Annotated in this window: 357 protein-coding genes, 1 tRNA gene, 3 rRNA genes, 11 pseudogenes and 1 riboswitch (2 of these 373 cut by a window edge); of the genes and pseudogenes, 220 read left to right on the top strand and 152 right to left on the bottom strand. The window is 72.1% G+C overall.

The window, feature by feature from the left end; translation table 11 throughout:
- Together PV796_RS11865 and PV796_RS11860 are read right to left on the bottom strand one after the other, a co-directional pair.
- A protein-coding gene (locus PV796_RS11865; protein WP_274912916.1) for a WXG100-like domain-containing protein crosses the window boundary here: on the bottom strand, positions 1–197 show its 5' end (the start). The gene continues 820 nt to the left of window position 1, outside the view; the window shows 197 of its 1,017 coding nt (coding positions 1–197); the start codon lies at positions 195–197; its stop codon lies off the left edge, out of view.
- Between the two features lie 68 nt (positions 198–265).
- Positions 266–598 carry a WXG100 family type VII secretion target gene (locus PV796_RS11860; RefSeq protein ID WP_274912915.1) on the bottom strand — a complete coding sequence of 111 codons (333 nt, stop codon included), beginning with the start codon at positions 596–598 and terminating at the stop codon, positions 266–268.
- Between the two features lie 359 nt (positions 599–957).
- Here PV796_RS11860 and PV796_RS11855 point away from each other — a divergent pair, with 359 nt between their 5' ends.
- Positions 958–1,320 (top strand): hypothetical protein, encoded by a 363-nt coding sequence (locus PV796_RS11855; RefSeq protein ID WP_274912914.1) that lies wholly within the window; start codon positions 958–960, stop codon positions 1,318–1,320.
- A 147-nt stretch (positions 1,321–1,467) separates the two neighbouring features.
- Complete coding sequence (locus tag PV796_RS11850) at positions 1,468–2,055, top strand: hypothetical protein (protein WP_274912913.1); 588 nt, start codon at positions 1,468–1,470, stop codon at positions 2,053–2,055.
- Between the two features lie 91 nt (positions 2,056–2,146).
- On the opposite strand, the gene PV796_RS11845 is transcribed toward PV796_RS11850, so the two are convergent.
- The 3 genes from PV796_RS11845 to PV796_RS11835 form a co-directional block, all read right to left on the bottom strand.
- A complete protein-coding gene (locus PV796_RS11845) occupies positions 2,147–3,196 on the bottom strand; it encodes an SUKH-4 family immunity protein (RefSeq protein WP_274912912.1) in 1,050 nt (349 codons plus the stop codon).
- Positions 3,193–5,409 (bottom strand): ATP-binding protein, encoded by a 2,217-nt coding sequence (locus PV796_RS11840; RefSeq protein WP_274912911.1) that lies wholly within the window; start codon positions 5,407–5,409, stop codon positions 3,193–3,195. The genes PV796_RS11845 and PV796_RS11840 overlap by 4 nt, the downstream gene beginning before the upstream one ends.
- A 583-nt stretch (positions 5,410–5,992) precedes the next feature.
- The gene (locus PV796_RS11835; protein WP_274912910.1) at positions 5,993–6,397 is read right to left on the bottom strand and encodes a hypothetical protein; all 405 of its coding nucleotides are present in this window, start codon (positions 6,395–6,397) and stop codon (positions 5,993–5,995) included.
- 237 nt (positions 6,398–6,634) lie between these two features.
- Here PV796_RS11835 and PV796_RS11830 point away from each other — a divergent pair, with 237 nt between their 5' ends.
- Both PV796_RS11830 and PV796_RS11825 read left to right on the top strand, forming a co-directional pair.
- The gene (locus PV796_RS11830) at positions 6,635–6,943 is read left to right on the top strand and encodes a hypothetical protein (protein ID WP_274912909.1); all 309 of its coding nucleotides are present in this window, start codon (positions 6,635–6,637) and stop codon (positions 6,941–6,943) included.
- On the top strand, positions 6,940–7,716 hold the full coding sequence (locus PV796_RS11825) for a WXG100 family type VII secretion target (protein ID WP_274912908.1): 777 nt from the start codon (positions 6,940–6,942) through the stop codon (positions 7,714–7,716). The genes PV796_RS11830 and PV796_RS11825 overlap by 4 nt, the downstream gene beginning before the upstream one ends.
- A 133-nt stretch (positions 7,717–7,849) precedes the next feature.
- On the opposite strand, the gene eccCa is transcribed toward PV796_RS11825, so the two are convergent.
- The gene (gene eccCa / locus PV796_RS11820) at positions 7,850–11,812 is read right to left on the bottom strand and encodes a type VII secretion protein EccCa (protein ID WP_274912907.1); all 3,963 of its coding nucleotides are present in this window, start codon (positions 11,810–11,812) and stop codon (positions 7,850–7,852) included.
- 254 nt (positions 11,813–12,066) lie between these two features.
- Here eccCa and eccD point away from each other — a divergent pair, with 254 nt between their 5' ends.
- From eccD to PV796_RS11790, 6 genes are all read left to right on the top strand, one after another.
- Positions 12,067–13,530 carry a type VII secretion integral membrane protein EccD gene (eccD, locus tag PV796_RS11815; RefSeq protein WP_274912906.1) on the top strand — a complete coding sequence of 488 codons (1,464 nt, stop codon included), beginning with the start codon at positions 12,067–12,069 and terminating at the stop codon, positions 13,528–13,530.
- Positions 13,531–13,682: 152 nt separating this feature from the next.
- Positions 13,683–13,970 (top strand): 30S ribosomal protein S15, encoded by a 288-nt coding sequence (rpsO, locus tag PV796_RS11810; RefSeq protein ID WP_274912905.1) that lies wholly within the window; start codon positions 13,683–13,685, stop codon positions 13,968–13,970.
- Between the two features lie 294 nt (positions 13,971–14,264).
- Positions 14,265–16,487: a polyribonucleotide nucleotidyltransferase gene (locus PV796_RS11805; protein WP_274912904.1), complete on the top strand. Its 2,223-nt coding sequence runs from the start codon at positions 14,265–14,267 to the stop codon at positions 16,485–16,487.
- Positions 16,484–17,863, top strand: a complete 1,380-nt coding sequence (locus PV796_RS11800) for a M16 family metallopeptidase (protein WP_274912903.1) — start codon at positions 16,484–16,486, stop codon at positions 17,861–17,863. Before PV796_RS11805 ends, PV796_RS11800 begins: the two co-directional genes overlap by 4 nt.
- Positions 17,864–17,902: 39 nt before the next feature.
- Positions 17,903–18,655: a 4-hydroxy-tetrahydrodipicolinate reductase gene (gene dapB / locus PV796_RS11795; RefSeq protein WP_274912902.1), complete on the top strand. Its 753-nt coding sequence runs from the start codon at positions 17,903–17,905 to the stop codon at positions 18,653–18,655.
- Positions 18,656–18,657: 2 nt separating this feature from the next.
- Entirely contained in the window at positions 18,658–19,134 is a 477-nt protein-coding gene (locus tag PV796_RS11790) for a tetratricopeptide repeat protein (protein ID WP_274912901.1), read from the top strand.
- A 115-nt stretch (positions 19,135–19,249) separates the two neighbouring features.
- Here PV796_RS11790 and PV796_RS11785 read toward each other — a convergent pair whose 3' ends face one another.
- Both PV796_RS11785 and PV796_RS11780 read right to left on the bottom strand, forming a co-directional pair.
- On the bottom strand, positions 19,250–19,801 hold the full coding sequence (locus PV796_RS11785) for a PH domain-containing protein (RefSeq protein ID WP_274912900.1): 552 nt from the start codon (positions 19,799–19,801) through the stop codon (positions 19,250–19,252).
- A 117-nt stretch (positions 19,802–19,918) separates the two neighbouring features.
- Entirely contained in the window at positions 19,919–20,158 is a 240-nt protein-coding gene (locus tag PV796_RS11780) for a hypothetical protein (RefSeq protein WP_274912899.1), read from the bottom strand.
- A gap of 241 nt (positions 20,159–20,399) precedes the next feature.
- Between PV796_RS11780 and thyX the strand changes: the two genes are divergently transcribed.
- The 8 genes from thyX (at position 20,400) to PV796_RS11740 (ending at position 30,880) form a co-directional block, all read left to right on the top strand.
- Complete coding sequence (gene thyX, locus PV796_RS11775) at positions 20,400–21,146, top strand: FAD-dependent thymidylate synthase (protein ID WP_274912898.1); 747 nt, start codon at positions 20,400–20,402, stop codon at positions 21,144–21,146.
- 222 nt (positions 21,147–21,368) lie between these two features.
- Positions 21,369–22,268 carry a 4-hydroxy-tetrahydrodipicolinate synthase gene (gene dapA / locus PV796_RS11770; protein ID WP_274912897.1) on the top strand — a complete coding sequence of 300 codons (900 nt, stop codon included), beginning with the start codon at positions 21,369–21,371 and terminating at the stop codon, positions 22,266–22,268.
- A 114-nt stretch (positions 22,269–22,382) separates the two neighbouring features.
- Entirely contained in the window at positions 22,383–24,068 is a 1,686-nt protein-coding gene (locus PV796_RS11765; protein WP_274912896.1) for a ribonuclease J, read from the top strand.
- A gap of 706 nt (positions 24,069–24,774) precedes the next feature.
- Positions 24,775–26,302, top strand: a 16S ribosomal RNA gene (locus tag PV796_RS11760).
- A 304-nt stretch (positions 26,303–26,606) separates the two neighbouring features.
- Positions 26,607–29,727: ribosomal RNA gene (locus PV796_RS11755) — 23S ribosomal RNA — on the top strand.
- Positions 29,728–29,798: 71 nt separating this feature from the next.
- Positions 29,799–29,915: ribosomal RNA gene (rrf, locus tag PV796_RS11750) — 5S ribosomal RNA — on the top strand.
- Together the 16S, 23S and 5S rRNA genes form the textbook arrangement of a ribosomal RNA operon.
- A gap of 118 nt (positions 29,916–30,033) precedes the next feature.
- Entirely contained in the window at positions 30,034–30,711 is a 678-nt protein-coding gene (locus tag PV796_RS11745; protein ID WP_274912895.1) for a DegT/DnrJ/EryC1/StrS family aminotransferase, read from the top strand.
- 96 nt (positions 30,712–30,807) lie between these two features.
- Positions 30,808–30,880: transfer RNA gene (locus PV796_RS11740), tRNA-Thr, on the top strand.
- A gap of 113 nt (positions 30,881–30,993) precedes the next feature.
- Here the strand turns inward: PV796_RS11740 and PV796_RS11735 are convergent.
- Positions 30,994–33,615, bottom strand: a complete 2,622-nt coding sequence (locus PV796_RS11735) for a SpoIIE family protein phosphatase (RefSeq protein ID WP_376568479.1) — start codon at positions 33,613–33,615, stop codon at positions 30,994–30,996.
- A gap of 298 nt (positions 33,616–33,913) precedes the next feature.
- On the opposite strand from PV796_RS11735, the gene PV796_RS11730 reads away from it, so the two are divergent.
- From PV796_RS11730 to PV796_RS11690, 9 genes are all read left to right on the top strand, one after another.
- Positions 33,914–39,406, top strand: coding sequence for a HAMP domain-containing protein (locus tag PV796_RS11730; RefSeq protein ID WP_274912893.1), 5,493 nt, complete (start codon positions 33,914–33,916; stop codon positions 39,404–39,406).
- A gap of 267 nt (positions 39,407–39,673) precedes the next feature.
- The gene (locus PV796_RS11725) at positions 39,674–40,333 is read left to right on the top strand and encodes a response regulator (RefSeq protein WP_274912892.1); all 660 of its coding nucleotides are present in this window, start codon (positions 39,674–39,676) and stop codon (positions 40,331–40,333) included.
- Between the two features lie 110 nt (positions 40,334–40,443).
- The gene (locus tag PV796_RS11720) at positions 40,444–43,269 is read left to right on the top strand and encodes a DNA translocase FtsK (RefSeq protein WP_274912891.1); all 2,826 of its coding nucleotides are present in this window, start codon (positions 40,444–40,446) and stop codon (positions 43,267–43,269) included.
- A gap of 211 nt (positions 43,270–43,480) precedes the next feature.
- Positions 43,481–44,317, top strand: coding sequence for a helix-turn-helix domain-containing protein (locus tag PV796_RS11715; protein WP_274912890.1), 837 nt, complete (start codon positions 43,481–43,483; stop codon positions 44,315–44,317).
- 106 nt (positions 44,318–44,423) lie between these two features.
- Positions 44,424–45,917, top strand: a complete 1,494-nt coding sequence (gene rimO, locus PV796_RS11710; RefSeq protein ID WP_274912889.1) for a 30S ribosomal protein S12 methylthiotransferase RimO — start codon at positions 44,424–44,426, stop codon at positions 45,915–45,917.
- The gene (gene pgsA / locus PV796_RS11705) at positions 45,914–46,564 is read left to right on the top strand and encodes a CDP-diacylglycerol--glycerol-3-phosphate 3-phosphatidyltransferase (protein WP_274912888.1); all 651 of its coding nucleotides are present in this window, start codon (positions 45,914–45,916) and stop codon (positions 46,562–46,564) included. The genes rimO and pgsA overlap by 4 nt, the downstream gene beginning before the upstream one ends.
- Positions 46,561–47,097: a CinA family protein gene (locus PV796_RS11700; protein WP_274912887.1), complete on the top strand. Its 537-nt coding sequence runs from the start codon at positions 46,561–46,563 to the stop codon at positions 47,095–47,097. Before pgsA ends, PV796_RS11700 begins: the two co-directional genes overlap by 4 nt.
- Before the next feature lie 94 nt (positions 47,098–47,191).
- Entirely contained in the window at positions 47,192–47,575 is a 384-nt protein-coding gene (locus tag PV796_RS11695; RefSeq protein ID WP_100603824.1) for a helix-turn-helix domain-containing protein, read from the top strand.
- Positions 47,576–47,773: 198 nt separating this feature from the next.
- Complete coding sequence (locus PV796_RS11690; protein WP_274912886.1) at positions 47,774–48,244, top strand: Dps family protein; 471 nt, start codon at positions 47,774–47,776, stop codon at positions 48,242–48,244.
- A 575-nt stretch (positions 48,245–48,819) separates the two neighbouring features.
- On the opposite strand, the pseudogene PV796_RS11685 reads toward PV796_RS11690, so the two are convergent.
- Both PV796_RS11685 and PV796_RS11680 read right to left on the bottom strand, forming a co-directional pair.
- Positions 48,820–49,623: pseudogene (locus PV796_RS11685) on the bottom strand (Fpg/Nei family DNA glycosylase); the annotation flags it as partial.
- A gap of 125 nt (positions 49,624–49,748) precedes the next feature.
- Positions 49,749–54,552, bottom strand: a pseudogene (locus PV796_RS11680) (ATP-dependent helicase).
- A gap of 134 nt (positions 54,553–54,686) precedes the next feature.
- Between PV796_RS11680 and PV796_RS11675 the strand changes: the two are divergent.
- The 3 genes and pseudogenes from PV796_RS11675 (at position 54,687) to PV796_RS11665 (ending at position 56,756) form a co-directional block, all read left to right on the top strand.
- Positions 54,687–55,568 (top strand): AraC family transcriptional regulator, encoded by an 882-nt coding sequence (locus tag PV796_RS11675; RefSeq protein WP_274912884.1) that lies wholly within the window; start codon positions 54,687–54,689, stop codon positions 55,566–55,568.
- A 60-nt stretch (positions 55,569–55,628) separates the two neighbouring features.
- A complete protein-coding gene (locus PV796_RS11670) occupies positions 55,629–56,450 on the top strand; it encodes an AzlC family ABC transporter permease (protein WP_446750587.1) in 822 nt (273 codons plus the stop codon).
- A pseudogene (locus tag PV796_RS11665) lies at positions 56,447–56,756 on the top strand (AzlD domain-containing protein). The gene PV796_RS11670 and the pseudogene PV796_RS11665 overlap by 4 nt, the downstream one beginning before the upstream one ends.
- 40 nt (positions 56,757–56,796) lie before the next feature.
- Here PV796_RS11665 and PV796_RS11660 read toward each other — a convergent pair.
- A complete protein-coding gene (locus PV796_RS11660) occupies positions 56,797–57,720 on the bottom strand; it encodes a hypothetical protein (protein WP_274912883.1) in 924 nt (307 codons plus the stop codon).
- Positions 57,721–58,268: 548 nt separating this feature from the next.
- Between PV796_RS11660 and PV796_RS11655 the strand changes: the two genes are divergently transcribed.
- Positions 58,269–59,690, top strand: coding sequence for a hypothetical protein (locus PV796_RS11655; protein ID WP_274912882.1), 1,422 nt, complete (start codon positions 58,269–58,271; stop codon positions 59,688–59,690).
- A gap of 666 nt (positions 59,691–60,356) precedes the next feature.
- Here PV796_RS11655 and PV796_RS42050 read toward each other — a convergent pair.
- The 3 genes and pseudogenes from PV796_RS42050 to PV796_RS11640 all read right to left on the bottom strand — a co-directional run.
- Positions 60,357–60,914: pseudogene (locus tag PV796_RS42050) on the bottom strand (TerD family protein); the annotation flags it as partial.
- A 191-nt stretch (positions 60,915–61,105) separates the two neighbouring features.
- Positions 61,106–61,774 carry a lytic transglycosylase domain-containing protein gene (locus tag PV796_RS11645; RefSeq protein ID WP_274912880.1) on the bottom strand — a complete coding sequence of 223 codons (669 nt, stop codon included), beginning with the start codon at positions 61,772–61,774 and terminating at the stop codon, positions 61,106–61,108.
- A gap of 73 nt (positions 61,775–61,847) precedes the next feature.
- Positions 61,848–62,426 (bottom strand): TerD family protein, encoded by a 579-nt coding sequence (locus PV796_RS11640; RefSeq protein WP_274912879.1) that lies wholly within the window; start codon positions 62,424–62,426, stop codon positions 61,848–61,850.
- A 159-nt stretch (positions 62,427–62,585) separates the two neighbouring features.
- Here PV796_RS11640 and PV796_RS11635 point away from each other — a divergent pair, with 159 nt between their 5' ends.
- Complete coding sequence (locus tag PV796_RS11635; protein ID WP_274912878.1) at positions 62,586–63,002, top strand: sec-independent translocase; 417 nt, start codon at positions 62,586–62,588, stop codon at positions 63,000–63,002.
- 26 nt (positions 63,003–63,028) lie between these two features.
- Here the strand turns inward: PV796_RS11635 and PV796_RS11630 are convergent, their stop codons facing one another.
- From PV796_RS11630 to PV796_RS11620, 3 genes are all read right to left on the bottom strand, one after another.
- Positions 63,029–63,370, bottom strand: coding sequence for an ArsR/SmtB family transcription factor (locus PV796_RS11630; protein ID WP_274918981.1), 342 nt, complete (start codon positions 63,368–63,370; stop codon positions 63,029–63,031).
- Between the two features lie 182 nt (positions 63,371–63,552).
- On the bottom strand, positions 63,553–65,205 hold the full coding sequence (locus tag PV796_RS11625; RefSeq protein ID WP_274912877.1) for an LCP family protein: 1,653 nt from the start codon (positions 65,203–65,205) through the stop codon (positions 63,553–63,555).
- Positions 65,198–65,767: a DUF6542 domain-containing protein gene (locus tag PV796_RS11620; protein WP_274912876.1), complete on the bottom strand. Its 570-nt coding sequence runs from the start codon at positions 65,765–65,767 to the stop codon at positions 65,198–65,200. The genes PV796_RS11625 and PV796_RS11620 overlap by 8 nt, the downstream gene beginning before the upstream one ends.
- 391 nt (positions 65,768–66,158) lie before the next feature.
- Here PV796_RS11620 and PV796_RS11615 point away from each other — a divergent pair, with 391 nt between their 5' ends.
- The 4 genes from PV796_RS11615 (at position 66,159) to recX (ending at position 69,741) form a co-directional block, all read left to right on the top strand.
- On the top strand, positions 66,159–66,353 hold the full coding sequence (locus PV796_RS11615; RefSeq protein WP_274912875.1) for a DUF3046 domain-containing protein: 195 nt from the start codon (positions 66,159–66,161) through the stop codon (positions 66,351–66,353).
- Between the two features lie 135 nt (positions 66,354–66,488).
- A complete protein-coding gene (locus PV796_RS11610) occupies positions 66,489–67,724 on the top strand; it encodes an AI-2E family transporter (protein ID WP_274918980.1) in 1,236 nt (411 codons plus the stop codon).
- A gap of 220 nt (positions 67,725–67,944) precedes the next feature.
- A complete protein-coding gene (gene recA, locus PV796_RS11605) occupies positions 67,945–69,063 on the top strand; it encodes a recombinase RecA (protein ID WP_274912874.1) in 1,119 nt (372 codons plus the stop codon).
- 6 nt (positions 69,064–69,069) lie between these two features.
- Entirely contained in the window at positions 69,070–69,741 is a 672-nt protein-coding gene (gene recX, locus PV796_RS11600; RefSeq protein ID WP_274912873.1) for a recombination regulator RecX, read from the top strand.
- A 662-nt stretch (positions 69,742–70,403) separates the two neighbouring features.
- Here the strand turns inward: recX and PV796_RS11595 are convergent.
- From PV796_RS11595 to PV796_RS11565, 8 genes and pseudogenes are all read right to left on the bottom strand, one after another.
- Positions 70,404–70,808, bottom strand: coding sequence for a rhodanese-like domain-containing protein (locus PV796_RS11595; protein ID WP_274912872.1), 405 nt, complete (start codon positions 70,806–70,808; stop codon positions 70,404–70,406).
- Complete coding sequence (locus PV796_RS11590) at positions 70,808–71,347, bottom strand: cysteine dioxygenase (RefSeq protein ID WP_274912871.1); 540 nt, start codon at positions 71,345–71,347, stop codon at positions 70,808–70,810. Before PV796_RS11590 ends, PV796_RS11595 begins: the two co-directional genes overlap by 1 nt.
- Before the next feature lie 97 nt (positions 71,348–71,444).
- The gene (locus PV796_RS42045; protein ID WP_342456959.1) at positions 71,445–71,531 is read right to left on the bottom strand and encodes a putative leader peptide; all 87 of its coding nucleotides are present in this window, start codon (positions 71,529–71,531) and stop codon (positions 71,445–71,447) included.
- Positions 71,532–71,922: 391 nt separating this feature from the next.
- Positions 71,923–73,641 (bottom strand): annotated as a pseudogene (locus PV796_RS11585) (FAD-dependent monooxygenase); the annotation flags it as partial.
- Between the two features lie 185 nt (positions 73,642–73,826).
- Positions 73,827–74,762 (bottom strand): amino acid ABC transporter permease, encoded by a 936-nt coding sequence (locus tag PV796_RS11580; protein ID WP_274912870.1) that lies wholly within the window; start codon positions 74,760–74,762, stop codon positions 73,827–73,829.
- Between the two features lie 88 nt (positions 74,763–74,850).
- Positions 74,851–75,498: an amino acid ABC transporter permease gene (locus PV796_RS11575; RefSeq protein WP_274912869.1), complete on the bottom strand. Its 648-nt coding sequence runs from the start codon at positions 75,496–75,498 to the stop codon at positions 74,851–74,853.
- Between the two features lie 157 nt (positions 75,499–75,655).
- Positions 75,656–76,567: a glutamate ABC transporter substrate-binding protein gene (locus PV796_RS11570; protein ID WP_274912868.1), complete on the bottom strand. Its 912-nt coding sequence runs from the start codon at positions 76,565–76,567 to the stop codon at positions 75,656–75,658.
- Positions 76,568–76,661: 94 nt separating this feature from the next.
- On the bottom strand, positions 76,662–77,447 hold the full coding sequence (locus PV796_RS11565; RefSeq protein ID WP_274912867.1) for an amino acid ABC transporter ATP-binding protein: 786 nt from the start codon (positions 77,445–77,447) through the stop codon (positions 76,662–76,664).
- Between the two features lie 281 nt (positions 77,448–77,728).
- On the opposite strand from PV796_RS11565, the gene PV796_RS11560 reads away from it, so the two are divergent.
- Complete coding sequence (locus PV796_RS11560) at positions 77,729–78,472, top strand: response regulator transcription factor (protein WP_274912866.1); 744 nt, start codon at positions 77,729–77,731, stop codon at positions 78,470–78,472.
- 15 nt (positions 78,473–78,487) lie between these two features.
- On the top strand, positions 78,488–79,903 hold the full coding sequence (locus PV796_RS11555; protein ID WP_274912865.1) for a sensor histidine kinase: 1,416 nt from the start codon (positions 78,488–78,490) through the stop codon (positions 79,901–79,903).
- A 343-nt stretch (positions 79,904–80,246) separates the two neighbouring features.
- Here PV796_RS11555 and PV796_RS11550 read toward each other — a convergent pair whose 3' ends face one another.
- Both PV796_RS11550 and PV796_RS11545 read right to left on the bottom strand, forming a co-directional pair.
- Positions 80,247–81,239: a TAXI family TRAP transporter solute-binding subunit gene (locus PV796_RS11550; protein WP_274912864.1), complete on the bottom strand. Its 993-nt coding sequence runs from the start codon at positions 81,237–81,239 to the stop codon at positions 80,247–80,249.
- A 48-nt stretch (positions 81,240–81,287) separates the two neighbouring features.
- Positions 81,288–82,226, bottom strand: coding sequence for a LysR family transcriptional regulator (locus tag PV796_RS11545; protein WP_274912863.1), 939 nt, complete (start codon positions 82,224–82,226; stop codon positions 81,288–81,290).
- Positions 82,227–82,368: 142 nt separating this feature from the next.
- Between PV796_RS11545 and PV796_RS11540 the strand changes: the two genes are divergently transcribed.
- The 3 genes from PV796_RS11540 to PV796_RS11530 all read left to right on the top strand — a co-directional run bounded on the left by PV796_RS11540 (position 82,369) and on the right by PV796_RS11530 (position 85,369).
- Positions 82,369–82,983 carry a maleylpyruvate isomerase family mycothiol-dependent enzyme gene (locus PV796_RS11540; protein ID WP_274912862.1) on the top strand — a complete coding sequence of 205 codons (615 nt, stop codon included), beginning with the start codon at positions 82,369–82,371 and terminating at the stop codon, positions 82,981–82,983.
- 94 nt (positions 82,984–83,077) lie between these two features.
- A complete protein-coding gene (miaB, locus tag PV796_RS11535; RefSeq protein WP_376568047.1) occupies positions 83,078–84,586 on the top strand; it encodes a tRNA (N6-isopentenyl adenosine(37)-C2)-methylthiotransferase MiaB in 1,509 nt (502 codons plus the stop codon).
- Between the two features lie 60 nt (positions 84,587–84,646).
- Entirely contained in the window at positions 84,647–85,369 is a 723-nt protein-coding gene (locus PV796_RS11530; RefSeq protein WP_274912861.1) for a class III extradiol dioxygenase subunit B-like domain-containing protein, read from the top strand.
- A gap of 49 nt (positions 85,370–85,418) precedes the next feature.
- On the opposite strand, the gene PV796_RS11525 is transcribed toward PV796_RS11530, so the two are convergent.
- Positions 85,419–85,964, bottom strand: coding sequence for a hypothetical protein (locus PV796_RS11525; protein ID WP_274912860.1), 546 nt, complete (start codon positions 85,962–85,964; stop codon positions 85,419–85,421).
- A 182-nt stretch (positions 85,965–86,146) separates the two neighbouring features.
- Here PV796_RS11525 and miaA point away from each other — a divergent pair, with 182 nt between their 5' ends.
- The 6 genes from miaA (at position 86,147) to hflX (ending at position 94,598) form a co-directional block, all read left to right on the top strand.
- Complete coding sequence (gene miaA / locus PV796_RS11520) at positions 86,147–87,085, top strand: tRNA (adenosine(37)-N6)-dimethylallyltransferase MiaA (RefSeq protein WP_274912859.1); 939 nt, start codon at positions 86,147–86,149, stop codon at positions 87,083–87,085.
- 109 nt (positions 87,086–87,194) lie between these two features.
- The gene (locus PV796_RS11515; protein ID WP_274912858.1) at positions 87,195–87,749 is read left to right on the top strand and encodes a hypothetical protein; all 555 of its coding nucleotides are present in this window, start codon (positions 87,195–87,197) and stop codon (positions 87,747–87,749) included.
- 65 nt (positions 87,750–87,814) lie between these two features.
- Positions 87,815–88,693, top strand: a complete 879-nt coding sequence (gene dapF / locus PV796_RS11510; RefSeq protein WP_274912857.1) for a diaminopimelate epimerase — start codon at positions 87,815–87,817, stop codon at positions 88,691–88,693.
- 220 nt (positions 88,694–88,913) lie between these two features.
- Positions 88,914–91,070, top strand: a complete 2,157-nt coding sequence (locus PV796_RS11505) for a RelA/SpoT family protein (RefSeq protein WP_274912856.1) — start codon at positions 88,914–88,916, stop codon at positions 91,068–91,070.
- Positions 91,071–91,209: 139 nt separating this feature from the next.
- Positions 91,210–92,871 carry a M1 family metallopeptidase gene (locus tag PV796_RS11500; RefSeq protein ID WP_274912855.1) on the top strand — a complete coding sequence of 554 codons (1,662 nt, stop codon included), beginning with the start codon at positions 91,210–91,212 and terminating at the stop codon, positions 92,869–92,871.
- A 239-nt stretch (positions 92,872–93,110) separates the two neighbouring features.
- On the top strand, positions 93,111–94,598 hold the full coding sequence (hflX, locus tag PV796_RS11495) for a GTPase HflX (RefSeq protein WP_274912854.1): 1,488 nt from the start codon (positions 93,111–93,113) through the stop codon (positions 94,596–94,598).
- Between the two features lie 127 nt (positions 94,599–94,725).
- Here the strand turns inward: hflX and PV796_RS11490 are convergent, their stop codons facing one another.
- Positions 94,726–95,964: a trypsin-like serine peptidase gene (locus PV796_RS11490; RefSeq protein ID WP_274912853.1), complete on the bottom strand. Its 1,239-nt coding sequence runs from the start codon at positions 95,962–95,964 to the stop codon at positions 94,726–94,728.
- 285 nt (positions 95,965–96,249) lie between these two features.
- Between PV796_RS11490 and PV796_RS11485 the strand changes: the two genes are divergently transcribed.
- From PV796_RS11485 to PV796_RS11465, 5 genes are all read left to right on the top strand, one after another.
- Positions 96,250–97,644: a diaminobutyrate--2-oxoglutarate transaminase family protein gene (locus tag PV796_RS11485; protein ID WP_274912852.1), complete on the top strand. Its 1,395-nt coding sequence runs from the start codon at positions 96,250–96,252 to the stop codon at positions 97,642–97,644.
- Positions 97,641–99,656: an IucA/IucC family protein gene (locus PV796_RS11480; protein ID WP_274912851.1), complete on the top strand. Its 2,016-nt coding sequence runs from the start codon at positions 97,641–97,643 to the stop codon at positions 99,654–99,656. Before PV796_RS11485 ends, PV796_RS11480 begins: the two co-directional genes overlap by 4 nt.
- A 36-nt stretch (positions 99,657–99,692) precedes the next feature.
- Positions 99,693–100,373: a GNAT family N-acetyltransferase gene (locus tag PV796_RS11475; RefSeq protein WP_274912850.1), complete on the top strand. Its 681-nt coding sequence runs from the start codon at positions 99,693–99,695 to the stop codon at positions 100,371–100,373.
- A gap of 114 nt (positions 100,374–100,487) precedes the next feature.
- A complete protein-coding gene (locus PV796_RS11470; RefSeq protein ID WP_446750681.1) occupies positions 100,488–102,296 on the top strand; it encodes an IucA/IucC family protein in 1,809 nt (602 codons plus the stop codon).
- Positions 102,297–102,338: 42 nt separating this feature from the next.
- A complete protein-coding gene (locus PV796_RS11465; RefSeq protein WP_274912849.1) occupies positions 102,339–104,318 on the top strand; it encodes an ATP-dependent DNA helicase in 1,980 nt (659 codons plus the stop codon).
- Positions 104,319–104,427: 109 nt separating this feature from the next.
- Here PV796_RS11465 and lexA read toward each other — a convergent pair whose 3' ends face one another.
- On the bottom strand, positions 104,428–105,225 hold the full coding sequence (lexA, locus tag PV796_RS11460) for a transcriptional repressor LexA (protein WP_274912848.1): 798 nt from the start codon (positions 105,223–105,225) through the stop codon (positions 104,428–104,430).
- A 563-nt stretch (positions 105,226–105,788) separates the two neighbouring features.
- Here lexA and nrdR point away from each other — a divergent pair.
- Positions 105,789–106,316: a transcriptional regulator NrdR gene (gene nrdR / locus PV796_RS11455; protein ID WP_274912847.1), complete on the top strand. Its 528-nt coding sequence runs from the start codon at positions 105,789–105,791 to the stop codon at positions 106,314–106,316.
- Between the two features lie 124 nt (positions 106,317–106,440).
- A complete protein-coding gene (locus tag PV796_RS11450) occupies positions 106,441–109,323 on the top strand; it encodes a vitamin B12-dependent ribonucleotide reductase (RefSeq protein WP_274912846.1) in 2,883 nt (960 codons plus the stop codon).
- 172 nt (positions 109,324–109,495) lie between these two features.
- Here PV796_RS11450 and PV796_RS42040 read toward each other — a convergent pair whose 3' ends face one another.
- Positions 109,496–111,958 carry an MFS transporter gene (locus PV796_RS42040; RefSeq protein ID WP_342456905.1) on the bottom strand — a complete coding sequence of 821 codons (2,463 nt, stop codon included), beginning with the start codon at positions 111,956–111,958 and terminating at the stop codon, positions 109,496–109,498.
- 267 nt (positions 111,959–112,225) lie between these two features.
- Between PV796_RS42040 and PV796_RS11435 the strand changes: the two genes are divergently transcribed.
- Positions 112,226–112,876 carry a CGNR zinc finger domain-containing protein gene (locus tag PV796_RS11435; RefSeq protein WP_274912845.1) on the top strand — a complete coding sequence of 217 codons (651 nt, stop codon included), beginning with the start codon at positions 112,226–112,228 and terminating at the stop codon, positions 112,874–112,876.
- A 95-nt stretch (positions 112,877–112,971) separates the two neighbouring features.
- Here the strand turns inward: PV796_RS11435 and PV796_RS11430 are convergent, their stop codons facing one another.
- Positions 112,972–113,493 (bottom strand): TerD family protein, encoded by a 522-nt coding sequence (locus PV796_RS11430; protein WP_274912844.1) that lies wholly within the window; start codon positions 113,491–113,493, stop codon positions 112,972–112,974.
- 1,023 nt (positions 113,494–114,516) lie between these two features.
- Between PV796_RS11430 and PV796_RS11425 the strand changes: the two genes are divergently transcribed.
- Positions 114,517–115,122 carry a YdbC family protein gene (locus PV796_RS11425; protein ID WP_274912843.1) on the top strand — a complete coding sequence of 202 codons (606 nt, stop codon included), beginning with the start codon at positions 114,517–114,519 and terminating at the stop codon, positions 115,120–115,122.
- Positions 115,123–115,131: 9 nt separating this feature from the next.
- On the opposite strand, the gene PV796_RS11420 is transcribed toward PV796_RS11425, so the two are convergent.
- On the bottom strand, positions 115,132–115,839 hold the full coding sequence (locus PV796_RS11420) for a TetR-like C-terminal domain-containing protein (RefSeq protein WP_274912842.1): 708 nt from the start codon (positions 115,837–115,839) through the stop codon (positions 115,132–115,134).
- Between the two features lie 121 nt (positions 115,840–115,960).
- Between PV796_RS11420 and PV796_RS11415 the strand changes: the two genes are divergently transcribed.
- From PV796_RS11415 to PV796_RS11395, 5 genes are all read left to right on the top strand, one after another.
- On the top strand, positions 115,961–116,785 hold the full coding sequence (locus PV796_RS11415; RefSeq protein ID WP_274912841.1) for a hypothetical protein: 825 nt from the start codon (positions 115,961–115,963) through the stop codon (positions 116,783–116,785).
- Complete coding sequence (locus tag PV796_RS11410) at positions 116,683–117,342, top strand: histidine phosphatase family protein (RefSeq protein ID WP_274912840.1); 660 nt, start codon at positions 116,683–116,685, stop codon at positions 117,340–117,342. Before PV796_RS11415 ends, PV796_RS11410 begins: the two co-directional genes overlap by 103 nt.
- An 11-nt stretch (positions 117,343–117,353) precedes the next feature.
- Entirely contained in the window at positions 117,354–118,259 is a 906-nt protein-coding gene (locus tag PV796_RS11405) for an ADP-ribosylglycohydrolase family protein (protein ID WP_274912839.1), read from the top strand.
- A 198-nt stretch (positions 118,260–118,457) separates the two neighbouring features.
- The gene (locus tag PV796_RS11400; RefSeq protein WP_274912838.1) at positions 118,458–119,159 is read left to right on the top strand and encodes a ribonuclease HII; all 702 of its coding nucleotides are present in this window, start codon (positions 118,458–118,460) and stop codon (positions 119,157–119,159) included.
- 69 nt (positions 119,160–119,228) lie between these two features.
- Entirely contained in the window at positions 119,229–119,879 is a 651-nt protein-coding gene (locus PV796_RS11395) for a hypothetical protein (protein ID WP_274912837.1), read from the top strand.
- Positions 119,880–120,381: 502 nt separating this feature from the next.
- On the opposite strand, the pseudogene PV796_RS11390 reads toward PV796_RS11395, so the two are convergent.
- Both PV796_RS11390 and PV796_RS11385 read right to left on the bottom strand, forming a co-directional pair.
- Positions 120,382–120,957 (bottom strand): annotated as a pseudogene (locus PV796_RS11390) (hypothetical protein); the annotation flags it as partial.
- 273 nt (positions 120,958–121,230) lie between these two features.
- Entirely contained in the window at positions 121,231–123,396 is a 2,166-nt protein-coding gene (locus tag PV796_RS11385) for a RecQ family ATP-dependent DNA helicase (RefSeq protein ID WP_274912836.1), read from the bottom strand.
- A 124-nt stretch (positions 123,397–123,520) separates the two neighbouring features.
- On the opposite strand from PV796_RS11385, the gene PV796_RS11380 reads away from it, so the two are divergent.
- From PV796_RS11380 to PV796_RS11355, 6 genes are all read left to right on the top strand, one after another.
- On the top strand, positions 123,521–125,053 hold the full coding sequence (locus PV796_RS11380; RefSeq protein WP_274912835.1) for a DUF4192 domain-containing protein: 1,533 nt from the start codon (positions 123,521–123,523) through the stop codon (positions 125,051–125,053).
- A gap of 217 nt (positions 125,054–125,270) precedes the next feature.
- Positions 125,271–127,265, top strand: coding sequence for a glycogen debranching N-terminal domain-containing protein (locus tag PV796_RS11375; protein WP_446750586.1), 1,995 nt, complete (start codon positions 125,271–125,273; stop codon positions 127,263–127,265).
- 47 nt (positions 127,266–127,312) lie between these two features.
- Complete coding sequence (locus PV796_RS11370) at positions 127,313–128,083, top strand: NUDIX hydrolase (RefSeq protein WP_274912834.1); 771 nt, start codon at positions 127,313–127,315, stop codon at positions 128,081–128,083.
- A gap of 737 nt (positions 128,084–128,820) precedes the next feature.
- Positions 128,821–129,801: a FadR/GntR family transcriptional regulator gene (locus PV796_RS11365; RefSeq protein WP_274912833.1), complete on the top strand. Its 981-nt coding sequence runs from the start codon at positions 128,821–128,823 to the stop codon at positions 129,799–129,801.
- A 396-nt stretch (positions 129,802–130,197) separates the two neighbouring features.
- Complete coding sequence (locus tag PV796_RS11360) at positions 130,198–131,754, top strand: RNA polymerase sigma factor (RefSeq protein WP_274912832.1); 1,557 nt, start codon at positions 130,198–130,200, stop codon at positions 131,752–131,754.
- Between the two features lie 136 nt (positions 131,755–131,890).
- Positions 131,891–132,700 (top strand): serine protease, encoded by an 810-nt coding sequence (locus tag PV796_RS11355; protein ID WP_274912831.1) that lies wholly within the window; start codon positions 131,891–131,893, stop codon positions 132,698–132,700.
- 119 nt (positions 132,701–132,819) lie between these two features.
- Here the strand turns inward: PV796_RS11355 and PV796_RS11350 are convergent, their stop codons facing one another.
- Entirely contained in the window at positions 132,820–133,050 is a 231-nt protein-coding gene (locus tag PV796_RS11350; RefSeq protein WP_221911142.1) for a DUF7455 domain-containing protein, read from the bottom strand.
- Positions 133,051–133,494: 444 nt separating this feature from the next.
- Between PV796_RS11350 and PV796_RS11345 the strand changes: the two genes are divergently transcribed.
- From PV796_RS11345 to PV796_RS11330, 4 genes are all read left to right on the top strand, one after another.
- Positions 133,495–135,615: a DNA gyrase/topoisomerase IV subunit B gene (locus tag PV796_RS11345; RefSeq protein WP_274912830.1), complete on the top strand. Its 2,121-nt coding sequence runs from the start codon at positions 133,495–133,497 to the stop codon at positions 135,613–135,615.
- Positions 135,616–135,775: 160 nt separating this feature from the next.
- Positions 135,776–136,264: a DUF1453 domain-containing protein gene (locus PV796_RS11340; RefSeq protein ID WP_274912829.1), complete on the top strand. Its 489-nt coding sequence runs from the start codon at positions 135,776–135,778 to the stop codon at positions 136,262–136,264.
- 31 nt (positions 136,265–136,295) lie between these two features.
- Entirely contained in the window at positions 136,296–137,462 is a 1,167-nt protein-coding gene (locus PV796_RS11335) for a sensor histidine kinase (protein ID WP_274912828.1), read from the top strand.
- A complete protein-coding gene (locus tag PV796_RS11330) occupies positions 137,459–138,145 on the top strand; it encodes a response regulator (protein ID WP_274912827.1) in 687 nt (228 codons plus the stop codon). Before PV796_RS11335 ends, PV796_RS11330 begins: the two co-directional genes overlap by 4 nt.
- 649 nt (positions 138,146–138,794) lie before the next feature.
- Here PV796_RS11330 and PV796_RS11325 read toward each other — a convergent pair.
- Positions 138,795–139,760: a sucrase ferredoxin gene (locus tag PV796_RS11325; protein ID WP_274912826.1), complete on the bottom strand. Its 966-nt coding sequence runs from the start codon at positions 139,758–139,760 to the stop codon at positions 138,795–138,797.
- A gap of 278 nt (positions 139,761–140,038) precedes the next feature.
- Between PV796_RS11325 and PV796_RS11320 the strand changes: the two genes are divergently transcribed.
- Positions 140,039–140,923 (top strand): IS982 family transposase, encoded by an 885-nt coding sequence (locus tag PV796_RS11320; protein WP_274910934.1) that lies wholly within the window; start codon positions 140,039–140,041, stop codon positions 140,921–140,923.
- Positions 140,924–141,234: 311 nt separating this feature from the next.
- Positions 141,235–142,347 carry a CobW family GTP-binding protein gene (locus PV796_RS11315; protein ID WP_274912825.1) on the top strand — a complete coding sequence of 371 codons (1,113 nt, stop codon included), beginning with the start codon at positions 141,235–141,237 and terminating at the stop codon, positions 142,345–142,347.
- Between the two features lie 277 nt (positions 142,348–142,624).
- Here PV796_RS11315 and PV796_RS11310 read toward each other — a convergent pair whose 3' ends face one another.
- The gene (locus tag PV796_RS11310; RefSeq protein ID WP_274912824.1) at positions 142,625–145,069 is read right to left on the bottom strand and encodes a DNA gyrase/topoisomerase IV subunit A; all 2,445 of its coding nucleotides are present in this window, start codon (positions 145,067–145,069) and stop codon (positions 142,625–142,627) included.
- Between the two features lie 312 nt (positions 145,070–145,381).
- Between PV796_RS11310 and PV796_RS11305 the strand changes: the two genes are divergently transcribed.
- From PV796_RS11305 to PV796_RS11290, 4 genes are all read left to right on the top strand, one after another.
- Positions 145,382–146,722: a M16 family metallopeptidase gene (locus tag PV796_RS11305; protein WP_274918973.1), complete on the top strand. Its 1,341-nt coding sequence runs from the start codon at positions 145,382–145,384 to the stop codon at positions 146,720–146,722.
- Between the two features lie 29 nt (positions 146,723–146,751).
- Positions 146,752–148,143 carry a M16 family metallopeptidase gene (locus PV796_RS11300; protein WP_274918972.1) on the top strand — a complete coding sequence of 464 codons (1,392 nt, stop codon included), beginning with the start codon at positions 146,752–146,754 and terminating at the stop codon, positions 148,141–148,143.
- Positions 148,144–148,455: 312 nt separating this feature from the next.
- Positions 148,456–148,612, top strand: a riboswitch (cyclic di-AMP (ydaO/yuaA leader).
- A 12-nt stretch (positions 148,613–148,624) separates the two neighbouring features.
- Entirely contained in the window at positions 148,625–149,404 is a 780-nt protein-coding gene (locus PV796_RS11295) for a M23 family metallopeptidase (RefSeq protein ID WP_274912823.1), read from the top strand.
- Positions 149,405–149,649: 245 nt separating this feature from the next.
- A complete protein-coding gene (locus PV796_RS11290) occupies positions 149,650–150,336 on the top strand; it encodes a GntR family transcriptional regulator (RefSeq protein ID WP_274912822.1) in 687 nt (228 codons plus the stop codon).
- Between the two features lie 458 nt (positions 150,337–150,794).
- Here the strand turns inward: PV796_RS11290 and PV796_RS11285 are convergent, their stop codons facing one another.
- Positions 150,795–151,076, bottom strand: coding sequence for an HPr family phosphocarrier protein (locus tag PV796_RS11285; protein WP_274912821.1), 282 nt, complete (start codon positions 151,074–151,076; stop codon positions 150,795–150,797).
- 198 nt (positions 151,077–151,274) lie between these two features.
- On the opposite strand from PV796_RS11285, the gene PV796_RS11280 reads away from it, so the two are divergent.
- The 4 genes from PV796_RS11280 to PV796_RS11265 all read left to right on the top strand — a co-directional run bounded on the left by PV796_RS11280 (position 151,275) and on the right by PV796_RS11265 (position 156,757).
- Positions 151,275–154,202, top strand: coding sequence for a bifunctional acetate--CoA ligase family protein/GNAT family N-acetyltransferase (locus PV796_RS11280; protein WP_274912820.1), 2,928 nt, complete (start codon positions 151,275–151,277; stop codon positions 154,200–154,202).
- A 38-nt stretch (positions 154,203–154,240) separates the two neighbouring features.
- On the top strand, positions 154,241–154,831 hold the full coding sequence (locus PV796_RS11275; protein WP_039640685.1) for a DUF5998 family protein: 591 nt from the start codon (positions 154,241–154,243) through the stop codon (positions 154,829–154,831).
- Positions 154,831–156,021: an alkaline phosphatase family protein gene (locus tag PV796_RS11270; protein ID WP_274912819.1), complete on the top strand. Its 1,191-nt coding sequence runs from the start codon at positions 154,831–154,833 to the stop codon at positions 156,019–156,021. Before PV796_RS11275 ends, PV796_RS11270 begins: the two co-directional genes overlap by 1 nt.
- 70 nt (positions 156,022–156,091) lie before the next feature.
- The gene (locus tag PV796_RS11265) at positions 156,092–156,757 is read left to right on the top strand and encodes a thymidine kinase (protein ID WP_274912818.1); all 666 of its coding nucleotides are present in this window, start codon (positions 156,092–156,094) and stop codon (positions 156,755–156,757) included.
- A gap of 35 nt (positions 156,758–156,792) precedes the next feature.
- Here the strand turns inward: PV796_RS11265 and PV796_RS11260 are convergent, their stop codons facing one another.
- Entirely contained in the window at positions 156,793–157,566 is a 774-nt protein-coding gene (locus PV796_RS11260) for a VOC family protein (RefSeq protein WP_274912817.1), read from the bottom strand.
- A gap of 250 nt (positions 157,567–157,816) precedes the next feature.
- Here PV796_RS11260 and PV796_RS11255 point away from each other — a divergent pair, with 250 nt between their 5' ends.
- On the top strand, positions 157,817–158,656 hold the full coding sequence (locus PV796_RS11255; protein ID WP_274912816.1) for a sulfurtransferase: 840 nt from the start codon (positions 157,817–157,819) through the stop codon (positions 158,654–158,656).
- Positions 158,657–158,767: 111 nt separating this feature from the next.
- Here the strand turns inward: PV796_RS11255 and sepH are convergent, their stop codons facing one another.
- Positions 158,768–159,823: a septation protein SepH gene (gene sepH / locus PV796_RS11250; RefSeq protein ID WP_274912815.1), complete on the bottom strand. Its 1,056-nt coding sequence runs from the start codon at positions 159,821–159,823 to the stop codon at positions 158,768–158,770.
- 496 nt (positions 159,824–160,319) lie between these two features.
- On the opposite strand from sepH, the gene PV796_RS11245 reads away from it, so the two are divergent.
- Entirely contained in the window at positions 160,320–161,477 is a 1,158-nt protein-coding gene (locus PV796_RS11245; RefSeq protein WP_274912814.1) for a hypothetical protein, read from the top strand.
- Positions 161,478–161,600: 123 nt separating this feature from the next.
- Here PV796_RS11245 and PV796_RS11240 read toward each other — a convergent pair whose 3' ends face one another.
- Positions 161,601–162,941, bottom strand: coding sequence for a D-arabinono-1,4-lactone oxidase (locus PV796_RS11240; RefSeq protein WP_274912813.1), 1,341 nt, complete (start codon positions 162,939–162,941; stop codon positions 161,601–161,603).
- 591 nt (positions 162,942–163,532) lie between these two features.
- Positions 163,533–164,819, bottom strand: coding sequence for an MFS transporter (locus PV796_RS11235; RefSeq protein ID WP_274912812.1), 1,287 nt, complete (start codon positions 164,817–164,819; stop codon positions 163,533–163,535).
- A gap of 162 nt (positions 164,820–164,981) precedes the next feature.
- On the opposite strand from PV796_RS11235, the gene PV796_RS11230 reads away from it, so the two are divergent.
- Positions 164,982–166,136, top strand: coding sequence for a ferrochelatase (locus tag PV796_RS11230; protein WP_274912811.1), 1,155 nt, complete (start codon positions 164,982–164,984; stop codon positions 166,134–166,136).
- Positions 166,137–166,192: 56 nt separating this feature from the next.
- Positions 166,193–167,023 (top strand): inositol monophosphatase family protein, encoded by an 831-nt coding sequence (locus tag PV796_RS11225; protein WP_274912810.1) that lies wholly within the window; start codon positions 166,193–166,195, stop codon positions 167,021–167,023.
- 74 nt (positions 167,024–167,097) lie between these two features.
- Here PV796_RS11225 and PV796_RS11220 read toward each other — a convergent pair whose 3' ends face one another.
- Positions 167,098–167,268 (bottom strand): hypothetical protein, encoded by a 171-nt coding sequence (locus PV796_RS11220; RefSeq protein ID WP_274912809.1) that lies wholly within the window; start codon positions 167,266–167,268, stop codon positions 167,098–167,100.
- A gap of 327 nt (positions 167,269–167,595) precedes the next feature.
- Here PV796_RS11220 and PV796_RS11215 point away from each other — a divergent pair, with 327 nt between their 5' ends.
- The 4 genes from PV796_RS11215 (at position 167,596) to PV796_RS11200 (ending at position 171,279) form a co-directional block, all read left to right on the top strand.
- Complete coding sequence (locus PV796_RS11215; protein ID WP_016576171.1) at positions 167,596–168,249, top strand: response regulator transcription factor; 654 nt, start codon at positions 167,596–167,598, stop codon at positions 168,247–168,249.
- Between the two features lie 5 nt (positions 168,250–168,254).
- Positions 168,255–169,520 carry a sensor histidine kinase gene (locus PV796_RS11210; protein ID WP_274912808.1) on the top strand — a complete coding sequence of 422 codons (1,266 nt, stop codon included), beginning with the start codon at positions 168,255–168,257 and terminating at the stop codon, positions 169,518–169,520.
- Between the two features lie 575 nt (positions 169,521–170,095).
- Positions 170,096–170,398: a DUF4193 domain-containing protein gene (locus PV796_RS11205; protein WP_016575747.1), complete on the top strand. Its 303-nt coding sequence runs from the start codon at positions 170,096–170,098 to the stop codon at positions 170,396–170,398.
- 98 nt (positions 170,399–170,496) lie between these two features.
- Positions 170,497–171,279, top strand: coding sequence for a hypothetical protein (locus tag PV796_RS11200; protein ID WP_342456904.1), 783 nt, complete (start codon positions 170,497–170,499; stop codon positions 171,277–171,279).
- On the opposite strand, the gene PV796_RS11195 is transcribed toward PV796_RS11200, so the two are convergent.
- Positions 171,219–171,662: a DUF3093 domain-containing protein gene (locus tag PV796_RS11195; protein ID WP_274912806.1), complete on the bottom strand. Its 444-nt coding sequence runs from the start codon at positions 171,660–171,662 to the stop codon at positions 171,219–171,221. The genes PV796_RS11200 and PV796_RS11195 overlap by 61 nt on opposite strands.
- 58 nt (positions 171,663–171,720) lie before the next feature.
- Here PV796_RS11195 and PV796_RS11190 point away from each other — a divergent pair, with 58 nt between their 5' ends.
- The 7 genes from PV796_RS11190 to kdpC all read left to right on the top strand — a co-directional run bounded on the left by PV796_RS11190 (position 171,721) and on the right by kdpC (position 178,549).
- Positions 171,721–172,314: a PaaI family thioesterase gene (locus PV796_RS11190; protein ID WP_274912805.1), complete on the top strand. Its 594-nt coding sequence runs from the start codon at positions 171,721–171,723 to the stop codon at positions 172,312–172,314.
- Positions 172,311–172,832: a dUTP diphosphatase gene (dut, locus tag PV796_RS11185; RefSeq protein ID WP_274912804.1), complete on the top strand. Its 522-nt coding sequence runs from the start codon at positions 172,311–172,313 to the stop codon at positions 172,830–172,832. The genes PV796_RS11190 and dut overlap by 4 nt, the downstream gene beginning before the upstream one ends.
- Positions 172,792–173,595: a DUF3710 domain-containing protein gene (locus tag PV796_RS11180; protein ID WP_376565196.1), complete on the top strand. Its 804-nt coding sequence runs from the start codon at positions 172,792–172,794 to the stop codon at positions 173,593–173,595. Before dut ends, PV796_RS11180 begins: the two co-directional genes overlap by 41 nt.
- A gap of 349 nt (positions 173,596–173,944) precedes the next feature.
- Positions 173,945–174,034 (top strand): K(+)-transporting ATPase subunit F, encoded by a 90-nt coding sequence (gene kdpF / locus PV796_RS11175; protein WP_016575741.1) that lies wholly within the window; start codon positions 173,945–173,947, stop codon positions 174,032–174,034.
- A gap of 31 nt (positions 174,035–174,065) precedes the next feature.
- Positions 174,066–175,742: a potassium-transporting ATPase subunit KdpA gene (gene kdpA / locus PV796_RS11170; RefSeq protein ID WP_274918971.1), complete on the top strand. Its 1,677-nt coding sequence runs from the start codon at positions 174,066–174,068 to the stop codon at positions 175,740–175,742.
- Positions 175,743–175,774: 32 nt separating this feature from the next.
- Entirely contained in the window at positions 175,775–177,880 is a 2,106-nt protein-coding gene (gene kdpB / locus PV796_RS11165; RefSeq protein WP_274912802.1) for a potassium-transporting ATPase subunit KdpB, read from the top strand.
- Positions 177,881–177,886: 6 nt separating this feature from the next.
- Positions 177,887–178,549, top strand: a complete 663-nt coding sequence (kdpC, locus tag PV796_RS11160) for a potassium-transporting ATPase subunit KdpC (protein WP_274912801.1) — start codon at positions 177,887–177,889, stop codon at positions 178,547–178,549.
- A 460-nt stretch (positions 178,550–179,009) separates the two neighbouring features.
- Here the strand turns inward: kdpC and PV796_RS11155 are convergent, their stop codons facing one another.
- On the bottom strand, positions 179,010–179,591 hold the full coding sequence (locus PV796_RS11155; RefSeq protein ID WP_274918969.1) for a GNAT family N-acetyltransferase: 582 nt from the start codon (positions 179,589–179,591) through the stop codon (positions 179,010–179,012).
- A gap of 299 nt (positions 179,592–179,890) precedes the next feature.
- Here PV796_RS11155 and PV796_RS11150 point away from each other — a divergent pair, with 299 nt between their 5' ends.
- From PV796_RS11150 to PV796_RS11135, 4 genes are all read left to right on the top strand, one after another.
- The gene (locus tag PV796_RS11150; protein ID WP_274912800.1) at positions 179,891–182,446 is read left to right on the top strand and encodes a sensor histidine kinase; all 2,556 of its coding nucleotides are present in this window, start codon (positions 179,891–179,893) and stop codon (positions 182,444–182,446) included.
- 175 nt (positions 182,447–182,621) lie between these two features.
- Positions 182,622–183,305: a response regulator gene (locus PV796_RS11145; protein WP_016570936.1), complete on the top strand. Its 684-nt coding sequence runs from the start codon at positions 182,622–182,624 to the stop codon at positions 183,303–183,305.
- Positions 183,306–183,455: 150 nt separating this feature from the next.
- Positions 183,456–183,854 carry an OB-fold nucleic acid binding domain-containing protein gene (locus PV796_RS11140; protein ID WP_199836367.1) on the top strand — a complete coding sequence of 133 codons (399 nt, stop codon included), beginning with the start codon at positions 183,456–183,458 and terminating at the stop codon, positions 183,852–183,854.
- A gap of 3 nt (positions 183,855–183,857) precedes the next feature.
- Positions 183,858–184,679: a DUF3159 domain-containing protein gene (locus PV796_RS11135; RefSeq protein ID WP_446750585.1), complete on the top strand. Its 822-nt coding sequence runs from the start codon at positions 183,858–183,860 to the stop codon at positions 184,677–184,679.
- A 67-nt stretch (positions 184,680–184,746) separates the two neighbouring features.
- On the opposite strand, the gene PV796_RS11130 is transcribed toward PV796_RS11135, so the two are convergent.
- Together PV796_RS11130 and PV796_RS11125 are read right to left on the bottom strand one after the other, a co-directional pair.
- Positions 184,747–185,418 (bottom strand): potassium channel family protein, encoded by a 672-nt coding sequence (locus tag PV796_RS11130; RefSeq protein ID WP_274912798.1) that lies wholly within the window; start codon positions 185,416–185,418, stop codon positions 184,747–184,749.
- Positions 185,415–186,083 (bottom strand): potassium channel family protein, encoded by a 669-nt coding sequence (locus PV796_RS11125; RefSeq protein WP_274912797.1) that lies wholly within the window; start codon positions 186,081–186,083, stop codon positions 185,415–185,417. Before PV796_RS11125 ends, PV796_RS11130 begins: the two co-directional genes overlap by 4 nt.
- A gap of 331 nt (positions 186,084–186,414) precedes the next feature.
- Between PV796_RS11125 and PV796_RS11120 the strand changes: the two genes are divergently transcribed.
- The 3 genes from PV796_RS11120 (at position 186,415) to PV796_RS11110 (ending at position 192,114) form a co-directional block, all read left to right on the top strand.
- Positions 186,415–188,367 (top strand): NAD-binding protein, encoded by a 1,953-nt coding sequence (locus tag PV796_RS11120; protein ID WP_274918968.1) that lies wholly within the window; start codon positions 186,415–186,417, stop codon positions 188,365–188,367.
- Positions 188,368–188,596: 229 nt separating this feature from the next.
- Positions 188,597–190,648, top strand: coding sequence for an APC family permease (locus tag PV796_RS11115; protein ID WP_274912796.1), 2,052 nt, complete (start codon positions 188,597–188,599; stop codon positions 190,646–190,648).
- A gap of 125 nt (positions 190,649–190,773) precedes the next feature.
- Entirely contained in the window at positions 190,774–192,114 is a 1,341-nt protein-coding gene (locus PV796_RS11110; RefSeq protein WP_274912795.1) for a class I SAM-dependent RNA methyltransferase, read from the top strand.
- A 116-nt stretch (positions 192,115–192,230) separates the two neighbouring features.
- On the opposite strand, the gene PV796_RS11105 is transcribed toward PV796_RS11110, so the two are convergent.
- From PV796_RS11105 to PV796_RS11095, 3 genes are all read right to left on the bottom strand, one after another.
- Positions 192,231–193,286: a type III polyketide synthase gene (locus PV796_RS11105; protein ID WP_274912794.1), complete on the bottom strand. Its 1,056-nt coding sequence runs from the start codon at positions 193,284–193,286 to the stop codon at positions 192,231–192,233.
- A gap of 261 nt (positions 193,287–193,547) precedes the next feature.
- A complete protein-coding gene (locus tag PV796_RS11100; RefSeq protein ID WP_274912793.1) occupies positions 193,548–194,759 on the bottom strand; it encodes a cytochrome P450 in 1,212 nt (403 codons plus the stop codon).
- 805 nt (positions 194,760–195,564) lie between these two features.
- Entirely contained in the window at positions 195,565–196,098 is a 534-nt protein-coding gene (locus PV796_RS11095) for a hypothetical protein (protein WP_274912792.1), read from the bottom strand.
- Positions 196,099–196,494: 396 nt separating this feature from the next.
- Between PV796_RS11095 and PV796_RS11090 the strand changes: the two genes are divergently transcribed.
- The 10 genes from PV796_RS11090 (at position 196,495) to PV796_RS11045 (ending at position 207,669) form a co-directional block, all read left to right on the top strand.
- Positions 196,495–197,286: a PTS sugar transporter subunit IIA gene (locus PV796_RS11090; protein ID WP_274912791.1), complete on the top strand. Its 792-nt coding sequence runs from the start codon at positions 196,495–196,497 to the stop codon at positions 197,284–197,286.
- A 53-nt stretch (positions 197,287–197,339) separates the two neighbouring features.
- Positions 197,340–198,944 (top strand): PTS ascorbate transporter subunit IIC, encoded by a 1,605-nt coding sequence (locus tag PV796_RS11085; protein WP_274912790.1) that lies wholly within the window; start codon positions 197,340–197,342, stop codon positions 198,942–198,944.
- Between the two features lie 727 nt (positions 198,945–199,671).
- Positions 199,672–200,127, top strand: a complete 456-nt coding sequence (locus tag PV796_RS11080; protein ID WP_274912789.1) for a MarR family winged helix-turn-helix transcriptional regulator — start codon at positions 199,672–199,674, stop codon at positions 200,125–200,127.
- The gene (locus PV796_RS11075) at positions 200,124–201,152 is read left to right on the top strand and encodes an ATP-binding cassette domain-containing protein (RefSeq protein ID WP_274912788.1); all 1,029 of its coding nucleotides are present in this window, start codon (positions 200,124–200,126) and stop codon (positions 201,150–201,152) included. Before PV796_RS11080 ends, PV796_RS11075 begins: the two co-directional genes overlap by 4 nt.
- Positions 201,112–201,975, top strand: a complete 864-nt coding sequence (locus tag PV796_RS11070) for an ABC transporter permease (protein WP_274912787.1) — start codon at positions 201,112–201,114, stop codon at positions 201,973–201,975. The genes PV796_RS11075 and PV796_RS11070 overlap by 41 nt, the downstream gene beginning before the upstream one ends.
- Before the next feature lie 726 nt (positions 201,976–202,701).
- A complete protein-coding gene (locus tag PV796_RS11065) occupies positions 202,702–203,091 on the top strand; it encodes a cell division protein SepF (RefSeq protein WP_274912786.1) in 390 nt (129 codons plus the stop codon).
- A gap of 55 nt (positions 203,092–203,146) precedes the next feature.
- The gene (locus PV796_RS11060) at positions 203,147–204,583 is read left to right on the top strand and encodes a biotin transporter BioY (protein ID WP_274912785.1); all 1,437 of its coding nucleotides are present in this window, start codon (positions 203,147–203,149) and stop codon (positions 204,581–204,583) included.
- A complete protein-coding gene (locus PV796_RS11055; RefSeq protein WP_274912784.1) occupies positions 204,580–204,936 on the top strand; it encodes a nucleotide pyrophosphohydrolase in 357 nt (118 codons plus the stop codon). Before PV796_RS11060 ends, PV796_RS11055 begins: the two co-directional genes overlap by 4 nt.
- A 468-nt stretch (positions 204,937–205,404) precedes the next feature.
- The gene (locus PV796_RS11050; RefSeq protein WP_274918967.1) at positions 205,405–205,860 is read left to right on the top strand and encodes a DUF6099 family protein; all 456 of its coding nucleotides are present in this window, start codon (positions 205,405–205,407) and stop codon (positions 205,858–205,860) included.
- Between the two features lie 885 nt (positions 205,861–206,745).
- Positions 206,746–207,669, top strand: a complete 924-nt coding sequence (locus PV796_RS11045; RefSeq protein ID WP_274912783.1) for an LLM class F420-dependent oxidoreductase — start codon at positions 206,746–206,748, stop codon at positions 207,667–207,669.
- Between the two features lie 45 nt (positions 207,670–207,714).
- On the opposite strand, the gene PV796_RS11040 is transcribed toward PV796_RS11045, so the two are convergent.
- Together PV796_RS11040 and PV796_RS11035 are read right to left on the bottom strand one after the other, a co-directional pair.
- On the bottom strand, positions 207,715–208,215 hold the full coding sequence (locus PV796_RS11040; RefSeq protein WP_274912782.1) for a hypothetical protein: 501 nt from the start codon (positions 208,213–208,215) through the stop codon (positions 207,715–207,717).
- Between the two features lie 414 nt (positions 208,216–208,629).
- Positions 208,630–208,812, bottom strand: coding sequence for a hypothetical protein (locus PV796_RS11035; RefSeq protein WP_274912781.1), 183 nt, complete (start codon positions 208,810–208,812; stop codon positions 208,630–208,632).
- Between the two features lie 208 nt (positions 208,813–209,020).
- Between PV796_RS11035 and PV796_RS11030 the strand changes: the two genes are divergently transcribed.
- The 5 genes from PV796_RS11030 to PV796_RS11010 all read left to right on the top strand — a co-directional run bounded on the left by PV796_RS11030 (position 209,021) and on the right by PV796_RS11010 (position 216,815).
- The gene (locus PV796_RS11030; protein ID WP_274912780.1) at positions 209,021–210,250 is read left to right on the top strand and encodes an arginine deiminase; all 1,230 of its coding nucleotides are present in this window, start codon (positions 209,021–209,023) and stop codon (positions 210,248–210,250) included.
- Between the two features lie 240 nt (positions 210,251–210,490).
- The gene (gene argF, locus PV796_RS11025; protein WP_274912779.1) at positions 210,491–211,495 is read left to right on the top strand and encodes an ornithine carbamoyltransferase; all 1,005 of its coding nucleotides are present in this window, start codon (positions 210,491–210,493) and stop codon (positions 211,493–211,495) included.
- Between the two features lie 184 nt (positions 211,496–211,679).
- Positions 211,680–213,272 carry an amino acid permease gene (locus PV796_RS11020; RefSeq protein WP_274912778.1) on the top strand — a complete coding sequence of 531 codons (1,593 nt, stop codon included), beginning with the start codon at positions 211,680–211,682 and terminating at the stop codon, positions 213,270–213,272.
- Positions 213,273–213,576: 304 nt separating this feature from the next.
- Entirely contained in the window at positions 213,577–214,404 is an 828-nt protein-coding gene (locus PV796_RS11015) for an enoyl-CoA hydratase family protein (protein ID WP_274912777.1), read from the top strand.
- Positions 214,401–216,815 carry an oxidoreductase gene (locus PV796_RS11010; RefSeq protein ID WP_274912776.1) on the top strand — a complete coding sequence of 805 codons (2,415 nt, stop codon included), beginning with the start codon at positions 214,401–214,403 and terminating at the stop codon, positions 216,813–216,815. Before PV796_RS11015 ends, PV796_RS11010 begins: the two co-directional genes overlap by 4 nt.
- A gap of 62 nt (positions 216,816–216,877) precedes the next feature.
- Here PV796_RS11010 and PV796_RS11005 read toward each other — a convergent pair whose 3' ends face one another.
- The gene (locus PV796_RS11005; RefSeq protein WP_274912775.1) at positions 216,878–217,495 is read right to left on the bottom strand and encodes a ScbR family autoregulator-binding transcription factor; all 618 of its coding nucleotides are present in this window, start codon (positions 217,493–217,495) and stop codon (positions 216,878–216,880) included.
- A 194-nt stretch (positions 217,496–217,689) separates the two neighbouring features.
- Between PV796_RS11005 and PV796_RS11000 the strand changes: the two genes are divergently transcribed.
- Entirely contained in the window at positions 217,690–218,721 is a 1,032-nt protein-coding gene (locus PV796_RS11000) for an MDR family NADP-dependent oxidoreductase (protein ID WP_274912774.1), read from the top strand.
- 48 nt (positions 218,722–218,769) lie between these two features.
- Here PV796_RS11000 and PV796_RS10995 read toward each other — a convergent pair whose 3' ends face one another.
- On the bottom strand, positions 218,770–219,423 hold the full coding sequence (locus PV796_RS10995; protein ID WP_274912773.1) for a TetR/AcrR family transcriptional regulator: 654 nt from the start codon (positions 219,421–219,423) through the stop codon (positions 218,770–218,772).
- A 454-nt stretch (positions 219,424–219,877) separates the two neighbouring features.
- On the opposite strand from PV796_RS10995, the gene PV796_RS10990 reads away from it, so the two are divergent.
- Positions 219,878–220,681 carry an HAD family hydrolase gene (locus tag PV796_RS10990; RefSeq protein ID WP_274912772.1) on the top strand — a complete coding sequence of 268 codons (804 nt, stop codon included), beginning with the start codon at positions 219,878–219,880 and terminating at the stop codon, positions 220,679–220,681.
- A gap of 129 nt (positions 220,682–220,810) precedes the next feature.
- Here the strand turns inward: PV796_RS10990 and PV796_RS10985 are convergent, their stop codons facing one another.
- Together PV796_RS10985 and PV796_RS10980 are read right to left on the bottom strand one after the other, a co-directional pair.
- Positions 220,811–221,683 (bottom strand): PaaX family transcriptional regulator, encoded by an 873-nt coding sequence (locus PV796_RS10985; RefSeq protein WP_274912771.1) that lies wholly within the window; start codon positions 221,681–221,683, stop codon positions 220,811–220,813.
- Positions 221,684–221,692: 9 nt separating this feature from the next.
- The gene (locus tag PV796_RS10980; RefSeq protein WP_274912770.1) at positions 221,693–223,315 is read right to left on the bottom strand and encodes an AMP-binding protein; all 1,623 of its coding nucleotides are present in this window, start codon (positions 223,313–223,315) and stop codon (positions 221,693–221,695) included.
- A 167-nt stretch (positions 223,316–223,482) separates the two neighbouring features.
- On the opposite strand from PV796_RS10980, the gene PV796_RS10975 reads away from it, so the two are divergent.
- The 3 genes from PV796_RS10975 (at position 223,483) to PV796_RS10965 (ending at position 226,939) form a co-directional block, all read left to right on the top strand.
- The gene (locus PV796_RS10975; protein ID WP_274912769.1) at positions 223,483–224,643 is read left to right on the top strand and encodes an acyl-CoA dehydrogenase family protein; all 1,161 of its coding nucleotides are present in this window, start codon (positions 223,483–223,485) and stop codon (positions 224,641–224,643) included.
- 147 nt (positions 224,644–224,790) lie between these two features.
- The gene (locus PV796_RS10970; protein ID WP_274912768.1) at positions 224,791–225,198 is read left to right on the top strand and encodes a hypothetical protein; all 408 of its coding nucleotides are present in this window, start codon (positions 224,791–224,793) and stop codon (positions 225,196–225,198) included.
- Between the two features lie 4 nt (positions 225,199–225,202).
- A complete protein-coding gene (locus tag PV796_RS10965) occupies positions 225,203–226,939 on the top strand; it encodes a caspase, EACC1-associated type (RefSeq protein WP_274912767.1) in 1,737 nt (578 codons plus the stop codon).
- 31 nt (positions 226,940–226,970) lie between these two features.
- Here the strand turns inward: PV796_RS10965 and PV796_RS10960 are convergent, their stop codons facing one another.
- Both PV796_RS10960 and PV796_RS10955 read right to left on the bottom strand, forming a co-directional pair.
- Positions 226,971–228,707 (bottom strand): SulP family inorganic anion transporter, encoded by a 1,737-nt coding sequence (locus PV796_RS10960; protein ID WP_274912766.1) that lies wholly within the window; start codon positions 228,705–228,707, stop codon positions 226,971–226,973.
- A 453-nt stretch (positions 228,708–229,160) separates the two neighbouring features.
- On the bottom strand, positions 229,161–232,862 hold the full coding sequence (locus tag PV796_RS10955; RefSeq protein ID WP_274912765.1) for an ABC transporter ATP-binding protein: 3,702 nt from the start codon (positions 232,860–232,862) through the stop codon (positions 229,161–229,163).
- 798 nt (positions 232,863–233,660) lie between these two features.
- Here PV796_RS10955 and PV796_RS10950 point away from each other — a divergent pair.
- On the top strand, positions 233,661–234,473 hold the full coding sequence (locus PV796_RS10950; protein WP_274912764.1) for an AfsR/SARP family transcriptional regulator: 813 nt from the start codon (positions 233,661–233,663) through the stop codon (positions 234,471–234,473).
- Between the two features lie 70 nt (positions 234,474–234,543).
- Here the strand turns inward: PV796_RS10950 and PV796_RS10945 are convergent, their stop codons facing one another.
- Genes PV796_RS10945 through PV796_RS10915 form a run of 7 tightly spaced genes read right to left on the bottom strand, consistent with a single transcriptional unit; the run spans position 234,544 to position 242,758 of the window.
- Positions 234,544–235,737: a hypothetical protein gene (locus PV796_RS10945; RefSeq protein ID WP_274912763.1), complete on the bottom strand. Its 1,194-nt coding sequence runs from the start codon at positions 235,735–235,737 to the stop codon at positions 234,544–234,546.
- A gap of 5 nt (positions 235,738–235,742) precedes the next feature.
- Positions 235,743–237,014 (bottom strand): serine--tRNA ligase, encoded by a 1,272-nt coding sequence (gene serS / locus PV796_RS10940; RefSeq protein WP_274912762.1) that lies wholly within the window; start codon positions 237,012–237,014, stop codon positions 235,743–235,745.
- A 9-nt stretch (positions 237,015–237,023) separates the two neighbouring features.
- On the bottom strand, positions 237,024–238,250 hold the full coding sequence (locus PV796_RS10935; RefSeq protein ID WP_274912761.1) for a glycosyltransferase: 1,227 nt from the start codon (positions 238,248–238,250) through the stop codon (positions 237,024–237,026).
- Positions 238,247–239,797, bottom strand: coding sequence for a GMC oxidoreductase (locus PV796_RS10930; protein ID WP_274912760.1), 1,551 nt, complete (start codon positions 239,795–239,797; stop codon positions 238,247–238,249). Before PV796_RS10930 ends, PV796_RS10935 begins: the two co-directional genes overlap by 4 nt.
- On the bottom strand, positions 239,794–240,444 hold the full coding sequence (locus PV796_RS10925; protein ID WP_274912759.1) for a histidine phosphatase family protein: 651 nt from the start codon (positions 240,442–240,444) through the stop codon (positions 239,794–239,796). The genes PV796_RS10930 and PV796_RS10925 overlap by 4 nt, the downstream gene beginning before the upstream one ends.
- A complete protein-coding gene (gene wecB / locus PV796_RS10920) occupies positions 240,441–241,616 on the bottom strand; it encodes a non-hydrolyzing UDP-N-acetylglucosamine 2-epimerase (RefSeq protein ID WP_274912758.1) in 1,176 nt (391 codons plus the stop codon). The genes PV796_RS10925 and wecB overlap by 4 nt, the downstream gene beginning before the upstream one ends.
- 56 nt (positions 241,617–241,672) lie before the next feature.
- Positions 241,673–242,758 carry a hypothetical protein gene (locus PV796_RS10915; RefSeq protein ID WP_274912757.1) on the bottom strand — a complete coding sequence of 362 codons (1,086 nt, stop codon included), beginning with the start codon at positions 242,756–242,758 and terminating at the stop codon, positions 241,673–241,675.
- Positions 242,759–243,085: 327 nt separating this feature from the next.
- Here PV796_RS10915 and PV796_RS10910 point away from each other — a divergent pair, with 327 nt between their 5' ends.
- Positions 243,086–244,135, top strand: coding sequence for a radical SAM protein (locus PV796_RS10910; RefSeq protein ID WP_274912756.1), 1,050 nt, complete (start codon positions 243,086–243,088; stop codon positions 244,133–244,135).
- Between the two features lie 135 nt (positions 244,136–244,270).
- Positions 244,271–245,521: a methionine adenosyltransferase gene (locus PV796_RS10905; RefSeq protein ID WP_274912755.1), complete on the top strand. Its 1,251-nt coding sequence runs from the start codon at positions 244,271–244,273 to the stop codon at positions 245,519–245,521.
- Positions 245,522–245,589: 68 nt separating this feature from the next.
- Here PV796_RS10905 and PV796_RS10900 read toward each other — a convergent pair whose 3' ends face one another.
- Complete coding sequence (locus PV796_RS10900) at positions 245,590–247,119, bottom strand: helix-turn-helix domain-containing protein (protein WP_274912754.1); 1,530 nt, start codon at positions 247,117–247,119, stop codon at positions 245,590–245,592.
- Positions 247,120–247,198: 79 nt separating this feature from the next.
- On the opposite strand from PV796_RS10900, the gene PV796_RS10895 reads away from it, so the two are divergent.
- The 3 genes from PV796_RS10895 to acnA all read left to right on the top strand — a co-directional run bounded on the left by PV796_RS10895 (position 247,199) and on the right by acnA (position 251,858).
- Positions 247,199–248,194, top strand: a complete 996-nt coding sequence (locus tag PV796_RS10895) for a DUF1648 domain-containing protein (protein ID WP_274912753.1) — start codon at positions 247,199–247,201, stop codon at positions 248,192–248,194.
- A 1-nt stretch (position 248,195) separates the two neighbouring features.
- The gene (locus PV796_RS10890; RefSeq protein WP_274912752.1) at positions 248,196–248,555 is read left to right on the top strand and encodes a GntR family transcriptional regulator; all 360 of its coding nucleotides are present in this window, start codon (positions 248,196–248,198) and stop codon (positions 248,553–248,555) included.
- 588 nt (positions 248,556–249,143) lie between these two features.
- Positions 249,144–251,858: an aconitate hydratase AcnA gene (gene acnA, locus PV796_RS10885; protein ID WP_274912751.1), complete on the top strand. Its 2,715-nt coding sequence runs from the start codon at positions 249,144–249,146 to the stop codon at positions 251,856–251,858.
- Positions 251,859–251,942: 84 nt separating this feature from the next.
- Here the strand turns inward: acnA and PV796_RS10880 are convergent, their stop codons facing one another.
- Both PV796_RS10880 and PV796_RS10875 read right to left on the bottom strand, forming a co-directional pair.
- On the bottom strand, positions 251,943–252,884 hold the full coding sequence (locus PV796_RS10880; protein ID WP_274912750.1) for a VCBS repeat-containing protein: 942 nt from the start codon (positions 252,882–252,884) through the stop codon (positions 251,943–251,945).
- A gap of 115 nt (positions 252,885–252,999) precedes the next feature.
- Positions 253,000–256,428, bottom strand: a complete 3,429-nt coding sequence (locus tag PV796_RS10875; RefSeq protein WP_274912749.1) for a GH92 family glycosyl hydrolase — start codon at positions 256,426–256,428, stop codon at positions 253,000–253,002.
- Positions 256,429–256,882: 454 nt separating this feature from the next.
- Between PV796_RS10875 and ngcE the strand changes: the two genes are divergently transcribed.
- From ngcE to PV796_RS10830, 9 genes are all read left to right on the top strand, one after another.
- Positions 256,883–258,316 carry an N-acetylglucosamine/diacetylchitobiose ABC transporter substrate-binding protein gene (gene ngcE, locus PV796_RS10870; protein WP_274912748.1) on the top strand — a complete coding sequence of 478 codons (1,434 nt, stop codon included), beginning with the start codon at positions 256,883–256,885 and terminating at the stop codon, positions 258,314–258,316.
- Positions 258,317–258,381: 65 nt separating this feature from the next.
- Positions 258,382–259,305: a carbohydrate ABC transporter permease gene (locus PV796_RS10865; RefSeq protein ID WP_274912747.1), complete on the top strand. Its 924-nt coding sequence runs from the start codon at positions 258,382–258,384 to the stop codon at positions 259,303–259,305.
- Positions 259,306–259,316: 11 nt separating this feature from the next.
- Positions 259,317–260,192, top strand: coding sequence for a carbohydrate ABC transporter permease (locus PV796_RS10860; protein ID WP_274912746.1), 876 nt, complete (start codon positions 259,317–259,319; stop codon positions 260,190–260,192).
- A gap of 226 nt (positions 260,193–260,418) precedes the next feature.
- Entirely contained in the window at positions 260,419–261,627 is a 1,209-nt protein-coding gene (locus PV796_RS10855) for an ROK family transcriptional regulator (RefSeq protein WP_274912745.1), read from the top strand.
- A 128-nt stretch (positions 261,628–261,755) separates the two neighbouring features.
- The gene (locus PV796_RS10850; RefSeq protein ID WP_274912744.1) at positions 261,756–262,847 is read left to right on the top strand and encodes a substrate-binding domain-containing protein; all 1,092 of its coding nucleotides are present in this window, start codon (positions 261,756–261,758) and stop codon (positions 262,845–262,847) included.
- A gap of 132 nt (positions 262,848–262,979) precedes the next feature.
- Positions 262,980–263,795, top strand: a complete 816-nt coding sequence (locus PV796_RS10845) for an ATP-binding cassette domain-containing protein (RefSeq protein WP_274912743.1) — start codon at positions 262,980–262,982, stop codon at positions 263,793–263,795.
- Positions 263,792–265,066, top strand: coding sequence for a sugar ABC transporter permease (locus PV796_RS10840; protein ID WP_274912742.1), 1,275 nt, complete (start codon positions 263,792–263,794; stop codon positions 265,064–265,066). Before PV796_RS10845 ends, PV796_RS10840 begins: the two co-directional genes overlap by 4 nt.
- A 437-nt stretch (positions 265,067–265,503) precedes the next feature.
- Positions 265,504–267,471: a 1-deoxy-D-xylulose-5-phosphate synthase gene (gene dxs, locus PV796_RS10835; protein ID WP_274912741.1), complete on the top strand. Its 1,968-nt coding sequence runs from the start codon at positions 265,504–265,506 to the stop codon at positions 267,469–267,471.
- A gap of 218 nt (positions 267,472–267,689) precedes the next feature.
- The gene (locus PV796_RS10830) at positions 267,690–269,264 is read left to right on the top strand and encodes an amino acid permease (protein WP_274912740.1); all 1,575 of its coding nucleotides are present in this window, start codon (positions 267,690–267,692) and stop codon (positions 269,262–269,264) included.
- A 71-nt stretch (positions 269,265–269,335) separates the two neighbouring features.
- On the opposite strand, the gene PV796_RS10825 is transcribed toward PV796_RS10830, so the two are convergent.
- The 6 genes from PV796_RS10825 to PV796_RS10800 all read right to left on the bottom strand — a co-directional run bounded on the left by PV796_RS10825 (position 269,336) and on the right by PV796_RS10800 (position 276,445).
- The gene (locus PV796_RS10825) at positions 269,336–269,734 is read right to left on the bottom strand and encodes an NTP pyrophosphohydrolase (protein ID WP_274912739.1); all 399 of its coding nucleotides are present in this window, start codon (positions 269,732–269,734) and stop codon (positions 269,336–269,338) included.
- 115 nt (positions 269,735–269,849) lie between these two features.
- Positions 269,850–271,979 carry a 3-hydroxyacyl-CoA dehydrogenase NAD-binding domain-containing protein gene (locus tag PV796_RS10820; RefSeq protein ID WP_274912738.1) on the bottom strand — a complete coding sequence of 710 codons (2,130 nt, stop codon included), beginning with the start codon at positions 271,977–271,979 and terminating at the stop codon, positions 269,850–269,852.
- A complete protein-coding gene (locus PV796_RS10815) occupies positions 271,976–273,196 on the bottom strand; it encodes a thiolase family protein (RefSeq protein WP_274912737.1) in 1,221 nt (406 codons plus the stop codon). Before PV796_RS10815 ends, PV796_RS10820 begins: the two co-directional genes overlap by 4 nt.
- 268 nt (positions 273,197–273,464) lie before the next feature.
- Positions 273,465–274,739: a ribonuclease D gene (locus PV796_RS10810; RefSeq protein ID WP_274912736.1), complete on the bottom strand. Its 1,275-nt coding sequence runs from the start codon at positions 274,737–274,739 to the stop codon at positions 273,465–273,467.
- 83 nt (positions 274,740–274,822) lie between these two features.
- The gene (locus tag PV796_RS10805) at positions 274,823–275,485 is read right to left on the bottom strand and encodes a response regulator transcription factor (protein ID WP_274912735.1); all 663 of its coding nucleotides are present in this window, start codon (positions 275,483–275,485) and stop codon (positions 274,823–274,825) included.
- A gap of 306 nt (positions 275,486–275,791) precedes the next feature.
- A complete protein-coding gene (locus tag PV796_RS10800; protein WP_274912734.1) occupies positions 275,792–276,445 on the bottom strand; it encodes a DUF3000 domain-containing protein in 654 nt (217 codons plus the stop codon).
- Positions 276,446–276,547: 102 nt separating this feature from the next.
- Here PV796_RS10800 and hemE point away from each other — a divergent pair, with 102 nt between their 5' ends.
- Entirely contained in the window at positions 276,548–277,615 is a 1,068-nt protein-coding gene (gene hemE / locus PV796_RS10795; protein ID WP_274912733.1) for a uroporphyrinogen decarboxylase, read from the top strand.
- 21 nt (positions 277,616–277,636) lie between these two features.
- Here hemE and PV796_RS10790 read toward each other — a convergent pair whose 3' ends face one another.
- From PV796_RS10790 to PV796_RS10780, 3 genes are all read right to left on the bottom strand, one after another.
- Positions 277,637–279,019: an FAD-dependent oxidoreductase gene (locus PV796_RS10790; protein WP_274912732.1), complete on the bottom strand. Its 1,383-nt coding sequence runs from the start codon at positions 279,017–279,019 to the stop codon at positions 277,637–277,639.
- A 106-nt stretch (positions 279,020–279,125) separates the two neighbouring features.
- Positions 279,126–280,580, bottom strand: coding sequence for an aldehyde dehydrogenase family protein (locus PV796_RS10785; protein WP_274912731.1), 1,455 nt, complete (start codon positions 280,578–280,580; stop codon positions 279,126–279,128).
- A 105-nt stretch (positions 280,581–280,685) separates the two neighbouring features.
- Positions 280,686–281,894: a thiolase family protein gene (locus PV796_RS10780; protein WP_274912730.1), complete on the bottom strand. Its 1,209-nt coding sequence runs from the start codon at positions 281,892–281,894 to the stop codon at positions 280,686–280,688.
- Positions 281,895–282,282: 388 nt separating this feature from the next.
- Between PV796_RS10780 and hemG the strand changes: the two are divergent.
- Both hemG and hemQ read left to right on the top strand, forming a co-directional pair.
- Positions 282,283–283,773 (top strand): annotated as a pseudogene (gene hemG, locus PV796_RS10775) (protoporphyrinogen oxidase); the annotation flags it as partial.
- Positions 283,774–283,775: 2 nt separating this feature from the next.
- Positions 283,776–284,513, top strand: coding sequence for a hydrogen peroxide-dependent heme synthase (gene hemQ, locus PV796_RS10770; protein ID WP_274912729.1), 738 nt, complete (start codon positions 283,776–283,778; stop codon positions 284,511–284,513).
- Positions 284,514–284,600: 87 nt separating this feature from the next.
- Here hemQ and PV796_RS10765 read toward each other — a convergent pair whose 3' ends face one another.
- From PV796_RS10765 to PV796_RS10745, 7 genes and pseudogenes are all read right to left on the bottom strand, one after another.
- Complete coding sequence (locus PV796_RS10765) at positions 284,601–286,313, bottom strand: alpha/beta hydrolase (protein WP_274912728.1); 1,713 nt, start codon at positions 286,311–286,313, stop codon at positions 284,601–284,603.
- A gap of 127 nt (positions 286,314–286,440) precedes the next feature.
- Positions 286,441–286,890 (bottom strand): hypothetical protein, encoded by a 450-nt coding sequence (locus tag PV796_RS42035; protein ID WP_342456902.1) that lies wholly within the window; start codon positions 286,888–286,890, stop codon positions 286,441–286,443.
- Entirely contained in the window at positions 286,836–287,249 is a 414-nt protein-coding gene (locus PV796_RS42030) for a hypothetical protein (protein ID WP_342456901.1), read from the bottom strand. The genes PV796_RS42035 and PV796_RS42030 overlap by 55 nt, the downstream gene beginning before the upstream one ends.
- A gap of 160 nt (positions 287,250–287,409) precedes the next feature.
- A pseudogene (locus tag PV796_RS10755) lies at positions 287,410–288,706 on the bottom strand (DUF692 domain-containing protein).
- A 282-nt stretch (positions 288,707–288,988) separates the two neighbouring features.
- Entirely contained in the window at positions 288,989–289,417 is a 429-nt protein-coding gene (locus tag PV796_RS42025) for a LysE family translocator (RefSeq protein WP_342456900.1), read from the bottom strand.
- A 34-nt stretch (positions 289,418–289,451) separates the two neighbouring features.
- A pseudogene (locus tag PV796_RS42020) lies at positions 289,452–289,649 on the bottom strand (LysE family transporter); the annotation flags it as partial.
- A gap of 191 nt (positions 289,650–289,840) precedes the next feature.
- Positions 289,841–290,659: a peptidyl-tRNA hydrolase gene (locus PV796_RS10745; protein WP_274912727.1), complete on the bottom strand. Its 819-nt coding sequence runs from the start codon at positions 290,657–290,659 to the stop codon at positions 289,841–289,843.
- Between the two features lie 212 nt (positions 290,660–290,871).
- On the opposite strand from PV796_RS10745, the gene PV796_RS10740 reads away from it, so the two are divergent.
- The 3 genes from PV796_RS10740 (at position 290,872) to PV796_RS10730 (ending at position 292,772) form a co-directional block, all read left to right on the top strand.
- Entirely contained in the window at positions 290,872–291,789 is a 918-nt protein-coding gene (locus PV796_RS10740; RefSeq protein ID WP_274912726.1) for an ATP-binding cassette domain-containing protein, read from the top strand.
- The gene (locus PV796_RS10735) at positions 291,786–292,466 is read left to right on the top strand and encodes an ABC transporter (protein WP_274912725.1); all 681 of its coding nucleotides are present in this window, start codon (positions 291,786–291,788) and stop codon (positions 292,464–292,466) included. Before PV796_RS10740 ends, PV796_RS10735 begins: the two co-directional genes overlap by 4 nt.
- A 108-nt stretch (positions 292,467–292,574) precedes the next feature.
- A complete protein-coding gene (locus PV796_RS10730) occupies positions 292,575–292,772 on the top strand; it encodes a hypothetical protein (RefSeq protein ID WP_274912724.1) in 198 nt (65 codons plus the stop codon).
- A 40-nt stretch (positions 292,773–292,812) separates the two neighbouring features.
- Here the strand turns inward: PV796_RS10730 and zapE are convergent, their stop codons facing one another.
- Positions 292,813–293,940 carry a cell division protein ZapE gene (gene zapE, locus PV796_RS10725; RefSeq protein WP_274912723.1) on the bottom strand — a complete coding sequence of 376 codons (1,128 nt, stop codon included), beginning with the start codon at positions 293,938–293,940 and terminating at the stop codon, positions 292,813–292,815.
- A gap of 67 nt (positions 293,941–294,007) precedes the next feature.
- Here zapE and PV796_RS10720 point away from each other — a divergent pair, with 67 nt between their 5' ends.
- The 3 genes from PV796_RS10720 (at position 294,008) to PV796_RS10710 (ending at position 295,819) form a co-directional block, all read left to right on the top strand.
- Entirely contained in the window at positions 294,008–294,823 is an 816-nt protein-coding gene (locus PV796_RS10720; protein WP_274912722.1) for a pyrimidine reductase family protein, read from the top strand.
- A 137-nt stretch (positions 294,824–294,960) separates the two neighbouring features.
- Complete coding sequence (locus PV796_RS10715; RefSeq protein WP_274912721.1) at positions 294,961–295,458, top strand: indole-3-glycerol phosphate synthase; 498 nt, start codon at positions 294,961–294,963, stop codon at positions 295,456–295,458.
- Between the two features lie 166 nt (positions 295,459–295,624).
- Positions 295,625–295,819 carry a hypothetical protein gene (locus PV796_RS10710; RefSeq protein ID WP_274912720.1) on the top strand — a complete coding sequence of 65 codons (195 nt, stop codon included), beginning with the start codon at positions 295,625–295,627 and terminating at the stop codon, positions 295,817–295,819.
- A 48-nt stretch (positions 295,820–295,867) separates the two neighbouring features.
- On the opposite strand, the gene PV796_RS10705 is transcribed toward PV796_RS10710, so the two are convergent.
- Together PV796_RS10705 and PV796_RS10700 are read right to left on the bottom strand one after the other, a co-directional pair.
- A complete protein-coding gene (locus PV796_RS10705) occupies positions 295,868–296,554 on the bottom strand; it encodes an ABC transporter ATP-binding protein (protein WP_274912719.1) in 687 nt (228 codons plus the stop codon).
- Positions 296,551–297,639, bottom strand: coding sequence for an ABC transporter permease (locus PV796_RS10700; RefSeq protein WP_274918964.1), 1,089 nt, complete (start codon positions 297,637–297,639; stop codon positions 296,551–296,553). The genes PV796_RS10705 and PV796_RS10700 overlap by 4 nt, the downstream gene beginning before the upstream one ends.
- Positions 297,640–297,820: 181 nt before the next feature.
- Between PV796_RS10700 and PV796_RS10695 the strand changes: the two genes are divergently transcribed.
- From PV796_RS10695 to msrB, 4 genes are all read left to right on the top strand, one after another.
- Positions 297,821–299,062, top strand: coding sequence for a sensor histidine kinase (locus PV796_RS10695; RefSeq protein WP_274912718.1), 1,242 nt, complete (start codon positions 297,821–297,823; stop codon positions 299,060–299,062).
- Positions 299,059–299,700, top strand: coding sequence for a response regulator (locus tag PV796_RS10690; RefSeq protein ID WP_274912717.1), 642 nt, complete (start codon positions 299,059–299,061; stop codon positions 299,698–299,700). The genes PV796_RS10695 and PV796_RS10690 overlap by 4 nt, the downstream gene beginning before the upstream one ends.
- Before the next feature lie 135 nt (positions 299,701–299,835).
- A complete protein-coding gene (gene murC / locus PV796_RS10685; RefSeq protein ID WP_274912716.1) occupies positions 299,836–301,236 on the top strand; it encodes a UDP-N-acetylmuramate--L-alanine ligase in 1,401 nt (466 codons plus the stop codon).
- Between the two features lie 16 nt (positions 301,237–301,252).
- Positions 301,253–301,660, top strand: a complete 408-nt coding sequence (gene msrB, locus PV796_RS10680) for a peptide-methionine (R)-S-oxide reductase MsrB (protein WP_274912715.1) — start codon at positions 301,253–301,255, stop codon at positions 301,658–301,660.
- A gap of 151 nt (positions 301,661–301,811) precedes the next feature.
- Here msrB and hutG read toward each other — a convergent pair whose 3' ends face one another.
- Both hutG and hutU read right to left on the bottom strand, forming a co-directional pair.
- Positions 301,812–302,780 (bottom strand): formimidoylglutamase, encoded by a 969-nt coding sequence (gene hutG, locus PV796_RS10675; protein ID WP_274912714.1) that lies wholly within the window; start codon positions 302,778–302,780, stop codon positions 301,812–301,814.
- Between the two features lie 54 nt (positions 302,781–302,834).
- Positions 302,835–304,505, bottom strand: a complete 1,671-nt coding sequence (hutU, locus tag PV796_RS10670) for a urocanate hydratase (protein WP_274912713.1) — start codon at positions 304,503–304,505, stop codon at positions 302,835–302,837.
- 237 nt (positions 304,506–304,742) lie between these two features.
- Here hutU and hutC point away from each other — a divergent pair, with 237 nt between their 5' ends.
- Positions 304,743–305,510 (top strand): histidine utilization repressor, encoded by a 768-nt coding sequence (gene hutC / locus PV796_RS10665; protein ID WP_274912712.1) that lies wholly within the window; start codon positions 304,743–304,745, stop codon positions 305,508–305,510.
- On the opposite strand, the gene PV796_RS10660 is transcribed toward hutC, so the two are convergent.
- The gene (locus PV796_RS10660; RefSeq protein ID WP_274912711.1) at positions 305,465–306,325 is read right to left on the bottom strand and encodes an IclR family transcriptional regulator; all 861 of its coding nucleotides are present in this window, start codon (positions 306,323–306,325) and stop codon (positions 305,465–305,467) included. The two genes, hutC and PV796_RS10660, sit on opposite strands and share 46 nt — an antisense overlap.
- A 161-nt stretch (positions 306,326–306,486) precedes the next feature.
- Between PV796_RS10660 and PV796_RS10655 the strand changes: the two genes are divergently transcribed.
- Positions 306,487–307,914 carry an amino acid permease gene (locus tag PV796_RS10655; protein WP_274912710.1) on the top strand — a complete coding sequence of 476 codons (1,428 nt, stop codon included), beginning with the start codon at positions 306,487–306,489 and terminating at the stop codon, positions 307,912–307,914.
- 115 nt (positions 307,915–308,029) lie between these two features.
- The gene (hutH, locus tag PV796_RS10650) at positions 308,030–309,565 is read left to right on the top strand and encodes a histidine ammonia-lyase (RefSeq protein WP_274912709.1); all 1,536 of its coding nucleotides are present in this window, start codon (positions 308,030–308,032) and stop codon (positions 309,563–309,565) included.
- 47 nt (positions 309,566–309,612) lie between these two features.
- On the opposite strand, the gene PV796_RS10645 is transcribed toward hutH, so the two are convergent.
- Positions 309,613–310,440, bottom strand: coding sequence for an IclR family transcriptional regulator (locus PV796_RS10645; RefSeq protein ID WP_274912708.1), 828 nt, complete (start codon positions 310,438–310,440; stop codon positions 309,613–309,615).
- Between the two features lie 122 nt (positions 310,441–310,562).
- Between PV796_RS10645 and hutI the strand changes: the two genes are divergently transcribed.
- Positions 310,563–311,768, top strand: coding sequence for an imidazolonepropionase (gene hutI / locus PV796_RS10640; protein WP_274912707.1), 1,206 nt, complete (start codon positions 310,563–310,565; stop codon positions 311,766–311,768).
- A 139-nt stretch (positions 311,769–311,907) separates the two neighbouring features.
- Here hutI and PV796_RS10635 read toward each other — a convergent pair whose 3' ends face one another.
- Positions 311,908–312,840: a ScbA/BarX family gamma-butyrolactone biosynthesis protein gene (locus PV796_RS10635; protein WP_274912706.1), complete on the bottom strand. Its 933-nt coding sequence runs from the start codon at positions 312,838–312,840 to the stop codon at positions 311,908–311,910.
- Positions 312,841–312,968: 128 nt separating this feature from the next.
- Between PV796_RS10635 and PV796_RS10630 the strand changes: the two genes are divergently transcribed.
- The 3 genes from PV796_RS10630 (at position 312,969) to PV796_RS10620 (ending at position 315,965) form a co-directional block, all read left to right on the top strand.
- Complete coding sequence (locus PV796_RS10630; protein ID WP_274912705.1) at positions 312,969–313,604, top strand: ScbR family autoregulator-binding transcription factor; 636 nt, start codon at positions 312,969–312,971, stop codon at positions 313,602–313,604.
- A gap of 553 nt (positions 313,605–314,157) precedes the next feature.
- Positions 314,158–315,120, top strand: a complete 963-nt coding sequence (locus PV796_RS10625; protein ID WP_274912704.1) for an aminotransferase class IV — start codon at positions 314,158–314,160, stop codon at positions 315,118–315,120.
- A gap of 194 nt (positions 315,121–315,314) precedes the next feature.
- Complete coding sequence (locus tag PV796_RS10620; protein ID WP_274912703.1) at positions 315,315–315,965, top strand: TetR/AcrR family transcriptional regulator; 651 nt, start codon at positions 315,315–315,317, stop codon at positions 315,963–315,965.
- A 137-nt stretch (positions 315,966–316,102) separates the two neighbouring features.
- Here the strand turns inward: PV796_RS10620 and PV796_RS10615 are convergent, their stop codons facing one another.
- The 4 genes from PV796_RS10615 to PV796_RS10600 form a co-directional block, all read right to left on the bottom strand.
- A complete protein-coding gene (locus tag PV796_RS10615; protein ID WP_274912702.1) occupies positions 316,103–316,681 on the bottom strand; it encodes an Rv1733c family protein in 579 nt (192 codons plus the stop codon).
- 173 nt (positions 316,682–316,854) lie between these two features.
- Entirely contained in the window at positions 316,855–317,523 is a 669-nt protein-coding gene (locus PV796_RS10610) for a 4'-phosphopantetheinyl transferase family protein (RefSeq protein ID WP_274912701.1), read from the bottom strand.
- The gene (locus tag PV796_RS10605) at positions 317,520–318,437 is read right to left on the bottom strand and encodes a metallophosphoesterase family protein (protein WP_274912700.1); all 918 of its coding nucleotides are present in this window, start codon (positions 318,435–318,437) and stop codon (positions 317,520–317,522) included. The genes PV796_RS10610 and PV796_RS10605 overlap by 4 nt, the downstream gene beginning before the upstream one ends.
- A gap of 124 nt (positions 318,438–318,561) precedes the next feature.
- Positions 318,562–320,154: a PucR family transcriptional regulator gene (locus PV796_RS10600; protein ID WP_274912699.1), complete on the bottom strand. Its 1,593-nt coding sequence runs from the start codon at positions 320,152–320,154 to the stop codon at positions 318,562–318,564.
- Positions 320,155–320,319: 165 nt separating this feature from the next.
- On the opposite strand from PV796_RS10600, the gene PV796_RS10595 reads away from it, so the two are divergent.
- Together PV796_RS10595 and PV796_RS10590 are read left to right on the top strand one after the other, a co-directional pair.
- On the top strand, positions 320,320–321,846 hold the full coding sequence (locus tag PV796_RS10595) for a purine-cytosine permease family protein (RefSeq protein ID WP_274912698.1): 1,527 nt from the start codon (positions 320,320–320,322) through the stop codon (positions 321,844–321,846).
- A gap of 154 nt (positions 321,847–322,000) precedes the next feature.
- Positions 322,001–322,534 (top strand): type 1 glutamine amidotransferase domain-containing protein, encoded by a 534-nt coding sequence (locus PV796_RS10590; RefSeq protein WP_274918963.1) that lies wholly within the window; start codon positions 322,001–322,003, stop codon positions 322,532–322,534.
- Here PV796_RS10590 and treZ read toward each other — a convergent pair.
- Positions 322,467–324,389: a malto-oligosyltrehalose trehalohydrolase gene (gene treZ, locus PV796_RS10585; protein WP_274912697.1), complete on the bottom strand. Its 1,923-nt coding sequence runs from the start codon at positions 324,387–324,389 to the stop codon at positions 322,467–322,469. The genes PV796_RS10590 and treZ overlap by 68 nt on opposite strands.
- Before the next feature lie 157 nt (positions 324,390–324,546).
- On the opposite strand from treZ, the gene PV796_RS10580 reads away from it, so the two are divergent.
- Complete coding sequence (locus tag PV796_RS10580) at positions 324,547–325,089, top strand: DUF1707 and FHA domain-containing protein (RefSeq protein ID WP_274912696.1); 543 nt, start codon at positions 324,547–324,549, stop codon at positions 325,087–325,089.
- Between the two features lie 176 nt (positions 325,090–325,265).
- Here PV796_RS10580 and treY read toward each other — a convergent pair whose 3' ends face one another.
- A complete protein-coding gene (treY, locus tag PV796_RS10575) occupies positions 325,266–327,731 on the bottom strand; it encodes a malto-oligosyltrehalose synthase (RefSeq protein WP_274912695.1) in 2,466 nt (821 codons plus the stop codon).
- A gap of 164 nt (positions 327,732–327,895) precedes the next feature.
- Here treY and PV796_RS10570 point away from each other — a divergent pair, with 164 nt between their 5' ends.
- Positions 327,896–329,206 (top strand): MFS transporter, encoded by a 1,311-nt coding sequence (locus PV796_RS10570; RefSeq protein ID WP_274912694.1) that lies wholly within the window; start codon positions 327,896–327,898, stop codon positions 329,204–329,206.
- 18 nt (positions 329,207–329,224) lie between these two features.
- Here the strand turns inward: PV796_RS10570 and glgX are convergent, their stop codons facing one another.
- Positions 329,225–331,435: a glycogen debranching protein GlgX gene (gene glgX, locus PV796_RS10565; protein ID WP_274912693.1), complete on the bottom strand. Its 2,211-nt coding sequence runs from the start codon at positions 331,433–331,435 to the stop codon at positions 329,225–329,227.
- Positions 331,436–332,002: 567 nt separating this feature from the next.
- Here glgX and PV796_RS10560 point away from each other — a divergent pair.
- Positions 332,003–333,244 (top strand): SAV2148 family HEPN domain-containing protein, encoded by a 1,242-nt coding sequence (locus PV796_RS10560; protein ID WP_274912692.1) that lies wholly within the window; start codon positions 332,003–332,005, stop codon positions 333,242–333,244.
- A 98-nt stretch (positions 333,245–333,342) separates the two neighbouring features.
- Positions 333,343–334,056, top strand: coding sequence for an exonuclease domain-containing protein (locus tag PV796_RS10555; protein ID WP_274912691.1), 714 nt, complete (start codon positions 333,343–333,345; stop codon positions 334,054–334,056).
- A 228-nt stretch (positions 334,057–334,284) separates the two neighbouring features.
- On the opposite strand, the gene PV796_RS10550 is transcribed toward PV796_RS10555, so the two are convergent.
- Positions 334,285–335,172: an aminoglycoside phosphotransferase family protein gene (locus tag PV796_RS10550; RefSeq protein WP_274912690.1), complete on the bottom strand. Its 888-nt coding sequence runs from the start codon at positions 335,170–335,172 to the stop codon at positions 334,285–334,287.
- A gap of 180 nt (positions 335,173–335,352) precedes the next feature.
- Here PV796_RS10550 and PV796_RS10545 point away from each other — a divergent pair, with 180 nt between their 5' ends.
- The 3 genes from PV796_RS10545 (at position 335,353) to PV796_RS10535 (ending at position 339,483) form a co-directional block, all read left to right on the top strand.
- Complete coding sequence (locus tag PV796_RS10545) at positions 335,353–336,564, top strand: macrolide family glycosyltransferase (protein ID WP_274912689.1); 1,212 nt, start codon at positions 335,353–335,355, stop codon at positions 336,562–336,564.
- A 322-nt stretch (positions 336,565–336,886) separates the two neighbouring features.
- Positions 336,887–338,098 (top strand): S8 family peptidase, encoded by a 1,212-nt coding sequence (locus PV796_RS10540; protein WP_274912688.1) that lies wholly within the window; start codon positions 336,887–336,889, stop codon positions 338,096–338,098.
- 278 nt (positions 338,099–338,376) lie between these two features.
- Positions 338,377–339,483, top strand: coding sequence for a glycosyltransferase family 2 protein (locus PV796_RS10535; RefSeq protein WP_274912687.1), 1,107 nt, complete (start codon positions 338,377–338,379; stop codon positions 339,481–339,483).
- Between the two features lie 265 nt (positions 339,484–339,748).
- On the opposite strand, the gene PV796_RS10530 is transcribed toward PV796_RS10535, so the two are convergent.
- From PV796_RS10530 to PV796_RS10470, 14 genes and pseudogenes are all read right to left on the bottom strand, one after another.
- Positions 339,749–340,582, bottom strand: coding sequence for a sirohydrochlorin chelatase (locus tag PV796_RS10530; RefSeq protein ID WP_274912686.1), 834 nt, complete (start codon positions 340,580–340,582; stop codon positions 339,749–339,751).
- Positions 340,583–340,587: 5 nt separating this feature from the next.
- A complete protein-coding gene (locus PV796_RS10525) occupies positions 340,588–341,742 on the bottom strand; it encodes an ABC transporter permease (RefSeq protein ID WP_274912685.1) in 1,155 nt (384 codons plus the stop codon).
- Entirely contained in the window at positions 341,729–342,553 is an 825-nt protein-coding gene (locus tag PV796_RS10520; protein WP_274912684.1) for an ABC transporter ATP-binding protein, read from the bottom strand. Before PV796_RS10520 ends, PV796_RS10525 begins: the two co-directional genes overlap by 14 nt.
- A 34-nt stretch (positions 342,554–342,587) precedes the next feature.
- Positions 342,588–343,697, bottom strand: coding sequence for an aliphatic sulfonate ABC transporter substrate-binding protein (locus PV796_RS10515; RefSeq protein ID WP_274912683.1), 1,110 nt, complete (start codon positions 343,695–343,697; stop codon positions 342,588–342,590).
- Between the two features lie 217 nt (positions 343,698–343,914).
- A pseudogene (locus tag PV796_RS10510) lies at positions 343,915–345,300 on the bottom strand (sulfate adenylyltransferase subunit 1).
- Position 345,301: 1 nt separating this feature from the next.
- Positions 345,302–346,243 (bottom strand): annotated as a pseudogene (cysD, locus tag PV796_RS10505) (sulfate adenylyltransferase subunit CysD).
- Positions 346,240–346,773 carry an adenylyl-sulfate kinase gene (gene cysC, locus PV796_RS10500; RefSeq protein WP_274912682.1) on the bottom strand — a complete coding sequence of 178 codons (534 nt, stop codon included), beginning with the start codon at positions 346,771–346,773 and terminating at the stop codon, positions 346,240–346,242. Before cysC ends, cysD begins: the two are co-directional and overlap by 4 nt.
- Positions 346,774–346,796: 23 nt before the next feature.
- Positions 346,797–347,483, bottom strand: coding sequence for a phosphoadenylyl-sulfate reductase (locus tag PV796_RS10495; RefSeq protein WP_274912681.1), 687 nt, complete (start codon positions 347,481–347,483; stop codon positions 346,797–346,799).
- Complete coding sequence (locus PV796_RS10490) at positions 347,480–347,731, bottom strand: hypothetical protein (protein WP_274912680.1); 252 nt, start codon at positions 347,729–347,731, stop codon at positions 347,480–347,482. Before PV796_RS10490 ends, PV796_RS10495 begins: the two co-directional genes overlap by 4 nt.
- A gap of 28 nt (positions 347,732–347,759) precedes the next feature.
- Positions 347,760–349,454 carry a nitrite/sulfite reductase gene (locus tag PV796_RS10485; protein ID WP_274912679.1) on the bottom strand — a complete coding sequence of 565 codons (1,695 nt, stop codon included), beginning with the start codon at positions 349,452–349,454 and terminating at the stop codon, positions 347,760–347,762.
- A 218-nt stretch (positions 349,455–349,672) separates the two neighbouring features.
- Entirely contained in the window at positions 349,673–349,756 is an 84-nt protein-coding gene (locus PV796_RS42360) for a putative leader peptide (protein WP_376568833.1), read from the bottom strand.
- Positions 349,757–349,949: 193 nt separating this feature from the next.
- On the bottom strand, positions 349,950–350,540 hold the full coding sequence (locus PV796_RS10480; RefSeq protein WP_274912678.1) for a GNAT family N-acetyltransferase: 591 nt from the start codon (positions 350,538–350,540) through the stop codon (positions 349,950–349,952).
- Between the two features lie 133 nt (positions 350,541–350,673).
- A complete protein-coding gene (locus tag PV796_RS10475) occupies positions 350,674–351,558 on the bottom strand; it encodes an LLM class flavin-dependent oxidoreductase (protein ID WP_274912677.1) in 885 nt (294 codons plus the stop codon).
- 148 nt (positions 351,559–351,706) lie between these two features.
- The gene (locus tag PV796_RS10470) at positions 351,707–353,107 is read right to left on the bottom strand and encodes a helix-turn-helix domain-containing protein (protein WP_274912676.1); all 1,401 of its coding nucleotides are present in this window, start codon (positions 353,105–353,107) and stop codon (positions 351,707–351,709) included.
- 297 nt (positions 353,108–353,404) lie between these two features.
- Here PV796_RS10470 and PV796_RS10465 point away from each other — a divergent pair, with 297 nt between their 5' ends.
- Positions 353,405–353,821, top strand: coding sequence for a hypothetical protein (locus PV796_RS10465; RefSeq protein WP_274912675.1), 417 nt, complete (start codon positions 353,405–353,407; stop codon positions 353,819–353,821).
- Between the two features lie 167 nt (positions 353,822–353,988).
- Here the strand turns inward: PV796_RS10465 and PV796_RS10460 are convergent, their stop codons facing one another.
- The gene (locus PV796_RS10460; protein ID WP_274912674.1) at positions 353,989–355,632 is read right to left on the bottom strand and encodes an acyl-CoA dehydrogenase family protein; all 1,644 of its coding nucleotides are present in this window, start codon (positions 355,630–355,632) and stop codon (positions 353,989–353,991) included.
- An 18-nt stretch (positions 355,633–355,650) separates the two neighbouring features.
- On the opposite strand from PV796_RS10460, the gene PV796_RS10455 reads away from it, so the two are divergent.
- The gene (locus PV796_RS10455) at positions 355,651–356,643 is read left to right on the top strand and encodes a YihY/virulence factor BrkB family protein (protein WP_274912673.1); all 993 of its coding nucleotides are present in this window, start codon (positions 355,651–355,653) and stop codon (positions 356,641–356,643) included.
- Between the two features lie 13 nt (positions 356,644–356,656).
- Here PV796_RS10455 and PV796_RS10450 read toward each other — a convergent pair whose 3' ends face one another.
- Complete coding sequence (locus tag PV796_RS10450) at positions 356,657–358,330, bottom strand: IclR family transcriptional regulator domain-containing protein (protein WP_274912672.1); 1,674 nt, start codon at positions 358,328–358,330, stop codon at positions 356,657–356,659.
- 234 nt (positions 358,331–358,564) lie between these two features.
- On the opposite strand from PV796_RS10450, the gene pcaH reads away from it, so the two are divergent.
- From pcaH to PV796_RS10430, 4 genes are all read left to right on the top strand, one after another.
- On the top strand, positions 358,565–359,272 hold the full coding sequence (pcaH, locus tag PV796_RS10445; RefSeq protein ID WP_274912671.1) for a protocatechuate 3,4-dioxygenase subunit beta: 708 nt from the start codon (positions 358,565–358,567) through the stop codon (positions 359,270–359,272).
- Entirely contained in the window at positions 359,272–359,868 is a 597-nt protein-coding gene (gene pcaG / locus PV796_RS10440) for a protocatechuate 3,4-dioxygenase subunit alpha (protein WP_274912670.1), read from the top strand. Before pcaH ends, pcaG begins: the two co-directional genes overlap by 1 nt.
- Positions 359,869–360,177: 309 nt before the next feature.
- Positions 360,178–360,993, top strand: coding sequence for a 3-oxoadipate enol-lactonase (pcaD, locus tag PV796_RS10435; protein ID WP_274912669.1), 816 nt, complete (start codon positions 360,178–360,180; stop codon positions 360,991–360,993).
- Positions 360,993–362,195, top strand: a complete 1,203-nt coding sequence (locus PV796_RS10430; protein ID WP_274912668.1) for a 4-hydroxybenzoate 3-monooxygenase — start codon at positions 360,993–360,995, stop codon at positions 362,193–362,195. The genes pcaD and PV796_RS10430 overlap by 1 nt, the downstream gene beginning before the upstream one ends.
- Here the strand turns inward: PV796_RS10430 and PV796_RS10425 are convergent.
- The 3 genes from PV796_RS10425 to PV796_RS10415 form a co-directional block, all read right to left on the bottom strand.
- On the bottom strand, positions 362,171–363,229 hold the full coding sequence (locus PV796_RS10425; RefSeq protein ID WP_274918962.1) for a PP2C family protein-serine/threonine phosphatase: 1,059 nt from the start codon (positions 363,227–363,229) through the stop codon (positions 362,171–362,173). The genes PV796_RS10430 and PV796_RS10425 overlap by 25 nt on opposite strands.
- A 282-nt stretch (positions 363,230–363,511) precedes the next feature.
- Positions 363,512–363,763, bottom strand: a complete 252-nt coding sequence (locus tag PV796_RS10420; RefSeq protein ID WP_274918961.1) for a hypothetical protein — start codon at positions 363,761–363,763, stop codon at positions 363,512–363,514.
- Positions 363,764–363,922: 159 nt separating this feature from the next.
- Positions 363,923–365,122: a serine hydrolase domain-containing protein gene (locus PV796_RS10415; protein ID WP_274912667.1), complete on the bottom strand. Its 1,200-nt coding sequence runs from the start codon at positions 365,120–365,122 to the stop codon at positions 363,923–363,925.
- A gap of 200 nt (positions 365,123–365,322) precedes the next feature.
- Here PV796_RS10415 and PV796_RS10410 point away from each other — a divergent pair, with 200 nt between their 5' ends.
- Positions 365,323–365,919 (top strand): isochorismatase family protein, encoded by a 597-nt coding sequence (locus PV796_RS10410; RefSeq protein ID WP_274912666.1) that lies wholly within the window; start codon positions 365,323–365,325, stop codon positions 365,917–365,919.
- 29 nt (positions 365,920–365,948) lie between these two features.
- Here the strand turns inward: PV796_RS10410 and PV796_RS10405 are convergent, their stop codons facing one another.
- Complete coding sequence (locus tag PV796_RS10405; RefSeq protein ID WP_274912665.1) at positions 365,949–366,776, bottom strand: lipase family protein; 828 nt, start codon at positions 366,774–366,776, stop codon at positions 365,949–365,951.
- A gap of 195 nt (positions 366,777–366,971) precedes the next feature.
- Here PV796_RS10405 and PV796_RS10400 point away from each other — a divergent pair, with 195 nt between their 5' ends.
- The 8 genes from PV796_RS10400 (at position 366,972) to PV796_RS10365 (ending at position 375,977) form a co-directional block, all read left to right on the top strand.
- Complete coding sequence (locus PV796_RS10400) at positions 366,972–367,385, top strand: hypothetical protein (RefSeq protein ID WP_274912664.1); 414 nt, start codon at positions 366,972–366,974, stop codon at positions 367,383–367,385.
- A complete protein-coding gene (locus tag PV796_RS10395; protein WP_274912663.1) occupies positions 367,385–367,984 on the top strand; it encodes a 2Fe-2S iron-sulfur cluster-binding protein in 600 nt (199 codons plus the stop codon). Before PV796_RS10400 ends, PV796_RS10395 begins: the two co-directional genes overlap by 1 nt.
- Positions 367,981–368,967, top strand: a complete 987-nt coding sequence (locus PV796_RS10390) for an FAD binding domain-containing protein (RefSeq protein ID WP_274912662.1) — start codon at positions 367,981–367,983, stop codon at positions 368,965–368,967. Before PV796_RS10395 ends, PV796_RS10390 begins: the two co-directional genes overlap by 4 nt.
- A gap of 32 nt (positions 368,968–368,999) precedes the next feature.
- Entirely contained in the window at positions 369,000–371,114 is a 2,115-nt protein-coding gene (locus PV796_RS10385; protein ID WP_274912661.1) for a xanthine dehydrogenase family protein molybdopterin-binding subunit, read from the top strand.
- A 171-nt stretch (positions 371,115–371,285) separates the two neighbouring features.
- The gene (locus PV796_RS10380) at positions 371,286–371,786 is read left to right on the top strand and encodes an ATP-binding protein (protein WP_274912660.1); all 501 of its coding nucleotides are present in this window, start codon (positions 371,286–371,288) and stop codon (positions 371,784–371,786) included.
- Between the two features lie 263 nt (positions 371,787–372,049).
- On the top strand, positions 372,050–374,107 hold the full coding sequence (locus PV796_RS10375; protein ID WP_274912659.1) for a phosphocholine-specific phospholipase C: 2,058 nt from the start codon (positions 372,050–372,052) through the stop codon (positions 374,105–374,107).
- A gap of 120 nt (positions 374,108–374,227) precedes the next feature.
- Entirely contained in the window at positions 374,228–375,286 is a 1,059-nt protein-coding gene (locus PV796_RS10370) for an aldo/keto reductase (RefSeq protein WP_274912658.1), read from the top strand.
- Between the two features lie 127 nt (positions 375,287–375,413).
- Entirely contained in the window at positions 375,414–375,977 is a 564-nt protein-coding gene (locus PV796_RS10365) for a COG4315 family predicted lipoprotein (RefSeq protein ID WP_274912657.1), read from the top strand.
- A gap of 98 nt (positions 375,978–376,075) precedes the next feature.
- Here PV796_RS10365 and PV796_RS10360 read toward each other — a convergent pair whose 3' ends face one another.
- Complete coding sequence (locus PV796_RS10360) at positions 376,076–377,251, bottom strand: L,D-transpeptidase (protein WP_274912656.1); 1,176 nt, start codon at positions 377,249–377,251, stop codon at positions 376,076–376,078.
- 264 nt (positions 377,252–377,515) lie between these two features.
- Between PV796_RS10360 and PV796_RS10355 the strand changes: the two genes are divergently transcribed.
- Both PV796_RS10355 and PV796_RS10350 read left to right on the top strand, forming a co-directional pair.
- Positions 377,516–378,841, top strand: coding sequence for a streptophobe family protein (locus PV796_RS10355; RefSeq protein ID WP_274912655.1), 1,326 nt, complete (start codon positions 377,516–377,518; stop codon positions 378,839–378,841).
- Between the two features lie 275 nt (positions 378,842–379,116).
- Positions 379,117–380,634 (top strand): nucleobase:cation symporter-2 family protein, encoded by a 1,518-nt coding sequence (locus PV796_RS10350; protein ID WP_274912654.1) that lies wholly within the window; start codon positions 379,117–379,119, stop codon positions 380,632–380,634.
- Positions 380,635–380,686: 52 nt separating this feature from the next.
- Here the strand turns inward: PV796_RS10350 and PV796_RS10345 are convergent, their stop codons facing one another.
- The gene (locus tag PV796_RS10345; RefSeq protein ID WP_376570006.1) at positions 380,687–381,322 is read right to left on the bottom strand and encodes a transcriptional regulator; all 636 of its coding nucleotides are present in this window, start codon (positions 381,320–381,322) and stop codon (positions 380,687–380,689) included.
- Between the two features lie 896 nt (positions 381,323–382,218).
- Between PV796_RS10345 and PV796_RS10340 the strand changes: the two genes are divergently transcribed.
- Together PV796_RS10340 and PV796_RS10335 are read left to right on the top strand one after the other, a co-directional pair.
- Positions 382,219–384,582: a glycosyltransferase gene (locus tag PV796_RS10340; RefSeq protein ID WP_274912652.1), complete on the top strand. Its 2,364-nt coding sequence runs from the start codon at positions 382,219–382,221 to the stop codon at positions 384,580–384,582.
- The gene (locus PV796_RS10335) at positions 384,579–385,799 is read left to right on the top strand and encodes an acyltransferase family protein (protein ID WP_274912651.1); all 1,221 of its coding nucleotides are present in this window, start codon (positions 384,579–384,581) and stop codon (positions 385,797–385,799) included. Before PV796_RS10340 ends, PV796_RS10335 begins: the two co-directional genes overlap by 4 nt.
- 55 nt (positions 385,800–385,854) lie before the next feature.
- Here PV796_RS10335 and PV796_RS10330 read toward each other — a convergent pair whose 3' ends face one another.
- A complete protein-coding gene (locus PV796_RS10330) occupies positions 385,855–386,472 on the bottom strand; it encodes a TetR/AcrR family transcriptional regulator (RefSeq protein ID WP_274912650.1) in 618 nt (205 codons plus the stop codon).
- Positions 386,473–386,787: 315 nt separating this feature from the next.
- Here PV796_RS10330 and PV796_RS10325 point away from each other — a divergent pair, with 315 nt between their 5' ends.
- Complete coding sequence (locus PV796_RS10325; protein ID WP_274912649.1) at positions 386,788–387,009, top strand: hypothetical protein; 222 nt, start codon at positions 386,788–386,790, stop codon at positions 387,007–387,009.
- Positions 387,010–387,045: 36 nt separating this feature from the next.
- Here the strand turns inward: PV796_RS10325 and PV796_RS10320 are convergent, their stop codons facing one another.
- Positions 387,046–389,016, bottom strand: coding sequence for an amino acid transporter (locus tag PV796_RS10320; RefSeq protein WP_274912648.1), 1,971 nt, complete (start codon positions 389,014–389,016; stop codon positions 387,046–387,048).
- A 545-nt stretch (positions 389,017–389,561) separates the two neighbouring features.
- On the opposite strand from PV796_RS10320, the gene PV796_RS10315 reads away from it, so the two are divergent.
- A complete protein-coding gene (locus PV796_RS10315; RefSeq protein WP_274912647.1) occupies positions 389,562–390,104 on the top strand; it encodes a hypothetical protein in 543 nt (180 codons plus the stop codon).
- Positions 390,105–390,140: 36 nt separating this feature from the next.
- On the opposite strand, the gene PV796_RS10310 is transcribed toward PV796_RS10315, so the two are convergent.
- Positions 390,141–390,632, bottom strand: a complete 492-nt coding sequence (locus PV796_RS10310; protein ID WP_274912646.1) for a hypothetical protein — start codon at positions 390,630–390,632, stop codon at positions 390,141–390,143.
- A gap of 189 nt (positions 390,633–390,821) precedes the next feature.
- A complete protein-coding gene (locus PV796_RS10305) occupies positions 390,822–393,680 on the bottom strand; it encodes a SpoIIE family protein phosphatase/ATP-binding protein (protein ID WP_274912645.1) in 2,859 nt (952 codons plus the stop codon).
- A gap of 433 nt (positions 393,681–394,113) precedes the next feature.
- Between PV796_RS10305 and PV796_RS10300 the strand changes: the two genes are divergently transcribed.
- From PV796_RS10300 to PV796_RS10290, 3 genes are all read left to right on the top strand, one after another.
- Positions 394,114–395,496 carry a family 2B encapsulin nanocompartment shell protein gene (locus PV796_RS10300; RefSeq protein WP_274912644.1) on the top strand — a complete coding sequence of 461 codons (1,383 nt, stop codon included), beginning with the start codon at positions 394,114–394,116 and terminating at the stop codon, positions 395,494–395,496.
- A complete protein-coding gene (locus PV796_RS10295; protein ID WP_274912643.1) occupies positions 395,483–396,919 on the top strand; it encodes a SufS family cysteine desulfurase in 1,437 nt (478 codons plus the stop codon). Before PV796_RS10300 ends, PV796_RS10295 begins: the two co-directional genes overlap by 14 nt.
- Positions 396,920–397,200: 281 nt before the next feature.
- Positions 397,201–398,250, top strand: coding sequence for a sodium:calcium antiporter (locus tag PV796_RS10290; RefSeq protein ID WP_274912642.1), 1,050 nt, complete (start codon positions 397,201–397,203; stop codon positions 398,248–398,250).
- On the opposite strand, the gene PV796_RS10285 is transcribed toward PV796_RS10290, so the two are convergent.
- Complete coding sequence (locus tag PV796_RS10285) at positions 398,208–399,329, bottom strand: cation diffusion facilitator family transporter (RefSeq protein WP_274912641.1); 1,122 nt, start codon at positions 399,327–399,329, stop codon at positions 398,208–398,210. The genes PV796_RS10290 and PV796_RS10285 overlap by 43 nt on opposite strands.
- A 63-nt stretch (positions 399,330–399,392) precedes the next feature.
- Here PV796_RS10285 and PV796_RS10280 point away from each other — a divergent pair, with 63 nt between their 5' ends.
- The 4 genes from PV796_RS10280 to PV796_RS10265 all read left to right on the top strand — a co-directional run bounded on the left by PV796_RS10280 (position 399,393) and on the right by PV796_RS10265 (position 401,674).
- Positions 399,393–399,749 (top strand): ArsR/SmtB family transcription factor, encoded by a 357-nt coding sequence (locus tag PV796_RS10280; RefSeq protein ID WP_274912640.1) that lies wholly within the window; start codon positions 399,393–399,395, stop codon positions 399,747–399,749.
- Between the two features lie 84 nt (positions 399,750–399,833).
- A complete protein-coding gene (locus tag PV796_RS10275) occupies positions 399,834–400,523 on the top strand; it encodes a response regulator transcription factor (protein WP_274912639.1) in 690 nt (229 codons plus the stop codon).
- Between the two features lie 165 nt (positions 400,524–400,688).
- Positions 400,689–401,111, top strand: a complete 423-nt coding sequence (locus PV796_RS10270; RefSeq protein ID WP_274912638.1) for a hypothetical protein — start codon at positions 400,689–400,691, stop codon at positions 401,109–401,111.
- A 125-nt stretch (positions 401,112–401,236) separates the two neighbouring features.
- Positions 401,237–401,674 carry a MerR family transcriptional regulator gene (locus tag PV796_RS10265; protein ID WP_274912637.1) on the top strand — a complete coding sequence of 146 codons (438 nt, stop codon included), beginning with the start codon at positions 401,237–401,239 and terminating at the stop codon, positions 401,672–401,674.
- On the opposite strand, the gene PV796_RS10260 is transcribed toward PV796_RS10265, so the two are convergent.
- The 4 genes from PV796_RS10260 to PV796_RS10245 form a co-directional block, all read right to left on the bottom strand.
- On the bottom strand, positions 401,671–403,464 hold the full coding sequence (locus tag PV796_RS10260) for a hypothetical protein (RefSeq protein ID WP_274912636.1): 1,794 nt from the start codon (positions 403,462–403,464) through the stop codon (positions 401,671–401,673). The genes PV796_RS10265 and PV796_RS10260 overlap by 4 nt on opposite strands.
- Positions 403,461–404,321, bottom strand: a complete 861-nt coding sequence (locus tag PV796_RS10255; RefSeq protein WP_274912635.1) for a nucleic acid/nucleotide deaminase domain-containing protein — start codon at positions 404,319–404,321, stop codon at positions 403,461–403,463. The genes PV796_RS10260 and PV796_RS10255 overlap by 4 nt, the downstream gene beginning before the upstream one ends.
- A gap of 96 nt (positions 404,322–404,417) precedes the next feature.
- Positions 404,418–405,011 (bottom strand): SUKH-4 family immunity protein, encoded by a 594-nt coding sequence (locus PV796_RS10250; RefSeq protein WP_274912634.1) that lies wholly within the window; start codon positions 405,009–405,011, stop codon positions 404,418–404,420.
- 38 nt (positions 405,012–405,049) lie between these two features.
- On the bottom strand, positions 405,050–405,919 hold the full coding sequence (locus tag PV796_RS10245; protein WP_274912633.1) for a nucleic acid/nucleotide deaminase domain-containing protein: 870 nt from the start codon (positions 405,917–405,919) through the stop codon (positions 405,050–405,052).
- A gap of 467 nt (positions 405,920–406,386) precedes the next feature.
- Between PV796_RS10245 and rsgA the strand changes: the two genes are divergently transcribed.
- A complete protein-coding gene (rsgA, locus tag PV796_RS10240) occupies positions 406,387–407,574 on the top strand; it encodes a ribosome small subunit-dependent GTPase A (protein ID WP_274912632.1) in 1,188 nt (395 codons plus the stop codon).
- Between the two features lie 53 nt (positions 407,575–407,627).
- On the opposite strand, the gene PV796_RS10235 is transcribed toward rsgA, so the two are convergent.
- Positions 407,628–408,110, bottom strand: coding sequence for a DUF456 domain-containing protein (locus PV796_RS10235; RefSeq protein WP_274912631.1), 483 nt, complete (start codon positions 408,108–408,110; stop codon positions 407,628–407,630).
- 186 nt (positions 408,111–408,296) lie between these two features.
- Here PV796_RS10235 and PV796_RS10230 point away from each other — a divergent pair, with 186 nt between their 5' ends.
- Positions 408,297–409,685, top strand: a complete 1,389-nt coding sequence (locus PV796_RS10230) for a protein phosphatase 2C domain-containing protein (protein ID WP_274912630.1) — start codon at positions 408,297–408,299, stop codon at positions 409,683–409,685.
- 135 nt (positions 409,686–409,820) lie between these two features.
- On the top strand, positions 409,821–411,563 hold the full coding sequence (locus PV796_RS10225) for a pyruvate dehydrogenase (RefSeq protein ID WP_274912629.1): 1,743 nt from the start codon (positions 409,821–409,823) through the stop codon (positions 411,561–411,563).
- A 34-nt stretch (positions 411,564–411,597) separates the two neighbouring features.
- Here PV796_RS10225 and PV796_RS10220 read toward each other — a convergent pair whose 3' ends face one another.
- A complete protein-coding gene (locus PV796_RS10220; protein ID WP_274912628.1) occupies positions 411,598–414,729 on the bottom strand; it encodes an alpha-mannosidase in 3,132 nt (1,043 codons plus the stop codon).
- Between the two features lie 365 nt (positions 414,730–415,094).
- Here PV796_RS10220 and PV796_RS10215 point away from each other — a divergent pair, with 365 nt between their 5' ends.
- Positions 415,095–415,466: an ATP-binding protein gene (locus PV796_RS10215; protein ID WP_342456898.1), complete on the top strand. Its 372-nt coding sequence runs from the start codon at positions 415,095–415,097 to the stop codon at positions 415,464–415,466.
- Between the two features lie 41 nt (positions 415,467–415,507).
- Here PV796_RS10215 and PV796_RS10210 read toward each other — a convergent pair whose 3' ends face one another.
- Positions 415,508–416,587, bottom strand: coding sequence for a DUF2637 domain-containing protein (locus PV796_RS10210; protein WP_274912627.1), 1,080 nt, complete (start codon positions 416,585–416,587; stop codon positions 415,508–415,510).
- Positions 416,588–416,799: 212 nt separating this feature from the next.
- Entirely contained in the window at positions 416,800–417,651 is an 852-nt protein-coding gene (locus PV796_RS10205) for a (2Fe-2S)-binding protein (protein ID WP_274912626.1), read from the bottom strand.
- A 210-nt stretch (positions 417,652–417,861) separates the two neighbouring features.
- Here PV796_RS10205 and PV796_RS10200 point away from each other — a divergent pair, with 210 nt between their 5' ends.
- Positions 417,862–418,620: a GntR family transcriptional regulator gene (locus PV796_RS10200; protein WP_274912625.1), complete on the top strand. Its 759-nt coding sequence runs from the start codon at positions 417,862–417,864 to the stop codon at positions 418,618–418,620.
- Positions 418,621–418,652: 32 nt separating this feature from the next.
- On the opposite strand, the gene PV796_RS10195 is transcribed toward PV796_RS10200, so the two are convergent.
- The 3 genes from PV796_RS10195 to PV796_RS10185 all read right to left on the bottom strand — a co-directional run bounded on the left by PV796_RS10195 (position 418,653) and on the right by PV796_RS10185 (position 422,714).
- On the bottom strand, positions 418,653–419,528 hold the full coding sequence (locus tag PV796_RS10195) for a hypothetical protein (RefSeq protein ID WP_274912624.1): 876 nt from the start codon (positions 419,526–419,528) through the stop codon (positions 418,653–418,655).
- Between the two features lie 278 nt (positions 419,529–419,806).
- Complete coding sequence (locus tag PV796_RS10190; RefSeq protein WP_274918959.1) at positions 419,807–420,634, bottom strand: hypothetical protein; 828 nt, start codon at positions 420,632–420,634, stop codon at positions 419,807–419,809.
- Between the two features lie 367 nt (positions 420,635–421,001).
- Positions 421,002–422,714, bottom strand: coding sequence for a PucR family transcriptional regulator (locus PV796_RS10185; RefSeq protein WP_274912623.1), 1,713 nt, complete (start codon positions 422,712–422,714; stop codon positions 421,002–421,004).
- Positions 422,715–422,977: 263 nt separating this feature from the next.
- Between PV796_RS10185 and PV796_RS10180 the strand changes: the two genes are divergently transcribed.
- The 6 genes from PV796_RS10180 to mgtA all read left to right on the top strand — a co-directional run bounded on the left by PV796_RS10180 (position 422,978) and on the right by mgtA (position 433,565).
- The gene (locus tag PV796_RS10180; RefSeq protein ID WP_274912622.1) at positions 422,978–423,880 is read left to right on the top strand and encodes an FAD binding domain-containing protein; all 903 of its coding nucleotides are present in this window, start codon (positions 422,978–422,980) and stop codon (positions 423,878–423,880) included.
- Entirely contained in the window at positions 423,880–424,470 is a 591-nt protein-coding gene (locus PV796_RS10175) for a (2Fe-2S)-binding protein (RefSeq protein WP_274912621.1), read from the top strand. The genes PV796_RS10180 and PV796_RS10175 overlap by 1 nt, the downstream gene beginning before the upstream one ends.
- Before the next feature lie 4 nt (positions 424,471–424,474).
- Positions 424,475–426,865 carry a xanthine dehydrogenase family protein molybdopterin-binding subunit gene (locus PV796_RS10170; protein ID WP_274912620.1) on the top strand — a complete coding sequence of 797 codons (2,391 nt, stop codon included), beginning with the start codon at positions 424,475–424,477 and terminating at the stop codon, positions 426,863–426,865.
- Between the two features lie 249 nt (positions 426,866–427,114).
- Positions 427,115–428,581 carry an NCS2 family permease gene (locus PV796_RS10165; RefSeq protein WP_274912619.1) on the top strand — a complete coding sequence of 489 codons (1,467 nt, stop codon included), beginning with the start codon at positions 427,115–427,117 and terminating at the stop codon, positions 428,579–428,581.
- A gap of 34 nt (positions 428,582–428,615) precedes the next feature.
- Positions 428,616–429,806, top strand: coding sequence for an XdhC family protein (locus tag PV796_RS10160; protein WP_274912618.1), 1,191 nt, complete (start codon positions 428,616–428,618; stop codon positions 429,804–429,806).
- A 1,014-nt stretch (positions 429,807–430,820) separates the two neighbouring features.
- Positions 430,821–433,565, top strand: coding sequence for a magnesium-translocating P-type ATPase (mgtA, locus tag PV796_RS10155; RefSeq protein WP_274912617.1), 2,745 nt, complete (start codon positions 430,821–430,823; stop codon positions 433,563–433,565).
- Positions 433,566–433,647: 82 nt separating this feature from the next.
- Here mgtA and PV796_RS10150 read toward each other — a convergent pair whose 3' ends face one another.
- Positions 433,648–433,836, bottom strand: coding sequence for a DUF397 domain-containing protein (locus tag PV796_RS10150; RefSeq protein WP_274912616.1), 189 nt, complete (start codon positions 433,834–433,836; stop codon positions 433,648–433,650).
- Positions 433,833–434,672 carry a helix-turn-helix domain-containing protein gene (locus PV796_RS10145; protein WP_274918958.1) on the bottom strand — a complete coding sequence of 280 codons (840 nt, stop codon included), beginning with the start codon at positions 434,670–434,672 and terminating at the stop codon, positions 433,833–433,835. The genes PV796_RS10150 and PV796_RS10145 overlap by 4 nt, the downstream gene beginning before the upstream one ends.
- Before the next feature lie 638 nt (positions 434,673–435,310).
- On the opposite strand from PV796_RS10145, the gene PV796_RS10135 reads away from it, so the two are divergent.
- The gene (locus PV796_RS10135) at positions 435,311–436,396 is read left to right on the top strand and encodes a methyltransferase domain-containing protein (protein WP_274912615.1); all 1,086 of its coding nucleotides are present in this window, start codon (positions 435,311–435,313) and stop codon (positions 436,394–436,396) included.
- A gap of 43 nt (positions 436,397–436,439) precedes the next feature.
- On the opposite strand, the gene PV796_RS10130 is transcribed toward PV796_RS10135, so the two are convergent.
- Positions 436,440–437,717 carry an MFS transporter gene (locus tag PV796_RS10130; protein WP_274912614.1) on the bottom strand — a complete coding sequence of 426 codons (1,278 nt, stop codon included), beginning with the start codon at positions 437,715–437,717 and terminating at the stop codon, positions 436,440–436,442.
- Positions 437,718–437,833: 116 nt separating this feature from the next.
- On the opposite strand from PV796_RS10130, the gene PV796_RS10125 reads away from it, so the two are divergent.
- A complete protein-coding gene (locus PV796_RS10125; protein ID WP_274912613.1) occupies positions 437,834–438,850 on the top strand; it encodes an ArsR/SmtB family transcription factor in 1,017 nt (338 codons plus the stop codon).
- Positions 438,851–438,917: 67 nt separating this feature from the next.
- Positions 438,918–440,171, top strand: coding sequence for a GNAT family N-acetyltransferase (locus PV796_RS10120; RefSeq protein ID WP_274918956.1), 1,254 nt, complete (start codon positions 438,918–438,920; stop codon positions 440,169–440,171).
- On the opposite strand, the gene PV796_RS10115 is transcribed toward PV796_RS10120, so the two are convergent.
- The gene (locus PV796_RS10115; RefSeq protein WP_274912612.1) at positions 440,165–440,800 is read right to left on the bottom strand and encodes a GNAT family N-acetyltransferase; all 636 of its coding nucleotides are present in this window, start codon (positions 440,798–440,800) and stop codon (positions 440,165–440,167) included. The genes PV796_RS10120 and PV796_RS10115 overlap by 7 nt on opposite strands.
- Positions 440,801–441,137: 337 nt before the next feature.
- Between PV796_RS10115 and PV796_RS10110 the strand changes: the two genes are divergently transcribed.
- The 3 genes from PV796_RS10110 to PV796_RS10100 all read left to right on the top strand — a co-directional run bounded on the left by PV796_RS10110 (position 441,138) and on the right by PV796_RS10100 (position 446,287).
- Positions 441,138–442,679: an AMP-binding protein gene (locus tag PV796_RS10110; protein WP_274912611.1), complete on the top strand. Its 1,542-nt coding sequence runs from the start codon at positions 441,138–441,140 to the stop codon at positions 442,677–442,679.
- A 925-nt stretch (positions 442,680–443,604) separates the two neighbouring features.
- Entirely contained in the window at positions 443,605–445,368 is a 1,764-nt protein-coding gene (locus tag PV796_RS10105; RefSeq protein WP_274912610.1) for an AMP-binding protein, read from the top strand.
- Positions 445,369–445,609: 241 nt separating this feature from the next.
- Positions 445,610–446,287, top strand: coding sequence for a hypothetical protein (locus PV796_RS10100; protein WP_274912609.1), 678 nt, complete (start codon positions 445,610–445,612; stop codon positions 446,285–446,287).
- Positions 446,288–446,377: 90 nt separating this feature from the next.
- Here PV796_RS10100 and PV796_RS10095 read toward each other — a convergent pair whose 3' ends face one another.
- From PV796_RS10095 to PV796_RS10065, 7 genes are all read right to left on the bottom strand, one after another.
- Positions 446,378–446,755 carry an MmcQ/YjbR family DNA-binding protein gene (locus PV796_RS10095; RefSeq protein WP_274912608.1) on the bottom strand — a complete coding sequence of 126 codons (378 nt, stop codon included), beginning with the start codon at positions 446,753–446,755 and terminating at the stop codon, positions 446,378–446,380.
- Between the two features lie 41 nt (positions 446,756–446,796).
- Positions 446,797–447,321 (bottom strand): GNAT family N-acetyltransferase, encoded by a 525-nt coding sequence (locus PV796_RS10090; protein ID WP_274912607.1) that lies wholly within the window; start codon positions 447,319–447,321, stop codon positions 446,797–446,799.
- A gap of 77 nt (positions 447,322–447,398) precedes the next feature.
- Positions 447,399–448,163 (bottom strand): hypothetical protein, encoded by a 765-nt coding sequence (locus tag PV796_RS10085; RefSeq protein WP_274912606.1) that lies wholly within the window; start codon positions 448,161–448,163, stop codon positions 447,399–447,401.
- Positions 448,164–448,596: 433 nt separating this feature from the next.
- A complete protein-coding gene (locus tag PV796_RS10080) occupies positions 448,597–450,054 on the bottom strand; it encodes a catalase (protein WP_274918955.1) in 1,458 nt (485 codons plus the stop codon).
- Positions 450,055–450,264: 210 nt separating this feature from the next.
- Positions 450,265–451,476, bottom strand: a complete 1,212-nt coding sequence (locus PV796_RS10075; protein WP_274912605.1) for a thiamine pyrophosphate-binding protein — start codon at positions 451,474–451,476, stop codon at positions 450,265–450,267.
- A 10-nt stretch (positions 451,477–451,486) separates the two neighbouring features.
- Positions 451,487–452,377 (bottom strand): 2-hydroxy-3-oxopropionate reductase, encoded by an 891-nt coding sequence (locus PV796_RS10070; RefSeq protein ID WP_274912604.1) that lies wholly within the window; start codon positions 452,375–452,377, stop codon positions 451,487–451,489.
- 69 nt (positions 452,378–452,446) lie between these two features.
- Positions 452,447–453,286 (bottom strand): TIM barrel protein, encoded by an 840-nt coding sequence (locus PV796_RS10065; protein WP_274912603.1) that lies wholly within the window; start codon positions 453,284–453,286, stop codon positions 452,447–452,449.
- 135 nt (positions 453,287–453,421) lie between these two features.
- Here PV796_RS10065 and PV796_RS10060 point away from each other — a divergent pair, with 135 nt between their 5' ends.
- From PV796_RS10060 to PV796_RS10025, 8 genes are all read left to right on the top strand, one after another.
- Positions 453,422–453,706, top strand: a complete 285-nt coding sequence (locus PV796_RS10060; RefSeq protein WP_274912602.1) for a hypothetical protein — start codon at positions 453,422–453,424, stop codon at positions 453,704–453,706.
- A complete protein-coding gene (locus tag PV796_RS10055; protein ID WP_274912601.1) occupies positions 453,703–454,083 on the top strand; it encodes a helix-turn-helix domain-containing protein in 381 nt (126 codons plus the stop codon). The genes PV796_RS10060 and PV796_RS10055 overlap by 4 nt, the downstream gene beginning before the upstream one ends.
- Positions 454,084–454,253: 170 nt before the next feature.
- Entirely contained in the window at positions 454,254–454,766 is a 513-nt protein-coding gene (gene uraD / locus PV796_RS10050; RefSeq protein ID WP_274912600.1) for a 2-oxo-4-hydroxy-4-carboxy-5-ureidoimidazoline decarboxylase, read from the top strand.
- Positions 454,763–455,176 carry a hydroxyisourate hydrolase gene (gene uraH / locus PV796_RS10045; protein WP_274912599.1) on the top strand — a complete coding sequence of 138 codons (414 nt, stop codon included), beginning with the start codon at positions 454,763–454,765 and terminating at the stop codon, positions 455,174–455,176. Before uraD ends, uraH begins: the two co-directional genes overlap by 4 nt.
- 7 nt (positions 455,177–455,183) lie before the next feature.
- The gene (gene pucL / locus PV796_RS10040) at positions 455,184–456,107 is read left to right on the top strand and encodes a factor-independent urate hydroxylase (protein ID WP_274912598.1); all 924 of its coding nucleotides are present in this window, start codon (positions 455,184–455,186) and stop codon (positions 456,105–456,107) included.
- A gap of 83 nt (positions 456,108–456,190) precedes the next feature.
- Complete coding sequence (locus PV796_RS10035; protein WP_274912597.1) at positions 456,191–457,594, top strand: nucleobase:cation symporter-2 family protein; 1,404 nt, start codon at positions 456,191–456,193, stop codon at positions 457,592–457,594.
- A gap of 45 nt (positions 457,595–457,639) precedes the next feature.
- A complete protein-coding gene (locus PV796_RS10030; protein ID WP_274912596.1) occupies positions 457,640–459,043 on the top strand; it encodes an 8-oxoguanine deaminase in 1,404 nt (467 codons plus the stop codon).
- A gap of 324 nt (positions 459,044–459,367) precedes the next feature.
- Positions 459,368–460,822, top strand: coding sequence for a nucleobase:cation symporter-2 family protein (locus PV796_RS10025; RefSeq protein ID WP_274912595.1), 1,455 nt, complete (start codon positions 459,368–459,370; stop codon positions 460,820–460,822).
- A gap of 79 nt (positions 460,823–460,901) precedes the next feature.
- Here the strand turns inward: PV796_RS10025 and PV796_RS10020 are convergent, their stop codons facing one another.
- Positions 460,902–461,373 carry the 3' portion of a chitosanase gene (locus PV796_RS10020; protein WP_274912594.1) on the bottom strand. Its footprint extends 383 nt past the window's final position, so only the last 472 of its 855 coding nucleotides appear in the window; its start codon lies beyond the right edge, outside the window; its stop codon occupies positions 460,902–460,904.

The raw sequence follows: 461,373 nt of genomic DNA, 5'->3' as shown, positions 1-461,373 counted from the left end.
TCGACGGCGTCACCGGCGTTGGCGGAGACGACCTGATTGGCCGCCAGCGAGCCCTGCTCTTGCGTCTGGTTTACCGATTCGGCGAAGTTGCGCCAGATCTGGGCGCATTCGTGGAGCTTGTCCTCGTCGGCGCCCGGCCAGTCGTAGCCGAGGAGGTTCAGCACCCAACTGACCTCGCTTGGCAGTGTCAATGCCACGGTGTGTGTCCCCCGCGCGGTGGTAGTCGATTTTTTATTGGGATGGAGAGAGCGGAAGCGGGGGTGCGTCAGATCTGCGGGCGGCCGGCCGCGCTGATGGTGTGGATGCCCTGCTCGTCGGACTCGGTGTACGAACGGGCCATGGTGTCGAGGCCGTGGCCGATGCCTTCGAGGCGCTCACCGAGGGAGTCCATCGATGTGAACATGCCGTCCCGGACGGGGACGTAGATCGTGTCGAAGAGATCGCCGAAGTCGCAATCCTTCCACGGGCTTTCCATGGCCTTGAGGTCGTCCTGGAGTTTCTTCGACGCCTTGCTGAAATCGTTGCCGATCTGGACAAAAGCGTTTCCCTGCGTCCGCAGGACGTCCGGGTCTACGTCAAATTCCTGGCCGGCCATCATCGCCCCCGTCTTTCAGGTGCACTCCGCACCCTGCTCGTCACGCCTAACGGTCTCACATTAGGCGGTCTGTGTGGAGGCATGTCAAGGTGCCCGATGCGGTCATCGCCGAACCGGGTGAGAGGGGCAACGGTGCCGGGAATTTGGTGAATTGGGCCGTCGGCGGCCTTGTCAGGAACTCGTGGAATCGGTGAGTTTTGGGGTGAAGAGGTGGTGAGCGTGGTGAAGGCGTGAGGGTGCGGTGGACGTGTGGTGCACCTGCGTCCGGATATACCGTCCAAGATGGGCGGTGGTGGCGTCAACGGCGTGCGCGTCAAAGTGGCGACAAGGGGCCGAGTGCCCGTCCCGTAGCATTTCCGCTCATGGACATACCCGACGCGACCGATAGTGATCAGCCCGATCGGCGCGATGAGCCCCTCCCGGAGAGCGAGGGTGAGGTCGAGGGTGAGGGCGAGTACGGGGTCCACCATGGACTGACGCCTCGTCAAGCACGCGTCATACGGGTCACGTTGGCCTCGGTGATGATGGCCGCGATGGCGGTGTTGCTCGTGTTGCGGTTGGCGTCCCGCGGGTCGGTGTTGGTCGTCGGGGTGTACGGGGCGGCGCTCGTGCTCTGCGGGGTCGTCATCGAACTCGCGCGTAACGGGCGGACGCGGTTGGGTAGTTGGCTGCTGGGCATCGGGCTGGCCGCGGCGTTGGCGGCGGACTGGTTGCTGTTGCCCTGAGGGGCTGGCGCCTGGGGTACGGATGCGGGCGGGGAGAGTTGCCCTTGAATGTCCGGGCTCGCAGGGGGCGGAACCGCGGACGGCTGCGGTGGTGTCATCCCCTCCTGATACAAGTGAGATCGGTGTGTCGAGATCCGAGGAGTTGCCGTGTGGTTCGGTAAGCGTCAGAAGGTGCAGGGGTTCGGAGCCGTGGTGCTTGCCATGTCCTTCGCGCTGGCGGGGTGCGGGACGAGTTCGAAGCAGAGCGCCGAGAGCGTCCTGCCGTCGGCCGGCAGCATGCCGACGGAGCTCAAGACCGTGACCAACAAGCCGTCCAGCACGCTGCCTCCCAAGAAGTGCAGATCCACCGCGGACAAGCCCTCGGGCTGGTGTGTGAGCGCTGTGGCTGAGAGCCATGTCGCGTACGGGAACGGCGACCGGAGCAAGCGGGCCGTCTTCGACGCGGTTGCGTACCACAACGACACCGCGGCCAAGAAGGCCTTCCGGAAATGGAAGGCCTCCATCGAGAGCCACTCGTCCAAGTACCGGATCCTGAACGGCGAGAAGTTCGGGACCGAGAGCGTGGCGTTCGTGGGCACCACGGGGACGAGCCGGGACGACCAGGGGGTCGTTCTCCTTGCAGGCTCCTTCGTCGGCACGGTGGACTACCGCGGGAGCGGCAAGCAGGACGCCGTCGACGCCACGTTGGGCACGATGTCGAAGACCTTCGCCGAGCGGATGCAGAAGGAGAGCTAGTCCTCTTCCCTCATAGGGCGTCCAGCCCTCTTCCGGCGGGGGTTGCCTCGGGCCGCATCGGCCAAAGGCAACCCCTGTCGGCTCAGGGCGATCAGAACAACCCGTGCCACATCTGCTCGGTCACCAGGGACCACCAGTTGTCGGGGTTGTCCAGGGCCCAGGAGTCCAGGGATACGAGGCGTTCCTGGAAGGTGGCGAGGGCGGCACCCGAGGCGTAGGGGTCGAGGGGCGGGAGCTGTTGGCGGGTGGCGACGAGGAGGGCGAGAGAGCGGAGGTAGGCGGCGAGGGAGCGGTTGACGAAGCGGGCGCCGCCGGTGCCGGGTTGGATCGCCCAGACGGTGCCGAGCTGGCTCGGGTCGTTCTCCGGGGCGGTGCACTGGACGGCGAGGGTGTAGAGGCCGTCGGTGCCGAGCCGGACGTATCCGCTGAGGATGTCGAGGGTTTCCGGTCGGGCGTCGGCGCCGGATTCCCGGAGGTGGGTGGCGACGTCGGCGAACAGGCCGCCGACCGGCGGGGTTTCGGGGGTGTCGGCGGTGAAGAAGTAGGGGACGTGGGCGGGAAGGCCGGCCTCGGTGAGGGTGGTCCGGGTGTCCTCGGGGAGCGCGGTGGCGGCCAGCGCCTCGGCGTCGGGGCGGCGGAGGCCGTCGGGGCCGAAGACCTCGGCCAGGTGGGCGCCGAGGTCCGCGGGGGACAGCGGCGGCGCCGGGGCGACGGCCTGCGGGACGGGCGCGCGGTGCGGCGCGGGCGGGGCCGGGCGGCCGGCGAGCTGGTGCATGGTCTGGATGTGCCCGAGCAGGTCGGCGATGCCCGCGGCGCGCTCCTCGGGGCGCATGCCGTACTCCGCGGTGCAGGAGAACGCGGCGTTGGGGAAGGCCCGTAGGACGAAGTCGCCGGTGTAACCGCCGGGCAGCATCGTCGGGCGCAGGTCGGTGTGGACCGCGCGGACCGAGGCCCCGTCGACGCCCAACCGCCGCAGCTCGTCGTGGAGTTGGTACTCGGCGGGCGGCAGACCGGGCCGGGAGACCTTGGCGAGGCTGCTCTCCTCGCCGGTGGACGGGGCGACGTAGGTCGCCACGGCGGTGTTGCCGGGCCCGGTGACCGGCGGCTGGGCGGCGGCGTCGGCCGGTGCCTGGGTGTTCACGAGGGGTCTCCTTCGGGGCCGTGGGTGCTGCCGGTGGCAGCGGCGGCGTCGGGGGACGCGGTGGGTTGGGCGGGAATGGGGTGAGCCTCGGTGGTCCCGGTGGTTCCTGCGGCCTCTGTGGCCTCTGTTGAGGGGGCGGCGGGGGCCGGGGCGAGGAACTGGCGAGCCGTCACGCCGCGGGCCGTGGCCGCGAGCAGGATGCCCTCGGGCGAGAGGTCGGCGTCCTGGAACGGGGAGTCGGAGAGCAGCGCGGTGACCACCTCTCCGCTGTCCCTGGACCACACCCGCAGGTAGTCGGCGCCGCGGCTGAGGCCGTACGGGGCCGCCGCCCGCTGTTCCTCCGACGGGCCCAACACCTGGGCGGGGTCGGCCTCGACGTACCCGGGGCGGAGCAGATCGTGGAGGAGGAGGGCGACGGGGGCGGAGGCGTCTGGTGCGTCCGAAGTGTCCGGGGCGTCCGGTGCATCCGCTGGGGTCGGCAGCGGGCGGGAGCCCGGCGTACCGGCGGGGACGATCAGTGCGGCGACGGGACGAAGGGCGTTCGGCCGGGCCTCGTCGGGCGGCGTCGTCGGCCCCTGGGGCGGGAGGTAGCCGGTCGTCACCGAGCCGACGCCCCGCAGCGGCAGGCTCCACAGGGTGCGCCACGGCAGGGCCAGGTCCAGCCCGTGCAACGCCTCCGCGTACGCCGGCAGGTCGTCCTCGACGAACGCGGTCTCCAGCAGCGCGGCCCGCATCTCGGCCGGGGCCTCGGAGCGGGTGAACAGCGGCGCGGTGCGCAGGTACGTACGGGCCGGCGCGCCCAGTTGGTCGAGCGGCACGGCCTGAATGGCGGTGCGCAGCACCACCGGGTCGGCGTACGTGAACAGGCCGGGGTCGGTGAGGAGTTGGGGGAGCAGGCCGGCGTCGAGGGTGTGCGCGGCCAGGTGGTCGCGGACGTAGGGGTCGGCCCGGGACCAGTCCTGCTGGGGGACCGCCTCCAGCAGCGCCATGGCGATCTTGGTCTGGGCGTCCCGGGGATCGGGGATGCCGGAGCGGATCTCGGCGGCGAGGGCCGGGTGCGTCAGGCGGATCAGCGTGCGGGTCGGGGCGGCGTCCGCGCCTTCCTCAGGCTCCTCCTGGCCGTCACGACCGGCGTCCGCTTCCGCCTGCGCCGGGCGTTCCACCGGCTCCACGAACGGGGCGGCGAGCAGCATCCCCTCGGCGAGGACCTGGCCCATGTCGCGCCCCGCGACGGCGTTCGCCAGCGGGTGCCACAGGTGGACCGGGAGCCCGTCGCCCTCGGCGAACGCGAGCGGGGCCAGCAGCTGCCGGAGCGTTGGCCCGTCGGAGCCCAGCCGGCGGGCGTGCAGATCGAGCACCTCGCCGACGCTGCCGGGCAGTTGGGCCTCGTCGGCCGGGTCGAAACCCGCGGAGTGGGTGAACAGCGACCGCGTGGCCAGATCGAGGGTGAGCCGACTGCCGTTCGCCCGTTGGGCCAGTGCTCCGGCCAGCGCCCTACGGGCGGCCGGGTCGGTGGTGAACGGCAGGTCGGGGGCGCCCGCCTCCGGCGTGAGCGCGGTCTCGGCGTGCAGGACCAGGCCCTCGGGGTCGGCCCACTCGGGCTCGTCGAGGTCGATCACCTGCACCTGGCCGGGCGGCAGCGCACCGGCCAGCTCGGCGGCGAGTTCGCGGGGGGCGTCGGTGAGCAGGTGGACCGTCGGGGTCGCGGCGAGCGGGGCGAGGACCTCGCGCACCAGGCGCGTCGGCTCGTCGGCGGCGCGCACCGGGCCGGCGAGGTCCGCGTCCGGTACGACGACCGTCAACGGCTCCTCGCGGGCGGCGAGTTCGGAGAAGACGTCCGCCGCGCTCCCGACCGCCAGGTCGAGGTGGTCGGCGAGGAGCCACAGCGTCTGCGCGGCCGTGCGGCCCCGCGGGTCGGGCACCGCCGGGGCCGGGAGGTCCGGGGGGACCGTCGCCGGGTCCATGTCGTCCAGCGGGAGCTGCTTGCGGTATTCCGGGTCGCACATCATCAGGAAGCCCGCGAGGACACGGGAACGCCCGCTGCCCGGGCTCCCGGTGAGCACGACGACGCGCGGGGCGCCCGGCCACCGCATGCGCCAGGCGGCGAGCGCGCGGAGGACCGCGGTGCGGCCGCCGATGAACGGGTGGGGCGCGTAGTGGTCCGTCTTGCCGGCAGCTTCGGCCGAGGAGCTCATGACTGTCTCGTCCCCCATTGATCCCGCCTTCCACTTTCGTGGATCCGTGCGTGTACTGGCTAGATCCTATGATCCGGGTCGGGTGGACGGGACGGCCGAGGGGTGGCTGTGCCGGAACCGGGACAGAATCCGGGCCGGAGGACGGGGCGGAAACCGGTGCGGAGCGGGGTGTTACCGGTGGGGCGGGCGGTGAGCGGGGGGAGTGGAGTCGAGCGGGGAGGAGAGCGGTACCCGCCCTAACCGCCTTACGTCTCTTGATCCCTTTAGATCGCCCTTACGCCCTCTTGGTTCCCCTATTCCCGATTTGTAAATTCCGGGCGGCGGCGTGGGTTTGCGCGCCGGGGAGATTGTCGACGCGCTATTCGGGACGTGATCCCCCGGCGGGGATGTGACGTCCGCGAGTGGCGCCGGATGCCGAACACCGAACATCGGACGCCGAACATCGGACGTTGAACGTCGCATGCCGAACCGGGCGCGAAATCCGGATGATTGCGGACAGGGTGATGGTTGGTCGGGGGTGGAAAACCCGCCGCCCCCACCGCGTCGGTCGCCTCGCGCGCCGGCCCGATGGGGGCGGATCGTCCTGGTCGTCCCGCGGGCCTCAGCGGTGGCCGCGGCCGGGGGCGCCCCGGCGCGGGCCGGTGACGAGGTTCAGGCTCGGGCCGTCGCGCTCGGCGCGCTCGCGGTCCTCCTCCTCTTCCTGCTTCTTCTGCCACTCGACGAACTTGGCGTGGGACGCCTCCCGCTCCTCCGCCGTCTGGTTCTCGGCCGCCCGCCGGATCTGGCCCATCCGGTCGCCCAGCGCGTCCATGTAACCGGGCGTCTCGATGGCCTCCTTCATGCCCATCCGGCCCGAGAGCACCTCCTTGGCCATCTCCTGGAGCTTGCCACCCACATTGGGGTTCTCCGCGAGCACCTTCAGCGCCTTCCGCAGCCGGTGCGCCTGCTCCTGGTCATGGGCGACGTCCATCAGATCCTCGTCCTGGATCTGCCGCTCATTGCTCATCACTGCCCCCTTGTACGTGGTGGCACAGCAACCGCGCGTGCTGTACCGGCGTCCCGAGTGTAATGACGGACGTGAACGGGTCGTCAAGGCAGGGTTGTCGCTATTGCCGCATATTGCTCCGGGGCCGCTTCGCGCGCGCTCGGAATCCGTTCCGCGCGGGGCTTCGGGAGTATTGCGGGTGTGCTAGGACTGAGGCGATGTTCAGCAGGTCGCTGTCATTCAATTCGGGGAGAAATGATGTCCGATGAAGTCCGGCTCAGTACCGAGGCGTTGCACAAGCTCGGTACGACCTTTGAGATCCGCGCGGAAGAACTGAGCCGGCAACTGGACGCATTCAGACGGCGGGCGGACGCGGAGGCGCTCCGCGACGGATTCGGCAGCGACGAGGAGGCCCGGCCCCACCGCGAGCTGTTCGAGGAGGCCGAGCGCGCGCTGGCACAGCTCCAGCAGCGGCTGGCCGAGGTCGGCGCCGACATCAAGGAGACCGCCGCCAACGCGCAGGCGGCCGAGGACGGGCTGGCCGAGATGATGCGGAGCGTCAAGTGACCGCATCACGACGCAATCCCCACGCATTGCACGAGGCGGCGGCCGGCTGGCGGGACATGGGCAAGCACCTGGACGGGCTGGTCCGCGACCTCGACCGGCACGTGGGCACCGCCGCGGCGGCCGACTGGCACGGCCCGGCCGGTGAGGCGTTCGCCGCCGAGTGGCACCAGTTGAAGCGGTCCGTCGACGACTCGCTGCCCGCCTTCGAACTGGCCGCGGCCGACCTGGACAGCGCGGCAGCCCCCCACCACACCGACGGCGCCGACGACAGCCACGACACCGCCTCCACGGGCGCCGCGCAACAGGGCGGCGGCCAGTCGTCCGGCCCCCAAGTCGCCTACGGCTTCATGGCGTTGGGCCAGCTCGCCAACGGGCTCGGCGGCGCGCTCGGCAAGCGCGGCCGGGGCGGCGGCGGGGGCGGTCAGAGCCAGGCGCCGCAGCTCCGGCACCAGTGGGAGTCGTCCTCCGCCGCCCACGGGCCCGACCCGTTCGGGACGCCCAGGGACGGCGATGCCGCGACGCGCGGCGGCGAGGGCCTGGCCAAGGGCGTACGGACGAACCCGGCCGAGGCGCAGCGCGAGGCGGAGCAGCAGGAGGCGAAGGCCGCCGCGCAGCAGCAGAAGGCCGGGGAGAAGACGGGGGAGAAGCCGGCGGAGGGGAAGCGGGCCCCGGCCACCGACGAGGCCGGCGGGCAGAGCGCCGCCGAGCCCGCCGACAAGGCGAACGACAAGACCCCCGGCCCCGACGTCACCCAACACGGCGCCTTCGGCTGACCCGTAGGCCGCCTCGAAGCCGCACCGCACGCGAACGCACCACAACACACCGGTGGGGCGCCCCTCCCAAGAGGGGCGCCCCACCGCCGTCCTACGGGCCACCGGTCACCGACGACCGGCTACCGGCCCCCGGTCACTGCCCGCGCAACGGCAGGAAGCCCGTCTGGACGAGCTGCGCACCGCGCTTGCGGGTGATGAACATGCCTCGTCCCGGCGTCAGTTGCTGACCCTTGATGTTGCCCATCAGCGGGCCCTCGGCCGGGTCGGCGGACAGGATCAGGCCCTGCGCGCCGAGCTCCTTGGAGCGCTGCATGACCGGCTCGAACGAGGACCTGCCGGCACCCGAGGAGCTGCGCGCCAGGATCAGGCGCAGACCCAGGTCACGGGCGAACGGCAGGTACTCCAGCAGCGGTTGCAGCGGGTTGCCGCTGCTGGTCGCCACCAGGTCGTAGTCGTCGACGATCACGAACGCGTCCGGCAGGTCGTACCAGCTACGGTTGCGAAGCTGTTCGGGCGTGACGTCCGGACCCGGCATGCGCCGGCCCAGCGAACCGGCCAGCCCGGAGATGACCTCCTGCAACTGCGGCCCTGCGGCACAGTACTTGTACACGTGCGAGTCGGGGAGCTCGCCGAGCAGCGCGCGCCGGTAGTCGGAGACCACCAGCAGCGCCTTGTCGGTCGCGTACCGCTCCGCGATCTGCTTGGTCAGCATGCGCAGCAGCGAGGACTTGCCGGACTCGCTCTCGCCGTAGATGACCAGCAGCGGGTCGGTCTCGAAGTCGATGAACGCCGGGGACAGCGTGGTCTCGTCGACGCCGATCGCGATGCCGTGCTCCGGGTAGTCGCCGCCCCGGGGCAGGTCGGAGGCGTGCAGCATGGTCGGCAGCATCCGCACCTTGGGGGCGGGCTCGCCCTGCCAGTGCTCGTTGACCGTCTGCACCAGGTTGGCGACGCCGTCGCTCAGGGTCTCCGGGTCGCTCATGCCGTCCAGGCGCGGCAGCGCCGCCAGGAAGTCCAGCTTGTCCGGGGAGAGACCGCGACCCGGCTTGCCCATCGGGATGTTCTCCGCGCGCTTGCGGTCGAACTCCGACTCCATCGGGTCACCCAGGCGCAGCTCGACGCGGTTGAGGAGCTGGTCGCGCAGGGCCGGGCGGACCTCGGTGTAGCGGGAGGCCCCGATGATCAGGTGGACACCGAAGCCGAGACCCCGGCCGGCGATGTCCAGGATCACCGGGTCGAGCTGCTCGTAGTCGGTCTTGAACGTGCCCCAGCCATCGATGATGAGGAAGACGTCGCCCCACTTCTGGTCGGGGAAGGCGCCCGCGGCCCGCCGCTGGCGGTAGGTCGCGATGGAGTCGATGTTGTTGGAGCGGAAGAACTCCTCGCGCTCGTTGAGGATGCCGGTGACCTCGGCGACCGTACGGCGGACCTTCTCCGCGTCCAGTCGTGAGGCGACCCCGCCGACGTGCGCCAGGCCCTCCATGCTCAGCATGCCGCCGCCGCCGAAGTCCAGGCAGTAGAACTGCACTTCGGCCGGGGTGTGGGTGAGCGCGAACGCGGCGATCGCGGACCGGATCAGGGTCGACTTGCCGGACTGCGGACCACCGACGACCAGGCCGTGACCGGCACCGGCGGAGAAGTCCAGGTACATCACGTCACGCCGCTGCTCGAACGGCTTGTCCACCAGCGCGACCGGCACCACCAGCTTGCCCAGCGCGGTGTACTCCGGTGCGTGCACGCCCCGTTCGGGGGTGACCGCCAACGCCGGCAGCAACTGGTTGACCGTGGGCGGCTCCTCCAGCGGCGGCAGCCACACCTGGTGGGCCGGCGGGCCCTGGCCCTGCATCCGCTGGACCATGACGTCCAGGACGGTGTCGGCCAGCGCGTCGTCGATCTCGTTGGGGTCCGGCTCGATCGGGGTCGGGTCCTCGATGATCTGCTCGATGACCGGGGCCGCGGTGAACGGCACCGGCAGCCGGTTCGACCCGCCACCGCCACCGCCGGCGCGCCCGCCGCCGTTCGGCCCCCGGTACGTGCCGGAGACGTAGGCGGCCTTGAACTGGACCATCGTCTCGGTGTCGTACTTCAGGATGCCGGAGCCGGGGACGTTCGGCAGGTGGTAGGCGTCGGGCACACCGATCGCGGTGCGCGACTCGGCGGCCGAGAAGGTGCGCAGACCCAGGCGGTAGGAGAGGAAGGTGTCCAGACCGCGCAGCTTGCCCTCTTCCAGACGCTGCGAGGCGAGCAGCATGTGCACACCCATGGACCGGCCGATGCGGCCGATCTGGATGAACATCTCGATGAAGTCGGGCTTGGCGGCGAGCAGCTCGGAGAACTCGTCGATGATCATCACCAGCGACGGCAGCGGGTCCAGCGGAGCGCCGGCGGCCCGCGCCTTCTCGTAGTCGGTGATGTTGGCGTAGTTGCCCGCCGAGCGCAGCAGCTCCTGGCGGCGCTGGAGTTCACCGGTGATCGAGTCGCGCATGCGGTCGATCAGGGTGACGTCCTCACCGAGGTTGGTGATGACCGCCGCGACGTGCGGCATCTCCGACATGCCGGTGAAGGTGGCGCCACCCTTGAAGTCGGCGAGGATGAAGTTGAGGGTCTCCGAGGAGTGCGTGACCGCGAGCGCGAGCACCAGGGTGCGCAGCACCTCGGACTTACCGGAACCGGTCGCACCGACGCACAGGCCGTGCGGGCCCATGCCCTGCTGCGAGGCTTCCTTGATGTCCAGCATCACCGGCTGGCCGTCGCGGTCGACACCGATCGGCACCCGCAGCCGCTCGGCCAGCGTCCGGGGACGCCAGGTGCGCGAGACGTCCAGGGTGCCGGCGTCGCCGATGTTGAGCAGGTCGGTGAAGTCCAGCGCGGACAGCAGCGGTTCCTCGCCGTCCGCCCCCGCGCCGGCCCGCAAGGGGGCCAACTGGCGGGCCAGCGCCTCCGCTTCGGAGATCGACAGGGTGTCGCACACGCCGTGGTAGACCGCACCGCTCGCGGACTCCAGCACCAGCTTCCCCGGCCACACCTGCACGGCCAGGCCGCCGCGGATCTCGTCGAGGTCGCCCGGCACGATCTCCAGGATGGTGACGCCCTGGAGGCCCTCGGCCCCGGCGATCACCGAGTCCATCGGGACGTCGCCGCCGTCCAGCACGACGATGACGTGCGGGGTGTCGGTCACCGGCTGGCCCTGCGGGTTGAACCGCCCGCGGCCCTCCAACTCGTCCGCCAGCAACTCCTCGATCTCACCGAGGTCCGAGACGACCAGCCGGCGGGTGCCGGCGCCGTCGGTGGTCTTGTCCTGGACCTGCGGCAGCCACTTCGTCCACTCCCACTCGGCCTGCGCACCCGGCGCGGCCACCACGGCCACCACCAGGTCCTCGGGCGAGTGCAGGGTGCACAACTGGGCGATGAGGGCGCGGGAGGCGCCGTAGACAGTGTCCGGTTCACCTGAGACGGTCAGGTGGTAGAAGGCGCGCAGCGACACCGCCAACGGGAGGTTCTCCAGGTGGCCGTGCTTGTCGAGGAACTCCTTCATCGCGTGCGCGGTCAGCGGCTCCAGCTCGTCGACCGGCGCGGTCTCCGGCGCGCGCAGCGGCGTGCCGAGCTGCTGCGGCCCCAATCCCAGGCGCACTTGGGCGAAGTCCGGGTCGTTCACCCGGCGTTCCCACACCCGCTTGCCCTCGGCGACCACGGACCACAACTGGCTCGGGTCGGGATGGGTGAAGAGCTGCGCGTCCCGCTGCCTGCGCGCGGTGCGCCGCACCTCTTTCCGCTTCTGCGCAAGGTACTTGAGGTAGTCCTGGCGCTCCTGCACCATCTGTCCGGAAGGCCCCTGGCGGGACTTGACGATCTGCATGATCGCCATCGACAGCGTGGCAGCAACCATGAAGCCGCCCATGATCTTCATGAACGGCTGGTTCCCCATGAACAAGAAGCCGGCCGAAGACGCCATGCCCATCATGGGCATGAAGGTCATCAGCAGGCTTTCGGGTTCTCCCTGCCGGGGGAGTTCCGGCGGTGCCTCAAGTACCACCTCCTCCGAGGGGACTTCGGGTGGCAGCGCGCGGGGCGGGCGCTTGACGATGACAACGCTCACCGAGGCATCAGTCCTTCATGCATCTCGCAGTCTCGGACCGCCCCCGTTGGATTCGACGGTCCCCCGAGCCAAGTCCTTGGCCCGACGCAGGCGTTGATCCTACTGTTAGGCGTCAAGTCAAGGGGTGGGTGGGGCAAGGCCCCGATCGGACGGTACGCTGACGCCCCGCGAGCGCGCCACAGCCCCGTACGGATGGCCCTATATATAGGGCGCGCGACGCGACAAAACGCCCAACGGATAGGGGGAACCGCCAGGTGAGCACGAGCACTGGCACCGGCTTCTGCCGGGTCACTGTCGCCGCGCCGGACGCACGGATCGACGTGGCGCTGCCGGAGGACGTGGCACTCGTCGATATCTACCCGGAGATCCTGCGACTCTCCGGGCAGTCCCAGACCGAGGGCGCCCCGACCGGGTACCACCTCGTACGGCGCGACGGCACCGTCCTCGACGCCGGGCAGTCGCTCGCGCAGCAGCAGATCCTCGACGGTGACCTGCTGCTGCTGAAGCCGTTCGCGGAGTCGCTCCCGCTGCCCGTCTTCGACGACGTCTCGGACGCCATCGCCTCCGCGGTCAAGCAGAACCGCAGCCGCTGGAGCGACGACCTGATGCGGGTCGTCGGCCTCAGCGCCGGCGTGCTGCTGCTGGTGATGATGGCGTTCGCGCTGTGGTTCTCGAATCCGGTCAACCGCGACATGCACCGGCTGCCCGGCATCATCGCCGGCGTGGTCGGCGTCGTCCTGGTCGCCCTGTCCGGCGTCCGCGCCCGGGTCTACGACGACCACGCCTCCTCGATCGCGCTGGGGTTGGCGTCGCTGCCGCACCTGCTCATCGCGGGCTCCGGCATCTTCCCCGTCGACGCGGGCGGCGGTCCCGGCCGGCTCCACCTGCTCGTCGGCTGCGTGACCGTACTGATCGCCTCCGTGCTCCTGGTGGTCATGCTGCCGCGCGGTGACGCTCCCTTCGTCGCGGCCGCGTTCCTCTCCGCCATCGGCACCCTCTCGGTCTTCGCCGCGATCCTCACCGACGCCGCCCCGATCGAGGTCGCCGCGGTCACCGCCGTGGTCTCCATCGCCCTGGTGGCCTGGCTGCCCAGCCTCTCCGCGCGCTTCGCCCGGCTCCCGATCGGCTACCAGTCGCCCGACCAGATCGCCAAGGGCGCCCTGGAGAGCGGCTCCGAGGCCGAGTCCGTCGACTTCGTGAAGATCGGCAACCAGGCCAAGCGCGGCCACGAGCTGCTGCTGGGCCTGGTCGCCGGCTGCTCCGCCCTGGTCGTCGGCTCCGCCGGCGTCGTCCTCGGCTTCTCGGACAACGTCTGGGCCCAGGTCATGGCGCTCGCCGCGGGCATCACGATCATGCTGCGCGCCCGGCTCTTCGACTACACCGCGCAGGTCGCCTGCCTGACCATCGCCGGCATCCTCACCATCGTGCTGCTCGTCCTGGGCATCGCACTGCACCCGCCGACGGACATCTTCGTCACCCTGGAGCGCTTCCAGGACTCCGGCCCGCTGAACGTCCGCACCGTCTGGTTCTCCAGCAGCATCGCGGTGGGCGCGGCCATCCTCGTCGGCGTCGGGCTGATCGTCCCGAAGAAGGGCGTCACCCCCTTCTGGGGCCGGATCTTCGACATCTTCGACGGCCTGGTCCTGCTGTCCTTGGTGCCGCTGTGCCTGGCGGTGCTGAACGTCTACAACACCGTCCGCGGCCTGACCGGCAACTAGCCGCGGCACCGGACCTCACGGCGGCCCCTCGACCACCCGGTCGGGGGGCCGCCGCCAACTGGTACGCTGTGTGACGGTCCACTGGAGTAATCGAAGATTCCCTGTGTAGTAAATCCAGGGGCGCTCGTGGACCAGAACCCCAAGGAGTACGGATGTCGCTCGACGTCGCCACGAAGAAGCAGATCATGGCCGAGTTCGCCACCAAGGAGGGTGACACCGGCTCCCCCGAGGTCCAGGTCGCGCTGCTCTCCCGCCGCATCTCGGACCTGACCGAGCACCTCAAGACCCACAAGCACGACCACCACTCCCGCCGTGGTCTGCTGCTGCTCGTCGGCCAGCGCCGCCGCCTGCTGCAGTACCTGGCGAAGAAGGACATCACGCGCTTCCGTGCGCTGGTCGAGCGCCTGGGCATCCGCCGCGGCGCGGCGGGCGCCAAGTAAGACGCCGTAGAGGGAGCGGTTCCCGCCGGGGGCCGCTCCCTTTGCCGTACGCACCGGACACCCGTACCACCGCATGGTGGACGGATGCTTTGTAGTCTGGTGCCATATCGCAAAAGCGAACGCGGTAGAGCGCCCTTAAACCGCCGGTCCTCGGTAGTGGCCCCCGGACCGCCCGTGGTCACCCCATGCGGCAGCACCCCGGGTGCTTCGATCGAAGACCGGCCCGCACCGGCGCTCCACCGAAGACGGTCCCCTGCCACACGGGCAGCGGACGCAGACGAGGAGATATTCCTGGTGGAGAACGAGACCCACTACGCCGAGGCCGTTATCGACAACGGTTCGTTCGGCACCCGCACCATCCGCTTCGAGACGGGCCGCCTGGCCAAGCAGGCCGCCGGCTCCGCCGTCGCGTACCTGGACGACGACACCATGGTGCTGTCGGCCACCACCGCCTCCAAGCAGCCGAAGGACCAGCTGGACTTCTTCCCGCTGACCGTCGACGTCGAGGAGCGGATGTACGCAGCCGGGAAGATCCCCGGCTCCTTCTTCCGCCGTGAGGGCCGCCCCTCCGAGGACGCCATCCTCACCTGCCGCCTCATCGACCGGCCGCTGCGCCCCTCCTTCAAGAAGGGCCTGCGCAACGAGATCCAGATCGTCGAGACGGTCATGGCGCTCAACCCCGACCACCTCTACGACGTGGTCGCCATCAACGCCGCCTCCTGCTCCACGCAGCTCGCCGGCCTGCCCTTCTCCGGCCCCGTCGGCGGCACCCGCGTCGCCCTGATCAACGGCCAGTGGGTGGCGTTCCCGACCCACACCGAGCTGGAGGACGCGGTCTTCGACATGGTCGTGGCCGGCCGGGTGCTGCCCGACGGCGACGTCGCGATCATGATGGTCGAGGCCGAGGCCACCGAGAAGACCATCGAGCTGGTCAAGGGCGGCGCCGAGGCCCCGACCGAAGAGGTCGTCGCGGCCGGCCTGGAGGCCGCCAAGCCGTTCATCAAGGTCCTGTGCAAGGCCCAGTCGGACCTGGCCGCCAAGGCCGCCAAGCCGGTCGGCGAGTTCCCGATCTTCCTCGACTTCCAGGCCGACGTCCTGGAGGCGCTCACCAAGGCCGTCAAGGGTGAGCTCGCCCAGGCGCTCACCATCGCCGGCAAGCAGGAGCGCGAGGCCGAGCTCGACCGCGTCAAGGCGCTCGCCGCCGAGAAGCTCCTCCCGGACTTCGAGGGCCGCGAGAAGGAGATCTCCGCCGCGTACCGCGCGCTGACCAAGTCCCTGGTCCGCGAGCGCGTCATCAAGGAGAAGAAGCGCATCGACGGCCGCGGCGTCACGGACATCCGTACGCTCGCCGCCGAGGTCGAGGCGATCCCGCGGGTGCACGGCTCCGCGCTGTTCGAGCGTGGCGAGACCCAGATCCTGGGCGTCACCACCCTCAACATGCTCCGCATGGAGCAGCAGTTGGACACCCTCTCCCCGGTGACCCGCAAGCGCTACATGCACAACTACAACTTCCCGCCGTTCTCCGTCGGTGAGACCGGCCGCGTGGGCTCCCCCAAGCGCCGCGAGATCGGCCACGGCGCGCTCGCCGAGCGCGCCATCGCGCCGGTGCTGCCGACGCGCGAGGAGTTCCCCTACGCGATCCGCCAGGTCTCCGAGGCGCTGGGCTCCAACGGCTCGACGTCCATGGGCTCGGTCTGCGCCTCGACGATGTCGCTGCTGAACGCCGGTGTGCCGCTCAAGGCCCCGGTCGCCGGCATCGCCATGGGCCTGATCTCCCAGGAGATCGACGGCCAGACCCACTACGTCGCCCTCACCGACATCCTCGGTGCGGAGGACGCCTTCGGTGACATGGACTTCAAGGTCGCCGGCACCAAGCAGTTCGTGACCGCGCTCCAGCTCGACACCAAGCTCGACGGCATCCCCGCCTCGGTCCTGGCCGCCGCGCTGAAGCAGGCCCGCGACGCCCGCCTGCACATCCTCGACGTGATGAACGAGGCCATCGACGTCCCGGACGAGATGTCGCCGAACGCGCCGCGGATCATCACCGTCAAGATCCCGGTGGACAAGATCGGTGAGGTCATCGGCCCCAAGGGCAAGATGATCAACCAGATCCAGGAGGACACCGGCGCCGACATCACGATCGAGGACGACGGCACCATCTACATCGGTGCCGCCGACGGCCCGGCCGCCGAGGCCGCCCGCGCCACGATCAACGGCATCGCCAACCCGACCATGCCGGAGGTCGGCGAGCGCTACCTGGGCACCGTCGTCAAGACGACCACCTTCGGTGCGTTCGTGTCCCTGCTCCCGGGCAAGGACGGCCTGCTGCACATCTCGCAGATCCGCAAGCTGGCCGGCGGCAAGCGCGTCGAGAACGTCGAGGACGTGCTCGGCGTGGGCGCCAAGGTCCAGGTCGAGATCGCCGAGATCGACCAGCGCGGCAAGCTCTCCCTGATCCCCGTGATCGAGGACGAGGACGCCGCCGAGGACGACACGAAGGACGACGCCGCCAAGTGACGTCCCGCACGCACGCGACGACGGCCCGCACCTCCTCGGAGGGGCGGGCCGTCGCCCGTACCCAAACGCTTCTGAAGGGCACCGCGGGGGCCGGCACGGTCCGCCGCACCACCCTCCCCGGCGGCCTGCGCGTCGTCACCGAGACGCTGCCCACCGTCCGCTCGGTCACCTTCGGGATCTGGGCGCACGTCGGCTCCCGCGACGAGACGCCGTCCCTGAACGGCGCCACCCACTACCTGGAGCACCTGCTCTTCAAGGGCACCGAGCGCCGCTCCGCCCTGGACATCTCGGCCGCCGTCGACGCGGTCGGCGGCGAGATGAACGCCTTCACGGCGAAGGAGTACACCTGCTACTACGCGCGGGTGCTCGACACCGATCTGCCGCTCGCCATCGACGTGGTGTGCGACATGCTCACCGGCTCGCTGATCGAGACCGGGGACGTGGACGCCGAGCGCGGGGTGATCCTCGAAGAGATCGCGATGACCGAGGACGACCCGGGCGACTGCGTGCACGACCTGTTCGCGCACACCATGCTCGGCGACACCCCGCTGGGCCGCCCGGTCCTGGGCACCGTCGACACCGTCAACGCGCTCACCGCCGACCGCATCCGCCGCTTCTACAAGAAGCACTACGACCCCACGCACCTGGTCGTCACCGCCGCCGGCAACGTCGACCACGCCAAGGTCGTCCGGCTGGTGCGCCGCGCCTTCGAGCGGGCCGGCGCGCTGGGCCGCCCGGAGGCCACCCCGCTCTCCCCGCGCGGCGGCGACCGCGCCCTGCGCACCGCCGGCCGGGTCGAACTGCTCAACCGCCGGACCGAGCAGGCCCACGTGGTCCTGGGCATGCCCGGCATGTCCCGCAACGACGACCGGCGTTGGGCGATGGGCGTGCTGAACACCGCCCTGGGCGGCGGGATGAGCTCCCGCCTCTTCCAGGAGGTCCGCGAGAAGCGCGGCCTGGCCTACAGCGTGTACTCCTTCACCTCGGGCTTCGCCGACTGCGGCCTGTTCGGCGTCTACGCCGGCTGCCGGCCCAACCAGGTGCACGACGTGCTCAAGATCTGCCGCGACGAGCTCGACACGGTGGCGTCCGAGGGCCTCACCGATGACGAGATCCGGCGCGCGATCGGCCAGTTGCGCGGTTCCACGGTCCTCGGCCTGGAGGACACCGGCGCCCTGATGCACCGGCTCGGCAAGAGCGAACTGTGCTGGGGCGAGCACATGTCGGTCGACGAGGTGCTGGCCCGGATATCGGCGGTGACCCCGGACGAGGTCCGCGCGGTGGCTCGTGATGTCCTGGGCGCACGCCCCTCGCTGTCCGTCATCGGTCCGCTGAAGGACCGGCAGGCGGCCCGCCTGGACGACGCCGTCGCCTAGGCGGCGGGCAGCCCCACCCCACAGAGAAGCGGAGATTCGATGAGCAAGCTGCGCGTGGCCGTCCTGGGAGCCAAGGGGCGCATCGGCTCCGAGGCCGTCCGGGCCGTCGAGGCCGCCGACGACATGGAGCTGGTCGCGGCCCTGGGCCGCGGCGACAAGCTGGAGACGCTGGTCGAGACCGGCGCCCAGGTCGCGGTCGAACTCACCACCCCCGACGCGGTGATGGACAACCTCGACTTCTGTCTGCGGCACGGCATCCACGGCGTGGTCGGCACCACCGGCTGGACCGAGGAGCGCCTCGCGCGCCTGCACACCTGGCTCGACGCCGCCCCCGGCGCGGGCGTGCTGATCGCCCCGAACTTCTCCATCGGTGCGGTCCTCACCATGCGGTTCGCGCAGCAGGCCGCCCGCTTCTTCGAGTCCGCCGAGATCGTCGAGCTGCACCACCCGAACAAGGCGGACGCGCCGTCCGGCACCGCCGCCCGCACCGCCCGGCTGATCGCCGAGGCCCGCGCGGCGGCCGGTTGCCCGCCCCAGCCGGACGCCACCAGCACCGCGCTGGACGGCGCCCGCGGCGCGGACGTGGACGGCGTCCCGGTCCACTCGGTCCGGCTGCGCGGTCTCCTGGCGCACCAGGAGGTGCTGCTCGGCGGGGTGGGCGAGACCCTCACCATCCGCCACGACTCCCTCCACCACAGCAGCTTCATGCCGGGCATCCTGCTCGGCGTGCGCCGCGTGGTGTCCGCTCCGGGCCTGACCATGGGCCTGGAGAACTTCCTCGATCTGGACTGACCATGGGCGGAAAGATCACCTACGTCTTCCTCGCCACCGTGCTGGTGCTCGTCTTCGGCGTGGTGGCGATGGAGGGCGTGCTCCTCCTGCTGACCGGCGAACCGGCGGCGATGGGCATGGGCGCGGTGGCCTTCGTGCTGCCGTTCCTGGGCGGCTGGTTCCTGTGGGCCAACACCCGCTTCGCCCGCGACGCGAACCGGCTGGCCCACGAACTGGCGGCGGAGGGCGGCCTGCCCGACGAGGACCTCGCGCGCACCCCCGGCGGCCGGATCGACCGGGACGCGGCGGACGCGGCCTTCGCCCGTCGCCAGGCCGAGACCGAGGAGGCCCCCGGCGACTGGCGCACCTGGTTCCGGCTCGCCGTCGCCTACCGGGACGCCCGGGACACCCCCCGCGCCCGCAAGGCCATGCAACGCGCCATCGCCCTGCACGACGGCCGCCCGCTCCCCGGCGACCACCACCCCGCCCGCACCACCTAACCCCCCACCCCGCAAACCCCGACCGCCCGGCCCCGTACACAACTGCCGTACGGGGCCGGGCGGTTGACGTTGCGGTTGCCTGGGTGAGTGCGGTGACCGGGAGGGTGGGGGTCGCCTAGCGGCACTCGGCCGCCCACGCCTCCAACGCGTCGACGGCGCCCTCGAACGCCTCCGCGCGGCCGAGGAAGTCCCCGTTGTGGTCGGTCACCAGCACGCGCAGCGGCGCGCCGGACGCCCGGTCCACGCGCAGGGCCTGGCCCTGCACCGTCCGCGGCAACCCCAGCCAGCGCACCGGCTGTTGGACGGTGCGGACCGCGGTGACCGCGGACCACGGCAGGGTCGTGGTGCGCAGCAGGTTCACCTGTCGCAGCCCCTGGGCGCTCACCCAGATCCCGACCCGCACCAGCCGCAGCGCCAGCACGATCACCAGCAGTCCGACCGCCGCGCACACCGCAGCCCCGACCGGCGCCCCGGCCAGCGCGATGATCAGCGCCGAGAGCAGCACGAACGAGGCGAGCAGCAGAAACACGGCCGCCGTCCCCACCCGCCACGGTCCGGGGCGGTAGGGACGGCGCCAATCGTCGGGGTCGAGATCCGACGGGGGTACGGGATCCGCGCGGCCGTCGGCCTGGAGGGCGTGGTCGGCCGTCAGGAAGGGCAGGGGCACGGCTGGTCCTCACTCGGGGCTGGTCAGCACGCGGGGCATGCCGACGGAAGCTGTGAGCGGTGAGGCTATCGGGAGCGGCGGGGCGGAACCACCCGGTGGCCCGCCCCGCCCGCCCGGTCAGCGGTGCGCGGCCTCGGACTGGTGCACCCCGGTCGCGCCGGAGGTGTCCTGTTGGAGGGCGGGCAGGCCGAACAGCAGGGAACCTGTCAGCCCGCCTACCACGGTGAGGGTGATCAGGAACTGGCCGACGAGCTGCGTACGCGAAGGACGCGGACGCGGCGGGGGAGTGATATTGCTGCGGAACCGGTCTGCCTCGGCAACGAAGGCGAACGGGACGGGCTCTCGCCGGCGGAACATGAGGGGGCTCTCCTTGGAACCTCGAAGTGGGCACTGTCACAGGTAGAGACGTCTGAGGCGTCCGTTTGGTGCCCGTTTTCCGTTACTTCTGTGAAAAATATCAACCGCCGCCCGCAGCCCCGCAGTCGGGGTCAACGTTTGCCCGTTTTGCCGCTAACACGGCATCAGTCGTCATTTCCTCGACTGTCAGTGGCGGGCCGTAGGCTTGGCGCGCACGAGGATCGAACGGAAGGAACCGCCGGTGTCCCACACCCCCGACAGCGCTGAGAGCGCCCCCGTCAGCTTCCGCAGCGAGGTGACGGTCGAGCTGGTCAAGCACAGCGCAGCAGACAGCGACGTGCTGTGGGCGGCCCGGGTCTCGACGGCCGGCGAGCAGTCCCTCGACGAGCTGACCAAGGACCCGGAGCGCTCCAAGGGCCTGATCAACTTCCTGATGCGGGACCGGCACGGCAGCCCGTTCGAGCACAACTCCATGACGTTCTTCATCAGCGCCCCGATCTTCGTCTTCCGCGAGTTCATGCGCCACCGCGTCGGTTGGTCGTACAACGAGGAGTCCGGTCGCTACCGCCAGCTTGAGCCGGTCTTCTACGTCCCCGGTGAGTCCCGCAAGCTGGTCCAGCAGGGCCGCCCCGGCAAGTACGAGTTCGTCGAGGGCACCGCGGCGCAGTCCGAGCTCACCGGCCGCGCGATGGAGGACTCCTACCGCCAGGCGTACGCCGCGTACCAGGAGATGCTCGCCGCCGGCGTGGCCCGCGAGGTGGCCCGCGCGGTCCTCCCGGTCGGCCTCTACTCCTCGATGTACGCCACCTGCAACGCCCGCTCCCTGATGCACTTCCTCGGTCTGCGCACCCAGCACGAGCTGGCGAAGGTCCCGTCCTTCCCGCAGCGCGAGATCGAGATGGTGGGCGAGCAGATGGAGGCCCACTGGGCGAAGCTGATGCCCCTGACCTATGCCGCCTTCAATGCGAACGGCCGCATTGCCCCGTAGGGACTCCGCCCCCGCGGAGCACGCCGCTGCCGGCACGGCGAACGGGACGCCGGGCACCGGAATACCCGTCCGAAGTGTCCGGATTGCGGCATTTTGAGAAGTTCATTTACGCTGAACAAACGGACCCGGCACTGCTTGAACCCCCGAGCAGGCAGTGCCGGAGTCCACCTCCCCGCTCCCCAGAGGAGCACCCCGCGGCGCCCTACGAGTAGCGTGGGACCCATGGCTCCGACTTCCACACCGCAGACCCCCTTCGGGCGGGTGCTGACCGCCATGGTCACGCCGTTCACGGCGGATGGCGCTCTCGATCTCGACGGCGCGCAGCGGCTCGCCGCCCACCTGGTGGACGCCGGCAACGACGGTCTCGTCGTCAACGGCACCACCGGAGAGTCCCCGACCACCAGCGATGCGGAGAAAGCCCAACTGGTCCGCGCCGTGGTCGAAGCCGTCGGCGACCGGGCCTTCGTCGTGGCCGGAGCCGGCACCAACGACACCCGGCACAGTCTCGAACTGGCCCGCGCCGCCCAGGACGCCGGCGCGCACGGCCTGCTCGCGGTGACGCCGTACTACAGCAAGCCCCCGCAGGAGGGCCTGCTGCGCCACTTCACCGCGATCGCGGACGCCACCGACCTGCCCGTGATGCTCTACGACATCCCCGGCCGCAGCGGCGTCCCGATCAACACCGACACCATGGTGCGGCTCGCCGAGCACCCCCGGATCGTCGCCAACAAGGACGCCAAGGGCGACCTCGGCCGCGCTAGCTGGGCCATCGCCCGCTCCGGCCTCGCCTGGTACAGCGGCGACGACATGCTCAACCTCCCGCTGCTCTCGGTCGGCGCGGTCGGCTTCGTCTCCGTGGTCGGTCACGTCGTCACGCCGGAGCTGCGCGCCCTCCTCGACGCCCACCTCAACGGTGACGTCACCAAGGCGACGGAGATCCACCAGAAGCTGCTGCCCGTCTTCACCGGCATGTTCCGGACCCAGGGCGTGATCACGACCAAGGCGGCGCTCGCCCTGCAGGGCCTGCCCAGCGGCCCGCTCCGGCTGCCCCTGGTCGACCTCTCGCCCGAGGAGACCGAACAGCTCAAGCGCGATCTCGCCGCCGGCGGGGTACAGCTCTAGAACACAGACTTCACAACTGAATACGGACCAACAAACGCCCTATAGCAAGTGCACGAATGTCATGCGCGCCACGTGCCTCGACGGCATCGTGGCGTGCGTGGTGAGGAGAGTCTTTTGAGTCATCCGCACCCCGAGCTCGGCGCCCCGCCGAAGCTCCCCGAGGGTGGCCTGCGCGTCACCCCGCTCGGCGGCCTGGGCGAGATCGGCCGCAACATGACGGTCTTCGAGTACGGCGGCCGGCTGTTGATCGTCGACTGCGGAGTGCTCTTCCCCGAGGAGGAGCAGCCCGGAATCGACCTGATCCTGCCGGACTTCACGTCCGTCAGGGACCGCCTCGACGACATCGACGGCATCGTGCTCACGCACGGCCACGAGGACCACATCGGCGGCGTCCCCTACCTCCTCCGCGAGAAGCCGGACATCCCGCTGATCGGCTCCAAGCTGACCCTCGCCCTCATCGAGGCCAAGCTCCAGGAGCACCGGATCCGCCCGTACACGCTGGAGGTCGCCGAGGGCGACCGCGAGCGGCTGGGCCCCTTCGAGTGCCAGTTCATCGCCGTCAACCACTCCATCCCGGACGCGCTCGCGGTCGCCATCCGCACCCCCGCGGGCATGGCGGTGCACACCGGCGACTTCAAGATGGACCAGCTCCCGCTGGACCGCCGGCTGACCGACCTCCCGGCCTTCGCCAAGCTGGGCGAGGAGGGCATCGACCTCCTCCTCACCGACTCCACCAACGCCGAGGTCCCGGGCTTCGTCCCGCCGGAGCGCGACATCTCCAACGTGCTGCGCCAGGTGTTCGCGAGCGCCAACAAGCGCATCATCGTCGCCAGCTTCGCCAGCCATGTGCACCGCATCCAGCAGATCCTGGACGCGGCCCACGAGTACGGCCGCCGGGTCGCCTTCGTCGGCCGCTCGATGGTCCGCAACATGGGCATCGCCCGCGAACTGGGCTATCTCAAGGTCCCCGCGGGCCTGGTCGTCGACGTCAAGACCCTCGACGACCTCCCGGACGACGAGGTCGTGCTGGTCTGCACCGGCTCCCAGGGCGAGCCGATGGCCGCCCTCTCCCGGATGGCCAACCGTGACCACCAGATCCGCATCGTCCAGGGCGACACGGTGATCCTGGCGTCGTCGCTGATCCCCGGCAACGAGAACGCGGTCTACCGCGTGATCAACGGCCTCAGCCGCTGGGGCGCGAACGTGGTTCACAAGGGCAACGCCAAGGTCCACGTCTCGGGCCACGCCTCGGCCGGCGAACTGCTGTACTTCTACAACATCTGCAAGCCGAGGAACCTCATGCCGGTCCACGGCGAATGGCGCCACCTCCGCGCCAACGCCGAGCTGGGCGCCCTCACGGGCATTCCCAAGGACCGCATCGTGATCGCCGAGGACGGCGTGGTCGTCGACCTGGTCGACGGCATCGCCAAGATCAGCGGCAAGGTCCAGGCCGGCTATGTCTACGTCGACGGCCTCTCGGTCGGCGATGTCACCGAGACCCATCTCAAGGATCGCCGCATCCTGGGCGACGAGGGCATCATCTCGATCTTCGTCGTCGTGGACAGCAGCACCGGCAAGACGGTGGGCGGACCCAACGTCCACGGCCGCGGCTCGGGCATCGACGACAGCGACTTCCAGGGCGTCCTCCCCAAGATCGACGAGGCGCTGGCCAAGGCGGCCCAGGACGGCATCGCCGAACCCCACCAGCTCCAGCAGCTGATCCGCCGCTCCGTCGGCAAGTGGGTGTCGGACAACTACCGTCGCCGCCCGATGATCCTTCCCGTGGTCGTCGAGGTCTGACGACCCGTACGAAGGTCCTCAAGTAGGAGCGGGGCACCCGGATTTGCATCCAGGCGCCCCGCTCCAGTACGTTTGCGGTTCCGCCTGAACGGGAAGCGCCACACGCCTGTGCGTACGGACGCCTCCCCGTGGACGCGGAGAATTCCGACCAGAGCAATCTGATAAAGTCGGAAAAGCCGAAAGGCAAGCCCCTTCGACGGGCAATTCAGAGCGAAATTCGAACCAGCCGCTCAGCGGCCGGAAACGAAGGAAGATCTGATAAAGTCGGAAAGGCCGAAAAGCGAAAGCGAAGCGGTCGAACCCCGCTCCAACAGGGGGCCGGAGACGGAAACGGATCTGGTAAGGTTGGAACCGCGAAGAAGCCGAAAGGTCGAATCGCACCGGCGAAAATCAGGGCCGAAAGGATCTGATAGAGTCGGAGACGCAAGACCGAAGGGAAGCGCCCGGAGGAAGCCCGCGAGGGCAGGCCGAAGGAAGCGTCCGTTCCTTGAGAACTCAACAGCGTGCCAAAAGTCAACGCCAGATATGTTGATACCCCGTTCCCCACATCGTGGGGGATGAGGTTCCTTTGAAAAGTCCTTCCAAGTTTCTTGGGAGGCGCACACAGCGAGGACGCTGTGAACCACGGGGATTATTCCTCCTTGTGGTTCCGCTCAACGCGAGTGTCTCACCGGCGGTTTTTAGTTAAACGCAGTCGGGTAAAGCATTCACGGAGAGTTTGATCCTGGCTCAGGACGAACGCTGGCGGCGTGCTTAACACATGCAAGTCGAACGATGAACCTCTTTCGGGAGGGGATTAGTGGCGAACGGGTGAGTAACACGTGGGCAATCTGCCCTTCACTCTGGGACAAGCCCTGGAAACGGGGTCTAATACCGGATATGACACGGGATCGCATGGTTTCGTGTGGAAAGCTCCGGCGGTGAAGGATGAGCCCGCGGCCTATCAGCTTGTTGGTGGGGTGATGGCCTACCAAGGCGACGACGGGTAGCCGGCCTGAGAGGGCGACCGGCCACACTGGGACTGAGACACGGCCCAGACTCCTACGGGAGGCAGCAGTGGGGAATATTGCACAATGGGCGAAAGCCTGATGCAGCGACGCCGCGTGAGGGATGACGGCCTTCGGGTTGTAAACCTCTTTCAGCAGGGAAGAAGCGAGAGTGACGGTACCTGCAGAAGAAGCGCCGGCTAACTACGTGCCAGCAGCCGCGGTAATACGTAGGGCGCAAGCGTTGTCCGGAATTATTGGGCGTAAAGAGCTCGTAGGCGGCTTGTCGCGTCGGATGTGAAAGCCCGGGGCTTAACCCCGGGTCTGCATTCGATACGGGCAGGCTAGAGTTCGGTAGGGGAGATCGGAATTCCTGGTGTAGCGGTGAAATGCGCAGATATCAGGAGGAACACCGGTGGCGAAGGCGGATCTCTGGGCCGATACTGACGCTGAGGAGCGAAAGCGTGGGGAGCGAACAGGATTAGATACCCTGGTAGTCCACGCCGTAAACGTTGGGAACTAGGTGTGGGCGACATTCCACGTCGTCCGTGCCGCAGCTAACGCATTAAGTTCCCCGCCTGGGGAGTACGGCCGCAAGGCTAAAACTCAAAGGAATTGACGGGGGCCCGCACAAGCAGCGGAGCATGTGGCTTAATTCGACGCAACGCGAAGAACCTTACCAAGGCTTGACATACACCGGAAACGGCCAGAGATGGTCGCCCCCTTGTGGTCGGTGTACAGGTGGTGCATGGCTGTCGTCAGCTCGTGTCGTGAGATGTTGGGTTAAGTCCCGCAACGAGCGCAACCCTTGTTCTGTGTTGCCAGCATGCCTTTCGGGGTGATGGGGACTCACAGGAGACTGCCGGGGTCAACTCGGAGGAAGGTGGGGACGACGTCAAGTCATCATGCCCCTTATGTCTTGGGCTGCACACGTGCTACAATGGCCGGTACAATGAGCTGCGATGCCGTGAGGTGGAGCGAATCTCAAAAAGCCGGTCTCAGTTCGGATTGGGGTCTGCAACTCGACCCCATGAAGTCGGAGTTGCTAGTAATCGCAGATCAGCATTGCTGCGGTGAATACGTTCCCGGGCCTTGTACACACCGCCCGTCACGTCACGAAAGTCGGTAACACCCGAAGCCGGTGGCCCAACCCCTTGTGGGAGGGAATCGTCGAAGGTGGGACTGGCGATTGGGACGAAGTCGTAACAAGGTAGCCGTACCGGAAGGTGCGGCTGGATCACCTCCTTTCTAAGGAGCACTTCTTACCAAGTTTTGTGCTTGGTCAGGGGCCAGTACATCGGCGAGTGTCTGATGCTGGTTGCTCATGGGTGGAACGTTGACTATTCGGCACGATCGGTTTGGGACTGTTAGTACTGCTTCGGCGTGGAACGCGGGGTCTTGGCTGGTTGTGTTGGGCGCGCTGTTGGGTGTCTGAGGGTGCGAGCGTTGCTCGTCCTTCGGTGTGCCGGTCCCGGTGTAGGTCTGCTTGGTGCAGGTTGTGACGGGTGGCTGGTCGTTGTTTGAGAACTGCACAGTGGACGCGAGCATCTGTGGCCAAGTTTTTAAGGGCGCACGGTGGATGCCTTGGCACCAGGAACCGATGAAGGACGTGGGAGGCCGCGATAGGCCCCGGGGAGCTGTCAACCGAGCTTTGATCCGGGGGTGTCCGAATGGGGAAACCCGGCAGTCGTCATGGGCTGTCACCCGCTGCTGAACACATAGGCAGTGTGGAGGGAACGCGGGGAAGTGAAACATCTCAGTACCCGCAGGAAGAGAAAACAACCGTGATTCCGGGAGTAGTGGCGAGCGAAACTGGATGAGGCTAAACCGTATTGGTGTGATACCCGGCAGGGGTTGCCAGTGCGGGGTTGTGGGAGCTTTCTTGATCGGTCTGCCGGCCGGTCGGTGAGTCAGAAACCGTTGATGTAGGCGAAGGACATGCGAAAGGTCCGGCGTAGAGGGTAAGACCCCCGTAGCTGAAACGTCAGCGGCTTGCTTGAGAGCCACCCAAGTAGCACGGGGCCCGAGAAATCCCGTGTGAATCTGGCGGGACCACCCGTTAAGCCTAAATATTCCCTGGTGACCGATAGCGGATAGTACCGTGAGGGAATGGTGAAAAGTACCGCGGGAGCGGAGTGAAATAGTACCTGAAACCGTGTGCCTACAAGCCGTGGGAGCGTCGCGCAGAGACTTTGTTTCTGCGTCGTGACTGCGTGCCTTTTGAAGAATGAGCCTGCGAGTTAGCGGTGTGTAGCGAGGTTAACCCGTGTGGGGAAGCCGTAGCGAAAGCGAGTCCGAAGAGGGCGTTGAGTTGCACGCTCTAGACCCGAAGCGGAGTGATCTAGCCATGGGCAGGTTGAAGCGGAGGTAAGACTTCGTGGAGGACCGAACCCACCAGGGTTGAAAACCTGGGGGATGACCTGTGGTTAGGGGTGAAAGGCCAATCAAACTCCGTGATAGCTGGTTCTCCCCGAAATGCATTTAGGTGCAGCGTCGTGTGTTTCTTGCCGGAGGTAGAGCACTGGATAGGCGATGGGCCCTACCGGGTTACTGACCTTAGCCAAACTCCGAATGCCGGTAAGTGAGAGCGCGGCAGTGAGACTGTGGGGGATAAGCTCCATGGTCGAGAGGGAAACAGCCCAGAGCATCGACTAAGGCCCCTAAGCGTGTGCTAAGTGGGAAAGGATGTGGAGTCGCAGAGACAACCAGGAGGTTGGCTTAGAAGCAGCCATCCTTGAAAGAGTGCGTAATAGCTCACTGGTCAAGTGATTCTGCGCCGACAATGTAGCGGGGCTCAAGTACACCGCCGAAGTCGTGTCATTGCCATGAGAGCCCTAACGGGTGTGGTGATGGGTAGGGGAGCGTCGTGTGCCGGGTGAAGCAGCCGTGGAAACGAGTTGTGGACGGTTCACGAGTGAGAATGCAGGCATGAGTAGCGATACAAGAGTGGGAAACTCTTGCGCCGATTGACTAAGGGTTCCTGGGTCAAGCTGATCTGCCCAGGGTAAGTCGGGACCTAAGGCGAGGCCGACAGGCGTAGTCGATGGACAACCGGTTGATATTCCGGTACCCGCTTTGGAGCGCCCAATACTGAATCAGGCGATGCTAAGTCCGTGAAGCCGCCCTGGAGCCTTCGGGCAAAGGGGAGTGGTGGAGCCGACGGACCAGACTTGTAGTAGGTAAGCGATGGGGTGACGCAGGAAGGTAGTCCAGCCCGGGCGGTGGTTGTCCCGGGGTAAGGGTGTAGGCCGTGTGGTAGGTAAATCCGTCACATGTTAAGGCTGAGACCTGATGCCGAGCCGATTGTGGTGAAGTGGATGATCCTATGCTGTCGAGAAAAGCCTCTAGCGAGCTTCATGGCGGCCCGTACCCTAAACCGACTCAGGTGGTCAGGTAGAGAATACCGAGGCGTTCGGGTGAACTATGGTTAAGGAACTCGGCAAAATGCCCCCGTAACTTCGGGAGAAGGGGGGCCATTTCTGGTGATGACATTTTCTGTCTGAGCTGGGGGTGGCCGCAGAGACCAGCGAGAAGCGACTGTTTACTAAAAACACAGGTCCGTGCGAAGCCGTAAGGCGATGTATACGGACTGACGCCTGCCCGGTGCTGGAACGTTAAGGGGACCGGTTAGTCTGGATTCGTTCAGGCGAAGCTGAGAACTTAAGCGCCAGTAAACGGCGGTGGTAACTATAACCATCCTAAGGTAGCGAAATTCCTTGTCGGGTAAGTTCCGACCTGCACGAATGGCGTAACGACTTCTCGACTGTCTCAACCATAGGCCCGGTGAAATTGCATTACGAGTAAAGATGCTCGTTTCGCGCAGCAGGACGGAAAGACCCCGGGACCTTTACTATAGCTTGATATTGGTGTTCGGTTCGGCTTGTGTAGGATAGGTGGGAGACTGTGAAGCGCCAACGCCAGTTGGTGTGGAGTCGTTGTTGAAATACCACTCTGGTCGTGCTGGATGTCTAACCTGGGTCCGTGATCCGGATCAGGGACAGTGTCTGGTGGGTAGTTTAACTGGGGCGGTTGCCTCCTAAAGGGTAACGGAGGCGCCCAAAGGTTCCCTCAGCCTGGTTGGTAATCAGGTGTTGAGTGTAAGTGCACAAGGGAGCTTGACTGTGAGACTGACGGGTCGAGCAGGTACGAAAGTAGGGACTAGTGATCCGGCGGTGGCTTGTGGAAGCGCCGTCGCTCAACGGATAAAAGGTACCCCGGGGATAACAGGCTGATCTTCCCCAAGAGTCCATATCGACGGGATGGTTTGGCACCTCGATGTCGGCTCGTCGCATCCTGGGGCTGGAGTCGGTCCCAAGGGTTGGGCTGTTCGCCCATTAAAGCGGTACGCGAGCTGGGTTTAGAACGTCGTGAGACAGTTCGGTCCCTATCCGCTGCGCGCGTAGGAGTCTTGAGAAGGGCTGTCCCTAGTACGAGAGGACCGGGACGGACGGACCTCTGGTGTGCCAGTTGTTCTGCCAAGGGCATGGCTGGTTGGCTACGTTCGGAAAGGATAACCGCTGAAAGCATCTAAGCGGGAAGCCTGCTTCGAGATGAGGGCTCCCTCCCACTTGATGGGGTAAGGCTCCCAGTAGATGACTGGGTTGATAGGCCAGATATGGAAGCATCGTAAGGTGTGGAGTTGACTGGTACTAATAGGCCGAGGGCTTGTCCTCAGTTGCTCGCGTCCACTGTGTTGGTTCTGAAGCCACGAACAGACCAACGGTTGTTCTAAGTTTCATAGTGTTTCGGTGGTTTTAGCGTTAGGGAAACGCCCGGTTACATTTCGAACCCGGAAGCTAAGCCTTTCAGCGCCGATGGTACTGCAGGGGGGACCCTGTGGGAGAGTAGGACGCCGCCGAACTCCTTTTATGGCTCCGGCCCTTGAACCTCTTTTGGTTCAGGGGCCGGAGCTTTTTTGTTTGTGTTGTCAGGTGTTGGTCGTAACTTCACGTTCAACTGACCTGGACATGCTCCGCGGCATGGGGACAGTGGGAACGCTCAGGTCGGCCGGTGTCCGCGCTGGTGACGAGGTGGTGGTGCCGGCCTTCGGCAGTGTCGAAGTCGCCCAGGCCGTGGTGGAGTTGGGGGCGGTGCCGGTGTTCGCTGACGTGGACGGCGACAGTTACTGCCTGGACCCGGCCGCGGTGGCGGATGCGGTGAGCCGTCGGACCGCCGCCGTGGTGGCGGTGCACCGGTTCGGGCGGCCCGCGGACGTGGCGTGGATCCGTGAAGTGGGCCAGCGGCACGGGCTGTTGGTGCTGGTCGAGGACGAGCCGGGGGCGCGGCCTGAGGAGGCCGAACTGCGGCGGGAGCACGCCGGGTATCTGGACGGGCGGTTGACCGGCGTGCGGACGCCGGCGCCGGCGTCCGGGCACACCTACGAGAAGTACGTGGTGCGGGTGCCGGGGAACGGGCGGCCGGACCGGGACGCGTTCGCACGGGCCCTGCGGGCCAAGGGAGTTGCCTGCCGGGTGCCGGTGCAGGCGCCGGTGTACCGGGTGCCGGGGCTGCGGCAGGACGTCTTTCTCCCGGAGACCGAGCGGGCCGTTGACGAGACGTTGGCGCTGCCGTTGGACGCGGGGATGACGCGGCGTTCGGTGCAGCGGATGGCGGGCGCCTGCAATGCGTTGGGCGGATTGCTGCAACCGGCGCTCTAGGCCCGCTCTCCGGGCGGTTGTTGAGGGGGCGTTGAGGTGGGCGCAGGGCCGGTTCGGAATTACCCCGAGAGTGGGGTAGTATTTATCTCGTTGCCGGCCCCAATAGCTCAGTCGGCAGAGCGTCTCCATGGTAAGGAGAAGGTCTACGGTTCGATTCCGTATTGGGGCTCTGTTAAGGGAAAGTCCTCCACCGATTGGTGGGGGACTTTTTCGTTGTGTGGGGAGGCGTGGGTAAAGAGATTGCCCCCGCCGGGAGTTCGGCGGGGGCTGGGGGAAAGCGGGCTAGGCGGCGGGGACTTCGGGGACGCGCAGGGCGAGGATGGCCATGTCGTCGGAGGCCGGTTCGGCGGCGAAGCGTTCCACGGCGCGCAGGACGCGGGCGGCGACCGCGCCGGCCGTGAGGCCCGTACACGTCGTCAGGACGTCGGTGAGGCCGTCGTCGCCGAGCATGCGGGTGCCCTCGCGGCGTTCGGTGACGCCGTCGGTGACGCACAGCAGGACGTCGCCGGGGTCGAGGGTGACGGTCTGTTCGTAGAGTTCGAGGTCGTCCATGACGCCGAGCAACGGCTGTGGTTCGGCGGCCGGTTCGACGGTGCCGTCCTGGCGGAGGCGGAGCGGGAGGGGGTGGCCGGCACAGACGACCTTGAGGAGGGCGCTGCCGTCCTCCTGGGGCCAGAGTTCGCCGTAGAGGAGCGTCAGGAAGCGGCTGCGGGCGCCCTCGTCGAGGATGGCGGCGTTGAGCCGCTCCAGGACGGCGGGGCCGCCGAAGCCCTCGCGGGCGAGCAGGCGGAGGGCGTGCCGGGCCAGGCCCGTGACGGCGGCGGCCTCCGGGCCGGTGCCGCAGACGTCCCCGATGGCGAAGCCGTAGGCGCCGTTGCGGATCGGGAAGAGGTCGTAGAAGTCGCCGCCGACCTCGTTGCCCTCGCCGGCGGCGCGGTAGATGACCTCGGTCTCGACGCCGGGGATGTCGGGGAGTTCCGGGGGCAGCAGGCTGCGCTGGAGGGACTGGCTGATGGCGGTGCGCTCGCTGTAGAGGCGGGCGTTGTCCAGCGCGAGGGCGGCCCGGCGGGAGAGGTCCTCGGCGAGTTCGAGGATCTCCTGGCGGAAGTGCTCCTCGGTGGGCTTGCCGAGGGTGAGCATGCCGATGACGCGGTTGCGGGCGACGAGGGGGAGGACGACGGTCTCGCCGCCGACGGCGGAGGCGGTGGCGAGGGTGGCGCCGGGCCCCTTGGAGGGGCGGGCGGACTCCTCCAGCCCGAGGCTGCGCAACGAGGTGCGCAGGGCCGCGTCGTGGGCGGCGTCGGCGGGGGCGGTCCAGACGCGGGCGCCGGGGGTGGGGTCGGGCTCCGGTGGATCGACCTTCTTCAGCAGGGTCTTGAGGCCGTCGATGCGGTCCTCGTCCTCGTGGAGGACGTAGGAGAGTTCGGGTTCCGATGCCTGGTCGGCGACGGTGTAGACGGCGCACCAGGTGGCGAGGGTGGGGACCGTCATCTGGGCCATGAGGGCCAGGGTTTGGTCGCGGTCGAGGGTGCCGGCAAGGAGGTCGGACGCCTCGACGAGGAAGGAGAGGGAGCCGCGGCGGAGCTTCTCCAGCTCGGTGAGGCGGGCCCGTTCGACGGCGAGGGCGATGCGGTCGGCGGCGAACTGGAGGCGCAGCGCCTCCTCGTTGGTATACCGGGCGGCGCTCTCCGCCGCGACGCCGAGGGAGCCGGTGAGCCGGCCCTCGACCTTGAGCGGGACGGTGACGACCGAGCGCATGCCGGTGCCGGCGAGGAGCGGGACGGCGCCGGGGACGGCGGTGAGGTCCTCGTGGACGGCGGGCATGCGGGCGGAGCCGTAGCGGCCGGAGCCGGCCTCGACGGGGACCCGGGCGAAGCGCTGGCGGGCGGAGGGCAGGCCGGTGGAGGCGCGGACCTCCAACTCGGTCTCGTCGTCGGTGGCCAGCAGGAGGTAGGCGGCGTCGCCGTCGAGCATGTCGCGGGCGCGTTCGACGGTGCGTTGGAGCAGGCCGTCGAGGTCGTCGGGGGCGGGGGAGCCGATGAAGACCTCGAACGGGTCGGTGGGGCGGCCCTCGGAGGGGGCGTTGCCGTCGGTGGACGGGGGGCGGCCGGGGCTCTGGAGGATGGCGCGCTCGTGGTCGCGGACCAGGAGGCAGACGGTGGACGCCTCGCCGTCGGCGTCGCGGACGCGGAGGTGGGAGGCGTAGACGGGAACGACCCGGCCGTCGGCTCCCCTTATGCCGTAGGAGCCCTCCCAACGGGAGAGCAGGAGCGCCTCGGCGATGCCGGTGCCGGTGCCGGGGGTGTGCGGCCAGGCGGCGAAGTCGGTGAGGGGCTTGCCGATGACCTGCTCGGGCTCGTAGCCGAAGAGGTCGGCCGCGTCCTCGTTCCAGAACGTGACGCAGCCACTGCGGTCGATCTGCACCACCGCGACCCGGACCCGGGCGTCGGTGACGGGCAGGGCGTCAACGGGGAGGGCGGGGCCCGCCGAGCGGGTGCCGGCCGGGCGTTCGGGGAGGTCGAGGTGGAACCAGACGTGTTTTTGGGCGGTGGTGTACTCCACGCCCCAACGGGCGGCCAGCGCGCCGCACAGCAGCAGGCCCCGGCCGCCCTCGCGGTCGGGGTGGACCATGGCCGGGCCGGTGCTCTGGAGGGGGATCTCGCGCTCGGGGTAGCGGTCGGCGACGGAGATCCGGATGCCGTTGTCGGTGCGCAGGCAGAGCACGTCGGCGGCGGTGCCGGCGTGCACCACGGCATTGGTGACCAGTTCGCTGGTGAGGACGACGGCGTCGTCGACGATGTCGGCGTAGCCCCAACCCTGGAGGGTGTCGCGGACGAAGGCACGGGCAGTGGCGACCGAGCGCCCGACCGGCTCGAAGGTGGCGGCGGCCCGCGCGGTGATCACTGGTCTCCTCATGCGTGTGTCGGTGATCTGCTCCCCCATGATCGCGGTGCCCCTCCGAATACCTGTCGTGCTCGCACCCGCCCGTGCGGAATGACCGGGGCGGGTGGACAGCCGTATGCCAGGTTACTTACCTTCGCCGGGCCCGGGGATGCCGGTCACGTGTCTTTCGCCCCAATCGTGCGTCGGGACGGTATGCGATGCTGCCGAACTGTTATGGCCTGGTTGAGCCATGGTGAAACACTGGGCAAGCATGAAGAGAGAGCCCGGAGAGAACGGTCGACCCTGCGGGAGGGACACGGTGGAGTCTGGCGTAGCGGCGCGGGGCCCTGGTACGCGCGCGAAAGGCGGACGATCCCGGAGTAATGGGACGACTGAGGTCGATACGGCCGCGCTGAACCGGCTGCTCGCCGCGCTCGTCGCGATGCGGGACGGGAACTTCCGCAAGCGGCTGACGGTTTCCGGCGAGGGCGTGATGTCGGAGATCGCGGCGGTCTTCAACGAGGTCGCCGACCGCAATCTCCATCTCACCGGCGAGCTGGCGCGGGTGCGCCGGGTCGTCGGGCGTGAGGGCAAGCTCACAGAACGGCTGGAGGCGGGCGCGGCCGAGGGCTCCTGGGCGGCGGCCATCGAGGCGTCCAACGCGCTCGTCGACGACCTGGTGCGGCCGGTCTCCGAGGTGGGCCGGGTGCTCTCCGCGGTCTCCGAGGGCGACCTGGAGCAGCGGATGGACCTGCGCTCGCGGAGTTCGGACAGCTCTTCGGAGCATCCCCTGCGCGGGGAGTTCCTGAAGGTGGGGCGGACCGTCAACGGTCTGGTGGACCAACTCTCCGCCTTCACCGACGAGGTCACGCGGGTGGCCAGCGAGGTCGGGGCCGAGGGCAAGCTGGGCGGCCAGGCGCGGGTGCGCGGAATGTCGGGTTCGTGGAAGGACCTTACGGATTCCGTCAATACGATGGCGTCCCGGCTGACCGCGCAGGTACGTGACATCGCGCTGGTCACCACCGCCGTCGCCAAGGGCGATCTGTCGCGGAAGGTGACCGTCCATGTCGCCGGCGAGATGTTGGAGCTGAAGAACACCGTCAACACGATGGTGGACCAGCTCTCCTCGTTCGCGTCCGAGGTGACGCGGGTTGCCCGTGAGGTGGGCACCGAGGGCGAACTGGGCGGTCAGGCCCAGGTTCCCGGTGTCGCCGGGGTGTGGAAGGACCTGACCGATTCCGTCAATCTCATGGCGGGCAATCTGACCGCGCAGGTGCGCGGTATCGCCCAGGTCACCACCGCGGTCGCCAATGGCGACCTGTCGCAGAAGGTCACGGTCAGCGCCCGCGGCGAGGTCGCGCAGCTCGCCGAGACCATCAACACCATGACCGAGACGCTGCGCACCTTCGCCGACGAGGTGACGCGGGTCGCGAACGAGGTCGGGGCCGAGGGCCAGCTCGGCGGTCAGGCGCAGGTGCCGGGCGCCGCCGGCACTTGGAAGGACCTCACCGATTCGGTCAACAATGCCTTCCGGAACTTGACCGGACAGGTACGGGACATCGCGCAGGTGACCACCGCGGTGGCCAATGGTGACCTCTCGCAGAAGGTCACCGTCGATGTCGCGGGCGAGATGCTGGAGTTGAAGAACACCGTCAACACGATGGTGGATCAGCTCTCCGCGTTCGGTTCCGAAGTGACCCGGGTGGCTCGGGAGATCGGCGTCGAGGGTGAACTGGGCGGCCAGGCCGCGGTGCCGGGCGCGGCCGGTACGTGGAAGGACCTCACGGACTCCGTCAACACCGCTTTCCGGAACTTGACCGGGCAGGTGCGCAACATCGCCCAGGTGACCACTGCGGTGGCCAATGGCGACCTGTCGCAGAAGGTCACGGTCGATGTCTCCGGCGAGATGCTCAAGCTGAAGAACACCGTGAACACCATGGTGGACCAGCTCTCGTCGTTCGCGGATCAGGTCACCCGCATGGCCAGGGACGTGGGCACCGAGGGCCGGCTGGGCGGCCAGGCGCGGGTGGACGGCGTCAGCGGCACCTGGAAGGAGTTGACCGACTCCGTCAACTTCATGGCCGGGAACCTCACTTCACAGGTGCGGCAGATCGCCCAGGTGACGACCGCGGTGGCGCGCGGCGACCTCTCCCAGAAGATCGATGTCGATGCGCGCGGCGAGATCCTGGAGCTCAAGAGCACCATCAACACGATGGTCGACCAACTCTCCGCCTTCGCCGAGCAGGTGACCCGGGTCGCCCGCGAGGTCGGCACCGAGGGGCGGCTGGGCGGCCAGGCGCAGGTGCCGGGCGTCGCCGGCGTCTGGCGCGATCTGACCGACTCGGTGAACGGCATGGCCGGCAACCTCACCGCCCAGGTGCGCAACATCGCGCAGGTCGCCACGGCCGTGGCGCGCGGTGACCTCTCCCAGAAGATCGACGTGGACGCCCGCGGCGAGATCCTGGAGCTGAAGAACACCCTCAACACCATGGTGGACCAGCTCTCTTCGTTCGCGGAGGAGGTCACCAGGGTCGCCCGTGAGGTCGGCACCGAGGGCATCCTCGGCGGCCAGGCCGAGGTCCAGGGTGTCAGCGGTACCTGGAAGGACCTCACCCAGTCCGTCAACTTCATGGCGAACAACCTGACTTCGCAGGTGCGCAACATCGGCGAGGTGACCACCGCGGTGGCCCGCGGCGACCTGTCGAAGAAGATCACCGTCGACGCCAAGGGCGAGATCCTCGAACTCGTCACGACCGTGAACACCATGGTCGACCAGCTCTCGCTGTTCGCGGAGCAGGTGACGCGGGTGGCCCGCGAGGTCGGTACGGAGGGTCAACTCGGCGGTCAGGCACGGGTTCCGGGCGTGACCGGCATCTGGAAGGACCTCAGCGACAACGTCAACCTGATGGCCAACAACCTGACCATCCAGGTGCGGAACATCTCACAGGTCTCGGCGGCGGTCGCCAACGGCGATCTGACGAAGAAGGTCACGGTCGAGGCGCGCGGCGAGGTCGCGCAGCTCGCCGACACCGTCAACACCATGGTGACCACGCTGTCGTCGTTCGCCGACGAAGTGACCCGGGTGGCCCGTGAGGTGGGCACCGACGGCATCCTGGGCGGCCAGGCCCGCGTCCCCGGCGTCGCCGGCACGTGGAAGGACCTCACCGAGTCGGTGAACTCCATGGCCAACAACCTGACGGGCCAGGTCCGCAACATCGCCATGGTCACCACCGCCATTGCCAAGGGCGATCTGACCAAGAAGATCGACATCGATGCGCGGGGCGAGATCCTGGCGCTGAAGACCACCATCAACACGATGGTCGACCAGCTTTCCTCGTTCGCCGAGCAGGTCACCAGGGTGGCCCGCGAGGTGGGTACGGAGGGTCAGTTGGGCGGTCAGGCCCAGGTGCGCGGCGTGGCCGGCACCTGGAAGGACCTGACGGAGTCGGTGAACGAGATGGCCGGGAACCTCACCCGGCAGGTGCGCGCCATCGCCGCGGTCGCCGCGGCGGTGACCCTCGGCGACCACAACGTCCGCATCGACGTGGACGCGGCCGGCGAGATCCTGGAGCTCCAGGACAACATCAACACCATGATCTCCACGCTCCGGGAGACCACGCTCGCCAACGAGGAACAGGACTGGCTGAAGGGCAACCTGGCCCGGATCTCCGGTCTGATGCAGGGCCGCCGCGACCTCAAGGACGTCGCCACCCTCATCATGAGCGAGCTGTCGCCCGCGGTCTCCGCGCAGCACGGCGCGTTCTTCCTCGCCGCGCGCCCCGACGTCCAGGAGGTCGGCTCCAACGGTGACGGCGGGTACGAGCTGCGGCTGACCGGCTCGTACGGCTATGCCATGGGCGGGATGCCGACGACGTTCAGGCCGGGGGAGACGCTGATCGGGACGGCGGCCGAGGAGGGCCGCACGATCCTGGTGGAGAACGTGCCCTCCGGGTACCTCAAGATCGCGTCCGGGCTGGGTGAGGCGCCGCCGGCCAACGTCATCGTGCTGCCGGTCCTCTTCGAGGACAAGGTGCTCGGGGTGATCGAGCTGGCGTCCTTCCAGCCGTTCACCCAGATCCAGAAGGACTTCCTCAGCCAGATCGCCGAGATGATCGCGACCAGCGTCAACACCATCTCGGTGAACACCAAGACGGAGGTGCTGCTGGCGCAGTCACAGGAGTTGACCGAGCAACTGCGCGAGCGCTCCGCGGAGTTGGAGAGCCGGCAGAAGGCGCTGGAGCTGTCCAACTCCGAGCTGGAGGAGAAGGCCGAGCAACTGCGGCAGCAGAACCGCGACATCGAGGTGAAGAACACCGAGATCGAGGAGGCGCGGCAGGTCCTGGAGGAGCGCGCCGAGCAGCTCGCGGTCTCCATGCGCTACAAGTCGGAGTTCCTGGCGAACATGTCGCACGAGCTGCGGACGCCGCTGAACTCCCTACTGATTCTCGCCAAGTTGTTGGCCGACAACGCGGAGGGGAACCTCTCGCCGAAGCAGGTGGAGTTCTCCGAGACCATCCACGGCGCCGGTTCGGACCTGCTCCAACTGATCAACGACATCCTCGACCTGTCGAAGGTCGAGGCGGGCAAGATGGACGTCTCGCCGACCCGGATCGCGCTGGTCCAGCTCGTCGACTACGTCGAGGCGACGTTCCGACCGCTGACGGCCGAGAAGGGGCTGGACTTCTCCGTCCGGGTCTCCCCGGAGCTGCCCGCCACGCTGCACACCGACGAGCAGCGGCTCCTCCAGGTGCTGCGCAACCTACTGTCCAACGCGGTGAAGTTCACCGACAGCGGCGCCGTCGAGCTGGTGATCCGGCCGGCCGGGGCGGACGTTCCGCTGGCCATCCGCGAGCAGTTGCTGGAGCACGGTTCGCTGCGCGACCCGGACGCCGCGATGATCGCCTTCTCGGTGACCGACACCGGCATCGGCATCGCGCCGAGCAAGATGCGGGTCATCTTCGAGGCGTTCAAGCAGGCGGACGGCACCACCAGCCGCAAGTACGGGGGCACCGGCCTGGGCCTGTCCATCAGCCGGGAGATCGCCCGCCTGTTGGGCGGCGAGATCCACGTCCAGAGCGAGCCCAACCGCGGCTCCACGTTCACCCTGTACCTGCCGCACAACCCGGGCGGGCTGCCGCCGCAGGGCTACCCCCAACTCGTCGCCGGCGGGCTGGCGATGGACGCCGAGGCGCGGGAGACCGAGGACGGCCGTCAGGAGCGCGAGGAGCCGTCGCACGAGCCGGAGGACGGGAGCCTCAACCGGCGCCGCCGCAGGGCGGTTTCCGGCGGTGCGCGACGGATGGCGCTGCCCGGCCAGCCCACCGCGGGTGCGCCGCAGCCGCCCGCGTCGGCGGCCGGGCCGGTCGGCCAACAGCCGGAGGAGTCCTGGCTCGGCAACGGGCAGGATCTGGTCGACCCGGGCTTCGAGGGCGGCTTCCACGGCGAGAAGGTGCTGATCGTCGACGACGACATCCGCAACGTCTTCGCGCTCACCAGCGTCCTTGAGCAGCACGGGCTGTCGGTGCTGTACGCGGAGAACGGCCGTGAGGGCATTGAGGTGTTGGAGCAGCACGACGACATCGTGCTGGTCCTGATGGACATCATGATGCCGGAGATGGACGGTTACGCGACCACCGCGGCGATCCGGCGGATGCCGCAGTTCGCCGGGCTGCCCATCATCGCGCTGACCGCGAAGGCGATGAAGGGCGACCGGGAGAAGAGCATCGACTCCGGGGCGTCGGACTACGTGACCAAGCCGGTGGACACCGATCATCTCCTGTCGGTCATGGAGCACTGGATGCACCAGAGGTGACGGGGCGTCCCTCGGGCGTCCACTATGGATGCCGAAAGAGGATCATCGCGTGCTGACTGAGTGTGGCCGTGGGCGTGTGGAAGCGCGGGATTCGGGGAACCTTCTCGTCTCTCGCTGCGTTTCCGCTACGTGCACAGTGACATCGCGGTGACAGGGTGTGGCGACAGGCGGGGTGCAGCTACCATGACCGGCACAAGGACGGGCGGCGTGACGGAGTCGTCCCCTGGGGCGGCGTCCGGTTCCATGCCGGGGCGAGGAGGACGGGCCATGGTGCAGAAGGCCAAGATCCTCCTGGTCGATGACCGGCCGGAGAATCTGCTGGCGCTGGAGGCGATCCTCTCCGCGCTCGATCAGACACTGGTGCGGGCATCGTCCGGGGAGGAAGCGCTCAAAGCACTGCTCACCGACGACTTCGCGGTGATTCTGCTCGACGTGCAGATGCCGGGGATGGACGGCTTCGAGACCGCCGCGCACATCAAGCGGCGGGAGCGCACCCGCGACATCCCGATCATCTTCCTCACGGCGATCAACCACGGCCCGCACCACACCTTCCGCGGCTACGCGGCCGGCGCGGTCGACTACATCTCCAAGCCGTTCGACCCGTGGGTGCTGCGCGCGAAGGTCTCGGTCTTCGTCGACCTGTACATGAAGAACTGCCAACTGCGCGAGCAGGCCGCGCTGCTGAGGCTCCAGCTTGAGGGCGGCCGGCAGGGCGTCGGCGAGACCAAGGAGTCGGCCGGGCTGCTGGCCGAGCTCTCCGCGCGGCTGGCCGCCGTCGAGGAGCAGGCCGAGGCGCTCTCCAAACAGCTCGACGAGTCCGCGGACGCCGCGGCGGTGGCCACCGCCGCGCATCTGGAGCGCAAACTCACCGGCCTGCGACGGGCGTTGGACGCCCTGGAGCCCGGCGCCGGGGCACCCACCGGCTGACGGGGCCCGCGCGGGCTTCTGACGGCCCCTCATGAGCCCGGCGCACGACACGAATGGGTGAAGCGCCGTGCGCTCGTGCCGTGCGCGCCGGCGCCTGTAATCTCGTCGGCATGGCTTCACGTACGTCCGGCAAGGGAACGCAGCGCACGGCGGGACCCTCGAAGCCGCGCGTCGGGCAGTCCGGGGGCGCAGCGAAGAAGGCCGCCGCCAAGAAGGTGCCCGCGAAGAAGGCGACCGCGAAGCGGCCGCCGGCCAACAAGGGCGCGGCGGTGAAGAAGGCCCCGGCCAAGAAGGCGCAAGCGCGGAGGGCACCCGCCAAGAAGGCCGCGCCGAGGCCGGCGCCGTCGCCGACCGGCGGCGTCTACCGCCTCGCGCGCGCCTGTTGGCTGGGTGCCGCGCACACCGTCGGCGCGGTGTTCCGCGGTTTCGGGCGCGGTGCCAAGAACCTCCACCCGGCGCACCGCAAGGACGGGTTGGCGCTGCTGCTGCTCGGCCTGGCGCTGGTCGTCGCGGCGGGTACGTGGTCCAACCTCTCCGGCCCGGTCGGCAATCTCGTCGAGCTGTTGGTCACCGGCGCGTTCGGGCGACTGGACCTGGTCGTGCCGATACTGCTCGGCGGGATCGCGGTGCGGCTCATCCGGCACCCGGAGCAGCCGGAGGCCAACGGCCGGATCCTCATCGGGCTCACGGCGCTGGTGGCCGGGGTGCTCGGGCAGGTGGCGATGGCCTGCGGGTCCCCGGGGCGGGGCGACGGGCTCGCCGCCGTGCAGGACGCCGGGGGCTATGTCGGCTGGGCGGTGTCCAAGCCGTTGATCTTCACCGTCGGGCAGACCCTGGCGGTGGCGCTGCTGGTGCTGCTGACCATCTTCGGGCTGCTGGTGGTCACCGCGACTCCGGTGAACGCCATCCCGCAGCGGCTGCGGGCGCTGGGCGTCCGCCTGGGTCTGCTGGAGCCCGAGGAGGACGAGCAGTACTACGAAGAGGCGGCGGAGTACGGCGAGGAGTGGCGCGAGCGGCCGGCCCGCCGGCCGCGGCGCACCGCGCCCGAGGACGACGACCCGGACGCGCTGGAGGAGGCCGCGCTGGCCAAGCGGCGGCGGCCCCGGGCCCAGGACCGGCCGGCCGACCGGCCGATGGACGCGGTGGACGTCGCCGCCGCGGCCGCCGCCGCGCTGGACGGCGCGGTCCTGCACGGCGTCCAGCCCTCGCCGCTGGTCGCCGAACTCAGCGGGGCCATCTCCGGGGACCGCCGGGAGCGCGACGCGGACACCGGGACGGAGAGCGGCTCGGTGCCGCCGGCGCGCGGCGCGGAGGGGCCAGCGGACGCGGCGCCCGCCAAGGCCAAGGAGAAGAAGCCGGCGCTGGACCTCACCAAGTCGCCGGTGCCGGACCTGACCAAGGCCGCGCCGGAGTCCTCCGGTGACCTGCCGTCACGCGCCGAGCAGCTCCAGCTCTCCGGCGACATCACCTACGCGCTGCCGTCGCTGGACCTGCTCACCCGCGGTGGCCCGGGCAAGTCCCGCAGCGCCGCCAACGACGCCATAGTGGACGCGCTGACCAACGTCTTCACCGAGTTCAAGGTCGACGCCTCGGTCACCGGCTTCACCCGCGGCCCGACGGTCACCCGTTACGAGGTCGAGCTCGGCCCCGCGGTGAAGGTCGAGAAGATCACGGCGCTGGCCAAGAACATCGCCTACGCGGTGGCCTCCCCCGACGTGCGGATCATCTCGCCGATCCCCGGCAAGTCCGCGGTCGGCATCGAGATCCCGAACACCGACCGGGAGATGGTCAACGTCGGCGACGTGCTGCGCCTCGCGGACGCCGCCGAGGACGACCACCCGATGCTGGTGGCGCTCGGCAAGGACGTCGAGGGCGGCTACGTGATGGCGAACATGGCGAAGATGCCGCACATCCTCGTCGCCGGTGCGACCGGTTCGGGTAAGTCGTCCTGCATCAACTGCCTGATCACGTCGATCATGGTGCGGGCCACCCCCGAGGAGGTCCGCATGGTGCTCGTCGACCCCAAGCGCGTGGAGCTGACCGCGTACGAGGGCATCCCGCACCTGATCACGCCGATCATCACCAACCCCAAGCGGGCCGCCGAGGCGCTCCAGTGGGTGGTGCGCGAGATGGACCTGCGCTACGACGACCTCGCGGCGTTCGGCTACCGCCACATCGACGACTTCAACGAGGCCGTCCGCACGGGCAAGCTGAAGACCCCCGAGGGCAGCGAGCGGGAGCTGGCGCCGTACCCGTACCTGCTGGTGATCGTGGACGAGCTGGCGGACCTGATGATGGTCGCGCCGCGGGACGTCGAGGACTCCATCGTCCGCATCACGCAGTTGGCCCGCGCGGCCGGCATCCACCTGGTGCTGGCGACCCAGCGGCCCTCGGTCGACGTCGTCACCGGCCTCATCAAGGCCAACGTGCCGTCCCGGTTGGCGTTCGCCACCTCCTCGTTGGCCGACAGCCGGGTCATCCTCGACCAGCCCGGCGCCGAGAAGCTGATCGGCAAGGGTGACGGCCTCTTCATGCCGATGGGCGCCAACAAGCCGATCCGGATGCAGGGCGCGTTCGTCACCGAGGCGGAGGTGGCCGCCGTCGTCCAGCACTGCAAGGACCAGATGGCGCCCGTCTTCCGGAACGACGTCACGGTCGGCACGGCCAAGAAGAAGGAGATCGACGAGGACATCGGCGACGACCTCGACCTGCTGTGCCAGGCGGCCGAGCTGGTGGTCTCGACCCAGTTCGGCTCGACGTCGATGCTCCAGCGGAAGCTGCGGGTCGGGTTCGCCAAGGCGGGGCGGCTGATGGACCTGATGGAGTCGCGGAACATCGTCGGGCCGAGCGAGGGCTCCAAGGCGCGCGACGTGTTGGTGAAGCCGGACGAGTTGGACGGAGTGCTGGCGGTCATCCGCGGGGAGGCTACGCAGTAGCACGCACGTGCGGGGGTCTTCCTCCGCGCGCGGAGGCAACCGTTTCCCTTGCCCGTACGTCAAGTTGAGGGAGGCGGGGTGGTCGGTCCCGGGGCGGCGCCACGGGGCGTTCTGATGGCGTACAAACCCCGCTCTCCCGCTTGCCCGACCCTTTCGCACCACCCCTAGACTGAACTTCCAGCAGGTGGCTACACGCTCGAAAGGCGCCCCCGTGTCCATCGGCAACTCCCCCAACTCCCCTGAAGAGGACCGGCCTTCCGCCGGTCCGGACCGGCCGCCGGTCGGTCGAGCCCTCCAGCAGGCCCGCATCAGCGCGGGACTGACCGTCGAAGAGGTCAGTACGGCGACGCGGGTGCGGATCCCGATCGTGCACGCGATCGAGCAGGACGACTTCTCGCGTTGCGGCGGCGACGTCTATGCGCGCGGACACATCAGAGCGCTCGCCCGTGCCGTCTCCCTCGACCCCCAACCCCTGATCGCCCGCTACGACGCCGACCACGGTGGCCGACCCAGCCCGACCGTCGCCGCCCCGCTCTTCGAGGCCGAGCGGATCCGGCCGGAGCCGCGCCGCCCCAACTGGACCGCGGCGATGGTCGCGGCGATCGTGGCCGTCGTCGGCTTCGCTGGTTTCACGTTCTTCAGCAGCGGCGGCAAGCGCGAGGCCGCCCCGGTCGCCACCGACACCGCCAAGGCCGACAAGCCGGGGCCGGCCGCCAGCACCATCCGGCCCCGGGCGCCCCAGCCCAAGCCGGTCCCCTCCGACGGCGCCATCGCCGGCCTGCCCAAGGACAAGGTCACGATCAAGGTGACCGCGAAGGACGGGCAGAGCTGGATCTCCGCCAAGGACGCCAACGGCAAACTCCTGCAGGACGGGCTGCTCAAGCAGGGGGAGTCGAAGACGTTCACCGACAAGAAGCGGATCGATCTCGTCGTCGGCAACGCCGGGGCCGTACAGCTGTACGTCAACGGCAAGGAGGTCAAGAAGGTCGGCGACGAGGGCTCCGTGGAGCGGCTGAGCTACACGCCGGGAGACCCGCAGGCGGGCTGAGGAGCACCGCCCGACAGGTCTCCACCGCCCGCCCCGAAGTGGCTCGGGACGGGCGGTGGAGACCTGCGCGCCATGGGGGTGTCCGGGACGAAGTAGGCTGAGCCCTATGCCCGAACGCCGTACCGTCGCCCTTGTCACCCTTGGCTGCGCCCGTAACGAGGTGGACTCGGAGGAGCTCGCAGGCCGCCTGGCAGCGGACGGCTGGCAGCTCGTCGAGGACGCCACCGACGCGGATGTGGCCGTCGTCAACACCTGTGGCTTCGTCGAGGCCGCCAAGAAGGACTCCGTCGACGCCCTGCTGGAAGCCAACGATCTGAAGGACCACGGCCGCACCCAGGCCGTGGTCGCCGTCGGCTGCATGGCCGAGCGCTACGGCAAGGAGCTCGCCGACGCGCTGCCCGAGGCGGACGGGGTGCTCGGTTTCGACGACTACTCCAACATCTCCGACCGGCTCCAGACCATCCTCAACGGCGGCATCCACGCCTCGCACACCCCGCGCGACCGCCGCAAGCTGCTGCCGATCAGCCCGGCCGAGCGGCAGGACGCCGCCGGGGTCGCGCTGCCCGGCCACGCGCAGGAGCCGGCGGCCCCGCCCCAGGACCTCCCCGAGGGCGTCGCGCCGGCCTCCGGGCCGCGGGCGCCGCTCCGCCGTCGACTGGGCAACGACCCGGTCGCCTCGGTGAAGCTGGCCTCGGGGTGCGACCGCCGCTGTTCCTTCTGCGCCATCCCGTCGTTCCGCGGTTCGTTCATCTCCCGCCGGCCCTCCGACGTGCTGTCCGAGACGCGCTGGCTGGCCGAGCAGGGTGTCAAGGAGGTCATGCTGGTCTCCGAGAACAACACCTCGTACGGCAAGGACCTGGGCGACATCAGATTGCTGGAGACGCTGCTGCCGGAGCTGGCCGCGGTCGACGGCATCGAGCGGATCCGGGTCAGCTACCTCCAGCCCGCCGAGATGCGGCCGGGCCTGATCGACGTGCTGACGGGCACCGACAAGGTCGCGCCCTACTTCGACCTGTCCTTCCAGCACTCGGCGCCCGGCGTGCTACGCGCGATGCGGCGGTTCGGTGACACCGACCGCTTCCTGGAGCTGCTGGAGACGATCCGCACCAAGGCGCCGCAGGCCGGCGCGCGCTCCAACTTCATCGTCGGCTTCCCCGGCGAGTCCGAGGGCGATCTGGCGGAGCTGGAGCGGTTCCTGAGCGGGGCGCGGCTGGACGCCATCGGCGTCTTCGGCTACTCCGACGAGGACGGCACCGAGGCCGCCGGCTACGAGGACAAGCTGGACCCGGAGGTGGTCGCCGAGCGGCTGGCACGGGTCTCCCGGCTGGCCGAGGAGCTGACCGCGCAGCGCGCTGCGGAGCGGGTCGGGGAGACGGTCCGGGTGCTGGTGGACCGGGTCGACGACGAGGACGACGGGATCGTCGGGCGGGCCGCGCACCAGGCGCCGGAGACCGACGGGGTCACGCTGCTCACGACCGACCACGACCTGCGGCCCGGTCGTATGGTCGAAGCGAAGGTGGTCGCGAGCGAGGGCGTGGACCTCGTTGCGGAGGTGCTGTCGGTGGACGGTACGGGCTGTACCGAGGAGGCGGGCAGATGAGCGGAGCCTCGGCTTCCGCCGCCGGAAGGCCGCGCCCCGCGCCGGCCGTCCGGCAGGCCGGGCTGTGGAACATCGCCAACGTCCTGACGATGCTGCGGCTGCTGCTGGTCCCGGCGTTCGTGCTGCTGATGATGCACGACGGAGGGGCGAGCCCGGCCTGGCGGTCGTTCGCCTGGGCCGCCTTCGCCATCGCCATGATCACCGATGTCTTCGACGGGCATCTGGCGCGCACGTACAACCTGGTCACCGACTTCGGCAAGATCGCCGACCCGATCGCGGACAAGGCGATCATGGGGGCCGCGCTGGTCTGCCTGTCGGTGTTGGGGGACCTGCCCTGGTGGGTCACGGGCGTGATCCTCTTCCGGGAGCTGGGCATCACGCTGATGCGGTTCTGGGTGATCAAGCACGGGGTGATTCCGGCCAGTCGGGGCGGCAAGATCAAGACATTGGCGCAGGGCATCGCGGTCGGGATGTACGTCCTGGTGCTGAGCGGGCCACTGGCCACCTTCCGCTGGTGGGTGATGGCGGTGGCGGTGGTGCTGACGGTGGCGACCGGACTCGACTACGTCCGGCAGGCCGTGGTGCTGCACCGGGCCGGACTGGCCCGAGAGCGGGCCGCACGGGGCGACGGGGGCGACGGCCGGTGACCGCGCCGGGTTCTGCGGCGGCCGGGGCGCTGGCGGCGCTCGCCGAGCGGCGGCAGAGCCTGGCGGTGGCCGAGTCGCTCACCGGCGGGCTGGTCGCGGGCGAGCTGACCGGCGTCCCAGGGGCCTCGCGGGTGGTGCGCGGCGCGATCACGGCGTACGCGACGGACGTCAAGCGGGAACTGCTGGGTGTGGACGGTGCGCTGCTGGCGGACCGCGGGGCGGTGGACGGGGAGGTCGCGCGGCAGATGGCCCGCGGGGTGCGGCGGGTGTTCGGCGCCGACTGGGGCATCGCCACCACGGGCGTCGCCGGGCCCGAGCCGCAGGACGGACAGCCGGTGGGCACCGTCTATGTCGCCGTCCAGGGACCGGACGGCGAGGAACAGGTACGACGGCTGGCGCTGACGGGGGATCGTGACCGGATCCGTCGGGACAGCGTCCAGGCCGTGCTCGCGCTGCTGCTGCGCGAACTCACGGAAAATGTGCGGGCACAGGATACGGAACAACACGGGGGGAATGGATGTTTGCAGCCCTGAGTGAACACGTACTCGCTCCCGGCACGGCTGCGGCCCGAGGCGGTACGGTGGGGCGAGAAGGATCCGCATCCGAGGTCCGAGGAGGGAGCCAGCGATGATTCTGCTTCGTCGCCTGCTGGGTGACGTGCTGCGCCGACAGCGTCAGCGCCAAGGCCGCACCCTGCGCGAGGTCTCGTCCTCCGCCCGGGTGTCGCTCGGCTACTTGTCCGAGGTCGAGAGGGGCCAGAAGGAGGCGTCCTCAGAGCTGCTCTCGGCGATCTGCGACGCGCTGGATGTGCGCATGTCCGAACTGATGCGGGAGGTCAGCGACGAGCTGGCACTCGCGGAGCTGGCCGCCTCCGCGGCCGCGACGGACACGGTGCCCGCCCCGGTGCGGCCGAAGCTCAATTCGGTGTCCGTCGCGTCCCTGACCGGGGTGCCGGAGGAGCGCGTGACCATCAAGTCCCCGGCCGACGTCGTGGATGTTGTCGCGGCCTGACACCGCGATCCCCTTGCATGGCCGGAAGCCCCGGCGGGCAGCAGCCCGTCGGGGCTTCCGCCGTGTCCGCGCGAGGTCCGGGTCGGTGCCCGGCCGGACCGTCCGGGCTGCTCGGAGCGGAGTTCCGGCCCGTACCATGGGGCTAAATCGGAATATTCGCCCGAATATCCTGGAATGCGCCTGAAGGGGAGTATCTGGATGTCTGTGGTCACGAGCACGCTGTCCGATCAAGCCCGTTCCGTCGTCGGCAACGCCCTCCAGGGCGCGCTGGTCGACCTGGTGGATCTCTCCCTGGTCGCCAAGCAGGTGCACTGGAACGTCGTCGGTCCGCGCTTCCGTTCCGTTCACCTCCAACTCGACGAGGTCGTCGCCGTCGCCCGGCAGCACGCCGACACGGTGGCCGAGCGGGCCTCGGCGATCGGGGTCACGCCGGACGGCCGTTCCGCGACGGTCGCCAAGACCAGCGGCATCAGCGAGGCCCCGGACGGTTGGGTCAAGGACGGGGACGTCGTGCGGACCATGGTGGACGCGCTCGGTGCGGTCATCGCGCGGATGCGGGAGCGGATCGCCGTCACCGACGAGCCCGACCCGGTCACCCAGGACATCCTCATCGGCCTGACCGCCGACTTGGAGAAGCACCACTGGATGTTCCAGGCCGAGGCCCACTGAGCGCGGTCGGCTGCCCGTGGCCCGTTGGTCAACGCCCGCTGAGTGCGGCCCGTTGGCCGTGAGTCGTGGGTGGTCGTCGACCGTGTCCGTCGCTCGGAGTTCTGCGGGGCGCATCTTGCGCGCCGGGCGTGCGCCGGTGCGCCCCTGCTGCCGGGCGGCGGGCCCGGTCTAGCGTCGGCCCGAGGAGGCAGGCATGGCGAGGCGGGCGAGGTCCGTGCCGGTGCGATGGATATCCGCGGCGCTCGTCGGGGGGCTGTGGTGGTGGGCGGTGTGCCGGCTGGCGCTGTGGCCGGGGTCGGCGGGGCCGGTGGAGGGGGCGGTCGCGGCGGGTGGTTGGGGGCTCAGCCTGCTGCCGGTGCACTGCGTCCCGTGGACCGGGCGGCGCGAGGCGGGGGGTCATACGGGGTGGGGCGGTCCGGTGGCGGCCGTCGAGGCGCGGATCTCCGGGGTGTGGCGGGTCTGTCGGGGCAGTAGGGCGGGGCGGCTGGCCGAGGCGTGGTGGCAGCGTGTGGGCGGGGGCGACGGGGGGCGGGGGGGTGAGGTCGTTCGGTGGGGTTGGTGTGGCTGGTGGGGCGTCAACGTGTGGGTGGGGATGGGGTGGTGAGGGATGACGGTTGGCAGGTGGGGCACCAGTAGGTGACGCGTTCGTCGGCCGTCGGGCCCTGGTCGGCGGCGCGGATCGGGGTGCCGCAGCGCAGGCAGGGGCGGCCGGCGCGGCCGTAGACCCACAGGCGTCGGTCGCTGCGCGCGCTGGGGGTGGTGACCCGGGCCGGGCGGTGCTTGTTGGCTTCCAGGAGCTTCTTGGCGAGAGCCGGGGCGCGTTCGGGGGTGGTGAGCCGGCCGACCGGGAGCCAGGGGGAGGCGCCGAGCAGGAAGCACAGTTCGGACTTGTAGACATTGCCGATGCCGGCGAGGTTCCGCTGGTCGAGCAGGGCCTCGCCGAGCGGGCGGTCGGGGGCGGCGAGCAGACGGCGCAGCGCCTCGGCCGGGTCCCAGTCCGGGCCGAGCAGGTCGGGGCCGAGATGGCCGACGACCCGGAACTCGTCGTCGGTGCGCAGGAGTTCAAGGACGGGGAGGCGGTAGCCGACGGCGGTGTGTTCGGCGGTGCCGAGGACCGCACGGATCTGGTGGGCGGGGCCGCCCCGCCAGCGTTCGGTCGGGGTGTAGATCTTCCAGGCGCCGTCCATCCGCAGATGGGAGTGGAGGGTGAGGTCGCCCTCGAAGCGAGTGAGCAGGTGTTTGCCGCGGGGCACCACGGCCAGCACCGCGCGGCCGGTGAGGTCCACCGTTGCCAGGCGGGGGACGCGCAGGTCGCAGCGGGTCAGTGGGCTGCCGGCCAGCGCCTGGTGGAGACGGTGCGCCAGCCGGAAGACGGTGTCGCCTTCGGGCATGGGGCCATCATGCACCGGCGGGCGACCGGGTGGGCGGTCCTCCTCGTCGCTCGCCCGCCGCCCCTCAACGACAGGCTCCGCCTGGCCCCTTCCGGCCCCGGCCGCCGGCCGGATCAGCCGCGCAGTCGCAGCCCCCGGGGCGTCGGGTGGAAGCCCGCGGCTTCCAGGACGGGGGCGTAGGGGGAGGTGAGGGCGGCGGTGCCGTTGATGCGCTCGGTGGTGAGGGTGCCGACGGCGCCGGCCCGGGCCGCGTCGGTGAGGGCCTCGACGGCGGATCTCAGACGGGGGTCGGCGGTGGCCTCGGCCGGGTCGGGGCTCAGCGGCCACAACAGCAGGGTCTTGCCGCCGCGCTCCAGATAGAGCGCCAACTCGCCGTCGACCAGGACCACCAGGGAGCCGGCCTTGCGCCCCGGTTTGTGGGTGGCCCCCTCGGGCGGCTCGGGCCAGGACAGGGCGGCGCCGTACGCATTGGCCGGATCGGCGGCGGCGAGGACCAGGGCGCGCGGGCCGCCGCGGCGGGACCGCCCCGGGGTGCCGTCCGGGAACGGGGCGTCGGTGCCGCGCTCCCGTTGGGCGCTGATCGCCCGCAGCCGGTCCACCGCGCCGTCCATCGCGAACTGGGCCGCGCCCAGGCCCTCGACGACATAGCCGCGGCGGGCCTGGCCGGACTCCTCGAAGACGGACAGGACGCGGTACGCGGCGGAGAAGCCGCCGACGACCCCCTCGGCGGCGACCGCGCCGCGGGTGACGATGCCGTGCCGGTCCAGGAGCGTACGGGCCAGGGCGTGGGCGCGGTGGGTGGGGTCCGGCTCGGGGGCGGGGAGCAGGGACCAGCGGCCGCCGACCGTCGGCGGGCCGGAGCGGGAGGCGGTGGGGCGGGCGGCCGCGGTCAGCGTGCCGTATCTGCCCCGGGGGACGGCGCGGCGGGCGCGGTGGGCCGTGGAGCCGGCGGTGCGGCCGGAGCCCAGCAGGGCGCGCAGCGGGGCGAGGGTGTCGTTGGTGAGCCGGCCGGACCAGGCCAGATCCCAGACGGCGTCGGCGAGTTGCGGATCGGTGGCGTCCGGGTGGGTGGTGGCGCGGACCTGGTCGGCGATCTGGCGGAAGAACAGGCCGTAACCGGGGGCGAGGGCGGTGAGCACCGACTCGTGCAGCGCGGTCAGCTCCAGGGGGAGCGGGGGCGGGAGCAACAGGGGCGCGGCGTCGGCGAGATGGAGGGAGAGCCAGCCGTCCTTGCCGGGCAGCGCGCCGGCGCCGGCCCACAACACCTCGCCGGTGGCGGTGAGTTCGTCCAACAGGGCCGGGGTGTAGCCGCCGACCCGGGACGGCAGGATCAGCCTCTCCAGGGCGGAGGCCGGCACCGGCGCGCCCTGGAGCTGCTCGACGGCGCGGACCAGGCCGTCGAGGCCGCGCAGCCCGGACGAGGCGGCGGGGGGCGCCGACGTGCTGCCACTGGGGGAGGAACGCGGCCAGCGCGGCGGGCGGCACCGGCTCCAACTCCTCGCGCAGCGCGGCCAGCGAGCGGCGGCGCAGCCGGCGCAGCACCTGGGCGTCGCACCATTCCTGGCCGATGCCGTGGAGGGGGGCAGCGCTTTGCGCTTCCAGGGAGGGGTGGTGGGCGACGGGTGGGCGGAACTCGCCCTGGACGAGACGGCCGGCGGCGGTCAGGCGCTGCAGGGCGCCGTCGGTGACGGCGGTGCCGAGGCCGAAGCGGGCGGCGGCCTGCTCGGAGGTGAACGGGCCGTGGGTGCGGGCATATCGGGACAACAGATCGCCCAGCGGGTCCTTGACCGGTTCGGTGAACGACTCGGGGACGCCGACCGGGAGGGCGGTGCCCAGGGCGTCCCGGAGCCGGCCGGCGTCCTCGACGGCCGCCCAGTGCTCGACGCCGGCGATCCGCACCCGGATGGCGCGCCGGGCCGCCGCGAGCTCGGCGGGCCAGGCCGGGTCGGCGCCGCGCTCGACCAACTCGGCGTCGGTCAGCGGCCCCAGCAGCCGCAGCAGGTCGGCGACGCCCTCGGCGTCCTTGACGCGGCGGTCCTCGGTGCGCCACTGGAGCTCGCGCTCCAACTCCGCCAGCACCTCCGCGTCCAGCAGCTCGCGCAGCTCGGCCTGGCCCAACAGCTCGGCCAGCAGCCGGGAATCCAGAGACAGCGCGGCGGCGCGGCGCTCGGCCAACGGGGAGTCGCCCTCGTAGAGGAACTGGGCGACGTACCCGAAGAGCAGCGAACGGGCGAACGGGGACGGCTCGGGCGTCGTGACCTCCACCAGGCGGACCCGGCGGGCCTCGATGTCGGCCATCAGCTCCGTCAGGCCCGGGACGTCGAAGACGTCCTGGAGGCACTCGCGGACCGCCTCCAACACGATCGGGAACGAGCCGAACTCGCTCGCCACCTGGAGGAGTTGGGCGGCGCGCTGGCGCTGCTGCCACAGCGGGGTGCGCTTGCCGGGGCTGCGGCGGGGCAGCAACAGGGCGCGCGCCGCGCACTCCCGGAAGCGCGAGGCGAACAGGGCGGAGCCGCCGACCTGGTCCGTCACGAGCTGATCGACCTCACCGTGGTCGAAGACCACGTCGGTGGCGCCCACCGGGGACTGCTCGGGGTCGTACTCGGCGCGGTCGGCGGCGCCGAAGCCGCCGTCGCCGTCGAGGAGGTCCAGGCCCATCAGGTCGGCGTCCGGCAGCCGCAGCACGATGCCGTCGTCGGCGTGCATCACCTGGGCGTCCAGGCCGTAGCGCTCGGTGAGCCGGGCGCCCAGGGCCAGCGCCCAGGGGGCGTGCACCTGCGCGCCGAACGGGGAGTGGATGACGATCCGCCAGTCGCCCAGTTCGTCCCGGAAGCGCTCGACGACGATGGTGCGGTCGTCCGGGACGTGGCCGCAGGACTGGCGCTGCTCGGCGAGATAGCACAGGACGTTGGAGACCGCCAGGTCGTCGAGGCCGGCGGCGGCCAGCCGGGCGCGGGCGTCCTCGGGGGACAGCGAACCGACCTCCCGGAGGAACGCGCCCAGCGCGCGGCCCAGTTCGAGCGGGCGGCCGAGCTGGTCGCCCTTCCAGAACGGCAGCCGGCCCGGCACCCCGGGGGCGGGGGTGACCAGCACCCGGTCGCGGGTGATGTCCTCGATGCGCCAGGACGTCGTGCCCAGGGTGAAGACGTCGCCGACGCGGGACTCGTAGACCATCTCCTCGTCGAGCTCGCCCACCCGTCTCCCGCCACCGCCCCGAGTGGAGGCGCTTCGCGCAGCAGTGTCCGATGGTCTCCCGCCACCGCCCCGAGTGGAGCTCTCGCCGGCCAGGAAGACACCGAACAGGCCGCGGTCGGGGATCGTGCCGCCGGAGGTGACGGCCAGCCGCTGGGCGCCGGGGCGGCCGGTGACGGTCTGGGCGACGCGGTCCCAGACCAGGCGCGGGCGCAACTCCGCGAAGGCGTCGGACGGATAGCGGCCGGCGAGCATGTCCAGCACGGCGGTGAACGCGGACTCCGGGAGCGCGGCGAACGGGGCCGCCCGGCGGACCAGCGCCAGCAGCTCCTCGACGTCCCAGGTGTCCATCGCGGTCATCGCGACGAGCTGTTGGGCCAGCACGTCCAGCGGATTGGCGGGCACCCGCAGCGCCTCGATGGCGCCCGACCGCATCCGCTCGGTGACCACCGCGGCCTGCACCAGATCGCCGCGGTACTTGGGGAAGACGATGCCCTTGGACACCGCGCCGACCTGGTGGCCGGCCCGGCCCACCCGTTGGAGCCCGGAGGCCACCGACGGCGGCGACTCCACCTGGACGACCAGATCGACCGCGCCCATGTCGATGCCCAACTCCAGGCTGGACGTGGCGACCACGGCCGGCAGCCGGCCGGCCTTGAGGTCCTCCTCCACCAGGGCGCGCTGCTCCTTGGAGACCGAGCCGTGATGGGCGCGGGCCAGCAGCGGGGGCGCGCCCCGGGCGGCGCCTGCCTCGGCCATCAGCTCGGCGGGGGAGTGGTGCTCGGGCAGCGGCTCGCCGACCGCGCGCTCGTAGGCGATCTCGTTGAGGCGGTTGCACAACCGCTCGGCGAGGCGGCGGGAGTTGGCGAAGACGATGGTGGAGCGGTGGGCCTGGACGAGGTCGGCGATCCGCTCCTCGACCTGTGGCCAGATGGACGGCTTCTCGCCCGTCTCGCCCTCCTGGACGGGGGCGCTGCCGAGCTCCCCCATGTCCTCGACCGGGACGACCACGGAGAGGTCGAACCGCTTGCCGGACGGCGGCTGGACGATCTCCACCCGGCGCCGCGGCGAGAGATAGCGGGCCACCTCCTCCACCGGGCGGACCGTCGCGGACAGCCCGATCCGGCGCGCCGGCCGCTCCAAGAGCTCATCGAGCCGCTCCAGGGAGAGCGCCAGGTGCGCCCCGCGCTTGGTGCCGGCGACCGCGTGCACCTCGTCCAGGATGACCGTCTCGACGCCGGCCAGCGCCTCCCGGGCCGAGGACGTCAGCATCAGGAACAGCGACTCGGGGGTGGTGATGAGGATGTCCGGCGGGCGGTTGGCCAGGGCACGGCGCTCGGCGGGCGGGGTGTCCCCGGAGCGGATGCCGACCCGGATGTCGGGCTCCGGCAGCCCCAGGCGGACCGACTCCTGCCGGATGCCGGTCAGCGGGCTGCGCAGATTCCGCTCGACGTCGACCGCGAGGGCCTTCAGCGGCGAGACGTACAGCACCCGGCAGCGCTTCTTCGGCTCGGCCGGCGGCGGGGCGCTGGCCAGCGCGTCGAGCGACGCCAGGAAGGCCGCCAGCGTCTTGCCGGAGCCCGTCGGCGCCACCACCAGGACGTCGGACCCCTCGCCGATCGCCCGCCAGGCGCCCTCCTGCGCGGCGGTGGGCGCGCTGAACGCCCCGGCGAACCAACCGCGGGTCGCGGGCGAGAACGAATCGAGCGCTGCCTGGGTCATGTTCCCCATCGTGCACCGGACCACTGACAATCCGGTCGGGAGCGGCCGCCGGGCCGGGCCGCGGACCCGCCCGTGGGCGTCCACGGTGCGGAACGCCCCGCCGGCCGGCCGCCCGGCGGACGCACAATGCGGCCATGGGCATGATCGGCGCGGGCGGGGCGCAGACGGCGCCGCGGGCCGGTGGCGAGTGGGCGCGCCACTGGCGGTGCCCCGACCTGCCCGGCCTGGACCTGCTGCGGGCCCGCTACGTGCGCCACTCCTTCCCCCGCCACGCCCATGACGGCTACGTCATCTGCGCGGTCACCTCCGGGGTCGAGGCGGTCGGCCTGCGGGGCGGCGTGGTGCGGGCCGGGCGCGGCGGCATCGTGATGATCAACCCCGAGGTGCCGCACACCGCGTGGGCCGGCGCCCCCGAGGGCTGGGCCTACGCCACGCTCTACCCGTCGACGGAGCTGGTGGCCGGCATCGCCCGGGAGACCTCCGGGCTGCGGGGCACCGCCGGCTTCGTCCGGACCGTCGCCGACGAGCTCGGCGTCGGCCGGCTGATCGCCGGCGTCCACCGGGCCGCCGAGGCGGGCAACGCGCTGGCCGCCGACAGCCTGCTGCGGATCGTCGTGGCCCGGTTGCTGCGCGGCCACGGGGGTCCGCTGCCGCTCCGGGCACCGCGCACGGCGGGCGCCTTCACGGCGGCGCGGGCCCGCGCGGTCCTGGAGGAGCGGATGGCCGAACCGCCCACCTTGGAGGAGCTCGCCGGTGAGTTGGGCACCGGCCCGTTCGCGCTGCTGCGGGCCTTCCGGGCCGCCTACGGCATGCCGCCGCACGCCTGGCTCACCGACGCCCGGGTGCGGCGCGCCCGCCGGCTGCTGGAGGCCGGCACCCCGCCCGCCGAGACGGCCGTGGCGGTGGGCTTCACCGATCAGCCGCACCTGAACCGGCACTTCACCCGGATCGTCGGGGTGCCTCCGGGCGCGTACCGCCGGGAACGGAGGCGCGGCGAAGCCGACACCGGGACGTGACGGCGCGGGGCGCAAGAACGTACAAGACCGCGGGGGCGGCCGGCTCCTAGGGTCCGGCGCGTGACAGATCACCCAGAACCCGTAGGGCCGACCGGGACATCCGAGTCGGGCGAGATATCCGTTGGGCGGCCCGATCGCGCCGTCATCAGGGACGCGTTGGGCGTCGGCGTCGCGGTCGGGCTCTCCGGCTTCGCCTTCGGCATCACCTCCGCCGGCGCCGGGCTCGGCATCTGGCAGAGCTGCGCCCTGAGCCTCCTGGTCTTCACCGGCGCCTCGCAGTTCGCCCTGGTGGGCGCGCTCGCCGCGGGCGCCGGCCCGTTGACCGCCGCGGCCGGCGCCTTCTTCCTCGGCGTCCGCAACGCCTTCTACGGGCTGCGGCTCTCCGCCGTCCTCGGTTACCGGGGCGCGGTCCGGCCGCTGGTCGCCCACTGGGTCATCGACGAGACCGCCGCCGTCACCCTGGCCCAACCCGGCCGGCGCAGCGCCCGGTTGGGCTTCACCGTCACCGGGGCGTCGCTGTACGTCCTGTGGAACCTCACCACCCTCGGCGGTGCGATGGGGGCCCGGGCGCTCGGTGACACCACCGCCTGGGGCCTGGACGCGGCCGCGCCCGCGGTCTTCGTGGGGCTGCTGGCGCCGATGCTGCGGTCGGTGGTGGAGCGGTGCGCGGCCGGTCTCGCCGTCCTGCTGCTCCTGGTGACGCTGCCGGTGCTGCCGGCTGGTGTACCGGTGCTGTTGGCGGCGCTCGCCGCGCCCGCCGTCCTCGCCGTCCAGGGATGGACGCGGCGCACGCCCGCACCTGAGGGGGCGTCAACCGAGGTGCCGGCCCCACGGGAGCGGACCGGCGCGGACCGCGGCACCACGGGGGAGGGCCGGTCATGACCGTCTGGATCGCGATCGGCGTCACCGCCGTCGGCTGCTACCTGGTCAAGTTCCTCGGCCTCTCGGCGCCCGCCGGCGTCCTGGAACGCCCCCTGGTCAAGCGGCTGGCCGGGCTGCTCCCGGTGGCGCTGCTGGCCGCGCTCACCGCCCAAGCAGACCTTCAGCGACGGCCGGCACCTGATGCTGGACGCCAGGGCCGCCGGCGTCGCCGCCGCGGTCGTCGCCCTCCTGCTGCGCGCCCCGTTCCTGGCGATCGTGGCGGTCGCGGTGGCCGTCACCGCGGGGGTGCGGGCCCTGGGTGGGTGATCGCGCGGGCGGCCGCCACCGGGGCGTCCGCCCGCCGGCGTCAGCCCAGCGGCCGCCCGTAGGCCCGGAGGGTGCGCAGCACGTTGAGCGTCACCATCGGGCGGCTCTCCAACTCCGTGCCGGGCGCCCAGAGTCGCCAGGTAACGGGCCAGCCGCCGTCCTCCCCCTGGAGCGCGGACAGGTGGGCGAGGGCCCGGTCCATCTCCTGGTCGGTGAACCAGCCGCGGGCCAGTGAACGGGGCACCGCGGCGAAGTCGTAGGCGAAGTGGTGCTCCCCCGGGGCGTAGCCCTGCGGCACCGGGGCCTCGGCCGCCCGCGCCGGGTCCAGCACCACCAGGCCCTGCTCCCGCACCAGTCGGCCCAGCCGCTGGGCCGCGGCGGCCGCCCGGGGCCGGTCCGGGGCGCCGTCCAGGAAGGCCACCGCCGCGATGGCCTCGTAGGGATGGGTCTTCTCCAGGGACTCCACGGTCGCCCAGCAGTAGTCCGTGGCCCGGAACAGCCAGGCGTGCCATACCTGGTTGCGGTGCAGCCGCCCCACCACCGGGCCGGTCGCCAGCAGCGAGCTCGGCGGGTCCTCCACCACCGGGATCCAGGGCGCGGCCGGATAGCCGCGCAGCGAGGGGTGCACCGCGGGCAGCGCGCCGTCCGGGGTCGAGATCCGCGTCAGGTAACGGCAGATCCGCTCCACCCGGCGGCCGTCGCACCGCCCGATGCGGTCCAGGACCTCCAACGCGTGCGCGGTGTGCAGCGGTTGGCTGACGGGGCCGCGCAGATCGGGTTCCAGGGCGTGGCCGTAGCCGTCGTCGTCGTTGCGGTACGCGGTGAGCGCGGTCTCGACCGGGTCCGCGCCGCCGTCGAGGAAGTGGTACGCGAAGAGCCGCTGCTCCAGCACCCGGGCGGTCAGCCAGACGAAGCGCTCGGCACGCGCCAGAGGGGTCGCTGGGGGGCTTACGTTTTCGGCCATGGCCCGACCGTAGGGGCCAAATCCCCCGCCGGCACGGGCTCGCCGTCCGCTGCCCTCCCAGGGCGGGATCTTGGAGGCACCCGGTTGACGCGCCCCTCGTGGGAGCGCGGGGCGTCTCCAAGGGTGGGACGGGGATTGCGGGTTCGCGGCGCGCGTGCTGCAATTCCGCGCGTGATGGGTCAACTCCCGCTCCACCGACGCCTGTTCCTGGACCTCGCGCGGCTCGCGTCCGCGGGGTGTCGTCCCGTGGCCCGCTGACCCTGCCCCACGCGTCCCGGGCGTCACTCGCCCAGGACGGCCGGGAGGCCCCGTCCGGCCGCCGCGCCACCGTGCGGACCGGTCGCCCCGGGGATACCGAGAGATCCCCGAACCGCTCTCCCCGGGACAGCGTCAAGAGACCGCCCCGGTAGGGAGGTCTCTCCGTGCCCGCCCGTAATGCCGGCCCCCTCCGGCCGTGCGCCCCGCGTGTGCGCCGTCCCGCCTGCGCACCCCCGCGCGCCCGAACCCCGGTGCGCGCCCGCCCCGTTCCCGCATCCTGGAGCCGATCCATGCCCCCTCGTAGCACTCGCGCCCGCGCCCTCGCGCTCGCCGCCGCCCTGACCGCCGTCCTCGGCACGGCGGGCCCCGCGCGGGCCGCGGCCCCGCCCGTCAACCCCCACCTCGCCGCCGGCGGGGCCGGGGCCATGCACGGCGATTCCGCCTCCTCCGACACCACGCCCCGCGGCGGCCCGGGGACCGGCCGGACGGTCAGCCACCGCACCGCGCTCCAGGCCGCCTGCCCGACCGTGCTGGCGGGCTCGGACGGCCTCCCGGTGGCCGTCTGCACCGGGATCTTCGACCGGGCGCCGCACGTCCACCTCCTCGACCCGGCGACGGGCGCCTCGCTGACCGAGCTGACGCTGACCAAGTCCGGTGTCCTGGGCGGCATCTACAGCTATCTGGACGACCGCGACCGGCTCGTGGTCGTCGACGGCTCCGGCGACCTGCTGCGGATCGCCCACGCCCGGACCGCGGGCGGGAAGTGGGAGCTGAAGGTCGTCGAGCGGACGCCGCTGACCGCCGCCGTGCGGGCCGGGGACGGCGTGGTCGGGCTCGCCCCGGACTGGCGGGGCCGGGTGTGGTTCGCCACCGGGCACGGCCTCGTCGGCACGGTGGACACCGCGACCAAGGCGGTGCGGACGGTGGACCTCGGGGAAGGGGTGGCCAACTCGATCTCCACCGCGCCCGAGGGCACCGCGGTCGCCACCGACCACGCCCTGTACCTGCTGCGCGCCGGCGCGGACGGCGCGCCACGGGTGGTGTGGCGGCGGGCCTATGACCGCGGGCCGGCCCGCAACCCGGGGCAGCTCAGCCACGGAACGGGGGCGACCCCGACGTTCTTCGGGCCGCGCACCGGCTCCGAATACCTGGCGATCACCGACAACGCCGCCCCTCAGGAGAACCTGATCGTGGTCTCCACCGAGGACGACCGCACGGTGTGCCGGATACCGGTCCTCGACCCCAACGGGAGCGGCACCGAGAACTCGCCCATAGGGGCCGGCAACAGCGTCTACGTGGCCAGCACCTACGGCTATCCGTACCCGGCGGTGCCGGACGGCGCGGGCCCCGCCCAGCCCGCGAGCGCGCCGTTCACCGGGGGCCTCACCCGGATCGACGTCAACCGGAACGGCCGCGGCTGTGGCGTCCGTTGGGAGGCCCCGATCCGCTCGGCCGCCGTGCCCAAGCTGTCGCTCGCCGACGGCACGCTCTACACCGTGGAGCGCACCGGGGTCCTCGACCCGGCGCGGACCGGCATCCTGGACCGCTACGACTTCCTCGCCGTGGACGCCCGGACGGGCCGGGTGACGAGCCGTCGCCACCTGGGCACCGGCTTCCTCTTCGACACGCTCCAGATGGCCGGCAACGCCACCGCCGGCCGGGTGTGGTGGCAGGGCACCGTCACCGGGGTGGTGCGGATCGCGCCCGAGTGAGCCGGAACGCGCCGGCGCCCGGCCGCCCCGAACGGGACGGCCGGGCGCCGGCAGTTCACGCCGGGCGGCGGCTCACTCGTAGTCGTCGCCCTCGTAGTAGTTGTTGACGACGACCTCGGGCTCGTCGTCGCTGAACGCCTCGTTCAGCAGCGCACCGCCGACCAGGCCCGCGGCGCCGGCACCGATCAGCGCGCCGGTGCCGAAGCGCCGGCCGCCGCCCTGCTGGTGGTCGGGCTGCTGCGGGTAGCCCTGCTGCGGGTAACCGCCCTGCGCCTGCTGGGGGTAGCCGGCCTGGACCTGCTGCGGATAGCCGGCCTGGGCCGGGGTGTAGAACGGCGGGGTGGTGGTCTGCACCCGCTGCGCGCAGCCGCCGCAGGTCTGGACCTGGCGCGGCACACCCCACTGCGGGGACCACATCACGGGCGTCATCCCGGGGCCGTGGCTGGGGTCGAAGAAGCAGGTCATGTCGGAACTTCCTGTCGTGTGCGGTGATGTGGTGGGGGCGAAGCCCGATCCGGCCGGCTCCACCCCGGCGGCGGCCGCCGCGGCCAGCGGCGCCGCCGCTGCCACGGGGGCCACCGGTGGGGCGGAGGGACCGGTGGGCGCTGTGGGGGCAGGCGGCGCGGACGGCGCCGGGGCGGCCGCGGGGGCCGGCTCCGGGCGCAGCACGTCGACGCCGTAGTCCTGCGCGATGCCGGCGAGCCCGGAGGCGTAACCCTGGCCGATCGCGCGGAACTTCCAGTCCGTGCCGTGGCGGTACAGCTCGCCGAAGACCATCGCGGTCTCGGTGGCGGCCTGGCCGGCGAGGTCGAAGCGGGCCAGCTCGGCGCCGCTGGTCTGGTCGACCACGCGGATGTAGGCGCTGGTCAACTGGCCGAAATTCTGCCGGCGCTGCTCGGGTTCGTAGATCGAGACCGGGAAGACGATCTTGCTGACCTCGGGCGGGACCGTGGCGAGGTCCACCTCGATCTGCTCGTTGTCCTCGCCGGTGGGGCGGCTGCCGGAGTGCCGCACCGCGCCGTCGGGGCTGGTGAGGTTGTTGAAGAAGACGAAGTGCTGGTCGGAGAGGACCTTGCCGGACTCGCCGCACAGCAGCGCGCTGGCGTCCAGGTCGTGGCCGGCCCCGGCTCCCACCTGCCAGCCCAGCCCCACCCTGACGGCGGTCAGACCTGGGGCCTGTTTGCTGAGCGACACGTTGCCGCCCTTGGTCAGGGCCACGCCCATGAGCTTTCCTCCAAAACGTTCCCGGCTTGCGGCGTCCGTCGGCTACAACGCCAAGGAAATCGGCAAGGTTCCCTGTCTTGCGCAATGCCTGAAGTATCCGACTGATCGGCCGTCAAAACGGCACCGGCACCGGGTACTGACGCCATCCTGTCGCCGTTCTGTCGCCGCGTGTCGGTCTCGTCACCGCCTCGTCACCGGGCGATGTCCCGTTTGGCCGCGGCCCAGTTCGTGTGCAGTCGGTCCAGGTAGGACTGCGCCTGGGTGCCGGGCGCGATGCCGCGGGCGAAGGCGAGCATGTTGCCGGCGCCCGCGTTGTAGCCCAGCGCCAGCAGCTCGTCGCGCGAGTGCCCGGCGGGCCAGTGCGCGGGCAGTTGGCGGTCCAGGTCGTGCAGGTACCAGGCGGCCGCCTCGACGGCGAGGTTGCGGTCATCGGGCAGCTCCTCCCACTTCCGGGCGGCGAAGTCCCGGCCGCGCTTGACCTCGTCGAAGGCGGCCCGGTGCATGTTGGCGACGCCGAACGCGGCATCGGGCTTGTAGCGCTGCCAGGCCCGCTCCAGCGCCGGATCGTGCGGTTTGTACGCCTCGTTGTGGAGGATCGCCATGAGGAGCTGGGGGCGGACGCCGGCCGCTGCCGCGTACTTGCGCACCGCGGCGGCGCAGTCGACCGGCTCGTACGCCCCGTCGGGCCGCGCGGTCGTGGCGCCGCTATCGGGCGACGCGGACGGTGTGGCGTCCTGGGTGGCGGAGGGGCGTGGTGCGGCGTCCGGAGCGGGGGTGCGGCCCGTGTGCGCCACCGCCCAGAGGGCCAGGGCGGCGCCCGGAAGGGCCAACCACCGCCACCGCACCCGGGATCCAGCCATGCTCCGCTCCCTCCGGCGCGCGCCGTCCCGGTGCCGGACGGACGTCCTCCCGGCCCGTTGGCCGCTGCGCCGCTCAGCCTACGTTGACCCCGAAGTCCTGGGCGATGCCGCGCAGCCCGGAGGCGTAACCCTGGCCTATGGCGCGGAACTTCCACTCCGTGCCGTGGCGGTAGAGCTCACCGAAGACCATGGCGGTCTCCGTGGAGGCGTCCTCGGTGAGGTCGTAACGGGCGATCTCCCGGCCGTCGGCCTGGTTGACCACCCGGATGAAGGCGTTGCGTACCTGGCCGAAGCTCTGGCCGCGCTGCTCCGCCTCGTAGATGGAGACCGGGAAGACGACCTTGGTGACCTGGGGCGGGACGCTGGTGAGATCGATCTGTATCTGCTCGTCGTCGCCGTGGCTGCCGCCGGTGAGGTTGTCGCCGGAGTGGACCACGGAACCGTCGGGGCTGGTGAGGTTGTTGAAGAAGACGAAGTGCTGGTCGGAGACGACCTTTCCGGACTGTGCGCACAGCAGGGCCGAGGCGTCCAGGTCGTAGTCGGCGCCGGTGGTGGTGCGCACGGCCCATCCCAGACCGATCGTCACCGAGCTGAGGCCCGGGGCCTCCTTGCTGAGCGAGACGTTGCCGCCCTTGGCCAGGGTCACACCCATGAAAAACCCTCCAGCAGTCCTGAAAAACCTGTCTGTGTCGTCGCCCTGGAGAACGCGCGGAGCCCCGGCTTGGTTCCATGATTGCGCAATCTCTAAAATGTCCACCGTGGCGCCTACGGTGGCGCGACGGTGCACCGACGACCCATAGGGAGCGGCGGGATGTTCTTCGGTATCAGTACCCCCGACCTCCTCGTCATCGCGGTGCTCGCTGTGCTGCTCTTCGGGCCGGACAAGCTGCCGGAGTTCGTCCGCAGCGCCACCGCCCTGCTGCGCAAGGTGCGGGACTTCTCCGAGCAGGCGAAGGCGGACGTGCGCGCCGAACTCGGCCCGGATTTCAAGGACTTCGAGTTCGAGGACCTGCACCCGCGGACCTTCGTCCGCAAACAGTTGCTCGGCAACGACGACCTGGGGATCGGCGAGCTCCGCGACGGCATCGGCGAGATCCGGGACGCACTGGACCCGGGGCGGGAGACGCCGGCCCCCCGGGAGCCGCAGACCCCGGTCGACCTCCACAAGCGGGCCACGACCGACGGCCCCTCACCAGAGCGCCCGCCGTTCGACGCCGACGCCACCTGACGGGGCGCCGGGCGCCGGCCGGTGCCTCAGCCGCCCAGACGGCGCAGCGGTGCCGGTGTCGGTGTCGGGGGTGCGTTGCGGGCGGCGAGTTGGGTGACGAGGGTGCGCATCACGGTGACGGTTTCGGGGTCGTCGACGAAGTAGACGACGCGGCGGCCTTCGCGGCGGGAGCGGACCAGGCCGGCCAGTTTGAGTTTGGAGAGGTGTTGGCTGATGGCGGGTAGGGCTCCGCCGACCCGTTCGGCCAGGCCGCTGACGTCGCTCTCTCCTTGGGCCAGTGCCCAGACGATGTGCAGTCTGGGGGGCGAGGCCAGCAGGCCGAACACTCCGGCCGCCTCGGCCAGCACCTCGGCGGACGGGTCGGCCATCGCACCCGTCCTCTTGCCCGCGCCCTCGACGCTCTTCACCACTGCGGCACTCCCCGTTGCTGGCCCCGGACGGCTCAGTTTAGGCGGCGTGCCCTCGGCCCGTACGGCCGCCGGTGCGGGTGGGACCCCGGAGGCGACCGGGGTGTGCGGGGCCGTCGACTCCACCGGCGGCCCCGCGGGCGTCAGTTGACGCAGGGGATGCCGCCCTCCTTGACGGAGTCGCCGGCGAAGGCGTTGTCCGACGGGGCGGACGAGGGAGAGCTGCTCGATGCGGGCTCGTCCGCGGGCTTCGGGGCGTTCGCCCCGGCGGCGGGCGGGGCCGTGAAGTCGGCGCCGAGGATGACCTGGACGCGTCCGGCGGGCACCGAGGCCGAGGAGACCGGCGTCGCGGTGTGCAGGCGGTCGGCGATCTGCTGGGCCGCCTCCTGGGCGCCGGACCCGTAGAGGACCGTGGTCCGCTGCCGGGGCGCGGCATTGCCCGTGGTGCCCGCGGTGTAGCCGAGGCCGGCCAGTGCCTTGAGCTCCTCGGCCGCCGCCCCCTTCTTCGTCCCGCCCGACCCGTTGAGCACGTCCACGGTGGCCGGGGCGGCCTTCGTGGACGGCGACGGTGCGCCGCTGTCCGAACCGTCCCCGGAACCGGACTTCTCGCCGATCATCGACTGCACGATGGACCGGATCTTCGCCTCGTCCACGAGGTTGACCGACTCCCGGTTACGGGTGGCGAAGCCGGCGATCGGCAAGGTGTGGAACACCACGTTCCCGCCGGTCAGGTTGGTGGCCTGCTGCGCGAAGTCCAGGACGTCGAACTTGCTGTCGATGACCAGGTCCTTCTTCACCACGTCGAACAGCCCCTGGAGCTTGCCCAGGTCCGTGAAGACGCCCTGGCTCTTGAGCTTGTGGGTCACCGAGGAGATGAACGCCTGCTGGCGGTGGGTCCGGTCCAGGTCACCGCCCTCCAGGCCGTGCCGCTGCCGGACGAAGGCGAGCGCCTGCTTGGGGTCGAGCTGCTGGTGGCCCGCCGGGAAGTCCGCTCCCGAATAGTGGTCCTTGACCGGGTGCTTGAGACAGACCTCGATGGGCTGGAGCACCTTGGCGATGTCGTAGAAGCCCAGCAGGTTGACCTCGGCGAAGTGGTCGATCGGCACCTGGAGGAAGTTCTGCACGGTGGCCAGCGTCGCCTCGCGGCCGGCCTCCCGGCTCCGGCTCTCCAGGTCGGCACCCTTGACCCCTTGGGCGGAGAACTTGTTGTGGGCGGTCGTGTAGGCGTTGGCGTACGCCTCCTTGACCTTGAAGTGCCCCTGGGAGCTGCCGTCCCCGTTGAACGTCTGCACATAGTCGTCGCGCGGGATGGAGAACGCGGTGACCTTCCCGCCGTCCGCCGGAATGTGCATCAGGATCAGGGTGTTGGTGTTGTAGTACCCGATGTCGCTGGAACCGGCGTGCAGTTGGTCCTTGACGAACTCCCGCGGCAGGTCGTTGCCGTTCATGTCCTTGCGCGAATCCAGGCCGATCAGCAGCAGATTGACGGAGTTGTCCAGGTGCTTGGGCGCGTTCTTGCCGCCGATCGCGTTGAGCGCGTCGGAGGTGTTCAGCCCGCTGCTCACCCAGTTGTACGCCGCCCAGGACACCCCACTGGCCAGGAGGACCAGTGCCGAGGAGAGGGCCAGCGCGGTCCGTCCGGCGACGACCAACGGGGAGCGCCGCCGGCCGCCGCGCCCGTTCGCCGGGCGGCGGCGCGCGGCCCGACCGCCCGAGCCCCCGGGCTCCGGGTCGTCCGGCCCGTAGGCGTCCGCTCCGTACGGACTCCGCCCGTAGGGGCTCCGCTCGTCATGCACCGCTGTTCCTCCTGCTCCGCTTCCGGCCGCCGTGCTGGCCGGCCCGTACGCCCCGTATTGCCAGCACTACGATCAGCACCGCCTCGGCCGCCGCCATGGCCGGGAAGCCGTCCACGGCCCACCGCACCGCGGCCGTCGTCAGGCCCTTGCTCCCGACGGTGGTGGTGCCCGCCACCTGCTCGCACACTACGGTGATCACCGCCGCGGCCAACGGGGGCGCGGATATCAGCCACCAGGCGCCGGCCCGGGTGCAGGACTTCGCCGCCAGCGCCGCACCGAGTGCCGCGGCCACCGCGAACCCCCAGCCCGGTCGCCCGGCGAGTGCCGTCTCCAGCGCGGCGCCCACGGCCGCCACCGCCAGCGCTACCAGGGTGGCCCGGACCGCACGGTGTCCGTCGCCCGCCCGGGAGCGTGACCCGACCCGGCCGGGAGCCGGCCCGGTGTCGATTCCCGGCCGATGGTCTCCTCGGCGTCGGGGGCCCGGCACCCGGCGTGAGGCCGGTGCCGCATCCCGCGCCAGGTCGTCGTACCCGTTATGGGCATCGGTGCGCTGACCTGTCATTCGCATCCTTCGGACAGCCGGACCGGCGTGGCGGTCTCGGGGCATCCTGCGCGCGGCAGGAGAGGGTGGTTCCGGCCAGGAAGACGACGGATACGCCGAGCCGGTTTCACATTTGACTGCTTGATTGCGCAATCTAGCAAGTGTGACGAGGTTGTTTGGACCGGCCTCGGGGGGTGTGCCGCGGGCCCCGAGGAGGGGGACGGCCCGATCCGGAGGCGCCGTCGAGCACGGGTCGCGGACCCCTGGAGTGTCCTCCTGCACAGGCCGTCACTGGCCTTCTGTGCGGCGCCGGCGGTATGAAGGGGGCTGGGCTCAGAAGTCTCCCGACTGCTCGTACGGGGTGGCGGAAGCCGGGAAGCGTACAGGCCAACGTGGGTGCGAGGCGGGAATCATGCGGTTGACGGTGTTCTGGGAGCGGATGGCGGACCACTTCGGGTCGTCCTATGCCGACTCGTTCGCCCGCGATCACGTGATGGCGGAGCTCGGCGGTCGCACTGTCCACGAGGCGCTGGCGGCCGGCTGGAGCGCCAAAGAGGTGTGGCGGGTGGTCTGCGCGGTCATGGAGGTGCCGCAGAACAAGCGGTGAGCTGGTCGGGGCCGGTTGTCGGTGCGGTGCGCGACACTTGGCAGCGTGCGCGTGACAGACGAGATCAACGGCCACGACGGCCCCCGCCCCGACGATCCGCCGCGGGACCGGTCCGGCGACCGGCGTGAGGCGCGGATGCCGCGGTGGCTGCCGCGCGCCATGGTGCTCGCGCTCGCCCTGGTGGCCTGCTTCCAGCTCGCCACGTGGGGCTTCCACCAGTTGATCAGTCTGTTGCTGAACGTGCTCATCGCGTTCTTCCTGGCGCTGGCCATCGAGCCGGCCGTCGACTGGATGGCCGGCCGCGGCATGCGGCGCGGGCTCGCCACCGCCCTGGTCTTCCTCGTGATCGTCGTCGCCTCGGTCGGCTTCGTCACACTGCTGGGATCCATGCTGGCCGGCCAGATAGCCACCATGGTCGAGGAGCTCCCGCAGTACCTGGACTCCGTCATCAGCTGGATCAACAACACCTTCCACACCCACCTCTCCCGGGTGCAGGTGCAGAACAACCTGCTGAATTCGGACTGGCTCCAGAGGTACGTCCAGGACAGCGCCAACAACGTCCTGGCCATCTCCGCACAGGTGTTGGGCGGGCTGTTCAACCTCCTCACGATCGCGCTGTTCTCCTTCTACTTCGCCGCCGACGGCCCCCGGCTGCGGCGGGCGCTGTGCTCGGTGCTGCCGCCCCGGCGGCAGGCGGAGGTGCTGCGCGCCTGGGAGATCGCGGTCGCCAAGACCGGCGGGTACCTCTACTCCCGCGGCCTGATGGCGCTGATATCCGGGGTGGGGCACTACGTCCTGCTGGAGATCCTGGGCGTGCCCTACGCGCCGGCGCTCGGCATGTGGGTCGGGCTGATCTCGCAGTTCGTCCCGACGATCGGCACGTACCTCGCCGGGGCGCTGCCCATCCTGATCGCGTTCACCGTCGATCCCTGGTACGCGCTCTGGGTCTTCGGCTTCGTCGTGGTCTACCAGCAGTTCGAGAACTACCTCCTCCAGCCCCGGATCACCGCCAAGACCGTGGACATCCATCCCGCCGTCGCCTTCGGCTCGGTGATCGCCGGCACGGCGCTGATGGGTGCGGTCGGCGCGCTGATCGCGATACCGGCGACCGCGACGTTGCAGGCGTTCCTGGGCGCGTACATCAAGCGGTACGAGGTCACGCCCGACCCGCGGGGCCGCCTGCGGGCGCGGGGGCGGAGTGGGGCGTCGGACGGGGATGCCGGCGGGGGCGCTGGCGAGGGTGCCGAGCCGGCCGAGGGTCGGGAGTCGGAGAGCGGTGTGCCGGCCGGCGAGCGTGACGATGAACGAAGCGATGGACGGGGCGGCGAGCGGGACGGTGTGCCGAGCGGGGTGCGGGGCGGCGCGGCGTGACTGCCGGGGCCGCTGACGCGGTGCGCGGCCCGCTTGACACCAAAATCGAACATCCATTCTCATGAGGGGTCCGGCCGCCTGACGCGGCTCCGGCCCGCGGAAATCCCGGGCCGTCCGCGGAGTTATCCACAGGTCGGAGCCGGGTCCGGGCGCATTGTCAGTGGCAGGGGTTAGCGTCATGGACGTGAAGCGATCGACTCAAGCAAACCGGGTGGAACCCATGGCAGGCACCGACCGCGAGAAGGCGCTGGACGCCGCACTCGCACAGATTGAACGGCAATTCGGCAAGGGCGCGGTCATGCGCATGGGCGAGCGGTCGAGGGAGCCCATCGAGATCATCCCGACCGGCTCGACCGCCCTCGACGTCGCGCTCGGCGTCGGCGGCCTGCCGCGCGGCCGGGTCGTGGAGATCTACGGACCGGAGTCCTCCGGTAAGACCACGCTGACCCTGCACGCGGTGGCGAACGCCCAGAAGGCCGGCGGCCAGGTCGCGTTCGTGGACGCCGAGCACGCCCTCGACCCCGAGTACGCGAAGAAGCTCGGCGTCGACATCGACAACCTCATCCTGTCCCAGCCGGACAACGGCGAGCAGGCCCTGGAGATCGTGGACATGCTGGTCCGCTCCGGGGCCCTGGACCTCATCGTGATCGACTCTGTGGCCGCCCTGGTGCCGCGGGCCGAGATCGAGGGTGAGATGGGCGACTCGCACGTCGGCCTCCAGGCCCGCCTGATGAGCCAGGCCCTGCGGAAGATCACCAGCGCGCTCAACCAGTCCAAGACCACCGCGATCTTCATCAACCAGCTCCGCGAGAAGATCGGCGTGATGTTCGGCTCCCCGGAGACCACGACCGGTGGCCGCGCGCTGAAGTTCTACGCCTCGGTCCGGATCGACATCCGTCGGATCGAGACCCTCAAGGACGGCACGGAGGCGGTCGGCAACCGCACCCGCTGCAAGGTCGTCAAGAACAAGGTCGCGCCGCCCTTCAAGCAGGCCGAGTTCGACATCCTCTACGGCCAGGGCATCAGCCGCGAGGGCGGCCTGATCGACATGGGCGTCGACCACGGCTTCATCCGCAAGTCCGGCGCCTGGTACACCTACGAGGGCGACCAGCTCGGCCAGGGCAAGGAGAACGCCCGCAACTTCCTCAAGGACAACCCCGATCTCGCCAATGAGGTCGAGAAGAAGATCAAGGAGAAGCTGGGCATCGGCGTGAAGCCGGTGGAGATCGCGGCGGAGCCCGGCGCGGACGCCGCCGGCCCGGCGGAGGCGCCGGCCAAGGCCGCACCTGCGGCGGCCAAGAGCGCCAAGGGCTCCAAGGCCGCGGCGGCCAAGAGCTGACGCGCCATGACACGGCGAACGGAATGGCCGGACAGCGCCGACTTCGGCGACGCTGCCGGCGACGCCGAGAACCGTAGCGGCCGTCGGAAGCGCGGCGCCGGCCATGAGGACGGCGCCGCATCCGGGGACGGCGGTGGTTCCCTCCCGTCGAGGGCCGGGTCGGGACCGCCGCGCACGCCCGAGGAGCAGGCGCGGGCGATCTGCCTGCGCCTGCTCACCGGGAATCCGCGCACCCGCAGGCAGTTGGCGGACGCCCTGCGGGAGCGGGGCATCCCCGACGAGGCCGCGGAGGAGGTGCTGGCCCGCTTCGAGGACGTCGGCCTGATCGACGACGCGGCGTTCGCCGATGCCTGGGTGGAGTCCCGGCACCACGGCCGGGGCCTGGCCCGCCGCGCCCTGGCCCGGGAGCTCCGCACCAAGGGCGTCGACTCCGCCCTGATCGACCAGGCCGTCGGCCGCCTCGACGCGGAGCAGGAGGAGGTCACCGCCCGCGAGTTGGTCGACCGCAAGCTGCGTGCGACCCGCGGCCTGGACCGCGACAAGCGGCTCCGCCGGCTGGCCGGGATGCTGGCCCGCAAGGGCTACCCGGAGGGCCTCGCCCTCCGCGTCGTCCGCCAGGCCCTGGAGGAAGAGGGCGAGGATCCGGACCTTCTGGACCACCATCTCCCGGACGCCTGAACGGGGTTGGGCGACCGGGAGCGGGAAGGGCCGGAAGCGGGAACAGTCGGGAGGGAGACGGCGGGGATGGGGAAGATGAGCGGTTGGGCGCCGGTGGATGCCTGCGCCACCGGGTGGGGATATCGACAGTCGGCGGCGTCGGCTACCACTGAACTGCCTTGATTCGGGGGCTGCTTCGGTCCGGCGTGCGGTCAGTCGAGCGGGCGTCGTTTCCCGCGGCGTGTTGGTACACGGCGGCCACGGGCACACGCCGGTCTTACCCACGCCAGCCGTACGGGTCCGCGGCCGCCGCCCTGCGGGCCGGAACGCCCGGATGGCAACGCCCAGTTCGGTGGCGGGGGAGCGCGCGTGGCGCTTCAGTGGCGGTGGTGGGGTGTGGCGTCGGCTGGGTGCCGCACCGTGGCGGTCGTGCCGCCCGTCCACGGCGGGTCGTGAACCGGCGCACGGCACGGGGCGCTGCGGCAGCGCGCCGCGTCGCAGTCAACCGAGTTGGATCGAGCGGCGGGGAGCGGCCGAGGGGCGCGCCAGCTCGCGTGGCGCGTCGGATGACGCAACTCCTCGGCCCGCCAACTACCCCCGTTCCGCTGGCTCTTCAGCGCATCGGCTCCCCGCTCCGGTCCGCTGCCTCTCCGGCTCGCCAGCCCATCCGGCCCGTCGACTGCTCAGCCGTTCAACTCCTCGCCGATGGGCGGGGGTTCGACCGGTAGGCCGGATCGACGCCAGGACTGGAAGCCGCCGATCAGGTCCGTTGCGCGGTGGAGGCCCAGGTCGTGGAGGGAGACCGCGGCGAGGCTGGAGGCGTAGCCCTCGTTGCAGATCACCACGACGGGGAGGTCGTGGTCGGTCGCCTCGGGGGCGCGGTGCGCACCCGTCGGGTCGAGCCGCCACTCCAGCTCGTTGCGCTCGACGATCAGCGCCCCCGGGATGGTGCCGTCGCGTTCGCGCAGCTCCGCGTAGCGGATGTCCACGAGCAACCCGCCGGCCTCCCGGAGCGCCGCGGCCTGCGCGGGGTCCACCCGGGTCAGCTTTCGTCGGGCCCGGGCCAGCAGTTCGTCGACGGCGCTCATCACCACTCCTCGGGGCGTTCGATCTCTTCCAGCCGCAGCACCGGTCCGTTGCGGCTGTACCGCCGCATCAGCGGCAGCGGCGGGTAGTAGGCGTGGACGGAGACGGCGTGGGTGTCGGGGGAGAGGTTGAGGACCTGGTGGACGTGGTGCGGGCCGAACGCCCGGCCGCGGCCGCCGCTGAGCCGGCGCTCGCGGTCGACGCCGTCGGCGAGTTCCAGGGTCTTCCAGCCCTCGGTGGGGATCGCGGCGGCGAGCGACTGCTCGGTCAACTCCCCGGCCGCCGCGGCGAAGGCGCCGCGCGAGCCGCCGTGGTCGTGCCACCCGGTGCCGGTGCCGGGCGGCCAGCCGATCAGCCAGGCTTCGCTGCTGCCCGGTCCGTCCAGCCGGATCCAGGTGCGGCCCTCCGGATCGAGCGGGAGCGAGGCGATCAGCGCGCGGTCGGCGGCGGTACGGCGGACGAAGTCGAGGAGTTGGGCGGCGCTGGGGCCGCCGTCTTGGGCCCGGGCGGGCGGGCGCGCGGGGGTCTGTACGTCGGGCACGGAAACCGTCCTGAGTGATCGTGAGGGGCGCGGGCGCCGGGACTCGGGCGCGGCCGCGCGGGGAACGCCGCCGCGACGACGGCCGCGGCGGGCGGGATCAACAGGACGGACGACACATGCAGCCCGCGTAGCGGACCAGGTCCAGATGGACCCTCCGCCAGAATCGCGAGCCGTGATCAGTCATCTTCGGAGTGAAGCACGGAGCTTCCCGGAGGGTCAACCGGTGGGGTGGGGTCCGAGGGGGCCACCGTCGGGCTCGGCGTCGGCCCGGTCAACAGGCGTGGAACGGGAGCCCCTACCGCTTCCGACGCGGAGCCACCGGAGCCACCGGAGCCATCGGAGTCGGCAGAGCCACCGGAACCGTCGGAGCCCCCGTCCCCGTTTCCGTCCCCGTCGGAGTCGTCCCCACCGTCGGAGTCCTCGGGGTCATCGCGATCACCGGAAGGCTCGCGGTCGCCGGCCCCACCCCCAGGCGTCGGGACGCCCCCGGTCTTCGGGATGCCCCCGGCATTCGTGACACCCCCATCGCCCCCCTCGGCAAGACGCTGCCGTGCGTCGCCCGCGCCGTCGGGCTGTCGTGCCGCCCCGTCCGCGCCCGTGCCGCGTTGCGCCGAGCCCGACGGCCCCCCGCGGACCGCGTCCGCGCAGGTGGCCAGCGCGTCCGGGCGGACGCCGGACAGCGCCGCGACCAGATGACCGTCCGGCCGCACCACCAGCAAGGTGTGCGCGGCGGCGCCCGGGTACCCCTCGGTGACCAGGATCTCGGCGCGCATCGGCAGGGCGGCGACCGCGTCCGTCAGACGCGGCATCAGCCCGGCCGACTGCCAGTGCCGGCGGTCCCAGACGCCGGTGCCGGGCGCCACCAGCACCACCAACAGCCCCCGCCCGAGCCGGTCGCGCAGCCGCACCGAGGAGCCGTCGGCGGCGGTCACCGGCACGTTCGTCACCGGGGCTCCCGGGGCGGTGCCGACCGCCGTTTCGCCGGGCAGTCCCGTCGGCGCCGCCAACGGGGTGTGCGGATAGCTCGGGGCCGCGCCGAGCGGGCCGCGGCCCAGGTGGCCGTCGGTCAGCAGGGTGCTGCGGCCGCGCGCCGCGCCCGGCAGCACCGTCCGCCAGCGCACCGCGCCGCCGTCCCGCAGCAGCGGCAGCGCCGAGTCCGCGGACCGCAGCCGGGCGGCGACCGCGCCCCGGCGCTCGACCTGGTAACTGTCCAACAGGGCGTCGGTGGCGCCGTGGTGCCAGGCCAGGCCCAGCTTCCAGGCGAGGTTCTCGGCGTCCCGCAGGCCCTCGTCCAGGCCCTGGGTGCCCAACGCGCCCAGCAGATGGGCGGCGTCGCCGGCGAGGAAGGTGCGGCCCTGCCGCCAGGTGCGGGCCAGCCGGTGGTGGACGGTGTGCACGCCGGTGTCGAGGAGTTCGTAGGGCGGGACGAGGCCGCCGTGCCCGCGCCCGTCCGCCGCGGTCTCGTCGCCGGGCGCGTCCGCGTCCGCCGCCCAACCGGCCAACGAGTCACGGATCCGGGCCACCAGCGCGTCCGGGGTCACCAGTTCGCGGCCCGGGGGCAGCAGCCAGTCGAGCCGCCAGATCCCGCCGGGCAGCGGGCGGGCGGAGACCTCGCTGACCCGCCCGCCGCCGTGCCGGGCCGGCGAGCGGTGCAGCAACGCCTCGCCGGGCCAGGGGAGTTCGGTGCGCAGCGAGGCCACCGCGTGGCGTTCCACGGCGGTGCGGCCCGGGAAGCGGACGTCCAGCAGCTTGCGGACGGTGGACCGCGGACCGTCGCAGCCGACCAGGTAACTCCCGCGCCACCACGTCCCGTTGGTGCCGCGGGTCTGCGCGCTGACGCCCTTCGCGTCCTGCTCGACGGCGGCCAGCCGGCTCCCGGTGACGACCTGGGCGAGCGGTTCGGTGGTCAGCGCGGCGCGCAGCGCGCGGGCCAGCGCGTGTTGGGGGAGGTGCATCGGGGGCGCGCCGGTGGCGCCCCCGTCCCGGTCCGCGCCGTCCGTGCCGTGCGCGCCCCCGGGGCCGTCGGTGGCGAAGACGACGCGTTCCAGCAGCCGGCGGCGGCGCATGGTGCGCCACGCCGACCAGCGGGCGCCGGCGCCGGCCAAGGTGTCCGCGCAGCCGAGTCGGGCGGCGAACGCCGCGGTGTCCGGGCGGAGCACGACGGTGCGGGCGGGCCGGGACTCCTCCCGGCCGTCGGTCTCGTCGAGGACGACGACGGGCACCGCGTGCCGGGTCAGCGCGACGGCGAGGGCGAGACCGACCGGGCCGGCCCCGACGACGATCACCGGCTCCACGGGGCGGCTCCCTGGATCCGGCGGTACGTACGGGACGTGCGGGAACTGGCAGAGGGAGGCCGGTGCGTGATCACACAGCGTATGCAACCCATTGCGGCCGCCGCCGTCAAGTGACGGAGGCGGTGGCGCCGTTGCCACCGCTTCCGGACGGTCCGTCGTCGGCCGGCGTGCGACCGGGCGGCCCGTCAGCCCTTGGTGTCCGCCGGCGCCTCCGGGACCGGGGCGGCGGACTCCGTGGCGTCCGCGGCCGTCACCGGCTCGGCGGCCGCGGCCACCGCGATGCCGGTGCGGGCCCGGCGCCCACGCCGCTCGATCCAGTGGGCCAGGGCGGACAGCGCCAGGCACATCGCCACGTAGATGCTGCCGATGACGATGATCACCGGGATGTAGGTGTCGTTCCCGTTGACGATGATGTTGGTGCTCATCAGCCGTGCGGTGTAGAGGAGTTCCTCGAAGGTGATGATGTAGCCGAGCGAGGTGTCCTTGAGGGTCACCACGAGCTGGCTGATGATCGTCGGCAGCATCGCCCGGACCGCCTGCGGGAGCAGCACGGTGATCATGACCTGCGTCTTGCTCATGCCGAGCGCGTACGCGGCCTCCCGTTGGCCCGTGGGCACGGAGTTGATTCCGGCCCGCAACACCTCGGCCTGCACCGCACCGTTGTAGATCGTCAGCCCCGCGACCAGCGCCCAGAACTGCGGCTGGCTGCCGGTGAGGCCCAGCGCGTCACGGTTGGTGAGCAGCACGACCCACAGCGCGTAGATCGTGATCAGCAGCGGGACGGCGCGGAACAGTTCGACGAAGCCGGTGGCCAGCCAGCGGACCGGCTTGTGGTCGGAGAGCCGGGCCACCGCCAGCAGCAGGCCCAGCAGGAGCGACAGCACCGCCGCCACCGCGAAGACCTGAAGGGTCGTCAGGACGCCGTCGCGGATGCTGGCGCGCACCCCGGCGTAGTTGAAGATCTGCCAGACGGCCGGGTCGAGTTGGCCCTTGGAGTTCAGCCGCAGGACCGCGAAGACCAGCAGTCCCACCACCGCCAGCGCGCCGATGACGCTGTAGACGCGGTTGCGGGCTCGCGCCCTCGGCCCCGGCACGTCGTAGAGAACGCTGGCGCCACTCATGCCCTTACCTCGCTTCGTCCCGTCCCGCCGGCGCGCGGCGACGGCGCCCGTCCGTGGGTGTCGTTCCTGGTGTTGCGGCCGCCGGAGCTCATCGGGCGACCTCCAACCGGCGCTCCAGCAGCCGGAACAGGCCGCTGACCGCGAAGGTGATGACGAGGTAGGCGAGCGCCGTCCACAGGAAGATCCAGGCGATCGCGTAGCCCTTGTCGTTGAGCAGCTTGGAGACGTTGAACAGCTCGCCGTAGCCGAACGCCCCGGCGATCGCGGAGTTCTTGGTGAGCGCGATGATGATGCTGCTCAGCGGCGCGATCACGGTGCGGGTCGCCTGCGGGAGCACGACCATGCGCAGCGTCTGGGCGAAGGTCATGCCGAGGCTGCGGGCCGCCTCCGCCTGCCCCAGCGGCACGGTGCCGATGCCGGACCGCACCGCCTCGCACACGAAGGAGGAGGTGTAGAAGCCGAGCGCCAACGTGCCCAGGACGTAGGGGCTGGCGCCCTGGAAGAGGATCTGCGGGACGACGAAGAAGGCGACCAGGAAGAGCAGCGTCAGCGGCGTGTTGCGCAGCACCGTCACCCACGCCGTGCCGAAGGCGCGCAGCGGCGGGACCGGAGAGACCCGGAAACCGGCGATGAGCACGCCGAGCGCCAGCGCGAGCAGCGCGGCGGACGCGGTGATCGCCAGGGTTCCCAGGAACCCGTCCCGGAACTCGGGCAGATAGTCGAGGAGTACGTTCATGGGGTCTCCGCGGTAGCGGTCGGGTCGGCGGCGGGCGGCGGCGGGGGACTACGGGGCACCGCCTCGCGGGGAGAGCGGGGCGCGCGAGGGCAGCGCGCCCCGTACACCCGTCGCGGCGGGCGTACGGGGCGGCGCGGTGCGGTGCGTGTGCGGGCCGTCAGTAGCGCGGCAGCGGCATGTCCGGGGCGACGTAGGGGGAGCCGGACTTGCCGAGCGTGCCCTCGTACGCCTTCTTGTAGTCGCCGTTCTTGATGTGGTTCTCCAGCGCGGTGGTGATGGCGGCGCGCAGCGCCTTGTCGTCCTTGTTAAGGCCGACGCCGTAGGGCTCCTTGGTGAACGGCTTGCCCACCACCCGCAGCTTGTCGGGGCGTTGGGCGGCGTAGCCCTTGAGGATCGCGTCGTCGGTGGTGACCGCGTCGACCGAGCCGTCCAGCAGGTTCTTCACGCAGTCCGAGTACTTCGACATCTCGGTGGTCACCGCGCCGTACTTGGGCTTCTTGATCTCCTGGAGCGGAGTGGAGCCGACGATCGAGCAGACCTTCTTGCCCTTGAGGGCGTCGGGCCCGGTGATGTCCTTGTCGTCCTTGCGCACCAACAGGTCGGCGCCGGCGGTGTAATACGGGCCCGCGAAGCTGACCTGCTTCTTGCGCTCGTCGTTGATGGTGTACGTGCCGACGTAGTAGTCGACCTGGCCCTTGGAGATGGTGGTCTCGCGGACGTTGGAGTCGATGGTGTTGAACTTGATCTGCTTCTCGGAGAAGCCCAGGTCGGCGGCGATCATCTTGGCGATCTCGATGTCGAAGCCGGAGTACTTGTTGGTCGCCGGGTCCTTGAAGCCGAGGAACGGCTGGTCGGCCTTGACGCCGATGGCGATCTGGCCGGCCTTCTTGGCCTTCTTGAACGTCGGCGAATCGACGTTGACGCCCTGGGCGACCTTGTAGGTGCCGCTGTAGACGTCGGAGCCGGCCTGCTTGTCGCCGGCCGTGCCCGACTGGCCCCCGCACGCGGTCGCCGTCGCCGCCAGTGCGAGCACCGCCGCACCCGCGGCGGCCGTCTTACGCATCCTCATGGTGAACATCCCTTTGTTCAGCAGATGGTGGAAATCACGAAGGCCCAACCGCGGCCCGTAGTGGGGGGAATTCAGGGTGAATTCAGGGGGGAAATCAGTGGTGGAGGATCTTCGAGAGGAAGTCCTTCGCCCGGTCGCTGCGCGGATTGGTGAAGAACTGGTTCGGCTCGGCCTCTTCGATGACCCTGCCGTCCGCCATGAAGACCACCCGGTTCGCCGCGGAGCGCGCGAACCCCATCTCGTGGGTGACCACGACCATCGTCATGCCGTCCCGGGCGAGTTGCTGCATGACCTCCAGCACCTCGTTGATCATCTCCGGGTCGAGCGCCGAGGTCGGCTCGTCGAAGAGCATCACCTTCGGGTCCATCGCCAGGGCGCGGGCGATGGCCACCCGCTGTTGCTGGCCGCCGGAGAGCTGCGCGGGGTACTTCTCCGCCTGGGCGCCGACGCCGACCCGGTCGAGCAGCGCCCGGGCCTTCTGCTCCGCGGTCGCCTTGTCGGTCTTGCGGACCTTGGTCTGGCCCAACACCACGTTCTCCAGCACCGTCTTGTGCGCGAAGAGGTTGAAGGACTGGAACACCATGCCCACATCGGCGCGCAGCCGGGCCAGTTCACGGCCCTCCTGGGGCAGCGGCTGGCCGTCGATGCTGATGCTGCCGGTGTCGACCGTCTCCAGGCGGTTGATGGTGCGGCAGAGCGTGGACTTGCCGGACCCGGAGGGCCCGATCACCACGACCACCTCGCCGCGCCGGATCGTCAGGTTGATGTCCTGGAGCACGTGCAGTGCGCCGAAGTGCTTGTTGACGTCGGCCAGCACGACCAACGGGTCTCCCGTGGGCGCAAGTCCCCCGGCGGTCTGGGTCACCGGTACTTCGCTCATCGGCGTAACGCTCCGTCCTCCTCGGTTGGGAGGACCCTAATGACGGCCTGCGACCAGCGTCATTACATCTGAGCGAGAATTGAGCATAACGATCCGGCCGCAAACGGAAGCGGAGCGTGAGGGTCGGGGTGGCCGGTCACGGGCGTCCGTACCGACGGTAGGTCGTCGGGGGTACCGGCTGGGTAACGGATGGTGCCCAGGAGGCGACCGCCTCTTGACGGGTGGCCCGCCCATCGCCGTAGATGCCCTGTGGCCCGTACGCGCACCGGAAGGAGGGCCGGATGAGACTGCTGCTCGTCGAGGACGACGATCACGTCGCCGCGGCCCTGTCCGCGGTGCTGGCCCGGCACGGCCTGACCGTCGTGCACGCCCGCAGCGGCGAGGAGGCGCTCCAGGCCCTGCTGCCGGACGATGCCGAGCCGTTCGCGGTGGTGCTGCTCGACCTCGGACTGCCCGACCAGGACGGCTTCGAGGTGTGCGGCCGGATCCGCCGGCTCTCCGCGACGCCGGTCATCATGGTCACCGCGCGCTCCGACGTCCGCTCCCGGATCCACGGCCTCAACCTCGGCGCCGACGACTACGTCGTCAAGCCCTACGACACCGGCGAACTGCTGGCCCGTATCCACGCGGTGAGCCGGCGCACCGGCGCCGTGGGCGGGCCCGGTGAGGCGGCGGTCGAGGAGGGCGGCCCCGGCGAGCCGCTGCGCCTCGGGCCGCTCACCGTCGAACTCCCCACCCGCCAGGTGTCCGTGGGCGGTGCCGTCGTCCCGCTCACCCGCAAGGAGTTCGACCTGCTGGCGCTGCTCGCGCAGCGGCCCGGTGTGGTCTTCCGCCGGGAGCAGATCATCAGCGAGGTGTGGCGGACGAGTTGGGAGGGCACCGGCCGCACGCTGGAGGTGCACATCGCCTCGCTCCGCGCGAAGTTGCGGATGCCGGCGCTGATCGAGACGGTGCGCGGCGTCGGCTACCGCCTGGTCGTGCCGGCCGCCGGCGTCGCCGCGGGCGCCCGGCCGCCGGCCTCCTGAGGGCTGCCCCGGCCCGTGCGCACTCGACTCCTCCCGCTCCTCATCGTCCTGATGGCCGGCGTGCTGCTGGCGCTCGGCATGCCACTGGGGGTGATCACCGCCGGCGTGGAGCAGCAGAAGGTGGTGGTCGACCGGATCGACGACGCGGCCCGGTTCGCCTCCCTCGCCCAGTTCGTCACCGCCCGCCCCGACGCTTCCGCCGGCGACAAGACCCCTGAGGAGGACGAGCGGTTGGCCACCCTCCGGGCCGAACTCACCCGCTACCACGCCCTCTACGGCATCCGCGCCGGCGTCTTCTACCGGGACCGCACCCCGATGGCCGCCGCCCCGCACGATCTGACGGTGCCCACGGGCGGCGAGAGCGCGCAGGCGTTCAGCGAGGCGCTGGCCGGCCGCCGCAGCCATGATCCGCACCAGGTCTGGCCCTGGGACGACGCCGGTTGGATCCCGGTCGCCTCGCCCGTCATCCGGGACGGCGACGTGGTCGCGGTGGTCGTCACCGACTCGCCCACCGGGCGGATGCGGGCCCGCATCCTGCACGAGTGGCTGGTGATCGCGGCGGGGGAGGCCGCGGCGATGTTGGTCGCGGTCGGCGCGGCGGTCCGGCTCACCGGCTGGGTGCTGCGGCCGGTGCGGGTGCTCGACGCGGCCAGCCACGACATCGCCACCGGCCGGATGAACGCCCGGGTGGCCGGCACCGCGGGGCCGCCCGAACTCCGCCGGCTGGCCCGCTCGTTCAACGAGATGGCCGACCACGTCGAGGACGTCCTGGAACAGCAGCGCGCCTTCGTCGCCGACGCCTCCCACCAACTGCGCAACCCGCTCTCGGCGCTGCTGCTGCGGATCGAGCTGCTGGCCCTCGAACTGCCCGAGGGCAACGAGGAGATCGCCTCGGTGCGCACCGAGGGCAAACGGCTGGCCCGGGTCCTGGACGACCTCCTCGACCTGGCGCTCGCCGAGCACTCCGCCGCCGACCTGAAGCTACTGGACGTCGCGGCGCTGGCCGCCGAACGGGTCGACGCCTGGCGCCCGTTGGCCGAGGACAAGGGCGTCCGTCTCACCTACGAGGGGCAGCCCGCGGTCACCGGTTGGGGCGACCCGGTCGCCCTCTCCAGCGCGCTGGACGCGGTTGTCGACAACGCCCTGAAGTTCACCCCGGCCGGGGAGCCGGTCACGGTGGCGGTGGCCCCCGACGGCGAACGCGTCACCATCACGGTGGCCGACCGCGGCCCCGGGCTGACCGAGGACGAACTGGCCCGGATCGGCGACCGGTTCTGGCGCAGCAACCGCCACCAGAACGTCTCCGGCTCCGGCCTCGGCCTGTCCATCACCCGCGCCCTGCTCGCCCCCGGCGGCGCCACCCTCGCCTATGCGCCCCACCCACCGCACGGCCTGGAGGTCACGGTCGCGGTACCACGCACGGGGTCTTGAGGGGTGAGGGCGCGGCGGGTCATTGCACCGAGCTGTTGTGCTGAGCCGTTGCCCGCCCATTGATGCGGTGTAATGCGGCGCAATGCGGCGAAGTAGCCCCGCCGCGGGCCACATTGGCCCGCGATTGCTCTGCGGTTGTCCTGGGATTGCGCCGCGATTGTGTCGACGCATTGCGTCACCGTGCGGGCGCAATCTGCTGGCGCAATGTGGCGCCGTCTCACCGCAATGACTCGGCATTGCTCGCATTGCACCGAGCCATTGCACCGACCTGCGCCCCGCATTGCGCCGGACGACGCGTGACTCACCGGGACTCACTGGAACTCACCGGGGCCCACCGGGCCACTCATTGCTTCACGGAGACGTAGTAATTCCGGGCGCCCCGGTGCAGCGGCAGCGGATCGGTGAACACCGCGGTCCGCAGGTCCACGTTCTGCGCCGCGTGCACCACGTGCCCGATCGCGTCCCGGCTGTCGATGACGGTCCTGGTGATCCCGAACGTCAGCGCGGCGTCCTCCCGGTCCGTGGTCACCAGCAGATTGGCCACCGCGATGGTCTTCACCGTCTGCCCGTTCTGGACCAGCGGATAGGCGTCGGCGGGCATCACCGCAGCTCGGTAGTAACGGGTCGGCGCGCCCTGCCGGTGCAGCGCCGGGATCAGGTCGCCGAGCTGCACCAACTGCACCGGGAAGCGCCGCGCCAGCCGCTGCACCGCCGTCGTCGGCAGCCCGCCGGACCAGAAGAACGCGTCCAGCTCGTGGTGCTCCAGCATCTCCGGCATCCGGTCGATGCCCACCCGCACCGGGACGATGTCCCGGTCGAAGTCCAGGCCGGCCGCCAACATCAGCCGCCGGGTGATCAGTTGGACGCCCGACCCGTCGGCGCCGACACCCACCCGCAACCCCCGCAGATCGGCGGCCGAGCGCACCGCCGAGCCCCGGGGCACCACCAACTGCATGTAGTCGTCGTAGAGCCGGGCGCAGGCCCGCAGCCGGTCCGCGCCGGGCTCGCGCCGGTCCTGGTAGGCGGCCACCGCATCCGCCGTGGCTATGGTGAACGAGGCCCGCCCGCTGGCCAGTTGGCGGAGGTTGTCCAGCGAGCCCTCGCTGCGTTGCAGCCGCACGTCGACCCCCGGCAGATCGCGTGCGAGGTCGTCCTTGAGGAGTTCCCCGTACCGCGCGTACACCCCGGTCGGGAGGCCGGTGGCCATCGTCACCCGTCCCCGGGGCGCGGGCGGCCGGCCCGGCTGCACGAACCACAGCACCAGCCCCAGGAGGGCCAGCGCCGCGGTCGCAGCGGTCAGCGCCCGGCGGCAGCCGGGTCGGGGGAGCGTTGCCATGGGCGAGATCCTGCCAGTCGCGACGCGCCTGCGGGAGGGGGTGAAACGTTACGTCTTCGCCTCCGTCCAGACACCCCTCCCGCCCGTTGTTCCCAAGGCCGTCCGCAGTCGCTCCAGTAGTGCCCGGGCCGCCGGCCCTGGTGGTCCGTCCGCCCGCCAGGCCAGCGCGATCCGGCCACGCGGCCGCGCCCCACGGAAGGACAGCGTCCGCAGCCCGGGTTCCCCCGCCGCGGCGGACTCCGGGACCACCGCCACGCCCAGACCGCGGGCCGCGAGCCCGACCAGCAGTTGTGGCCCGGCCGCCTCGAAGGCGATCCGCGGTCGGAACCCGGCGTCGGCGCAGGCGCGTTCCAGCACCCCGCGGATCCCGGTGCCGCGCGGCAGGCTGATCAGGGGGTGGTCGCGCAGCGCCGTCAGCGGGATCCGCCCGTCGTCCGCGACCGCCAGCAGTGGGCTGCCCGGGACGACCGCCGCCACCAGCGGCTCGTCGGCCACGATCTGGAACGACAGCCCCGCCGGCGGCTCCGCGTCGACGGTCCCCAGCAACGCCACGTCCAACTCGCCCCGTTGGAGCGCCGCGAGCATCCGCTCCGAGTTGTCCGCGGCGAGCGCGACGTCCACCTGGGGATGCACGTCGTGGAAGTCCGCCAACAGGGACGCCACCTCCGCCTCCCGCGCCGGCGCGGCCCCCGACACCAGCCCGAGGGTGACCTGGCCGCGCAGCAGCCCGGTGAACTCCGCCACCGTCTGCCGCGCCCCCTCGACGGCGGCCAGCGCGGCCCGGGCATACGGGAGCACGGCCGCGCCCACCTCGGTCAGCGTCACCGACCGTCCCGAGCGGTCCAACAGGGACTGCCCCAGCTCCCGTTCGAGCTGCCGGACCTGCGCGCTGATCCCCGGCTGCGCCAGGTGGAGACGGGCCGCGGCCCGGGTGAAGCTGGCCTCCTCCGCCACCGCGACGAAGTACTGCAACTGCCGAAGCTCCATGACCACGCATTCTGCAGCTCCATCACCACAAGTTCTAGGGGCGAGAAGAACAGGCTCTTGGACTTATGGCGGTAGCCGGCAAGATCCTGGAGACCTGCCGGCCCACCCGCCCACCGGGCCGGACCGTAGACGGGGAGGAACCATGGACATCCGCGCCGCGATCGCCGCCGAACGACGCGAGCTGGCCCACCTGTTGGACGCCCTCGCGCCCGAGCAGTGGGACGCGCTCACGCTGTGTACGGGCTGGCGGGTGCGGGAGGTCGCCGCCCACATGTCCATGGGTTTCCGCTACCCGTTCCCCCGGGTCGTCGCCGAGGTGGTCAGGGCCCGGGGCCTGCACCGGATGACCGACCGGCTCGCCCGTAAGGACGCCGCGGCCCTCCCACCGGCCGCCCTCGCCGCCGCCCTCCGGGACCACGCGCACCATCCCTGGACCCCGCCGGTCGGCGGCTTCACGGCGGCCCTGGGCCACGACGTCCTGCACGGCCTGGACATCGCCGTCCCGCTCGGCCTGGACCGCCGCGTCCCCGAGGACCGGCTACGGGTCCTCCTGGACGGCCTCACCCCGCGCGGCATGAAGTTCTTCGGCGTCGACCTCGACGGGGTGGCGCTGCACGCCGACGACCTCGACTGGTCCTACGGCACCGGCGACCCGCTCCGCGGCAGCGCCCAGGACCTGCTGCTGGTCGCGTTCGGACGGAAGCTCCCGCCCGGCCGGCTCCGCGGCGCGCCGCGGGCCCGCTTCGCCGCCGCGTAACGCCGTCCCGCCGGCCCCGCGGCACCGCCCCGCGCGCACGGCCGCCGAAGGCCCCGCCGGGAGCCCGTACCCTGGACGGGTGAGCGGTAACGACGTGGCCGGCGGAGCAGTGGCGGAAGTGAAAACGTACGAGGTGCGCACCTACGGGTGCCAGATGAACGTCCATGACTCCGAGCGGCTCTCGGGGTTGTTGGAGGGCGCGGGCTACGTACGGGCCCCTGAGGGCACCGGCGAGGGCGAGGCCGACGTCGTCGTCTTCAACACCTGCGCGGTGCGCGAGAACGCCGACAACCGGCTGTACGGCAACCTCGGCCGGCTCGCGCCGGTCAAGGCCCGGCGGCCCGGTATGCAGATCGCGGTCGGCGGCTGTCTGGCCCAGAAGGACCGCGACACCATCGTGAAGAAGGCGCCCTGGGTGGACGTCGTCTTCGGCACGCACAACATCGGAAAGCTGCCCGTCCTCCTGGAGCGCGCCCGCGTCCAGGAGGAGGCGCAGGTCGAGATCGCCGACTCGCTGGAGGCGTTCCCGTCCACGCTGCCGACCCGCCGGGAGAGCGCCTACGCGGCCTGGGTCTCCATCTCGGTCGGCTGCAACAACACCTGCACCTTCTGCATCGTCCCGGCCCTGCGCGGCAAGGAGAAGGACCGCCGGCCCGGCGACATCCTCGCCGAGGTCGAGGCGCTGGTCGCCGAGGGCGTCTCCGAGATCACCCTGCTCGGCCAGAACGTCAACGCCTACGGCTCCGACATCGGCGACCGCGAGGCGTTCAGCAAGCTGCTGCGGGCCTGCGGCTCGATCGAGGGGCTGGAGCGGGTCCGCTTCACCTCCCCGCACCCGCGCGACTTCACCGACGACGTGATCGCGGCGATGGCCGAGACGCCCAACGCGATGCCGCAGCTCCACATGCCGCTCCAGTCGGGCTCGGACACCGTCCTGAAGGCGATGCGCCGCTCGTACCGCCAGGAGCGCTACCTCGGCATCATCGAGAAGGTGCGCGCCGCCATCCCGCACGCGGCCATCACCACCGACATCATCGTGGGCTTCCCCGGCGAGACCGAGGAGGACTTCGAGCAGACCATGCACGTCGTCCGCGAGGCCCGGTTCTCCCAGGCGTTCACCTTCCAGTACTCCAAGCGGCCCGGCACCCCGGCCGCCGAGATGGACGGCCAGATCCCCAAGGAGGTCGTGCAGGCCCGCTACGAGCGCCTGGTCGCCCTCCAGGAGGAGATCTCCTGGGAGGAGAACAAGAAGCAGGTCGGCCGCACCCTGGAGCTGATGGTCGCGGAGGGCGAGGGACGCAAGGACGGCGCCACCCAGCGGCTCTCCGGCCGCGCGCCCGACAACCGCCTGGTCCACTTCAGCAAGCCGGACCAGCCGGTGCGCCCCGGTGACGTGGTCACCGTCGAGGTCACCTACGCCGCCCCGCACCACCTCCTGGCCGAGGGCCCCGTCCTGGATGTCCGCCGCACCCGCGCCGGCGACGCCTGGGAGAGGCGCAACGCGGCGGAGGCGGCCAAGCCGGCCGGGGTGATGCTCGGTCTGCCGAAGATCGGTGCCCCCGAGCCGCTGCCGGCCGCCGCGCCGGGCTGCGGCTGCGACTGATCTCGACCGCCCCCACCAACTCGTGGACGGGCGCGGGGAGCCTGGCGTTACGCTGCGTGCATGCTCGTAGCCGCCGCTCTCTGCCCCTGTCCGCCGCTGCTCGTCCCCGAGGTCGCCGCGGGCGCCGCACCGGAGCTCGACCCGTTGCGGGCCGCCTGTGTGGACGCCGTAGGGGTGCTCGCCGCGGCCCGCCCCGACCGGCTGGTGGTGCTCGGCCCGGTTACCGACGAGGCCGACGCGGGGCGGTATCCGCAGGGCGCCCCCGGTTCGTTCCGCGGTTTCGGGGTGGACCTCGACGTGACGCTGGGGGCCGCCGGGGCGCAACTACCGGCTGACGGACGGCAGTTGCCGCCCTCACTGGCCGTCGGTGCCTGGCTGCTGTCCCGTACAGCATGGGCCGATGCGCCCCTGGAGGGGCTGGGGGTGGCCGAGCGGCTGCCGCTCGACCGCTGCCTGCCGCGGGGCCGGGAGCTCGCCGACTCCGCGTCCCGGGTGGCGCTGCTGGTGCTCGGCGACGGCAGCGCGCGCCGCTCGGTCAAGGCGCCCGGCTACCTCGACGAGCGGGCCGAACCGTTCGACACCGCCGCGGCCCGCGCGCTGGGCGCCGCAGACACCGGGGCGCTGGCCGCCCTGGACGCCGATCTCGCCGCCGACCTCCTGGTCTCCGGGCGGTCCTGCTGGCAGGTCCTCGCGGGCGCCGCCGAGGGCGCCGGGCTGCGCGGCCAACTGCTGCGCGAGGAGGCCCCGTACGGCGTCGGGTACGTCGTGGCCGCCTGGTCGTAGCCGGCGGCGCGGCCGGGCACGCGGCCCGGCCGCACCCGGCCGCGGGCGGCTACTGCCGCGTGCCCTCGCCGGCCGGGCGGTCCGCAGCGGCCCGCCCCGACTGCTGCCGCGGGATCCCGGCCCCGCCCTCCGCGACGACCGCCGCGACGGGCTCCGGCGCCGCCCCGTCCCCCGCCGCATCGACGGCGTCCTGCGCGGCCTCGTCCGGCGCCGCGGCCTCCACCGGCTCCTCGTCCACCGGGGCCTCAGGCTGGACCTCCGCACCGGCCTCGGCCGCCCCTGCTTCCGAGTCCGTCGCCTCGCCCGCCGGCGCATCCGCCGGCGTATTCGGCTCCGCGCCCGCGTCCGAGCCGGTCGCCGGCTCTCCGACCCGATCCTGCGCTCCGTCCCGGGCGTCGTCCGGTGTGCCGTCCTCCGCCGCCTGCGCTCCCGGCTCCGACGGGGTCGGCGCCGCCGGCCCGGACGCCTCCGGGGCGACCGCGTCGTCCGTCCCCGGTGCCGCCTCCGCCGCGGCCTGCGCCCCCGTTTCCGCCGCCGCGGCGCTCTCCTGCACCGCGTCGTCCTTGCGCCGGCGGAACCGCGAAAACACGCCCATAACTGCTCCTACGCTCCTCGTGTGGGGGAAATCCCTCGTCGCCCGGAGCGTCCGCTTGCGCCGCCCGACGGGCCCCGGCAGCGCACCGGCGTTCGGGATCTCGTCATCTGGCAACGAGACCGCAGGAGCGCCGTCACGTCGCTCGTTCGAGATGACCCCATGAGGTTTGCGAGACTGACGGGGTGAACACCGTCGCCCCCGCACCGCGGGTCATCGCCGTCGTCGGCCCCACCGCGGCCGGAAAGTCCGACCTGGGCGTCGCGCTCGCCCAACACCTGGGCGGCGAGGTCATCAACGCCGACTCGATGCAGCTCTACCGGGGCATGGACATCGGCACTGCCAAGCTCACCCTTGAGGAGCGGCAGGGCGTCCCGCACCACCTCCTGGACATCTGGGACGTCACCCGCGCGGCCAACGTCGCCGAGTACCAGCGGCTGGCCCGCGCCGAGATCGACCGGCTGCTGGCCGAGGGCCGCACCCCGGTCCTGGTCGGCGGCTCCGGCCTCTACGTACGCGGCGCCCTGGACGCCCTGGAATTCCCCGGCACCGACCCCGCCATCCGCGCCCGTCTGGAGGCCGAACTCGCCGAGCTGGGCAGCGGCGCGCTGCACGCCCGGCTCACCGCCGCCGACCCTGAGGCCGCGCGCGCCATCCTGGCCAGCAACGGCCGCCGGATCGTGCGCGCCCTGGAGGTCATCGAGATCACCGGCCGCCCGTTCACCGCCAACCTCCCTGGCCACGAAGCCATTTACGACACCCTCCAGATCGGCGTGGACGTCGAACGCCCCGAGCTCGACGAGCGGATCGCGACCCGGGTCGACCGGATGTGGGAGGCCGGACTGGTCGACGAGGTGCGCCGGTTGGAGGGCGAGGGGCTGCGCGAGGGCCGCACCGCCTCCCGGGCGCTGGGCTACCAGCAGGTGCTCGCCCACCTGGCCGGGGAGTGCACCGAGCAGCAGGCGCGGGACGAGACGGTGCGCGCCACCAAGCGCTTCGCGCGCCGCCAGGACTCCTGGTTCCGCCGGGACCCGCGGGTGCACTGGCTGAGTGGCGCGGCGGACCGCCGGGCCGAGCTCCCGGCCCTGGCACTGGCGTTGCTCGAACGACCGGTCACAGCCTGATCACGTCATGGCATCGGGACGCTCCGGCCGTCATCCGGGCCCCTGAGGCCGTGTCATCATCGACCATCGATCGAGGCGTGCAATCTGGCAGTGGGGAGGGCGCGTGGCAATGGAGGCCAGCCCTCGCAACAGAGCCCAACAGTCGGACCGGGACGGCACCGGTGCGGCACCGCCGCCCGAGGGCGACCGGGCGGTCCACGACACCCACCAGCCGCCGCACGACCGCTCCGACGCCCCCGATGACGGCATCGCGGACGGCCACCCGGCCACCCTCGACGCCTCCGACGGCCCCGACGCGGAGCCGGCCCCGGCTCCCGAGGGCGGGGAGTCCTTCCGCGATCTGCGCCCGCCCCGGCGGCTGCGCTGGTGGCAGCTCGCCCCGATCGTGGCGCTGGCCGCCCTCGGCTCGCTGATGTTCGCCTTCCCGCTGGCCTTCGAGCTCGGCGGCGACGGCGGCGCGGTGATCGCGATGCTCGGCCTGCTGCTGTGCTGCTGCGCCGCGGGCACCGGCATGATGGCCGCCCGCCGGGTCGGTCACACCTGGCCCGGCCTCCCGGTCCGCGGCTCCGGGCGCCGCGCCAACTGGCGGGTGGTGCTGCTCTACGCCACCGTGGTCGCCGTGCTCGCCGCGCTGGCCATCTGGCGGGTCGCCCGCCTCCGCTGAGGCCCGTTGTCCACAGGCCCGCGCCCCGTCCGGCCGGTGCCGCGTCCTCCCCGTAGGATTCAGGAGTGACCAGCACCCAGCGCATCGCCTTCCTCAAGGGCCACGGCACCGAGAACGACTTCGTGATCGTCCCGGATCCCGACGGCCGGCTCGACGTCCCCGCGACCGCCGTCGCGAGGATCTGCGACCGCCGCGCCGGAGTGGGTGGCGACGGCCTGCTGCGCGTCGTGCGATCGGCCGCGCATCCCGAGGCCCGGGCGATGGCCGACGAGGCCGAGTGGTTCATGGACTACCGCAACGGCGACGGCTCGATCGCCGAGATGTGCGGCAACGGTGTCCGGGTCTTCGCCCGGTACCTCCTGCACGCCGGCCTGGTCGAGGCCGGCGATCTGGCGATCGCCACCCGCGCCGGAGTGCGCCGGGTCCACCTCGCCAAGTCCGGTGACGTCACGGTCTCCATGGGGCGCGCCGCGCTGCCCGAGGAGGGCGTGGTGGTCGAGGTCGACGGCCGCACTTGGCCGGCCCGCAACGTCAACATGGGCAATCCGCACGCCGTCGCGTTCGTCGAGGACCTGGCGCACGCCGGGGAGCTGCGCGAGCAGCCGCAGTTCGGCCCGGCCGAGGTGTATCCGGAGGGCGTCAACATCGAGTTCGTCGTGGACCGCGGCCCGCGTCACGTGGCGATGCGGGTGCACGAGCGCGGCTCCGGCGAGACCCGGTCCTGTGGCACCGGCGCCTGCGCGGTGGCCGTCGCCACCGCCCGCCGGGACGGCCTGGACCCGGCCGCGACCGGCACCCCGGTGACGTACACCGTCGACGTGCTGGGCGGCGCGCTGACCATCACCGAGCTGCCGGACGGCACGGTCGAGATGACCGGCCCGGCCGTGATCGTCGCCGAGGGCACCTTCGCGCCGGAGTGGCTGACCGGCGCGCTCGCCGGCTGACGGGGGCGGCCGGGGGCGCCGGAGCACGCCCCTCGGCCAGGGGAAGCGGTTTCGGCGAGAAGAAACGATTCCGGCCAGAAACTTCCCTCGAAGGGGTGGTCCGATTCACGCTGAGCGAGAGGCGGACAGCGCTGCGTGATGGGCTCGGTAGCATCAAGCACCGGCCCAGGCGCACGAACTGACGACGCCCCACCGCCGGTCGACGCCGCCGGAGGTGCCCATGAGCGCAGAGGCCACGAACCCTGGTAACCCGGAAACAGCCGGCCGTTGGCGCGGCGGCCCCCGGCCGGCGCTCCGGGGGCTGCGCCGCATCGGCCGCGCCGCACTGCTCGGCCCGCCTCCGCGCGACGGACTCCCCGACGCCCTGGAACACGTCGCCAAGGTGCACCGCCACCACCATCCCGACGCCGACTTGGACACCCTCAGCAGGGCGTACCAGCGCGCCGAGACCTCGCACCGCGGCCAGTTGCGCAAGAGCGGGGAGCCGTACATCACCCACCCGCTCGCGGTCACCCTGATCCTCGCCGAACTGGGCGCGGAGACCACGACGTTGACCGCCTCGCTGCTCCACGACACCGTCGAGGACACCGAGATGACGCTCGATCAGGTGCGGGCGGAGTTCGGCGCCGAGGTCTGCTACCTGGTCGACGGCGTCACCAAACTGGAGAAGGTCGACTACGGCACGGCCGCCGAACCCGAGACCTTCCGCAAGATGCTCGTCGCCACCGGCAACGACGTGCGGGTGATGTCCATCAAACTGGCCGACCGGCTGCACAACATGCGCACCCTCGGCGTGATGCGCCCGGAGAAGCAGGCCCGGATCGCCGGCGTCACCCGCGACGTGCTCATCCCGCTCGCCGAACGCCTGGGCGTCCAGGCGCTCAAGACCGAGTTGGAGGACCTGGTCTTCGCGGTGCTGCACCCCGAGGAGTACGCCGAGACCCAGCAGTTGGTGGCGTCCTACGCCGGCCGCCCCGACCCGCTCGCCACGATCGCCGGCCGGGCCCGGGCGGTGCTGGCCGACGCCGGCATCGACGCCCAAGTCCTCGTCCGGCCGCGGCACTTCGTCTCCGTGCACCGGGTCCTGCTGGCGCGCGGCCGGCTCACCGGCGCGGACCTCGGTCGGCTGCTGGTCCTGGTGACCGAGGACGCCGACTGCTATGCCGTCCTGGGGGAGTTGCACACCTGCTTCACCCCGGTGGTCTCGGAGTTCAAGGACTTCATCGCCACCCCCAAGTTCAACCTCTACCAGTCGCTGCACACCGCCATCACCGGCACCGGCGGCGATGTCGCCGAGACGCTGATCCGCACCCACCGGATGCACCGGGTCGCCGAGGCCGGCGTGATCGCCCTGGGCAACCCGTACGCCCCCACCGACGGCGCGGACGCCCCCGAGGGCGAGCGGGCCGACCCAACCCGCCCCGGCTGGCTCGACCGGCTCCTGGACTGGCAGCGCACCACCCCGGACCCGGACACCTTCTGGACCTCGCTCCGCGACGATCTCGCCCAGGAAGGAGAGATCGCCGTCTTCTGCACCGACGCCGCCGCGGACGGCCCCGGCACCCCCATCGGGCTGCCTGCCGGGGCGAGTTGCGTGGACGCCGCCTACGCCCGGTACGGCGAGGCCGCGCACGGCTGCATCGGCGCCCGGGTCAACGGCCGCCTCGCCACCCTCGGCACGGTCCTGCACGACGGCGATGGCCTCCACCTGCTGATGGCCCAGGACTCCGCCGGCCCCTCGCCGGAGTGGCTCGACCACGCCCGCACGCCGGCCGCCCGGCTCGCCATCGCCCGCTGGCTGGCCCGGCCCGAGGGCCCCGGTGGTGAGCCGGCCGTCGCGCCCGCCGGCCGTCGCAGCGAACGCCGCCGCTCTCCCGGCCACCGTCCCGCCGGCCCGGAGCGCGCACCGGCCGCCTCGGGCCTCGCGGTGGCCGATCTGCCCGGCGCCACCGTCCGGTTGGCCGGCTGCTGCACCCCGGTGCCACCGGACACCGTCACCGGCTTCGCGGTCCGCGGCGGCACGGTCACCGTGCACCGCGCCCTGTGTCCGGCGGTGGCCCGGATGGCGGCGATGGGGCGGCAGCCGGTCGGGGTGCGCTGGCGGGGTGCCGGCAAGGGCGGCCCCGGTTGTCGGGTGACGCTGCTGGCCGAGGCGTTCAGCCGGCCGCACCTGCTGCCCGACCTCACCGAGGCGATCGCCGCGCAGGGCGTCGCCGTGGTCTCCGCCGCCGTGGAGCCCCCGCACGAGCAACTGGTCCGGCACACCTACACCCTTCACCTGCCGCACGCCGACGGACTGCCCTCCCTGATGCGCGCGATGCGCCAGGTGCCCGGCGTCTTCGACGTGGTCCGGGCCGCCACGACCGTGCGCTCCTAGGGGCCGCTCGAAGGGCACCGCGCACCCGGGGACAGATCGGGCGCACGGGCGCAAGCCGGATGGCGCACGTGCCGCTCGTTCGGGTGCCGTCCTGCCGTGCCGTCCACCCGCGGGCGGGCCGCGCTGATAGCGGTAGCCCATGTCCGTTCCCTTGCGCCGTCCCTCCCGCGAGCCCGACGGGCCCGCCCCCCACCGCACCGCCGGCCGTTCCGCGTCCGGGCGGGCCCGCCCGCACCGCGGCCGGACCCCCCGCCGGGCCGCCGCCCTCGGCCTCGCGATCGCCGCCACGCTCGCCGCGGCCCCGCCGCCTCCCGAGCCGGAGGGCATCGGCGACCGCCTCTTCCCGACGCTCGGCGACCCCGGCTACCACGTCACCTCGTACGACATCTCCATGGACTACTCGGGCCACAACGACCGGCCGCTGGACGCGGTCACCGTCATCAACGCCCGGGCCGCCGCCAACCTCGACCACGTCAACCTCGACTTCGCCGCCGGCTCGGTGAGTTCCGTCCTCGTCAACGGCCTGCCCGCCCGGTACGAGCAGGCCGGTGAGCACCTGGTGCTCACCCCGACCGCGCACGTCTCCCCCGGCCAGCAGTTGCGGGTCGTCGTCCACCACACCAGCGACCCGCGGGGCAAGGGCAACGGCGGCTGGATCCGCACCAAGGACGGGCTGGCGATGGCCAATCAGGCCGATGCCGCGCACCGGGTGTTCCCCTGCAACGACCACCCCTCCGACAAGGCGTACTTCACCTTCCACATCACCGCGCCGCGCGGCCTGACGGCGGTCGCCAACGGGCTGCCCGTCGGGGAGGGCACCCGCGGCCCGCGCCGCACCTGGTCGTACCGCACCGCCCACCCCATGGCCACCGAACTCGCCCAGGTCTCCATCGGGCGGTCCGTCGTGCTGTCGCACCGCGGGCCGCACGGGCTGCCGCTGCGCGACGTCGTCGCCGCCGGCGACCGGGGCCCGCTCGCCCGTTGGCTCGCCAAGACGCCGGAGCAGGTGGCCTGGATGGAGCGGAAGGTCGGGCCGTTCCCGTTCGAGACGTACGGGGTGCTGATCGCCGACGCCAGCACCGGCTTCGAGTTGGAGACCCAGACCCTCTCGCTCTTCGAGAAGCGACTGTTCGGCATCGCCCAACTGCCTGACTGGTACGTGGAGTCGGTGATGGTGCACGAGCTGTCCCACCAGTGGTTCGGCGACAGCGTCAGCCCCCGCCGCTGGTCCGACGTCTGGCTCAACGAGGCCCACGCCACCTGGTACGAGGCCCTCTACGCCCAGGAGAAGGGCGGCGCCCGCGTCTCCATGGAGGCCAGGATGCGCCACGCCTACCAGATGTCCGACGGGTGGCGGGCGGAGGCCGGCCCGCCGGCCCTGCCCAAGGTCCCCGACCAGGGCCGCAAGATCGGCATCTTCCGCCCGATGATCTACGACGGCAGCGCCCTGGTGCTGTACGCCCTGCGGGACAAGATGGGCCAGGCCGGCTTCGACCGCCTGGAGCGGGAGTGGGTGGCCAAGCACCGCGACGGGGTGGCCGGCACCGCCGACTTCATCAACCTCGCCTCCGAGGTTTACGGCCACAACCTCTCCGGCTTCTTCTGGGACTGGCTCTACGGCGCCAAGACCCCGCCGATGCCCGGCCATCCCGACTGGAAGCCCCAGGCGGCGACCCAGAAGGCCCCGGTGAACGGGAGGGCCGGGACACCGGGGCGGACGCCGGCGAACGGCAAGTCCGCGCACACCAGGGGAGGGCGAGCCCCGGGCACACCCGGTGCACCACACCTCCACAAGCGGTGACCGCCGGCCGGGAACGGGCGGCCCGGGGGCGAAAACCCGTGGTTTCCGTTCGCGGGGGAACCACCCGGAAACCCGCGTGACGCCCGTCTCCCGGCCGTGCGACCATCAACGGGTCGACGACGGCCGGCCCCGGGAATCTCCGGGACGGCCCGGACGTTGACCAAAGCGAACGGCACAGCCACCGCCAGCCCCGGCGGGACCGACCGGTCCCCGGGGCGCCCTACGACGCGAAGGATCAAATGACCTCCTCTTCTTCCCTTCCGCAGGACCGGCAGCGCCTCCCCGAGAGCCTTCGGGCCGACGCCCTGATGGAAGAGGACGTCGCCTGGAGCCACGAGATCGACGGGGAGCGCGACGGCGACCAGTACGACCGCTCCGAACGCGCGGCACTCCGCCGCGTCGCCGGGCTCTCCACCGAGCTTGAGGACGTCACCGAGGTCGAGTACCGGCAGCTGCGCCTGGAGCGCGTGGTGCTGGTCGGCGTCTGGACGTCCGGGACGGTGCAGGACGCGGAGAACTCCCTCGCCGAGCTGGCCGCGCTGGCCGAGACCGCCGGCGCCCTGGTGCTCGACGGCCTCGTCCAGCGCCGCGACAAGCCCGACCCGGCCACCTACATCGGTTCCGGCAAGGCCCTGGAGCTGCGCGACATCGTGCTGGAGTCCGGGGCGGACACCGTGGTCTGCGACGGTGAGCTCTCGCCGGGCCAGTTGATCCACCTTGAGGACGTCGTCAAGGTCAAGGTGGTCGACCGGACCGCCCTGATCCTCGACATCTTCGCCCAGCACGCCAAGTCCCGGGAGGGCAAGGCACAGGTCTCGCTGGCACAGATGCAGTACATGCTCCCCAGGCTCCGCGGTTGGGGTCAGTCGCTGTCCCGTCAGATGGGTGGCGGTGGCTCCGGCTCGGCCGGCGGCGGCATGGCCACCCGTGGTCCCGGTGAGACCAAGATCGAGACGGACCGGCGGCGGATCCGCGAGAAGATGGCGAAGATGCGCCGGGAGATCGCGGAGATGAAGACCGGCCGGGACGTCAAGCGCCAGGAGCGCCGGCGCAACAAGGTCCCCTCGGTCGCCATCGCCGGCTACACCAACGCCGGCAAGTCCTCGCTGCTGAACCGCCTCACCGGCGCCGGCGTCCTGGTGGAGAACGCCCTGTTCGCCACCCTGGATCCGACGGTCCGGCGGGCCGAGACCCCCAGCGGACGGCTCTACACCCTCGCCGACACCGTCGGCTTCGTCCGTCACCTGCCGCACCACCTCGTCGAGGCGTTCCGCTCCACGATGGAGGAGGTCGCCGACGCCGACCTGATCCTGCACGTCGTCGACGGCTCGCACCCGGTGCCGGAGGAGCAGCTGGCGGCGGTCCGCGAGGTGATCCGCGACGTCGGCGCCACCGATGTGCCCGAGATCGTCATCGTCAACAAGGCCGACGCGGCCGACCCGTTGACGCTCCAGCGGCTGCTGCGCCAGGAGAAGCGCGCCCTGGTGGTCTCCGCCCGTACGGGCAAGGGCATCGCCGAACTGCGCGACCTGCTCGACGCGGAACTCCCGCGTCCGCAGGTCGAGATCGAGGTGCTGGTGCCCTACACCCAGGGCGCCCTGGTCTCGCGGGCGCACGCCGAGGGTGAGGTCATCTCCGAGGAGCACACCGCCGACGGCACCGTGCTCAAGGCCCGGGTCCACGAGGAACTGGCCGCCGAGTTCCAGCCGTTCGTCCAGGCCGCCTGACGGTCCGGGCGGACGCTCGCTCGCGTACGCACAAGGGTGAGGGCCCGCCCCCGGGAGACCGGGGGCGGGCCCTCACCCTTGTGCGTACGCGAGCGAGCGGCGCCGTCGACGCCGCCCGCTCACACCGCTACTGCTGGTTCGCCCACTTCTTGCTCATCGCGTCGAAGAGGGACTTGGCCTCGGCGCCCAGGTGCGGGCCGGCCGACCAACGGGCCGGGCGCGGCCCCATCGACATGTTGGAGACCAGCACCGGCTTGCCGTCCGAACCCTTGATGAACCAGGGGCCACCCGACGAACCGCCGGTCATGGTGCAGCCGATGCGGTACATGGTCGGCTTCTTGGCGTCCAGCGACAGCCGGGTCGGCTTGTCGGTGCAGGACTGCTGCACCGCGCCGTCGAACGGCGGCTCGGCCGGGTAACCCTGCGCCGTCAGGCTCGGGATCTTCGACATCGCCGGGGCGTTGAAGTCGACGGCGTAGGCGCCACCGGCCATCTCCTCCAGCGACTTGCCGCCGGTGTTCTCCTCCGGCTTCACGTGCATCAGCGCGAAGTCGTACGGGGCCATCGGGACGCCCGGCACGGCGCCGCCGTCCTTGATCCACTCCTTGGACGTCGACATGTCGTCCGCCCACCACTTGCCCGACGGGACCCGGTCCTCGAACGGGGTGGTCTTCATCTGGGTGGCCGGCACCCCGGTCCGGTTGAAGTTCGGGACGAACATCATGTTCCGGTACCAACCGCCGTTCTTGCCGGCGTGCACGCAGTGCGCGGCGGTCCACACGAGGTTGGACTTGCCCGGGTGCGCCGGGTCCTTGACCACGGTGGCGGAGCAACGGGACTCGCCCTGCGGCGTGCTGAAGAGCAGCAGGCCGACGCCCGGCGCGGTGGAGGTGTAGGGCGTCTTCACCGGCTGCGCGGTGACCGCCGCCGGCTCCGGGTCGGTCTTGCCCTGGTCCTCGGCGATGTCAGAGGGCTTGCTGGGGTCCTGGGGCGGCTTGACCTTGTCGATCTTGTCCGGGTTCCAGAAGTTCTTGATGATCGGGTTGATGAACTCCCCGGCCTCCCGGAGCCACTTGTCCTTGTCCCAGTTCTTCCACTCCCCGTTCTTCCACTTGTCCAGGTCGACGCCGTGCTGCTTGAGCTTGTCCTGGAGGTCCTTGGGGATCTTGATCGCACCCCCGCCCGAGGTGTCCTGGGCGGACTCGCTGGGCTTGGCGTCCGCGTTGTCGCCCGACGGCCCGCAGCCGGTCGCGGTCAGCGCCACGACGGCGGTGAGGGCGGCGGCGGCCAGGACGGGGGACCTGCGGGCGCGCAGCGCCCTCCTCCCGGGGCGGTGAGGGGCGGCGGGCGGGCGTATCGATCGCATGGGCGGAATCTCCCCCTGTGTCAAACGGATTGAGCCGGTCCGGCTCAGGAGCGGAGCCCCCGTCGCGGGATTTGTCATGAACCGCAAGATCCGGGTGCAGCCCCCCCACTATGCCGGTGACCGGGGGGACGACGGTACCCGGGGCCCCGGTTCCCGCCGTCAAGGATCTTGACGCCGTCCCGTGTTCCCACGCCGGTGCCGTCGTTGGTACGTACGGGGGACGGCCGGGCTGCCCGTTGGCCGCGCGGTATCCAGCAGTTCACCAGCCGGGAGGACACAACTGCCGTGGCGTTGACCGAAATCGGGCCGGCGGCCGCACCGTCGGCCCACGAGGGGATCCTGCGCCGCCAGGCCCTGCGTGAGTCCGCCGCCCGCACGTACGCGCGCTCGCTCCCGATCGTCCCGGTGCGCGCCCGCGGGCTGACCATCGAGGGCGCCGACGGCCGGCGCTACCTCGACTGCCTCTCCGGGGCCGGCACGTTGGCGCTCGGCCACAACCACCCCGTGGTCCTGGAGGCGATCCGCGCCGTCCTCGACTCCGGCGCGCCGCTGCACGTCCTCGACCTGGCGACCCCGGTCAAGGACGCCTTCACCACGGAGCTGTTCGCCACTCTGCCCGGGGAGTTGGCCGAAAAGGGGCGGATCCAGTTCTGCGGCCCGGCCGGTACCGACGCCGTCGAGGCCGCCCTCACCCTCGTCCGCACCGCCACCGGCCGCCAGGGACTCGCGGCCTTCTCCGGCGCCTACCACGGCATGACCGCCGGCGCCCTGGCCGCCTCCGGCGGGGCCCGGCACCCCGGAGTGACCCGGCTTCCCTACCCCTACGCCTACCGCTGCCCGTTCGGGACCGGCGGCGAGCGCGGCGCCGAACTCTCCGCCCGCTGGACCGAGAACCTCCTCGACGACCCCAAGGGCGGGGTGCCCCGGCCCGCCGGGATGATCCTCGAACCGGTCCAGGGCGAGGGCGGCGTGATCCCCGCCCCGGCCGGCTGGCTGCGCCGGATGCGGGAGATCACCGCCGCCCGCGACATCCCCCTGATCGTCGACGAGGTCCAGACCGGCGTCGGCCGCACCGGCACCTTCTGGGCCGTCGAACAGAGCGGCATCGTGCCCGACGTGCTCGTGCTGTCCAAGGCGATCGGCGGCAGCCTGCCGCTCGCGGTCATCGTCTACCGCGAGGAACTGGACGCCTGGCGCCCCGGCGCGCACGCCGGCACCTTCCGCGGCAACCAACTCGCCATGGCCGCCGGCACCGCCACCCTCGCCTACGTCCGCCGCAACGGCCTGGCCACCCGCGCCGCCGAGCTCGGCGCCACGATGCTCGCCCGGCTCCGCGAAGTCGCCGCCGCCCACGACTGCATCGGCGACGTCCGCGGCAGCGGCCTGATGCTCGGCGTCGAACTCGTCGACCGGGACGCCGACGCCGATCCGCTCGGCGCCCGCCCCGCCGCCCCGGCGCTCGCCGCCGCCGTCCAACAGGCGTGCCTGGAACGCGGCCTGATCGTCGAACTCGGCGGCCGGCACTCCGCCGTCGTCCGCCTGCTGCCACCCCTGACCCTCACCGACGAACAGGCGGACGCGGTCCTCGACCGGCTCGCCGACGCCATCGCGGCGGCCGTCCGCGCCACCCCCGGGCCCCCGGGCTCACCCCCCACCACCCTGCGAGGCACCCCCGCATGAACGAACGCCCTGGCCACGACGGCATCCAGGCCGCCGAGCGGTTCCCCGCCCACCCACCGGGCGCCGGCCTCGTCGAACCGGCCGTCCCCCGCCAACAGCGCCGCCCCGGCGACGACACCTGCCACCAACAGACCCCGGCCGCCGGCCACCGCGGCGCCCACGGCCCCGTGCGCCACCCCGACGCCGACCCCCTCGACCACCCGGACCCGGCCGTCGCCGCCGACGCCGCCGGCATCGAGAACCTCCTGCGCTGCTGGATCCGCGAGCACGACACCCCCCGCCCCGCCGGCGGTCGGCTGCGGCTGGCCCTGCACGCCAGCGCCACCGCCCTGCACGTCCCCGTCCGGCACTGGTCACCCACCGGCTGGCACCGCCTGGGCGCCCCCACCCTCGAAGGCACCCCGGCCGGCTCCGCCCCGTTGGACGCCGTCACCCTCGCCGCGCTGCTGCGCCGGGAGGCCGCGCACGGCGGCGACCGGCGGGCCTCGGACGGCGGCGAACACCGGGTCGCCGACGGCGACGAACCGCCCGCAGCGGACGGCCCGCAGGCCCCGGACGGCGACGGCGCCGAACTGGTCGGCCGGGTCGCCAACTCCGTGCGCATCACCGCCCTGTTCATCGCCGACCGGCGTGCCCACCCCGCGCAGGACCCGGGCTCCCGTTTCCTCGACGCCGAGCAGTCGCTCCTCCTGGGCCACCCCCTGCACCCCACGCCCAAGAGCCGCGAGGGCCTCACCGACGCCGAGGTCCGCGCCTATTCGCCCGAACTCCGCGGCTCCTTCCCGCTCCACTGGATGGCCGTCGACCCCTCCGCCGTCGCCGCCGACTCCGCCTGGACCGAGCGCGGCCGCACCGTGCCCGCCGGGCAGCTCGCCGCCCAACTGGCCGGCGACGGACTGCCGTTGCCCGAGGGCGCCGTGCCGCTGCCGCTCCACCCCTGGCAGGCCCGGGACCTCGCCAGCCGCCCGGAGGTCGCCGCGCTGCGCGACGCCGGACTGCTGCACGACCTCGGCCCGCACGGCCCCCACTGGCACCCCACCTCCTCCGTCCGCACGGTCTGCCGCCCCGGGGCGCCCGCGATGCTCAAGCTCTCCCTGGGCGTGCGCATCACCAACTCCCGCCGGGAGAACCTCCGCAAGGAACTGCTGCGCGGCGTCGAGGTCCACCGGCTGCTGCGCACCGGACTCGCCGCGCAGTGGCAGGCCGCCTTCCCCACCGCCCCCGGCTTCGACATCGTCCGCGACCCCGCCTACCTCGCCGTCGACGCACCGGACGGCACCCCCGTCCAGGGCCTGGACGTGGTCGTCCGCCACCAGCCCTTCGACGCCGCCGACGACGCCGTCTGCATCGCCGGGCTCACCGCGCCGCGCCCCTGGCCCGACCACGGCGCGATGCGCTCCCGTCTGGAGAGCGTCGTCGGCGCGCTCAGCGCCCGCACCGGGCGGCCGGCCGGCGCGGTGGCCACGGAGTGGTTCCTGCGCTACCTCGAAGCCGTCGTCCGTCCCGTCCTCTGGCTCGACGGGACGGCCGGCGTCGCCCTGGAGGCCCACCAGCAGAACACCCTCGTCCTCCTGGACGCCGACGGCTGGCCCGTAGGCGGGCGCTACCGCGACAACCAGGGCTACTACTTCCGCACCTCCCGCCGCGCGGAGCTGGACCGGCGACTGCCGGGCATCGGCATCGCCAGCGACACCTTCGTCGCCGACGACGTCACCGACGAACGCTTCGCCTACTACCTCGGCATCAACAACGTCCTCGGCCTCATCGGGGCGTTCGGCGCGGCCCGGCTGATCCGCGAGGAGCTCCTGCTCGCCGCCTTCCGGCGGTTCCTCACCGACGCCGCGGCGGCCCCCGCCGCGCACCGCTCCACCCTGCCCGAACTGCTGCTGACCGCCCGCACCCTGCGCTGCAAGGCCAACCTCGCGACCCGGCTGCACGGCCTGGACGAGCTCGTCGGCCCGGTGGACACCCAGTCCGTCTACGTCACCGTCCCCAACCCGCTCGTGCCCTAGGCCCTGTTGTCCCCAGCCCCCACAGGAGGGCGTCACGTGCCCCCGACCGAATCCGGCCTCACCTCCCCGCCGGACGCCGTCCACGGCGACCCACCCGCGCCCCACCCCGGCGCGGCACCGCCCGCGGCCCCCACCCCGGCCGCGGGCCCGCTGCTGGACGACCTGGCCGCCTGGCCGCCGGCGGACACTCCCGCCGGGCCGTTCGCCCTCGTCCCCGTGGACCCGGGGCGCGACCTGGACCGGATCGTCGCCTGGATGAACGAGCCGGCCGTGAACGCCTTTTGGGAGCTGGCCGGCCCCCCGGAGACCACCGCCGCCCACCTGCGCGCCCAACTGGACGGCGACGGCCGCAGCGTGCCCTGCCTGGGCGTGCTGGACGGCGCCCCGATGAGCTACTGGGAGATCTACCGCGCCGACCTGGACCGCGTCGCCCGCTACTACCCGGCGCGGCCCCACGACACCGGCATCCACCTGCTGCTGGGCGCCGGCCGCGACCGCGGGCGCGGCCTGGGCACCGCGCTGCTGCGCGCCACCGCCGACCTCGTCCTGGACCGCCGCCCGCGGTGCGGACGCGTCATCGCCGAACCCGACCTGCGCAACACCCCCTCCGTCGCGGCCTTCCTGGGCGCCGGCTTCCGCTACGAGGAGGAGATCCAACTGCCCGAGAAACGCGCGGCGTTGATGGTCCGGGACCGCGCCCACCGCCACCAGCTCTGACCCCGGGGCCGTCCGTCGACGGCCCTGGCCCGCTCCGTCATCCATCCCGCCGGCCCGATTGTCCCCCGCACGTGCCCGGCCGGTCCCGCACCGAGGAGTCCCACCTTGCCTCCTGTGTCCCGTCCTTCCGCTCCCGCCGGCCGACCTGACCCGTCCGCCGCGTCCGGGCCCGCCCCGTCGCAGGGCGCCTGGCAGCGCGCCGCCCGCCGGCTGTTCGCCAAGACCCTCGGGGAATTCGCCTACGAGGAGATCCTCACCCCCGAACCCGAAGGCCCCGCCCCCGACGGCCGCACCCGCTACCGCCTGCCCGTCGCCGACGACCTCACCTACCGCTTCACCGCCCGCAGAGGCGCCTACGGGCACTGGCGCGTCGACGCCGACTCGATCACCCCGCACGCCGATCCCCTCCGTTTCCTGACCCGGGCCCACGACACCGTCCTGGGCCTGTCCGGCGACACCACCGGCCACCTCATCCGCGAACTCACCGCCACCCTCGCCGCCGACACCCGCCTGGACGCCACCGCGCTCAGCGCCGCGGACCTCGCCGACCTCGACTACGCCGCGCTCGAAGGCCACCAGACCGGCCACCCCTGGCTGGTCGCCAACAAGGGCCGACTCGGCTTCTCCGCCACCGACGCGGAAACCTGGGCCCCCGAGGCCCGCGCCCCGCGGCGGCTGCCCTGGCTCGCCGCCCACCGCCGCATCGCCCACTACCGCGGCGTCCCCGCACTCGCCACCCCCGATCGCCTCTACGACGGGGAACTCGACCCCGCCACCGCCCGCGCCTTCGCCGCCACCCTCGCCGACGCCGGCCGTAACCCGGCCGACTACCTCTACCTCCCCGTCCACCCCTGGCAGTGGGACGAGACCATCGCGCCGCTCTTCGCCCCGCAACTCGCCGACGGATCCATCATCGCGCTGCCCACTGACAACGACCTCCGCCTCCCGCAGCAGTCGATCCGCACCTTCCTCAACCTCACCCGCCCCCAGGCGCGCACCGTCAAACTCCCGCTGTCCATCCTCAACACCCTGGTCTGGCGCGGCCTGCCCACCGAACGGACCCTCGCCGCCCCCGCCGTCACCGGCTGGATGCACTCCCTACGCGACGGCGATACGTATCTGCGCGACGAGACGCGGGTGATCCTGCTCGGCGAGACCGCCTCCGTCACCGTGGAGCACCCCCTCTACGACCGGCTGCCCGGAGTCCCGTACCAGTACAAGGAGTTGCTCGGCTGTATCTGGCGGGAGCCGCTCACCCACTACCTCGTACCGGGGGAGCGCGCCCGCACGTTGGCCTCGCTGCTCCAGACCGACCCCACGGGCCGCGCGCTGACCGCGGAACTGGTGGACCGCTCCGGCCTGACCCCGCAAGGCTGGTTGACCCGGCTCTTCGCCGCCCTCCTGCCGCCGCTGCTGCACTTCCTCTACCAGTACGGGACGGTCTTCTCCCCGCACGGCGAGAACGCCATCGTCGTCTTCGACGAGAACGACATCCCCACCCGACTCGCCATGAAGGACTTCGTCGACGACGTCAACACCAGTGCCCAGCCGCTGCCGGAGCACGACGGCATGCCGGACGACGTCCGGGCGGTGCTGCTCACCGAACCCCCGGCATTTCTCACCCAGTTCATCCACTCCGGCCTGTTCGTCGGCGTCTTCCGGTACCTCGCTCCGCTGTGCGAGGACCAACTGGGCGTTCCCGAGGGGGAGTTCTGGTCACTCGTCCGGGCGGAGATCCTGCGGCACCACGAGCGCTTCCCGCACCTCAAGGAGCGGCAGGAGACCTTCGACCTGCTCACCCCGGAGATCGAGCGGCTCTGCCTGAACCGCAACCGGCTGCACGTGGACGGTTACCGCGACCGCCGCGACCGCCCGCACGCCGCCGTCCACGGCACCGTCCCCAACCCCCTGCACGTCCCGTGACCGACCCTGCTGTCAGTGGTCCCGCGTAGGCTTGCAGACGCTATGACGAAGCCCTCTCTCCCCGATCTGCTCCATGCCGCCGTCACCGCCGTCGGCGGCACCGAGCGGCCCGGCCAGGTGGCCATGGCCGAGGCCGTCGCCGAGGCCGTGGACGACAACGCCCACCTGTTGGTACAGGCCGGCACCGGCACCGGAAAGTCCCTCGGCTATCTGGTGCCGGCGCTGGCCCACGGCGAGCGGGTGGTGATCGCCACGGCCACCCTCGCCCTCCAGCGCCAGCTCGTCGAGCGCGATCTGCCGCGGACGGTCGAGGCGCTCCATCCGCAGCTGCGCCGCCGGCCGCAGTTCGCGATGCTCAAGGGCCGCTCCAACTACGTCTGCCTGCACCGCCTCCACGAGGGTGCCCCGCAGGACGAGGAGGACGGCCTCTTCGACGTCTTCGAGCAGGCCGCGCCCACCAGCAAGCTGGGCCAGGACCTGCTGCGGCTGCGGGACTGGGCGGACGAGACCGAGACCGGCGACCGCGACGACCTGACCCCCGGCGTCTCCGACCGCGCCTGGGGCCAGGTGTCGGTCTCGTCCCGGGAGTGCGTGGGCGCGTCGAAGTGCGCGTACGGCGCGGAGTGCTTCGCCGAGGCGGCCCGGGAGCGGGCCAAGCTGGCCGACGTGGTGATCACCAACCACGCGCTGCTGGCGATCGACGCCATCGAGGGCGCCCCGGTCCTGCCGCAGCACGAGGTGCTGATCATCGACGAGGGCCACGAGCTGGTCTCCCGGGTCACCGGCGTGGCCACCGGCGAGCTCACCCCCGGCCAGGTCAACCGCGCCGTCCGCCGCGCCGCCAAGCTGGTCAACGAGAAGGCGGCCGACCAGCTCCAGACCGCCGCGGAGACCTTCGAGCGGCTGATGGAGCTGGCGCTGCCCGGCCGCCTGGAGGAGATCCCCGAGGAGCTGGGGTACTGCCTGATGGCGCTGCGGGACGCCGCCCGCACGGTGATCGTCGCGCTCGGCTCCACCCGCGACAAGTCGGTCCAGGACGAGGACGCCGTCCGCAAGCAGGCCCTGGCCTCCGTGGAGAACGTCCACGACGTCGCCGAGCGGATCACCGGCGGCTCCGAGTACGACGTGGTCTGGTACGAGCGCCACGACCGCTTCGGCGCCTCGCTGCGGGTGGCGCCGCTGTCGGTCTCCGGCCTGCTGCGGGAGAAGCTGTTCACCGACCGCTCCGTGGTGCTGACCTCCGCCACCCTCAAGCTGGGCGGCGACTTCAACGGCGTGGCCGCCTCGTTGGGCCTGGGCCCGGAGGGCACCGCGCGCGAGGACGAGCCGGTGTGGAAGGGCCTGGACGTCGGCTCGCCCTTCGACTACGGCAAGCAGGGCATCCTCTACGTCGCCAAGCACCTCGCCCAGCCCGGCCGGGAGGGCAGTCGCGACGACATGCTGGACGAGCTGGCGGATCTGATCGAGGCGGCCGGCGGCCGGACGCTGGGGCTGTTCTCCTCCATGCGGGGCGCCCAGGCCGCGGCGGAGGCGATGCGCGGCCGGCTGGACATGCCGGTCCTGCTCCAGGGCGAGGAGACGCTCGGCGAGCTGATCCGGACGTTCGCCGCGGACGCCCGGACGTGCCTGTTCGGCACGCTGTCGCTGTGGCAGGGCGTGGATGTGCCGGGCCCCAACTGCCAGTTGGTGGTGATGGACCGGGTGCCGTTCCCGCGGCCCGACGACCCGCTGATGAGCGCACGGCAGAAGGCCGTGGAGGAGGCCGGCGGCAATGGCTTCATGGCGGTCGCGGCGACCCATGCCGCGCTGCTGATGGCCCAGGGCGCGGGCCGGCTGGTCCGGGCCACCGGTGACCGCGGCGTGGTCGCGGTGCTGGACCCACGGGTGGAGCGGGCCCGTTACGGCTCCTTCCTCCGCAAGTCCATGCCGGACTTCTGGTACACCACGGACCGGAATCAGGTCCGCCGCTCGCTGGCCCGCATCGACCAGGCGGCCAAGGAGGCCGAGGCGGCGGAGAAGTAGCGCGGGCGGGGCCCGGGGAGCGCCGCGGGAGCGGCTCCCGGACAGTACAGAGCCCCGGGACGGAACCGGCGCAGTGGTTCCGTCCCGGGGCCCGGTCGTGGGGGTGGCCTCAGACCCGGCGCAGCACCGCGACCACCTTGCCGAGGATGGTCGCCTCGTCGCCGGGGATGGGCTGGTACGCGGCGTTGTGCGGCAGCAGCCAGACATGGCCGTCCTCGCGCTTGAAGCGCTTGACGGTCGCCTCCCCGTCGAGCATGGCGGCGACGATGTCGCCGTTCTCGGCGACCGGCTGGCGGCGGACGGTGACCCAGTCGCCGTCACAGATGGCCGCCTCGATCATCGAGTCGCCGACGACCTTCAGCACGAACAGCTCGCCGTCGCCGACCAGTTGACGGGGGAGCGGGAAGACGTCCTCGACGGACTCCTCGGCCAGGATCGGCCCGCCGGCCGCGATCCGGCCGACCAGCGGGACGTAGGACGCGGCGGGCTTGCCGGCGGTCTCCGTCGCCGCGCTCGTCGGCTGGTCCGAGGCGCGGACCTCGTACGCCCGCGGGCGGTGCGGGTCGCGCCGGAGGAAGCCCTTCCGCTCCAGGGCCATGAGTTGGTGCGCGACGGAGGAGGTGCTGGAGAGCCCGACGGCCTGGCCGATCTCCCGCATCGACGGTGGATAGCCGCGCCGCTGCACCGAATCCCGGATCACCTCGATCACCCGGCGCTGGCGGTCGGTGAGCCCGGAACTGTCGGCACGAATACCCGGAGGGCGACCCGGCAACGAGCGGGCGGGCTTGTGCTCTTCGGAGTCCGACGTGGTCTCGTCCATCGGCCGCGGTGCCCTTTGCGGTTGCTCGAATCGGCTCTGGGAGTGGCTTTGTGCGGTGATGGTCGCGCTGTCTGCGGTAGTGGTCACGTCGGCCCCTCTCGAAATGTTCTCCCTAGTTAGCCAACGGTAGTTGCTTTCGAAAGGTTGCGCCAAACACACGTTCGAGTGAAAAATTCCGCGATTGGCTGACCTGATCAAGCGGTGCGGTGTATAGCCGAATGGCAATTCGGGCCCCCGGGGCGCGCGACCTCGGATTCCCGTCCGGATTCCGCTCCGGAATGCCGACCGGAACCCGCCGTGAAAGGCGGTCGACGGCACCGCGGCGACGGCCCGCCGCGGCGTCGCCGATTGTGTCATCCCCGCCCCTCCGGGCCCCGTGCCGGGTGGCTTCCCGTACCCTCTTGGACGGCCCGCACCCGCACCGCCAACGCGACACGCGGTAGGCAGATATAAGCGGCCCGACACCACATCTAGTGCTTAGATGCGGTCGGCCGCCTACAAGTTGTGGTGCCGGGTCCGTTGGGCCCCAGGGATCGCCTATGCTGGTGGCTGCTCCGAAGGGCCCGCAGGGACCGGCCGGAGGTGTCCGTCGTCGTACGCCGGTTCTCTTTGGCGTGCTTCCGTTTCCGAGGGTTGAGGAGGGTGGAGCCATGCACTGCCCCTTCTGCAGGCACCCGGACAGTCGGGTCGTCGACAGCCGCACCACGGACGACGGGACGGCGATCCGCCGCCGGCGCCAGTGCCCCGACTGCTCCCGCCGCTTCACGACCGTCGAGACGGCGTCGTTGATGGTGATCAAGCGGAGCGGGGTCACCGAGCCCTTCAGTCGCACCAAGGTCATCGCGGGCGTGCGGAAGGCGTGCCAGGGCCGCCCGGTCACCGAGGACGCCCTCGCCAAGCTCGGCCAGCGGGTCGAGGAGGCGGTGCGCGCCACCGGCAGCGCCGAGCTGACCACCCATGATGTCGGGCTCGCCATACTGGGCCCGTTGCAGGAACTCGACCTCGTCGCGTACCTGCGCTTCGCGTCCGTCTACCGGGCGTTCAACTCACTTGAGGACTTCGAGGCGGCCATCGCCGAGCTGCGTGAGCAGCGCGAGCAGGGGCCGCCCGCGCACGGCGGGGCCGACGAGGGGGCCGGCGAGCCGGTCGTTCCCGTGCCCGCCAACGCTGCCGACTAGAGCTCGGCGAGCATCCAGACCTGAGCCGGGACGAGAGCAGGGCGTCCCGACTCCGGAAAGACATACACCGTGCCACGGAATTTGTGTGCACATATGGGCGTTTGCCCGTATACAGGGAGGCGGAATGACAGAGACGACGAGCGGCCCGGCACGAGGCTCCCGCGCCAAGGGCAGCAAGGCGAGCAAGGGTCTGCGCATCGAGCGCATCCACACCACCCCCGGCGTGCATCCGTACGACGAGGTCGAGTGGGCGCGCCGTGACGTCGTCATGACCAACTGGCGCGACGGCTCGGTCAACTTCGAGCAGCGTGGCGTCGAGTTCCCCGATTTCTGGTCGGTGAACGCGGTCAACATCGTCACGAGCAAGTACTTCCGCGGCGCGGTGGGTTCCCCCAGCCGCGAGTCGAGCCTCAAGCAGCTCATCGACCGCGTGGTCAAGACGTACCGCAAGGGCGGTGAGGAGAACGGTTACTTCGCCTCCCCGGCTGACGCCGAGATCTTCGAGCACGAGCTGGCCTACGCCCTGCTCCACCAGATCTTCAGCTTCAACTCGCCGGTGTGGTTCAACGTCGGCACGAAGCAGCCGCAGCAGGTCAGCGCCTGCTTCATCCTCTCCGTGGACGACTCCATGGAGTCGATCCTGGACTGGTACAAGGAAGAGGGGATGATCTTCAAGGGCGGCTCCGGTGCCGGCCTGAACCTCTCCCGCATCCGCTCCTCCAAGGAGTTGCTCTCCTCCGGCGGCAACGCCTCAGGACCGGTCTCCTTCATGCGCGGCGCCGACGCCTCCGCCGGCACCATCAAGTCCGGTGGCGCCACCCGCCGCGCGGCCAAGATGGTCGTCCTCGACGTCGACCACCCCGACGTCGAGGCGTTCATCGAGACCAAGGTCAAGGAAGAGGAGAAGATCCGCGCGCTGCGCGACGCGGGCTTCGACATGGACCTGGGCGGCGACGACATCACGTCCGTCCAGTACCAGAACGCCAACAACTCGGTCCGCGTGAACGACGAGTTCATGAAGGCCGTCGAGTCCGGCGCCAACTTCGGCCTGCGCGGCCGGCTCACCGGCGAGGTCATCGAGGAGGTCGACGCCAAGTCGCTCTTCCGCAAGATGGCCGAGGCCGCCTGGGCCTGCGCCGACCCCGGCATCCAGTACGACGACACCATCAACCACTGGCACACCTCGCCGGAGTCGGGCCGCATCACCGCGTCCAACCCGTGTAGCGAGTACATGCACCTGGACAACTCCTCGTGCAACCTCGCCTCGCTCAACCTCCTGAAGTTCCTCCGCGACGACGAACAGGGCAACCAGTCCTTCGACGCCGCGCGGTTCGCCAAGGTCGTCGAGCTGGTCATCACGGCCATGGACATCTCGATCTGCTTCGCGGACTTCCCGACCGAGAAGATCGGCGAGACCACCCGCGCCTACCGCCAGCTCGGCATCGGCTACGCCAACCTCGGCGCCCTGCTGATGGCCACCGGCCACGCCTACGACTCCGACGGCGGCCGCGCCCTGGCCGGTGCCATCACCTCGCTGATGACCGGCACCTCCTACAAGCGCTCCGCCGAACTGGCCGCCATCGTCGGCCCGTACGACGGCTACGCCCGCAACGCCGACGCCCACAAGCGCGTCATGAAGCAGCACGCGGACGCCAACGCCGCGGCCAAGCGCATGGACGACCTGGACAACCCGGTCTGGGCGGCGGCCACCGAAGCGTGGCAGGACGTGCAGCGCCTCGGCGAGAAGAGCGGCTTCCGCAACGCCCAGGCGTCGGTGCTGGCCCCCACCGGCACCATCGGCCTGATGATGGACTGCGACACCACCGGCGTCGAGCCGGACCTGGCGCTGGTCAAGTTCAAGAAGCTGGTCGGCGGCGGCTCCATGCAGATCGTGAACAACACGGTCCCCAAGGCGCTCAAGCGACTCGGCTACCAGCCCGAGCAGGTCGAGGCGATCGTCGCCCACATCGCCGACCACGGCAACGTCGTCGACGCCCCCGGCCTCAAGCCGGAGCACTACGAGGTCTTCGACTGCGCCATGGGCGAGCGCTCCATCTCCCCGATGGGCCACGTCCGCATGATGGCCGCGGCCCAGCCGTTCCTGTCCGGTGCGATCTCCAAGACGGTCAACGTCCCGGAGACGGCCACCGTCGAGGAGATCGAGGACGTCTACTACCAGGGCTGGAAGCTGGGCCTGAAGGCGCTCGCGATCTACCGCGACAACTGCAAGGTCGGCCAGCCGCTCTCCGCCAAGAAGAAGGAGGAGGAGAAGAAGGCCGAGACCGCCGAGCAGCCCGCGGAGAAGAAGGTCGTCGAGTACCGACCGGTCCGCAAGCGGCTGCCCAAGGGGCGTCCCGGCATCACCACCTCCTTCACGGTCGGCGGCGCCGAGGGCTACATGACCGCCAACTCCTACCCGGACGACGGTCTCGGCGAGGTCTTCCTGAAGATGTCCAAGCAGGGCTCGACCCTCGCGGGCATGATGGACGCCTTCTCCATCGCGGTGTCGGTCGGCCTCCAGTACGGCGTGCCGCTGGAGACCTACGTCTCGAAGTTCGTCAACATGCGCTTCGAGCCGGCCGGCATGACCGACGACCCGGACGTGCGGATGGCACAGTCGATCGTCGACTACATCTTCCGCCGACTGGCGCTGGACTTCCTGCCGTTCGAGACCCGCTCGGCGCTGGGCATCCACTCCGTCGAGGAGCGCCAGCGTCACCTGGAGACCGGTTCGTACGAGCTGCCCGAGGACGAGGTCGACGTCGAGGGCCTGGCCCAGTCGGCCCCGAAGGTGGAGGCGCCCAAGCCGTCCGGCTCGTCGACCCCGGTCGTCGAGGAGAGCGCCGCGCCAGCCCCCAAGCAGGCGCACACCAACGCCGAACTGGTGGAGATGCAGCTGGGCATCAACGCGGACGCCCCGCTCTGCTTCTCCTGCGGTACCAAGATGCAGCGGGCTGGTAGCTGCTACCTCTGCGAGGGCTGCGGCTCGACCAGCGGCTGCAGCTAAGCCCGGAGCCCCGACGGGGCGGCGGCCGATGAGCGGCCGCCGGGCATGAGTTGAGCACTACCAGGGCGGCGGAGTCCGGTGAGAAACCGGGCTCCGCCGCTTTGGCGTGGGCGGGTTCCCGTGAACGTGCGCGCCTGGCGTTTGGTGGTGTGCGGCGCGTGCGACGAGGGGCCTACGGGAGGAACGCGGTGACGGTCCGAGCGAAGCGTTCCGGATCGTCCCACCACGGGAAGTGGCCGGCGCCCGGTTGGACGACGACCGTGGCGTCGGGCAGGAGTGCGGCGATCTCCGTGGCGATGCGGGGCAACGGCCCGCCGTCCAACTCGCCCACGAGGAGCAGCATCGGCACCCGCGGCGCGGCCGGTGCCGCCAGGGCGGCCCGGGTCGCGGCCGGCTCGAAGGCGCCGGCGGACGCGTACCGCTCCGCGGCCCCTTCGTTGGTCTGCGGGACCTCGGTGGCGGCGTGCGCTTGGGCCGCCCCGTCCCAACGCCCGTAGAAGAACGGGGCGATGGCGTCCCAGTCGGCCTCCGTGGGGGTGCCGGACCAGACCGCCTCGTAGGAGCGGTGGGCGGCCGGGAACCACGGCTCGGCGGACCGCAGCGCGGCCGCCTCCCGGCGGTGGGCCTCGGTGAATTCGACGCCGAGTGCGCGCGCCCGGGCGGTCACCAGGGTGAGGCTGCGGACCCGCGCCGGAAAACGGGCGGCGTAAAGCAGAGCGAGATCACCGGCAGCGGAGTGCGCGAGAACGTCGACGCATTCGAGACCGAGGTGTGCGCGGAGCGCCTCGACGTCGTCCACCTGTCGGTCGCAACGGTAGGTCGCCGGGTCGGCGGGAATGCCGGATGCGCCGGTGCCGCGCAGATCGAGCCGGATCAACTGGCGGTGCTCCGCCAGGCCACCCAGATCGCCGAGGTAGGCGGAGGCGCGCATGGGGCCGCCCGGGAGGCAGAGCAGAGGTTCGCCTTTGTCATTTCCCTGGACGTGATAAGCGAGCACGGTCCCGTCGCCCGCGGTGAGGACTGGCATGGCCGCAATCCTGGGCGGGGGCGAAGGGCGGGGCAAGTGGTTATGGGGCGACTGTGGGATGGCTGGTGGGGTGGAGTGAGTGGTGGGAAAGGGGCGGGATAAGTGGTGGGGGCGGGTGGGAAATTGCGTGAGAGGGGTGGAGGTTGGGGTGTTTCGGGGGTGGGGTGAGCATTTTGTTGGGGTGGGTGCGGCTTGGGGGCGAGGCGCTGTTCGGGGGTGGGGTGTCGCTATCGGGCCGTTCCCGGGTTTGTTTGTCTGTGTCGCTCCGTCCTGAGTGGGGTGGCACTTGGTGAAGCTGTCCGGATTGGGGCTGCCGGCAGTGAGGTTGCCCTCGATGGCGTTGCCCTTGGTTGGGTTGCCCTCGGCGTGGTCGTCCTCGGTGCGGTCGTCCTCGGGCGGGGTGGAGTGCCGGCCGCTCGCCAGGAGGAGCGTGTGGAGCAGCGCCGCCATGATCTGGAGGGCGGCGATCGTCAGGAGCAGGGTGGGCGGCGGTAGCGTCGTGGCCAGACCCGTGAGGCCCGAGCCGCAGGCCGCCGCCGTGATCTTCAGGCCGGCTCCCAGGGTGAACACCTGGGCCCGTACGGCCGTCGGGGCGTGGTCGGCCCGGATCCGCAACGTCGCGGTCAGCAACGGCCCGTCGCACAGCCCGGCCACGACGAACAGCGCCACGACGGCCTCGGGCCAAGGTGCCAACGCGGCGGCAGCGAGGGCCGCCCCGGTGCCCAACAGGGAAACCGTGGCCATCAGTTGGGCCGTCATGCGGGGCCGCCACCGGGCCATGGCCAGTGCCCCGGTGAGCGCCCCTGCGGCGAACGCGGTCATCAGGGCGCCGCCGCTGCCCGGATGGCCACGATGGGCGGCGAGCAGCACCGTGGTGGTGGTCAGTCCGCCGATCCCGACGAACGCCAGGCAGGTGGCGGCGGTGATCGCCCGTAGTTCCCGGACGTGCACCACGGTGGTCAGGCCGGCGGCGGTCCCGGACCGCAGGGCGGCCGTGCCGGGCCCGCCAACCTGCGGACGGGTGCCGGGCCGCACGCGCCCGTGGAAGAGACCGGGGGACAGCACGGCGGCGACCGTCGCCGCCCCGGCGAGGAGCCCCATCGCCGGGCCCGGTGACCACAGTCCGGCCAGCACGCTTACGACGGCCGGGCCGGCGACCGAGGCGGCGTTGTAGACCGCGGCGTCCAGTGCATAGGCGCGATCGCGCGCCGGCCCGGCGGGAACCAAGTCGGCTATGAGCCCCGACAGTCCGCCGGACACCACCGGGCCGCAGCAGCCGCCGAGCAGGGCCACGGTCAGCGTCACCGGTGCGGGGGCGTGCCCGGTGAGCATCGCCAACGCGGCGATGGCCGCGGCGAAGCCGCCCAGAGCTGCGAGGTGGAACAGCCGAGGCCGTCGGGTCCGCCCGGCGAGGGTGCCCACTAGGGGAGCGGCAAGTACGTGCGGCGCCATCCAGGCGGTGAGGACGAACGCCCCCTGGGCGGCACTCCCGCTACGAGCGAGCGCCAGCAGGACCGCGGCCACGGCCATGCCCTCCTCGGCCAGCCGCGCGAACAGGGCGACGGTCAGATAGCGCGGTAACCCGGGACGGCTATGGGCGAGGCGCACGGCCAGCCTCCCTCCGACGATGACGTAACGGTTTATGACTATAGGGCGTTACGGTGGGTGTGGGTGTGGGTGTGGGTGTGGGTGTGGGTTGTGGAGGCGAGAAGTGCGGTCAGCGGTGATCCCCAACAGCAGTGCTCAGCGGCAACAGTGCGGGGGCGGTGGCGGAACGGAACGGCCGCAAGGAACAGCAGCGGCACGGAAGTATCGGAAGTAAGAGAAGTGACAGAAGTAACGGAAGTGCGCGAACTGCACGGAACGGATTGGGTGATGCATCCCCACACCTCGGGCGGCGCCCGGCGCAAGAAGTCCACGGGCACCACTGCCGGCACCGGCACCGGCACCGGCACAGGCGTCGACCTCGGTGACGGCGATCCACGGCACGGCTTCCGGCCGGCCGAGCGGCTGATCGATCTCGCCAACGCCGTCCGGGTGGCCCCGGATCTACCCCGCGCCGCCCTCGTCGAACTCCTCGCCCGCCACGGGGAGGGGCCCGACGATCTCGCCGAGGAGGCGTTCTCGGAGCGCGACGCCGATGAACTCCGCGCCACCGCCGCCCGGATGGCCGACTTCCTCACCGAGACCGACACCGACCGGGCCGCCCACGCCCTCAACGCGTTGCTGGCCGCCTGCGGCGCCCGTCCGCGGCTCTCCCGGCACGACGGTCACCCTTGGCACCTGCATATCGACCGAGGGGACGACGCGGGCTGGGCCGACTGGTTCCTGGCCTCCAGCGCCCTGGCGCTCGCCCAGATCCTGACCGAGTACGGCCGCGTTACCTGGGGCGAGTGCGCGGCGTCCGGCTGCGCCACCCTCTACCTGGGGGCGAGCCCGGGAAGCGCCCGCCGTTACTGTTCATCGGCCTGTGCCACCCGGGAACGGGTCGCGGCCCACCGTCGCCGCAAGAAGGCCGGCGGGTGACGGGGCGGGGCGAGGTGGGGTGCTGGGCAAAGGACAGCGGGGTGGGGAGGCGGGCCTGGGCCGCCTCCCCACCCGGCTCTCCGTGTGTGTATCCGTCAGTTCCCCATCACCCTGGTGAAGGTCTCCGGGTCGGTGTCGAACCCGCGCAGCACCTGCTGGAACCGCCATTCGCCGTGGGCGTCCCGGACGAATTCGGCGACCGCCGCCGCCGTTGCGTCCTCGACTCCGGCGAAGTCGTTCCGCGCCAGCTTGCCGTATCCCTCGCGGACCTCGACGAGGGTGTTCTCCACCTCGCCGAAGACCTTCCGGCCGTGCGCCTGTTGGATCACCACGCCCACCACGACGCGGGAGTAGCGCTCGGACACCCGGCTCAACTCCAGCGTCAACACCTCGTCGTCACCGAACCCTTGGCCGGTGCGGCTGTCCCGGTTGAGGGTGATGGTTCCGTCCGGTGACCGGCTGTCGAAGTGCACCAGGTAGGCCGGCTCGCCGTGCGGTGCATCCGCCGAGTACGTCGCCGCGATGATGTCCAGGTCGATGTCCGGCTCGCCGATGGGGCTGGGGTCCCAGCCGAGCGCCACCACGACCTTCTCGATGCCCTTGTTGAACGTGTTCACCGGGCTCCCTTCCGTCAGCTCCCGTGACGGAAGTCCGCGAGTGCCGCAGACAACTGCCCCGGAATTTCCCCGTGTTCGTCCATGGTCCCACGCCCCCTCGGGCGCCGGCCCGCGAAATGCACGGCCGGCCAGGGGCGTTCGCATCCCGGCGCAATCCGCCCATTGATCGTCGGTGCAATGCGGAATGCGCCTCGGTGCAATGAGTGCATTGCCTCCACCGCGGCGCGGATTGTTTCGGATTGCTGTGAGCTGGTGAGCCACATTGAACCGTGTCGACAAGTCTCCGGACTTCCCAGTCAGTTGTCCCCGTGTGTGCGTCGCCCACCGCCCACCACTCGCCGTCCCCTCCCCGCCACCCGGCGCCTGTCACTCACGCCACCGCTTCGCTCCGTAAGCGGGAGAAGCGGCCGTCGAGGACGTCTAGGGCTCGGGCGGGGGAGAGGTGGCCGATGAGGCCGCCGGTGCGGGCGAGGAGGGTGCGCGGCCTGTTCCGGCACTGCGGTCCCGGCGGCTTCGCCGACCAACCGGGCGATCAACCGGCCGAACACGGCCCAGAGTTCGCCCGTTGTGCGCACACTCCCAGCGTCCGCTACGGGGACACCGTCACCCCTGGCCTGGCCGTCGGAGGCCACTCCGGGTGGAACCGGTGGGGGCGACGGCGGTGCCGATCCGCGTGACCCGATGGCGGTCCTTGTGCCCCCGTACGGCGAGCCATTGCCGCGTCCCCTCAAGGAGGCGGTGATGGCGGCTCCGGTCGGGCGCGGCGTCCACCCGGCCGTGCGCGCGGAGGTCGGGAACGCCGCTGACGCCTTCCGGGACGCGCCGGCTGCGAGCTGCGCGAGCGGGAGGGGAGAGTCGGCGTGCCGCGCGCCGACCGGAAGGACCGGTGCCTCGCCGCCGCGGAGAAGGCGGAACGGCTCTTGAGGCGCCGATTCCCACCGATCCGTGGACGTAAGGGAGTTCGGGCCGGTCGGGGCTCGTTGTGCAGCGGATCTGCCGGTCCGCGGGCCGTACCATGGCGCGGTGCTCGTCAAGTGGATTCGCCTTACCGTCGTGGACCGCCGAGGGTTCGAACGGGGGCAGCGGAAATGGGCCGGGCTCCTGGGGGAGCCCGGTTTCCGGGGGCAGGCCGGGGGGTGGAGCCGGTCCCGACCCGGCGTGGCCCACATGGTCGGCTTCTGGGAGAGCCGGGCGTTCTACGACTCCTTCATGGCGCGCTCGCACGACCGGTTGGCGGCCGCTCAGACCGGTACCTACAAGGACGGCCAAGTGCGGCTGTTCGAGCACGAATTCGACGTGAAGGTGGGGTTCCGGCCGGCCTTCGGGGACGCGGACGTGCTGCGGCTGGCGCACTGCCAGGTGCGCCCGGAGCGGGTCGACCACTTCGTGCTCATGCAGGAGAAGGTCTGGAACCCGGCGATGGCCGGGTCGCCCGGCATGCTCCGGGGGATGGTCGGGCGGGCCCCGGGTGAGGAGTTCCTGGTCCTGTCCATGTGGCAGTCAGCGGCCGAGCGTGGCAAGTACCGCCCGGAGCGGGTGGAGCGGCTGGCGCTGCGGGCCCAGATAGCCGCCGACGTCCAGGCGATCGCGGGCGACGTGGTGCAGCTCGAACCCTCCTGGACGGTGTGAGCCCGCTGATCAGCCCGTCCGCTCCGGGGAGTTGGGCGCGCCACCGGGGGACCGGTCACGGGTGAAGACGCCCGCGTGCGCCGCGGCCAGCGCCGCCGCGGCGGCCTGCTCGGCGAGTGCCTCGTCGACCGCCTCCCGGGTGACGAAGAGCCGGAAGAGCAGCGGGGCGGGCACGGCCCGGACCAGCGCCCCGGCGTCGACGACGGTCCCCTCGCCGCTCGGCAACTCCCCGCGCCGCACGGCGCGTTCCACCATCGCCTCGCAGCGCGCGAACCGCTCGGCGTAGTAGGCGCGCAGCGCCGAGGCCGCCCGCTCCGACTGGAAGCCGGCCGCGATCATCGCGGAACCGGAGGCGCCCGCCGCGGGGTCGGTGAACGAGTCGACGGCCTCGCGGGCCAGGGCGCGCAGATCGCCCTCCAGAGAGCCGGTGTCGGGCGGTCGCCAACTGTCCTCGCCCGCCAGGTCCAGGGCGTCGGCGATCAGCCCCTCCAGGTCGCCCCAGCGGCGGTAGAGCGTGGTCTTGTGCACCCCGGAGTGCTCGGCGACGTACTCGACCGTCAGGCCGGGATAGCCGAGTTCGGTGAGACCGGTCAGCACGGCGTCGCGGACGGCGGCCCGGGTGCGGGCCGTACGGCCGCCGGGGCGCCGGGTGCCGGGGGTGGAGGCGGCCGCCGGGGCGTCGCTCCCGGCCCGCGGATACTCGGTGTCACCAGTCAACTGCAACTCCTATTGCGTTAGTTCGGCGGGTGTGGCACTCTCATCGTAACGCTATTCGAGTTGCGTTTGCCGTTCCGGCGGTATCGCCCAGCGCGCCCGCGTGCATCACCTGGAGGATCACGTGCCCACTCACATCTCCCCGCGTCACGTCACCGAGCCTCGCGCCGGCCGTCCGCTCCTCGACGCCGTCCCTCTGGCCGTGCACCCGGTCGAACGCCTGGGCAGCGCAGACGAGAACGGTGCCGGCAAACCCACCCTGCTGCGCTCCCTCGCCCGTCCGAAACCACCCGACGAAGGGCGCACCGTCCTCACCGACGACGGCGGCGCCGGCTGTCCGGGCCGAACCCCAGGCTTACCCCCGGACCGCACCGTCCAGGACGCTGTCGACACCGCCCTCGCCGAACTCCGCGAGAGCGAGCGCCGATTGAGATCCCTGGAGGCCGTCCTCGGGGACGCCCCTACGGTCCATCTCGACGGCCACCGCGCCCCGCTCGCCCGCTTCGAGCTCCGTGGCGGATACGCGGCCGAGGACCGCACCGCCCGCGCCCCGCGTGGCCGGGGCCTCGCCTGCCTGATCGCGGCCGAACCCGAGGCCCTGCTCCTCGACGAGCCGACCAACCACCTCGCCGCCCCCGACTGGCCCGCGGACTGGCCCGGCGCCCTGGCCGTCATCCCCCACGACCGCCTGCGGTGCCGCCCTTTCGCCGGCCGCCCGTACGAAATACGCAGGGACCGCCCCGCGCTCTTCGCCTGCCGAAACCGGCGGCGCGGGCCTGCGCGCCCGGGCCGGCATCCCCAATGCCACACCCGGCATGTACAGGGCAGGCGATTTACGCTGGCCGCATGGCACGGCCCCGACGCATCGTCCTGCTCCGCCACGGCGAGTCCGTGGGGAACGTCGACGACACCGTCTACGAGCGCGAGCCCGACCACGCCCTCGCCCTGACCGCGACCGGCCGGAGCCAGGCCGAGGCCGCCGGCCACCGGCTGCGCGGGCTGTTCGGCGACGAGCGCGTCTCCGCCTACGTCTCGCCGTACCGCCGCACCCACCAGACCTTCCGGGGTCTCGGCCTGGACCCCGCGAAGGTCCGGGTCCGCGAGGAGCCGCGACTGCGCGAACAGGACTGGGGCAACTGGCAGGACCGCGACGACGTCCGGCGCCAGAAGGCGTACCGCGACGCCTACGGCCACTTCTTCTACCGCTTCGCGCAGGGCGAGTCCGGCGCCGACGTCTACGACCGGGTCGGGGCCTTCCTGGAGAGCCTCTGGCGGAGCTTCGAGGACCCCCGCCACCCACCCAACGTCCTGATCGTCACGCACGGCCTCACCATGCGGCTGTTCTGCATGCGGTGGTTCCACTGGTCGGTCGCCGACTTCGAATCGCTGTCCAACCCGGACAACGCCGAATGGCGCACCCTGGTCCTCGGACCCGACGGCCGGTACGCCCTCGACCGCCCCTTCGACCGCTGGTGCGAGCCCGAGCCGTATGGCGTCACCGGTTAAAGTGCACAGCGATGACGACCCCTGATCCCCGTGACGCGGACCGCTGCGCGCGGGCTCTGGCGAGCCTGCGCGGCCTCTCCGTGGGCGACGCCCTCGGAGCGCAGTTCTTCGTCCCCGCCCACCACCCCTTCCTCAAGCGCCGCGAACTGCCGCCCGCGCCCTGGCGGTGGACCGACGACACCGAGATGGCCTGCTCCGTCCTGGCGGTCCTCACCATGCACCACCGCGTCGACCAGGACGCCCTGGCCCGCTCGTTCGCCGAGCGCCACGACGCCGGCCGCGACTACGGCCCGGTCGTCGACCGCCTCCTCCGCCAGATCCGCGCGGGCGGCGACTGGCACGAGTTGGCCGCCGTGCTCTTCAACGGCCACGGCTCCTGGGGCAACGGCGCCGCCATGCGTATCGCGCCCCTCGGCGCCTGGTACGCCGACGACCCCGAGCAGGCCACCCACCAGGCGGAGATCTCCGCCTACCCCACCCACCAGCACCGCGAGGCCGTCGTCGGCGCCATGGCCGTGGCCGCCGCGGCCGCCCTGGTCGCCGACCCCGCCCGCGCGCTCCGCCCCGAGGCCCTCATCGACGGCGTGCTGGCCCTGATCCCGCGCAGCGCCGTACAGGCCGGCCTACGCCGGGCCCGCGACATGCTCGACTACGCCGACCCCGGCACCGTCGCCGCGGTCCTCGGCTGCGGACGGCGCACCAGCGCACACGACACCGTGCCGTTCGCCCTCTGGGCCGCCGCCCGCAACCTCGGCGACTTCGCGCAGGCGATCTGGACCACCGCCCGGGCCGGCGGCGACGTCGACACCACCTGCGGCATCGTCGGCGGCATCGTCGCCGCGGCTCCCGACGGCACGCCGCCGCAGGAATGGCTCGACCGCACCGAGCCGCTCCCCGCCTGGGCGCCCGTCCTCTGACCTCGCGCCACAACTGGCCGCCCCCACCGGCCAGTTCGCGCCCTGATGGCTGCCCACCCGCGCTCGCTCGCGCCCCTCGGCCCACTCGCCGGCGGCCGCGTCGAACCCGCGCATCCGGCCCACCGCCGGTGTCCGCGGAGCCCAGGTTCGGATCCGGTGCGGACGGCGGCGCCGAATAGGCGTAATCTGGCTGGCGCCATGCCGTACGAGCCTCCCACCCACACCGTCGAGCGATCACTGCGCGCCACCACGGGCGCCAAGATCGTCGCAGGGATCGACGAGGTCGGGCGCGGAGCCTGGGCCGGTCCGGTCAGCGTCTGCGCCGCCGTCACCGGTCTGCGCCGGCCACCGGACGGACTCACCGATTCCAAGCTGTTGACCCCCAAGCGCCGCACCGAACTCTGCGACGTGCTCGCCAATTGGGTCACCTCGTACGCCCTGGGGCACTCCTCACCGGAGGAGATCGACGCCCTGGGAATGACCGCGGCACTGCGGCTCGCCGCCGTGCGCGCACTGGAGGCGCTCCCGGTCCAACCGGACGCGATCATCCTCGACGGCAAGCACGACTACCTGGGCGCGCCGTGGCGGGTCCGGACGGTCATCAAGGGCGACCAGTCCTGCATCGCGGTCGCTGCCGCGTCCGTGATCGCCAAAGTGCGGCGGGACGCCCTGATGGCCGAACTCGGCCAGGAGTACGCCGACTTCGACTTCGCGGCCAACGCCGGCTACCCCTCACCGACCCACCGCACCGCCCTGGAGGAGTACGGTCCCACGCCGTACCACCGGGTGTCGTGGTCCTACATGGACGCCCTGCCCCGGTGGCAGCACCTCAAGAAGGTGCGCGTCACCCCCGAAGCAGCCGCTCTGGAGGCCGGTGGCCAACTCGGCTTCGACTTCTGAGCGGAGCGGGGCGGGAATTTCGGTACCCGCTGTCAATGTTCCGCACCTACGTTTGATAGACATCCCTTTATGCCTCTCATCCCCGAGGAGCCTCAGATTCACGAGAGTGTCCCGGGTCCCCGCGCAACTCCGGCCGCCGGCCGCACCGCGTCGACCCCCCGTCCTGTCCCTGGCCCCGGTCCCCGCCCCGCCCCGCCGCGAGGCGCCCCCGCGTCCAGTGCCCGTCCGGGCAAGCCCGGACCCACCGCCCCGCCCCGCGGGTCGGTTCCTGCCCCGCCGGCGCAGCGCACCGGCTCCCCGCAGCCTCCCGTCGCCACCACCGGCGCCGCCGAGGGTGCCCAACTCCAGTTGATCCCGGCACCTGTCGATGGAGCCATCGACGCCGCCGACGAAGCCGTCGACCTGCTCCTGGACTCCGGCCGCGCGCCGAACGAGATCCTGGTGCTGACCACCGGCGAGAACCACCCGTGGGCGGCCCACGAACTGTCCTTCGGTGAGGCGGCCTACTGGGCGCAGCACGACGCAGCCGACGACGTGTTCTACGCGGACGCCGGCGCCGAACGCACCACCGGGCGGCCCGTCGTGGTCGTCGCCGTCAACGGAAGCGACAACGAGGTCACCGCGCGGGCGTTGCCCGCCGCGATGGCCCGTGCCGGAGCGCTGCTGATCGTCTGCGGCGACCCGCAGCGGATCAACGCCGTGCTCGGCGCGAACGCCTGACCACCATCAGCCCGACACGGCCCGCCGGCCTCATGGCCGGTCGGGCTCGTTCGCGCGCCCGGACACCTCAGGGCAATACAGCTAGGGCGCTTCTGACGGATCTCCGTGGCGTCGCGGCGTTGCCGACATGTCCCTATAGCTCCGCTATGACGACATCCCGGCGCCTTGCGATCGCACGCGCCAGACGCCGCTCCTTCCGCCACGGAGATCCGTCAGAAGCGCCCTAGCGCACCACCGTGCGCCGGCGCGTTTCCGTCGCACCGCCGCCCGAACGCCGGGGCGTGCCCCGGACATTGCGTGGCTGCTCGCCCGGCGTCGCCGCCCGCACCGCCGGGACGCGCTGAGGGGTCACCGGGCCCGGGCCGACCGGCAGCCCCTGGGCAACGGACTGCCCCTCGGACCGCGGGACTTGTGGGGGCGCGGCGCCTGAGGGAACGATGCCCTCCGGGGCGGACGCCCCAGTGGTGACATCCAACGCACCGTCCCCGTCGGACGCCTCGTGGCGAGGGCCGCTCCGCGCCGCGTCCGACCCGACCTTGCGCTTCGTGGGGGAGGGCGCCCTGGGCAGCCGCCCACCCCGCCCCTCGCCCACCACCTGCCAACGGTCCCGGGTCAGCGCGATGTACGCCCCGCAGCGGAGCCCGTGCAGGGTGCAGGCGTCCCGCAGGCCCCACATCCAGGCGCCGTCCGCCTCCGTCCAACGGGGCTCACCCTCCCGGGAGTGGAGCAACACCGCCGTCCGGGCCGGAACGCGCAGTCGCAGATCGTGCGGGATGATCCGGCGAAGCTGCGCCAACAGCGCATTGCGGTACGCCCAGCCGTCCGGGGCCATCGCCGGCTCGCCGAACGACGCGCTGGCGATGACTCGTTCTTGGGGGTCCAACACCGCCACGATCACCGTGCCGGTCCCCGGAAGATGACGGGCGTACAGATCGGCGACCACCTCACGGGGCGCGCGCAGCAACGGAATTCCGGCCGAGGCCCACTCCGCCAACTCCAGCAGTCGCCCCCCTCGGGCGCTGGAGCCGTCCGACTCGGGCGGCGGTTCTTGCGGGGGCCGGGCGAATCCGAAGGTCATCGTCCTCCCTTCGTCTACGCGTCCGCGCTACGGGCCGCGTCCCGTCGCACCGGCGCACCACGGCACGCCCCAAGCGGACCGCGAACGGCCGGACACCGGGAAGCACTTCCCATTCTCGCGGCTCGTACAGGCATGCGGCAACGAGCAGTTCGCCGCGGCCGGCCGGAAATATCCGCCGCGTCACCGGCATCCCTGCCCGTCGCAACCGCCTCTGATGCCCGGGCACCCCTTCCTTCCCGTCCACCCCCATCAGAACCACCCCCTCGACATCAACTAGCCCTGCACGGCCAGAACTAGTGGGAACACCGCGCCGGCACCGGCCCTCCGCAACAGCCGGGCGGCCACCGCCAACGTCCAGCCCGTGTCGGCATAGTCATCCACCAGGAGCACCGGGCCGTTCGCCGACGCCAGCGCCTCCGCCAGCTCCGGAGAGAGCGACAGCGCGCTGTGCAGGGCCCGCAGCCGCTGGGCGCTGTTGCTCCGCGGAACCCTCGGCCCCGGGCCGTCGTCGAGCGAGGCCACCGTGCCCAGGAACGGCATCCGGCCCACCGTGGCGATCCGTTCGGCGAGCGAGCGGATCAACTGCGGGCGGCTGTGCGAGCCGAGACAGACCACGCCCACCGGGCGCGCCGCGGCGTCCGCCGTGCCCGAAGCCCAACCCCCGGGCCCCTTCGCCCAATCCGCCAACACCGTCACCACCGCGGCCGCCACATCGTCGGACACCGGCCCGTCCGGCGCCTGCGGGGCGAGCATCGGCCGCAGGCGATTGCCCCACCCGATGTCCGACAACCGCCCCAACGCCCGTCCCGTCGAGGCCAGTTCGCCTGCCGGGATCCGGCCCTTGAGGTCGACCCCTACGGCCGGCAGCCCCGTGGGCCACATCCGCCGCGGCTCCACCTCCACACCGGGGCGGCCCAGTTCGCCGCGGGCCGCGTCCAGCGATCCGGCGGACACCTCGGCCGTGAACCGCGGTCCCGCGCAGTTGTCGCACCGGCCGCACGGGGCCGCCGCTTCGTCGTCCAACTGCCGCCGCAGGAACTCCATCCGGCACCCGGACGCCGCCGCGTACTCCCGCATCGCCTGCTGCTCGGCCTCCCGCTGCCGCGCCACCCAGGCATAGCGCTCCGCGTCGTACGCCCACGGCCGGCCGGTCGACGTCCAACCGCCCTTCACCCGCTGAACGGCACCGTCCACATCGAGCACCTTGAGCATGATCTCCAGGCGGGAGCGCCGGAGTTCGACCTGCGGCTCCAGCGCGGGCAGCGACACCGGCCGCCCCGCCGCCGCCAGTACGTCCAGCGTCCGCCGCACCTGCTCCTCCGGCGGGAACGCCAGCGAGGCGAAGTACTTCCAGATCGCCTCGTCCTCCCGGCCCGGCAACAACAACACCTCGGCGTGCTCGACACCGCGGCCGGCCCGACCCACCTGCTGGTAGTACGCGATCGGCGACGACGGCGAACCCAGGTGCACCACGAACCCCAGGTCGGGCTTGTCGAACCCCATCCCCAGCGCGGACGTGGCCACCAGCGCCTTGACCCGGTTGGCCAGCAGATCGTCCTCGGCCTGCTGGCGGTCGGCGTTCTCCGTCTTGCCGGTGTACGACGCGACCACATGACCCCGGTGCCGCAGGAACGCGGTGACCTCCTCGGCGGCCGCGACGGTGAGCGTGTAGATGATCCCCGAGCCGGGCAGTTCGTCCAGATGGTCCGCGAGCCAGGCGAGCCGGTGCGCGGCGTCCGGCAACGGCAGCACGGCCAGGCTCAGGCTCTCCCGATCCAGCGGACCGCGCAGCACCAGGGCCTCCGCGGTGCCCTCGCCCGTCCCCAACTGCTCGGCGACATCGGCCGTCACCCGGGCATTGGCCGTCGCGGTCGTCGCGAGCACCGGAACGCCGGGCGGGAGGTCGGCCAGCATCGTGCGCAGCCGCCGGTAGTCCGGGCGGAAGTCATGGCCCCAATCGGAGATGCAGTGTGCCTCGTCCACCACCAGCAGCCCGGTGGCCGCCGCCAGCTTGGGCAGCACCTGATCACGGAAGTCGGGGTTGTTGAGCCGCTCCGGGCTCACCAGCAGGACGTCGACCTCGCCGGCCGCCACCTCGGCCTGGACGGTGTCCCACTCCTCGGTGTTGGCGGAGTTGATGGTGCGCGCCCGGATGCCGGCCCGCGCGGCCGCCTCGACCTGGTTGCGCATCAGCGCGAGCAGCGGAGAGACGATCACCGTCGGCCCGCTGCCGCGCTCCCGCAGCAGCGCCGTCGCGACGAAGTAGACCGCCGACTTGCCCCAGCCGGTGCGCTGCACGACCAGGGCCCGCCGGTGCTCGGCGACCAGCGCCTCGATCGCCCGCCACTGGTCTTCACGCAGTCGGGCCGCCCCGTCGGGATCCCCGACGAGTCGGCGAAGGACGGCATCGGCCGCGGCACGCAGGTCTTCGTTGCTCATGCCCCCATGCAACCCGATGCCACTGACATCGCGCGAACCCCCGCCGCGGGCTGTGGAGAACCGTGAAGCCGCGAGTTATCCACAGGGGTCGCGGAAAGCCGCTCGACCGCGGGATCTTCGAGCCATGAATCCGCACAGCGAACCGCACGAGTCCAGCAACGACGCCCCCCAGACCCACGGCCACAACGCCGACCACATTGATCCCGACCACCACGACGCCGGTCCCGCCGGCACCCCGCCCACCCCCTACGACCCGCCCGGCCCCACCCTCTCCTGCGGCGCCGACGGCCGGCCCACCGACCCGACCGCCCCCGGCGACGCCCCGGCGCCCGCAGCACCGCCCGGCTCCACCGGCCCGGCCGCGAGCCCGCCCACCGAGCCGCAGGTCACCCTCCGCGGCCCCGCGGACCTCGCCGACGCGCTGCCATACCTCCTCGGCTTCTACCCGGACGACAGCATCGTGATGGTCGCCCTGCACGGCGAGCGCGCCCGGTTCGGCGGCCGGCTCCGCCTCGGCATCCCCACCGACCCGTCCCACTGGCCCGATGTCAGCGACCAACTCGCCGACTGCCTGATCACCGGCGCCCGCAAGCGCTCCGGAAGCCTCGTCGGCATCCTCGTCTTCCTCTGTCAGGAACCGGCCCCGGGGGAGAGCGGCCGGGACGTCAAGGAGCGCCTCCGGCCCCTGGCCCAGCGACTGCGCACCGCCTGCGGTGCCCTGGACGTCCCGGTCCTCGAAGCCCTCTTCCTCTCCAACGGCCGCTTCTGGTCCTACTGTTGCCCCGACTACCGCTGCTGCCCCGCCGACGGCACACCCCTGCTCCTGCCCGGCACGTCCGTGATGGCCGCGGCCGCCTCCTATGCCGGCATGCAGGTGCGCGGCTCCCTCAAGGAGATGGAGGCCCGCCTGGCGCCCCGCACCGGACCGCGCGGCGCCGACCAAGAGAAGGCCCTGGACGACGCGGCCGCCGAACTGCTGCCGCGGATGTTCCGACCGGACGGCGCCTCCGCCGTCCAACGGGACACCCTCGAACTGGCCGCCGCGATGATCCACCGGTTCCGCCAGGACACTCCCGCCGGCAGCAACCGCGCCCGGGACGCCTGCGACGACGCGCTGATCACCGACGCCGAGGCCGCCACCCTCATCCTGGGCCTCCAGGACCGCACCACCCGTGACCGGGCCGCGGAATGGATGGACGGCCCCGAGGCCGCGGCGGCCCTCCGGGTCTGGCGCGCCCTCGCCCGCCGCTGCACCGGCGGCTACGCCGAGCACGCCGCGGCGCCCCTGACCCTCGCCGGCTGGGTCTGCTGGTCCATGGCGGACGGTCCCTCCGCGCGCGTGGCCCTCAGCCGGGCCGTGACCGTCGATCCCGACTGCGTCTTCGCCCAGTTGCTGCACCGCGCCATCAACGAGGGCCTGGATCCTGAGCCGTTGCGCCGCTGCCTGCGCGAGCAGCGGGAGGAGGCCGAGGACACCGGTGCTGCCGAGGCGACGCCACCGGGCCGGCGACGGCCGGCGCAGCGAGCGACACCGTCACGCCCGGGAGGCACCGCCCGTCCCCGCGGCCCACGCGGCGGCACGGGCCCCGGTTCCCGCACGACCGGAGCCTCGGGCAGTCGCCGAGCGGGACGGGGTGGTGACCGAAGTCGGCGGTGACCGCGAGGAGATGGGGCGCGGTCGGCGTGACCTGGGCGCCGGCCGTACCGTTCAGCTTGGTGGCGCAGGCCGTACGGAGCCCCGACCTCACCAGGGAGCGCAGAGCGTGCCAGGGATCGTCCCCACTACCTCACCGGCCCAACGACTCACCGGAGACCGGCGCGTCCCGCCGGCTCGAATTCCCCAACCCCAGTCCGTGCACGCGATGTTGGTCTGTGTGGCCCTGCCATCACTCGCCGTGTCGTCCAGTACGGGGCAGTTGACCGGCCAGGGGCTGGACGGCTGCTACCGCGACGGCCGTCGGGTCCTCGCCCGCTGCGAGGTACGCGCCGCGGGCGGTGAACCACTCGTCGTGCAGGGGCAGTTGCTCGCCACGGACCGCGCCCGGTTCACCGGCGTGGTCCGCAGAACGGGCGAGCGTGGGCCGGATCCGGAGATCCGGATGGAACGGTTGCGGTTCGCCGACGGCACAGAACGGATCACCTTCTACAGCAGTGCAACCCGGCCTGTTCGCCTGCCGGTTGAGATCCATCTGGGTACCGATCTGGCGGACCTCGGGGCCGTCGCCGTGGGTCTGCCTGGTCCCGAACTCCGCGCCGCCGTCCACGGATCCGGCCTGCGCTGGTCTGGCCGCGGAGCCCATGCGGTGGTGACCGTCAGCCCGGCGCCCCAGGACGCCCTGGCCTCCGCGGGCTTGCTGCGCTGGGAGTTGGACCTACCGCCCGGCGGCCGCCGCACGCTCGAACTCCAACCCCGCCTGGAATACGACGCGGGCGGCCCGCAGGCCCCGACGGGTCGGGTCGGCCGCGTCACCGTCCCCGGCCCGCGCACCGGCTCCACCGGGCCTCGCGCCCGCAGTGAACGGCCGCCGCGCTCATGGTCCGCGGCCCGCCTGGAGTGCGACGACCACCGCGCCGACGCCCTCATGGCCGGCAGCCTCGACGACCTGCACGGCCTGCTCGTCCGCGACCCAGCCCTGCCCGCAGACGTCTTCGTCGCCGGCGGCTTCCCCTGGCGCTGCGGCCTCGCCCCGGCCGAGGCCCTCTGGGCCGCCCGGATGCTGCTCCCGCTCGGCACCCGGCTCGCCGCCTGCACGCTGCGCACCCTCGCCCGCACCCAACAGGCCACCCCAGGGGCGGATTTCGGCCGAATTCCCGGCTCCCTCCGAGACGCCGGCCCGCACGCTCCGCCCGGCTGCACCGGCATCGAAGCGACCCTCCTCTTCCCGGTGGTCCTTGCCGAGGCCCGCCGTTGGGGCCTGCCCGATCAGGAGACCGAGCGGCTGCTGCCCGCCGCCGAACGCTGCCTCCAATGGCTCCGCACGGCCACCGACCCACGGGGCGGCGGCCGCGGCGGCTACCTCCCCGACCCCGCGCCCGACGGTCCCTACCGCTGCGAGACCCAGGCCCACGCCCATCGCGCCGCGGTGCTCGGCGCCGACCTCCTCGACGCCTGCGGATCGCCCGGTGCCGCCGCACTCCGCGACTGGGCCGCGGAACTGCGCGCCCGCTTCCGCACCGACTTCTGGCTGGAAGACCGCACCGGAGGCCGCCCGGCCGCCCTGCTCACCGGCGACGGGCGTCCCGTACCGCACCTCGGCGCCGGCGCCGCCCACCTCCTCGACACCGGCCTGAGCGGCGGCGGAACCTTCGCCCCCGGCCTGTTGGACGCACCCCAGACCGACCGACTCGCCCGCCTGCTCCGCGGTCCCGCCATGGACACCGGGTGGGGCCTGCGCGGCCTCGGCGCCAAGGAGGGCGGCTACAACCCGTTCGGCCACCGCAGCGGAGCGGTCCGCGTCCACGAAACCGCCGTCGCCGTCGCCGGGCTGGCCGTCGCCGGCCACGAAGCCGCCGCCGGCGCCCTCGCCAAGGGCTTCCTCGATGCCGCCGAGAGCTTCGGCCATCGCCTCCCCGAGATGTTCGCGGGCGAACAACGCACCGCCAACGCCGTCCCCGTCCCGCATCCGGCGGCCTGCCGCCCCGCAGCCGTCGCCGCCGCCGGCGCGGTGCACATACTCGTCGCCCTCGCCGGCTTGCGCCCCGACGTCCCGGCTCGAACGGTCGCCGTCCGTCCACTTGGCAACGCCCCGCTCGGCGCGATGCAACTGACCGGGCTCACCCTCGCCGAGCAGCCCTTCGCCGTCCGGATCAGCCGGCTCGGGATGGGCATGGTCGAGGAGGCCGCGGACGGTCTGCAACTGGGGTCATGAGGGATGCAACGCCTGTTTATCGTCAGGCGGACGACTATGATCGCGACATGCCTCCCTACGACCCGTCGGCCTTCCCGCCCTTCGCTGTCACCGTCGACCTGGTCGTGCTCACCGTGCGCCGCCACGCCCTGTGCGCGCTGGCCGTGCGCCGTGGCGAGCCGCCGTTCCAGGGCCGCTGGGCCCTGCCCGGCGGATTCGTCCGCGGTGACGAGGACCTGGCGGAGGCGGCCGCCCGGGAACTCGCCGAGGAGACCGGCCTGCACGCCTACCCGCCGGAGGGCACCCCGCCCTCCGCGTACGGCGCGCACCTCGAACAACTCGCCACCTACGGCGATCCCAAGCGCGACCCCCGCATGCGCGTGGTCAGCGTCGCGCACCTCGTCCTCGCCCCCGACCTGCCCGCTCCCCGGGCCGGCGGCGACGCCCACAGCGCGCGCTGGGCCCCGGTCGAAACCCTTCTGGGCCAGGAGGGCAACGCCCACGCCCGCGAAGGCGAACTGACCGCGCCCCTCGCCTTCGACCACGGGCGCATCCTCTCCGACGGAGTGGAACGCGCCCGCTCGAAGATCGAGTACTCGTCGCTCGCCACGGCCTTCTGCCCACAGGAGTTCACCGTCGGCGAGCTGCGCCGCGTCTACGAGGCGGTCTGGGGCGTCGCCCTCGACCCCCGCAACTTCCACCGCAAGGTGACCGGCACTCCCGGCTTCCTGGTTCCCACCGGTGGTACCACCACCCGCCAAGGCGGCCGCCCCGCCCAACTCTTCCGCGCCGGCGGCGCGACCCTCCTCAACCCGCCGATGCTGCGCCCCGAGGTCTGACCCACCACCCGCGCGCACACCCCGGTAGCTCGGCGACAACCAGCCACAGGCCAGCCTGACATCGAGGCACGCCCGCAACCGCCGCACCAACGCGCCCCAGGCCGCCTTCCGGCCGCGGCAGAACGTCCACCGGAACTGCTACGTCACACAGTCACCATCAGGCCCGCCCCGGCATGCAGTTCCCCACGATGTCAACGAACTGCCCCCGAGGCCACCGTCCTCGGTGACCTCGGGGGCGCAGCAACAAGCAACCAGCCTCAGCAGCCCGCTCCTCACGGTGACTTGGCGCCCTGGTGATCACCAGTCACTTCAGCACCCACCGAAACGTCATGAACCCCGCTCACCCTCACCGGGCAACACCACGCGCACGGTGCCGTCCTCACCAACTCCCTTGTCCATGCGCCCCGCTGACTCCGGTCCGCCACCGCGAGTCTCATCACTCACCGCGCCGAGTTCGCCCTGCCCTCCACGCACCCCATCTACCTCCCGCCAGCGACCGAAACGCGACACTAGGGGCAGGTCTGACGTGCCCAACGCCCGCCCCTCACAGGGGCGTTGTCGACTTATCGCCGGCTGCACTTATGTGTTCACCGTGCTAACGGGCCAGCGGCTCTGATCGGCCAAAACGCCCGATTCCAGGCCCCGTTGTGGCACCCCTTGTCCGCAACTCACCGCTGAAAGCGCATTTCTTTCCGATAAAGCGTCAATTGCGAGATAACGGGCGATCACCCTTTCGTGTGCTTTTCACCAAAGACCTCAAGGCCGTTCGGAGCGACGCCGACAAAGGATGCGTGAGTACCCTTGCGCACACCATGATGACCGCGGCTCGCCCCGGCGACACCGGCCTCGCAGGCCCCGGCGAGCTTGACCGCTACCCCTACGCCAACGCCGCCAACGCCACCGGCCAGGACCGCGCAGAGCGCGTCTCGTCGGTCTGGGAAGGCTCCGAGGCAGACATCGGCCGGGTCGGCCGGCGCGCGGCGGGCAACCGCGGCCGCGGGCTCCACGGCCAACTCGTCCAGCAGCTCGGCCAGATGATCGTCTCCGGTGATCTCGGTGCCGACCGTCCGCTCGTCCCCGAGGAGATCGGCCAGCGCTTCGAGGTCTCCCGCACCGTCGTCCGCGAGTCCCTGCGCGTTCTCGAAGCCAAGGGCCTGGTGAGCGCGCGCCCCAACGTGGGCACCCGGGTGCGTCCGGTCAGCGACTGGAACCTCCTCGACCCCGACATCATCGAGTGGCGCGCCTACGGGCCGCAGCGCGACGACCAGCGCCGCGAGCTGTGCGAGCTGCGTTGGACGATCGAGCCGCTCGCCGCCCGCCTCGCCGCCGGTCACGGCCGCGAGGACATCCAGCAACGGCTCGCGGACATGGTCGAGATCATGGGCCACTCTGCAGCCCAGGGCGACTCCATGACGTTCGCCCGCGCCGACGCCGAGTTCCACACCCTGCTCCTCCAGCTCGCCGGCAATCGCATGTTGGAGCACCTCGCGGGCATCGTCACCTCTGCCCTGCACGTCTCCGGCGGATCCGGCGGCTGCGAGCGGCCGGTCGAGACGTCCGTGAGCCAGCACATGAGGGTCGTCGACGCCATCGGTTCCGGCGACGCCACCGCCGCCGAATCCGCGATGCGCCAGCTCCTCGCCGCCCACAGCGACACCACCGGCCAGGGTGCCGGGGCGCCCGTGGACCACGTCGTCCCCGCGCCCCGCGAGCACTGAGGGCTCGTACCCCGAGCACGTGCGGGCCGTAAGTACCGCGCGACCTCGCGTCCCCTGTGGACCCGCCGAGGACGCGCCATACGCACCGAAGGAGCGCAAGATCGCCGGATCCGGGATGACGACCGGATCCGGCGGAAGGTTTTGGGAGGATTGCGTGGCATATGACGGGGAAAGGGTCGTTATGGGGTGTGACTCGGGCCACGCAGATTGGCCGTAACGCTCTCCGGGGAGGCGCGATGACGTAAGAGGTGATAGCCGAGGAGGGAATACGAGCGGCGTTCGTGGCGCTGTTCAACTCCCCGGTTGCCCTTGCGCCGTCGGTCCATCCCCACCGGCGGTCGTCGGCTCCGACCCACAGTGGACGGGGTCGGAAGCCGTTTCCATCGTTCCGAGAGGTTGTTCGTGTCGGCCAGCACATCCCGTACGCTCCCGCCGGAGATCGCCGAGTCCGAGTCTGTGATGGCGCTCATCGAGCGGGGAAAGGCAGATGGGCAGATCGCCGGCGATGACGTGCGTCGGGCCTTCGAGGCTGACCAGATTCCGCCAACCCAGTGGAAGAACGTTCTGCGCAGCCTCAACCAGATCCTCGACGAGGAGGGTGTGACGCTGATGGTCAGTGCCGCAGAGGCGCCCAAGCGCACCCGCAAGAGCGTCGCAGCGAAGAGTCCGGCGAAGCGCACCGCCACCAAGACCGTCGCGGCCAAGACCGCCACGGTGAAGAAGACCACCACCGCGTCGGCCGCCGCCTCCGTGGCGGACCCGGACCCCGGTGAGTCCGAGGCTGCACCTGTGAAGAAGGCTGCGGCGAAGAAGGTGACCGCCAAGAAGACGGTCGCGAAGAAGACCACGGCCAAGAAGGCCACCGCGAAGAAGACCGCGTCCAAGAAGGACGTCGACGACCTGCTCGACGACGAGCTGGCCGAGGAGACCCCGGCGCCCGGCAAGGGCGAGCCCACCGAGCCCGAGGGTGCCGAGAACGCCGGCTTCGTGCTGTCGGACGAGGACGAGGACGACGCCCCGGCCCAGCAGGTCGCCGCGGCCGGCGCCACCGCCGACCCGGTCAAGGACTACCTCAAGCAGATCGGCAAGGTCCCGCTCCTCAACGCCGAGCAGGAGGTGGAGCTCGCCAAGCGCATCGAGGCGGGGCTGTTCGCCGAGGACAAGCTCGCCAACAGCGACAAGCTCGCGCCGAAGCTCAAGCGCGAGCTGGAGATCATCGCCGAGGACGGCCGCCGGGCGAAGAACCACCTCCTGGAGGCCAACCTCCGCCTGGTCGTCTCCCTGGCCAAGCGCTACACCGGTCGCGGCATGCTCTTCCTGGACCTGATCCAGGAGGGCAACCTCGGTCTGATCCGCGCGGTCGAGAAGTTCGACTACACCAAGGGTTACAAGTTCTCGACCTACGCGACGTGGTGGATCCGTCAGGCCATCACCCGCGCCATGGCCGACCAGGCCCGGACGATCCGTATCCCGGTCCACATGGTCGAGGTCATCAACAAGCTGGCCCGCGTCCAGCGTCAGATGCTTCAGGACCTGGGCCGCGAGCCCACCCCGGAGGAGCTGGCCAAGGAACTGGACATGACCCCCGAGAAGGTCATCGAGGTCCAGAAGTACGGCCGCGAGCCGATCTCCCTGCACACCCCGCTGGGCGAGGACGGCGACAGCGAGTTCGGTGACCTCATCGAGGACTCCGAGGCGGTCGTTCCGGCCGACGCGGTCAGCTTCACGCTCCTCCAGGAGCAGCTTCACTCGGTGCTGGACACCCTCTCCGAGCGCGAGGCCGGCGTGGTCTCCATGCGCTTCGGTCTCACGGACGGCCAGCCCAAGACTCTCGACGAGATCGGCAAGGTCTACGGCGTCACCCGTGAGCGGATCCGCCAGATCGAGTCCAAGACGATGTCGAAGCTGCGCCACCCGTCGCGCTCCCAGGTGCTGCGGGACTACCTCGACTAGCCCCAACGGTTCCGACCGCGCCGCGAGCCCGGCGCTCCACGAGGTGGAGCGCCGGGCTCGCGGCCGTCCGGGTGCGGAACGCGTCCGTTTGGCTCACTCTGGGTGGGCGACCGCTGTCCCAGAGTCAGGAGTCCGTATGCGCCCCACCGTACGAGCCACCCTCGGGGGCCTTGCGCTAATACTCGCCGTGCCGGCCCCGGCGGCCGCGGACGGGTCGGTGGTCGGGGGCAAGCCCGTCCGCCCCTCACAGAGCCCCTGGGCGGTGGCCCTGGCGTCGCACCAGCGGTTCGGGAACAAGCGCTCCGGACAGTTCTGCGGCGGCGTGCTGGTCGGGCACGCAACGGTCGTGACGGCCGCGCACTGTCTGGGCCGGGAAGTCCTCGGGCTGCCTTGGCGGGAGGTGAAGGACCTCAAGGTCGTCGTCGGGCGTAACAACCTCTCAGGCAAGGGGGGCCAGGAGGTCAAGGTCGCGAAGGTGTGGACCAGCCCGAGCTACAACACCTGGACCAACGAGGACGACATGGCCGTCATCACCCTGGAGAAGCGGGTCCCGAACCAGCCGATATCCATAGCGCGACCGAACGACAGCGCCTACGCCGCGGGGAGCGTGGCCACGGTCTACGGGTGGGGTGACATGACGGGCGACGGCAGCTACGCGTCACGGCTGCGGTCGGCGCGAGTGAACGTCCTGGGGGACACCGTGTGTGCGCGGGCATACCCGGGCAGTGCCGACGGCACGTTCAAGGCGGCTTCGATGCTGTGCGCCGGGGAGCCCAAGGGCGGGCGGGACGCCTGCCAGGGGGACAGTGGCGGGCCACTGGTGGTGCAGGGGCGCTTGGTGGGGCTGGTGTCGTGGGGGACGGGTTGCGGGCGCGCGGGCAGCCCCGGTGTCTACACGCGGGCGTCCGCGCTGCTCCCGGCGGTGCTGGCGCACGGCGCCGGCTGAGCGGTGCCGAGTCCCGGCGAGGGGCGACGGACGAGTGCGGGCGGTCTTCCCGATGGTGCCGGGAAGACCGCCCGTCGCACGGCGCTGTGCCGCTACTCGCTCGTCGTGGATGCGATGTGTCAGCGTTCCTCGTCGGACGCAGACTTCGGGGTGGTGGTGAGCCGCTCCGTCTCGTCCTGTATTTCCGCGGCGATCTTCTTGAGTTCTGGCTCGAACTTGCGGCCGTGGTGGGCGCAGAAGAGCAGTTCTCCGCCGGACATCAGGACGACGCGCAGGTATGCCTGGGCGCCGCAGCGGTCGCATCGGTCAGCGGCCGTCAGCGGGCTCGCGGGTGTCAGAACAGTAGTCACGTCGCCTCTTCTCTAGCTCGACGAGCTGTCGTACCAGGGTCAACATCCAACCAGGCCGAAAACGTTCCCGCTCGTGCCTTTTCCTCGAAAAAATTCTTCGAGGGGGCCGGGTGCTGCCGGGTGGCGGCGAATGAGCCGTATTGCGTGGTGGTCTGATTCACGTTGGTTGGTGAAGTCTGCCCTCCCGGCTGGCTTGCCGGTCGTTGATGAGGACGTGCCCGGAGCCTAAATGGTTCATGCCTCGAAGGGAACGTGATGTGCACGTCACTCGGACGTCACCCCAACGAGCGATCGAACGTACGAACGAAATTCTACTACCATGGTCACGCTCACGGGTGGCGTCACATCGGCTCTACTGGGCCTCGGTACCCTCTCACCGGCGACACCGCCACAACCGAGTCCGCGGAATGCGGACTGCCAGAAATTCAGCGAGGAGCGAACCGCGTGACCGCCGAGATGTCCGTGCCGTCCACCGCAGTGCTGACCGGGGCAGACCGGGACGGTTCCAACTACACCGCGCGGCATCTGCTCGTCCTTGAGGGCCTGGAAGCCGTCCGGAAGCGTCCCGGTATGTACATCGGCTCGACGGACAGTCGTGGCCTGATGCACTGCCTGTGGGAAATCATCGACAATTCTGTCGACGAGGCGCTCGGCGACTACTGCGACCACATCGAGGTGATCCTCCACGGCGACGGGTCCGTGGAAGTACAGGACAACGGCCGCGGCATTCCCGTCGACGTCGAGCCCAAGACGGGGCTCAGCGGCGTCGAGGTCGTGATGACCAAGCTGCACGCCGGTGGAAAGTTCGGCGGCGGGTCGTACGCCGCCTCCGGCGGTCTGCACGGCGTCGGCGCCTCGGTGGTCAACGCGCTCTCGGCGCGACTGGACGTCGAGGTCGACCGCAGCAGCAAGACGCACGCGATCAGCTTTCGCCGCGGCGTGCCCGGTGCCTTCACCGGATCCGGCCCGGATGCGACGTTCGAGCCGGCCAACGGGCTGCACAAGGGGAAGCGCATCCCCAAGACCAAGACCGGTACCCGGGTGCGCTACTGGGCGGACCGGCAGATCTTTCTGAAGGACGCCAAGCTCTCCCTGGAGACGCTGCACGCCCGCGCCCGCCAGACGGCCTTCCTGGTACCGGGCCTGACCATCGTGGTGCGCGACGAGCGCGGCATTGACGGTGCCGGCAAGACGGAAGAGACGTTCCGCTACGACGGCGGCATCAGCGAGTTCTGCGAGTACCTCGCCCAGGACAAGGCCGTCTGCGACGTGCTGAGGCTGAGCGGCCAGGGCACCTTCAAGGAGACCGTGCCGGTCCTCGACGAGCGCGGCCACATGACTCCCACCGAAGTCACCCGCGAACTGGGCGTCGACATCGCCCTCCGGTGGGGCACCGGCTACGACTCCACGCTCAAGTCGTTCGTCAACATCATCGCCACCCCCAAGGGCGGCACCCACGTCGCCGGCTTCGAGCGTTCGGTGGCCAAGACCGTCAACGAGGTGCTGAGGTCCAGCAAACTGTTGCGCGTCGCCGAGGACGACGTCGTCAAGGACGACGCCATGGAGGGCCTCACCGCCGTCGTCACCGTGCGGCTCGCGGAGCCGCAGTTCGAGGGGCAGACCAAGGAGGTGCTCGGCACCTCCGCCGCCTCCCGGATCGTCGCCCAGGTGGTCAGCAAGGAGCTGAAGGCGTTCCTGACCTCGACCAAGAGGGATGCCAAGCAGCAGGCGCGCTCCGTCCTGGAGAAGATCGTCGCCGCGGCCCGCACGCGCATCGCCGCCCGGCAGCACAAGGAGGCGCAGCGGCGGAAGACGGCGCTGGAGTCGTCTTCCCTGCCGGCCAAGTTGGCGGACTGCCGCAGCGACGACGTCGATCGCAGTGAGCTGTTCATCGTCGAGGGTGACTCGGCGCTGGGCACCGCCAAGTTGGCGCGGAACTCGGAGTTCCAGGCGCTGTTGCCGATCCGCGGCAAGATCCTCAACGTCCAGAAGGCGTCCGTCTCGGACATGCTCAAGAACGCCGAGTGCGGGGCCATCATCCAGGTCATAGGAGCTGGATCCGGCCGTACCTTCGACATCGACGCGGCTCGCTACGGCAAGGTCATCTTCCTCGCCGACGCTGACGTCGACGGCGCGCACATCCGCACCCTGCTGCTGACCCTCTTCCAGCGCTACATGCGGCCGATGGTCGAGCAGGGCCGGGTCTTCTCCGCCGTCCCGCCGCTGCACCGCGTCGAGCTGATCAACCCCAAGAAGGGCCAGGACAAGTACATCTACACGTACTCGGACAACGAGCTGCGGCAGACCCTCCTGGAGCTCCAGCGCAAGAACGTCCGCTACAAGGACAGCATCCAGCGCTACAAGGGCCTCGGTGAGATGGACGCCGACCAGCTCGCCGAGACGACGATGGACCCGCGCCACCGCACCCTGCGCCGGATCAACATCGGCGATCTCGAAGCCGCGGAGAAGGCGTTCGACCTGTTGATGGGCAACGAGGTCGCTCCTCGCAAGGAGTTCATCACCAACTCCGCGGCCACTCTGGACCGTTCGCGCATCGACACCTGAGCCGGTCGCGGCCTCGGGTACGGGCGCCTCTCCACCCGCGGGTGGAGAGGCGCCCGTCGCCTTTTCCACCCTGGTCCCACCCTGGCTCCGATCCGGGGGACGGGTGGGCCTCCGTAGCGTCGGGAGCGTCGAGATTCACCGTCCCACGGAGGCCCAAGCCATGAGCGGCTGGCTCAATATCGCTGTGCTCATCGCGGTTGTCGCGTTCGTCTTCGCGCGGCAGTTCACCGCGCAGCGCATCACGTCGGAAGGCCGGAAGTGGTGGCTGATGCCGGCCATCCTGTTCTTCATGGCGGTGCGTGAGCCAGGAATCCTGGACCCCGCCCATCGTGCCGCCTCCGTGGCCCTCCTGATCGCAACGCTCCTGATAGGACTGGCCAGCGGCGCCGCATGGGCGTGGACCACACGCATCTGGACCGACGAGAGCGGCGCGGTGTGGACCAAGGGAACCTGGGCGGCGGCCGGTGTGTGGCTCTGCGGGATGGTGCTGCGCTTGGGCCTCATGGGCGTTGCCGCTGCCCTGGGTGTCCACCAAGGCAGCCCGGCGACGCTGATGTCCGTGGCGGCGATGTTGCTCACCCGGTCCGGAGTGACTGCCTGGCGGGCTCAGGGGATGCAGCGGACGTACCGTGTCCCTGTCGCGGGCTGAGCCCCTGCGCCACGCACCGAAAGGACCTCACGTGCCGCCGAACGCCTGGACGAGCTGGCCGCTGCGGGAGTCCCTCTCCCGCGCGGGCCTCAGCGAGACTCGTCTCTGGCTCGGTCGCGGTACCCGTGTCGCGGTGGTCGCGGGTCTGCTCTGGAGCACCTTCGCTGGCGGGACCTTCTCCGGTTGGGGGCTGGCTGCGGCGGCCGCCGTACTGCTCGTCACCATGTTGGCGTTCTGGGGCCTGTTCCGGATGACCCTGGAGCGGCGGCTCTGGCCCGCTCTCGCGCTGTACGCCGTACTGGAGGCGGCCGCCCTCGGCTTCCTGTTGGTCGGTGCCCGCTTGCCGGCGACCGTCCTTTGGTGCGCCTGCGCCATGACAGCGATTGAGCGGCTGCCCCTCGTTGCCGCGGTGCCGTGTTCCGCCGCGGCACTCGGCGCGTTCGCCGTGGTCAACAACGACAGTTGGTTGACCACCACCGTGACCGCTACCGGGTTGGCCCTGGCCGGCTACGTGGTGCGCCTGGACGCGGAGGCCCGGGGCAACGCCCAGCGGTTGTTGGCCCAAGAGCGTGCGGCCCGCAAGGCCGAGGCCGAAACCGCGGCACTCGCCGAACGCGGCCGGATCGCCCGCGAGATTCACGATGTCCTCGCGCACAGCCTCAGCGCCCAGTTGGTGCACCTTGAGGCGGCTCGGCAGTTGATCCAACGCAGTGCCGATCTGGAGGCCGACCGCGAACAGCTGCTGGAGCGGGTGGTGGCGTGCCGCGGAATGGCCCGAGAAGGGCTTGACGGCACGCGTGAGGCGCTTTCCGCCCTGCGCGGGGAGATGGTCCCGGTCGAGGACTTCCTGCGCCGTCTGACGGCCACTGAGGGCGCACAACTGGACGTCGTGGGTGCGCCGCGGATACTGCCCGCGGAGGCGGGACTTGCGGTCCGACGGGTCGCCCAGGAGGCGCTCACCAATGTGCGCAAGCACGCACCGGGTGCCCATGTGAGCGTGTGGCTGGAGTACTTCGAGGGCGAAGTGGGGTTGGTGGTGCGGGACTCCGGCGGACGTGGCAGACCGGGGGAACTTGCGCGGAGCGGTTCCGGGTACGGTCTCCTCGGGATGCGGGAGCGCGCCGAACTCCTCGGCGGAACGCTGGAGTCCGGCCCCGATGAGGAGGGTTTTGTGGTGCGGCTGCGGGTGCCGGCATGACGGAGCGTACGACGGCGCGCGTGGTCGTGGCTGACGACCAGACGGTCGTGCGCGAGGGAATCGTGATGCTGCTGGGGCTGTTGCCGGGAATTGAGGTCGTCGGTTCGGCCGCGGATGGCAACGAGGCGGTCCGCATGGTCGCCGAACTGGCCCCGGACGTCGTCCTGATGGACCTGCGGATGCCGCGTTGCGACGGAGTCGAGGCGACCCGTCGCATCCGTAAGGAACACGCTGGCACGCAGGTCGTCGTGCTCACCACGTATGCCGACGACGATTCGCTGTTTCCCGCTCTGCAGGCCGGCGCCCGCGGTTACCTCACCAAGGACGCGGATGGCGACGAGATCGTCCGCGCCATCGACGACGTGTTGTCGGGCGAGGCCGGGCTGTCGCCGAAGATCCAACGTCGTTTGCTGGAACGCCTCGCCGAGCCCGTACGCAACCGTCCCGAACCCTCCGACGAGCCCCCGGACGGGCTGACCGCACGGGAGGTGGACGTGCTGCGCCTCGTGGCGGCAGGGCAGAGCAATCCGGAGATCGCCCGTACGCTGCATGTCTCCACGGCGACGGTGAAGACGCACATCAACAACCTCTTCGCCAAGGCGGGACTGCGCGATCGGGCGCAGGCCATCCACTACGCGTATCGGCACGGTCTGGCGGAGCCTCCGGGGACGCCGGAGCCGTAGTTCGGAGAGGCGAGTTTCGAGCCTGTCTGGCTTCGGGCGCGGGGCTGTTGCTGGCAATTCGGGGTGTGCGGTGGTCTCCGTGCTGGGGGCAATTCGCCACTCTGGACGGGGAGTTGGCCCTCTGTTGGGAGGACTATGGCACGGCCAGTTGGGGCCGTGGTGTTGGCCTGTCGCGGCGAGGGGCGGCGTGGAGTTATCCACAGGCTCTGCGATGGCGGATTGTGTGTGCGTAGCCTCGCAGGGTCAGGTTCGAAGGTCGGCGACCCGTCTTCTTGCGGCGGTGGCTGCTGCCGAGCGTGCTGCGCTGAGGCGGGTGAGGAAGCCGGACTGGGTGCGCGCGGGGGAGCGTGCGGAGGGGGAGTTAGAGATGTTGTGGGTTGTGGGAGCCGGTGCGGCGGCGTCGGGGGCGGTGCTGAGGGGCGAGAGGAGCCGTGGTGCCGCGCTGCGAGCTGTGGGGCCGTCGTTCGGTCTAGGGCTGGTTGCGACGCTGGGACTGGCGTTGGGGGTCGCGCTGGCGTGCGCAGTGGGGGCAGACCGGGGACAGAGCGGTGGAATGCGGCACTCCGCACGTGATGGGAAAGCTATGGACCCCGATCCGCCGACTTCAGAACCGCGGAAGTGTGGGCAGGAGGCACCGCTCAGCGGTACCTCAGTCCCTGAGCGCGGTGATGGACGTGACCGCCATACGCGTCGGTGGGCCGAGCGGCGCACCACAGCTAGCGGGCGTCGGAGCACCGTCGGTCCGCTGATCGATTACCACCCGCCACGCTCGCCCGTCGGTGTGCGCAACGTCAACGGTCCAACTGCGAACGGCATCCGTCAGCGGCCCGTCTCCCGGCGCTCGCCTGGGGGCACCGGCAAGTTCGGGCCACACCGGATCGGTCCCTACGACGTCGAGTGCGTCCGCGCGCCACTCACGGATCAGCTCTCGGACGGCGAGATCGGCAGCCTGGGCCGGCCGGTCCCACGTCGATCGGCCCCGGCACTGGTCGAGCGCGATACGGCCACTGCGGGCCGATTCCACGACGTCCTTGACCAACTGGGCCGAGGCGCGTCCGTAGGCGTAGCCGTAGGGGAGAACGAAGAGAGTGGGGGAGAAGCGGTGGCCGCCGATGTGCGTGACCTCCCAGGTCGCGCAGCCGTCGGTGGAAAGTTGGGCGGCCAGTGGGCGGCCGAGGAGTGCACAGCAGCGGTCCCGTTTGCCGTTGGTGCACACAAGCACCATAGGTTCGCCGGTGTACGGCTCCCAGAGGCCGTGATGGTCTCCGTCTCCCAGGGAGGCGAAGTCGAGTCCGAGCGTGGCTCCCGGGTCGGTGACGGTGGTGGTGCGGATCCAGGAACGGCCCGGCGAGGTGTGTGCGAGGAACATGCGGCGGCGGGTGGTGCCGTGGAGGTCGGCATGGCGGCCCGGGCGGCGGATGAGGGCGACGCGTACGCCGGTCCCTTCTGCTGCGGCTTCCAGGGCCCGGCCGAGGTGCGGATCGAGGTGGCTGTCCGTCAGCGCCTTGGCTCCCCATGGTCCGGTTTGCTCGATCAGCAGCCAAGTCCGGGCGGTTGCGGCCGTTCCGGCGAGGGGTTCGGCCGCTTCAAGGGAAGCGATAGCGCATGTGCTCACAAAGGCGAGCCTAACCCGGAGGGTGATGCCCGGAATGCCGGGAGAGTGGAGGGCAACGCAACGGCACGAGGCGCTGGTGTGTCCTGCTTGCGGTACAGCGGAGCCGGGCGTGAGGGCAGGTTGCCGCGGGGCGGCAGTCGGGTGCCATCGGGCGGTAGGAAGCCGGGGCGCCGGCGCGCAGGGACGGTGGGACCAGGCCGAGATGCGGGCACCTAGATGAATGAGTCCGATGTTTGTGCTGGCCGCGACCATGGCGAAGGGCGCCCGTTGGCTCGTGTGTGACGACAAACCTGGACGCCCTTCTGGCTGCACTGTACGTGTTCATCGATGACCATGTGGCCCCTCGTCGCCGGATCGGGCGACCCCCGAAACTGACAGACGCCGAACTGCTGTGCCTGGCCGTCGCCCAGGTCCTACTGGGCTTTCCCTCGGCCCGGCAATGGATCCGCTTCGTACACGCCCGACTGGGACACCTCTTTCGCTACCTGCCCCAGCAATCCGCCTACAACAAGCGCCTGAACGCCGCCGGCCCACTGATCTCGGCCGTGATCCAGGCACTGGCCAGGCAGGTGCCCACCTGGCACGACAACCTGCGGCTGATCGACTCCACACCACTGCCGTGCGCCGCCTCCCGCGAGACAGTCAAACGCTCCGACCTGGCAGGGCACGCCGGATACGGCTACTGCGCGAGCCATTCTCGCTTCTTCTGGGGATTGCGGCTCTACCTGCTGACCACAGCCGAGGGCATGCCGGTGTCCTGGTGCCTGGCCAACCCCAAACTCGGCGAACGCCAGGTGATGACCGCGCTGCTGGAACGCGACCACCACCTCATGCGCTCCGGTCAAGTGATTCTTGCGGACAAGGGCTTCGCCGGGCGGGAGTTCGAGGCGTTCCTCGAAGAGCGCCTGGGCGTCCATCTGGTGCGGCCGGACCTGAAGAACGAGCCTGTCCGGCATGGACGCCTGGCCCACGTCCGCCAGTGGATCGAGGCGGTATTCGACACCCTCAAAGGCCAGCTCAGCCTCGAACAACACGGAGGCCGGACACCCGCTGGTGTCTTCGCCCGCACCGGCCAACGACTCCTCGCCCTGGCCACGGCGATCTGGCACAACTGGAACACCAACGCCCCAGCCAAGCGATCACTGATCGCCTATGACCACTGAAGACATCGGACTCATTCATCTAGGTGTCGCCTGCCCCGAGGCGGCTGGCGCTGACATGGCTGGTCCTCGGGCGGTCGGTGTGGTTGCCTGCGAGCCGCAGTTGGGTCGAGGTTGTGGGGATCTGCTGGGTGTTGGGTCGTCGGTGGTGTGCCCTGTTCACGGTTGCCGATCAGGAGTGTGGCTCGATGCCGTAGGTGGAGGCCGCGGGCAGCGGTGGTGGGCCGGACTCTGACCGCGGGCAGTCGGTTACGATCGGCAGCTCGTCCGCCGCCGGTCCGTGCGGCCCGCCACCCGCACCATGGAGGCGTCCCTTGGCCACCCAACAGATCCCGGTCGTCGTGCTCGCGGGCTTCCTGGGATCGGGCAAGACCACCCTCCTGAACCACCTGCTGCGTGCCGGCGACGGCACCCGCATCGGTGCGATCGTCAATGACTTCGGCAGCATCGAGATCGACGCCATGACGGTCGCCGGGCAGGTGGACTCCATGGTGTCGCTGGGCAACGGATGCCTGTGCTGCGCCGTCGACACCAGTGAGTTGGACGACTATCTTGAGCGGCTGGCCCGCCCCGCCGCCCGTATCGACGTGATCGTCATCGAGGCCAGTGGGCTAGCTGAGCCGCAGGAACTCATCCGCATGATCCTCGCGAGCGACAACGAGCGGATCGTCTACGGCGGGCTGATCGAGGTCGTCGACGCGGCGGAGTTCGAGGACACTCGTGCCCGGCACCCCGAGCTGAATCGCCACGTCGGAATTGCCGATCTCGTGGTGCTCAACAAGGCCGACCGGCTCCCGGACGAGGCGCGTCAGGAACTCGTCGACACGCTTGCTGAGCTCGCCCCGGGTCGGCCGGTGATCTGCACGGCCTATGGGCAGATCGCCCCGGAGTTGTTCTTCGACCGTGGGACGGGGAAGGACCGCGACGCGGCGGTCCGCCAGTTGTCCTTCGAAGACCTGCTGCGTGAGGCTTCCGCACAGGGGCCTCCGGGGCAGGGCATCGGTGATGACCACGAGCATGACCACCAGGACTGCCGTGGTTGCGACCACCATCACTCGGGGCATCTCCACGCCGCGTACGAGAGCGTGGAGTTCACTTCCGTCGAGCCGATGCACCCGCGCCGGCTGATGGAGTTCCTGGACAGCCGTCCCTCCGGCCTCTACCGCATCAAGGGATTCGTCCACTTCGACGTGCCGGAGAACCGCCAGAGGTTCACGCTGCACGCAGTCGGCAACTTCCTGCGCTTCTACCCCGAGCCGTGGCCGAAGGGCGAGGAACGGCGCACGCAACTCGTGATGATCGGTAGTGGCATCGACGGGCCTGCGCTGCGCAAGGAGCTGGCGAACTGCCGGCAGGAGGCGCCGACGGTGGCCGACGAACACAGCATGTGGGGCGTGTTGCGTTACGTGGCCTCGCGGGAGGAATGACGGGGGAGTTGGGCGGTGTGCCGGTCACTGCCCGCGCGGCGGGACGTGCGGCGTCTGCTGCGAGTACGAGGCGCGGCCTCGTAGTGCGCCATGAGTTGAGGCGATGCCACAGGCCGCCAATGCCGGCGGGTTGATGTCGTGGATTGTCGCCAACAGGCCCGGTGACCCCAGTGAGACAGTTCCCGGCACGCACAACGGACGCCGCCGGGGCGGTTGTTCACCATCCCGGCGGCGTCCGTCGTGTGTGTGGGTCGGTCGTGTATGGGACCGGTCGTGGTTACACGGGGCCAGCCAGGGCCGTCACCGGCTTGGCCAGGGCCACGCCGGAGCCGTCCCGGCGGGGGTCCGGCTCCGGCAGCGGAACCGGTGCGCCCTTGGCGTCAGCGGCCCGTACGGGCGCCGGGCCGGCCCATGCCAGCGTCAGACAGTCCTCGCCCTTCAAGAACCGCTGGCAGCGCACACCGCCGGTGGCCCGGCCCTTGCGCGGGTACTGGTCGAACGGGGTGAGCTTGGCCGTCGCCACCGAGTCGTCCAGCGTGCCGTGCGACCCGGCGACCGTGAACACCATGGCGTCCGCGGCCGGATCGACGGCCGCGAAGGCGAGTACCTTGGCGCCCTCTCCCAGCTTGACGCCCGCCATACCGCCCGCCGGCCGGCCCTGCGGCCGCACCTGCGACGCCGGGTAGCGCAGCAACTGCGCCTCGTCCGTGATGAAGACCAGGTCCTCCTCACCCGTGCGCAGTTCGGCCGCGCCCACGATGCGGTCGCCCTCCTTGAGGGTGATGACCTCCAACTCGTCCTTGTTGGACGGGTAGTCGGGCACCACGCGCTTCACGACGCCCTGTTCCGTGCCGAGCGCGAGACCCGGTGAGGACTCGTCCAGCGTCGTCAGGCACACCAACTGCTCGTCGTCCTGGAGGCTGAGGAACTCCGCGACCGCCGCACCACCGGCGAGGCTGGGCGCCACGGTGTCCGGGAGCTGCGGCAGATCGATCACCGACAGTCTCAGCAGCCGGCCTTGGGAGGTCACCGCCCCCACCTCGCCGCGCGCCGTCGCCGGCACCGCCGAGACGATCGCATCGTGCTTGACGCGCCTGGCGTCCGCGTCGAACGACGTCTCCGCCGTGGTGGTGCGCGCCAACAGCCCCGTGGAGGACAGCAGGACTCGGCACGGGTCGTCGGAGACCTCCAGCGGCACCGCGGCGACGGTGGCCCCTGCCGACTCCTGGAGGACCGTGCGACGCGGCGTGCCGTACTTCTTGGCGACCGACGCCAGCTCGCCCGAGACCAGCTTGCGCAGTTCGGCGTCGGACTCCAGGATCCGGGTCAGTTCCGCGATCTCGGCCTCCAGCCGGTCGCGTTCGGCCTCCAGCTCGATCCGGTCGAACTTGGTCAGTCGGCGCAGCGGGGTGTCGAGGATGTACTGCGTCTGTACCTCGCTCAGCGCGAAGCGCTCCATCAGGCGCTCCTTGGCCTGGGCGCTGTTCTCGCTGGAGCGGATCAGGCGGATGACCTCGTCGATGTCCACCAGGGCGGTCAACAGGCCCTCGACCAGGTGGAGTCGGTCGCGCCGCTTCGTGCGCCGGAACTCGCTGCGCCGGCGTACCACGTCGAAGCGGTGGTCGACGTAGACCTCCAACAGCTCCTTGAGGCCCAGCGTCAACGGCTGGCCGTCGACCAGGGCGACGTTGTTGATGCCGAAGGACTCCTCCATCGGCGTCAGCTTGTAGAGCTGTTCCAGGACGGCCTCCGGATTGAAGCCGTTCTTGATCTCGATCACCAGCCGCAGGCCGTGCTCGCGGTCGGTGAGGTCCTTCACGTCCGCGATGCCCTGGAGCCTCTTCGCCCCCACCAAGTCCTTGATCTTGGAGATGACCTTCTCCGGGCCGACGGTGAAGGGGAGTTCGGTGACGACCAGACCCTTGCGGCGGGCGGTGACGTTCTCCACCGTGACCGTCGCGCGGATCTTGAACGTGCCGCGGCCCTTCTCGTAGGCGTCCCGCACGCCGCCCAGCCCCACGATCCGGCCGCCCGTCGGCAGGTCCGGTCCCGGCACGAAGCGCATCAGGGTGTCCAGATCCGCGTTCGGATGCTTGATCAGGTGCCGGGCCGCGGCGATCACTTCGCCGAGGTTGTGCGGCGGCATGTTCGTCGCCATGCCGACGGCGATGCCGGACGCCCCGTTGACGAGGAGGTTCGGATACGCGGCGGGGAGGGTGACCGGTTCCTGCTCCTGGCCGTCGTAGTTGGGCGAGAAGTCGACGGTGTCCTCGTCGATGGACTCCGTCATCAGGGAGGTCGCGGACGCCATCCGGCACTCGGTGTACCGCATCGCGGCGGGCGGGTCGTCGTTGCCCAGGGAGCCGAAGTTGCCGTGCCCGTCCACTAGGGGCACCCGCATCGAGAACGGCTGCGCCATGCGCACCAGGGCGTCGTAGATGGAGGCGTCACCGTGCGGGTGGAGCTTACCCATCACCTCGCCGACGACCCGCGCGCACTTCACATAGCCACGGTCGGGCCGGAGGCTCATCTCGTTCATCTGGTAGAGAATGCGGCGGTGTACGGGCTTGAGGCCGTCGCGGGCGTCCGGCAGGGCGCGCGAGTAGATGACCGAGTACGCGTACTCAAGGAAGGAACCCTGCATCTCATCGACGACGTCGATGTCGAGGATCCTCTCCTCGAAGTCGTCCGGCGGCGGGGTCTTCGTGCTGCGGCGGGCCATCGCGGCTGCGGCTCCTTCTGCTGCGTCTACTGCCGATGTGGGAACAACGCTGTTGGGTCAACGCCTACGACCAACGCTGTGATCAACGTTGACCGGTCGGCCGGCGGACCGACCGACGAGTCCGATGAGTCTGACGCCGACCATTGTGGACCGCCCCACTGACAACGCTCACCACGACTCCCCCCTTACCGCCCCACCGCCGGCTCCGGCGCACGTTCGTGGCCTTCCTGACGGGAACTTCGCCAGATGCCGACGCGGTTGCATACAGTGACAGAACTTCCTCGCAAGCGGATCGAAGGGACGTACATGCCCATGGGTCACACGGCCACAGAACAAGCCGGCTCCGGCGGCCTGACAGCGACCGAGCACCGGCTGGCCAATGGCCTGCGCGTGGTGCTCTCCGAAGACCATCTGACGCCGGTGGCGGCCGTCTGCCTGTGGTACGACGTCGGCTCGCGCCACGAGGTGAAGGGCCGTACGGGCCTGGCGCACCTCTTCGAGCACCTGATGTTCCAGGGGTCCGCGCAGGTGAAGGGCAACGGCCACTTCGAACTCGTCCAGGGTGCCGGTGGCTCGCTCAACGGGACCACCAGTTTCGAGCGCACCAACTACTTCGAGACCATGCCCGCCCACGAGCTGGAGCTCGCGCTCTGGCTGGAGGCGGACCGGATGGGCTCGCTGCTGACCGCGCTCGACGAGGAATCCCTGGAGAACCAGCGCGACGTCGTCAAGAACGAGCGCCGCCAGCGCTACGACAACGTCCCTTACGGCACGGCCTTCGAGAAGTTGACGGCCATGGCCTACCCGGAGGGCCACCCCTACCACCACACCCCCATCGGGTCGATGGCCGATCTCGACGCCGCCTCCCTGGAGGACGCGCGGGCCTTCTTCCGCACCTACTACGCGCCCAACAACGCGGTCCTGTCCATCGTGGGCGACATCGACCCCGAGCAGACGCTGGCCTGGGTGGAGAAGTACTTCGGCTCGATCCCCTCGCACGACGGCAAGCAGCCGCCGCGCGACGGCAGCCTGCCCGAGACCATCGGCGGCCAACTCCGCACGGTCGTCGAGGAGGACGTCCCCGCGCGTGCCCTGATGGCCGCCTACCGCCTCCCGCACGACGGCACCCGCGAGGCCGACGCCGCCGACGTGGCGCTCACCATCCTGGGCGGTGGCGAGTCCTCCCGCCTGTACAACCGCCTGGTGCGCCGCGACCGCAGCGCCGTCGCCGCCGGCTTCGGCCTGCTGCGGCTGGCCGGTGCGCCCTCACTGGGCTGGCTGGACGTGAAGGCATCCGGTGGCGCGGAGGTCCCCGCCATCGAGGCCGCCGTCGACGAGGAGTTGGCCCGCTTCGCCGAAGAGGGGCCGACCCCGGAGGAGATGGAGCGGGCCCAGGCCCAACTGGAGCGCGAATGGCTGGACCGGCTCGCCACGGTCAGCGGCCGCGCCGACGAACTGTGCCGCTACGCCGTCCTGTTCGGCGACCCGCAGCTCGCGCTGTCCGCCGTCCAGCGGGTCCTGGACATCAGCCCGTTGGAGGTGCAGGCGGCCGCCAAGGCCCGGCTGCGCCCCGACAACCGCGCCGCGCTCGTCTACGAGCCCACGGCGCAGCCCGACGCCGCCGGCACCGAGGAAGAGGAGGCGGCCAAGTGACCGACGCCACCACCCCCGCAGACGCCCCCATGAGCGCTATGCAGTTCCACCCGCAGCCCAAGGGCGGCGCGCCCAAGCCGTGGGCCTTCCCGGCGCCCGAGCGCAGCCAGTTGGCCAACGGGCTGACCCTGCTGACCAGCCACCGCCCCGGGCAGCAGGTCGTCGCCGTGGAGGTCAACCTCGTCGCCCCGCTGGCCGCCGAGCCCGAGGGCCTCGACGGCGTCGCCACGATCATGGCCCGGGCCTTCTCCGAGGGCACCGACAAGCACACCGCCGAGGAGTTCGCCGCCGAACTGGAGCGCTGCGGCGCCACGTTGGACGCGCATGCCGACCACCCCGGTGTGCGGGTCTCTCTGGAGGTCCCGGCCTCCCGTCTGCCGCGCGCCCTCGGCCTGCTCGCCGACGCACTGCGCGCCCCCGCCTTCCCCGACGACGAGGTCGAGCGGCTGGTCCGCAACCGCCTCGACGAGATCCCGCACGAGTTGGCCAACCCGGCCCGGCGCGCGGCCATGGCGCTGTCCAAGGAGCTGTTCCCGGCCACCTCCCGGATGTCCCGGCCCCGTCAGGGCACCGAGGAGACCATCGCCCGGATCGACGCGGCCGCCGTGCGTGCCTTCTACGACGCGCACATCCGGCCCGCCACCGGCACCGCCGTCATCGTCGGCGACTTCACCGACGTCGACCTGGACGCGGCGCTGGCCGACACCCTGGGCGCTTGGACGGGCTCCACCGCGCAGCCGTCGAAGCCCTTGCCGGTCGTCGCCGACGACACCGGCCGCGTGGTGATCGTCGACCGCCCCGGTGCCGTCCAGACCCAGCTCCTCATCGGACGGGTCGGCGCCGACCGGCACGACCAGGTGTGGCCCGCCCAGGTGCTCGGCACGTACTGCCTGGGTGGCACCCTCACGTCCCGTCTGGACCGGGTGCTGCGCGAGGAGAAGGGCTACACCTACGGGGTGCGCGCCTTCGGCCAGGTATTGCGCTCCTCCGCCCCGTCCTCCCCGGAGGGCGCCACCGGCGCCGCCCTGCTCGCCATCAGCGGGTCGGTGGACACCGCCTCCACCGGGCCGGCCCTCCAGGACCTCTGGACGGTGCTGCGCACCCTCGCGGCCGAGGGGCTGACCGACGCCGAGCGCGACGTCGCCGTGCAGAACCTCGTCGGCGTGGCCCCGCTCAAGTACGAGACCGCCGCCGCGGTCGCCGGGACCCTGGCCGACCAGGTGGAGCAGCAGCTCCCGGACGACTACCAGGCGCAGTTGTACGTCCGACTCGCGGAGACCGGCACGGTCGAGGCGACCGCGGCGGTCGTCAACGCCTTCCCGGCGGACCGGCTGGTGACGGTCCTGGTGGGCGACGCGGCGCAGATCGCCGAGCCCGTCAAGGCGTTGGGCATCGGCGAGGTGACCGTCGTCAGCGGCTGACCCCAGCCGCGTGACGGCACGTCACCCGACGTCTCGTCACGTATCGACAAAGCGGCTCCCGTGGCAGCGACTTGCCACGGGAGCCGTTGTGTGTGCGCACCGTGTTCTCGCCCGCCCAACTGGTGTGCGTGGCTCCGCCGCCCCTACGGGCCCGGGGCTCGTGGACGGGTGGCGCCGCCTGCCCGGTTGCCCCGGTTGCCCGATTCGAGTGTGGCGTGCCGCACAAAACTCCGGTTCTGTTTGCCGATTGAAAGTTGCCCCGTTTAGCGTCGGTCCGGCTGTTCGTCACAACTCCGCCACAACAGTGGCACCGAGCAGTCATCGCCGAGTCCCCGTACGGCGCGAGCCAGGGGAGCCGGGGACCCACATGTCCCCTGGGGTGAATCGGGTCCCTCTCCGGAGGAGCCCGTAGGAGACCTTCCTGCTCCGAACCCGTCAGCTAACCCGGTAGGCGAGAGGGAAGGAAAGGACCAGCCAGTACATGGCGTTCACCCGTGCCACCGGGAAGCACCGCCGTGCGAGCCGCACCGCTCGCACGACCCGCAACCTCGCCGGCATAGCCACCCTCGCGGCCTCCGGAGTCGTCGCCTCGGTGGCGTCCCCCGCGCTGGCCGCCACGGGCGAGCCGACCGCCCACGACACCGGCCTCCAGCACGCCGTCGAGCTCGGTGACGAACTCGCCGTCCGGATCGAGGCCCAGGCGGACACGCAGCAGGCGGCCGCCGAGGCCGCCGAGGTCAGGGCGAAGGCCGAGGTCGAGGCCAAGCGGCTGGCCGAGATGGCGAAGAAGAAGGCCGACGAGGAGCGTGCGGCCAAGGTGCGCGCCGCCCGCGAGGCCGAGCGCAAGCGCCTCAACACCTTCGTCGCTCCCGTGACCGGTTCCTACGTCTCCACCGCGTACAAGGCGTCCAGCGGCCTGTGGTCCTCGGGCAGCCACACCGGCATCGACTTCCACGCCGCCTACGGGACGCAGGTCCACGCCGTGAGTGCCGGCACCGTCGTCGAGGCCGGCTGGGGTGGCGCGTACGGCAACAACATCGTGATCCGGATGAACGACGGTACGTACACCCAGTACGGCCACCTCTCCTCGATCGGGGTGACGGTCGGGCAGTCCGTCACTCCGGGGCAGCAGATCGCCCTCTCCGGCAACACCGGCAACACCACCGGCCCGCACCTCCACTTCGAGGCCCGGACCGGCCCCGACTACGGCTCGGACATCGACCCGGTCGCCTACCTCCGCGCGCACGGCGTCAGCGTCTGACCTTCCCCGACCTCTCCGCCGCAGCACCGTCCCCCTGGAGCCCCGGCCCGCCATCTTGGCGGGCCGGGGCTCCGTCGTTTCCGTAGGGCCGCCGTCGGCCCGCCCACCAGGTTCCCGGCTCGCATCGTCCGAAAAGCGCCGATGGATTCACGACATTCCACGGGAGAATCTTCCGGTGTCGAATAGAGTCGAGGAATGTCGCCGAGCGGCGATGTCTTTCGGGGATTACGGCGGAGGCACGGACGATGCGAAGCCACATTTCCGCGCACGCGGTGTGTACGGCGATTCGGGACGATATCGTCTCCGGTCTGCTCGCGCCGGGGAGCCGGCTGATCGAGGACATTCTCGCCGCGCGGTACGGCGTCTCCCGGGTCCCGGTGAGGGAAGCGCTGCGCACCCTCCAGTCCGAAGGTTTCGTCACCTCCCGGCACCATGCGGGCGCCTGCGTCGCCGAGCTCACCGAGCAGGAGGCCGCCGACCTCCTCGACATGCGCGCCCTCATAGAGCCGCTGGGTGCCGCCCGCGCCGCGGCCCGCCGCACCACCGCCCACCTGAAGGTGCTGCGCGGCCTGGTGCGGCTCGGCCGCGAACGGGCCCGCCACGGCCACCTCGCCGACCTGCGTCAGCTTGACGGTTGGTTCCATGAGACGCTCGCCCAGGCGGCCGGTAGCCCCAGCCTCACGGCGCTCCTCACCCAACTGCGACGCAAGATCGAGTGGACCTACGTCATCGAGCCGCCTACCCGGGTCACCGATGCGTGGGACGAACACGGCGCCGTGCTTGACGCCGTCGCCCGGGGGGACGCGGAGCGGGCGCGCACCCTCATGGCGGCGCACATCGAACGGTCGCTCCCGGTGTACCGACTGCGGCGCCACGCTTCCGCTGTGAGGGAGGCGAAACGCCCCGTCAACACGGCACGCGTCCGCGCTTAACAATCGCCCCGTATACAAAGGGGGAGGTGTCTGGGAATGCGGGCGCAGGGAGCGAAGGCGGGGTGGGGGTGCTCGACGTGCGTTTCCGATGCCGCTCGCCGAAATGCCTGCCCCAGATACGGAGAATGGGAATTCCGGATTAAAAGTGTCGACTGGGGGTCGCAAATGAGGGCGAAGGTCAACGGGGGCTCTCGCTGACCGGAATCATTCGCGGGTGGCCGTACAGGTTTCCGAGGCTTCCGATTAGCCAATGGAGAATCCCCGACGTGCCTTCCCGTACACGGTTCAGCGCATCGCCCGACGCCCCCAAGTAACAAGGCGAGCAGCCGCCTCCACATACACGCGAACGACCCCGCCGCGGCAGCCGGATGTGTGTACCGGTTGCCGCGGCGGGGCCGTCTCGGCTGGCGTCCGAAGAAGCCCTGGGCGGGGTGCGTGGCCCCGTAGGTGCTCGGGGCTCAGACGGTCTCGGGAAGCTCCTCAAGGCCCTCGGCGACCAGCTTCGCCAGGCGGTCGAGCGCGGCCTCGGCGCCCTCGGCCTCGGAGGCGAGCACGATCTCCTCGCCACCCTGGGCGCCCAGGCCCAGGACCGCCAGCATGGAGGCGGCGTTCACCGGGTTGCCGTCGGCCTTGGAGATCGTCATCGGGACACCGGAGGCGGTGGCCGCTCGGACGAAGATCGACGCGGGGCGGGCGTGCAGCCCCTCGGCCCAACCGACATTGACGCGGCGCTCAGCCATGGTGTTGCCCTTCAAAGTCGTGACTGTTGTCTAGACCATTCTCGCACGCTGCCGGGGGTGGTCCGGCAGCCCGTCGCCCCGGCTTCCCGTCGGGCTGCCGACCCTCCTTCCGGGCCGTTGGTCCGGCGCGACGAGCCCGGGGAAATCGAGCGTACGCACGCCGAGCCGGTTGTCAGTGGCCCGCCGTACGCTGTCCGCATGCAGACGCCGCCGGATCACGCCTACCCGACCCACTGGGAAGCCGACGTGGTGCTGCGTGACGGCGGGACGGCGCGCATCCGACCCATCACGCCCGACGACGCCGAGCGGCTGGTCTCCTTCTACGAGCAGGTGTCGGACGAGTCGAAGTACTACCGCTTCTTCGCGCCGTACCCGCGCCTGTCCGACCGTGACGTCCACCGGTTCACCCACCACGACTACGTCGACCGGGTCGGCCTGGCCGCCACCGTGGGCGGCGAGTTCATCGCCACCGTCCGCTACGACCGGATCGACGTGCGGGGCCTCCCCGCCAAGAGCCCCGAGGACGACCAGGCGGAGGTGGCCTTCCTCGTCCAGGATGCCCACCAGGGCCGCGGCGTCGCCTCCGCCCTCCTGGAGCACGTCGCCGCCGTCGCCCGTGAGCGTGGCATCCGCCGGTTCGCCGCCGAGGTGCTGCCCGCCAACACCAAGATGATCAAGGTGTTCACGGACGCCGGCTACACCCAGAAGCGCACCTTCGAGGACGGCGTCGTCCGCCTGGAGCTCGACCTCGAACCAACCGAGCAGTCCATGGCCGTGATGCGCGGCCGCGAGCAGCGCGCCGAGGCCCGCTCCGTCCAACGACTGCTCGCCCCCGGCTCCGTAGCCGTCATCGGCACCGGCCGCACCCCCGGCGGCGTCGGCCGCACCGCGCTGCGCAACCTCCTCGACGCCGGCTTCACCGGCCGGCTGCACGCCGTCAACCACGCCTTCCCCGAGGACCTCCGCCGCCTGGAGCCCGAGGGCGTGCAGGCCGCCCGTACGCTGCGCGACATCCCCGAGCCGGTCGACCTGGCGGTCGTCGCCGTCCCCGCGGCCGCGGTCCCCGACGTCATCCGCGACTGCGGTGAGCACGGCGTCCAGGGCGTACTGGTCCTCTCCTCCGGTTATGCCGAGGCCGGCTCCGACGGGCGGGAGCGGCAGCGCACCCTGTTGCGCCAGGCCCGCTCCTACGGGATGCGGCTCATCGGGCCCAACGCCTTCGGGTTGATCAACACCGCTCCCGACGTCCGGCTGAACGCCTCGCTCGCCCCCCAGATGCCCGGCGCCGGCCGGATCGGCCTGTTCACCCAGTCCGGTGCGATCGGCATCGCGCTCCTCAGCGGCCTGCACGAGCGCGGCCCCGGCGACGGCGGGATCGCCGGCATCTCCACCTTCGTCTCGGCCGGCAACCGCGCCGACGTCTCCGGCAACGACCTCCTCCAGTACTGGTACGACGACCCGCACACCGACGTCGCCATCCTCTACCTGGAGTCCATCGGCAACCCCCGGAAGTTCGCCCGCCTCGCCCGCCGCACCGCCGCCGTCAAGCCGGTGGTCGTCGCCAAGGGGGCCCGGCACCACGGCACCGCCCCCATGGGCCACGCCGTCCCCACCGTCCGCGTGCCCGATAGCACCGTTGCCGCCCTGATGCGCCAGGCCGGCGTGATCCGCGTCGACACGGTCACCGAACTCATCGACGCCGGGCTGTTGTTGGCCGCCCAGCCGCTGCCGGCCGGCCCGCGCGTCGCCATCCTGGGCAACTCCGAATCGCTGGCCCTCCTGGCTTACGACGCCTGCCTCACCGAAGGGCTGCGCCCGCAGCGCCCCCACGTCCTACCGTCCGCCGCGAGCCCGGAGGACTTCCGTGCCGCCCTGGCCCAGACGCTCACGGGGGACGGCTGCGACGCCGTCGTCGTCACCGCGATCCCGTGGGTGGGGGAGGAGGGCGGCGCCTCTCCGAGGGGCAGCGAGGGGGCCGCACTCGCCGCCGCCCTGCGCGCCGCGGTCGCCGCCGATATCGCCAAGCCCGTCACCGTCGTCCACCTCGCGATGGACGACTTGGCCGCGACGCTCGCGGCCCCGCCCGAGCCATACGCCCCGCAGGCCCATGGAGAGCCCCCCGCCCCTGCCCCCGTGCCCCAGGGGCGACCCCTCGTTGCCCCCGGGGCACCACACGCCTCCACAGCGCCCCCGTATACCCACGACCGGATCCCCGTCCCGGAGGCCGAGGCCGGCCCCCGCCCCGTCCGCATCCCTGCCTACCCGGCGGCCGAGCGGGCCGTCCGCGCCCTCGCCGAGGCCGTCCGGTACGCCGCCTGGCGCCGGACGGCCGCCGAGCCGGGCCGGGTGCCCGCGTACGACGACATCCAGGAGGCATCGGCGGGCGCCGACATCGAGCGGCTGCTCGACCGCCTCACCACGGACGTCGCCCCCGGTCGCTCCGTCGCGCTGCCCCCTGCCGACGCCGAGGCGCTGCTGGCCCGCTACGGCATCCACCCCCGCCCCACCCTCCCGGCCCCCGACCCGGACACCGCCGTCCGCGCCGCCGCCCGGCTCGGCTACCCGGTCGCCCTCAAGACCACCGCCCCCCACCTACGACACCGCGCCGACCTCGGCGGCGTCCGCCTCGACATCGCGGGCGAGGCCGAACTCCGCCGCACCTACGCCGAATTGACCGACCGCCTGGGTTCGCCGGCGGAGCTGCGGCCGGTCGTTCAGGCGATGGTGCCGCGCGGCGTCGACACCGTCGTCCGCGCCGCCATCGACCCAGCCGCCGGCGCGGTCCTCTCCTTCGGGCTGGCCGGCGCGCCCTCCCAACTACTCGACGACATAGCCCACCGTCTGATTCCGGCCACCGACCGCGACGTCAACGAGCAGATCCGGTCGATCCGCAGCGCCCCACTGCTGTTCGGCTGGCGCGGCTCCCAGCCGGTGGACACCGCCGCCCTGGAGGAGTTGATGCTGCGCGTCTCCCGGCTCGTCGACGACCATCCGGAGGTGGTCGCCGTGGACCTCGAACCGGTCGTCGTCGCCCCGCACGGTCTGGCCGTCCTGGGCGCCTCCGTCCGCCTCGCCAGACCGCCCGCCACCACCGACCTCGGGCCCCGTCGGCTGCCCGTCTACTGAGGCTCTCGCGCCCCGGTGCGCCCCGTAAGATGGACCCCATGGCTAAGACCGGTACGACGACCCAGGGGCTGCGCGCGGCGATCGAGCGCAGTGGCTATTACCCGACGCTCGTGGCCGAGGCGGTGCAGGCCGCGGTCGGTGGTGAGCCGGTGGTGTCGTACCTCGTCCACCAGGAGACGACCTTCGACGCCAACGAGGTCCGCCGCCACGTCACGGTCCTGGTCCTGACCGGCACCCGTTTCATCGTCAGCCACACCGACGAGCAGGCCGCCGACGCCACCTCCCCGTCCCCGTACGCCACCACCTCCACCGAGTCCGTCAAGCTCGGCCGGATCTCGTCCGTCGTGCTCAGCCGCGTCGTCGCCAACCCCGAGTCCTACACCCCCGGCCAGCTCCCCCGCGAGGTCGTCCTCACCATCGGCTGGGGCGCCGTCGCGCGCCTCGACCTGGAGCCCGCCAGTTGCGGCGACCCCAACTGCGACGCGGACCACGGCTACACCGGCTCCTCCACCGCGGACGACCTCTCCCTCCGGGTCAGCGAGGCCGGCGACGGCCCGGACTCGGTGCGTGAGACCCTCGCCTTCGCCCAGGCGCTCTCCGAGGCCACCGCGGCCACCAGCGCCCGCTGATGGTGCACACCGCCCCCGCCTGGCCGGAGCCGGAACCGCTCGACCCGCTCACCGCCCCGGTGCCCCAGTACGGCACCGGCTCGCTGGCTGACCTGCTGCCCGCCATCGTCGCCGGCCAGGGCCTGTCCGGCGTCAGCAGCACCATGGAGCTGGCCCCCGCCGACCGCGCCTGCGTCTTCCTGATCGACGGCCTCGGTTGGGAACTGCTGCGTGCCCACCCGGACGAGGCGCCGTTCCTCACCTCCCTCCTGGACAGCTCGTTCAACGGCACCGGCCGCCCGCTCACCGCCGGCTTCCCCGCCACCACCGCCACGTCCCTGGCCTCGGTCGGCACCGGCCTGCCACCGGGCGCGCACGGCCTGCCCGGATACACCTGCCAGGACCCGGCCACCGGCGCGCTGATGAACCAACTGCGCTGGCGCCCGTGGACCGACCCGCACGCCTGGCAGCCCTACCCCACGGTCTTCCAACTCGCCGACGCCGCCGGCATCCACACCTGCCAGGTCTCCGCGCCCGACTTCGCCCAGACCCCGCTCACCCGGATCGCGCTCAGCGGCGGCACCTTCCACGGCCGCCTCTCCGGCGAGGAGCGGATGGACCTCGCCGCCGAGCAACTGGCCGCCGGTGACCGCTCATTGGTCTACACCTACTACTCCGAGGTTGACGGCAAGGGCCACCGTTACGGCGTCGACTCCGACGCCTGGCGCGGCCAACTGCTCTACGTGGACCGGCTCGCCCAGCGCCTGGCCGAGCAACTCCCGCCGCGCAGCGCCCTGTACGTCACCGCCGACCACGGCATGATCGACATCCCCTTCGACCCCGACTCCCGGATCGACTTCGACGAGGACTGGGAACTGCGCGCCGGCGTACGCCTGTTGGGCGGCGAGGGGCGCGCCCGGCACGTCTACGCCCACCCGGGCGCCGCCGCCGACGTGCTCGCCGTGTGGCGCGAAGTGGTCGGCGACCAGATGTGGGTCGCCGGCCGCGAGGAGGCCATCGCCGCGGGCTGGTTCGGCCCGCAGGTCGACGACCGGGTCCGCGCCCGGATCGGCGACGTGGTGGCCGCCGCCCACGCCGACGTGGCGATCGTCGCCAGTGAACGGGAGCCCAACGAGTCGCAGATGGTCGGTCTGCACGGCTCCATGACCCCGGTGGAGCAGTTGGTGCCGCTCCTCGAAGTCCGCACCTGACCCCTGCACGTCCGCACCGACTCCCTCCGCACGTCCCATCCGTACGAGCCCGAAAGGCCCGCCCTTCCCCATGCCCGAGCTGGTGTTCTTCTCCGGAACGATGGACTGCGGAAAGTCGACACTGGCGCTGCAGATCGAGCACAACCGATCGGCCCGCGGCCTACAGGGCATGATCTACAGCCGCAACGACCGGGCCGGCCGCGGCAAACTCTCCTCGCGCCTGGGCCTGGTCACCGAGGCCGTCGAAGCCGTGGACGACCTCGACTTCTACGCCCACGTCGTGGACCACCTCAGTGCCGGCGGCCGGGTCGACTACGTCATAGCCGACGAGGCGCAGTTCCTCGGTCCCGAGCAGGTCGACCAACTCGCCCGGGTCGTCGACGACCTGGATCTGGACGTCTTCGCGTTCGGCATCACCACCGACTTCCGCAGCAAGCTCTTCCCCGGGTCCCAGCGCCTGGTCGAACTCGCCGACCGCATCGAGGCACTGAAGGTGGAGGCGCTGTGCTGGTGCGGCGCCCGGGCCACCCACAACGCGCGGACCGTCGACGGTCGGATGGTCGTCGAGGGCGCGCAGGTCGTCGTCGGCGATGTCGTGGGCGAGGGCGCGGAGCGGCCTGCGGAGGTCGGCTACGAGGTGCTGTGCCGCCGTCACCACAGCCGGCGGCAGACCGCGGCGACCGCCCACGCGGCCGCGCTCTCCCCGGACGTCCTGCCGGTCGACAGCGCGCGCTAGACACGGGTCCGCGGTCGCCGGACGGGTGGCCTGCCTCAGCGCCGCTGGATGATGGTGAACGCCGCGCCCTCGCTGTCGGCGACGGTCGCCAGCCGGCCGTGCGCCGACTCCCGCGCGGGCCGCAGCACATGGCCGCCCAGTTCGACGACCCGACGGGCGGCGGCGTCGGTATCCGGGACGGCGAAGTACGTCATCCAGTGCGGACCCCGGTCGCGCGGCAGCGCGTTGCCGACGCCGTGGATGCCGGCGACCGGCTTGCCCTTGATGTGCAGCGTCAGATAGTCGAAGTCGGCGGAGACCACGGCCTCCCGCTCGAAGCCGAAGACGTGCTCGTAGAACGGGGCGACGGAGTCCGTCTCCTGGGTGACCAACTCGTTCCACACGGGAGTGCCCGGTTCGCCGCTGACCGCGGTGCCCAGCATCGCCTTGCCCTGCCAGACGCCGAAGATGGCGCCCTGCGGGTCGGAGGCGATCGCCATCCGCCCGGCGTCGTCGGCGTCCAACGGGCCGACCCCGACGGTGCCGCCGCAGGCGCGGATCTGCTCGGCGGTCACGTCCGCGTCGTCACTGGCCAGATAGGTGGTCCAGGCCACCGGGAGGTGCCGGTCGGCCGCCAGTTCACCGACTCCGGCCACCTCTAGCCCGTCGAGGAAGGCGCGCGCATAGGGACCGAAGTGCTGCGGCCCCGGGCGGAACTCCCAGCCGAAGAGCGCGCCGTAGAACTCCTGCGTCGCGGGCAGGCTGTGTGCCAGGAGGCTCACCCAGCAGGGCGCGCCGGGCATCCGCCGGGCTGCTGCCTCGGTCGTCATCGTCACTCTCTCCTCGGAGCATCGTGGTGCTGGCCATGTGCGGTACGGGCGGGGGTCCCGAGCAGATGCTCGCACCCTGTCATCGGGTGTGCGCCCCGGCCGCGCCGTCCATGGCGCGTTCGCGAGGGAGAATGCCCGTTTTGATGTTCCACTTCCGTTTCGGTGGCGTTGCGGCGCCGCCGAACTCCGTCATACGGAGGGTGCGCACCCGCCTTCTGTACGTAGTGATCGCTACGCAAGGATGAGTGCCATGAATGCCATCATCACCGCTACCGAACTCGCGAGCGAGTTGACGGGCCCCGATGCTCCGCTCCTCCTGGACGTGCGCTACCAGCTCGGCGGTCCGCCCGGGCGCCCCGAGTACGAGGCCGGTCACCTGCCCGGCGCGGTCTACGTCGACCTCGACGGCGAACTGGCCGGGCCGCCCGGTACGGCGGGTCGGCACCCGCTCCCCCAACTCGCCGTCTTCGCCGCCGCGATGCGGGCCGCCGGCGTCAGTGCCGCCCGCCCGGTGGTCACGTACGACGGCGGTCAGGGGTGGGCCGCCGCCCGCGCGTGGTGGCTGCTGCGCTGGGCGGGCCACCCGGACGTGCGGGTTCTCGACGGCGGAGTTGCCGCATGGCGAGCGTCCGGCGGCGCGATGAGTGTCGACAAAGTGACTCCGCGGCAGGGTGACTTCACTCCCGCACCCGGCGCGATGCCGTTGTTGACCGCCGACGACGCGGCCGCCCTCGCCCGTCGCGGCGTCCTCCTGGACGCGCGGGCGGGGGAGCGCTACCGGGGCGAGACCGAACCCATCGACCCGGTGGCCGGCCACATCCCCGGCGCGGTGTCCGCCCCCACGACCGAGAACGTCGCCGACGGCAGCACGGTCTTCCGCCCCGCCGCCGAACTCGCCGCACGCTTCACGGCGCTGGGCGCCACCAACGAGACCGAGGTCGGCGTCTACTGCGGCTCCGGCGTGTCCGCCGCCCACCAGGTCCTCGCCCTCGCCGTCGCCGGCATCCCCGCGGCGCTGTACGTCGGTTCCTGGAGCGAATGGTGCGCCGACCCCTCCCGGTCCATCGCCACCGGCCCGCAGCCCGGCTGAGCGGCCGCTGGGGCCCATGACGGGCCCGCGGAACGGCGTCCGCCCGCTCCCCGAATCCAGGGAGCGGGCGGACGCCACGAACAACAGGGCCGGAACCCGGCCGTTTACGGGTTACTCCGGCTTCTTCCTCCGCGTGCCGAAGACGATCTCGTCCCAACTGGGCACCGCGGCCCGTCGCCCGGGTCGCACTCCGTCCGCCTCGGCCTGCCGGTCCGTCGTCCCGGTCAGTCGGTCGCGGTGGCCGCCCACCGCCCGCGGCATCAGCACATCGGCATACGCGGAACCCGCGCCCGCGCTCGCCGCGGGAGCCGGCGGCTCCTCGACCTTGGCCTGCTCCTCGTCCTCCGGCTGCGACGCCTTGGCGGTATCCGGGACGACCATGTCGCCCCGGAAGCTGGGCACCGCCTCCAACAGGCTGGTCAGCGAATCCCGCTCCCGCTCGCCGGTGGCCTCCTCGCTCCGACCCTCCCGTTCCCGGTCCTCGCCGGATTGCTCGGCGCGCTCCGGTGCCTGACGGTCCAGGGTGCGGTCCAACGGCCGGTCGCGCGGCAGCCGCGCGATCCGGGGCACGAACGGGAAGCTGGGCTCGGGGGTGTCGTCGCTCTCGCCGATCAGCGCCCGAGCCTCGTCGTCCACGGCCTGCACTAGGCGGCGCGGCGGATCGTAGGTCCAGGTGGCTGACTGCGGCTCCCCGGCAGCCCGGTAGACGAGCAGCACCTCCCAGGTGCCGTCGTCCCGGCGCCAGGAGTCCCACTGGGCGCTGTCCTTGTCGGCGCCGCGCAGCAGCAGTCGCTCGGCAACCGCCTCGCCGAGCTGGGGCCCGGTGTTCTCGCCCGGTCGACGCACGGGGGTCTTGCGGGCCCGTTCGGCCATGAACGCCCGCTCGGCGAGCACCGGCCCCTCGAAGCGGCGCACCCGGTCGACGGGGATGCCGGCGAGTTGAGCGACCTCCTCAGCGGAGGCACCGGCTCGTATCCGCGCCTGGATGTCCCGCGGGCGCAGATGACTCTCGACCTCGATCTCGATCTGGCCCAGCCGCGCTCTGTCGTTGCGGACGGCTGCGCGCAGCCGTTCGTCGATCGGAAGCGTGTACTCGGTGCTGTCCGCAGCCTTGAGCACCAGCCGTGTGCCGTCGTTGGAGACGGCCACGACACGCAGTTCGGGCATGGGGACCTCCCGGGTGGTGCCTGCCGACGTCACGTGCGTCGCTGCTTCCGCTAGTCGAGTGTGGCCTGCCCGGGTGCAGCCTGCCACAACATTGCCGAGTTGCCCGGCGTGTCGGGGCTTGGCCCAGAAACGCCGTCATGACACGGTTACCAGTTCGCAACGCTCAGTGACCATGCCGCTTGCCCTGTCACCGACCACCCGTGCCGAGCAACGGCACCCCAGGGAGGGTGTCACCTTCAGTGCCCCTCCCGCGGGTCCGGGCAGCCGGACGGGAACCGGGGCCAGGGCTCGCCACAGTACTCCATTTGGGCCACTGAAGTGGACCGCCGCGCCGTGGAAGTTCTGGGCAGGGAGTCAGGGCAAGTCACCTTGTCGACCTCTCTACCTGCGCTGTGGGTGGCAAGGTTCACAGATTCCTCAGATTCGGAACTAATGACTCCGCCATTTGGTCACTTCTCCATGCAAGATGGAGCGAAGGGGCGATCAAAGGTAGGAGATGGACGAAAAAACCGAAGCCGACACGAAACCGAAGGAGAAGCGGGTCGACCTGAGCCTCGCCCAGGTCGCCGGCAGCGCGCTCGCAGCGGCCGTCGCCGCGTTCCTCGCAGGTCAGCTCGGTGTGTACGGAACCATCATCGGCGCAGGTGTCGTCAGTGTCGTCGCCACGACCGGCGGTTCGATATTCCAGCACCTGTTCCGTCGCACCGGTGAGCAGATCAAGGAAGCGGCGGTCACCACCCGGCCGAAGCCGCACCGCGTCTCCACCAGCCGATCTCGATCCACCACTCGATCCCAGACCACCACTAGCACCCCTGGGTCCGCCGACGCTACGAAGGTGCTGCCCACCTTCGACAAGCAGGGCACCCAGGACCCCGTCACCTCGGTCGCGGCCCGTGAACCGGATCCCGCCGCGGCCCGCACGCAGTTGATCCCCCGCGCTCAGCGGCAGCCACCCGGACGCGACCTGGACGCGACTCAGCTCGTGGCGCGGCCGGCCGAGCGGACCATGGCGCTGGGCCGGGCCGCTGCCCGGGACGCCGACGCGACCACCGTGCTCCCGCAGGCCGGCGGCCCCGGGGGCCCGGAGTCCGGCAGCGTGCCGCACGACACCGAAGAGGCGACCGCCACCTACGGGACCCGGTTGCGCGGCTGGAAGCGGCCCGCGCTCGGTGCGCTCGCCGTCTTCGTGCTCGCCATGGGCGCCGTCACCGCCACCGAGCTTCTCACCGGCCAGTCGGCGAGCGGCAGTCCCGGCACCACCCTCAGCAACATCACCTCCGGCAACTTCTCGCCGCAGCGGCACAGCACTCCGCAGGCGCCGGAGCCCGGGCACTCCACCGGGAGCGGCACCGACCGCCATGGCGGTTCGCAGTCGCCGGACCCCAACCGCTCCGGCGGCACGGGTTCCGACGGTGCCGACAGTGGCACCGACCACGGCGGGCAGTCCCCGACGCCGACCCCGAGCGACGGCGCCTCCGGCTCTCCGAGCCCCGGTACGTCCTCCTCGCCCGATCCGTCGCCGAGCCCGTCGGCCGGTACCGACGGCGGCAAGGATGGCGGTGGCTCCGGCTCGACCGGCGGTGGCGCCACCCCGGGGCACCAGCAGGGCGACAAGCCCTCCGGTGGGCAGACCTCCGACCCCAACACCCCCTGATACCCCTGACGAAGGATCGCCCCCAACGGGCGGGCCGCCGCATCGGCGGGCCACCCAGGACCGCGGCCCGGTGCCCCTACGGGACACCGGGCCGCGGCACGTCACCAACGGGCCGGCCGCCGCTCACTCACCCAGCACCTGCCGCAGGTAGCGGTTGGCGAACCGGCGCTCCGGGTCCAGCCGATCGCGCAGCGCCGTGAACTCGCCGAACCGCGGATAGACGCCCGCCAGGTATGCCGCGTCGCGGGTATGCAACTTCCCCCAGTGCGGCCGGCCCCCGTGCGCGGTCATGATCCGCTCCGTGGCCCCGAAGTACGCCTGGTACGGCGTCCCGCGGTACATGTGCACCGCTATGTAGACGGTGTCCCGTCCCGACGCGGTGGACAGCACCAGGTCGTCGGCGGGCGCGGTCCGCACCTCCACCGGGAAGCTGATCCTGAAGCCCGACCGCTCCACCAGTGCCTTCAGTTCACGCAGTGCCCCGATCGCGGCCTCCCTGGGGAGCGCGTATTCCATCTCCACGAACCGCACCCGCCGCGGCGAGGTGAACACCTTGTAGGGGACATCGGTGTACGTACGGGCGGACAACGCCCGGCTGGAGAGCTTCGCGATGCCCGGTATGGCGGCCGGCACCGCTCGGCCCACCGCGCACGCCACCTGGAACACCCCGTTGGACAGCAACTCGTCCTCGACCCAGCCGCTCACTCGCCCCGGGGGCGCCGCCGGACCCTGACTACGGTTGTTGCGCTTGGTGTTGCAGTTGCCGGTGTGGGGGAACCAGTAGAACTCGAAGTGCTCGTTCTCGGCGGCGAGTTCGTCGAAGCGGTCGGTCACCTCGGCGAACGCCATCGGCTCCTCGCGGGCGGTCAGCAGGAATTCCGGCTCCACCGCGAACGTCAACTCGCTCACCACGCCCAGCGCGCCCAACCCCAACCGCGCCCCGGCGAACACCTCGGGGTTCTCCGCTGCGGAGCAACGCAGCACCGATCCGTCGGCGGTGACCAGTTCCAACGCGGTGATCTGCGCGGCGATCGACGCGCAGTCGCGGCCGGTGCCGTGGGTCCCGGTGCTGGTGGCGCCGGAGACGGTCTGCGCCATGATGTCGCCCATGTTGGTCAGCGACAGCCCGTGCGCCGACAACGCCCGGTTGAGGTCCCTGAGCGGGGTGCCGGCGGCCACCGTGACGGTGCCGGCCGCACGGTCGATGCGGCGGATCCCGGTGAGTCGCTCGGGACGGATCAGCAGCCCGTCGGTGGCGGCGACCGGGGTGAACGAGTGCCCGGTGCCGGCCGCCTTGACCGTCAGGCCGTCCGCGGCGGCCGACCCGACGGCCGCCGCAAGTTCCTCGGTGCTCGCCGGCGTTGCGATCCGGGCGGGGCGAGCGGTCACGTTGCCCGCCCAGTTGCGCCAGGGCCCTGCCGGGCCGCGTCCTCCCGAGCCGCCGATGACGTCGGTGACTGCCATGGTGACGTCCCCTCCCTCCGCGCGGGCCGGTCGCCTGCGACCGCCGTTGGTTCAGCGCATGATGTCAGCCGTCGACGCGGGTTCCAGGTGGGGTGACGGGAATCACACGCCCCCGAAAACGGGCGCAACCGCACGGCTCTCGGACATGTCGTACCGCGGGTAACTGGGGTGCGGAGGTGGTTAGTTCACTTTGTCGGGCGAGAAAGCCATGACGTGCGTTGCACCCGGAGTCAGCTCGGTGCCCGCGAAGTCACCCTCGTGGGTGGGTGCGGGGAGGTGTCGCGCCAGTGGTGCGTGCGGAGACGGATGCGCTGTGTCGATGACGCGTACGGGAGAGCGGGCTGCCGCGGTGACGCATACGGGGAGGCCGACGCACACCGATGACGCATACGGGAGAGTCGGCCGTCTCCATGACGCAACCGGGTGGGGGAGTTGTCCCGATGACGCATACGGGAGCGTCTCTTCGGAGAGCGCTCCGCGTACCAGTGGTAGCTGCCCGGGGGCGGCAACGGGCCGGATGGGGCCGCCAGTTGGGGCAGTGACCGGCGTTGGCCCGCCCGTTGGTGCGTCTGCGGCGTGCCTACGTACCGGTCAGCCGGCTCGGGTCTCGTCCTGGCGTTCCGAGGCCGGATGGTCGGCCGCGGCGGGGATGCCGGTGGCCACGGGGGAGGACGGGGGCAGCACGCCGCGGGGGCGGAGCCAGCGGTAGCCGGCGAGGGCCACCAGGGCGGCCAGGACGCCCGCGGAGAGCGGCACGAGGTAGCCGTGGGCGGCGCCCGCGGCGTCCACGACCCAGCCGGCGGCCGAGGAACCGAGCGCCACGCCGACCGCCAGGCCGGTGCTCGTCCACGTCATGCCCTCGGTCAGCTTCGTCCGCGGGACGTGCTCCTCGACCAGCGCCATGGTGGTCACCATCGTCGGCGCTATCGACAACCCGGCGAGGAACAGCACGATCGCGAGTACCACCAGGGAACCGGAGAGCGACGCGGCCAACTGGAGCGGCACCATGCTCACCGCCATCGCGGCCACCCCCACCAGCCACCGCCGGGAGGCCGGGCCCGCCAGGTGCAGCAGTCCGAACACCGCGCCGGCCAGACAGGACCCCAGCGCGTACACCGCCAACACCAGGCTGGCCGCGGCCTTGTGGCCCGCTTCCTGGGCGAAGGCCACGGTCACCACGTCGATCGCCCCGAAGATCGCGCCGGTCGCCACGAACGTCCCCACCAGCACCCGCAGTCCCGGCGATCGGAGTGCGGACCCCTTGGCGTGCTGCTCGCGGGCGTCCGGCACCGGCTCCGTCGCCCGCTGCGCGGTCAGCCAGAACACCCCCGCCGCCAGGAACACCCCGGCCAGCAGCGGCCCGGCCTCCGGGAACCACGCCGTCGACAGTCCGATCGAGAGGATCGGGCCGAGGATGAAGCACATCTCGTCGACGATCGACTCCCACGAGTACGCGGTGTGCAGTTCACGAGGCGAGCCCCGGTAGAGCTCCGCCCAGCGCGCCCGCACCATCGAGCCCACGCTCGGCACGCAGCCGGCGCAGGCCGCGAAGCCGAAGAGCGTCCAGTCAGGCCAGCGCTGTTGGGCGCTCAGCAGCAGTCCGGCGACCGCCGCCAGGGCCACCAGCGTGGCCGGCCGCAGCACCCGCCGCTGCCCGTGCCGGTCCACCAGCCGGGAGATCTGCGGACCGATGACCGCCGCCGACAGCGCGAGCGTCGCGGACAGCGCCCCGGCCAGGCCGTAGCGGCCGGTCAGTTGGGACACCATCGTGACGATGCCGATGCCCATCATCGACAGCGGCATCCGCCCCAGGAGTCCCGCGGCGGAGAACGACTTGGTACCGGGACGGCCGAAAAGGGCGCGGTAGGGACTGGGCAACGGGGTGCTCCGCCGGGTGAAGAGGTCGGTAAGGAATGACTGTGGCCGATACAGCTTACGGGCGGCGCGGCGCTCGGCGCCTCCCGATTTCCGCCCCGTTCCCGTCTCCGGTAGCCGGGCCTGACCCCGCGTGCCCGGAGCGGGAGTGGGAGGATCGGAGGCATGCCCGAACAGTGCGATCCCCGCCCCTATGACGCCCTGCTGCTGCTGTCCTTCGGCGGTCCCGAAGGCCCCGACGACGTCGTGCCGTTCCTGGAGAACGTCACCCGCGGCCGCGGCATCCCGCGCGAGCGCCTCAAGGAGGTGGGGCAGCACTACTTCCTGTTCGGCGGCGTCAGCCCCATCAACGCCCAGAACCGCGAGCTCCTCGACGCGCTCCGCAAGGACTTCGCCGAAAACGGCCTCGATCTGCCCGTCTACTGGGGCAACCGCAACTGGGCGCCCTACCTGATCGACACCCTGCGCACCATGGTCGCCGACGGCCACCGCCGCATCGCCGTCCTGGCCACCAGTGCCTACGCCTCGTACTCGGGCTGCCGCCAATACCGGGAGAACCTCGCCGACGCGCTCGCCACCCTCCGGGACGAGGGCCTGCCGGTGCCCCAGGTGGACAAGCTGCGCCACTACTTCAACCACCCCGGCTTCGTCCGCCCCATGGTCGACGGCGTCCTGGCCTCCCTCGCCGAGCTCCCCGAGGAGACCCGCGCGGGCGCCCACCTCGCCTTCACCACGCACTCCATCCCCACCGCGGCGGCCGACACCTCCGGCACCCCCGACGACCACACCGAGGACGGCGCGGGCGGCGCCTACGTCGCCCAGCACCTCGACGTCGCCCGGGTCATCGCCGACGCCGTACGGGAAGAGACCGGCGTCGACCACCCCTGGCAGCTCGTCTACCAGTCCCGCAGCGGCGCCCCGCACATCCCCTGGTTGGAACCCGACATCTGCGACCACCTGGAGGAGCTGCACGGCGCCGGCGTCCCCGCGGTCGTCATGGCCCCCATCGGCTTCGTCTCGGACCACATGGAGGTCAAGTACGACCTCGACACCGAGGCCACCGAGAAGGCCGCCGAGCTGGGCCTGCCGGTCGCCCGCTCGGCCACCGTCGGTGCCGACCCCCGGTTCGCCGCCGCCGTCCGCGACCTCCTTGTGGAGCGTGCCGCCACCGAACGGGGCGCCGCCCCCCAGCGCTGCGCCCTGGGCGCGCTCGGCCCCTCGCACGACCTCTGCCCCGTTGGCTGCTGTCCCGCCCGCACGCCTCGCCCGGCTGCCGCGGGTGCCGACTGGGCCGGCCCCACCGCCCAGGCACCCGCCTAACCCACGCCGCCCGCCCGCCCGAGCCCCGACCACCGCTCGCCCGAGCAAGGAGCACCGTGCCCGACCCGCAGCACCGCGACCGACCGCATGCCGACCCCCTGAACGACGAACTCCTCGAACTGGCCCTGGAGGCCGCCCGCCGCGCCTCGACCCTGTTGCGCGACGGACGCCCGGCCGACCTGGGGGTGGCCGCCACCAAGACCAGCCCCATCGACGTGGTCACCGAGATGGACCTCGCCTCCGAGAAGCTGATCACCGACTTCCTCGGGGAGCACCGCCCGCACGACGGCTTCCTGGGGGAGGAGGGCGCCGGCAGCCCCGGCACCAGTGGCGTGCGCTGGGTCATCGACCCGGTGGACGGCACCGTCAACTACCTCTACGGGCTGCCCTCTTGGGCCGTGTCCATCGCGGCGGAGAAGGACGGCGAGACCGTCGTTGGCGTGGTCGCCGCCCCGATGCGCGGCGAGACCTACCAGGCCGTCCGCGGCGGCGGCGCGTACTGCAACGGCGAGCCGGTCAGCCACCGGCCCGCCCCGCCGCTCTCCCAGGCCCTGGTCGGCACCGGCTTCGGCTACCTCACCGAGCGCCGCGCCGCCCAGGCGGAGGTGGCCCGCGCGCTGATCCCGCAGGTCCGCGACATCCGCCGCGGTGGCTCGGCCGCCATCGACCTGTGTGACGTGGCCTGCGGCCGGCTCGACGGCTACTACGAGCGCGGGCTGAACCCCTGGGACCTGGCCGCCGGCGTCCTGATCGCCTCCGAGGCCGGCGCGCTCACCGGCGGCCGCCCCGGCAAGGTCGCGTCCCACGAACTGACCGTCGCCGCCTCCCCGGGCGTCTTCGCCGAGCTCCAGCCGCTGCTGGAAGAGCTCGGCGCCTGGCACGACTGACCGGGCCCGGACACGGCTGCGCCCCGGCACCACTGATCGGTGCCGGGGCGCAGCCGTGTCCGGTGCGGTCGGGATCAGGCGGAGACGCGGTAGCGCACGCCGTGCTCGTCGGCCAGTCGCTGAAGGTCCTCAAGCTCCGCCAACTCGACCTCGGCGAGGAGCTCGTCACCCGACTCGCGGGCCCGGACCAGATCGGCTTCGGTGTTCCGTATGCGCTGCAAAATGCCTGCGGTGAACGCGTCCATGGTGCGCCCCCTCGTCGTGGGTCGGTGGCACGGGGGTGTGCCGACGGGCGAGTCGATCACGGCGTGGTCCCTGCAATGGAGAGAACGGAACATGCCAAGACGCCGGTACAGGGCGTGATCGCGGGTGTGCAGTCGTCCTCCCCACAGGCACCCTCAGGGAAACCTCAACCGGCCCGGGAAATCCGGGGTGCTGGTGCACCGGCCGACCCCCGGCCCGTTCCTCCACGCCCCCGCTTACCCCCGGTTTATGACTCTTCGGGGCAGGATGGAAGGGCTCCGTATGTTGTTGTGCCCTGCTCATCAAGGGCCGTGAGGAAGGACTGGGCCGTGCGTGTTCTCGTCGTCGAGGACGAGCAGCTGCTCGCCGATGCTGTGGCCACCGGACTGCGCCGGGAGGCCATGGCCGTCGACGTGGTCTACGACGGCGCCGCGGCGCTGGAGCGGATCGCGGTCAACGACTATGACGTCGTCGTCCTCGACCGCGACCTCCCGCTCGTCCACGGCGACGACGTCTGCCGCAAGCTGGTCGAGCTGGGCATGCCGACCCGCGTCCTGATGCTCACCGCCTCCGGCGACGTCAGCGACCGCGTCGAGGGGCTGGAGATCGGCGCGGACGACTACCTCCCCAAGCCGTTCGCCTTCACCGAGCTGACCGCCCGGGTCCGCGCCCTCGGTCGCCGCACCACGGTGGCCCTGCCGCCCGTACTGGAGCGCGCCGGCATCAAGTTGGACCCCAACCGCCGCGAGGTCTTCCGCGACGGCCGGGAGGTCCAGCTCGCGCCCAAGGAGTTCGCCGTCCTGGAGGTCCTGATGCGCAGCGAGGGCACGGTCGTCTCGGCCGAGCAGCTCCTGGAGAAGGCATGGGACGAGAACACCGACCCGTTCACCAACGTCGTCCGGGTCACGGTCATGACGCTGCGCCGCAAGCTGGGTGAGCCCGCGGTGATCGTCACCGTCCCCGGCTCGGGATACCGGATCTGACGGCGATGCCCTCCCTGCCTTCGTTCTCCAGCTCCAAGGCGGCGTCGCCGCCCCCGGTGCCGCCCAAGCCGGCCTGGGACCCGAAACCGGTCAACGTGCGGCCCTTCCCCTGGCTGCGCCCCACCATCCGGATACGGCTCACGCTGCTCTACGGCGGCATGTTCCTGATGGCCGGCATCGTGCTGCTCACGATCATCTACATGCTCGCCGCCGCCGCGCTGCACGACGGCAGCGCGCTGCCGTTGAAGATCCTCGGCGGGAAGTTCCAGTCCACCAGCGACATCTGCGACCTTCCCACCGAGACCTCCGGGGCGCTGCTCCAGGAGGCCGTCAACAACTGCCTGATGCACCAGCGCGCGGTGGCCCTCAACAACCTCCTCAATCGCTCGCTGCTGGCGCTTTTGGGGCTGACCATCGTGGCGTTCGCTTTTGGTTATGCGATGGCGGGGCGGGTGTTGTCGCCGTTGGGGCGGATCACGCGGACCGCGCAGCGGGTGGCGGGGTCGGATTTGCATCGGCGGATCGAGTTGGGTGGTCCGGATGATGAGTTGAAGGAGTTGGCGGACACCTTCGACGAGATGTTGGACCGGTTGGACCGGGCGTTTGAGTCGCAGCGGCGGTTCGTGTCGAATGCGTCGCACGAGTTGCGGACGCCGTTGGCGATCAACCGGACGTTGTTGGAAGTGCAGTTGGCTGATCCGGAGGCGTCGCCGGAGGTGCAGCAGTTGGGGAGGACGTTGCTGGCGACCAATGAGCGCAGTGAGCAGTTGGTGGAGGGGTTGCTGCTGCTGGCGCGTAGTGAGAACAAGATCGTGGACAGGCGGCCGGTGGATCTGGCGGAGGTGGCGTCGCAGGCGGTGGATCAGACGCGGCAGGAGGCGCAGTCCAAGGGGGTGGAGCTGCGGGGTGTGCGGCAGCAGGTGTTCGTGCAGGGCAATGGGGTGCTCTTGGAGCGGATCGCGTTGAACCTGGTGCAGAACGCGGTGCGGTACAACGTTGCCGAGGGGGGTTGGGTCGAGGTGCGGACCGAGCCGCAGCCGGGGTGTGCGGTGTTGGTGGTCTCCAATACGGGGCCGGTGGTGCCGGCGTATGAGGTGGAGAACCTCTTCGAGCCGTTCCGGCGGCTGCGCACCGAGCGGACCGGCAGCGACAAGGGCGTCGGCCTGGGCCTGTCCATCGTCCGCTCGGTGGTCCGCGCCCACGACGGCACCATCACCGCCGAACCCCGCGAGGGCGGCGGACTCGACATGCGCGTCGTCCTGCCGCTCTGACGGCGACGACAGGGCCGCTGTGCGGCCGCTGACGGCGCGCGTGGGCCGCGGAGGTCCTGAGGGCCACCGCCGCATACGAACGTCCGTCCGACGGCCGTGTATCGATCATGTGTCGGCTGTACGTTGGCCGGCCCCGGGAATCCGCCCGCCCCGTTCGGTCTTCCGGTTTGACGGGGAGGGGGGTATCCGGGGATCCTTCGCCGGAGTTCGCTTTGCGCGGAATTCGGCGGGTCCGCCCGCCGCTCGGAACGTGTGTGATCCCTCACAGAGGCCCCTTTCTGGCCATCTACGTTCCGTGATCAAAACGCCTGGTGGAAAGCCGGGAAAATCCTGGTTTTCAGGGGCCCTGATCACGGGAAGTACACGTGATGGGCTGCGCGAGGTGCGACATTCGGACCGTGTACGGTCCTGATCGCCATCCAAACCGATCACCTCTTCAGGGGTGCGGTTGGGTGTCGATTGAGTAACAGACCTTGATGTGAGGCAAAATCTCCGCCTCAGGTCGGGCACAAGTCCGGCCTCTCACGCGTTACGAGCGCTGAGACACCGCAGACACCCAGAGGGGGAGAGCGACAATGGCTACGGATTACGACACTCCACGCAAGACCGATGACGACCTCAACGAGGACAGCATCGAGGAACTGAAGTCGCGGCGGAACGACAAGTCCGCCTCGGCCGTCGACGTCGACGAGTTCGAGCAGGCCGAGGGCCTGGAACTGCCCGGCGCCGACCTGTCCAACGAAGAGCTCGCGGTTCGCGTGCTGCCCAAGCAGCAGGACGAGTTCACCTGCATGAGCTGCTTCCTGGTCCACCACCGGAGCCAGCTGGCTGCGGAGGACAAGAACGGCAACCCGATCTGCCGCGACTGCGCGGCCTGACCGGTTACGCCGTGTCAGGCGTAAACCCGTTCCGTAAGGGCCGCAAGGGCGGCAACGGTCCGGCGGCCGGCGCACGATCACGCGAGGAAACAGCGCCCGTGCCCGCCGACCCGACCGCCCTCCCCGAGGAACGGATGGCCGGCGAGCCGAAGCGGCGGGGCCGGCCGGCCTCGTTCGCGGGCGCGGCGGTCCGCGGAGCCAGGAAGGGCCGCGACGGCGTACGGTCCGCGCTCGGCGTGATCGCCGACCGGATCATCGCCACCGCTCCCAGGATCCCGGTCCGCGACCTCACCACCTTGCGCGCGCAGTTCCCCGGCCTGACCCCCGAGGAGCTCGCCGACAAGTTGGTGGCGGGCGCCTGTGCGGGCACCGCCACCGTCGGCGCGGGTGTCGGCGCGGCCGCCATGCTGCCCGTCCCACCCGCCGTGCCGGCCGAACTCGCCGCCGAGGTCGCGGGTGTTGCCTCGGTCGAGATCAAACTGATCGCCGAGCTTCACGAGGTATACGGGCTGCGGCCCACGGGGAGCCGCACCCAGCGCACCGCCGCCTACCTGACGTCCTGGACGCAGGAGCGCGGCATCGACATCGCCAAGCCCGCCTCGCTCAACGTCGCGCTCGGCGGGCCGATGCGGCGCGAGCTGCGTCAGCAGATCATGAAGCGCACCCTGCGCAATCTGCCCAACCTCACGCCGTTCCTGATCGGCGCCGCGGTCGGCGCGTTCCTCAACCGCCGCGACACCCGGAAGCTCGCCGAGAAGATCCGCGCGGACCTGCGCCGCCACCAGATCTCTTGGGACGCCCTCCCGGACGCCCCGGCCGGTCAGTCGCGCGCCGCCGAGAGCGCCGCGACCAGCCGCTCCGGCTCCCGCGTCGACACGTAGGCGTACGGCGTCGGGTCCTCGGGGTCGACGATCTCCACCCGGACCGCCGTCGGTACGTAGCTCCGCAGCACCATGAAGGCCCGCGCGTCCGCCTTGTGCGTCCGCCACGCCATCGCCTCGGCGGCGTCCAGCGCGTGCGCCTCACCCAGCGCCGACACCGGGATCTTGGCGTCCCCGGCGACCAGCGCGCCGCCGACCACCCGGATCCGCACCGAGCCGTACGAACTGACCGCGACCGCGGACAGCGCCGCGCCGCCGATGAGCCCGCCGAGCATCGGCAGCGTCCCCAAGGGGAGCAGCATCAGGGCGCAGGCGACGCCGATGAGCGCGGCGATCACCCACCAGGAGCGGGGCGCGGTGAGACGTTCTTCGTACGACTGCATGGGTCCAGCTTGGCACGGCGGCACGCGCCCCTTACGCGCGCGGGTAGGGTCTGCACTCGTGAGTGGAACTGACCAACCCAGGACGCGGCTGACGCCACCCGAGGACGCCACGGCCCCGGTCCGGCACCCGGACGCACCGGCACCCGGTGAACTGCTCGGGGCGCACTACGACCGGTGCTTCGGTTGTGGCGCGGGCCAGCCGCACGGGCTGCACCTGGAGGCCCGGGCCGGCGACGGCGTGCGCGTCACCGCCGAGTTCACCGTCAAGGAGGCCCACCAGGGTGCCCCCGGGCTCGCGCACGGCGGCGTGCTGGCCACCGCGCTGGACGAGACGCTCGGCTCGCTGAACTGGCTGCTGCGGGTGATCGCGGTGACCGGACGGCTGGAGACCGACTTCATGGCGCCCGTCCCGTTGGGCACCGTGCTGCACCTGGAGGCGGAGGTCACCGCGGTGCACGGCCGGAAGATCTATTCGTCGGCGGTGGGTCGGATAGGCGGCCCGGACGGGCCGGTCGCGGTGCGTGCCCGGGCCGTCTTCATCGAGGTCAAGGTCGACCACTTCATCGACAACGGTAGGACCGAGGAGATCCAGGCGGCGATGGCCGACCCGGACCAGGTCAAGCGAGCGCGTGCCTTCGAGGTGAACCCGTGAATCAGCGACGGAATCCGATTGATGTGCTGCTGCGCCGGCTGGACCCGGACGTTCCCGTTCCGAGCTATGCGCACCCGGGCGACGCGGGCGTCGACCTGGTGACCACCGAGGCCGCCGAGCTGGCACCGGGGGAGCGCGCCGTCCTCCCCACCGGTGTCTCGATCGCGCTGCCCGACGGCTACGCGGCGTTCGTGCACCCGCGATCCGGGCTGGCGGCCCGCTGCGGATTGGCGCTGGTGAATGCCCCCGGGACGGTCGATGCCGGGTACCGTGGAGAGATCAAGGTGATCGTGGTCAATCTGGATCCGCGGGAGAGTGTGCGGTTCGAGAAGTACGACCGGATCGCCCAGTTGGTCGTCCAGCAGGTCGAGAAGGTGCGCTTCCACGAGGTGGCGGAACTTCCCGGCTCGGCGCGGGCCGAAGGGGGATTCGGGTCCACCGGCGGTCATGCGGCGGTGGACGGCTCCACGGGCGGGAATGAATACGCATCGGTCGTTGGCGACCGGGAAGGACAGTGACGTGTTCGGACGTCGCAAGAAGAACGAGGCTCCTGTAGAGCCCGCCGAGGACACGGCGCTCGCCGAAGAGACGACGGACGGCGAGAACGACGACGCGACGCAAGCGCGGCTCAACCTTCCGCCCGCGCCGCGCCCCGACGGCCCCTGGGACGTGTCGGAGGTCAAGGAGCCCGGCGAGGGTCGGGTGGACCTCGGCGGCCTGCACGTCCCCGGCGTCGAGGGCATGGAGCTGCGGGTCGAGGTCGCCGGCGACGCGATCGTGGCCGCGACGATCGTCCTCCAGGACAGCGCCGTGCAGTTGCAGGCGTTCGCCGCCCCGAGGAGCGAGGGCATCTGGGGCGAGGTCCGCGAGGAGATCGCCTCCGGCATCACGCAGCAGGGCGGCGTCATCGACGAGGTCGAGGGTCCGCTCGGCTGGGAGCTGCGCGCCCAGGTGCCGGTGCAACTGCCGGACGGGGCCAACGGCGTGCAGGTCGTGCGCTTCGTCGGCGTGGACGGTCCGCGCTGGTTCCTGCGCGGTGTGATCTCCGGGCAGGGTGCGGTGCAGCCGCAGGCCGCCGGGGTGTTGGAGCACATCTTCCGGGACACCGTCGTCGTGCGCGGCGAGGCCCCGATGGCGCCCCGCGACCCGATCGTCCTCAAGCTGCCGGACGACGCCCAGATGGTGCCGGACGGGGTCCAGCAGGAGCAGGCCGAGGGGTCGCGCTTCGGCGGCGGCGTGGAGCGCCTGGAGCGCGGGCCGGAGATCACCGAGATCCGCTGACCCGCCGTCGGCGCGGCCGGGGTACTACGACACCGCGATTACGCTGCACCAACGCCCCGGCAACGGCTCAAACATGACGGTTGGAAGGGGCCGTACTCCCGTAAGGGGGTACGGCCCCTTCTTGTTTGTGCAGGTCAGATCAGGCTGCGTAAGAAAACCGTCAACGGAACGCTAATGGCCGTAAGGGAGGCGTCAACAGGGCTCAAGTGGCGGAAGAACGGCGGTTTGCTCTAGGGGTCCAATTCCGTCTGCCCATCTAGGAGCACACGATGGCCGACGTGGCCTTCGTCGTCGCCACCCTCGCTGTCTTCGCAGTGGTGGCTCTCGTCGCCAAGGGGGTGGCGAAGCTGTGACCATCGAGAACATCGTCGGCCTCATCGTGGCCGTCGCCCTCCTCGGGTACCTGGTCCTCGCCCTCGTTTTCCCGGAGAGGTTCTGAGGTGTCGACAGCTGCAACCGCAGCGGGCCAGATGAGCCCCGCTCTCGCCGGCGTGCTCCAGTTGACGGCGCTCATCGCAGCGCTCGCCCTGGTGTACCGCCCCCTCGGCGACTACATGGCCGCCGCCTACAGTTCCCCGCGCCATCTGCGCGTGGAGAAGGTCATCTACCGTTGCATAGGCGCCAACGCGGACACGCAGATGCGCTGGCCCGCGTACCTCCGTGGCGTCCTCGCCTTCTCCCTGGCCGGGATGCTCTTCCTGTACCTGATCCAGCGGATCCAGGGGGGACTGCCGCTCTCCCTCGGATTCGCCTCCATCAGTCCCGACCAGGCTTTCAACACCGCCGCTTCGTTCGTCGCCAACACCAACTGGCAGTCGTACAGCGGTGAACAGTCCATGGGTCACGTCGTCCAGACCCTCGGGCTCGCCGTCCAGAACTTCGTCTCCGCCGCCACCGGCATGGCCGTCGCCATCGCCCTGGTCCGCGGTTTCGCCCGCTCCCGCACCGGTGAACTGGGCAACTTCTGGGCCGACTTGGTACGCGGCACAATCCGCGTCCTGATCCCCCTCGCCGTCGTCGGCGCGGTCATCCTCGTCGCCTGCGGTGCCATCCAGAATTTCGCCGGCATCCACGAGGTCGGCCAATTCATGGGCGGCGCCCAGCAGACCAACGGTGGCGCGGTCGCCTCCCAGGAAGTCATCAAGGAACTCGGCACCAACGGGGGCGGCTACTTCAACGCCAACTCCGCCCACCCGTTCGAGAACCCCAACGCCTTCACCAACCTCTTCGAGATCTTCCTGATCCTCGTCATCCCCTTCTCGCTCACCCGCACCTTCGGCAAGCTGGTCGGGAACGTGAAGCAGGGCTACGCCATCCTCGCCACCATGGGCGTCATCTGGCTCGGCTTCACCGCGCTGATGATGTGGAGCGAGTTCGCCCACGGCGGGCCCGCGTTGCAGGCGGCCGGCGCCGCGATGGAGGGCAAGGAGAACCGCTTCGGAGTCGGCTCCTCCGCCATCTTCTCCGTCGCCACCACCCTCACCTCGACCGGAGCCGTCGACGCCTTCCACGACTCCTTCACGGCCTTCGGCGGCGGCATCCAACTGCTCGGCATGATGCTCGGTGAAATCGCCCCCGGCGGCGTGGGATCCGGCCTCTACGGCATGCTCGTCATGGCCGTGATCGCCGTCTTCATCGCCGGCCTCATGGTCGGCCGCACCCCCGAGTACCTCGGCAAGAAGATCGGCACCCGCGAGATCAAGCTCGCCGCGTGCTACATCCTCATCACCCCCACCCTGGTCCTCGGCTTCACCGCCGCGTCCATGGTGCTTCCCGATGCCGTCGGCTCGATGCTCAACACCAAGGCACTGGGCGCAGGGCCCCACGGCTTCTCCGAAGTCCTCTACGCCTACACCTCCGGCGCCAACAACAACGGCTCCGCCTTCGCCGGACTGAACGCCAACACCCCCTGGTACAACACCACGATCGGCCTGGCCATGCTGCTCGGTCGCTTCCTCCCGATGGTGTTCGTGCTCGCCCTCGCCGGTTCGCTCGCCGAGCAGCAGCCGGTCCCCGAGACCGCGGGCACCCTCCGTACCGAGAAGCCGCTCTTCGCCGGGCTGCTCGTCGGCACGATCCTGATCATCACCGGTCTGACCTACTTCCCGGCACTCGCCCTCGGGCCGCTGGCGGAGGGCCTGTCATGACCGTCCCCGTGAAACCGGAGGAGCCCGGCTCCATGTCCACCGCAATACCGACCCGTGCTCCAGAACAGGACGACACGGGCGGGCAGCAGTCCGGAGACGGCCGTGTGGGCGGCGGTCTCTTCGACCCCAAGCAACTCGTCACGTCCCTGCCGGACGCCCTGCGGAAGCTGAACCCGCGGGTGATGATCAAGTCGCCCGTCATGTTCGTCGTCGAGGTCGGCTCCGTCCTCACCACGATATTTGCCTGCCTGTCACCTTCCGACTGGTTCGGCTGGGCGATCGCCGTCTGGCTGTGGCTGACCGTCATCTTCGCCAACCTCGCCGAGGCCGTCGCCGAGGGCCGCGGCAAGGCGCAGGCCGACACCCTCCGCAAGGCCAAGACCGACACCGTCGCCCGCCGCCTCAACGGCACCGACGAGGAACAGGTACCCGGCACCGAACTCCGCGTCGGCGACCTCGTCGTCTGCGAGGCCGGCGACATCATCCCCGGCGACGGTGACGTCGTCGAAGGCGTCGCCTCCGTCGACGAATCCGCCATCACCGGCGAATCCGCGCCCGTCATCCGGGAGTCCGGCGGCGACCGCTGTGCCGTCACCGGCGGCACCAAGGTCCTCTCCGACCGCATCGTCATCAAGATCACGACGAAGCCCGGCGAGACCTTCATCGACCGGATGATCAACCTGGTCGAGGGCGCGGCACGGCAGAAGACGCCCAACGAGATCGCGCTGAACATCCTTCTCGCGTCCCTCACCATCGTCTTCCTGCTGGCGGTCGTCACCCTCCAGCCGTTCGCCATCTACGCCGGCGCCGAGCAGCCGATGATCGTGCTGCTCGCCCTGTTGGTCTGCCTCATCCCGACGACCATCGGCGCGCTCCTCTCCGCCATCGGCATCGCCGGCATGGACCGCCTGGTGCAGCGCAACGTGCTCGCCATGTCCGGACGTGCCGTCGAGGCGGCTGGCGATGTGTCGACATTGCTGCTCGACAAGACCGGCACCATCACCTACGGCAACCGCCGCGCCGCCGAGTTCGTCCCCGTCCCCGGCGCCGACGAGACGGAACTCGCCGACGCCGCCCAGCTCTCCTCGCTCTCCGACGAGACCCCCGAGGGACGCTCCGTCGTCGAACTCGCCAGGGAGAAGTACGCGCTGCGCGAGGGTGAGTTCAACGCCGACACGTTGACGGGCGCCGAGTGGATCCCGTTCACCGCGCAGACCCGGATGTCCGGCGTCGACGTCGACGGCCGCAAGATCCGCAAGGGTGCCAGCGGCTCCGTTCTCGCCTGGGTCCAGGAGCGCGGTGGCGAGGCCACCGAGGACGCCCGGCAGCTCGCCGACACGATCTCCCAGGCCGGCGGTACCCCGCTGCTGGTCGCGCTGGAGGACGAGAGCGGCCCCCGCGTCCTCGGTGTGATCCACCTCAAGGACGTCGTCAAGGACGGCATGCGCGAGCGCTTCGTCGAGCTCCGCAAGATGGGCATCAAGACGGTCATGATCACGGGTGACAACCCGCTGACCGCCAAGGCCATCGCGGACGAGGCCGGCGTGGACGACTTCCTCGCCGAGGCCACCCCCGAAGACAAGATGGCGCTCATCAAGCGCGAACAGGCCGGCGGGAAGCTGGTCGCGATGACCGGTGACGGGACGAACGACGCCCCGGCGCTGGCGCAGGCGGACGTCGGTGTGGCGATGAACACCGGTACCTCCGCGGCGAAGGAGGCCGGCAACATGGTCGACCTCGACTCCAACCCGACCAAGCTGATCGAGATCGTCGAGATCGGCAAGCAACTCCTCATCACCCGCGGTGCGTTGACGACCTTCTCGATCGCCAACGACGTCGCCAAGTACTTCGCGATCATCCCCGCGATGTTCGCGGTGGCCTACCCCGGTCTGGGCACCCTCAACATCATGCGGCTGTCCAGCCCCAACTCCGCCATCCTCTCCGCGATCATCTTCAACGCGCTGATCATCGTGGCCCTCGTGCCGCTCGCCCTCAAGGGCGTGCGCTACCGCCCCGTCAGCGCCGACAAGATGCTCCGCCGGAACCTCGCGGTCTACGGACTGGGCGGCCTCATCGCCCCGTTCATCGGCATCAAACTCATCGACCTGCTGATCTCCCTCATCCCCGGAATCGGGTGACCCGCCATGAACAACTCCGTACGCAACACAGCACGGTTGCTGACCGCGGGCCTGCGCGCCCTGCTCGTCCTGACCGTCGTCTGCGGGGTGATCTACCCCCTGGTGGTCACCGGAGTGGCGCAGGCCGCCTTCAACAACAAGGCCAACGGCTCCGAGGTGACCTCTCACGGCAAGGTCGTCGGCTCCAGCCTCCTCGGTCAGCGCTACGACAAGGGCACTGACAAGAAGGGCAACCCGATCCCGGACCTCCACTACTTCCAGCCCCGCCCCTCGGCCGGACTCACCAGCAACCGGGCCAACGGCGTCAACCCCCAGTACAACCTCCAGGTGTCCGGCGCCTCCAACCTGGGCGCCACCAACACCGACCTCGTCAAGGCCATCAAGGAGCGCAAGCACTGGGTCGCCACCACCTACGGTGTCCCCGAGTCGCAGGTGCCGGCCGACGCCGTGACCTCGTCCGGCTCCGGCCTCGACCCCGACATCTCCCCGGAGTTCGCACTCCTCCAGGTCAACCGCGTCGCCAAGGAGAACCGCCTCCCTGCCGACAAGGTGAGGCAGCTCGTCCAGGACCACACCCAGGGACGCCAGTTGGGATTCATGGGGGAGCCCCGGGTCAACGTCCTGGAACTCAACATCGCACTCCGGGACCTGGCACAGGGACAGCGGTGACGAACGGTGCCCCACCAAGGCACCTCACGCGGCGCGCGTCTGCCGTAGCCAGTCGCCGCGACCGATCGGCATGCGGGGGAGGCCCCGGGGATGATCTTCCCCGGGGCCTCCCCTTTGTGCGTGTGGCGCGGAAGCGAGCGGCGGCCTGCGTCGGCTTGTGCCGGTCCGTGCCGGCACCCGCCCTGGAGCGCGTCCTCCAACTCCGCTTGAAGCGGCCCGATCTGCGTCTTCTGCGAGTTATCCACAGGCGTTGTCGGCCCGGGCGCGGGATCCTCATACTGTTTTTGCGGCGGGAGGGAAGAGTGTTGAGGAGGCGAGCAGTTCGGTAGTGGATTTCCCTAAGTGTGCGGAGATGGAGCGGAGTTGGGGGCGATTCGGAATGGATTCGGAGACGGTGGAGTGAGGCGTGGGCATGGGCGTGGGCGTGATGGTGGGACCACCAGCCCACCTCCCTCCGCCCCTACCAAACGTCCCCCTCCCTCCAATCGCACGTCAGGTCGGCCTCGGGGGCGAGGGGTACGGACGACGGGAGGACGTAGAGGGTGCCGTCCTCGTTCGCGGTGCGGCGGGGGCCGGTTGGGGTGAGGGTCCAGGAGTGGCCGCGCCAGGGTTGCCAGCCGCGGGCGGCGTAGAAGGTGGCGGCGTCGGCGGCGGCGCTGAGTGCGCCGAGGTCGTAGGCGTTGCGGATCACGCGTTCCAGGGCTTTCATCAGGGCGGCGCCGTGGCCGCGTCCGCGGTGGTCCGCGCGGACGCCGACGCCCTCGACGTAGCCGCAGCGCAGGGCCCGGCCGTTGTGCAGTAGGCGGCGTTGGACGACGGCGGCGTGGCCGATCAGTTCGCCGTCCTCGTGGACGAGGGCGTGCAGGCCGCCGAGGGCGTGCTCCCAGTCCTCGGCGGTCATGTCGTCGAAGACGTCGTAGAGGAGGATGCGGGCGGCGTTGAGGGTGGCGGTGTCGAGGTCGGCGGTGTGGACGACGCGCACCGAGGCGGCGCTGGTGGGGTGTTCGGAGGAGGCGGGGGTCGGGTGGCTCGTGGGGGACATGGGGGTCATGGGAGGCATCGTGGCAGGGGGTCTCGGCAGGGGCGATCGCTTTGTTTCGGCCAGTGATTCCGGTCGCGGGCGACCCGTTTCGGCGGCCCGGAGGCGGTCGCCGGAGGGTCGGTGGCGTCCCTTACCAGAGTGCCCGGCAGCCCGATCAGCTCCCTGCTCAGAAGGTGTATCAGAGTCGCGTAAAGACCGGGCGAGAAGCCGCTACCTGGGGCTTTTTTCGGCGAAACGGTCGGTAGGGTCGCATCAGGTCTAGCCCGGTGGGGGCGGCCTTCACGTAAGACAATGGGGCCATGGCACGCGGCAAGCTACGGATATATCTCGGCGCGGCACCGGGCGTCGGCAAGACGTACGCGATGCTGTCGGAGGCGCATCGGCGCGTGGAGCGCGGTACGGACGTCGTGGTGGCGTTCGTCGAGCACCACGGCAGGCCCCGCACCGAGGTGATGCTGCACGGCCTGGAGCAGGTGCAGCGACGGGAGCTGGAGTACCGCGGGTCGACGTTCACGGAGATGGACGTCGACGCGGTGCTGGAGCGGAAACCGGCCGTGGCGCTGGTCGACGAGCTGGCGCACACCAACGTTCCCGGGTCCCGCAACGGCAAGCGCTGGCAGGACGTCGAGGAGTTGCTGGAAGCCGGGATCACGGTGATCTCGACGGTGAACATCCAGCACCTGGAATCGCTCGGGGACGTCGTCGAGTCAATAACGGGAGTGCGGCAGCGGGAGACGGTGCCGGACGAGGTCGTCCGGCGGGCCGACCAGATCGAGTTGGTCGACATGTCGCCGCAGGCGATCCGGCGGCGGATGGCGCACGGCAACATCTACCAGTCGGACAAGGTCGACGCGGCGCTGTCGAACTACTTCCGGCCGGGCAACCTCACCGCGCTGCGGGAGCTGGCGCTGCTGTGGGTGGCCGACCGGGTGGACGAGTACCTCCAGCAGTACCGGGCGGAGCATTCGATCCGCTCGACGTGGCAGGCGCGGGAGCGGATCGTGGTCGGGCTGACCGGCGGTCCGGAGGGGCGGACGCTGATCCGCCGGGCCGCGCGGATGGCCGCGAAGGGGTCGGGCAGCGAGGTGCTCGCCGTCTACATCGCCCGCAGCGACGGGCTGACCTCGGCCTCGCCGAAGGAACTCGCGGTCCAGCGGACCCTGGTGGAGGACCTCGGCGGGACCTTCCATCACGTCATCGGGGACGACATACCGAGCGCGTTGCTGGAGTTCGCCCGGGGGGTGAACGCCACTCAGATCGTGCTCGGATCGAGCCGCCGCAAGTCGTGGCAGTACATCTTCGGCCCGGGTGTGGGGGCGACGGTGGCCCGGGAGTCCGGGCCGGACCTCGACGTGCACATCGTGACGCACGACGAGGTGGCCAAGGGCCGGGGGCTGCCGGTGGCGCGGGGGGCGCGGCTGGGGCGGTCGAGGATCGTCGCCGGCTGGCTGGTCGGGGTCGGCGGTCCGGCGCTGTTGTCGTTGCTGCTGACCAAGATCTCGAACGGGCCGGGGCTCGCCAACGACGTGCTGCTGTTCCTGTTCCTGACGGTCATCGCGGCGCTGCTCGGTGGGCAGTTGCCGGCGCTGGCGTCGGCGGCGGTCGGCTCGTTGCTGCTGAACTTCTACTTCACGCCGCCCACCCACACGCTCACGGTCAACGACCCGAAGAACATCGTGGCGATAGCGATCTTCTTCGCGGTGGCGGTGTCGGTGGCGTCGGTGGTGGATCTGGCCACCCGGCGGACCCACCAGGCGGCGCGGTTGCGCGCCGAGTCGGAGATCCTGTCGTTCCTGGCGGGCAGCGTGCTGCGCGGCGAGACCACGCTGGACGCGCTGCTGGAGCGGGTGCGGGAGACGTTCGGGATGGACACCGTGGCGCTGCTGGAGCGGCGCAGCGACGTCGATCCGTGGACGTGCGCGGGCCGGGCCGGCGGCGACGAGAGCGTGCCCCCGCTGCGGCGCCCCGAGGACGCGGACGTGGACATGCCGGTGGGGGACCACATGGCGCTGGCGCTGACCGGCCGGGTGCTGCCGGCGGAGGACCGCCGGGTGCTGGCCGCGTTCGCCGCGCAGGCCGCCGTCGTCCTGGACCGGCAGCGGCTGGTGGGAGAGGCCGAGCGGGCCCAGGAGCTGGCGGAGGGCAACCGGATACGGACCGCGTTGCTGGCCGCGGTCAGCCATGATCTGCGGACGCCGCTGGCGAGCATCAAGGCGTCGGTGACGTCGTTGCGGTCGGACGATGTGGCGTGGTCGGAGGAGGACGAGGCGGAGCTGCTGGAGGGCATCGAGGCGGGCGCGGACCGGCTGGATCACCTGGTGGGCAATCTGCTGGACATGTCGCGGCTGCAGACCGGGACGGTCACGCCGCTGATCCGGGAGATCGACCTCGACGAGGTGGTGCCGATGGCGCTGGGCGGTGTCCCGGAGGGCAGTGTCGCGTTGGACATCCCGGAGGAGCTGCCGATGGTGGCGGTGGACCCGGGGCTGCTGGAGCGGTCGGTGGCCAATCTGGTGGAGAACGCCGTGAAGTACAGCCCGGACGGGGAGGCGGTGCTGGTCGCGGCCAGCGCGCTCGGCGACCGGGTGGAGCTGCGGATCGCCGACCGGGGTCCGGGGGTGCCGGACAGCGCCAAGGACCGGATCTTCGAGCCGTTCCAGCGGTACGGGGACGCTCCGCGGGGCGCCGGGGTGGGGCTCGGGCTGGCCGTGGCGCGTGGTTTCGCGGAGGCGATCGGTGGGACGTTGGCGGCGGAGGACACTCCGGGGGGCGGCATGACGATGGTGCTGACGCTTCCCGCCGCCCCGGGCGTTCCGCCGGTCCGCCCTGATCTTCCGGCGCAGGCGACGACATGAGTCGGGGCCTGGGCGGTCGTACCTGCGGCGGGATACGGCCGCGTTCCGGTGACGGTACGTGCCCGCCGCGTGGCCCGGGAGGGGCCCAGCACGGCGGTCGGGCAATACCGGCCGCACTCACCACCTGGCCGGCGGGCGTTGTCCGTCGGCGACCGACACCGCGAGGAGAACGCCAGTGAACCGGGTGCTTGTGGTCGATGACGAGCCGCAGATCGTCCGCGCCCTTGTGATCAACCTGAAGGCGCGCAAGTACGAGGTGGACGCCGCCCCGGACGGGGCGACGGCCCTGAAGCTCGCCGCGGCCCGCCATCCCGATGTCGTGGTCCTGGACCTGGGACTGCCCGATATGGACGGGGTGGAGGTCATCAAGGGACTGCGCGGCTGGTCGAGAGTCCCGATCCTGGTGCTGTCCGCCCGGCAGACGTCGGACGAGAAGGTGGAGGCGCTGGACGCGGGCGCCGACGACTACGTGACCAAGCCGTTCGGGATGGACGAGCTGCTGGCGCGGCTGCGGGCGGCGGTGCGCCGGGCGGAGCCGACCGGGCCGGCGGACGACGAGGTGATCGTGGAGACCGAGGGGTTCACGGTCGATCTGGCGGCGAAGAAGGTCAACCGGGGCGGTCGGGACATCCGTCTGACGCCCACGGAGTGGCACCTGCTGGAGGTCCTGGTCCGCAACCAGGGCCGACTGGTCAGCCAGAAGCAGTTGCTCCAGGAGGTGTGGGGGCCGTCGTACGGCACCGAGACCAACTATCTGCGGGTGTACATGGCGCAGCTTCGGCGGAAGCTGGAGGGCGATCCGTCGCACCCGCGGCACTTCATCACGGAGCCGGGGATGGGATATCGGTTCGAGGGGTGACGGCGCGACGCGGCCGTTGCCCGGGGGTGGTGTGGGGGCCGTGGGGACGGTGGGGCGGGGGAGGGCTGTTGCTTCGGGGGGTGAACGCGGGGTTTCCGGGGGTTGTGCGGGGGGCGGGGGAGGCCGGGCGGGCCCCGGTACGCTGGGGTTATGAGTGCTGGGACCCGACCCGAGAAGCCGGCCGGCCGGTTCCGCCGGATGCTCGACAGGCTGTCGTCCTCCGAGGAGGAGCTGCAGTCCGCCGAGTTGCAGGAGGACGCGCAGGCGACGGGGTGCACCCGGATATGCGACTGTGACGACCGACAGATAGTGAAGGTTTCCGGCACCCTGCGGCATGTCACGCTGCGGCCGCGCGCCGGTGTGCCCGCGCTGGAGGCGGAGCTGTTCGACGGCTCCGCGGCGCTCGACGTGGTGTGGCTGGGTCGCCGTTCCATCGTCGGGATCGAGCCGGGCCGTAAGCTCATCGCCTCGGGCCGGGTCTCGCTGAGTCACGGGCGCCGGGTGCTCTTCAATCCCAAGTACGAACTGCGACCGCTCGGACAGGAGTAGCCGGTGACGTCGTACGACCGACCGACCACTGAACCTGAGGCTTCCGTTTCCACCGATCGTCCGGTGGGCGCGCCGACCGCCACCGTCGATGCCGGCGGCAGGGAGGTGACCGAGGCGGCGCTGTTCGAGGCGTTCGGTGGCGTGCGCGGCATGGTGGAGACGGTGCTACCGGGTCTGCTCTTCGTCGCGATCTTCACGGTCAACAAGGACCTGCACGTCTCGGCGATCGCGGCGCTGGCGGTGTCGCTGGTGCTGTGCGTGGTGCGGCTGGTGCGGAAGGGCACCGTCAAGCACGCCTTCAGCGGGGTGTTCGGGGTGGCCTTCGGCGTGGTCTTCGCGATGATGACCGGCAACGCCAAGGACTTCTACCTGCCGGGCATGCTCTACACGCTGGGGCTGGCGCTGGCCTACATCGTGACGACGCTGGCGGGCGTCCCGTTGATCGGGCTGATCCTGGGGCCGGTCTTCAAGGAGAACCTCTCCTGGCGCACGCGGAATCCGGGGCGCAAGAAGGCGTATGCGAAGGCCAGTTGGGCGTGGGGCCTGATCCTGCTCGGCAAGTGCCTGATCCTCTTCCCGCTGTACTGGTGGGCGGACACCACGCAGTTGGGCTGGGTGCTGGTGGCGTTGAAGATCCCGCCGTTCCTGTTGGCGCTCTACCTCACCTGGATGTTCCTGGTGAAGGCGCCCGCGCCGATCGATGTCTTCGCGGAGATGGAGGCGCAGGAGAAGGCGGAGGAGGCCGAACGGGAGCGGCAGCGCGGGCTGTTGGAGCCGGACGCGGCCGCCGAGCGCGGCAGCGGGGCACCGCGGCACCGCCGCTGAGGGAGAGGGACGGGCGAAGGGCCCGGGAGCCACACGGCTCCCGGGCCCTTCGCGTGTCGCGGGCGGTTCAGCCGTCGGTGCGGCGGACCGACAGCAGGTCCTCCAACTGCTCCTCGCGGGACTGGGCGGCGACGAACAGCAGCTCGTCGCCGGCTTCGAGGGCGTCGTCCTTGTTGGGGGTGAGGACCCGGGTGCCGCGGATAATCGTCACCAGGGAGGTGTCCTCGGGCCACTCGACGTCGCCGACCCGGGTGCCGGCCAGGGCGGCCTCCGGGGGGAGGGTGAGCTCGACGAGGTTGGCGTCGCCGTGGCTGAAGCGCAGCAGCCGGACGAGGTCGCCGACGCTGACCGCCTCCTCGACGAGGGCGGACATCAGCCGCGGGGTGGAGACCGCGACGTCGACGCCCCAGGCTTCGTTGAACAGCCATTCGTTCTTGGGGTTGTTGACGCGGGCGACGACCCGGGGCACGCCGTACTCGGTCTTGGCGAGCAGCGAGACGACGAGGTTCACCTTGTCGTCGCCGGTCGCGGCGATGACGACGTTGCAGCGCTGGAGCGCGGCCTCGTCGAGCGAGGTGATCTCGCAGGCGTCCGCCAGCAGCCACTCGGCGAGCGGGACCCGCTCGACGGAGATGGCGGTGGGCGCCTTGTCGATGAGCAGGATCTCGTGCCCGTTTTCCAGGAGTTCGCCGGCGATGGAACGGCCCACCGCGCCGGCGCCTGCGATCGCGACCCTCATGCGTGCGCCTCCTCGGGACCCTGGGCGAATGCCGCCTCGACCTTCTCCACTTCGTCGGTGCGCATCATCACGTGCACCAGATCGCCTTCCTGGAGGACCGTCTGGGAGGTCGGCAGCATGGCCTCTCCCAGGCGGGTGAGGAAGGCGACGCGGACGCCGGTCTCTTCCTGCAGCTTGCTGATCTTGTGGCCGACCCAGGAGGTGGAGGTGTGCACCTCGGCCAGTTGGACGCCGCCGCTGGGGTCGCGCCACAGGGGCTCGGCGCCCGAGGGCAGCAACCGGCGGAGCATCTGGTCGGCGGTCCAACGGACGGTGGCGACGGTGGGGATGCCGAGGCGCTGGTAGACCTCGGCGCGGCGCGGGTCGTAGATGCGGGCCGCGACGTTCTCGACGCCGAACATCTCGCGGGCCACCCGGGCGGCGATGATGTTGGAGTTGTCACCGCTGGAGACGGCGGCGAAGGCGCCCGCCTCCTCGATGCCGGCTTCGCGGAGGGTGTCCTGGTCGAAGCCGACTCCGGTGACCCGGCGGCCGCCGAAGGCGGAGCCGAGCCGGCGGAACGCGGTCGGGTCCTGGTCGATCACCGCGATGGTGTGGCCCTGGCCCTCCAGGGTCTGCGCCAGCGCGGAGCCCACGCGGCCGCACCCCATGATGACGATGTGCATGCTGATTACCCCGTGCCCTGTACTAGCGCGCTGACCTGACCAAACACCCTGCTCACTACTTCCTTCTCCGACGTTCCGGCGCCACGGAGCCGCTGTCCGCGACGGCGGCCCGGTGCGTCAGACGGGGGCGCCGGCCGCACCGTGGTCCGGTACAACCGTAGCCGTAACGGTGGGCTCGACAGGGGGCGCGGTGGGGTCCGGGCCGTCGTGGGGCGGTGGTGCGGCAGCGCGGGATGGTGCGGTGGGCTGCGTGGGGGCGGACGGGTAGGGCACGCTACGACGTGTGCCTCAACTGCCACATCAGCCCCAACAGGGCGCTACCGCACCGCACATGGTGGTGTGCGGTGACGACGCGCTGGCCCACCGGCTCGCCGCCGAACTCCGTGACGTCTACCGCGAACGGGTGACCCTGGTCGTGCCGTCCGCACGGGAGCCGCGCCGCTCCCGTATCCCCGCGCCGTCCCGCGGCCTCGGCCGGGCCACCGCGCTGCTCGGCCGGATGTCGGCGGCGGTCGGGCGCACCGGGCCCGGCGCGCCCCCGGTATCGGGTGAGGACGTCGAGCCGCCGCAGGAACCGGTCCGGGTCCTGGAGGCTGACCAGGTGGACGACGCGACGCTGGTCGAGGCGGGCATCACCGGGGCGGGTGCGCTGGCGCTGGTCCACGACGACGACGATCTCAACATCCACGCCGCGCTCCGCGCCCGCCGCCTCAACCCCCGACTGCGGCTGGTCATCCGGCTCTACAACCGCAAACTCGGCCAGCACCTGGAGGAGTTGTTGGACCAGGCCGCGGCGGTCGGCGCGGGTCGGGCGGTGGACGGCGCCCGACCGATGGGGGCCGAGGCGTCCACCACGGTGCTCTCCGACACCGACACCGTCGCCCCGGCGCTGGTGGCCACCGCGGTCGCGGGAACCAGCAAGGTCATCGAGGCGGACGGACTGATGCTGCGCGCCGTGGAGCGTGCGCCGGGGCAGTCCGGGCCGGCCGGAGCGCGGCGCTTGTGCACCCTGGCGCTGCTGTCGCCGTCGCCCGGTGAGCAGCCCGGCGCGGCGGGCGCGTCCGAGGCGGGAGCGGGCGACGACGGCCCGGTGCTGCTGCCGGACGACGCCACTGCGGGGGCGGCCGCGGACCGCGGCCGGGTCGTCCTGGAGACCGTCGCCTACACGGGCCGGACGGTGCGGCCCAGGCGACTCCGCGGCCGGGGTGCGCCGCTGACGTCCCTGTTCTCCCCGCGGCTGCGCTGGTCGCTGGCGGGCTTCGTCGGGGCGGTGTTGGCGCTGGCCGTGGCCGCGTCCCTGACCACGGGGGAGCAACCGCTGCACGCGGCGTACCTCACGCTGCTCGACCTGTTCGCGATCGACGAGCCGGCGCTCGACGGGTCGTTGGCGCGCAAGGTGCTCCAGTTGTTGGCCGGGTTGGTCGGGCTGCTGTTGCTCCCGGTGCTGGTGGCGGCGGCGTTCGAGGGGCTGGGCACCTTCCGCAGCGCCTCGGCGCTGCGCCGGCCGCCGCGCGGACTCTCCGGTCATGTGGTGCTGCTGGGCCTGGGGAAGGTCGGTACCCGGGTGCTCGCGCGGCTGCACGAGATGCGCATCCCGGTGGTGTGCATCGAGGCCGACCCGGAGGCGCGGGGCATCGCCCTGGCCCGTCGGCTGCGGGTGCCGACCGTCGTCGGCGATGTCACGCAGGAGGGGGTGCTGGAGGCGGCGCTGGCCGAACGGGCCCGCACCCTGCTCGCGTTGACCAGCGAGGACACCACCAATCTGGAGGCCGCGCTGTACGCCAGGTCGGTCAATCCGCGGCTGCGGGTGACCCTGCGGATCTTCGACGACGGGTTCGCCGCCGCCGTCTACCGGACGTTGCGCGCCGCCCACCCGGGCGCGCGGACCCGCAGCCGCAGCGTCTCCTTCCTGGCGGCGCCGGCGTTCGCCGGGGCGATGATGGGCCGGGAGATCCTGGGCGCGATCCCGGTGGAGCGACGGGTGTTGCTGGTGGCCCGGGTGGAGGTCGGCGGGCATGCCGCTCTGGAGGGACGCACGGTCGGCGCGGTGTTGCGCCCGGGGCGGCTGCGGGTGTTGGCCGTCGACGCCTCCGCGTCGGACGCGCCGGCGGAGCCGCTCGCGGCGGACGGTCCGCAGCCGGGCCCGGGACGGCCGCCGGCACACCTGGCGGACGAACTGAACGACTACGTTCTCCGGCCGCGCGATGTGGTGCTGTTGGCCGCGACCAGGGAGGGACTGGGCGAGTTGCTCTCGCGCCGGCCGCGGCCGGCGCACGCGGAGTGAACCCGCGCAACCGCGACACGCCCGGGGCTCGTGACGTCCGCCACGAGCCCCGGCTCCACGGGATACCCCGCACCGACGGGGCCGCCACCCTCTGACGTGCAGATTTCGTGGAAGTAACGGGCAGTCGATGCGGAGTCGGGCGACTCTGTGAGCCGTGGCGCATTCGAGTGCCCTTACACGTCCGGATGGCGGGTGGGCGAGCACCTTGACGAAGGCTTAGCATCCTCTGGTGTCCAAACTGACCGACGTGCCCAAACGGATCTTGATCGGGCGCGCACTGCGCAGCGACAGGCTCGCCGAGACCCTTCTCCCCAAGCGCATCGCACTCCCCGTCTTCGCCTCCGACCCGCTCTCCTCCGTGGCCTACGCGCCCGGCGAGGTGCTGCTCGTCCTCTCCGTGGCGGGGGTCTCCGCGTATCACTTCAGCCCCTGGATCGCGGTCGCGGTCGTGGTGCTGATGTTCACCGTCGTCGCGTCGTACCGGCAGAACGTGCACGCCTACCCGAGCGGCGGCGGTGACTACGAGGTCGCCACCACCAACCTCGGGCCGAAGGCCGGCCTGACCGTCGCCAGCGCGCTCCTCGTCGACTACGTCCTGACCGTCGCGGTCTCCATCTCCTCCGGAGTGGAAAACCTGGGCTCCGCGGTCCCGTTCGTCGTCGAGCACAAGACGTTGTGCGCCATCGCGATCATCGTGCTGCTGACGCTGATGAACCTGCGCGGCGTCAAGGAGTCCGGCAAGCTCTTCGCCATCCCCACGTACGTCTTCGTGGCCGGCGTCTTCATCATGATCCTCTGGGGCGCGTTCCGCGGCCTGGTCCTCGGCGACACCATGAAGGCCCCCACCGCCGACTACACCATCCACGCCGAGCAGGGCGGACTCGCCGGCTTCGCGCTGATCTTCCTCCTGCTGCGCGCCTTCTCCTCCGGATGTGCCGCGCTCACCGGCGTCGAGGCGATCTCCAACGGCGTGCCCGCCTTCCGCAAGCCGAAGTCGAAGAACGCCGCGACCACCCTCGCCCTCATGGGCGGGCTGGCCGTCACCATGTTCTGCGGCATCATCGCGCTGGCCATGACCACGCACGTGCGGATGGCCGAGAAGCCGGCCACCGACCTGCTCCACAACGGCCGTCCGGTCGGCTCCGGTTACACCCAGAACCCGGTGATCTCGCAGGTCGCCGAGGCGGTCTTCGGCAAGGGCAGCTTCCTTTTCGTCGTCCTCGCCGCGGCCACCGCGCTGGTCCTCTTCCTCGCCGCCAACACCGCCTACAACGGCTTCCCGCTGCTCGGCTCGATCCTCGCCCAGGACCGCTACCTGCCGCGCCAGTTGCACACCCGCGGCGACCGGCTGGCGTTCTCCAACGGCATCGTGCTGCTGGCCGGCGCCGCCACCGTCCTGGTCTACCTCTACGGCGCGGACTCCACCCGCCTGATCCAGCTCTACATCGTCGGCGTCTTCGTCTCCTTCACGCTCAGTCAGATCGGCATGGTCCGGCACTGGAACCGCCACCTGCGGAGCGAGAAGGACCAGGCCAAGCGCCACCGGATGCACCGCTCCCGCGCCATCAACACCTTCGGCGCCTTCTTCACCGGCCTCGTCCTCGTCGTCGTGCTGCTGACGAAGTTCACCCACGGAGCCTGGGTCGCCCTCCTCGGCATGGTCATCTTCTTCGTCACGATGACCGCGATCCGCCGTCACTACGACCGGGTCGCCGACGAGATCGCCGCCCCCGACCTCCCCGACGACGAGGTCGTCCGCCCCTCGCGCGTCCACTCCATCGTCCTGGTCTCCAAGGTGCACAAGCCCACCCTGCGTGCCCTGAACTACGCCAAGCTGATGCGCTCGGACACCCTGGAAGCCGTCAGCGTCGACGTCGACCAGGCCGACACCCGCGCCCTGCGTGCCGAGTGGGAGCGCCGCGGCATCGAGGTGCCGCTGAAGGTCCTGGCCTCCCCGTACCGCGAGATCACCCGGCCGATCATCGACTACGTCAAGTCGCTGCGCCGGGAGAGCCCGCGCGATGCGGTCTCCGTCTACATCCCCGAGTACGTCGTCGGCCACTGGTACGAGCACCTGCTGCACAACCAGTCCGCACTGCGCCTGAAGGGACGCCTCCTCTTCACCCCCGGCGTCATGGTCACCTCGGTGCCCTGGCAGTTGGACTCCTCCGAGGCCGCCAAGAAGCGCGCCCGCAAGCGCGCCGAGTGGAACGCCCCCGGCTCGGTCCGGCGCGGCCCGGTCTCCGCACCGAAGAAGGAAGCCGCGGCCACGAAGAAGTGAACCCGGCGCCGGCCCCGCTCGGGGGCCGGCGCACCGTGCCACACCCCGTAGAATGGACGGCTGGCCTCCACCCGGAAGCCAGCCGTCACGGTTTTCGCCCCACGCCTACCCAGGAGCTCCCCGCCATGCAGCCGGACACGCCGCCGGAATCCAGGAAGTCGATGGTCGGCGAGGAGTACGAGGTCGAGGTCGGCCCGGTCGCGCACGGCGGCCACTGCATCGCCCGCACCGAAGCCGGTCAGGTCCTCTTCGTCCGGCACGCGCTGCCCGGCGAACGGGTCCGCGCCCGCGTCACCGACGGCGAGGAGGGCGCCCGCTTCCTGCGCGCCGACGCCGTCGAGATCTTCGACGCCTCCAAGGACCGCGTCGCGGCGCCCTGCCCGTTCTCCGGCCCCGGCCGGTGCGGCGGCTGCGACTGGCAGCACGCCGCGCCCGGTGCCCAGCGCCGCCTCAAGGCCGCCGTCATCACCGAGCAGTTGGCGCGACTGGCCGGCCTCACCCCCGAGGAGAGCGGCTGGGACGGCACCGTCGAACCGGCCCCCGGCGACAAGGTCGCCAAGGGCGAGGTCCCGGCCTGGCGCACCCGCGTGCAGTACGCCGTCGACGCCGAGGGCCGCCCCGGCCTGCGCAAGCACCGCTCGCACGACGTCGAGCCGGTCACCCACTGCATGATCGCCGCCCCCGGCGTCTCCGAACTCGGCATCGAGCAGCGCACCTGGCCGCAGATCGCCACCGTCGAGGCGATCGCCGCCACCGGCTCGCACGACCGCCAGGTCGTCCTCACCCCCCGCCCCGGCGGCCGCCTCCCGATCGTCGAACTCGACAAGCCGGTCTCCGTCCTCCGCATCGGCGAGAAGGACAAGGCCGTCCACCGCGTCCACGGCCGCCCCTTCGTCCGCGAACGCGCCGCCGGCCGCACCTGGCGGGTCGGCAACGGCGGCTTCTGGCAGGTCCACCCGAAGGCCGCCGACCTCCTCGTCGAGGCCGTCATGCAGGGCCTGATGCCCAAGAAGGGCGACATGGCCCTCGACCTCTACTGCGGTGTCGGCCTCTTCGCCGGCGCCCTCGCCGAGCGGGTCGGCGACAAGGGCGCGGTCCTCGGCATCGAAGCGAGCAAGCGCGCCGTCGAGGACGCCGAGCACAACCTCGCCGACCTCGACCGGGTCCGCATCGAGCGCGGCAAGGTCGAGCAGGTCCTCCCCCGCACCGGCATCACCGACGTCGACCTCGTCGTCCTCGACCCGCCCCGCGCCGGCGCCGGCAAGCAGACCGTCCAGCACCTCGCCACCCTCACCCCCCGCCGCATCGCCTACGTGGCCTGCGACCCGGCGGCCCTCGCCCGCGACCTCGCCTACTTCCGCGACGCCGGCTACGCCCCCCGCCGCATGCGCGCGTTCGACCTCTTCCCGATGACCCATCACGTGGAGTGCGTGGTGATCCTGGAGTCGGTGAAGAAGGGGCGGTAGAAGGCCCTCAGTCGCGGGGGTGTGGGGCGACGGTTCAACTCGCCATCCCTGTTGGTGAGTTGAACCGTCGCCGGTCCAGCGGCGCCGGGCGTGATTCCGCCCGTGCGCCCCGTGCTTCACGTCGCCGTCGACGACCACGTCCCCAGCGCCATCTCCGCGGTGATGCCGGGGCCGAAGCCGGCCAGGAGGCCGCGCTGGCCCTCCTGCGCTGACTCCTCGTCGAACATGCGGGCCAGTGCGTCCAGCACCACCGCGCTGGCTATGTTGCCGTACTCGGTCAGTGTCGCCCGGCTGAAGCGGAACGCCTCGCGGGGGACGCCGAGGAAACGGCTGAGGTCGTCGAGGATGCGCGGGCCGCCGGCGTGGACGATGTAGAAGTCCAGGTTGCCCGCGTCCCATTGGTGTTCCTCGGCCAGCGCGCGGAGCGCCGGCGCGAGCGGCTCCATCGTTCCCGGGACCCGCTTGTCCAACTGGAAGTGGAATCCCGTGGAGCGCACCGCATACGAGATCCAGTCCTCGGTGTGCGGTATCAGGTAGGAGGCGTTCCGTTCGAGGTGGACGCCCGTGCCGCCCCTGCCGCGCATCACGGCCGCCGCGACCGCGTCCCCGAACAGGCCGTTGGACAGCAGCGATCCGACGCCCACGTCCGTGGGCTGGTAGCACAGCGAGCAGAACTCGCAGGCGACGAGCAGGACGTTGGCTTCCGGGTAGGCCCGGCAGAAGTCGTGCGCGCGGTTGATCGCGGCGCCTCCCGCGGCGCAGCCGAGTTGGGCGATGGGGACCTGCCGGGTGTCCGACCGGAATCCCATGTGGTTGATGAGCCACGCCGTCAGCGACGGCATCATGAAGCCGGTGCACGAGACGTAGACGATCAGGTCGATGTCCCGCGGCTCCAACTCCGCCTGGTCCAGTGCCTTGCGCACCACGGCGGGGACGCGTGCCTTGGACTCCTCCTCGTAGATCGCGCTGCGGGCGTCGAATCCGGGATGCTCCAGCACCTTGTCGATGGGCTGGATCAGGTGTCGACGCGCTACGCCCGTATGCTCGATGAGTCTCAGCACGAGTTTCAGCTGGGCGTGGTTGCCGTGCAGCTGCCGTGCCAGTTCGAGGGTGTCGTCCCTGGTGATGATGTACTCAGGGACCGCGATTGCCGGTTTGCACAAAACCGCCATCGGATGCACTCCTTGCAGACTGTGGTCCGCCCAGTGCTTTTTCTGCTCTGTAATTCGCGTCGTGGTCGCTTCCGTTGTCGGCCGGCGGAATCTCAGGAGATTCCATCGGCCCGATGACACAGACCCCTGGAAGGACGCGAGCGGGCCATCCGTCGAAGAATGGACTTTCCCCGTGCAGATGGGTCATTCCTAGACCGTACGCCAAGGGAGTGAGTTCCGCATTCCGCGGTCGGGGCCGCGGATTCCCGCGGCCCCGGTACCTCACCACACCACCGGCAAGGCCAGTGGATAGCGCCAGATCGCGGTCTCGTTCCAGCGCAGTTCCTCGGCGGGCTTCGCCAACTTCAGCTCGGGGAAGCGCTTCAGCAACGTGCCCAGCGCCACCTGCATTTCGGTGAGGGCCAGCGGGGCGCCCAGGCAGTGGTGCCCGCCCCAGCCGAACGTCATGTGGCCGGTGGTCTCGCGCGTCAGGTCCACCTCGTCGGGGCGCTCGAACTTCTTCGGGTCCCGGTTGGCCGTCAGGTACGAGACGTGCACGATGTCCCCGGCCCGGATCGTCACGCCGCTCAACTCGACGTCCTCCAGCGCGACTCGCGGGATGCCGACGCCCTTGCGGAACGGAATGAAGCGCAGCAGCTCCTCCAGAGCCTGTGGCAGCGCCTCGGGGTGCGCGCGCAGCATCGCCAGGTCCTTGGGCCGGGTCAGCAACATGTAGGAGAGGTTGCCGATCTCGTACGTGGTGGTGTCCTGGCCGGTGATCAGGAGCACCATGGCCATGACGGTGAGCTCCTTCTCGTCGAGGACCTCGTCCCCGACGCGGGCCGTCGCCAGGGCGCTGATCAGGTCGTCGCCAGGGTCGCGCCGGCGCCGTGCGGTCAACTCCTTGAAGTACTCCCGCATGTTCGCCTTGGCGTGGATGGCGTTTTCCTTGTTGTCGAGGCTGACGTTCATCATCGTGCGGGCGTACGCGCGCAGTTGTGCGCGCTCGCCCTCAGGGATGTCCAGCACCTCGCAGATGGTCGTCAGCGGCAGTGGCGACGCGAGGTTCTCCATCAGGTCACCTGGCGCCCCGTCCTCGACCATGCGGTCCAGCAGGTCGTCCACGGCGTGCTGGGTGCGCGCTCGCATCCGCTCCACCTGCTTCGGGGCGAACGCCTTGGAGACCAAGCTCCGCAGCCGGCTGCTCGCGGGCGGGTCCATCACGTTGATGGCCTCGTCCTGCACGATCGGCTCCGGCGTCATGCGCGGGAAGTCCCGCCCGACGATGGCGTGCCGGCTGAACCGCCGGTCCGTCGTCACCGTCCGCACGTCTTCGTACCGCGTGACCAGCCACGCCTCGCCCTCGCCGTACGGTAGCCGAATGCGTGCGACGGGCTCTTCGGTCATGATCCGCCTGAGCGTCGGATCGAACTCCAACGCCTCGGCGTAATCGAACGGGCAATTCCAGACGGTGCTGTCGGCTTCCTGTGCCATTCCGAACTCCCAGGGTGAGAAGGACGGGTCCGTTTCGGTCGAAAGGGTTGAGGAGAGCTGAGGAGGCTTGAACGGGGTGGATCGGGGTCAGGGTGCGGATGAATTGTCGGGCGCGACGGGTCGAGCACGACGAGCGGAATTACCACCCGCGGTTTGGGCAGCCGAAAGGCGCACATGCCTTCGCCGGCGGGTCGCAAAGGCGCTATTTCATCCCCGATATCGTACGCAGGCGCCATGTGCGCCGCCTCGGCTGCCCGGGTTCGGGGCGGGCCGTCACGCCGTACGACGGTTTCGTTTCGTGCTGCCCTTCCGCGCTGATTCCTGCCTCGTGCGGTGAAGTGAGCGGGGTGGCGTGGGCGGTCACGCAATTACGCCGAATGAGTGATGAGTGCGGGGGAGTGGGTGTGGTGGGGGTGGTTGGTTGGTCTGGAGTGGAGCGGGGCGGCTACGGGATCGTCGGGGTTTTCGCCGCCGAGATGGTGATGGGTGCGATGCCTCACGGTGACTGTGTGGTCACTCTGGTTACGGGTTGCGCATTCGTTGGCAGGGGAGCAGGGCCACTCGGCGGTGGTTGCGCGCCCCTGCTTAATGGTCGCGTATGGGCGCCCGTGTTGCCTGGTTGTGGTTGTGGCTGGGGCCGTGGTGTGGTTGTTGTGGCTGGGGCCATGCCTGTATCGGTCTACATGTGATCTATGGCGGCATGATCGGCGGCCGCCCGGTTCGGTCGGCCGGAGTCAGGGTCGGGATCGGGTGCGAACGGGGGCGGCGTTTACGCGCGTGTTCCCCAACTCCGGCCGGAGGGTGCTCAATCCGTCTGGTGGGCGTCTCGGGCCGCGTCCACGAAGGTCTCCAGTGCCTTCCAGAAGGGGCTGTATGCGGCGTCGAACTCCTCGCGGCAGTCCTTGCCCTCGGCCGTGCCTGGCCGAAGCGCATCGTAGAAGGGGCCGGTGGCCTTCTGGAGGGCGAGTGCCGCGGCTGCGGCCGAGGGTGGGCCCTCCAACTCCACGACCCTGGCGCAGCGTCGGATCTTCGCGTACTCCGCGACCTCCCGGTCGAGCAGTATGTCGAGCCTGGCGGCCCGCTCTGCGGAGGCCGGCTCTCGCAGCTCCGCTGAGATCTCCCAGTACAACTCGCCGATCCGGTGGGTCTGTTCGATCAGGTCCAGGTAAGCGGTGCGCCGACTCTCCCGCAGGCGCTCGGCCCGCTGTGAGCGTGCCGCCGTCTCCGCCTGTATGCGGGCAGCCCGCGTACTGCCACGGCTGGCTACCCAACTGGCCAGTACCGCCGTACCGCCCGTCACTGCCGCGATTGCCAGAGTCCATACGGTGCTGTCGCCCACGCGGCGTCACGATACCCATCGCACCTTTCGCCGGCCGCCACCGGTACGCCGGTCCCGGCACCGCGCCGTGCGCGCTCATGCCCCCAGTCACCTTCGTCGTTGCGTCAGTTGCTTCCTCAGGTGCGACAACTGCGCCTGCTGCGGCCGTAGTCATGTCTTTCATCGCTGCCTCCTCGGCCTTCCTGCCTGCGTCTTCCTCGGGCTTCGCTGTCGTCTGTCGTCCTTCCTCGTCCTGACTCATGTGTCCCCGCGCCCGAGCCCACCCACCCGCTCGCCAACCCTGATCCGCCCCTGAGCAGACCCTGATCCCCACCCGAACCCCCAACCCCGACGTCGGCCCCAACTCCCCTTCCACGCACCGGTGCACGGCCGGCCACACGCCCGTAGAGTCCCGGCATGGCAGCACTGAACGATCTCCTCCCCGCCGCGGCCGTGCGCCTGGACGTGCCCGTGTCGGACTGGCGAGCCGCGATCCGGACGGCCGGTGGGCTGCTGGTGGACACGGGCGCGTCGACCACCGCGTACACCGCCGAGATGATCGAGAATGTGGCGGAGAACGGTCCGTACATCGTGATCGCGCCCGGCTTCGCCCTGGCGCACGCCCGCCCCTCGCCCGCGGTGCTCAGGACCGCGATGTCCTGGGTCCGTCCGGCGGCGCCGGTGGAGTTCGGGCACGAGACGAACGATCCGGTGCACCTCGTCGTCGCCCTCGCGGCGCGGGACCAGGGCGCGCATACGGCGGCGCTCGCTGCGCTGGCGCGACTGCTCGACGAGCCAGGTACCGCCCGTGCACTGCGGGAGGCCGCCGATGCCGAGGCGGTGTGCAGGTTGCTCGCCGGTCCGGATGCGTGCCACCGGCGGGACGAGGACGTCGAACTCCCCGTCGTAGACGGGAGCCGCGCCGTCCACCGGATCCTGACGGTCTGCGGCAACGGTCTCGGTACCAGTCTCTTCCTCAAGTCCACGCTGGAGCGGGTGCTCGACCACTGGGGCTGGGGCCGTCACGTCACCGTGGAGGCCACCGACACCATCTCCGCCAGGGGGAAGGCGGCCGAGGCCGTTGCCATCCTCACCTCCCGTGAGATCGCCGGGACGTTGGGCGCGACCGGCGTTCCGGTCGCGGTCGTGGAGGACTTCACCAGCACCAGGGAGGTCGACCGCGTGCTCCGCGACCTCTACGACGTGTGACGCCGACGCTGTCCGACGTTGTCCAAGCCCCGCTTGGGGCAAAGGGGGAGCTCATGACCGTGCTGTTGTCCATCGCCACGTTCCTCGTCAACGAAGTGCTCAGCCGGCCGGCCTGTTTGATCGGCCTGATCACCGCGGCGGGGCTGATCGCGCTGCGGAAGCCCGTCGGGCAGATCGTCGGTGGCGCGCTCAAGGCCACGCTCGGCTTTCTGCTCATCGGGGCCGGTGCGACCCTGGTCGTCGGCGCGTTGGGGCCGCTGGGCGGCATGATCCAAGGTGCCACCGGGGCGCAGGGGGTGATCCCGGCCAACGAGGCGATCGTCGGCATCGCCCAGGAGCGGTTCGGTGCCCGGGTTGCCTGGCTGATGATCCTGGGGTTTGCCGTCGCCCTCCTGCTGGCCCGGTTTACGCCTCTGCGATATGTGTTCCTCACTGGCCATCACATCCTGTTCATGGCCACGCTGCTGACGATGGTCCTGAGTGCGGCCGGACAGCCCGCGCCGGTTGTGATCGCCGTCGGTGCTGTCCTGTTGGGCATCCTGTTGGTGGCCATGCCCGCGTTCGCCCACCCCTGGACCAAGCGCGTCACGGGCGACAACTCCATCGCCATCGGCCACTTCGGCACCGCTGGTTACATACTCGCGGGCGCCACCGGTCGACTCGTCGGCCGGCGCAGCCGCAGCACCGAGGAGCGGAAACTGCCCGAGGGCCTGCGGTTCCTACGGGATTCGATGGTCGCGACGGCCTTGTCCATGGCACTGATCTACGTGGTCATGGCCCTCGTCTACCTGGCCAACGCCGGACGATCCACCGCCTTCAAGGCGTTCGCCACGGCTACCGGCGGCGAGGGTGCGGCCCGCGACCTCGGCAACTACCTCATGCAATCCGTCATGCAGGGGCTGCAATTCGGCATCGCGGTCGCGGTGATCCTCTTCGGGGTCCGTACGATCCTGGGTGAACTGGTGCCTGCATTCCAGGGCATTGCCGGCAAATTGGTGCCCGGTGCGGTACCGGCCCTGGATGCGCCGATCGTGTTCCCGTACGCCCAGAACGCGGTGCTGATCGGCTTCCTCGCCAGCTTCACGGGGGGCCTGACCGGCCTCGCCCTTCTGGCCTGGGTGGTCCACCCCGCCTTCGGGCTCGCGCTCGTTCTGCCCGGTCTCGTACCGCACTTCTTCACGGGCGGCGCGGCCGGCGTTTACGGGAACGCGACGGGTCGCCGGCGCGGCGCGATCGTCGGCGCCTTCCTGAACGGTGTGCTGATCACCTTCCTGCCGGCGCTGTTGCTCACCGCGCTCGGTGCGTTCGGCAAGGCCAACACCACTTTCGGCGACGCCGACTTCGGCTGGTTCGGCACGCTCATCGGCTATGCCGCCAAGGTGGGGCCCGGTGGTGGGGCCGTCGCCATGGTGGTCATCGGCGTGGGTGTACTGGTCGGCGCGATCCTCTTCCAGAGGAGGGTGGTGGAGCGGGGATGGGACCCGGGTGCCGGGCGGGCCGCTGCCGGGCCCGCTACGGGAGAGTCGACGGATGCCGGCGGAGCTGGAGCGCGTGGGGTGCTTCCGCATCGCCGACACCCCAAGATCGCGCCGCCCGTAGGCGCGCCGGCCCCGCCACCGCCAGCGGGTGACGGGCCGCATGACCACATGGCCAAGTGAACGATCGGCTCACTGGTTCAGTGACCAACTGGCCAGCTGGTCGTGGTCGGCCCGTCGGATCTCGTCATGGAGTTCAGTCGTCGGTGGTGCGGTCAGGCGAAGTCCCAGCGCCTTTGGGCCTTGGCGCCTCGGTACTCGTGCGGAAGGCGTCCGGTGCCCGGTCCACGGCCGCGGTCAGGCGCTCCCGGCCAGTCGCCTTGTCCACCCTCCCCCCCCCCCCGCAGGCCCCGGGGTGGGTGACGAGGAACCGCGCTGTGCTGTGCACGTCGTCTTGCTGTGCACGTCCGTATCCGGAGTGAGTTCCCCCTTCACCTGGGAGCGGGGCAGTAGGGCAACGTAGGCACCCTCCAGGCCACGGGCGCCGTCCTCAGCCGTGCGGGGGCGCGGGGGCCTGCGGGCCGCTGGGCGTCCGCTCCAGTACGCCCCGGGTGACCAGTCGCCCGTTGGGCTGGGGGCCGCTCTATGCATGGCGTCCGGGTAGGAGAGCCGGAGCCTCCACGGGGCGGGCAGCTGCCGCCACCTGCCAACTCCTCCTCCATCTTGGCCTTTTCGTCCACGCGAGGTCTTGCCCGGACTTGCACGGATGTGCCCTGGCGCCCTCGGTCCTGTGGCGGCGGAACGTCCCCATCGTGACCATGGTCGGGCTGCCCGCAGGCGCCTTGCGCTGTCCCGTTTTGTCAGTGTCCGCCCTGCTGCATTGCCTCCGTCTCAGAGCTAAAGTCGACGTATGGCCACAGGGGACCTCCCCGATGAGCTGGCTGACGTACTGGCCGGGATCCAGCGGCTGATCCGCCGGCGGCTCCGCCCCGGCGTGCCCGCGCCCAGGCTGCGGGGCGCGCAGGTCGAACTCCTGCGGCTGGTCTCCGCCCGCCCCGGCATCCGGGTCTCCGCCGCCGCGCAGGAGCTCTATCTGGCGGGCAACTCGGTCTCCACGCTGGTCAACGAGCTCAGCCGGGCCGGCTATCTACGCCGTGAGACCGACCCCGCTGATCGGCGCTCGGCCCAGCTCTTCCCCACACCGGAGGCGCGGGCACGGCTGCGCGACTGGGAGGCCCGCCGCAGCGCGCTCGTCCACGATCAGGTCGCCCGCCTTCCCGAGGCCGACCGGGCGGCATTGGAGGCCGCTCTTCCGGCGCTGCGCCGGCTCGCCCACAACCTGCACCAGCAGACGGAGGGATCATGACCAGCGACGACCCCGGCCGGACGGTGCCGCACACCGCCACCGGAGAGCCCCAGGAAACCGCCGGCGCACCGGTCGGAGCCGCCGACCCAGTGGCCCCGACAGCCGCCCCGGCCCCGGATGCTCTCTCCTGCCACGCGCTGCGCTATGCCTTCGGCGAGACCAAGGCCGTGGACGGAGTGGATCTCGCCGTTCGCCCTGGCGAGGTCTTCGGCCTGCTCGGACCGAACGGCGCGGGCAAGACCACCGCCATCCGCTGCATCACCACCCTGCTGCCCGTTCCGGCGGGGATGGTGCGGGTCTTCGGGCATGACGCGGCGCGGGAGCGGATGGCCGTTCGGCGCCTCCTGGGCTATGTGCCACAGCAGTTGTCCGCCGACGCCGGGCTCACCGGCCGGGAGAACGTCGCGCTGTTCGCCCGGGTCTTCGACGTGCCGCGCCGCGAGCGCGCCGCCCGTGTCACCCAGGCACTGGAGGCCGTCAACCTCGCCGACGCCGCGAACCGGCTCGCCAAGACCTACTCCGGCGGCATGATCCGCCGCCTGGAACTCGCCCAGGCCCTGGTCAGCGCGCCCCGCCTGTTGATGCTCGACGAACCGACGATCGGTCTCGACCCGATCGCCCGCACCAGCGTCTGGGAGCACATCAACGCGGTGCGCGCCGCTACCGGCATGACCGTCCTGGTCACCACCCACTACATGGACGAGGCCGAGCAGTACTGCGACCGCGTCGCCCTGATGCACCGCGGTCGGATCCGCGCCCTGGGCACGCCCGGCGAACTCCGCTCCGCCCTGCGCGCCCGCCGTGCCCGTGCCGAGCAGTCCGCGAGCGCAACAACCGAATCCGCTGCGTCCGCGACCGCGACGTCCGTGACCGCAGCGCCCGCGTCCCGTCCCGCTCCCTCGTCCGACACGGAGCCGACGCTGGAGGACGTCTTCCGGGACGTCGCCGGCACCGGCCTCGACGAGCAGTCAGGAGACTTCCGCGATGTCCGGAGTACCCGTCGCACCGCGGCCCGGGTCGGCTGAAGCCACCGCCGCCGCACGCCACTTGGACCTGCTACTGGCCCCACCGCGCGCCCGTACTGGCTGGCGGGTACTGCCCGCCGGAGTCGCCGCGATGTGTGTGGTCGAGTTGCAGAAGCTCCGCCACGACCGCACCGAGCTCTACACCCGTGCTGTCCAACCCGTCCTCTGGCTCGTGGTCTTCGGCGAGACCTTCACGCATATCAAGGCCATCCCCACTGGTGGCACCCCCTATATCGACTATCTGGCGCCCGGGATCATCGCCCAGTCCGCCATGTTCATCGCGATCTTCTACGGGATCATGATCATCTGGGAGCGGGACGCCGGCATCCTCACCAAGCTGCTGGTCACTCCCACCCCGCGGTCCGCCCTGATTGCGGGCAAGGCGTTCGCCGCCGGAGTGAAGGCGCTGCTCCAGGCAGTTGTGGTGATCGCCATTGCCGCACTCCTCGGCGTGGCCATGACGTGGAACCCGCTGCGCCTGCTCGGCGTTGCCGTCGCCGTGATCCTCGGCTCGGCCTTCTTCTCCTGTCTGTCGATGACGATCGCCGGCATCGTGCTGACCCGTGACCGTCTGATGGGCATCGGTCAGGCCATCACCATGCCGCTCTTCTTCGCCTCCAACGCCCTCTATCCCGTGGCCGTCATGCCCGGTTGGCTACAGGCCATCAGCAAGGTCAACCCCCTCAGCTACCAGGTCGAAGCGCTCCGCGGACTGCTTCTGGGCACCCCTTCTCATCTGGCCCTCGACTTCGCTGTCCTCGTCGGCGCCGCGGCCGCCGGTATCGCTGCCGCATCCTCACTCCTCGGCCGCCTGGCCCGCTGACTCGCCGGCCGTCGTCGCATCTCGGCGAGCGACCAGCCGCACTTCCCGGGCGACGGGCCCGGCCCAGCCGTCGATTCCCTTCCGCGGAAGGCACGTTGTGTATCCATGACCCCACCGTAAGTGACGCCACTGACAGTGGCCTCGGTCAGCGGAAATGCCTGAATCGTCGCCGGCTTCAAGCGCGCTTCCTCGCGAGTGGGACGACCGACTCGGCCGTGCGGAGGTCGGCCTCACGCGAGTCCGCCGGTTGAACGTCAGCCGTGGAACGAGGTGTTGAGGGGAGGTGAGGGTGGGGTGCGGCTCGGGGTGCCGAGGGTGTTGCGGGGAGGTGGGGGCGATGTCGGCCCTGTCGCATTGCCGCCGAGAAGGCTCTCTGTGGCGAACGCGGCGTCCTCCGCTGGGGATTGCGGCGACGCCCTCCGCGCATCCACCGCAACTCATGCCTGCTCAGGGAGGGCTGTCTCGGGACGCCCTGAGTGTGGGCCAGCCGTTTCGCTGCCACCCCCGGGTGCTTCCGACCCGCGTCGCAAGGGAGGATGAACGGGCATACACAAACTCGATCCGGTAGTTCTGCCCAGGTGTCCGCACTGGTCAGGGCTATGAGGCAGGATGGAAGTGGCTGCGGCGCCGCGTGTGTCGCAGTCAGCGACGTTTGTAGGTCTATCTCTAGAATCGTGCGATGCACATACCGCAGAAAGCCAGCGCTCCACTGGGTGAGGTGATTCGGTGAACGGCCCCGATGCCACCGACGAGCAGTGGGAAGGGCTCGCCGAAGTCGTACCGCTACGCGGCGGCAGTGAATGGCCCTCCTGGCCCGCCCACCGGGCCCTTCCGGACGACGAACCGACCGAGGAAACCCGGCGGTTCATCGTCATCCGCGTGCAGACCTTCGCGGACGCCCGGGAAGTGGCCGAGTACCTCATGGCGCAGCTTCCGGTCCTGTTGGACCTCAGTAGTGCCGACACCGATGTCGCCAAGCGCATCCTGGACTTCGCCAGTGGGGTCGTCTTCGGGCTCGGCAGTGGTATGCACCGCGTGGACACCAACGTGTTCCTGCTGGCGCCGGCCGGCACCGAGGTTGCGGAGCCGGCGGCGGGTACCGTCCCCCGTTCGTAGGAAGAGCAGTTGGGCGTAACGGTTCTCCGAGCGGGGGACTGCGTAGCGTCCCCGCATGGATACCGACAGTGTGCGTCCGGCGGTCACCGAATTACGGTTGTCCGCCTTCAAGGCTCATCGTGGCGTTTCCCTCCCGTTCGGGCCGCTGACGCTGCTCAGTGGGGACAGTGGAAGCGGCAAGTCCAGTGTGTTGCAGGCGTACGAGCTCCTCGCTCGGCTCGGCAGCGGAGACCCGCTGGAACGGGCCGTCGGGGTGGTCGCGGGTGGGGCCTCGGCCTGTGTGCCCGCCGGCGCGCGCCCCGATGATCAGGGTCGGCGCGGCTTCCGCCTCGGCTGTACGGTCGACGGCCCGGTCGGCGCCGTTCGGCTCGATCTCGCCGTACAGGCCGAACCCGAACTCCGCATCGTCGGCGAGCGGTTGACGGGCTGCGGTGAGACACTGCTCACCACCGCCCTCACCGATCCCAACCGCCCCGCCGTCCAGGCTGCCTGGCACACCGCCGGTGCCACCCCGGTTACCCGGGCACCCTTGCCCGACGACCGGTTGGCCACCTCCCTCCTCCCGTTGCGGGTCGCGGGCAAGACGGAAGGGCAGCGGCTCGTCCTGGCCGCCGCGGAACAAGTCGTGGTGGCGCTCCGTTCGGCCTTCGTCTGCGATCCGCGGCCGGAGGCGATGAGGGATCGCGCGGAACGCGTCGCCGCGGACGACGGTCGCGCGGCGGGCGATGCGTCGGGTGGGGGAGGCGCGAGGCGTAGTGCCGGGGCGCGCGGTGGTGGCCGGGGTGGCAGTCCGGGGCGCTCGGGTAAGAGTGGAGGGGTCGGTGGTCCCGGTGGGCCGTCGGCGGCGCGCGGGCGGAAGGGGGTCAGGAGCGGCGCGGAGGCCAGTGGTTGGGGGCACGACGAGGAGCGGGACGAGGGGCGGTTGCGGTCGTCGTGCGAGAACCTCTCCGCCGTACTGGAGCGCACGAGTCGCGAATGCGCCCGGCGGCACGCCGTGTTGGTCGCGGCCGTGCGGGACGCCTGTTCCGGGCCGGTTGACGGGGTGCGGGCGGTGCCGCGGCAGCCGGATGCGGCGACGGCGGCGGACGCCGCGACCACAGGGGGAACGGGCGACGGGGCGGCGCCGGATGGTCAGGGGCCCTCAGGCCCGCCGGCCCTACGGACCGTCCTCGATCGTGGCGCGCTGGGGGAGATGCCCGTCGAGCAGCTCGGCGACGGCGAGCTCCGGTTCCTCGCGCTGGCGTTGGTGCTGCTGACCGGCCCCGGGGTGCTCGCTATGGATCCGGCCGGGGAGATCCCGTCGGCGCTGCAGCAGATGACGGTGATGGCGGACGGCATGGACCGCTGCATGGATCGTCGGCAGGCTCGGGAACTGGTGTCGTTGGCCGTGCGGATGGCCGACCGTGGGCATGTCCGGCTGCTGGGGACGGTGCGGGACCCGTCGGTCGCCGACGGGCTGCCCGGTGTGCAGGTGCTACACCTAGGGGTATGAGTGAGGATCTTCATGCGCTGCAACGACGCCTGGCCGACTTCGCGGCCGCCCGGGACTGGCAGCAGTACCACACCCCCAAGAACCTGGCCGCGGCGTTGAGTGTCGAGGCCGCGGAACTGGTCGAGATCTTCCAGTGGTTGACGCCGGAGGAGTCGGCGAAGGTGATGTCCGACCCCAAGGCGGCCGGACGGGTCGAGGACGAGGTCGCGGACGTGTTGGCGTATCTGCTCCAGTTCTGCCAGGCGCTGGGGATCGATCCGCTCACCGCGCTCGCCGCGAAGATCGAACGGAATGAGACGCGGTTCCCGGCGGTGCGGCAGGCGCCGCCGGACCGGCCGCGGGACGGCGAGTAGCCGCCGGGCGGCGCGAATCGGGCGGCTTGCGAGGGGTCGGGGCCGGCGGGGCGGGGCGAAAGCCTCCGCCCCGCCGGCCTTTGCGCGCCGCCCGGGCGTCGGGCGCGGCGCACACCGCCGTGCGGTGCGGCGCCGCCGCGGCCGGCGACACGAGCCGCGTGCCGCATGTCGGCGGCAGGAGTTTCTGGCGAGACAACAGGGCGTTGTGTGGTGCACGTTGTCTCATGCAAGTTGAGGGATGTGCGGGGGTGTAGTGGCACATGAGGGAGCTCCGCGGGCCGGAACCGTCAGTGCGACCGTTCTAAAACTGCCTCTCGTCACTCTATGGAGTTATAGATCTTTCCACAGCGTCTTGGTTGTCCACAGATTTGCGAATTCCCCTAGCGTTTTTGGCTGTTGACCCTCACGCTGGGTAGTGGAAGGGAAGTGGGGTGAACGCGCATGACGAAGAAGGAGGGAGGGACGCAGATGGACGCGGTGCGAATCATCGCGGTCAGTCGACGCGGTCTGGCGCAGGCGAGCACGGTGCACGACGTGGTCGTCGAGGCGTGGCAGGCACAAGCCTTGGCGGAAGCGATAGGTAGCCACCTTGCGATATTCGGGCCGTACGAAGTGCGGTCCAGAGCCCGAGGGTTGGGCGACGCGGGCGGGCGGTTCAGCGGGGGACTGCTGTGCTCGACGGCGACCGCCGGAGGGCTGCGGGCGGCCCAGCTCACCGAGATACGCGACGTCAAGACGGCTTTAATCAGCCTGTGCCAACTGCTCCGAGAGGTGTGCGAGGCATTGGTCGGGGTGGTGATCTCGGCCGAGGAGGAGGGGATGTACTGGACCTGCGTGGAGGCCATGGACACGGCAGACGAATCGAGGGACCACGCCGCCGGAATACTAGAGAAGCTGGAGGTACGCGACCGGCACCTTGCCTGACGGAGGGCGGGCCGTCTCTCAAGCTGCCTGCCCTGTAACTACCGGAACAGTCGGCACCATAAGAACAGTCAGCGCCATCAGCACCATCGGAAGGGCCGGAACGACCAGAGCGGCCAGAGTCGCCATGACGGTCGGTGCGGTCGGAGCCGCCGTGACAGTCGGCACGGCCAGTGGTCTGGAGCCGTTGCCGGCCTGGGGAGGCGCAGCACGCCTGTTGGCCACTTCGACCGGCGTGCCGGGACAGGGGCGGTCGACCTGTGCCGCTGCCCCATCGTGCCCGGAGTCGGCGCTCCCGCGCGTCATCTCCCCACCTTCTACTCTTTCTACTCCTTCTGCTCTTCCTCCCGCTTCCTGCTCTCTCGCCGCTGCTCCTGCCTCTCCTTCGCTGATTGCGAACCGTGGGCATGTTGCTGCTAATGGCGCTGTGACCGTCTTGGCCGGGCACGGACTCTTGGGGCAGCCCCACATCGCGCCAACTGACAGCCATATTGGGCGACTTGGGTATCTCGATCAGGCGTCGTGAGTCAGGGGAGCCGAGGTCGATTCCACCCAACCCCGATCCCTCAGTCGCTACTCACCTCACCCGCTTCGATCGGTCTGTCCACCCCAACACCTCAGCCACCACGCTCGTCGCGTCGATCACACCTATCCATGTCTTCGCACCGCGCACATCACACACGCCACGCACACCACGCACGCACGCGTCACGCACGCACACGTCACGCGTCACACATGCCACGCATGCCGCGCAGCGGAGATGCCGCGCGGCGCGGAAATGCCACGCATCGGAAACCGCACGCATGGGAGCCAGATCAGAAACAAGACACCTGGTTTATCGGCAGTGCCCGGAGGTTGGTTTGCTGGGCACCGGTGCAGGATGGAGGTATGGACCTACGGATCTTCACCGAGCCCCAGCAGGGGGCTTCTTACGACACCCTTCTGAAGGCCGCCAAGGCCACCGAGGACCTCGGGTTCGACGCCTTCTTCCGCTCCGATCACTATCTGCGGATGGGAACGGTCGACGGGTTGCCCGGCCCGACGGACGCCTGGATCACGCTGGCCGGTCTGGCCCGCGAGACCAAGCGGATCCGACTCGGCACGCTCGTGACGGCCGGTACCTTCCGGCTTCCGGGCGTGCTGGCCATCCAGGTCGCGCAGGTCGACCAGATGTCCGGCGGGCGGGTGGAACTCGGCCTGGGCGCAGGGTGGTTCGAGGAGGAGCACAAGGCGTACGGCATCCCGTTCCCCAAGGAGAGGTTCGCGCGGCTGGAGGAACAACTCGCCATCGTCACCGGCCTGTGGGCCACCGAGGTAGGAAAGGAGTTCTCATACGACGGCACGTACTACCAGTTGGAGAAGTCGCCCGCACTGCCCAAGCCTGCCCAGGGCAAGGTGCCGGTGCTGATCGGTGGGCACGGCGCGACGCGCACCCCGCGGTTGGCGGCGCAGTACGCCGATGAGTTCAACATTCCCTTCGCCTCGCTCGAAGACACGGAGCGCCAGTTCGGACGGGTGCGGGCGGCCGCCGAGGCCGCCGGGCGCAAGGCGGACGACCTGGTGTACTCCAACGCCCTGATCGCCTGCGTCGGTAAGAACGACGCCGAGGTGGCGAGGCGGGCCGCGGTCATCGGGCGCGACGTCGAGGAGCTGAAGGCCAACGGCGTGGCGGGCTCGCCCGCGGAAGTCGTGGACAGGCTTGGCCAGTTCGGCGCCATCGGCTCGTCCCGGGTCTACCTCCAGATCCTGGATCTGGATGACCTGGACCACCTGGAGTTGATCTCCGAGCAGGTCCAGTCGCAGCTTCGCTGACGTCGCATAGTCGTGCTGGTGTCTCGCAGCTCAGCTCAGCTCAGCTCAGCTCAGCTCCGCTGATGCCTCCTGGGTGCGTTGAGGTGTGTAGATGAGCTGACGTCTGCTCCAGGGCCGGGCCGGGCCGCGTCGGGCCGCGTCGGGATCGGGGCCGGTTGCGGGCTCCGGTCGCGGGGTGGTGCAGGGCGCGGCCGCCGGGGTGGGTCCCGACCTCTCTCGCTTGCGCTGCCCGCCTTCCCGGCGCGCGCGGGCGACCGCGGTCGGCGTCTGCGCGGCGGTCAGTGCAGCGGTCAGTGCGGTGGCGGCGAGCGCAGGGCCGGTGATCGGCGGGCTGCTCGCCGCCGCCGACTGGCGGTTGATCTTCCTGATCAACGTCCCGGTGGTGCTGCTCGCGGTGAGCTCGGGCGTCCGGCTGCTGCCCCGTTCGGCGCGCGGTCCGCGGCAGGCGCTCGACCTGCCGGGGACGGTGCTGGTGCTGGTGTGCGTCGGTGCGCTGGTGACCGCGTTCGTCGAGGCCCCCGAGTGGGGTTGTGCCGCCCCGGGCACGCTCGCGGTCCTCGCCGCCGGCGTGTTGGCGGGGGCGTTGGGCGTGCGCCCTGTGCGACGCCGCGAACCCCGTGGTGTACCCGGCGTTGTTCCGCTCCCCCCGGGGCCGCCGCGGCCACCGTGGGGCTGCTCGGCTACTTCGTCGCCTACGGGGCGATGGTGCTCGCCGCGAGCCTGTTGTTCACCGATGTCTGGCACTACCCGGTGCGGACGGCGGGTGTGGCGATGGCGCCCTGGCCGCTGACGGTGCTGGTGGTCTCCGTGGCCTCCGTGGTCTCCGGCCGGATCATCGCCGCGATCGGCGATCGCGATCGCGGTCGGCGGTCGGGGGACGGTGGTGGTCGGCGCGCTGTGCTTCGTGGCGGCCGCGCTGTGGTGGATCGTCCTGGCCGGCGACGGGAGTGGGGGAACGCACTACGCGGGGCGGTTCCTGCCCGGGTTGATCTTCGCGGGGTTGGGCAGCGGCCTGTACCAGCCGGTGATGTTCGCCGCCGTGGGGGCGCTGCCCAGTAGCCAACTCTCCCTCGGTTCCGGCGTCTTGATGGTTTCCCGGCGGGCCGGCACCGCGCTCGGCGTGGCCGTACTGGTCGCCGTCATGGGCGGTCAGCCCCCCGGCGTTCGGGGCGCTGCGCGTCGGTTGGATCATCGCGGCGGTGGCCCCGGCGCTCGCGGTGGCGGCGGCCCTGCGCCTGGGGTGGGGGAGGGGTGGGGGAAGCGCGGTGACAGGGCGTCACCCGCGCCCGACACCCCGTCCGAGATCCCCGGACCCGCGACGCGACGCCCCCCGAGCGGACAAGATGGGGAGATGGGATTCCATGTCGACTCGGAGGCCGGGCGGCTGCGCCGCGTGATCCTGCACCGCCCGGACCTCGAACTGAAGCGGCTCACCCCCTCCAACAAGGACGCCTTGCTCTTCGACGACGTGCTCTGGGTGCGGCGGGCCCGGGCCGAGCACGACGGGTTCGCGGACGTGCTCCGCGACCGGGGCGTCGAGGTGCACCTCTTCGGGGATCTGCTGGCCGAGAGCCTTCAGATCCCCGAGGCGCGGACGCTGGTCCTGGACCGGGTCTTCGACGAGAAGGAGTACGGGCCGCTGGCGACCGATCACCTGCGGGCGGCGTTCGACGCGTTGCCGGTGCCGGAACTCGTCGAGGCGTTGGTCGGCGGGATGACCAAGCGCGAGTTCCTGGAGCGGCATCCGGAGCCGACCTCGGTCCGTTTCCACGTGATGGACCTGGACGACTTCCTGCTGGGGCCGCTGCCCAACCACCTGTTCACCCGCGATACCTCCGCCTGGATCTACGACGGAGTCTCCATCAACTCGATGCGCTGGCCGGCCCGGCAGCGCGAGACCGTGCACTACGAGGCCATCTACCGCTTCCACCCGCTCTTCCGCGAGGAGTCGTTCCACGTCTGGTCGGAGGGGCAGGCCGACTACCCCTCGACGATCGAGGGCGGCGACCTCCTGGTGCTGGGCAACGGCGCGGTGCTGATCGGGATGAGCGAGCGGACCACCCCGCAGGCGGTGGAGCTGCTGGCCCGCGGGCTGTTCGCGGCGGGTTCCGCGCGGACGATCGTGGCGCTGGACATGCCCAAGAGGCGCGCGTTCATGCACCTGGACACCGTGATGACCATGATCGACGGGGACACCTTCACCCAGTACGAGGGTCTGGGGATGCTCCGCTCGTACACCATCGAGCCGGGCGCGGGCGCGCAGGACCTGAAGGTCACCGACCATCCGCCGGAGCACATGCACCGCGCCATAGCGGCCTCCCTGGGGCTCGCCGAGATCCGGGTGCTCACCGCGACCCAGGACGTGCACTCGGCCGAGCGCGAGCAGTGGGACGACGGCTGCAACGTGCTCGCCGTGGAGCCGGGCGTGGTGGTGGCCTACGAGCGGAACGTCACCACCAACACCTTCCTGCGGAAGCGCGGGATCGAGGTGATCACGATCCCCGGCAGCGAACTGGGTCGGGGGCGCGGCGGGCCGCGCTGCATGAGCTGCCCGGTGGCGAGGGACGCGGTGCCGGACTGAGGCGGCGGTGACGGGCGGTTCGCTGGCGGCGGTCGACCCGCTGGCGGGGGCCGTCCACCGCGGCTGGCAGTCTGGGGAGTCGGGGACGCGATCCCGTGACGCCGGGGTCGGACGTGCCGGCCACCTGGGTGCCCGGATACCCAGGCACCCGTATAAGGATGCGAGTCTTCGTATAGACTTCCATGGGCCGTGTGCCCCGATGCCCCCTGTCCCCGACCGCCGCGAACCAGGAGCCCACCCATGGCGATAGACCTCAAGGGCCGCCACTTCCTCAAGGAACTGGACTTCAGCGCCGAGGAGTTCCGTCGACTGATCGAGCTGGCCGCCGAGTTGAAAGCGGCCAAGCGCGCCGGTACCGAGGTCCGCCGCATGGAGGGCCGCAACATCGCCCTGATCTTCGAGAAGACCTCGACCCGGACCCGCTGTTCCTTCGAGGTCGCGGCCGCGGATCAGGGCGCCTCGACCACCTACCTCGACCCGTCCGGCTCGCAGCTCGGGCACAAGGAGTCGGTCAAGGACACCGCCCGCGTCCTCGGCCGGATGTTTGACGCCATCGAGTTCCGCGGCAGCCGCCAGGCCGACGTCGAGGAGCTCGCGGCGCACGCCGGGGTGCCCGTCTACAACGGGCTCACCGACGACTGGCACCCGACCCAGATGCTCGCCGACGTGCTGACCATGGTCGAGCACGGCGGCGGCCGCCCCCTGGAGGAGACCGCCTTCGCCTACCTCGGGGACGCCCGCAGCAACATGGGCAACTCCTACCTCGTCACCGGCGCCCTCCTCGGCATGGACGTACGGATCGTCGCCCCGAAGCAGTTGTGGCCGGGGGAGGGCGTGATCGCGCGGGCGCGGGCGCTCGCGGAGACCAGCGGGGCCCGGATCACGCTCACCGAGGAGGTCGCCGAGGGTGTGCGGGGCGCCGACTTCGTCGCCACCGACGTCTGGGTGTCCATAGGGGAGCCCAAGGAGGTCTGGGACGAGCGGATCGCGCTGCTCGCCCCGTACGCGGTGACGATGGACGTGCTGCGCGCCACCGGCCGGCCCGACGTGAAGTTCCTGCACTGCCTGCCCGCCTTCCACGACCTCGGCACCACGGTCAGCCGGGAGATCCACGCCCGCCACGGGCTGACCTCGCTGGAGGTCACCGACGAGGTCTTCGAGTCCGCGCACTCGGTCGTCTTCGACGAGGCGGAGAACCGGATGCACACCATCAAGGCCGTGATGGTGGCGACGCTGGGGCGGTAGGGCGCGGCCCGCCCGTGCGGTCGGCGGACCGGGTCGTGCATAGCCATGCGGGGTCATGAGCGATCATGCGGCCTCGGGTTACCATCGAGCCGCAAACGGGGTCCGGACCCACCGGTCCGGGCCCCGCACCGCGCCCGGCCCACCCGTGCCGCGCGCCACGCACCACCAGAGAGAGAACCACCCCATGCTCCGCCCAGGCACGTCCGGATTGCGCATCAAGTCGCCCGATCTCCTCCTCGCCGAATCCGGAGCGGACCTCCACGGCCATGGCCTGCGCCGCAGCATGGGCCTGTTCCAACTCCTCTGCTTCGGCGTCGGCGCCATCGTCGGCACCGGCATCTTCGTCGGCCTGTCCGACACCGTCGCCCAGGCCGGCCCCGCGGTCATCGTCTCCTTCGTGCTGGCGGCCGTCACCTGCGTCTTCACCGCCTTCGCCTTCGCCGAACTCGGCGGTGCGATCCCGGTCTCCGGCAGCTCGTACTCCTACGCCTACGCCACCCTCGGCGAGCGGACCGCCTTCCTCGTCGGCTGGTGCCTGCTGCTCGAATACGGCGTCTCGGTCTCCGCGGTCGCCGTCGGCTGGGGCCAGTACCTCAACCAACTGCTCGGCAGCCTCACTGGGTGGCAACTGCCCGCCGCGCTCGCCAACCCGCCCGGCGACGGCGGCATCGTCAACCTCCCCGCCGTCGTCGTGGTGCTGCTGGCCGCGGTGCTGTTGGTGCGCGGCGTCCGGGAGAGCGCCCGGGCGACCGCGGCGATGGCGGTGCTCAAGCTGGCCGTGCTGGCGCTGTTCTGCGTGATCGGCTTCGGCGCGTTCCACAGCGGGAACCTCTCCCCGTTCGCCCCGGAGGGGCTGGCGGGGATCACCTCCGGCGCCTCCGTCGCGTTCTTCTCGTACATCGGCTTCGACGCGATCACCACCGCCGGCGAGGAGGTGCGCGATCCGCGCCGCAACATCCCGCTCGCGATCATGATCTGCATCGGCGTGGTCACCGCCCTGTACTGCCTGGTCGCCCTCGCCGCGATCGGTGCGCTCTCCGCGGGGGAGGTGGCGGGCCGCCCGGCCGCGCTGTCGCTGATCGTCGACCGGGTCACCCTTCCCCAAGCTCTCGGCTCCGCTCAAGCAGGGGAGACCCCATTCGGCGTCGGCGGCGCGGTGATCGCCTTCGGCGCGGTCGTCGCCATCGCCTCCGTGGTCCTCGCCGTGATGTACGGGCAGACCCGCATCCTGATGGCGATGTCCCGGGACGGCCTGGTCCCGCGGGTCTTCGCCCGGGTCTCGCCCCGGACCGCCACGCCCGTCGCCAACACCTGGATCGTCGCGGTGGTCTTCGCCCTTCCTGCCGCCGTCGTCCCGCTGGACGTGGTGATGAACCTGACCACCATCGGCACGCTCGCGGTCATGGCGGCGGTCAACGTCAGCCTGCTGGTGCTCCGCCGCACCCGGCCCGACCTGCCGCGCCGTTTCCGCGTTCCGCTCTTCCCGCTCAGCCCGCTGCTCGGCATCGCCTTCTGCGGCTACCTCATCTACGGCACCGGCCCGGCCACTTGGCTGCAGTTCGCCGGCTTCCTCGCCCTCGGCGCGCTGGTCTACGCGCTGTACGGGCGCCGGCACTCGCGCCTCGCGAGGGGCGGGGCCGACGGGCCCGTCCCGGACGGCGCGGGGGACTTCCCGGGGCCGCGGGCGAGCGGCGAGGGGGCGCCAGGGGGCGGCGCGGCGGACTCCGGTTACGTGGGCTCCGGCAGTGGGGACCGCCCGGACCGTGGCGGCAACTGACCGTTCCGCGCCACGCGTCGGCCTGATCGGCCCCGACGCCGGCCCCGACTTCGGCCCCGACCCCCGGCAGCAACGCCTGGGGCCGGGGCCGAGGTCGTATCCGCGCCCCGACCCGGTCCCACCCGGAACTCCCCACCCCCGCACCCCACTTCCCCGCCCCGTCACCGCGGCACGCATATCGCGGACTCATGACGACGGTCACAAAGCAGTGATAGTTTCGAGGGGCATTTCGCGCGTTCCGCACCGCCACCGCATCCGCGACCACCACGCACCAGCCAACCGGCTGAAGGGGGCAGGCAGACCGATGAGCCCGTTCGCAGGATCCGCCCGCAGCACCGGCGCATGGCAGCACATCAGGGTCAGCGGGGAGGACGGCGTCGTGACCGTCACCCTCGCCCGCCCCGAGAAGCTCAACGCGCTGACCTTCGAGGCGTACGCCGACCTCCGCGACCTGCTCGCCGAACTCTCCCGGGAGCGCTCCGTGCGCGCCCTGGTCCTGGCCGGCGAGGGGCGCGGCTTCTGCTCCGGCGGGGACGTCGAGGAGATCATCGGCGTCACCCTCGGCATGGACACCGCCCAACTCCTGGACTTCAACCGGATGACCGGGCAGGTCGTCCGGGCGATCCGGGAGTGCCCGTTCCCGGTGGTCGCGGCCGTGCACGGGGTGGCCGCCGGCGCCGGCGCGGTACTCGCCCTGGCCGCCGACTTCCGGGTCGCCGACCCCTCCGCCCGCTTCGCGTTCCTCTTCACCCGGGTCGGCCTCTCCGGCGGCGACATGGGCGCGGCCTATCTGCTGCCGCGCGTCGTCGGCCTCGGGCACGCCACCCGGGTGCTGATGCTCGGCGACCCGGTGCGGGCCCCCGAGGCCGAACGGATCGGCCTGATCAGTGAGTTGACCGAGGAGGGCCGGGCCGACGAGCGGGCCGCGGCGCTGGCCCGACGGCTCGCCGACGGCCCCGCGCTCGCCCACGCCCAGACCAAGGCGCTGCTCACCGCCGAGCTGGACATGCCGCTGGCCGCCGCCGTCGAACTGGACGCCAACACCCAGGCGTTGCTGATGAACAGCGCCGACTACGCCGAGTTCCACGCCGCGTTCACCGCGAAGCGGTCGCCCCAGTGGCAGGGGAAGTGACCGCGCCCGCGGGGACGGCCGGGCGCCCGCTGAAGGTCGCCGTGCTCGGCGGCGGCCCCGGCGGGCTCTACGCCGCGGCCCTGCTCAAGCGCCTCGATCCGGACCGCGAGATCACCGTCTGGGAGCGCAACGCCCCCGACCACACCTTCGGCTTCGGCGTCGTCCTCTCCGACGAGACCCTCGGCGGCATCGAGCACGCCGACCCGGTCATCTACCGCGCGCTCCAAGCCGAGTTCGTGCGCTGGGACGACATCGCCATCGTGCACCGCGGCCGGACCCTCACCTCCGGCGGCCACGGCTTCGCCGCGCTCGGCCGCCGCCGGCTGCTGGCGGTCCTGCACGAGCGCTGCCGGTCGCTGGGCGTCCGACTGGTCTTCCGCACCGAGGCCCCGCCGGCCGCCGAACTCGCCCGCGACCACGACCTGGTGATCGCCGCCGACGGCGTGCACAGCACCACCCGCACCGCGCACGACGAGGTCTTCCGCCCGCAACTGACCGCCCACCGGTGCCGCTACATCTGGCTCTCGGCCGACTTCGCCCTGGACTCCTTCCGCTTCGAGATCGCCGACACCGGCCACGGCATCGCCCAGCTCCACGCCTATCCGTACGCCCGCCCGTCGCCCGGCCACCACCCCTCACCGACGCCTCCTTGGACTCCGTCCAGGGGCTCGCGGCCCCCTCTCCCGAAGCCGGACCGTCCCGGCGACCCCGACGCCCCCGACGAGGGCGCCAGCACCGTCATCGTCGAGATGCGCGAGGAGGTCTGGCGCGCCAACGGGCTGGACGCCCTCGACGAGCGCGCCTCGGCCGCCTGGTGCGCCGAACTCTTCGCCGCCACCCTGCGCGGCCGCCCGCTGCGCACCAACAACTCCGCCTGGATCGCCTTCCGCACGGTCGTCAACGAGCGCTGGTCGCACGGCCGGATCGTGCTGCTCGGCGACGCCGCGCACACCGCCCACTTCTCCATCGGCTCCGGCACCAAGCTGGCCGTCGAGGACGCCCTCGCGCTCGCCGCGTGCCTGCGGGAACGGCCCACCCTCCCGGAGGCCCTGGCCGCCTACGAGGCCGAGCGCCGCCCCGTCGTGGCCTCAACCCAGCGCGCCGCGCGCGCCAGCCTCGCCTGGTTCGAGGAGCTGGCCACCTACGCCGACCAGCCGCCGCACCAGTTCGCCTTCAACCTGCTGACCCGCAGCCGCCGGGTCACCCACGACAACCTGCGGCTGCGGGACGCCGAGTTCACCGACGCGGTGGCCGCCGAGGCCGGCGTCCCCGACGGGACGCCGCCGATGTTCACCCCCTTCCGGCTGCGCGGGCTGACCCTGCGCAACCGGGTCGTGGTCTCGCCGATGGACATGTACGCCGCGGACGGGGCGGGTACCCCCGGGGACTTCCACCTCGTCCACCTCGGCGCCCGCGCGCTGGGCGGGGCCGGGCTGGTGATGACGGAGATGGTGTGCGTCAGCCCCGAGGGGCGGATCACACCGGCCTGCACGGGGCTGTACGCGCCGGAGCACGAGCGGGCCTGGCGGCGGGTCACCGACTTCGTGCACGGCCAGGCCCCCGGCACCGCCCTCGGCGTCCAGCTCGGCCACGCCGGCCGCAAGGGCTCGACCCGGCGGATGTGGGAGGGCATCGACCAGCCGCTGCCGGACGGCAACTGGCCGGTCGTCGCCGCCTCCCCGCTGCCCTACCGCCCGGGCGTCAACCAGATCCCGCACGCCCTGACCGCATCGGAACTCGTCGCCGTGCGCGACCAGTTCGTCGGCTCCGCCGCCCGCGCCGCCCGCGCCGGCTTCGACCTGCTCGAACTGCACTGCGCGCACGGCTATCTGCTCTCCGGCTTCCTCTCCCCGCTGACCAACCAGCGCACCGACGCCTACGGCGGCTGTCTGGAAGGCCGGCTCCGCTTCCCCCTCGAAGTCTTCGACGCGGTCCGCGAACGGTGGCCGGACGACCGGCCGATGACGGTCCGGATCTCCGCCACCGACTGGGCGGAGGGCGGCACCACCCCCGAGGACGCCGTCGCCATCGCGGCCGCCTTCGCCGAGCACGGTGCCGACGCCATCGACGTCTCCACCGGACAGGTGGTGTCGCACGAGCGCCCCGACTTCGGCCGCTCCTACCAGACGCCGTTCGCCGACCGGATCCGCAACACCCTCGGCATCCCCGTCATCGCGGTCGGCGCCATCTCCTCCTGGGACGACGTCAACTCCCTGATCCTGGCCGGCAGAACCGACCTGTGCGCGCTGGCCCGCCCCCACCTCTACGACCCGCACTGGACCCTGCACGCCGCCGCCGAACAGGGCTACGCCGGCCCCGGCGCCCCCTGGCCACCGTCCTACCAGGCGGGCAGCCGCACCCCGCCCACCGGCCGTACCGATGCGCCGAAGCCCCGCCTCACGCTGCACTGACGGGGAGGCCGGACGCAGCGGGGCGGGGCGGTACAAGGGGCGGGGCTCGGTGTGGGGAGGGGTCAGACGGTGACGTGTGCGGAGCGGCCGTGCGGATCGAGGTGGCTCAGTGCGCCGGGCGACGCCAGGCCCGGCAGGGTGTGCTTCCAGAGGGTCGTGACCCGCTCGGGAAGATCGGCGCGGTTGGTCGCGGCGCGCGAGAAGAGCTGCACGCCCATGTAGGAGGCGACGAAGAACTCCGCGGCCCGGTCCGGGGCGACCGCCGGCAGTAATTCGCCGTTGTCCCGGGCCTCGGTGAACATCGTGGCCATGATGTCGATCCACGCCTGGTAGGGGACCAGTGGCTCGTCGCTGAAGGTCGTCTCGACCGCGATCCGGGTGCCGGCCTGGATCATCGGATCGCTCCGCAGGGCCAGTGCCACCTGGTGCGTGAAGTCGATGGCGTCCTGGAGGCGGGATTCGCTCACCGGCGGTACGAACGGGTCGGTTTGTTCCCGGATGACCGCGCGCGCCAACGCGTCCTTGGACCGGAAATGGAAGTAAACGGCGCCCTTGGTGACCCCGGCGCGCTGGATGATCTCTGCCATCGTCGCGGCCTCGTAGCCGCGGGTGCCGATGACATGGGCCGCGGCTTCGAGGACGGCGCGCCGGGTGCGCACTGCGCGTTCCTGCTTGACCACCGATCATCCTCCGTATGCTCTCTTGGAGTTGTTGTGCCTGGGTGCGACCCGTTGCCGTGGCCGCGCAGTCTATTTCCGCATCATAAAGAAGCCAACCGTGCGGTATTCATTGACCGCACGCCGGTTTGCGGCCGGAATTCGCGCTCCGGCCGCGCGGTGCCTGTGGTACCGCCGAACGTGCAAGGAGTAGATCGATGAACCTGACCGACGCACCCGGACTCCCCTCCGTCCACCGGGAGGTACGGCTCGCCCGCCGGGTCGGCGACGAAGAATTGACGGGGCGTCATTTCACCGTCGCCGAGGTTCCGCTGCCCAGTCCTGGCCCCGGTCAGGTGCTGGTGCGCACCCGCTTCATGGTGGTCACCGCGGCGATGCGGACCCGGATGACCGCGGCCCGTTTGCCGATGCCGTCCTTCGAGCCGGGGCAGCCGCTGTCGGGTGCCGCCGTCGGCGAAGTGGTGGCCGCGCCCGGCGGTGCCTTCGCGCCCGGCGATCTCGTCCACCATCCCCATGGTTGGCGTGAGTTCGCCGTCGTTGACGCGGCGCGGGTGCGCCTCCTCGACCCGACCGCGCTGCCGTCCCCGCTGGCGCACCTCTCCCAGGGTGACACCGCCTGGGGGGCGCTTACCCGGGCCGCCGAGGTGCGGCCGGGGGACACCGTGTTCGTCACCGGCGCCGCCGGCGGCGTGGGCAGTCTGGCCGGCCAGCTCGCCCGCCGGCTGGGTGCGGCCCGGGTGATCGGCAGCACCGGTTCGGAGGCCAAGGCGGCCCGGCTGCGGGCGGAGTTGGGGTACGACGCCACGGTCGTGCGCGGCGCCGGGCCGATCGAGGAGCAGCTCCGCCGGGCCGCGCCCGACGGGATCGACGTCCTGCTGGACACCGTGGGCGGCGAGCAACTGCGTGCGGCGCTTGCCGTGGCCCGCCCGGAGGCCCGCTTCGCCCTGGTCGGCCTGTTGTCCAGCCAGTTGGGCGGGGACGGCGGGGCGACCGGTCCGGTCGAGTTGGACGCGGGGCTGATCATCACGCGTCGGGTGGCGCTGCGCGGCTTCGGCCGGTACGCCCATCCCGACCTGGCGGAGGAGTGGACGGCGGAGTTCGGCCGGGGGCTGCGGGACGGTTCGTTGGTCTTCCCGCACGCGCTGCTGAAGGGGATCGAACAGGCGCCGAGGGCGCTGTGTGAGCTCACCCAGGGACGTCATGTCGGGGCGGTCATCGTGGAGTTGTGAGTCGGGCACGGGGGCGAGGGCGCGGATGGTCGGGTCGCCGTGGCGCGGTCAGCCGGCCGCGACCTGGGCCGGCGCCGGGAGCTCGGCGGCCCCGACCCGCTCCGCCGTGACCGGCAGCAGGCCCCACAGCCCGGTCACCGCCTCCGCGTCCCACCACGTCCGATCGCCGCCGCCCAGGTGCAGCAGGCCCACCACGACCGAGGTCAACAGCTGGGCGGTGCGGCGCGGTTCGGCGTCCTCGGGGTCCGGGCCGGTGAGCCCGGGCCCCGTGCCGACCGGGTCGCCGGTGCCGCAGGTCACCGCCTTGTCGAGGAAGAGCGCGTACCAGCGCTGCTCCAGGGCGTGCAGGTCCAGGCCCGGCGCGGTCTCCGGGCGCAGCCGCAATCCCGCGCGCAGCACCGGGTCCGACTGCACCCGGCCGAACAGCGTGACCGCGAAGTCCCGGACGGCGACGGTCAACGGCTGAGAGGAGCGCAGGAAGCCCTCCTCGATCTCGTTGAGGGTGGCCAGCGCGGTGTCCCGGACCGCGAGGGTCAGGTCGTCCTTGGACGTGAAGTGGAAGTAGAGGGCTCCCTTGCTGAGTCGGGCCCGCCGACTGATCTCGACCATGCCCGCGGCGGGCACTCCCTTCTCCAGGAACGTCTCGGCGGCCGAGCGGATCAGCGCCTGGCGGCTTTGGATGGCTCGATGCTGCGTGGGCACGGTGTCCGTCCCGTCTCTCGTACGACTGCAACCTGCGTGCAGTCTACAGAGAAAACCAACCATGCGGTTCGCTATGGTGAGGACAAATGGCCGGTTCTGCCGCGGTCTGTCGGAAAGTCAACGGCCCTTGCGGGGCCCGGAACCCGGCGGATGCGCGGCTCCCAGGGCCGATTTCAGTGTCTCCTGCCCGGTGAGGCTTGTCGACCCGTCAGGGAGGGGCTAAGGCGCATTGACAAACAGCGCAGGCGGTTTTTAAATCTCCGAAGGCGGTAAACGGGACGATCCCTTCCGATGCCGCCGCTTCGACGGTCGCGTGCCGCCTTTGGACAGTGGTGCGCCACGGCGAGACCGCCTCTGCCGCCACAGTCGTCGAGGTGCGGGGTCGGCCCGACCAGCCGGACCCGCACACGTCACCGAGCCCCCGCACCCATCGGAACCCGGAAAGGTCCCCTCCATGCGCGTATCAATGGAAGTCGGCGAACGTCCTGTGAGAGGCGCGCGGAGCGCCAGCGGCGGAGAGACGCTCAGGGCCGCCGTCTTCGATCTGGACGGCACCCTCGCCAACACCCTGCCCGCGATCAGCAAGCTGCTGGTCAAGGTGGCGGCGGAACAGGGCTGTTCGGTGACCGCGCGGCAGGCGGCCGCGGCCATCGGCAAGCCCCCGGCCGCCGCGTTCGGACGGCTGCTCGGCCGCCCCGAGGACGACGGCCGGGTGCAGGCCGCCATCTCCCGCTACCGGGAGCTGTTCTCCTACGAGGTCCTGTGCCAGGGGCCGCAGTTGCTCTACCCGGGAGTGACGGCCGGACTGTCCGCGCTGCGCGCCCACGGCGTCGAACTGGCCGTCGCCACCTCCAAGACCACCCGCAGCGCCGAGGCCCTGCTCGACGTGATGGGCATCCGCGACCTGGTCGGCCCGGTCATCGGGCAGGACATGGTCCGACGCGGCAAGCCGCACCCGGAGATGGTGCTGCGCGCGGCCGGTCGGCTGGGGGTCCCGGCCTGGCAGAGCGCGTATGTCGGGGACACCGTGGGGGACATGAGGATGGCGGTGACCGCGCGCATGGAGCCGGTCGCGGTCACCTACGGCAGCGGCACCTTCGGTGAACTCGCCGCGGTCGCCGGGACCCGGATGTGCAGTTCGTTCAAGGACGTGGTCTCGGTGATCGCCGCCGCCCGGCCGCGCCCGTCGGCCGCCGGCCCGGTCCGGCAGCGCCCGGCCGCCGCCGTCCCCGTAGGGGCGCACCAGCGGCGACGCTGACACCGGGGGTTACGGGCCACGCCCGCGGTCCAGGGGGAACACCGGACCGCGGGCGGGAGGCGACGGAGCGGGGCGTACGAGGACGCGGGACACCTCCCGCCGTCGACCACGGTCGACGGCGGGAGGGGCTCAACCGGCGTTCTGGGTGCGGTGCGTCCCGGCCGTCGCCTCCCGCACGTATGCGGCGGCCGCCGCCCGCAGGGTGTCGTGCAGTTGGTGGAACACCTCCGCCGCGCGGCCGCCCGGCCAGTCCTCCGGCAGGAGGGGAGAGGACAGGCCGGGGTCCGCATAGGGGAGGTGCCGCCAGGCGTCCAGGGCGAGCAGATGGTCGCGGTAGGCGGCCTCGGGGGGAAGCGAGCGGCGCCGGCTCCAACGGGCCAGCACCGGTTCCTGCTCGGCCAGGAACGCGCGGTGCCGGGCCGCGAGGGCGTCCAGGTCCCACCAGCGCGCCACGGCCTGCGCGGTGGGCGTGAAACCGGCGTGGGTGCCGGTGAACAGGTCCACGTAGGCGGCCAGTTGCAGCCGCTCCAGGGTGTGCCGGGTCTCCTCGTAGAGGTGCGCGGGGGCGATCCACACACCGGGCGCCGCGGTGCCGAAGCCCAGCCGGGTCAGTCGCGAGCGCAGCAGATGGCGCTTGTGCCGCTCCTCCTCGGGGACGGAGAAGACGGCCAACACCCAGCCCTCCGGCGGTGGTCCGGCGGGCCGGCCGAATATCCGGCGGTCGCCGTCCGCGAGCAGTTGTCGGCCCGCGTCGGAGAGCCCGTACGAGGCCGCGCCCGCGGCGGTGCGCTCGGGGACCAGCAGTCCGCGGCGCTTGAGCCGGGAGACTGCCGAGCGCACCGACGGCGGATCCACGCCGAGCACCCCGAGGAGCCTGATCAGCACGGCCACCGGCACCGGCCCGGGCTCGCCGCCGGCGTCCTCGGGGCCGCCCCGGCCGTAGGCGCCGTAGAACGTGACGATCAGGGACCGCGGGGTGTGCTGGGCAGGCTCGTCGCTCACCTGATCACTCTAGGACCTGCCCGGTGGGCCATGGCCGGCCCCGCGGAGCCGGAAGCGCTGGAGCTTGCCGGTGGGGGTGCGCGGCAGCGCGGTGTGGAAGACCACCTCGCGCGGGCACTTGTAGGGCGCGATCCGGGACTTGACGAACTCCCGCAGCGCGGCGACGGTCTCCTCCCCGGGCGGGACGCCGTCCCGCAGCACGACATGGGCGACGACCACCTCCCCGCGGTGCTCGTCGGGACGCCCGACCACCGCCGCCTCGGTCACGTCCGGGTGCCGCAGCAGGGCGTCCTCCACCTCGGGCCCGGCGATGTTGTACCCGGCGGAGATGATCATGTCGTCCGCGCGGGCCACATAGCGGAAGTAGCCTTCCCCGTCCCGGACATAGGTGTCGCCGGTGAGGTTCCAACCGTCGCGGACGTAGGAGGTCTGCCGGGGGTCGGCGAGGTAGCGGCAGCCGGTCGGGCCGCGGACCGCGAGCAGTCCCGGTTCGCCGTCCGGCACCGGCGCGCCGTCCGGGCCCACCACCCGCGCCTCGAACCCGGGCACCGGCAGCCCCGTCGTCCCCGGCCGGATCGCGTCGTCGGCGGCGGACAGGAAGATGTGCAACAGCTCGGTCGCGCCGATCCCGTTGATGATCCGCAGGCCGGTCGCCTCGTGCCAGGAACGCCAGGTCGCGGCGGGCAGGTTCTCGCCGGCCGAGACGCAGCGGCGCAGCGAGGACAGGTCGTGCGCGGTCAACTCGGGCAGCATGGCCCGGTAGGCGGTCGGCGCGGTGAACAGCACCGAGATCCGGTGCGCGGCGATGTCGCCCAACAGCCGCCGGGGACCGCCCCACTCGGCCAGGTACGCCGAGGCCCCGGCCCGCAACGGGAAGACCACCAGCCCACCCAGCCCGAAGGTGAAGCCGAGCGGGGGGCTGCCGGCGAACACGTCGTCCGGGCGCGGCCGCAGCACCTGCGCGGAGAAGGTGTCGGCGATGGCCAGCACATCGCGGTGGAAGTGCAGACAGCCCTTGGGGCGGCCGGTGGTGCCGGAGGTGAAGGCGATCAGGGCGACGTCGTCACAGGCGGTCGGCACCGCCTCGTACGGGGCGCCGCCGGGGCGCGCGCACCGCGTCAGGTCGTCCGGCCGGTCCCCGCCGAACGTGGCGATGCGCAGGCCCGGGACGTTCGCCCGGACCAGATCGCCGGCCGCGCGCGCGTCGCACAGCGCGTGCCCGACGTGGGCGAGGGCGCAGATCGTGGCGAGTTCGTCGGGGCGGTGCGCGGCCAGCACCGTCACCGCCACCGCGCCGGCCTTCATCACCGCGAGCCAACAGGCCGCCAACCAGGGCGTGGTGGGGCCGCGCAGCAGCACCCGATTGCCCGGCACCACGCCCAACTGGTCGGTGAGCGCATGGGCGAGGGCGTCCACCCGGGCCCGCAACTCCCCGTAGGACCAGGCCCTTCCGTCGGCGGCCAGGACCGCGGGGCGGTCCGCGCCCAGCCGCGCGATGGTGCCGTCGAGGAGCTCCGCGCCACAGTTCAGCCGGTCGGGATAGCCCAGGTCGGTGAGGTGCGGCCACTGCTCGGGCGGTGGCAGCCGGTCGCGGGTGAAGGTGTCGGTGTGGGCCGAGGACCGGAGCTCCATGCGGGGTGCGCCCCCTAGGTGGCCGCCGCGCGGCCGGTCGTTAAGGGAAGGGACTGCCGAACGGATCCCCGTCAGCGTAACGTCTTCGTGACGGCAGTCAACAGACCGCGATAACCGGCCGCCGGGCCGTCGCCGCGACCGGTACCGCTGACCAGGGGAGCCGCCTCGTGACCGCATTCGCACTGGGACCGGAGCAGGAGGAATGGTGCGCTCGACTGCGCGCCGACACGGCCGGACGGCTGCGTCCCCTGGCGGAGCGGGGGGAGTTGGGCCGGGTCAACCGGCCGTTGGTCGCCGCCCTCGGTGAACTGGGCCTGCTGCGCCGCCTCTTCCCCGACGGCGGCAGCCCGCGGGCCCTGGACCTCTGCCTGTTGCGGGAGTCCCTGGCGCAGGAGTGCACGGAGGCGGAGACCGCCCTGGCGCTCCAGGGGCTGGGGGCCTGCCCGATCGTCCAGTCCGGGACCGCGGAGCAACGGGACCGCTGGCTGCCGGAGGTGGCTGCCGGGCGGGCCGTCGCCGCCTTCGCGCTGAGCGAGCCCGGCGCGGGTTCGGACGCCGCGGCGCTCGCCCTGGCCGCCGCGCCCGACGGACCCGGCCGCTGGCGGCTGTCCGGCGAGAAGTGCTGGATCTCCAACGCCCCGGAGGCCGACTTCGCCACTGTCTTCGCCCGCACCGGCGCCGACGGTCCCCGCGGCATCACCGCCTTCCTCGTCCCCGCCGACCGCCCGGGCCTGGGCGGTCAGCGGTTGGACATGCTCAGCCCGCACCCCATCGGCACCCTGGTCTTCGACGGCACCCCGGTGACCGCCGCGGACGTGCTCGGCGAGGTGGACGGCGGGTTCGGGGTGGCGATGCGCACCCTGAACCTCTTCCGGCCGAGCGTCGGTGCGTTCGCGGTCGGCATGGCGCAGGCCGCGCTGGACGCCGCGGTGGCGCACGCCGGCACCCGCACCGCGTTCGGCGGGCCGCTCAAGGACCTCCAGTCCGTCGGCCACCAACTCGCCGAGATGGCCACCCGGGTGGAGTCCGCCCGGCTGCTGGTGTACGCGGCCGCGGCCGCCTACGACCGCGGCGCCCCGGACATCGCCCGCCGCGCGGCGATGGCCAAGCTGCTCGCCACCGAGACCGCGCAGTACGTCGTCGACGCGGCCGTCCAGATCCACGGGGCCCGCGCCCTGCGCCGCGGCCACCTCCTGGAGCACCTCTACCGCGAGGTCCGCGCCCCGCGCATCTACGAGGGCGCCACCGAGGTCCAACGTTCCCTCATCGCCAAGGAGCTGTACCGCACCGCGGCCCGCCCACCGGCCGGCGCCGCGCCACGGGACTGAACGGGGGCCGCACGAGAGGCCGTTGCTCCCTGGTACCCGGCTCGCCGCCGGCCGTGCGTACGGGGTCGCGGCGCCCGCTCCCTCCCGGACCCGGGCGCCGCGCCCGCCGCATACACTGTCTGCTCCGATTCGTGAACAGGGGGCGGGATGAACACCGGTGTCAGCAGGCTGACCCTCGGTCTGACGGGCGCGTCGGACACCGATCCGGAGGAGCTTTCGGCGCTCACCGAGCAACTGCGCCGCGCGCTGCTCGAACTCGACGTGGCGGACGTGCGGTTGGCCCGCGGCGCCGGCCCGGCGCCGGCGGGTGCCAAGCCCGCCGAGGCGCTCGCGGTCGGCGCCCTCGTCGTCACCGCCGCCCCGGTGCTCGTCCGCCAGGTGCTGCATCTGGTCGACACCTGGCTGCGCAACCGCCCGGTCCGTACGGTCACGGTGGAACTCGACGGCGGGAAGATCGAGTTGACCAACGCCTCCCGCGAGGACCAGGGGCGGCTGATCGACGCGTTCGTGCGGGCGCGGGTCGAGCGGGCCGGAAACCCGCAGCCCGAGGAGTGAGCCGGTGCCCGGTTCGCCCGCCGGTCGCCGGGACGCCCTGCTGATCGCCACCGGCCAGTACGACAACCCGGAGCTGCGGCCGCTGCGCTCGCCGCGCCAGGACTGCGAGGGCCTGGCCGCCGTCCTCGGCGACCCCGCCATCGGCGACTTCCGCGTCCAACAGCACGTGGACGCCACGTCGTACGAGGTCAAGCGCGCCCTGGAGCGGTTCTTCCGACAGCGCGGCCGGGAGGACCTGCTGCTGCTCCACCTGTCCTGCCACGGCATCAAGGACGACGAGGGCCATCTGCACTTCGCGGCCCGGGACACCGACAAGGACCTGCCGGCGTCCACCGCGGTGCCGGCCGCCTTCCTGCACGACCAGATGGCCCGCTGCCGGGCCCGCACCATCGTCGTGCTGCTGGACTGCTGCTACAGCGGCGCGTTCTTCCCCGGCACCAAGGGCGACGACCATGTGCACGTGAAGGAGGAGCTGGCCGGCCACGGCCGGGCCGTCCTCACCGCGACCAGCCGGACCGAGTACGCCTGGGAGGGCGACCAGCTCCAGGCCACCGCGCCGCAGCCGTCCCGCTTCACCGGCGCCCTGATCGAGGGCCTGCGCACCGGTGCCGCGGACGCCGACCGGGACGGCCGCATCACCGTCAACGAGCTCTACGACTACGCGTACGAGCATCTGCACCGCAGCGGGGCGCGACAACGACCGCAGATGTGGATGGAGTTGGAGGGGCGGGTGATGCTGGCCCGGGCGGCCCGGGCGGCCCGGGCGGCCGGGGCGCCGACGGGGGTGTCAGCGGGGTCGGTTGACGGGGCGTCGGGCGAGGCGGGGCCCGCGGCGGGGCAGCCCGGTGGGTGGCCGACGCCGGAGCCGGTCGGGTCGTGGCCCGAGGACCGGCCGGCGGAGGAGGCGGCGTCCGCAGACGCCGGCGCGGCCGCCCCGCGGCCGGAAACGCCCGCCGAACAGGGGCTGTTCGCCCGCCTCAAGGACGCCTGGAACGGTGTCGAGCCGGAGCCCTCTCTGGCGCGCAGGCCGCTCGCCCGGCGCGGCGAGGACGCGCTGGTCAGCGTGGAACTGCCGCTGGTCGAGACGGCCCTCGGCACGGTCGCGGAACTCGCCTTCGACAGCGCCGCGCTCTGTGCGGGCTGCGCGGGCCGCGGTGCCGCCGCCGACGCACCCGTGCACGTCTGCCGCCTCTGCGCCGGCGCCGGCACCCACGGCCGGGTGCGCGAGGGGGAGTCGACCGCCCCGTGTCCCCACTGCGACGGCAGCGGGGTGCGCATCCCGTCACCGTGCCCCGACTGTGCGGGCGAGGGGCGGGTGCGGGTCCGGCGCACCCTCAGCGTGCGGGTGCCCGCGGGCGTCGACCACGGCACCCGCATCCAACTCGCCGGCGAGGGCGAGGTCGGACCGGGCGGCGGCCCGCGGGCCGACCTGTACGTCAACGTGGTGGAGCTGCCGCACCCGGAGCTGCAGCGGCACGGCGACGACCTGCACCAGACCCGGAGCATTCCGCGCTCCCTGGCGCGCGCGGGCGGCACCGTCGAGGTGGTCACGCTCGACGGCGTGCGGTCGGTCCGGGTCCCCGCGGGGCTGCGCCCGGGGCAGACGCTGCGGCTGGCCGGGTACGGCGTCCGGCATCTGCGCGGCGGTGGTTCGGGAGACCTGCTGATCCACGTCGAGTTGGCCAGGGACGACGCGCGGGCCGAGGCCGAGGACGGTGCGGGGGCGGCCGCGGCCCGTTGAGGCGGTCGCCCCGGGCCGCGGCCCCGCCCGGTCAGTTCCGCGGGTGCGGCAGCGGCTCCTCCGGCGGGGTGGCGGGGAGGGGGCGGTTCCGCTGGTGGGCGTGTGCGACGGCCTCGTCGACGGTCTCGAACAGGGCGCCCGGCGCGGGCAGTTTGGCCAGTACGCCGAGGGCGTCGAGGTGGAGCCGGTGGGTGTCGCGGACCCCGGAGAGATGGATCACGGCACCGCGCCGGACATGGTGGTCGATGACCTCGGCCAGGGTGAGCATCGCCGTGCTGTCGAGGCCGGTCACCCGCTCCAGGTCGAGCACCACCACCCGGGCCCGCGACGCGAGCACCGTCCGCAGGACCCGGTCGGCGGTGGTGAACAGCAGCGGGCCGGTGAAGCGGTGGACCGAGATCTGCTCATCCGGCGGGCCCGGCAGGGCCGTTGGGACCGGCAGGTCCGGCGCGCCCGGTGCCTGCGGCGACGGCGGTCGCCCGGCGAGCGGCGGGGCGCCCTGCACGGGGACCCACGCGGGAATCCACACATGCTCGACGCGCGCCGTCGCGGCCACCGTGCGCAGCGCCAGCACCATGGCCAGCACGATCCCGGTCACCACCGCGGTGACCAGGTTGACGGCCAGGGTGAGCGCCCCGGTGAGCGCGGCGATCGCGGCCTGGCCCCGGCCGACCCGGCCCAGCGCGCGCAGCGCGGCGAGGTCGATCATCCGCAGCGCGGTGGCGATCAGTACCCCCGCCAACGCCGCCAACGGCACCGTGGACACCAGCGGCGCCGCGCTCCACACCACCAGGGCGAGCGCGGCCGCATTGGTCAGCGCGGCCAGTTGGGACGCGGCACCGGACCGCACGTTGATGGCGGTGCGGCACATGGTGCCGGTGGCCGCCACCCCGCCGAAGAACGGCACCACCAGGTTGGCGATGCCCTGCCCGAACAACACCCGCTGGCCGTCGTGCCGTTCGGCGCCGCTCAGCGCGTCCGCCGCGGCGGCGGTCATCAGCGACTCCAGGGCGACCAGCGCCGCGAGCGTCACGGCGGCGGGCAGCAGCGCGGGCACCTCGGACGGCAGCAGGAAGCCGCCGGACGGCGCGGGCAGCCCGGTCGGGAGGTGTCCGATCCGGGCCAGCGGCAGGTGCGCGACCCCGGCGACGACGGTGGCCGCGGCGATGGCCAGCAGCGGGAAGGGCGCGGCCGGCCGCAGCCGCGCCCCGACCAGGCTGACGGCCGCGGTCGCCAGGGCGGTGAGCAGGGCCGGCCAGTGCGGTTCGGCGACGAAACCGGCCGCCGCCCGCGCCGCGGCGGCCGCGACCGCCTCCCCGTGCGGCACCGTCCTCCCCAGCGCCGGCGGGATCTGCTGCGCGACGATCACCACGGCGGCGCCGAGCACGAAGCCCTTCACGACCGGGGCCGGAACCCAGCGCGCGTACCGGCTGGCGCGCGTCAACGCCAGGCCGAGCAGCACGACTCCGGCCAACAGCCCGGTGGTGAGCACCCCCGCCGCCCCGTGCGCCTGCGCGATCGGCGCGAGCACCACGGCGACCACCCCGCTCGGCCCGGTGATCTGCAACCGGGCGCCGCCCAGCACCGCCACCAGCCCGCCGGCGAGCACGGCGGTGACCAGCCCCGCGCGGGCACCCAACCCGGTCGCCACGCCGAACCCGATGGAGAGCGGCAGCGCGGCCACCGCCACCGTCAGCCCGGCGAACAGGTCCTTGCGCGGCGCCCGGCGCACCGCCGCGAGATCGGCCCGCCCCGGTAGCAACCGCACGAGCCGACGCCCCCGACTTCCCCGGGCGCCGCTGAAACCTCTACAACCCCGACCCTGCACGGCCTTTCCGCCCTTCTGCCGGAAGGCCCTTCTGGGTGCGCGCACCGGACCTCCCACCGGAATTCCCGCGCGGCGCGGGGGCGTTCCGACGGGGAATGCAGAACTGCGGCACACCCGAAGGGAAAAGTGGCGCGAAGGAATTCATCCGGTACGGTGACGATTCCGTCCGCGGCTACTCGACGGCCCGCAACCCCTTGTCCGCGGGCATATACAAGCTGGCAGAGGCGTTACGCCGGAGCAATACAGAAATCTGGTTCGGGAATTCACCGGCGGGAGCGAACCGCCCGCCCGAACAGTACGCCCAACTGCCTTTCGGATCATACCGATTGACGATGGTGCGCACTGCACGGGCGCGGGCTCCCTTCGGTTTTCCCCTCTCTGCGCCCCGGCGCACTACGTCCCGGCGCGGGCCGAATCGGCCAGCGGTGGCACCGCGGGTTCCGAAGGGCGTTCCGCGGAGGCCGAGGCGCTCCACAGATCGGCGTAGCGCCCGCCCGCGGCCAGCAGTTCCGCATGGGTTCCGGACTGGGCCACCCGTCCGTCATCCAGCACCACCACGAAGTCGGCCCGGGCCGCGATGTGCAGCCGGTGGGTGACCACCACGGTCGTGCGGTGCCGGGAGAGCAGCCGGCGGGCGCGGTCCACCGCGGCCTCGGCAACCGGGTCGAGCGCCGCCGTGGCCTCGTCCATGATCAGGATGTCCGGGTCCACCAACTGGGCCCGGGCCAGGGCGACGAGCTGCCGTTGCCCCGCCGAGAGGCGGTGACCGCCGTCCCCCACGGCGTGGTGGTAGCCGTGGTCGAGCCCGGCGATCATGTCGTGGGCGCCGACCGCCCGGGCCGCGCGCTCGACGGCGATGTCCTCGGCGTCCGGCCGCCCGTAGGCGATGTTGTCGCGGACGGTGCCGGCGAAGAGGTACGCCTCCTGGGGCACGATGCCGAGCCGCCGGCGATAGCCGACCGGGTCGTAGTCGCGCAGGTCCGCGCCGCCGATCCGGAGGGCGCCGGCGGTCGGCTCGTGCAGTCCGGACAGCAGCTTGACGACGGTGGATTTGCCGGCGCCGGTCCGGCCGACGAGCGCGGTGGTCCGGCCGGGCGGGAGGACGAGGTCGATGCCCGAGAGCGCCTCGTGGGCGGTGGTCGGGTAGGTGAAGGACACCCCGGCCAGGGTGACCGGGCCGTCCAAACGGGCTGGTAGCGGCCGGAGTTCGGCGGCCGGGCGGGGCCGGGGTGCCGGCTCCCGCAGCAACTCCCGCACCCGGTGCAGACCGGCGGACGCCTGCTGGTAGCTGTCGAACGCCTGCGAGAGCTCCTGGACGGGGGAGAAGAACAGCTCGATGTAGAGGAGGAAGGCGGCGAGCACACCGGCGCTCACCGCGCCGCCGGTGACCCAGCTCGCCCCGAGCGCCAGCACCAGCAACGTGCTCAGGTCCGCGAGCAGTTGGACGAACGAGAAGTACCCGGCGAGCTGGACCTGGGTGCGGAACTGGGCGGCGGTGAAGTCCTGGCTGCGGGCCGCGAACTCCCGCTCGCTGCGGCGCTCGTGGCGGTAGGACTGGACCGTCCGCAGCCCGGCAACGGTCTCCTCCAGCGTGGTCACCAGCGCGCCGGCCCGCTCCCGCGCCCGCAGGTAGACCGGGGTGGACTTGGCGCGGTATACCAACGTGGCCAGGATCAGGGCCGGTTGCAGCGCCAGCACGGCGAGGGCGAGCGGGACGTTGATGACCAGCAGCACCACCGCCACGGTGACCAGGGAGAGCAGGCTGAACAGGCCGGTGGTGAGGTCGGTTTGGAGGAACGCCGACAGCTTCTCCATGTCGGCGGTCAGCCGGGTGATGATGCGGCCGGCGCCCTGCCGCGCGTAGTAGTCCGACGGCAGCCGCTGGAGGTGGGCGAACGCCTTCACCCGGAGCGTGTAGAGGAGCCGTTCGGCGGTGCGTCCGCTGACCCGGTCCTTGGCCACGTTGACGCCCCAGGTGACCAGGACGACGGCCAGGCCGGCCAGGGAGGCGGCGGTCAGCGCGGACAGGTCGGACCGGGCGATGCCCTGGTCGATGCCGGTGCGGATGAGGACGGGGAGGGTGAGGATGCCGGCCGCGCTGGCGACGACCAGGGCGAGGGAGAGCGCCAACGGGCCGGCCAGCGGGCGGAGTAGGTGGACCAGACCGAAGTCGGGGGCGACCCGGCGGGCGGCCCGTTCGTCGATGCCGGGGGTGTCGGTGGCGGCGGGCAGCGCGGCCACATCGGGGTTCTGCCGGGCGTCCGCCGCTTCGATGCGCCTTCCCCAGGGGCCGGGGGTGACGGCGGTGAGGGGTGGCGGGACGTCGTGGTCGGGCGGGGCGGTGGTGGCGAGCGGGGCCGTGGTGGCCACCAGGGCGCGGTAGCGGGGGTGGTGTTCCGTGAGCTCCGCGTGGGTTCCGGTGGCGACGATCCGTCCCTCGTCCAGGAGCGCGACCCGGTCGGCGAGCGCCAGGGTGGACTCCCGGTACGCGAGGATCAGCGCGGTCCGCCCGCGCAACGCCTCCTGGAGGTTGCGGTCGATGGCGGCGGCGGTCTCGGCGTCGACGGCGCTGGCCAGGTCGTCGAGCACGACCACCGGGGCGTCGCGGAGCAGGGCCCGGGCGAGGGCCAGGCGCTGCCGCTGGCCGCCGGACAGGGTGTGCCCGCGCTCGCCGAGCTCGGTGTCGTACCCCTGCGGCAGGGCGCCGATGAAGGCGTGCGCCTCGGCGGCCCGGGCCGCGGCGACGACCTGGGCGTCGGTGGCGTCGGGGCGGCCGTAAGTGAGGTTGTCGCGGACGGTGCCGCGGAAGAGGAAGTCGTCCTGGAGCGCGACGGCGATGACGGATCGCAGGGAATCCAGGGGGAGCTGGCGGATGTCCTGGCCGCCGACGCGGATCCGGCCGCCGGTGGGTCGGTAGAAGCCGGTGAGCAGGGCGGCGAGGGTGGACTTGCCGGATCCGGCCGGCCCGACGAGGGCGAGGGTCTCGCCGGGGGCGACCGTGAGGGAGAGGTCCCGCAGGAGGGGCTGGCCGTCGTCGTGCCCGAAGGACACGCCGTCCAGTTCGAGGGCGACCGGGCCGTCCGGCAGCGGGGTGGCACCCTGCGCCCGCGGGGCCTCGGCGTCCCGGGAGGCGGGCCGGTCCGGGGCGTCGCCGTCGATGACCTCGAACATCCGCTGGGCGCTGGCCCGGGTCTGCTGGGCCTCGGTCACCATGGCGGACAGCAGCATGGTCGGCTCCATCAACTGGGCCAGATACGCCGAGAACGCGAGGAAGGTGCCCAGCGAGATGGCGCCGCTGATGGCCAACCAGCCGCCGACCACCATGATGCCGACCTGCCCCAGCGCCGACAGCATCCCCATGAGGGGCCCGTAGTGGCTGCGCAGCCGCACCGACCGCACCCGGGAGGCGAACAGGTTGCGGGCCGCGGTCCGCAACTTGCGCTCCTCCTGGTCCTCCTGGCCGAAGCTCTTGACGACGCGGACGCCGTCCACCGCCCCGGTGACCACCGTGGCGACCGAGCCGGCCTCCTCCTGGGCGTGCCAGGCCGCCGCCGAGACGCGGGTGTAGGCCCGGCTGGCGACCCACCACACCGCCAGGCCGACGGCGACGGCGACGAGCGTGAGCGAGGGCGAGAGCACGACCATCACGGTGAGCGCGCACACGAACAGCAGCGCCGCGCCGCCCATGACCGGCAGGTCGGCCAGCAGCTTCTGCACGGTGGCCGCGTCGGAGGTCATCCGACTGATCAACTGTCCCTTGCCCAGCCGGTCTTGGGCCCGTGCATCGGCGTGCACGACGGCGTGGAACACGTCGGCCCGCAGGTCGTGCAGCACCTCCAGGGAGAGCCGGCCGGCCGCGCGGCGCCGCGCGTAGGAGGCGAGGAAGCCGACCACGGCGACCGCGGCCATCGCGCCGAGCAGCGAGGCGAGCGGGCGGTGGCGGTGGCCGATCACGTCGTCCACGACGGCCCGGGTGATCAGGGGGACGGCGGCGGTGGCGGCCGTACCGGCGAGGGTGCCGAGCACGACGGTGGTCAGGGCGAGCGGGTGCCGGCGGCAGTATCGGAACAGCCTCCGGATCCAGCCGCGGGGCATGCGGGCAGCTTGGCGGTCCACTTGAGTCCTTCACGTCCGTCCTGCGTCCCGGCACGGCACGGCTCGTCGCGGGGTTGGGGGGATTCCTTGACGCGGGCCCGAGCGCGGTCGTTTCCCTTCGCCGCAGACCGGGTTCCGAGGTGAAGGGGGAGGGGAGGGCGCGGCGCCCCGGGGGAGGGGAGGCAGCTCCGCGCGCCCCGTCATGACGCGCTTTCTCCGGGCCGTCCAGGTATCACCGTAACGATCACGAGGCCGGATCTGGAGGCCGACTTCCGGCCACCGGGGCCTCAGGAGTCACTTTCTGCCAATCCTTCACCTCTTACTGCCAGACATATGCAGTTGCGATTCCTTTGCGAAACGCTGGTTTCGGTGGTCCGAAGCCCGGGAATCCCCGCCGGCTTGCCGGTGGCAACGGCGTAACGTTCGCGCCCGGATTCGCCTCCGTGGCACATAGTTTTCGCCCGGACTCCGGGCGGGGCGTGGAACGGCATGTGCGGTGGTGCCGACCGATCTGGCGTGAACCGCACGGCATTCCCCCCGCACTTTCGTGGGTGGCTGGTACACATAGTTGACCCGGAGTCGGCGGTGCCGCACGTCAACTTCCGCCCCCCACCCGCCATTTCGAGCTCTCACTCCATGCCGGCCGCAGACGGCGTGGGCAATCCGCCAGGGCACCGCTCCGGCATTCGACTCTTGTCCCGCGCAACGGGAACCGCTCAGGGTCCCAGGATCGACGTCGGCCATTAAGAACATCTCTGGAGAGCGACGATGGAGTTTACTGTCTTGGGGCCCTTGACCATGTCCCAGAACAGCGCTCGACTTCCCCTCGGCAGCACCAAGCAACAGATCCTCCTTGCGTATCTCTTACTGCACGCCAACCGACAGGTGACGGTGACGGAAATCAGCGACGCCTTGTGGGGCGCGCATCCGCCGGTGTCCGCAGTGAAGAACATCCAGTTGTATGTGGGACGCCTGCGCCGCACGCTGGCGTCGGCCGAGCCCGAGCCGCGGCTGCAGACCGTCGGCAAGGGCTACCTCCTCGCCGCCGACGAGGACGAGATCGACCTCCGGCGCTGCCAGCGGCTCATGCGGTACGGCAACGCCGCCTGGCGCGCCCAGGATTGCGAGCGCGCGGGCACGATGTTCGCCGAGGCGCTGGGGCTGTGGCAGGGCCGGCCGCTGTCCGCCCTCATGGGCACGGTCGCCATGGCGGCGGAGATCCGATGTCTGGAGGAGCTGCGGCTGCTGCTGTCCGAGAACTACTTCGAGGTGCTCCTGGAGGCCGGCCGGCACCGTGAGCTCCTGCCCGACCTGCAGCGCCTGGTCGAGGCCCATCCGCACCACGAACGCCTGCGGCTCCTGCTGATGTTGGCGCTCAGCCGGTCCGGCGACCGACTGACGGCGCTGGCTGTCTATCGGGACGGCTACCGCCTCCTGGTCAAGGAGCTCGGCATCGAACCCTGCCGGGAACTGCGCGAGCTGCACGACTGGATACTGAGCGACACCGTCCCCGCACCGCTGCCGCGCCGGCCCGGCCCGCCGGGCGGCCGCGCCCTGCCGCCCGACGTCAACGCCGAGGTCATCGACGTCACGCTCTCCCCGCTGCACTGACCCAACGCCCCCTCGACGTCACCGGGTTCGCGGCACCGGCCCGGGCCGGTGCCGCGAACCCGGGCCCCGGTCACGCCTCCGCGGTCAGCGCCTCGACGGCCCGGGACACGCCCTCCCAGCCGCCGGCGCGGACCGCGAGGAAGTCGGCGACCTCGGCGAACGCCATGCGCTGGGGCGGCACCGCGATCCCCAGCGCCCCGGACAGCCGGGCGATCGCCCGCTGCTCGATCGCCTCGGCGGCGGTCGCCAGAGCCGCCGCCGGCGCCGCGGTGGGCGTCGCGAACTGCCGCCAGTAGCCGGCCGCATGATCGAGGCAACCGCTCAGATTGATCCCCTTCAGCAGGGACAGGGCCAGCTCGTCGGCGAGCCGTCGGGCGTACCGCCGCGGGCCGCGGCTGCCCGGCGTCACCCCGAACAGCGACAGCAACGCCAGGGTGCGCGCCCGGTCGTTGACGACGCCGCCGCCCTTGACGCCGGCGAGATAGATCGGCGAGAGCGCCGCGTGGTAGCCGTGCACGCCGGTCGCCGTCGAGAGGATGCGCTCCAGGGAGAACCCGCAGTCGATCACGGCCAGCGAGCGGTCCGCCGCGTCCGCGACGCGGTAGTACCAGTTCAGCTCGCCGATCTCCACGCCGGCGCAGTTCACATCGGCCCGGCGCCCCTCGTACGGCCCGTACGCGCAGTCCTCGTCGGTGAGCGCGATGGTCACGTCACGGGCGTGGATGCCGATGGCCGACAGGCCGTCCAGCCAGATGTCGAGATGGTGCGCCAGGCGCTCCACGAGATCCGGCCCGCCCACCTCCAAGGACGAGAGGTTGACGAACGAGGAGGAGACGCCGTCCTCCCGCCCCGCGGTCGGCAAGTACTGCCAGCGCACGCACGGTTGGGCCAGGACGTACGGGCCGACCGGGGCCGGCGCCCCGTCGTGCACCACCGGGTCGAGGTGTTGCAGGGCCGAGACGACCAGATCGGTGTCGCGGGCCGCGCTCGTGAGGTCCGGCATGGCCGACGGGGGCACGCCGCGGCCCGCGAGGGCGCGGCGCAGGCGCTGCCACTGCATCGACGGCGGCCGGGGCGGCCTGGCCGCGCCCCGCACACCCGGGTCCGCCGGACGGGAGCCGGGGCACCAGGGGCTCTGGCAGGACCGGTGCCACTTGCTGAAGTAGGTGCGTCCGCAGTGGTCGCACCGTTCCCGGAACCACTTGTTGGCGAGGAGGTAGTCGGACAAGGCCGCGTCGAAGCGGGATGTGGCAGCGTGGGTCATGTCTCCTACCGGACCATGGGTCGCTGTTGTTCCACCGGGCGGACCGGGATGAGGTCGGTGCCGAGGTACGGCGCCAGGAGCTTGGGCACCCGGATGGAACCGTCCTCCTGCTGGTAGTTCTCCATGATCGCGATGATCAGGCGGTCGCAGAACCCGGTGGCGGAGATGGTGTGCGGGAAGCCCTTCTCCCCGTCGATCTTGTAGCGGATGCGGCCGCGCCGCGCTTGGAAGTCCCCCATGTTGGTGTTGGAGGTGGTCTCGCGGTACCGCTCCTGGAAGGGCAGCCAGGCTTCGGTGTCGTACTTCATGCGGCCGGGGGCGCCCAGGTCCTGCGAGCCGGTGAGCACCACCTGGTAGGGAATGCCGAGCTCGCGCATCAGCCATTCCTCGTTCTCCAGGCAGAGTTGGTGGTAGCGCTCGCTCTCGGACGGGTGGCAGTAGATGAGCTGCTCCAGCTTGTAGAACTGGTGCACCCGCAGGATTCCGGCGGTGTCGCGGCCGTAGCTGCCGGCCTCGGTGCGGAAGCACATGGAGTCGCCGAGGTAGAGCAGCGGGAGCTGGGTGAGCATCTCGCCGACGTGCATGCCGAGCAGGGACTGCTCGCTGGTGCCGATCAGGGACAGGTCGGAGTCGTTGACCGTGAAGTTGTCCTTGTCCTGGAACGGCAGGTAGCCGGAGGCGTAAAGGGTCTCCCGGCGGGCCAGGTAGGGCGGCGAGACCAGGTCGAAGCCCTGCTCGCGGGCGCGCTTGGTGAACAGGTCGGTCAGCGCCATGCGCATCTGGACCGCCTCGTTCATCAGCAGGTAGAAGCGGGAGCCGGCGACGTTCACCCCGCGCGGGATGTCGATGGTGGCGGTGAGCCGGCCGAGTTCCTCGTGGGAGCGGGGGGCGAAGTCGAAGCTGGTCGGTTCCCCGACGACCCGGACGACCTCGTTCTTCTCCTCGCCGCCCACCGGGACCCGCGGGTCCAGCATGTTGGGCAGCCGCTCCAGGATGTGCCCCAGCTTCTCCTCGATGCCCTCCAGTTGGGCCTCCAGCCGCGACCGGTCCTCCTTCAGGGCGTTGGCCTTGCGCCGGTGCTCGTCCTTGTCGGTGGCGTTCTTCCACTCACGCCCAAGTGCCGTGATGTTGTGCCGAGTTTCGTCGAGGAGGCCGGTCGTCTCGCGGCGTTCCCGATCGAGCGAGACGATCTGCTCGATGTCCACTTCGTATCCGCGGCGCGCACAGTTCTCGGCGACGGCATCCGGATTCTGGAGAATGAACTTCAAGTCAAGCAACGGTTTACCCTAACGATGTTCTGTCTCGGCACGGGGCTCAGCGCCGACCAGGCCGAGAAAGTTCCCATAAGCGGCCAACTCGGCGTCGGCGACGGCACCCCAGGAGCTGTAGCCGGTGGCGAATTCCGTGGCCGCGGTGCTGGCGGACTCCAGCGTGTGCGCTGCGAGAAGGTTGTGGAGTTCCCCTGCCATGAGCGAGCGGGAGGCGAACGGCACTCGACGAACCGCCGGCGTGGTGCCGTAGACCGCGCGGGTGAACGGCACGTCGTAACAGACCGCCGGCAGGCCGCCGGCCAGCGCTTCGAGCAGGCACAGAGAGAAGGTATCAGCCGAGATCGACGGGTAACAGAAAGTTCTGGCGGAGCCAAGGGCGCGGTATTTCTCCTCGCCGGTCAGCCATCCGGCCAGGTGGATCGCGTCGCGCAGGCCGTAACGGTCCCGGGCCGCAAGGAACTTCCGTTCGACGGCGGCGTTCTCGAAGGAACCGATGACGAGCATGCGGGCCTCGGGCCGCAGTCGGCGCAGCCGGCGCATCACGTCGAGCAGGTGGAACAGCCCCTTGCCCGCGGTGAGTTTGGCCATGAAGGCCACGTCGTAGGTCTTCTCCACGTCGGCGGCGGACCGGATGGCGTCCAGGTCGACGGCGTATCCCGGCAGGGCGTGGACGGTGGGGGCCTGCGGGAAGTAGCCGTGCAGGTAGACGCTGACGGTCTGATTGATCATCACTCGGGGCAACGTCCGCAACAGCCCCACCTGGTGGACGTGGGTGAAGAGGTAGCGCAGCGCGTGGCCCCGGCGCTCGGTGGCCACCCTGCGGCACAGGTCCCAGGCGAACGAACGGGTCGGGCGGGCCATCGCGTCCAGGAACGGCACCGAGTGCGGCATCACCAGGAACGGGACGCCCGCGCGCGCCAGGACCGGCGGCAGCGCGTGCATCAGGTCCCAGATCTCCCGGTAGAGCACCACGAGGTCGGGCCGCTCGTGGCGGACCAGGCCCTCGATCCGGCCGACGAGCCCGGGCAGGTCCGCCACGTTCCAGCCGCGCAGCGCGAACGGCAGTGGATGGGCGCGGACTTGGCTGGTCTCGATGGCGCGGCGACAGGTCTCGTCGGCCTCCCCGAGCATGCCCACCACGACCTCGGCGCGCCGGCTCAACTCCGGTAGGACGCTGGCGAGTCGGGTGACCGGGCCGCGCCCGCTCTCCACGTCGACGTCGCTGATCAGCAGGATCTTCATGCCGCTTCACGCTCCAACTCCCCGCCGCGGGCCCGGTCTGCGAGCAGGTCGCAGGCGCGGGCGGCGAGGGCCATGGTGGTCAGGGTCGGGTTCTGCCAGCCGGCGGTGGGGAAACACGCGGCGTCGGCGACGAGGACGTTGGGGACCCGCCAGAGCCGGTTGTCGGGGCCCACGACGGAGGTGTCCGGGTCGTCCCCCATGGCGGCGCCGCCCATCTCGTGGACGGAGGACCCCGGCGCCAGCGGCGCGTCGGCGACCTCGGTGAGGTGGAAGCCGGCCGCCTCGGCCATCTCGGTCATCGCGGCGATCTGGTGGGCGAACATCGCGCGCTCCGGCGCGTGGTGGGCGAGCCGGACGTGGGCCTGCGGGATGCCCCAGGCGTCGGTGGTCTCCGCGAGGGTGATGCGGTTGTCGGCCCGGGGGAGCACCTCGCCGCTGGCCCACATGCGGAACGGCACCCCGCCGCTGGCCGACGCCCACCGGGCGCTCCCGGCGTTGAGCGGCAGTGTCTCCGGGGCGAAGACGGTGATGCCGTAGCCGCCCGGGAAGCCGCGGTCCGCGCCGGTGGCGAAGTCCGGGATGTGGCACACCGGGACGAAGCCCGGCTCGCTGCGGGGGCGGGGCGCCGCGTCCAGGTCGGGGACGGTGCCGCTGACCGCGGCCCCGGCGAGGTGGTCGAGGAAGTAGCGGCCGAGCCGGCCGGAGTCGCCGCCGAGCCCCTCGGGGTGGTGCCGGGTGCGGGTGTTGAGCAGGATGCGGACCGTCTCGATGGCGGAGGCGCACAGCACCACGACCCCGGCCCGCTCGCGGTGGATGGCGCCGGTGCGGCGGTCGACGAAGACAACTCCGGTGGCACGAGCGCCGGTTGCGTCCAGTTCGAGGTGGGAGACGACCGCGTCGGGGCGCAGCCGTACCCGTCCGGTGCGCTGCGCCGCGGAGAGCACGGACCCGGCCTCGGCCCGGGCGACCCGGCTGGTGACCAACTGCCGCTCGGGCCACCGCGCTTCGACGGCCGCGGCCAGCCGGGCCTCACCACGGGTCATCGGCTGCCGCCGGCCCGCGGTGGGCGGCGGCGCGGCCGGCGTGTGCTCGCCGCCGCCGGTGACCTCCAGGAACGCCTCGACCCGGGAGTAGTACGGGTCCAGGGTGTGGTGCCGGATCGGCCAGGCGCGGCGGTCCCGGCCGGCACCCCCGGTGGCGGCACCGCCGAACTCCCGGTCGGACATCCGCAGGCACACCCCGGCCCAGAGCGGCAGCCGGCCGCCGAGTTGGCGGGAGCGGAACCAGTGGTACGGCAGCCCGTCCGGCGTCCGGTAGGGGTTGTCGAGGTCGTCCACGAAGAGATGGCTGTTGGCCGGCTCGTAGGCGGAGCAGCGGGACTGGACCGGCTGTCGGCTGCCGTCGTGGGCGGCGCGGTCCACCCGGAGGTCGCCGGCGACCAACGGGCCGGCCTCCAGGACGAGCACCTCGATCCCGCGCTCGGCGAGCGTCTTCGCGGCCCAGCCGCCGGCGGCGCCGGAGCCGACGACCAGGGCGTCGGCGGTCATCGCGCCACCGCCCGGCCGGCGTTGCTGCGGTCGGCGGGCCGGTCGAACTGGCGCCGGCCCTCCGCCACCAGGCGCCGCAGCTCCTCCTCACCCAGGACCAGCGGCTCCAGGTAGGGCGCCTCGGGGAAGACGGGGAGCGCGGTGGTGGCGCCGACCGGCGGGTGCGGGCCGGCGAGCCAACGGGCCACGGACCCGAGCAGCCCGTGGCCGACCACGAGCCGCGGTCCGGGCAGCGCCAGGCAGTCCAACAGGCCGTCGAGCATGCGCAGTACGCAGCCCCGCCAGGATTCGGTGCCGCCCGGCGGCACCGCGTCCCAGCCCGCCTCGACCAGCCAGGCACCGTACGTCAGCCAGGGCCCGCCCTCGAAGGAGCCGTAGTCGACCTCGTTGAGGCGGTGGTCGGGGGTCATCGGCACCCGGGCGCCGGGCAGCAGCAGTTGGGCGGTTTGCAGGGTGCGGCCGAAGCCGCTGGTGCGGCAGGAGGCGATGCCGGCGAGCCAGTCGGCGTCGGCGTACTGCCGGCTGGCGGCGCGCCCGGCGTCGTCGAGGGGGATGTCCACGTGCAGGGCGCCGTTGACGACGTGATGGGCGCTGTAGGCGGTCTGCGCGTGGCGCACGAGGTAGGTGGTGTTGGCGTCGCTGTTCACAGGGGGTCCCCTTCGGCCATCGACACGGGCTGGTACTCGGACACCGGTTCGTCGGTGAGGCCGAGCAGGCGGGCTACGGCGGCGACGCAGCGCCGGGCCGCGTGACCGTCGCCGTACGGGCTGATCGCGTTGGCCATGGCGGAGTGGCGGGCGGCGTCCCGCCAGAGCGTCTCGATGCCGTTGCGCACCCGGGCCGGTTGGGTGCCGATCAGCAACACGCCCCCGGAATCCACGCCTTCTTGACGCTCCGTCACCTCGCGGAGGACGAGCGCGGGCGTGCCCAGGCCCGTGCACTCCTCCTGCACCCCGCCGGAGTCGGTGACCACCAGGTGGGCGCGCTGTATCAGCTTCAGGAAGGTGGCGTAGGGCTGCGGCGGGACCACGATGACGTTGTCGCGGTCGCGCAGCGCGGGTATCAGCGCGGCCCGCACGGTGGGGTTGGGGTGGACGCAGGCGACCACCAGCATGTCCGGGTGGCGGTGGGCGACCTCGGCCACGGTCTGCGCGACGCGCTGCATGGACGCCCCCCACGACTCGCGGCGGTGGGTGGTGAAGAGCAACAGCCGGCGCGGGTCGGTATCGAGGGCCGCCAGGTCCGGGTCGGTCCAGTCCGGCGCGGTGTCGAGCATCTCCCGCATGGCGTCGATGACGGTGTTGCCGGTGACCACGACGGTGTCCGGCGACACGCCCTCGGCCAGCAGGTTCGCCTTGGCCTCCGGAGTGGGGGCCAGGTGCAGGTCGGTGACCAGCGAGGTGACCCGCCGGTTGATCTCCTCCGGGTAGGGCGCCCATCGGTTGCCCGACCGCAGGCCCGCCTCGACGTGCGTCAGCGGCACCATCCGGTAGAAGGCCGCGAGGCTGGTGCTCAAGGTGGTGGTGGTGTCGCCGTGGGTGAGGACGGTGTGCGGCCGGCACTTCTCCAGGGCCTCGTCGACGGCGCCGAGCATCGCGCCGGTCAGCTCGGCCAGGGTCCGGGTGACCCGGCGCACGCCGAGGTCGAGGTCGGGGGTGATGGCGAACTCGGCGAGGACCTGGTCGAGCAGGTCGGTGTGCTGCCCGGTCGAGATCACGACCGGCTCGAAGTCCGGGTTCCGGCCGAACTCCCGGATGAGGGGGGCCATTTTGATCGCCTCCGGCCGTGTACCCACGACCAGTGCGACACGGCGTTGCATGGGTGCTCCCTTGTGTGCCACGGGTGACCCGACGTCCGTTCTCGTGGGCCGGTCGGTCAGACGAGCAGGCGGATCCAGTTCTCGGGAATCGGTCGGCCCGCCTTGACGCGGCCGAAGAACGCGAGCGCCTGGTGGGCGAACATGGCGCACCAGGTGTTGTAGCGGGCCCCCGCGTTGCCGGTCCGGTCGAACCACGTCCCGCCGTGCGGGTCGACGTGGCTGACCAGGACCCGGGCGATCTCGTCGAGGCGGTCGGTGTGCCGCCCGTCGAGTTCGCCCCGCCCGGCGAGCACCGAGCCCACCCGGAGCGCCTGCGCCAGCACATCGCTGCGCACCCGGCTGGACGGGTCGGCGGCCACCTCGCGCAGCACTCCGCCGTCCGCGTGGTCGAGCAACTCGTGGTAGCCGTTGAGGAGTTCGTCGTGGTACTCGGAGTGCCCGGCCACCTCGGCCTGGAGCAGGCCCTCCAGCGCGTAGAGCGCGGGGTGGCTCATCGCGGGCAGCCTCCCCTTCAGACCGGGCGCGTGCCGGGCCAGCGTCGCCCGTGCGGCCCGCACCGTCGTGGAGTCCTCGCCGGGCCCGGCGAGCGCGAGGGCGCCGCCGGCGACCTTGAGCAGGTGCGGCCCGGGCGCGGTGGACCAACGGTCGGGCAGCGCACCGGTGTTGGCGTGCGGCAGGCAGGAGAGCCAGGAGCCGTCGGCGTCCCGCAGGGAGCCCAGGAGGGCGGCGGTGTCGGCGCGGGCGTGCCGGACGGCCGGCAGGTCCGGCGCCCCGGTGGCGGCGAGGCCGCGGTGGACCATGCCGAGGTCGAAGGCGAACAGCGCGGCGTTGCGCCAGTCAACGTCCGGCTCGGTGCCGGGGCCGAGGTAGTCGCGCGTCCGGGGCCCGCCGGGGCGTCCGAGTTCCCGCTGGAGCCAGTAGGCGGCCGCGCCGTACCGCCGCGCGATGTCCTCGTCCGTGCCCGGCTCGCTCTCCGCGACGAACGCCAGCCAGCTCAGGTAGTAGCCGGTGATCTCCGGATAGACGTACTCGCCCGCGGTGCTGGCGCCGCGCCCGCCGACGACGCCGCCGGCGTGCGGGCCTTGGGTGATCTGCGGACGGTCCAGCAGCCAGCGGCGCAACGCGCTGGTGTGAGTTTCCATTACCGCTCTCTCTCCGGCCCGGCCGGGTGCGTCGGCCGGGGCGAGCCAGACAGGGCGCCGCCGGCGGCCGGCGGGCCCTGCGACATCACGGACTTGACGGTGACCTCGATGCGGTACCGGCCCGCTCCGCCGGCGGAGTTGTCGCCGCGGCGGGCGGTGCGGTTATTCGTCGAGGAGCGCACAATAATTCTCGACAGATTGCCGATGCCTGTGTCAAGCGTTGATCGACAGCTCAAAGGCCGGCTATACCAGGGGTATTGCGAAGGTATACCGCCGATATCCCACCGCTATACCGCGGTTATACCGGCGGTGGGTAGTGTCGGCGGTATGACGGATCCACTCGCGGCGAAAGTGCGGGAGCTTCGCATTGTCGGCCTGCCCCGTCCGGTGCCCAAACGCATGAGCGTCCAGATCACCAATCTGTGCAACTCCCGGTGCACGATGTGCTCGATCTGGGAGATCTACCGGCAGAACAAGGGGCTCTATCACGAGGAACTCACGGGTGCGGAATGGTTCCGGGTCGTGGACCGGGCCATCGACCACGGCGTGACGTCCATCGACATCACCGGAGGCGAACCCTTCCTCAAGGAAGGGGTGGTGGACCTGCTGTCCCTCATCGTCAGACGGACCGGTTTCACCGCGGTGACCACCAATGCGCTCCAACCGGTGCGCATCCTCGGCATGGTGGAGTCCGTGCTGGCCCAGGCGCCCGCCGACTCGCTGTTCGTGGTCAGCGTCTCGCTGGACGGCTTCGCCGACACCTACGCCGAGATCCGCGGGGTCAAGAAGGGCTTCGCCCGCGCCGAACGGCTGCTGCGCGGCCTCGGCAAGCTGCGCGAACGGTATCCGCAGCTCAACCAGCAGATCAGCTTCACGATCATGGACTCCAACGTCGACGAGCTGCCCGACCTCATGGCGTACGCCCTGGAGAGCGGGCTGATCCGCGAGCCCGACGACTTCACCTTCCGGCCGGTGGCCTCCGGGCACTATTACGCCCAGGAGAACAACGTCGAGAACCGCGACAAGCTGGTGCGGACCGTGACCGAGCTGCGCGACAAATACCAGTTCAAGCGCACCCTCCCGTTCATCGAGAAGATTCCGCAGAGCGTCACCGAGCCCGGCCGGATGATTCTCCCCTGCTATGCGATGTTCGCCTCGATGTGGATCGACCCCTACGGCGGGGTGGCGCCCTGCGTCACCATGACCGAAGACGTCCTCGGCAACGTCAAGGACCACGACCTCGATATCCTCCCGGTCTGGCACAGCCAACAGGCGCAGGACAGCCGCGACAAAATCGGCAAGGACAACTGCGCGATCTGCTGGACGGACTGCCAGGCCATGGAGAGCATCGAGTACGAATCCGCGGGCACTTCATAACTCGCCGCGAGATCAACCATTTTGCCGCGTGAACCGACCGGCTCCCGAAGGCAACTCACCCCGTCCAACACATTCCATTCCGGGCGGATTTCAACGTAGTCGAAACAACCTCCTTCGAACTCTGGGAGAACTGCCTTGCGCCGCACCACGAACGAGATCGACGGCAGCCACGTTGTCATTGAGCTGGGGGGCTGTGTGCCCAGCCGCGTTTCCATGGTCGAGCGCAAGGGGCTCGGCCACCCCGACACGCTCTCCGACCACCTCGCCGAGCGCCTCTCGCAGGTCTACAGCCACTACACCCGCGAGCGGTTCGGCGCCGTGCTGCACCACAACTTCGACAAGCTGGCGCTGCTCGGCGGATCCAGCGAAGTCCGGTACGGCGGCGGCGAGATGCGCGACCCGGTCCGGGTGCTGGTCAACGGCCGGGCCGCCTACGCCTGCGGCGGCGAGGAGATCCCGGTCCACCGGCTGATCGAGGACACCGTACGGGCCTTCTTCGCCGAGCGCCTGCCCGAGCTCGACGGCGGGCTGAGCATCGAGTTCAACATCACCAGCAACTCCAGCCCCGGTGCCGTCGTCACCGAGGCCAACACCGGCGAGCGCACCCGCTGGTTCGCACCCAGCTCCGTCGAGGACCTGCGCGAGCGCCGGGTCCTGGTGGCCAACGACACCTCGCTCGGCACCGGTTGGGGCCCCGCCAACCCCTTCGAGTCCTTCGTCCGCGAGCTGGTGGACCACCTCTCCGGTGACAGCGAGTTCACCCGCGCCCACCCCTGGTGCGGCTCGGACGTCAAACTCATGGGCTACGCCGACGGCGAAGAGGTCGACGTCGTGCTCTGCGTCCCGCAGAAGTCCCGCTACGTCGCCAACCGCGAGGAGTACCTCGCCAACAAGGAGACCGTGCTGGCCGAGTGCCGGAAGCTGGCGGACCGGCTGCTGCCGGAGACGACCGTGCACTTCCGCATCAACGTCCGCGACATCCCGGAGAAGGACGAGCTGTACCTGACCTACACCGGCAGCTCGATCGAGTCCGGCGACGAGGGCGTGGTCGGCCGCGGCAACCGCGTCAACGGCCTCATCACCCCGCTGCGCCCGATGAACATGGAGGGCGCGAGCGGCAAGAACCCGGTCTACCACGTCGGCAAGCTCTACAACCTCGCCGCGACCCGCCTCGCCAACCGCCTGGCCGAGGAGACCGGTTCCTACACCGAGGTCCACCTCGTCAGCGCCACCGGCCAGCGCCTGGACCGCCCCTGGCGCGTCCTGGTCCGGACCGCGGACACCGACATCCAGACCGACAAGATCCAGGCGATCGTCATGGAATCCCTGGACGCCTTCCCCACCCTCACCGACGAACTCGTCAACCAGGGCGTCCTGCTGGCCTGACCGCCCCCGGCCCGTCACCCCGGCTCCCCAGGCCCGTCAACGGCCCGTGGGGAGCCGGGTGTTATCGGCTAGATGTCCCGGAAGATCTCGATCTGGGCGCCGATCGAGTTGAGGCGTTCGGCGAGGTCCTCGTAGCCGCGGTTGATGACGTAGACGTTGCGGAGGACCGAGGTGCCCTCGGCGGCCATCATGGCGAGCAGGACGACCACGGCGGGGCGGAGCGCCGGGGGGCACATCATTTCCGCGGAGCGCCAGCGGGTGGGGCCGTCGACCAGGACGCGGTGCGGGTCGAGCAGTTTGACCTGGGCGCCCAGCCGGTTGAGGTCGGTGAGGTAGATCGCGCGGTTGTCGTAGACCCAGTCGTGGATCAGGGTCTGGCCCTGGGCGCTGGCCGCGATGGCCGCGAAGAACGGGACGTTGTCGATGTTCAGGCCCGGGAAGGGCATCGGGTGGATCTTGTCCAGCGGGGCCTGGAGCTTGGAGGGGCGGACCGTCAGGTCGATGAGCCGGGTGCGGCCGTTGTCGGCGTGGTACTCCACGCTCCGCTCGTGGTCCAGCCCCATCTCGTCCAGGACGGCCAGCTCGATCTCCAGGAACTCCACCGGGACCCGACGGATGGTCAGTTCCGACTCGGTGACCACCGCGGCCGCGAGCAGGCTCATCGCCTCGACCGGGTCCTCGGACGGCGCGTAGTCCACGTCGCGGTCGATCTTCGCGACGCCGTGGACGGTGAGCGTGGTGGTGCCGATGCCGTCGACCCGGACGCCCAACTCCTCCAGGAAGAAGCAGAGGTCCTGGACCATGTAGTTGGAGGAGGCGTTGCGGATGACCGTGACGCCGTCGTGCCGGGCCGCGGCCAGCAGGGCGTTCTCGGTGACGGTGTCGCCGCGTTCGGTCAGGACGATGGCGCGCTTGGGCGCGACGCTGCGGTCGACCTCGGCGAGGTAGGTGCCGTCGGTCGCGGTGATCTCCAGACCGAAGTGGCGCAGCGCCGTCATGTGCGGCGTGACGGTGCGGGTGCCGAGGTCGCAGCCGCCGGCGTACGGCAGCTTGAAGTGGTCCATCCGGTGCAGCAGCGGCCCGAGGAACATGATGACGCTGCGGGTCCGGCGCGCCGCCTCCAGGTCCATGGCGGCCAGGTCGAGTTGGGCCGGCGGCACGATCTCCAGGTCGTTGCCGTCGTTGATCCAGCGGGTGCGGACGCCGATGCTGCCCAGCACCTCCAGGATCCGGTAGACCTCCTCAATGCGGGCCACCCGGCGCAGAGTTGTCCGTCCGGCGTTGAGCAGCGTCGCGCACAGCAGCGCCACGCAGGCGTTCTTGCTCGTCTTGACGTCGATGCTGCCGGACAGCCGGCGCCCGCCGACCACCCGCAGATGCATCGGCCCGGCGTACCCGAGCGAGACGATTTCGCTGTCCAGGGCCTCGCCGATGCGGGCGATCATCTCAAGGCTGATGTTCTGGTTCCCGCGCTCGATGCGGTTGACCGCACTCTGACTGGTGCCCAGCGCGTCGGCGAGCTGCGTCTGTGTCCAGCCACGGTGCTGCCGTGCGTCACGGATGAGCCTGCCGATGCGTACGAGGTAGTCGTCTGCCATGAGGTGACCGTATCTCAGATATGAGATGCATGCGCCATCGCCGGTTGTTCTACTACTATGCAAACAACTGGAGGTCGCCATGAAGGTTGCCATGAACCGCTCCATGCCGTCCGGCCCGCCGGCCAACGCCCGCCAACGGGGCTGGATCGCCGCCTTACCGTTCATCCTTGCCACCGTGCTGCTCGGTGGCTGCTACGCCCTGCTCGCCGGCCGCCTGCCCGAACGGATGGCCACCCACTTCGCCTTCGACGGCCGGCCCGACGGCTACTCCTCGCCGCAGGTCTTCGTGTTGGCCTGCCTGGTGCCGCTGCTCGGCCTGGGCGCCGGCACCGTCCTGCTCGTCCAACGGGGGCTGCCCGCGCGCAGCGTGCGCTGGACGATCGTGACGGGTTACTTCACCGCCGGGCTCCTCGGTCACCTCGGCGTGCTGACCCTGTTGCGCAACGCCGGCGCCGCCCCCGACGGGGTCCGACTGTCGGGCTGGCAGCTCGCCGTGGCCCTGGCGGTGGGCGTCGCCGTCGGTGGGCTGGGCTGGTTGCTCGCCGGGGCCGACCCGGAGTCGCCCCGCCCGGAGGCCGGCACCGCGCACCGTCTCCACCTCCCCGCCGGTACCCGCGCGGGTTGGACCCGCACCATCAGCTCGCTGCCGCTGGCCGCGCTGGCGGGCGTCATGGCGTGCGCCGGGATCGTGTTGGGCGCGTCCACCGGCTGGGTCGCCGGCGCCGTCATGGTCCTCGGCGGCCTGGCGGTCGCGGCCCACTGCTCCATGCGGGTGACCGTCGACCGGCGCGGGCTGACCCTGACCCCGACGCTGCTGCCGGTGCCGCTGCACCGCATACCGCTCGGCGAGGTGACCGAGGCCACCAGTCGCCGGATCTCGTCGCTCGCCGAGTACGGTGGCTGGGGGTACCGCATCCGGCCCGGTGGCAGCGGCCTGTTGCTCCGTTCGGGGGAGGGCGTGGTGCTGCGGCTCACCAGCGGCCGGGAGTTCGTGGTCACCGTCGACGACGCGGCGACCGCCGCCGCCCTGCTCAACACCTATCTGGACCGCCGGCGTTCCGGCGAAGGAGGCTGACGTGCTGTTCCGCGTCGACCCCGGCTCGTCCGTGCCGCTCGGCGACCAGATCGCCGGCTCGGTCCGCGGCGCCATCGCCGACGGCTCGGTCCGCGCCGGGGAACGGCTGCCCGCCGCCCGCGCGCTCGCCGCCTCCCTCGGCGTCAACGTCCACACCGTGCTGCGCGGCTACCAGCGGCTGAAGGAGGAGGGCCTGATCGAACTCCGCCGCGGCCGGGGCGCGGTGGTCACCGGAGCGGCCTCCCCGGCCCGGGCCCGCCTCGGCGAGACCACCGAACGCCTCATCGCCGAGGCCCGCGGCCTGGGCCTCACGGACGAGGAGATCGTGCGGGTGGTGCGGTTGGGGTTGGGCGGGCAGTGAGCGCCAACGCCCCGTCGGTGGTGGGGCGTTGGCCTGGTGGGAGACCGCCGTGTCGGCCGCGGCGTCGCCGGCCGGTGCGCAAGTACCCGCCGCCCCCCGTCCGTCCGCGCCCCGAACCGCCCGCGGCCTTAACCCCTCCACGCCCGAGAGGCCCAACCTCGCCAGCCGCACCGGATCGGCCCGGACGTCGATCGGCACCACCTCCGGGTCCGGCACGGTCGGCAGGCCCTCGAAGTCGCCGTCGCGGGAGGCGGTGCGCCTGTCGTTCAGTACGTGCTTCTCCGTCGCGAGGCGTCGGCGCGACCCGGCCTGCCCGGCGCGTCCCGTGCGCGGCCGATTCTCGCGCCGCGCACGGGAGCCGTGCGGCCGGCGTCGGGGCGAGGCGGGACGGCGCGGTCGGGGCGGCCAGGGCATGACCCGGCAGCAGCGATGTACTAGAGTTATCTCGACATCGAGATATCTGCCGAGAGGCGTACTGCTGCCGTACTAGTGAGGCATACCTAACTTAGGTTCACCTTAGCGGATCGGCGATGAACCCGTGACGGCAGGATTGCGGTGGTACGCGAGAAATCATTGAAGGAGACTGTCGTGTCGGCGAACAGCTTCGACGCCCGTAGCGCGCTGCAGGTGGGCGACGAGTCGTACGAGATCTTCCGGCTGGACAAGGTGGAGGGCTCCGCCCGTCTGCCCTACAGCCTCAAGGTGCTGCTGGAGAACCTGCTCCGCACCGAGGACGGCGCCAACATCACCGCCGATCACATCCGCGCGCTCGGCAACTGGGACTCCCAGGCCCAGCCCAGCCAGGAGATCCAGTTCACGCCGGCCCGCGTGATCATGCAGGACTTCACCGGCGTCCCCTGCGTCGTGGACCTCGCGACCATGCGTGAGGCCGTGAAGGAGCTGGGCGGCGACCCGGCGAAGATCAACCCGCTGGCGCCGGCCGAGCTGGTCATCGACCACTCCGTCATCGCCGACAAGTTCGGCACCAAGGACGCGTTCGGTCAGAACGTGGAGCTGGAGTACGGCCGCAACCGCGAGCGCTACCAGTTCCTGCGCTGGGGCCAGACCGCCTTCGACGAGTTCAAGGTCGTCCCGCCCGGCACCGGCATCGTCCACCAGGTCAACATCGAGCACCTGGCGCGCACGGTCATGGTCCGAGGCGGCCAGGCGTACCCGGACACCCTCGTCGGCACCGACTCGCACACCACCATGGTCAACGGCCTGGGCGTGCTGGGTTGGGGCGTCGGCGGCATCGAGGCCGAGGCCGCGATGCTCGGCCAGCCGGTCTCGATGCTGATCCCGCGCGTGGTCGGCTTCAAGCTGACCGGCGAGCTGCGGCCCGGCACCACCGCCACCGACCTGGTGCTGACCATCACCGAGATGCTGCGCAAGCACGGTGTCGTCGGCAAGTTCGTGGAGTTCTACGGCGAGGGCGTGGCCGCCACCTCGCTGGCCAACCGCGCCACCATCGGCAACATGTCGCCGGAGTTCGGCTCCACCGCCGCGATCTTCCCGATCGACGACGAGACCCTCAACTACCTGAAGCTGACCGGCCGCAGCGAGCAGCAGGTCGCGCTCGTCGAGGCGTACGCCAAGGAGCAGGGCCTCTGGCTGGACCCGGCCGCCGAGCCGGACTTCTCCGAGAAGCTGGAGCTGGACCTCGCCACGGTCGTCCCGTCGATCGCCGGTCCCAAGCGCCCGCAGGACCGCATCGTGCTGGCCAACGCCGCCGAGCAGTTCAAGCAGGACGTCCGCAACTACGTCGACACCGCCGACGAGGCGGGCAAGGAGTCCTTCCCGGCCTCCGACGCCCCGGCCTCCATCGACGGCGTGCCGTCCAACCCGGTCACCGTCACCGCCCCCGACGGCTCCACCTACGAGCTGGACCACGGCGCGGTCACCGTCGCGGCCATCACCTCCTGCACCAACACCTCGAACCCGTACGTCATGGTCGCCGCCGCGCTGGTGGCCAAGAAGGCGGTCGAGAAGGGCCTGACCCGCAAGCCGTGGGTCAAGACCACCCTCGCCCCGGGCTCGAAGGTCGTCACCGACTACTTCGACAAGGCGGGCCTGACCCCCTACCTCGACAAGGTCGGCTTCAACCTCGTCGGTTACGGCTGCACCACCTGCATCGGCAACTCCGGCCCGCTGCCGGAGGAGGTCTCCAAGGCCGTCAACGACCACGACCTGGCCGTGACGTCGGTCCTCTCCGGCAACCGCAACTTCGAGGGCCGGATCAACCCCGACGTCAAGATGAACTACCTGGCGTCCCCGCCGCTGGTCGTCGCCTACGCCCTCGCGGGCTCCATGAAGGTGGACATCACCAAGGCGGCCCTGGGCACCGACCAGGACGGCAAGCCGGTCTACCTCAAGGACATCTGGCCGACCGAGGCCGAGGTCAACGACGTCGTCGCCAACGCCATCGGCGAGGACATGTTCAACAAGTCCTACAGCGACGTCTTCGCCGGCGACGCCCAGTGGCAGGCGCTGCCGATCCCGACCGGCAACACCTTCGAGTGGGACACCGAGTCGACCTACGTCCGCAAGCCCCCGTACTTCGAGGGCATGCAGATGGAGCCGGCGCCGGTGCAGGACATCGCCGGTGCCCGCGTGCTGGCCAAGCTGGGCGACTCGGTCACCACCGACCACATCTCCCCGGCCGGTGCGATCAAGGCCGACACCCCGGCCGGTCAGTACCTGACCGAGCACGGCGTGGAGCGCCGCGACTTCAACTCCTACGGTTCCCGCCGCGGCAACCACGAGGTGATGATCCGCGGTACGTTCGCCAACATCCGCCTGCGCAACCAGATCGCGCCGGGCACCGAGGGCGGCTACACCCGCGACTTCACCCAGGCTGACGCCCCGGTCTCCTTCATCTACGACGCGTCGCAGAACTACCAGGCCGCCGGCATCCCGCTGGTCGTCCTGGCCGGCAAGGAGTACGGCTCCGGCTCGTCCCGCGACTGGGCGGCCAAGGGCACCGCGCTGCTCGGCGTCAAGGCCGTCATCGCCGAGTCCTACGAGCGCATCCACCGCTCCAACCTGATCGGCATGGGCGTGCTGCCGCTCCAGTTCCCCGAGGGCGCCTCGGCGGAGTCCCTCGGCCTCACCGGTGAGGAGAGCTTCTCCTTCGCCGGTGTCACCGAGCTGAACAACGGCACCACCCCCCGCACGGTGAAGGTCACCACCGACACCGGTGTGGAGTTCGACGCGGTGGTCCGCATCGACACCCCCGGCGAGGCGGACTACTACCGCAACGGCGGCATCATGCAGTACGTGCTGCGCAACCTCATCCGCAAGTAAGCGGTACGGCACGGCAGTAGACGAGGGCCGCACTCCCCGGAAGGGGGGTGCGGCCCTCGTGCTCTCCGTTCTGAGCGGTGCGGCTCAGAACATCAGGCGGTACTGGTCCCAGCCCCGGTTGCCGATCTTCACACGGCGGTCGAACGGGTCCTTGCCGTTGCCGTTGCCCTTGTAGAGCCACAGGGCGCCGGTCTTGTCGCGGGCCAGCAGGTCGCTGCGGCCGTCGCGGTCGAGGTCGCCGACGGAGACCAGGTGGTCGTAGGCGTTCCAGCCGCCGCCGATCCGGGTGCGGTCCTGAAAGCCGTCCCCGACCCGGCCGTTGCCCTTGTAGAGCCACAGCACGCCGGCGCGGTCCTTGGCGACGATGTCCGTGTAGCCGTCGCCGTCGAGGTCGCCCACCCCGGCGATGTCGGTGTACTGGCCCCAGCCGCCGCCGACCTTGTAACGGCCCGTCAGCGTGCCGTCCTCGTACGCCATGTACATCCACAGGACGCCCGACTTGTCGCGGGCCAGGATGTCGGACTGCTTCTGGCCGGCGAGGTTGCCCGGCGACATGATGCGGTCGTAGATGTTCCAGCCGCCGCCGATCCGCTTGACCCCGCCGTACTGGTTGACGAAGAGCAGGCTGCCGTCCTTGACCCGGGTGTAGACGCCGTCCTTGTCGCCGTCCTGGTCGTGGTCGACCTGCGTGGCCGCGGTGAAGTCCTTCCACTCACCGCGGCTCAGCACCTCCCGGTCCTCCAACCCGCCCCGGAAGTCGGGCTGGTAGACGAACAGGTCACCGGAGCGGTTGACCGTGAACAGCGGGAATATGGGGGCCTGCCCGACAGCCGTCGAGCGGTACGGCGCGGCGCCGGGCGCCTGCTGCGAGGTGGCCGGCTTGGTGCCCTTCGCGGCCGCGCGGGCGGCGCCGAAGTCGTCGGCGGTGGCGGTACCGGCGGTGGTACCGACCAGGGCCACGGCCAGGGCCGCGGTGGCGAACCGGGCCAGCGTGCGGCCGGCCTTCCGGCAGGAGCTGAGTGCCATGTGGTGTTGTTCTCCAAAGTTCCTGAAAACGCTTGATGTTCCTTTTGGGAGCACATCAAGTGAACATTCCAGGATTCTCCCATAGGTGCTTTACCTTCCCTTTACGGGGGGGCGACTAAGACTGGGGCGCTTTGGCTAGTAGTTCGATTTCGGACAGGGTGGCGGGGGTGGGGGTGCGGAGGCGGTAGTGGCGGTATGTGGACGGGGTTCGGAGGGTGAAGGGGCGGGTCTGGCGGTCCCAGGCGAAGGACTGGCCGGCCCTGCGGTCCAATGCCGTCCAGGACCTGCCGTCCTGGGAGCCCTCCAGCACCCAGTCGTGCGGTGCGCGCGCCCGGTCCGCCGAGGTGAGCGTGTACTGCACCGCCCGCACCGGTCCCGCCACCGGCAGTTCCACGGAGCTGAACTCCGCGGAGGTGGCGGAGGAGTCGTCGAACAGCGGGCCCGAGGGCGTCGTCACGTCGCGGGGCGGGGACGGCGCCCGGTCGCCCCGCGTGATTGAAGTGGGCCCCGCCGCCGGGCCGTTGGCCCAGGGGGACGGGCGGGGGCCCATCGTGAAGTCGAGGGTGGCGCCGTGGGCGAGGAGGGCGTGGGGGAGGGCGGTGGAGTTCCAGGGTTTGCCGTTCACTCGGAGGTCTTGGACGTAGACGTTCCGGGGGCTGTTGTGGGGCGCGTTGATCACCAGGTCGCGGCCGTTCTCCAGGTGGACGACGGCCTTGGTGAACAGCGGTGAGCCCACCGCGTATTCGCCCTGGCCCATCACCAACGGGTAGAAGCCCAGGGTGCTGAAGACGTACCACGCGGACATCTCGCCGTTGTCCTCGTCGCCCGGGTACCCCTGGCCGATCTCGCTGCCGAGGTAGAGCCGGGACAGCGCCTCGCGGACCTTCGCCTGGGTCTTGTACGGCTGGCCGGCCGCGTCGTAGAGGTACGCGATGTGGTGCGCGGGCTGGTTGCTGTGCCCGTACATCCCCATCCGGACGTCGCGGGCCTCGGTCATCTCGTGGATGACGTCGCCGTAGGAGCCGGCGAACCGCTTGGCGGCGGTCTCCGGGGTACCGAAGTAGGCGTCCAACTTCTTGGCCAGGCCGGCCCGTCCGCCGTAGAGGTCGGCCAGCCCACGGGTGTCCTGCGGGGCGGCGAAGGCGTACGTCCAGGCGTTGGTCTCGGTGTAGTCGTAGCCCCAGATGCGGGGATCGAAGCGGTCCGGGGGCAGCCGCCAGGCACCCTTGGCGTCCCGGCCCTGGAAGAAGCCGATGCGGTCGTCGAAGAGCCGGACGTAGTTCTGGGCCCGGCCCAGGAAGTACGCCGACTCCTCCTTGTAGCGGGGGTTGTGGGTCTTGGCGTAGAGGGCCTGCCCCATCCGGGAGATGCCGAAGTCGTTGAGGTAGCCCTCCAGCGCCCAGGACGCGCCCTCGCGGGTGTCGGTGCTGGTGTAGCCGAGGAACGGCGCGGTGGTCATGCCCTTGCGGCCGACGCCGGCGGAGGGCGGGGCGACGGTGGCGTTCTTCACGGCCGCGTCGTAGGCCGCCGCGGCGTCGAACTCCACGCCCTTGACGTAGGCGTCGGCGAACGCGACGTCCGAACTGGTGCCGGTCATCAGGTCCGCGTAACCGGGCGAGGACCAACGGGAGATCCAGCCGCCGTCCTTGTACTGCTGGACGAAGCCGTCGACCATCTTCCCGGCCCGCCCGGGGGTGAGCAGGCAGTAGGCGGGCCAGGTGGTGCGATAGGTGTCCCAGAAGCCGTTGTTGACGTACACCGTGCCGTCGACGATCTTCGCGCCGGTGTGCGTGGGGGAGTCCGGGCCGGCCGGCGGGGAGAACGGGCTGGCGTAGCGGACCCGCGAACCGACCTGCTCGGAGCCGGAGTTGGGGTAGAGGTAGAGCCGGTAGAGGTTGGAGTAGAGGGTGGTCAACTGGTCCCGGGTGGCGCCCTGCACCTCGACGCGGCCCAGGAGGGCGTCCCATTGGGCGCGGGCGCGGTCCCGGACGGTGGCGAAGGAGGTGCCGCCGGGGATCTCCCGGGCGAGGTTGGCCTTCGCCTGGTCGACGCCGATCAGCGAGGTGGCCAGGCGCAGCGTCACGGTCCGGTCGGCGCCCGGCCGCAGCTTCAGATAGCCGGTGACGTCCTTGCCGCCTCCCCCCGTGAGCCGCCCGCTCGCGGTGACCGGCGCGTCCACCACGCCGTAGACGAAGAGCCGGGTGGCGCCGACCGACAGCCCGCTGCGGACGTCGGAGTAGCCGCTGACGACGCCGTGTTGGGCGTCCAGGGTGAGCCCGCCCTTGTCGTTGACGTTGTCGAAGAGCAGGTTGGCGTCCGAGCGGGGGAAGGTGAACCGCATCATCGCGGCGTGGTCGCTCGGCGCGATCTCGGCCCGCAGGCCGTTGTCGAAGGTCACCGCGTACCGGTACGGGCGCGCGGACTCGCGCTCGTGGTGGAAGGGGAGCGCGCGCCCGGTGCGCGAGGCGTCCGGGGTGCCGGCCGCGGTGGACGGCATCACCTGGAAGGTCTGCCGGTCGCCCATCCAGGGGCTCGGCTCGTGACTGGCGCCGAACGCCTGGAGGGTGGGCAGGTTGTCGGCGTTGTTCCTCCGCGCGTACTCGTAGAGCCAGTCCGTGGAGCCGGCGTTGGTCACCGGCGTCCAGAACGTGAAGCCGTTGGGGACCGCGGTCGCCGGGAAGGTGTTGCCGCGCGAGAAGCTGCCGCTGGAGAGGGTGCCGCGGGTGGTGACGGCGTAGTCGGAGAGGTGCGCGAGCGGCTTCTCGGGCGCCTTGGGCGCGATCACGAGGTCGTCGAGCCAGCCGCGGAAGGCGGGCGCGGTGCGCGGCGCCCGGGGCGCGTCGTAGCCGAGCAGGATCCGGGCGATGGTCTTGCCGGCGGCGACCGCGCCGATCCGGGACTCGCGGTTGTTCCACTGGTTGACGTAGAGCGTCTTGGCGGCCGCCTGGCCCTGCGGGGTCAGCGGCGCCCCGTACTGGTCGGTCGCGGCCAGCTCGCTCAGGTACGTCCCGTCGGTGAAGGCCAGATCGACCGCGACATGGGTGGCGGGGTAGTCCAGGTCGGTCTCCGCCAACTCCGGGAAGAGCTTGTACGACAGCGTGGTGGCGGCGGTGACCGGCAGGTGGACCGCGAACAGCTTGTTGTACGCGTAGGCCCGGCCGGCGGCGGTGTGGGTGCCGGCGTAGCGCAGGGCGTGGCCGCCGGTGAAGCCGGCGTGCGCTTTCGCGGTGGGGGAGTCGGCGGGGCCGGCGCCGGTGGCGGTGTTCATCCCGGGCGCGCCGGGCGTCTGTTCCGGGGTGACGCCGGAGGTCTTCGGGCGGCCGTCCGGGCCGGTCTCGACGGTGTCGGTCCAGTCCGGTGCCGGCTGGCCGGGCTCGAAGGAGGAGCGGAACTCCGCCGCGCCCGGCGGTGGTTGGGGCGTCACGGCCCGCGCCGGGCCGGTCGCGCCCGGCGCGGTCAGGGCGAGCAGGGCGGCCGCCACGAGGGCGGCGGTGCGGGTGATCCCCCGCGGTGGACTGTGCCGGTGTCTGTGCCGGTGCCGCACGCGAGCCCCTCTCAACGGGATTGACATCGTTGTCAGTTGCGTAGTGCAGAGATAAGTAAGGTGCGCGCGGGGGTGGGTGTCAAGGGTGCGGCGGGAGCCGGGGCGACCGTGTCGCGCCCGGCTCCCGCCACCGGCGCCTCTTCCCCGCCGGTGCCCCCGGACGGGGCGTCGAAGGCGCATACCGATGAGGTCTCAACTAGAGAAAGACTGCCGGCCAACTCGGTGCCCGATCTTGCCTGTTCGGCCGGAAGTGGACTATACCTATCGGCGTCCGAACCCGGCCGTACGACTGTCGGCACGGAATCCGGGGGGAATGCGGGGGAACGGAGAATTCCCCTGCCTGTCCCTAGCTCGCCCGGTTGCACATCCCGCACGACTCAGCTTCAACTGACCCGCGGTGCCGGGGTGGCTCCGGTACACCGCGTTCAGTCCCGGAGAAGGCGAGGACTTGAGCATGGGCTCCACCTTTGAAGTCAACCGTCGCGATCTGGTCAAGAGAGCCGCCGCCCTGGGAATTCTCGCGGTACCGGCCATGGGCGCCCTCTCGTCCTGCGCCACCGGAGGCGGCGGCGGTTCCGACGAGGGCACCAAGAACAAGGGCGCCACCTCCGCCAGCAATCCGCTCGGCGTGAAGAACGGCGTACCGCTGGAGGCGTTCATCTTCAAGGGCGGGCTGGGCGATCAGTACGCCAAGGACGCCGAGGCGGACTACCACAAGACCTATGGCACCACGGTCAAGCACACCGGCACCCAACAGATCGGCCCCAAACTCCAGCCGCGCTTCGCCGGCGGCAATCCGCCCGACGTGATCGACAACTCCGGCGCCGACCACCTCGACATGAACAAGCTGTCCGCACAAGGGCAGTTGCAGGACCTCACGGCGCTGCTCGACGCCCCGTCAGTGGACGACCCGAAGAAGAAGGTCCGGGACACGCTTTACCCCAGCACCATCGAAAAGGGCAAGCACAAGGACACCTTCGACGTCTTCTACTACGCCTTCACGGTGTACGGCACCTGGTATTCCAACAAGCTGCTGAAGGACCGGGGTTGGCAGTACCCCACCTCCTTCGACGAGATGATCAGCCTCTGCGCCGAGATCAAGAAGGCCGGGATCGCGCCCTGGACGTATCCGGGGCACTACCCCTACTACGTCCACTTCAACATGTTCGCCCAGATCGCCAAGATCGGCGGACTGGACAAGTGGATCGCCATCGACAACCTCGAACCCCGCGCCTGGACCTCCAACGACGCGGTCAAGCAGGTCATCGGGCACTACGAGGAACTGGCCGCCAAGGGCTACTTCCTGGCCGGTAGTCAGGGCATGACGCACATCCAGTCGCAGACCGCCTGGACCCGCGGCAAGGCCGCCTTCATCCCCAACGGCTCCTGGGTGGAGAACGAGGCCGCGCCCACCACCCCGGCCGACTTCGACATGGCCGTCGGCCCGCTCTTCAACGGCGGCAGCGGCGACAAGATGCCGCACGGCACGCTGCGCGCCGAGCCCAGCGAGCCGTTCATCGTCGCCAAGGGCGGCAAGAATCCCGTCGGCGGCATGGAACTGCTGCGCATCATGCTGTCCAAGAAGCACGCACAGAATTTCGCCACCAAGGTCAAGTCGCTCACCTCCGTCCGCGACGCGACCGACGGAATGCGGCTCTCGCCGGGCCTCGCCTCCGCCGCCAGGGCGGTCAAGGCGGGTGGGCAGAACCTGCTGATGATCCAGCTCCAGGAGTGGTACCCGCAGCTCACCGACGAAAAGCTCGGCGGTATCACCAGCCAGTTGCTCACCGGCGACCTCAAGGCCGCGGACTGGATCAAGAAGGCGCAGTCGTACGCGGACGCCATCGCCAAGGACGATTCCGTCACCAAGTTCCACCGCTCCGCCTGACCGGGCTTCCCGACCGGGACGCAAGTCCGAAGCACCACCGCTGACGAGGGAGGGCCGGGGAGCGCATGCGACACGGCAAGTACCGATTCATCGTGGGGTTCCTGGCCCTGCCCCTACTGCTCTACGGCATCTTCGTGATCTCGCCGTTCGTCCAGGCATTCCAGATTTCCACCACGGAATGGAGCGGACTGCGCGGCACCGCCAAGAGTGTCGGGCTGACCAACTACACCAAACTGCTGCACAGCGACGAATTCTGGAACGCGCTCAAACACAACGTCGTCATGTTGGTGCTGGTGCCCATCGTGACGCTGGCACTGGGGCTGTTCTTCGCGTTCATGCTGAACGTCGGCGGCCGGTCCCGGCGCGGCGCGGTCATCACCGGCGTCCGCGGCGCGCGGTTCTACAAATTCGTCTACTTCTTCCCGCAGGTCATCTCGATCACCATCATCTCGGTGATCTGGTTCAACATCTACAATCCCGATCCGCACGACGGCATGCTCAACTCACTGCTGGGAACGGTGGGTTTGGGCTCTTTCCAGAGTGCCTGGCTGGGGGAGGGGAGCCTGGCCCTGGCCTGCATCATGGTCGTGATGGTCTGGGCGAACGTCGGCTTCTACGTCGTGCTGTTCTCCGCGGCCATGGCGTCCATTCCCCGGGAGATCTACGAGGCCGCGCTGTTGGACGGCGCCAGCCGCTTCCACACCTTCTTCCGGATCACCCTCCCGCTGCTGTGGGACACCGTGCAGACCGGCTGGGTCTACATGGGCATCATCGCGATGGACGCGTTCGCGCTGGTGCAGATCATGTCCGTCAACATGGGCGGCCCGGACGGCGCGACCGACGTCGTTCCGCTCCGCCTCTACCTGACCGCCTTCCGCGACAGTCAGTTCGGCTACGCGGCGGCGATGGGCGTCGCCATGCTCGTCGTCACGCTGCTGTTCGCCGCCCTCACGATGCGCTTCGCGCGCCGTGAGCGGATCGAGTTCTAGGGACAGGGCGCATGACGACTTCAACCACGCCGGCGCGGGCGCGCCGGACCGCCGAGGGCGGCACGCTCAACGTCTTCTCGCACGGCATCCTCGTGGTGTGGGCGCTGATGGTGGGCCTGCCACTGCTGTGGGTGCTGTGGAGCTCCTTCAAGAGCAGCGGTGACATCCTCACCACCCCCTGGTCGCTGCCGGGCAAGCTGCACTTCGAGAACTGGGTCAACGCCTGGCAGAAGGCGAACATCGGCCGGATGTTCCTCAACACCCTGATCGTGGTGGGCGGTTCGCTCATCGGCACGATGGTGCTGGGGTCCATGGCCGGCTACGTCCTGGCCCGCTTCGACTTCCCCGGCAACCGCCTCATCTACTACCTCTTCGTCGCCGGCATGTCCTTCCCGGTCTTCATGCTGGTGATCCCGCTCTTCTTCGTGCTGCGGGACTTCCCCGGCGTCCCGCTGCTGGCGACGTACCAGGGCCTGATCGCCGTCTACATCGCCTACTCGCTGCCGTTCACGGTCTTCTTCATGACGGCCTTCTTCCGCACCCTGCCGACGTCCATCGCGGAGGCGGCGATGATCGACGGCGCCTCGCACGTGCGGACGTTCTTCCAGGTCATGCTGCCGATGGCCAAGCCGGGCCTGATCAGCGTGGGGATCTTCAACTTCCTGGGGCAGTGGAACCAGTACCTGCTGCCGATGGTCCTCAACCAGGACGAGAGCAAGTACGTGCTCACCCAGGGCCTGGCCAACCTCGCGCTCCAGCAGGGCTACCAGGGCGACTGGGGCGGGCTGATGGCCGGCATGATGATCGCGATGCTGCCGGTGCTGCTCGTCTACGTCATCTTCCAGCGGCAGGTGCAGGCCGGGCTGACGGCCGGCGCGCTGAAGTAGCGCCGGCCGCCGCGTCGGAGGGCGGTTCCGCACCCGGCGGAACCGCCCTGTTCGCCTGCCCCACCGCCTCCCGGTCGCCCCCGGACTCAACGCCTTGACGTAACTTCCTCACTGGAGTTCTGCTTAGAGTTCACATGTTGAAATCGGTTGCCGCCCCTCCGACGGTGTGGGTGCGGCCGGCGGGCAGTCGTCGCACTGCCCGCCCCAGGCGGGAGTGGATGAGTCGATGGAGACTCCGGGGTCGCAGTCCTCGCTGCACCGGGCCAATCTGGAGCGGGTCGTCCGGGCGGTGCGCATGGCGGGCTCGCTCACCCAGGCGGAGATCGCCCGGAGCACGGGGCTGTCCGCGGCCACCGTCTCGAACATCGTTCGCGAGTTGAAGGACGGCGGGACGGTCGAGGTGACGCCCACCTCCGCGGGCGGTCGCCGGGCGCGCAGCGTCTCGCTCTCCGGCGACGCCGGCATCGTCGTCGGCGTCGACTTCGGCCACTCCCACCTGAGAGTGGCGGTCGGCAACCTCGCCCACGAGGTGCTCGCCGAGGAGGCCGAGCCGTTCGACGTGGACGCCTCCGCGGCCGAGGGCTTCGACCGGGCGGAACGGCTGGTCAGCCGGCTGATCGAGCGGACCGCTGTCACCCCGGGCAAGGTCATCGGCGTGGGCCTGGGCGTCCCCGGCCCGATCGACGTGGAGTCCGGCACCCTCGGTTCGACCGCGATCCTGCCGGGCTGGGCCGGCACCAAGCCCGGCGAGGAGCTCTCCGAGCGGCTCGGCGTGCCCGTCTACGTCGACAACGACGCCAACCTCGGCGCGCTCGGCGAGCTGGTGTGGGGCGGCGGCCGCGGCGCGGCGGACCTGGCGTACATCAAGGTCGCCAGCGGCGTCGGCGCCGGGCTGGTGATCAGCGGCCAGATCTACCGCGGCCCGGGCGGCACGGCCGGCGAGATCGGCCACATCACCCTGGACGAGACCGGCCCGGTCTGCCGCTGCGGCAACCGCGGCTGCCTGGAGACCTTCACCGCCGCCCGCTACGTCCTGCCGCTGCTCCAGCCCGGCCACGGCCCGGACTTGACCATGGCGGGGGTGGTCCAACTGGCTCGCGAGGGCGACCCGGGCTGCCGGCGGGTGATCGCGGACGTCGGCCGGCACATCGGCAGCGGTGTGGCGAACCTCTGCAACCTGCTCAACCCCAGCCGGGTGGTGCTGGGCGGCGACCTCGCCGAGGCCGGCGAGCTGGTGCTCGGCCCGATCCGGGAGTCGGTGTCGCGGTACGCGATCCCCAGCGCCGCACGGCAGTTGAGCATCGTGCCGGGCACCCTCGGGGGCCGCGCCGAGGTGTTGGGCGCGCTGGCCCTGGTGCTGAGCGAGATGGGCGATTCGAGCCTGCTCGACGGGGTGCGGGACGCGGACGCGGCCGCCATAGCGCGACCGGCATAGGTTCACCTCCAAAACGCATGGCACCGTTGTCATCTCGTTAAGGATTTACTCCTTGACGGTTGGCTGGCGGCCGAGTTGACTTCCAGCCACCTCGGCCGCAACGACGCGGCCATGTAGGGAGGCTCCCCATGAACGTGTGGACGCGTCGCGTCGTCATAGGCACCGCAGCCGTCTCGATGGCACTCTCCGTGGCCGCCTGCGGCAAGGCCGGCGACGGTGGCAAGAGCGGCGGTGACGGCAAGACCATCGGTCTGCTGTTGCCGGAGAACAAGACCACCAGATACGAGACCTTCGACCGCCCGTTGATCACCAAGAAGATCGAGGCGCTCTGTCCCGACTGCAAGGTCAAGTACAACAACGCCGACCAGGACACCCAGGAGCAGAAGAAGCAGTTCGACGCCCTGATCACACAGGGCATCAAGGTGATCATCCTGGACCCGGTCGACTACAAGGCCACCAAGTCCTGGATCGACCAGGCCGCCGAGAAGGGCGTCAAGGTCGTCGCCTACGACCGGCTGGCCGAGGGGAAGATCTCCGCCTACGTCTCCTACGACAACGAGAAGATCGGCCGCCTCCAGGGCCAGGCGCTGGTCAAGGCGCTCGGCGACAAGGCCAAGGACAGCAATGTCGTCATGATCAACGGCTCGCCGACCGACCCCAACGCCCCGCTCTACAAGCGCGGCGCGCACAGCGTCCTCGACAAGCAGGTCAAGAAGGTCGTCTACGAGCAGGACATCCCGGACTGGTCGCCGGACGAGGCCAACAAGAAGATGGGCGCCGCCATCAACTCCCTGGGCAAGGACGGCTTCCAGGGCGTCTACTCGGCCAACGACGGCATGGCCGGCGGCATCATCACCGCCCTCAAGCAGCAGGGCGTCTCCGTTCCGGTCGGCGGCCAGGACTCCGAACTCGCCGGCCTCCAGCGGGTTCTGAAGGGGGATCAGGCGTTCACCATCTACAAGCAGATCCAGCCGCAGGCCGACACCAGTGCCGAGATCGCCGTCCGGCTGCTCAAGGGCGAGAGCATCGACTCCCTGGCCCCCACCAAGGTCGACAGCATCAGCGGCGAGGTCAAGGGCATCCCCGCCAAGCTCTACGACGCCCAGATCGTGACCAAGGACAACATCGAGGGCACGATCATCAAGGACAAGGTCTACAAGGCCAGCCAGATCTGCACCGCCGACGTCAAGGCGGCCTGTGCGGCGGCGGGCATCAAGTAGCGCGCGCCGCGGGCCCGTTGCGGCCCGCGCCGCCCCGCCCCCGGCCCGGCCGACGACACCTTGCCGCGCCGGGGCCCGCACCCCCGCACCCGCCCCACCGTTTTCCCCGCCGCAGCGACGGCGGTGAAGGAGATGATTCACGTGTCCGCTCCGCCCGTGCTGGCGTTGCGCGGGGTCTCCAAGCGGTTCGGCGCCGTCCAGGCGCTCACCGACGTCACGTTGGAGATCCACGCCGGTGAGGTGGTCGCCCTCGTCGGCGACAACGGCGCCGGCAAGTCCACCCTGGTCAAGACCATTTCGGGCGTCCACCCCGTCGACGACGGCGGCATCGAATGGCAGGGCGCCCCGGTCCGCATCGGCAAGCCGCACGACGCCCAACAACTCGGCGTCGCCACCGTTTACCAGGACCTCGCGCTCTGCGACAACCTCGACGTGGTCGCCAACCTCTACCTCGGCAACGAACTCCGCACCGCCGGCGTCCTCGACGAGATCGCCATGGAGAAGCGGGCCAAGGAACTGCTCGACACCCTGTCCATCCGGATACCCAGCGTCCGGATCCCGGTCGCCTCGCTCTCCGGCGGCCAGCGGCAGGTCGTCGCCATCGCCCGCGCCCTGATCGGCGAGCCGAAGGTGGTCATCCTCGACGAGCCGACCGCCGCCCTCGGCGTCGAGCAGACCGCCCAGGTCCTCGACCTCGTCGAGCGGCTCCGCGAGCGGGACCTCGGCGTCATCCTCATCAGCCACAACATGGCCGACGTGCTGGCCGTCGCGGACCGGGTCGCGGTGCTCCGACTGGGCCGCAACAACGGCGTCTTCGACGTCGCGGACACCAGCCACGAAGAGATCATCGCCGCCATCACCGGCGCCTCGGACAACGCCGTCACCCGCCGCAGGGCGCGCACCGACCAGGTGCGCACCGACCTGACGAAGAAGGAGGCCGGGGCGTGAGTGAGCAGCAGACCACCGAGGCCGCGCCGCAGCCGCAGCAACCGGCCGCCGTCGATCCCCGCCTATTGGTCAGGGAGAACGGATTCGCCGGCTATCTCGACGAGTTCGCCCGCCGGATCCGCGGCGGCGAACTGGGCTCCCTGCCGGTCATCGTCGGCCTGGTCGTCATCGCGGTCGTCTTCCAGTTCAAGAACAGCAGCTTCCTGTCAGCGGACAGCCTCGCCAACATCGGCGTCTACACGTCCGGCCTGGGCATCATGGCGGTCGGCATCGTCTTCGTCCTGCTGCTCGGTGAGATCGACCTCTCGGTCGGCTCGGTCGCCGGCGTGGGCGCGGCCGTCTGGGCGGTGCTGAGCGTCAGCCACGGCGTCAACGACTGGCTGGCGGTCGTGCTCGCGGTGGTCGCCGGCGCCGCCATCGGCGCCCTCCACGGGTTCTTTTTCGCCAAGATCGGGGTGCCCGCCTTCGTCGTCACCCTGGCCGGATTCCTCGGTTGGAGCGGCCTCCAGATCTGGTTGATGGGCAAGGAAGGCTCCATCAACACGCCCAGCGGCAGCGTGGTCGAGAGCCTCACCGGCTACTACTTCGACGACAAGGCCGCCGCCTACGGCCTGGCGCTGGTCGCGGTCCTCGCCTACGCGGGCTCGCTGCTGTTGGACACCCGGCGCCGCAAGGCCGCCGCCCTGCCGGCGCGGCCGCTCAGCGAGGTCCTGCTGCGCACCGGCGTGGTCGCGGTGATCGCCTTCGCCGTCGCCTACGTCCTCAACGAGCCGGCCGGCGCCCGCGGCCTGCCGCTGGCCCTGGTGCTCTTCCTCGCCGTCCTGGTCCTCGCCGACTTCGTGGTGCGCCGCACCGCCTACGGCCGGCAGATCTTCGCGGTCGGCGGCAACGCCGAGGCGGCCCGCCGGGCCGGCATCAACGTGGCCCGGGTCCGGATCACCGTCTTCGCGATCTCCGGGATGCTCGCCGCCTTCGGCGGCCTGTTCATCGCCAGCCTCTCCGGCGGCGCCACCAAGAACCTCGGCGCCGGCAACACCCTGATGAACGTGATCGCGGCGGCGGTCATCGGTGGCACCAGCCTCTTCGGCGGCCGCGGCAAGATCTGGTCCGCGCTGCTGGGCATGCTGGTCATCCAGTCGATCCAGCAGGGCCTGAACCTGCTCGGCATGGCCAGCGAGATCCAGTACATGATCACCGGCGCGGTCCTGCTGGCCGCCGTGGTCATCGACTCGGTCTCCCGCCGCACCCAGAAGACCGCCGGGCGCACATAGCCACGGGTTGTTGCGCACCCGCGGCGGCGCCTCCGGCGCACGTAAGCGCGGATGGTGGTGCATCCGCGGCGGCGCCCCCTGGCGCACGTGGCTGCGGGTGGTTGTGCGCCTGCGGGAGCGCCCCTGGCGCGCGTAGGCACGGGCGGTGGTGCATCCGCGGCAGCGCCCCCGGCGCACACAAGTGCGCAACGTCGCAGTGCAAAACGGTAGGAACCGGCCCCCATCGGGCGCTCGCCAGGGGCGCCCGATGGGGGCCGCGCCATGTCCCGCCCCCTGCACAGCGCCACGTCACGCCCGAGACCCCGGCCGGAAATCGCCGTCCGACACGGTAGTCACCCGAGTGGCATGCATCGCGAGGCCCGGCCGCGCCGGCGGCGGACGCAACATTAGACTCATCTGATCGGCAAGCTCGACCTACGGCAGCAAGGAGGCATGGGGTGGCATTGCTGACCCGTATCAAGGGGCCGCGCGACCTGGACCGGCTCTCGCCCGAGCAGCTCGCGCAGTTGGCCGGGGAGATCCGCAGCTTCCTCGTCGACGCGGTCTCCAAGACCGGCGGACACCTCGGCCCGAACCTCGGCGTGGTCGAACTGACCATCGCCCTGCACCGCGTCTTCCATTCCCCCAAGGACAAGGTCCTGTGGGACACCGGACACCAGTCCTACGTCCACAAGCTGCTGACCGGCCGCCAGGACTTCTCCAAGCTCAAGGCCAAGGGCGGCCTCTCCGGCTACCCCTCGCGCGCCGAATCCGACCACGACGTCATCGAGAACAGCCACGCCTCCACCGTCCTCGGCTGGGCCGAGGGCATCGCCAAGGCCCATGAGGTCCGCGGCACGGACGACCGCGTGGTGGCCGTCATCGGCGACGGCGCGCTCACCGGCGGCATGGCCTGGGAGGCGCTCAACAACATCGCCGCCGCCAAGGACCGCCCGCTGGTCATCGTCGTCAACGACAACGAGCGCTCCTACGCCCCGACCATCGGCGGCCTGGCCAACCACCTCGCCACCCTCCGCACCACCGACGGCTACGAGCGCTTCCTGGCCCGCGGGAAGGACATCCTGGAGCGCACCCCGGTCGTCGGCAAGCCGCTCTACGAGACCCTGCACGGCGCCAAGAAGGGCCTGAAGGACTTCATCGCGCCGCAGGGCATGTTCGAGGACCTGGGCCTGAAGTACGTCGGCCCGATCGACGGCCACGACATCGAGGCGCTGGAGTCCGCGCTGGCCCGCGCCAAGCGCTTCGGCGGCCCGGTGATCGTGCACTGCCTCACCGAGAAGGGCCGCGGCTACAAGCCCGCCGAGCAGGACGAGGCCGACCGCTTCCACGGCATCGGCCCGATCCACCCGGACACCGGCCTGCCGATCTCCTCCGGCGGCAAGGACTGGACCGGCGTCTTCGGCGACGAGATGGTCGCGCTGGGCAAGGAGCGCGAGGACATCGTCGCCATCACGGCGGCGATGCTCCAGCCGGTCGGCCTGGAGAAGTTCGCCAAGCAGTTCCCGGACCGGGTCTACGACGTCGGCATCGCCGAGCAGCACGCCGCGGTCTCCGCCGCCGGCATGGCCACCGCCGGACTGCACCCGGTCTTCGCGGTCTACGCCACCTTCCTCAACCGCGCCTTCGACCAGGTGCTGATGGACGTCGCGCTGCACAAGTGCGGCGTCACCTTCGTCCTGGACCGGGCCGGCGTCACCGGCACCGACGGCGCCTCGCACAACGGCATGTGGGACATGTCGCTCCTCCAGGTCGTCCCCGGACTGCGGCTCGCCGCCCCGCGCGACGCCGACCAGGTGCGCGCCCAACTGCGCGAGGCCGTCGAGGTCGACGACGCGCCGACCGTGGTGCGCTACTCCAAGGGCGCGGTCGGCCCGGCCGTCGAGGCGGTCGGACGGGTCGGCGGCATGGACGTGCTGCGCGAGGCCGGCACCGAGGGCCGCCCCGACGTCCTGCTGGTGTCGGTCGGCGCGCTCGCCCCGATGTGCCTGGAGGTCGCCGACCTGCTCGACAAGCAGGGCATCTCCACCACCGTCGTCGACCCCCGCTGGGTCAAGCCGGTCGACGAGGCGCTGCCGGGCCTGGCCGCCGGGCACCGGCTGGTGGTCACCGTCGAGGACAACATCCGTACCGGCGGCGTCGGTTCGGCGATCGCGCAGGCGCTGCGGGACGCCGGCGTGGACGTCCCGCTGCGCGACTTCGGCATCCCCGAGCGCTTCCTGGACCACGCCTCCCGCAAGGAGGTCATGGCGGAGATCGGGCTGACCGCGCCGGACATCGCCCGCCAAGTGACCGGCCTGGTCGCCAAGATGGACAACCGCGACGAGGACGCCGGGCGCACCGCCGGCGCCGGTGCGGTCACCGGCGGTGCGGCCGCGACCGCGACCGCCGAGGCGGCGCGCGACTGACCGCGCCCCGCACCGCCGACCGATGGGCCGGCCGGACGTCCCCAGGGACGTTCCGGCCGGCCCATCGGCCTCTTCGCGGTTCCCACCCCATCTGGTTCCCACCCCATCGGGTGAATCCCCGGCCCCGGAGGGCCCGCCGCCGCAGCCCCATTCGGGACATTGCAGACACTCGGGCAGTTCAGCAGAGTCGCGAGGGCCGTCCAGGCGGAGGTTCGCCCATGAGCACACAGCAGGGACCACGGGGAGAGGCACCCGGAAACGGGCCGCTCGCGCCCCGCACCCGCACGCGCCGCGACCGCGGCGTGCTGCGGACGAAGAGCATCGAGCAGTCGATCCGGGACACCGAGGAGCCGGAGCACGCCCTCAAGAAGTCCCTCTCGGCGCTGGACCTGACCGTCTTCGGCGTCGGTGTGGTCATCGGCACCGGCATCTTCGTCCTCACCGGGAAGATCGCCAAGGAGCAGGCCGGCCCCGCCGTCGCCGTCTCGTTCGTCGTCGCCGGCGTGGTCTGCGCGCTGGCGGCGCTGTGCTACGCGGAGTTTGCCTCCACCGTGCCGGTCGCCGGCTCCGCCTACACCTTCGCCTACGCGTCCCTCGGTGAACTGCCCGCCTGGATCATCGGCTGGGACCTGATCCTCGAACTCGCCCTGGGCTGTGCGGTGGTGGCCGTCGGCTGGTCCGGCTATGTGCGCTCGCTGCTGGACTCCGCGGGGCTGCACGTGCCGCCGGCGCTCTCCGGCAGCCACGGCGGGCACTTCGGCTTCGACCTGCTCGCCTGCATCCTCGTCCTGGTCATCACGGCCGTCCTGGTGCTCGGCATGAAGCTCTCCTCCCGGGTGACGACGGTGGTCGTCGGCATCAAGGTGACCGTGGTGCTGCTGGTGATCATCGCCGGCTCGTTCTTCGTCACCGGGGCCAACTACCGGCCCTTCATCCCGCCGAGCAAACCCACCCCCGCCGGCGGCGGACTGGCCGCGCCGCTCTCCCAGTTGCTCTTCGGCCTCACCCCGTCCCACTTCGGCGTGATGGGCATCTTCGCCGCGGCCGCGGTGGTCTTCTTCGCCTTCATCGGCTTCGACATCGTGGCGACCGCGGCCGAGGAGACCCGTGTCCCGCAGCGCGACGTGCCGCGCGGCATCCTCGGCTCGCTGGCCATCTGCACCCTGCTCTACGTCGCCGTCTCCGTCGTCGTCACCGGCATGGAGAAGTACGACCGGCTCTCCGTCGACGCCCCGCTCGCCGACGCCTTCAAGCACGTCGGCCACCCCTTCTACGCGGGCCTGATCAGCTTCGGCGCGGCGGTCGGCCTGACGTCGGTCTGCATGATCCTGCTGCTCGGCCAGAGCCGGGTGTTCTTCGCGATGAGCCGGGACGGGCTGCTGCCCCAGGTCTTCTCCCGTGTGCACCCGAGGTTCGGCACCCCGCACCGGTCGACCATCGCCCTCGGCATCGTGGTCGCGGTGGTCGCCGGCTTCACCTCCATCGACGTGCTGGCCGAACTCGTCAACATCGGGACGCTGTTCGCCTTCGCCGTGGTCGCCATCGGCGTGGTCCTGCTCCGCCGCTCCCGCCCGGACCTGCCGCGCGCCTTCCGCACCCCGTTCGTCCCGGCGGTGCCGCTGCTGTCGGTGCTCGCCTCGTTCTGGCTGATGCTCAACCTGCCCGCCGAGACCTGGCTCCGCTTCGCGGTCTGGATGGCGGCCGGCTTCGTCCTCTACTTCGTCTACGGGCAGCGCCACAGCCGCCTCGCCAGCCGCCAGCGCCAGCGGGACGCGGCCGGCGCCCGACCGTAGCCCCTCGCCAACCGGGGGCGGCGCACGGACCCTCGCTGACCCCGCGCGGCCGCAGGCGCCGCGCTGCGCGACTACGAGGCGCCGGACCGTCCCGAGCCACCCCGAACCGCCCGCGGGCCCGTCACGCGGGCGCCCAGCGCCTGCACGCGCTGACGCAGCCCGCGGTCCGCGGTCACCACCAGGCAGTCCCGCCCCGCGCCCTCGTCGGCCACCAGCGCCACGATCGCGTCGTCGCCGCTGCCGTCCGCGGACACCGCCCGGACGCCCGGCACGGACGCCACCCCGCGCGCCGCGCCCTCCACCACCAAGACCAGTTCCAGCGGCGGTTCGACCAGCCCGGGCAGCCCCGTCGCGGCGTACTCGACCAGCGCGTCCCGCAGCCGCTCGGCGGCCCCGCGCCGGTCCCGCCACCAGCCGTCCGGCACCGAACCGACGACGTTCGCGGCATCGACGACGACCAAGGAATCCATGCCGCCAGCCTGCCACGCGCGGCGCCGCCGACCGCCCGCGCCCGGCACCCGAACGACGCGCGGACCGGCTCCACCGAGCCGGTCCGCGCGCCAACTTCCCCGCTGCGATGGTCCGTTACGCCGGAACGCTCGCGACCCCCGGAGCCAGGAACTTCTTCCCGGTCACCCGCTCGGAGACGCCCTCACGGTCCAGGTACGGCGTGATGCCGCCCAGGTGGAAGGGCCAGCCGGCGCCGGTGATCAGGCAGAGGTCGATGTCCTGCGCCTCGGCCACCACACCCTCGTCCAGCATCAGGCCGATCTCCTGCGCGACGGCGTCCAGCACCCGGTCGCGGACCTGCTCCTCGGTCAGCACCGCGTCGCCCTGCTTGAGCAGCGCGGCGACCTCCGGGTCCAACTCCGGCTTGCCGGAGTCGTAGACGTAGAAGCCGCGCTTGCCGGCCTCGACGACGGCCTTGAGGTTCGGGGAGACCGTGAAGCGCTCCGGGAAGGCGCCGTGCAGCGTCTCGGAGACGTGCAGGCCGATCGCCGGGCCGACCAGCTCCAGCAGCACCAGCGGGGACATCGGCAGCCCGAGCGGCTCGACGGCCTTCTCGGCGGTGGCGACCGGGGTGCCCTCGTCGATGACGTTCTGGATCTCGCCCATGAAGCGGGTCAGGATGCGGTTGACGACGAACGCCGGGGCGTCCTTCACCAACACCGCCGTCTTCTTCAGCGACTTGGCGACGGAGAAGGCGGTGGCCAGCGACGCGTCGTCGGTCTTCTCGGCCCGGACGATCTCCAGCAGCGGCAGGATCGCGACCGGGTTGAAGAAGTGGAAGCCCACGACCCGCTCGGGGTGCTTGAGCTTCGAGGCCATCTCGGTGACCGACAGCGAGGAGGTGTTGGTGGCGAGCACGGCGTGCTCCGGCACCACCGCCTCGACCTCCGCGAACACCTGCTGCTTGACGCCCATCTCCTCGAAGACGGCCTCAATGACGAAGTCCGCGTCGCCGAAGGCGGCGGCCTTGTCGAGGTGTCCGGAGACCAGGCCCTTGAGGCGGTTCGCCTTGTCCTGGTTGACCCGGCCCTTGAGCAGCAGCTTGTCGATCTCGCCGTGGACGTACCCGACGCCCTTGTCGATCCGGGCCTGGTCGATGTCGGTGAGGACGACCGGGACCTCCAGACGGCGGGCGAACAGCAGCGCCAACTGCGAGGCCATCAGGCCGGCGCCGACCACACCGACCTTGGTGACGGGACGGGCCAGCGACTTGTCCGGCGCGCCGGCCGGCCGCTTGGCGCGCTTCTGCACCAGGTTGAACGCGTAGATGCCGGAGCGCAGTTCGCCGCCCATGATGAGGTCGGCGAGCGCCTGGTCCTCGGCGTCGAAGCCCTGTCGCAGGTCGCCGTTCTTGGCGGCCGCGATGATGTCCAGCGCGCGGTAGGCGGCCGGGGCGGCGCCGTGCACCTTGCCGTCCGCGATCTCCTTGCCGCGCTGCACGGCCGCGTCCCACGCCTCGCCGCGGTCCACCTCGGTCCGGCTGACCTCGGTCTGCCCGGTCAGCACCGACGCGGTCCAGTCCAGCGACCGCTCCAGGAAGTCCGCGCCCTCGAACAGCGCGTCCGCGATGCCGAGGTCGAAGACCTGCTGGCCCTTGAGCTGCTTGTTCTGGTTGAGCGAGTTCTCGATGATCACCGAGATCGCCTTGTCCGCGCCGATGAGGTTCGGCAGCAGCGCGCAGCCGCCCCAGCCGGGCACCAGGCCGAGGAAGACCTCGGGCAGCGAGAAGGCCGGCAGCGCCTTGGAGACGGTGCGGTAGGTGCAGTGCAGACCGACCTCGACACCGCCGCCCATGGCCGCGCCGTTGTAGTACGCGAAGGTCGGCACGGCCAGCGCGGAGAGCCGCTTGAAGACGTCGTGGCCGCCCTTGCCGATGGCCAGCGCGTCCTCGTGCCGCTTGAGGAGCTCGACGCCCTTGAGGTCGGCGCCCACGGCGAAGATGAACGGCTTGCCGGTGATGCCGACACCGACGATCGCGCCGTCCGCCGCCTCCTTCTCCACCTGGTCGATGGCGACGTTGAGGTTCGCCAGCGACTGCGGTCCGAAGGTGGTCGGCTTGGTGTGGTCCAGGCCGTTGTCCAGCGTGATGAGCGCGAACCGGCCCGCGCCCTTGGGGAGGTCGAGGTGGCGCACGTGCGCCTGCGTCACGACCTCGTCGGGGAACAGCTCGGCCGCCCCCTTCAACAGCTCAGCGGTGGTGCTCACTTGCCTGCCCCCTCGAAGTGCGGGTTCTCCCAGATGACCGTGCCGCCCATGCCGAAGCCGACGCACATGGTGGTGATGCCGTAGCGGACCTCCGGCTGCTCCTCGAACTGCCGCGCGAGCTGCGTCATCAGGCGCACGCCGGACGACGCCAGCGGGTGGCCGAAGGCGATGGCGCCGCCGTACTGGTTGACCCGCGGGTCGTCGTCGTCGATGCCGTAGTGGTCGAGCAGCGAGAGCACCTGGACGGCGAACGCCTCGTTGATCTCGAACAGGCCGATGTCGTCGATCGTCAGACCGGCCTTGGCCAGCGCCTTCTGGGTCGCCGGGACCGGGCCGATGCCCATCACCTCGGGCTCGACGCCGGCGAACGCGTAGTCCACCAACCGCATCTTGACCGGCAGGCCCAGCTCGCGGGCGACGTCCTCGGCGGCGATCAGCGAGGCGGTGGCGCCGTCGTTGAGGCCGGCGGCGTTGCCCGCGGTGACCCGGCCGTGCGGGCGGAACGGGGTCTTCAGACCGGCGAGGTTCTCCAGCGTGGTGCCCGGGCGCATCGGCTCGTCGGCGGTGGCCAGGCCCCAACCGGTCTCGCCGCCCTCGGCGTTGGTGCGGCGCACCGAGATCGGCACCAGGTCGGCCTGGATCTTGCCGTCGGCGTACGCCTTCGCGGCCTTCTCCTGGCTGCGCACCGCGTACTCGTCGGCACGCTGCTTGGTGATCTGCGGCAGCCGGTCGTGGAGGTTCTCCGCCGTCATGCCCATGAACAGGGCGGACTGGTCGACCAACTTCTCGCTCACGAACCGCGGGTTGGGGTCCACGCCCTCGCCCATCGGGTGCCGCCCCATGTGCTCGACACCGCCGGCCACCGCGACGTCGTACGCACCCAAGGCCACCCCGCCGGCGATGCTGGTCACCGCGGTCATCGCGCCGGCGCACATCCGGTCGATGGAGAAGCCGGGCACCGACTGCGGCAGCCCCGCCAGGATGGCGGCGGTGCGGCCCAGGGTCAGTCCCTGGTCGCCGATCTGGGTGGTGGCGGCGAGGGCGACCTCGTCGATCTTGGCCGGGTCCAGGTCCGGGTTGCGGCGCAGCAGCTCCCGGATGCACTTGACGACCAGGTCGTCGGCGCGGGTCTCGTGGTAAATGCCCTTCGGGCCCGCCTTGCCGAACGGGGTGCGGACGCCGTCGACGAAGACGACGTCCCTAGCGGTACGAGGCACGTTGGCTCTCCTCCAGGTGCGGGATGGCACTGCTGCGGGCGCGCCCGGAGGACGCGTCACACCCACATGCTACTTACGGGTAACCATGCTGCACACCCCCCTCGCCGGGAGCGGTGAACGTCACACCGCCCACCGGCCGGAACCCTCCGGGCCCGGTGAACCGCGCGCGGCGGACCCCAAACGCGGAGCACGCCGGGAACGCCGACGGCCCCGACCGCGCCGTGGGGGCGCGGCCGGGGCCGTCGGTTGAGGGGCGTCGGGGCCCGCGTCAGGAGCTGTTGGTCTGCAGTGCCTCGGTGAGGAGCGGCGCGACCAGCTCGATCTGCCAGGGACGGGCGCCGTGTCCGGTGAGGACTTCGGCGACCGTCTCCGGGGTCGGGCCCGCCGGCGGCTCCCAGCACACCCGGCGCACGGTGTCCGGGGTGATGAGGTTCTCCTGAGGGAGGTTCAACTGCTCGGCGAGCGCCGTCACAGACGCGCGGGCGGCGGTCAGCCGGGCCGCCGCGGCGGGGTCCTTGTCGGCCCACGAGCGGGGCGGCGGCGGCCCGTTGAGCGGCTGGCCGGGCTGCGGAAGCTCGCTCTCCGGCAGCGCCCGGGCGCGGTCGACGGCGGCCTGCCACTGCTCAAGCTGACGCCGGCCCATCCGGTGCCCGAAACCGGAGAGTGCGGCCAGCGCATGGGCGTTGGGCGGGAGTTGGAGCGCGGCCTCGACGATCGCGGCGTCGCCGAGCACCTTGCCGGGCGAGACGTCGCGCCGCTGGGCGACCTGGTCGCGCAGCGTCCACAGCTCCCGCACGACCGCCATCTGCCGGCGCCGGCGCACCTTGTGCATCCCCGACGTGCGGCGCCAGGGGTCTTTGCGGGGCGGCGCCGGGGGAGCGGCCGCGATGGCCGCGAACTCCTGCCGGGCCCACTCCAACTTGCCCTGCCGGTCCAGCTCCTCCTCCAGCGCGTCGCGCAGGTCCACCAGCAGCTCGACGTCGAGCGCGGCGTAGCGCAGCCACGGCTCGGGCAGCGGGCGGGTGGACCAGTCGACGGCGGAGTGGCCCTTCTCCAGGGCGTAGCCGAGGACGTTCTCGACCATGGCGCCCAGGCCGACCCGGGCGAAGCCGGCCAGCCGCCCGGCCAGCTCGGTGTCGAAGATCCGGGCGGGGACCATCCCTATGTCGCGCAGACAGGGCAGGTCCTGGGTCGCGGCGTGCAGCACCCACTCGGCGTCGGTGATCGCCTGCCCCAGCGCGGCCAGGTCGGGGCAGCCGACCGGGTCGATCAGCACGCTGCCGGCACCCTCGCGGCGAAGCTGGACGAGATAGGCGCGCTGTCCGTAGCGGTAGCCGGAGGCGCGCTCGGCGTCCACCGCGACCGGTCCGTGGCCGGTGGCGAAGGCGGCGACGATATCGGCGAGCGCCTCGCCGCTGGCGGTCACCGGGGGGATGCCCTCACGGGGTTCCAGTAGGGGTACCGGCGCCGGTCGGGAATCCGGAGGTGATTCTCCGGGTGCTCGCAGTGTCATGTCTGCTGCGGTCTTTTGGGCGTCGGTCACCAGTCAAGGGTATCTGTGGATGCACGTCGCCCGTCGGGGGAATGTTCCCTCGACGGGCGAGACGGGTCGGGCGGCGGGGTTTTTCAGTGGATGATGCCGGTGCGCAGGGCGACCGCCACCATGCCGGCGCGGTCACCGGTGCCCAGCTTGCGGGCGATGCGCGCGAGGTGGCTCTTCACGGTCAGCGCCGACAGCCCCATCGAGACGCCGATGGCCTTGTTGGACTGGCCCTCCGCCACCAGCCGCAACACCTCCACCTCGCGCCCGGAGAGCTCGCGGTAGCCGCCGGGGTGCCCCGGGGCGCCGGGCGGACGGCGCTGCATCCGGGCCGCGTTGGCGCCGATCGGCGTGGCGCCCGGCCGGCCCGGCAGGCCCAGGTTGGTGCGGGTGCCGGTGACGACGTAGCCCTTGACGCCGCCGGCGAGTGCGTTGCGCACCGCGCCGATGTCGTCGGCGGCGGACAGCGCCAGGCCGTTGGGCCAGCCGGCCGCCCGGGTCTCGGACAGCAGGGTCAGGCCGGAGCCGTCGGGAAGGTGGACGTCGGCCACGCAGATGTCGCGCGGGTTGCCGACGCGGGGACGGGCCTCCGCGATGGACGACGCCTCGATCACGTCACGCACGCCGAGGGCCCACAGGTGACGGGTGACGGTGGAGCGGACGCGAGGGTCGGCCACGACGACCATGGCGGTCGGCTTGTTCGGGCGGTAGGCGACCAGGCTCGAAGGCTGCTCAAGGAGAACTGACACCGGGCCTCCTGGGGAGTGGCGGGGACGGAAGCCGACTGGGGAAAGCCGGAATGATCCGTGTTTGAAGGGTCACTGACCTCTTCGGCAGCAATCCGGCGGGACTTTAGAGTTTGATCACGATTTAGTTAGGGGCAATTCGGGCAAATCGGATGCGTGAGCGATCAAGGTGGGCACGAGTGCGCATCGAGGTGATCACAGGCGTACGCGATGCCGTCCGGAAGCGGAAGCGACGAATCGACAAGGTGCCGCGCCCCCGGACCGTCCGGGGGCGCGGCACCTTGTCGATTCGTCGTCGGGGACGGCCCGTCAGCGGGTCTGCGGGCCGCGGCGCTGCGGCAGCGCCACCACCCCGCCGCGCGGCGCCGGCTCCGGGGCCGGCGGCAACCCCGCCACCTGGCACAACAGGTCGCACCACGCCGCCAGGTGCGCCGCGAGGTCGGGCACCCCGCCCGGCCCCTCGGCCGGCGTCCACGACGCCCGGATCTCGATCTGGGTCGCCGGCTCTCGCGCCGCCAGCTCGCCGAAGTAGTGCGAACCGGCCCGGGTGACCGTGCCGCTCGGCGCGCCGTAGTGGACCCCGCGCGCCTCCAGCGCACCCGTCAGCCAGGACCAGGACACCTCCGGCAGCAGCGGGTCGGTGCCCATCTCCGGTTCCAACTCCGCGCGGGCCAGCGTCACCACCCGGAACGTGCCGTGCCAGGTCTCGTCGCCGGCCGGCTGGTGCAGCACCACCAACCGGCCGTCCGCCAGGTCCCGGTCCTCGCCGTCCGGGCCCGCCCCGCGCTCGACGACCGCGGCCTCCAGCGCGTAGGCATACGGGGCAAGCCGTTTCGGTGCGGGTGTCGGGCTGGTCTCGATCTCCGGCCGCAGCCGTGCCGCGCGGAGCGCCTCGACCGCCTGACGGAAGGGGATCGGGGTCTCGTCCGCGCTGTCCGCGAGGTGTTCTTGAGCCGCAGCCATGCCCGGAAGGGTAGGCGGAAGACGGCGCTCATACGGGGAGGACACCCGGTGCGCGCGTCGCCCATTCGGAGGTGTCCCGGGGCGCGTGCGAAGATTTGCCGCGTGAGTGCCAACGACGCCCTTACGGGCCACCCGCAGACCGCGACGTACGACTCGGCCTTCCTCAAGGCGTGCCGGCGCGAGCCGGTGCCGCACACGCCGGTGTGGTTCATGCGTCAGGCCGGGCGCTCGCTCCCCGAGTACCGCAAGGTCCGCGAGGGCGTCGCGATGCTGGACTCCTGCATGCGGCCCGAGTTGGTCACCGAGATCACGCTCCAGCCCGTGCGCCGGCACGGCGTCGACGCCGCCATCTACTTCAGCGACATCGTGGTGCCGCTGAAGGCCATCGGCATCGACCTCGACATCAAGCCGGGCGTCGGCCCGGTCGTCGAGAACCCCATCCGCAGCCGCGCCGACCTGGAGCGGCTGCGCCCGTTGGAGCCCGGCGACGTCCCCTACGTCACCGAGGCCATCGGCCTGCTCACCCGCGAGCTCGGCGGCACCCCGCTGATCGGCTTCGCCGGCGCCCCGTTCACGCTCGCCAGCTATCTCGTCGAGGGCGGCCCGTCCCGCAACCACGAGCACACCAAGGCCCTGATGTACGGCGACCCGCAGTTGTGGGCCGACCTGCTGGACCGGCTCGCGGACATCACCGCCGCCTTCCTCAAGGTGCAGATCGAGGCCGGCGCCAGCGCCGTCCAGCTCTTCGACTCCTGGGTCGGCGCGCTCGCCCCGGCCGACTACCGGCGCTCCGTGATGCCCGCCTCCGCGAAGGTCTTCGACGCGGTCGCCTCCTACGGCGTCCCGCGGATCCACTTCGGCGTCGGCACCGGCGAACTCCTCGGCCTGCTGGGCGAGGCCGGCGCGGACGTGGTCGGCGTCGACTGGCGGGTCCCGCTGGACGAGGCGGCCCGCCGGGTCGGCCCCGGCAAGGCGCTCCAGGGCAACATCGACCCGGCGGTGCTCTTCGCCCCGCGCGAGGCCGTCGAGACCAAGGCCCGCGAGGTCCTGGACGCCGCCGCCGGCCTGGAAGGCCACGTCTTCAACCTCGGCCACGGCGTGCTGCCCACCACCGACCCGGACGCCCTGACCCGGCTCGTGGAGTACGTCCACACCCAGACCGCGCGCTGAGGCGGGCCGCGGCCGGGACCGTCAGTGAGTCCCGGCCGCCCGCACCGCCGCGTCCGCCTTGCGGGCCGCGACCAGCACCGGGTCCCAGACCGGCGAGAACGGCGGGGCGTAGCCCAGGTCCAGGGCGGTCATCTGAGTGACCGTCATCCCCGCGGTGAGCGCCACGGCGGCGATGTCCACCCGCTTCCCGGCGCCCTCGCGCCCGACGATCTGCACCCCGAGCAGCCGCCCCGTACGGCGCTCGGCGAGCATCTTGACGTGCATCGGGCGGGCGCCGGGGTAGTAGCCGGCGCGGCTGGTGGACTCGATGGTGACGCTGACGTACCGCAGCCCCGCGGCCCGGGCCTGGCTCTCCAGCAACCCGGTGCGGGCGATCTCCAGGTCGCAGACCTTGCTGACGGCGGTGCCGACGACCCCGGGGAACGTCGCATAGCCGCCGGCCACGTTGGCGCCGATGACCTGGCCGTGCTTGTTGGCGTGGGTGCCCAGCGCGATGTGCCGGTACTCGCCGGTGAGCAGATCGCGTACCTCGATGCAGTCACCGCCCGCCCAGATGTGGTCCTGACCGGACACCCGTAGTGCCAGATCCGTGCGCAGGCCCCCGGACGCGCCCAGCGGCAGCCCGGCCGCCTCGGCCAGGGTGGTCTCCGGGCGGACGCCCAGGCCCAGCACGACCACGTCAGCCGGGTACTCGGCGTCCTCCGTCACCACCGCGCGGGCCCCGCCGTCCGCGCCGGTCAGCACGCCGGTGACCCGCGCGCCGGTCACCACCTCGACGCCCATCTCACACATCGCGGCGCGCACCAGTGCCCCCATGTCCGGGTCGAGCGTGGACATCGGTTGGGCGGCCTGGTCCAGCACCGTCACCTCGAAGCCGCGGTGGATCAGCGCCTCGGCCATCTCCACGCCGATGTAGCCGGCGCCGATCACCACCGCCCGCGGGCCCGGCGCCCCCTGGAGGCCCCGTAGCAGCGCCTGCCCGTCGTCCAGCGTCTGCACCCCGTACACGCCCGGCGCGTCGATGCCCGGGAGCGGCGGGCGGATCGGGCGCGCCCCGGTGGCCAGCACCAGTGCGTCGAAGCCGGTCCACGACTCGCGGCCGCCGTCCTCCAGGTCCCGGCAGCGCACCCGGCCGCGGTCCAGGTCGAGTTCGACGACCTCGGTGCGCATCCGGAGGTCGATGTCCCGGGCCCGGTGCTCCTTGGCAGTCCGGGCGATCAGGGCGTCCGGCCCCGCCACCTCGCCGCCCACCCAATACGGGATGCCGCAGGCGGAGTACGAGGTGAAGTGGCCGCGCTCGAAGGCCGTGATGGTCAGCTCGTCCGGGCCCTTCAGCCGACGCGCCTGCGAGGCGGCGGACATCCCCGCCGCATCGCCGCCGACGACCACCAGTCGCTCCGCCATCCTCACCACGTCCTCTCGCTCGCCCTCGTCGGCGTTGTCGTCCTCGTCCTCGGCCCATGATCGTGCGGCGGCGCTCCGGGGCGCGGGACCGGCGCCGGTGGCCGGTTCAGAACGGGTACGGGGCCGGGGTCGCGCGCACCGTCGTCCAGCGGGTCTCGGTGAACGCGTCGAGGTTGGCCTCGCCGCCGAAGCGGGAGCCGGTCCCGGAGTCGGCCAACCCGCCGAAGGCGGCCACCGGTTCGTCGTTGACGGTCTGGTCGTTGATGTGCAGCAGGCCGGTGGGGATCCGGTCGGCGAGCTCCAGGGCGCGGGCCACGTCGCGGGTGACGATGCCCAGTGCCAGCCCGTAGGAGGACTCGTTCGCCAGTGCCACCGCCTCGTCGAGGGAGCCGAAGGCGCGGACCGGCGCCACCGGGCCGAAGACCTCCTGGCCGTACGCGGGGGAGGCGCCCACCGGACTCGGCCCGGCCGACGGGCCCGCGTCGGCGAGGACCGTCGGCCGGTAGAACAGCTCCTGGTGGGTGCCGCCGGCGGCGATCCGCACACCGGCCGCGGCGCTCTCCCGGACCAGCGCGTCGATCTTGTCGAGCTGCCCGCGGTCGATGACCGGGCCGAGGTGGACCTGGGCGCGGAACGGGTCGCCGACGGTCAGCTCGTCCGCCTTCGCGGCCAGCCGCGCCACGTACTCGTCGTAGAGCGAGGCGTGGACGAGGTGCCGGCCGGCGGTCATGCAGACCTGGCCCTGGTGGAAGAACGAGGCCCAGGCGGCGGTGGGCATCGCGGCGTCCAGATCGGCGTCGTCCAGCACCAAGAAGGCGCTGTTGCCGCCCAGTTCGAGATGGGCGCGCTTGAGGTGCTGCGCGGCCAGCGCGCCGACGCTGCGGCCGGCCGCGGTCGAGCCGGTGAAGGAGATGATCCGCACCCGCGGGTCCTCGACCAGCGCCCGCCCGGCGTCCGCGCCGCCGGGCAGCACGTGCAACAGCCCGGCCGGCAGCCCGGCCTCGGCGAACACCGCCGCCAGGACGTGACCGCCGCACACCGCCGTCCGCGGGTCGGGCTTGAGCACCACCGCGTTGCCGAGCGCCAGCGCCGGGGCGACGGACCGGACGGCGAGCACCAACGGGACGTTGAACGGGGCGATCACGCCGACCACGCCGGCCGGGACCCGCGTGGTGTACGACAGCCGCGGCGCGCCCGAGGGCAGCACCTGGCCGAGCGGACGGTGGGCCAGCGCCGCGGCCTCGTAGCACTCCTCGGCCGTGGTGCGGATCTCGAACTCCGCCTTGCCCCGGACGCTGCCGGCCTCCCGGACCAGCCACTCGGCGATCTCCTCGGCATGCCGGTGGACGAGGTCGCCGGCCCGCCGCAGCACCGCGGCCCGCTCCGCGTACGGTCTGCGCGCCCAGTCCCGCTGGGCCGCCGCGGCGGCGTCGGCGGCGTCCGCGACATCGGCGGGCGCGGCCAGGGTCAGCTCCGCCAGCGCCCGGCCCGTCGCGGGCTCCACCGCCTCGGCCGGGCCGCCGCGCAGGGAGCGCCAGTCCTTGGAATCGAGCAGGGCCATCGCGCCAACCTCCGGGAGAACGAAGACTGTTGAGTGGTCAACGAGTGTGCCCCATGGCGGCGGAGCGCGCCCGCCGGACGGCGATCGGGCGGGCGGCCCGACCCGTTAGCGCTCCAACACCATCGCCAACCCCTGCCCCACGCCGATGCACAGCGCGGCCAGGCCGGTGCCCGAACCCCGCGCGGCGAGCTGGTGGGCGACCGCGCCGGCGAGCCGGGCCCCGGAGGCGCCCAGCGGGTGCCCGATGGCGATCGCACCGCCGCGCGGATTGACCACCGTGGGGTCGAGTTCCGGCCACTCGGCGAGGCAGCCCAACGCCTGGGCCGCGAACGCCTCGTTGAGCTCGCAGACCGCCAGCTCGCCGAAGCCCCGCCCGGCCCGGCCCAGCGCCCGCCGGACCGCCTCCACCGGGCCGAGCCCGAACAACTGCGGCTCGATGCCGGACACCGCGCTCGCCCGGATACGGGCCAGCGGCTCCCGCCCGGTGGCCCGCAGCCCCTCCTCGCTCACCAACAGGAGCGCGGCCGCGCCGTCGTTCAAGGGGGAGGAGTTCCCGGCGGTGACCGTGCCCCGCTCGGTGCGGAAGGCCGGCTTCAGCTTGGAGAGCGCCTCCAGGGAGGAGTTCTCCCGGACCGTCTCGTCCCGGGCCAGATCCACCCCCGGCAGCGGCACCACCTCGGCGTCGTAGTCGCCGGCCGCCCAGGCACGCACCGCCTTCTGGTGACTGGCCAGCGCGAACACGTCCTGCTGTTCCCGGCTGAGGTCGTGCCGGTCGGCGATCAACTCGGCGCCCTCGCCCAGCGACACCGTCCACTCCGGTGCCATCTTGGGGTTGACCATCCGCCAGCCCAGCGTCGAGGAGAACATCTCCTGATGGCCCGCGGGAAAGGCCCGGTCCGGCTTGCGCAGCACGTACGGAGCGCGGCTCATCGACTCCACGCCGCCGGCCACCGCGATCTCGGCGTCGCCGTGCGCGACGGCCCGGGACGCCTGGATGACGGCCTCCAGCCCGGACCCGCACAGTCGGTTGACGGTCACGCCCGGCACGCTCACCGGGAGCCCCGCCAACAGCCCCGCCATACGGGCCACGTTGCGGTTGTCCTCGCCCGCACCGTTGGCGTCGCCGAAGTAGACGTCGTCGATCCGGGCCGGGTCGAGGTCCGGGGTGCGGTCCACCAGAGCGCGCACCACATGGGCGGCGAGGTCGTCGGGGCGCACCCCGGCGAGCGCGCCCCCGTATTTGCCGACGGGAGTCCGTACCGCGTCGACGACGTAGACGTCCCGTACGGCGTCCGGTAGGTGTGGCTCGGTCATCAGGCTGTGTCCTCGCTGTCTTCGCTCATCCTCGCGGTACCGGCTCGGCGGCCGGGCGGTACGAAGATCGCCACCCGCCGCACCGAGTCTTTGCCCGGCACCGCCCGGTGTCAACGGGGCGACCGGCCAGCCTCGGGGGAGCGGCCGGGTACCGGGCGGGGGGCCTGCCCGGCGTGAACCGGGGGCGGGGAGGGCCGGCTGGGTCCCGTAGGCGCGCGGCCGTTCCCTCCTCCCCGTAGGCGGCCGCCGGAGCGTGCGGTAACCGGGCGGCCCCAAGTGGCCGGAACGCGACGCCGGTTGGGCGGGCGTGGCGGAGGTGGGGTGCCGTTCGGCAGCCGAAGGGGCCGCGACCCGGAGGCCCGGCAACGGCGTCCGAACGGCCCGGCTCCGGGAGGGCCGAACGGCCTCTGAGAGAGTGGAGGACATGAGCACAGCGCACAGCGGTACGGACCGGGTGCCCGGTCATGTCCTGGTCATCGGCGGCGGGATCGCGGGCCTGGCCGCCGCGCACCGGCTGCTCCAGGGCGGGGCCCGGGTGACCCTGCTGGAGGCGTCCGGGCGGCTCGGCGGCAAGCTGCTGGCCGGCGACGTCGCCGGCGTCCCGGTCGACCTCGGCGCCGAGTCGATGCTGGCCCGGCGCCCCGAGGCGGTCGACCTGGCGCGGGCCGTGGGCCTCGGCGACCGGCTCCAGCCGCCCGGCACCGCCACCGCCTCCCTGTGGACCCGCGGCGCGCTGCGCCCCATGCCCAAGGGCCATGTGATGGGCGTCCCCGGTGACCTGGCGCCGCTGACCGCCTCCGGCGTGCTCTCCCCGGAGGGCCTGGCCCGCATCGAGGAGGACCGGACGCTGCCGACGACCGACGCCGGCGCCGACGTCGGGGTCGGCGAGTACGTCGCCGCCCGGCTCGGCCGCGAGGTCGTCGACCGGCTCGTCGAGCCGCTGCTCGGCGGGGTCTACGCGGGCGACGCGTACCGCATCTCGATGCGCGCCGCCGTCCCGCAGCTCTTCGAGGCGGCGCGGCGCGGCGGCTCGCTGATCGAGGGCGTGCGGGCCCTCCCGGAGCGCGCCGCGGCCGCCGCCCCCGGGGGGCCGGCCAACGGCCCGGTCTTCATGGGCATCGCCGGCGGCATCGGGACCCTGCCCGGCGCGGTCGCGGGCGCGGTCCGCCGCGCCGGCGGCGAGATCCTGCTGGACACGCCCGTGCACGAGCTGCGTTGGACCGGCCAGGACGGCTGGCGGGCCCGGGCCGGGGACCGCACGCTCACCGCCGACGCGGTGGTCCTGGCCGCGCCGGCACCGGCCGCGGCCCGCCTGCTCCGCGCCGACTGCCCGGTCGCCGCCGACGCCCTGGACCCCGTCGAGTACGCCTCGATGGCGCTGGTCACCATGGCCTTCCGGCGCGCCGACCTGGCCGCCGTCCCCAGTGGCAGCGGCTTCCTCGTCCCGCCCGTTGACGGCCACCGCATCAAGGCGTCCACCTTCGCCAGCCACAAGTGGAACTGGATCGCCGAGGCCGACCCGGACCTCTTCGTGCTCCGCACCTCCCTGGGCCGCCACGGCGACGAGGCCGACCTGGCCCGCGACGACGACGCACTGGTCAAGCTCTCCCTGACCGACCTCGGCGAGGCGGTCGGCCTGGCCGCCCGCCCGGTGGCCACCGCCGTCACCCGCTGGACCGGCGGGCTGCCGCAGTACGCCGTCGGCCACGTGGACCGGGTCGCGCGCATCCGCACCGCGGTCGCCGGCCTGCCCGGCCCGCTGCGGGTCTGCGGCGCGCTCTACGACGGCGTCGGCATCCCGGCCTGCATCTCCTCCGCCCACCGGGCCGCCGACGAGCTCCTCCCGACCCTGACGCCGGACGCCGCCGGCAGCGAGTGAGAATGGACGACATGACAGACGTTTCCGCCCCCGCCTCCGACAAGATCCCCAACGCCGGCAAGAAGGCCAAGGACCTCAACGAGGTCATCCGCTACACCCTCTGGTCGGTCTTCAAGCTGCGCGACGTCCTCCCCGAGGACCGGTCCGGCTACGCCGACGAGGTCGAGGAGCTGTTCGCCCAGCTCGCCGCCAAGGACGTGGTCATCCGCGGCACCTACGACCTCTCCGGCCTGCGCGCCGACGCCGACGTGATGATCTGGTGGCACGCGGAGAACTCCGACGACCTCCAGGAGGCGTACAACCGCTTCCGCCGCACCCGCCTGGGCCGCGCGCTCGCGCCGGTGTGGTCGAACATGGCGCTGCACCGCCCCGCCGAGTTCAACAAGTCGCACATCCCGGCCTTCCTGGCCGACGAGCACGCCCGCGACTACGTGAGCGTCTACCCCTTCGTGCGCTCCTACGACTGGTACCTCCTCCCCGACGAGGACCGCCGCCGGATGCTCGCCGACCACGGCAAGATGGCCCGCGGCTTCCCCGACGTCCGCGCCAACACCGTCGCCTCCTTCTCGCTCGGCGACTACGAGTGGATCCTCGCCTTCGAGGCCGACGAACTGCACCGCATCGTCGACCTGATGCGCCACCTGCGCGCCTCCGAGGCCCGCCGGCACGTCCGCGAGGAGATCCCCTTCTACACCGGTCGCCGCAAGCCGGTCGCCGAGCTGATCGCCGGCCTGGCCTGACCGACCGCACACCCCGGAAACACCGCCGCACGGGCCGCCCCCTCGTCAGGGGGCGGCCCGTGCGGCGGTGACTCTCCGGGGTGCCGGCTACTTCTTCCCCTTCATCTGCTGCACCAGCGCCGGCCGGGAGCGCCGCAGCGCCTGCCCCGGCACCGGCTCGGCCCGCGGACCGCAGTACACCCGGTGCCCGGGGACCCTCCCGCGCAGCAGGTACGTCTCGACGTAGGCGTTCACGCAGGCGTTGTCGCCGAGCGCGATGCCGTGGGTGCCCGCGCCCCGCTCGGTGACCAACGACGAGCCCGGCAGCCGCCGTTGGAGCTCTAGCGCGCCCGTGTACGGCGTCGCCGCGTCCCGCTCGGCGGCCAGCAGCAGCACCGGCGGCAGCGCGCCCGGCTCGGTGCGGATGTCGAGCGGGCCGTGCTGGCCGTGCAGCGCGTCGTTGAGGTCGGTGGCGGCGACCTGCTGGGAGGCGTCGGCCAGTTCACTGCCGGACGGGGAGCCCTCGGTGGCCCGGTCGGCGGTGGTGCGGGCCGCGTCCTCGACGCCCTGGGCCGCCGACTGCCGGTGGTCCGGCCAGAACGCGCACGGCAGGTTCATCCAGACGTTGTCCCAGGTCTCGAACGGCGCGGTGCGGGCCAGCACGGTGTTGTCCCGGTCCCAGATGCGCCAATCGCGCGGCCAGGTCGCGTCGTTGCACTCGACGGCCGTGTAGACGGCGTTGGAGTTCTCCTCGGCCTTGGCGTCGCCGCCGGGCAGGGCCTGGGCGATCAGCGGCTTGGCGTCGCCGTGCAGGTACTTCGACAGCGCATCGGCGCGCATCGGCCAGAACGCGTCGTTGTAGCCGGTCTTGAGGAACGCCGACTGGAGCTGGCCCGGGCCGATCTTGCCGTTGACCGGCTTGTCGCGCAGTCGCTCGGTGGCGCTGTCGTAGGAGCGCTGCACGGCCTGCGGGGTGTCGCCCAGGCGGTAGGTGGCGTGGTGCTTGGCGACCCAGCGCAGCCAGTCGCCCCAGCGCCGCTCGAAGGCGCTGCTCTGGTCGAGGTTGTTGCGGTACCAGATCTGCCGGGGCTCGGGGTTGACCACGCTGTCGAAGACCATCCGGCGGACGTGGCCGGGGAAGAGCGTCGCGTAGATCGCCCCGAAGTACGTCCCGTAGGACGCGCCCATGAACGTCAGCTTCTTCTCGCCGAGCGCCGCCCGCAGCATGTCCAGGTCCCGCGCGTTGTTGACCGAGTTGTAGAACGGCAGGTCGGCGCCGGCCCGTTGGGCGCAGCCGCGGGCGTACGCCTTCGCCTCCGCGACCTTCTTCCGCTTGAAGGCGGTGCTGGGGAAGTGCGGGCTGTCGGTGGGTGCCTGGGCGTACGTCTTCGGGTCCTGGCAGGACAGCGGATCGCTGGGCGCCACCCCGCGCGGCGCGTAGCCGACGAAGTCGTAGGCGCGGGCGGACCGGCGCCAGGTCGGCAGCGCCCCGTAGAGCGGGAACTGCATGCTGGAGGCGCCCGGGCCACCGGGGTTGAAGACCAGCGCGCCCTGCCGCTCGTGGGGCGCGGTGGCCCGGGCCCGGCTGACCATCAGCTTGATCTTCTTGCCGTTGGGGCGCGCGTAGTCGAGCGGCACGGTGAGGGTGGCGCACTCGACGGCGGACGGGAGGTGCTCCACGGCGGCGCACCGGCCGAAGGCGAGCGGGTGGACGGGGGCGGGGGGCGCCGCCGGGTCGTGGACGGCACCGCCGGCCGGTGGGGAGGCGAGGCCGGTCAGGACCAGCGACCCGAGGGCGCCGTACAACGCAAGTGCTCTCACGAGCCGTCCCTTCGTATGGTGCGCGGTGCGCGCGGGGTCCGCAGCAACGGGCCGCACGGTGGGCATACAAAAGGGATAGTTGGGCCGATTGGTGGCGAAGTAAAGCACCGTACGGCGGTGTCGGGCGCTATGCCCCGGAAGAGTGGAGGGCTGCGCGCAAACCCGGATCCGCGGGCGCGTCGGGCCCGTGCAGCGCCAACCCGGTCAGCCCGCCCGAAGACGCCCCCGGGCGCCTACCCCGAAGAGCCCGGCGCGCCGCGCGCCGCAGCAGCGCCTCGCCGGCCTCGGTGGCCCAGCCGGTGGACGGTTGGACCTCGAAGCGGGCGATGGTCCAGGTGCCCAGGGCGAGGACGAGCGGGAGCGCGAACCAGGCCAGCACCGGCGCTGCTTCCGCGCCGGAGGGCGCCATCCAGTAGGCCGCGCCGGCGGCCGGCGCCACCAGGAGGGCGGCGCCCTGTACTTGGCGGACCGCGGCGCCGATCTCCTTACGGGCCGCCGCGGGTGCCGCGAGGCCGGCGAGGGTCAGCCGGTCGGCCAGCCCGTGGACCGCGTCGGCGCCGGACAGGGCGTGCCGCACGGCCGGTATCTCGCACTGCCCCTCCGGCCGATGGCGGTGAGGGCGGCGCGCTCGACCGGGTCCAGGCCGACCGGGGCGACGAGCGTGGCCCGGCCGGTGTGGGCCAGGTGGAGCCGCCGCTGCTGGGCCATCAGGACCAGGGCCACGTCGGCGAGGCGGTGCGGCCGCCGGGGGGAGGCGGACTCGTAGCGGGAGAGCCCGCCGACGGCGGCCGGGGTGTCGTCCGCGGGCGCGTCGTCCGCCGGTGCGGACGGCGCGCCGTGCCGGGGCCGACCGGCGGCGACGACCGCCGTGCGGCACACGCGGGCGCAGGAGGCGACCGCCGCACCCCGGGCGAGGAGGAGTAAGGGAAGCCACATGAGCGAGGTTCCACGGGACGGCGGCCGCATTCTGCTACGGCCTTCTCGTGACGTGGACGTGACGTTCCGTGGGGCGCGAGCGGCAGTGAACTCCCGTTGGACGGTGGTCACTTCGAGGTGACCGGCGGGGTGCGCCTCATTGCCGGTCGCCCCGCGCCGCTCACCTGCGGCGCAGGGCGAGCCACAGGGCGCGGGAGCGACGGGCGGCGGTGCGGGCGAGGCGGGCCGCGGGGCGGCCGGACGGCGGGCGGGGACCGGCCCGGTCGCGCCACCAGCGCGTCAGCCGCTGCCGCGCCAACGGGTCGGCGGGTCGGTCGCGTTCCAGGAGGAACGCCGCGAAGTCCAGGGCGTCCTGGCGGTAGCCGCCGCGCATCGGCCGCTGTTGGGCGTAGTCGAGGAAGGCCGGCCGGAAGGCGTCCCCGAGGAGCTCCGGGAGTTCGGGGGCGATCTTGCCCACGACCGCGGCCCGTTTGGCGGCCAACGCCCGGCCCTGCACCCGTAGTCGGGCCCCGTCGAAGCCCTCCGGCGCGGGCGTCCCGGCCACCAGCGCCGACAGCAGCGCGGCCTGCGCCAGCGCCAGCCGTTCGCGGGCCGCGGTGGTGTCCGCCGCCGGCTCAAGCCGCCCGGACACGACGGGCTCCCTCCACCACGGCGCGGATCGCGTCGAGTTCGGCGGCCAGCTCGCCGCCCTCGGGGAAGTCGTCGTCCCGTTCCAACAGCACGCCGGGCGGATCGGTCCGGGCGCACAGCTCCGCCAGTACGTCCAGCACCGGCCGGCTCACCGGGTGCGCGTGGCTGTCGTGCCACACCCCGTCCCGCTCGACGCCACCGGCGACGTGGACATAGGCGATCGCCTCGACGGGCAGCGCGTCCAGGGCCGCGGCCGGGTCCTCGCCGCGGTTGACGTGGTTGGTGTGGAGGTTGGCGACGTCGATGAGGAGCCGGACGCCGGTCCGCTCGACCAGTTCCGACAGGAACTGCCCCTCGGTCAACTCCTCGTCGGGCCAGGAGAACAGCGCGGCGATGTTCTCCAGGGCCAGCGGCACCGGGAGCGCGTCCTGGGCGATCCGGACGTTCTCGCACAGCACGTCGAGCGCGTCGCGGGTGCGTGGCACCGGCAGCAGGTGACCGGCCTCCATTACGGGCGACGCGGTCAGCGGGCCGCCGGCCCGGACGAACGCGATGTGCTCGGTGACCAACGGGGCGGACAGCGCGGTGGCCCGTTCGGCGAGCGCCGCCAACCGCCCGGCGTCCGGACGGTCCGCGCCGCCGAGGCCGAGCGAGACGCCGTGCGGGATCACCGGGGTCCCGCGCTCCCGCAACTCCCGCAGGGCGTCCGGGAGATGGCCGGGACAGACGTTCTCGGCGACCACCTCCACCCAGTCGATCCCGGATAGCGTGGCGATCTCCGCGGCGATCTCCGGCCGCCAGCCGATGCCCGTGCCCAAGTGCGCCATGGCTTCCCCCTGTTGTCCGCGGTGTTCGTGTGGGCCGCGGTGTTGCGCGGCCCGCGCCCCGTGGTCATCCACGCCCCGTGGTCGTCTACTCCCCGTCGTCTCGGGGGTACTTCTCTGGTCTTGCGGTACTTCTCACCACGTGCGGGCGGTCCAAGCGTCCTGGCGCGTGGTTCAGAGGGTGAGTTGAGCTTTGGGCGTCGGGGGTGCCGGGGGAGGGGCGGGAGGTGGCCGACTGTCCGTCCGGTTTGCCTGATGCGCCCCGTTGCGGCTCGGCGGTGTGGCTCAGCGGGCGACCTCGAAGCCGACCGCCGCGCCCAGTGCCACCAGCACGCCGCCGGTGGCCTGGTCCAACCGCCGCCGCACCCGCGGCCGTTGCAGGACCCGGCGCGCCCGGTGCACCGCCAGCGTGACGCCGCCCAGCCACAGCAGGCCCAGCGCCGCGTGCACGCCCACCAGCAGCAGCGTCGTGCCGACCACCGGGGCGCCGTGCGGGATGAACTGCGGCAGCAGGGAGAGGTAGACCACGCCCACCTTGGGGTTGAGGATGTTCGTCAGCAGTCCGGTGCGGAACGCCCGCCAGGGGCCAACCGGGACGGCGGGCGCCCTCGGCCGCCGGGGCCTCTCCGGCGCCGGACTCCGCAGAGCCCGCGCCGTGCCGGCGCCGGGCGCTGCGCAGCGCCTGCACTCCGAGCCACACCAGATACAGCGCACCGGCGACCCGCAGCGCGTCGTACGCCGCCCGCGAGGCGGCCAGCATCGCGGTCAGCCCGACCGCCCCGGCCAGCCCCCACACGAAGCAGCCGGCGGCTATCCCGAGCGCGCTGCACAGCGCGGCGCGCCGACCGGAACCGAGCGCGGTCCGCAGGACCACCGCGAAGTCCGGGCCGGGGGAGACGGTCAGCAGCGCGGCCACCAGGGTGAAGCCGATGACGGAGGTCAGCATGGGCACACGGTACGTCCCGCATCCGGTGGGTCCGGCGGCGGGGAGTGAGCTCGGGGCCAGCGGCCGTCGGCGGGTGCGGAGAGCCGGCTCGCCGCGGTCGGCCGCCAGCCGTCGACCGCCAACCTCGGCCGCCGGGGCCAGCCGTCCGTCAGTCGGTGATCAGCCGGAGACCCGTTGGTGCCCGGCCGGTGTCAACTGGCGGACGGCACCGGTGCGTCGCGCAGCGCCGGGTGGTCGGCGACGACCGTGCAGGAGCCGGGGGCGATCTCGGTGAAGCCGGCGTCCCGCACCACCGGCAGTCCGCCGCCGGTCAACGAGGCCCATGCCGACGGCTCCGCGGTCCGCACCGCCAACGGGAAGCCGGCCGCGCGCCAGGCGTCCCGCTGCGCAGCGGACAGCGCCCACCACGCCAACTGCGCACCGTGCCCGGCCTGTGCCATCGCCTTGCCCGCCGACATCTCCAGCTCGGGGTTGAGCCACAGCACCGGGGTGCCGGCCGGCGGCTCTCCGGGCGCCTGGGGGTCGTCCAGCTCGGTGCCCGAGACCTGGAGGCGGGCCAGGTCCTTGGGCCAGCCGTCCAGCGGCACCGGCGGGAAGACCCGCACCTCGGCCTCCCGGCCGGTGACCGTGATGCCCGGCAGGGCCTCGGCCCGCCGCCACTCCGCGCCGCGCGCCCGCCGCACCACCTTGCGTATCCGGGAGTCCTGCCAGTCCCGCACCGCCTGGGCCCACTCGCCCGCTCCGGCGGCCCGCTCGTCGGAGAGCAGCGTGAGCACGGCCCGCGCCGCGGTCTCCAGCGCGTCGGTGCGCGGCGGCGGGGCGGCCCGCTCCAGGCGCACCACGAGCGGCAGCACGTACTCCGGCGCCGGCTGGGCGTGCTCCTCGCGGGCGTCGGGCTGCGCGTCGTCGGCCCGCGCCTCGGCGGCCGGCGTCTGACCGGTGGGCGTCTGGTCGGTCCGGTCGGGCTGGCTGTGCTCGCCGGGGCGGCCGGCGGTCTCGGTACTGGTCACATCGATCAGTCTGCCAGCCGCCACTGACAGCGCCCCGCGGCCGACGGCGGCCGTCGCACCCGCCCCCGGCGCCGCCCCGCGCCCCGCCCCCGGCTACCGTCAGCGCCAACGGGCCAACGGGCCAACGGGCCAACGGGCCAACAGGCCAACAGGCCAACGGACAAGCGGGCGGCCGGGCCGACGGGGAAGCGAGCCAGGGGGAGGTGTGGCCGATGCCGCGGCAGACGGCACAGCGGATGCGGTTGGACGGGGTCGGGCGGCGCTACGGGCTGCGCGGGCCCTGGGTGCTGCGCGAGGTGCGGCTCGACGTGCCACCGGGCGCGCTGCTGCGCGTCGAGGGCGCCAACGGCAGTGGGAAGTCCACCCTGTTGCGGCTGCTCGCCGGGATCGACCGGCCCACCACCGGGCGGATCACCGGCCGCCCGCGCACCGCCTACGTTCCCGAACGCTTCCCGCCCGCCCTCCCGTTCACCGCCGTCGGCTACCTCACCCACCTCGGCCGGGTCCACGGCCTGCGGACGCCGGAGGCGGCCCGCCGGGCGGCCGAGTGGCTCGAACGCTTCGGGGCCACCGGGCACGCCCGTACCCCGCTGGCCGAGCTGTCCAAGGGGACGAGCCAGAAGGTCGCGGTCGCCCAGGCGCTGCTCGCCGAGCCCGAACTCCTCGTCCTGGACGAGGCGTGGACCGGCCTGGACCCGGCCGCCCGCGACCTCCTCGACCGCGCGGTCGCCGAACGGGTCGCCGCCGGCGGCACCATCGTCTTCGTCGACCACGACCCACGCCGACTGGCCGGGGCCGCGGACGCTCGCTACCGGGTCGCGGACGGACTGCTGCGGCAACCGGGCCCGGATGACCGGCCGGCGCAACCGGACGCGCACCACCCCGTCCCGCGCACCGTCGTCGAGGCCGAGGGCCCACCGGGGTGCGCGGTCCCGTCGGCCCTCCCGGGGGCACCCGACATCATCCCGGGGCCCGACGGCACCCTCCGGCTGACGGTGCCGGCCGTCCACTCCGACGCCCTCCTGCGCGCCCTGCTCACCGCGCGCCCGCCCTGGCACATCCGCGCCGTCACCGCCGCCGGGCCGCCCGGTGCCACGACCCTCGCTCCCGGAGAGAACTCCCGCCCATGACCGCCCCGTTGACCGCCCTGCTCCGCTACCAGGCGGCGCTGTTCGCCGGCTCGTACCGTTGGCTGCCGCCGCTCCTGGTCTACGCGGCGTTCCTCGCCATCGGCGTCCAGACCGGCGGCCCGATCCTGGACGCGTACGGCTACGCCGCCGGCGGGCTGCTGCCCGTCGCCGTGTGGCTGACCCGGATCTGCGTGGCCAACGAGCCGCCGGCCGCCCGCAGTTGTACCGCGGCCGCCGTCGGGCCCGCCCGCGCGCACGGCGCGGCACTGCTGACCGCGGCCGGCGCCGCGCTGCTCCTGGCGCTCGCCGGCACCGCCTTCGTCGCCCTGCTCTCCGACCCGCACTCGACCGACCACCGGGTCGCCGTTCCGGTCCTGCCCGCGACCGGCGCCGGGCTGCTGACCGCCCTGGTCTGTCTGCTGTTGGGCACCGCGCTCGGCGCGCTGTGCTCCTGGCCGGTGTTGCGCCGCCCCGGTTGGGGTGTCCCGGCCGGGCTGATCGCCGCGCTGCTGGTCCTCGTCCTGGGCGCCTCGCCCGCCAACGCCGCGCTGACCGGCATGATCACCGGCTCCGAACGCGGCACGATCTCCGCTCCCTGGCTACCCCTGGTCGCCGCGGCGTTGCTCGCCTCCGGGGCCGCGGCCCTGGCCTGCGCCCTCACGGGCCGCCGCGGCTGACCACCGGGCCGACGGACAGCCAAAGGACCTGGGGCACGCAGGCCACCCACCGGCGGCCTGTCCGGCGCCCCGGTCCGGCCCGTCCCGGCCGCGGCGTAGGCTCGCCCCATGCCGTCCACCGACCCGACGCCGCCGCCCGCACCGTCCGACGAGGGCCCGGCCGCCACCGGCCCCACCGCGGGCCCACCGCACGCCGACTGCGTCGAGTGCGGCCGGCCCACCGAGTACCCGGCGTCCACCCCCGGCATCGTCCACTGCCCGGTCTGCGCCTGGCAGGAGGCCCAGCGCACGGCCTGCTCGGGCTGACCGACCGGCCGCGCGGCCCCGGCCTACGACATCCGGTCGGCTACGCCACCAACGCCTTGGCGTCCCGGGCCAGCGCGGTCAGTCGCGAGATGGCGCGGAAGTACTTCTTGCGGTAGCCGCCGCGCAGCATCTCGTCGCTGAACAGCTCGTCGAAGGGCTTGCCGGCGGCCAGTACCGGCACCTCGCGGTCGTAGAGCCGGTCGGCGAGCACCACCAGGCGCAGCGCGGTGGACTGGTCCGGCACCGCCTGGACGTCGGTGAGGCAGACCGCCCGGATGCCGTCGCACATCGCGCCGTACCGACTGGGGTGCACCGTCGACAGGTGGGACAGGAGGGACGGGAAGTCGTCGAGCGAGGCGCCGGGGGTGCGGTGCGCGGCGCGGACCACGGTCTCGTCGTCGAACGGCGCGGGTGCCTCCGGCAGGCCGCGGTGGCGGTAGTCCTCGCCGTCGATGCGCAGGGCGCGGAAGTGGGCGCTCAGGCCCTGGATCTCGCGCAGGAAGTCGGCGGCGGCGAATCGGCCCTCGCCCAGCTTGCCGGGCAGGGTGTTGGAGGTGGCGGCCAGTCCGACGCCGGCCTCGACCAGCTTGCCCAGGAGGGTGGAGACCAGCACCGTGTCCCCGGGGTCGTCCAGCTCGAACTCGTCGATGCACAGCAGCCGGTGGCCGCTCAGCGTGCGCACGGTCTGCTGGAAGCCGAGCGCACCGACCAGGTTGGTCAGCTCGACGAAGGTGCCGAACGCCTTGAGCTCGGGGGCCGCCGGGGTGGCGTGCCAGAGGGAGGCGAGCAGGTGGGTCTTGCCGACGCCGTAGCCGCCGTCCAGGTAGACACCGCGCGGTCCCTTGGGGGCGGCGGACTTCTTCGAACTCCTGGAGAACCAGCGGCGCTTGCCGCCGTCGGCCTCCGCCCCGATGCCGAGACCCGAGGCGAACGCCCGCAGGACCTGCACGGCCTCGGCCTGGCTCGACTGTCCCGGTTGGGGGATGTACGTGTCGAAGCGGGCGCCCTGGAAGCGCGGCGGCGGCACCATCTCGGCGACCAGGCGCTCGGCCGGCACGTGCGGCGTGCGGGAGGTCAGCGCGGTGGGGGCCGCGGTACCGTCCCCGTTGGCCGGGGGCGTGGCTATCGGGGAGGGAGCGGGGGAGGACGAGGGCTGCGAAGGTGACACAGCTCTCCAGCCTAGTGGCTCCGAGGCACCACCCGGCCCGGTGAGCGAGGCATGTCACACTGCGCCCATGCGACGCCTGTTCCCCCTTCCCCTCTCGACCACCCCGGACGCCGCCCGGGCCGCCGGCCCCGACTGGACCACCGACCGCGAGTGGACCCTGGACGAGCTGGCCGCGGCCTACGCGTACCCGGAGGCGGACGACCCGGTGCGGTCCGGCCGCCCCGGTTGGCTGCGCGCCAACATGGTCTCCTCCCTGGACGGCGCGGCCCACCACGACGGGCGTTCGCAGCCGCTCTCCGGGGACGCCGACATGCGGATCTTCGGGGTGCTGCGGGCACTGTCGGACGCGGTGGTGGTCGGCGCCGAGACGGTCCGGCGGGAGGGCTACCGACCGGCCCGCGCCCGGGCCGCGTTCGCCGCCCGGCGGGCCGCCGCGGGGCAGGGGCCGGCGCCCGCCATCGCGGTGGTCAGCGCGGGCCTGGCGCTGGACTTCGCGCTGCCGCTGTTCACCGAGCCGCTGGTGCCCACCCTGGTGCTGACCGGCGCCGACGCTCCCGAGGAGCGGGTGCGCGCGGCCCGCGCGGCCGGCGTCGAGGTGCTCTTCGCGGGCGAGGGGCTGGGCGTCGACCCGGTACGGGTGGCGGGGGCGTTGGCCGAACGGGGACACACCCGGCTGCTCACCGAGGGCGGGCCGCGGCTGTTGGGGCAGTTCGCGGCGGCCGGGGCGCTGGACGAGATGTGCCTGTCGCTGTCCCCGGTGGTGGCGGTGGGCGACGCACAACGGATCATGGACGGGCCCGCCGTGGCGGTTCCCGAGCGGTTCGCGCTGGTGTCGGTGCTGGAGGAGTCCGGGTTCCTGTTCACCCGTTACCGCCGGTTCTGATTTCAGCGGAATTATCTGTTCCGCTTAGCTTCCGTTGGGCACACTAAAAGCCGACAGGCCCCGTGTGGCGACGGGGCAGGATGGTTTCTGTGGGCGCCGTGGCATACGGTGCCCGGAAGAGAAGAAGGGCGTCCGTCGTGTTCACGAGCGTATTGATGATCGAGAAGCCTCTGACGCCCGCGGACGTGGAGTTCGTCACCACCCTGCACGGCGACGACCGGGTCTCCTTCGTGGTCCTCATGCAGCCGCGCGGCAAGCAGGACGTCCTGTTGCGGGCCATCGACGACGTCGCGCTCGGGGAGTTCGAGGATGCCGTGCGGGAGGGCGAGGAGCCGGGCGGGACGAGCGCCGCGCTCCCCGCCGAGCAGGGGCTCTCGCACACCCTCCAGGCGTTGCGCGCCGCCGGCGCCGAGGCGGTCGGGCAGGTGGTCGAGGACCACCCGCTGGACCTGCTGAAGTCGGTCGTCGACGAGACCGGCGCGGACGAGGTGATCGTGCTGACCACCCCGCACTTCGTCGAGGAGTTCTTCCACCGGGACTGGGCCTCGCGGGCCCGCCACAAGGTCGGCGTCCCCGTTCTGAAGCTGTTCTCGCACGCCGCCGACGAGCCGCCGCAGGAGCCCAACGGCGGCTGAACCGGCGCCGCTTCGGCCAGCGCGTCAACGTTGCGCCGTTTCCGCACCCGAACGGGTCATCTGTAGCTCACCGCTGTCCCGAATCGGTGCGTTCCTGGTCAGGAAGCGGCCCGCAGCGGGCCGAATCCAGCACAGCCGAGACCGGCGCATCGAGAAAGGGGCCGTCATGGCGGACCAGCGGGAACCGGACGCGGAACGGGAGCGCGGCCGGAACGAGGACCGGACCCGGGACGAGGAGCGCGGCGCGGCCCCGACCGCCCCGGAGGCCGACGACTCCGAGCCCGGAGCGCACGGCCCGCACCAGGGCCGCAAGGCCGCCAGGTCCAACCTGTTCCCCACCTTCTCCCACCGCGACGACTAGCCGTCGCCGGTGTACGGGACGGGCGGCGCCCGCCCGTCCCGTACGGGGTCACACTCCCGCTCCCGCCCCCAACGTCAGCCGGCCGTCCAGGACTTCCGCCACCGCGTCGACCGCGGCCAGATGGGAACGGTCGTGGGTGACCAACACCGTGGCGGTGCCGCGCTGGTGGGTCAGCTCGGTCAGCAGGTCCAGCACCGCGGCGCCGCGCTCGTGGTCCAGCGCGCTGGTCGGCTCGTCCACCAGCAGCACCGCGGGCTCGTTCATCAGCGCCCGGGCGATGTTCACCCGTTGCCGCTGACCGCCCGACAACTGGTGCGGCCGCCGGTCCGCCTGGCCCGACAGGCCCACCGCCGCCAGCAGTTCGCGGGCCCGGGAGCGGGCCGCGCGGGGCGAGCGGCCCGCCAGATGAGCCATCACCTGGAGCTGCTCGGCCGCCGTCAGCGACGGCAGCAGGTTCGGCTGCTGGAAGACCGTTCCGACGGTGGTCCGGCGCAGCGCGGTCAGCTCGGCGCGGCGCAGCCCCGTGGTGTCCGTGCCGTCGAGCACCACCCGCCCGCGGTCCGGCCGGATCAGCGTCGCGGCGACCGCCAGCAGGCTGGACTTGCCGGAGCCGGACGGGCCGACCACCGCCGTCACGGTGCCGGCCGGCACGGTCAGCGACACCGCGTCCAGCGCGGTCAAACGGGCGTCGCCGTCGGGGTAGGTGAGGGTGACATCGGTCAGTTCGAGGCTCATCGGGCACTTCCCAGGGCGGTCAGCGGGTCGACGGAGGTGAGACGGCGGATGGACAGCGCGGCGCCCACGGCACCCAGCGCGATCATGATCAGGGCCGGGATCAACACGGTGGTGGCGTCGAGCACGAACGGCACGGTGCCGCCCACCGCGGCGCCCACTCCGGCGGCCACCGCGGTCCCCAGGCCGGTGCCGGCCACCAACAGGACGACGGCCTGGCCGAGCGCGTCCCGCAGCAGATAGCGGGTGGAGGCGCCGAGCGCCTTGAGGACCGCCACGTCGCCGCTGCGCTGGATCGTCCAGACCGTGAAGAACGCCCCGATGACCAGCGCGGAGATGGCGAACAGGAAACCGCGCATCAGTTGCAGGGAGCCGTTCTCGGCGCTGTAGGAGCCGATCGCGGTCAGGGCGTCGGCGGCCGTCACCGTGCGGGTGCCGAGCCGGCGGTCCGCGGTGGCCAGGCCGTCCGTCCCGGTGGTGGACAGGGCGACGACGGTGGCACCCCCGGAGGCCGCGCCGCCGGGGCTCCCGGACAACCGCTGCCAGTCGCCGAGCGTGGCCCACACCACCGGCGTGTGGCTGAACATCGCCGCGCCCGAGACCGCCGTCACCGTCACCTCCCGGCCGCCCAGCGCGAGCCGGTCACCGGCCCGCGCGCCGAGCTTGTCGGCGGCCTTCTGCGACAGCACCACGGTGCCGTCAGCGGCCGGCCCGGAGGACGGCGCGAGCCGGGAACGGGGCCGCACCCCGAACACCGAGACCGCCGCGGTCTTCCCACCGGCCCCCTCGACCTTCGCGGGGGAGATCCCCAACGGGTCAGCGCTGCGCACCCCGGGCACCTGGGCCCACTGGCGCACCGTCCGCTCCGGCAGCCGGGAGTCGGTGAACGACGGCTTGCCGTCCCCGGCGGGGGCGGCGAAGACCAGGTGGTCGGCGGGCAGCCCGGTGATCACCGAGGTGTTCTCCCGGCCCAGCCCCGCCGTCAGCCCGGACAGCAGCCCCACCAACACCGTGATCAGCGTGACGACGGTCCCCATCAGGGCGAACCGCCCCTTGGCGAATCTCAGGTCTCTGAAGGCGACGAACACCGGCGCGGCCATCCTCGGATCGATGCCGGGCCCACTGCCCGGCGGCTGCCCCCACCGTCGCCCGCCACAGGGGCGCGCGGCATCGCGCCCGGGAGTGGTTCACCGGAGCCGAAGGGTGCGGTCCCGGCTCCACCTTTCGATTGATGCCGGGGTCGCCACCGGCCCGTAGCCTGAAGAGGCCGTGATCGAACAAGCCAGGACCGACCTCTCCCTCATCCCCGTTGTGCGCGTGCTACGCCTGTGCCTCCACCTGATGGTGGCCGGGCTGCTCGCGCTCGCCGCCGTGCGCGCCCTGGCCGACGGGGCCCCCGCCGCCCCGGCCGTGCTCGCCACCTCGGTGGTCCTCCTGGCGCTCTACGTCCTGGGGCCCGCGCTGCTCCGGGCCCGCAGTTCCGCCGCCGCCGTCTGGCTCGCCACCGTGGTCGCGGTGTGGCTGGTGCTGCTGGCGCTCACCCCGGACGGCGTCTGGCTGGCCTTCCCGCTGTTCTTCGTCGAACTGCACCTGCTGCCGCCCCGTTGGGCGCTGCCCGCGGTCGCCGCCAGTACGGCCGCCGCCATCGCCGGCTTCGCCTGGCACACCCACACCCTCAGCGTCGGCACGGTCATCGGCCCCTTCCTGGGCGCCGCGGTCGCCGTCGCCGTCGTCTTCGGTTACCAGGCCCTCTACCGGGAGAGCGAGCAGCGCCGCCGCCTCATCGAGGAGCTCACCGCGGCCCGCAGCGAACTGGCCGCCGCGGAACGGGCCGCCGGCGTGCTCGCCGAACGGGAGCGGCTGGCCCGCGAGATCCACGACACCCTCGCCCAGGGGCTCTCCAGCATCCAACTGCTCCTGAGGGCCGCCGAACGCGCCGTACCGGGGCGGCCGGAGACCGCCCTCGGGCACATCAGGCAGGCCCGCACCGCCGCCGTCGACAACCTCGCCGAGGCGCGCCGCTTCGTCCGCGCCCTGAGCCCGCCCGACCTGGAAGCCGGCTCGCTGCCGGCCGCCCTGGAGCGGCTGTGCGCCGCCACCGCCCGCACCTCCGGGCTGGCCGTGCACTGCCAGGTTTCCGGCGCGCCCACGCCGCTGCCCACCCCGCACGAGGTCGCCCTGTTGCGGATCGCCCAGTCCGCGCTCGCCAACACCGTCCAGCACGCCGCCGCCGACCGCGTCGAGCTGACCCTCAGCTACATGGACACCGAGGTCGCCCTGGACGTCGTCGACGACGGCAGCGGGTTCGTGCCCGCCGAGGTGCCGCCGCCCGGCTCCGCGGCCGCCGGCGGCTCCGGCTTCGGGCTGGCCGCGATGCGCGCCCGGGCCCGCGCCCTCCACGGGACCCTCGCCGTCGAGTCCGCCCCCGGGGAGGGCACCGCCCTCGCCGTCACCCTGCCCTGTCCCGAACCGTCCGCCGTCCCCGAGACCGCCCAGGGGGCCGCCCCGTGACCGCACCCGCCGCCCCCGTCCGGCTGCTGCTCGCCGACGACCACCCCGTCGTACGGGCCGGGCTCCGCGCCGTCCTGGAGACCGAGCCGGACTTCGAGATCGCCGCCGACGTCCCCACCTCCGAGGAGGCCGTGGCGCTGGCGGCCAGCCTGGACGTCGACGTGGTCCTCATGGACCTCCAGTTCGGCGGCCGGATGCTGGGGTCCCGGGCCACCGCGGAGATCACCGCCCGCCCCGGGGCGCCCCGCGTGCTGATCCTGACCACCTACGACAGCGACGCCGACATCCTCGCCGCCATCGAGGCCGGCGCCACCGGCTACCTCCTCAAGGACGCCCCGCCCGACGAGCTGGCCGCGGCGGTGCGCACCGCCGCGGCCGGGAAGTCCGCGCTCGCCCCCACCGTCGCGCACCGCCTGATGGACCGGATGCGGACGCCCGCCGCCGCCCTCTCCCGCCGCGAGACCGAGGTCCTCCAGCTCGTCGCCGACGGCCTGTCCAACGCGGCGATCAGCAAGCGGCTCTTCCTCAGCCAGGCGACCGTCAAGTCCCATCTCGTCCACATCTACGCCAAATTGGGTGTCGACTCCCGCACGGCCGCGGTCGCCGCCGCCACCGCCCAGGGCCTGATCCGCCGCTGACCGCCGCACCGGGCCGGGCCCCGTGGAGTGTCCCGGCGCGGGGTCGCGGGCCGGCGCTGTCAGTGCCGGGTGCGAGAATCGTCGGCAAGCACACGCAGGACCGCACGCCCGCTCGACGATCAGGGAGACCCATCCATGGCACCCGCCATCCCAGCCTCGATGGAACGGCCGCACTTCATCGGCATCGGCGGCGCCGGCATGTCGGGCATCGCCAAGATCCTCGCGCAGCGCGGCGCCGCGGTGGCGGGCAGCGACGCCAAGGACTCCGCGACGGCCCAGGCCCTGCGCACCCTCGGCGCCACGGTCCACATCGGCCACGCCGCCGAGCACTTGGCGGCCGACGCCACCAGCGTCGTGGTCTCCTCCGCGATCCGCGACGACAACCCGGAGCTGACCGCCGCCCGCGAGCGCGGCCTCCCCGTCGTCCACCGCTCCGACGCCCTCGCCGCCCTCATGGACGGCCTGCGCCCCATCGCCGTCGCCGGCACCCACGGCAAGACCACCACCACGTCCATGCTCGCCGTCTCCCTCGGCGCCCTGGGCCTCAAGCCGTCCTACGCCATCGGCGGTGATCTGGACGCCCCCGGTTCCAACGCCGAGCACGGCAGCGGCCGGATCTTCGTCGCCGAGGCCGACGAGAGCGACCGCAGCTTCCACAAGTACGCCCCCGAGGTCGCCATCGTCCTCAACGTCGAGCTGGACCACCACGCCAACTACGCCTCGATGGACGAGATCTACGAGTCCTTCGAGACCTTCGTGGACCGCGTCCGCCCCGGCGGCACCCTGGTCATCTCCGCCGACCACCCCGGCGCCCGCGAGCTGACCGGCCGGCTCGGCCGCGACGACATCGAGATCGTCACCTACGGCGAGGCCAAGGACGCCGACGTCCGGATCCTCCAGATCACCCCGCACGGCCTGGCCAGCGACGTCACGGTCACCCTCACCAGCGGCAAGATCCTCACCTTCACGGTCTCCGTCCCCGGCCGGCACTACGCCAGCAACGCCGTCGCCGCCCTGGCCGCCGGCGTCGCCCTGGACCTCCCGCCGCACCAACTCGCCGACGCCCTCGGCAAGTACACCGGCGTCAAGCGTCGCCTCCAGCTCAAGGGCGAGGCCGCCGGCGTCCAGGTCATCGACTCCTACGCGCACCACCCCACCGAGATGTCCGCCGACCTGGAGGCGATCCGCAGCGCCACCGAGGAGACCGGCGGCCGCATCCTCGTGGTCTTCCAGCCGCACCTGTACTCCCGCACCCAGGAGCTCGGCGCCGAGATGGGCCAGGCCCTCGCCCTCGCCGACGCCTCCGTCGTCCTGGACATCTACCCGGCCCGCGAGGACCCGATCCCGGGCGTCACCAGCGCCCTGATCACCGACGCCGCCCGGGACGCCGGCGCCCAGGTCACCCCCGAGGCCGACAAGGGCGCGATCCCGGAGCTGATCGCCGGAATGAGCCGCCCCGGTGACCTTGTTCTCACCATGGGCGCGGGCGATGTGACCGACCTCGGCCCCGCCATCCTGTCCCGCCTGGGCGCATGAGCTGAGGAGCCCCCACATGACGTACGAGATCGACAAGCCCGACGAGCAGTGGCGCGCCGAGCTGACCCCGGCCGAGTACCAGGTCCTCCGCCGGGGCGGCACCGAGCCGGCGTTCCGCGGCGAGTACACCGACACCAAGACCACCGGCGTCTACTCCTGCCGCGCCTGCGGCGCCGAACTCTTCCGCTCGGACACCAAGTTCGAGAGCCACTGCGGCTGGCCGTCCTTCTACGACCCCAAGGACGGTGCCGCCGTCGAGCTGTTGGAGGACCGCAGCCACGGCATGGTCCGCACCGAGGTGCGCTGCGCCCGGTGCGGCTCGCACCTCGGCCATGTCTTCGAGGGCGAGGGCTACCCGACGCCGACGGACCAGCGGTACTGCATCAACTCGATCTCGCTCCGGCTGGCCCCGGACGAGGGCTGAGCCGCCCGCTCCGCCGCCAACGGGCGTGCGGAGCGGGTGAGTTCGAGGCGCGCGCGGGAGCGGGCACGGCCGTGGTGGCCGTGCCCGCTCCCGTTGTTGCCGTCGCTTTCGCGTCTGCCCGTCGGCGATCGTCCCCGCGGCGGGGGACGGGTCAGGCGTCGCTCCCCGGACTCCCCACGCGGGGGGTGGTGAGGATGCGGTGGACGAGGCGGGCGCCGGCGCGGGCGGTGCGGTTGTCGATGTCGAGGTCCGGGTTGAGCTCGGCGACGTCGACGACGGCCAGTTTTCCGCTTGCCGCGACCCGGGCGCAGACGTGCTCGACGATCTCCATGGGGACGCCGTAGGCGGCCGGGGCGCTGACGCCGGGGGCCGCCGCGGCGGGCAGCACGTCGAGGTCGATGCTGAGGTGGACCACCTCGCAGCTCGTCAGGAACGCGTCGACGAAGAGGTCGACGCCGCCGAGGTGCAGCGGGCCGCACTCGGTGTCCGGGAGGTGGCGGACGCCCAGCTTGTCGGCGGTGTGGAACAGCCGTTGGGTGTTGCTGGGTTGGCTCACGCCGAGGACCGCGTAGTTCAGCCGCCGGCCCTGCCGCTCTTCCGCCCGCGCCATCTGCAGGAACGGCGTGCCGGAGCTGGGCCGGTCGTCGTCGCGCAGGTCGAAGTGGGCGTCGAGGTTGAGCACCCCGAGCCGGGCCCCGTCGCGCAGGGCGCGGCTGTCGGCCAGCCCGAGGTAGCTGCCGTAGGCGACCTCGTGGCCGCCGCCGAGCACCACCACGGGCCGCCGCTGGTCCAGGAGCGCGGTGACGGCCGCGCCGAGGCGCCGCTGGCCGGCCTCCAGATCGCCGTCGGCGACGGCGATGTCACCGGCGTCGAGCGCCCGCAGCGGTGCGGGCAGCGCCATGGAGGCCAGGGCGGTGCGCAGGGCCGCCGGGCCGCCGGCCGCGCCCTGCCGTCCCTGGTTGCGCCGCACGCCCTCGTCGCTGCGGAAGCCGACGAACGCGGCGTCCCAGTCGGCCCGTTCGGCGTGGGCGACGGCGTGGTGCCAGCGCAGGGTGTCCTCGCCGGGTCCGTCGTCCCGGCCCGTCCACGGCTCGGACGGTGCGTCCACGGGGACCGTCATCGCTGCGTTTCCTTCCCTCGGTTGCGGTCGGTTCGCATCATCGCTCGACCGCGCTCACTCGGACTCGTTCATCGGCACCCGCACGCCGCGCTCGCGGGCGACGTCGGCGGCGTGCTCGTAGCCGGCGTCGACGTGCCGGATGACGCCCATACCGGGGTCGTTGGTCAGCACCCGCGCCAGCTTCTGGGCGGCGAGTTCGGTGCCGTCGGCGATGCACACCTGACCGGCGTGGATCGAGCGGCCCATGCCGACGCCGCCGCCATGGTGCAGCGAGACCCAGGAGGCGCCGGAGGAGGTGTTGACCAGGGCGTTGAGCAGCGGCCAGTCGGCGATGGCGTCGGAGCCGTCCTTCATCGCCTCGGTCTCGCGGTAGGGGGAGGCGACGGAGCCGGAGTCGAGGTGGTCGCGGCCGATGGCGACCGGGGCGGAGAGTTCGCCGTTGGCGACCATCTCGTTGAACTTCAGGCCGGCGCGGTGCCGTTCGCCGTAGCCGAGCCAGCAGATGCGCGCGGGCAGCCCCTCGAACTCCACGCGCTCGCCGGCCATCTTCAGCCAGCGGTGCAGGTGCGCGTTCTCCGGGAACAGCTCCATGATCGCCTTGTCGGTGGCCGCGATGTCCTTCGGGTCACCGGACAGGGCCGCCCAGCGGAACGGGCCGAGACCCTCCTCGAACAGCGGCCGGATGTGCGCCGGGACGAAGCCGGGGAAGTCGAAGGCCCGACCGTAACCGGCCTTGCGGGCCTCGTCGCGGATCGAGTTGCCGTAGTCGAAGACCTCGGCGCCGGCGTCCAGGAAGCCGACCATGGCCTCGACGTGCTGGGCCATGGCGGCGCGGGACCGCTCGGTGAAGCCCTCCGGGTCCTTGGTGGCCAGCTCGTGCCACTCCTCGACGGAGACGCCGACCGGGAGGTAGGCGAGCGGGTCGTGGGCCGAGGTCTGGTCGGTGACGATGTCGATCGGCGCGCCGCGGCGCAGCAGTTCGGGGAAGACCTCGGCGGCGTTGCCGGTCACGCCGATGGACAGCGGGCGGCGCGCGTCGCGGGCCTCCACGGCGAGTCGCAGCGCGTGGTCGAGGTCGTCGGCGGCGACGTCGAGGTAGCGGCGGGCGATGCGGCGCTCGATGCGGGTCGGATCGCAGTCGACGCAGATCGCGACGCCGTCGTTCATGGTGACGGCGAGCGGCTGGGCGCCGCCCATGCCGCCGAGGCCGGCGGTGAGGGTGATGGTCCCGGCCAGGCTGCCGCCGAACTTCTTGCGGGCCACCGCGCCGAAGGTCTCGTAGGTGCCCTGGAGGATGCCCTGGCTGCCGATGTAGATCCACGAACCGGCCGTCATCTGGCCGTACATGATCAGCCCGCGGGCCTCCAGGGAGCGGAACTCCTCCCAACTGGCCCAGTCGCCCACCAGGTTGGAGTTGGCGATCAGCACCCGCGGCGCCCACTCGTTGGTCCGCATGACGCCGACCGGCTTGCCGGACTGCACCAGCAGCGTCTCGTCGTTCTCCAGCGTCCGCAGGGTGCGGACGATGGCGTCGAAGGCGGGCCAGCTGCGGGCGGCCTTGCCGGTGCCGCCGTAGACGACCAGTTCCTCCGGGTGCTCGGCGACCTCGGGGTCGAGGTTGTTCATGAGCATCCGCAGGGCGCCTTCCTGCTGCCAGCCGCGGCAGGTCAACTCGGTGCCGCGGGGGGCCCGGACGGTCCGGGCCTGCGGAGAGACGCTGGTCATGGTGCCTCCTGGAGGGGGTGGGTGGATGCCGCGCCGTGCGCCGGGCGGCGGCCCGGCGCACGGCGTCCCGCCGGTGCGGGCCGGCGGTGCGGCGTGCGTCCCATGACAGGCGGTCGGAACCGCCGGTGCCAGCAGCCGAGTTGCGGATTCTCGGATCCGAGAACGGACTTGGCGCTCACATAGAATCGCCAGGGCGCAACCGCAGCACCGGTCCGAGCCGGTGGGAGGGGGGACGTCTTGACCACGGAGATCACGGATCTCGCACGGCTCTTCCAGGAGCGCGCCTCCGGTGCCGTGCCGGCGTATCGGCGGGTGAAGGACCTGGTGTCCGAGCAGATCGCCGGCGGCCGGTGGCGGGAGGGCGACGCGCTGCCGTCGGAGAGCCAGTTCGTGGCGTCGCTGGGGCTGTCCCGGATGACGGTCAACCGCGCGCTGCGCGAGCTGGCCGCGGAGGGGCTGATCCGCCGCGTGATGGGCGTGGGCAGCTTCGTGGCGGTGGCCAAGGGCAGTTCGTGCCTGGTCGAGGTGCACAACATCGCCGAGGAGGTGCGGCGCCGCGGCCACCGCTACGAGGCCCGGGTACTGGCGCTGGGGGAGGAGCCGGCCGGGGCCAAGACGGCCGCGGAGATCGGGGTCGTCGCGGGGCGGCCGGTCTTCCGTTCCCGCATCGTGCACAGCGAGAACGGCGCGGTGATCCAGATAGAGGACCGCTACGTCAACCCGGCCTTCGCGCCCGGGTACTTGGCGCAGGACTTCACCGTGCGCACCCCGTTCACCTTCCTCTCCGAGGTCGCGCCGCTGGACCGGGGCGAGCACGTCGTGGAGGCGGTCCTGCCGTCGCCGGAGGAGTCCGCGCTGCTGGGCGTCGACGGCGCGGAGCCGTGCCTGTTGATCCACCGCCGGACGTGGTCGCGGGGCGCGCCGGTGAGCGTGGCGCGGCTGCTGCACCCCGGGTCGCGCTACCGCCTGGAGGGCGCCTTCGAGGCGGGGAACCCGACGGGCTGACCGGTGGCCGGGGTGACCGGCGGGTGGCCGGAGACGGCGGAGGTCAGCCGGGCCGCGCCCTCCCACAGGGCGTCCCGCACGGCATCCGGCTCGTGCGTGCTGCGGTGGGTGTGCCAGGTGCTGCTGAGCGCGGCGACCGGCCGCCCGTGGTGGTCGAAGGCGGCGACGCCCAGGGAGCGGAAGCCCTTGGAGACCAGCTCGGACTCCTCGGACCAGCCGCGCTCCCGGTCCCGGGCGAGCAGGGCCAGCAGTTCGGCCAGGGACCGCGGGCCCCTGCCGGTGCGCGTGATGAGGTCGCCGGGCCTCGGGAAGAGGGCCCGTACTTGCGCCTCGGTGGAGTGTGCGAGGATGGCGCGCCCGTTGGCGGTGAGATGTGCCGGCAGTCGGACGCCGATGTCGGTCACCAGAGCGGCTTCGACGTCGCCGGACCGTCCGCTGCGCGGGCGCTCCTTGAGGAGGTAGACCGACTCGGCGCCGTGCACGATGCCGAGGTGTACGGTCTGGCCGAGGTTTCCGGCGAGGCCGCGCAGGATGGGTCGCGCCAGCCGCTCCAGGGGTTCGTGCCGCAGATAGGCGGAGCCGATCTCGAAGGCGGCGACGCCCAGGCCGTACGCCTGCTCCTTCGGGAGGTAGGTGACGAAGCCGCGCTCGGCCAGGACCGTGAGGATGTGGTACGCCGACGAGCGAGGGATGCCGAGGTCACGGGCGAGGGCTGCGGTCTTCACCGGTCCGGAGCGGCCCGCGAGGTGCACCAGGATGTCCAGGGCGCGACCGACTGCGGGGGACGTGCTCGACGTCGATCTCCGTTCATTCACCGGTTCACCCCTTGACAATGCCTGTCTATACAGGAATATACAGGGTGCTTTCGCGGTGCACGGCTACCCCCACTCCGGGGACCTCGTTCCATTACCCGGCTCGCCGGCATCTCAGTGAACACCCGGCACCCCACCACCACTGGTCCCAAGGGAGGACGCAGTTGGCAACTGAAAAGGCGACGCTGAGCAGAGGGCTCCGTCCGCGGCACATCCGCTTCATCGCATTGGGCTCCGCGATCGGCACCGGCCTCTTCTACGGTTCGTCAGAATCCATCAGGGCGGCCGGACCGGCCGTCCTCCTCGCCTATCTGATCGGGGGCGCGGCCGTTTTCCTGGTCCTGCGCTCGCTCGGTGAGATGGCCGTCCGGTCGCCGAGCGCCGGCTCGTTCGGCGAGTACGCGACCAGACACCTCGGCCCGCTCGCGGGCTTCACCACCGGCTGGACCTACGCCTTCGAGATGGTCATCGTCTGCCTCGCGGACATCACCGCCCTCGGCGTCTACATGGGCTTCTGGTTCCCCGATGTGCCGCGCTGGACATGGCTGTTGGCCGCCATCCTCATCATCGGCGCGATCAACCTCTTCAGCGTCAAGGCGTTCGGCGAGCTCGAATTCTGGCTCTCCCTGGTGAAGATCGTCGCCATCGTGGCGATGATCATCGGCGGTGCCGCGATCCTGTTCTTCGGGCTCAGCCACGGTGGTGGGCATCACGTCAGCGTCGCCAACCTCTGGAACAACGGCGGCTTCTTCCCGCACGGCGTCCACGGTTTCATCCTCTCCTTCGCCGTGGTGATGTTCGCCTTTGGCGGCACCGAGGTCATCGGCGTCACCGCCGGCGAGGCGGAGAACCCGGAGAAGACGATCCCGAGCGCCGTGAACTCCATCCCGATCCGGGTGGTGCTCTTCTACGTCCTCACGCTCGCCGTGCTGATGTCGCTCAACCCCTGGCAGGAGGTCGGCACTTCCGGCAGCCCGTTCGTCCAGATCTTCGCGAGCCTGGGCATCAAGTCCGCGGCGACCCTGCTCAACGTCGTGGTCATCGTCGCCGCGCTGTCCGCGATCAACAGCGACATCTTCGCCGCCGGCCGGATGATGTACGGCATGGCCCAGCGCGGCCAGGCACCCGCCGCCATGCGGCGGCTCTCCCGCAACGGCGTGCCGTGGCTGACCGTCGTGATCATGATCGCGGCCCTGCTGGTCGGGGTGGTGCTCAACTACCTCATGCCCGAGAAGATCTTCCTGATCATCTCCTCGATAGCGACCTTCGCCACCGTCTGGGTGTGGCTGATGATCCTGCTCAGCCAGCTCAACGCCCGTCGCACGATGTCGCCCGAGGAGACCGCCGCGCTGCGCTACCCGGTGCCGTTGTGGCCGGTGGCCCAAATCGCCGCCACCGTCTTCATGGTCGCCGTGATGGTCCTGCTCGCCTTCTCCGGTGACACCCGCATCGCCCTCGTCGTCGGCGCCGTCTGGCTCGTCCTGCTCGGCGGGGTGTACGCGCTGTGGGTGCGGCCGCGGCTCGTCGCCGAACCGCCGGGCGCGCAGGCGCCGGAGGCGGTCGCCCAGGCGGTCCCGGCCGGCCGGGGATAGCCCCGCGCCACTGCCTGTGTCCGGGATTCCAGACGGGACGACCTGTCTGGTATCCCGGACACATGTCGTTCCGGGGCTCTCGTACACCCGCTCTGACATGCGGCTTCATGGGCTCATGACTGTTGTTGTTGACATCGGCCCGCTGACTGCCGAAGACGTCGTCTCCGTCGCCCGCCACGACGCAGCGGTGGAGCTCTCCCAGGACGCCCTGAAGGAGATCGCGCGCAGCCGCGAGGTCATCGAGGGCCTCGCCGACGATGTGGTCCCGCACTACGGCGTCTCCACCGGCTTCGGCGCCCTCGCCACCCGCCACATCCCGCACGCCCTGCGTGCCCAGCTCCAGCGCAGCCTGGTCCGCTCGCACGCCGCCGGCTCGGGCGAGGAGGTGGAGCGCGAGGTCATCCGCGCGCTCCTCCTGCTCCGGCTCTCCACCCTCGCCACCGGCCGCACCGGCGTCCGCACCGAGACCGCGCAGACCTATGCCGCGCTGCTCAACGCCGGTATCACCCCCGTTGTTTACGAGTACGGCTCGCTGGGTTGTTCCGGCGACCTCGCACCGCTGGCGCACTGCGCGCTGGCCGTCATGGGCGAGGGCGAGGTGCGGGACGCCAAGGGTGAGCGCAAGCCGGCCGCCGAGGCGCTGGCCGAGGCCGGCATCACCCCCGTCGTGCTTCAGGAAAAGGAGGGCCTGGCCCTCATCAACGGCACCGACGGCATGCTCGGCATGCTCGTCCTGGCCGCCCACGACCTGCGGAAGCTGCTGCGCACCGCCGACCTCGCGGCCGCCATGAGCGTCGAGGGCCAGCTCGGCACCGACGCGGTCTTCGCCGCCGACCTCCAGGCCCTGCGCCCGCACCCGGGCCAGGCCGACAGCGCCGCCAACCTGCGTGCGCTGATGAAGGATTCGGGGATCGTCGCCAGCCACCGCGGCCCCGACTGCCCCCGCGTGCAGGACGCCTACTCGCTGCGCTGCTCGCCCCAGGTGCACGGCGCGGCGCGGGACACGCTGGGCCACGCCGAGACGGTCGCGGGCCGCGAGCTGGCGGCGGCCGTCGACAACCCCGTGGTCACGCTGGACGGCCGCGTGGAGTCCAACGGCAACTTCCACGGGGCGCCGGTCGCCTGCGTGTTGGACTTCCTCGCGGTCTCCGTCGCCGATGTGGCCTCGGTCTCCGAGCGGCGCACCGACCGCTTCCTGGACGCGGCCCGCAACCACGGCCTGAACCCGTTCCTCGCCGACGACCCCGGCGTGGACTCCGGCCACATGATCGCGCAGTACACCCAGGCGGCGATCGTCTCCGAGCTCAAGCGGCTGGCCGCGCCCGCCTCCGTCGACTCCATCCCCTCCAGCGCCATGCAGGAGGACCACGTCTCGATGGGCTGGGCCGCCGGGCGCAAGCTGCGCCGCGCCGTGGACGGGCTCACCCGGGTCCTCGCCATCGAGCTCTACACCGCCGCCCGGGCGCTCGACCTGCGCGCGCCGCTGACGCCGGCCCCGGCCACCGCGGCCGTGCGCGACGGCCTGCGCAAGACCGTCCAAGGGCCGGGCACGGACCGCTGGTTGGCGCCCGAGATCGAGGCGTCCGTCCAGTACGTGGCGCGCGGCGAGGCGCTGGCCGCGGCCGAGGCGGTGGTCGGCGAGCTGCGCTAGCCGACCGGTTCCGTCGCGGTGGCTCTCCTCCCCGCCGCGGCGGAACCCTAAGGACGCCGGTCGCCGACCTGACGGCGACCGGCCTCGGGCGGCCCGCCGGCCGTCGCGTCCGGATCGACGACCCCGCCCACCCGGCGGGTCAACTCGCGCGCGGTCCACGCCACTTGCCCGGCGAGCCGGTGCCGTTCCTCCGCGCCGACGTCCGCGGTGGGGAACGTCACCGCCACGCCCGCGATCGGATGGGCGCGGTGGTCGAGGACGGCGGCGGCGAGCGACGAGAAGCCGCGGGTCACCTCGCCCTCCTCCGTCGCATGGCCGCGCCGCCGCACCTCGACCAGCAGCTCGTGCAGCGCCGACAGCGAGCCCGGCCCGGTCTCGTTGCGGGTGACGAACGCCGAGGGGTCGGGGAAGAGCGCGCGCACCTGCGCCCGGGACAGCCGCGCCAGCACCGCCCGCCCGCTGGCGGTGAGTTGGGCCGGCAGCCGGACGCCGACGTCGCTGACCAGTGGCGCCCGGCCCGGCGCGCGCTCCTCGATGACGTAGAGCACCTCGCGGCCGTGCAACACCGCGAGGTGCGCGTTGTACCCGGTGCGGTCGGCGAGTTGGGCCAGCGGCAGCCGCGCCAGCCGCTCGAAGGGGGCCTGTCGGCTGTAGCCCGAGGCGAGCTCGAAGGCGCTGACGCCCAGCCCGTAGCGCCGCTCCTCCGGCAGGTGGACCACGAAGTCCTGCCGGGCGAGGGTGTCGAGCAGGTGGTACGTGGTGGACCGGGGCAGCCCGATGTCGCGACTGATCGCGGCGGCCGGTACCGGCCCGGCCTGGCGGGCAAGGTACCGCAAAATGGAAAGAACCTGGTCGGCGGCGGGCACAGGGGACATGGGACGAGCGTAAGGAGCGCGACCGGCCCGACACAGGCGCCGCGAGGGCATGTCTCGGATGCCAGACAGTACGCCGCCACGCCCGGTAGCCCGGCCGCCCCGACCTGCGGCTTCATGGTGGCATGGCACCCGCGCACCCCACCACGACCACCCTCGTCACCCACATCGGCAACCTCGTGACGAACGACCTCGCCCTCGGCGCCGGCCCCTTGGGACAACTCCGCGACGCCGCCCTCCTCATGGAGGGCACGAAGATCGCCTGGGTGGGGCCCGCCCACCACGCGCCGGCCGCCGACCACGTCTACGACGCCGGCGGCCGGGCCGTCGTCCCCGGCTTCGTCGACTCCCACAACCACCTGGTCTTCGCCGGCGACCGCACGGAGGAGTTCAACGCCCGGATGTCCGGCCGCGCGTACACCGCCGGCGGCATCCGCACCACCGTCGCCGCCACCCGCGCGGCCAGCGACGAGGAGCTGGGCGCCAACCTCGCCCGCCACGTGGCCGAGGCGCTCCGTCAGGGCACCACCACCCTGGAGACCAAGTCCGGCTACGGCCTCACCCCCGACCAGGAGGCCCGCGCCCTGCGGATCGCCGGCCAGTACACCGACGAGGTCACGTTCCTGGGTGCGCACATCGTCGCGCCCGAATACGCCGACGACCCGGCGGGCTACGTCGATCTGGTCACCGGGCCGATGCTCGACGCCTGCGCCCCGCACGCCCGTTGGATCGACGTCTTCTGCGAGCAGGGAGCCTTCGACGGCGACCAGGCCCGGGCGATCCTCGCCGCCGGCCGGGGCGCCGGCCTGCTGCCCCGGGTGCACGCCAACCAGCTCTCCTACGGCCCCGGCGTGCAACTCGCCGTCGAGTTCGCGGCGGCCTCCGCCGACCACTGCACGCACCTCACCGACGCCGACGTGGACGCCCTCGCACACGGCGACACCGTCGCCACCCTGCTGCCGGGCTGCGAGTTCTCCACCCGCGCGCCCTACCCCGACGCCCGTCGCCTGCTGGACGCGGGTGCCACCGTGGCGCTGTCCACCGACTGCAACCCCGGCTCGTCCTTCACCAGTTCCATGGCGTTCTGCATCGCCATCGCCGTACGCGAGATGGGCATGACGCCCGACGACGCCCTCTGGTCGGCCACCGCCGGCGGGGCCCGCGCGCTGCGCCGCACCGACATCGGCCGCCTCGCGCCCGGAGCCCGCGCCGACCTCGTCGTGCTGGACGCTCCCTCGCACGTGCACCTGGCCTACCGGCCGGGCGTGCCCTTGGTGTCGACGGTGTGGCGGGCCGGCCAGCGGGTGGGCACGGAGCTCAGCACGCCCTGACGGCCGGGCGGTTGAGGGCGCGGCGCGCCGCCGGGGCTCACCCGAGGGGCGACACCGCAGGACATGACGTGCCGTCATGTGTGGGTGAGGGGGCTGCCGAGGGTGGCCCCCTCACCCCGTGTCCGGGCTCCCGGCCCCTTCAGAGCCGGGCCACCATGTGCGTGGTGAAGGTGACATGGCCGTTCTGCGTGCCCGTGATGTCGCTGCTGACGAGGCCGGGCTCCGGCCGCTGCAGCGGCGTCGCCTCGATCCAGCAGGGCGCATCCAGTTCGGTGTAGCGCGTGAAGTGCGTGCGCAGCGTCACCGGGTTGGTGCGCTCGGGCCCCGCGAGGTACTGCACGGCCTGGCTGGCGGCCTCCAGCAGCACCATGCCGGGCAGGTGGTCGTGGGCGTGGTCGAAGAGCACCGAGTGCCCGGTGTCCACCCGCAGTTGCCAGCGCCGCGGCCGGTCCGTCGGGCAGAGCACCACGTCCCGCTCGGTGGTGCGGCCCACCTGCCCGGGCGGCACCGGTGTGCCGGGTGGCGGGGCGAGCGAGGTGGCGGTCTTGGCGTCGGCGTGCCGACCGCGCAACCGGTCGTAGAGGGCGGGCGGGTGGCAGGTGTACCGCAGGTGCGCGGTGCCTAACAGCTCCCCCTCGCGGACCGCGCTGATCTCTGCCTCCAGGCGCACCGGACCGGACCTGCGGCGGGTGGCGGGCAGGGTGTGCGTGATGGTCAGCTCGACGGCGGCCCCGCTGTCCTCCGGCCGGATGCCGAGCATCGCCGGGGTGATGGTGCACGAGCAGTAGTCCCAGCCCAACCGGTACTCCAGCGGCACCTCGTAGGCCGCGTTGGAGAGCAGGGCGAGCGCCTGGCGGACGGTCTCGATCAGCAGCAGGGGGCTGTAGCGGTCGACGTGCGAGGCGTAGAAGACGTGCCGCTGCGGCCAGTGCGCGGTGACGCGGTGAGTGGTGCCGGAGACCGGGTGCCAGTCGGTGATCAGGACCTCGTCGTCGAGGTGCTTGCGGACCAGGCGGCCCGGTACCGGGGCCGACCCGGGGACCGCCGGGACGGCGGCTAGGGGGGCGGGCATACGACTTCTCCTCACGCTGGTGATCGTCGTGTGCGGCAACTGGTGTGACTGGGGATGGAGTTGAACCAGCCACCTGCCGTAACATAGAGAACGTTATTTATTCTGTCGAGAGCGGACCGGAAAACACCATGCCACGACAGCGACAGGACCGTGCCCTCCGGACCCGGGCAGCCATAGTGCGGGCGGCGGCTGAGGTCTTCGCCGAGCAGGGTTATGCGGGTGCGAGTGTCACCAAGATCACCGACCGCGCGGGCCTGACGATGGGGGCGATGTACTTCCACTTCAAGAACAAGGCGGCGCTGGCCCGCGAGATCGTTGTGGGTCAGCCGGACCGGGTGCTGCCTTCGCGCCCTTCTGCCGGCCTCCAACGCGTCGTCGACATCACCCTGACCTGGGCCCATCAGCTCCTGGAGGACCCGGTGTTGCTGGCCGGTGCCCGACTTGTCATGGAGCAGGAGGAGTTTATCGGTTCGGAGCAGAACTCCCACCAGCAGTGGGCGCGGATATTCGAGCGGGAGCTGGGCCGGGCCCGGGAGCGCGGCGAACTCCTCCCCGGCTGCGATGCGGCGGCCGCCGCCCGCCTGATAGTCAACGCCTGCACGGGCGCGCAGATGCACGCCCAGATGGCGACCGGTCACCGCGATCTGCCCGACCGCGTGGTGGAGATGTGGCGCTGCCTGCTGCCGGCGCTGGCCGCGCCGGAGGCGGCGGCCGCGGTCGAGCTCGACGTCGAGCGGGGGAAGGTGGCCGGAATCGCCTCGTGATGAGTGGCCAGTCACGCTCCGTATGACGGATATTGACCGGATTGACGGGACACGGGTACGCCACAGCGGCACACCGCGATTCTGAGACGCGCATCAGTGACTGTCCACACGCGGGGCAGGGCATGACGCCGACGGTTCCGGTACTGGCGGCAGGGGCCCACGGGCAGAGGGGGCGCGGTCGCCTCCGGCCAAGGCCACGGCCGGGCTTGCGCTTTGGGGGCACCGGCGAGGACGCCGGGGCGCCCGAGCGCGCAACCCAGCGGCCGGACCGCGGCGCCGGCAAGGGGAGATGAGCGTCCGTCAACGCGCCCTACCCAACCCACATAAAGAGCCCTATCTTTTGTTCTGCGAGTGCCTGAAGGGGGGCGTGTGAACGGCGGGCGCCTGGATTCCCCACCGCCGCACCGCCGTTGGGCTCCGCCGTGCCCGAGCGCGTGCCGTACCACGCCTGCGGTGCGTGCCGTTCCGAACATCCCCCGACCGCGGATGACGACCACCGACGACACCACCCGCGCCGTACGCGCGGCCCCATGAAAGCAGGCGAGCACCCGAGATGAACCTGGCCACCTCGGTCCACACCCACTGGGACGGCCCCGGAGTCCCGAGCATCGACCCCGGGCGCGGCATCCCCTTCGGCAGCAGCAGCGTCCAGCACGGCACCGCCGTCTTCGAGGGCATCCGCTGCTATGCCACGCCGGAGGGGCCCGCGATCTTCCGCCTCGACGACCACCTGGAGCGGATGCTCAACTCGGCCCGGCTGCTGGGCATCCGCCACGCGTACGACCTGCCCCGGTTACGCCGGTCGACGCTGCGCGCCACGGCCGACAGCGGCTGCGCCGACGGCTACGTACGCCCCGGGCTCTTCGCCGCCGACCCGGTGGTGAGCATCGGCCTGACCACCGTGCCGTTCACCCTGGGCGTGGAGGTCTGGCCGGTGACCACGCCGCCGCCCGAGCCGCCCGCCATTCCGGGCGTGCGGCTGACCGTCTCGCCGTGGCGCCGCCCCTCGCCGCAGTCCTTCCCGCGGCGTGCCAAGGCCGTCGGCACCTACGTCACCTCGGCGCTGGCCAAGACCGCGGCGCAGGCCGCCGGCTTCGACGACGCGCTCCAACTCGACTGCGACACCGGCCGGGTGGCGGAGGCCACCACCGCCAACGTCTTCCTCGTCACCGGGGGCCGGCTGAGCACCCCGTGGCTCACCGACAACCTGCTCGCCGGCATCACCCGCGACTCCGTGCTGACCCTCGCCCGCGACCTGGGGCTGGAGGTGACAGAGGGACCGGTGGAGGTGGCGGAGGTGCACGCGGCGCAGGAGGTCTTCCTCACCGGCACCGCCGGCGAGTTGTTGCCGGTCGCCTCGCTGGACGGCCGGCCGTTCGCGGCGGAGCGCCCGGTGTTCGACGCGATCGCGACGGCCTTCCGGGCGACGGTGACGGGCCGCGCCGGGCACCCGGAGTGGCGGACGCCGGTACCGCAGCGCGAGCCGGAACCCCCGGCGGGCCCGGCCACGCCCTGAGGCCGACCGCTGAACTGGCCGAACTCCCCGCGGCCGGGCCGGGGGACCCGAAGAACGGCACCACCGAACGCACCCGACCGCACCGACCCGGCGGTCGAGCGGCGTCCGGAGCGTCGGGGCCGTGCCCCGCACACCGCTCCGTGCGCCGCTCGCGGCGCCCCGGCGAGCCGGCAGCCGAGCAAGAAAGGCACGCGGTGATCCAGCAACGAGCCGCACGGACGCGCCGACGCGTCCTGGAGGCGGGCGCGGCGGAGTTCGCCCGCCGGGGCTACGCCGCCACCACCCTCACCCACATCGCGCACGCGGCGGGGGTGACGATGGGGTCGATCACCTTCCACTTCGCCTCGAAGCGCGAACTGGCCGACGCCGTCTGCGAACTGGGCCACCAGGCCACCCGCGAGGCCGTGACGCTCGGCGTCGAGCGCGCGGCCGGCCCGCTCCAGGCGGTCATCGACCTCACCCACCTCCTGGTGCGGCTGCTCGGCGAGGACGATCTCGTGCGCGCGGCGAGCCGGTTGGGCGGCGAGGGCGGGGACCGGGACGGCTGGTACGGGACGTGGCTGCCGGAGTTGCACGCGGCGAGCACCCGCGCCGACGAGGACGGCGTGCTGCGGGCGGAGGCGGACCCGGCGACGGTGACCGCGCTGGCGGTCGGCCTCGTCGCCGCGGCGGAGACCTCCGCCCTCCAGGCGACCTGCGCCCACACCGGCACCACGGACACGACGCAACTCGCCCTCGCCTGGCGGACGTTGCTGCACGCCGTAGCCTCCCCGGAGGCAGCCCGGGACCTCAGCCCCACCGGCCCCGGGGACCCCGGGAGCCCCCCGTGCCCTGAGAACCCGTAGGGTCCGACGACTCCGAGGAGCCGGGCGCGCGTCGACGGGCGCGGTTTTGGGACGGCGGCCGAGCGCCCGCCCCGCGCCCAGCAGCCGGGCGCCGACCGGGCCCTGCCGGCCGCACCGCCGCTCCCCGCTGGCGCCCCTCACCACCGCCCGTCCCCCCAACGCGGGCCGCCCTCGGCCCAGGCCCGTTCCCACTGGACGGCGCGCCGGCGCCGTAGCCACGCCCGTAGGCCCCAGACGGCGCCGGCCACCGCGCCGCACCAGGCGACCGCCGCCAACACGCCGACCAGTGCGGCCGCGACGGCGCCGCCGGCCGGGTCGAGCGGCTCATGGGCGAGCCGCCCGCTGCCGTCCAGCCACACCGTGATCCCCGAGCCCGCCTTGCGCCCCGCCTCGACCTGGGTGGTGCCCCGGTGGGCGGAGCGCTGCGCGTCGCGCCAACGGATGGCGGCGCGCACGGTGTTGTCGCCTACGTTGCCGGAGAAGGCGCCCGGCGACCGCCCGGGCGCGTCGTCCACCAGGAAGGCGGTGGCCGGGTAACGCTCCCGGCGCTGCTGCCGGTAGGCGTCCTGCGCCGCCAGCCCCGAGCCGACCCCCACCGCGGGCCCGCCGACGACCACCAGCGCCGAGGCGACGAGCAGGGCGGCCGCCTCCAGGACGTCCGACGGCCGCCTGAGCGGGTTCCTCCGCCAGCGCCACAGCGCCTTCCCCGGCTTCATGCACACGCCTCCCCGCACCCGCGCGGCGCCCCGCACCGCGGAGCGGCCGCACCGTCCATGACCCGTCCGAAAGGGACTTTAGTGACGAGCCGTTGGCTCACCCATCGGCCAACACGGTGTTGATAGGGGGAAGTTGCGCTGTTGATGGGGCCGGGGGCGGAGGGTCCGGCCCGCTACCCCCGCTCCGGTGCGACCGTCACCGCCGTCATGACCAGGCCCGAGCCGATCAGCCAGCGGCCGTTGAAGGCGTCGAGGCGGCGGCCGTCCACCAGGGGGCCGGGGACGAGGAGTTGGGCGGTGAAGGTGGCGTCGGTCGGGTCGAGGGTGAGGCGGGCCTCCTCGAAGCCGAGCCAGCGGCCGGTGAGCGGGTACCAGGCTTTGTAGACGCTCTCCTTGGCGCTGAAGATCAGGCGTTCCCAGCAGATCTCCGGCTGGTGCGCGGCGAGTTGGGCGAGCTGGGCGCGTTCCTCGGGAAGCGTCACCAGGGACAGGACGCCGGGGTCGTCCAGGGGGGCGTGCGGTTCGGCGTCCACACCCAGGGAGCGGAGGTCCGTCGCCCGGGCCACCGCGGCGCCGCGGTAGCCGGTGCAGTGGGTCATGGTGCCGACGATGCCGTCCGGCCAGCGCGGGGCGCGGCCCGGCCCGGGCAGCACCGGCGCCGGGGCGATGCCGAACGTGGCCAGGGCCCGGCGGGCGCAGTTGCGGACCGTGCCGAACTCCCGCTGCCGCTTGTCCACCGCCCCGGCCACCAGCGCGAACTCCTCCGGGAACATCTCCTCGACCGGGTCGTCGGCGAAGGACTCGGCGGTCGCTATGGGGGCGGGGAGCAGTTTCTCGATCACGCGGGGACTCCGGTCGTCGCGACGGGCAGGATCTGGACCGGGCGGCCGGGGGAGCCGGCGCGGCGCCGCCATTCGCGAGGGTAACCGAGTGACACCTCCTGGTGCGGCACTCCGTCCCACATGATCAGCCGGGGGATGTGCAGGTGGCCGTAGACCACGGTGGCGGCCCGGAACCGGCGCGGCCAGTCGGCGGTGGCCTCCGTGCCGCACCACAGGGCGAACTCCGGATACCACAGGGGACGGGTGGGCTCGCGGACCAGCGGCCAGTGGTTGATCAGGATCGTCGGCAGGTCCTCCGGGAGCGCGGCGAGCCGGGCCTCGGTCTCCTCGACCCGGGCCCGGCACCACGCCTCGCGGGACGGGTACGGGTCGGGGTGGAGGAAGTACTCGTCGGTGCAGACGATCCCGGCCTTCTCGGCGATCTGGAGCGCCTCCTCCTTGGAGCGCGCGCCCGGCATGCGGAAGGAGTAGTCGTAGAGCAGGAAGAGCGGCGCGATCGCGACCGGGCCGCCGGTGCCCTCCCAGACGGGGAAGGGGTCCTCGGGGGTGAGTACCCCCAACTCCCGGCAGATCTCCACCAGATGCTCGTAACGGGCCACGCCGCGCAACTGGACCGGATCCTTGGCCGGGGTCCACAGCTCGTGGTTGCCGGGCACCCACACGACCTTGGCGAACCGACTGCTCAGCAGGGAGAGGGTCCAGCGGATGTCCTCGACGTACTCCCCGACGTCCCCGGCGACCAGCAGCCAGTCGTCGTCGGACTGCGGGCGCAATCGCTCGACGATCTCGCGGTTCTCGTCGTACCGGACGTGCAGATCGCTGACGGCCACCAAGCGGCCCTCGCGGGACGCGGGGGCCGGCGCGGCGGTGGCGTGCTCGGCGCCTGGGGTGAAGGTGCGGATCTCGTAGGTCACCTCAGCAGTAAAGACGGTGACGCGGAGAGAAGTGAAGCGCCTCCTGGGATCCAGGGGGTGTGCCGTGGGGGAGCCCCCTACGGGACGGCCGGCGGGAGGGGGCGCCCAGGGCCGTCGACGGCGGTCAACGCACGCCGGGGGAGGGGGCGCCGCCGCGCCGGATGCGGGTGGCCAGCCAGAGGTCGAAGCGGTCGTCGGGGTCGTCGAGGCGGCGCCCGGTGAGGTCCATCGCCTTGTCCAGGCGGTTGCGCACGGTGTGCCGGTGGACGCCGAGCCGGCGACTGGTGGCGTCCCAGGCGCCGCCGGTCTCCAACCAGGCGGCGAGGGTGGCGATCAACTCCTCGCCGTTGTCGGACAGGTCCAACGGGCCGAGCACGCTGTCGGCGTAGCCGTGCAGGGTGCGCCGGTCGCCGAGCTCCAGCAGCAGCCGGGCGGCCTCGCTCTGCCGGGCCTCCGCGGGCGCCCCGGCGGTCCGGCTGACGGCCAGCAGCCCCGTCGCCTGCCGCAGCGAGACCCGCACCGTCTCCGGCGCGGTGGCCGGGCCGATGCCCGCCGGGCAGTGCGGCGCGAACCGGCCGAGCACCGCGCGGACGTCCAACTCCTCGCCGACCACCGCCTCGATCACCGGCACCGGCGCGGAACCCGGCCCACCGGTCACCCGCACCAGCCCGCCCGGCATCGCCAGCGCCAGATCCGCCGCCATCTCCTGCGCCGCGCCCTCCGGCAGCCCGGCCGCCGAGGGCGCACCGCCCGGCCCCCGCGGGCCCGTCGCCGGCGCGGCCTCCACCACCACCGCCCGCACCCGCTCCGCGGACAGCCCCACCGACGCCAGCATGTCCCGGGCCCGCTCGGCCACCAGGTCCTCGCCCGACAGCAGCTCCGACAGCAGCGCCGACCGCCGCCGGCGCTCCGGCTCGTCGCGCAGATGGCGCCGCTCCAACTCCAGCGAGAGCAGCGAGATCAGCCCGGGCACGACGGACCGCGCGGCGTCGTCGGGCCGCCCGGTGAGCAGCAGCAGACCGCGCAGCCGGCGGGCACCCAGCGGCTGCACCTCCAACTGCCGCCCGCCGGCGGTACTGCTCGCACTGCCCCGCAGCCCCCGCGCGGCGACCCGCTCGATCAGGTCGTGCGCCTGCTCCAGGGGCGCGAGCGGCTCCTGTTCGGCGGAGGCCAACTGCCGCCCCAGGGGGTCGAGGACCGTGGCACCGACCCCGGTGGCCGCCGTCCACTCCGCCAGCATCGGCTGGAGCCCGTCGCTGGTCGCCGCGGCAGCGGTCAGCCGCCGCTGGGTGGCGAACGCCCGGTGCAGCACCTCCCGTTGCTCGGCGGCCCGGGCGTCGAAGACCGCCTTGGTGACCGCGATGAAGGGCACCTCGTCCGGCACCGTCAGCAGCGGCAGCCCCGCCTCCCGGGCCGCCGTGACCAGCGGCTCCGGCGCCTGTTGATACGGCAGCCCCTGCCCCAGCCCGAGCGCCAGACAGGCCGCGCCGCCCCCGGCGGCGTCCCGCACGTACGCCCGGCAGGCGGCCGGCTCCATCGGCAGCAGCAGCCCGATGGTCATCAGCAGCTCGCCGCCCTGCAACCACTTGCCCGGGACCAACAGGTCGGAGACGGTCGCCGCCTCGATGGTCCGGGACAGCAGCTCCGGCGGGACGTCGTAGGTCAGCGACAGATGGAGACCGGGCCGTGCCAGCAGATCGGAGATACGCAGAGGCATAGACATAGTGTCCACCACATATCTATTGAATGGACGATCGGGCGATCGAGTCCTGGCGGCGGGGGGCCTAGTTTCACACCACCGCGGAATCCGCCCTCCGTTTTCCCCCCGTAGTGGCCCGCGGCCCCTCCCCACATATCCCGTCGCCACGCCCGAGGAGTAACCATGGATCCCACGGCACCCACGGAAGGCACGAGCGAGGGGCGAGGCTCCCGCATGATCGAGGTCCGCTCCATCGACTACGTCCCCGTCCGTGAACGGCACGGGAAGGTGTGGCACCAGGGACCCTTCTGGTTCACCGGAAACTTCGTGCTGACCACGATGGTCACCGGTTTCCTGGGCCCGGCCCTCGGTCTGAGCCTGCCGCTCTCCGTCGCGGCGGTCATCCTCGGCGCCTGTTTCGGCACCTTCTTCATGGCCTTCCACGCCAACCAGGGCCCCCGGATGGGGCTGCCGCAGATGATCCAGTCGCGCGCCCAGTTCGGCATCCGCGGCGCGATCGTCCCGTTCGCCGCCGTGGTCTTCGTCTACGTTGGCTTCAACGTCTTCAACGTCGTCCTGGCGGCCCAGGGCCTGCGCACCGTCTTCCCCGGTGGCACCACCCTCTGGTACGTGCTGATCATCGGCGTCGCCATCGTGCTCGCCGTCGTCGGCCACGACCTGCTGCACCTGGTGCAGCGCTGGCTCACCTACGTGCTGATCGTCGTCTTCGGCGTGCTGACCGTCGGCGCCCTGATCCACCTCGACCCGCACTCCGCGGCCGCCGGCCCCGCCGGGCACGGCTCCTGGACGTCCTTCCTGGTGGTCTTCTCCGCCGCGGCCGGCTACCAGATCAGCTACGCCGTCTACGTCTCGGACTACTCCCGCTACCTGCCCAGGGACGTCCCCGCCCGCAAGGTCATCTGGTGGACCTACGCCGGCGCCGCCGGCTCCGCGGCCTGGCTGATGTCGCTGGGCGCCCTGCTCGCCTCGGCGCTGCCGCACCCGGACGCGATCAGCAGCATCCGCCAGGTCGGCAACGCGATCCTGCCCGGCTTCGGCACCTTCGCCGTCGTCGTCTCCTCCGTCGCCCTGGTCGGCATCATGGCCGTCAACGCGTACGGCGCGATGCTCACCACCACCAGCGCCGTCGACGCCTTCCGGAAGGTCAAGCCGACCGTCCGGATCAGGGTCGCCGGCATCGTGGCCATCGGCCTGATCGTCTTCACCGTGGCGATGCTGCTCCCGGAGAACTACCTGGAGAGCTTCAACACCTTCGTGCTGTTGATGCTCTACTTCCTGATCCCGTGGACGGCGGTCAACCTGGTGGACTTCTACTGGGTCCGGCGCGGCCACTACGCGGTCACCGCGATCTTCGACCCGTCCGGCATCTACGGGCGCTGGTCCTGGCGCGGCATCGTCGCCTACGTGGCGGGCTTCGTCGCGATGGTCCCGTTCTTCTCCACGTCCTTCTACACCGGCCCGGCCGCCACGGCGCTGGGCGGCGCGGACCTGTCCTTCGTCCCCGGCCTCCTGGTCGGCGGCGGCCTGTACTACCTGCTCTGCCGCAACCTCGACTTCGCGGCCGAGGAGGCGGCGATCGCCGAGAGCGAGCGCGAACTGGAGGGCGTGGACGCGGAGATCGCGGCGGGCGCCGACGGTGCGGGCGGCACGGACGGCACGGCGGCGGCCGCGGCGGCCTCCGGCGCGTAGCGCGGCAGCCCGCGGCAGAGGGGGCTTCGCCCCCTCCGTCCCGTTATGGTCGGCCGGTAGGGAGAGATCCCACCGGCCGACCGGCGTTTTCGCCACCGCCCCGGGCCGGCGACGGGACCGACCGCGGGACGAAGGGAAGTGCGGCACCATGCCCCTGCAGGCGGCGTTCCTGGTGGCCCCCGAGGGCACCGAACAGGTCGAGCTGACCCAGCCCTGGCAGGCGGTCACCGCCGCCGGCGGCACCCCCACGTTGATCTCCACCAGGCCCGGCCGGATCCAGGCGTTCCACCACCTGGACAGGGCCGACACCTTCCCCGTCGACGTGACCGTGGACGCCGCCTCCGTCGCGGACTACGACGGCCTGATCCTCCCCGGCGGCGTCGCGAACCCCGACGCGCTCCGCCTCGACGGGGGCGCCGTCGCCCTCATCGCCGCCTTCTTCGAGACCGGCAAACCGGTCGCGGCCATCTGCCACGCCCCCTGGGCCCTGATCGAGGCCGACGTGGTCCGCGGTCGCACCCTCACCTCCTGGCCCAGCCTGCGCACCGACATCCGCAACGCCGGTGGCGAGTGGGTCGACCAGCGGGTCGTGGTCTGCACCAAGGCCACCAACACCCTCGTCACCAGCCGCAAGCCCGCCGACCTGGACGCCTTCTGCAGCTCCCTGGTCGAGGAGTTCGCGGGGTAGTCGGCGGCGCCCCCAGGGAGCCGGGTGCCGCCCCATGGGCCGACGCCTCGGACCGCAGCTCTTCCACCACCGCCACCGATTCCCCCGGAAGCCGCAACACCCCGTCGCCCTCCGGGAGATGGGGGTGTGGCCAGCCCGTCACGGCACGGAAGCGCGGCGTTCCGGTCGGGGGAGGAGGGGCGAGGGGGATGGCGGCCGTCGTGCCGGGCGGGGCGAGGTTGACGGCCAGGTGAACGGGGCCGCGGCGGAGGAGGAGCCAGCGGGCGTCCTCGTCGTGGGTGAGGTGGGTGTGGGCCGGGTCGGGGTCGGTCAGGGCCGGGTGGGTGCGGCGCAGGGCGAGCAGGGTGCGGTACCAGGCCAGCAGGGCGGAGTGCGGCTCGGTCGGCGGCTCGGACCAGTCGAGGACGCAGCGGTCACGGGTGGCGGGGTCCTGCGGGTCCGGCCAGTCGGCGCCCAGGAGGGCCCCGGGCGCGGCGCCCTCCTGGGCGGCGAACTCGCGCCGCCGGCCGGCCCGTACGGCCTCCGCCAGCTCCGGGTCCGGATGGTCGGTGAAGTACTGCCAGGGGGTGCGGGCGCCCCACTCCTCGCCCATGAAGAGCATCGGGGTGAACGGGGAGCCGAGCACCAGCGCGGCGGCGCAGGCCAGCAGGCCGGGGGAGAGCGTGGCGGTGAGCCGGTCGCCGCGGGCGCGGTTGCCGATCTGGTCGTGGGTCTGGGCGTAGGCGAGCAGCCGGTGCGGCGGGGTCGCCCGCAGGTCCAGGGGGGCGCCGTGGCGGCGGCCGCGGAAGCTGGAGTGGCTGCCGTCGTGGAAGAAGCCGCCGGTGAGGGTCTTGGCGAGGGCGGCGAGCGGGGCGCGGGCGAAGTCGGCGTAGTAGCCGTGGGATTCACCGGTCAGCGCGGTGTGCAGGGCGTGGTGGAAGTCGTCGTTCCACTGGCCGTGCAGGCCGAGGCCGCCGGCCTCCCGCGGTGCGGTGGTGCGCGGGTCGTTGCGGTCGGACTCGGCGATCAGGAAGAGCGGGCGGCGCAGTTGGGCGGCGAGCGCGTCCACCGCGGCGGACAGTTCGGCAAGGAAGTGCTCGGCGCGGTCGTCGTGCAGGGCGTGCACCGCGTCCAACCGGAGCCCGTCGATCCGGTAGTCCCGCAGCCAACTCACCGCGCTCCCCAGGAGATAGTCGCGGACCTCGTCGGAACCGGGGGCGTCGAGATTGACCGCCGCCCCCCAGGGCGTCCGGTGGGCGTCGGTGAAGTACGGCCCGAACTCCGGCAGATGGTTGCCGGACGGGCCGAGGTGGTTGTGGACGACGTCCAGGACGACCCCGAGCCCGTGGCCGTGCGCGGCGTCCACGAACCGCTTCAACCCGTCCGGGCCGCCGTACGGTTCGTGCACCGCCCAGGGCGCGACCCCGTCATAGCCCCAGCCGTGCCGCCCCGGGAACGGGCACACCGGCATCAGGGAGACGTGGGTGACGCCGAGGTCCGCGAGGTGGTCGAGGCGGTCCGCGGCCGCGTCGAAGATGCCCTCGGGGGTGTACGTCCCGAGGTGCAGCTCGTAGAGGACCGCGCCGGGCAGCGGGCGGCCGGGCCAGGGGTGCCGCCAGGCGAACCGCGCGTGGTCGACGACCGCGCCGGGCCCGCCGGGGCCCTCCGGCAGCCGGGCGGCGCGCGGATCGGGCCGGGGCGGCCCGCCGTCAAGCCGGAAGGCGTAGCGGTCGCCCTCCTGGGCCGCCGCCTCCGCGTGCCACCAACCGGGCCGGTCGGGGTCGCGGTCCAACGGGACCGGTGGCTGGCCGGACCGGTCGCCGGCCCACTGGAGGGCGACCCGCCCGGCGTTCGGCGCCCATACCTCGAACAGCACGGCTGTCCTCCTTCGTTGCTCCGGCCGGTCGTCTCCCGGCCCGGCGCCCCCGCTGCGGACGACGAAAGCACGCCGCCGCGCCGGACGAAAGGACGCGGCGCTGCGCCGCACCGACATCGCCTGGACACCGAGTCACCGCAGGCCGGACAATTGCGCCATGACTTCGCTCCAGTTCCCCGCGCGGCCCTCGGATGCCGACCGGGAACGCGCCCTTGAGCTGCTGCGTGACGGCGCGGCGGACGGACGGCTGTCCCAGGACACCTTCCTGCGCCGACTGGAACTCGTCCTGAGCGCCCAGCAGCACTCCGAACTCGCGCTGGCCACAGCGGACTTGGAGGACCGCGGCAAGGTACAGGGGCTGGTGCTGCGGGCGGTCGGCCGGGTGTCGGCGTTCCACCTCCGGGTGCGCAGGGCCTGGCGCACGGAGCGGCTGCCGAAGTTGCTGCTGCCCGAGCCCGGGCCGTTCCCGCTGAGGATCGGGCGGGCGCCGGGCGTCGGCCTGCGGCTCAACCACGAGACGGTCTCCCGCAACCACGCCGAGCTGCGCAGCGAGGGCAGCGGCTGGATGCTGCGCGACCTCGGCTCGACCAACGGCACCTGCGTCAACGGCCGTCGACTGGTCGGCGAGATCCAGGTCGGGCCCGGCGACCACATAAGGTTCGGCGAGGTCGACTACGTCCTCACCGAGCGCCGGGGCTGAGAGAGCGCCGAGCGGCCCGGCGGCCCGCCCGGACGGTGGCCGGCATGTCGTCCGCCAGTGGCCCCGTTCCGCCTGATGCCGCATGACTACGCCACCACCGGTGAGCACGACGACCAGGTGGCTGACCTCGTCCGACGATTGACGCAACGTCAGTACGGCGCCTGCACTACCGCCCACTACTCCCGCACGAGCAGGGCCACCGGCCACCGGTCGAGCAGGGTGGCCACCCCGACCGCCGTCCCGCCCGCCAGCGTGCGGCCGGTCAGCGCCTCGCGCCAGTCGCCGCCCGCGGGCAGCCGCAGCACGGTGTCCCACCAGCCGCCGGTCTCCCGCAGCCGCAGCGACAGCCGGGTCACCGCCGTCGCCACCCGCCCCCCGCGGACGAAGGCCACGCAGTGCTCGGCCGCCGGCCCCTCCGCGACCAGCGGCTCGTACGACGCGGCGGCGCCGAACCACTCCGGGTGCGCCCGCCGCAGCCGCAGCGCGGTGGCCGTCAACAGCAGCTTCTCCGCGGACAGATCGATCGGCGCGGCCCCGGCGTCCAAACTGGCGAGCAGCCCCGGTTCGCACCACAGGGGCTGCCGGTTGTCCGGGTCGACCAGCGCCGCGTACTCCCGCTCGGTGCCCTGGTAGACGTCGGGGACCCCCGGCATCGTCAGGTGCAGCAGCGCCGCGCCCAGCACGTTGGCCCGGACGAACGGGGCCAACTCCGCCTCCAGCGCGGCCAGTTGTCCGGCCGCCGGACCGCACGGCCCGCTGTGGACGAACTCCGCCACCCTCTCCTCGTACGCCGCGTCCGGCTCCGTCCAGGACGTGCGCAGCCCGGCCTCCCGCACGGCCTTGAGGACCGCGGGCGACAGCCGCTCCGCCGCGGGGCCCCCGGTGGCGGACGCGCCCAGGCCGAAGGCGGTCTGCCAGGCCGTCCACGACACCATCGGATCCACCGGGACCACATCGTCCGCGTCCTCCCGCCCGTCGGCCACCATCCCGAGAACGTCCCGCCACCGGTCCGGGCACTCCGACAACACCGCGATCCGCGCCCGCACATCGGCACTGCGCTTGGTGTCGTGGGTGGAGAGCACCGTGCCGCTCTCCGGCCAGTCCCGCTGCAGCCGCGCGCAGTACTCGTGGAACGTCCCGGGCCCCAGCGCGGGTTCCCCCGGATCGCCCCCGACCTCGCACGCCGACAGCAGCACCGGATAGCGGTAGAAGGCGGTGTCCTCCACGGACTTGGCGTGCAGCGCCGACGCGGTCTGCGCGAACCGGGCCGCGAAGCCCGCGACATCGGGGTCCGGCGGATCGTCCCCGCCCTCCCCACTGGAGGCGAACCGCCCCAGCGCCAGGTCGTGGACCAGGTCCACCGCCGCGGCCTCCTCCGGCACCCGGAAGGTGGCCCGGGCCCGTTCGGCCGCGTTGCCCAGCATCGCCGCGTCCGCCGCGGCCCGGGCGGCGTCCGTGGTGTCTCCGGCATACGGGCGGTAGACCGGCAGCCGCACCAGGAGTTCCCGGACCGCCTGCCGCAGCGCCCAGGGCGCGTGGTCGCCCGGCAGCGGCACCCGGTCACTGATCCGGGACGCGGTCCGCACCAACCGCTCGACCTCCGAGGCGAGTTCGTGCGCGACGACCTCGTAGGCGGCCCGGCGCACCGTCTCCTCCCAGTCGCCGCCCTCGTCGGCGAGCGGGGCGACGAAGTCGCGGTAGTGCGAGAACAGCCGCCCGACGCCCTGCGGACAGACGAACAGCCCGTCGATGTGGCGCAGCGCGTCATAGCCGGTGGTGCCCGCGCACGCCCAGCCGTCCGGCAGCCGCTCCGCACCGGTGAGGATCTTCTCCACCACCGTCCAGCACCCCTTGCTGCCGCCGCGCAGCCGCGCCAGGTAGCCGCCCGGGTCCACCAGCCCGTCCGGGTGGTCGATCCGCAGCCCGTCGACGACGCCCTCCCGGATCAGCCGCAACACCGTCCGGTGCGTCGCGTCGAACACCTCCGGGTCCTCGACGCGCACCCCGATCAGCTCCGAAATGGTGAAGAACCGCCGGTAGTTGAGCTCGGTGCGGGCCAGTCGCCACCAGGCGAGGCGGTACCACTGCGCCTCCAACAGGCGCTCCAGCGGCAGCCGCTCCGTACCGGGGCGCAGCGGGAAGACCTGCTCCCCGTAGTGCAGCAGCCCGCCCGCCACCCGGAACCGGGGCAACTCGTCCCCGATCCGCCCCTCCAGGACGGGCAGCAGCAGCCGGCCTCCGTGGCCGCCGTCCCAGTCGATGTCGAACCAGCGCGCGTACGGCGACGCCGGCCCCTCGCGCAGCACCTCCCAGAGCGGCCCGTTCAGCGACAGCGGCGTGGCCACCGCCATGTGATTGGGCACCAGGTCGACGACCAGCCCCAGACCGTGCGCCCGGGCCGTCGCCGCCAGCGTCCGCAGCCCGTCCTCGCCGCCCAGTTCGGCCCGTACCGTCGCGTGGCCCGTCACGTCGTATCCGTGGGTGGACCCGGGCGCGGCCTCCAATACGGGGGAGAGGTGGAGATGGGACACCCCCAGGGCGGCGAGGTACGGGACGGTCCGCTCGGCGGCGGCGAACGGGAAGTTCGGCTGGAGTTGCAGCCGGTAGGTGGCGGTGGGCGACGGACTCGAAGGCTGCGTCATGGGAACACCCGTACCCCGCCCGCGGCCCGTTCTGTCATCGGGTTGCGTCATCCCGGGCCGCCCCGTCCGTCGTGCCTTCGTCCGAACGGCCGGGCCGGTCCGGGGCATCGCTTCGTACGTACCGCCGGTACGGATCGTGCCGGTGGGGCGGATAGCTTCTTGTGATGACCGCTGCCGCCGCCACCTACCGCCAGGTGCTCGCCCTGAGCGGTCCCCTGCTGCCCGTGATCTCCTTCCTGGGCCGGCTGCCGACCGCCATGTGCCAGCTCGGCAGCGTGCTGTTGGTGGCCGAGACGAGCGGTTCGCTCACCACCGCGGGCCTGGTGGGCGGCGCCCTGGCGGCCGGTCAGACGGTCGCCGGACCGCTGACCGGGCGGCTCGCCGACCGGCACGGGCAGCGCCCGGTGGTGCTGGTCTGCTGCTGGCTCAACGCCCTCGCGGTGGCCGCCCTGGTGGCCGCGGCCCTGGCCCGGATGGCGACCCCGCCGCTCGCCCTGATCGGCCTGTTGGCCGGCGCGAGCGTCCCCCAGGTCGGACCGCTGGCCCGCACCCGGCTGGTCGCCCTGGCGCACCGCGCGGCGTCCGACGACCGGGTGGTGAGCGCCGCGCTGTCCTTCGAGGGCACGTTGGACGAGGTGTCGTTCGTGCTCGGCCCGGCGCTGGTGGGGGTGGCCGCCTCGGTGGCGCATCCGGCGGTGGCGCTGGCGCTGGCCGCGGTGCTGTTGGCGGTCTGCGGCTCGGCGTTCGCCCTGCACCCGACCGCGGTAGCCGCCGGGCCGGCCGCCGACCGCGCCCGCAAGGCCCCTCGGCCGCCGCGTGCGGCCCGCGTGCGGATGCCGCGCGCCGTGCACGCCATGCGGCTCTCCACGGCTCTCCAGGGCGCCATGTTCGGCGCCTGCCAGGCCGGCATCGCCGCGCTCACCGAACGCCTCCACCAGCCCGCCCAAGCCGGCCTGGTGTACGCGGCGATGGGCGTGATGAGCGCCGTCGCCGGGCTCTCGCTCGCCCTGGTGCCGGCCCGGATCGGCCTGCCGGCCCGTTGGCGGGCGGCCGCCGCGGCGCTCATCGTGCTCTCCGCGCCGCTGCTCCTCGTCCGCTCCATGGGGGCGCTCTATCTGGTCGTGGTGGTGCTCGGGGTGGCCTTCGCGCCGCATCTGATCACGCTCTTCGGGCTGACCGAACGGCTGGTGCCGGCCACCCGGCTGGCCGAGTCGATGGCCTTCCTGACGAGTGCGGTGGTCGGCGGCCAGGCCCTGGCGCTGGCCCTGTCCGGGCGGCTCGCCGACGCGTACGGTCCGTCCGCCGCCTTCGCGGTCGCGGTCGGCGCCGCGGTGCTGATCCTCGCCGTCGCCCTCCTCACGCGCGCCGGCTCCCGGCCCACCGCCCCCGTACGCACCGCCCGTCCCGACCAGACAGCGGCGGCGGACCGCACCCCGACGGCCTCACGCCGCAAGGGCGTTGGCCCCCTGACGTAGCGTCCCTCCCCGGGGTGCTCAGGCCGGCCGCTGGAGCACCAGCAGGCTCCGCCCGATCAGCGTCAGCCGGTCGCCGCCCTTGACCTTGACGCCCTGGCCCTCCGCCGGCGCCTGCGGCCGGTCGGTGTCCACCACCACCTGCCACTGCCGCCCCAGGTGTTCCGGAACCGTGAACTCCTGTTCCTGGTCATGGGCGTTGAACATCAGCAGGAACGAGTCGTCGGTCACCGGCTCGCCGCGCGGCCCCGGTTCGGAGATCGAGCTCCCGTTGAGGAACACCGTCAGCGACTTGGCGTGCACGGACTGCCAGTCGCGGGTCCCCATCTCCGCGCCGGCCGCGGTGAACCACGCGATGTCGGACAGCTCGTCGTGGGTGCCCTCCATCGGGTGCCCCTGGAAGAACCGCCGCCTACGGAAGACCGGATGGTCCCGCCGCAGCCACACCATCTGCCGGGCGAACGCCAGCAGCGCCCGCTCCTCCTCCCGTTCGGTCGCCCCCGGCGTGCGCACCGCCCCACCGGCCCCGTCCGCCGCGCCCTCCCGGTCGTCGTCGGGCCCCTCGTCCTCGGTCGGCGCCCGCCGCTCCGGCCACCGCACCCAGGTCAGCTCGTTGTCCTGGCAGTACGCGTTGTTGTTGCCGCGCTGGCTGCGCCCGAACTCGTCGCCGTGGCTGAGCATCGGCACGCCCTGCGACAGCATCAGCGTCGCCAGGAAGTTCCGCATCTGCCGCAGCCGCAGCCGGCGCACCGACGGATCGTCGGTCGGCCCCTCCGCCCCGGAGTTCCACGACCGGTTGAAGCGCTCGCCGTCCCGGTTGTCCTCGCCGTTGGCCTCGTTGTGCTTGTCGTTGTACGAGACCAGGTCGCGCAGGGTGAAACCGTCGTGGCAGGTGACGAAGTTGACCGAGGCGAGCGGCCGCCGCCCGTCCTCCTGGTAGAGGTCCGACGAGCCGGTCAACCGGGAGCCGAAGTCCGCCAGGGTGCGCGGCTCCCCGCGCCACAGGTCCCGTACGGTGTCCCGGTACTTGCCGTTCCACTCCGTCCACAGCGGCGGGAAGTTGCCCACCTGGTAGCCGCCCTCCCCGACGTCCCACGGCTCGGCGATCAGCTTCACCTGGCTGACCACCGGGTCCTGGTGCACCAGGTCGAAGAACGACGACAGCCGGTCCACCTCGTGGAACTGCCGGGCCAGCGTCGCCGCCAGGTCGAACCGGAACCCGTCGACGCGCATCTCCTGCACCCAGTAGCGCAGCGAGTCCATCACCAGTTGGAGCACGTGCGGACTGCGCATCAACAGGGAGTTGCCGGTGCCGGTGGTGTCCGTGTAGTAGCGCCGGTCGTCCGACAGCCGGTAGTACGAGGCGTTGTCCAGCCCCCGGAAGGACAGCGTCGGCCCCAGGTGGCTGCCCTCGGCGGTGTGGTTGTAGACGACGTCGAGGATGACCTCGATGCCCGCCCGGTGCAGCGCCCGGACCGCGGTCTTGAACTCCAGCACCTGCTGCCCGCGGTCCCCCCAGGACGCGTACGCGTTGTGCGGTGCGAAGAACCCGATGGTGTTGTAGCCCCAGTAGTTGGTCAGCCCCGCGTCCACCAGCCGGTGGTCCTGGACGAACTGGTGCACCGGCATCAGCTCCAGCGCCGTGACGCCCAGCTTCGTCAGGTGGTCGATGACCGCCGGGTGCGCCAGCGCCGCGTAGCTGCCGCGCAGCTCTTCCGGGAGCTCGGGGTGGCGCATCGTCAGGCCCTTGACGTGCGCCTCGTAGAGCACCGTCTCGTGGTAGGCGGTCCGCGGCGGGCGGTCGTCGCCCCAGTCGAAGTACGGGTTGACCACCACCGACGCCATGGTGTGCGGCGCCGAGTCGAGGTCGTTGCGCACCTCGGGGCGGCCGAAACGGTAGCCGTAGACCGCCTCGTCCCAGTCGATCACGCCGCTCATCGCCCGCGCGTACGGGTCGAGCAGCAGCTTGGCGGAGTTGCAGCGGTGCCCGTGCTCGGGCTCGTAGGGGCCGTGCGCCCGGAAGCCGTAGCGCTGCCCGGGCATCACCCCCGGCAGATACGCGTGCCGCACGAAGGCGTCGGACTCGCGCAGCTCGACGGCGGTCTCCGCCCCGTCGTCGTGCAGCAGACACAGTTCGATGCGCGTGGCGGCTTCGGAGAACACCGCGAAGTTGGTGCCCGCACCGTCGTAGGTGGCACCCAACGGATACATCTGTCCCGGCCAGACCTGCATGCGTAGTCTCTTCCACTTTCTCTACGGGGCGGCGGCAATTCCACGACACATGTCCGCGGACCGAATCGGAATCCTTTCCCCAACGTGTCCCAACTTGCCGGATAGCGGGAGATTTTCGCGTGAACTCCGCTGAATGGTGGTTCGCCTTCGACGATGTCGGATAGTCGTACCGTGAGCCGATCGGGGGGTGAACGAGTGGTGCGGGCGGCTGCCCACGGACGGCGAGACGGCGGGTCGATCCCGAAAGCGGCTTCTCCCCGACGGGCTATCTCACATGCGCGCAGTTCACCAGGGAAAACCCGGCCAATCGGTGAACTCGCCCCCGGGCGGGCCCCCGGGGGCGGTGTCAACGGGCCGACGCCGGAACACCCCATCGCGTGGGCCGGAATCGGTCCGCCGCCCCTCTCGCGGCTATGAAACCGCTCACTCCGGCCACGCTCCGCGTGCACAACCGGCAGTATGAACAAGGGGAGTTGGCAACCGACTCGATCCATCCTGCTGCACCGCCCCCCGCGCCGCAGTAGTCTGCCTTGATCGTTGGCACGGGGGTTCGGAAGGCGGTGGCAGGTGAGCGGCGGGCTGGAGTTGCCCCCTGGTGACGAGAGTCACGAGGGTCACGAGGGCGGCTCCGTCGATGCGCCGCCCGGCACGGTGTCCCTGGCCCGACCGCTGGAGATCGGCGCCGAACTGGACTGGGGCGCCGACGCCTGGAGCGAGGTGCGCACCCGGGCCCGCCGGGCCGGACGCGCCTATATCTGGCTGAATCTCGTCGAGCAGCGCCTACGGGCCGTCGTCGCGGCCGTCCTGCGCCCCATCTACGAGCCGGTGCACGGCGACGAGTGGGTCATCGCGGCCGCCGGGCCGGCGGGCCAGGAGTGGGTCCAGCGGGCCGTCGCGGTCCGCGAGGTCAGCCGCCGCAAGGGCTATCTCCTCGACCCCGCCGACGACAACATCGTCAGCTTCCTGACGCTGCCGCAGTTGCGCGAGCTGATGGTCCAGCACTGGCCGTGCTTCGAGCCCTACGTGGACGACCGCCGCGAGGTCGAGCTGGTCCTCGACGAGTTGGAGGTCGCCCGCAACATCGTCTCCCGGAACCGCGCGCTGTCCGAGACCGTCCTGGCCCAGGCCGAACGGGCCTCCGCCCGGCTCCTGGACATCCTCGGCTCCGGGGCCGGCACCCGTATTTCCGGGCGGTTGCCGATCGACGCCGTCGAGGACCTCGTCGGCGACCGCTATGCCGACGTCGTCGGGGTGCACCCCGACCGGGTCCGGTTGCAGCGCCAGTTGCCCGCCGAGGACCTCTTCGGCGACGCCCGCCGCCTCGACGCGGTGGGCATAGGACTCAACCTCCTGGTGCAGAACTACTCCGGCCGCCGCCTGGTGCGGCTCGCCGAATCCGGCTGCCGGGCCCGTCTTCTCTTCCTCAACCCGGCCAGCAGCGCGGTCCGCCGCCGGGAGCGGGAAATCGGCCTCAAAAAGGGCGAGATGAGCCGCTCCATCGAGATGAACATCCTGCACATGCGGCGGGTCCGGGCTCGGCTGCGGGACCCCGGCGCCTTCGAGATCCAGGTCTTCGACGAGACGCCGCGCTTCACCGCGTATCTGGTCGACGGCGACGGACCGGACGGGATAGCCGTGGTCCAGCCCTACCTCCGCAAGAGCCGTGGCATGGAGTCGCCGGTGTTCGTGCTGCGCGGCGGCGGCCGCGAGGTGGTCCGGCAGGACGTCCGCGACGGTGATCACGGGCTCTTCGAGATCTACCGCGAGGAGTTCGAGAGCGTCTGGGCCGACTCCCGACCGGTTTCCTGAGCCGGTCCGGGCGGCCGGCGCCGGGCGGGCCGGCCCGCTGTCAGTGGTGCGTGGGAGAGTTGGTCACATCACGGGGGAGTACCACCGAAGGAGGCCGCATGAGCTGGCATCAGGAGCTGTTGGTCAGCTTCGACCTGGAGACCACGGGCACCGACGTCGAGCAGGACCGCATCGTCACGGCCGCGCTGATCCGGCTGGAGGGGGACGGCACGGTGGCCGGGCGGCAGTCCTGGCTGCTCGATCCGGGCGTGCCGATTCCCGAGGAAGCGGCGGAGATTCATGGCATTTCGACCGCTTATGTCCAGACTCATGGCCGTCCGCCCGCCGGTGCGATAGCGGAGATCACCGAGGCGCTGACCGAGGCCCTGCGCGCGGACCTCCCGCTGGTGGTGATGAACGCCCGCTACGACCTCTCGCTCCTCGACCGCGAGTGCCGCCGCCACGGCCTGCTCACCCTGACCGAGCGCCTGGGCCATCCGCCCGCCCCGGTCATCGACCCGCTCGTCCTCGACAAGCACGTGGACCGCTACCGCAAGGGCAAGCGCGGCCTCCAGGCGCTCTGTTGGCACTACGGCGTGCCGCTGGACGGCGCGCACGAGGCGGGCGCCGATGCGGCGGCCGCGGCCGGCGTCGCCCGCCGCATAGGCGAGGAGTACCCGGCCGTCGCCCTGCCCGCACCGCGCGACCTGCACGCCCTCCAGGAGCAGGCTGCGGCGGAGCAGGCCGCCTCGTTCCAGGCGTATCTGCGCCGCTCCGGCAATCCCGGGGCGATAGTCGAGCCGGCCTGGCCGCTGATCCCGTATCAGCGCTGACGGGGCTGACCCAGGGCGCCGCTGCCGGAGCTCCGCGGCGTCGCGACGCCTGGCATGCCCGCCCTACGTCTCAAGTGCGCGCGGACCCCGCGGTGTTGCCGAGATGTCCCCATGGCTCCGCTACGAAGGCATCCCGGCGCCTTGCGCTCGCACGCACCAGACGCCGCTCCTTCCGCCACGGAGCTTCGGCAGCAGCGCCCTGGCGGGGCCGTCGGCCGTGGCGCGCGGTCAGAACGGATACCAGCGCACCGCCGTGTCCTTCTCCCGCAGCGAGGCGATCCGGCGCCGGAATTCCTTCAGGGCCGCCGGGTTCCCGGGTGCGTGCTGGGAGACCCAGGCGCAGCTCGCCGTCTCCCGGGAGCCGCGCAGCACCGCGCACCCCTCCCAGTCCCTGACGTCCCAGCCGTACACCGACACGAAGGCGTCATAGGCGTCCGCGCCCAGTCCGTAGCGGTCCCGGCTCAGCGCGAGCACGACCAGGTCGTGCTCGCGCAGGTCCGAGGAGAAGGTCTCCAGGTCGACCAACACCGGCCCCTCGGGCCCGACATGGACGTTGCGGGGCAGCGCGTCGCCGTGGATCGGCCCGCGCGGCAGATGCGGCTCCAGCGCCGTGGCGGCCAGTGCGAACGCGTCCCGGCGCCCGCGCAGATACTCCGCGTCCGACGGCGACACCGCATCGCCGGCCAGCCGCAGCCAGCGCTCCACGCCGCCCAGCAGCTCGCGCCGGGGGAGTGCGAACGGCGGCTCGGGCAGCGCGTGGACCAGCTTCAGCAGCGCGGCGAGGTCCTGCGGCCCGGCCGGTCGGACGGCCTCCGGGAGCCGCTGCCAGTAGGTCACGGGGTGCCCGTCGACGAGCCGGGCGGCCGGCTCCGCGGCCCGCACCGCCGGCACGCCCTCGGCCGCCAGCCACTGGGCGACGGCCAGTTCGCGCTCGGCGCGCGGCAGCAGCTCGGGGCTGCGGCCCACCCGTACGACCGGTTCGCGCTCGCCCAGGGCGAAGACGGCGTTCTCGCCGAGCGCGAGGAGCCGGGCGTCCGCCGCCGCGCCGGCGTGCCCGGCCGCGGCCAGCACGTCACGGGCGCGCGCCTCAGTGAAGGCGGGGCTGGTTTCGGTCATCGGGCGGCCTCCTGCGGTGCGGTCTCGCGCCCAGTCTTGCAGGTGCCCGGTATCGCCGAGCGGTGCGGCCGCCCGGTACCGGAACGGCACTGCCCGGTAGGGGAGTTGGCTCCCGTATCGACAGGGGATGGCGAATTTTCTGCGTTGCACGATACGTATCGTCTCGTTTAGGGTTCTGACATGCCTCAGCACCCTTTGCACATCGCCATGTTCAGCATCCCGGCGCACGGTCACGTCCAGCCGAACCTCGACGTCATCCGCGAACTGGTCGACCGTGGGCACCGCGTCACCTACGCCGTCCCGGCCGCCTTCGCGGACCTCGTCGCCACCACCGGGGCGGAGCCCCGGCCGTGGACCTCCGTCCTACCCACCGACGACAACCCGGAAGCCTGGGGCACCGAACTCCTCGACCACCTCGAACCGTTCCTCGACGACGCCGTCCAGGCGCTGCCGCAACTCGCCGCCGCCTACGAGGGCGACGCCCCGGACCTCGTCCTCCATGACAGCGCCTCGTTTCCGGCCCCGTTGCTCGCCCGCCGGTGGGGCGTCCCGGCGATCCAGTTGACCCCGCACCTCGTCGGCTGGGACGGCTACGAGGAGGAGTTCGGCAAGGCGATGCGGGAGGAGATCGCGGGCACCGAGCGCGGTCGCGCCTACTACGCCCGCTTCCGGGCCTGGTTGGACGAGCACGGTATGACGGACATCGCCGATCCGGGCCTGTTGGCCGGCCGGCCAGCCCGCGCCCTCGTCCTGATCCCGCGGGCCATGCAGCCGCACGCCGACCGGGTCGACGGGTCGATCTTCACCTTCGTCGGCCCCTGCCAGGGCGACCGCGCCGCGCAGGGTGACTGGCGGCGGCCGGCCGGTCTCGCGCCGGACGCCAAGGTGCTCCTGGTGTCCCTGGGGTCGGTGTTCACCGACGCGCCGGACGTCTACCGCGCCACCGTCGAGGCGTTCGGCGGGCGGCCGGAGTGGCATGTGGTGCTGCAGATCGGGAAGTTCACCGACCCGGCGGTGCTGGGCGAGGTGCCGGACAACGTCGAGGTGCACACCTGGGTCCCACAGTTGGCGATCCTCCGACAGGCGGACGCGTTCGTCACCCACGCCGGGATGGGCGGCAGTCAGGAGGGGCTGGCGAACGCGGTGCCCATGGTGTGCGTCCCGCAGGCCGCCGACCAGTTCATGAACGCCGAGACGCTGCAATCCCTGGGGGTGGCACGGCAGTTGACCAAGGGAGAGGTGACGGCCGAGGCGCTGGCGGAGGCGGTGGGCTCGCTGGTCGACGACCCCGACGTGGCCGGGGCGCTCCGCCGGATCCGTGCGGAGATCGCCGAGGAGGGCGGCAGTCGGCGGGCCGCGGACCTCATCGAGGCGCAACTTCCGGCGCGGTAACCGCCGGTAGGTGTCTTGCGGGGCGCGAGCCTGCCACAGGGGGACAGTTGAACGTGCAAACGGTTCGTCAGCTGTCCCCCTTCATTGCGTAAACGTGAACGGCATTGCGAGGCAATGTGTCAACTCCCCGGTCTTTTTGGTTAGTTCTAGACCGTTTTGCATTTTTGCAGGGTTGTTGTGAATCTCACACGGCCCGGCTGGCCTTGAATTGCACTCGTCAATCCGACAGGGTTTCGAACCAGTCCGAGGCGGAGCCGTTCCGTTCCCTTCGGGCTGTTACGCAACGCTTCCCCCCACACCACGAACGAGGAGAACCCTCGCCATGGCTCATAAGCGTTCCAGCAAGAAGCGGCTCATCACGGCGATATCCGCCGCGGTGGCCGCCACTGGTATCGCCGCCGTCACCGCGGTCACCGCGGGCGCGTCGCCCGCCGCCGAGGGCAGGATCTACGGCGCCGACGCCAAGGGCGCCGTCAAGGGCAGCTACATCGTGCTGCTGAAGAAGTCCGCCGCGATGCACGCCGCGGAGAGCGGCGACCTGGCCGCCAAGTACGGCGGCAAGGTCAAGCGGACCTTCACCTCCGCCATCGACGGCTTCTCGACCTCCGGTCTGTCCGCCGACGACGCCAAGCGCCTCGCCGCCGACCCGGCCGTCGACAAGGTCGTCCAGAACCACACGTTCCACATCGACGGCACCCAGGAGAACCCGCCGTCGTGGGGCCTGGACCGGATCGACCAGACCGACACCAAGGGTGACGGCAAGTACAACTACCCGGACAGCGCGGGCGAGGGCGTCACCGCCTACGTCATCGACACCGGCATCCACATCAGCCACAAGGACTTCGGTGGCCGCGCGTCGTACGGCTTCAACGCCATCGACAACAGCAACAAGGCCGAGGACGACAACGGCCACGGCACCCACGTCTCCGGCACCATCGGCGGCACCGCCCACGGGGTCGCCAAGAAGGTCAAGCTGGTCGCCGTCAAGGTGCTCGACGGGCAGGGCTCCGGCTCCACCGAGCAGGTCGTCGCCGGCATCGACTGGGTCACCAAGAACCACAAGGGCCCCTCGGTCGCCAACATGTCGCTCGGCGGCGGCGCCGACGAGGCGCTCGACGCGGCCGTGAAGAAGGCCATCGACTCCGGTGTCACCTTCGGCGTCGCGGCCGGCAACGAGTCCACCGACGCCGGTCAGAGCTCCCCGGCGCGCGTCAAGGAGGCCATCACCGTGGCCTCCAGCACCAAGGACGACCAGCAGTCCGACTTCTCCAACTACGGCAGCGTCGTGGACCTCTACGCTCCCGGCTCCGACATCACCTCGGACTGGAACAGCAGCGACGACGCCACCAAGACCATCTCCGGTACGTCGATGGCCACCCCGCACGTCGTGGGTGCGGCCGCGATCTACCTCGCCGACCACAAGGACGCCAAGCCGGCCGACGTGGAGAAGGCGCTTACCGACGGCGCCACGCCCGACAAGATCAGCAACCCGGGCCAGGGCACGCCCAACAAGCTGCTGAAGATCGTGAAGTAGTCCACCGGGACATCCGGAACCGCACGCCGGCCGTCGCGCTCGCCCCCACGGGGCGCGGCGGCCGGCGTCGCCGCGTTGTCGTACCCTCAACGCGCTTTCCCTCGCGCGGAGTTATCCACAGGAGGCTCTCTCCGAAACCGCAGGCGGCCGAGCGTGGCTACCGTCAGTGACATGCACGGAGTCACGCCGTTCCTCGGCATCAGCACCATCGTCTACGGATTCATCGGACTGATCTGCGTCGTCGTCGGCGCGGTCCGCAGGACAGGGGGAAGCCCACCATGCACACCATCACCGTCATCGTCCCGGCCCACAACGAAGAAGAGGGCCTGCCGGCCACGTTGGAATCCCTGGCCCGGCAAACCGTCCCGCCGGACCGGATCCTGGTCGTCGACGACGCCTCCACCGACCGCACCGGCGAGGTAGCCGCCGCGCACGGCGCCACGGTGTTGCGCCCACCGCGCAACCTCGGCAGCAAGGCCAGGGCGCAGAACCACGCGCTCCCGCGGTGCACCACCGATCTCGTGCTGGCCGTCGACGCGGACACCGTCCTCGCGCCCGACTACATCGAGCGCATCCTCCCGGTCTTCGACGACCCCGGGGTCGCGGTCGCCGCGGGCATGGTCCGCACCCGGCACACCCGCACGGTCTGGGAGCGCGGCCGCTCCACGGAGTACCTCTTCGGTTTTCACTTCCATCGGCCGATCCAGGCGCTCGCCAACAGCCCCATGGTGTGCTCGGGTTGCTGCTCGGTCTTCCGGCGGGACGCACTGGTGGCGTTCGGCGGATTCCCCGAGCGGACCATCGTCGAGGACATGGACTACACGTGGTCCCAGCAGATCGCCGGCCGCCGCGCGGTCTATGTCGCCGACGCGGTCGCCCTCGCCGCCGATCCGGAGAACCTCACCTACTTCCGCAAACAGGTCAAGCGCTGGATGGCCGGCTTCTGCCAGAACGTCCGGCTGCACGCCGGGCCGCTGGTCGTCCGCAAACCCCTGCTGGCGCTCTGGGTATTGCTCGCCCTCTTCGAGATCGTCACCGCACCCCTGTGGTGGGCCACGCCCTTCGTGGCCGCGATGACCACCGGGGTCTCACCACCGGCCGCGGCCGCTTGGTGGGCCGGCGCCGACCTCGCGTTGACGGTGGCACCTCTGGTCTACGCCGCCCGCCGCCGAAAACTCCCGCTGGCGGGCGTGCTGGTCAACATCCCCTGCGCCTATGTCACCAAGGCCGTCAACGTCGTCTACGCCTGGAAGGCCATGGTCGTGGAACTCCTGTTGGTGCCCCTGCACTTGGCGCGTGGCCTCACGGTCTACGAGAAGGGGCGCGCGGACACACCAGCGGGGCGGCGGGGGACGGATCGGGGCGTGGTTCCCGTGGGGACGTAGCCGGGCGGGGCCCGGGGTGCGGCCGGTGGTGGGCGTGGTCGACGGTGCGTGCGGCCGGCCGCGAGCCCGACCGGTCGAGGTCGTGGCCGGTCGCGGGCTGCCGCGAGTGCTACCGCCGCTACCGATGCGGCTGCTCCCGCGGCCGGTCGTGCTCGGGCTGCCCAGTTGCCCGGTTGCCCGGCCGCTGGCCGGTTGGGCCGCCGGGCAGCCAGGTCGTCAGATCGGCAGGCGGTGCGCGGCCATAGGCTCTCAGACCATCAGGCTCTCAGGCCGTCAGGGCGCTCACGGACGTCAGCTCGGCGCGGGCGCGGGCCCGTACGGCCTGGTCGTAGCGGCGCAGCAGCAGGCGGGCCAGCTCGGGGGCGTCGCCGAGCACCGGGGCGAGGATGTCGGCGCGGGCCTCGCGGGCGCCGGCGGCGATCCGGTCCGGCAGGAAGCCCGGCGCGATCACGTACGGGGCGACGGCCACCCGCTTGCAGCCCTCGGCCCGCAGTTCCCGCACGGCGTCGGCCGTGCGGGGAAGGGATGCGGAGGCGAACGCAGGTCGCACGGCACACCACTCAGCGGTGCGCCGCCACTCCCGCGCGATTTCAGCGATCACTGCGATCGCCTCCGGGTCTGAGGAGCCCGCCGAGGCCAGGACGACCCCGGTCGAGCGACGATCACCGGGTCGCAACCCGGCCTCCGCCAACCGGCGTTCCAGGGCGCCAGTGAGGAGGAGCGAGGGGCCGAGCACCTCGGCCTGATGGATGGACAGCAGCGGTAGCCGCGCGGCGGCCTCGCGGAGCACCGCAGGGATATCGGACTTCGCGTGAAAGGCGCGGGTGAGGAGGAGCGGCAGCGCCACCACGTTCCGCACTCCCTCCCGTCGCCCACCGCCACCCTTGAACGAAGGCGCTGCGCGCCACCCTTGGGCCTCGGCCGAGAGGCGCTCCAACACCTGGGGCACCCGGGGCGCGTTGAAGTCGAGGTAGCCGACCTCCACGCGCAGCTCGGGCCGCAGCTTCCGGGCCCGCGCGCAGAGCGCGGAGACGGTCGCGGCGTGCCGGGGGTCGCGGCTGCCGTGGGCGATGACGAGGAGAGTGGGGCGTGTGCTCATGGGCTTCAGTTCTTGACGAGGAGGCCGCGGCTGCGCAGCACCCGGCGTTCGATCGGGGCGAAGATCAGCAACTCGATGCCGATGCCGACGATCAGGATCAGCAGGATCGCGGCCAGGACCCAGGACATGTCCTGCAACTCCCGGCCCTGTTCCAGGAGTTGACCCAGGCCGGTGCCGAGGTCGGGGGCGTTGACGATGAGTTCGGCCGCCATCAGGGATCGCCAGGAGAACGCCCAGCCCTGTTTGAGGCCGGCGAGATAGCCGGGCAGCGCGGCGGGGAGCAGCACATGGCGGACGCCGGCCAGGCCGGTCGCGCCGATGGTGCGACCGGCACGGAGGAAGAGAGGGGAGATCTGGTCGACACCGGACACCAGCCCGTTGGCGATCGACGGGACGGCGCCGAGCAGTACCACCGCGTAGATGGTGGCGTCGCTCAGCCCGAACCAGATGATCGCCGCCGGGACCCACGCCACCGAAGGGAGGGACTGCAGCCCGCTCAGGATCGGCCCGATCGCGGCTCGTACGGGCTTGATGCGGGCCACGATCAGCCCGAGCAGGGAGCCGATCACGACCGACGCGAGGAAGCCCAGAGCGCCGCGGGAGACGCTGGTCCACACGAAGCTCAGCAGGGTGCCTTCGAGCCACTTCTGCTGGAGCGAGCGGTAGACGTCGAGCGGGCTCGGCAGTAGGTAGTGCGGCTTGAGCTGGAAGTGGTAGGCGAGCTGCCACACGCCCAGCACGATCACGATCGCGACGAGGGGAGGGAACGCCTTTGACAGCGCGGAGCGCAGCCAGGGCTGCCTGGAGACCACGGTGGAGTCCAGGGCGTCGAGCCCGGCCTCCAGACCGGCGAGATCGCCGGCGCCGGGGCGGGGCGACTCGGTACCGGCGGGCGTGGCGGTTGCGGGGCCGGCCGTGGCGGTGGCTATGGAGCCACCCTTGGGCCCGCTCGCGGCGCCGGCCGCCAACTCGGCCGTGGGAGCGGAGGAGTTGGCCGAGGAGCCGGGAGCCGTCCCGGGAGCCGTGCCGGTGGCCGGGGTCGCGTCCGGGGTGGTGGCCGAGTCCGGCGTCGGTTCCGTGGCCGGGGCGTCGGCTGGCCCTGTGGGGTCCTCGGTGGGCTGTTCCGCGGAGGAGGTGGTGCTGGTCTCAGTGCTGGCCATGGCGGCGGATCTCCCCACGGAGCTGTTCGGTGATCTCGACGGACAGGTCGGCGACCGCGGAGTCCTCGATGCGGCGCGGCTGCGGGATGTCCACCCGCCACTCCCGGGAGATCCGGCCGGGGCGGGAGGAGAGCAGCACGACCCGCTCGCCGAGCCGCACCGCCTCGCGGACGTTGTGGGTGACGAAGAGCACCGAGAGGCTGCTCGCGGCGGAGCCGCTGTTGTTCTGGGTCTGCCAGATCCGGGTCAGTTCGTCGTGCAGCACATCGCGGGTGATGGCGTCGAGCGCGGCGAACGGCTCGTCCATCAGCAGCAGTTGGCTTTCCTGGGCGAGCGCCCGGGCCATCGCCACCCGCTGCCGCATGCCGCCGGACAGCTCGTGCACCCGCTTGCCGTACGCGCCCTTGAGCCGGACGAGTTCCAGCAGCCGCTCGGCCTCGTCGCGGCGCTCCGCGCGCGGCACCCCGCGCAGCCGCAGCGCCAGTTCGATGTTGCGGCCCGCGGTCAGCCACGGGAACAGCGCGTGCTCCTGGAACATCAGCGCCGGCCGGCCGCCGGGCGCTTCGATGCTGCCGGCCGTCGGCTTGTCCAGACCTGCCACGAGGCTGAGCAGGGTGGACTTGCCGCACCCCGAGGCCCCCAGGAGGCAGACGAATTCGCCGGGGGCGACGTCGATGCTGATGTCGTCCAGCACCTGCTGTTGCGCCCCGGGGCGGCCGAACGATTTCGAGACGTGGTGGATGCGAGCGGCGTACGGGCCGGTGGTGCCGGCGTCCGCCGGGGCGGGCTTGGTGAGCGTGCTGGTCGTCATCGGTGTCACCTCCTGGGAGATCGGGGGGCCGGGGTCAGTTGCCGCCGAGGCCGGCGTCGTCGGCCGGCCGCTTGCCCTCGGACTTGAGCACCTTGTTCAGCAGGGTGAGGTCGTAGATGCCCTTGAGGTCGGGCTTCTTGAGGAGCCCCGCCTGGACGGCGTGGTCCGCCTCTTCCTGGAGGGTGGCGGCCAGCGGGTCGTCGGTGACGTCGACGTTCTGGAACGCCGGGTCGATGATGTCAGTCGGCAGTGCCTTACCTGCGATCGACGGGTCGGCCAGCTTGTCGTTGAGCGCCTTGACCGCCTCGGCGGGGTGCGAGCGGATCCAGGCGTTGGTCTTCACCGAGGCGCGCAGCACGGCCTCCACCGCCTTCGGGTGCTCCTTGAGGAACCGCTGCGAGACGATCACGTTGGTGATGACGAACTTGCCGTCCTTCCACAGCCGCTTCTCGTCCAGCAGCGTCTTACCGCCGGCGGCGACCAGCTTGGACGCGGTGGGCTCGGGGACCCAGGCGCCGTCGATGCTGCCCTGCTGGAAGGCGGTGGGGGTCACCTTGTTGTCGATGCGCTGGACGGTGACATCGCCCTTGCCGCTGGTGGCGTCCACCTTGTAGCCCTTCTGGGCCAGGTAGTTGAGCAGGGCGACGTCCTGGGTGTTGCCCAACTGCGGGGTGGCGATGGTCTTGCCCTTGAGGTCGTCCAGACCGCTGATCTTCTTGGGGTTGACGATCAGCGAGACCCCGCCGGAGGCCGAACCCGCGATGATCTTCAGGCTCTTGCCGTGCGACTTCACATAGCCGTTGATCGCGGGGGAGGGGCCGATCCAACCGATGTCGATGGCACCGGAGTTGAGTGCCTCGATCTCCGCCGGTCCGGCGTTGAAGACCGAGGACTGCAGCGCCGTGCCGCCCAGTTCCTTCTGGAACTGGCCCGTCTGGAGCCCGATCAGCGGGGTGGCGTGGGTGGTGTTGCCGAAGAACCCGATCTTGACCGAGTCGAGGCCGTCGATCTTCGGTCCCTTCGGGGCGACGGCGGCCGCGGTGTCCTTCTTGGCCTCGGAGCCGTAGCCGCAGGCCCCCAACGCGACGGTCAGCAACGGGACGGCGGTGGCGACCGCCAGGAGGCGGTGACGAACGGCAGACACGGCGGGGGTTCCTCTCGGGAGGCCGGGGCAGTGCGCGCCCCGTTAAGGCGCGCCCGGCGAGATGGTGGATCTTCGGAAGGAGGACGTGGGGGGCATGGAGTCGGGCATCGGGGTCAGCACGCACATCGGCCGACTCCGCCCTGCCCGCTGCCGAGCGCGCCGCTGCCCACGCGGCCGCCTTCCTTCGCGAAGGTCGAGAACATGTCCCTGAGCATGGTCAGAAGTCCCATCCCTCGTCGTCCGTCGTGTCGTTGGGTGTGGGGGGTGTGGTGGTGAAGGCGGTGCCGGTCATGCCGGCGGTGAGGGTGGTGCCGTCGGCGGGGTCGATGAGGAGGAAGGAGCCGGTGCGGCGGGAGTGCGTAGGGGTCTAGGGGGAGGGGGTTGGGGGCGGTGCGGAGGTGGAGGGTGCCGATGTCGTTGGCGGTGAGGTGGTGGGGGGTGGGGTGGGGGGAGAGGTCGTTGAGGGTGAGGCGGGAGGGGATGTGGGTGATGAGTGCTTTGACGGTGCGGGTGGTGTGTTTGAGCAGTACGCGTTGGCCGATGGTGAGGGGTTGGTCGGCGAGGTGGCAGACGGTGGCGTGGATGTCTTGGGTGAGGGTGGGGGTGTTGGTGGGGGGGTGATGAGGTCGCCGCGGGGAGATGTCGAGGTTGTCGGTGAGGTGGAGGGTGACTGATTGGGGTGCCCAGGCGGTTTGGACGGTGGTGCCGAGGGCGTCGATGGCTTTGATGGTGCTGGTGTGGCCTGAGGGTAGGACGGTGATGTGGTCGCCGACGTGGAGGACGCCGGAGGCGATTTGGCCGGCGTAGCCGCGGTAGTCGGGGTGGGTGGTGCTTTGGGGGCGGATGACGTATTGGACGGGGAAGCGGGCGGGGTCGCGGGTGGGGTCGGTGCGGACGGGGACGGTTTCGAGGTGTTCGAGGACGGTGGGGCCGCCGTACCAGTCCATGTGGGGGGAGGCGGTGACGACGTTGTCGCCGCCAGGGCGGAGATGGGGATGGTGGTGATTTCCGGGATGCCCAGGGAGGCGGCGTAGGCGGTGAATTCCTGGGCGATGGTGGCGAATACCGTCTCTTGGTAGTTGACCAGGTCCATTTTGTTGACGGCGAGGACGACGTGGGGGACGCGCAGGAGGGCGGCGACGGCGGCGTGGCGGCGGGTTTGTTCGACGACGCCGTTGCGGGCGTCGACCAGGACGATGGCGAGTTCGGCGGTGGAGGCGCCGGTGACCATGTTGCGGGTGTACTGCACGTGGCCGGGGGTGTCGGCGAGGATGAAGCGGCGGCGGGGGGTGGCGAAGTAGCGGTAGGCGACGTCGATGGTGATGCCCTGCTCGCGTTCGGCGCGGAGGCCGTCGGTCAACAGGGCGAGGTCGGGGGTGTGTTGGCCGCGGTTGCGGGAGGCGTGTTCGACGGCTTCCAGTTGGTCTGCCAGGACTGATTTGGAGTCGTGCAGGAGGCGTCCGACGAGGGTGGATTTGCCGTCGTCGACGGAGCCGGCGGTGGCGAAGCGCAGCAGGGACGTGGCGGCGAGGGCCGCAGGGCCGGCGGCGTTAGGGGTGGTGGAGGCGTTGGGGGTGTTGGGGGTGTTGGGGGTGGTGCTCATGTTAGAAGTACCCCTCGCGCTTGCGGTCTTGTCCATGGCGGCTTCGGAGAGTTTGTCGTCGGCTCGGGTGGCGCCGCGTTCGGTGAGGCGGGAGGCGGCGATTTCGGCGATGACGGCGTTGATGGTGTCGGCGTTGGAGTCCACTGCGCCGGTGCAGGACATGTCGCCGACCGTGCGGTAGCGGACCGTGCGCCGCTGCAGGGTTTCACCGTCCTTGGGGCCGCCCCAGTCGCCGGGGGCCAGCCACATGCCGCCTCGTGAGAAGACTTCGCGCTCGTGGGCGTAGTAGATGGTGGGGAGTTCGATCTGTTCGCGGGCGATGTATTGCCAGACGTCCAGTTCGGTCCAGTTGGACAGGGGGAAAGACGCGGACGTGTTCGCCGGGGGAGTGGCGGCCGTTGTAGAGCTGCCATAGTTCGGGGCGTTGGCGGCGGGGGTCCCAGCCGCCGAACTCGTCGCGGAGGGAGAAGACGCGTTCTTTGGCGCGGGCTTTTTCCTCGTCGCGGCGGCCGCCGCCGAAGACGGCGTCGAAGCGGTGGGATGCGATGGCGTCGAGGAGGGGGACGGTTTGCAGGGGGTTGCGGGTGCCGTCGGGGCGTTCGCGTACCTCGCCGCGGTCGATGAAGTCCTGGACGGAGGCGACGTGCAGGCGCAGGTGGTGGTGGGCGACGACGGTGCGGTCGCGGTAGTCGATGACCTCGGGGAAGTTGTGGCCGGTGTCGACGTGCAGCAACGCGAACGGCACCGGCGCCGGCGCGAACGCCTTGAGCGCCAGATGCAACATCAGGATCGAGTCCTTGCCACCGGAGAACAGGATCACCGGCCGCTCGAACTCCCCCGCCACCTCACGGAAGATGTGCACCGCCTCCGACTCCAACGCATCCAGGTGGGACAGCGCGTAGGGGTCGTGCAGTTCCTCGGTGACAGAAGCGACGGTCGTCACGCCAGCCCCCTCTCGACGAGCAGCGCGTGCAGCGCCGCCGCGGACTCCTGGACGGTCTGGGCGTGCGACTCGATCCGCAGGTCCGGATCCGCCGGCGCCTCGTAGGGGTCGTCGACGCCGGTCAGGCCGGAGATCTCGCCGGCCGCCTGCTTGGCGTACAGGCCCTTCACGTCCCGCTCGGAGCAGACCTCGACCGGGGTGGCGACGTGCACCTCCACATAAGGGGTGCCCTCGCCCTGGTGGCGCTTGCGCACCGCCTCCCGGCTGTCCGCGTACGGGGCGATCACCGGGACCAGGACCTTCACGCCGTTGCTGGCCAGCAGTTCGGCGACGAAGCCGATCCGCTGGACGTTGGTGTGCCGGTCAGCGCGGCCGAAGCCGAGGCCCGCGGAGAGGAATTCGCGGATCTCGTCACCGTCGAGCACCTCGACGCGGTGGCCCTCGCCGCGCAGTCGGCCGGCCAGCTCGCGCGCGAGGGTGGTCTTGCCCGCGCTCGGCAGACCGGTCAGCCAGATCGTGGCGCCCGTCATCTCTCTCTCCTGAATCTCCGCCATCAGTGCAGTCCACACTCGGTCTTGTTGGTGCCGGCCCAGCGGCCGGCCCGCGCGTCCTCGCCCGCCAACACCCGGCGGGTGCAGGGCGCGCAGCCGACGGAGGCGTAGCCGTCCATCAGCAACGGGTTGGTGAGTACCCCGTGCTCGGTGACATAGGCATCCACGTCGTCCTGCGTCCAGCGGGCTATCGGGGAGACCTTGACCTTCTGCCGTCGGGCGTCCCAGCCCACCACCGGGGTGCCGGCGCGGGTCGGCGACTCGTCCCGGCGCAGCCCGGTCGCCCAGGCGTCGTACTGCGTCAGGCCGGCCTCCAGCGGCTCGACCTTGCGCAGCCGGCAGCACAGGTCCGGATCGCGGTCGTGCAACTTCGGCCCGTACGCGGCGTCCTGCTCCGCCACGGTCTGACGTGGCATCAGGGTAAGGAGGTTGACGTCCATCACCGCCGCCACCGCGTCCCGGGTGCCGAGGGTCTCCGGGAAGTGGTACCCGGTGTCCAGGAACACCACGTCCACGCCGGGGAACGCGCGGGAGGCCAGGTGCGCCACCACCGCGTCCTCCATCGAGGAGGTCACGCAGAAGCGGCTGCCGAAGGTCTCCGCGGCCCACCGGAGGATCTCCGGCGCGGACGCGTCCTCCAGGTCGCGGCCCGCCCGTTCGGCGAGCCGCTGTAGATCGGTGGGCGTCACGGCGTACCTCCGTCGGAAGCGGAAGCGGAAGCTGAAGCGGAAGCGGTGGACCGGGGCGCGGCGGCTCCCTGGGCCAACAGGCCCAGGAACGCGAGCCGGAAGCCGCGGCTGCACGCCCGGCACTCCCATGCCCCGCCCCTGGGCTCTCGGCCTCGCTCGGCCAGGGGGGACCCCGATCCGCCCTCCGACGGACGCAGGTCCTCGTCTCCGCAGTACGGGCAGTAGAACGGCGCGGCGCGTTCGCTCACGATGCCTCCCCAACTATCGCGGTCCGGCTCACTTCAGCGCACCCTCTTCGGCGCGCGCCGCCCAGGTGGCGAACCGCTCGCCGTCCGCGCGCTGTTCCTGGAAGTTGCGCAGCACCCGCTCGACGTAGTCGGGCAGTTCGTCGGCGGTCACCTTCAGCCCGCGGACCTTGCGGCCGAAGCCCGGCTCCAGGCCCAACGCGCCACCGAGGTGGACCTGGTAGCCCTCGACCTGGTTGCCGTTCTCGTCCAGCACCAACTGGCCCTTGAGGCCGATGTCCGCGACCTGGATGCGGGCGCAGGCGTTGGGGCAGCCGTTGAGGTTGATGGTGATCGGCTCGTGGAAGTCCGGCATCCGGCGCTCCAGTTCGTCGATGAGCCAGGAGCCGCGCCCCTTGGTCTCGACGATCGCCAGCTTGCAGAACTCGATGCCGGTGCAGGCCATGGTGCCGCGCCGGAACGGCGAGGGGGTGACCTGGAAGTCCAGCGCCTCCAGGCCCGCGACCAGCGCATCGACCCGGTCCTCGGCCACGTCGAGGATGATCAGCTTCTGCTCGACGGTGGTGCGCAGGCGGTCCGAGCCGTGCGCGGCGGCGAGTTCGGCGATCTTGGTGAGGGTGGTGCCGTCCACCCGGCCGACGCGCGGGGCGAAGCCCACGTAGAAGCGGCCGTCCTGCTGCCGGTGCACGCCGACGTGGTCGCGCCACTGGGCGACCGGCTGCTCCGGCGCCGGGCCGTCCACCAGCTTCCGCTTGAGGTACTCGTCCTCCAGCACCTGGCGGAACTTCTCGGTGCCCCAGTCGGCCACCAGGAACTTCAACCGGGCGCGGTTGCGCAGCCGGCGGTAGCCGTAGTCACGGAAGATGCCGACCACACCGGCCCAGACGTCGGCGACCTCGGAGAGCGGCACCCAAGTGCCCAGGCGCTGGGCCAACTTGGGGTTGGTGGACAGGCCGCCGCCGACCCACAGGTCGAAGCCCGGGCCGTGCTCGGGGTGGACGACGCCGACGAAGGCGACGTCGTTGATCTCGTGCACCACGTCCTGGAGGGGCGAGCCGGAGACCGCGGTCTTGAACTTCCGCGGCAGGTTGGAGAATTCCTTGCTGCCGATGTAGCGCTCGTGGATCTCGTCCACGGCCGGCGAGCCGTCGATGATCTCGTCCGCCGCGATGCCGGCCACCGGGGAACCGATGATCACGCGCGGGCAGTCGCCGCACGCCTCGGTGGTGGACAGCCCCACCGCCTCCAGCTTCTCCCAGATGGCGGGGACGTCCTCGATGCGGATCCAGTGGAGCTGGATGTTCTGCCGGTCGGTGATGTCCGCGGTGCCGCGGGCGTACTGCTCGGAGACCTCGCCGATGGCGCGCAGTTGGGCGACGGTCAGCCGGCCGCCGTCGATCCGGACCCGCAGCATGAAGAACTCGTCGTCCAGCTCCTCCGGCTCCAGGATCGCGGTCTTTCCGCCGTCGATGCCGGGCTTGCGCTGGGTGTAGAGGCCCCACCAACGCATCCGTCCCCGCAGGTCGTTGGGGTCGATGGAGTCGAAACCGGCCTTGGAGTAGATCGTCTCAATGCGTGTCCGCACATTGAGACCGTCGTCGTCCTTCTTGAACTGCTCATTGCCGTTGAGCGGCGTGAAGTGCCCAGCGGCCCACTGGCCCTCGCCGCGGTGGCGGCCGGCCTTGCGGCGGGTCGTGGCGGTGGGGAGGTCCGGGTTGGCGGCCATGGTTTACGTCCTTCTGGGCGGCTCAAAGGGGCTGCGGACGGCTGCGGCGGACCCCGGGTGACCTGCGCGGACATGCCGAAGGCGGCGCACGGCGGCGCGCTTCGGGGCGGTTTTGCGGGTCGGGGGTGCAGCGCGTCCGCGAGGTGGGGGACGGCGTGCGAGAACGGTGGTGCTGAGTGGTGTCCGGGGCGTGGGCTGCGGTCCCGGCACGCGCGGCCTCAGCCGGTCCGACAAATGGCGCTGGACATGCGGCCGAGGTCGACGTGCCGCCGACTCACCAAGGCAATTCCAGCTTCAGACATGACGGAAGCGTGGCACGCGATTCTTCGGACAGTCCACCGTCATCCAAGATGTGGACTTGTGTGTACCGAATCGCGAGACGGTGTGGCGTTCGTCACGCGGCGGGTGAGCGGCGGCCGGGCGGTCGAGCGTCGCCGGGGAACGGCGAAGGGCCCGCGGAGGGCGGCCTGATGGGGCGCGGGAAGGGGCTTCGGTTCAGCTGGCGGCGGTCGGCACCGGGCCCGCGCCGGGCCACGGCCCAGGCGTCTCGGCGACGGGCCCCTCGCCCACCTCGGTGTCGTACAGCCGGAAGCCGCGCCGCTCGTAGTTGGCCCGCGCGTGCGGCCCGTCGTCGCTGCAGGTGTGGACCCACACCCGCTTGGTCTCCGGCAGTCCTGGCCACCGCCCGGCCAGGTCCCAGGCCCGCGCCGTCCCATGGGTGAGCAACTGCCCGCCGATCCGCCGGCCCCGGAACGCCGACAGCAGCCCGAAGTAGGTGATCTCCACCGCCCCTTCCGGCTGCGCCTGGAGCTCGATGAACCCGGCGGGCGTCCCGCGCTCGTACGCGACCCAGGTCTCGGTCCCCGGCCGCCCGAGGTGCTCGGTCCACCGCGCGTACGACCATCCCAGCCGGTCGGTCCACAGGACGTCCGCGCCGACCGCGGTGTAGAGGAACCGGCTGAATTCGGGCGCAGGCGTCTCGGAGCGGACGATCCGCACCCCCTGCTCCGCCGGCGGCTCGGTCGCGGGCGCGAGATCGGCGGGCGAGGTCTGTTCCAGGTACCAGGTGGTGACGGAGTGGCTCATCCGGCCAGCACATCACAACGGGGGAGAAGCCGGGCGCCGGTCCGGCAGGCGGGACGCTGCCCACCGCCGATGCCCGGCCCGCGGCGGTTGGGGCGCTGCTGCCGGATCCCCACGGAGATCCGGCAGCAGCGCGCTATGCCGTCACGCCCGGCCAGTCGCCCTCCGGCGCGAAGACCGCGTCCGCCAGCCGCCCGACCTGGTCCGGGTCCGGCGACCAGCAGTACAGCATCACCTCGTCCGCCCCGATGGCCAGCAGGCGGGCGACCGCCTCGCGGATCGCCGCCGGGGTGGTGAGCAGGCCGTTCACGACGTGGTCGGTGTGGGGGGAGGTGCCGTAGTACGCGCGCAGTTCGCGCCGGGCGCGGTCCAGCACGGCGTCGGGGCCGAGGGCGACGTTCACCTGGGCCAGCAGCCGGGGGCGGCCGGACCGGCCAGCGCGGGCCCAGGCCGCCTCCACGTCCCGGAACATCGCGTCCATCTGCTGGGACGGCAGGGCCGCCGCGAGGAAGCCGTCGCCCCACCGGGCCACCCGCTCCACCACGGCCGGCACGAACCCGCCGAACAGCACCTCGGGACCGCCGGACCGGGCCGGCGCCGGCCCCACCGGACCGATGTCAGCGGACAGCGGCTCACCGGCCCACAGCCGCCGGAGCGTCGCCATCTGACCGTCCAACCGACGGCCCCGGGTGCGCAGTTCCACCCCCGCGGCCAGGTAGTCGTCGGCGCGCCCGCCGAGGCCGATGCCGAGCGTGAACCGGCCGCCGGACAGCAGGTCCAGCGTGGCGGCCTGCTTGGCGAGCAGCGCGGTGCGGTGCAGCGGGGCCAGCAGCACCTCGCTCTGCAACCGCACCCGGGAGGTCGCGCCGGCCAGCGCGGCCAGGGTGACCAGGGGTTCGGGGTTGGCGTAGACGAGCCGGTCGAGCAGCGCGACGGTGGAGAAGGGGGCGGCGTCGACACGCCGCGCCCAGGTCAGCAGTTGCGCGGGGTCGCCAATGGGAAGGCCGAGACCTACGGACACGGAAGATCCTCCAGAACGGCATGCCGAGGGCATGCGGAAACGCGGATGGTCGTGTCGCCCGCTCGTCTGGCCCGGCGCGCGGTCCCGCGCGCCGGCCGCTCCCGTTCTGCGACGTCCTTCTGGAGAGCTGCGTCAGAGTGCGCCCACCCTAGAGGAGGGGGGTGCGCCCGGGCACCGGGTTTTCCGGCGGCTGCCCGCCGGGCCGCCCGTCCCCCGACCGCCGGGCCGCCAGCACCCCCGGCGCCGTGGAGTGCGGCAGCAGCTCCACCGGCCGGGCCGGCAGCCGCAGTTCCACCTCCACCCCGTCCGCGAAGCGGTACGGCCGATGGGCCAGCACCCCGGCGAGATGGCGCCGCAGCCGGGACAGCTCGGCCCGGACCGTCACCGTCCGCCCGCCGTCGCCGAACACGTCCCGGGCCAGCTCGGCCGCGCTGCGCCCGTGCGGATGGGTGGCCAGCAGGAACAGCAACTCGGCGTGGCGCGGGGTCAGCGCGTGCGACCAACTGCCCGCCGGGCCGGCCACCGTCACCACCGGACCCCCCGATCCGCCGAGGTCCAGCACCACCCGGTGCGGCCCCGGCACCGGCTCCGGGCGGCCGAGCCGGATCAACCAGCCGCCCGGCAGCGGCTCCAGCGTGCACATCCCGTACCGCGGCAGCCAGAGCGGCCCGGCCTCCGGCTCCCTGGGCAGCGCCACCCGGTCCGGCGGGGTCATCCCCGTCACCGCCGCCGTCCAGCCGTGCGGGTCCACCGCCAGTGCCCGCCCGCCGATCCGGGCCAACACCGGGGCCGCGCTGGCCCGCAGGCGGTCCAGGGACGCGTGGTGTCGGGTGCGCAGCTCGCCCTCGGCGAGCCGGGCCACCGCGGAGACCAGCGCCAGCGTCGTCGGATGGAACGAGTGCGCCGGGCCGCTGAGATCGACGGTGCCGAGCAGTCGCCCGTCCCGGGGGTCGCGCAACGGCGCCGCGGCGCACGTCCATTGGTGGTGGCTGCGCAGGAAGTGCTCGGCGGAGTGCACCAGCACCGGGCTGCCGGCCACCAGCGCGGTGCCGATCGCATTGGTGCCGACCATCCCCTCCGTCCAGTCCGCGCCCTTGTCGAAGCCCAGCCGGTCGGCCATCCGCCGGATCGGCGCGCTGCCGTCCCGCCACAGCACCCGGCCCTCGGCGTCGGTGACCACCATGATCTGCTGGGCCGCGTCGGCGGACGGCAGCAGCTCGCCGCCGAGCATCGGCAGCACCGACGCCAGCCGTGACCGCTGCCGCCGGTGCTCCAACTCCGCGACGGACAGCAGGTGTTGGTCCGAGGCCCGCTCCGGGTCCACCCCACCGGCCAACACCCGCTGCCAGGACTCCCCGATCACCGCGCGGGGTGCGTCCCGGGGTGCCTCCGACGCCAACTCGCCGGTCAGCGCCGCCTCGTGGACGCCGGACAGCCGCCGCGCGGTCTCCCGGATGTCCTGGGCCGACCGGACGGCGCTCTCCAACGGTCGCTCGGCCGGCCGGTCACCGGCCCGTCCGCCGGCCCCCTCGATCGGTCTGTCGTTCACACTGCTCTCCGTTGTGCCCATGCGTCCGGCCTGCCCCCGGTCCCGGTCCATCGTGCCGTCAGCAGGCGCCCCGGGAAGGATATTGAGCAGAACAGGTGCAACGGAATGCAACCGTTGTGGCCTATGACGCCCGCAGGGAAGCCTGAACCCCGGCGGTCGATGGCGTTCTTCCCCCGCACCCCAAGGCGCGGGGCCCCCATCGGACGTTCGCCGGCCACCCGACGGAGGACCTCCGATGGATGCCGGGGACGCGATCGACCGCCCACGTCGTCGGCACGGTGTGGGAGGGGGCTCACCATGGTGGCCGCCGCCCCGCGGGTCGTGGTGATCGGCACCGGCGAGGGAGGCCGGAGCGCCCGGGCCGCCCGGCTGGCCGGCCACTACGGCGTGCCCCGGCTGTCCGCGGTCGACGTCCTGATCAGGCGTCAGCCCCTGCCGACCGGTGGCTATGTGATCGACGGTGCGCCGCAACTCCTCGACCGGGTCGCGCGCTTCGGCGGTCCGTTGCCCGTACCGGCCTTCGCCGACCTCGTCGTGCACCTGCGCGAGGCGGGACAGGACGGCGCGGACGACGCCTATCGCGTGATCCGGTACTACGAGGCGCGCGGGGTCCTGGTCGGCTTCCGGCCGGACGTACCGGACGTCGAGATCATCGTGGTCATCGACGCGGCGCTGCGCGGACGCACCGCGCCGCAGCCGCCGCGATGGCCCTGAAGGCCGGGAACGGCGCCGAGTCGGCGCGGCGCCGCTCCCACCCGGCGCGGCGGCGGTTATCCCCTGTCCGGCCCCGACCGGAGCCGGCTTGCTGACGGTTCCGGCCAAGGGTACGGAACCGCCGCCGCGCCTTTAACTCCCCTTTCTGGCAAGCTAGTTGATCCGCGCTACCCGGCCGCCACCGGACGCGCCCGCGCCACCACCGCCGCCAGGTCCAGCGTGTGCGGCAGCGTGCCGAACGCCGCCCCCGCGTCGCCGCCGAGCCGGGCGGCGCAGAACGCGTCGGCCACCTCCGGCGGCGCGAACCGGACCAGCAGCGATCCCTGGAGCACCAGCGCCAGCCGCTCGGCCAGCCGCCGGGCCCGCGCCTCCATGCCCTCCAGGTCCGCGAGCTCGGTCAACAGCCCCTGGATCGCCCGGTCCAGCCGGTGGTCCGCGCCCCGCGCCGCGCCGATCTCCACCAAGTAGGCGTTCAGCGCCGCCGGTTCGCGGCGCAGCGCCCGCAGCACGTCCAGCGCCTGGACGTTGCCGGCGCCCTCCCAGATCGAGTTCAGCGGTGCCTCGCGCAGCAGCCGCGGCAGCCCCGACTCCTCCACATAGCCGTTGCCGCCCAGGCACTCCAGCGCCTCCGCCACCAGTGGCGTGCACCGCTTGGTCACCCAGTACTTGGCCGCCGGCAGCGCCAGCCGCAGGAACGCCCGGTCCCGTCCGGTGCCGCCGTCGTACGCCGCCGCCAGCCGCAGTGCCAGCGTCGTCGCCGCCTCCGACTCCAGCGCCAGGTCGGCCAACACGTTGCGCATCAGCGGCTGTTCGACCAGCCGGCGGCCGAACGCCTCCCGGTACGCGGCGTGGTGCAGCGCCTGCGCCACCGCCTGCCGCATCACCGCCGCCGACGCGGTCACGCAGTCCAGGCGGGTCGCCGCGACCATCTCGATGATCGTCGCCACCCCGCGCCCCTCCTCGCCGACCCGGCGCGCCCAGGTGTTCCCGTCGAACTCCACCTCGGCCGAGGCGTTGGAGCGGTTGCCGAGCTTGTCCTTGAGCCGCTGGAGGCGGAACGCGTTGCGGGTGCCGTCCGGCAGCACCCGCGGCAGCAGGAAGCAGGTCAGTCCCTCGGGTGCCTGGGCCAGCACCAGGAACGCGTCCGACATCGGCGCCGAGCAGAACCACTTGTGGCCGGTCAGCGTGTACTCCCCGGCCGCCGCCAGCGGCCGGGCGACGGTGGTGTTCGCCCGTACGTCGCTGCCGCCCTGCTTCTCCGTCATCGCCATCCCGGCCAGCGCCCCCGCCTTTCGCGCGAGCGGCCGCAGTTCCGGCTCGTACACCCGGGAGGTCAGCAGCGGCTGCCACACCGCGGCGAGTTCCGGTTCGGCCCGCAGCGCCGGCACCGCGGCATGGGTCATCGACAACGGGCAGCCGTGCCCCGCCTCCACCTGGGTCCACACCAGGAAGCCCGCGGCGCGCCGGACGTGCCCGTGCGGGCGGGACCAGGCGTCGGTCAGCCCGGCCGTCACCGCGTGGCCGAGCAGCCGGTGCCAGGCCGGGTGGAACTCCACCTCGTCGATGCGGTGGCCGTACCGGTCGTGGGTGCGCAACACCGGCGGGTGCGCATTGGCCTGTTCGCCCCAGCGCTGCGCCTGGGCCGAGCCGGCCGCCTGCCCCAGCCGGCCGAGTTCCTCCCGCACGCCGTCGAGGTGCTCCCCGGCGACGTACCGGGCGACCCCCTCGGTGAGCGCCGGATCGGCGCCGAAGACGTCGTACCCGGTCAGCGGCGGGGGCTGGTTCGTCACGGTATGAGTGGTAGCTGCCATGCCCGATACGGTAAGGAGGTGCCGCCGCCGAACGAACCGAACGAACCGCAGGGATCGCCCCGCGGGCCCCTCACCCGCGCCCGCGCCCTGTACCGCAACGTCTCCACCCGCCGGCTCGTCTGGCTGTTGCTCAAGGACATCGTCGGCAGTTGCATGCGCTACCGCGTCACCGGTCTGGCCGCCGAGGCCGCCTTCTGGTGCCTGCTCTCGCTGCCCCCGTTGATCCTGGGCCTGGTCGGCGTCCTCGGCTACACCGAACCGTGGATCGGCCACGCCACCCTCGACAGCTTCCGCACGCACCTGCTGCGGGCCGCCGGCACCGTGCTCTCCCACCGCGGCGTCGACGAGATCGCCCGCCCGCTGCTCAACGACGTCTTCACCGCCCGCCGCCCCGACGTCATCTCCCTGGGCTTCGCCATCGCCCTGTGGTCCGGCTCCCGCGCGCTCAACGTCTTCGTCGACACCATCACGATCATGTACGGGCTCGACGGCCGCCGCGGCATCGTCAAGACCCGGCTGCTGGCCTTCGTGCTCTACCTCGCCGCGCTGGTGGCCGGGGCGATCGCGCTGCCGCTGATGGTCGCCGGCCCCGATGTCGTCGTCGGCTGGCTGCCCGCCAGCGGGGACGCCATCCGCATCCTGTACTGGCCGGTCGTGGTGGTCCTCTCCATCAGCTTCCTCACCACCCTCTACCACCTCTCGGTGCCGGTCCGTTCGCCCTGGCGCGAGGACATCCCGGGCGCCGTCGTCGCCCTGGCGATGTGGCTGCTGGGCAGCTTCCTGCTCCGGCTCTACCTGACCGCGACCGTCGAGGGCCCCACGATCTACGGCTCGTTGGCCGCCCCGGTCGCGGTCCTGCTGTGGATCGGCGTCTCCGCCTTCGCGGTGCTGGTCGGCGCCGCCATGAACGCCGCCCTGGACCGGGTGTGGCCGTCGGTCGCCACCGCCGCGGCCCGCGCGGAGCGCGAACGGCGCCGCGCCGCCGGCCCTGACCCATCGGAGACGCCCTAGGACACCGGGGAGTTCAGGGCACCGGCAGCGGCAGATAGCGCCCGGCCACCCGCACCTCGTCCTCGATCGCGGCGGCGCATGCGCGAAGGGCCGGCAGCACGGCGGCCGCGGTGGCCTCCGGCGGCCGGCCGGCCGCGTGGCTGGCCACGCCCACCGCGGCGAGCACGCGACCGGCGCGGTCGTGCACCGGGACCGCCAACGAGCGCAGCCCGGCCTCCAGTTCGTCGTCGACCAGGGCGTGACCCTCGGCGCGGACCCGGTCCAGCAGGGCGGGCAGCCCGGCCCGTTCGGCGGCCGCGGCGCCGCCCAGGCGGGCGGTCCGCTCGGCCGCCGACAGTCCGGCCAGCAGGACCCGGCCCGGGGCGGTGGCGTGCGCCGGTACCCGGGCGCCCGGGGTGATGGTCACGCGCATGATGCGCCCGGCCGGCACTCCGGCGACGTACCGGACGGCGTCGCCGTCGGCGGTCAGCACCGCCAACGAGGCCGAGTCCCCGACCCGCTCGGCCAGCGCGGCCAGTTGGGGCCGGGCCAGCTCCGACAGGGTCAGCCCGGAGAGCTGCGCGAAGCCGAGGTCCAGCACTTTGGGGGTGGGGCGGAAGTGCCCGTCGCCGGAGGCCGTGTAGCCCAGGTGCGTAAGGGTGATCAGGGCCCGCCGGGCGGTGGCGCGGGGGAGCCCGGTGGCCCCGGCGACGGCGGAGAGCGTCAACTCCTCCCGACCCGGGCCGAACGCGGTGAGCACGGCCAGCCCGCGGGCCACCGACGCGACGAACCCGGGGCCCAGGTGCCGCTTCGCGGCCAGGTGCCGGTCGGCCGGGTGGTCGGCGCCCCCGGTCGCCGGGGCGGGCGGTGCGCACAGCGCGTCCTCCATGGCGACGACCGTGCCGCGGAGCCGGGGGAGGACCGCGTCCGGCAGCGCGACCGGGGCGTGCCGGCTGGTGTGGCTGACCACGCTCACCGCGCAGACCGCCGCACCGGCCGGTCCCCGCACCGGCATCGCCACCGCGATCAGGCCCGGTTCGATGAGCTGGTCGTCCACGGACCAGTTGGTCTCCCGCGCCGCGGCCACCCGCGCGGTGAAGTCCGCCGCTATCCGCCGGGCGCCGGCCGGGGCGGCCTCGTCCCGGCCCCGCCGTGGTACCGCGGGGAATCCGGCGTCGGCCGGGTCCGCGGCCCGCCGCGCCCGCCAGCGGCGCCACTGCGCCGCGCCCCAGTCCGCCGCGAACAGGGCGCCCGGCGCGCCCCGTTCGGCCGGCAGCAGATCGCCGATGCGGAACGCCAGCGACATCGCGCGGCGGCGGGTCGCCTGGTGGACGAAGCGCACCCCGTCGCCGTCGGGGACGGCCAGCGACACCGATTCGTCCAGCGCGTCGGCGAGCCGGTCGGCCAGCGGACCGAGCCGGTCGGGCAGGCCGGTGGCGGCCAGGTAGGCGTTGCCCAGCTCCAACAGCCCCGGGGCGAGCACCGCGTCGCGGCCCTCGGAGCGGACATGCCCGAGGGCGGCGAGGGTGCTCAGCACGCGGTCAACGGTGGCGCGCGCCAGGCCGGTGACGTGGACCAGATCGCTCACCGCCGCCCGTCCGCCGGCCGCGGTCAGCGCGCGCAGCACGGTCAGCGCGCGGATCAGCGGCGCCACCGCCTCCGGCGGCGGCGACGGGGCGGGCGGTGCGGTGCGGACGGACGGTGGCAAGAGACCTCCACGGTGCGGCGATGCGGTCCACGGCAGTGCGGAACCGTACCGGGCGGACCGTTGACACGTCCCCGGGCCGGGGTCAGACTCGGGACGATCGCCGTGCGAACTTCGGTTCACCAGGCGAACGACCTTCTCACAGAAGGGAGTTGGAAGGGAATCGGTCCGCCGACACGGCCGGAGAGCCACCGGCGGCCGACCGGTCCGTACCCGTCCACCGCAGGAAAGGGCACCATGACCGCACCGCCCCCCTCCGCCCCGCCGTTCCCCACCCCGGCCCCCGAGCCGTACCGCGGAGCCCCCGAGCGCCACCCCCGGCGGCCCCGCCATCCCCTCGCCGCCGCCACCGACCCCGAGGCGGTCGAGCTGACCGCCCCCGTCTTCGGCCCCGCGGACGTCGACGCCCTGGACGCCGACCTCACCCGACAGCACTCCGGCGCCCCGCTCGGCGAGCGCGTCACCGTCGCCGGCCGCGTCCTGGACCGCGCCGGCCGCCCCGTCCGCGGCCAACTCGTCGAGATCTGGCAGGCCAACGCCTCCGGCCGGTACGCCCACCGAGGAGACCGACACCCGGCGCCGCTGGACCCCAACTTCACCGGCGTCGGCCGCTGCCTCACCGACGACCACGGCCGCTACGCCTTCACCACCGTCAAACCCGGCGCCTACCCCCTCCCCGACCAGAGCGCCTGGCGCGCCGCCCACCTCCACTTCTCCCTCTTCGGCACCGCCTTCACCCAGCGGCTGATCACCCAGATGTACTTCCCCGGCGACCCGCTCCTCCCGTACGACCAGGTCCTCGCCGCGGTCCCGGACGCCGCCGACCGCCACCGCCTGATCGCCGCCTACGACCACCAACGGTCCGTCCCGGGCGGCGCGTTGGCCTACCGCTGGGACGTCGTCCTGGACGGCCCCGCCGCCACCCAGACCGAGGGGAGCCGCTGATGCCGGCCGCCGCCGGCCACCGCGGGCCGCTCGCCCCCACGCCCGCCCAGACCATCGGCCCCTTCTTCGGCCACGCCCTGCCCTTCCCTGGCGGCGCCCGGATCGCGCCCGACGGCCACCCCGACACCCTCACCGTGCACGGCCACGTCCGCGACGGCACGGGCGCACCGGTCGCCGACGCCCTGCTGGAGTTCTGGCAACCCGGCCCCGACGGCCGCCCGCCCCGCGAGCCCGGCTCACTGCGCCGCGACGGCACGCGCTTCACCGGCTTCGGCCGGGTCCCCACCGACGCCGACGGGCACTACGCGCTCCACACCCGGCGTCCGGCCGCGCCCGCCGGCCGCCCGGACGCCGCCCCCCACCTCGCGGTCATCGTCCACGCCCGCGGCCTGCTCCACCACCTGTTCACCCGCGCCTACTTCCCCGAGCACACCGCGGCCCACGCCGCCGACCCGCTGCTCTCGACGCTGCCCCCGAAACGCGCCGCCACCCTGCTGGCCCGCCCCGACGGCCCCGCCCGCTACCGCTTCGACGTACAACTCCAACAGCCCCCGAACGGCACCCCCGAGGAGACCGTGTTCCTCGCCTTCCGCTGACCCCCCACCCGGGACGCGCCGACCCGACCGCGGCCCTGCGAGAGGCCAAGACCCCGATGCGGTACAACCTCGGTACGACCACCCCGGCCACCCCCACCCACCGAAATCCCATCCAGCTAACGGGAGGTGACGGGCGTTCGGGTCCGGTGTCCCGGACGTGGAGCGAAGCAGCCCGGGACACCGGACCCGAACACCCGTCACCGCACCCGACGCCCCGCGCAGCGGACAACGCGCCGCAGGCGCAACCGGCACCCCCCTCGGCGGGAAAGCCGACAACGTGGGAGGCCGGAACGAACCGCAGGAGCCCGCATGACGCCCGCCGCCCCCGCACTGCACCACGCCACCGACGGCCCGCCCGGCGCCCCGCCGCTGATCCTCGGCCCCTCCGTCGGCACCTCGCTCGCCCTCTGGGAGCCCCAACTCCCGGCCCTGGCCCGCCGGTTCCACGTCGTCCGCTGGGACCTCCCGGGCCACGGCGGCACCCCCACCGACGTCCTGGCCACCCCCGGCACCACCACCATCCCCGAACTCGCCGGCCTGGTCCTGCAACTCGCCGACTCCCTCGGCCTGGACGCCTTCGCCTACGCCGGGGTCTCGCTCGGCGGCGCGGTCGGCGCCTGGCTCGCCGCCCACCACCCCACCCGGATCAGCTCGCTCGCCCTGATCTGCTCCTCCGCCCGGTTCGGCGAACCGGCCGGCTGGCGGGAACGGGCCGCCCTGGTCCGCGCCAAGGGCCTGGACCAGGTCGCCGACGGCGCGGCCGGCCGCTGGTTCACCCCCGCCTTCGCCACGACATCGGAGGCCACCGCCCTCGTCACCGCCCTCCGCCAGGACGTCTCGCCCGAGGGCTACGCGGCCTGTTGCGACGCCCTCGCCGCCTACGACCTGCGCTCCACCCTGCCGCGGATCACCGCCCCCACCCTCGTCCTGGCCGGCCGCGCCGACCCGGCCACCCCGCCCGCGCACGCCCGCGAACTCACCGACGGCATCCGGGACGCCAGCCTCGTCGAACTGTCCGGCGCCGCCCACCTCGCCGGCGTCGAACGCCCCGCGGAGGTCCTCGCCGCCCTGCTCGCCCACCTCGCCCCGCTGCACGCCCAGCCCGCCCCAGGAACGGACTACTGATGCCCGGCACCGCCACCGCACCGGACGAGACCACCGTCGGCATCATCGGCGGCGGCCCCGCCGGGCTGCTGCTCGCCCGGCTGCTGCACCGCGCCGGCGTCGACTGCGTGGTCCTGGAGGGCCGGGACCGCGCCTACGTCGAGCAGCGGCAGCGCGCCGGCATCCTCGAACAGGGCACCACCGACGTCCTGCGGGCCTGCGGGGCGGGGGAGCGGCTGGACCGTGAGGGACTGGTCCACGACGGCATCGAGCTGCGCTACGACCGGCGCGCGCACCGCCTGGACTTCCCGACGCTCACCGACGGCCGCCGGGTCACCGTCTACGCCCAGACCGAGGTCGTCAAGGACCTGATAGCGCTCCAACTCCGAGGCGGCCCGCCGCTGCTGTTCGAGGCCCGGGCGCGGGCGGTGACCGGCGCCGACACCGACCGGCCCCGCATCCACTACACCCACGACGGCCGCGCACGCACCCTCACCTGCCGCTACGTCGCGGGCTGCGACGGCTTCCACGGCGTCGCCCGAGAGGCGATCCCCACGTCCGCCCGCCGGACCTACACCCGCAGCTACCCCTACTCCTGGCTCGGCGTCCTCGCCGACGTCCCGCCGTCCCAGGACGAGTTGGTCTACGCCCACTCGCCCCGCGGCTTCGCCCTGCTCAGCATGCGCACCCCGACGGTGAGCCGGCTCTACCTCCAAGTCCCCAACGGCACCGACCCGGACGACTGGCCCGACGACCGGATCTGGGACGAACTGGCGGCCCGCACCGCCGTCGACACCGTCCCCTGGAAACTGGCCCGCGGCCCGCTCACCGCCAAGGCGGTCCTCCCGCTGCGCAGCGCGGTGACCGAACCGATGCGCTGGGGCCGGGTGTTGCTGGCCGGCGACGCCGCCCACATCGTCCCGCCCACCGGGGCCAAGGGTCTCAACCTCGCCGTGGCCGACGTCACCGTCCTGGCCCGCGCCCTGACGCAGTGGCACCGCACCGGCTCGACGGAACCGCTCGACGCCTACTCCGCGACCTGCCTGCGCCGGGTGTGGCGCGCCGAGCACTTCTCGCACTTCATGACCACGACCCTGCACACCGCCCCGGACCAGAGCGACTTCGACACCCGGCTCCAGCTCTCCCAGCTCGACCGGATCGCCGGCTCCTGGCACGCCGCCGCCGAACTCGCCGAGAACTACACCGGGCTGCCGCTGCCCTGACCGCCGCCGGGGCCCGGCCGGTCCGGGTCCCGGTGCCCCACCCGGTACCGCACCAGCAGCATCGCCGCGTCGTCGTGCAGCGGCCCCTCCGCGTGGTCGACGACGTCCTCCCGGACCGCCTGCAACGCCGCCTCCGGGTCGGGGTCCTTCAGCAGCGTCGCCCGCTCGTCGAGCGGATAGAACCAGCCCGCCGAGTCGCGCGCCTCGGTGACCCCGTCGGTGTAGAAGAGCAGTTGGTCGCCGGGGGCGAACGGCACCCGGTACGGGACCGGCGCGTCCGGCCGGTGTTCCAACAGGCCCAGCGGCAGCGCCCGTTCCGGCGGCGCCGCGTAGCCGACCGTGCCGGACGGGCGGACGACCAGGGGGGCGGGGTGGCCGAAGTTCAGCAGCGTGGCGTCGCCGCCGCGGCCGATCTCGGCGAGCACCGCGGTCACGAACCGCTCCCCGGACAGATGGCGGTTGAGCGCCCGCTCGACCCGGGCGCCGACCGCCGACAGGTCCGCCTCGTCGTGCGCCGCCTCCCGGAACGCGCCGAGCACCACCGCGGCGCTCTCCACCGCCTCCAGGCCCTTGCCCTGCACGTCCCCGACGATGATCCGCACCCCGGCCGGCGAGGTCACCACCTCGTAGAGGTCGCCGCCGATCCGGGCCTCGGCCACCGCCGAGGTGTACGAGACCGCGATCCGCAGCGGACCGGCGCTGCGCGGCACCGGCCGCAGCAGCACCCGCTGGGCGACCTCGGCGATCGACCGCACGTTGGCCAGTTCGGCCTCCCGGCGCTGCCGCATCACCGCGGCCACCACGCCGGCCGCGGTCACGCCCGCAACCGACACCAGCGCGGTCAGCCCGCGCCGGCTCTCGAACAGCCCGCTGTGGATGCCCAGTCCCACGCAGAGCACGGCCGCGGTCAGCCCGATCAGCGCCGTCCGGCGCCAGCCGCCGACCAGACCGGCGAACGCCGGCCCCAGCGACACCAGGGGCAGGAAGCCGACGGCCGGGCCCGCGGTGATGTCCACCGCGCTGACCGCGGCCATGACCAGGTACGGAAGCGCGGAGAGCACACGGGAGCGGGGGCGCGGCTCCCCCTTCTGCACGGTCAAGGTCCACTCCGGCGTCTTCCAGGCTCAGGGGAGGCCAGCCGGGCGGTCCCTGAGAGGCGATCGGTCGCGAGGCCCCGGCCGCCGGCCGTTTCGCGTGTCCGAAACCGACCGCCGGGCCCCCGACCTGAGCATATGCAACGTTTGCCGGGCTGAATGACGGAGTGTGGGCCTCCGTTACCGAATCGCAGCGGGTCCGGGCGCCCCGATGCGGGCAGGTCAGGCCAGGTAGGTCCGGGCGTTCTTGACCCGGCCGGGCCGCAGGATCCGGATCGGTCCGCGGTTGCAGCCCGGGCAGTCCGCGCGGGTCAGCGGAGAGGGCACCCGACGGCCGTGGTTGAAGTAGTCGGCGCGCCGACGGCCCGCGAGATCGGTGGTGTGCCGGATCTCGTACTCCTCCTCCCACCCGTGCCCGCAGTGCAGACACACGAACGAGTACGCCTCGTGAATCGTCTCGGTGTCCCTTTCCATGGCCACCACGCCCTCTCCCCGGGACCGTCGCCGTCCGCGGCGGCGCCGGACGGATCCATGCCGCACCCCCCATTATCGCTCCACCCCGGGCGAAGGCGGCGGCCCGGAAGCCGCTCAGCAAGAGGCCCCGTCCGCCCCCCCCGGCCCGTCGGACCGGCCCTAGCCGCGCGCCTCCGCCAGCGCCGCGTACGCCGCCTCCACCAGCGACCGGCTGCGCAGGTCCTCGCCGCTGGTGCCGCCCCCGAAGCGGTTCATGACGTAGGCGTACGCCAGCCCGTTCTCCGGGTCCGCGAAGGCGTACGAGCCGCCCGCGCCGCCGTGCCCGAACGCCCCCGGGTTGGGGCCCGCCTGCCCCCGCTCGTTGAGCATGTAGCCCAGCCCCCAGCGGAACGCGTCGGCGGTGCCGTCCGGGGTGAGCCCGCCGAGCGTGAGGTCCGGCTCGTCCGGCCGGCTCTGCGGGCTGCGCATCGCCTCCAGGGCGGCGGGCCGCACCAGTTCGCCGCCGACCAGCGCCCCGTAGACGGCGGCCAGGCCGCGGGCCGAGGCGTGCGCGTTGCCGGACGGGATCTCCGCCGCGCGGTAGGCGGCGCTGTTGACGTCGCCGGTGGGGATGTACGTCAGGGCCAGTGCGACACCGGCCCGCGGGTGGTCGGCGAGCCCGCCGACCGGCGGCGTCGGCAGGTCCGGGAAGCGCTCGCGGAGCAGGTCGGTGGTGAGCTGCCCGATCATGTCGGCGCACCGCCGCTGCTCGTCGGGCGGCGTGCCGATGAACACGTCGGCGTCGAGCGGCCTGGTGACCTCCGCGCGCAGGAACGTGCCCAGCGACTGCCCGGTGATCCGCCGGACCACCTCGCCCACCAGATACCCGAACGTCACCGCGTGGTAGCCCTGCTTGGTCCCCGGCTCCCACCAGGGCGGGGTGGCCGCCAGGGCGTCGCAGACGTACTCCCAGTCGTAGGCCCGGCCCGCGGCCAGCGGCTCGCGGGGCGCCAGCAGTCCGGCGCGGTGGCTGAGCAGCCAGCGCACCGGTATGGCCTCCTTGCCGGCCCGGGCGAATTCCGGCCAATAGCGCGCGACCGGCGCGTCCAGGTCCAACTCGCCCCGGTCCACCAGGAGATGGGCGCACAGCGCGGCCATCCCCTTGGACGTGGAGTAGACGTTGACCAGGGTGTCCCGCTCCCACGGCCGGCTCCCGGCCGCGTCCGCGTGCCCGCCCCACAGGTCCACCACCGGCGCCCCGTCCACCAGCACAGCGACCGCCGCTCCGACCTCCCCGTGGTCGCGGAAGTTCCGCTCGAAGGCGGCCCGCACCTCCTCGTACCCCGGTGCGCAGTGCCCGTTGACGGTGACAGCTTCCACGGTGCTCTCCTCGCGTCGTCGCGGTGCGGATCGGATGCCGCGCCCCACCGGCCCGGCGCCCACGCGGGGACGCGAGTACGCACGACCGTGGAGCACCTACGGATGATCCGCCCGGTCGATGCCTGTGGCAACCATGCGTGCCCGGCCAGAAGCGTTCCCGCCCGACCGGCCCAGCGCCGTGCCCATGGATCATGGAGACCATGACCGACGCACAGATACGCCCCGTCCAGGCACTCCTCGTCGTCGACGTGCAGAGCGCGTTCGTCTCCGGCGGCGAAGCGGTGCCCGACGCGGCCCGGGTCCTCGACCGCACCCGCGACCTGCTCGCCCGGGCCCGGGCCGCCGGCGCCCTCGTCGTCCACCTCCAGAACGACGGCGAGCCGGGCACCGTCGACGAGCCGGGCACCGCCGGCTGGGAGCTCCATCTGCCCGTCACGCCCGGCACCCGCGAGCACGTGGTCCGCAAGACCGAGGACGACGGCTTCGCCGACACCCCGCTCGACGCCCTACTCGACGACGCGGGCGTGACGGAGCTGACGGTGTGCGGGGTGCTCTCCGAGATGTGCGTCGCGGCCACCGCCCGGGCCGCCCTGGACCGCGGCCACCGCGTCGTCCTGCCGCACGACGCGCACGCCACCTACGACATCCCCGCGGCGCCCGGCATCAGCGACACCGTCCCGCACGCGATGTCCTCCCGGGCCGCCGAGTGGGCCCTCGGCGACGAGGTCGAGATCGTCCCGCACGCCGCCGCCGTCCCCTTCACCGCCCCGACGGGAGCGGTGAACCAGGCGGAGTGAACTAGGCGCGATACGGGGCGACTTGTGGCTCAGTCCCGCTCGCGCGCCGCGTTCTCCAACGCCGTGACGTACCCGGCCAGGGCGTGGTCGCGGATGCCGTCCGAGGTGGGGGCCAGCAGCTCGGCGGTCAGGCCCCGGCCGCGGTCCAGTGCGCCGCCGAGCAGCGGCATGGTGTTGTGCACCGCGCCCCGGGGGTCGATGTAGCGCAGCGCGGAGACATGGCGGAAGGCCGGCTCGGCCGGGAGCTGGGGGAGCAGGTCGTGGTGGTTCACGAAGCGGTACATCCGGTCCGCGAAGGCGGCGTTGAACTCCCCGGCCAGGCCCGGGTCGCAGGTGCGGGGCTGGCCGAAGGTGTAGACGCCGTCGGCGGTCAGGCGGGGGTCCTCGAAGTGCAGCCGGGCGCCGGCCAGCATCGCCAGCGCCCCGCCCAGGCCGTGCCCGGTGAAGTAGACCGCCTGGTCGGCGTCCCGGAGCTCCTTGACCGCGGTGAGGATCTGCGGCCAGACCGACTCCAGGGCCTCGGCGAAGCCGTGGTGGACGTACCCCCGGCCGCCGGGGCCCGGCCAGGGCGGGGTGGCGGCTTCCGACAGCCAGCCCCGCAGCCCGGCGGGATCGGCGCCGCGGAACGCGGTGACGAGCGCATGCCGCCCGCCGAGGGTGTACGCCCGGGCCTCCGCGAGGGGGAACGGCGGGCAGAACGCGGTGTGGAGGTGGCGCACCCGGTCGAAACCCCATTCCCGGGCGGTGGTCTCGATCGTCTTCTCGTCCTGGTGCGCGAGCGCGGCGGCGCGCACCATGCGCAGCGCCTGGCGGAGGCTGTAGCCGGTGGCCTGCTGGTCGACGAGGGGACTGGTCAACGGGTCTCCTGGGGATGCGGGCGGCAGGGACGACAGGACGATTACGGAGAGCACGCCCTGACTACACAACGTAACTCCGGGCTGGTGTGGCGGGTCGGTGCGCCCGTTTAAACCACTCCTTCGAGCCTCGGGTCGCCGGCTCCGGGACGCCGGGCGAGCCTGGAAGCGTCCGGCACCCCGAGGGAAGGGCCCACAGTGAACAGCGCGGAACAGGCGTCACACGCGGAACACGTAGCGGCCGAGGTCGTCGTGGAGGTCGAGGGCTGCAGCACCGAGGACGCGCACGCCGTCTTCGGCGTCCTGCGCACCGCCTTCCACTCCGACCGCGCCGCGGACGACGTCCCCACCGAAGTGGCCGGGCCGGGCGCGACGGTGTGGACCTCCACCGTCGACGTCAGCGAGCGCGGCGACACCCCCGAGCCGCGCCGGCTGTCCGCCCCCGTCACCGTCTCCCTCCAAGGCGGCTACTGGGCCGTGGACCAGCTCTGCGCCGGACTGAAGTCCGCCTTCACCGTCGACGTCCTCGGCATGGCCGCCGGCGACCAGGAGAAGGAGGTCGAACTGCGGCTGGCCACGCTGCCGCAGACCGTCACCAAGGGCGCCCCCTGATGCCGCCCGATGAGCCCGGGGACGACGCCGGCGGCCCCCGCCCGGTCAACGGCCGCCGCTCCGAACTCAGCCTCACCGTCAACGGCACCCCGCACACCGTGATCCTGGACCACCGCACCACCGTCCTGGACCTGCTCCGCGAGCACCTCGGCCTCACCGGCGCCAAGAAGGGCTGCGACCACGGGCAGTGCGGCGCCTGCACCGTCCTGGTCGACGGCCGGCGCGCCAACAGTTGCCTGCTGCTGGCCGTGGCGCACGACGGCCGCCGGATCACCACCATCGAGGGCCTCGCCGACGGCGACCGCCTGCACCCCCTCCAGGAAGCCTTCCTGGACCGCGACGCCCTCCAGTGCGGCTACTGCACCCCCGGCCAGATCTGCTCGGCGCTCGGCGTCCTGGCCGAGGCGGCCGCCGGCTTCCCCTCCCACGTCACCCCGCACACCGCGCGCTCCGGGGCGCCGGTCGCGCTCACCGCCGACGAGATCCGCGAGCGGATGAGCGGCAACCTGTGCCGCTGCGGCGCCTACCCCCGGATCGTCGAGGCGGTCGCCGACGCGGCCGGAGTGCCGGACGTACGCGCGGAGGTGGGCGGCGCATGAGGCCGTTCGGCTACCTCCGGGTCGACAGCGTCGACGAGGCGGTGCGGGCCGCCGCCGGGCAGCCCGGCGCCCAGTTCCTGGCCGGCGGCACCAACCTCGTCGACCTGATGAAGCTCGGCGTCGAGGCGCCGCGCACCCTCATCGACGTCAGCCGGCTCCCGTTGGACCGCATCGAGGAACTCCCGGACGGCGGGCTGCGCATCGGCGCCACCGTCCGCAACGCCGACCTCGCCGCGGCCCCCGCGGTCCGCGACCGCTACCCGGTGCTGTCCCAGGCCCTGTTGGCCGGCGCCTCCGGGCAACTGCGCAACACCGCCACCACCGGCGGCAACCTCCTCCAGCGCACCCGCTGCACCTACTTCCAGGACACCGCCAAACCGTGCAACAAGCGGCAGCCCGGCTCCGGTTGCCCGGCCATCGAGGGCGCCCACCGCGACCTCGCCGTCCTCGGCCACTCCGCGCACTGCGTCGCCACCCAGCCCTCCGACATGGCCGTCGCCCTCGCCGCCCTGGACGCCACCGTGCACCTGCGCGGCCCCGAGGGCGAACGCGCCGTCCCCGCCGCCGAGTTCCACCGGTTGCCCGGCGACACCCCCGAACGGGACACCGAGATCCGGCTCGGCGAACTGCTCACCGCCGTCGAACTGCCGCCGGCCCGCCCCGGCGCGCACTCCCGCTACCGCAAGGCCCGCGACCGCGCCTCGTTCGCCTTCGCGCTGGCCTCCGTCGCCGCCGTCCTGGCCGTCCGCGACGGCACCGTCGAGCACGCCGCGCTCGCCTTCGGCGGGTTGGCCCACCGCCCCTGGCGGGCCCGCGCCGCCGAGGCTGTGCTGCGCGGCGCGCCCGCCACCGAGGAGACCTTCGCCCGCGCCGCCGACGCCGAACTCGCCGCCGCCGCACCGCTGCGCGACAACGGCTTCAAGGTCCCGCTGGCCCGTGCCCTCGCCGTCGGCGTCCTGGTCGACCTCGCCGCCCGCGGCTGACCCCGCCCACCCCGACCCCAAGGACCCGCGCCATGCGCCACGAAACCCCGGAGCCGTTGACACCGCCTCTCCCGCTGGGCGCCCCCCTGGTCCGCCGCGAGGGCCGCGAGAAGGTCACCGGCACCGCCCGCTACGCCGCCGAACACACCCCGCCCGGCTGCGCCTACGCCTGGCCGGTCCCGGCCACCATCGCCCGCGGCCGGATCACCGCCGTGGACACCCGCGACGCGCTGGCCCTGCCCGGCGTCCTCGCCGTCCTCACCCACGAGAACGCGCCCCGCCTCGGCGCCACCGACGACGCGACCCTCGCGCTCCTCCAGGAGGACCGCGTCCCGCACCGCGGTTGGTACGTCGCGCTCGCCGTCGCCGACACCCTGGAGACCGCCCGGGACGCCGCCGAGGCCGTCCGCATCAGCTACGCCGCCGACGACCACGACGTGCTGCTCACCGCCGACCACCCCGGGCTGTACGTACCGGACGAGGTCTTCGGCGGCCCCGGGGCCCGCGAACGCGGCGACTTCGACGCGGCGTTCGCCGCCGCACCGACCACCGTCGACGTCACCTACACCATGTCCCCGCTGCACAACCACCCCATGGAGCCGCACGCCGCCACCGCCCAGTGGACCGACGGCCACCTCACCGTCCACGACGCGAGCCAGGGCGCCACCAGGGTGTGCGAGGACCTGGCCGCCCTGTTCAAGCTCGGCACCGACGACATCACCGTGGTCTCCGAGCACGTCGGCGGCGGCTTCGGCTCCAAGGGGACGCCCCGCCCGCAGGTCGTGCTCGCCGCGATGGCCGCCCGGTACACCGGCCGCCCCGTCAAACTCGCCCTGCCGCGCCGGCAGTTGGCCGCCGTCGTCGGCCACCGCACGCCCACCATCCAACGGGTGCGGCTCGGCGCCGGCCCCGACGGCGTGCTCACCGCCCTGGGCCACGAGAGCCTCTCGCACACCTCCACCCTCGCCGAGTTCGTCGAACAGGCCGCGATCCCGGCCCGCATCATGTACACCTCGCCCAACAGCAGCACCGTGCACCGGGTCGTCGCCCTCGACGTCCCCACCCCCTCCTGGATGCGCGCCCCCGGCGAGGCCCCCGGCATGTACGCGCTGGAGTCCGCGCTCGACGAACTCGCCGTCGCCCTCGGCCTGGACCCCGTCGAACTGCGGGTCCGCAACGACACCGACACCGAGCCGGACACCGGCCGCCCGTTCAGCAGCCGGCACCTCGTCGAGTGCCTGCGCCGGGGCGCGGAACGCTTCGGCTGGGGGACCCGCGACCCGCGCCCCGCCGTCCGCCGCGAGGGCGACCTGCTGCTCGGCACCGGCGTCGCCTCGGCCACCTACCCCACCTTCGTCAGCGCCAGCACCGCCCAGGCGCACGCCGCCCCCGACGGCGGCTACCGGATCCGGGTCAATGCCACCGACATCGGCACCGGCGCCCGCACCGTCCTGACCCAGATCGCGGCCGCCGCGCTCGGCGCCCCCGAGGACCGCGTCCACGTCGACATCGGCAGCAGCGACCTGCCGCCCGCCGTGCTCGCCGGCGGCTCCATGGGCACCGCCTCCTGGGGCTGGGCCGTCCACAAGGCGTGCACCGCACTGCTGGACCGGCTCCGCGACCACGAGGGGCCGCTCCCCGCCGAGGGCCTCACGGTCACCCGGGACACCCGCGAGGAGACCGCCGAGCCCTCCCCCTACGCCCAACACGCCTTCGGCGCCGTCTTCGCCGAGGTCCAGGTCGACACCCGCACCGGCGAGGTCCGGACCCGCCGACTGCTCGGCCAGTACGCGGCCGGACGGATCCTCAACTCCCGTACGGCACGCTCCCAGTTCATCGGCGGCATGACCATGGGCCTGGGCATGGCCCTCACCGAGGGAAGCGAGATCGACCCCGCATTTGGCGACTTCACCGCCTGCGACCTGGCGACGTACCACGTCCCGGCGTGCGCCGACGTCCCGGCCATCGAGGCGTACTGGCTCGACGAGGAGGATCCCCACCTCAACCCCATGGGCAGCAAGGGCATCGGGGAGATCGGCATCGTCGGCACCGCTGCGGCGCTCGGCAACGCGGTCTGGCACGCCACCGGCGTCCGGCTGCGGGAGCTGCCGCTGACCCCCGACAAGATCCTGACGGCACTGGCGTAGCCGCTCACCTGAGAGCAGGTCACCTCAAACGGATGGCTCCCTGTTGCGGGCCGGTAACCCCGGGGTCAGCATGGCATTCCAGCCATTCGTGACGGAAGCTCACTCTTCGTGTTCGGGGTTCGTTGGTGCAACGAGGTGAAGGGCGTGAGCCTCGCGGTGAGGAGCCTCGACATGACACCACCACACCGGCACTACACGGTCGAACTGCCCGCCTCGGCGGAGCGGGTTCCCCAGATCCGGCGGATCGTCGCCGCCCATCTGCGCCACTGGCGCCTTGAGTTGGAGATCCCGCCGATGTGCGAGGGGGTGGCCGAGCTCCTGACCAACGTCCATCGCCACATCGGCCCCGACGCCCGCTGCGTGCTCGAACTCCGGTGGAGCGGCAGCCATCTGACCGCCTCGGTCGCCGACGGGGGCCCCCGGCTGCCGCGACTGGAGGGCGCGACCGGCGGCGGGCTCGCCAGGATCGCGGCGCTCAGCGACAGTTGGGGCACCTGCGCCACCCCGGACGGCAAGGTCATCTGGTTCACCCGCCGCGTCGAGGCGGCCCGCGCCGCGTCGGTGACCCCGCCGGTGCCGCCGCGCGGCGTGCCGGACGCGGTGGGGCCCGCGCCCGTCGCCGAACCGCCCGTCGCCCCGGGACCGTCCCCGTCGGAGGCGTCGCTGGTCTAGCCACCCGTTCCGGTGGCGCCGCCGAGCCGGCGCCACCGAGCGGCCCCGCGCGGCCGGCGGGCCACGGCACAACTGCCGTGGCCCGCCGGCCGTTCGCCGTGCCGGGGCCGCGCATGGCCTGGGAGTTCGCCCGCCGTACGGTGAAGTGTCACGGCCGGGACACTTCCTCTTCCCCGACCCCCGTTCCTCTTGGAACACTCTGCCCGCAACACCGTCCGCACCCGTTCCCCCCCGATCCCCCCACCTACGAGGTCCCCAGACACATGGCTGACATCAACCGCCGGCGCTTCCTCCAGATAGCCGGCGCCACCGCCGGTGCCACCGCGCTGTCCAACAGCATCGCCCGCGCCGCGGCCATCCCCGCCCGGCGCAGCGCCGGTTCCATCAAGGACGTCGAGCACATCGTCGTCCTGATGCAGGAGAACCGCTCCTTCGACCACTACTTCGGCTCGCTCAAGGGCGTCCGCGGCTTCGGCGACCCGCGCCCGGTGACGCTCCCCAGCGGCAAGCCCGTGTGGCACCAGTCCGACGGCACCAAGGACCTGCTGCCCTACCACCCGGACGCCAAGGACCTCGGCATGCAGTTCATCGAGGGCCTCAACCACGACTGGCACGGCGGTCACCAGGCGTGGAACAACGGCAAGTACGACCAGTGGGTCCCCGCCAAGGGCACCGGCACCATGGCGTACCTGACGCGCAAGGACATCCCGTTCCACTACGCGCTCGCCGACGCCTTCACCATCTGCGACGCCTACCACTGCTCGCTGATGAGCTCCACCGACCCCAACCGCTACTACATGTGGACCGGTTACGTTGGCAACGACGGCACCGGCGGCGGCCCGGTCGTCGGCAACGAGGAGGCCGGCTACGGCTGGACCACCTACCCCGAGCGCCTGGAGAAGGCCGGCGTCTCCTGGAAGATCTACCAGGACATCGGCGACGGCCTGGACGCGGCCGGCAAGTGGGGCTGGATCGACGACGCCTACCGCGGCACCTACGGCGACAACTCCCTGTTGTTCTTCAACCAGTACCGTAACGCCGCGCCCGGCACCCCGCTCTACGACAAGGCCCGCACCGGCACCAACGCCAAGCAGGGCGACGGCTACTTCGACCAGCTCAAGGCCGACGTCAAGGCCGGCAAGCTGCCGCAGATCTCCTGGATCGCGGCCCCCGAAGCCTTCTCCGAGCACCCCAACTGGCCCGCCAACTACGGCGCCTGGTACGTCTCCCAGGTCCTGGACGCGCTGACCTCCAACCCCGAGGTGTGGAGCAAGACGGCGCTGTTCCTCACCTACGACGAGAACGACGGTTACTTCGACCACGTCGTCCCGCCGTTCCCGCCCGCCTCCGCCAACCAGGGCAAGTCCACCGTCGACACCGCCCTGGAGCACTTCGGCGGCAACGCCACGTACGCCGCCGGCCCCTACGGCCTGGGCCAGCGCGTCCCGATGCTGGTGATCTCCCCCTGGAGCACCGGCGGTTACGTCTGCTCCGAGGTCTTCGACCACACCTCCGTCATCCGGTTCATGGAGAGCCGCTTCGGCGTCCACGAGCCCAACATCTCGCCCTGGCGCCGCGCCGTCTGCGGCGACCTCACCTCCGCCTTCGACTTCTCCCTGGAGAACACCAAGCCGGCCCCGCTCCCGGACACCAAGGGCTTCCAGCCGCCGGACCACAAGCGGCACGACAGCTACGTCCCCACGCCGCCCGCCAAGCCCGTCCTGCCCACCCAGGAGCCGGGCTCCCGGCCCAGCCGTCCGCTGCCGTACGTCCCGCTGACCGACGGCAAGGCGGATGTCGCCGGCGGCCGTTACACCCTCACCCTCAGCGGTGGCGGCGCCGCCGGCGCCTGCTTCCTGGTCACCTCCGGCAACCGTACCGACGGCCCCTGGACGTACACCACCGAGGCCGGCAAGACGCTCTCCGACACCTGGAACACCGCCTACTCCCAGGGCAGTTACGACCTGACGGTGCACGGCCCCAACGGCTTCCTGCGCACCTTCAAGGGCCCCGGCAAGAAGGCCACCCCCGAGGTGACCGCCCGGCACGACGCGGCCTCCGGGCGCATCGAGCTCTCGCTCGGCAACCCGGGCACCGTCCCCTGCCACCTCACCCTCGTCAACGCCTACGGCGGCGCCAAGCAGACGGTCCGGGTGGACCCCGGCGGTACCGTCACCCGGCGCGTCGACCTCACCGCCAGCAAGCGCTGGTACGACCTGACGATCACCGCCGACACCGACGCCGGCTTCCTGCGCCGCCTCGCCGGCCACGTCGAGACCGGCAAGCCCGGCGTCAGCGACCCGGCGCTCCGCACCGGTTGACCCTCCCCGGCCGGGAGGCGCCCGCCCGCCTCCCGGCCACCCGGCCGCGCCGATGTCGCCTTGCCTTGGAGCGCGCTCCACCTCCTAGGGTCTGAGCCACCACCGACCGAAGGGGACCGCGTGCGGTACACACTGTTCGGCAAGACCGGCCTGCGGGTGAGCGAACTGGCCCTGGGCACCATGACGTTCGGCGAGGACTGGGGCTGGGGCGCGGCCAAGGACACCAGCGCGCGCCTCCTCGACGCCTACGCCGACGCCGGCGGCAACTTCCTCGACACCGCCAACAACTACACCGGCGGCACCTCCGAGACGATCCTCGGCGAGCTGCTCGCCGGCCGCCGGGACCGCTTCGTGCTGGCCAGCAAGTACACCTGCGCCACCGCCGAGGGCGACGTCAACGCCGGCGGCAACCACCGCAAGAACCTCGTCCGGTCCGTCGAGGCCAGCCTGCGCCGGCTCACCACCGACCGGCTCGACGTGCTGTGGGTGCACGCCCGGGACAACTTCACCCCCGTCGAGGAGGTGATGCGCGCCCTGGACGACCTCGTGCGGTCCGGCAAGGTGCTCTACCTCGGCGTCTCGGACTGGCCCGCCTGGGAGATCGCCCAGGCCAACACCCTGGCCGAGCTGCGCGGCTGGACCGCCTTCGCCGGCTCGCAGCTCCGCTACAACCTGCTGGAGCGGACCGTGGAGCGCGAACTGCTGCCGCAGGCCCGCGCCTTCGACCAGGCGGTCCTCGCCTGGGCCCCGCTCGCCGCCGGCAAACTCACCGGCAAGTACCGGCGCGGCGAGTCCGGCCGGCTCGACGGCCACGACGGGGACAACCGCGCCGACCACAACGAGGAGGAGACCGTCACCGCCGTCCTGGAGATCGCCGAACAGGGCGGTTGGAGCCCCGCCCAGGTCGCGCTCGCCTGGCTGCGCCAGCGCCCCGGCAACATCGTCCCGATCATCGGCGCCACCAAGGAGCACCAACTGGCCGACAACCTCGGCAGCGTCGACGTGGTGCTCGACGCCGACGCCCTGGCGCGACTCGACGCCACCAGCGCGGTTCCGCTCGGCTTCCCACACGCCTTCCTCCGCGAACCGGGCATCACCCAGACCGTTTACGGCGACCGCTGGTCGGCCATCGAGGACCGCCGCTCCACCTACCGGCGCACCGTCCACGACATCCGCTGACGCCGCCGCACGCCCCGTCCCCGGCTACGCCGAACGCGCCCGCCCGGATGCCCGGCCCAGGCGGCTGCGGTCTAGTGACGGTGGGCGGTCGGACGTCGCCCGGTCCCCGTGCCGAAGGAGACGTGCGATGAGGAACCCCGTCAGCGTGGCCGGCGTCGCGGCCGGCGTCGCCCTGGTCGTCGCGGCGCTCGGCGGATGCGCCAACCAGGGTGGCGGGACGGCCCCTTCGCGGACCCAGACGCCGTCGGCCACCGGCCCGGTCACCGCCAGCGCCGCGCCGACCACCCCGCCGCCCGGGCCGGTCGCGGTGCACGCCCGCTCCGGGCCGCTCGGCACCCTCCTCGTCGACGGACAGGGCCGCACGCTCTACCTCTTCGAGGCGGACGGGGAGCGCGAGTCGACCTGTTACGGCGCCTGCGCCGAGCGTTGGCCGCCGGTGCTGGTGAGCGGGGCGCCGACGGCCGGCGCCGGGGTGAAGAAGGAACTGCTGGGGACGATCACCCGTCGGGACGGCGGCCGGGAGGTCGCCTATGACGGGCAACCGCTCTACTACTTCGACGGGGACAAGCGGCCCGGCGACGCCAAGGGCCAGGGCGCGGACGACCACGGCGGGAAGTGGTACGTCCTGGCCCCCTCGGGCGACCGGATCACCAAGCCGGCACCGAGCGCCAGCCCCAGCGGCGGGCGCTGACCGCGACGACGAAGCCCCCGGCCCGGTGACGAGCAACTCGTCACCGGGCCGGGGGCTTTGGGGGTGGGGCCGCGGGTCGTGGCGCGGGCCAGCGGGCGCTACTTCAGGGCGCTCCGCTGCTGCCACTGCTGCCAGTTCTCCTGCCAGACCTCCAGGCCGTTGCCGACGTCGGTCTTCGCGGTGCTGCTGCTGCCCTTGACCTCGACCGTGGAGCCGATCGTGAGGAAGTCGTACGCCTTCTTGGCGTCCGAGGTCGTCATGCCGAAGCAGCCGTGGCTGTTGTTGACCACGCCGATGGACTTGTTCCAGGGCGCGGAGTGCAGGAAGGTGCCGGACGCGGTGAGGTGGGTGACCCACTTCGAGTCCAGCATCCACTGGTTGCCGTAGCCGATGGTGGCGGAGTCCATGGTCTCGGAGGCGTTCTTGCTGCGGACGGTGTGGATGCCGTTGCGGGTGGGGGCCTCGGGGGAGCCCGCCGAGCCCTTGATGGTGTCGACCGGCTTGCCGTTCTCGTACAGGGTCATGCTGTGCGAGGGCACGTCGATGACGGCCTTGTGGTCGGCGCCTATCGCGAAGTCGAAGTCGTAGTCCCGGGCGAAGTAGCGGCCGTCGCCGGAATCTATCCCGCCCAGCGCGCCCTTCACGGAGACCTTGGTGCCGCTCGGCCAGGGGTCCTTGGGCCGCCAGTCGATCCGGTCGCTGCCGTCCCAGTCCGTCACCCAGCCCCAGGCACCCTCCACCTTCGGCTGGCTGGTGACCGTCAGCGCCTTCTCGACCTCGGCGCGCTTGTCCTTCGCCACCTTGTGGTCGAACTTGATCGAGACCGGCATGCCGGTGCCGACCGTCTGGCCGTTCCCCGGGGTGTTGGTGAGCTTGTTGACCTTGTCCGGCTGCTCGGTGGTGAAGGTCGCGGTGGCCTTGGACTCCTTGCCGCCGGTCGACTTCGCCTCGGTCTGCACGGTGTAGGTGGTCTTCGGCCGGACCTTGCCCTCGGACGTCCAGGACCCGCCGTCGGCGGCCAACTTGCCGGGAACCTTGGCACCCTTGTCGTCCTTGACGTCGACCGCGGTCAGCTTGCCCCCGTCGGCCTTGACGGATATCGGCGAGCCCAGTTTCGCGGCGGTGCTGCCGCCGGCCGGGGAGACGGTCACCTTGGCCGTCGGCTCCGCCGCCCGGGAGGAGTCGGCGCCGTTCCCACACGCGGTCAGCAGCAGCCCCGCGGCGAGCGCGGCGGGTATCAACCGGGCGGTGTGGCGACGTGTTCCGGCGTGCACGAGGGTCCCTCCAAAGCTGAGCAACGGACGGCGGCGGAGCCCGTGGCATCCGCCGCACTGATGTAGACGGTTTGTCCGCTTCAGCGGTTGTGCGGTGCATCGGTTTATTAGGACACAGTTCGATATCGAAGCGGGGCTACGTCGGGAACGCGCCATCGGTGCCCACCTCCCGGCCCGGCCGGTCCTTCCGCGTGCTCCCGCGCGGGCTCCGTGCGTACCGTGGTCTGAAGGGCACTTTCGGCCCCGCGCCCCGCAGGAGACAGCGTGAGCCAGATGCGCGGCCCGGCTGCGGCCGGCCCCCGGAACCCGGCACCGCACGGCGCCCCGTCCGCCCTCCGCGGCTGGGCGGAGGCCCTCGGCACCGCCGTGGCGGGCCTGCTCACCATGGTGCTGATCGCCGCGCTCGGCCTGTGGGCGGCGGGCGCGGCCGGGCTGCCGAACGGCGCCTTCCCCGCGGTGGTCGCGGCCGTCGTCGTCGCCGCGGCCGGCGGCTCGCTCGACGCGACCGGCAACGCCGGGGTGATCGCCCAGGCCCATGCCGCCGTCGACGCCGTACCGCTGTCGGTGACCCTCGCCGGCGCCCTGGTCACCGCCGCCGTCTTCCTGCGGCCGCTGCGCCACCGCGCGCTCGCCCCGGCCGGCGAACTGCTCGCCCGGATCGTGCGGACCGCGGTGTGCTGGCTGGTCCTGCTGCTCCTGCTGGCGCTCGCCGCCCGGCACACCTTCACCATCAGCGTCGGCAACGAGATCGCCGACCGGATCGGCGCCCTCCTCGGCACCACCCCGACCGTCGGCTTCCGCGCCGACATCCCCGCCACCCTCGGCTACGGGCTGCTGTGGCTGCTCGCCGTCCTGGTGCTGACCTTCCTCGTCTCCCGCAAGGTCCCGCTCTCCCCCCGGCTGCTCCGCTTCCAGGACTCCGTCCGCCCGGCGGCCTTCGCGATGGTGCTGACGCTGCTGGTCTACGTCGCGCTCGGGCTGGTCGTCGGCATCGTCGAGTTGATCACCCGCGGCGACCCGGCGCGGACCCTCGCGGCGATCCTGCTCGGGCTGCCGAACCTGGCCTGGCTCGCGCTGGGCATCGGCACCGGCGGCGCCTGGACCGGGCACGTCGACGCGGCCCTCGGGCTGCCGCTGCCGCACGTGTTGGCGCAGGCGCTGCGCGGCCACGGGGAGCGCACCCTCGACCTCGGCTCGCTCGGCGCCCAGGACGGGCGGTACTGGCTGCTGGTGGCGGTGGCCGCGGTGGTCTTGCTCGGCGCCGCGTACACCGCGGCGGTCCGCGCTCCGGCCCGGACGCCCGCCTGGCGGCACGCCCTGGTGATGGCGGTGGCGCTCGCGCTCACCCTGCTCGCGGTCGGGCTGCTGACCCGGATCGACGCGCACTACGGGCTCTCCCTGATCGGCGTCGGCGACCTCGGCGGGGACCTGGGCGACTCGGTCACCCTGGTACCGCAGCTCGGGCGGCTGGTGGCGGTGGGCGCGGCCTGGGGGCTGGTCACCGGGTTCATCGGCGCCCTGGCGGCGCGTCGGGCCCGGCACCCCGGAGAGGCCCGGGACGCCAACCAGGCGCGGCCACGGGGAGGTTGAGCCACTCCCGGCCGCGCGGGCACGCCGTCGGCCGGCCTGGGAAGCGGCGTCAACGGGTGGTTGGCGTCCTGACCCGCGCAACCCACCGCATTCGACCGGTAATTCGGGCGCGCTGGACGCATCCGGCCGCTCGGTCACATTTCCGTGCTTACGGCCAATTTCCTTTCCCGGAACGTCGGTTACTCGCGCGGAACGGCACAGGTCAACTAGGGTGAGCGCCCCGACCAGGGCCCGGGTTCCTTCTTATTCACCTACCTCGTGAAGGCAAGGCAGAGATGGCACGACTCGCGCGACGATCCCCCCAGCACATTCCCCGGCAGCGGTCCCATCCGGTCGATACCGTCCTCCCGTTCGGGAAACTCGCCCTCTACGGATTCCAGCACGTACTGGCCTTCTACGCCGCCGCGGTCATCGTCCCGATCATGCTCGGCAACGCCCTCGGGCTGTCCCGCGAGCAATTGGTCTACCTCATCAACGCCGACCTCTTCACCTGCGGAATCGCCTCCGTCATCCAGGCGTTCGGCATCTGGAAGATAGGCGCCCGACTGCCGCTCGTCCAGGGCGTCACCTTCACCGCGGTCTCGCCGATGATCGCCATCGGGCTGGGCGCCGGCGGCGGCACCGCCGGGCTGCTGGTGGTCTACGGCGCAGTGATCACCGCCGGTATCGCCACGTTCCTTTTCGCCCCGTTCTTCAGCAAGTTGGTGAAGTATTTCCCGCCGGTGGTGATCGGCACGATCCTCACCATCATCGGCCTGACCCTCATTCCGCAGGCGCTCCAGGACGCGGCCGGCGGCGCCCAGTTGAGGGGCGGGCCGGAATTCGGCGACCTGAAGAACCTCGGATACGCGCTGGGCACCCTGCTGTTCATTCTCGTGCTGGTGCGGATCGGCAAGCCGCTGCTGAGCAGCGTCGCGGTGCTGCTCGGACTGGTCGGCGGCACGGCCGTCGCCTGGCTGCTCGGCGACGCCGATTTCGGCGCGGTGGGGAATGCCGACTGGTTCGGCGTCAGCACGCCGTTCCATTACGGAATGCCCAAGTTCGAGCCGTTCCCGATCCTCGCGATGGTCGTCGTCATGCTGATCACGATGGTGGAGACCACCGGCGACGTCTACGCCATCGGCGAGATCACCGGAAAGCCGGTCGGCAATGACACCGTCGCCCGGGCGCTGCGCGCCGACGGCGTCGCCACCGTCCTCGGCGGGATCTTCAACTCCTTTCCCTATGTGGCGTTCGCCGAGAACATCGGCCTGGTGCGGATGTCGAAGGTGATGAGCCGGTTCGTGGTGGTCGCGGCCGGCGGATTCATGATCGTGCTGGGGCTGTTGCCCAAGGCCGGCTCGGTGGTCGCCGCGATCCCGCACCCGGTGCTCGGCGGCGCGGCGCTGTCCATGTTCGGCATGGTCGCCGCGGTCGGCATCCAGATCCTCGGCAAGGTGGACCTGCGCGAGGAGCGCAACGCCCTGATCCTGGCGGTCAGTTTGGGCGCCGCGTTCCTGCCCACCGCGGTGGCGCCGTTCTTCGCGCGGATGCCGCAGGGCGTCCGGGCGGTGCTCGACAGCGGCATCACCCTCGGCGGCCTGACCGCGATCGCCCTGAACCTCCTCTTCAATGTCTTCACCCGCCGCACGTCGCTGGAGATCGACTGGGACGAGTTCGCCGAGGACGAGGACGAGGGCGGGGCGGGGGACGAGGGCGACGACGGGGTCCGGGCCGGGGGCGGGTTCGGGGCCGGCGGGGCGCACGCGCCGACCGGGCCCGGGACCGCCCCACACGCCCCGGGCGGGTACTGACCCGACGGCGGTCGGCGGGCGGAACCGCCGTCCCGCCCGCCGTCCCGCCGCCTCAGCGCACCGAGTTGAACGGCGGCGCCTCGCCCGCCTCCCCGATCAGCTCCCAGAAGTGGTCGACCAGCCGTCGCAGATACGCCGACCGCTCGGCCGCGATCTCCTTCAGCCGGGCGTCGCCGCTCCGTCCCACCACATGCCCCATGTACCGCTCGGAGAAGTCCGCGAACTCGCCGTGCATGGTGCGCAGCGCATCGCTCACCCGCGTCCGGTTCAACGTGGTGATCTCGGTGATCGGGGCGATGTGCGACTTCCAGCGGCCCTCGATCGCCGCCCGCAGATGCCCGGCCAACTCCTCGAACCGCCCCATCACGCCGATCAGTTCGCGCAGCGACAGACCCAACGCCTCCACCAGCGCCTTGGTTTGCCGGTAGTCGCCGTGCCACTGGTTGGCCGCCTCCGCGGCCCGGTACGCGTCCGGGTCCATCCCCACCCGCTGCGCGAGCCGCTCCACGCTCACCTGCCGGGCCATCCGGTGCTCGGCCAGCGACCGCGGCTGCACCCCCATCAGGACCGCCGGTGGGCACCACAACACATTGGCCAGCGCGAAGAGTTGAGGTTCGGTGGGCGTCAGGGAGCCGTACTCCCACGCCTCGACCGCCTCGGGGTGCACCGGCGCACCGCACGCCGCCATGGACTGGGCGACCTGAAGCGTGGTCAGGCCCACCCGGGCCCGCGCGGATCGGGCCTGAACGGGGGAGAACGGAACGCTGTTCACGTACGCGACACCTCGCTGCACCCGGCGAGGAGAGGGTGCTGGGGGATGAGGAAGGGAGCGGACATGGAGGAACATCCAGGGGCGGGCAGATTAACAGACCAGAGAGAGGTACGAACCTCCAGGTCAGAACTCCCGTACCGGGTAGGGCCGATGGGCCGGTACCGACCAGGCGGTAGCGCCCGTCGAAGCCCTCGCGGCGGCGGGACGTAATGAAGGTGTTACGTGGATGAAGGTGCGGTGTCACAGTGATCCCCGAGGCTGGCGGGTGCCGATGGGCCTTGCCGAGCGGGGTCGGTCGGTGTACACCTGACATTCGGTCCTCCCCCCACAATCCGATCAGGATGGGACCCTCACCTATGCGATACACGCTCGACCGCCACCGTGCGGTCCGGTGCCCGCAGTTCGCCGTGCCGGGCGCGCCCGCCGGGGCCGCGCTCCGTCGTGCCGCCCTCCGTTCCGCCGCGAGAAGACGCACGCCGGCGCAGCTCAGACTGTCATGCATCTGACAATCGCCGCGCGGTGAGGCGGCGCGCCCCACGCGACCGTCGCCCACCCCCCCCGCCTGATTGTCACCGTCCCCACCCCGCGCGCACCCGGAGCCGCCGGCCCGACCAGCCGGCCCGCGGCGCCCCAACCCGCCGCCGCGCCAGGGCGGTTGCTCCGCCCTGCTCGCGTACGGCCACCGGGACCGACGCCCCATGGACCGTCAACGCCCCCGGTCGCCACGCCGTGCGACCGGACGGCACCGCCGGCCCGAGGGACGTCGCGTGCCGGCCTCCGCGTGCCCCGCAGTCAAGAAAGGACCACGCCAGGTGCTCACTTCGCACCACGCAGACTCCCAGGGCGCACCCACCGCTCTGCTCGGCGGAACGGACCACCCCACCCCACCCGTCACCCACCCCGCCGGCCACGTCCTGGTCGTCGGCACCCCGGGCCCCCGTCTGGAACGCCTCGCCCACACCCTCCGCGCCACCGGCCACGACGTCAGCCACGCCCCGCCCGGCGAGGCCGGCCCCCGCGTCCGCCAGACGCCCCCGGACGCCGTCGTCGCCCTCGACGAACCCGACGCCCGGCACGCCGTCGACGTCATCCGCGAGGTGCGCACCGTCCCCGCCGGCCGGGCCCTGCCGCTCCTGATGGTGACCGGCACCCCCGGCCCCGCCGGCGTCGCCGACCTGCTGCGCCAGGGTGCCGACGACTGCATACCCGAGGTCTCCGATCCGGATGAACTCTCCGCCCGCATCGAGGCCAAGCTCCGCCGCGTCCCCGTCCCCGTGGAGCAGTTGCTCCGGGACCCCCGCACCGGCCTCTACTCCGGTCCGCACTTCCTCGACGAGCTCGACCGCGAGCTCAAGCGCCCCGGAGCCGCCCGGCACGGCGGCGTCCTCGCCGTCATCGGCGTCGCCGAACTCGCTGTCCTGGAGGACCGGTTCGGCCCCCGCATCCGCCGTGAGGTCGCCGAGCGCCTGGCCGGCGTCGCCGACCGACTCGGCGGCGTCTGCGACCGCCACGGCCGCGACGACGACGGCCACCTTCTGATGCTCCTCCCCGGCGTCGACGAGGAGGCCGCCCTGCGCAGCCTGGACGCCCTCGCCACCACCGCCGCCGGCACCCGCTTCGTCGTCGCCGACGAGCACGTCCGCCTCACCCCCGCCATCGGCTGGCTCCCGCTCACCCACGCCACCGATGCCGCCGATGCCGTCGACCAGGCCCGCGACGCGGCCCGCGAGGCGCTCCGCCACCGCGACCTGCGCCCCGTCCGCTACGCCCCCTGGATGCGGGAGAGCCCGAACCGCCACCGCCGGCCCCCGCTGCGCGCGTTGTTCCGCCCCGCGCTCTCCGCGTTCTCCCCGATCCTGGCGCTGCTCCTGGGCATCGGTGCGCCGTTCGCCCTCTACCAGCAGGCGTACCGGGCCGGTTGGGACCTCGGCTCGGTCATGTACTGGGTGGTGGTCGCCGGACTGGTGCTCTCCGCGCTGCTGATCATCCTCGAATGCCTCTACGCGCTCGACGCCCCGGCCCGCCCGGAACTCCCCGGCGCCCCCTACCCACCGGCCAGCGCCGTGATCGCCGCGTACCTCCCCAACGAGGCCGCCACCATCGTCGAGACCGTCGAATCGTTCCTGCGCCAGGACTACCCCGGCGGCCTGGAGATCGTCCTCGCCTACAACACGCCGCACCCCCTGCCCGTCGAGGACACCCTCCGCGAGATCGCCGCCCGCGACCCCCGCCTGGTCCTGCTGCCGGTCGCCGGCAGCACCTCCAAGGCGCAGAACGTCAACGCCGCCGTCAGCCGCGTCCGCGGCGAGTTCGTCGGCATCTTCGACGCCGACCACCACCCCGCCCCGCACGCCTTCCGCAACGCCTGGCACTGGCTCTCCAACGGCTACGACGTCGTCCAGGGCCACTGCGTCATCCGCAACGGCGACAGCTCCCGCATCGCCCGGCTCGTCGCCGTCGAGTTCGAGGCGATCTACGCGGTCAGTCACCCCGGTCGCACCCGGCTCCATGACTTCGGCGTCTTCGGCGGCTCCAACGGCTTCTGGCGCACCGACGTCCTCGCCCGCACCCGGATGCACGGCTCCATGCTCACCGAGGACATCGACTCCACCCTCCGCGCCCTGACCCGCGGTTCGCGCATCGCCGTCGACCGCACCCTGCTCTCCCGCGAACTCGCCCCCACCACCCTCACCGCCCTGTGGAACCAGCGCTCCCGCTGGGCCCAGGGCTGGCTCCAGGTCTCCCTCAAACACCTCTGGCGCGGCCTGCGTTCACCAATCTTGACGGCGCGTCAAAAATTCGGCCTGCTCGTGCTGTTGGGCTGGCGCGAGATCCAACCCTGGCTGACCCTGCAGATCCTGCCGATCCTGCTCTACGCGTCCTGGAAGGCCGGCGGCATCGACCACCTCAACTGGGCGGTCCCGGTCTGCGTCCTCGCCCTGCTCCTCACCCTCGGCGCCGGCCCCGTCCAGGCCCTCTTCGCCTGGCGCCTGGCCGTCCCCGAACTCCGCGCCCGCCGCCGCTGGTTCTGGTCCTACCTCCTGGTGTCGACCGTCTTCTACAGCCACTTCAAGAACATGGTCGCCCGCCAGGCCCACCTCAAGGAGGCGCTTGGCGACCGGCGGTGGCGGGTCACCCCCCGCGCCCAGGCCGCCAAGGCGGTGGCCCGCCGATGACCACCGTCACCGCCCCGCCCCTCCAGGCACGCCCCCGCAAGGGCGCCACGCGCCGCCGTCCCCCCGGCGACATCGACGGCTTCCGCGGCCTGGCCGCCCTCAGCACCGTCGCCTTCCACGTCTGGCAGCAGTACAGCTCCTACGACGCCGGGGGCACCCACCCGCCGGTCGACAACCCCCTCCTCAACGCCGTCCTCTCGCTCGAAGTCATCGACCTCTTCTTCGTCCTGTCGGCGTTCCTGCTGACCCTCTCCTACGCCCGCGCCGCGATCGACGGCGGCTCCACCCGCCCGGCCCGCGCCTTCCTCTTCCGCCGGGCCATCCGCATCCTGCCGCTCTACGTCCTCGCCGTCCTCGTCGTCTGGGCCACCCGCAACCCCACCCTCCCCGGCAACTGGCAGGACCTCTTCGAGCACCTCACCTTCACCCACGTCTTCGACCAGGAACGGATCTTCTACACCCTCGGCCCCACCTGGTCGCTCTCCCTGGAGGTGCTCTTCTACTTTGTCCTCGTCGGCCTCGGCCCGCTCGCCGTCCGTGCCTGCCGGCGCCTGCGCCGCCGCGGCAGCCGGGTGGCGCTCTGCGCGGCTGGCTGCCTCCTCCTCTTCGCCGCACCGCTGGCCTGGATCACCGTCGCGCACTACGCCCTGGGCGTCCCGCACACCGACTGGGTCGCCTACTTCGGCCCACAGGCCCGCTTCGGCGGCTTCGCGGCCGGCATGGGGCTGGCGGTGGCCCTGGCCGCCCTCGGCGACCGGGCCCGCCTCACCCCGCGCACCGCGCTCACCCTCACCGCCCTCGCCCTGGCCGGCCTCTTCGGCCTCTCCCTCCAGTCCGACGCCGAGGGCTTCACCTTCACCTACTACCACCCCATCGCCTCCGCGCTGTGGCTGCTGCTCCTCTTCAGCACCCTCCACATCCGCCAACGGACCTTCTGGAACCGCTTCCTGACGGTCCGTTGGCTCACCGCAGTCGGCCTGATCAGCTACAGCCTGTTCATCTGGCACGAGCCGGTCATGCTCGTGCTGCACACCGTCGGACTGCTGCCGCTGGGCGCGGCCGGCTTCCCCTGGGCCCTGTTGATCGTGCTGGCCGCCGCGCTCGTCGCGGCCACCGCCAGCTACTGGCTCATCGAATACCCGGCCAGCCTGCTGGGTCGCCTCAAGGACGCCCAGGGTCGGCCGCGGGACTTCTACCCGGAGCCGGCCCTGCGGTGAGCGAGGGCCGCGTCGGGGCCGCGCCGTATCCGCGGCGCGGCCCCGACGCCGGCTCCTACGCCCCTTCCTTGAAGAGCGTCCCCAGGCGGTACGCAAGCGCCCGCCGCACCTGGGCCAACGACCGCCGCCCGTGCAGCACATCGCCGCCCAGCCCCACCGCCGCGGCCACCAGCAGATCGGCCTCCAGGCGCAGGTCCAACCCCGGCGTCAGCCGCCCGTCGTCCCGCGCCATGCCGAGCAGCGACGCCACCAACTCCTCCAGCGGATGCTCCCCGGGCAGGAACACCCGCGCCAGCGCCGGATCGGTCAGGCTGCGCGCGTAGTACGCCGCGAACACCCGCAGCGCCGCGGCCCGTTGGGCGTCCAGCGGCAGGAACTCGTCCAGCACGTCCCGCAGCAGCGCCCGCGGATCCGCCGGATCGAAGCGGATCCGGGCCCGCGCGATCCGCTCGTTCTCCTCGTGCAGTTGCCGCAGCGCGTCCACCAACAGCCGGTGCTTGTCCGCGAAGTGGTACTGCACCGCCCGCACCGACACCCCGGCCTCCGCCGCCACCTCCCGGATGCTCGCCGCGTGCAGTCCGCGCTCGGCCGCGATCCGCCACACCGCCTCGATGATCCGCCGCCGCTTCGCCGCCGCCGCGGCCCCGGGCGCGCCCGCCTCCCCGCTGGGCACCGGAGGGGGTGGGACCGGCGGATTCCTCCGGCGTCGATACGCCCGGCCCTGGCAACTGCGCGAGCAGTACACCGCCGGCCGGCCCCGCCCCGCCGGCGCCAACGCCGCCCCGCACACCCGGCACGCACGCCCCTTTTCCACTCGCTCCGCCCCCACCCGGCACCTCGCAAATACTGTGACGTAAAGCCAACTCAGCAGCCACAGAGCCTAATACGACACCGCATCCATTGGTACGTTCGTAACGTCCGGCCCCGGAGGCGCCCTTCGCCCCGGCCTCGCCGGCCTTCCCTCTTCCCCTCCTCGGCAAGGAGTGCCATGAAGTACGACGTCCTCCAGATAGCCGGCATGGCCCTGACGGTGATCTCCGCCCAGGCCGCCGTCCGCCTGCTCCTCGACCACGGCAACACCGGTCTGCTCGGCTGGCTCGGCGCCGGCTTCCCGGTCCTGCTCGCCGCCTACCTCGCCGTGACCGCCGTCGGTGTCCTGCTCACCGGCTGGTCCCACACCCGCGCCAAAGTACTCGGCCGCCGGAAGTGATCCGGCGGCCGAGTGCGGGCGGGGGAGCGGGCGGCGTCAGCCCACGTGGACCCGTGGCCGGCGCCGCAGGTCCGGCTCGGCCCGCCGCAGCACCTCGCGGGTGACCGGGGCGACCTCGCCGTCACCGAACACCAGGAACCGCAGCAGATGGCTGAACGGATGGCCCTCGGTCCAGTTGAAGTAGATGTGCGGCACCTGGCCCGTCCGCTCCCGCAGCCGCATCAGCACCGCCGCGATGGTGTTCGGCACCCCGGCGCCGGCCACCCGCAGGATCCGGGTGCCGTGCCGCTCCACGCCGTGCACGTGCAGTTCGGCGGAGAAGTCCGACGAGTCCTCGACCAGCACCTCCAGGAACAACACCGGCCCGCCGTCGGGGATATGGGTCTCCTCGCGCTGGCTGTACTCCTTCGCCCGGTAGTCCTCCTCGTTCCGCTCGTCCGGCTCGTTGGCGATCACCCGCAGCGGGCCGGCCGCCATCGCCTCCTCGATCAGCCGCTCCGCGGTCGCGTCGAACACCACGTCCGCGGCGCGCAGTTCGAAGGCCCGGTGCACCCGCGAGGCGAACGACGTCAGCAGGATGCCGACGATGAACAGCAGCGCGATCTTCAAACCGTCCGGCCGCTCGATGACGTTGGTGACCAGGGTGTACCCGAAGACCAGGGTGATCGCCCCGAACCCGATGGTCGCGCCCCGGTGCCCCCGGTGGCGCGCGGCGACGGTCGAGGCGAACGACGCCGACAGCATCAACACCAGCACGCCCGTGGCGTACGCGCCGCTCTGGCCGTCCACGCTGGCGTCGAAGACGATCGTGATCACGAACGCGATGGCCAGGAAGATCAGCACCAGCGGGCGCACCGCGCGGGTCCACTCCGGCGCCATGCCGTACCGCGGCAGATAGCGCGGCACGAGGTTGAGCAGCCCGGCCATCGCGGACGCCCCGGCGAACCACAGGATCGCGATGGTCGAGATGTCGTAGACCGTCCCGAACGCCTCACCGAGGTTCTGGTGCGCCAGATACGCCAGCGCCCGCCCGTTGGCCGCCCCGCCGGGGGCGAACTCCCTCTGCGGGATCAGGATGGTGGTCGCCAGGCTGGACAGCAGCAGGAAGCCGCTCATGATCAGCGCGGCGGTGGTCAGCAGCCGACGGGTGTCCCGGATCCGGCCGGCCGGCTTGGCCGGGTCGTCCCCGGCGCCCCCGCGCACCTGCGGCATCACCGCCACCCCGGTCTCGAAACCGGACATGCCCAGCGCCAACTTCGGGAACACCAGCAGTGCCACGGCCACCATCGCCAGCGGCGAGGAGTGCTGCGCGGTCGTCGCCTCCCACCAGTTGCCGATCGCGATCGGGTGCGACAGCACCTGCGAGACCGACGCGGCCAGCACGACGACGTTGAGCAGCAGATAGACGCCGACCAACGCCACGGCGATCCCGATCGCCTCCCGGAACCCCTTGAGGAACACCGCCCCCAACGCGGCGAGCAGCAGCAGCGTGATCCACAGGTTCGCGCCGTGCAGCGCGGCGGGGGCGAAGGGATTCTCCACGACGTGCGCCGAGGCGTCCGCCGCCGACAGCGTCATCGTGATGACGAAGTCCGTGGCGGCGAACCCCAACAGCACCAGCACCAGCAACTTCCCCGCCCACCAGGGCAGCAGCCGCTCCAGCATGGCGATCGAACCCTCGCCGTGCGGGCTCTCCTTGGCCACCCGCCGGTACACGGGCAGCGCGCCGAGCAACGTCAGCGCGATCAACACCAGGGTGGCGAACGGCGACAACAGCCCGGCCGCCAGCGCCGCGATGCCCGGCTGGTACCCCAGCGTCGAGAAGTAGTCGACACCCGTCAGGCACATCACCCGCCACCAGGAGTGCCCCTTGTGCTCGGCGGGCGGCGTGCCGTGCGGTCCGGGGTGCCGGGCCGCCTGTTCGCTCAGCCCGTCCAGCAGCCAGGACCGCCACCTCGGTGCGGCGACAGCGGGCGGTGGAGTGGGGTCCACCTGGGTACTGGTCATACGGCCACGTCCTGCCGATCGTCATGCGTGCCACCGACTGCCGTGGGCGGCCGGTGGGTTGGCTCGGTTGATGGGGTTGGGGGTGGGGGGAGAGGCGTAGGGGGGAGCGGCGAGGCGTGCCCGGCGCTCCGCGTCGCGGGACCGACCAGACGCGGGCCCGGTAGGGCACGGACCGGGTGAGGCGCGCACACGGGTCCGCTAAGGGTCGATTCCGCCCAACTCGCCACCTCTTGTTGTCGCCTGTCGCTTCCAGCCCGTGTCGTCCCCCGGGAACCCCCGGGCAACGAGGAGCGAGTATGCAACACGCTTCCGTGCGCCATGCCCCCAGGGGCGCGTCCAGGGGCATCCCGTGTCCTTCGGTGTCCATCTCCCCGGCGTCAGGACCGCGTCAGAAACCCTCCGCCCGCCATACGCGCGGCGTTAAGTTCCGCGCCGAACCAGCCCCCGGCCCCCCGACCCGCGCACCCTGGCACCAGCCCCCGCTCGTCGAGCCCCCGCCCGCGCCCCCGTCGCCCCGTGCCCCGTCGCCGGGCAGGCCCCAGGAGGTGTTCCCATGGCCGCGCTCCACCGCCTCCTTCCCCGCCCACCCGCCACCCGGCACGAACGCCCCCACCGCCACACCCACCCCGCGCTTCCCCCGCCCCGCCCCCCGAGGACCGCGCCTCCTCGCGGGGCGGTCGGTGCGGGTGGCGCCGGCGGCCGACGACCTCGGCCGGGATCTCGCCCTGCCGGTCGGCGCCGCCGCCTCCGCGGTCGCGGTCACCACCCTGCTGGTGACCGGCCAGGCCACCCACTTCGCGTTCTCGCTCGTGGCGTTCGCGCTGCTGACGGTCGCCATCGCCGCCGCGGCCCGGCCCCGCGTGGTCCCCGCCGTCCTCCTCGTCTCCTGGATGTTCTTCGACGGCTTCGTGGTGCACCAGCACGCGGAACTGGGCTGGCAGCAGACCGACCGGACGAGCTTCTGGATCCTCGCGGGCGCGGGCCTGTCCGGCGCGGTCTGCGCGGCGACCGCGCGCGCCGCCGGAACGCGACGGGCCCGGCGCCAGGGCGCCGCTGCCCCATCGGACAGGCCCCGGGACGCCGACTGACCCGACCGCACCCCTGGCGGTCCGGCGGTCCGGCGGTCAGTGGTGGCAGCGGTGGTGGTGCCGGCGGCCGCGGGCGCACCGCGCCGCGAACGGGAGGGGGCAGCGGCGGGCCCCGGGGGAGCCCGGCGCGGCGAGGAAGCCGAGGCCGATGCCCAGCATCCAGGTGTCCTTGGCGAGCGGGATGCCGTTCTGGGTGGGGCGGAGGCTGCCCGGTTCGCGCATCCCGGGCAGGCGCAGGTAGAGGCCGACCAGGCCGCCGGCGAAGCCGGTCAGGGCCAGGCCCGCCAGCCGGGTCGGGACGAACGGGGCGAGCAGCACGCCGCCGATGGCGATCTCCGAGGCGGACAGCAGCCGCGTGAACTGTTCCGCGGGCAGCTTCGACAGGAACGGGTACGCCGCACACGCCATGCCGTGCACGGCCTCGGCGGTCTCCTGGTCGGCACCCCACTTGGTGAGCCCGGAGTTCAGGAGGAACGCGCCGGTGGCCAGGCGGGGGGCGATGTCGCGGGCTTCGGGCACCTGCATCATGGCAGCCTCCTTCAGGCGGAACGGAGGGGAACGGGCGCGGTCGGGCGCCGTGGTCGGACGGGCGGCGACGCGGGTGCGCGGCGGGGGTGGTCCGGGGCCGGTGGGTGGCCCCGGACGTGGCCCTTTGCCCTGCGAACGAGGTTAGCGAGGGGCGGGTGGGGCTGCATCCGGTGCGCGGGGGCCCGGTGGTCAGGGCGTCGGGTCGTCCCACTGGGCGAGGAGGGTGTCGACGCCGCCGTCGTCGTCGGGGCCGCCCGACGGGTGCGACTCGTCGAGGGTCTGCTCGGTCCAGATGACCTTGCCGCCCGGGGTGTAGCGGGTGCCCCAGCGCTGTGCGAACTGGGCGACCAGGAACAGCCCGCGGCCGCCCTCGTCGGTGGTGGCGGCCCGTCGCAGGTGCGGGGAGGCGCTGGTGCCGTCGGAGACCTCGCAGATCAGGGCGCGGTCGTGCAGCAGGCGGACGCGGATGGGCTGGGCGCCGTAGCGGATGGCGTTGGTGATCAGCTCGCTGAGGATCAACTCGGTGGTGAAGCCGATCTCGTCGAGCCCCCAGGACTCCAGGGTCCGCATGCAGGCGGAGCGGATCGGGCCGACGGCCGCGGGGTCGGAGGGGACCTCCCATTCGGCGATCCGGTCCGGGGCGAGGAGCCTGGTGCGGGCCACCAGCAGGGCGATGTCGTCGCTGGGGCGCTGGGGCAACAGGGCTTTCAGGACGTCGCCGCAGGTCTGTTCCGGCGAGCGGTCCGGACCGCCGCGGGCCAGGGTGGTGCGCAGCAACTCCAGGCCGGTGTCGATGTCGCGGTCGCGGTTCTCGATGAGCCCGTCGGTGTAGAGGACGAGCCGGGAGCCTTCGGGCAGGGTCAGTTCGGCGGTCTCCACGGGCATGCCGCCGCCGAGGCCGAGCGGTGGGGCGACCGGCACCTCGGGGAAGGAGACCGTCCCGTCCGGGTGGGCCAGGGCCGGCCCGGGGTGGCCCGCCCGGGCCAGGGTGACCCGCCCGTCCGCCGGGTCGTAGATGGCGTAGAGGCAGGTCGCGCCGGTGATGCCGGCGCCGCTGTCACCGACCAGGGAGCTCTCCGCGTCGGACGCGGACGGCGGTGACGGGACGGAGCCCTCGGCCCCCGCGGCGGCCCGCGCCCCGCCGCCACCTGACACCCCGTCATCAGCGCTCCCCGGCCCCGTCTCCCCGCCCCAACTCCCGCCGCCCCGCTCGTTGGTGCGGGCCTCGTCCGTGTCGATGTGGTTGACGAGTTCGTCGAGGTGGCCGAGGAGTTCGTCGGGCGGGAGGTCCAGGGCGGAGAAGTTGAGGACGGCGGTACGGAGGCGGCCCATGGTGGCGGCGGCGTGCAGCCCGTGGCCGACGACGTCGCCGACGACCAGGGCGACCCGGGCGCCGGGCAGCGGGATCAGGTCGAACCAGTCGCCGCCGACGCCGGCTTGGGCGGGCAGATAGCGGTGCGCCACCTCCAGGGCGGACTGTTCGGGCAGCGCGCGCGGCAGCAGGCTGCGCTGGAGGGTGATGGTGGTGGCGTGCTCGCGGGTGTAGCGGCGGGCGTTGTCGATGGAGACGGCGGCCCGCGCGGCGAGTTCCTCGGCGAAGGACAGGTCCTCGTCGCCGAACACCTCGGAGGTCTCGGCGCGCCAGAAGTTGACCAGGCCCAGCACCACTCCGCGGGCCCGCAGCGGGACGGCGATCAGGGAGCGGATGCCGTTGTCGAGGATGCGCTGGGTGTCCCCGGGGTCCTGGGCGCGCCACTCGTGCTCGGCGCGCAGGTCGGGGATGACGACCGCGCGGGCGTCGGCGAGCCCGGCGGCGACCGGGCTGTTGGCGACGAAGCGGATGCGTTCGCCGACGCGGTAGACCGCGGAGTCCTCGGGGACGCCGCGGACCGCCAGTCGCCGCATCGGGGCGGGCCACCGGGTCGGTTCCTCGCCGCGCAGCACCGGCTCCAGCAGCTCGACGGAGACCACGTCGGCGAAGTGCGGCACCGCGACCGTGGCCAGTTCCTCCGCGGTGCGGGCGATGTCCAGGGTGCTGCCGATCCGCATCCCGGCGTCGTAGAGCAGCTTCAGGCGGCGCTGGGCGATCTCGGCCTTGCCGGTGAGTGCCTGGAGTTCGGTGGTGTCCCGCAGGGTGACGGCGGTGCCGGGGAGGCCGCCGTAGGGGGCGGTGGGGCGGATGTTGACGGCGAGCAGGCGGTCGCCGGCCGGGTGCACCTCGTCGGTGGCCGCGCGGCCGGAGGCCAGCAGGTCGGCCATGTCGGGTTCCAGGCCGAGCTCGGTGATCCGACGCCGTTCCGCGTCCTGGGGGAGGGCGAGCAGCCGGCGGGCCTCGTCGTTGGCGAGCAGCAGTCGTCCGTCGCCGCCGATGATGAGCACGCCCTCGCGGACGGCGTGCAGCACCGCGTCGTGGTGGTCGTACATCCGGGTCATCTCGGCCGGGTCCAGGCCGTGGGTCTGGCGGCGCAGCCGGCGGCTGACGAGGGCGGTCCCGACGGTCCCGACGACGAGGGCGCCGACGGCGCTGACGATCAACAGCGGTCGCCGTTGCAGCGCCCACTCGTTGGTCCGCTGCACCTTGATGCCGGCCGCGATCAGGCCGACGACCCGGCCGTCGGCGTTCTTGACGGCGACGGTGCTGTCCACGGCGCTTCCGAGATGGGAGGCGGAGGTGGTGGTGTACGTCCGCCCGCTGAACGCCGGGGCGTAGTTACCGGGGACGTGCTTGCCGATCAGCTCCGGGTTGGGGTGGGTCCAACGGATGCCGGACGGGCTGAACGCGACGAGGTAGTCGAGGTCGGCTTCCTTGCGGGCGGCCTCGGTGCGGGGCTGCAGTTGGGCGGTGGGATCGGCGGACTCCATGGCGGCGGCGGTGCCGGGGGCGTGCGCGAAGGCCAGCGCGGCGACGGCCGAGCGCTGTTTGGCCTCCTGGAGGCTGGCCTGTTGGGCCTGAAGGGCGAGCGTCGCTCCGGCCGCCGCGACGAGCAGCGCGATGAGCGCGATCTGGAGCACGAGCACCTGTCCCGCGACGCTGTGCACGTTCAGCACCGAGCGAAGACGGCGCCCTACTTCACCTTTTCGCCCGAAAAATTCCATCACTCGCCATATGTAGCACTGTGGCCCCTTGCCGGGCGATCGGCTGCGCCGACGTCATAAGCCTTCCTTTTGGAATGACAAAGCGCCTTCATGAGGGCAAATTTGGTCGGATGTGCGCTGTCGCGGGCACCGGCTGGGGTGCGTCCGGACCTCTACGGGTGACCTGCCGAACACCGATTCCACGCGGCGTAGCGACGGTACGACGGAAGGTAGTCGCACAGGCGTCCGGCGGCGGGGGTTCGGGGCACCGAGCGTTTCCGGCCGGGGGGTCGCCAACAGGCCGTTGCGGACGGCCGTTTCCTGGTCCGACGATCCCGTTCGTCCCGCGTGCCACCGGCCGTGCGCCGGCCGGCCGGCATGCCCGCTGTTGCCCAAGGAGGTCCCAGTGAACGACCGGATGACGCTCGCCCCGGATGCCGCACGGCAACTCGCCACCACCACCAAGACCACCCCCCAGATGCGCGGCATCACCCCGCGCTATCTGCTGCGCGCCCTGCCCTGGGTGGACGTCGAATCCGGTGTCTTCCGTGTCAACCGCCGCCGCACCTACGTCCTCGGCGACGACCGGGTCAGCACCTACCAGGACGGCGACACCCACCGCGTCATCCCCGGCGACCTCCGCGAACTCCCGTACCTGCGCGAGATGGACGACGCGCTGCTGACCGAACTCGCCGGCGAGTTCACCATGATGACCTTCGACACCGGTCAACTCCTCGCCGAGAGCGGTGAGGTGACGAACAGTCTGTTCGTCATCGTGCAGGGCCGGGCGGAGAAGCGGGCGCGCGGCCGGTACGGCGAGGACGCGCTCCTCGAAGTCGTCGGCGACGGCCAGTTCTTCGACCTCGACGCCTGGACCCGGTCCGCGCCGATGCCGTACCGGGTCACCGCGGTCACCCCCGGCACCGCGCTCTGCCTGGACCGCGCCGCCCTCGCCCGGCTCGGCGACCGCGCCCCGGCCCTGCGCGCCGCGATGGACGCCTACCGCGCGGCGGACGGGGTGCTGCCGGGCAGCGAGGTGCCGTTGGACCTCAGCTCCGGGCACAGCGGCGAGCCCGACCTGCCGGCGACCTACGTCGACTACGAGGACGCGCCCCGCGAGTACCACATGAACCTCGCCCAGACCGTGCTGCGCGTCCACACCCGGGTCTCCGACCTCTACAACGGCCCCATCGACCAGACCCGCGCCCAGGCCAACCTCACCGCGCACGCGCTGCGCGAGCGACAGGAGGCCACCCTCCTCAACCACCCCGAGTACGGCCTGTTCAACAACGTCGCCCCCGGTCAGCGCGTCCAGGCCCGCACCGGTGCGCCCACCCCGGACGACCTGGACGAGCTGCTCACCCGGGTCTGGAAGCAGCCCGGCTACTTCCTCGCGCACCCGCGGGCGATCGCCGCGTTCGGGCGGGAATGTACCCGGCGGGGCGTGCCCCCGGTGATCGACACCAGCTTCGGCAGCCCGCTGCTGACCTGGCGCGGGGTGCCGCTGCTCCCCTCCGACAAGGTGCGCTTCTCCGGCGGTGCGGAGACCGGCACCACCGAGATCCTGCTGATGCGGGTGGGCGAGGCCGAGCAGGGCGTGGTCGGGCTGCGCCCGGCGAAGGTCGCCGACGAGATCGAACCGGGCCTGGCCATGCGGAACATGGGCGTCGACAAGAAGGGCATCACCTCGTACCTGATGACCGCGTACTTCAACGCCGCGGTCCTGGTCGAGGACTCCCTCGCGGTCCTCCAGAACGTCGAGGTGTCCCGTTACCATGACTACGCCTGACCTGCTGGGATACCCGTCGACCGGGTCGGGCGCGCGGAGCCTGACGGGTGCGACGGGAGTCCCCACCACCGCGGCCCCCGCGCCGGACACCGGCTCCCCGGTGCCCCCGCCCGCGTCGACACCGTCCCCGGAGGCCACCGGCGCCAGTTGGCCGGGCGCCACGCCCCCCGGCGTCGGAATGACGGGCCGTCAAGCCTCCCAACAGCCGTCCTTCTCGCCCGAGTTGGCGCGCCGGGACGTGCCGATCCTGCACCGGACCGTCAACGGCAAGCCGCTGGTCTGGCTCGACAACGGGGCCACCACCCAGAAGCCCCGCCAGGTCATCGAGGCGGTGTCCGGCTTCTACGGGGCGGGCAACTCCAACATCCACCGCGGCGCGCACGCCATGGCCCGTGAGGCCACCGAGGCGTACGAGGGGGGTCGGACGGCGGTCGCCCAGTTCCTGGGCGCGGGCTCCCCGGACGAGATCGTCTTCACCCGCGGCACCACCGAGGCGATCAACCTCGTCGCGCAGAGCTGGGGACGGGCCAACCTCGGCCCCGGTGACGACATCCTCGTCCCGGTGTTGGAGCACCACTCCAACATCGTGCCCTGGCAGATGGTGGCCAAGGAGACCCGCGCCCGGGTGGTGCCCGTCCCGCTCCGCCCGGACGGGCAGATCGACCTCGACGCCTACGCGGACCGGCTCTCCATGCGGACCCGGCTGGTGGCGCTCAGCCAGGCGTCGAACGTGCTGGGCACCGTCCCGCCGGTCAGGGAGATGACCGCACTGGCGCACCGCTACCGGGCCAGGGTCCTGGTCGACGGCGCCCAGGCGGTGGCCCACTTCCCGGTCGACGTGCAGGACCTCGACGCCGACTTCTACGTGTTCTCCGGCCACAAGCTCTTCGCCCCCACCGGCATCGGCGCCCTGTACGCCAAGCCGGAGATCCTGGAAGCGATGGCGCCCTGGCAGGGCGGCGGCAACATGATCGAGTCCGTGTCCTTCGACCGGACCGACTTCGCGCCCGTCCCGCACCGCCTGGAGGCCGGCACCGGACACATCGCCGGGGTCGTCGGCCTGCTCGCCGCGGTGAACTGGCTGACCGGCTTCGACCGGCCCGCCGTCGCCGCGTACGAGACCGAACTGCTCGGCTACGCCCAGCAGGTCATGGCGACCGTCCCCGGGCTGGAGCTGCTCGGCTCGGCGCCCGACCGGATCGCGGTGCTGACCTTCAATCTGGCCGGCCACGACCCAGCGCGGATCGCGGACTGGCTGGACCGCGACGGGATCGCCGTCCGGGCCGGCCACCACTGCGCCCAGCCGGCGCTGGCCCACTACGGCGTACAGAGCGCGGCCCGCGCCTCGTTGGCCCTCTACAACACCCCGGAGGAGGTGGACCAGCTCGTCGAGTCGCTCCAGCGGCTCCAGAAGTCCGGCTGAGGCGGCGGGTGTTCCCGTTGTCCCGCTCACGTTGATCCGCACCCGCGGTGTGTAGGGTGGGGGGCTGCGAAGGGGAGTAGCCCCGCAAACCGGTCGTCGACACACTGGAGCCGCCCGCGGTTCCCGGTGGCCGGGCCCACGCAGTCACTGCGCGGGCGGGCGAGACCTTCGGCCCTTTGTCGACGATTCTTCAAGGACACGTCGGCGGGGTCGAAGCCGTGCCGCCGCTCCCACGCCGGTCGCCCTCGATGCCCGCCGGAGCGGAAAGGCTGACGATCAGCGTGTTGCATTTCGTTCTGCTCATCGCCTGCGCGGTGGCGATCTACCTCTCCTGCGAGTGGTTCGTCAACGCCGTGGAATGGCTCGGTGAGCGGCTCAACGTGGGCCGGATGGCGGTGGGCACCATCCTGGCGGCCTTCGGCACCGCACTGCCGGAGTCCGTGGTGACCCTGGTGGCGGTGACCACCGGCGCCACCCCGGAGGCCAAGAACATCGGCGTCGGCGCCGCGATGGGCGGCCCCTTGGCGCTGGCCACCGTGGCGTACGGGGTGACCGGCGCGATGCTGCTGCTCCAGCGGCGCAAGCGGCGCGCCCTGGTCGCGGCCGGCGGTCCCGCCGTCGGGGACGCCCCGGAGCCGGCCCGGGAGCTCGGCGCGCCGAAGGACATGCGGCGGCTGGCCAAGGACCAGACGTGGTTCCTGCCGGTCTTCCTGGTCAAGGTCGCGCTCGGCCTGGTCGCCTTCGCCTTCAAGCCGGTGCTGGGCCTGGCGTTCTTCGCGGTGTACGCGGCCTACTTCTGGCGCGAGATCCGCGGCGACCACGAGGAGGACGAGGAGGGCGTCGAACTGGAGCCGCTGAAGTTCCAGCCGCGGGCGGCGTCCCCGGCGACCTGGGCGGTCGTCGCGCAGACCCTGGTCACCCTGGTCGTGATCTTCTTCGCCTCGCAGCTCTTCGTCCACCAACTGGACGCCATCGGTCCGATGCTCGGACTCTCCGCCTCGGTCACCGCGCTGCTGCTCTCCCCGATCGCCACCGAACTCCCCGAGATCATGAACGCGGTGATCTGGGTGCGCCAGGGCAAGACCAAGCTGGCGCTGGCCAACATCTCCGGCGCCATGATGATCCAGGCCACCGTCCCCAGCGGCCTCGGCCTGCTCTTCACCAGTTGGCACTTCGACACCGCCCTGGTGTGGGCCGGCCTGATCACCATGGCGGCGATCGGCTACCTGCTGGTGATGATGCGGACGCACCGCCTCACCGCCGGCCGACTGGCCCTGGCCGCCGGCTTCTACGTCGTCTTCGGACTGGGGCTGATCCCGATCCTCGGATGACGGCCGGTGTGGTGGGCCAGCGCCGCGTGGGGGTCGGGGGAGTCGTCCTCCGGGGTGTGGTCGAGGTGCACGGTGGCCGCCGTCAGGCGCGGTACGGCGTGGATCAGTGCGTGTTCGGCGGCCACCGCGATGCGGTGGCCCTGGGCCACGGTCAGCCGCGGGTCGAGGACGAGGTCCGCCTCGGCCCGCAGCGCGTGGCCGATCCAGCGCATCCGGAGCTGGCCCACCCCGCGGACGCCGGGCACCGCCCGCAGCACGGCCTCGGCGGACGCCACCAGCGCCGGGTCCACCGAGTCCATCAGCCGCCGCAACACCTCCCGGGCGGCGTCCTTGAGGACCAGCAGGATCGCGCCGGTGATCAGCAGGCCGACGACCGGGTCGGCGGCCCGCCAGCCCAGTGCGGCGCCGCCCGCGCCCAGCAGCACGGCCAGCGAGGTGAAGCCGTCGGTGCGGGCGTGCAACCCGTCCGCGACCAGCGCGGCGGAGCCGATCCGGCGGCCGGTGCGGATGCGGTAGCGGGCCACCCACTCGTTGCCGACGAAGCCGGCCAGCGCGGCGGCCGCGACCGCCCACAGGTGTGCCACGTCCCGCGGGTGCAGGAGCCGGTCGACGGCCATGTAGAGGGCGGGCACCGCGGACGCGGCGATGGTCAGCACGATGACCACGCCGGCCAGGTCCTCGGCGCGGCCGTAGCCGTAGGTGTAGCGGCGGTTGGCGGCCCGCCGGCCGAGGAGGAAGGCGACACCGAGGGGGACGGCGGTCAGTGCGTCGGCGGCGTTGTGCAGGGTGTCGCCGAGCAGCGCCACCGAGCCGGACAGCGCGAAGACGGCGGCCTGCACCAGCGTCGTCAGCCCCAGGACGGCGAGCGAGAGCCAGAGCGTGCGCAGCCCCTCGCGGGAGCTCTCCAGCGCGGGGTCGACCTTGTCCCGGGCCTCGTGGCTGTGCGGGGTGACGGCGTGCGCGAGCCGGTGCCGCAGGCGGGCCGCGCGGGAGCGACAGACGGGGTGCGGGTGGTGGTGCGCGGAACCGTCGGGGTGGGAGTGGGGTCCGGGAACCGGCAACTGCGCGTCCATGGGCATCGCCCCTCTTCGGCGTCCGGGGCGCGGCTTGTGCCCTCCGCCCTCGCCCCTCATTATGTGCGTATGAGCGCACGCATGCACCTATCAACTGCGCACGGTGCGCAGGAGCCGGCCGACGGCGCCCGGCTGACCGCCGCCGTGGAGATCCTCGGGCTCCTCGCCGACCGCACCCGGCTGACCCTGCTGCGGCGCCTCGGTGCGGGCGAGGCCGACGTCACCACCCTCACCGAGGTCTGCGGCGCCTCCCGCACCTCCGTCAGCCAACACCTCGCCCGCCTCCGGCTCGCCGGGCTGGTCACCGTCCGCAAGGACGGTCGCCGCGCCGTCTACGCGCTGCGCCACGGGCATCTGCGGCGCCTGGTCGACGAGGCCCTCAGCGCCGCCGACCACCAGGTCCGGCACCTGCCGCCGCACGACTGACCGGCGCCCGGGGCCGCCCGCGCCCGAACGCCGCCCACGGACGCTCCACATGTCGTCCGCCCGCGGAGCTCCTACCGTGGAGGAATGCGCGTCCTGGTGGTCGACGGCGAGCCCCGCACGGCGGCGCTGCTGCGCCGCGGCCTCGCCGAGGAGGGCTACGCCGTCGACCTGGCGGCGACCGGCCCGGAGGCGGTCTGGCGGGCCCGCGAGGTGCCCTACGACCTGATCGTCCTCGACGTGCTGCTGCACGGCTTCGACGGCTTCGAGGTGTGCCGCCGGCTGCGGGCCGGCGGCTGCTGGTCGCCCGTACTGGTGCTGAGCGCCCGCAACGAGGTCCCCGACCGGGTCCGGGGCCTGGACGCCGGCGCCGACGACTACTTGGCGAAGCCGTTCAGCTTCGCCGAGCTGTACGCCAGGCTGCGCGCGCTGTCCCGCCGCGGCGGGCGCGCCCGGCCGGCCCTGATCGCGGTGGGCGACCTGCGGCTGGACCCGGCCAGCCGGCGGGCCTGGCGGGCCGGCACCGAACTCCGGCTCTCGCCCAAGGAGTTCGCCCTGCTGGAACTCTTCCTGCGGCACCCCGGGGAGGTGCTGACCCGGACCCTGATCCTGGAGCAGGTCTGGGACTTCCCCTGCGACGGGGTCTCCAACGTCGTCGACCAGTACGTGGCCTATCTGCGCCGCAAGATCGACCAGGGCGGCCGGGCGTCCCACCTGGAGACCGTCCGCGGTGCCGGATACCGGCTGCTCAACCCCGTCCCCGTGACCAGCGGTTGACCGCGGGCCCGCCATGTGAGGACTCACATCCGCGGCACACGATCGCCTCATGAACCGCTCCGCATACTGGGCCGGGAACGCTCCGGCCCCCGGAGCGCCCGTAGGGCGGCGACGCCCCCGGGTGCCGGCGAGCCGGAACCAGGCAACACAGGTGAGGTGAATTCCATGGGGACCACCAAGAAGGCGTACCACCTGCGGACCGCGGTCATCGGTGCCGCGTGCGCGGCCCTGTTGGCCGGCGGCGCGGGCACCGCCATCGCCGCGCCGAGCGCGGTACCGGACCTGCACACCGCCACCGTCGCCACCGCCAAGACGCACGAGGAGATCGGCGTCAAGGCGAGCGCCAAGTCCATCAAGGCCGGCCAGACCGTCACCCTCAGCGGCCGCACCAAGGGCATCAAGACGGACAGCAAGCTCACCGTCCAACACATGAACAAGGGCAAGTGGACCACGCTGCACGCCAACACCAAGACCAAGCACGGCGGTTACTACAGCGTCAAGGTCAAGCTCAGCAAGAAGGGCCAGGAGAAGCTGCGGGTCGCCCACGGCAAGACCCACTCCTCCACCGTCACCGTGACGGTGCACTGAGTCACCGACGCGGCGGCGCGTCAGGCGCACCGACTCCCGCGTGCGCTGACGTCCGCCCGCACCGTCCGCCCCGGCGCGCCCGTATGCTGCCATCCGGCAGCGCGGGTTCACGGAGAGGGACGGTCGTGCGGATCGGAGAACTGTCGGAACGCACCGGCACCCCCAGGCGGTTGCTGCGCTACTACGAGGAGCAGGGGCTGATCGTCACCGCGCGCACGCCGAACGGCTACCGCGACTACGACGAGCGCTTCGTGGACCGCGTGCTCCAGATCAGGGGGCTGCTCGACGCCGGCCTGCCGACCCGCATCATCAAGCAGATCCTGCCCTGCCTGGACAAGCCCCGGACCATCTACTTCCCCGACGCCACCCCGGAGATGATCGACACCCTGGCGCGGGAACGCGACCGGATGACCGAGCGCATCTCCTGCCTGACCCGCAACCGCGACGCCATCGCCGAGTACCTCGACGCGGTCCTCGCCTACGACGGCGGGGAGGGGACGGGAACGGGCGGCACGGACGCGGCGGCCGGCGACCAGGAGCCGGCCGCCCGTTCCGTGCGTTAGGGCGCTTCCGGCGGGGCCGTGCCCGTCGCGTCCCAGAGGCGTGCGGTGTTGAGGGCGAGCGCATAGGCGCCGTCCGGGCCGCCGATGGTCAGGCGGGGGCCGGGGGAGAAGGCGAGGGCGGCGGCCGGCAGGAGGAGGGGGACGGAGCGCAGGCGGCTGCCGGCGAGGTCCCACAGGTCCAGCGTCGCGTCGTTCCAGGCGACCGCGAGGACCGGGCCGTGTGGGGTGTGCGCGGCGGCCAACGCCGTTACCAGGGCGCGGCGTTGGGCGATGGGCGTCGGCAACGGATCGGCGGAGGTCTCCCAGAGCCGGACCGTGCCGTCCATGCCGGCGCTCATCACCAGGGTGCGGCCCGCGTCGGGAAAGGCCAGGCAGGCCACCGCGGAGACGGGGGCCGGGTGCAGCGCGCGGGAGAGCGGAGCGGCCTGGGCGTCCTTCAACTGCCAGACATGGACGGCGCCTTGGGCGTCGCCGATGACCGTGGTGGCACCGTCCGGGCACTGGCCGAGGGCGGTGGGGGTGGCGTCCGGACTGCCGAGGGCGGCCCGGCCGTGGTGGGTCGCGAGGTGACCGAAGTCCGCGCCGGCGTCGTCGCCGGTGGGGCGCAGCGCCCCGGCGTCGGTGAGCAGGAGCAGGGACCGCTCGTGGTGCGCGGCGATGCCCTGCGGGCGGGCGGTGCTGGCCGGTGGGACGGGTGCGGGGCCGGCGCTCCGGCCGGTGGTCGGGTCGAGCACGGCGAGGTCGCCCAGCGGGTCGGCGGCGAGCAACTGGCCGTCCGGGCCGGGGAGTTGTGCCAGGGCGGTGACGGGGGCGCCGGGCCGGGTCCAGACGCCGGTGAGCGGGTGGGCCTCGGCGAGCGGCAGCAGATAGCGGGCGAGGGTGGGGCTGGCGCCCAGCGCGGCGGTGTGGAGGAGGGCGGCGCGGTCGGCGGCGGCCAGTTCGGTGTCCGACAGCAGGGGGGCCACCAGTCGCCAGGTCTCCCGGAGCCCCGGCGGTGCCGGGACGCGGTCGTCGGCCAGGCAGGCCGCGAGCGACACCGGCGAGCCGTGGAGCAGGAACCCGGGGTCGGTGATCAGGGCGCGGACCGCCGGCCCGGGGTCCTCGGCGAGCAGCGCCTGGTCCAGCGCCCGCTGCCGGACGTCCCCGGGGGCCCGGTCCCACAGGGGGCGGCCGTCGGCGGTGCGGGGGAGTTGCGCGGCGAGGTCGATGCGCGCCGGCCCGTCGACGGGACCGAGCGCCGTAGCGCCGAGGTCGATGGTCTCGACGGGCACGCCCTCGGTCTCGGCGCCGAAGAGTTCGGCGTTCCCGACCTCGATGACGGCGCGGGTCCCCGGGAGCTCCAGCAGCGGCCGCAACAGCTCCCGGACGAGGGTGGCGGGCCGGGCCAACGGGCCGTCGGCGGGGCCGCGTCCGGCGCGGTGGAGGTCGGCCACGAGCAGCAGCAGGGGGCGCTGATCGACCAGCAGCCGGTCCAGCAACCGGGCCGGCGACAGCGGGCCGTAGCCGAGTTGCCGCCCGACGTCCCAGGCCGCGGCGTCCGAGATCAGCCCCTCCGCGAGGACGGCCGCGTGCACGACGGTGCGGGGATGGGCGGGCGAGCCCATGAGGAACCACGCCAGTAACCGGCTCTTGCCGCTGCCCCTGGCCCCCCGCACCAGACAGACCCGGGGGCGTTCCGGCGAGGTGTCGGCCGCCCAGTCCAGCAGCGCCGGCCCGTGGGCCGCGGTGACCTGGTCCAACGGCGGCCAGGCGGCGATATCGGGACCGCCCGGCGCGGGGGCGGCGCTCACCGGTCGGCCGCCGAACCGTTCGAAGCGTCCGGCCCGTCCTCCTGGGCGGAGCTCTCCCGCAGGGCCCGGACGCCGGCGGCCCGCGACTCGGCGGACTCGCCGTAGGGGAAGCTGTGCGTCAACTCAGCGTGCGGGAAGACCTGTCCGAGCCACAGCGAGCAGTAGTGGCCGGGCAGGAAACACGGCTCCAGGTCGGTGTGGATGCGCAGGACCTGCTCCGGCTTGACCCCGGCCGCGTGCAGCCCGTCCCACAACCGCTCCTCGGGGTGCAGGCCGAGGGTGCCGGAGCGGGTGACGATCCGCTTGCCGCTGGTCGGGTCGACGTACTCGAAGGCCGCGTAGTTCTCGACGCTCGCGGTGTCGCGGATGTCGTCCAGCACCAGTGGCCACCAGCTCTCCCGGTCCACGAACGCCCGTGGATTCGCGGTCTTCAGACGTTCCGTCAGCTTCTCGAAGGCCGCGGCGGCGGTCGCCGGCCGGTCGGTGCTCAGGATGACCCGCAGGGCCTCGTGCAGCTCCGCCAGGCCGGCGGCGAACTCCTCAGGGGAGGAGTTGACGAACCGGTCGTCCTCCTCGAAGTCCAGCAGCACCGCCCACACCGAACCCTCCGCGTCCGCGCACAGTTCGAAGCCGTTGTCGGTGCCCAGCCGCGCCCAGTCCGCGCACTCCGCCCGGCTGAGGCGGTGCCCGTTCGCCTCGGCGTAGGCGCCCAGCGGGACCGGATCGTCGCCTCGGGTGGCGAAATAGGGACCGACCTGCCACGGCACCGACACCCCGGCCAGCCGGTGCGCCGGTGCGCCGGCGGGGTCTTCGGGGTCGCTCGGCCCGAAGGTCCGCAGGGATGTGTCCTCAGTCACCGGATCGGGGCTCCTTGGGCGGGAATGCGGTAGCTGCCGGGTGGGTGGTCGGCAATTGCGTCGGTGGCCGTTACTAGCGGTTGTTGGCAGCGGCCGTCAGTAGTGGTCGTATTCGGGGTCCTCGATGCCGGCGAGTACGTCGTGCCAGCGCGATTCCGGAATTTCCAGGGCGGCCGGATCGATGGACCGCATCGCCGCCTCGACACGGGAACGCGCACCCTCGGAGTCGAAGAGGTCGTCGTCGCCTTCCCATTCCATGTCGTATGCGGGGCGCTCGACTTGCAGGATGTAGAGGAAGTGGACGAATTGCCGGAGGGTGCTGTTGAAGAGGTAGATCTCACCGTCCTGCGGAAGGCAGTGGACCTTACCGGTTTCGGGGTCCAGGACGATGCTGTCGTAGGGGATCTCGGCCAGCGGGATCCACCTGTCGGCGCCCGGTGGCACCTCGTCGTACGTATCGGCGAGCTCCCAGTCGAAGTCCTCGCCGACCCGCTCGAACCGTTCGCCGATCTTGGTGTAGAAGCTGAACCACGGGGTGGCCCCCGTCGGAAGCCCCAGCGTGCGCAGTACCTCTCTGGCGTCCGGGTCGGCCACGTCGGCGAGTTGGCGCTCCGGGACGGTGATCAGCTCGGCCGGGGTGAACACGGTCTCAAGCGCTGGGCGACTGAGGTCGTCAGGGCTGGTGGTCATGCGCCGTTCCTGTCGCTGGGTAGGGGCGGGTAGGGAGTCTATCTACTGGCCTTCAGCCCGTCGAGATATTGCTGCATTGCCGCATTACCGGCGGCTCTTGACGCCGTGGTGTTTCCGTACTCGAAGGTGTGACTGACATTGACGTGTGAGAGCCTTTCGGCCATCCAGGCCGAGCAGTTCGCCGCCGGTCCACAGGGCGCCCGTTCCGTATACAGGTCCCGTATTCGGTTCCCTTCTCCCTGCCTTAGGAAGGGTGTTCCGATCATGCGCTCCGAATGGGCGCCGGGATACTCGCTGGTGCCCCGATGGCTGCGTCCGACGAGGATGAAGTCCCCCTTGTCGTTCGCGCCGGTGATGCGCGCCGCGGCGTAGTTGTTGCTGGAGAACTCGCCGCCCCTGTGCGTGCCGTAGCTGTTGTCCGCGTGGCGGGCGAGCTGGGTGGCCTGGGCGAGGTCCGAACTCCCCTGCGCCACCGGGGTCGAGGATGATGTGGGCCGTGGGTCGGTCCTGCCCTCCTGCTTGTTCTTAAGGCGGGCGGCCTGCTCCCCTTTCCGGGGACCCCCGATCGACGAACTCTGTAGCCCCAGCCGTTCCTTGTCCTCGGAGGTCAGCTTCTCCTTCTTGTACCGCTCCTCCGGCGTCTTGGCGCCCGGGTTGTGGCGCAGCCGGCTGATGTTGCCGCGGTCGTCGAGGTGGTATACCGGCGTCTCGGTGCGCGGGCGCTTGGCGATCCGCTCCATCTCCGCCGCGTGCTTGGCGTCGGTCTCCAGATGGTTGTCGGCGACCCGCTTCAGCCGCTTGCCGGTGTCGTGGTAGAGGTCCTGGACGGCCTTGCCGGCGTCCTTGCCGAGGGTCTTGGCCAGTTTGCCAGCGCCGTCCTCCAGCGCCTTGACGATCCTGTTCGTCATGCGGAGCCCCCGCCCGCGCCATGGCCGCGGAGCCGGGGTAACCGGGCTACGCGGCCGGGAAGTTCGCTATTCAAGGTAGTCCCCCGTCAAGTCGTGACGTGCCGACAGCGTGGCGCACCGTCGTTCCGCTGACGACCAGGTGAGGGCAAAGGTTCGATAAGGAATCGGGCGGTGGGGAGGTGGAGTTGGCGGGAGCGGGAGGCCGTCTACTGCCCCGGCAGGGGCGGCTGAGCGGCGCCGGAATAAATGCGTGGCGGCGTCGCGCGGGGCCGGGCTAGGGTCGCTGGCAGCCGTTGAGGAAAGGGAGGTGAGACCTGATGACCGTCGTCGTGGTGTCGGGCATTGCCCGCATGCAGCAGACCCTCACTCTTCCCTCCGTGGCCTCCGGCTGACCGACTCTCTTTCGCGTACGCGCCCGTGTGCCGTGCGCCGCGCCGGGGCCCGTATTTCCCGAAAGGGCCATCCCGTTGTTCGACTTCGCTTTCTCCGCTGCGCATCCGCTGACCGGCTACGGCTGGGACGACGGCTTCGCGGAGAGTTTCCTCCCCTTCGCCGGGCAGGGGTTCGTGCCCGGCCGGATCGTCCGCGTGGACCGCGGGCGGGTGGACGCCGTCGTGCCCGAAGGGGACGGCGTCCGGACGGTGTTGGCGGACGCCGCGCTGGTGGCGACCGGCGACCCGATGCGGGTGCCGTGCACCGGCGACTGGGCCGCGATCGACCTGGCGAACGGCCGGAGCGGCGACCATCTCGACGGCGTCGTACGGGCGTTGCTGCCCCGGCGGACGGCGTTCGTCCGCTCCGCCTCGTCGAAGCGCTCCGAGGGCCAGGTGCTGGCCACCAACGTCGACCGCATCGTCATCTGCGTGTCGCTCGCGGAGCAGTTGGACCTCGGGCGCATCGAGCGGTTCCTCGCGTTGGCGCTGTCCAGTGCGGCGGACGGGTCCGCGTCGCCCGGTGCGGGCGGGGCGCGCCCGTTGGTCGCCCTCACCAAGGCGGACCTGGTGGGCGATCCGGCCGTGCTCGACCACCTGGTGGCCGACGTCGCGGCGGCCGCGCCCGGGGCGCCGGTGCTGGCGGTCAGCGCGGCAACCGGGGACGGCCTCGACGCGCTGTCCACGCTGCTCGCCGGCGCCACCTCCGTCCTGGTGGGGCGGTCCGGAGCCGGCAAGTCCACGCTGGCCAACGCGCTGTTGGGGGCGGACGTCCAGGACGTCCAGGCGGTCCGCGACCAGGACGGCAAGGGGCGGCACACCACCACCACCCGGGACCTGCTGGTGCTGCCCGCCGGTGGCGCCCTCATCGATACGCCGGGACTGCGCGGCGTCGGCATGTGGGACGCGGAGGCCGGGCTGGCCCGGGCGTTCGCGGACGTCGAGGAACTGGCCGGGCGCTGCCGGTTCCACGACTGCGCCCACGAGGCGGAGCCGGGCTGCGCGGTCCAAGAGGCCGTGGCGAGCGGCGAGTTGGCGCCGCGCCGGTTGGAGAGCCATCGCAAGCTGCGGCGCGAGAACCAGTGGATCGTGGCCAAGACCGACGTCCGGCAGCGCGCCCAACTCCGGCGCGAGTGGAAGCAGAAGCAGGCGCTGGGGCGGCACATGACGGAGCGGAAGCGGGGGCAGGGGGTGGAGGGCCGGGAGCGCCGGCGGGGTCGATAGCGCCGTCGGTCGGCCGGGCGCGGTACGGGGCCGGGGCGGTGGTCGCGGGGGTTTCAGCCCGCGACCACCGCCCCTACCCAGGCGCCCACCACCAGCAGGCAGGCGAACAGTTCGACCAGCACGCTCAGGCCGACGGCGCGCAGCACCGTGCGGGTGGAGGCCCAGGCGTCGCCGTGGCTGCCGAGGCGGACCCGTTCCAGGACGTAGAGGCCGCCGAACGCCCCCAGCGGACAGCCGATCACCGGGAGCAGGAAGAAGCCCGCGATGCCGGTCACGCCGGCGAGGACCAGGGTGCGGTACGGGGCGCCCGCCGCGCGCAGATTGCGGGCCGGCAGCAGCCACTTCAGCACCTGGTTGAGGAGCAGCACGCCGGTTCCGGCCATCAACACCGTCCACGCCCACGAGGACCGCTCCACCGTCGTCCACCACAGCAGCCCCGCCCACACCACCAGCGGTCCCGGGATGCCCGGGATCAGCACGCCGAACACCCCGAGCAGCATGACGAGCCCGACGACGATCAGTTGCCCGACGTTCATGCCGCGGCCCCGGAGGCGCCGGTGTCCGGCCGGGTCCGGAGCGGCGCGTGCCCGGCGACGGCTCGAAGGCTGCGCTCTCTCAGGGCCCGCATGGCCCAAGACTGCCGGACGCGGACCGGGCGCGCTTCCTGGAATGCCCTCTTCGCGCCCTGTTTCGGGAGCGCGCGCAACGGGACAATGCGACCCATGAACCAGCACGGGGCGGGCCGCGGCAGAGAGGACGACTGGTGGTGGCGCGAGCTGTACGGGGAAGAGGCCGAGGACGCCGAGCGGTCCGGTGGGTCCCGGCCGGACGGTGCCTCGGACACCCTCGACGACCGGATCGAGTCGGCACTGCGGACGGTGGGGCGGGACGCGGGGGCCGGGGGAGCGCAGCGGCCCGATCGGGCGTCGGCCTCTGACGCGACCGTTGCTGACCCTAGCCCCCCAGCGGGGGCTGCCTTCGCCGGGACCGGATCGGAGGGTTCCGGCTCCGGGGAGTTGGCTCCCGGGGCGTTCGAGCCCCGGCCGTGGGAGCCGAGCGGTTGGGAGCCGCGCCCCTGGGAACTGCCGGCCCGATCGCAGCCGTTCCCCACGCCCCCCGCGTCCCCGACTCCGTCCCCATCCCCAGCATCACCACCCTCCTCGTCTCCCGTAGGGGCGTCCGTAGCGCAATCCGGGCCGCCCGACGGCCGTACGGGCGGGGAGCCCACCACCCGGGAGCGCGCGGCCCGTTCCCTTCCCGACGCCTGCGGATTTCCCGAGGCCGATCCGGACGCGCTGGACCAACTGGTGCCGGACACCGTTCTGGAGGGCGCCGCATTCGGTTCCGCGGCGGTCCGTGCCGTCGCCCGGCGCGGGGCCGTCGCCCGTCGGCGCGGTGCCGCCCGCGGGGCCGCGCTCCTGACCGCCCGGTTCGGGACGGGACGGGACGCGCTGTTGCTGATCGCCGTGGCCACCGCGGCGCCCGCCGCCCCGCGCGCGGCCCGCGACGCCTGCGCCTGGCTGGGCGGCGCCATCGGCCGCAGCGCCGCCCAACTGGCGCGGGACCTCCGCACCGGCCGGACCGACGCGCTCCGGGCGGGCTTACAGCGCCTCACCCACCGCGCGCACGGCAAACTCCGCACCGGGCCGACGGGGACACCCGAGTCGACCGGGGCGCCTGAGCCCACCGGGACACCCGAGCCGCCCAGGACAGTCGGGCCGCCCGGCACCCCCAGTACTGCCGGCCCGCCCCCCGCCGCGCTGCGCTGCCTCCTGCTGTCCGCGGATCCCGGCTGTCGCACCCGGGTGTTCTTCGGCGTCGGTGCGGGCGGGCTGTTCCGGCTGCGGGACGGCGGGTGGGCGGACCTGGAGCCCGGCGACGGGACGCCGTTCCGCTTCCGCGCCGAGCCGGGGCGCCCGGGCGACGTCCTGTTGCTGTGCGGCCCCGATCTGGCGGGGCGGCTCGGCCTCGACCCGGATGCCGCCGCCCGGCTGGCCGCCGCCTGGTCCGCGCCCGCCCCGCCCGACCCCGCCGACTTCCTCACCGCCGTCCGGCCGCGGGCCGCGGAGGACGTCGGGGACCGCACGGCGGTGGGGGTGTGGGAGGCGTGAGGTGACGGGCGCCGGTCGCGCGCCCGATCGCACGCCGCCGGAGGCGGAGCGCGTGGTCCCGTGGGTACATGGGAAGTCCAGCCAGCAGCCAGCCGTGCCCGTCGGCCCGTGCACCGCCCCAAGGAGGCTCGTTCCGTGGCCAAGCAGACCGTAGCCGAACAGTTCATCGACATCCTGGTGCGGGCCGGTGTGCGACGGCTCTACGGGGTCGTCGGGGACAGCCTGAACCCGGTGGTGGACGCCATCCGCCGCAATTCCGGCATCGACTGGATCCAGGTCCGGCACGAGGAGACCGCGGCCTTCGCCGCCGGGGCGGAGGCGCAGCTCACCGGGAAGTTGGCGGCCTGCGCGGGGTCCTGCGGGCCCGGGAACCTGCACCTGATCAACGGCCTGTACGACGCGCACCGCTCGATGGCCCCGGTGCTGGCGCTGGCCTCGCACATCCCGTCCAGCGAGATCGGCACCAGCTTCTTCCAGGAGACCCACCCGGACCGGCTGTTCGCCGAGTGCAGCCATTACAGCGAGCTGATCTCCAGCACCAAGCAGATGCCGCGGGTGGTGCAGACCGCGATCCAGCACGCCGTGGGGCAGAGCGGCGTGGCGGTGGTCTCGCTGCCCGGCGACCTCGCCGCCGACCCGGCGCCCGAACGGGCCTTCCAGCACGCCCTGGTGACCACCCGGCCCTCGGTCCGCCCCGGGGACGCCGAGATCGACGAGCTGGCCCGGATGGTCGACGAGGCGGACCGGGTCACGCTGTTCTGCGGCAGCGGCACCGCGGGCGCGCACGCCGAGGTGATGGAGTTCGCGGAGCGGGTGAAGTCGCCGGTGGGCCACGCGCTGCGCGGCAAGGAGTGGATCCAGTACGACAACCCCTACGACGTGGGGATGAGCGGGCTGTTGGGGTACGGCGCGGCCTACGAGGCCACCCACGAGTGCGATCTGCTGATCCTGCTCGGTACCGACTTCCCGTACACCGCCTTCCTCCCCGACGACGTCCGGATCGTCCAGGTGGACGTGCGGCCCGAACACCTGGGCCGGCGCTGCAAGTTGGACCTCGCCGTCTGGGGTGACGTACGGGAGACGCTGCGCTGTCTGACCCCGCGGGTGCGGGCCAAGACCGACCGCAGGTTCCTGGACCGGATGCTGAAGAAGCACGCGGACGCGCTGGAGGGCGTGGTCAGGGCGTACACCCGCAAGGTGGAGAAGCACGTGCCGATCCACCCGGAGTACGTCGCCTCGGTGCTCGACGAGGAGGCCGCCGCCGACGCGGTCTTCACCGTTGACACCGGGATGTGCAACGTCTGGGCGGCCCGCTACCTCACGCCCAACGGGCGCCGGCGGGTGATCGGTTCGTTCAGTCACGGCTCGATGGCCAACGCGCTGCCGCAGGCGATCGGCGCCCAGTTCCTCGACCGCGGCCGGCAGGTCGTCTCGATGTCCGGGGACGGCGGCTTCACGATGCTGATGGGCGACTTCCTGACCCTGGTCCAGTACGACCTGCCGGTGAAGGTGGTGCTGTTCAACAACTCCTCCTTGGGAATGGTGGAGTTGGAGATGCTGGTGTCGGGGCTGCCCTCGTACGGCACCACCAACAAGAACCCGGACTTCGCCGCGCTCGCCGGTGCGGCCGGGGCGTACGGCGTGCGGGTGGAGAAGCCCAAGCAACTGCGCGGGGCGCTGCGGGACGCGTTCCGGCACAAGGGGCCGGCGCTGGTCGACGTGGTCACCGACCCCAACGCGCTGTCCATCCCGCCGAAGATCAGCGCCGAGATGGTGTCGGGCTTCGCGCTCTCGGCCGGGAAGATCGTGCTGGACGGCGGGGTGGGGCGGATGCTCCAGATGGCCCGGTCCAACCTGCGCAACATTCCGCGCGGATGAGGCCCGCCGGGCGTACCGGCGGGCCGGGCGCGCCTCACTCGGGGGCCGCTGCCGGGTGCTGCGGCCGGAGCCGGAGGGTCAGGATCTGGAACGGGCGCAGGGTGAGCGCCAGGTCCGAGGTCGGTCCCTCCTCCTCGTCCCGGAGGGGGCGTTCGAGCAGGTCGGTGACGGTGGCGTGGGCGACGGGGAAGCCGGGCGCGAGGGTTCCCCTCGCGCGACTGCCGTGGGATTCGTAGAGGCGGACGACGACATCGCCGCTGCGGTCGTCGGCGAGCTTCACCGACTCGACGGTCAGGGCCGGGTGGTCGACGCGCACCAGCGGAGTGAGGCGTCCGGTGCCGGGGGCGGTGCGCAGCGGGAGGTTGAGGGCCAGGCCGCCGGCGAGGGCGTCGCCGGTGCCGGCGCCGGGGAGCAGCGCGTAGCGGAGGCGGTGGGTGCCCTGGTCGGTCTCGGGGTCGGGGCTGTGCGGGGCGCGCAGCAGGGTGAGCCGCACGGTCGTGCCGACGCCGTCCTCGTGGGGGGTGCGGGTGACGTCGTGGCCGTAGGTGGAGTCGTTGAGGACGGCGATGCCGTAGCCCGGTTCGGCGACCCGGAGCCAGCGGTGCGCGCAGATCTCGTAACGGGCCGCGTCCCAGCTCGTGTTGGCGTGGGTGGGGCGGTGCACGTGGCCGAACTGGATCTCGGCGGTGGAGCGTTCGGCATGCACGTCCAACGGGAACGCGGCCTTGAGGACCTTCTCCGACTCGTGCCAGTCGATGTCGGTGGTGATCTCCAGGCGGCGGGAGCCGGCGTGCAGGGTGAGGTCCTGGGTGAGGCGGGAGGCGCCGAAGGTGCGGGTGACCCGCACGGTGGCGGTCAGCGGACCGGAGGCGACCAGTTCGACGGCGTCGGCGGCGGTGAGGTCGGTGTGCCGGTTGCGGTAGTGCCGGTCGAGGTCCCAGGCGTCGTACTGGTTGGGGTGGTCGGGGTGCAGTTGGAGGAGGTTGCCGCGGGCGCCGGGGGCCAGCGCCTCCCGGCCGGCGGCCAGGTCGCGGACGGAGGTCAGCAGGCCGTCGGGGTCGACGCGCACCCGTAGCCGGCCGTTGTCGAGGGTGAGGTGGTCGCCGTCGGCGGTGGCCCGCACGGGGGCGGGGGCGGGGGCGTCGGCGCCGGGGGCGGGGAGCGGGGCGGCGCCGAGCGCGGGGACGCGGACGGTGACCGGCGGCCGGCCGGCGCCGTCGGGCGGGGTGATGACCTCGTCGCGGTCGTAGGGCGAGGCGTTGTAGACGGCCGTCCTGGGCGGTTGGCCGTCCCCCGCCTCGTCCGCCAGGGCCGCGAGGGCCCCCTCGATCAGGGCGGTCAGCTCGGCCTCGGTCGCGGCGTACGTGGCGCGGGCCTCGCGGTGCACCCAGGCGATCGACGAGCCGGGCAGGATGTCGTGGAACTGGTGCAGCAGCACGGTCTTCCAGAGGCGGTCCAGCGCCTCGTACGGATAGCGGTAGCCGCGCGCGCCGGCCCCGGCGGTGCGGACGGCGGCGGTCGCGGCCCACAACTCGGCCTCCCGCAGCAGGTGTTCGCAGCGCCGGTTGCCCTGCTTGGTCTTGGCCTGCGAGGTGTAGGTGCCGCGGTGGAACTGGAGGTAGAGCTCGCCGGACCAGACCGGGGCGGTGGCCCCGTACTCCTCGTGCGCGGCCTCGAAGAAGCGGGCCGGCGGCTCGACGGTGACCCGCGGGGAGCCCTCCAGGGAGCGCAGCCGGCGGGCCCGCTCCAGCATCTCCCGGGTGGGTCCGCCGCCGCCGTCGCCCCAGCCGAACGGCACCAGGGAGCGGGTGGCCCGGCCCTTCTCCGCGAAGTTCCGTTCCGCGTGGGCGAGTTCGCGGCCGTGGAGCTGGGAGTTGTAGGTGTCGACGGGCGGGAAGTGGGTGAAGACCCGGGTCCCGTCGATGCCCTCCCACCAGAAGGTGTGGTGCGGCATCCGGTCGGTGTCGTTCCAGGACAGCTTCTGGGTGAGGAACCACTTCGCGCCGGCCAACCGGGCCAACTGCGGGAAGGCGGCGGTGTAGCCGAAGGAGTCCGGCAGCCAGACCTCCTCGGTCTCCACGCCCAGCTCGTCCAGGAAGAACCGCTTGCCGTGCACCAGTTGCCGGGCCAGTGCCTCGCCACCGGGCATGTTGGCGTCGGACTCCACCCACATCGAGCCGACCGGCGTCCAATTCCCCTGCCGTACCGCGGTCTTGATGCGCGCCCAGATGTGCGGCTGGTTGTCCCGCACCCAGGCGTACTGTTGGGCCTGCGAGCAGGCGAACACCAACTCGGGGTACTCGGTGGCCAGTTGGGTGACGTTGGCGAAGGTGCGGGCGGCCTTGCGGACGGTCTCGCGCAGCGGCCAGAGCCAGGCGGAGTCGATGTGGGCGTGCCCGGTGGCGGAGACCCGGTGCGCGCTGGCGGCGGCCGGGTCGCCGAGCACGTCCGCCAGTTCGGCGCGGGCCGCGGCCGCCGTGCCGCCGACGTCGTACGGGTCCAGGGCGTCCAGCATCCGTTCCAGGGCCCGCAGGATGCCGTGCCGACGGGGGCGGTCGACGGGCAGCTCCGCCATCAGCTCGGACAGCACCTCGATGTCGAGGAGCAACTGCCAGACGGTCTCGTCCAGCACCGCCAGGTCGGCGGAGGCGAAGCGGTACAGCGGCCGGCGCGGGGCGGTGCGGACGTCACCGAGGTCGGTGGGGCAAAAGCCGTGCAGCACCGCAGGGTTGGCGGCCGCCTCCAGCAGCAGGCGGACCTCCTCGCCGCCGCGGGCCGGGGATGCGACGGGGACGTGCCGGTTGCGCGGGTGGATGCCCTTGAGGGGCACGCCGGCGGCGTCATGGACCAGCCCCTCCGCCTGGAAGCCCGGGCCGTCTCCGGTGAACCCCGGGTCGAGGACGGCCTCCACCCGGCGCCCGGCCCACTCCGGGGGAACCTCGCCGGCCAGCCGGAACCAACTCGTCGACCACGGCGGCCCCCAGGCGTCCCCGAGGGCGAACGGTTCGTAGCCGGCGGCCAACGCCTCGGCGACGGGCACGGGTTCGCCTGGCACATGCCACACCGTGAGCCGCAGCGGTCGGCGGGCCGCGTACTGGGCGGGGCGGATGTGCTGTTCGAGCGCCCGCGCCAGGCGCCCCTCCACCAGTAGTCGATCGTCGTGCACGGCGGCTCCTCAACGCTCGTACGGGCGGGCCCGGCACCGGCCCGCGGACCGGCGCGCTCCGGGCGGTCGCGGAACGTATACCCACCTCGGCCCGCCCGGGCCCGTTCCGCCGGGCCGCCGCAGACCGGCACCGCCCGGCCCCGGTGGGCGCGCCGGCGGGCCGGCGGCAAGCGGAAGCATGGGGCCGGGCCCGGTGGGAATGCTGACCGTGAGGCTGTTCGAGGCAGAACGCTGGGTTCGTTGGGGGCGGGGGGAGCATGCGTCAGCCTGTGCGGTGCGAGGAGCGCGACAGACGGCAGCAAGGGGAGGGGGGGAGCGGGGGCGGGACGGTCGCGGTGCGGCCGCCGCGAGTGTGGGAACGCAAGGTGCGACAGGCCGATCTGAAGGCCGTCGGCGAGGTCCGCGGGGAACTGCGGGAGTTACTCGGCCGCTGGGCGCCGCCGGATGGCCGCGCACCGGCGGACCCCGAGGTGGCGGTGCTGCTGACCAGCGAGTTGATCACCAATGCCCTGCTGCACACCGAGGGCGGGGCGGTGGTGACGGCGCGGGTCACCGACCGGCTGCGGGTGGAGGTGCGGGACTTCGCCACCCGGATACCTGAGCCGCGCGCCACGTCGGTCACCGGGACGTCGGGGCGGGGGCTGACGCTGGTCCGGGCGCTGGCGGACGACTGGGGCGTCCGGTCCGAGGGCGTCGGCAAGTGCGTGTGGTTCGAGCTGGGAGGCGGACCGGCCTGACGCGCAGCCGGGGGTGTGGGGTCGGCGCGGTCCGCCACCGATCAGCCGAACTGCCGCTCGATCTCGGCGAGTTTCTCCTCCAGGGTGTCCAGCCGGGGGCTGGTCTGGGGGTCGTCCTCGGCGGTGAGGTCGATGGCGCCGCGGCGCCCGGGCGCGGGGCCGTCGGAGTCGGCGCCGGTCACGGCCTTGAGGGCCGGCCGGGGCCGCTTGGTCGACTCGCCCTGGGGCAGCGGCGCCGGCTCGACCGGCCCGGAGGTGTTCGGGCCGGGCTCCGCGGTGGGCGCCGGTGCGGCCACCGCGACGGCGACCTGGCGGGTGCCGCGCCTGCCCCAGGAGCGGTGCTGTCGGTTGAGGGCCTTGATGCGGGCCCGGTCCAACTTGCCCTGCTCCCGCCGGCGGAGCCGGCTCCGGGCCTTCTCCCGCTTGTCCTCGCGGACCTCCTCGACCGCCTCGTCCAGCGTCCGCACGCCCTCCAGCAGCATCAACGACCAGGCGGCGAAGGTCTCGCGGGGCGCCCGCAGCCAGCGCACGATCCGGATCTGCGGCAGCGGACGGGGCACCAGGCCCTGCTCGCGCAGCGCCGCTCGGCGGGTCTGCTTCAGCGCCCGGTCGAAGAGGACCGCGGCCGACAGCGACATGCCGGCGAAGAACTGCGGAGCCCCGGCATGGGCCATGCCGCGCGGGGCGTGCACCCAGTTGAACCACGCGGCGGCGCCGGCGAACGTCCACACCAGCATCCGGGAGCCGAGCGCCGCGTCGCCGTGGCTGGCCTCGCGCACCGCCAGCACGGAGCAGAACATCGCCGCGCCGTCGAGCCCGAACGGCACCAGGTACTCCCAGCCCCCGGACAGGCCGAGGTTCTGGACGCCGAAGCCGACCAGCCCGTGGAAGGAGAGCGCCGCGGCGACCGCGGCACAGCAGAACAGCAACACATAGGAGGCCGAGGCGAAGACGGTCTCCTTGCGGCGGCGGCGCTCCTCGCTGCGTTCCCAGGAGTCGTCGGTGCCGGCCTGGCGGTCCGCGCGTTTGCCGCGCAGCACGAGGACGGCGGCGACCAGGACCCCGGCGAGCAGCAGAAGCGCCGGAACCAGCCAATTAAGCGATATATCGGTCGTTCTCATTCCGGAACCCCTTGCTCAGATTGCCGCGCTGTCGCGAATCGGCGAGCGCGCGCGCCATCCTGACGGAACCGGCTCCGGACGTACCGGCTTTCCGCGCAAGAGCACGCCAAGGGGTGCCGGGGCACGCGGCTGAGCGGCCGGAAAATCGAACTCCCATGCCTGCTGCGGGAGTTGTGTGCGAGAAACGCTCGCTCTTGTGGGCGGCCGGTGGGTCAGGAGGTTGCCGTGAGGCGGCTGATGCGCTCCGCGTCGCAGGTGCGCGGGCAGGTGGCGCAGGTGTCCTCGGGGCGCAGCGTGTAGTACATGCAGCAGCTGGCGCGGTCCCGGGTCGGCAGCGCGGCGCCGTCCGGCCCGGTCAGCTCGCGGAACCCGGCGTCGGCCGCGTACGGCGCGGTGGCCCCCGGCAGCAGCCGCGCCAACTCGGCCCGCGCGCGCGGCCCTTCGCCCAGCAACTGCCCGACGTACCACAGCCCCTCGACGATCTCGTCGGACGCCATCCCCCACAGCGCCCGCGGCCCGCGCCGCACCCGGGTGCGGAAGCCGTCCAGGACGGGCCGCAGATGGTCGGCGACCGCCGCGCGGACCTCGGCGCGCAGGGCCTCCTCGTCCGGCACCACCCGGGCGCCGGGCAGGGTCGCCGCCGGGTCGTCGGGGAGGCACCCGAACGAGGCGGCGCGCACTGCCAGTCGACCCAGCCCGCGGTGGAAGCGGACGTCCGCCACCGGCAGGTGCGGCACCCGCCGGAGCAGGAACCACGGGACGGTGATCAGCAGGCAGACCGGCCAGGCGTAGCGGTGCAGGGCGAAGCTGGCGACCACGTCGGGGCGGGCGGGGCGGCCGTGTTCGGCGGTGATGCGGGCCGCCTCGTCGGCGAGGAAGGTGTCCAACACCGGGCCGCCGGCGGCCAGCGCGGACGCCGTCCACCAGCCGTCGCCGGCGGGCGGCTCGTCGTCCCAGAGCGTCACCCGGAGGTCGGGGAAGACCTCGGCGAGCCGGGCGTAGGCGTCCTTGGCCGGGTGGCCGGCGAAGGGGGCGGCAGGCGCGGCGGCAGTGGCAGAAGGCATGCGGGGGACCACCGAATCGCGATCGTTAGCAGGTAAGCCTTACCTTATCCGACATCCCTACCCGCCCCCGCGGGCGTGTGAACCGCGGCTTCGGACGCTTAGAGTGCTAGCTCGATCGTCCGACCTTGATCGTCCAACCCCGGCCGGCCGTCCGGCCCCGGTGGCGACCAGGTTCCCGATCGTCAGCAGTCGTCAGCAGGAGGAGCGTCAATGGAGCAGGGCACGGCGGAACCGCGGCCGCAGGCCGGGGCGTGGCCGCCCGCACCGGCCGCCTGCGCCGCACCCCGCGGCGCTGGTGACGGTGGCCCGGAGGCCGCCGGCCTGCGCCTGCCCCGGCAGCGGCCGCGCCGGCACTCGGTCCGTGGCCAGGTCCTCACCGCCCTGCGCCGCGCGCTGACCGCCGGGGAACTCCTCCCCGGCGAGGTCTACTCCGCGCCGGCCCTCGCCGAGCGGTACGGCGTCTCCGCGACCCCGGTCCGCGAGGCCATGCAGCAGCTCGCCGGCGAGGGGGCCGTCGAGGTGGTGCCCAACCGCGGCTTCCGGGTCCGCGAGCGCAGCTCCCGCGACCTCGCCGAACTCGCCGAGGTCCGCACCATGTTGGAGGTGCCCGCGCTGCTGCGGCTGGCCCGGGCGGTGCCCGCGGACCGCTGGGAGGAGCTGCGCCCGCTGGCCGACGACGGGGTGGCCGCCGCCGCCCGGGGCGACCGGGTCGGGTACGCCGACGCCGACCACGCCTTCCACGAGGCGCTGATCTCGCTGACCGGGAACCGCCGGCTCACCGAGGTCGCCGGCGAACTGCTGCGCCGCGCACAGTGGTCGGCCGGCGGCGGCTCCCGCCTCCGCACGGCCGAACTGCTGGCCGACGCCTCCGAGCACACGGCCCTGCTGGACGCGCTGATCGCCCAGGAGCACGGGGTCGTGGAGCGGATCGCCCGGGCGCACCTGTCGGCGGCGCCGCGGCCGCACTGAGCGCGGGGCCGGCCGGGTGGTGAGGGCCGGCGTCAGAAGGCGGGCAGCAACTCCGCCAGGGGCAGCGCCGTGACGTCGGCGGCGGGCCGGGAGACGTACAACTCGGCGTGGTAGAAGCCGTCGGCCTCCTTGCCGCCGGTGGGCAGCCCGCGGGCCGCCAGCGCCTCGAACGCCGCCCGGCGCTCGGCCTCGTCGGCGAACCGGCGCTGGCGGAACGTGCGCGTGGTGACCCGCTCGGTCACCAGTCCGGCCCGGGCCAGCAGCGCGGAGATCGGCCGGTACGACACCGTGCGCAGCACGAACGCGGCGACCCAGGGCGGCTCGGCGAGGCAGTCGAAGAGCCGGGCGAAGGTGCGGGCGGTGATGTAGCCGACGCCGCCGGTGACGGTGACCAGGTCGGTGCCGGCCAGCGCCTGGTGCAGCGCGGGACTTGCGGCGTCGAGCTCCAGGTTCTCCGCGAAGCCGTGGTCGAGCAGGCCGGCGGCCACCGCGTAGCCGACCGCGCGGTCCGCGGCGTCGATGCCGGTCACCCGGGCCGCGCCGGGCAGTCGACGGGCGGCGTAGTAGGCCCGGTCCGCGCGGGCCAGGGAGTCGCCTTTGAGGGCGTGCGGGTCGGTGGTGACGTAGTGGTGGTAGAGGTCGTCGAGGGTGACCCGGTGGTTGAGCAGGGCCGGGTTGATCCCGTAGGAGCAGCAGAGGTCGACGACGCGTAGCGGTGGGCGGTCGCCGCGGCGGCGCCGTAGGGCGTCGGCCAGGGCGCGGAACACCGCCTGGCCGTGGTGCGGGATCTGGTACGCGAGCGGGTGGAGCGTGTCGAAGTAGCGGCGCGGATCAGGGCAGTTGTAGATCGACTCGAAATGTGCCTTGCCCCAGTCGGTTCCGGAGCTCGTGGGGGTGACTCCTGCCACGGTGGGCCTCCTGAAAGGCGCTGCCAGAGGGAGCTGGACCCGGACCAGCATCCAGGCCGCGCCGCCCCGTCGCAGTGCGACTTGTGGCCATTCTCGTGGTCCGTGGGGCGTCGCGCTACTGCCCGGTCGGCGGCCGGTGCGGCGGCGACAGCCACCGCGGCCCGGCCGATCCGCGACCGGCGGGGACGCATTCCGGCCAATCGGCGCGGGGCGCGGCATGGCCGATGTCGGGTGGTTGACGGCCGGGGAGGCGCCTTCGGCCGGCGCCGGCGCGACGACTACCCGGCGGGCTCCCCGACCTCCGCTGGCTCCTCCGGCGGGGGCTGCGGGAGCTGGCCGGCGAGCCAGGTGGGCACGCCGCCCATGAGGCGGAACAGCCGGGCGGCCTCCGTGCGCAGCCGGGCCGCCTCGTCCTCGGGGACGGCCTCCGCCAGCGCGGCCAGCGCCGGTGCGGTACCGACCAGGAACCCCAACTCCTCGCGGATCCGCAGGGACTCCGCGAAACCGTGCCGGGCCTCCGCCAACTCCCCGTCGCGCAGCGCCAGTCCGGCCAGGTGGCGCCAGGTGAAGGAGAGCAGCAGGCGGTCGCCGTGGGCGACGGCACCGGCATGCGCGCGGCGGTAGGCGGCGCGGGCGGCGTCCGGGCTGTCGGCGAGGTGCTCGGCCATCAGGCCGCGCCGGTAGTCCAGCAGCGGACGGCCCGGCGTGCCCGGGGCGAGCAGCGCGGCGGCCCGGCCCAGCGCGGAGCGCGCCTCGTCGACCCGGTCGCGGACGCCCAACACCGTGGAGCTGTAGGCGAGTTGGCCGCGTTCGCAGGCCGCTGCGCCGCGTTCGTCGTCGTCGCCGGCCAGCGCCTCCGCGGTGCGCAGCGCGTCCTCCGCCTCGGCCCAGCCGGCGGCGGTGAACATGCAGCGTTCCACCAAGAGCGCGGCGCGGTGCAGCGCGGCGGGGGCCTGTCGGGCGGCGTGCGGCGCCAGGAGGGCGGCGGCGTCGAGCCAGCAGCCGCGGGAGCGCAGCCGCCACACGGCGCGGCTGAGCGGATCATCGTCCCCTGGGGCACCGCCCGGCACCGGCGCGGCGCCCGGGCGTGGAGCCGGGACCGCCATCCGATCCGCGGGACTCATGGAATCCGCCGGATCCGCGGATCCGGGCATGGCGGTGTCCGCCACAGTGCCTCCCCGAGCGCCATTGAGCGGGAATTCAGGATGCTGTGGGGCGCATCACAGCACGAATCCCGGCACCGGGCCAAGGGGGTGGGTGAAAGATTTCACAATCGGGTGGGGCGGCTCGCGTGGCTGGTAACCGGCGGTTCGGCGGCGCTGCGGGGCGGGCCGCTCGCCCTGCGCACCAAGGGCGTTGACCCGACTTCGCCCGATCGTGGTACCTCGGACGGCGCAGGCCCCGCGGCGGCCGCCCGCGGCCGGCGGGCGCGACCGGTGAACCGGCCGTCCTGCGCGGCGCGTTGAGGGCCCGTCAGCTCATCCGGAGCGCCAGGAAGAAGTCCAGCTTGTCCTCCAGGCGCGAGAGGTCGCGGCCCGTCAGTTGCTCGATCCGGCCCACGCGGTAGCGGAGGGTGTTGACGTGCAGGTGGAGGCGGGTGGCGCAGCGGGTCCAGGAGCCGTCGCAGTCGAGGAACGCCTCCAGGGTGGGGATCAACTCGGCGCGGTGGCGGCGGTCGTAGTCGCGCAGCGGGTCCAGGAGCCGGGCGGTGAAGGCCCGGCGGACGTCGTCCGGGACGAACGGCAACAGCAGGACGTGCGAGGCGAGTTCCTCGTGGCCGGCGGCGCAGACCCGGCCGGGGCGGGCGGCGGCGACCCGGCGGGCGTGCCGGGCCTCCTCCAGGGCGCCGCGCAGCCCCTCGGCGGAGTGCACCGAGGCGCTGACGCCGACGGTCAGTCGGCCGTCGTCGGCCAGGCCGCGGGCGAGCGGTTCCCGGATGACGCGCAGCAGTTGGTCGGCGCGCAGGCCGTCCGTCGCGGTGTCGGCGGCGTCCTCCGGGACGGCCGGCAGCGGCACCAGCGCCACCGCCTCGTCGCCGGTGTGCGCCACCGCGATCCGGTCCGCGGGCTCCGGGCCGGACGTGCCGGGGGCGACCAGCACCTCCTCCAGCAGGCTCTGCGCCACCGGGCCGCCGGGCACGTCGCCGCCCTCCCACTCGACCCGGGCCACCACGATCTGCCAGTGCGGGGCGGCGCCCAGCCCGGGCAGCAGGACCGGGGCGGCCACCCGCAGTCGGGCGGCGATCTCGGCCGGCGGCGCGCCGGTCTGGACCAGCTCCAGGACCTCCTGGGCCAGCCGCCGGCGGACCGTGCGGGCGGCGTCCCGGCGGTCCCGCTCGACGGCGATCAACTGCGTGACGCCGTGCAGCAGGTCCAGGCGCTCCTCGGACCAGTCACCGGCGTCCGCCTCGACGGCCAACAGCCAGTCGCTCAGCAGCGTCTGCCGCAGGTCACGGCTCCCGTGACGGATCGGGAAGAGCGAGTAGGTCGCGCCCGCCCCGTCGCCCGGCAGCCCCTCGTCGAGCGGGTGCGCGCCGGTGCCCCGGAGCGTGATCCGGTGCGGGCCGCGGCGGCCGCTGCGGGCGGCCGCCAGGTGCTCGCCGGCCAGCCGGGCGGCAAGCGGAGCGGGCAGCTCGGGACCGGCGCCGGCCAGGGTGGAGCCGGCGATCTGCCGGCCGGTGGGGGAGAGCACCCAGGCCCGCAGGTCCAGGTCGGAGCCGAGCAGGTCCAGCACCACCTCGGGGCCGCCGCCGGCCGGCCCGGAGGTCATCAGCCGCCGGTGCCGGTCCACCACGGCGGCCAGATCGCCGGCCCGCTCGCTGGAGACCTGCCGGACGACGTGCTCGGTGATCGAGGCGAACGACACCTTCTCGTCGACCGAGAACAGCGGCAGCCGGTGCCGGGCGCACGCCTGCACCAGGTCGTCGGGGATGGCGCCCAGCTCCGCCTCGCCGGCCGCGAGCCCGGCGACCCCCGCGGTCGCCAGGATGCGGACGAACCGCTCGGCGTCCTCCGGTTCCCGGCGCCAGGCCAGCCCGGTGAGCACCAGCTCACCGCCGGAGAGGTACCGGCTGGGGTCCCGCAGGTCGGTGGTCATCACGCCACGGACGGTGCGGTCCAGCTCCTCGTCGCCCCCGAGTAGCGTGAGGCCCAGAGAGTGTGTGTCCAGGAGTGCGCGGAGCCGCATGACCTCGCCCGCCGTTCTGTGCTGTCTCGTGTTGCCGGTGGAATGCCGCGAGGTTTTGATCCCTCGTCTTTCGTTCGAATCTACAAGACGGGCGCCGTGGCCAGCCAACCGCTTCATGGTTTCGGTGACTGCACCGGGTGGGTGTGCGGCGCGTTCACTAACCCCAACCGCGTTAACGCGTCATGAACGGCTCACTGGCGACGAGGGCCCGAGGTCCCGACCATGAGCAGCGGACGACCCAAATTTCTCAGAAGAGGCCAACGATGGACTTCCTTCGCCCCGCCAGTTGGGAGGAGGCGCTCGCCGTCAAGGCAGAGCACCCGACCGCTGTGCCCATCGCGGGTGGTACGGACGTGATGGTCGAGATCAACTTCGACCACCGCCGCCCCGAGTACCTGCTCGACCTGAACCGGATCGGCGACCTGGACGAGTGGGAGGTCGGGGAGAAGACCGTACGCCTGGGCGCCTCCGTCCCCTACACCACGATCATGGAGCACCTGCGGGCCGAGCTGCCGGGCCTCGCCCTGGCCTCGCACACGGTGGCCTCCCCGCAGATCCGCAACCGCGGCGGCGTCGGCGGCAACCTCGGCACCGCCTCGCCGGCCGGTGACGCGCACCCCGCACTGCTCGCCGCCGGCTGCGAGGTCGAGGTCGAGTCGGCCGGGCGCGGCGTGCGCATGATCCCGATCGACGAGTTCTACCTCGGCGTCAAGCGCAACGCCCTCCAGGCCGACGAGCTGATCCGCGCCGTCCACCTGCCCAAGGCCGACGGCCCGCAGCAGTTCTCCAAGGTCGGCACCCGCAACGCCATGGTCATCGCGGTGTGCGCCTTCGGCATCGCGCTGCACCCCGAGACCCGCACCGTCCGCACCGGCATCGGCTCGGCCGCGCCCACACCCGTCCGGGCCAAGGAGGCCGAGGCGTTCCTCAACGCCGCGCTCGAAGAGGGCGGGTTCTGGGACAACGGCAAGGTGATCACCCCGTCGGTCGCCAAGCAGTTCGCGGACCTGTGCTCCGCCGCCTGCAACCCCATCGACGACGTGCGCGGCACCGCCTCGTACCGCCGTCACGCGGTCGGCATCATGGCCCGCCGCACGCTCGGTTGGGCCTGGGAGTCGTACCGCGGCACGGGCACGGGAACCGTTACGAAGGGAGGCGTCGCGTAATGCGCGTCAATTTCACGGTCAACGGCCGCAAGCAGGAAGCCGACGACGTGTGGGAGGGCGAGTCCCTGCTGTACGTGCTGCGCGAGCGGCTCGGCCTCCCCGGGTCCAAGAACGCCTGCGAGCAGGGCGAGTGCGGTTCGTGCACGGTCCGCCTCGACGGGGTGCCGGTGTGTTCGTGCCTGGTGGCCGCCGGACAGGTCGAGGGCCGCGACGTCGTCACCGTCGAGGGCCTCGCCGACTTCGCCAAGAACCGCGCCTGCGGCGGCCATGAGGAGGGCGGCGCCGGCGGCACCGCCCTCCAGGAGGCCCAGGGCTGGTCCGCCAAGGGCACCGACTCGCAGACCGGCGAGGGCGCTCAACTCGCCCCGATCCAGCAGGCGTTCATCGATGCCGGCGCCGTGCAGTGCGGCTTCTGCACGCCGGGCCTGCTGGTCGCCTCCGACGAGCTCCTGGAGCGCACCCCGAACCCCAGCGACGCGGACATCCGCGAGGCGCTGTCGGGCAACCTGTGCCGCTGCACGGGCTACGAGAAGATCATGGACGCGGTGCGCCTGGCCGCGGCCCGCCAGTCCGAGCCCGAGGGGGTCTGACGCCATGGCAGACACACGCACCACCGGCATTCCGTCCAAGGTCACCCAGGGTTCGCAGACCCAGGGCGGCATCGGTGAGTCCACGCTCCGCCCCGACGGCACCCTGAAGGTCACCGGTGAGTTCGCCTACTCGTCCGACATGTGGCACGAGGACATGCTGTGGGGCCAGATCCTGCGCTCCACCGTCGCGCACGCCGAGATCGTCTCCATCGACACCGGCGAGGCGCTCGCGACCCCCGGCGTCTACGCGGTCCTCACCTACGAGGACCTGCCGACCGAGGTGAAGAACTACGGCCTGGAGATCCAGGACACCCCGGTCCTGGCCCACGGCAAGGTCCGCCACCACGGCGAGCCGGTCGCCCTGGTCGCCGCCGACCACCCGGAGACCGCGCGCCGCGCCGCCGCCAAGATCAAGGTCGAGTACCGCGAACTGCCCGTCATCACCGACGAGTCGAGCGCGCTGGCGCCGGACGCGATCCTCGTCCACGAGGGCCGCGACGACCACCACAGCGGCCATGTCCCGCACCCGAACATCGTGCACCGCCAGCCGATCCTGCGCGGCGACGCGGCCGCGGCCGCCGAGCGGGCCGACGTGATCGTCGAGGGCGAGTACACCTTCGGCATGCAGGACCAGGCGTTCCTCGGTCCGGAGTCCGGCCTCGCCGTGCCGGACGAGGACGGCGGCGTCGACCTGTACGTCGCCACCCAGTGGCTGCACTCCGACCTCAAGCAGATCGCCCCGGTGCTCGGCCTGCCCGAGGACAAGGTGCGGATGACGCTCTCCGGCGTCGGCGGCGCGTTCGGCGGTCGCGAGGACCTCTCGATGCAGATCCACGCGTGCCTGCTCGCGCTGCGCACCAACAAGCCGGTCAAGATCGTCTACAACCGGTTCGAGTCGTTCTTCGGGCACGTCCACCGGCACCCGGCGAAGCTCTTCTACGAGCACGGCGCCACCAAGGACGGCAAGCTCACGCACATGAAGTGCCGGATCGTCCTGGACGGCGGCGCCTACGCCTCGGCCTCCCCGGCGGTCGTCGGCAACGCCGCGTCCCTGTCGGCCGGTCCGTACGTGATCGACGACGTCGACATCGAGGCCATCGCCCTCTACACCAACAACCCGCCCTGCGGCGCCATGCGCGGCTTCGGCGCGGTCCAGGCATGCTTCGCCTACGAGGCGCAGATGGACAAGCTGGCCGACAAACTGGGCATGGACCGCGTCGAGTTCCGCCGGCTCAACGCCATGGAGCAGGGCACGATCATGCCGACCGGCCAGCCGGTCGACTCCCCGGCCCCGGTCGCCGAACTGCTGCGCCGCGTCAAGGCGATGCCGATGCCGCCCGAGCGCCAGTGGGAGTCCAGCGAGGGCGCCGACGTCCGTCAACTGCCCGGCGGCCTGTCCAACACCACGCACGGCGAGGGCGTCGTCCGCGGCGTCGGTTACGCGGTCGGCATCAAGAACGTCGGCTTCTCCGAGGGCTTCGACGACTACTCCACCGCCAAGGTGCGGATGGAGGTCATCGCCGGCGAGCCGGTCGCCACCGTGCACACCGCGATGGCGGAGGTCGGCCAGGGCGGCGTCACCGTCCACGCGCAGATCGCCCGCACCGAGTTGGGCGTCCACCAGGTGACCATCCACCCCGCCGACACCCAGGTGGGATCGGCCGGTTCGACGTCCGCGTCGCGGCAGACCTATGTCACCGGCGGCGCCGTCAGACACGCCTGCGAGCTGGTGCGCGAGAAGGTCCTGGAGATCGGCCGCCGCAAGATGGGCACCTACCACCCGGCCTGGGCCACCGCCGAACTCCTGCTGGAGAGCGGCAAGGTCGTCACCGACGGCGGCGAGGTCCTCGCGGACCTGGTCGACGTGCTGGAGGACGAGACCGTCGAGATCGAGGAGGAGTGGCGCCACCGGCCCACCGAGGCGTTCGACCTGGAGACCGGCCAGGGCTTCGGCCACGTCCAGTACTCCTTCGCCGCGCACCGCGCGGTCGTCGAGGTGGACACCGAACTGGGCCTGGTCAAGGTCATCGAGCTGGCCTGCGCCCAGGACGTCGGCAAGGCGCTCAACCCGCTCTCCGTCGTCGGCCAGATCCAGGGCGGCACCACCCAGGGCCTGGGCGTGGCCGTGATGGAGGAGATCATCGTCGACCCCAAGACCGCCAAGGTGCGCAACCCCTCCTTCACCGACTACCTCATCCCCACCATCCTCGACACCCCGACCATCCCGGTCGATGTCCTCGAACTCGCCGACCAGCACGCCCCGTACGGGCTGCGCGGCATCGGCGAGGCCCCCACCCTGTCGTCCACGCCGGCCGTCCTCGCGGCGATCCGGAACGCGACCGGGTTGGAGCTCACCAAGACGCCGGTACGTCCCGAGCACCTGACGGGTACGTAACGCGGTCAGCCGCCTGGGGCCACCTCCCCAGGCCCCGCCCCTCCGGGCGGTGCGCGTCAAGGGGTGTCCTGTCCGTCCTCCCGCGCACCGTCCGGAGCCTCACCGCCCCACCCACAGGCTGATCTGTCGCCAACTCCGGGCAGTCAGTACCCCGTTCGTCTCGGGCCGTCCCCCGGGTCGTGCAGCCGAATATCCATCCCAAATCTCGCCCCCGGCGAGTGCCCCTGTGAACCTTGGGAGTTAGGCACCATGACCCAGCAGTCCACCGAGCCGAGGACCACGGCGGAAGACGCGGGCGACGGCGCGCGTCAGCCCGCCGGCCGGTCCTGGCTCGACCGGTACTTCCACATCTCCGACAGAGGCTCGACCCTCGCACGGGAGACCCGCGGCGGCATCACCACCTTCATGGCGATGTGCTACATCCTCCTGCTCAACCCGGTGATCCTGGGGTCGGTCCAGGACGTCCACAAGAACAGCCTCGACCACAGCGCCCTGGTCACCGCGACCGCCCTGGGCGCGGCGGTCTGCACCCTGCTGATGGGCTTCGTCGGCAAGGTCCCCCTGGCGCTCGCCGCCGGCCTCAACGTCTCCGCCGCACTGACCACCCAGGTGGTCCCGCACATGACCTGGCCGCAGGCGATGGGCATGTGCGTGGTCTACGGCGTGGTGATCTGCCTGTTGGTGGTCACCGGCCTGCGCGAGATGGTCATGAACGCCATCCCGCTCGCCCTGAAGCACGCGATCACCATGGGCATCGGGATGTTCGTCGCCCTGCTCGGCCTGGTGAAGGCCGGCTTCGTGGGCAAGGGCGCCGGCGGCCCGGTCACCCTCGGCAGCGACCTCTCCGGCCATCTCGTCGGCTGGCCGGTGCTGTTCTTCTGCCTGACCCTGCTGCTGATCTTCATGCTCCAGGCCCGCAAGGTGCCCGGTGCCATCCTGATCGGCATCGTCGTCGGCTCCGCGGTCGCCATCGGCGCCACCAAGTTGGGCGGGCTGACCGCCAAGGACTGGGGCGGCACGCCGCCGTCCCTGAGCGGCAAGGCGGTCGCGATGCCCGACTTCGGGCTCTTCGGGCACGTCGAGTTCGGCGGCTGGGGCTCCATCGGCGTGCTCAGCGTCACCATGATCGTCTTCACCCTGGTGCTGGCCGGGTTCTTCGACGCCATGGCGACCATCATCGGCGTCGGCACCGAGGCCAAACTGGCCGACGACAAGGGCCGGATGCCGGGGCTGTCCAAGGCGTTGTTCGTGGACGGCGCGGGCGGCGCGATCGGCGGCCTGGCCGGCGGCTCGGGCCAGACCGTCTTCATCGAGTCGGCCAGCGGCGTCGGCGAGGGCGCCCGGACCGGCCTGTCCTCCGTCGTCACCGGGCTGCTCTTCGCGGCCTGCCTGTTCTTCACCCCGCTCACCCAGCTCGTGCCGGCCCAGGTCGCCGCCGCCGCGCTGGTGGTCATCGGGTCGATGATGATGAGTGTTGCGGGGCATGTGGACTGGAGCGACCGGGCGACCTCGATCCCGGTGTTCCTTACCGTGACCCTGATGCCGTTCACGTACCAGATCACCACCGGCGTCGGCGCCGGCGTCATCGCCTACACCGCCATCAAGGCGGCCCAGGGCAAGTGGCGCGAGATCGGCGCCTTCATGTGGGCGCTGACCGGCGTCTTCCTCGTCTACTTCTCGCTCCATCCGATCGAGCAGTGGCTGGGCGTCAAGTAGCGCCCGCCCTGCTCCCGTCCCTTAGGAGACCGACATGCTGGACCTCGCCGAAGAGTTGAACCGGTGGATGGAGCAGGGACGCACCTTCGCCGTGGCCACCGTCGTGGCCACCAACGGCAGCGCCCCCCGTCAGCCCGGTGCCGCGCTCGCCGTCGACAGCGACGGCACGGCGATCGGGTCGGTCTCCGGCGGTTGTGTGGAGGGGGCGGTCTACGAGCTGTGCCGGGAGGCCCTGGAGACCGGCCGGCCGGTCATGGAGCGCTTCGGCTACAGCGACGAGGATGCCTTCGCGGTGGGCCTGACCTGCGGCGGGATCATCGACATCTTCGTCACCCCGGTACGGGCGAGCGCCCCCGCGGCCGTCGCCGGCGGCGGCCCCGCGGGGAGCCTGGCGGACAGCAACGCCGCACCGCTCGCCGCCGCGTTGACCGCCGCCGCCTCCAGCGAGGCGGCGGCGCTCGCGCGGATCATCGACGGCCCGGCCGAACTCCTCGGCCGCGCCGTCCTGGTCCGCCCCGACGGCAGCCACACCGGCGGCCTCGGCGGACACCCGGCCCTGGACCACACCGTCATAGGCGAGGCCCAGGCGCTGCTGGACGCCGGCCGGACCGCCACGTTGGAGATCGGCGCCGAGGGCGCGCGGTGCGGACAACCGGTCGTGGTGCTCGTCGAGTCGTCCGTCCCGCCGCCGCGGATGCTGGTCTTCGGGGCGATCGACTTCGCCTCCGCGCTGGTCCGGGTCGGCAGGTTCCTCGGCTACCGCGTCACGGTCTGTGACGCCCGCCCCGTCTTCGCCACCCGGGCCCGCTTCCCGGACGCGGACGAGATCGTCGTCGACTGGCCGCACCGCTACCTCGACTCCCAGAAGCTGGACTCCCGCGCGGTGCTCTGCGTCCTCACCCACGACGCCAAGTTCGATGTCCCGCTGCTGGAACGGGCGTTGCGGCTGCCGGTCGCCTACGTCGGCGCGATGGGCTCCCGCCGCACCCACCTCGACCGCCTCCAGCGGCTGCGCGAAGTCGGGCTCACCGAGATCGAGTTGAACCGGCTGCGCTCGCCCATAGGGCTGGACCTCGGCGCCCGCACCCCGGAGGAGACCGCGCTGTCCATCGCCGCCGAGATCGTCGCCAACCGCCGCGGCGGCACCGGCGCTCCACTGACCGGCGCCCACACCCCGATCCACCGCGACGCCCCGCGCCTGGGCCGGATCGGCGAGGTCGCCTGACGGGCGCCAACGGGGCCCGGCCCGGCTCCCGTTGGACAACCGGGGCGGGTGACCACGAAGCCCGCGGGACGTAGGGGACGCACGAGACCCACAAGACCTACGGGGCTACCAGACTTACGGGGCTACGAGACCTACGGAGCCGGCGGACCTGACGCCGCCGGCTCCGCGGGAGGTCGGACCGCACGTCCGTCATGGCACGGGCGCGGCACAGTGTGGGGGCCGCGCCCGTGCCGACGTGCGTCCGGGGGCCGGAACGCGTGCGAACAACGGGAACGGCGCGAAGGGCGTGAAGTGTGCGAACGACTCCAAGGGTGCGAATAGCGGGCAAAATGCGACGCAGCTCACATCGTCAACGGGCAATAAATGGCCGATAGGACGAGAGGGCGTCGGTTGACCTATGGCAGGATGGGGCGCGAGGGCGCTCCTCTGGCGGGCGCCCGGCGATGTCCGCCGCGAGCGAGGAGGTGATCGGGATGAGTCCCGAAGGAAGTCCTTGCCGCAGCGCTGCCCTTTGCTGATCGCGCCGTTCTCCGCGTGAATCCCGGGCTCCTTCTCCATCCCGCTGTGTGCCGTCACCAGTGAACCCCGGGTGCTTTCCGCCCCCCTTCGGGTCGGGTCCGTTCGGCCGCGTGCGACGGTCCACCGCGGTTCTCCCGCGTGGTCCGGTGCGTGGTCCGGTTCACCGATGAATATCTGCCACCGGTAATTTCCCCTCATTCTCAGTGCCCGTGCGCACCGGCTCTTTCGGCCCTGTCGGAAACCATTCCGCGGACGAATCCACTGGATGCCGTGCCGGACGTGGGACTTTCCCCTCGGGGGTATTGTTCTGCGTTTTCCGGTGTGTTCTCCGTGTGTTCTCCACGGGGTCGCGGCTTCCGGACGATTTTCCACCGGTCTTTTCCGGTCCTCCGGCCTTCTTTCGCCAGCCTCCCGGATTTTCTCCGGGGGGCCTCAGGGGGGCCTCCGGCGGTGGCCGAGCCGTGCCCGCCCGCGTGCGCGCCAGGAGGTTTCGCCATGACCACGATGACCAGCCCGCCCACTCCCGAGGCTCTCGCGCCGCCGGGCCGCCGCGCCCGACGGGAGCGCCGCGCCGCCGAGCTCGCCGCCCGCACCCGTCGGATCGGAGGCCGGCTGGCCGAGTTCAGCGCCCGCCCCGCCGAGCAGGCCCTGGCGGACCTCGGCAGCACCTCGGCCGGCCTGACCCACCGCGAGGCGGTGGCCCGCCTGGAGCGCGACGGCACCAACGCCATCGCCCAGGAGCGCCCGCCGCGCTGGTACGTCCAGTTGGCCAAGGCGTGTCGGAACCCCTTCATCCTCGTCCTCGTGGTGCTGGTGGCCGTGATGTACGGCCAGTGGCTCCAGGTCGCCGACACCGAGCCGTTCGACCCGAAGATCGCCATCCTCGGCGCGATGGTGCTGATCAGCGTCGGGCTGCGGTTCTGGCAGGAGTTCCGCTCCGGCGCCGCGGCCGACGCGCTGCGCGCCCTGGTCACCACGACCACCGCGGTGCAGCGCCGCGCCGGCCGCGGTCGGATGTCGGCCACCATCGAGATCCCGATGACCGACGTGGTCAGCGGCGACCTGGTCAAGCTGGCCGCCGGCGACCTCGTCCCGGCCGACCTGCGGCTGCTGACCGCCAAGGACCTGATGGTCAGCCAGGCCGCGCTGTCCGGCGAGTCGCTGCCGGTCGCCAAGGCCGACATCCGGCTGGCCACCGACCGCGGCCAGGACACCACCAGCGACCCGGTCGAGGCCGACAACCTCGTGCTGACCGGCACCTCGGTCACCTCCGGCAGCGCCACCGGCCTCGTCATCGCCACCGGCGATGACACCTACCTCGGCTCGATGGCCGGCGCGCTCGTCGGCGAGCGCCCCGAGACCAGCTTCGACACCGGCGTCAAGAAGGTCAGCTTCCTGCTGATCCGCTTCATGATGGTGATGGTCCCGGTGGTGTTCCTGATCAACGGGCTCACCAAGGGCGACTGGGCGGAGGCGTTCACCTTCGCGGTGGCGGTCGCGGTCGGCCTCACCCCCGAGATGCTGCCGATGGTCGTCACCACCAACCTCGCCCGCGGCGCGGTCGCCCTCTCCCGCCGCAAGGTCGTCGTCAAGCAGCTCAACGCCATCCAGAACCTCGGCGCCATGGACGTGCTGTGCACCGACAAGACCGGCACTCTCACCGAGGACCGGATCGTCCTGGACCGCTACCTCGACGTGCACGGCCGGCCCGACACCGAGGTCCTCGAACACGCCTACCTCAACAGCCACTTCCAGACCGGGCTGCGCAACCTGATGGACCAGGCCGTCATCGACCGGATGCACGAGGCCGAGGAGGTTGTCGTCGACGCCCGCTTCACGCTGGTCGACGAGATCCCCTTCGACTTCGCGCGCCGCCGGATGTCGGTGGTCCTGCGCCGCAACGACCTCGAAGGACCCGCCGACACGCACCTGCTGATCACCAAGGGCGCCGTGGAGGAGGTCCTGGACCGCTGTGTCCGGGTCGTGCACGCCGGCGAGCGGGTCGAACTCACCGCGGCGCGGCGGGAGTCGGTGCTGCGCACCGCCGAGGAGCACGGCCGGCAGGGCCTGCGGGTGCTCGCGGTGGCGACCCGCACCCTGCCCGCTGACCGGGAGGGCTACGCCGTCACCGACGAGGCGGAGCTGACCCTGCTCGGCTTCCTCGCCTTCCTCGACCCGCCGAAGCGGGACGCGGCCGAGGCGCTGCGGGCGCTCGCCGACAACGGCGTCGCGGTCAAGGTCGTCACCGGCGACAGCGAACTGGTCGCCGTCCGGGTCTGCGAGCAGGTCGGCATCGACCCCGGCACGCCCGTCACCGGCGCCGAGGTCGACGGGCTCGACGACCTCGAACTGCTCGACCGGGCCCGCACGGCAACCCTGTTCGCCAAGGTCAACCCGGTGCAGAAGGCCCGCATCGTGCGCGCCCTCCAGGCCGACGGGCACACCGTCGGGTTCCTCGGCGACGGCATCAACGACGCCGCCGCGCTGCGCGACGCCGACGTCGGCATCTCCGTCGACACCGCCGTCGACATCGCCAAGGAGTCCGCCGACATCATCCTGCTGGAGAAGGACCTCACCGTCCTCGGGCAGGGCGTGCTGCGCGGCCGGCTGACCTTCGGCAACACCATCAAGTACCTGAAGCTGACCGCCTCGTCGAACTTCGGGAACGTCTTCTCGGTGCTCGTCGCGTCCGCGTTCATCCCGTTCCAGCCGATGCTGGCGCTCCAGTTGCTGGTGCAGAACCTGATGTACGACATCTCCCAACTGGCCACGCCCTGGGACCGGATGGACGCCGACTACCTGCGCACCCCGCGCAAGTGGGACGCCAAGGGCATCGGCCGCTTCATGCTCGTCCTCGGCCCGACCAGCTCGATCTTCGACATCACCACCTTCGCGCTGATGTGGCACGTCTTCGGCGCCAACAGCGAGCTGCACCAGGCGCTGTTCCAGTCCGGCTGGTTCATCGAGGGGCTGCTGACCCAGACCCTGGTCGTGCACATGCTGCGCACCCGCAGGATCCCGTTCGTGCAGTCCCGCGCCACCTGGCCGGTGCTGCTGATGACCGCGGTGGTGATGGGCATCGGCGTGTGGCTGCCGTTCTCGCCGCTGGCCGGGGCGCTCGGCATGCAGGCGCTGCCGCTGGCCTACTTCCCGTGGCTGGTCGCGACGCTGGCCGCGTACTGCCTGCTGACCCAGGGGGTGAAGCGGTGGTACGTCCGCCGGTTCGGCGAGTGGCTGTGAGCCGGGCCGGTCGGGCTGATGATTGACGGCGCCTCGTGTCCACGGTGCCAGGCGCCGCGGACACGAGGCGGGCTGGAGATCGTCAGCCGTGTGCCTTGACGAAGCGGACGAGACCGGCGAACGCCTCACGAGTCAGCGTGAGTTGCGGGCCGTGCGGGTCCTTGCTGTCCCGGACGGGCACGATGCCGGGGACGTTGGCGGCAACCTCGATGCAGTCGCCGCCGTTGTCGCTGTAGGAGGACTTGAACCAGCGGGGGGAATCGATTATCACGGGGTGCCCTTTCGCAACTGCTCGATCATGGCCACAGACGCCGCCTGCGACAGCGCTTCGGCCTGTAATTGATGGTATGCCGTCAGCATGGACATCACGGAGGTGCTCTCTCGGTCTAGGTTTCCCTGAGCCTGGGACTCGGCGTAGCAGACCAAGGACCGGTCAGGCAGCGTCAAGACGTTGACGGGCAGATTGAGCGTGCGGCGCTCCCCTATCTCGAACGGTGCCACCTGCAGCACCGTGTTCGGCAACTTGGCGAACTCAATCAGGTGTGCCAGTTGGGCGTCCATGACGTCCGCCCCGCCAACGGGCCGACGGATACAGCTTTCATCCATGGTCACGAACACCATGGGTGGCCGGGGCCGTACCAGCGCTGCCTGTCGCTCCGCCAGGAACGAGACGCGCTCATCCGCCTGCTCGGTGGTGATGGCACCCCGTCGTACGGCGCTGTCGGCCAACACCACTGCGTACTCCGGCGTCTGCAGCAAGCCGGGGACGATGCCAATGTTGTACAGCCGGATCTCCACGGCCCGACCCTCGTACCCGACGTACTCCGGAAAGCCCTCCAACAGACTGCCGTGCCGGATCTCCCCCCATGCGCGCTCGAACGACTCTGCGGTCCCGACGAACCCGAAAGCAACGTCTAAGCTCCGCGAAAACCGCAGAGTTGGCGGTTTGCGGCCGGTTTCGACCGCCGAGATGTGCCGCCCCGAGTAACCGACCTGCGCGGCGAGTTCGTCCTGTTTCCATCCGCGCGCCTCGCGCGCGCTACGCAGGCGGGCCCCGAAGGCCGCCTGGGGCGAGGCGTCCGGGTTCAGCTCCTTCAGGTTTACCAACGTGCCCTCCGTTTCTAGAACGTTGAAGACACAGTGACTGTAGGCCACGCTGAGAGCTCCCGGTAGTTGTAGTGCTACGGAGAGGAGCGGTCGTGTACCGCGATGATGCCCCGGAGCGGCGCCTGACCCCGCCCGTCCACCTCGGATTGCCTGAGCCTTGGCCCGCGCCGCGCCCCGGATGCGACGTGTGCGGCGCCCTGGCCCAACAGCGGGAGCACGCCCGGCGGCACGGGGACATGTCCAAAGTGACCGACCTGAACATCGAGATGCGCGCGCATCCTCACCGGAAGGCGGTGAGGCGATGAGGCATCGCAAAGTCCAGGCTGCTGGGGGCGGTTGCCCTGTCGGAGGAGTCCTCTCGCTACCGGCCGCCGCAGGTGAACCTGCGCCACGGGTAGGCGAGTTGGCCCTGTTGATGGCGAAGCAGCTTCTCGTCCGGTCACACATCCGTCAAGCCGGCGGCTGGGCGAGGAACAACCCGGTCCAACCAACAGGAAGGAACGAGCAATGAGCACGCGAACGGCACCCGACACCAGGCATTGTGGCGAGCCCTCGGACCAGCCGTGGGACCCCCCGACGCCTTCCGGTCCCGACGGAAGCGGGCCGGACGCCCCTCACCCCGGCGACGGAGACGACGAATGACCGGCTGGCAGGCTCGTCACGCGGCCTTGCTCGACCAACTGGAAGCAGCGGGGCACCTGGCGTCGGATTGGCGGCCCTCCTTCGAAGCCGTACCGCGACACAACTTCGTCCCCGATCACGTCTGGCGGGCGACCGAAGGCAGGTGTGTGCCCGTGGACAAGGGGCACGTCCCCGAAGCATGGTGGGATCTCGTCTACTCCGATGAGTCCGTGGTGACGCAGATCGCCGATGGGAGGAACGAGGGGCACGAGCCCACGTCGTCCAGCTCCATGCCGTCGATGGTCGCCAAGATGCTCCAGCGACTTCAACCTTCCCCGGCGGGAGGCGTGTTGGAGATCGGAACCGGTACCGGTTGGAACGCGGCCCTGCTGGCCCACCGCTTCGGCGCTGGGAACGTCACGACTGTCGAGGTGGACCAGGGGATTGCCGCACGGGCCAGAACCGCCCTTCGACGTTCCGGACGAACCCCGGAGGTCATCTGGGCCGACGGCGCGCGGGGATGGGCTCGTAACGAGCCGTACGGCGGCATCATCGTCACGTGCTCGCTGGGAACCGTCCCGTATCCGCTGGTTGAGCAGTGTGCTGCCGGCGGCACGATCGTGGCACCCATTCACGGTGCTGCGCTGGTGCAGCTCACCCGGCAGGAAGACGGAGCGGCGTCGGGACCGTTCGTGACGGGGGCCGACTTCATGCCGATGCGGAGCCATCGGCCCGCGGCCATGCCCGCTGGGGTGCAGGGCTGGAAGAGCCCGACCACGCTCGACACACGGTGCGTGCTGGAACCGGGGTTTCTGGTCTACACGCACGGGCGTGCGCCCGAGCTGCACCTGTCGGGCAAGGACGAAGGGCGCGGCCACCGTGCGTGGGTCATCGACGGCCGAGGTTCCGGTGCCATCGCAGACGGTGCGGGCAGCGTGATCGAATACGGTCCCCGAAGCCTGTGGGAAGAGATCGAAAGGCTCTGGGTGGAGTACGAGCGGCACGGCCGCCCCGCTTTCGACCGCTTCGGGCTCACCGTGAGCCGGCGCGGTGAGTGTGTATGGCTCAACTCCCCGGACCGCCCGGTACCGATCCGCCGCTAGCGGATGGGGGTCCGCGGCCTGTGGTTGCCATGCGCGGCCGTCGTCAGCCGTCGTCAGCCGTCGTCGGTGGGGCGTGCCGGAGGTCGCGCACCGCGCCGGAGGCCAGCGGCAGCAGCGCGGCGAGCGCGGCCACCGCGCCGGCCGCCGCGGCCACCCGGAAGCCGCCGTACGCCCGGGCCAGCGGCCCCACGCACAACTGCCCCACCGGGATGGCCGCGTAGGACAGCAGATCGCCGTACGCGGCGACCCGGGACAGGGCGTGCGGTGGCACGTGCTCCTGCAACGAGGTGTCCCAGGCGATGCCGGTGACGCAGACCCCGAGCCCGGCGGCGAACCCGCCGGCGACCAACCAGGGCGCGTCCAGTCGCCAGCCCAGCACCAGCAACGGCACCGCCCCCAGCGCACTCGCCGCCTGCCCCAGCGCCAACAGCCGGCCGACCGCCAGCCGGTACAGCACCACCCCGCTCAGCAGCAGCCCGACGCCCCGGGCACTGAGCACCAGCCCCCACACCGCCCGCCCCGCGGTCCGCTCGGTCAGCGCCGGCCCCAGGACCTGCCAGGTCCCGGTCTGCACCAGATTGATCACGAAGAACGCCAGCGTGGGCGGCCCCAGCCAGCGGATCCGCCGGAACTCCCGCCAGCCACCGAGGATTTCGGACCACACCGAGCGCGGCCGGTGCGCCGGCCGGCCCTCGCCGGCCCGCAGGCGCAGCAGGCAACCGGCGGCGACCGCGTAGCTCACCGCGTCGCCGGCGAGCGCGGGCCCGCTGCCGACGACCGCCACCAACAGCCCCGACAGGCTCGGCCCCAGCACCTTGGCGACGTTCCGCGCCGTGGCCAGCAGTGCATTGGCCGGCCGCAGCGCCGCGCCCCCGACCAGCTCCGGGAGCAGTCCGCGCAGCGCCGGGGTGGCGAACGCCGCGCAGGTCCCGCCCAGCACCTCCAGCCCGGCGACCGCCGGCAGCGCGTAGCGGCCGGTCAGCAGCAGCCCGGCGACCGCGCCCTGGGCGGCCGCCGCCCCGAGGTTCGCGGTCACCAGCACCGTCCGCCGCCGGAACCGGTCCGCGGTGGCGCCGCCCACCAGGAGGAACGCCAGCAGCGGCAGCATCCGGGCGGCGAGCACCGCACCGAGGTCGCCGGGCCGGCCGCCGGAACCGTCCAGCACCGCGAACGCCAGCGCCACCGGGGCCATCGCGCTGCCCAGCAGCGACACCGCCTGCCCGGCCAGGAACCAGCGGAACGCAGGGTAGGCGAGAGGGGAAGAGGTCGTGTGGGCGAGGGGTGAGGCGGGCGCGGGAGTGGGGGTGGGCCGGGAATCCATGGCCCGGAGTCTGCGGGGGCGGCCGCGGATACCTATGCTTTCGGCCGGGGACGAAAGGTCGGACGGCAGGGCGGGGCGACGGGGGCGGGCAGTCCCGCGGAGGGAGGCGGCGACGGATGGTGGCCCTGCGACTGAGCCCCCTGGCGCTCTCCCGGTCCCGCTTCGCGCTGTCGCCGCTCGCCGAGACCCTCGGCGCGGCGCTCGCACTGTCCCGGCCGCACCCGGCCGCCTGGTTCGCGGACTGGCACGCCCGCCGGCTGCCCGCGTTCCGCGCCGCCCTCGACGCCGACCCGTTCGCCGCCGGCCTGCTCGGCCTGCTCGGCGCGACGACCTGGCTGCCCCGCTCCGTGGCCATCCCGCCGCCGAACGGCCTGCGCACCACCCTCGCCGACGAGTTGGCCGCCGTCCGGGCCATCCGCGACGCGGTCTTCCGCGCCGAACTGGAGCTCTCCCGGGCCCACCCGCACCCCCGGTACGTCGCCAACCACCGCCGCCACCGCGACCTGACCTGGCTCACCGGGCGCGACTGGGGCGCCCGCACCGCCGACCTGCTGCACGCCCTGTGGAGCGCGCACCTCGCCCCCGAGTGGCCCCGCCGCCGCGCCCACCTCGAACGCGACATCGCACACCGTGCCGGACTGCTCGCCACCCGGGGCTGGCCCGGGGCCCTGGACCAGATGAGCCGGCACAGCACCTGGGAGGGCCCCGACGCCATCCGCTTCGGCCACCGCCCCGGCCCCGACCGCGTCATCGGCGATGCCGGCCTGCTCTTCGTCCCGGTGAGCCTGTCCACCGGCACCTGGCTCTGCGAGGGACCCGCCGGCCACTACGCCCAGGTCTACCCGGCCCGCGGCGCCGCCCCGGCGCACGCCGCCGACGGCCCCGGCCGCGCCCTGGAACGCCTCCTCGGCACCGGCCGCGCCACCCTCCTGGACGCCCTCCGGCAGCCCGCCACCAGCACCGAACTCGCCGCCCGGCTCGGGCAGTCGCTCGGCACCGTCGGCGGTCACCTGGCCGTGCTGCGCGAGTCCGGGCTGGTCGTCGGGACGCGGATCGGGCGACGGGTGGTATACCGTCGCACCGAGCGCGGCGAGTTGCTGGTGCCGGACGGCGAGGGGACGCCAACGGGCTGAAATCGGCCGCCGCGCGGAAAACGGGATGAGGGCCGTGCGCCCGCCCGGTTAGCGTCCCCGCGTGACCATGGACCCCCGTACGGAACTGACCATCCGTGACATCGGCGACGCCGACCTCGACCGCGCCGTCGAGCTGTCCGCGCTCTCCTTCCATCTGAAGCTGGACGACAAGGACCGCGCCCAGCAGCGCGCGGTGCTGCGCGACACCGACCGGATCGGCGCCTACGACGGTGAGACGCTGGCCGGCATGGCCGCCGCCCACCGGCTCCGCCTCGCCGTCCCCGGCACCCAACTGCCGTGCGCAGCCCTGGACTTCGTGGTCGTGGCGCCCACCCACCGGCGGCGCGGCGCGCTCTCCGCGATGATGACCGAGACCTGGCGGCGGTGCGCTGCCGAGGGGCTGCCGCTGGCCTGCCTCTGGGCCTCGGAGAGCGCGATCTACGGCCGGTTCGGCTTCGGCGTCGCCACCGAGGCGTACCGCATCGACATCGACGCCACCCGGCCGCTGGCGCTCCGCATCGCCCCCGACGCCCGCCCGCTGCGGCTGCTCGCCCCGGCCGACGCGCCGGCCGAGCTCGGGCCGTTCTACGAGGAGCAACTCGCCTTCGGCGCGGGCCGGTTCAGCCGGGACGCGACCTGGTGGCGGCGGCACGTCCTCGACCTGGAAAGCGGTGAGGACGACGACGATGACGACGACTACGGCCCGCTGCGGGTGGTGGTGCTGGGCGACGCGGGCCGGCCGCCCGGCGGCTACGCCCTCTACCGCACCCGCGGCTCCGGCGACGACGGACCCGGCGCGGTCGCCGTCCAGGAATTCGCCGCAGAGTCGGCGCCGGCCGCCGCCGCGCTCTGGTCCTACCTCGTCGGCATCGACCTGACCAGCACCGTCCGCGCCTACGCCCGGCCGCTCGACGACCCCCTACTGCTGTTCGCCGCCGACCGCGACCAGGTGCGGGTCACCCGCCAGGAGCCCTGCCTGTGGCTGCGGTTGGTGGACGCCGGGGCCGCGCTGACCGCCCGTTCCTGGGCCGCCCCGGTGGACCTCGTCCTCGCCGTCCGGGACGCCGCCGTCCCCGCCAACGACGGCCGCTTCCGGCTGACCGCCGGCGGGCCCGGTGCCCCCACCACCTGGACGCCGACCACCGACGCCGCCGATCTCACCCTGGACGTACGGGAGTTGGGGTCATGCTACCTCGGCGGGGTGCCGGTGCGCCGGCTCGTTCAGGCGGGGCTGGTCACCGAGCACACCGCGGGCGCGGCCCGCCTCCTGGACGCCGCGCTCGCCACCGAGTGGCTGCCGTTCACGGGGGAGGACTACTGACCGGGGCGCTGCGCTCGGCTTGCTTCCCCCGTTGGCGTCCCTTCCGCCGCGCGGGTCGCGGTGCGTCGTGGCTTCCGCACCGGGCCGGCCGGCCGCAGCGCGGCCATCACCAGCACGTCGTGCCAGGCCCCGCCCCAGCGCAGCGCCTCGCGCAGCCGGCCCTCCACGGCGAACCCGCACTTCTCGTAGCCGCGCCGGGCCCGCTCGTTGAAGGCGAAGACCTCCAACTCCACCCGGTGCAGGCCCACTTGGTCGAACGCGTACTTGAGCAGCAACCGGATCGCCTCCGGCCCCAGCCCGCGGCCGGAGGCCCCCGGGACCAGGGCGATCCGGAAGCTGCCGTGGGCGTTGTCCCGGTCGATCCGGCTCAGCGCCAGATCCCCCAGGTAGGCGCCGGTCTCCCGGTCCTCGACGGCCAGGTCAAGGCGGTCGGTGCGGGTACCGCACTCGGCGACCCAGTCCCGGATCTCCTCCAGCGTCCAGTCATGGTGAGTCCCCGTCAGCCGTCTGGTCTCCGGGTCCTGGAAGGTGGCGTGGAAGGCGCTCGCGTGCCGGTCGGCCAGCGGCACCAGCCGGATCCGGTCGCCTTCGAGCACCGGTTTCTGGGCGAGGGCGCGGTCGTCGATCATGAGGGGATGATGGGGCGCTGTCGCCTACGCAGCAAGCGAATTGTGGGGGCCTCGCACGTTGTCGGCGCTCCCGCCGTGGGGGTTGCTGTTCGCGCCTGCGGCGCGGGCGTTGTCCGCTGCGCGGGGCTGTCGGGTGCGGTGACGGGCCTCCGGGGCCGGTGTCCCGGACTGCTTCGCTTGACGTCCGGGACACCGGCCCCTCCGGCCCGTCACCTCCCGTTGGGGGTGGGATTCTCGGATCGGGGGCTGAGGTGGCTGGGTATGCACCGGGCGTAGTTGTGGGAACGGGGAGGCGCCGGGTGCGCCCGTTCCCGGTATACCGAGCACAGGAGAGAGCATGCGGACACCGATGACGATCGCGGACTTCCTCGACCGGGCCGAGCTGGGCTTCCGCGACAGCCCGGGCGTGGTCGACGAGCCGCGGCAGCCCGCCCCGCCGGTGCCCGACGCGACCTACGGGCGCTTCGCCGAACGGGTCCGTGCCTGGCAGGCGGGGCTGGACGCGCTCGGTGTGGCGGAGGGGGAGCGGGTGGCGGTGGCCAGCCACAACTCCGCGCGCCTGTTGGAGCTGCTGTTCGCGGTGCCGATGAGCGGCCGGATCTGCGTGCCGGTCAACTTCCGCCTCAAGCCGGAGGAGGTGGCGTACGTGGTGGAGCAGAGCGGCTCCTCGGTGCTGCTCGTCGATCCGGAACTCGACGCGGCGCTGGCCGACATCAAGGTCCGCCACCGCTTCGTCCTCGGCGAGCGGACCGAGACCGAGCTGATGCGGTTCGGCGTCGAGCCGCGCCCCTGGTCCCGTCCGGACGAGGACGCCACCGCGACCATCAACTACACCTCCGGCACCACCGCCCGCCCCAAGGGCGTGCAGTTGACGCACCGCAACATCTGGGTCAACGGCATGGCGTTCGGCCTGCACACCCGGGTGTGGGAGCGGGATGTGTATCTGCACACCCTGCCGATGTTCCACTGCAACGGCTGGGGCATGCCGTATGTGATGGCCGGCCTGGGCGTGAAGCAGGTCGCGCTGCGGAAGGTCGACGGGGCCGAGATCCTGCGGCGCGTCGAGGAGCACGGGGTCACGCTGATGTGCGGCGCGCCGGCCGTCTGGAACATGGTGCTGGACGCGGCCGCGACGTGGCAGGGGGAGGTCCCGGGTCGCGACCGGGTGCGGATCGTCTGCGCCGGCGCCCCGCCGCCCACCCGCACCATCCAGCGCGTGGAGGAGGAACTGGGCTGGGAGTTCACCCAGCTCTACGGCCTCACCGAGACCTCCCCGATGCTGACGTTCAACCGCACCCGCCCCGCCGACCTCGACCTCCCCGCCGAGGAGCGGGCCCGCAAACTCTCCCGCGCCGGGCTGCCCGCGCTCGGCGTCAAGCTGAAGGTCGCGGCCTCCGGCGAGGTACTGGCCCGCTCCAACACCGTGCTCGACGGCTACTGGGAGAAGCCGGAGGAGACCGCCGAGGCGCTCCAGGACGGCTGGTTCCACACCGGCGACGGCGGCACGCTCGACCCGGGCGACGGCCATCTGACGATCTCCGACCGGAAGAAGGACGTGATCATCACCGGCGGTGAGAACGTCTCGTCGATCGAGGTGGAGGACACCATCTTCAGCCACCCGGCGGTCGCCGAGGTCGCCGTGATCGGCGTGCCGCACGAGAAGTGGGGCGAGACGATCAAGGCCCTGGTGGTGCTCGCCGAGGGGGCGACCGTGCAGGAGGCCGACATCATCGCCCACTGTAAGCAGCACCTGGCCGGCTACAAGGCCCCCACGTCCGTCGAGTTCCGCGACACCATTCCCCGCACCGCCACCGGCAAGATCCAGAAGTTCAAACTGCGCCAGCCGTATTGGGCGGGGCGCGGCCGGGCGGTCAACTAGTTGCCGTGGGCCTGTGGCTGCCCACGTTGGTGGCTTTCCCGCCGCGCGGGTTGCCGGTCCGCTTGCGCGGGGCGGGTCGAGTTGTCTGGTCCGCTGCCGGTCCGCTGCGCGGGGCGGGTGGGGTTGTTGTCCGCTGCGCGGGGCTGTTGGGGTGCGGTGACGGGCCTGCGGGGTGGGTGTGCAGGACTGCTTCGCTTTACGTCCTGCACACCCACCCCTCCGGCCCGTCCCCTCCCGTTGGAGGGTGGGAAAGACGGTGGGTGCCACGTCCTGCCGGTGGGTCAACTCGGGCCGCTGGGTTGAGTGGTGACCGTCAGAGGATGTGTGAGCGTGAGCGGTGATCGTAAGAAGGCGCGTGAGCTTGAGCGGTGACCGTAAGAGGACGAGTACGCGTGAGCCTGCGTGGTGACCGTCAGAGGACCACTCAGGACCAGCTCCATCCCAGAGAAATCCACCCCTCAACGGGAGGGGACGGGTCGGAGGGGGTGGTGTGCCAGACGTAAAGCGAAGCAGTCTGGCATGCCGCCCCCGGAGGCCCGTCACCGCAACCCAACAGCCCCGCGCAGCGGACAACAACTCCATCCGCCCAGCGCAGCGGCACCGCTCCGCGCAGCGGACCAGACAACTCAACCCGCCCCGCGCAGCGGGTCGGCCGGCGCCGCAAGGCGCAAAGAACAGCAACCCGCGCGGCGGGACAGCCACCAACGTGGGGAACAGCCGGCCGCAGGCCATTGGCGTGGATGGACTGGTCGCGGCGCCCCCGGACCGTCAAGCTGATCGTTGCGCATCCCCGTGCCGCCCCGGTCGCGTCCGGCGGCCGGAGTTCGCCGACCCGTCGGAGACCGTCTCCGGCACGATCCGCCGCACCGGCCCGCGCACCCGGGTGGGGCGGCGGTGGTGCCGAGTCCTGGGAGGAGAACCACCGTTGACCATTGAGTCGCACACCGAGCTGTCGTACGCGAGCGGGGCGGCGGACCGGCCGCTGCTCGGCCGCACCATCGGCGCCGACCTAGCGCGTACCCTCGCCCGCTTCGGCGATCGGGAGGCGCTGGTCGACGTGGCCGGCGGCCGCCGCTGGAGCTATGCCGAACTGGGCCGCGCGGTCGACGAGGTGGCGCTCGGGTTGCTCGCCAAGGGCGTCGGGAAGGGGGACCGGGTCGGCATCTGGGCCCCCAACTGCGCCGAGTGGGTGCTCGTCCAGTACGCCACCGCCCGGATCGGCGCGATCCTGGTCAACATCAACCCCGCCTACCGAGTCCACGAACTGGCGTACGTCCTGAAGCAGGCCGGGGTGACCGTGCTGGTCTCCGCGGTCGCGCACAAGAGCAGCGACTACCGGCGGATGATCGAGCAGGTGCGGGCCGACTGCCCGGCGCTGCGCGATGTGGTCTACCTCGGCGACCCGACCTGGGGCGGGCTGTTGGCCGCCGGCGCGGCCGTGCCGCACACCCGGCTCGCCGCCTGCGAGAAGGCCCTGACCACCGACGACCCGGTCAACATCCAGTACACGTCCGGGACGACCGGCTTTCCCAAGGGGGCCACGCTCTCCCACCACAACATCCTCAACAACGGGTACTGGGTGGCGGAGACCCTCGGCTACACGGAACACGACCGGGTGTGCCTGCCGGTGCCCTTCTACCACTGCTTCGGCATGGTGATGGGCAACCTCGGCGTCACCTCGCACGGCGGCTGCATCGTCATCCCGGCGCCCGCCTTCGATCCGGCCGCCACCCTGCGGGCCGTCCAGGACGAGCGCTGCACCGCGCTGTACGGCGTGCCGACCATGTTCATCGCCGAGTTGAACCTCCCGGACTTCGCCGACTACGACCTCACCTCCCTGCGCACCGGCATCATGGCCGGCTCGCCCTGCCCGGAGGAGGTGATGAAGCGGGTGGTCGCCGAGATGCACATGGCCGAGGTGTCCATCTGCTACGGGATGACCGAGACCTCGCCGGTCTCCACCCAGACCCGGCGGGACGACGACCTGGAACACCGCACCGCGACCGTCGGCCGGGTGTTGCCGCACATCGAGGTCAAGGTCGTCGACCCGGGGAGCGGCGTGACCGTGCCGCGCGGCACCCCGGGCGAACTGTGCACCCGCGGCTACAGCGTGATGCTCGGTTACTGGGACGACCCGGAGCGCACCGCCGAGGTCATCGACGCGGCCCGTTGGATGCACACCGGCGACCTGGCGGTGATGAACGACGACGGCTACGTCCGGATCGTCGGCCGCATCAAGGACATGATCATCCGGGGCGGGGAGAACGTCTACCCGCGGGAGATCGAGGAGTTCCTCTACTCCCATCCCAAGATCGCAGATGTCCAGGTCGTCGGGGTTCCGGATGCGAAGTACGGCGAGGAGATCGCCGCCTGCGTCATCCTGCGGGACCCCGCGGACACCCTCACCCGCGACGAGTTGGCCCGCTACTGCCGCTCCCGGTTGGCGCACTACAAGGTCCCGCGCTACCTGGAGATCACCGATGCCTTCCCGATGACCGTCAGCGGCAAGGTCCGCAAGGTCGAACTCCGCGAACGGCTGGCGGCGAAGCTGGGCAGGGCGGAGCAGGAGACGGCGGAGTCGGGCAAGTCGCAGGGAGAGCAGGAGGGTTCGCAGGACGGGGAGTCGGCGCCGGGGCGGCCTCGGGACGCTGCGGAGTCGGCTCGGGAGGGGAGTCTGGGGTCGGTGTGAGGGGGATCGGCCGGGCCGAGCAGGGGAGTTGGGGCGTGTGCGACCGGGCGCGGGGCGGCGGCGGTGCGACCATCGGGGTGCCACAGGGCCGCCGTCGGCCCGCAACGACCCGGCCGATAAGGTCCTGACCTGGCTCGTTCCCGGTTCCCGGGGGCGGGTGAAAGGCCGTCAACCAGGCCAAATTCCAAGGCCGTTAGCAGGCCGGAAATCCCAGCGGGATTCCCGCCAAGAGGGGACATTCATGACCCGTATCGCACGTTGGGCGACCACCGCCGCCGCGGTGGCCGCCGCCCTGGGTGGCTTCGCCGCCCCCGCCTACGCCGACGTCGTCCAGCCCGGCAGCCCCGACGGCCCCACCCGCGAGGTGCTCACCGCCGGCTGCACGAGCGGCGAGGACGCGGCGACCGTGGCGGCGAGCGTGGTCGACGCCGACAGCGGTGCCCGCTTCTACCGCTGCGACCCGGTCACCCATCGGGTGGCGGCCCAGGAGGGCCACGCGACCTGCGCCCCCGGCGGCCTCTTCGACTGGTCCCGGGGCCTGTGCGAACCGGCCGCCACGGTGCCCGAGATGGCGACCCGGCTGACCGCCGGCAGGGCCACCCTCGCCACCAAGCCGCTGAAGGTCATCGGGCTGCACGCCACCCTGGTGCGGGCCCGCGCCGCCGGCCCGCAGGACGCCATCTGGAACGCCACCGTCACCTTCAAGGACACCACCGGCAAGGTGCTGTGCGTGGCGACGACGGACGCCACCGGTCGCGCGTCCTGTGACGCCACCAACCCGCGCTCCGGCGCGGACGTGTTGAGCGGCGGCTACACCGCCGAGTACGCCGGCAACGGCGCGGTCAACGGCGGCTACGACACCGTCGCCCCGGCCACCGCACAGGGCGGCATCCGTGCCGTCCTGCCGCCCCAGGGCTGACCGGTCGCCCGGCGCGGTGCCCCGCGATCACGCACCCGTAGGCGGTGCGTCCGCGGGGCGCCGGCCGGGCGTTCGCCGTTCCGGCCCCGGTCACCGCCGCTCGCCGGGCCAGTCCAGCAGCAGCCGCTGGGCGCGCGGCAGCGAGGCCACGATCAGGTCGTAGGAGTCCTCGACCATCTCCCGCACCAGTTGGTCGGGGAGGCTGCCGACCAGTGAAACGGTGTTCCAGTGGCGCTTGTTGAGGTGGTAGCCGGGGACCACCTCGGGGTGCTCGGCGCGCAGCCGTTGGGCCAGCTCCGGGTCGCACTTGAGGCTGACGGTCAGCGGCGCCGCGTCCAGCGTGCTGAGCGCGAAGATCTTGCCGCCGACCTTGAACGTCGAGACCTCCGGGTGCCGGGGGAAGGGGTTCTCCTCGGTCGCGCCGTTGAAGCCCAGGCAGAAGGCGCGGAGCGCGTGCGCATCGATCATCGGCACATTATCGTCCGGGTTCCAAGGGGCGTGACGGTGCGTCATGGTGCCGGCCTCGAACCGGATTCTCGACGCATGCAGACCCGTGGCCAGCGGTCCAGGCCCAGCTCCGCCTCGTGGGCGCGGATCGCCCGCAGGCCCGGCGTCAGCTCGGCCGCGGCGAGCCGGCGGAAGCCGAGCCGGGCGTAGTAGGGGGCGTTCCACGGCACGTCGGCGAAGGTGGTCAGGGTCAACGCCGGGAGCCCGCTGTCCTGTTCGGCCCGGTCGATCAGCGCCCGGCCGATGCCGCGGTGGGCCCGCTCCGGGTGCACCGAGACCTGCTCGATGTGGGCGCAGCCGTCGACCGGGTCCCACAGGAGGTAGCCGCGCGGCGGCTCGCCGGGGCGCTCGTCGTCGTAGGCGGCCAGCGCCCGGCCCGCGCGCTGGTACTCGGTCAGCAGCGTGAGCGTTGGCGGTTCGTCGTCGGCGATCTGTGCCATGCCGAGGGCGTGGAACGGTTCTCCGGCGGCGCGTTCCAGGTCGCGCAGGGCGGGCAGGTCGGCGGGGTCGGGGACGCGGATGATCATGTGGCCAGTGTCGCGGGTCGGGGCGCGCCCGGCGAGCGGGTTTCCGCACCGCCGGGCCGCGCCATCGGGCGGTGCGCTCAGGCGGGCGGCCCGGCGCCCTCCGCGATCAGCTCGTCGGCCGCGTCGTTGACCGGCTGCGGGGTGCCGGTGAGGTCCATGACGAACAGCGGGACGTGCAGGGCGTCGGCGCGCGACCGGGCGTCGCGGGCGTAGCCGGCCAACGAGAAGAAGACCGCGACCGCGGAGTCGGCCAGGCCGTTGAGCCAGGCGCACTCGATCTCGCGGAGGGTGGTGGCCCGGGTCGTCGGGTCGACCTGGGCCACCACGCCGGTGCCGCGCAGGTCCACACCGGCCGCGGTCCGCTCCTGGGTCCGGGCCACGTCGCCGAAGCCCAGCCACTTCAGGTACTGGCCGGCCGCGGTGACGCAGTCCCGGGCGGTCCGGATGGTCACCGGCCGGAAGGCGGGCCGTTCCGGCGGCGGGCCGGCGTCCGGCCGGGGCTTCGGCGTCGGGCGGGGCGGCGCGGTGCGGGTGGGGCGGTTCGCCGCGGGCCGGCCGGCGGTGGGGCGTGGCGGGGCGGGCACCGGGGCCACCGGCACCCGGACGACGGTGCCGCAGGCGCAGCCGGACTCCGGCGCCGGCCAGGCGTCCTGCCGCCCGCAGTCCTCGCAGCGGACCTCCACCCAGGACGCCTCCCAGGTGCGGTGCAGTATCTCCACCGGCGCGCCGCCGCGCATCACCGGCAGCGTCAGCGGGGCACCGCAGGCGCACGGGAAGGTCGGTGGGGTGAAGGCGTTCTCGCGGCGGCATGTGGGGCACCGCACCGGCACACTGTCGGCCATGTCGGCTCCAGGCAGGTCGGGCAGGAGGTCGGTCGGCCCTGCTTGCCGTACATCGTCTCCCCAACGGCCCCTGTCGGGGGCGGGAATGCGCCGGAACGCAGCGATCGTGCGTTCCGGCGCGGGCACGTCACAGGGCCCGGACATCCGTGACCGTACGGATGTCCGGGCCCTGTGGGTGGTTCCCGTCCGGCAGTGCGGGAGATGGGCGCGACGGGACACGCACCACCGGACGGAGTCGGTGGAGGGGGGTGCTCTCGGGTGGGGCAGCAGGCGGGCTCCGCGGTGGGGAGGCGGCCCGTCCTCCTTGGCGGCCGGGCCTGCCACCGCACTGGATCTCCCCGGATTCCGCGGAGCTCCGCGCTACTTCCCCGTACCGGCCGACCACCCCTCAACGGGCCGACCGGTACGGGTGCGCAAGGAGACTGACCTCCCGTCAGTCCTCGCGCAGTTCGCGGACGCGCGCCTCGACGCGCTTGCCGTAGTCCTGGTCGGCGGCGTGGAAGTGCGCGAGGTTCCGCTCGATCACGTCGTCGCGGCCGACCTGGGAGAGGCCGCCGGCGATGTTCTCCACCAGGCGCTGCTTCTCGTCCTCGGACATCAGGCGGTACAGCTCACCGGCCTGGAAGAAGTCGTCGTCCTTGGTGTGCGCCGGGGCCGGGTGGGTGCCGACGTGGCCGGAGACGGCGAGCGGCGCGGAGAGCGGCTGGTCGGTCTGGACCGGGCCGTCGTAGGAGTTGGGCTCGTAGTTCTTGGCGTGCCGGTCGTAGCCGTTGCCCGCCATGAGGCCGTCCCGGCCGTAGTTGCTGGCGGTGGTCGCCTTGGGGGCGTTGACCGCGAGCTGGGTGTGGTTGACGCCCAGGCGGTAGCGGTGCGCGTCGGCGTAGGCGAAGAGCCGGCCCTGGAGCATCTTGTCGGGGGACGGGCCGATGCCGGGGACGAAGTTGTTCGGCGAGAAGGCGGCCTGCTCGACCTCGGCGAAGACGTTGTCGGGGTTGCGGTCCAGGACCAGCCGGCCGACCCGCTGGAGCGGGTAGTCGCTGTGCGGCCACACCTTGGTCAGGTCGAACGGGTTGAAGCGGTAGTTGGCCGCCTCGGCCGCCGGCATGATCTGCACGTACAGGGTCCACGAGGGGTACACGCCCCGCTCGATGGACTGCAGCAGGTCGGTCTGGTGGCTGTTGGCGTCCTTGCCCGCCAACTCCTGGGCCTGCTCGGCGGAGAGGGAGCGGATGCCCTGGTTCGTCTTGAAGTGGTACTTGACGAAGAACGCCTCGCCCTCGGCGTTGGTCCACTGGTAGGTGTGGGAGCCGTAGCCGTTCATGTGGCGGTAGGAGGCCGGGACGCCGCGGTCGCCCATGAGCCAGGTGACCTGGTGGGTGGCCTCGGGGGAGTGGCTCCAGAAGTCCCAGACGTTGTCCGGCTCCTGCTTGCCGGTGAACGGGTCGCGCTTCTGCGAGTGGATGAAGTCCGGGAACTTGATCGGGTCCTTGATGAAGAAGACCGGGGTGTTGTTGCCGACGAGGTCGTAGTTGCCCTCTTCGGTGTAGAACTTCACCGCGAAGCCGCGCGGGTCCCGCACCGCGTCCGCACCACCGAGGCTGTCGGCAACCGTCGAGAAACGGATGAACAACTCGGTCCGCTTGCCTATGGTGTTGAGGAAGTCGGCGCGGGTGAACGCGGTGACGTCGTCGGTCACCTCGAAGTGGCCGTACGCACCGGAGCCGCGGGCGTGCACGACCCGCTCGGGGATCCGCTCACGGTTGAAGCGCGCGAGCTTCTCCAGGAGGTGCTGGTCCTGGAGCAGGATCGGCCCGCCGACGCCGGCGGAGGCGGAGTTCTGGTTGTCGGCGATCGGGGCGCCGGACTCCGTAGTGAGAGTGCGCGCCGTCAGCGTGGGCTTCGACATGGTGACCTTCCGTACGAGAGCGCGGAAGTTGGCTTCCGCATGTCGGAGCGTAGAAAGCGCCCCGACCAGACGTCAACAGTTTGTTGAAACAAAACCTGGGTGGGTGTTCCGGGCGGTGGCCGCGCCTGGGCGCGACAGGACAGGTGTCAGCGCGACCACCGCCCGGAAGCTCTTTGGTGGACCCTCGCGGCGGGCTCAGGTCCCGTACGCGACGGCGGCCACCGGGTCCGCAGGCGGCTCACCACGGGCCTGGGCCAGGCGCGCGGAGCGGACCTCCAGCAGCACCGGCCGCCGGGTGGAGGCGGCCTCCTTGCGGGCCCACTCCACGGCCGAGCGCAGTTGCGCCGGATCGCGGACCGCGCGGCCCGCGCAACCGTGGGCCACGGCCAGTTTCACCGGGTCGGTGAGCGGATCGGCGTCCTCGGGCTCGCCGAGCAGCACCACCACGAACGGCACGTCGTACTGCGCCGCCGCCGCCAACTCCCCGGCCGTCAGCGGGAAATCGCGGCCGTCGACGACCACCACGACCTCCGCCGCCCGCGCGCCCCGGGAGTCCAGCGCGGTGCGGACCCCGATCGCGGTCGGTACCTCCCAGCCGGGCGGGCCGCTCCGGCGCGCCACCCGGTGGTGGCGCGGGGCGGCGCCACCGGTGGTGCACGGCACCGGCAGCCCGCTGACGACGTAGGTGTCGACCGGTGACCGCGCCCCGTAGACGTCGGCGAGCTCCGTCAGGACCCAGTGGGCCGCGGCGTCCGCCGGGGCGGGCGGCACGGCCAGGGGGAGCACCGCTCCCGGCGCCGGGGACCGGTCGCCGTCCACCAGTGCCGGCCCGGCACCGGGAGCGGAGGGGGCGGCCGGCGCCGGGCCGCACACGATCTCCACCGCGGCCAACTCGGCCGGGACGTCGATCAGTACGGGTCCGGGTCGGCCCTCCCGCGCGATCCGGAACGCCTCACGGAAGGCGCCCGGGATGCGCGCGGGGTCCTCGATCCGCTCGGCACGCTTGGTCACCGCACCGGCCAGCCGGACCAGGTCCGGCGGCCGGTATCCCGCGTGCCGCAGCGGAAGGGCGGGGGCGGTCGCCGGGGGCGCCGCCCGGCCGGTGACGCACACCAGCGGGACGGCGTCCTGCTGCGCCGCGTACAGGCCGCTGAGCAACCGGACGGCACCCGGGCCCGCCGCCACCGCGGCCACGCCGGGCCGCCCGGTCGTCCGGGCCCAGCCGTCGGCCATGTGTGCGGCGCCCTCGGCGTGGCCCGCGGACAGGTGCGCGATGCCGCCGGTCCGCTCCATCGCCGCGTACAGCGGCAGCAGCGCGGCGCCGGGACAGCCGAAGACGGTGTCGACGCCCTCGTCCCGCAGGATCTCAACGGCCGCCTGTGCGGCGGGAATCCGACGTGCCCCCATGGTCCGGTGCTCAGCCCTTGGGGGTGGAGAGGCGTTCGACGCCGGCGAGGAGGGCGGAGTGGTCCAGGCCGCCGTCGCCTTGGGCGCGGAGGGCGGCGACGAGGGTGGCGACGAGGGAGCCGACGGGGAGGGGGGCGCCGACCGTGCGGGCGGCGTCGGTGACGATGCCCATGTCCTTGTGGTGCAGGTCGATGCGGAAGCCGGGTGTGAAGTCGCGGTGTGTGAAGTTGTCCTTCTTGCGGGTCAGGACGGTGGAGCCGGCCAGGCCGCCGTTGAGGACGTCGAGGGCGGCGGGGAGGTCGACGCCGGACTTCTCCAGGAAGACGACGGCTTCGGCGCAGGCTTGGATGTTGATGGCGACGATGAGTTGGTTGGCGGCCTTGACGGTCTGGCCGGAGCCGTGGGGTCCGCACAAGACGATGGTCTTGCCCAGGGCGTCGAAGAGGGGCTTGGCGGTGTCGAAGTCGGCTTGGTGGCCGCCGACCATGATGGACAGCACCGCTTCGATGGCGCCGGCTTCGCCGCCGGAGACGGGGGCGTCCAGGACCCGGATGCCCTTGTCCGCGGCGTTCTTGGCCAGGTCGATGGAGGTCTGGGGGGTGATCGAGGACATGTCGATCAGCAGGGCGCCGCTCTTGGCGTGGGCCAGGATGCCGTCGGGGCCATACGCGATGGCCTCGACCTGGGGGGAGGCGGGGACCATGGTGATGATGACGTCGGCCCCGGCGACGGCCTCGGCGACGGAGGCGGCGGCCGTGCCGCCGGCCGCGGCCAGGCGGTCCAGCTTGTCCTGCTCCAGGGTGTAACCGGTCACCGGGTAGCCGGCCTTGATCAGGTTCTCGGCCATGGGGGAACCCATGATGCCCAGACCGATCCAGGCGACCTTCGGCAAGTTGCTCATCGAAAAGCCTCTTTCACACTCAAAACCAAAAGTCAGGAAGGGGACGCGTTCGGTGGTGGTGCCGACGGCTTAGCAGGCGGCGCGCAAAGGGGCGGGCAGCCAGGCGAAGCTCTCGGCGCTGGGGCCCTGGCCTGGCTTGTATTCCAGGCCGACCCAGCCGTCGTAGCCGTTGTTCTTCAACTGGCCCAGCAGGGCGTCGAAGTCGAGGTGGCCGGTGCCGGGGGCGCCGCGGCCGGGGTTGTCGGCGATCTGCACATGCCCGGTCTTGTCGGTGTAGCGGTCGATGACCTCGGCAAGGTCCTCGCCGTTCATCGACAGGTGGTACAGGTCCATCAGGAATCTGGCGTTGTCCACACCGGTGGCGGCGTTGACCGCGTCGACCACCTCGATGGCCTTGGGCGCCGAGACGATCGGGCACTGCGGCGACTCCGGCGCGTTGAGCGCCTCGATCAGCAACGTGCCCTCCACCTGAGCCACCTCCCGCGCCGCGAACGTCAAATTCGTCAGCGCCAGCGCGTCCTGCTCGGCGGCACTGACCCCCTCCACACGGTTGCCGTACAGGGCGTTGAAGGACGTGCAGCCCAACGACGCGGCGAACTCCACCGCCACCGGCACATTCGCCCGAAACCGCGCCGACTCCTCACCCGGAACCGACAACGCACCACGATCCGGCCCCGGCAACCGCCCCGCGTAGAAGTTCAACCCGGTCAACTGCGTCCCGGCATCACGCAACGCACCAGCCAGCGCGTCCAGTTCACACCGATCCGGAGTCGGAGCATCCACCCACGGCCACCACAGCTCCACCGCCGTGAACCCCGCCGCCCGCGCGGCCGCCGGCCGCTCAAGCAACGCAAGCTCGGTGAACAAGATCGACAGATTGACGTTGAAGCGCGTGTCCGTGAAACCCATAGGCCCGGCGCTCCTTCCGAATAGTGGAACTTGATTTCTGCTTAATGGAAGGCTGCCGGGTGGGCGGGGAAGCTGTCAAGGGGGGCCGCGGGCAATTTCTGGTCGGCGGGCCGAACCGCGCGTAGGTTGAACCGCGTGCGATTGAGAGTTGAGTTCACGACGGAGCCGTTCGATCTGGACGAGGCGCCGGCCCATGCCGTGGTGGCGCGGGAGATCGTCACCGGTGCCCAGTTGGACGCGGTCGACGTCGGTCCCTTCGGCAACACCGCGGAGGGCGACGCCGACCGGGTGCTGGGCGCGGTCGACGCCCTGCTGCGGCGGTCCCTGGCGGCCGGTGCCACCCGGGTCTCCCTTCAGGTCAATGTGATCGGGGGTGGCGTATCGGGTGACGCTGCGCATGGTGAGGGGGACGCGACGTGACCGAGCCCGCTGACCACGCCTTCGTCCAGGCGGTCAAGCCGCTGGTGGACGCGATGGGTGGCCAGATGGTCGCCCCTGACCAGGCCACCGGCGACGACGTGGTGCTGACCTGGGAGGGGCGGGACCGGGTCGCCGTCCGCCTCCCGCACCTTTCGGAGTCGCTCGATCACATCCTGGTCGAGCTCCAGCGCCGGCACGGCATGCCGCTCTCCGAGCTGGACCGCAAGACCAAGCAGTCGGTGGTGCGAATCCTGGAGAGCCGGGGCGCCTTCTCCGTCCGGCACGGGGTGGAGACCGTCGCGGGCGCCCTCGGCGTCAGCCGTTTCACCGTTTACAACTACCTGAACAGGGAAACCGCCGCGAAGGACGCCGACTGAGGCGAAGGGGGCCAACTCCCCATTCAGTGGCCGAAGCCGCCGCCCGGAAACCCCGGACGGCGGCTTTTGTGTTGCCGACTTTTCAACAAAGTGTTGACGGGGTGTTGCCGGAGGTCTTAGCTGTTTCCAGCCAACCAGAGCTGTCCAGCACCAGGCCACGGAGGCTTCCCGTGTCTTCGAGTACGCCCCAAGGACTTACCCGGTTCAACGCATCCGATGCCGGCGAGGCTCAGGCCGCCCTGCGCGAGGTGTGCGCCAGCCGGGCTTGGGGGAGCAAGGTCCTCGCCCAGCGTCCCTTCACCACCACCGACGCCCTGTTCGCCGCCAGCGACGCCGCCATGGCCGAGCTCTCCGCGGCGGACCTGGCCGAGGCGATGGCCGGACACCCGCCCATCGGACGGCCCAAGCCCGGCGATCCCACTTCGCACCGCGAGCAGAGCGGGATGGCCGGCGCCCCGGACGACCTCAAGGCGGAGATGCTCGAACTCAACCTCGCCTACCAGGAGAAGTTCGGGCACGTCTTCCTGATCTGTGCCTCCGGCCGTACCGCTGAGCAGATGCGGGACGCGATCCGTAACCGGATCGACAACGCGCCGGAACAGGAACGCGAGATCGTCCGGGGGGAACTCGGCAAGATCAACCGCATCCGCCTGAACCGCGTCGCAGAAGGAGATCCCACATGAGCAGCGAGACGGCCGCACCGACGTCGGTGTCCACGCACATCCTGGACACCAGCGTGGGCCGCCCCGCGGAGGGCGTCGCCCTCACGCTCGCGGTGCGTTCCGGCGGCGGCGCCTGGACCGCCCACGGCGCCGGCACGACCGACGCCGACGGGCGCTGCAAGGACCTGCCGGCGCTGCCGGAGGGCACCACCCACGTGCGCATCGAGTTCCAGACCGAGGCGTACTTCATCTCCAACCAGCACCACGTTTCCCACCAGCAAGCCGAGGAACAGCAGGACGCCCCCGCGCTACGGGACAGCGGAGCCTTCTTCCCGGAGGTGGCAATCACCTTTGCCGTCAAGCCGGGCGAGCACTACCACGTACCGCTGCTGCTCAACCCGTTCGGCTACTCCGTATACCGAGGGAGCTAGCACCGACATGCCCACGATTCTCGGCCAGAACCAGTACGGCAAGGCGGAAAACCGCGTCGTCAAGATCACCCGCGACGGGGCGACCCACCACATCAAGGACCTGAACGTCTCGGTCGCGCTCTCCGGCGATCTGGAGGACGTCCACCTGTCCGGCTCCAACGCCCACTGCCTGCCCACCGACACGACGAAGAACACCGTGTACGCCTTCGCCAAGGAGTACGGGATCGAGTCGGCCGAGCAGTTCGGCATCCACCTGGCCCGGCACTTCGTCGACAGCCAGGAGCCGATCAAGCGGGCCCGGATCCGGATCGAGGAGTTCGCCTGGGAGCGCATCGGGACCTCCGATGCCAACTCGCAGTTCATCGGCGCCGAGGAGGTCAAGCACTCCTTCGTCCGCAAGGGCCAGGAGACCCGGCTGACCGAGATCACCTACGACGGTGAGAACTGGCAGGTCATCTCCGGCCTGAAGGACCTGATCGTGATGAACTCCACCAACTCGGAGTTCTGGGGGTACATCAAGGACAAGTACACGACCCTCAAGGAGGCGTACGACCGCATCCTGGCCACCCAGGTGTCCAGCCGCTGGCGCTTCAACTGGACCTCCGACGAGCAGCGGATGCCCAACTGGGAGCGTTCGTACGAGCAGGTCAAGAAGCACATGCTGCAGGCATTCGCCGAGACCTACAGCCTCTCGCTCCAGCAGACCCTGTACCAAATGGGGTCGCGCATCATCAACAACAGGTCCGAGGTGGACGAGATCCGCTTCTCGCTCCCCAACAAGCACCACTTCCTCGTGGACTTGGAGCCCTTCGGGCTCAAGAACGACAACGAGGTCTACTACGCGGCCGACCGTCCGTACGGCCTGATCGAAGCCACTGTTCTGCGCGACGGTGTCGAAGCCCTGATCCCGATGGATCTGACGAACCTTTAGCGGCTTACGACGCAACGCCGTGCCTCGCGTCCCCTCCCCACCCCGCAACGGGGAGGGGACGCGATATCCGAGGGGATCGACCCATGGCACAGCAAGAGCAAGCCCCGCACCACCCCGTCCCACCGGTTCACCCGGTGGACGAGAAGCCGACCGTCAGGCGGCTCGTCCCCGCCGCCCTGCAACACATCGCAGCGATGTACGCCGGCGTCGTCACCCCTCCGCTCATCATCGGCCAGGCCGTCGGCCTGGACCTCGCGGGCCGGACCCGGCTCATCGCCGCCAGCCTGCTCATCGCCGGCGTCGCGACGCTCCTGCAGACGCTCGGCATCCGTCGCTTCGTCGGCAACCGCCTCCCGTTCGTCAACGCGGCCAGCTCCGCCGGCATCACTCCGATACTCGCCATCGCCGAGAACACCGCCAAGGGGCACCAACTCCCCGCCATCTACGGGGCGGTGATGTGTGCCGGCGTCTTCTGCCTGGCGATCGGCCCGTTCTTCGGCAAACTCCTGCGCTACTTCCCGCCGTTGGTCACCGGCGTCGTGATCACCCTCATCGGGGTCACGCTGATGCCCGTACCGGTCGGCTGGGCCCAGGGCGGCGACAAGCACGCCGCCGACTTCGGCTCCATGAAGAACCTCGCCCTGGCCGGTTTCACCCTCCTCGTGGTGCTGCTCTTCCAGCGCTTCGCCAAGGGCTTCGTCAAGCAAGTCGCCCTGCTCATCGGCCTGATGGTCGGCACCCTCGCCGCGATCCCGTTCGGCATGGCCAGCTTCGACGGGCTGCGCACCGCCCCGATCGCCGCGCTGCCCACCCCGTTCGCCTTCGGCGCCCCGGAGTTCCAGCCCGCCGCGATCCTCTCGCTGTGCATCGTCATGCTGGTGCTGATGACCGAGTCCTCGGCCGGCATGCTCGCCCTCGGCGAGATCTGCGACCGCAAGACCACCAGCGACACCATCACCCGCGGCCTGCGCACCGACGGCATCGCGACGCTCCTCGGCCCCGTCTTCGGCGGCCTGCCGACCAGCGCCTTCGCGCAGAACGTCGGCGTGGTCTCGCTGACCCGGGTCCGCAGCCGGTACGTCGTCGCGGTGGCCGGCGCGGTGCTCCTGGTCCTCGGCGCCTTCCCGGTCCTGGGCGCCGTGGTCTCCCTGGTGCCGATGCCGGTCCTCGGCGGCGCGGGCATCGTGCTGTTCGGTTCGATCGCGGTGAGCGGCATCCGCACGCTCGCCGAGGCCGGCCTTGAGGACAGCTCCAACATCATCCTGGTGGCCGTGTCGCTCGGCGCGGGAATCATCCCGCTCGCCGCGCCGACCTTCTACGCCGGGTTCCCCGCCTGGGCACAGACCGTGCTCGGCTCCGGGATCAGCGCCGGAGCCCTGGTCGCGGTCACGCTCAACCTGTTCTTCCACCATCTCGGCACCCGGAGCACCACACGGGCAGCGGTACTGTCAGCCGCCTCGCCCGGCTCCGGCACTCAAATCCCGTAGGGCCATGCCGTGCCCAAACCGCCACGAAAGCACGAGGAAAGCAGCATGGCAGCATCGGCATCCCCTGACAGCGCGGTGCAGCAGCGCATCGTCATCGAGAACTGCGCCATCGCGACCGTCGACGCCGACGACACCGAGTACGCCAGCGGTCACGTCGTCATCGCCGACAACACCATCGAGTCCGTCGGCGCCGGCAAGGCGCCCGAGGGGCTGGCGAACGTCGTCCGCCGCGTGGACGGCACCGGCCACCTGGCCACCCCGGGCCTGATCAACACCCATCACCACTTCTACCAGTGGATCACCCGGGGCCTGGCCACCGACCACAACCTCTTCAACTGGCTGGTCGCGCTCTACCCGACCTGGGCCCGGATCGACGCGCAGATGCTCACCGCGGCCACCCACGGCTCGCTCGGCATGATGGTCAAGGGCGGCGTCACCACCGCCTCCGACCACCACTACGTCTTCCCGCGCGGCGCGGGGGACTTGGTGGCCGCCGAGCTGGCCGCGGTCGCCGACATCGGTGCCCGGATCACCCTGGCCCGCGGCTCGATGGACCGCAGCGAGAAGGACGGCGGCCTGCCGCCGGACTTCGCCGTGGAGACCACCGAGGGCGCCCTGATCGCCACCGAAGCGGCCATCGACGCCCACCACGACGCCTCGTTCGGGTCGATGGTGCACATCGCGGCGGCGCCCTGCTCGCCGTTCTCGGTCTCCACCGAACTCCTCCGCGAGGGCGCCGCGCTCGCCCGCCGCAAGGGCGTCCGGATGCACACCCACGGCTCGGAGACCGTGGAGGAGGAGAAGTTCTGCCACGAGCTGTTCGGCATGGGCCCGACCGACTACTTCGAGTCCACCGGCTGGCTCGGCGAGGACGTGTGGATGGCGCACTGCGTCCACATGAACGACTCCGACATCGACGCCTTCGCCCGCACCGAGACCGGTGTGGCGCACTGCCCGTCCTCCAACGCCCGCCTGGCCGCCGGCATCGCCCGCGTCCCGGACATGCTCGCCGCCGGCGTCCCGGTCGGCCTGGGCGTCGACGGCACCGCCTCCAACGAGTCCGGCGAGCTCCACACCGAGCTGCGCAACGCGCTGCTCATCAACCGCCTCGGCGCCCACCGCGAGGCCGCCCTCAACGCCCGCAAGGCGCTGCGCCTGGGCACCTACGGCGGCGCCCAAGTCCTCGGCCGGACCGCCGAGATCGGCTCCCTGGAACCCGGCAAGCTGGCCGACCTGGTCCTGTGGAAGCTGGACGGGCTGGGCCACGCCTCGATCGCCGACCCGGTCACCGCCCTGGTCTTCGGGGCGGCCGCCCCGGTCACGCTGTCGCTGGTCAACGGCAGGCCGGTGGTCGAGGACAACCACCTCACCAACGTCGACGAGGACGCCATCGCCCGCAGCACGCGGGCCGAGGCGCAGCGTCTGGCCCGTATCGCGGCCGAGGGCTGATCCCCCGAGGACGCGGCACACCTTCAGACTCGGCCGGGAGGGACGGCTCCCGGCTGAGCTTGCGGACCCCAGCGGGGTCCGCAAGCACCGGTCCGGGGGCGCGGGAACCTCCCGCACCCCCGGACCGTTCTCCCCCACAGACGTATATGCACCCATACCCACCCATAAGTATCCGTGCGTACTCCTACCCGCCCATGCGCCACAAGCGCGGCCACCTTCCCGCTCACCAGCGGGACTTCGGCACCACGCACCACATGGCACGCCCTCCGTGACAGGCTCGCACCACCGGCTTCCGGTGGAGCAGAAATCGACAGGAGGCCCGCAGTGGCCGCAATTACCGGGCAGAAGCCGGAGGAGGACCGGAAGCATCCGGTCGACGCGACCCTCCCGCCCTTCAAGATGTTCACCAGCGGCCTCCAACACGTGGCTGCCATGTACGCGGGTGTCGTCGCCCCGCCGATGATCGTGGGACCCGCCTGCGGGCTCAGCCCCACCGAGACCGCGTTCCTGATGGGCGCCAGCCTCTTCACCGCGGGCCTCGCCACCCTCCTCCAGACCCTGGGGTTCTGGAAGATCGGCGCCAAACTCCCCTTCGTCAACGGGGTTTCCTTCGCCGGCGTCACCCCCATGGTGGCCATCGCCAAGGAGCACAACCCGCACGACGCCCTGCCGGTGATCTTCGGCGCGGTCATCGTCGCCGGTCTGCTGGGCTTCCTCCTCGCCCCCTACTTCTCCAGGCTGGTCCGCTTCTTCCCCCCGGTGGTCACCGGCACCGTCATCACCCTGATCGGCGTCTCGCTGCTCCCGGTCGCCTTCCGCTGGTCCGAGGGCGGCAACGAACAGGCCGCGGACTACGGCTCGTTGCGGAACATCACGATGGCCGCGGTCACCTTCGTGATCGTGCTGGTGCTGCGCCGGGTGCTGCGCGGCTTCCTCCAGCAGATCGCCATCCTGCTCGGCCTGATCGCCGGCACGCTGATCGCGATCCCGGTCGGCATCACCGACTTCTCGGCGCTCACCAAGGCCGGCCTCTTCGGCTTCCCGACGCCGTTCCACTTCGGCGCCCCGCAGTTCGACGTCGCCGCCATCGTCTCGATGTGCATCGTGATGCTGGTCTGCATGACCGAGTCCACCGCCGACATGCTCGCCCTCGGCAAGATCGTGGGCCGCCCGGCCGACGAGCGCACCATCGCCGGCGGCCTGCGCGCCGACACCCTCGGCTCGGCCGTCAGCCCGCTCTTCAACGGCTTCGCCAACAGCGCCTTCGCCCAGAATATCGGCCTGGTCGCGATGACCAAGGTCCGCAGCCGCTTCGTGGTGGCCACCGGCGGCGGAATCCTGATCGTGCTCGGCCTGTGTCCCGTCGCGGCCTCGATCATCTCCCTGGTCCCGCTGCCCGTCCTGGGCGGCGCCGGCATCGTGCTGTTCGGCTCGGTCGCCGCCAGCGGCGTCCAGACGCTGGCCAGCGCCGCCATGGAGAAGGGCGACAACGCCCTGATCGTCGCCGCCGCGCTCGGCGTCGGCCTGATCCCCATCGCGGCCCCGGACTTCTACCACAGCTTCCCCAAGGACCTGCTGGTCGTCCTGGACTCCGGCATCAGCACCGGCTGCCTGGTCGCCATCGTCCTCAACCTCGTCTTCAACCACCTCGGGAAGCGGTCCGGCGCGGACGGCCACGAGGCGGATCCGCCGCCGGCCGAGGCCGCCCCGGAGAGACCCCAATGGCCCGCCCGCGGCCGGATGGACGACGGCGAGGCCGCCGCCTCGCCCGCCCACTGAACGGTCCCGCCGCCGACGAACGGCCCGTAGGGAGACGGCAACCGCCGTCCCCCTACGGGCCGTTGGGGCGCTGCGTAGGTCAGCCGATGTGGTAGCTGTCCCCGTACACCTTCCAGTCCAGCGGCGTGTGCAGGTCCAGGTTGCCGCCCTTGAGGAACACCCGCTGCTCGGTGTCGACCCGACTGGTGTCGCTGTGCGCCTCCTCCTGCTTCATCGCCCACACCCGCGCGTCGAGGAAGGCGTTGAGGTAGGTCTTCTCGTCGCCGCCCTGGGCCGGCGGCTTGGCCTTGGCCAGTGCCCGCTTCCGGATGCTGGAGAAGCTGGTCGGCTCGCTCCCGTCGCCGTGCATCACGATCGCGTCGTAGTACGCGAACTGGCCCAGCACGCCGATCCCGTCGGCCTTCCCCTGCTTGACCGCCGGGTTGAAGTACACCCGGTCCCGCTCGTCGTTCTGCGCCTTCTGGAAGTCCGGGTCGGCCGCGGCCTTCCGCCAGTCCTTGGGGTAGTCGGGGTCCAGGCCCTCGTGCGAGTCGCTGCCGTCCACCTTGCGC

Origin of the sequence: Streptomyces sp. WZ-12, assembly GCF_028898845.1 — a bacterium.
GTDB lineage: Bacteria > Actinomycetota > Actinomycetes > Streptomycetales > Streptomycetaceae > Streptomyces.
Note: the sequence above shows the minus strand (reverse complement) of the source record. Positions and strands in the feature narration are given on the sequence as shown.

Excerpts from the sequence above, each read along its gene's own strand:
- PV796_RS11860 (WP_274912915.1), bottom strand. The coding sequence starts at position 598 with ATGATGGCCGGCCAGGAATTTGACGTAGACCCGGACGTCCTGCGGACG.
- PV796_RS11855 (WP_274912914.1), top strand. The coding sequence starts at position 958 with ATGGACATACCCGACGCGACCGATAGTGATCAGCCCGATCGGCGCGAT.
- PV796_RS11840 (WP_274912911.1), bottom strand. The coding sequence starts at position 5,409 with ATGGGGGACGAGACAGTCATGAGCTCCTCGGCCGAAGCTGCCGGCAAG.
- PV796_RS11835 (WP_274912910.1), bottom strand. The coding sequence starts at position 6,397 with ATGAGCAATGAGCGGCAGATCCAGGACGAGGATCTGATGGACGTCGCC.
- PV796_RS11830 (WP_274912909.1), top strand. The coding sequence starts at position 6,635 with ATGTCCGATGAAGTCCGGCTCAGTACCGAGGCGTTGCACAAGCTCGGT.
- rpsO (WP_274912905.1), top strand. The coding sequence starts at position 13,683 with ATGTCGCTCGACGTCGCCACGAAGAAGCAGATCATGGCCGAGTTCGCC.
- dapB (WP_274912902.1), top strand. The coding sequence starts at position 17,903 with ATGAGCAAGCTGCGCGTGGCCGTCCTGGGAGCCAAGGGGCGCATCGGC.
- PV796_RS11790 (WP_274912901.1), top strand. The coding sequence starts at position 18,658 with ATGGGCGGAAAGATCACCTACGTCTTCCTCGCCACCGTGCTGGTGCTC.
- PV796_RS11780 (WP_274912899.1), bottom strand. The coding sequence starts at position 20,158 with ATGTTCCGCCGGCGAGAGCCCGTCCCGTTCGCCTTCGTTGCCGAGGCA.
- dapA (WP_274912897.1), top strand. The coding sequence starts at position 21,369 with ATGGCTCCGACTTCCACACCGCAGACCCCCTTCGGGCGGGTGCTGACC.
- PV796_RS11745 (WP_274912895.1), top strand. The coding sequence starts at position 30,034 with ATGGGGACAGTGGGAACGCTCAGGTCGGCCGGTGTCCGCGCTGGTGAC.
- PV796_RS11725 (WP_274912892.1), top strand. The coding sequence starts at position 39,674 with ATGGTGCAGAAGGCCAAGATCCTCCTGGTCGATGACCGGCCGGAGAAT.
- PV796_RS11720 (WP_274912891.1), top strand. The coding sequence starts at position 40,444 with ATGGCTTCACGTACGTCCGGCAAGGGAACGCAGCGCACGGCGGGACCC.
- rimO (WP_274912889.1), top strand. The coding sequence starts at position 44,424 with ATGCCCGAACGCCGTACCGTCGCCCTTGTCACCCTTGGCTGCGCCCGT.
- pgsA (WP_274912888.1), top strand. The coding sequence starts at position 45,914 with ATGAGCGGAGCCTCGGCTTCCGCCGCCGGAAGGCCGCGCCCCGCGCCG.
- PV796_RS11695 (WP_100603824.1), top strand. The coding sequence starts at position 47,192 with ATGATTCTGCTTCGTCGCCTGCTGGGTGACGTGCTGCGCCGACAGCGT.
- PV796_RS11690 (WP_274912886.1), top strand. The coding sequence starts at position 47,774 with ATGTCTGTGGTCACGAGCACGCTGTCCGATCAAGCCCGTTCCGTCGTC.
- PV796_RS11675 (WP_274912884.1), top strand. The coding sequence starts at position 54,687 with ATGGGCATGATCGGCGCGGGCGGGGCGCAGACGGCGCCGCGGGCCGGT.
- PV796_RS11660 (WP_274912883.1), bottom strand. The coding sequence starts at position 57,720 with ATGGCCGAAAACGTAAGCCCCCCAGCGACCCCTCTGGCGCGTGCCGAG.
- PV796_RS11655 (WP_274912882.1), top strand. The coding sequence starts at position 58,269 with ATGCCCCCTCGTAGCACTCGCGCCCGCGCCCTCGCGCTCGCCGCCGCC.
- PV796_RS11645 (WP_274912880.1), bottom strand. The coding sequence starts at position 61,774 with ATGGCTGGATCCCGGGTGCGGTGGCGGTGGTTGGCCCTTCCGGGCGCC.
- PV796_RS11640 (WP_274912879.1), bottom strand. The coding sequence starts at position 62,426 with ATGGGTGTGACCCTGGCCAAGGGCGGCAACGTCTCGCTCAGCAAGGAG.
- PV796_RS11635 (WP_274912878.1), top strand. The coding sequence starts at position 62,586 with ATGTTCTTCGGTATCAGTACCCCCGACCTCCTCGTCATCGCGGTGCTC.
- PV796_RS11630 (WP_274918981.1), bottom strand. The coding sequence starts at position 63,370 with ATGGCCGACCCGTCCGCCGAGGTGCTGGCCGAGGCGGCCGGAGTGTTC.
- PV796_RS11620 (WP_274912876.1), bottom strand. The coding sequence starts at position 65,767 with ATGACAGGTCAGCGCACCGATGCCCATAACGGGTACGACGACCTGGCG.
- PV796_RS11615 (WP_274912875.1), top strand. The coding sequence starts at position 66,159 with ATGCGGTTGACGGTGTTCTGGGAGCGGATGGCGGACCACTTCGGGTCG.
- PV796_RS11610 (WP_274918980.1), top strand. The coding sequence starts at position 66,489 with ATGCCGCGGTGGCTGCCGCGCGCCATGGTGCTCGCGCTCGCCCTGGTG.
- recA (WP_274912874.1), top strand. The coding sequence starts at position 67,945 with ATGGCAGGCACCGACCGCGAGAAGGCGCTGGACGCCGCACTCGCACAG.
- recX (WP_274912873.1), top strand. The coding sequence starts at position 69,070 with ATGACACGGCGAACGGAATGGCCGGACAGCGCCGACTTCGGCGACGCT.
- PV796_RS11595 (WP_274912872.1), bottom strand. The coding sequence starts at position 70,808 with ATGAGCGCCGTCGACGAACTGCTGGCCCGGGCCCGACGAAAGCTGACC.
- PV796_RS42045 (WP_342456959.1), bottom strand. The coding sequence starts at position 71,531 with ATGACTGATCACGGCTCGCGATTCTGGCGGAGGGTCCATCTGGACCTG.
- PV796_RS11580 (WP_274912870.1), bottom strand. The coding sequence starts at position 74,762 with ATGAGTGGCGCCAGCGTTCTCTACGACGTGCCGGGGCCGAGGGCGCGA.
- PV796_RS11575 (WP_274912869.1), bottom strand. The coding sequence starts at position 75,498 with ATGAACGTACTCCTCGACTATCTGCCCGAGTTCCGGGACGGGTTCCTG.
- PV796_RS11570 (WP_274912868.1), bottom strand. The coding sequence starts at position 76,567 with ATGAGGATGCGTAAGACGGCCGCCGCGGGTGCGGCGGTGCTCGCACTG.
- PV796_RS11565 (WP_274912867.1), bottom strand. The coding sequence starts at position 77,447 with ATGAGCGAAGTACCGGTGACCCAGACCGCCGGGGGACTTGCGCCCACG.
- PV796_RS11560 (WP_274912866.1), top strand. The coding sequence starts at position 77,729 with ATGAGACTGCTGCTCGTCGAGGACGACGATCACGTCGCCGCGGCCCTG.
- PV796_RS11550 (WP_274912864.1), bottom strand. The coding sequence starts at position 81,239 with ATGGCAACGCTCCCCCGACCCGGCTGCCGCCGGGCGCTGACCGCTGCG.
- PV796_RS11545 (WP_274912863.1), bottom strand. The coding sequence starts at position 82,226 with ATGGAGCTTCGGCAGTTGCAGTACTTCGTCGCGGTGGCGGAGGAGGCC.
- PV796_RS11540 (WP_274912862.1), top strand. The coding sequence starts at position 82,369 with ATGGACATCCGCGCCGCGATCGCCGCCGAACGACGCGAGCTGGCCCAC.
- PV796_RS11530 (WP_274912861.1), top strand. The coding sequence starts at position 84,647 with ATGCTCGTAGCCGCCGCTCTCTGCCCCTGTCCGCCGCTGCTCGTCCCC.
- PV796_RS11525 (WP_274912860.1), bottom strand. The coding sequence starts at position 85,964 with ATGGGCGTGTTTTCGCGGTTCCGCCGGCGCAAGGACGACGCGGTGCAG.
- PV796_RS11515 (WP_274912858.1), top strand. The coding sequence starts at position 87,195 with ATGGAGGCCAGCCCTCGCAACAGAGCCCAACAGTCGGACCGGGACGGC.
- PV796_RS11505 (WP_274912856.1), top strand. The coding sequence starts at position 88,914 with ATGAGCGCAGAGGCCACGAACCCTGGTAACCCGGAAACAGCCGGCCGT.
- PV796_RS11500 (WP_274912855.1), top strand. The coding sequence starts at position 91,210 with ATGTCCGTTCCCTTGCGCCGTCCCTCCCGCGAGCCCGACGGGCCCGCC.
- hflX (WP_274912854.1), top strand. The coding sequence starts at position 93,111 with ATGACCTCCTCTTCTTCCCTTCCGCAGGACCGGCAGCGCCTCCCCGAG.
- PV796_RS11490 (WP_274912853.1), bottom strand. The coding sequence starts at position 95,964 with ATGCGATCGATACGCCCGCCCGCCGCCCCTCACCGCCCCGGGAGGAGG.
- PV796_RS11480 (WP_274912851.1), top strand. The coding sequence starts at position 97,641 with ATGAACGAACGCCCTGGCCACGACGGCATCCAGGCCGCCGAGCGGTTC.
- PV796_RS11465 (WP_274912849.1), top strand. The coding sequence starts at position 102,339 with ATGACGAAGCCCTCTCTCCCCGATCTGCTCCATGCCGCCGTCACCGCC.
- nrdR (WP_274912847.1), top strand. The coding sequence starts at position 105,789 with ATGCACTGCCCCTTCTGCAGGCACCCGGACAGTCGGGTCGTCGACAGC.
- PV796_RS11450 (WP_274912846.1), top strand. The coding sequence starts at position 106,441 with ATGACAGAGACGACGAGCGGCCCGGCACGAGGCTCCCGCGCCAAGGGC.
- PV796_RS11435 (WP_274912845.1), top strand. The coding sequence starts at position 112,226 with ATGCATCCCCACACCTCGGGCGGCGCCCGGCGCAAGAAGTCCACGGGC.
- PV796_RS11410 (WP_274912840.1), top strand. The coding sequence starts at position 116,683 with ATGGCACGGCCCCGACGCATCGTCCTGCTCCGCCACGGCGAGTCCGTG.
- PV796_RS11405 (WP_274912839.1), top strand. The coding sequence starts at position 117,354 with ATGACGACCCCTGATCCCCGTGACGCGGACCGCTGCGCGCGGGCTCTG.
- PV796_RS11400 (WP_274912838.1), top strand. The coding sequence starts at position 118,458 with ATGCCGTACGAGCCTCCCACCCACACCGTCGAGCGATCACTGCGCGCC.
- PV796_RS11395 (WP_274912837.1), top strand. The coding sequence starts at position 119,229 with ATGCCTCTCATCCCCGAGGAGCCTCAGATTCACGAGAGTGTCCCGGGT.
- PV796_RS11385 (WP_274912836.1), bottom strand. The coding sequence starts at position 123,396 with ATGAGCAACGAAGACCTGCGTGCCGCGGCCGATGCCGTCCTTCGCCGA.
- PV796_RS11380 (WP_274912835.1), top strand. The coding sequence starts at position 123,521 with ATGAATCCGCACAGCGAACCGCACGAGTCCAGCAACGACGCCCCCCAG.
- PV796_RS11370 (WP_274912834.1), top strand. The coding sequence starts at position 127,313 with ATGCCTCCCTACGACCCGTCGGCCTTCCCGCCCTTCGCTGTCACCGTC.
- PV796_RS11355 (WP_274912831.1), top strand. The coding sequence starts at position 131,891 with ATGCGCCCCACCGTACGAGCCACCCTCGGGGGCCTTGCGCTAATACTC.
- PV796_RS11340 (WP_274912829.1), top strand. The coding sequence starts at position 135,776 with ATGAGCGGCTGGCTCAATATCGCTGTGCTCATCGCGGTTGTCGCGTTC.
- PV796_RS11330 (WP_274912827.1), top strand. The coding sequence starts at position 137,459 with ATGACGGAGCGTACGACGGCGCGCGTGGTCGTGGCTGACGACCAGACG.
- PV796_RS11310 (WP_274912824.1), bottom strand. The coding sequence starts at position 145,069 with ATGGCCCGCCGCAGCACGAAGACCCCGCCGCCGGACGACTTCGAGGAG.
- PV796_RS11305 (WP_274918973.1), top strand. The coding sequence starts at position 145,382 with ATGGGTCACACGGCCACAGAACAAGCCGGCTCCGGCGGCCTGACAGCG.
- PV796_RS11300 (WP_274918972.1), top strand. The coding sequence starts at position 146,752 with ATGAGCGCTATGCAGTTCCACCCGCAGCCCAAGGGCGGCGCGCCCAAG.
- PV796_RS11295 (WP_274912823.1), top strand. The coding sequence starts at position 148,625 with ATGGCGTTCACCCGTGCCACCGGGAAGCACCGCCGTGCGAGCCGCACC.
- PV796_RS11290 (WP_274912822.1), top strand. The coding sequence starts at position 149,650 with ATGCGAAGCCACATTTCCGCGCACGCGGTGTGTACGGCGATTCGGGAC.
- PV796_RS11285 (WP_274912821.1), bottom strand. The coding sequence starts at position 151,076 with ATGGCTGAGCGCCGCGTCAATGTCGGTTGGGCCGAGGGGCTGCACGCC.
- PV796_RS11280 (WP_274912820.1), top strand. The coding sequence starts at position 151,275 with ATGCAGACGCCGCCGGATCACGCCTACCCGACCCACTGGGAAGCCGAC.
- PV796_RS11275 (WP_039640685.1), top strand. The coding sequence starts at position 154,241 with ATGGCTAAGACCGGTACGACGACCCAGGGGCTGCGCGCGGCGATCGAG.
- PV796_RS11270 (WP_274912819.1), top strand. The coding sequence starts at position 154,831 with ATGGTGCACACCGCCCCCGCCTGGCCGGAGCCGGAACCGCTCGACCCG.
- PV796_RS11265 (WP_274912818.1), top strand. The coding sequence starts at position 156,092 with ATGCCCGAGCTGGTGTTCTTCTCCGGAACGATGGACTGCGGAAAGTCG.
- PV796_RS11260 (WP_274912817.1), bottom strand. The coding sequence starts at position 157,566 with ATGACGACCGAGGCAGCAGCCCGGCGGATGCCCGGCGCGCCCTGCTGG.
- PV796_RS11255 (WP_274912816.1), top strand. The coding sequence starts at position 157,817 with ATGAATGCCATCATCACCGCTACCGAACTCGCGAGCGAGTTGACGGGC.
- sepH (WP_274912815.1), bottom strand. The coding sequence starts at position 159,823 with ATGCCCGAACTGCGTGTCGTGGCCGTCTCCAACGACGGCACACGGCTG.
- PV796_RS11245 (WP_274912814.1), top strand. The coding sequence starts at position 160,320 with ATGGACGAAAAAACCGAAGCCGACACGAAACCGAAGGAGAAGCGGGTC.
- PV796_RS11240 (WP_274912813.1), bottom strand. The coding sequence starts at position 162,941 with ATGGCAGTCACCGACGTCATCGGCGGCTCGGGAGGACGCGGCCCGGCA.
- PV796_RS11230 (WP_274912811.1), top strand. The coding sequence starts at position 164,982 with ATGCCCGAACAGTGCGATCCCCGCCCCTATGACGCCCTGCTGCTGCTG.
- PV796_RS11220 (WP_274912809.1), bottom strand. The coding sequence starts at position 167,268 with ATGGACGCGTTCACCGCAGGCATTTTGCAGCGCATACGGAACACCGAA.
- PV796_RS11210 (WP_274912808.1), top strand. The coding sequence starts at position 168,255 with ATGCCCTCCCTGCCTTCGTTCTCCAGCTCCAAGGCGGCGTCGCCGCCC.
- PV796_RS11205 (WP_016575747.1), top strand. The coding sequence starts at position 170,096 with ATGGCTACGGATTACGACACTCCACGCAAGACCGATGACGACCTCAAC.
- PV796_RS11195 (WP_274912806.1), bottom strand. The coding sequence starts at position 171,662 with ATGCAGTCGTACGAAGAACGTCTCACCGCGCCCCGCTCCTGGTGGGTG.
- PV796_RS11180 (WP_376565196.1), top strand. The coding sequence starts at position 172,792 with ATGAATACGCATCGGTCGTTGGCGACCGGGAAGGACAGTGACGTGTTC.
- kdpA (WP_274918971.1), top strand. The coding sequence starts at position 174,066 with ATGAGCCCCGCTCTCGCCGGCGTGCTCCAGTTGACGGCGCTCATCGCA.
- kdpB (WP_274912802.1), top strand. The coding sequence starts at position 175,775 with ATGTCCACCGCAATACCGACCCGTGCTCCAGAACAGGACGACACGGGC.
- kdpC (WP_274912801.1), top strand. The coding sequence starts at position 177,887 with ATGAACAACTCCGTACGCAACACAGCACGGTTGCTGACCGCGGGCCTG.
- PV796_RS11155 (WP_274918969.1), bottom strand. The coding sequence starts at position 179,591 with ATGTCCCCCACGAGCCACCCGACCCCCGCCTCCTCCGAACACCCCACC.
- PV796_RS11150 (WP_274912800.1), top strand. The coding sequence starts at position 179,891 with ATGGCACGCGGCAAGCTACGGATATATCTCGGCGCGGCACCGGGCGTC.
- PV796_RS11140 (WP_199836367.1), top strand. The coding sequence starts at position 183,456 with ATGAGTGCTGGGACCCGACCCGAGAAGCCGGCCGGCCGGTTCCGCCGG.
- PV796_RS11130 (WP_274912798.1), bottom strand. The coding sequence starts at position 185,418 with ATGAGGGTCGCGATCGCAGGCGCCGGCGCGGTGGGCCGTTCCATCGCC.
- PV796_RS11125 (WP_274912797.1), bottom strand. The coding sequence starts at position 186,083 with ATGCACATCGTCATCATGGGGTGCGGCCGCGTGGGCTCCGCGCTGGCG.
- PV796_RS11120 (WP_274918968.1), top strand. The coding sequence starts at position 186,415 with ATGGTGGTGTGCGGTGACGACGCGCTGGCCCACCGGCTCGCCGCCGAA.
- PV796_RS11110 (WP_274912795.1), top strand. The coding sequence starts at position 190,774 with ATGCAGCCGGACACGCCGCCGGAATCCAGGAAGTCGATGGTCGGCGAG.
- PV796_RS11105 (WP_274912794.1), bottom strand. The coding sequence starts at position 193,286 with ATGGCGGTTTTGTGCAAACCGGCAATCGCGGTCCCTGAGTACATCATC.
- PV796_RS11100 (WP_274912793.1), bottom strand. The coding sequence starts at position 194,759 with ATGGCACAGGAAGCCGACAGCACCGTCTGGAATTGCCCGTTCGATTAC.
- PV796_RS11090 (WP_274912791.1), top strand. The coding sequence starts at position 196,495 with ATGGCAGCACTGAACGATCTCCTCCCCGCCGCGGCCGTGCGCCTGGAC.
- PV796_RS11085 (WP_274912790.1), top strand. The coding sequence starts at position 197,340 with ATGACCGTGCTGTTGTCCATCGCCACGTTCCTCGTCAACGAAGTGCTC.
- PV796_RS11080 (WP_274912789.1), top strand. The coding sequence starts at position 199,672 with ATGGCCACAGGGGACCTCCCCGATGAGCTGGCTGACGTACTGGCCGGG.
- PV796_RS11075 (WP_274912788.1), top strand. The coding sequence starts at position 200,124 with ATGACCAGCGACGACCCCGGCCGGACGGTGCCGCACACCGCCACCGGA.
- PV796_RS11070 (WP_274912787.1), top strand. The coding sequence starts at position 201,112 with ATGTCCGGAGTACCCGTCGCACCGCGGCCCGGGTCGGCTGAAGCCACC.
- PV796_RS11060 (WP_274912785.1), top strand. The coding sequence starts at position 203,147 with ATGGATACCGACAGTGTGCGTCCGGCGGTCACCGAATTACGGTTGTCC.
- PV796_RS11055 (WP_274912784.1), top strand. The coding sequence starts at position 204,580 with ATGAGTGAGGATCTTCATGCGCTGCAACGACGCCTGGCCGACTTCGCG.
- PV796_RS11050 (WP_274918967.1), top strand. The coding sequence starts at position 205,405 with ATGGACGCGGTGCGAATCATCGCGGTCAGTCGACGCGGTCTGGCGCAG.
- PV796_RS11045 (WP_274912783.1), top strand. The coding sequence starts at position 206,746 with ATGGACCTACGGATCTTCACCGAGCCCCAGCAGGGGGCTTCTTACGAC.
- PV796_RS11035 (WP_274912781.1), bottom strand. The coding sequence starts at position 208,812 with ATGACGGCGACCAGTACGGCCACGCCGAGCGCGGTGCCGGCCCGCCGG.
- PV796_RS11030 (WP_274912780.1), top strand. The coding sequence starts at position 209,021 with ATGGGATTCCATGTCGACTCGGAGGCCGGGCGGCTGCGCCGCGTGATC.
- argF (WP_274912779.1), top strand. The coding sequence starts at position 210,491 with ATGGCGATAGACCTCAAGGGCCGCCACTTCCTCAAGGAACTGGACTTC.
- PV796_RS11020 (WP_274912778.1), top strand. The coding sequence starts at position 211,680 with ATGCTCCGCCCAGGCACGTCCGGATTGCGCATCAAGTCGCCCGATCTC.
- PV796_RS11015 (WP_274912777.1), top strand. The coding sequence starts at position 213,577 with ATGAGCCCGTTCGCAGGATCCGCCCGCAGCACCGGCGCATGGCAGCAC.
- PV796_RS11000 (WP_274912774.1), top strand. The coding sequence starts at position 217,690 with ATGAACCTGACCGACGCACCCGGACTCCCCTCCGTCCACCGGGAGGTA.
- PV796_RS10990 (WP_274912772.1), top strand. The coding sequence starts at position 219,878 with ATGCGCGTATCAATGGAAGTCGGCGAACGTCCTGTGAGAGGCGCGCGG.
- PV796_RS10980 (WP_274912770.1), bottom strand. The coding sequence starts at position 223,315 with ATGGAGCTCCGGTCCTCGGCCCACACCGACACCTTCACCCGCGACCGG.
- PV796_RS10970 (WP_274912768.1), top strand. The coding sequence starts at position 224,791 with ATGAACACCGGTGTCAGCAGGCTGACCCTCGGTCTGACGGGCGCGTCG.
- PV796_RS10955 (WP_274912765.1), bottom strand. The coding sequence starts at position 232,862 with ATGCCCCGCGGCTGGATCCGGAGGCTGTTCCGATACTGCCGCCGGCAC.
- PV796_RS10950 (WP_274912764.1), top strand. The coding sequence starts at position 233,661 with ATGTCCCAGAACAGCGCTCGACTTCCCCTCGGCAGCACCAAGCAACAG.
- PV796_RS10945 (WP_274912763.1), bottom strand. The coding sequence starts at position 235,737 with ATGACCCACGCTGCCACATCCCGCTTCGACGCGGCCTTGTCCGACTAC.
- PV796_RS10935 (WP_274912761.1), bottom strand. The coding sequence starts at position 238,250 with ATGAAGATCCTGCTGATCAGCGACGTCGACGTGGAGAGCGGGCGCGGC.
- PV796_RS10930 (WP_274912760.1), bottom strand. The coding sequence starts at position 239,797 with ATGACCGCCGACGCCCTGGTCGTCGGCTCCGGCGCCGCCGGCGGCTGG.
- wecB (WP_274912758.1), bottom strand. The coding sequence starts at position 241,616 with ATGCAACGCCGTGTCGCACTGGTCGTGGGTACACGGCCGGAGGCGATC.
- PV796_RS10915 (WP_274912757.1), bottom strand. The coding sequence starts at position 242,758 with ATGGAAACTCACACCAGCGCGTTGCGCCGCTGGCTGCTGGACCGTCCG.
- PV796_RS10910 (WP_274912756.1), top strand. The coding sequence starts at position 243,086 with ATGACGGATCCACTCGCGGCGAAAGTGCGGGAGCTTCGCATTGTCGGC.
- PV796_RS10900 (WP_274912754.1), bottom strand. The coding sequence starts at position 247,119 with ATGGCAGACGACTACCTCGTACGCATCGGCAGGCTCATCCGTGACGCA.
- PV796_RS10895 (WP_274912753.1), top strand. The coding sequence starts at position 247,199 with ATGAAGGTTGCCATGAACCGCTCCATGCCGTCCGGCCCGCCGGCCAAC.
- PV796_RS10880 (WP_274912750.1), bottom strand. The coding sequence starts at position 252,884 with ATGGCACTCAGCTCCTGCCGGAAGGCCGGCCGCACGCTGGCCCGGTTC.
- ngcE (WP_274912748.1), top strand. The coding sequence starts at position 256,883 with ATGGGCTCCACCTTTGAAGTCAACCGTCGCGATCTGGTCAAGAGAGCC.
- PV796_RS10865 (WP_274912747.1), top strand. The coding sequence starts at position 258,382 with ATGCGACACGGCAAGTACCGATTCATCGTGGGGTTCCTGGCCCTGCCC.
- PV796_RS10860 (WP_274912746.1), top strand. The coding sequence starts at position 259,317 with ATGACGACTTCAACCACGCCGGCGCGGGCGCGCCGGACCGCCGAGGGC.
- PV796_RS10855 (WP_274912745.1), top strand. The coding sequence starts at position 260,419 with ATGGAGACTCCGGGGTCGCAGTCCTCGCTGCACCGGGCCAATCTGGAG.
- PV796_RS10850 (WP_274912744.1), top strand. The coding sequence starts at position 261,756 with ATGAACGTGTGGACGCGTCGCGTCGTCATAGGCACCGCAGCCGTCTCG.
- PV796_RS10845 (WP_274912743.1), top strand. The coding sequence starts at position 262,980 with ATGATTCACGTGTCCGCTCCGCCCGTGCTGGCGTTGCGCGGGGTCTCC.
- PV796_RS10830 (WP_274912740.1), top strand. The coding sequence starts at position 267,690 with ATGAGCACACAGCAGGGACCACGGGGAGAGGCACCCGGAAACGGGCCG.
- PV796_RS10825 (WP_274912739.1), bottom strand. The coding sequence starts at position 269,734 with ATGGATTCCTTGGTCGTCGTCGATGCCGCGAACGTCGTCGGTTCGGTG.
- PV796_RS10800 (WP_274912734.1), bottom strand. The coding sequence starts at position 276,445 with ATGGCTGCGGCTCAAGAACACCTCGCGGACAGCGCGGACGAGACCCCG.
- PV796_RS10790 (WP_274912732.1), bottom strand. The coding sequence starts at position 279,019 with ATGGCGGAGCGACTGGTGGTCGTCGGCGGCGATGCGGCGGGGATGTCC.
- PV796_RS10785 (WP_274912731.1), bottom strand. The coding sequence starts at position 280,580 with ATGGCCCTGCTCGATTCCAAGGACTGGCGCTCCCTGCGCGGCGGCCCG.
- PV796_RS10780 (WP_274912730.1), bottom strand. The coding sequence starts at position 281,894 with ATGACCGAGCCACACCTACCGGACGCCGTACGGGACGTCTACGTCGTC.
- hemQ (WP_274912729.1), top strand. The coding sequence starts at position 283,776 with ATGGACGACATGACAGACGTTTCCGCCCCCGCCTCCGACAAGATCCCC.
- PV796_RS42030 (WP_342456901.1), bottom strand. The coding sequence starts at position 287,249 with ATGTGGCTTCCCTTACTCCTCCTCGCCCGGGGTGCGGCGGTCGCCTCC.
- PV796_RS10740 (WP_274912726.1), top strand. The coding sequence starts at position 290,872 with ATGCCGCGGCAGACGGCACAGCGGATGCGGTTGGACGGGGTCGGGCGG.
- PV796_RS10735 (WP_274912725.1), top strand. The coding sequence starts at position 291,786 with ATGACCGCCCCGTTGACCGCCCTGCTCCGCTACCAGGCGGCGCTGTTC.
- PV796_RS10730 (WP_274912724.1), top strand. The coding sequence starts at position 292,575 with ATGCCGTCCACCGACCCGACGCCGCCGCCCGCACCGTCCGACGAGGGC.
- PV796_RS10720 (WP_274912722.1), top strand. The coding sequence starts at position 294,008 with ATGCGACGCCTGTTCCCCCTTCCCCTCTCGACCACCCCGGACGCCGCC.
- PV796_RS10710 (WP_274912720.1), top strand. The coding sequence starts at position 295,625 with ATGGCGGACCAGCGGGAACCGGACGCGGAACGGGAGCGCGGCCGGAAC.
- PV796_RS10705 (WP_274912719.1), bottom strand. The coding sequence starts at position 296,554 with ATGAGCCTCGAACTGACCGATGTCACCCTCACCTACCCCGACGGCGAC.
- murC (WP_274912716.1), top strand. The coding sequence starts at position 299,836 with ATGGCACCCGCCATCCCAGCCTCGATGGAACGGCCGCACTTCATCGGC.
- msrB (WP_274912715.1), top strand. The coding sequence starts at position 301,253 with ATGACGTACGAGATCGACAAGCCCGACGAGCAGTGGCGCGCCGAGCTG.
- hutG (WP_274912714.1), bottom strand. The coding sequence starts at position 302,780 with ATGACGGTCCCCGTGGACGCACCGTCCGAGCCGTGGACGGGCCGGGAC.
- hutU (WP_274912713.1), bottom strand. The coding sequence starts at position 304,505 with ATGACCAGCGTCTCTCCGCAGGCCCGGACCGTCCGGGCCCCCCGCGGC.
- hutH (WP_274912709.1), top strand. The coding sequence starts at position 308,030 with ATGACTGTTGTTGTTGACATCGGCCCGCTGACTGCCGAAGACGTCGTC.
- PV796_RS10645 (WP_274912708.1), bottom strand. The coding sequence starts at position 310,440 with ATGTCCCCTGTGCCCGCCGCCGACCAGGTTCTTTCCATTTTGCGGTAC.
- hutI (WP_274912707.1), top strand. The coding sequence starts at position 310,563 with ATGGCACCCGCGCACCCCACCACGACCACCCTCGTCACCCACATCGGC.
- PV796_RS10635 (WP_274912706.1), bottom strand. The coding sequence starts at position 312,840 with ATGCCCGCCCCCCTAGCCGCCGTCCCGGCGGTCCCCGGGTCGGCCCCG.
- PV796_RS10630 (WP_274912705.1), top strand. The coding sequence starts at position 312,969 with ATGCCACGACAGCGACAGGACCGTGCCCTCCGGACCCGGGCAGCCATA.
- PV796_RS10625 (WP_274912704.1), top strand. The coding sequence starts at position 314,158 with ATGAACCTGGCCACCTCGGTCCACACCCACTGGGACGGCCCCGGAGTC.
- PV796_RS10615 (WP_274912702.1), bottom strand. The coding sequence starts at position 316,681 with ATGAAGCCGGGGAAGGCGCTGTGGCGCTGGCGGAGGAACCCGCTCAGG.
- PV796_RS10600 (WP_274912699.1), bottom strand. The coding sequence starts at position 320,154 with ATGCCTCTGCGTATCTCCGATCTGCTGGCACGGCCCGGTCTCCATCTG.
- PV796_RS10595 (WP_274912698.1), top strand. The coding sequence starts at position 320,320 with ATGGATCCCACGGCACCCACGGAAGGCACGAGCGAGGGGCGAGGCTCC.
- PV796_RS10580 (WP_274912696.1), top strand. The coding sequence starts at position 324,547 with ATGACTTCGCTCCAGTTCCCCGCGCGGCCCTCGGATGCCGACCGGGAA.
- treY (WP_274912695.1), bottom strand. The coding sequence starts at position 327,731 with ATGACGCAGCCTTCGAGTCCGTCGCCCACCGCCACCTACCGGCTGCAA.
- PV796_RS10570 (WP_274912694.1), top strand. The coding sequence starts at position 327,896 with ATGACCGCTGCCGCCGCCACCTACCGCCAGGTGCTCGCCCTGAGCGGT.
- glgX (WP_274912693.1), bottom strand. The coding sequence starts at position 331,435 with ATGCAGGTCTGGCCGGGACAGATGTATCCGTTGGGTGCCACCTACGAC.
- PV796_RS10555 (WP_274912691.1), top strand. The coding sequence starts at position 333,343 with ATGAGCTGGCATCAGGAGCTGTTGGTCAGCTTCGACCTGGAGACCACG.
- PV796_RS10550 (WP_274912690.1), bottom strand. The coding sequence starts at position 335,172 with ATGACCGAAACCAGCCCCGCCTTCACTGAGGCGCGCGCCCGTGACGTG.
- PV796_RS10545 (WP_274912689.1), top strand. The coding sequence starts at position 335,353 with ATGCCTCAGCACCCTTTGCACATCGCCATGTTCAGCATCCCGGCGCAC.
- PV796_RS10540 (WP_274912688.1), top strand. The coding sequence starts at position 336,887 with ATGGCTCATAAGCGTTCCAGCAAGAAGCGGCTCATCACGGCGATATCC.
- PV796_RS10535 (WP_274912687.1), top strand. The coding sequence starts at position 338,377 with ATGCACACCATCACCGTCATCGTCCCGGCCCACAACGAAGAAGAGGGC.
- PV796_RS10530 (WP_274912686.1), bottom strand. The coding sequence starts at position 340,582 with ATGAGCACACGCCCCACTCTCCTCGTCATCGCCCACGGCAGCCGCGAC.
- PV796_RS10525 (WP_274912685.1), bottom strand. The coding sequence starts at position 341,742 with ATGGCCAGCACTGAGACCAGCACCACCTCCTCCGCGGAACAGCCCACC.
- PV796_RS10520 (WP_274912684.1), bottom strand. The coding sequence starts at position 342,553 with ATGACGACCAGCACGCTCACCAAGCCCGCCCCGGCGGACGCCGGCACC.
- cysC (WP_274912682.1), bottom strand. The coding sequence starts at position 346,773 with ATGACGGGCGCCACGATCTGGCTGACCGGTCTGCCGAGCGCGGGCAAG.
- PV796_RS10485 (WP_274912679.1), bottom strand. The coding sequence starts at position 349,454 with ATGGCCGCCAACCCGGACCTCCCCACCGCCACGACCCGCCGCAAGGCC.
- PV796_RS42360 (WP_376568833.1), bottom strand. The coding sequence starts at position 349,756 with ATGTCTGAAGCTGGAATTGCCTTGGTGAGTCGGCGGCACGTCGACCTC.
- PV796_RS10480 (WP_274912678.1), bottom strand. The coding sequence starts at position 350,540 with ATGAGCCACTCCGTCACCACCTGGTACCTGGAACAGACCTCGCCCGCC.
- PV796_RS10465 (WP_274912675.1), top strand. The coding sequence starts at position 353,405 with ATGGTGGCCGCCGCCCCGCGGGTCGTGGTGATCGGCACCGGCGAGGGA.
- PV796_RS10460 (WP_274912674.1), bottom strand. The coding sequence starts at position 355,632 with ATGGCAGCTACCACTCATACCGTGACGAACCAGCCCCCGCCGCTGACC.
- pcaH (WP_274912671.1), top strand. The coding sequence starts at position 358,565 with ATGACCGCACCGCCCCCCTCCGCCCCGCCGTTCCCCACCCCGGCCCCC.
- pcaG (WP_274912670.1), top strand. The coding sequence starts at position 359,272 with ATGCCGGCCGCCGCCGGCCACCGCGGGCCGCTCGCCCCCACGCCCGCC.
- pcaD (WP_274912669.1), top strand. The coding sequence starts at position 360,178 with ATGACGCCCGCCGCCCCCGCACTGCACCACGCCACCGACGGCCCGCCC.
- PV796_RS10430 (WP_274912668.1), top strand. The coding sequence starts at position 360,993 with ATGCCCGGCACCGCCACCGCACCGGACGAGACCACCGTCGGCATCATC.
- PV796_RS10425 (WP_274918962.1), bottom strand. The coding sequence starts at position 363,229 with ATGGCCGCGGTCAGCGCGGTGGACATCACCGCGGGCCCGGCCGTCGGC.
- PV796_RS10420 (WP_274918961.1), bottom strand. The coding sequence starts at position 363,763 with ATGGAAAGGGACACCGAGACGATTCACGAGGCGTACTCGTTCGTGTGT.
- PV796_RS10410 (WP_274912666.1), top strand. The coding sequence starts at position 365,323 with ATGACCGACGCACAGATACGCCCCGTCCAGGCACTCCTCGTCGTCGAC.
- PV796_RS10395 (WP_274912663.1), top strand. The coding sequence starts at position 367,385 with ATGCCGCCCGATGAGCCCGGGGACGACGCCGGCGGCCCCCGCCCGGTC.
- PV796_RS10390 (WP_274912662.1), top strand. The coding sequence starts at position 367,981 with ATGAGGCCGTTCGGCTACCTCCGGGTCGACAGCGTCGACGAGGCGGTG.
- PV796_RS10385 (WP_274912661.1), top strand. The coding sequence starts at position 369,000 with ATGCGCCACGAAACCCCGGAGCCGTTGACACCGCCTCTCCCGCTGGGC.
- PV796_RS10380 (WP_274912660.1), top strand. The coding sequence starts at position 371,286 with ATGACACCACCACACCGGCACTACACGGTCGAACTGCCCGCCTCGGCG.
- PV796_RS10375 (WP_274912659.1), top strand. The coding sequence starts at position 372,050 with ATGGCTGACATCAACCGCCGGCGCTTCCTCCAGATAGCCGGCGCCACC.
- PV796_RS10365 (WP_274912657.1), top strand. The coding sequence starts at position 375,414 with ATGAGGAACCCCGTCAGCGTGGCCGGCGTCGCGGCCGGCGTCGCCCTG.
- PV796_RS10350 (WP_274912654.1), top strand. The coding sequence starts at position 379,117 with ATGGCACGACTCGCGCGACGATCCCCCCAGCACATTCCCCGGCAGCGG.
- PV796_RS10345 (WP_376570006.1), bottom strand. The coding sequence starts at position 381,322 with ATGGCGGCGTGCGGTGCGCCGGTGCACCCCGAGGCGGTCGAGGCGTGG.
- PV796_RS10335 (WP_274912651.1), top strand. The coding sequence starts at position 384,579 with ATGACCACCGTCACCGCCCCGCCCCTCCAGGCACGCCCCCGCAAGGGC.
- PV796_RS10325 (WP_274912649.1), top strand. The coding sequence starts at position 386,788 with ATGAAGTACGACGTCCTCCAGATAGCCGGCATGGCCCTGACGGTGATC.
- PV796_RS10320 (WP_274912648.1), bottom strand. The coding sequence starts at position 389,016 with ATGACCAGTACCCAGGTGGACCCCACTCCACCGCCCGCTGTCGCCGCA.
- PV796_RS10310 (WP_274912646.1), bottom strand. The coding sequence starts at position 390,632 with ATGATGCAGGTGCCCGAAGCCCGCGACATCGCCCCCCGCCTGGCCACC.
- PV796_RS10295 (WP_274912643.1), top strand. The coding sequence starts at position 395,483 with ATGACTACGCCTGACCTGCTGGGATACCCGTCGACCGGGTCGGGCGCG.
- PV796_RS10285 (WP_274912641.1), bottom strand. The coding sequence starts at position 399,329 with ATGCCCATGGACGCGCAGTTGCCGGTTCCCGGACCCCACTCCCACCCC.
- PV796_RS10280 (WP_274912640.1), top strand. The coding sequence starts at position 399,393 with ATGAGCGCACGCATGCACCTATCAACTGCGCACGGTGCGCAGGAGCCG.
- PV796_RS10275 (WP_274912639.1), top strand. The coding sequence starts at position 399,834 with ATGCGCGTCCTGGTGGTCGACGGCGAGCCCCGCACGGCGGCGCTGCTG.
- PV796_RS10270 (WP_274912638.1), top strand. The coding sequence starts at position 400,689 with ATGGGGACCACCAAGAAGGCGTACCACCTGCGGACCGCGGTCATCGGT.
- PV796_RS10250 (WP_274912634.1), bottom strand. The coding sequence starts at position 405,011 with ATGACCACCAGCCCTGACGACCTCAGTCGCCCAGCGCTTGAGACCGTG.
- PV796_RS10245 (WP_274912633.1), bottom strand. The coding sequence starts at position 405,919 with ATGACGAACAGGATCGTCAAGGCGCTGGAGGACGGCGCTGGCAAACTG.
- PV796_RS10235 (WP_274912631.1), bottom strand. The coding sequence starts at position 408,110 with ATGAACGTCGGGCAACTGATCGTCGTCGGGCTCGTCATGCTGCTCGGG.
- PV796_RS10230 (WP_274912630.1), top strand. The coding sequence starts at position 408,297 with ATGAACCAGCACGGGGCGGGCCGCGGCAGAGAGGACGACTGGTGGTGG.
- PV796_RS10210 (WP_274912627.1), bottom strand. The coding sequence starts at position 416,587 with ATGAGAACGACCGATATATCGCTTAATTGGCTGGTTCCGGCGCTTCTG.
- PV796_RS10205 (WP_274912626.1), bottom strand. The coding sequence starts at position 417,651 with ATGCCTTCTGCCACTGCCGCCGCGCCTGCCGCCCCCTTCGCCGGCCAC.
- PV796_RS10200 (WP_274912625.1), top strand. The coding sequence starts at position 417,862 with ATGGAGCAGGGCACGGCGGAACCGCGGCCGCAGGCCGGGGCGTGGCCG.
- PV796_RS10190 (WP_274918959.1), bottom strand. The coding sequence starts at position 420,634 with ATGGCGGTCCCGGCTCCACGCCCGGGCGCCGCGCCGGTGCCGGGCGGT.
- PV796_RS10185 (WP_274912623.1), bottom strand. The coding sequence starts at position 422,714 with ATGCGGCTCCGCGCACTCCTGGACACACACTCTCTGGGCCTCACGCTA.
- PV796_RS10180 (WP_274912622.1), top strand. The coding sequence starts at position 422,978 with ATGGACTTCCTTCGCCCCGCCAGTTGGGAGGAGGCGCTCGCCGTCAAG.
- PV796_RS10175 (WP_274912621.1), top strand. The coding sequence starts at position 423,880 with ATGCGCGTCAATTTCACGGTCAACGGCCGCAAGCAGGAAGCCGACGAC.
- PV796_RS10170 (WP_274912620.1), top strand. The coding sequence starts at position 424,475 with ATGGCAGACACACGCACCACCGGCATTCCGTCCAAGGTCACCCAGGGT.
- PV796_RS10165 (WP_274912619.1), top strand. The coding sequence starts at position 427,115 with ATGACCCAGCAGTCCACCGAGCCGAGGACCACGGCGGAAGACGCGGGC.
- PV796_RS10160 (WP_274912618.1), top strand. The coding sequence starts at position 428,616 with ATGCTGGACCTCGCCGAAGAGTTGAACCGGTGGATGGAGCAGGGACGC.
- mgtA (WP_274912617.1), top strand. The coding sequence starts at position 430,821 with ATGACCACGATGACCAGCCCGCCCACTCCCGAGGCTCTCGCGCCGCCG.
- PV796_RS10135 (WP_274912615.1), top strand. The coding sequence starts at position 435,311 with ATGACCGGCTGGCAGGCTCGTCACGCGGCCTTGCTCGACCAACTGGAA.
- PV796_RS10130 (WP_274912614.1), bottom strand. The coding sequence starts at position 437,717 with ATGGATTCCCGGCCCACCCCCACTCCCGCGCCCGCCTCACCCCTCGCC.
- PV796_RS10125 (WP_274912613.1), top strand. The coding sequence starts at position 437,834 with ATGGTGGCCCTGCGACTGAGCCCCCTGGCGCTCTCCCGGTCCCGCTTC.
- PV796_RS10120 (WP_274918956.1), top strand. The coding sequence starts at position 438,918 with ATGGACCCCCGTACGGAACTGACCATCCGTGACATCGGCGACGCCGAC.
- PV796_RS10115 (WP_274912612.1), bottom strand. The coding sequence starts at position 440,800 with ATGATCGACGACCGCGCCCTCGCCCAGAAACCGGTGCTCGAAGGCGAC.
- PV796_RS10110 (WP_274912611.1), top strand. The coding sequence starts at position 441,138 with ATGCGGACACCGATGACGATCGCGGACTTCCTCGACCGGGCCGAGCTG.
- PV796_RS10100 (WP_274912609.1), top strand. The coding sequence starts at position 445,610 with ATGACCCGTATCGCACGTTGGGCGACCACCGCCGCCGCGGTGGCCGCC.
- PV796_RS10095 (WP_274912608.1), bottom strand. The coding sequence starts at position 446,755 with ATGATCGATGCGCACGCGCTCCGCGCCTTCTGCCTGGGCTTCAACGGC.
- PV796_RS10090 (WP_274912607.1), bottom strand. The coding sequence starts at position 447,321 with ATGATCATCCGCGTCCCCGACCCCGCCGACCTGCCCGCCCTGCGCGAC.
- PV796_RS10085 (WP_274912606.1), bottom strand. The coding sequence starts at position 448,163 with ATGGCCGACAGTGTGCCGGTGCGGTGCCCCACATGCCGCCGCGAGAAC.
- PV796_RS10075 (WP_274912605.1), bottom strand. The coding sequence starts at position 451,476 with ATGGGGGCACGTCGGATTCCCGCCGCACAGGCGGCCGTTGAGATCCTG.
- PV796_RS10070 (WP_274912604.1), bottom strand. The coding sequence starts at position 452,377 with ATGAGCAACTTGCCGAAGGTCGCCTGGATCGGTCTGGGCATCATGGGT.
- PV796_RS10065 (WP_274912603.1), bottom strand. The coding sequence starts at position 453,286 with ATGGGTTTCACGGACACGCGCTTCAACGTCAATCTGTCGATCTTGTTC.
- uraH (WP_274912599.1), top strand. The coding sequence starts at position 454,763 with ATGAGCAGCGAGACGGCCGCACCGACGTCGGTGTCCACGCACATCCTG.
- pucL (WP_274912598.1), top strand. The coding sequence starts at position 455,184 with ATGCCCACGATTCTCGGCCAGAACCAGTACGGCAAGGCGGAAAACCGC.
- PV796_RS10035 (WP_274912597.1), top strand. The coding sequence starts at position 456,191 with ATGGCACAGCAAGAGCAAGCCCCGCACCACCCCGTCCCACCGGTTCAC.
- PV796_RS10030 (WP_274912596.1), top strand. The coding sequence starts at position 457,640 with ATGGCAGCATCGGCATCCCCTGACAGCGCGGTGCAGCAGCGCATCGTC.